The following is a 442,885-nucleotide window of genomic DNA, read 5'->3' as shown; positions in this document are numbered from 1 at the left end:
CGCCAGATCGGTCTGTCGCTCATCTCCCAACTGGAGGCGCAGCCCGTCCGTGCGTTCGACTCGGACCCGTTCGAACGCGTCGGAGCGATCTTGAACGTCGTGGCGGCACCGACGCGCGACGACGTGCTTCTCGGCCTGAGCGAGACCGACGAGGCCTTCGCGCGCCAGGTCCGCAAGGCCATTTTCACCTTCGCCGACATTCCCGATCGGATCGTCGGCCGCGACATCTCCAAGGTCATCCGTGGCGTCGATCAGGCGACGCTTGTGACCGCGCTCGCCGGCGCTTCGGGCGAGGCCGAAGCGAAGGCGGCGGAGTTCATCCTAGAGAACCTTTCGGGCCGCATGGCCGCCTCGCTCAGGGAAGAGGTCAGCGAACGCGGCACTGTGAAGGAAAAGGATGCCGACGCGGCCATGAACGCTATTGTCACCTCCCTTCGCGCGCTCGAAGCGAGCGGAGAACTGACGCTGATCGCGGCCGGAGAGGAGGACTAAGCGACGCCGCCGCCCTCGTGAGACGGCTTGTGCGCGCGGGCGGGTCGGCCTATGTCTGCCCCCTGATGACCGGCGCCTTCCGGCCCCGGGGCTGGACAGACCGCGGCGGAGAGACTTCCCGAGATGAAGGCACCGGACGAACCGCATCCCACGCTGAGGCACCGCGTGACGGACGCGGCCTTCCGCGGCCTTCTGGCGCTCGCCCGCGCGCTGCCCTACGAGCGGCGCGTTCCGATGGCCGGCTGGGTCGTCTCGCGGCTCGTGGCACCCCTCGCGGGCTGGCGCATGCGCATCCGCGACAACCTCGCACTGACCTTTCCCGACATGCCCGAGAGCGAGGTCGCCCGCCTCGTCCGCGCGGTGCCGGACAATGTCGGGCGCACGATGATCGAGATGTATTCGGGGCGCGAATTCGTCAAGCGGGTCCGGGACCTGCCGTTCACCGGGCCCGGCGTGGCCGCGCTCGAAGGGGCGCATCGTGCCGGCCGCCCTGTGATCGTCGTGACCGGCCATTTCGGCAACTTCAACGCCGCGCGCGCCGTGTTCATGGCTCGGGGCTTCCGGCTCGGCGGACTTTACCGGCCGATGAAGAACCCGCTCTTCAACGCCCACTATCTCGACGCGATGGCGCTCATCAGCACACCGCTCTTCCCGCGTGGGCGCGAGGGGATGGGGCAGATGCTGCGCTTCCTGAAATCGGGCGGCATGCTTGGCATCCTCCTCGACCAGCACATGCGGCACGGCGCGGCGCTACAATTCATGGGCCAGCGCGCACTCACCGCCACCTCGGCAGCCGATCTCGCGCTCAAATACGGCGCGGACGTGATCCCGGTCTACGGCATTCGCAAGCCCGGTGGGCTGGACTTCGAGATCGTCGTCGAGGACCTAATCCCGCACGGCGACCCGCGCGCAATGACCCAGGCCATCAACGACAGCCTCGAAGGGCAGGTCCGCGCCCATATGGATCAGTGGTTCTGGATTCACCGCCGCTGGAAACCCGGCCCGGCAAGCTCCTGACCGCCGTCAGCGCAGCCGCGCCGCCGCGAGGATCGGGCCGGGCCCGGCCTGCTGGATGATCACGACGACTGGTTCGGGCCCTTCGGCGGCCACGTCGAGCGACAGGTCCGACCGCCCGTCCCACTCCGCGACGCGGGCCCAAGTCGTGACGACATTCGCATAATCAAGCACCCGGCCTGCGTTCTCTCCGCGCCGAATCTCCACCCGGCTCATCGGACGATAGCGTACCAGCTGCACGATCGCGGCCCCGGGCAGCCCGCCGTTGGCACGGGCCGTCAGCCGGACCCCATCGCCCTTGCGGGCGATCGAGAGAGCGATATTCGATTTCTGTCCTGCGTACCGACGGAGCAGCCGGTCGAGTTCGGCCACGCGCGATCCGACAAGGTGTTCCCTGCCGCCGACGATCATCTGCGGCGTGTAGACGCTGCGGGCGCCCGCCGCGCGCGCATAGGCGCGCTGGCGTTTGGAAAAAGCCGGATCCGCGAAATTGTCCTTCCAGCCGATATAGTCCCAATAGTCGACATGCAGCCCAAGTGCGATTACGTCCTCACGCGCAGCCAGCCCTTTCAGAATCGCGTCCGCCGGCGGACAGGACGAGCAGCCCTGTGACGTGTAGAGCTCGACCACAACGGGACTATCCGTACCCGACTGCGCCAGCGCGAAACTCGCAACCCCGAGCCAGACGCCCAGAGCCGCGCCGAAAATTCTCAGCATGATCCTATTCCGTGTCCCCTTGTCCCCTTCTTGGTAGTCAAGCGGAACCGAAATTGCCAATCAAGGTTTTGCGAGAGATTGCGAGCGCCATTTGAGCGCGGCCCCTTGCGGCTTATTGTGCACAATGGTATACAATGGCACGCATCCCCCTTGATCGGCCCTTTCCGTTGCGGCACAACGCGAGGCGAGCAAGACCCGACCGACACCTCATTCAGACGGGAGATCCCCATGCCCATCGTCACCGGACAGGACACCGCGAAGACGCGCAAGACGCTGACCGCAGGCGGCAAATCCATCGCCTATTATTCGATTCCCACCGCCGAAGGGGCCGGGCTCGGCGAATTCTCCCGCCTGCCGGCGTGCCTCAAGGTCGTGCTGGAGAACATGCTGCGCTTCGAGGATGGCGGCCGGACGGTCTCGGTCGATGACATCAAGGCCTTCGCGGAATGGGGCGCGAAGGGCGGCAAGAACCCGCGCGAAATCGCCTATCGCCCGGCCCGTGTCCTGATGCAGGACTTTACCGGGGTGCCCGCCGTCGTCGACCTCGCCGCGATGCGCGACGGCATCGTGGCGCTCGGCGGCGACCCGCAGAAGATCAACCCGCTCAATCCGGTGGACCTCGTCATCGACCACTCGGTGATGATCGACGAGTTCGGAAACCCGCGCGCTTTCCAGATGAACGTGGACCGCGAATACGAACGCAACATCGAGCGCTACACCTTCCTGAAATGGGGCCAGAAGGCGTTCCAGAACTTCCGCGTCGTGCCGCCCGGTACCGGCATCTGCCATCAGGTTAACCTCGAATACCTCGCCCAGGCCGTCTGGACGGACACCGACCAGAACGGCGAGGAGGTCGCCTATCCAGACACGCTCGTCGGCACCGACAGCCACACGACGATGGTCAACGGCCTTGCCGTTCTCGGCTGGGGCGTCGGCGGGATCGAGGCCGAGGCCGCGATGCTTGGCCAACCGATCTCGATGCTCATCCCCGAAGTCGTGGGTTTCAAGCTCACCAACCAGATGGTCGAGGGCACGACCGCGACCGACCTCGTCCTCAAGGTCGTCCAGATGCTCCGCCAGAAGGGTGTCGTCGGCAAGTTCGTCGAGTTCTACGGGCCGGGTCTCGACCACCTGCCGCTCGCCGACCGCGCCACGATCGCCAACATGGCGCCAGAATACGGCGCCACCTGCGGCTTCTTCCCGATCGACAACGAAACGCTCCGCTATCTGGAACAGACCGGCCGCGACAAGGACCGGATCGCGCTGGTCGAAGCCTATGCCAAGGAAAACGGCATGTGGCGCGGCGCGGATTACGACCCGGTCTATACCGACACGCTGGAACTCGACATGTCCACGGTCGTCCCGGCCGTCTCGGGCCCCAAGCGCCCGCAGGACCACACGCCGCTCACTCAGTCGTCCGACAGCTTCTACAAGGTCGTCTGCGAATACCGCGGTATCGATGCGTCGAACGGTGCACTGGAGATGGCGTCCGAGGGCGACACGATCACCGCGCCCCCTGATGCCCGCAAATCGGCCGCCGTCGAGGGTGAAGACTACAAGCTCCGCGACGGTTCGGTCGTGATCGCCTCGATCACATCCTGCACCAATACCTCGAATCCCTACGTGATGATCGGCGCGGGACTTGTGGCGCGGAAGGCGCGCGAGCTCGGGCTGAATCGCAAGCCCTGGGTCAAGACCTCGCTCGCCCCCGGCTCGCAGGTTGTCTCCGAATATCTCGAAGCTGCGGGCCTTCAGGAAGACCTGGACGCCATCGGCTTCAACCTCGTGGGTTACGGCTGCACGACCTGCATCGGCAATTCCGGCCCGCTGCAGCCTGAAATCTCGAAAGCGGTTAACGACAACGACCTCATCGCCGTCTCGGTCCTCTCAGGCAACCGCAACTTCGAGGGCCGCATCTCGCCCGACGTGCGCGCCAACTACCTCGCCTCGCCGCCGCTCGTCGTGGCCTATGCGCTGGCGGGCGATATGAACCTCGACCTGACGACCGAGCCGCTCGGCAAGTCGAAGGACGGCAAGGACGTCTACCTCAAGGACATCTGGCCCACCCAGAAGGAAATCGCCGATCTCGTCCAAAAGACCGTGACTCGCGAGGCGTTCCAGACCAAGTACGCCGATGTCTTCAAGGGCGATGAGAAGTGGCAATCGGTCGAAGTGACGGAATCGGAGACCTACGACTGGCCGCCGACCTCGACGTACATCCAGAACCCGCCCTACTTCCAGGGCATGTCGAAGGAGAAGGGCGAGATCCGGAACCTTGACGGCGCCCGCATCCTCGCACTCTTGGGCGACATGATCACCACCGACCACATCTCGCCCGCCGGCTCGTTCAAACCGACAACACCTGCCGGCCGATACCTGACCGACCGCCAGGTCGCGCCCAGGGAGTTCAACTCCTATGGCTCGCGCCGGGGCAACCACGAAGTCATGATGCGCGGCACCTTCGCCAATATCCGCATCAAGAACGAGATGCTGGACGGCGTCGAGGGCGGCTACACGCTCGCACCCGACGGCGAGCAGGCGTCGATCTTCGACGCCGCGATGGCGTATCAGGATGCCGGAACGCCGCTCGTCGTCATCGGCGGCAAGGAATACGGCGCGGGTTCTTCGCGCGACTGGGCCGCGAAGGGTACGAACCTTCTCGGCATCAAGGCGGTGATCGCGGAGTCCTTCGAACGCATCCACCGCTCCAACCTCGTCGGCATGGGAGTCATCCCGTTTGAGTTCACGGGCGGCGACTCCCGCACGTCGCTTGGCCTGAGCGGCGACGAGGTGATCTCCATCGCGGGTCTCGAAGGCGAGTTGAAGCCGCTCGCGACGGTGCCCTGCACGATCAAATATGCCGACGGCAAGGAGAAGACCATCGAGCTTAAGTGCCGGATCGATACCGAGATCGAGATCGACTATGTCGAGCATGGCGGCGTCCTGCACTACGTGCTGAGGGACCTCGCGCGGAGCTGAGGCCCCAAGCCGCATCTTCGAAGGCTCCACGCGCCGCGCGGGGCTTTCGCTTTGACGCGCATTGAAGCCGTCTGAATCGGCTCAGAACCCGGATCGGCCTTGCCTTTGGGAAAGCTGGCGAGGGCAGCGCCCGCCCCGCTCGGCGACGATGCCCGCGAATTGCGAAGCGGCATGGGTCAAGGTACGGGCGCCGCTCTCGCCTGCCCGCGCGCCCCTGACCAGGCATGTTACACTCCTCTCATCCGAATGGGAGTGAGCCATGATCATCCGCATCTTCCAGGTCACCGTGCACGAGGGAAAAGAGGACGAGTTCCGCGATTTCTTCCTCGATACCGCCCTGCCCTTGATGAAACGTCAGGACGGACTTGTTTCGATCACGCCCGGATTGCCACGGCCGGAAAGCCCTCAGGACTTCACTATGGTGATGGTCTGGACCGATCTCGGCGCGCTTAGGGCCTTCGCGGGCGAGGACTGGCGGCACGCGCACATCCACGCCGACGAGGCCAACCTCGTGAAGGCGCGCCGGCTCAGCCACTACGAACTCGCCGAATCCGCCTCGTAGCAGTTCCGGAACCGATTCCCGCGGGACCACCTATCAGGCATTGACCCCGGTCGCGAAATGATATCGCCCATATCGCGCGCTTGTCGCCGCTTCGGCGATGTAGGCAAGAACAAGGCTTTCATAAATAACAGCTATTTTTGCACGATTTGTGCAACTTGGCGATTCAGCGCTTGGTCGGCGCGGCGCAGGCGGCTACCAATCTCGCATGAGATCGATAATCGCCAGACTGCCATTCACACCGAGCATGCCGTGGTTCGAAGCCACGGCGCTGCTGTTCCTGATCGCCGCTTCGCAGTTGCGCTGACGGCGCGAGGCCGCCGCGGATCGGCAGCTATTCCGCGGCGGCCTTTTCCATCGCTGGGCGAATGTCGCTTGCCAGCACCCGCTCGGTGACCGGCCCCGGAAAGCGTAGGACGATGTTGCCGTCGCCGTCGATGACGTAGGTTTCTGGCACGCCGTAAAGCCCCCAGTCGATTCCCATCCGTCCGCTCTCGTCGGCACCGATCGCCGCGAAGGGATTGCCAAGCTCATCCAGAAAACGCCGCGCAGCCTCGGGCTTGTCCTTGTAGTTGACCCCGTAGATCGTCACGCCCTCGTCCGCGAGCTTTTCGAGCGTGGGGTGTTCCACGCGGCACGGCCCGCACCAGCTCGCCCAGAAATTCACGAGCTTGACCGTTCCGTCGCGCAGGTCCGCATCCGCGAAAACCGGCAGATCACCAAGCTGCGTGACGACCACGGCGGGCGCCTGCCGCCCCTCCAGCGCCGAGGGCAGGGCGTCGGGATCCTCGCGCTGCATGCCGAGGACGAACACCGCCGCCAGCCCCGCGAAGATCAGCGGCGGCAGGATCATCATGGGTGACACCCTAGCCATTGCGTCCCATTCTCCGTTCCTGCGCCTCGAGCCGGTCGCGCATCTTCGCGCCCCGCCTCAGGCTCAGCCAGATCAGCCCGGCCAGAAGCACCAGCGTAACCCCGTAGGCGCCCAGGACGGTGCCCGCGTATTTGCCAAGTTCGACCATCACGCCATCCTCTCCCGTGCTTCAAGCGCCCTGAGCCGCCGCGCGCGAATTTCCGTCCGCGTGCGGATGAGGACGAGCGCCACGAACAGTAGGACGAAACCCGACATCGAGATCCACAGGGGCCAGGCATAGACGTCGGACACATGCTCCTCCCGGTCGAGCGACAAAGACGCGCCCTGATGTAGCCCCTGGTTCCAGAAGAGCACCGCGTAGCGCGAGAGGATCGCGAAAACGGAGCCCACGAGGCAGAGGACCGAGGTGAGATCGGCCGCCGTATCGGGGTCCTCGACTGCCTCCCAGAGCGCGATATAGCCGAGATAGAAGAGGAAAAGGATGAGGAAGGAAGTCAGCCTCGGGTCCCAGGCCCACCATGTGCCCCACATCGGCTGGCCCCAGATCGCCCCGGTGAAAAGCGCGATCAGCGTCATCGTGACCCCGATCGGCGCGGCCGCCTTCGCCGCCAGCACCGAGACATGGTGGCGCCGGATCAGCCAGATCAGCGAGGTGACGAGCATCATCACCCAGGCATTTATCGCCATCATCGCCGCGGGCACGTGGATGTAGATGATCTTGACGGTCGAGCCCTGCCGGTAATCGTCGGGCGTGAAGAAGAAGCCCCAGACGAGCCCCGTGACGAGCGTGACCACGGCCAACCCCGTCACCCAGGGCAGCGCCCAGGCCGAGGTCTGCATGAATCTCTTCGGGTTCGCGTATTCCCAGATCGACATGGCGCCTTAGCTAGCGGTTTGCGCCAGCGCTCTCAATACACATAACACGTCGCGGCCTAGCGCAGATTGACGCGGATTGCCGCAGCCGCGGCGAAGGGCAGGATCGCGGCTGCACCGAAGGTGATACCCGCCTGCATCATCAGGGGCGTCAGCGCCGACAGCCCTTCGGCCCCGCGCGTCGCCGCCTGGGCCCCGAAAATGAGGGTCGGGATATAGAGCGGCAGGACAAGCAGCGACAGGAGTAGCCCGCCGCGCTTCAGCCCGACGGTCAGCGCCGCGCCGAACGTGCCGATGACCGACAAGGCGGGCGTCCCGAGAACGAGCGACAGCGTGAGCCAGCCGTAGCCCGGCCCGGGAAGGTTCAAAAGCACGCCCAATACGGGGGCCGCAACCGTCAGGGGGAGCCCCGTCGTCAGCCAATGCGCGAGCCCCTTGACGGCGACGACGCCTTCCAGGGGGATCGGCGCGGTGGCGAGGAGGTCGAGCGAGCCGTCCTCGCGGTCAAGCGCGAATATGCGGTCAAGCGAAAGAAGGCAGGCGAGCAGCGCGCCGACCCAGAGAATGCCGGGAGCGATCCGGGCGAGCGTGCCGCCCTCGGGCCCTACGCCGAAGGGGACAAGCACCGTGACGATCAGGAAGAAGGCGAGCGAAAGGCCAAAGCCGCCGCCCGCCCGCGTCGCGAGCCGGATGTCACGGAGGAGGAGCGCGATCATGACTGCGCCCCTCGCCTGCCGTTCGCGCCTGGGGTTCTACCCCCGGACCCCCGAGGTGTTTCGGCAATGAAAAAGCTGGGATGCGTCATGCAAACGCCTCGTCGAAGTCGCCCTGCCCGGGTTCGCGAAGCTTGGCGCGGAAGGGTGTAAGGTCGAGGTCTTTCGCCTCGGCGAGGCCGAGGTCGATATGGGTGGCGATGAGCGCTGCACCGCCCTGCGCGAGATGGTCGCGGATCAGAGTGGCGAAGAGCGCGACCGAGGCTTGGTCGAGCGAGACCGTAGGTTCGTCGAGAAGCCAGAGGCGGCGACCGGTCACGAGCAGGCGGGCGAGACCGAGCCGCCGCTTCTGGCCGGCCGAGAGGTTCTGTGCGGGCCTGTCGGCGAGCGTTTCGAGATTCATCGCGGCAAGCGCAGGGGCGATCTCGGTCTGGCCGTAGATGCGGGCCCAGAAGCCGAGGTTCTCGGCGACCGTCAGCGTCGCCTTCAACCCGTCGGCATGACCGGCATAGGCGACGCCTTCGGGCGGCAGGTGCATGCGGCCCGAGATAGTCGGCTGAAGCCCGGCAACTGTCCTCAGAAGCGTCGTCTTGCCGATCCCGTTCGGGCCGCGCAGCACGACCGCCCCGCCCGGACCGAGCGCGAGCCCGACGCCGTCGAGCAGCCGGAGGCCCCCGCGGGCGACGGACAGGTCTTCGAGACGCAGCATCATGGTCAAGGGGTTAGCCGATCGGGCGGGAAAGGCAAGACCGCTATTCTACGGGCAGGAGCGCCGCAGCGACCCGCCGACCCTCGGACAGCAGCACGTTGTAGGTGCGCGCGGCCGTAGGGCTGGCCATCAGTTCGACCCCGATCCCTGCCGCTTCGAGAGCAGCGACCAGATCCGCAGGCGGTCGCGCCATCTCAGGCCCGGTTCCGATAAGCAGCACGTCGATCTCCCCGGCGAGCGCGAGAAGCGGCGCCTGCGCGTCGTAGCCGTCCCAGACCCGTGCCGACGTCGCCGTGACGAGCACCGCGCCGTGCAGAACGTCACCGCCGATCCGGAAGAACCCCGGCCCGTAGCCGTCGATAGGGCGCGCATCGTCGAAGGGGATCTCGGTCAGCTGGATCATCGGCCCCGCGGTCACTTTCCCGAAGCAGCGAACTGTGTGCCCGCCGGGCCGTCGTCCTTCTTGCCCCAGTCGCGCCTGACGCCGAGATAGAGAACGACGTTCTTGGCGACGTAGACGGAGGAATAGGTCCCGACGACAATGCCCCAGGTCATCGCAAAGACGAAGCCGCGGATCACGTCGCCGCCGAGCACGAGAAGCGCGATCAGCGCCAGAAGCGTCGTGCCCGAGGTCATGACCGTCCGGCTCAGCGTCTCGTTGACCGAGAGGTTCATCACGTCGCGCAAGGGCATCTGCTTGTACTTGATGAGGTTCTCCCTCAGCCGGTCGAAGACCACGACCGTGTCGTTGATCGAATAGCCGAGGATCGTCAGCAGCGCCGCGATGATCGACAGATCGAACTTGAGTTGGAGAAGCGCGAAGATCCCGACCGTGACCGTCACGTCATGGACGAGCGCCACCACCGCGCCCACCGCGAACTGCCATTCGAAGCGCAGCCAGATGTAGACGAGGATCGCGCCTGTCGCGGCAAGGACGGCGAGGATGGCGGTCTTGATGAGCTCGCCCGACACTTTGGGCCCGACCGATTCGACCGACGGAAAAGTCACCGACGGATCGACTGACTTGAGCGCCGCCTCGACTGCGGAAATGACCTCGGGCGTCACCGCCTCCTCGCCTTCCTGGGCCTGGATGCGGACCATCGCGACGTTCTGCTCCGGCCCGAAGGTCGGGTCGAACACCTCGGTGATGGACACATCGCCAAGGCCGAGGGGCTGGATCGCATCCCTGTAGGCGCCGACATCGACGGCTTGCACAGACTCGGTGCGGATCGTCGTGCCGCCCTTGAAGTCGATGCCGAAATTCAGCCCCATCACCAGCGTGAGGATCAGGGAGGCGACGACAAGGAAGGTCGAAAAGCCGAAGGTGATCGGCGCCCATCGGAAGAAGTCGATCTTGGTGTCCTGCGGGACGAGCTTGAGACGCAATGCCATGGACAGGATCCCTTATACCGTGATCGTCTTCGGCCGTTTCCGGTCGAACCAGGTGACGACGAATGCGCGCGTGACGTAGATCGCCGTGAAGACCGACGTGATCAGGCCGACGACCAGTGTGACCGCGAAGCCCTTGACCGGGCCAGAGCCGAGGATAAAGAGGATCGCCGCCGTGATGAAGGTCGTGATGTTGGCGTCGATGATTGCCGACATCGCCTTCTCGTAGCCGAGCTCGATCGCGCGGGCCGGGCCGCGCGCGGTCTTCATTTCCTCGCGGATGCGTTCGAAGACCAGCACGTTGGCGTCGACCGCCATGCCGATCGTCAGCACGATGCCGGCGATACCGGGCAGCGTCAGCGTCGCGCCGATGGTCGACAGGACTCCGAAGATCATCGAGATGTTGAGTCCGAGTGCCACGGCGGCGAAGACGCCGAAGAGCCCGTAGCTCGCAATCATGAAGAGGACGACCGCAACGAGGCCCACGATCGCGGCGATGCGGCCGGCCTCGATACTGTCCTGGCCAAGTTCGGGGCCGATGGTCCGTTCCTCGAGAAAGTTCATCTTCGCGGGCAGCGCGCCCGCCCTCAGCAGCACCGCGAGATTGGTCGAGCTTTCGACGGTGAAAGACCCGGTGATGATCCCCGACCCGCCCGGAATGTGCTGGTTGATCCGCGGCGCCGAGATCACTTCGTTGTCGAGGACGATCGCGAAAAGCTGGCCGACATTCGCGGCCGTGTAGTCGCCGAACTTGCGGGCGCCCGTGGGGTTGAAGCGGAACGATACGGCAGGCCGGCCGTTCTGGTCGAAATCGGGCCGCGCGTCGACGAGGTCCTCGCCCGTGACGACTGGCACCTCCTCAAGTGTGTAGTAGACGCCGTCCTCGCCCTCGTCGATCGAGGGCACGAGCACGGTGCCCGGCGGCGCGATCGCGGTCCCGTCGGTGCCGCGCCCGACCACGGGGTGGAACGTGAGCTGCGCGGTCGTCCCGATTAGCTCCTTCAGCTCCGTGGCCGACCCGATCCCCGGCACCTGGATCAGGATCCGGTCCTGGCCTTGGCGCTGGATTGTCGGTTCCCGCGTGCCGACCTCGTCGACCCGTCGGCGGATGATTTCCAGCGACTGTTGTATCGTTCGGTCGTCGGTCGCGGCGCGCTCGGCCTCCGAGAGCGTGACGATCAGCTGGTTGCCCTCGGCCGTCACGTCGAGATCGCTCTGCCCCACCCCGGTCAGCGTGACGACCGGGCTCGCAAGGCCCTTCGCGATCTCGACCGCCTTGGCCATCGCCTCGGGCTTCTCGATCTGGATGCGCAGCTCCGACGGCTCCGACGGCGCGCGGCGGATGCCGCCAAGTTCGCCCCGCGCCTCGGCCAGCGCCCGGCGCATCTCGGGCCAGAGCCCGTCCATCCGCGCCTTGTAGACATCGGCGACCTGCACCTCGGCGAGAAGATGCGCGCCGCCCCGAAGGTCGAGGCCCAGATTGACCAGCCCCGAGGGCAGCCAGTCCGGCCACAGCGACCGGTCTGCCACCTGCTCCTCGGTCTCGAAGCCCGCGCGTTCCGCGGCCACGACCGCGTCGTTGTGCAACTCGACGCGGGTGTAAAAGACGTTCGGCATCGCCGTCAGAAGACCCAGGGCGCAGAGCCCCCAGATCAGGATCCGCTTCCAGAGGGGGATATGCAGCATTGGGGGCTCGTTTCCGGCTGGGCTCGGGCGAAGTTACTTGTTGGCGGCGGGCTCGGTCTTCGACAGAACCGTCGCAATTGTGGATCGCACGACGCGCACGCGCACGCCGTCCGAGATCTCGACCTCCAGCTCGCCATCCTCCTTGACCTTGGAGACCTTGCCGATGATCCCGCCCTGGGTCACGACCTGGTCGCCCCGGCGCAGCGCCTCGACCATCGCCTTGTGCTCTTTCATCTTCTTCTGCTGCGGTCGGATCAGAAGGAAATACATGATCGCGAAGATGAGGATGAGCGGCAGGAACTGCGCGAAAGCCGCGCCTCCGCCGCCACCGGCGGCCTGGGCATAGGCGGGAGTGATGAGCATGGATTGCGTCCTTCGTATCCTTGGGCGCAGGTATCCGCCCGATTTGTCGCGGGGAACCTATAGGCGGGACAGGGGCTTTGCAAGGCAGGGCGACAGCGGCGGGAGGGCGCGGCCTGCCCGACGTCGCGGCCGCGCGTGACGGCTATCGCGTGACGGCTATGAGGTCAGCTCACCCAAGCGTGCCGATCACGCGACCACCGGACGAGATCCATTCTCAGCGCATTTGTTCGTGTGCGGGTCTGCGCCGACGCGAACGACGCGTGCTTGAAGCGGAACCGGACATTCGTTCTTGCGACGGCGAAAGGCAGCAACGAGCCCTTGTTGCAATGTTTTCGCAGCGCAGCCAAAGTCCGGTTAAGTCAACCTATTTATGCCATTGGAGAGTATTACGTGGACGACATCAGGCGTTTGGATCGACGGACAGCCTACGAAAACAAGTGGATGAAAGTTCATGAAGATACAGTGAAATTTCCTGACGGATCTGAAGGTATCTATGGGATAGTCGACAAAGAAGACTTTGTGCTGATTATCCCGCGCCATGGGAACGGCTGTTTTCAACTCGTGCGTCAATTTCGGTATCCGGTTGCGGGCCGCTATTGGGAATTTCCACAAGGATCATGGGAGACCAAACCAGGATCAGATCCCGAAAAAGTTGCCCTAGGTGAACTGGAAGAAGAAACAGGGTTCCGAGCGACATCGCTCCTTAGATTGGGTCACTTATTTGAGGCATACGGGTTCTCGAACCAAGGCTTCCACGTCTTCCTCGCTAATGAGCTAGAGCTCGGGACCGCAGATCGAGATCACGAGGAGCAAGGTATGGAGACAGCCATGTTTAGCCAGGAGGAAATAGTAAAGATGATCTCCGCGGGTCAGATTAAGGACGCACCAACAATTGCAGCACTTGGACTACTCGCCATTTCGGAATACCGATAGCTGCCATTCGTTTCGGAGGTTGCGATCAGCCTGGGGCCAACCTTGTCGACTGACGCAGTGAAGGTCGGGATCGCGCCCTTCTACGGCCTTCCGCAATGCTTGCTCTATGAGAACTTCAAGTACCGAGTTCCAGGACTTCAAATTGGAATTTGGCCAAGCTGAAAGCAGCTACTGCCCAGCCGTGATAGCTTGGAAGGTATCGCCCAAGAAGGAGGTCGGGAGATGAGCAAGCAAATGAAGCTGACCGGAAGATGTCTGTGCGGTGCGGTCAAGTTTGTCGGCACTGCGAACGAGCCGAAGGTGGCTGCGTGTCATTGCGACATGTGTCGCCGCTGGTCATCCGGGCCATATTTCGAAGTATCGTGCGAAGACGTGGTCTTCGATGGTGAAGACAGCATAGCAAAGTTTCGATCTTCCGATTGGGCTGAGCGGGGTTTCTGCAAGAAATGCGGGTCAAACTTGTTCTACCACCTTTTCGAAAGTAGCGAATTACAGATGGCTGCCGGACTTCTTGACGATCAGTCGGAGTTACACCTCTCTTTGCAGGTCTTTGTCGATCGGAAGCCACCCTTTTACACATTGGCCAATGCGACAAAAACCATGACCGCCGCGGAAGTCTATGCTGCGTATGCTCAACCGCCGGAATGATCCCATACGGCAACTTCGTCCGCTTCACCGCCATCCCGATCGTCGAAATTCCGCGTTCCGGCGAGGCAGATGCCAAGGGATACGATGTTCGCTCCCGAAGGCCGACCTCGTGGGACCTCCGCTCTCGCCCCAAGATGACGTCTGCGGCCCGGTCAACTGGCCAGCGAGAGGGAAAAGCGTTGCAGTGTGGTTAACGCGAAATACATTATCTATAAATATCAATTAATTACATATGATTTCACGCGCGAAATCCCGCTAAATCGGGGGTGCCCGGACACGGAGATTCCCGGTTCCCCTTCCCCTCCGGATCGGGCATATCTGCCCCAACCAACGGTCCGAGGGACGATCAGATGCACGATATCCGCGCGATCCGCGACAATCCCGCCCAGTTCGACGCCGCCCTTGCCCGGCGCGGCCTCTCGCCCCTCTCCCCGAAGATCCTCGCCCTCGACGAGGCCCGCCGCGCGAAGATCCTCGCCGCCGAGACGGCCCAGGCCGCCCAGAACGCGGCCTCCAAGGAAGTGGGCGCGGCCAAGGCCAAGGGCGACGAGGCCGAATTCGAACGCCTCCGCGCGCTCGTCGCCGAGAAGAAGGCCGAGGTGGCGCGCCTGAACGAGGAGGCCGCGGCCGAGAACGCCCGTCTCCGCGACCTTCTCATGGGCATCCCGAACCAGGCGCTTCCCGACGTCCCCGACGGCGCGGACGAAAACGACAACGTCGAGATCCGCCGCTGGGGCGAGCCGCGCGAATTCGACTTCACGCCGCGCGAGCATTTCGACATCGCGGGCGTGAAGCCCGGCATGGATTTCGAAACCGCCGCGAAGCTCTCGGGCAGCCGCTTTGTCCTCCTCCGGGGCGCCGTTGCCCGCCTTCACCGGGCGCTCGCCCAGTTCATGCTCGACCTGCACACGACCGAGCATGGTCTGACCGAGACGATGACCCCGGTCCTCGTCAAAGAGGACGCGATGTACGGCACCGGGAACCTGCCGAAATTCGGCGAGGACAGCTATCAGACGACAAACGGCTGGTGGCTGATCCCGACATCGGAAGTGACGCTGACGAACACGGTTGCGGGCGACGTCCTCGACGAGACCCAGCTTCCGATCCGGATGACCTCGCACACCCAATGCTTCCGGTCGGAGGCTGGTAGCGCGGGCAAGGACACGGCCGGCATGCTGCGCCAGCACCAGTTCGAGAAGGTCGAGATGGTGTCGATCACCACGCCCGACACCTCGCTCGCCGAGCACGAACGCATGACGAAATGCGCCCAAGCCGTTCTGGAGCGCCTCGGCCTGCCCTATCGCACGGTCGTGCTCTGCACCGGCGACATGGGCTTCGGCGCCCGAAAGACCCATGACATCGAGGTCTGGCTACCCGGGCAGAACAAGTACCGCGAGATTTCGTCGGTCTCTGTCTGCGGCGACTTTCAGGCGCGGCGCATGAACGCGCGCTATCGCCCTGGGGGCGGCGGCAAGCCGGACTTCGTCCATACGCTGAACGGCTCGGGGCTTGCAGTCGGGCGCTGCCTGATCGCGGTCCTCGAGAACGGCCAGCAGGCGGACGGCTCGGTCGACCTGCCCGGGGCGCTTGCCCCCTGGCTCGGCGGCGCGAAGAAGCTTACGGCCGAAGGGGCGCTCGTCTGAGACGTGAACCGAAAGGCGGCTCCGTGCGTTTCAATGACATGAGCCGCATGAAAGCCATTCTCCTGTTCGTCGCCGCGCTCGCCTTCGCCGCCGCACCGCTCTTCAGCCCGTCGTTCGCCGGCTACGAACCGGGCGACTTTCCGATTCCGGTCGAGGACCCGGCGATTCAACCCGCTAGCTACGCCTTCTCGATCTGGCTTCTCATTTATGGCTGGTTGATCGCGCATGCCGGTTTCGGCCTCCTGAAGCGGGACGAGGACGTCGCCTGGGACGCGGTGCGCTGGCCACTCATGGGGTCGCTCATCCTCGGAATCGCGTGGCTGCAGGTCGCGTCGCTGAACCCCGTGATCGCCACGGTGGTGATCTGGGCGATGCTCGGCCTCGCGCTGAGCGCGGTGTTCCGCGCACCTTCTATTCCCGACCGCTGGCTGCTGCTCGCACCCCTCGCGGTCTATGCCGGTTGGCTGAATGCCGCGGCAGCGGTCTCGCTCGGCGTCGTCCTGCAAGGCTGGGGCGTGCTCGGAGGTACGGCCTCTGCGGCGGCTATGCTGGCCGTCGTGCTCGCGCTTGCGCTCACCGTGCAGGCGACGCTACGGCGCGCGCCGGAATACGGGGGCGCGGTGATCTGGGCCCTGATCGGTGTGATGGTGGCCAATCTTGTGTCAGCGCCGACGGTCGCATTGCTTGCCGGCCTTGGAATCGCGGTGATGGCGACAGGAACGTGGCGCGTCGCGCGGGAACGGAGCCCGTTCAACCCTTCGTAACGGGCTTGCCCTTGTGCTTCCTGAGCCGCGATGGCGTGTGGAACTTCCGGTCCTTGAAGGGGTTCTTGTCGCCCTGATCGCGGAAGGTCAGCCGGATCGGCGTACCGGGCATGTCGAAATCGGCTCTTAGTCCGTTGACCAGATAGCGGGAATAGCTTTCCGGCAGCTGGTTAGCATGGTTGCACATGACGACGAAGGCCGGGGGCCGGGTCTTCACTTGGGTCATATAGCGCAGCTTGATCCGCCGCCCGCCTGGCGCGGGGGGAGGATGCGCTTCGGTCATCGCGCTCAGCCACTGGTTCAGCTTCGCCGTGGTGATGCGGCGGTTCCAGACCTCGTAGGCTTTTTCGATCGCGGCATGCAGCCTGTCGAGCCCCTTGCCCGTTTTGGCCGAGACCGTCACCAGCGGCGCACCCTTGAGCTGCGGCAGGAGCCGCTCGAACGCCTCGCGCAGCTCTTTCAGCTTCGCGGGCTTGTCCTCTTCGAGGTCCCACTTGTTGGCCGCGACGACCACCGCGCGGCCCTCCGTTTCGGCGAAATCGGCGATGCGAAGATCCTGCTGTTCGAACGGAATATCGACATCGAGAAGGACCACGACCACTTCGGCGAAACGGACCGCGCGCAGCCCGTCCGCGACGGACAGTTTCTCCAACTTATCAACGACTTTCGCGCGCTTCCTCATGCCCGCCGTGTCGAAAATGCGGACCGGCGTCCCCAGGAATTCGGCGGTGACCGAGATTGCGTCGCGCGTGATCCCGGCCTCGGGTCCCGTCAGAAGCCGCTCCTCGCCGATGATCTTGTTGATGAGCGTCGACTTTCCCGCATTCGGCCGCCCGATGACGGCGATCTGCAAAGGCCTGTCGCGGGTAGGCTTGCGCGGCCCCTCCTCGGCATCCGCGTCGGTTACGTCGACGTCGACCTCGGGCGCGTCGCGGGTGGCGCGGGCCTCGAACTCCTCAGCGAGCGGCTCGAGGGCACGGTAGAGGTCATCCAGCCCTTCGCCATGCTCGGCCGAGATGCGCAACGGCTCCCCCAGCCCCAGCGAATAGGCTTCAAGCGCGCCCGCGTCGCCCGCGTGCCCCTCGGCCTTGTTAGCCGCGACGATCACATGTGCGTTCTTCCTGCGCAGGATGTCGGCGAATACCTGATCGGTCGGGGTGACGCCCGCCCGCGCGTCGATCACGAAGAGGCAAATATCGGCCATCTCGACGGCGCGCTCGGTGAGCCGCCGCATGCGGCCCTGAAGGCTCTCGTCCGCGACATCCTCGAGCCCGGCCGAATCGATCGCGATGAAGCGCAGATCGCCCAGCCTGGCCTCGCCCTCGCGCAGATCGCGCGTGACGCCCGGCTGGTCATCGACGAGCGCGAGCTTCTTGCCCACGAGCCGGTTGAACAGCGTGGACTTGCCGACATTGGGTCGGCCGACAATGGCAAGGGTGAAGCTCATGGGGTCGGTTCCTGACGGGTCGAAGCCGCCCCTTTACACGGGACCGCGCCTATCGGAAAGCCCTGAGCCGTCCAGATTTCGTCACCACATAGAGGGTGCCGCCTACGACCGCGGGCGCGGCCGCCGCGCCGTCGCCCATGTCGATCGTCTGGACGAGCGCGCCCGAGGCCGGATCGAAGCTGCGGATCAGCCCGTCTGAAGAGGCGAGGACCAGCCGCCCTCCGGCCAGAACCGGACCGTAATGGGCGTAGATTGCTCGCCGGCGCTTGTCGCGCTCCTTCGTGAAATAGGGCATGTCGATGCGCCAGACAGTGCTGCCGTCGCTCGCGTTCAGCCGCATGAGCTGGTCCTCGTCGTTGACGAAGAAGAGGGCACCGCCAGCGGCCACCACGGGACTCGTCGCGCCATCGCGGACCGACCAGAGCGTCTGGCCGGTATCGGCGTTCACCGCGGCGAGCCGGCCGGCCGACGTGCCGGCGTAGACGATGCCGTCGGCGATCACCGGATCACCGGTCAGATCGCTGTGGGCCGCGTAGGCGCGCCCGCCGCGCTGTCCCGCCACGTGCGAGACCCAAAGCCCGGTACCGTTGGTCCGGTCGACCGAGATAAGCTGGCCGGAGGCGAAGGGAAAGATCACCTGACGCGCGTCTAGAGCGGGGGCGGCAGCCCCGGCCACGGACGAGGGCGACGGCGTGCCCGGCAGCACGAACTCCACTCGGCCATCGCTTGCTCGCACTGCCCATGCCGCTGAATCGCGCGCGACGACATAGACCCGGCCATCCATCACCGCAGGCGCGCCGCCGACCGCTGCGTCGAAACGCTGCCGCCAGGCCACAGCGCCAGTCACGGGATCGAGCGCAACGAGTTCTCCAAATCCGGTCGTCGCGAAAACCCGGCCGTCGCCATAGGCGAGCCCACCGCCCGAGGCGTCGCCCGTTCGCTCGGATGCGGGCGTGAGATCGGTCTGCCAGAGCGTCGCGCCGTTCGAACCGGTTGCCGTCACGGTGGCGTTGGCGTCGAGCGTGAAGATGCGGCCGCCCGCGACAACGGGATCAGCGGTAATGCGGTTCTTGCGCCCATCTCCGGCGCCGATCGGCGCCGCCCAAATCTGCACGGGCGCGGGCGACAGCGCGGCATGTGGCGGCCGATGCGCGGCATTCCCCGCCCTGTGCGTCCAGTCCGCCGCCGCGCGCGCGGCCGGGAGCGCGATGGGCACCGGATTTTGACCGGCGGCGACAGGCACTTCCCCCGTCGCCGAGGCCCGCACATTCAACCGTTCGCCTTCGAGGACAGGGTCGCCCGAGGCGCAGGCAGACAGAACAGCCAGCACCGCCAAAGCTTTCATTAATCGGTACGTTTTCACCTTGCCTGCCCCCTCACTCTCGATACCGGATGCCTGCTCCGGCATCCCGGCCGGTCTGGATCACGCCGCCCCGGGTTCGCCGCCCAGGACCACAATCAACTCTGTTACGCGGCGGCGCAAGCCCGCGGTGGCGTCCGGTTCCTGCAGAATCTGGTCCAGAATTGCCAGCGCCTCTTCGGTCCGCCCGGCTTCGGCCTCGGCCAGCGCCTGCTGTTCCATCGCGAGCGCCCGGTAAGGCGCGCCGGGTCGCGCCAGATCGGCGAGCGCAGCATCGCGCGCCTCGGGCGTCATGGTCGGTCCGGCGAGAATGACCGCCTTCAGCCGCGCGAGATCCCTGAGGCTCGGCGACAATTCGCCATCCTCGGCAATACCGGCAAGCCGCGCCGCGGCCGCTTCCCGGTCGCCGGCATTCAGCGCTTCTTCGGCAGCCAGCATCCCGGCCACCGCGTGCGCGCCTGCACCCTCGGGCGCGAGCCCGTCGAGCGCGGCGACCCGCGCGGCGGGATCGTCGCTGTCGAGCGCGGCGAGCACTGCGTCGCCGAAGGCGCGCGCCTCGGCCTCGGCCCGGGCCTTCTGCCATTCGTTCCAGGCCGCGCCGCCGACGATCAGAAGCACGACAAGAATGCCGATCCAGCCGTATTTCCGGAAGAGCGCGAATAGCTTGTCGCGGCGGACCTCTTCGGTCACTTCGTCGATGAAACTGTCGGTCTCGCTCACGGGTCACTCCCACCGGTCGGGGCCAGTGCGGCGCCCGCGTTCGGCCACGTCTTACACGGAAGGCCGAGCCCTTGCCAAGCCCGCGGCCAACCTGCCCGTTCGCTGCACGCCGCGGCTCAGCCGGCAGCCGCCCGTGGGGCCTCGCGCTCGGTCTCTTCCTCGGCCGACTGGCGGGCCCACATCGCGGCGTAGCGTCCGCCACGGGCCAGTAGCGCCTCGTGCCGCCCTTCCTCGACCACCTCGCCCTTTTCGAGGACGACGATCCGGTCGGCATCGGCGATGGTGGATAGCCGGTGCGCAATGGTGATGACGGTGCGGCCCTCGCCCATCGCCTTCAGACTTTCCTGGATGTCGCGCTCGGTCTGGGTGTCGAGGGCCGACGTCGCCTCGTCCAGAAGCAGGATCGGCGGGTTCTTCAGGAGCGTCCGGGCAATGCCGACCCGCTGCTTCTCGCCGCCCGACAGCTTCAGGCCCCGCTCGCCCACCTTGGTCTCGTAGCCCTCGGGCAGCGACACGACGAAATCATGGATCTTCGCGGCCTGTGCCGCCGCGATCAGCTCCTCGCGGCTCGCCTCGGGGCGGCCATAGGCGATGTTGTAGAGGATCGTGTCGTTGAAGAGCACCGTGTCCTGCGGCACGACACCGATCTGGTCGTGCAGGCTGTCCTGCGTGATGTCGCGCACGTCCTGACCGTCGATCCGGAGCGCGCCGCCCGTGACATCGTAGAACCGGAAGAGGAGCCGTCCGATCGTCGACTTGCCCGAACCGGACGGGCCGACGATCGCCACCGTCTCGCCCGCGCCCGCGCGGATGTTCACGCCCTTCAGGATCGGCCGCGCCGCCTCGTAGCCGAAGCTCACGTCGTCAAGCTCCACCGCGCCGCCGGTCACGTTGAGGTCCTTCGCGCCCCGCTTGTCGGTGATTTCGGCGGGCTGCCCGAGCAGGTCGAACATCTCGCCCATGTCGACGAGCGACTGACGGATTTCGCGATAGACGGTGCCAAGGAAATTGAGCGGCATCGTGATCTGGATCATGTAGGCGTTGACCATGACGAAATCGCCGACCGTGAGGGCGCCCGCCTGCACCCCCAGGGCCGCCATGACCATCACGATCACAAGTCCCATCGTGATCAGCAGCGCCTGGCCGAAATTCAAGAGGGACAGCGACTGGCCGGTCTTGATCGCCGCCGCCTCGTAGCCCTTCATCGCCTCGTCGTAGCGATGGGCCTCGCGCGCCTCGGCGCCGAAATACTTCACCGTTTCGAAGTTCAGAAGGCTGTCGACCGCCTTCTGGTTCGCGTCGGTGTCCTGCTCGTTCATCTGGCGGCGGATCTTCACCCGCCATTCGGTGACCTTGAACGTGAAGGTAACGTAAAGCGTGATGGTGACGAGGACCACGGCGGCATAGCGCCAGTCGAAGAGGACGGCGAAGATGACCGTCACCATCGTGAGTTCGAGGATGAGCGGACCCACCGACAGAAGCATGAAACGCAATAGAAACTCTACGCCCTTCACCCCGCGTTCGATGATCCGCGACAGTCCGCCGGTCTTGCGAGTGATGTGGTAACGCATCGACAGGCGGTGAATATGCGTGAAGGTTTCGAGCGCGAGCTTCCTCAGCGCGCGCTGGGCCACGCGGACGAAAATCACGTCGCGAAGCTCATTGAAGCCGATCGTGCCCACGCGGGCCATCCCGTAGGCGACCGTCAGGCCGATCGCGCCCACCGCCAGGAGCCAGGCATCGTCGCGCGACTCGCCTGTCAGCGCATCCACCGCCGCCTTGTAGAAGAAAGGTGTGAGAACCGAGATGACCTTGGCCATCGTAAGCGCCGTCAGCGACAGGACGACGCGCCGCTTGACCCAGGCTTCGCCCTCGGGCCAGAGGTAGGGCGCGACCCGCTTCAGGGTCCCGGCGCCCCGCTGCCAGCCCGTTGTCACCTGAGTCTCGCCCGTCATCGGACCGCCGCCTTTCAGTCGCGCCTATCTCCCGGTTGATCGCAGGTTCGGTCTCAGGTATCAAGGGGCATATTTCAATAGTTCATGAGTAGTTGAATCATGGAGCAGAGTAAAGCCCTCGCCGCGCTGTCCGCGCTCGCCAACGAGACGCGGCTGGAACTGGTGCGCGCGCTGATCGCGAGCGGCGAGGACGGGCTCGCGGCGGGTGAAATCGCCCGCAGGCTCGGCGTCTCGGCGTCGCGGCTCTCGTTCCACCTTTCGGCGCTCGAGCAGGCCGGTCTCATCCGCTCTCGCCGCGCATCCAGGCATGTTATCTACACCGCCGATGCGGCAGGGATTGGCCGGGTGATCGGCTATCTTCTCAATGATTGCTGCTGCGCGGACCCGACGGTGCGCGCCTGCTGCACGGAAAGCTCCTCTGCGCCAAGAAGCGTGCAGCCTGCGGGGTAAGGCTGTCCGAACTCCCATCGCCGCGCGCGGAGCTCGGGCGGGAGTCGCCGCGAGATCCACCAAATTCAGCGCGTCGAAAATGGCCGACGGGGCCAGGTTCTACTGAACCGGCACTGTGAACACCTGGCCGGGATAGATCAGATCGGGATCGCGGATTTGATCCTTGTTCGCCTCGAATACCTTCACGTAAAGGATGCCCTCGCCGTAATTCTCCCGCGCAATGCGCCACAGCGTGAATCCGGGCTGGACCGTGACCACGCTTGCAACCAGTGCCGGTTTCTCGGGCGCGTCGGCGGATTGCGGTGCGAGCTCGGCCTCGGGTTCCGGCCGCGCAACTGTGGTGTCCGTCGTGGCCTGCGCCGTGGCATCGGGCGCAGGCGCCGCGAGCGCCGTCGGTTCCGCGGGGACCACTTCGGGCGCGGTGCCGGTTCGGGCAGCGGCGACCGCCTCGGGCGTCTCGCGCTGGAACGGCGTCTCGAACCGGGCGCTGACCTTGCCGCCCTGGTCGACCTGGTCGACGCGCAGCGTGTAGAGACCCGCTGCGACGTCTGTCAGCACCGTCGCCCAGATGCCGCCTTCGCCGATCGGCACCGTCACGAGCTCCCGATTGTTCAGATAGAGCCGGGCAAAAAGCCCGGCCGCCCCCCTTCCCGCCACCTGCACTTCGCCCTCGGCGCCGTAGCCGACCGTGTCGATCACGATGCCGTCCACGGGCGCCTCAGTCTGACGGCGAACACCGGTTTCGTCGACGATAAGAACCTCTGGCGCGGATGTTGCGGGCGCACCTGTCTCGGGCGCACCTGTCTCGGGCGTGCCGGTCCCGGAAGCGGTCGTTTCGGGCTCAGCCGTGCCTTCGGCCGCCGCGATGCGCTCCGGCTCGGAAGCGGATTCCGCGGCCTCGGTTTCGGCGGCTTCGGATGCGGCGCTGGGCACCTCGGCGGCAGTCCCGGCATCCGCCGTCTCCGTAGCCTCGGCTGTGGCGGGCGTTTCGGCGGCTGCCGTTCCTGAGGTATCGGGCGCTTCCGCTTCAGGCGCAGCCTCGGCCAACATCTCAGGCGTTGCGACCGGCGCGATGATCACGGATTGCGTCGATGCAGTGCGTGTCCCGTCCGCGCCGCGCATGACGAGCGTCAGGACCCGAGGCGCGGCGCTCGGGCCGAGCGAGAGGAAGGCGGCGAAGGTCCCGCCCGGCTCGGCGGTCGCTCCGGCCATCTCGACCCCGTCCACAAGGACGGAGACCTGAGACCCAGACTGCGCCCGGCCCGCCACCAGGACGGACCCGTCCGCATCGGCGCGTACGGTATCGAAGCGGGGCGGGTCCGGTGGCGCGGATGCGGCGCCGTCCGATGTCCCGGGCTCTGCCGCTTCTGCCGTCTCTGCAGGTGCCGTCGCCTCAGGTGCCTCGGCGGCTTCTGGCGTTTCTTGTGCGGGGGCCGGTGCCTCCGGTGCCCCGACGGCCTCCTCCGTTTCGGCGGAAGGCTGGGACACGGGTTCAGAGGTCGGCTCGGCTTCGGGAAGCGGCTCTGCTGCGGCTTCCTCGGCCGCAGGGGCCTGCGCTGTCGTCTCCGGTGCGGCGCCGGATGTTTCGATTTCAGCAACCGGCGCCTCGTCAGTGCCCGCCTCCGGCGCGGCGACGGCGGGCGCCTCCTGAGCCTGCCGGGGGCTGCGCGTGGTCGCGAAATACCAGACGAGCGCGCCGATCGCGACACCCGCGAAGGCGCCGGCGACCCACATTCCCACGCTCGGCCCGGCAACGGGCCCTGCCTTCTTTTCCGTCATGAAGCCCCCTCGATGACGCCCGCTTTCGGGCGCGCTTGAGCGACCATAACAACGCGGTTATCACGGGTCAAAGAAACCGTGCATGAGGCCCCGAGTGACCGAATCCGGCAAATCCGTCTGCGTCTATTGCGGCTCGCGCACGGGCGCCAGGCCCGCCTACGCCGCGGCCGCACGCGAAACCGGCGCGACGCTCGCGCGAAACGGCTGGCGGCTGGTCTACGGCGCGGGCGATGTCGGGCTGATGGGCGAGGTGTCGCGCGCCGCCGGGGCCGCGGGCGGCGCGACCTTCGGCGTCATCCCGGTCCATCTTCTCGGGCAGGAACGGCGCGGCCAGGACCGCTCGACCGTCGTCGTCACCGAGACCATGCACGAGCGCAAGAAGGTGATGTTCATGAACGCCGACGCCGTGGTCGTTTTGCCCGGCGGCGGCGGCTCGCTCGACGAATTCTTCGAGGTGCTGACTTGGCGCCAGCTCGGGCTTCACACCAAGCCCATCTTGCTGCTGAATGTCGAAGGCTACTGGGATGGCCTTGTGGCGCTGATCGACCACATCGTCGCCGAGGGCTTCGCTGATGCCTCGCTGCGCGGCTTCGTGACAGTCGTGCCCGATGCGGCCGGACTACAGACGGTGCTGTCCGCGCATTTCGGCTGAGCGGCGCCCGCGCCTCACCCCTCCAGTTCCGACTTCACAATGCGCTCGATCTCGTCCACGGGATGGTTGGTGAGCGTCTTCGCGATCTCGCCGACGGTCCGGTCGCTCACCTCCTTGTGCAGCTGGCCGCGCAATTCGCCGAGAACGCCGGGCGACGCAACTAGGACGATCCGGTCGAACGCGCCGCGATGGGCGCGGGCATAGAGCATGTCGGCCAGATCGGCGGCGAACCGGTCCTTGGCGAGTTCGTGCCAGTCGGTGTCGTCGAACGCCGACTTGTGGCCGGGGCCGTCGTCGTTCATCCGGCCCGGCCGGTTTGCGGCCTGCTCGCGGGTCGGCGGATTGTCCTGCTCCTCCTTGCGGATAACCTCGAGATGGGGGGCCTGCGCGTCTGTGATGTTGCGCAGGAACAGCGACTTCTCGCCGTCGGCCACGAGAACCCAGGTGTCCTGGCTGAGACCGGTCATTTCTTGTCCGCCCCGGTCGCCCGCTCGTCCGACTTGCGGACCCGGGTGATGCCGGGGTCGTCCTGCTCTGCGCGGCGCTTTTCGTCGCGCGTGCCGACGCGCCGCTGGAGCTGGCCGCCCTCGCGGCCCTGCTGGCCGGGGGTCGCGGCGTCGCCGACATAGTCTTCGGTCTCCTTGCGACCGTCCTTGGACCGCTTGCGCTCTGCCATCTTCGCCTCCTTGTGCCGTTCGGGTTCAGGACAACAACCCGCCAGAGCCCGGACTTGTTCCGGGACAGTCACGCCGCGCCGCGCGGCGCGGCGATCTCCACCACCGTGATCTCGGGCACGACACCGAGCCGCACCGGCAGGATCGAACAGCCGATCCCGCCCGAGACGACGAGGTCGCGCCCCGCTTCGCGCACCGGCCCGTAGGCGAAGCGGTTGCCATAGGCGGACGGCACGACGGGCGACCAGCCGAAGAAGCGCACCTGACCGCCGTGGGTGTGGCCCGACAGGGTCAGGCAAATGCGATCCGGCACCCGGGGGAAGATGTCGGGCTCATGCGCAAGGAGGATCGCGGGCGCGTCGTCCGTGATCAGCTCCAGCGTGCCCGGCAGGTCATCGAGTCCCCGGAACCTGCCCGGACCGATCCCGATCGCCAGCTGGTCGTCGAGCCCGGCGAGCCAGAACGGACCCGACGCGCTCCCCTCGCCGAGTTTCACCGCGTCGTTCTGAAGGACGGAAATGCCCGCCGCGTGAAGCAGCTCCGCGATGCGGTTCGGCCCCCCGCCGCGCGCTTGGGCGGGCCGATCGTGCCACCAGTCGTGGTTGCCGAGGATCGCGTGGACGCCGAGCGGCGCGGACAGGCCAGCCAGCACGCGCGCGGTCGCGTCCATCCCGACGCGGCGGGTGACGAAGCGGTGCCCCGCCTCCAGATCACCGAGGATCACGATTAGGTCCGCGCCGAGCGCGTTGGTCCGCGCGACGATCCGTTCGAGCCGGGAGAGCGGCACGAAGGGTTCGCACATATGCAGGTCGGCCAGTACCGCGATCTTCAGCGGGCCGCCGGTCCAGCCTTTCGGAGCGACCCGCCACGTCTTGACGCGCGTCCGCAGTGCCGGTTCGACGAAAAACGCATAGGCGGATACGAATAGGCCCGCCAGGAACGTGCCCAGCAGGCCCTTTAGAACACCGCGTCGCGTAATCACGTCAGAGGCGCGAGGCGACGTTTTCCCAGTTCACGAGCTTGTCGAGGAAGTTCGAAAGGTAAGCGGGGCGCTTGTTGCGGAAATCGATGTAGTAGCTGTGCTCCCACACGTCGCAGCCGAGAAGCGCGGTCTGGCCGAAGCACAAGGGGTTGACGCCGTTTTCGGTCTTGGTGACCTTCAGCGAGCCGTCCTTGTCCTTGACGAGCCAGGCCCAGCCGGAGCCGAACTGGCCCGCGCCGGCGGCGGCGAATTCTTCCTTGAACTTGTCGACCGAGCCGAACGCATCCTTAATCGCCTTTTCCAGTTCGCCCGGCATCTTGTCGCCCTTCGGACCCATCATCTCCCAGAACTGGGCGTGGTTCCAATGCTGGGAGGCGTTGTTGAAGATTCCGTTCTGCGCGACGGCGCCCGACTTGTAATTGCCGGTAACGATATCCTCGACCGACTTGCCTTCCCACTCGGTCCCGGCGATCAGCTTATTGCCGTTGTCGACATAGGCCTTGTGGTGCAGGTCGTGGTGATATTCGAGCGTCTCCTTCGACATGCCGAGCGAGGCGAGCGCGTCGTGGGCATAGGGAAGATCGGGAAGGGTGAAGGCCATGATCGTAATCCTTTCGCGCTATGGAAAAGTCCAACCCGTTTAAGCGCCTTGCGGTTCCGAAGGTCAAGGGGCCGGAAAGAGTTCGCCGCCCGGCCGCGATGCGACATCGAGCAGGCCCATCACGTAGCCCGCAACGGAGCGGAACGAGACGAGCGTGAACTCGTCCGCACCCGATTTCCAGAACGCGGCGGCGACCTGAGCCGCCCGGGTGCGCCGGATCTCACCTTCGGCCAACATCTCGAAATCAACCGGGCAAAGCTTGGCGAGGACCTCCTGCGCCTTGCTGCCCCTGATCGTGAAGACAGCGCGGGCGTCGGAAACGTCGGCGACGAGATGATGGTCGCCTGCGAGCACTTTTTCCAGTGCCTCGACCGTGGCGCGCGCGTCCTCGTACTGCACCAGTATGAGAAGCTCGTCCGGCGACATCCACGCCGTCGCCTTGTCGCCCTCGATCTCGATCCGGCGCGGCGCAGGCACGGCGGTGCCTGTCGCGGCCTTCACCGCCTTCTTCATCTTCGCCGAGGCGAGATCGCCGCGCAGGGTGATCATGCCGCGCAGGCCCGCTTCGGCGACGCCCACGAAGCCCTTGTGAGAAACGCCCTCCAAGGCGCTGACTGCCTTAGACATTCTGCTTCTCCCCATCCTTGTCGTAGAAGACCGGATCGACGATCCGCGCCTTGACCACCCTGCCATTGTCCGTCGGGAAGTCCAGCACTTCGCCCATCCGGTCGGGGCCGTTCTTCACGAGGCCCATCGCGACGCCCTTGTCGAGGGTCGGCGAGTAGTAGGTCGACGTCACGCGGCCCTGCATGTTGCGCTGGCCGTTTGCGTTATGTCCTTCGGCGACGGCATAGGCGCCGTCGGGAATGACGCTGCCATCGAGCGTCTCGAGCCCGACGAGCTTCCAGCGCTCTGGGCTGACCATGAACGACCGCTCCTGCGCGCGCTTGCCAAGGTAGTCGTCCTTTTTCTTCGAGATCGCCCAGTTCAGGCCAAGGTCTTGCGGGATAACCGTCCCGTCGGTCTCGTCGCCGATCATGATGAAGCCCTTCTCGGCTCGCATGATGTGCATCGCCTCGGTGCCATAGGGCGCAACGCCCAATCCCTCGCCCGCTTCAAGAAGCTTCTTCCAGAAGGCGAGTCCTTCCGATGCGGGCACCGCGACTTCAAAGGACAACTCGCCCGAGAACGAGATGCGGTGGACGCGGGCGCGGAATCCGCCGAGCGTGCCTTCGCGCCATTCCATGAACGGCAGCGCCTCCTTCGACAGATCCATGCCGCCGAGTTTGTCCAATAATTTTCGCGCGTTGGGGCCCGCAATTGCCACTTGCGCGTATTGCTCGGTGACATTGGCAGTGTAGACTTTCCAGTCCCACCACTCGCATTGCAGCCAATCTTCCATCCAGCCGTGGATACGCTCAGCCCCGCCTGTCGTCGTGTGGCAAAGCCAGGTGTCCTCGGTCAGGCGCACGACGACGCCGTCATCCGAAAGGAAGCCGTTCTCGTTGCACATAAGGCCATAGCGGCATTTGCCGACCGGCAATGTCGACATCATGTTGGTGTAGAGCATGTCGAGGAACTTGCCCGCATCCGGCCCCTTTACGAGGATTTTGCCGAGGGTCGAGGCATCGAGCAGACCTACCGAGTTCCGCACCTGTCGGATCTCGCGGTTGACGGCATCGTGGATGCCCTCGCCCTGCTTGAGGAAGCAGTAGGGCCGGCGCCAATGGCCGACCGGCTCCCAATGCGCGCCGTGGGCTTCGTGCCAGTCGTGCATCGGCGTCTTTCGTAAGGGCTGGAAGATCTCGCCCCGCGCCTCGCCCGCGATCGCGCCCATCGAAATCGGCGTGTAGGGCGGGCGGAAGGTCGTGGTGCCGGTGTCGGGAATCGCGCGGCTAAGAGAGTCAGAAAGCACCGCCAGACCGTTGATGTTACTTATCTTCCCCTGATCCGTCGCCATCCCGAGCGTGGTGTAGCGCTTGGTGTGTTCGACTGACTCGTAGCCCTCGCGCGCGGCGAGCTGGACGTCGGATACTTTCACGTCGTTCTGGGGATCGAGCCACATCTTCATCCGCAGCGCGGGCCCCGCGCCCTCCGGCATGATCCAGACAGGCAGGATCGGCGCTTCGGTTGCGCAGACCGCGCCGGGCGCGCTGTTCTTGCCCGCGACTGCCTGATGCGCGTCAGCCAGCACGTCATGCGCGGTCAGGATGCCGTTGGCGGATCCTGCGGCGGTGATCATCGCCTCGCCATCCGCGCCTGTCGCGGGACGCTTCGGATCAGGGCGGAACATCGCCTGTCCTTCGTCCCAGGTCAGCTTGCCGCCGCAATGGGACCAGAGATGGACGACCGGCGACCAGCCTCCCGACATCGCGACCGCGTCGCAGGCGATCGACCCGAGCTCTGTCCCCTCGCCCACCTGAATACATGTGGAAACGCCGGTAACCCGTTTCGTTCCCTTGACTTTCGCAATTCCATGCCCCTCGAGCACGCGCACGCCGCGAGCGCGGACCGCTTCCGGAAGCTCGCCCTTGGCCTCGGGCCGGGCGTCGATGACCGCCGGAACGACAAGGCCCGCATCGAGAAGCGTCAGCGCCGTGCGATAGGCGTCGTTGTTGTTGGTGACGATCACCGTGCGGTCGCCGGGGCTGACGGCCCAGTTGACGACGTAGTCGCGCACGGCGGAGGCCAGCATCACGCCGGGGATATCGTTGCCCGCGAAGCTCAGCGGACGTTCGATCGCGCCCGTCGCGGCGACAACATGACCCGCGCGCATCCGCCAGAGCCGGTGGCGCGGGCGTCCGTCGCCGGGCGTGTGATCGGCCACGCGTTCGTACATGAGAAGATAGCCGTGGTCATAAAGACCCGACGCCATCGTCCGGGTGCGGAGCGTGACATTCTCCATTCCCTCAAGGGTTTCGACGGCTTCCTCCACCCACTCGGCCGCTTCCATGCCTTCGATTTGAACGTCGTCCACGACCGCGCGCCCGCCCCAGTGCGGGGTCTGCTCGATGAGCCAGACGCGCTTGCCTTGCCTACCTGCCGCCAGCGCGGCGGCGAGGCCCGCGATGCCGCCGCCGACGATCACCAGATCGGCGAAGGCATAGGCGTATTCATAGCGGTCCTCGTCGCGGTTCCGTGGCACCTTTCCGAGCCCCGCGGACTGGCGGATAAACGGCTCGAAGACATGCTTCCACGCGAAACGGGGGAACATGAAGGTCTTGTAGTAGAAGCCGGCGGGCAGGAACTTGGCGAACTTGTCGTTGATCGCGCCCACGTCGAAGTCGAGGCTCGGCCAGTGGTTCTGGCTGATCGTCGTGGCGCCCTCGAACAGCTCGGTCGTCGTCAGGCGCTGGTTCGGCTCGAACGTGCCGCCCTCGCCCAGACCGACAAGGCCGTTCGGCTCCTCGGCTCCGGAAGCGATCACGCCGCGCGGTCGGTGATACTTGAACGACCGGCCCACGAGCATCTGGTCCTGCGCAAGTAACGCCGAGGCGAGCGTGTCGCCCTGATAGCCCTGCATACGCTTGCCATTGAAGGTGAAGCCGAGGGACTTGGTGCGGTCGAGCAGACGCCCGCCCTTCTGAAGACGCGTGCTCATGTCCAACCCTCCCAGCCCGGGCGTTTCGCCTTGATCTTCGCCGCGATCTCGGCGGGCGGTTCGGTCACCTGCGCCGAATAGGTGCCGAAGACCTCGAGCGTCGCGGTGCAGCGCGCGGCGTGGAACCACTTGCCGCAGCCATAGGCGTGACGCCAGCGTTCGAAATGCACCCCCTTGGGGTTCTTTTTCATGAACAGGTAACCCTCGAACTCGTCCTCTGACGAGCCCGGCCCGAAGCGCTTCAGATGCGCCTCGCCACCCGGTTGGAGTTCGGTTTCCTCGGCCTTCACGCCGCAGTATGGGCATTCAAGTGTCAGCATGCCGCCGCCTCCTTCAAGAGGGTCATTAGGTTCTGAGCGTCAGACAACAAGGTCGCCGAAGCCCCAGATGATGGTGCCGAAGCATAGGATCAGAATTTCAGCATAGATCATGCGCCCCACCCGCTCGATCCGCGCCGCGCGGAATTCCGATAGGTTCTGCGCGAGCCGGGAAAAGGCGTCCTCGGCCGACCCCTCCTGGCCGTTGCGCGCGGCGTCGAGATAGGCGGCTTCCAGCTTTTCGACACGGGATTCGTGGCGGGTGATCGCCCGTTCCATCAGATAGATTTCGCGCCCGGCCAGAAGTGCGCCGTAGGCCACCATAACCGCCCCGGCACGCGCGAAGGCGTTCCCGCCGATCCGCAGATCAACGAGATAGCCGACAATGGCGATGACTGCGGCGCCAGCGTACAAATAATATTCGCGGCCAAGGATCAATGCGCCACCCCGGCCGCGACGCTTTCGTCGATGAACTTGCCTTCGCGGAAGCGGTACATGGAGAATTCCTCGGCGAGCGGCGAGTGACCCTTCGCCATCAGCTCCGCCATCGCCCAGCCGGAGCCCGGGATCGACTTGAAGCCGCCGGTGCCCCAGCCGCAGTTGACGAAGATGTTCTCGACCGGCGTCTTCGAGATCAAGGGCGAGCGATCGCCGGTCATGTCGACGATGCCGCCCCATTGGCGCAGCATCTTCAGCCGCGAGATCATCGGGAAGGTCTCGACGAGCGCGCGGACGGTTTCCTCGATGTGGTGGAACGACCCGCGCTGAGTGTAGTTGTTGAACCCGTCGGTGCCGCCGCCGATCACCATCTCGCCCTTGTCGGACTGGCTCATGTAGCCGTGCACCGTATTGGCCATCACGACCACGTCCATGCACGGCTTGATCGGCTCCGAGACCAGCGCCTGAAGCGCGAGCGACTCGATCGGCAGGCGGAAGCCGGCCATCTCGGCCAGCAGGCTCGAATGTCCGGCAACGACGACGCCGAGCTTGTCGCAGTCGATGGCGCCCTTGGTGGTGTCGATGCCGACAACCTTGCCGGCTTCCGAACGCACACCCGTCACCTCGCATTGCTGGATCACATCCATGCCCATCGCCGAGCAGGCCCGCGCATAGCCCCAGGCGACCGCATCGTGCCGCGCCGTGCCGCCCCGCGCTTGGTAGAGCGCGCCGAGGACCGGGTAGCGCGGCCCGTCGATATTGATGATCGGCACCAGTTTCTTGACGCGCTCGGGCGAGATCCACTCGGTTGAGACCCCTTGCAGGTTGTTGGCGTGCACCGTGCGCTTGTAGCCTCTGACCTCGTGCTCGGTCTGGCCGAGCATGAGAAGGCCGCGGGGGGAGAACATGACGTTGTAGTTCAGGTCCTGGCTCATCGTCTCGTAGAGCGACAGGGCTTTGTTGTAGATCGCGGCCGAAGGGTCCTGCAGGTAGTTCGAGCGGATGATGGTCGTGTTGCGCCCCGTGTTGCCGCCGCCGAGCCAGCCCTTCTCGATGATCGCGACATTCGTGATCCCGTGGTTCTTGCCGAGGTAGTAGGCGGAGGCCAGACCATGACCCCCGGCGCCGATGATGATGACGTCGTACTTCTTCTTCGGCTGGGGCGAACGCCAGGCACGTTCCCAGCCGAGATGATAGCTCATCGCCTCTCGTGCGACGGCGAATGCCGAGTAACGCTTCATGGCCATGCCGAATCCCCTCTCAGACACAGGTGGCGCCCCTGTGGCGCTTGATGGATCGGCGCACGATTTGCAACAGGCTGGCAAGCGTCGCATTTCGGAAAAATGCGACATTACCGCTACTCTGCGACATCGCGGACGCGAGAATGGACGCTCCCGCCCCTTCCGCCGCCGCGCCGAAGGCCTTAGATGGAGGCCAAAGACGGAGGCCGAATGCCCTTCTGGATCGTCGCAGCTTGCCTTGCCGCCGCCGCCGGTGCGCTCCTCTTGCGCGCGCTGTTCCGCGCCGGGCGGGAAGGCTCGGCCAATTCCGACATCGCCGTCTACCGCACGCAGCTCGAAGGGGTCGAGCGCGATCTCGCCCGCGGCGTGATCGAGGCGGGCGAGGCCGAACGCACCCGGATCGAGATTTCCCGGCGCATCCTCGAAGCGGACCGGTCCGGGGCGGCAACGGAGGCAACAAGGCGTGGATCGCCCCTCGTGCCGTTGCTGGCGACCGGTGTGGCGCTCTCGGGCGCCTTCGCGCTCTATCTGAAAATCGGCGCGCCGGGTTATCCCGACCTGCCGATTGCCAAGCGGATCGAGCGGGCCGAGGCGTTCCGCGCGACACGCCCGTCGCAGGCCGAGGCCGAGGCGGCGGGGCAGTCCGAAAGTCCCCGACCCGAGCCCGACGCGGCCTATCTGGAGCTGATGGAGCGATTGCGCGCCGCCGTCGCCGAACATCCTGACGACCTGACGGGCCAGCGGCTGCTGGCGCGCAACGAAGCGAACCTTGGGAACTATGCGGCCGCCGCGGCGGCGCAGGCGCGCGTCGTGGCACTGGCTGACGCGAAGGCGACCGCGCAGGACTTCGCCGCGCTCGCCGACAACTACATCCTCGCGGCTGACGGCTATGTTTCACCCGAGGCCGAGGCCGCACTGGCCGAGACGCTGGTCCGGGATCCGCGGAACCCGACGGCGCGGTTCTACATGGGGCTGATGTGGGCGCAGACTGGCCGGCCCGACCGGGCGTTCCAGCTGTGGCGCGCGCTTCTGGAAGAAGGCCCCGAAGAGGCGCCCTGGATCCCGCCCATTCGTGCCGATATCATCATGCTGGCCGAGGCGGCCGGTGTGGACTACACGCCGCCGGCCCCTGCAGGCTCGGCGCCCGGACCCGACGCGGGAGACATAGCGGCCGCGTCCGAGATGGACGCGGACGAACGCACCGAGATGATCCGCGGCATGGTCGACGGGCTGGCCGACCGGTTGGCGACCGAGGGCGGGCCGGCCGAAGACTGGGCGCGGCTCATCTCCTCCTTGGCGGTTTTGGGCGAGACGGAGCGCGCCACCGCGATCTGGAGCGAAGCCCAGTCCGTCTTCGCGGACCGCGAGGCGGAGCTTGCCACTGTGCGCGCGGCCGCCACAGGGGCCGGGATCGCGGAATGATCTTCGACGCGATCGAGGACTTCGCCGCCGCATTGCCGCGCGACCGGGCCGTCGCCGGGCTCGACCTTGGCGAGAAAACGATCGGGGTCGCGGTCTCGGACCGGCGGCTGTCGGTCGCCACGCCGCTCGAGACGATCCGGCGCAAGAAGTTCACCGCTGATGCCGAGGCGCTTATCGCGATCTGCGCAAAGCGCGAAATCGGCGGGCTGATCCTCGGCCTGCCGCGCAACATGGACGGCAGCGAAGGCCCGCGCTGCCAATCGACCCGCGCCTTCGCGCGGAACCTCACCCGGCTCACCGACTTGCCGATCGGGTTTTGGGACGAACGCCTGTCTACCGTCGCCGCCGAGCGCGCGCTCTTGGAGGCGGATACGACACGCAGGCGTCGCTCTGAGGTGATCGACCACGTCGCGGCAGGGTATATCCTTCAAGGGGCGCTCGACAGGATCGGCAATCTGAGGCGGCAGGCATGAATGACGAGGTCTGGAAACGGCGGGAGATCGACTCGCCCTGTGTGAGGGTCTGCGTGGTCCATCCGACCGAGCGGATCTGCGTCGGCTGCTATCGTTCGATCGAAGAGATCGCCGGCTGGGGTCGGCTGAGCGCCGATGAGCGCAGCCGGATCATGGCCGAACTGCCCGGCCGCGCGCCGCGGCTGCGTCAGCGGCGGGGCGGGCGCGCCGCCCGGACCGGCGGCGGCACATAAGGTTCGGCGGGCGGCACCGGGGCCTCGGCCAAACCCGCTTTGCGCTCGGGCTCAGTTGCCACCGATATCGTGCGGGCAGTTTGCAAGCGAGACGTCGTCGCCCTTTGGACGGTGGTGATGCCGCCAGCGCCTCCGCGCCGACCGTCTCGAAGCGCAGCACCGCTCCCTCGCCCGCTCCCCGGAACTGAAGATGCCCCTTGTCGTGGGTGCCGGGAATGCACCGCATCGCGGAATTGTCCTCGTCGGCATCGTCGATCGCGAGCCGGACCGTAACCGTCCGGGCGGGCGTCAAATGCCAGTGGGTTGCGTCCTGATGCTGCGGAACCGCCTTCGGATCGTGCTGCATCTTGCAGAAGAAATGTAAGGCCCGACAGACGATGCCCGGGCCGACAACGTCCTCGATCAGATCGAGGATCCTCGGTTCGGTGCAGATGTCCCAGATGTCCCGGCACCGCGCCTGGTAGCAATTGACCGAACGGGCCCCGGTGTCGGGCAGGCTCTCCTTGGCAGCCGTCGCGGCAAGTCTAGCGGGTGCCCGATCCCTGCGTAGCAAACAGATGCGTCTGCCGGTCACGCCAGCCAGTCGGCAATCCCGCCCGGCAGTTCAGGGCGAAAATAAGCGATGATGCGGCCCTCCTTGGGCGCCTCCGCGCCCTCTTGCCACGGGCTGACGCCGTGCAGCGCGAGTCGGTGGATCAGGACCGCCTCGCCCGGATTCGCGTGCAAGACGACGCGCCGGCAGGTCCTGAACACCTCGCGGCGCGCGGCCTGGTAGACTTCGGTTATGTCGGCCTCGGGCCGGTCGGCCTCCGGCACATCGGCAAGCGCCTCGCGAAACGCATGCGCCATGACGGTCTGGCTCATTTCCCAAACGACGGGCGGGCTCGCGCCGGGGCTGGTTTCGGTCAGCGGCAGGCCGAGGATCCAGGCATGCGGTTCGCGGATTTGGCGGCGGCGTTCGGGGCCGATGCGCAAGAGCCCGTCGACATGGGCGGCGTCCCGGTTCAGCCGGAAGCGGAATGCCGCATCGCTCTCACCGTCCCAGGGCTGGGGATAGCCGGGATAGACGGCCGAGAGCTGTGCGCGGTGAAGCGGCAGTGGCCCGAAAAGCGCGGCCGCCGCGTCGATGGCCGCGCCTGTCAGTGGCACGCCACCCACGCCGCCCGCCGGGTCGTTCGGCAGAAGGTTGAGCCCCACATCCCAGGTCCCGCCACAACGGACGGGCGCGCTGCTTTCGTTTAGCGCCGCGCGCGCGGCGGGCAGCGCCGCCGCCACCCAGCGCGCCAAGGCGGGATCGGCGGGAAACCGCGCCCAGCCGCGAGTGTCCAGCAGGTCTAGCACCGCAACTTGTTCCTAAACGTGTTGCATGACGGACGCCCGCGAAGGGCAACGGGCACCCCCCGCGACTGACATGCGTTCATATCCAGAATGGTCCGGACCGGCATTGGCATCCCCTCCCTCTCCCGCTCAAATAGCGCGGAGCAGATTCCAAGGCCAGCAGAGGGATCAGGCCGCGAGCCGCCGCATCGGCTGCAGCGCCGCGTCGATCACGTCGAGCCCGGCATCCGGCGCATTGGCGCGTTCGGACAGGATACGCCGCCAGGCCCGCGCCCCCGGCTGGCCGTGAAAGAGCCCGAGAATGTGGCGTGTGATCTGGTGAAGCCGGCCGCCGCCTTCGAGATGTCGCGCGATGTAGGGCCGCATGCGCTCGATCACCTCGAACCGGTCGGGGCCCGAACCCGCGCCGAAGATGCGCTCGTCCGCCTCGGCCAGAACGTCGTAGGGCTCGTGATAGGCGGCGCGCCCGATCATCACGCCGTCGAGCCCATCGGCCAGGAACGCCTCCGCCTGATCAAGAGACGTGACGCCGCCATTGACGGAGATATGAAGCTGCGGGAAGGCACGCTTCATTGCGGCGACAAGTGGGTAGTCGAGGGGCGGGATGTCGCGGTTCTCCTTCGGGCTGAGCCCTTGAAGCCAGGCCTTGCGCGCATGGATCGCGAACCGCTTGACACCGGTGGCGGAGACCGCTTCCAGGAAGGCAGGCAATACCTCCTCGGGCACCTGGTCGTCGACTCCGATCCGGCACTTCACCGTCACCTCGACCGTCGAGGCGGCGATCATTGCAGCCGCGCAGTCGGCCACGAGTTCCGGCCGCTCCATCAGAACCGCGCCGAAACAGCCCGACTGGACCCGGTCGGAGGGGCAGCCGACATTGAGGTTGATCTCGTCATAGCCCATGTCGCCCGCGATCCGGGCCGCTTCGGCGAGTTCAGCGGGTTCCGACCCGCCGAGCTGGAGCGCGACAGGATGTTCGGCACCATCGAACCCGAGCAGCCGGTCCCGATCGCCATGGATCACCGCAGGCGCCGTCACCATCTCGGTATAGAGAAGGGCACAGGCACTGATCTGCCGGTGAAAGTATCGGCAGTGTCGGTCGGTCCAGTCCATCATGGGCGCAATGGACATGCGCCACGGTGCGAAATCTTGCGAAACTCCTTCCATGATCCTCGCTTACACGGCGAACGCGGCTTGCACCAGAAGACGATTTGCGCCCGGATCATGCCTATTCGCTCCCGTTTTCGGCAGCTCATAGCCTACATTGCCGATCGAAACAGATGTTGTACTGGCCCGGGCGATCCCGGACTGGGTACCCCGCGCGACCCGGAAATACCTAAGCACCCCCCCATGGCGCGGCCTTCGGGGTTAAGAGGTAGGTGCAGTCCAAGACCCTGTCTCCGTTCGATCCTGCTGCCCGGTTCACACGCGCCAACAGAGACCGGGCTTTCTTCGCCCAATGCACTAACAATCTGTTCGATTTCAAAACGCAGTGAGCATCGGCGCCAAAACCACCGCGCCCATCCGGTAGGCAGAGGTTAGAGCGGCACGGCAGATGATGCTACGCAAGCGGCACAGATTCGACCTTCCGGAGAGGAGGACTGAAGCGGGCATCCGCTTTGAATGCCATAAGAGCATGACGCGATATTGCACGCGTATCGTCAAAGGATCCCGAAAATCTGCCTCAATCTGCGGCGCTGCCAGGCGACCTGGAGTCCGTGCGGACATTGGCCATGTTCACGAGTGAACTTGTTCGGGTCGCGAATACACCCTTGCTGCCAAGGTCGAATTCCCCGCCCGCAAAACCACGGCATCAGATTGCCATCAGACTGGCTCGGTGACCAATCGAGGCTGACGCTGCCTATGGATCGCTTCCGGCAAGACTCCTCCGGCGCATGTTTCGAGGAGGACTTGCCGATTCAGCAGGATCAGACATTGCCGCCGAGCGACCCTTCAATCTCGGCAAGCTCCTGTCCGACCGCCATCAAATCCTGAAGTTCCTCGGGAGAGATTTCAACCCGTTTGTCCGTTCCCAGGGTCTTGCCGCGGTTGAGCACGCTGAACCTGTCGCCAACCGCCAAGGCGTGGCGCACAGTGTGGCTGATGAAAACCACGCCGATGCCCTGTTTGCAGACCCTGTCGATCGTCGCCAGGACGTTCGACGTCTGGCGCACGCCAAGCGCCGATATCGGTTCGTCAAGAGTCAGGATCTTGGCACCGAAATGGACCGCCCTCGCAATCGCCACCGTCTGGCGCTCGCCCCCAGACAGCGTGCCGACGACCTGGTCGGGACGACGCAGGTTGATGCCCATCTTGCGCCTCTCTTCCATGGTCACGGCGTCGGCCAGTTTCTTGTCGAGGAAACTTCTCCCGGCAACTTTGCGCTCGGGCTCGTTGCCCATGAAGAAGTTCCGGCTCACGCTCACCAGCGGGACCATGGCGAGGTGCTGGTGCACCGTGGCGATCCGGGCGACGATGGCATCGCGCGGGTCGTCGAAGTGCATCGACTTGCCTTCGAAGTAGATTTCGCCCGCCGTCGGCTGATGAACGCCGGACATGGTCTTGATGAAGGTCGACTTGCCGGCGCCGTTCTTGCCCAGAAGGCAGTGGCATTCGCCCGGCCTCACATCGAAACTGACGCCAGCAAGGGCGATCACGCGACCAAAGTGCTTTTCGATGTTCTTCATCTCGATGATCGGCTGGACATCGTCCTTGGGATAGCCGTGATGGAACTTGCTCTCTTCGGTGATATCAGTGCACCCCCGTGATTATGCGACGGGTTTAGGTGTTCAGGATAACAGCGGCGAGCAGGGTCGGATCGGCCGACACCGGACCAAGATTCAGGATGGCATCGGTGTCGGGATTGGCCGAAAGATAGGCCAGATCGCGGTTCTTGATCTCGGCCGGATCGGCGCCGCTGTCGAGCATCGCGGTCCCCAGTCCAATACCCAGTCCGTCTGCAAAGCCCTGGCAGCGCTCGGCCAGCGTGGGTTGCTGGATCGAATGATTGACACAGAGGAACAACGTGACGCCGTCATCCTTGGCGTGCTGTCCGGCCGCGAAGCCGCCGCCTGATCGATGATCCGCGCCATGTCGGCAATGTCACCCGTGGGCGGGTTGCGGTACTCGACCTCGACGTTCATCTGCTCGCCCGCCAGTGCCATGCCGTTCTTGATGGTGTTCCACCAGAAGTCGCTGTCCGGCGCGTGGCTGACCAGAATGTATCTCTCGCCTTCGTCCGAGGCGCCCGAGGCCGCGATCAGCGGCGCGGCGGCGACCGCCGTGGCCAGCGCGAGCTTCTTGAGCACCGAGTGCATGTGTTCCTCCCTGGTGTTCCAAAATTCGAGGCGGGTTTGGCCTGTCCCTCGATAGTCAGTCGATCGGCGCACGCGATTCCTTGCAACCGGTTGCATAAACAAGACTAGTTTGGGGCTGTTCCGAACGCAAAATCCCGGTAAAATGACAAGAATCCAGTGTGCTGTGGACCTGAACACATGGCAGTTACGTTGAAAGAGGTTGCGGAACGGGCCGGCGTTTCGCGGTCAGCGGTGTCGCGCACCTTTACCGATGGCGCATCTGTTTCGGATGCCATGCGACGCAAGGTCGAGAAGGCAGCGCGCGAACTGGGCTACAGCCCGAATGCGCTGGCCTCGTCGCTGACGACCGGCCGGACCAAGCTGATCGGACTTGTATCGAACAACTTCCACAATCCGATCTTTCTTCAGGTTTTCGACCTGTTCACCCGTGGGCTTCAGGGCCGGGGGTTACGGCCGCTGCTGGTCAACCTTTCCGAAGAGACCGATCCGGAAAGCTCCGTGCGAATGTTGCGGCAGTATTCCGTGGACGGGGTAGTCGTGGCCTCATCAACCTTGTCGCCGGGTTTCGCCAAGGCATTCCGCGAACTTGGTGTGCCGGTGGTGCATTCCTTTGGCCGATATTCGTCGGCGCCCGAGGTGCATGTGGTGGGGATCGACAACCGCGAGGCCGGACGTCTGGCGGCGCGCACACTGGTGGAGCGGGGCTATGCACGTGTGGGCTTCATGGGCGGGCCGGAATCCGCAACCTCTACTCAGGATCGCTATTCTGGCTTCATGTCGGAGATGTCCGCGCATCTGAAGGTCAAGGTCAGTCATTCCTTCGCCCAAGCCTATTCCTTCGATGCCGGGCGGGAAGAGATGCTGCGTCTGCTCAAGAAGTCCCCGGCGCAGGCCTATTTTTGCGGTGACGACGTGCTGTCGATCGGGGCGCTTTCGGCGATCAAGGACAGCGGGTTGGATTGTCCGGCGGATGTGGGGATTCTGGGGCTGAACGACATGGAAATGGCGCGGTGGAACAACATCAACCTGACGACAATCCGCCAGCCGATTCAGCAAATCGTGAGCTCGTCCATCGAGCTGATGGTCGCAACGCTCGATGATCCAGACCGCTATCCCGAGGCGCGAATATTCTCTTGTTCGGTCGTGGAGCGGGGCACGTTGCGCCCCGCTCCGTTCGCCTAACGAAACATCGGCGGGCGCGCGTCCATCCACGCGCCGTTTTCCTTGGCCGATGCGACAGCGGCGTGCACCGCCGCCATCGACCGCACGCCGGCCTCGGCGCCGGGTAGACCGTCGCGGGCCTCGCCCGCAATCGCGTCGGCCAGATCGCAATAGATGTTGGCCACTGCCAGCGGGAACCCTTCGGGATGCGCAATTGATACGCGGCTAAGACGTCGGGCGTCTTCATGCAGACCGCTTTCGCCCTTTTCGATGATCTGGGTGCGCCCGCCTACGGGGGTGTAGATCAGCTGGTTCGGCTGTTCCGAAGCCCACCGCAGACCGCCAGTTTCGCCAAAGATCTGGATGTCGAAGCCGTGCTGCCGCCCAATGGCGACCGAAGAGGTCCAGAGCCTTCCCACAGTGCCTCCCGACATGCGGAAGTTGACCATCGCGTCATCTTCCAACTTGCGGCTGGGGATCGTCGAGGCGAAATCGGCTGAGAGCCGTTCGACCTCGTCGTCGCAGACAAAGCTCGCCATGTGCAGCGCGTGAATGCCGCAGTCGGCGAACTGGCCCGAGACGCCCGCCATCTTGGGATCATATCGCCAGCGGACGCGGGGGTTGTCTGCATCGGTGGCATCGCCATGGTGGCCGTGGCTGAAATTGGTGACAAGAAGACGCACCTTGCCGATCTCGCCAGCGCGGACCATGGCGCGGGCCTGCCGGACCATTGGATAGGCGGAATAGCAGTAGTTCACAGCGCAGATCTTGCCGGACTTTTCGGCGACGCGGACGATTTCCTCGCCTTCTTCGACCGTCATGGTCATCGGCTTTTCGCAGAGCACATTGAAGCCTGCTTCGAGGAATGCCTTTGCGATCTCGAAATGCGTGGAGTTGGGCGTGGCGACGGTGACCAGATCGATCCGGTCATCGCGGCTCTTCTCGCCCATTAGCATCTCTTTCCAGTCGCCATAGGCGCGGTCGGCGGCGATGCCCAGCCGTTGGGCATAGGCGCGGCCCTCTTCGGGGCGGTGGTCCAGGGCGCCGGCGGCAAAGTTGAAACGTCCGTCTGCCTGCGCGCCCAGCCGGTGCGCGGGCCCGATCTGGCTGCCTTCGCCGCCGCCGATCATGCCCCAGTTCAGTTTGCTCATGGCTTGTCTCCTCAGACGAATCCGATGGATTCGAGGTATGCGCGGTTCCTGCGCGCATCCCCGAGCGTGTCGGGGTTGAGGGTCGGGTCGCAGTCCTGCTCGACGGTGCACCAGCCTGCGAAGCCGGCATCAAGCAGCACCTGGCGGACGGCGGGGAAGTCCACGTCGCCTTCGCCCAGATTGCAGAAGATGCCTTGGCCGCAGGCATCATAGAAGCCGGTGCGGTTCTCGATCACGCGGGCTTTGACCTCGGGATCGATGTCCTTGAAATGCATGTAGGAAATGCGGTCGATATGCTTTTTCATGAAGGCCACCGGATCGAAGCCCGCATAGGAATGGTGGCCGGTGTCGAAGCAGATCTTGAGGATATTTTCATCGACCTCGCCCAGCAGACGCTCAAGCTCGGGCTCGAAATCCATGAAGCCCGCGGCATGGGCGTGGATTCCCACGGTCAGCCCGTATTCCTCGGCCCCGATGCGCGCGCTATTGGCGATACGGTCGCGGTAGGCGGTCCACTCGGCCTTGTCCATCTGCTCGGCCTCACCGGCGCGGCCGGCGGTGGGCGCGCGGCGCGGCGAGATCGAATCGATCAGCACCATGTGCCGCGCGCCATGCGCCGTTAGCGCGCGAGCGGTGCGGTGGGTCGCGTCAAGCACGTCGTCCCACGCGTCCGGGTCGTGGTAGGGGCGGAACACAACGCCGCCGATCAGCTCCAGCCCGTTTTCCTCCAGTCCTTCGCGGAGCACGGCCGGGTCTTCAGGCATGAAACCCACGGGGCCGAGTTCGATGCCCGTGTAGCCTGCCTCGGCGCATTCCTTCAGGACGTGCGGCCAGGTCGGGTTGCGCGGGTCATCGGCGAACTCGACGCCCCAAGAGCAGGGCGCATTGCCAATTCTGATTGTCATTCTTCGGTGTCTCCCGTCATCAGAAGTCGTTGATGTCTTTCCAGGTTCCGCTGTCGGCCGAGGCCAGCGTTGCGGCGATCACCCGATTGACCTCATGCCCGTCCCGGAAGGTGGGCCAGAGAGCCTTGCCGGTCTCGATGGCGCGCAGGAAGTCCTTTGCCTCGATGATGATCTGGTCCTGATAGCCGGTGCCGTGGCCAGGCCCCTGGCAAAAGGGTTCGTAATCCGGATGGGCCGGGCCGGTCAGGATCTTGGTGAAGCCGCGCGTCGCCTCGGGGCCTTCCATGCGGTAGAGCCCGAGCGCATTCTGATCCTCCTGATCGAAGCGGATCGCGCCTTTTGTGCCAGAGATTTCATAGGCATAGCCCATCTTGCGCCCGGTTGCCACGCGCGAGAAATACATCTGCCCCATGGCACCGTTCTCAAACCGGCACATCATCTGGGCGTGGTCGTCATTTGTGACGGTGCCGCCAGGGCGCTTTTCGTGAACGGTTTCATAGAGACCCATGACCCTTGTGATAGGTCCCATGAGCGCGAGCGCGCCGTTGATCATGTGCGGTGCCAGATCGCCCATCGTGCCGTTGGCCATGCCGCTGGTGCGCCATGTAACCGGCGCCTCGGGATCAGCATAGAAATCCTCGGTGTGCTCGCCGCGGAACCATGTGATGTCGCCGATCTCTCCATCCGCGATCAGCTTCCTCGCGAACTGGCTGGCGGGGGTGCGGATGTAGTTGAAACCTACCATGTTGACCGCGCCCGCTGTGTCGGCGGCGGCGACCATCGCGGCGCTGTCTTCGAGAGAGGCGCCAAGCGGCTTTTCGCAAAACACCGGCTTGCCAAGGTCAAAGGCCGCCTCGGCAATATCGCGGTGGGTTTCTTGCGGCGTCGCGATGACGATAGCTTCCACCTCGGGCGAATCAACGAGGGTTCGCCAGTCATGCGTGGCGCGGGCGAACCCATAGGCCTTGCGGTAGCGTTCGGCACTTTCCGGGCTGGAAGCGCAGACCATTTCCAGCCGGGGCCGGAGCGCAGTGTCGAAGATCGCGCCCACGGAGGACATGGCGACCGAGTGCGCCTTGCCCATGTAGCCGCCGCCCAGAACGCCGATGCCGATTTCAGCCATCATCCCCTCCCGAATTTTTCGCGGTTTGTGTTTGCAACCGGTTGCAAATTTTGTATCGTGAGATTAAAGATATGGCAAGCTGCAAATAGCCAGCGATCGAGAATTCCCAGGGAGGGTTCGCGCTTATGACTTCGACTGACGGCACCATCCGGCTGACGACGGCCCAGGCGATCATTCGCTGGCTAAGTAATCAGTTCATCGAAATAGACGGGCAGGAGCTGCGGGTCTGCGGCGGCGGCTTCGGCATCTTCGGGCATGGCAACGTGACCTGCCTTGGCGAAGCCCTGAACCGCGTGCGCGAGGAGCTGCCGCTCTATCGCGGCCAGAACGAACAGAGCATGGGATTTGCTGCAGCCGGTTATTCAAAGCAGTGGCTGCGCCAGCGTTTCATGTTCTGCACCGCCTCTGCCGGCCCCGGAACCGCCAACCTGCTGACCGCTGCCGGGCTGGCCCATGCCAACCGCCTGCCGATGCTGATGCTCTGCGGCGATACCTTCATCACCCGGCTGCCTGATCCGGTCTTGCAGCAGATGGAGAACTTCAGCGATCCGACGTTTGGCGTGAACGATGCTTTCAAGCCGGTCTCCCGCTATTGGGATCGCATCTGTCACCCTGCGCAGGTGATCCAGTCGCTGCCCGCCGCCCTGGCAACGATGCTCGACCCGGCGGATTGCGGCCCTACCTTCATCGGCCTGCCGCAGGACGTGCAAGGGTGGACCTATGACTACCCCGAAGTGTTCTTTGCCAAGAAGGTGCATCGCATTCGCCGCCAATCGCCCGACTTGGCCGAGATCGCCGATGCCGTGGCCGCGCTGAAGGCAGCCGAGCGCCCGATGATCATCGCGGGTGGCGGGGTTCAGTACTCGCGTGCGGTCGAGGAACTGACCGCCTTTGCCGAGACGCACCAGATCCCCGTGGTCGAGACCATCGCGGGTCGTGCGAACATGGTGGCGACCCATGCGCTCAATATCGGGCCGGTCGGCGTGACCGGATCGGACAGCGCCAATGCGGTTGCCGAGAAAGCCGACGTGATCCTCGCCGTCGGCACCCGGTTGCAGGATTTCACCACCGGATCCTGGACGGCCTTCGCCAAGGACGCGCAGATCGTCGCGGTCAACGCGGCGCGGCACGACGCAGGCAAGCACATGTCGCTGCCGGTAGTGGGTGACGCGAAACTGTCGCTGAAGGCCCTGACCGAGGCGCTGGACTATACCGCGCCGGAGGCGTGGGTGGGCTTCGCCAAGGATGAACGGACCAAGTGGGACGCCTACGTCGCCGAAAACGTGAAGCCCGGCAACCGGCCCAACTCCTATGCGCAAGCCATCGGCGTGGTGAACGACCTTTGCGATCCGCGTGACCGGGTAATTGCGGCGGCGGGGGGGCTGCCGGCAGAGGTCACGGCCAACTGGCGCACGCTGGATATCGGCACGGTCGACGTGGAATTCGGCTTTTCCTGCATGGGCTACGAGATCGCCGGTGCCTGGGGGGCGCGCATCGCTCAGACCGAGCAGGAACCGGAGCAGGACACGATCACCTTCTGTGGCGACGGGTCTTACCTGATGCTGAACTCGGACATCTATTCTTCGGTTCTGAGCCATAAGAAACTGATCGTCTTGCTGCTGGACAATGGCGGCTTCGCGGTCATCAACAAACTGCAGAACAACACCGGCAACGAGAGCTTCAACAACCTGCTGGCCGACTGCCCCACCATTCCCGAACCCTTCGGCGTGGATTTCGCGGCCCATGCGGCGTCGATGGGGGCCGAGGCCGAGAAGGTCGCCAACTCCGCCGAACTTGGCGAGGCGTTCAAGCGCGCCAAGGCCTCGAATAAGACCTATGTGATCGTGATGAACGTGGATCCCTACGAGGGCTGGACCGCGCAAGGCCACGCTTGGTGGGAGGTCGGCACGCCGCATATCACCGAGGACGACCGAGTGCGTGAAGCGCATGAAGACTGGGAATCCTCGCGCGAGCGCCAGCGGCGGGGGGTGTGATGAGCGCGCTGATCGACGGCATCCGCAAGGGCCGGTTCGCGGTCTTCGGACGCGCGGGCATGGACATGTTCGCCGACCCGCAGGGCACGAAGGCCGAATGGGCAGAGACCTTCCGCGCCGATCTGGGCGGCTCTTCCGCAAACATCTGTGCGGGGCTTTGCAAACTCGGCATGGATTCAGCGCTGGTGACTTCGGTCAGCGACGACGCGGTCGGGCGGTTTTGCACCAACAAGCTGCGCCACTACGGGGTGGGCACGCAATACGTCAAGGTGATCGGCGGCGAATACCGCGTCTCTCTCGCGGTCTATGAAAGCACGATGAAGGATTTCCAGCTCTGCATCTACCGCAACAACGCGGTAGATTTCCAGGTGACGGACGAAGATGTCGACCGGGTGGACTACGCGGCCTTCGGCGCGCTCATCACCGCCGGAACAGTCTTTGCCGCCGAACCTTCGCGCGGGTCCACCTTTCGCGCCTTTGAAAATGCGCGGAAGGCCGGTGTCCCGGTGATCTTCGACATCGATTACCGCCCCTATAGCTGGCCCTCGTCCGAGGTGGCCGCCGACGTGCTCAGCCGCGCGGGCGACGAAAGCGACCTGATCGTTGGCAATGACGAGGAATTCGGTTTCATGGCGGGCGGGATCGAGAAGGGGCTGGATAAAGCCCGGGAACTGGCCGCACGCGGCAAGATGGTGATCTACAAGATGGGGCAGAAAGGCGCCGTCTCGCTGGTGGACGGACAGGAAATCCGCACCGGTATCTATCCCGTCACCGCCGTGAAACCCAATGGCGCGGGCGACAGTTTCATGGCCGGTCTGTTGGCGTCGATCGCCAGCGGTCACAACCTGCGCGATGCCGTCCTTCGCGGCTCGGCCTGCGCCTCGATCGTCGTATCCAAGCCGGGTTGCGCCGGGGCGATGCCGACCACCGTGGAACTCGAAGAATTTCTGGCTGGACATCCCGGCCCAACCCGGACCTGAAAGGAGACGCAGATGCATATCGCGCCCCACGACAACCAGAACGTACCGATCGTCGACGTCGATAACGCACTTGTGCCGCTGAACTATTTCAACATCGTCAAGCTGAAGAAGGGCGAGGTGTTCGAATACGCGGTTCCGGGCTACGAGACATGCGTGGTCCCCGCGACCGGGACGGTGGATGTCGATGTCGAAGGCGCGGCCTTCAAGCGCCTCGGCAACCGGGGCGTCGATGTCTGGGACGGAGAACCCGAGGGCGTCTATGTTCCCGTCGGCGCCAAGGTGCGCATCACCTGCGTTTCCGACACGACCGAGACCTTTATCGCGGGGGCGAAATACGACCGCGTGCTGGAACCGTTCGACGTGCGTGCCGCCGATCTCGACGTGGTGCAATACGGCTCGGACGACACCAAGACGCACCGCAAGATCAAGCATATCCTCGGCACGAAATACCACGACAAGGTGGGCCGTCTGCTGGTTTCCGAGTTGTTCATCGTCGGACAGGGCGGCTGGTCGGGATTCCCGAGCCACAAGCATGACACCGACCGCAGGGGCGCCGACGGCGAGATGATCGAGACCCGCCACGATGAGACCTACAACTTCCGTTTCCGGCCGAACTACGGCTCTGGTTTGCAGATGCTCCAGCGCGAGGACAACGAACCGGGCGATGCCTACCATATCATGGATGGCTCGACGATCCTGCTCGACAAGGGCTATCACCCCTGCGCCGCACTTCCGGGCTACGAGATGTATTATTTCACCATCCTCGGCGGGCTCAGCCAGCGCAGCCTGAAGCAGTATTTCCAGCCGACGCACGAGGCGCAGCTGCACACGATCCCCGGGATCATGGACATGGTTGCCAAGTTCAAATGAGCCTCGTGACGCTCGCCGAGGTGCTGCAACCTGCGCTGAAAGGCGGCTATGCCGTCGCCGGTCTGGTCACGCTCGGCTGGGAAGACATGCGCGCCTACGTCGCCGCCGCGGAGGCCGAAGGCGTGCCGGTGATCCTGCAGGCCGGCCCATCCTGCCGCGAACACACTCCACTGCCCGTGCTGGGCGCGATGTTTCGCCACCTGGCCGAGGCGGCCTCGGTGCCGATCGTGGCGCATCTCGACCACGGCTACACCGCCGGGGACTGTCGCATCGCCATCGACTGCGGCTTCACCTCGGTCATGTTCGACGGTTCGCGCAAGCCGCTTGCCCAGAACATCGAGGAGACCGCCGCGATCGCCGAGATCGCCCGCGCGGCGGGCGTGTCCTGCGAGGGCGAGATCGGTTTTGTCGGCTATTCCGGCGGCGAGGGCTCTGCCGGGACCGACCCTGAAGAAGCCGCACGGTTCGCGCGGGAAACGCGGGTGGATGCCATGGCCATCTCGGCGGGCAACGTGCATTTGCAGCGCGACAAGGAAGGCGGGCTCGACGAGAGCCGCATCCGCGCGATCGAAGCCGCGACCGAGGTGCCGCTGGTGATCCATGGCGGATCGGGGGTACCTGTCGCACAACGCACATCGCTGGCGCGCGGGTCAAAAATCTGCAAGTTCAACATCGGCACGGAGTTGCGCATGGCCTTCGGTCAGGCCTTGAGGGAGGCGGTGAACCGTGATCCGGACCGCTTCGACCGGGTTCAGATTCTCAGAGAAACCCATGAACCACTGGTGGCCGCCACCCGCACCGTGCTGCGAGCCTTCAAGGGAGCATGAAATGCTGAACATCGGACTTCTCGGTTGCGGCAGGATCGGTCAGGTTCACGGCCGTTCCATCGGCCAGATCGACGGCGCCAGGGTAGCCGCAGTCGCCGATGCCTTGGAGGCGCCGGCCAGGACACTGGCGGATAAGACCGGCGCCACTGTTATGGGGGCCGAAGAACTCATCGCCAGCGCCGACGTCGACGCCGTTGTCATCGGCACACCCACAAACACCCATTTCGACCTGATCCATGCCGCCGCCTCTGCGGGCAAGGCGATCTTCTGCGAAAAGCCGGTGGACATGTCGGCCGATCGGATCCGCGACTGCATCAAGGCGGTGGAGGCCGCCGGCGTGCCGTTTATGACGGCCTTCAATCGCCGCTTCGACCCCAACTTTGCCAATGTCCAGGCGCGTATCGCGGCGGGAGAGATCGGCGGGGTCGAGATCGTGACGATTCAGTCCCGCGATCCGTCGCCGCCTCCTATCAGCTATATCCAGAGTTCCGGTGGACTATTCCGGGACATGATGATCCATGACTTCGACATGGCCCGGTTCCTGCTGGGGGAAGAGCCGGTGACGGTCTACGCGGTGGGCGCATCGCTGGTCGACCCGGAGATCGGTCAGGCTGGCGACGTTGACACGGCGGCGGTGACGCTGACCACGGAAAGCGGCCGGATCTGCCAGATCACCAATTCCCGCCGTGCCAGCTACGGTTACGACCAACGGATCGAAGTGCATGGCGAGAAGGGTATGTTGCGGGCCGGGAACGTGCTGGAAAACACTGTAGAGATTGCCACTTCGACGGGATTCAGGAAGGCGCCGGCGCAGCATTTCTTCCTGGAGCGTTACGAAGCAGCCTACCGCGCAGAGATGGCGCATTTCGTGGAGGGCGTGGTCAGTCAGAAGCACATCTCACCAGGAATAGTGGATGGATTGCGCGCGCAGATATTGGCAGATGCCGCTACGCGCTCATTCGAGCAGGCGGCAGCGATCAGTTTGATTGAACCCAACGGGCCCTGAGAGTGGTGCATAGTCCACGAGCGCCCGTTGCTGGGGCGTCTGGGCTTTTTCATCGAAAGGCGGGTCTGATGGGTGTTGTAAGTTGTCATTATGGCCGCCAATGTCAGTCTGTGTGCGTCCCATCCGCTTCAGGCGTTGCGGAGCGTGCGTCGAATTGATCTCAGAACGGAAGTTCGCCGCTTCTGTCCTCTGTGTTGGTATTGTGCATGCGAGGCCACTGCCGAACTGAACTGCTCAATGAAGACCCCATTCATCCATACTCAGGCTGCCCTGCCCTTGGGAGAATCTTGCCTGCATTCGGGGCCCCTCGTCTTCGCCTAGATCTGCCGTTGAACTCCTTGGTGCGGGAGGCACCAAAGAAGCTTGCTATTGGGTCTAATCATTCGAGACGCTTCCTTCACGTGGCGCCGCAGGAAGTTAAGGCCAACCTTGCAATACTAATCCTGTTGACGACGGAAGCCGCCGGAAGTGATGACAGAAATCACGCCTGTCCAAGCCAACAAAGGCGCAACAGACAACCGCGCCGCATTGGTGGCTGCGTCAAAGACTATCTGTTACTCTCCTCAACCAGCCCGCTGGTCGGCCGCCGGTGCGCTAGCGGACAACATGCATGAGGGACTTCGACTGCCAATATCCCGGAAGGAAAGGCAGGCAATAGGCGGTACACGGAATGCTCGGTATCTGGCGCTCGCGGCCCGAAGCGACCCTTGACCCGTGCACCACGATGCAGCGATGCGGGCGGGATCACTTGCTGAGTTTCGAGGCGGCAAGATCATGCCTCGGACGGTTCGCATCCTGTGGCGGCGCGGCAGCGCGATATCGCTTCGGCCTCAATCTCGACCCGGTAATCGCCGATGAGTTTCGCCACGACGACCAGCGTGTTCGCGGGTTTGATCTCGCCGAAGACGCGGCCATGCGCCTGAGAAACGCCCTGAACGTCGTCTGAATTGGTCAGATAGATTCGCGTCCGCACGACATCCCCGGCCGAGGCGCCGAGGGCGGCCAGCGCCGCGAGAATCTTGTCGAGGATGAAGGTCGTCTGCGCGGCGGCATCCGCGGAGGCCACGGAGCGGTTTGAGCCGGACGTGGCGGTCGTGCCCGAGACCAGAATCCGGTCGTCGATCCGCTGGGCGCGGCAATAGCCCGCGATCTCCTCCCACTCCGAACCAGTCATGACGCGACGTGCACCGGGCCGGTGCGGCACGTCCGTCGCCTCAGACGCCAGCGGCATCGCGTCCAAATGATGGCTAAGATCGCCCGAGGCGGTCAGGAAAGGCGGCTTGCGGTACTCGTCGCCGCAATCGCCGGGCAGCGGGCGAGTTGCCGCGAAAGCGGCATCGAGGTGCGCTCGATCCTCGGCATCGAGCCGGAATGAGAAGATGCGCGCATTGTCGGCCATATGCTCGCTTTCGCCGAGCCGCGCCCCGATGATCACGCCCGCAACACCGGTCTGATCCAGCACCCAGCGGGTCGCAACATTCGCGATGGAAACGTCATGTTTCCGCGCGATCTCGTTTGCAGCTTTCAGGATGTCCTGATACGGCTCCCAGCCGCCGGCGGTGTCGATGAAGCGCTTGTATTTCATCTTCGACCAGTCGGTGATCTCTGTAGGCTCCGGCTGTCCCAGCCAATGTTCCGACAGGAAACCACCGCAAAGCGTGCCATAGGCCAGAAGCCGCACCGTCGAACGGTTGCACAGATTGGCCAGCGGTCCCGCCGCCCGCCGGTCCAGAAGCGAGAACGGCACCTGATTGGTCAGTACGGGAACACCATCTGCAAGTGCCAGATGCAGGTGCGCGGCGTCGAAATTGGTGACGCCGAGTTCACCGATCAGCCCCTCGTCCCGCAACTTCGCGAGTTCGTGCAGCGCGTCGAGCCAGCCGGGATGCTGGTAGCTCCACCAGTGGAACTGCAGGAGATCGACGCGCTGGGCGCCCAGCCGATCCAGCCGTTCCTGAACGCCGGCGCGCACCAAGTCGGCCGCCATCGGACCCGGCTCCGGGCACCACTTGGTAAAGGCAAGTGGCCGGTCGGCGCGGCCCTCGAACCGTGACAGGAGCCGCCCCGCGATGATCTCGGACGAGCCGTAGTGGTCGGCCATGTCGAAGGTCGTGAAGCCTGCCTCGGCATAGGCCTGCAGCGCGTCCGCCCCTTTGTCGGGGTCAATGGTCTGGCCGCCCTTTTCAATATCGGCGACCTGCCAGAGACCGGTCAGAACGCGGCTGATCTCCAGATCGCCAAGCCGGTAACGGTCGGGCCGAACAGCGTCACTCACACCGCGGCCCCACCCGTTGTTTCGGGCGCGATCACCCGGAAGCTGCGCTCAATATCCTCGGCAAGCGCGGCATGGGCCGCCTTCCGGTCGCCGCGCCTAAGCGCCTCGACAATCTCGTGATGGTGCTTGTGCTCGTCGATCCGCGTTGCGTCGTGATGATGGATGACAAGGTTGAGATAGGCGCCGTATTGCAGCCACAGCGCCTCGACCAGCGGCAGAAGAACCTTTGATCCGCTTTTTCGGTAAAGCGCGAAGTGAAAGTCGTGGTTTTGCTGCAGATCCGGCGTTGTGCGGCCGGCGTCGCGGGGTGCTGCGAGGACCGCCTCCATCTCATCCAGAGTGTCGCTGTCCATCCGGCCGATCGCCTGGTCGAGCACGAGCGCTTCGAGCGCGAGCCGGGCCCTCTTCAGGTCCTGCATCCGGTCCGCATCGAAGGGTGGTACCATCAACGTCCGGCTCGGCGTGTCGATCAGCGCACCCTCGGCCACGAGGCGGCGAACCGCTTCGCGGACGGGCGTCATGGAGGTCCCCAACTGATCGGCCAACCCGCGCAGATTGACGGTGTCACCGGGGGCGAATTCACCGCGCGTGAAGGCGTCGCGCAGCGCGAAATAGGCATTTTCGCGCAGTTTCGACTGGTCGATCTTGGCGATGCGGGGACCCGTCATGTTCGCCTCTGCCTCTGGACTTGCCCATTCAGAGTACCCGCCCGGAACAGATTGACAAGCGAAGTGTCACATACCTACGATAAAATATCACAGATAACACCTGGGTGGCGCGCTCACCCGGCGGGGGAAAGATGCAGGGGGAGAAGAAGGGCTTCTGGCTATACGATCTGAAGGTGGAGACAGTGCTTGCCGACCGCCCTGCCGTCTGCCGTCATATCGAGGGCGACTCCTTCCGCGTCGAGGGCGAGGCGCTCGTATTCGAGGCGGGCCAGCGCGTTTCGATGTATGCGCTTGCTGCGCTTCTGCCGCTTCTGCCTGCCAAGCAGCGCGAAACCTCTGAAGCTGACTGGATGTCGACCGACGCCGAAATCGCCTGCCCCGACCCGCATTGCGGCGGGCGGTTCCGCGTGACCCGAACCGGCAAACGGTGGTTCGGCCATGCCGAAACCACCGGCTTACCGGAAGCGCGCGGTACACCCTATTGGCAGGGGGACGGCAAGGAATGACTGCGATAGAAACGGCCGAGCTGCGTCCCGGCCACGAAATCTCGCGCGTGATCAAGGGCGGCTGGCAACTGGCGGGCGATCACGGCGCCGTCGACCGGGAAGCGGCGATCCGCGACATGGAAGCCTTTCTCGAAGCCGGCATTACGACCTTCGACTGCGCAGACATCTACAAGGGCGTCGAGGAGATGATCGGTGCATTCATCGCCGATCTGCGCCGCCGGAGGGGTGCCGCAGTGGCCCGCAGGGTCTGCGTGCATACAAAGCTCGTGCCCGATCTCGGGCGGCTCGCCGATCTGCGTCCCGCCGAGGTCGAGGCGATCGTCGATCGCTCGCTCACGCGGCTGAAGGTCGAGCGGCTGCACCTAGTCCAATTCTACTGGTGGGACCTGTCCGTGGGCGACGCTGTCTCCGCGCTCGAAGTGCTGAAGCGGTGTCAGGAGAAGGGCAAGATCGCCAGTCTTGGCGTGAACAACTGGGATCGGACCGACATCGCGCCCTTCGTCGATGCCGGGTTCGACATCTCAGCGGCGCAGGTCCAGTACTCCGTCCTCGACCGCCGCCCTGCCAACGGGTTGGCCGCCTGGGCGAAGGGCAAGAACATCAAGCTTCTGTGCTACGGATCGCTGGCTGGCGGGTTCCTGACGGAAAGCTGGATCGGCAAGCCTGATCCGGGGTTCGAGTTCGATAACCGGTCCCTTGTGAAGTATCGCCTGATCATCGACGAATTCGGGACTTGGGAGCAGTTTCAAAAGCTACTGGCGGTGCTGAAGGCTGTGGGCGACCGGCACGGCGTATCGCCGAGCGCTATTGCCACGCGATGGGTCTTGGACCAGCCGCAGGTCGCCGGCGCAATTGTCGGGGCGCGCTATGCCCGGCATTTGCCGAAGATGCTGGACGTGTTCAATGTGGCCCTTGACGGGGACGACTGCGCAAAGATCGACGCCGTGATCGCCAGGGCGAAGGGTCCGGACGGGCCGGTCTACGGATTGGAGAGGGACCGCACCGGGCGGCACGGGCGGATCATGAAATATAACCTCAACACCCGGCCCGACGATCGGATCCTCGGTGCCGCGGATGGCTGAGCCGATCCTCTCCACGCGCGGTCTCACGCGTGATTTCGGTCCGTTCCGAGCGGTCGACGAAGTGTCTTTGAGCATCCGGCCCGGCTCGATCACCGGGCTCATTGGGCCGAACGGGGCGGGCAAGTCCACAGTGTTCAACCTTCTGACCGGAGTGTTGAAACCGACCGCGGGACAAGTGGCTCTGAACGGGCAGGACGTGACCGGCCTTTTGCCGGACAAGCTCTTCGCGCTTGGTCTCGGCCGCACATTCCAGATCCCGCGCCCCTTCGCGCGGATGAGTGTTCTGGAAAACGTGATGACGGCGCCGCTCGGTCAGATTGGCGAGGGCATCCTTGGCCCGTTCCTGCATCGGGCCCGCGTCCGCGAAGAGGAGGCGCGCATCCGCGCGCGCGCGCTGGAGGTTTTGGACTTCGTGACCCTCGCACCACTCGCCGATCATCCGGCAGGCAACATATCGGGCGGGCAGATGAAGCTTCTGGAACTGGCCCGCGTCCTGATGGGCGACCCTGCGGTGATCCTACTCGATGAACCGGCGGCGGGGGTGAACCCGACACTGACCAACATACTGATCGAGAAGATCGAGGAGCTGAACCGGCAGGGCAAGACCTTCCTCATCATCGAGCATGACATGGATTTCGTCATGCAGCACTGCGACCCGGTGATCGCCCTTGCCGAGGGACGGGCCGTCTTCGAAGGCACGGCGGAAGAGGCGCAGGCCAATCCGGTGCTGCTTGACGCCTATCTCGGGGTGATGGCGGATGGCTGATATGGCCCTCAGCGCCGAGGGGATCATTGCGGGCTATGTGCCCGATCTGCCTATCCTGACGGATGTCGGCATTGCGGTGCCGCGCGGATCGGTCACGGTGATCATCGGACCGAACGGCGCGGGAAAATCGACACTCATCAAGGCCATCACCGGTCTGGTCAAGGTCAGCGCCGGACGCATCACCCATGAGAGTGCGGACATCACCGGTATCCGGCCCGACCAGCTTGCCGGGCAGGGCGTCGCCTATGTGCCGCAGATGGACAACATCTTTCGCACACTGACGATCCGCCAGAACCTCGATCTGGCGCTGCGGAACGCCGGGCCGGACACGGCGCTGCGGCTGGAGGAGCTTTACGCGCGCTTTCCACCGCTTGCGGAAAAGCGCCACGAAAAGGCGGGGGCGCTTTCGGGCGGGCAGCGCCAGTTCCTCGCCGTGGCGATGGCGCTTGCCTCGCGCCCATCACTGATCCTGATGGATGAACCTTCGGCCGGATTGTCGCCCAAGGCGGCGCAAGAAGTGCTGGAATGCGCGCGCGGTCTGACAGAACAGGGCGTGACGATCCTGCTCGTGGAGCAGAATGTCAAACAGGCGCTGCGCCTCGCCGATCACTGCTACATCCTTGCCGAAGGCCGCAACCAGATCGACGGGCCCGCCGCCGACCTTCTGTGCGATCCGGTCGTGGGCGAGATCTATCTTGGCGCAAAGCGGGCGCGGGCGTCATGATCCAGAACCTCGCCGACGGCATACTCGTGGGTTCGGTCCTGTCACTGGGCGCGATCGGATTGACGATGGTCATGCATATGCTGCGCTTCGCCAATTTCAGCCACGCGGAGCTTCTGTCGATCGGCGCCTATTCGGCGCTCGTCTTCGACGCGATCTTCGCCGCGATCCTGCCGACGCTGGCCACGAAGATCGGCCCCCTGTCGATGACTTGGGCGTTGGCCGTGGCACTGATGCTGGCGCTGGCGGTGACGGCGATATCCGCGCTCCTCGTCGACCGGCTGGTGTTTCGCCGGGTGCGCGAGAAGGGATCGGAACTGTCGATGGTCTTCGCCTCGTTCGGAGTCGCGATGATCATCCGCAATGCAATCGGACTGATCTTCGGGCTTGGCACGCATCTTTACTCCAGGGACATCGTGTTTGCCGTCGTTCTCAGCCGCGATCCGATGGTGCTGATCAAGCCCGATCAGGTCTTCGCGCTCACCGCCGCCCTCGCGATCATGTTCGCATTGCACCTAGTCCTGTCACGGACGACGCTGGGCTATGCCCTGCGGGCGGTGGCGGAGAACCCTGCATTGGCGCAAGTGAACGGCATCCGCCTCAGCCACATGATCGCGCTCGTCTGGCTCGTTGGCGGCGGGTTGGCGGCGGTTGCGGGCGTCTTTTACGGGCTTACCAACCAGATCAGTCCAATGATCGGGCGCGACCTTGTCTTGCCGGTCTTCGCCGCCACGATCGTCGGCGGCATCGGCAGCATTTATGGTGCCGTCCTTGGCGGTTTCGTGGTCGGGATCGCGGCCAACATGGCGCTTGCCGTGCTGCCCTCGGGCTACAGCCCATCAGTGCCGTTCCTGATTATTCTCGCGGTGCTTCTCATCCGGCCGAACGGGCTTTTCGGCGAGGCCCGGGCATGATCGGCGTACTCTCATATGCGGTCTTCTTCACCACCGTCGCCTCGATCCTCGCGATCGCGGTACTGGGGCTGAACCTGCAATGGGGCAATACCGGGCTCTTCAACGGTGGTGTCGTCGCCTTCTTCGGCGCCGGTGCTTACGGCACGCTGATCCTCGGCGGCACGCCTCAGGCGGATCACTTTGGCGGGTTCAATGTTCTCTATCCGCTCGCACTCGCCGGCGGCGCCCTGGCGGCGGGGCTCTTGGCATGGATTGTCGGCGCCCTCACGCTGCGCCTCCGCCACGACTACCTCGCCATCGCCACTTTCGGCATCGCCGTCACCTTCGAGAATATCATGCGCAACGCCGAATGCTTCTCGGGCGGCGCGAAGGGCCTGCGCGGGTTTGAACGACCTCTTAGGGGCTGGTTCGGCGACGGCTTCGCCTACAACCTCTTCTTTCTCTGCGTCGTCCTGATCATCCTCATTGCGGTCTATCGATTTCTCCAGCACGTCGTCCACTCGCCCTTCGGCCGCCTCCTGCGTGCAATCCGCGAAGATGAAGATGCGGCACGGTCGCTCGGCAAGTCTCCCGCCCGAATACGGCTGACATCCTTCATCACCGGATCGGTGATCATGGGCCTGTCGGGCGGGCTCTACGCCACCTTCTACGCCTTCGTCAGCCCGCAGGACGTGCTGCCCACGCTGACGTTCCAGATCTGGGCCATGCTGATCGTCGGGGGTGCGGGCAACAACCGTGGGGCTGTTATGGGGGCGTTCCTCATCTGGGGCGCCTGGACGGCGAGCGGTTGGGCGCTGTCACGCTTCGCGCCGATCGAGGCGCAGCTTTACACCGGCTCGATTCAGTACATTCTGATCGGATCGGTCATCGTCGGCATGCTGCTCTGGCGGCCTCAGGGTCTGTTTCCGGAGCGGCTGGTCGTATCGCAATCGGGAAAACCCGGACAACCAAGCAAACAGGGAGTGTGAAATGACAACATTCGGAATGGTCAAGACGGCCGGGGTCGCCTTCGGGCTGGCTGTCGGCTTCAGCGGCGCGGCAATGGCGCAGGATTGCACCACCAAGATCGGCGCGGTCCTGCCGACATCCGTGGACTGGGGCAAACCCATCGCGGAAACCGCGCAATTCGTCGTCGATCAGGTCAACGAGGCAGGCGGTGTCCAGGGTTGCCAGATCGAGATGGTGCTGCGCGACAGCCAGGTCGACCCCAAGGTCGGGGTGGACGCGGCCAAGGCGCTGGTTGATCTCGACGGCGTGCAGGTTCTGCTTGGCGCGGTGTCGAGCGGCGTTTCGATGCCGATCCTGACCTCGGTCACCGTCCCGGCGGGAGTCGCGCAGTTCTCATGCTGCTCGTCCTCGGGTGCGTTCACGGCGTTAGCTGAGGAAGGCAAGACGAACGGCCTCTGGTTCCGCACCTTCGCGACGTCCGGCGTGCAGGCCGCGGTGGGTGCAAAAGTCGCCAAGGATCAAGGCTACAAGTCCGTCGCCGTCCTCTACAAGAACGATGACTGGGGTCAGGACATCGGTAAACTCGTCGCCGAGAACCTGAAGGCGCACGGGATCGAGGTCACCGGCTCAGTCGCGATCAACGATGCCCAGCCGTCCTACCGTGCGGAGGTGACCGAAGCACTGGCGGGTGAACCCGAGGCGATCTATCTCGCGATCTATCCGACCGAAGGAAGCTCGGTCGTGCGGGAATGGGTGTCGCTGGGTGGAACGCAGAACATGATCCTCGCCAATTCGCTGAAATCCGACGAGTTTCGCGACAACGTCGGGTTGCAGTATCTCGGCAATGCGCATGGCACCGACACCGCCTCGCCGCGTGTCGAGTCCGCGGATGCCTTCGTTGCCAGCTACAAGGCACGCTTCGCGTCCGAGCCGAACGGGCCCGGCCTCGCCAACAGCTATGATGCGACGATGATCGCGCTTCTGGCGATGGAAGCGGCGGGCAAGGACGCCAGGGGCGCAGATATCGCTGCCGCCGTCTCGCGCGTCACCGATCCGGCGGGCACGCCCGTCACTGCCGATGCGGCGGGCTTTGCGGCGGCGCGTGACATTTTGGCCGGCGGGGGTTCTGTTCTCTATCAGGGTGCCACCGGCAATGTGCGCTTCGACGCAAACGGCGATGTCTCGGCCCCGGCGGTGGTCTGGACCTTCACCGAAACCGGCACCGAGGAAGCCAGCTACATAACGCTGGAAGAGGTCGATGCTCTGATGGCCTCGACCAACTAGACATCGCGCGAAAGGTTCCCGGCCCGCCAAGCGCGCAGGCCGGACTCCTTCGGGGAGACTGCGGATGGACCGGACGGTCAGCGTGATCGGTGCGGGCCGGATCGGGCGGGGCGTAATCGCGTTCCTGCGCGCGACCCCGCACTTTCAACTCTCTCGCGTGCTGACGAGGGGCGGTCCCCCCGATACCGCTGATCCGGACGCGTTTCTCGCCGCGCCCGCCGGACTGATCATCGAAACGGCCGGTCCCGGGGCGCTGCGGGCGTTCGGCCCGCAGGCGCTGGCCAAGGCGGACCTCTGGACCGTATGCGCGGGAGCACTGGCCGATGATGCTTTTCGCCGGAGGTTGGAGGAGGTGGCCGAAGCGCACGGGACGAGGTTGCGGCTGTTCTCGCCCTGGTTCGCTGGGATCGGCCATGGCGCTGACGATCATACCGCCCGGCTTCACATTCGTGCCGCCCGTCCGGGCCTTGGGGCCAGTTGGTCGGGATCACTGCGTGAGGCTATTACGCTCTTTCCATACGATCTGAACTCGGCGGTTGCTGCGGCGCTCTGCGGCCCCGGACTTGATGCGACAAGTGTCGAGCTCCTCGATTCCGGCGCTCATGGCGCGCACCGGATCGATACCGAGCTCGTTACTGCCACGGGCCGGTTCATGTCCAATGTTGTGTTCCACCCGTGCGAGACCGAGATACACCCGACCGCCGCATCCATTGTCGGGGCGCTGCGATCAGATCTGAAAGCAATCCAATACGGTTGAACGTGTAGTGGGTGACCTGAGTGCGGCACTTGACCCGATCCGCAATAGTCTTCGACGTCGTGTTTTGCCGTGCCGGACGCCTTCACGTCACCGTTTACTGCGTTTGAAGGGAACGGCGAGAATGCGGGACGCTCCGGACCTTCTGCACTGAGGCTGGTATGTTCAGTTCCGGTTAAAACCCCCCGGACTGATACGCCGCGATGCGCCAATAATATCTGGGCCCTGGAGACATGTCATTGAAAAGGGCGCTCCGAATTGTTGAGCCGGCAATTCCCAGAAAGCCGAAAGTACCAGCCGATGGCGCGACGGCACGTGATCAGAGCTTGGACATCTGCTGCACACGCCGCTGAGTGGTCGTAGACGATCGGTAAAGAAAAAACAGATCTCGAAGATGTAATTCATCGCGACTGCGCGAAGCTCTTGAACCCGCGGCAAGAGTGCTCCGAACCTCGAAAAATGGACGTTCTCACAGGAGATATGTCAGACGACGCCGAAACGCGTTCTGCAACCCTGGTTGAAGCCCGCCGGCAGCCGCTCGCCGCTCCAGGGCACATAGGCGGCGTCAAAACGCACCGTCGCGCCGGGCAAGTTCCCGGCCGGGCGGGGATTCACGCCCGGCCGCAAGCGCACCGCTCCTGTCAGGCTGACCCTATCTTCGGCCTGATGAAGCAGAATGTAACCGTCACCCCCTAGATGGCGCCCTTCCCCGACATGACCTTTGCGCTTCTGGCGCTCCACGACGAAGATTTCGCCACCATCAGGACCCTGCGCGACGAGCGTTGCGTGCAGCACGGCATCGGGTTTCAGCTCCGCCGGAGCCTCCTCCTCTTGCCCTGTGCAATCACCGGCATTGGAGATGCTTAAAAATTCATTCCGCCCACCCGATCGCGACACAATCAGGAACTCATTGCGTGCGCTGGTAAACGTCTGGGGGTGCAAATGCCTTGCTGTAGCCCGCCGGTTCTGCATAGCAATGAAAAAACTCACTTCAAAAGGCTCCTTTCTCGCCTCACAGGGTAAGATCGACTATGCGCGAAGTGCGTTATCGTCCCGACAGCGGATCGTTATCGCAGCGTCAAAATGACTGGCAGAACGCAAAATGGCGCGAATTCCGTGCATCGCACAGCGTGGACGCAGCCACAGAACGCTCGGTGATGGGGTGTGGGTGGAGTGCAATGCACCTGTCCCGCCGCGTTCTTCCCGCGACGGTTCAGGGATCGAGACCGGCCTGCCTGTCTCGGACGACTCGGCGCGCCGGGCGCCTTTGGTTCGGGGCGAGGGAATTCGCCCCGATCAGGACTGTAGCATCGCCGTAGGGGTCGCCCGGTCCCGGTCGGCGGGCGGGACGAGATAACCCGCGACGAAGGCGAAAGCCGCCGCCATCAGCGCGTCCGCGAGGACAAGCGGCATGATGTCGGGCGGATAGCCGCGCAGCGCAGCGAGGGTGGTGGCCACGATTGCCGCCGTGATGCTGGCCGCGATCACTTTCCGTGCGGGTCGGGATGTTGCCATGTTCGCCATGGGATGTCCTCCTGGTTGCCGGAGATTGCCGGCACCCCAGTCTCTCCGGGCGGCATCAACCGTCCGTCAGCAGAAAGTGAACGATCCGCGAAAAGCGCAGCCCGACATCGGCGCGGGCCTAAAAATAGCGGCGACGACGGCATCGCGAGGGCGGTTCGGGGTTTGTTTCACCGCGAAGACCGCACCGAAAGAAGGTGTCAGCGTCAATCTACCGTCAAATCGTGTGCAACGGCGTGTCCTTGGCGGCCAATTCCTTGTCAGGTCTAAGACCGAACGGCATCATTTTCTCAGAGCGAATGGAGGACCTCATGGCCGACCAGAACGGAGACGCTCCCAAGAGAGACGAATTCAGGACCGATCGGGATGGATATCTGGAGTTTGCCACCCATCTTGCCTTCCTCAAGGACGGGGGGCTCGATGTGGAGCGTCTGCGCTGGCAGGGAATTCCCGTGAAGAGCAAGTCAGACGTGCTCTGGGAGTCGATTCTGGTGGAGTCCGTCAGCACGAACCTTCGGACGGAGGATTTTTTCAGGGCGCTCACTTCGAACGGCAGAGCCGAGCGGCTCGCGTTCGATCCCTTCGTTCAGGACTACGCCGCACTAACGCGCAAGGAGGACGAGCCGGTCGTGGCGATCATCTACCGGCGGCTCGACTCCGCGCGGGACGATGAACTTTTCGTCGTCCTCGCCGTCGGCGGTCTTGTCACTGAAGACGCCGTCGCGTTTGAAGGCGGAGACCCCGATCCGGACCCTCCACCCGACATCGTTGGCGACGCCATGGCGCTAGCGGAATCCGAGGGCGAAGCGGAATCCGCGGCCGAAAGCCCCAGGGTCGTGCTTGGCATTGTCGACGACTGCATCCCGCTGCTGAACGCACGGTTCTGGGACGGCGCGGGCGTGTCGCGGATCGTCGACTTCACCGCGCAGTCCTGGGGCGCGCCGCCAACCGTCCTTGGAAAGACGCAGATCGGGCAATGGCTCGATCGCCTTCAAGAGGAAGGCGAAACCGTCCTCTACCGGGAACTGGCCGCGCTGTTCTTCCCGCCGCTCACTCGGCACAGCCTGTCAAATCGCGGCAGCCACGGATCGCATATGCTGGATCTGGCCGGCGGCATCGACCAGTCGTCTAGCGATCCGCTTGGAGAGGTGTCGATGCGTGTGGTGCAACTGCCACCGGTTGTCTACGACGACACGTCGGGCAAGAAGATGCCCCTGCAGGTGATCCTTGGCCTGTGGCGGTTGATACTCGACACATTTGGAACGGCCGACGCCCTGGTCGTGAACATCAGTCTCGGCGTTCTTGCCGGGTCGAAGGACGGGCGCTCCCTTCTCGAACAGGTGATCGCCCAGACAATCGACATTGCCGCTGCCCTGCCGTTTCCTCTCGAAGTGTTCGTCGTGTTTCCCTACGGAAACGACTACGCGAAGCAGCAGGTGGCGCGCCGCAAGCTGGTCAAGGGAGAGCCGCGAGACTTCACCCTGCGGGTGCAGCCAAGCGACCTGACGCCGAGCTATGTCGAGTTGCGCGCTTCGACGAAGCTCCCGGGCAACGACCTGGAAAAGCTCAAGATCGAGCTCCGATCGCCTTCGGGCGAGGTCTTTGGCCCGAACACCATTCCAGCCGGCGGCGTTCGCAAACTGGTGAACGCGAACGGCGAGGACATCGCGTGGATCTCGCACCGCGCGGCGCAGACAATGTTCGCGCTGTCCATCCCGGCCTACATCCTCATCTCGCTCCGCCCCACGAAGGAGCTGAACTCGACGAAGCCGACAAGCCCCAGCGGCGCCTGGACGATCCTTGTCGAGAACACCGGCGACGCCGAGATGGATTTCCTGCTTCAGGTCCAAAGCGACGACAGCCCCTATCCCCGGCGGACAGGCGCGCGGCAATCCTATCTCGACGCGCCAAGCGTCCATGAATTCAACCCGCGCACCCGCGACTACGATTTTCACGGGGCGGGTGACATCACGCATGAGGGGACGAACTCGGCCTACACGACCATTGATTCAGCCGGCGCCCTGACCGCAGGCGGGGCGGTCGTCCGGCACGACCCTCTTAACACCCCGCCGCACCATATCGCTCCGGCCGACTACACGTCGGAGGGCGCGGACTGGTCGGGACACCAACCGACGGCATCGGCGGTTTCGAGCGTCGCGCGGGCTCCGAGGGGCGTCCGGGCGGCAGGTGTCCATTCGCACGCCACCGTGTCGCTCGACGGGACGAGCGCGGCCGTGGCCACGCTCACCCGCGACAAGGTATTGCGTCTGCTGGGTGCCCCGCTTCCCGATACCGCCGTGACGGCCCCCCTACCGAAGTCGCGGCTGGGCGACCGGGTCGTCCTCGACAACCCGGCGATCCGCAAGCGCGGGGTGTGAGGCCCGCATCACTTTTCCGAGGGCATTTCGTCCTTGGCGTGGTCCCAAAGCCCTATGATCAGGGGATCGCGCGGGCCCCTAACGAAGTTCCTCGACGTCGTCTGAAGCTGGTTCTTCAGAACCACTTCGCTGAGCTCATAGTTCTGCGCCGGCGGCGCGAGAAGCTCGTAGGCGAGAGTCGCAGCCTGCGCGCTCGCGTAGTTGACGATCGCTTCGCCGATCGCGAGGCCGAGCGCCGCGCCCGCGACGCCATCATAAGGATAGTGAACGCCCGCGACGACTCGGTTGTCGGCAATCCGCATCGCCGTGCGCAGTAGCATTGTGGCGCCATGATTGCCGCCGACGGCGACATCCAGCAACCTGAAGGTCCCATCGCCCGCCTCCCAGCGGTGCAGCAATCCGCAGAGGACGGCGGCCACGGCGAAGCTTTCGGTGCCGTGACCTGACGGCCAAGCGCCGTGCCCGGGCGTTTCGATCATCGGAACGACCCTTGCGCTCAACTGGCTCGGCCTCGGCACGTCGAAAATGAACTTCAGCGGAAATTCCGTGTAGCCGCAAAGCCGGACGACCGCCTCGAGCAGTTCGGCGATCCATTCCGAATAAGTGAGGTCGATCTTCAGGATCGCGGCGAAGAAGGACAGGATATCCTCGGTCTGCACGATGATCTCGTCGAACCGATCCTCGCGCAGGTCGGCGTAGGACTGAACGTGCAGCAACTGGTCTCGAAAAAACGTATCGGCGGGCTCGGTGAGTTTCACTAGCGGATCAGGGCCGCTCACCAGATCGCAGTGAACCTGACCGATGGTTCCGCCGCCCGCGTCGCTCGTCACGAACTTGTAGAACAGGCGGTGGTCGATCACCACCTCTCGCGGGATCGGCGCGAGCGCCCTCAGTCTCTCGAAATCGGCTCGCGAGGTCGGCGTGAGGTCGTGCGATCCATCCCAGAAAGGCGATATCCCCTCTCGATGCGTCAGCAGCGCTGAATCGAGCGCCGCATCCTCGCCTTCGGAATAGGCGCGGCCGGCACGTCCTGCCCGCCCTGCACGTCCGGCCCGCCCGGCGCGGCCCGCCCGGCCTGCTCTTCCTGCTCTACCAGCCATACAAGCCGTCCCCCGCAGAAAAGTGTCAGCGCGAAAAAAAATGATGACCGCCAACCTGTTGGCCTGTCAACGTCCCGGCCCTCATCCAACTGGCGAAACCGAAAAATTGACGCTAGACTGACGAAAAACTTGCGAAGATGTCGCGGCGCTCTTGCCGGACGGACGTTCGCCGGCCTCCCGGTGCACCCTTGGCCGAGAGATCGCGCATGCAGGCCGAGCGCCGCCTGGTTCGGGGCGGTCACATGGGACCCGTTTTATGAAAAAGGGCTTCAGGATCAATTTTTTCGGAGCTCTTGCGCTCGCCGATCCCGATGGCAATGACATTACCCCGAAAGGTTCGAAGCCCAGAGCCCTGCTGGCGCTTCTTGCCGAGGCCGGCGACATGAAGCGATCCCGCCGCTGGCTGGAAAGCAAGCTGTGGAGCGACCGTGGGCCCGCGCAGGCCAGCGGAAGCCTGAGGCAGACGCTGACCGAGATCAGAAACGCGTTCGGCGACCACGCGGACCTGCTCGGCGCGGATCGCAGCGACGTCTGGCTGGACAGCGAGCGCATCGAGACGGATCTGATCGCGGCATCCGACCCGCGCCGCACCGGCAGGGAGTTCCTCGAGGGGCTCGACGCGAAGGACGAAGAGTTCGACGAGTGGTTGCGAAACGCCAGGGCCCACTATGCCAGCGCGGACGTGCCGACACCCGCGACGCAGCCGCTGCGTCGTGGCCTTCTCATTCGCGCCGAGAAGTCCGAAAGCGGAACATCCTCCGAGAGGGTTACCGGCCGCATCATCGCCGACCAGGTCGCCCGGAATCTGGAGGACAGGCTCTCCGCCAGCCGGTTTCTGAAGGCGGACCGCGCGGGGTTCTCAGGAACGTTCGATCTCGAGATCCGATGCGACGTCGCACAAGACGACGACCGCTCGGTGATCTTCCTGAGGATCGAGGACCCAAGGGACGGATGCCTGCTTTATTCTGATCACAAGAGCGTATCGGGCGGGATCGCCGAAGCGATCACCGGCACCATCGTCGCGGATCTCGTGCATGGCGCAGCCACCAAGGTCATCCACAAGCTACCGGAGCGGTTGAGCCCGTCGAGGCCCGAGTCACAGGCTGTCAAGGATGCACTCCAGGGTGCAAAGAGCCTCGCGCAGTTCGATCCGCTCGGCTTCGACGAGGCGCACCGCTACTTTACCAAGGCCCATGAAGAGGACCCGAACGGCGTCTATCTCGCCTGGCGCGCCTTCGTCCGAATGGCGCAACTCGTGGAGAAGGTCGACGGGGACCACGACGCCTGGCGGGATGAGATCGACGAGCTTGTCCCGAGCGTGGTTTCCCGCGCCCCCGACAACGGGCTGGCGGTGGCACTCGTTGCTCTGACGCGCATCATGCTGGAGGATGAGCTAACGGGGCCCGCCAGGCTCGCCGAACAGGCGATGGCCTGGAACCGGAACAACCTTTTCGCCCGGCAGACGCTGGCAATGGCGCACAGCGCGGTCGGCGACCCCGCAAAGGCATACGAGATTTCTGCCGCGTGTCGATCGATGGCTTCCCGCGATGAGTTCGGGCACCTTTGGGACCTTTACCATTCCCTTGTCTGCATCAGCGCCGGCAGACTCGAGGAAGCCAGGTCGGCGGCCGAGCGCGCCAGCCGCGTCGCCCCGAAGTTCGTGGCGCCTCGCCGGCAGTTGCTGGCGCTTTGCGCCAATGCCGGCGACATTGCCGCGGCGAAGAAGTATCTTGAAGAACTCAAGTCGCTTGAAGTGGATTTCACGCTCGATCGCTACCTGAACGATCCTGACTACCCCGTGCTGACCCTGAGAAGAGCCGGAATCATTGCCCCTGTGAAGGGAGTGCCCGAGAAAAAATAGATCGCACCAAGGACAGGTCGACCGGACTTGCGCTAAAGCAGATTGGACCGTCCCATGCCGAAGTGCATGCCATCCATCATGGGTGCGGCGGACAAAGTGGCGTGTTCAGCCAGATGCATTTCTCTCGCGTTTTCGGCTTGATCCGGGCGGCTCCTGTCTGGCCGGATCAAGTTCCGGCACTCCGCAATTCGGCCCTTTCCGACGGACTATCGCATTCATCGCGCACGCCCGAGGCAATCCACAGCCAAGCTTCCCTGCGGAGTCTGGCTGCAGATAGGATGACCGGGAAGCGCACCGAACGCGCGCCTGTTGACCCGCGACCGCAGCATGGAAGACAGACTTATGAGACAGCCCAGCCAGTCCGCCCACGACTCCCAAGTGGATGCGCGGAACGAAACCATCAATATCTACGTCAACGGCGACATCCTCCCGAAAGAAGAGGCCGTCGTCTCGGTCTACGACAGCGGCTTCATGCTCGGCGACGGCATGTGGGAGGGACTGCGCCTTCACGACGGTGAATGGGCCTTTTTCGACGATCACATGGACCGGCTGTTCAACTCGCTGAAGTCGGTCTCCATCGACATCGGCACGGGCCCGTCCGGCATCCGCGACATCCTCGACCGCACGGCGGCCGCCAACGGGATGACCGGTGATGCCCATTGCCGCCTGATGGTCACTCGCGGGCGCAAGGCGAAACCGTTCCAGCATCCGAGCCTGTCCCGGTTCGGCCCGACCATCGTGGCGATCGTCGAGCATTCCAGGCCGGTCGCAAGCCTGAAAGGAAGGGGCGTGCGGCTTGCGACCGTTCCGCAGGTGCGCGGCCTGCCGATGAGCCAGGACCCCAAGTACAACAGCCATTCGAAGCTCAACTGCGTGATCGCCTGCCTTCAGGCCGAACAGGCCGGCGCGGACGAGGCGCTGATGCTCGACCCGCATGGCTTCGTGAACACCACGAATGCCTGCAACTTCTTCATCGTGCGCCGGGGCGAGGTTTGGACCTCCACGGGCGACTACTGCATGAACGGGGTCACCCGCCGCAAGGTGATCGACCTCTGCCGCGAGAACGGCACTCCTGTATTCGAGAAGAATTACTCGCTCTACGAGGCGTATGGCGCGGACGAAGCCTTCCTCACCGGAACCTTCGGCGCCTTGACCCCGGTGGCCGAGATCGATGGCAAGCCGATTGGCGAAGATGAGGGCGCGGGCCCCGTCACCCGGCACATTGGCGAACTTTACTCAGATTTGATCGCCCTGAATGTCGCCGAGCAAAAGGCCGCGCGGCGATAGATTGCGCCGAGGGCGGGCCCGCACTTTGCGGATGCGGGATGATGCGGTGACCGATTCCCGCCATCGCACGGGCCGCGCTGGCGGATTTCTGCCCACCAATGCGCGACATTGGGACCATCGGCTTAATCCGAAAACCGCGGCGATTGTGCTAGGATGCAGGGATCATCTTCAAATTGTGAAAGGCGTGCCCCGGCATTCGGCTATCCGCGCACAGGCAATGGCCCACGGACACCCAGAGCCGTCGAGCCCGCTCATCCAGGACCAACCCCACCGGGAGTATCAGAATGAGAACGATCAATATCAACGGAACCGACCACCAGCTCGACGTCGATGACGACATGCCGCTCATCTGGGCGATCCGCGACATCGTCGGGCTCACCGGGACCAAGTTCGGCTGCGGCCAGGCCCTGTGCGGCGCCTGCACCGTGCATCTCGACGGCGTGCCCGTCCGCTCGTGCCAGACCTTCGTGGGCGATGCCGAGGGCGCCGCGATCACGACGATCGAGGGGCTGAGCGGCAATGTGCCCGAAACGGTGCAGACGGTCTGGGCGGAAATGGACGTGCCGCAATGCGGCTACTGCCAGTCCGGTCAGATCATGTCCGCCGTGGCGCTTCTGGCCGAGACGCCGAAGCCCAGCGACGACGACATCGACGCGGCGATGGGCGGCAATCTCTGCCGCTGTGCCAGCTACCACCGAATTCGCGGCGCGATCCATGAAGCCGCCCGCAGATTGGAGGCCTGAGCCATGTTTGCGCTTCCCGGAAAACTGAACTTCGTCCTTCCCGCCATCAAGCCGACCCGCCGGGGCTTTCTGCTCGGTGCGGCGGCGGTGGCCGGGGGGTTCTCCGTGGGCTTTCGCCCTGATCCCGCTTCGGCGCAATCCGCCGACGCGCAGGCAAGCCCATTCGGCGCCTATGTCACGATCACCGGGGACGACCAGGTGACGGTCATCTCGTCGCAATTCGACATGGGGCAAGGCTCTTACAATGGTCTCGCGACGCTGGTGGCCGAGGAACTCGGTGCCCGCTGGGACCAGATCGATGTCGTGGGCGGCGCGGGGAACCCGGCGCTCTACGGCAACCTCGCCTGGGGCGGTGCGGCGCAGGGCTCTGGCGGCTCGACCTCGATGTTTTCATCTTGGGACCGCTATCGGACGGCCGGCGCGGCCGCGCGCCTGATGCTCGTCGCGGCGGCCGCGGAGGCGTGGGACGTGCCGGCAGAGGAGATCACCGTCGCGGACGGGATGCTGAGCCATGCGACGGCGGGCGCGGCGCGCTTCGGCGAGATGGCCGCGCGCGCCGCCGAGATGCCAATACCGTCCGAGATCGCGCTGAAAGAACCGGGCGAGTGGACCATGATCGGCAATCCCGATCTCCGCCGCTACGACAGCGCCGCCAAGACGAACGGCACGCATGACTTCACGATCGACGTCAAACTGCCGGGGATGCTAACGGCGGTGATGATCCACCCGCCGAAATTCGGTGCGACTGTGAAATCGTTCGACGCCGAGGCCGCCAAGGCGATGCCAGGCGTCGTCGACGTGGTCGAGACGCCGCGAGGGCTGGCCGTGATCGGCGAGCACATGTGGGCCGCGATGAAGGGGCGCGAAGCGGTGACCGCCGACTGGGACGAAAGCGCCGCCGAAACCCGCGGGTCCGAGGAGATCCTGGCGGAGTACCGCGCCCTCATTGCCGAGCCGCCCGCCGCTATCGCGCGGCAGGAGGGCGACAGCGCCGGGGCAATTGCGGGGGCCGCCAAGGTCATCGCGGCGGAGTACGAGTTCCCCTACCTCGCCCATGCCGCGCTGGAACCCCTGAACGCGGTGGCCCGCATGGGCGAGGACGGGGTCGTCGAAGTCTGGGGCGGTCATCAGGTTCCGGACCTTTACCAGTTCATCGCATCTCAGGTCGCGGAAACCACGCCCGACAAGGTGCGGCTCCATGTGATGAAGACCGGCGGCGGGTTCGGCCGCCGCGCGGTGGCGGATGCGGATATCGTCGTCGAGGCGGTGGCGGCGGCACGCGCCATCGGCTGGCGGGCGCCCGTGAAGGTGCAGTGGACCCGCGACAACGACATGCGCGGCGGACGCTACCGGCCGGCCTACGCCCACGCGATCCGGGCCGGGCTGGACGACGCCGGCAACATCACCGGGTGGGAGCATCACATCGTCGGCCAGTCCATCGTCGCCGGTGGCCCGTTCGAGGGCCTGATCCAGAACGGCGTCGATCCGACCTCGGTCGAGGGCGCGAGCCACCTGCCCTACGCGCTGCCGAACCAGACGGTCGGGCTGACCACGGCGAATGTCGGCGTGCCCGTCCTCTGGTGGCGCTCGGTCGGCTCGACGCATACCGCCTTTGCCGTCGAGACCTTCCTCGACGAGTTGGCCGAGGCGGCCGGGAAGGACCCGCTCGAGTTCCGGCTGGCGCTGCTGGGCAATGCGCCGCGCCACGCCGCCGTGCTGCGGCTCGCGGCCGAAAAGGCGGGCTGGGGCACGCCGCCGCCCGAGGGCCGGGTGCGCGGGCTGGCGCTGGCCGAAAGCTTCTCGAGCTATGTCGCACAGGTCGCCGAGATCAGCGTCGATGGCGGCAATGTGCGCGTCCACAAGGTCGTCTGCGCCGTCGATTGCGGCATCGCCGTCAATCCCGACAACATCCGCGCGCAGATGGAGGGCGGGATCGGCTTCGGCCTCGGCGCGATCATGGCCGAGGAACTGACCCTGGTCGGCGGAGAGGTGCAGGACACGAACTACGACACCTACACGCCGCTCAGGATCGACGCGATGCCCGAGATCGAGGTCCATATCGTGGCGTCGGGCGAGCCGCCGACCGGCGTCGGCGAACCCGGCGTCCCGCCCATCGGCCCGGCGGTCGCGAACGCGATCTACGCGGCCACCGGCAAGCGCGTCCGCCGGCTGCCGATCGAAAAGGCATTGCGGGCCTGACAGGGGGCGACCAGCTGATCCTCGCCGGGCGCACGGGCTGACCGCCTCCTGCGCCCGGCGGGGACGGGTCAGAACCCCTCCCGCACCAGCTTGCCGCGCGCTTTCCCGCTTTCGAGGATCGCGTGTGCGCGCTTGAGGTTGTTGGCAGTGACCGCACCGAGGGTCTCAGTCGCCGTCGACTTGATCTTCCCGGCATCGAGAAGCGCCGAGACCTCGTCCAGAATGGCACCCGCGTACCAGACCTCGTCGCCGGGCCGGAACGCCGCCGCCTCGTCGCCTGTCTCGACAACCTCGCCGACCGCGTCGCAGCCGAAAACGGCCGGGGCGTGCCCTTCCGGCGGGCACCCCTGGCGAATCCTTCAGTCCACCGGATTGACCGAACCGGCCTCTACCCGAACCAGCAGGTCGTGCCCCTTCGGGCTGGGCCTTTCCATCTCGATATCGACGAGGGCATCGTCACGGTCGATGGGGCCGGACATGTTTTAATCGACGGTTTTCATTGCTTTTCTTCGTGAGATATTGATTGAAGAACCTCGTCGATCAGACCGACGATCCGTTCGGATTTCCCTGCATCTAGCGCATCCGGATGAGGCGATGCGAACCGGCCGCTGTCATTGTCGAAATACTGGCCGCTCGCCTCCGCGAATTCGTCCGACAGCGCCGCGCGCGCCAGGATGTCCGCCCCGATCCCTATGTCGTTGCCCGCGACCCCGAAGCCTTCCTTGACCATCTTGCTGGCGAGCAGCGATCCGGGGTTGACCGCGACAAAAACCGGCCCGCCTTTCAGGGTCTGCGCCATGACGCGGGACCACATCGTCAGCGCCAGCTTGCTTTGCGCATAAGCCTCCATGTCCGACAGCCGCTTGCGCCCGACCAGCGCCTCCGGGTCGACAGGGGCCTGCGCCGCCGAGGACAGGTTGATCACCCGCCCCGACGCATCCATCAGCGGCAGGAGCTGCCGCGTGAGCAGGCTGGGCGAGAGCGTGTTTACGACGAAGCGCGCGTCCAGTCCGTATTCGGTGACCGGATCCGGTATCTTGAAGACGCCGGCGTTGTTGATCAGCACATCGAGATGCGCATGCCTCTCCGCCACCTCCTTCGCGAGCGTCTCGACATCGCCGATCCGCGCGAGATCGGCGACATAGGTCTCGACAGGCCCTGCGCCAGTCAGCGCCATGACCGTCTTTGCCGCCGCCGCCAGCTTCGCCGGATTGCGCCCATGCAACAACAGCGTGTGGCCTTTCGGGGCGAGCATCTTCGCCGCCTCAAGTCCGATGCCGTCGGTCGCGCCCGTAATGAGAATGGTTTTCGTCATGGCTGGCTTCCCTTCGCTCACGCGGCCTCTCGGAAGAGGTCGTCCCTGCCTTCAGCGGCGGTTAGCTGCGCCAGAATGGTCAGCGTCATGGGCGTATTCCTTCCTTCTGAAAATCAAGCCGTGCAGGGGCATGTGAGGGGATAAGAGATATATCGCATGTACGCATCTCCTCCGCCTATAGGTAGAAGATGGATACTGCAAATCCGGATCCGGGTTCGGCCGCGCCAAGGTTCGAACGCTACGATTGCAGCGGCGGCTGCCCCGTCGAGGGCGCGCTGGAACAGATCGCGGGCAAGTGGAAGGGGCTGATCATCTATCACGTGATGGAGGGAACGCTGCGGTTCAACGAACTCGCCCGCAGAGTCGGCGGCGTCACCCAGCGAAGCCTGACGAAGCAGCTGCGCGAACTGGAGGCGAACGGCATCGCGCACCGCGAGGTCTTCGCGGTGGTCCCGCCCCGGGGTCGACTACAGGCTGACGGACAAGGGCCGGCAGCTTCGCGACGTGATCGAGGCGCTCGGCGACTGGGGCACGCGGCATCGGAGATGACGCGCGATCGCATGCCCGCACCTGCAGGTGATCGTCTGCCCGGCGCGACTCGGGCAAACTGGGGCGGGTCCTGATGGAGGCAACGGTGGCCGAGGCCGAGATTGACCGCGAGTTAAGTTCGGCGGCGTCCTCCCTTCTGGCTGCGCGGTGGCGGCTCGCAACCGGGATCGTGATGGGCCACGATCCCGGCGGTCAGGCCGATACGCTTCGCCCGGCCCCATCTGGCGGGCCGCAGCGGTTTGGCAGCGTCAGTGCGTGGCGCTGGACACGATGGAGGCGATGACCTCGCTCGCCATCGCGAACTGTTCCACGCGGTTGGTGATGTTGTGCCGCCGCGCGATCCACTGGAAATCGGTGTAGGCCATCCAGACCTGCCCTTCGGAATCCTCGAAGACCAGAAGCCGCACCGGCCAGTCGAGACCGGACTCTGCCTTGGCGGTCAGGAACTGGGCACCCAGCGGCGGATTGCCGAAGACGACAAGGGCCGATGGGTTGAGATCGATGCCGGCATCCCTGCCAAGCTTCGCCTGATCGATGACATCGAAGAGGATGATGTTCTTGGCCTTGAGGTCGTCGGTTATCCGGTCGATCGTGTCGGCCATCGGATAGGCGCTCTTTGCCCTGACGATGCCATCGCCCGGCAGCGTGGCGTCGGCGGCATCAACCTGGCGTGAAGCGGGCACGACGAGCGCGATGGCGCTCAGCGCGGCGAGGCCGGCCACGACATTGCTGAATTGTCTTCTTTTCATGTTGTACTCCGTGATCCTGGCTGGTGGGCGCCGCCTGCCGGACCCGAGGCCCGCAGTTCAGCCGAACCGAGCGGGCAGCGCCACTGCGATGCTGCGAGTCAATCCGACGGGCGCGCCTACATCTGGTTGGGATCGCCCATTTCGGCCGTGAAGATGTCAGCGGAGATCAGTTCCACAGGCTCGGTTCCGGTGTTCTTCCACCAGTGGGCGAAGCCCTTGCCGAATTCCATCGTCACCTCGCCAGCCTTGTGCACGATCGGCACTTTGCAGTTCGCACGGTATTCCTCGATCTCGCCCGACAGGATGTAGATGTTGGCGGGGCGCACGCTGTGTTCGTGCCAAGGCACGACGCCGCCCGGTTCGATCGTCAGCTTGCGCATGCGCAGAAGCTGGTTTTCGAAACTGCCGCCCTTGGGCGTCAGGTCGATCGACGCGATGACCGTGTCGGTGACGCCGACCGCCGTCGTCTCGCCGGACATTACGGCGCCGTCCATGAGCTGATCGGCCGGACATTCGCCGGCCTGGGCGGAAACACCGAATGCCAGCGCCAACGCGGCACCGACAGAAAGAATGGCCGTCTTCCGGCCGATAGGGTGAATCTGGGACATGTTCAGTTCTCCTGGTTCATGGGGTGCCGGGCGCCAGATGCATGCTCCGACTGGTCCCTCAGCGTCACAGATTCAGCCGGCGGGCGGAAATGCTCGGTGGCTCTGAAATCGATAGCGGGCGCGCATCGGCGACGACGCCCGGCCCTGCTCCGCCCGATAGGGGAGCCCTATCATTTCGATACGGTATCGGCATTTCCGTTTCCGTTGCGGAAAGCGAAACATTAGGACGCCGGCCGCAGAGGCGTCCGCGCTTCTGAGGTCTCAAGCAACGGAGGACGAGATGTTAACTGCACATGAAATTGCGATCACGGTTGTGGTCTCGCTGGCCGCGCTCTCTGCGTCGACCTCGATTCTTCTGGGTGATTCCGCCGCGACCGCTCCCTATGCTTCCGGGACGTGCCCGGCCAGCGCGGTGATCGCCTCATATATCTCTGACGGATATTGCGGAGGTTCGACCGAGGCCAGTGTGGGGGTGTGACGCTGCGGATGGATCGGCGCAGGACCTTCGCGATGCGGAGCGGCCATGCTTCGCATAGCCTGCGGGATCGGTCACTCGAAGGGCTCTCCGCGAATGATCGCGACGCGGGCCCCGGTTTCGAAAAGGAGGCAGGGCCCATGGATGATCAGCTTAAGTTCCTCAATCAGTCGGCCATGAGCGAGCAGCGCAGGCGCCCGCGCGTCGTCATTCTGGGCGCGGGATTCGGCGGGCTCAGCGCGGCCAAGGCGCTGAAGAGCGCCAATGCCGACGTGGTCATCCTCGACCGGCACAACTACCACCTCTTTCAGCCGCTGCTCTATCAGGTCGCCACGGCCGGTCTGTCGCCGAACCAGATCGCGACGCCGATCCGGCAGATCCTGTCGCGGCAACGGAACGCGACGGTCCTGATGGATCGCGTCGTCGATGTCGATCTCGACACGTCCGAGGTCGTCACGCCCGCGCGGCGCATCGGCTTCGATTTCCTGATCGTCGCGACGGGCGCGCGCCATGCCTATTTCGGCCATGACGACTGGGAAGCCGTCGCCCCCGGCCTGAAGAAGATCGACGAGGCCACCGACATCCGCAAGCGCCTGCTGCTCGCCTTCGAAGTGGCGGAGAATACCGCGGACGCCGAGATGCGGCAGGTCGCGCTCACCTTCGTCGTGGTAGGCGGCGGCCCGACCGGCGTCGAAATGGCCGGCGCCATAGCCGAGCTCGCACGCAACACGATCATGCGCGACTTCCGCAACATCAATACATGCGACACCCGGGTCGTGCTGGTTGAGGCGGGCCCACGTCTCTTGCCGAGCTTTCCCGAGAAGCTGTCCGCCTCTGCTGAGGCGCAGCTACGAAAGCTCAAGGTCGAGGTCATCAGGGGCGATCCCGTGGTCGAGTGCAGCGCGAGCGGCGTGAGGCTGCAAAGCGGTGCTGAATTCGATGCCGCGATGATCGTCTGGGGCGCGGGCGTTATGGCATCGCCCGCCGCGAGGTGGCTCAAATCCGATGCCGACCGCGCAGGCCGCGTCATCGTCGGCCCGGATCTGCGCCTGCCCGGGCATCCCAACATTCTGGTTATTGGCGACACTGCTGCTATCACTGATGCGGCCGGACACGTGGTGCCCGGCGTCGCGCCGGCCGCCAAGCAGATGGGACAGCACGCGGCGCGCGCAGTCGTGGCGATGATCGCCGGCAGGAAATACCCGCCATTCGTCTACCGGAACTACGGAAACCTCGCCACGATTGGGCGGAAAGCCGCCGTCGCCGATTTCGGCCGGCTCCGCCTGGCCGGCTTCGCCGCGTGGCTGGTCTGGGGCTTCGTCCATGTCGGCTTTCTGATCGGTTTCCGCAACCGGATCAGCGTGATGCTCGACTGGGCCTGGTCGTACTTCACCTTCGGCCGCGGCGCGCGCCTCATCACGGGCGACGACCGATGACACAGGGGATCCGGCTTGAAGCGGCCAAGCACGCGATCGCCCCGCCGCGCGCCCTGCCCGCATTCGCTGCGCGTGAGAAACTGTGGCGCGCCGCGCCACGCGGGAGTAAGATGAAGCGTTCAGTGGAATATGTCTTGGTATCGTTGATCCGTCTGCCATCACTTGGGGGCTAAGATGGAACTTCACCAGATTCGTTATTTTCTCGCGCTGTCGAAAAGGCTCAATTTCACCAAGGCGGCAGAGGACTGCAACGTGTCGCAGCCCGCCCTGTCGCGCGCGATCGCCCAGCTCGAGGCGGAGCTCGGCGGCCATCTCTTTCGCCGGGAACGGAAGCTCACGCATCTGACCGAATTCGGTCGTGCGATCCTGACCCCGCTTCGCGAATGCTACGAGGCGAACCTGAATGCGAAGGAACTGGCCCGGCGATTCCACGCCGGCGGCCACGCGCCACTCTCCATCGCGCTGTCGCGCTCGATCGACCTCGCGCTCCTGACCCCGATGCTCGCCGAACTGGGCGAGGCGTTCCCGAACATCGAGATCAAGATGTTCCGCGGCACGGCGGAGGAGATCACGGACCGTCTGAAGAAAGGCGAGTCCGAGATCGCGGTGTCCGAACCCCTCTCGGAGTTCTGGGACCGGATCGAGTCCAAACAGCTGTTCGAACAGGAATTCGGGCTTCTGATCACCCGCAACCACCGTCTCGCGAAGAAGAACGAGATCGAGATCATCGACCTGTCCGACGCGCACTTGCTGGGCCTGCCCAACAGCGTCCTGACCGAGACCCTGCAGCAGCGGTTCCGGGAGATGGGCATCACGAGCGCGATCTGGCACGAGGTGAGCCTGCTCGACGATATTCCGGGCCTGGTCCGGGCCAATCTCGGCCTTGGGATCTGGCCGTCCGACCGGAAGTACGACGGCGATCTCCTCGTCAGCCATATCCGGGAATGCCCGATGTCACGATGCGTCCAGGTCTACACCGTCTTCGGGCGCCAGCATTCGGCCGCAGCCAAGACTTTCATCAATCTTCTGCGTGCAAACGACTGGTCGGATGGGTCACCGTATCGGCGCACTGGGGAGGAGGCGATGTCATGACCGTCCTCTCGCTCGCGGAAGAACTCAATGCGTGCACGCACCGCTGTCGCACGATGGATGCGCCGCTTGGCGAGCGTCTCAGCGCGATGGCGGACGACGTGCGCCGCCTTGCGCCGGATTTCGCGGACATCGTGGACCGGATGGTGGACAGGCTTCGGCGCGGCGGCGCCGGCGAGGGGGCGCCGGACGTCGGAGACAAGTTGCCGCCTTTCGTGCTGCCCGACGAGACCGGCCGATTGGTCAGCCTCACAAAGCTGCTCGCGGGCGGAAAGCTGGTCGTCGCCTTCCATCGCGGGCACTGGTGTCCCTATTGCCGGATCGGCGCCGCCGCTCTCGCCGGGATCGAGCCGGAAGTGCGCGCGATGGGCGCGCATATGGTGATCATCACGCCCGAGACGGAAAAGTACAACAAGACGCTCAAGACCGACGCGGGGGCGAACTTTCCCTACTTGTCGGATATCGACTGCGGCTACGCGCTCGAACTCAACCTCGCGATCATGATCAACGACGAGAAGCGCGACGCCATGAAGAGTGCCGGCTGGGACATTGCGAAGTTCCACAACTGCGAGAACTGGATCCTGCCGATACCGGCGACCTTCGTTTTGGACGAGGCAGGAATCGTCCGTGGCTGTTTCGTCGATCCCGACTACCGCAAGCGGATGGACGTCGACGACCTGCTCGCCGCCCTGGGCGAGCAACCGCGAGCGGCTAGCATAGCGGTTTGAGATCGCCGATCAGCGTTGGCAGGTATTCCGACACCGTGGGATGGATGTGCATGGTGCGCGCGATCGATGTCGCCGGTAGACGTTCGGCCATCGCGGTGAGAAACACCTGCACCGCTTCGTCGCCGTTCACGCCGAGAATGGCCGCGCCGAGCACCTCCTTCGTCCCGGCATCCACGACCACCTTCATGAAGCCCTGGGTCTCGCCGCGTTCGCGCGCCCGCCCGACCGTCGTCATCATGCGCTTCGCGGCGAGCGCCTTGATGCCGCGCTCACGGACCTCGCGTTCGGTCAGGCCGACGCGCCCCAGGGGCGGATCGATGAAGAGGCCGTAGCAGGGAACGCGGTCCGAAATCCTGCGGTTGTCATCGTCGAAGATATTGGCCGCGACGATCTCGTGGTCGTTGTAGGAGGTGTGGGTGAAGGCGCCACGACCGTTGACGTCGCCGATTGCCCAGATGCCGTCGACGGACGTGCGGCACTGATCGTCGACGGTGACGAAACCGTTGTCGTCCACTTCGACGCCGGCCGTGTCGAGGCCGAGGTCGTCGGTATTCGGCCGTCGCCCCACCGCCAGCAGGAGGTGGCTTCCCTCGACCTGCGGCTTGCCGCCGTCGCCCGCGCCGCCAAGCGCGATGCGCCCGTCCCTCTCGCTCACCGAAAGGCATTTCGTTCCGGTGCGCACGGCGATGCCCTCGGCCTGAAGAATGTCGCGGACGGCCTCTGACACGTCGGCATCCTCACGCGGGATCAGCCGGTCGGCCATCTCGACGACGGTCACGCGCGACCCGAACCGCCGGAAGGCCTGGGCGAATTCAAGGCCGATATAGCTGCCGCCGATGACGATGAGATGTTCGGGAAGGGCATCCACCTCCATCGTCGTGCTGTTGGTAAGATACGGGACCGTGTCGAGACCCCTGATGTCCGGGACGAAAGCCCGGCCGCCGACATTGATGAAGATCCGGTCGGCGGCCAGCTCTTCGCCGTTCACCCGCACGGTCCGGCGGCCCGTGAACCGCGCATGGCCGCGAAAGACGCGGCCGTTCTTCAAGCCCTCCATCCAGTCGGTGACGCCGACGCGCGAGAGCGCCACGACGGCGTCCTTGCGCGCTTTGACGCGCTTCATGTCCACCGTCACGGCCGATCCCAGATCAACCCCGTACTCGGCCGCCCGGCGCGCCATGTGCGCGACGCGGGCGCTGGCGACAAGCGTCTTGGTCGGGATGCACCCGGTGTTCACGCAGGTGCCGCCGAAGTGTTTCCGCTCGATCACCGCGACCCGCAAGCCTTCGCGGTCGAACCGCTGGGCGAGGGCGGGGCCGGACTGGCCGGTGCCGATGACGATCGCGTCATATCTTTCGCTCATGGCCTTCATCTCCGTCCGTTCCGCCGCCCTGCCCCGTCCTGCGTCAGACGGCGACCGATGAATGCGGCTCGCCCATTCGCGTCAACTCGGTCAGGTCCGCGTGTTCGGCGACGACGGCACCCGGCCAAGGCGCCTGGTGAAGGAAGACGCCTTCGAGCGGATCGAACTCGCCCGACCAGGGCTCGGCTTCGATCGACTTGCGCGTATCCTCCAGCCCGGCCTGCCACCGCCCGCGTATGCCCTCGAGGCTGAAATCGACATCCTTGGTGTGGTCGTCATAGGCGAGCGACGGCGCGAGCAGCCGGACGACATGCATCTGGGTCTGGCATCCCCAGCTTTCGAGCTCGCGCACCTCGTCCTGGATTCGTTCGGCCTCGGGCACGTAGCTGGCCAGCCGCTTGATGATGTGGCGCAGGTGATGCGCGGTCTGCTGGCGGGCAATGTGGTTGGCGACCCGGCTCGAATACTGGACGTCCTTGTGGCGGTGCAGAACCTCCCAGATCGTACCCGGCTCGGACCCCTCGGGGTTCCACAGATGAACCGCGAAGATCAGCGAATTCCGGCGCGGATTGTCGTCGAAGATGACCTCGCTCGGCGTGTTCGAGAGGATCCCGCCGTCCCAGTATAGCTCGCCCTCCACGCGCACTGCCGGAAACGCCGGCGGCAGGGCGCCGGAGGCGAGGATATGCTTGACGTCGATCTCCATGTCGCGGCTGTCGAAATACCGCATCCGGCTCGAGCGGACATGCGCCGCCCCGACCGTCAGACGCGGCTTGTTGCGGTTGATCAGCTTGAAATCGACGAGATCGAGCAGCGTCTCCTCGAGCGGCCGCGTCGAATAATAGCCGGCGCGGTCGGGATTGAGCGGAACGTGCTGGCCCATGAAGGCGAAGGGGTTGGGCTCGAAGAAGTTCGGGATACCTTGGAACAGCGTGTTCACATAGGCCATCGGCCGGGTGAGCTGCGGCCAGCCGGCGGTCAGGCCGGCGAAGGACTTGCGCGACACGAGACGCCAGAATTCCTCCAGCCTCGGCAGTCGGTTCTGCGGCTTGTTGCCGGCAATGAGCGCGGCGTTGATCGCGCCGATCGAGGTGCCGATGATCCAGTCCGGTTCGACCCCCGCCTCGTGCAGTGCCTGATAGACGCCTGCCTGATAAGCGCCGAGCGCTCCGCCGCCTTGAAAGACCAGCGCGACCTGGCGCCCGCCCGCGGCAAACTTCTTGCCGTCCGGTGATCCGGCCGCTTCGGCCCCGACTATCGATGCGTTTTTCATCTTCTCCTCCGGAAATGGCCGCTACTGCGCGGTCCAGCCGCCTTCGATGGGCAGCGCCGCGCCCGTGATGGACGCCGCGCCCTCGCTGCACAGAAAGACCGCGAGCGCCCCGATCTGCTCAGTGGTGACGAATTGTTTCGTCGGCTGAGCATGAAGCAGGACATCGCGGATCACCTCGTCCTCGCTGATGCCCCGGGCCCTTGCGGTCTCCGGGATCTGGTTCCGGACCAGCGGCGTCAGCACGTAGCCGGGGCAAATCGCGTTGACGGTGACGCCATGCTCCGCCGTTTCGAGCGCCACGGTCTTGGTCAGGCCGAGCATACCATGCTTCGCGGTGACATAGGCCGATTTGAAAGGCGAGGCGACGATCGCGTGGGCGGACGCGACGTTGATGATGCGGCCCCAGCCCCGCGCCTTCATCCCGGGAACGACCGCGCGGATGCCATGAAACGCCGAGGAAAGATTGATGGCCAAAATCGCGTCCCACTTCGCGACGGGAAAGTTCTCGACCGCCTCGACATGCTGGATGCCGGCATTGTTGACGAGCACGTCGACGCCACCGAAATGCCGCTTCGCATCGTCCGCCATGGCCGCGATCTCGTCGGGCACAGACATGTCCGCGGCGGAAAACGCGGCGTCGATCTTGTACTCCTTCGCCAGCCGCGCACGGATGATTTCAATCTCACGCTTGTCGCCGAAGCCGTTCAGCATGACGTTCATTCCGGCCCGCGCGAAGGCTTCGGCTATGCCGAGACCGATACCGCTCGTCGAGCCGGTCACGATGGCGGCCTTTCCGGCCAGTTGCCTGTCCGCGACGGGCCCGCCAGCCGATCCGGCGGCCCTGCGGCGCGCCGCCGGTTTGACCTTTGTTCCTGAAAGCGCGTGATCCATACCGTGTTCTCCACATGAGGGTGCGTTGGAGAAAGCTACGAAGCTGCACCGTGGATTGGAAATGCCGCGTCGCTCTGAAATCGATGCGCCCGCCCTATCGATTTCAGAGCGACGCGGCATTTCTCCGCGCGCGCGCCAGAGGGCATGAATGGAGTGTCACGAACAGATAGGCCGCCCCAATGTCAAACTCCTCGCTCGAACTCCATCCCTCCTCCCTGCCGCCGATGCCCAAGGCACGCGCCATGCGGCTGCGTTCGATCATCGTCGGCGTGATCGGCTTTCTCACGCTCGTCGATCTCTTCGCAACGCAGGCGATCCTTCCGACACTGGCCGAGGTTTACGACGTCACCCCTTCGGCAATCGGCCTCGCGGTGAATGTCTGCACCATTGGCATGGCGCTCTCGTGCCTCGGCGTCGCGCTGATCAGCGGCCGCCTGAACCGACGGCAGGGCATCTGGATCAGTCTCGCGCTGCTTGCGATCCCCACCTCGCTCCTTGCCGTGGCACCGGGGCTCGCGAGCTTCGCCGCGCTGCGGATCGCACAAGGTATCTTCATGGCCGCGGCCTTCGCGCTCACGATGGCCTACCTCGCCGAGCACTGCAGCGCCGAGGAAATCGCCGGCACGCTCGCGGCCTATGTCACCGGGGTTGTGGCGAGCAACCTCGTCGGCCGCCTCGTCGCGGCGACGGTTTCCGACCTTCTCGGCGTCGGCGCGAACTTCTACCTCTTCGCGGCGCTCAATCTCGCGGGCGCGGCGCTCGTCTTCCTCAACCTCGACCGGATGTCGCCGATGGCCTCGCCGGGACCGGCGCGCTCTCCGCTGGCGAGCTGGGCAGATCATCTGAACAATCCCGCGCTCAGGGCGACGTTCGGGATCGGCTTCCTGACGCTCTTCGCCTTTCTCGGTATCTTCACCTACGTGAACTTCGTCTTGGCCGCCGCGCCGATTTCGCTGTCGCCCATGTCGCTTGGAATCGTGTATTTCGTCTTCCTGCCGTCGATGGTCACCACGCCTCTCGCGGGCGCGGTCGCGGGCCGGATCGGTACGCGGCCGGCGCTATGGGGCGGGCTGGCCGTGGCTGCGGCTGGCCTCGTGCTCCTCGTCCAGCCGAACCTCGTCAGCGTGCTCGGCGGGATGGTCCTTGTCGGCGTCGGCACGTTCTTCGTCCAGGCGCTCGCCACCGGCTTCATCGGCCGCGCCGCGCGCAGCGACCGCGCGGCGGCGAGCGGCCTCTACCTCGCCAGCTACTATGTCGGCGGGTTGACCGGGGCAGCGCTGCTCGGTCAGCTTTTCGACCGCTACGGCTGGGAAGCCTGTGTCGCGGGCGTCGGTCTAGCCCTGGCGATTGCCGCCCTGGTAACCGTCCGGCTGAGGATCGACGACAGGTAACCGGGAGCCGCGAGCGCGGACCCGATCCGGCGGACGAACGGAACCGGGCACACCCCCCAAAGGTGTGCCCGTGATCGCGCGACCGGCTTGCAGAGCGCTTCAGGCCGCGAATACGTAGGCGCCGGGCGCGGGCCCGAGCGCAGGCAAGCCCCGGTCGGGCGCGCCCATCGTCGGCGGCGGCACCGGCGCGCCAGAGCGCTCGGCCAGCCATCCCGCCAGCGCCGGCCACCACGACCCCTCGGTCAACGGCGCTGTCTGCATGAACCGTTCGGGATCGACATAGCTGTCGTCCCGCGCGGCGTGGCGCATCCGGAAATGACGCCCCTGGTGTCCCGGTTCCGAGACGATGCCGGCATTGTGACCGCCATTCGTCAGCAGGAACGTCACGTCTGTGTCGCCCATGAGCTGGAACTTGTAGACCGACCGCCACGGCGCGACATGGTCGCGTTCGGTGCCCACGAGAAAGACCGGCACGCGCACGTCCGACAGGACGGTCGGCTGACCGTCGACCTCGTACCGCCCCTCGGCGAAATCGTTGTCGAGGAAAAGCCGACGCAGGTAATCCGAATGCATCCGGTAGGGCATGCGCGTGGCGTCGGCATTCCAGGCCATGAGGTCGTTCATCCTTTCCGGCTCGCCCATCAGGTAGTGCCGCACCAGCCGCGACCAGATCAGGTCGTTGGAACGCAGAAGCTGGAACGCGCCGGCCATCTGCTTTGTATCGAGATAGCCCTTCTCCCACATCATGTCCTCGAGGAACGCGATCTGGCTTTCGTTGATGAAGAGCGTCAGTTCCCCAGCCTCGGTAAAATCGGTCTGGGCGGCCAGAAGCGTGAGGCTCGCCAGGCGATCGTCGCCGTCGCGCGCCATCGCGGCGGCGGCGATGGCCAAGAGCGTGCCGCCGAGGCAATAGCCCGTCGCATGCACCTTCTGCCCGCCGGTGATCGCGCTGGCCGCGTCGATCGCCGACTGGACGCCAAGCCGCATGTAATCGTCCATCCCGAGGTCGCGGTCGCAGGCCTCGGGGTTCTTCCACGAGATCATGAAGACGGTGAAGCCCTGCTCGGTCAGGTACCGCACGAACGAGTTCTCCGGCGACAGATCGAGGATGTAGTCTTTCATGATCCAGGCCGGGACGATCACAACCGGCTCGGGCCGGACCGTTTCGGTCGCGGGGGCATACTGGATCAGCTCGATCAGCCGGTTGCGGTAGACCACCTTGCCGGGCGTCACAGCGACATCCTTGCCGGGCACGAAGTCCTCCCGCCCCTCCTCCTGCGCGCCGGAGACGATCCGCTGCCAGTCGGCGAGGAAGTTCTGCCAGCCGAGGACGAAATTCATCCCGCCCGTGCTGACCGTGCGTTCGAGCACCTCGGGATTGGTTAGCGCGAAATTCGATGGCGAGAAGACGTCGAGCACTTGGCGGGCGGCGAACTCGACCGCCTTCTCGTGCTGCTTCGTCACGCCCCGGATGCCGGTCGTCGCATTGTGCCACCATTGCTGGTTCAGCAGGAACGTCTGCGACAGCACATTGTAGGGCCAGGACTTCCACGCCGGGCCGTCGAACCGGCGGTCCTGCGGCAAGGGGCAGATGCAGGTTTCGGCCCTTTCCCGCATCATCGCCCAGCGGGCCAGGAATCCCGTCAGTCTCTGGACCTTGCGCGCGGCCTTGACGGAAAGCTGGATCTGCTTGCCCGGCGATGTGGCCAGATGCGTCGCCCAGTCCGACCACGCCCCCGCCAGAGCGCTGGGCGACAGGCCGCCGGTGAAGCCCGCGACCTGCGCCCGCAGTCCCATGTCGATGTCCTGCAGGATTGTGTCTGTGGCAAGCATCATGCCCGTCGGCGCGCCGGAATGATCCCCGAGCGGCGTCGGGACCGGCGGCTGGGCCTTCGCGACAGTCAGCGGCGTCACGCGCCCGCTGTCCTCATTGGCGCTGGATGCGGAAGGAGCGTTCATGACGATACCTCGGAGGTCGTTTTCTGTGTCTCGTGAAGGGCTACGCGCTGAGCGAGCACGGAGCCATGATACAGATCAACCGCGCCTCTCTTGCAGCCGTTCGCGCGCAAGCCGTCGTGCGCGGCCGTCAGCAGCCTTCTGTCAGTTCCCGAGGATGGCCGGCAGCCGCAGCCCGCACGCCTTGGCGTGATCTATCGCGGTCTCGTAGCCGGCATCGGCATGGCGCCACACGCCCGAGGCCGGATCGTTCCACAGAACGCGTTCCAGCCGCTTCGCCGCGTCCTCGGTGCCATCCGCGACGATCACCACGCCCGCATGCTGGCTGAACCCCATGCCGACGCCGCCGCCGTGATGCAGGCTGACCCATGTCGCGCCCGACGCGGTGTTGACGAGCGCGTTCAGGAGCGGCCAGTCCGACACCGCGTCCGAGCCGTCCTTCATCGCCTCGGTCTCGCGGTTGGGCGAGGCGACGGAGCCCGAATCGAGATGGTCGCGACCGATGACGATGGGGGCCTTCAGCTCGCCCCGCGCGACCATCGCGTTGAACATCAGCCCCGCCTTGTGCCGGTCTCCAAGCCCGATCCAGCAGATGCGGGCGGGCAAGCCCTGGAAGGCGATCCGCTCGCTCGCCATGTCGAGCCAGCGGTGAAGGTGTTCGTTCTCCGGGAACAACTGCTTCATCGCCGCATCGGTCCTGGCGATGTCCTCCGGATCGCCCGAGAGCGCGCACCAGCGGAACGGGCCGATCCCCTTGCAGAAGAGAGGCCGGATATAAGCCGGCACGAAACCCGGGAAGGCGAAGGCGTTCTCCAGCCCCTCGTCCTTCGCGACCTGGCGGATGTTGTTGCCGTAATCGACGGTCGGCACGCCCGCCTCGTGGAACTCGACCATCGCCGCGACATGGACCTTCATCGAGGCGCGCGCCTCGCGCTCGACCCGCTTCGGGTCGCTCTCCTGCCGCTCGCGCCATTCGGCCACGGTCCATCCGAGCGGCAGATAGCCGTGCACCGGGTCATGCGCCGAGGTCTGGTCGGTGACGATGTCGGGCCGCATGCCGCCCGCCTTCATCCGGCGCGCGATTTCGGGAACGATGTCCGCCGCGTTGCCGAGAAGCCCGACCGATTTCGCCTCGCCCACCGTGGTCCACTTTTCGATGAGCGCGAGTGCTTCGTCCAGAGTCTTGGCTTTCTCGTCCAAGTATTTTGTTTTAATTCGAAAATCTATGCGGGTCTCGTCGCATTCGACGGCAAGGCAGCACGCCCCCGCGAAGACGGCGGCAAGGGGCTGCGCCCCGCCCATGCCGCCGAGACCGGCGGTGAGCACCCAGCGGCCCGCCATGTCGCCACCGTAGTGCTGGCGTCCGGCCTCGGCGAAGGTTTCGTAGGTTCCCTGCACAATCCCCTGTGTTCCAATGTAAATCCACGATCCGGCCGTCATTTGGCCGTACATCATGAGCCCCTTCCTATCGAGCTCGTTGAAATGCTCCCAAGTGGCCCAGTGCGGCACGAGATTGGAATTCGCGATCAGCACGCGCGGAGCGTCATTGTGGGTCTTCACGATGGCAACCGGCCGGCCCGACTGGACGACTAGCGTCTCGTCCGCCTCGAGCTTCTTCAGGCTGTCGACGATCAGGTCGAAGTCGCGCCAGGTCCGGGCCGCGCGCCCGATCCCCCCATAGACGACAAGCTCATGCGGGTTCTCGGCCACGTCGGGATGCAGGTTGTTCATGAGCATGCGAAGCGGCGCCTCGGTCAGCCAGCTCTTGGCGTTCAGCTCGGTTCCGGTCGGCGGGTAGATGTCGCGAACGTTCTTGCGGTCGGACATGGTCGGTCTCCTTCAGAGCAGTTCGCCGGAACGGGCGAGGCGGTCGAGATTGGCGAGCACCGCGCCGAGCACCTCGCGCGTCGGATCCGCGACATCGGCCGAATAGGTCCACGGCGACGCTTCGGCTTCGAGATAGGCGCGTTGGACGAGCTCCATCTGGACCGCATGCACGTTCTCGTCCGGGCGGCCGTAGTGCCGCGTCGTCCAGCCGCCCTTGAAGCGGCCGTTGACGACGGCATCCATGCCCTCGGCCTTCAGGCAGGGATCAGAGGTCGCACACTGAACGCGCGCGGCGCAGGATGCGCCGTCGTTCGTGCCGATGGAGAAGACCGGCAGCGTGCCCTCGAAGAGAAATGGAATCCGCGACCGGATCGAATGGCAGTCATAGAGCACCGCGCAGCCGTGACGCGCCTTTACCCGCGCGAGCTCTTCGGCCAGCGCCGCGTGGTAGGGGGCGTGATACGCCTCCCGCCGCGCGTCGATTTCATCCCCCGACGGCGCCTGCCCTTCGCGCCAGATGTCCTGTCCGTCGAAATCGGTCAGCGGGCACAGGCCCGTCGTGTTCTGGCCGGGATAGAGCGACACCCCGGAGGGATCGCGATTGGCGTCGATCACGTAGCGGTGCACATTCGACCTCACGATCGTCGCCTTCACAAGAATCCCGGCGTAGAGCCGCGCGATGTGCCAGTCGGTATCGGCGAGAGCCCGGCCGGTGTCGTTCAGGCGCGGCGCGATCGCGTCGGGCACATGCGTGCCGCCATGCGGCTGGCCCAGAATAACGGGGCTGTCGCCCCGCACGACCTCAAATAAGTTCATCCGTCCAACTCCGGCAGTTCGATCTCGGCGGCCGCCACGATCTCGCCCGACGCCACGAGTGCCGCGGCGGCGGCGATGTCGGGCGCGAGGTAGCGGTCCTGGTTCAGAGTGGCGACCTCCCGGCGAAGCCGCGAAACGACATTTTGCAACGGCACGCTCGTCTGCAGCGGCGCGCGGAAATCGATCCCTTGGGCCGCGCACAGAAGCTCTATGCCGAGGATGTGCTTCACGTTCTCGATCATGCGCCGCAGGCGGCGCGCGCCATGGGCGGCCATGGACACGTGATCCTCCTGGTTTGCCGAGGTCGGCGTCGAGTCGGTGACGCAGGGCGTGGCGAGGTGCTTGTTCTCGCTCATCAGCGCCGCCGAGGTCACCTCGGCGATCATCAGCCCGGAATTGAGCCCGGGTGACGGCGTCAGGAAAGGCGGCAGGTCGAAGCTCAGCGTCGGATCGACCATCAGCGCGACGCGGCGCTGCGCGATCGCGCCGATCTCGCTGACGGCGAGCGCGATCATGTCGGCGGCGAAGCCGACCGGCTCGGCGTGAAAATTGCCGCCCGAAACGATCAGCCCGGCCCCGGTCAGCACCAGCGGGTTGTCGGTCGCCGCGTTGGCCTCGGTCACGAGCGTCGTGGCGGCCTGCCGCAGCACGTCCATCGCCGCCCCGGTCACCTGCGGCTGGCAGCGGATGCAGTAAGGGTCCTGCACGCGCGTGTCGCCCTCGCGGTGGCTTTCGCGGATATCAGACCCGTCGAGGATGCGTCGCATGGCCTCGGCCGCCTCGATCTGGCCGCGATGGCCGCGCAGCGCGTGGATCTCCGGCTGCAGGGGCGCGGTCGAGCCCATGATCGCATCCGTCGAGAGCGCCGAAATCACCAGCGCGGCCCGCGCCGCGTGCCAGGCCTCGAAAAGGCCAGCCAGAGCGAAGGCGGTGGAGAACTGCGTGCCGTTGATGAAGGCAAGCCCCTCCTTCGGGCCAAGCTGGACCGGCGCGAGCCCCGCCTGCGCCAGCGCCTCCGCCCCCGGCAGAACCTTGCCGTCGAATTCGGCCTCGCCCTCGCCGATCAGAACCGCCGTCATATGGGCGAGCGGCGCGAGGTCGCCCGAGGCGCCAACTGAGCCCTGCGCCGGAATGACCGGGGTCACGCCGCGCATGAGCATCTCCTGCAGCAGCGCCACGAGTTCCCAGCGGACGCCCGACGCGCCGCGCCCGAAGGACAAGAGCTTCAGCGTCATGATGAGCCGCGCCATCCGGCGCGACACCGGCGGGCCCACGCCGCAGCAATGGCTGAGGATCAGGTTGCGCTGGAGCGTCGCGGTATCTCCCGGTGCGATCTTGATGCTCGCGAGCTTTCCAAAGCCGGTGTTCACGCCATAGACTGCGCCGTCGCCTGCCGCGGCCGCCGCGATAAGTGCCGCTGCCGCGTCGATGTCGGGCCGGCACGACGCGTCCAGGACCGCCGGAGCTTCGTTCCAGTAGATGTCGGCAAGCTCGGACAGCGTCACCCTGCCCGGCGTCAGCTCACGCGCGGTCATCGGCTGCCTCCGGAACCGCCCGCGGCAGCGCGCCGCGCCGCCGCCATTCGCTGTCACGGACGCGCATGTGGCGACCCCCAACGATGCCGCCGCGACCGGACCATTCGAACGCCTGCCGCATGATTCGAAGAACTCCCGCTTGCAGGGCGTTAGGTATACAGATAGGCTTTTATTGTCTACACATAATGAGGGCAGCATGAGGATTTTCGCCCGTTCGGCACTGCTTGGCGAGGACTGGGTGAAGGATGTCCGGATTGCACTCGCGGGTGGTCGCATCGCCTCCATCACGCGGGGCGCCCGGCCCGCCCCAGACGACCACGCGGTGGACGTGCTGCTCCCGGCGCTCGCCAACCTCCATAGCCACGCTTTCCAGCGCGCGATGGCGGGAATGACCGAGTTCCGCGCCGCCGGACGCGAAAGCTTCTGGACCTGGCGCGACCTCATGTACCGCTTCCTCGACCGGCTGACGCCCGAACAGGTCGAGGCGATCGCCGCGCTGACCTACATGGAGATGCTGGAGGCCGGATACGCCGCGGTCGGAGAGTTCCACTACGTCCACCACCAGCCGGGCGGGCGCCCCTACGGTAGGCTCTCGGAACTGAGCCAGCGCATCTTCGCCGCCACCGCCACGGCGGGTATCGGGCTGACCCATCTGCCGGTGCTCTACACCTATGCCGGCGTGACGCAGAAGCCCTTGGCGGGCGGACAGCTGCGCTTTGGCAACGACGTGGACCGGTTCGCCCGTCTGGTCGAAGAATGCCGCGCCGTCCTGGCGGATTTGCCGGCGGACACGGGGCTGGGCATCGCCCCGCACTCGCTGCGCGCCACCTCGCCCGGCGATCTCGCCGCGACGCTGGCCCGGCACCCATCGGGTCCGGTCCACATCCACGTCGCCGAACAGACAAAGGAGGTGCGCGATGTCGAGGACAGGCTCGGCCGCCGGCCGGTCGACTGGCTTCTCGACAATGCCGATGTCGGGCCGCGCTGGTGCCTGATCCATGCGACGCACATGACCGGGGATGAGACCGCCCGCTTCGCCCGGTCGGGCGCGGTCGCGGGTCTTTGCCCGATCACCGAAGCCAATCTGGGTGACGGCACGTTCAACGGGCCGACTTTTCTGGAACACGGCGGCGCCTTCGGCATCGGTTCCGATTCAAACGTCCGCATTTCGCTTACGGAAGAGCTGCGCATGCTCGAATATTCCCAGCGCCTTCGCGACCAGGCGCGCAACGTGCTGGTGGTCGGGGAAGGATCGGTCGGCCGCCAGCTCTACTCAGGCGCCGCGACCGGCGGGGCGCTAGCGCTTGGCCGCGATGCCGGGACGATCCGCGATGGTGCGCTCGCCGATCTCGTCGCGATCGACGGCACCGATCCGGCGCTTTGCGGCCTTACCGACCATCAGCTTCTCGACGGCGTGTGCTTTGCCGCCTCCGACCGCGTCGTGACGGATGTCTGGTCCGCAGGGCGGCACATGGTCAGGGATGGCCGGCACGTGTCGCGCGAGCCGATCGTCGCACGGTACCGGTCAGCCCTGTCAGACCTCCTGGCCGGTCTCTGACCCGGCAGGTCCCGGCATGCGGTGGATCGCCACCAGCAATCCCCGCGCATCCTCGCTTGCAGATGGCGCGGCGTCGTCGCCATCCAAGAGGGCGGTATCCCCCGCTTCGAGCATGACGCCCTGCGCCAGCCCGAGCCGGCCGGATAGGAGATGAATTGCATGCAGCGTCCCCGCATCACGCCTCAATCTGCCGAAATCACAACCGGCGACGGGGGCGACCGACGCCGCCACCTGACCCGGGTCGAAGATCAGGTTCAGGTTGCGCACCGGCCCGTCGGCACAGGCGCCGACAAGCGGCACGTCGCCGGAGAACGTCACCGGCTGCTGCGGCAGCGCTTCGATCGCCATGTCCTCGCCGGTCAGGCATATGCCCGGCCCGCTCACGACGGTCAGTATCCTTTGCAGACCGGGAAAGACCGAGAACGGCACCTCCCCCGCCATTTCCGCGAGGCTGAGGCGCCACAGCATGCCCCGCGCGCCGTTTCGCGTCGCAATCTCATAGGTCGCCCCCCGGCCGTTCTTCCAGAGCGTCCGCATATAGGCGGATTTGGCTATGACCTTCAGCTGCTTTCCAATCCCGGCAATATTGCGTACGCTATATCAGAAAATGGGCAGTCATAAAGGCAATCGCCTGCGCCATGACCAGATCGGAGAATGTCAGCTACCGCGATGTGAAGCGCGTCGCGACCGAGCGCATTCTCGGCGGCATCTGGCCGCCCGGCTCCAACCTGCCGAGCGAGGTCGAACTGGCGAAGGAGTTCGCCTGCACCCGCACGACGGTCAACCGCGCGATGCGCGAACTGGCCGAGGAAGGCTATCTCGAACGCAAGCGCAAGGCCGGCACGCGGGTCCGCACCCATCCCCTGCGTCAGGCGAAGCTCTCGATTCCTCTGATCAAGGACGAGATCGAGGCGACCGGGGCGACGTACCGCTACTCGCTCGTCAGCCGCAACCGTCTGACGGCGCCTGACTGGCTGATCGCGCAGCTCGACCTCGAACCCGACGCGCAGGTCCTGCACCTCAACTGCATGCATTACGGCGACAACCGGCCATTCGCATTCGAGGATCGCTGGATCAACATCGCCGCGGTACCGGACGTCGAAAGCGTGGACTTCGCGGCAGTCGGCCCCAACGAATGGCTGGTCGAGACGATCCCCTACACGAAAGCGGCCTTCTCCTTCAGCGCGGTCAACGCCGATCCGCGCCTCGCGGAGTTCCTCGGCATCCAGCCCGGCGAACCCATCCTGCTAGCGGACCGGATCACCTGGCTCAGATCGGTCCCCGTGACGCATGCGGTGTTCTACTACCGGCCAGGCTACCGCCTGAAAACAAGCATCTGACCGCCGCCGCCTCGTCCGGACCCGGCAATCGCCTCACCTTCCGCCTCATTCGGCGGCGAGGCGCAGTGGCAGCGCGCCAGCGGCATTGCGGTACCAGCGGATGACGGCCTGCCGTTCGGCCGTTTCCATGAACGACACGTTGGCGGGCGGCATCGCATCCGTCACACCCGCCTGAATGTAGATCTCACGCGCCGCCCGCGCGATGTCGGCGGGCGTTTCCAAAAGGATGTTCTTCGGCGCCCGGTGGACGCCCTCGTAGAAGGGCTCGCGCGCGTGGCACATCGCGCACCGCCCCGGCACGATGCCCAGCACCTCGTCAAAGCCCTCGGCCTCCGCGAAAACCTGCTCCGAGGTCGTGAGCGCCCGCGCTTCGGACTCCTCGACCGTGTCCTGCATCAAAGGCGCAGTCGAAAGCCACATGATGCCGATGAAAAGGATGACGGTCGCCAGCCACGTCCAGGTCGGATTTCCCGCCCGCGCATGCATCGTGTTGAAGTAGTGCCGGATCGTCACGCCCATCAGGAAGACAAGGGCCGCGATCACCCAGTTGTACTCGGTCGCGAACGCCAGCGGAGAGTGGTTCGACAGCATCAGGAACACGACCGGCAAGGTCAGGTAGTTGTTGTGCGTCGATCTCAGCTTGGCGATCTTGCCGTATTTTGGGTCGGGCGTCCGCCCCGCCTTGAGGTCGTCGACCACGATCTTCTGGTTCGGGATGATGATGAAGAACACGTTCGCCGTCATGATCGTCGCCGTGAAGGCGCCGAGATGCAGCATCACCGCGCGGCCGGTGAAGATCTGGTTGTAGCCCCAGCCCATCGCGACGAGGAGCACGAAGAGCAAGAGCATCAGGAGCGTCGGCTGCTCGCCCAGCCCCGACTTGCAGAGAAAGTCGTAGACCAGCCAGCCCACGGTCAGCGAGGCGGCCGAGATCAGAATGCCCTGCCAGAGCGCGAGATCGGCCTTGGCGGCATCGATGAGGTATAACTCGCCCCCGACCCAGTAGACGATCATCAAAAGCGCCGCGCCCGACAGCCAGGTCGAATAGCTCTCCCATTTGAACCATGTCAGGTGGTCGGGCATGTGCTCGGGCGCCACGAGGTATTTCTGGATGTGGTAGAAGCCGCCGCCGTGGACCTGCCATTCCTCGCCATGCGCGCCGACCGGCAGGTGCGGCACTTTCCTCAGGCCAAGATCGAGCGCGACGAAGTAGAAGGACGACCCGATCCAGGCGATGGCGGTGATCACATGCAGCCAGCGCACCGCAAAACCCAGCCAGTCCCACATGATGGCGATGTCTTGCATCCGGTCCTCCTTCGGCACTCTGGACACGACCCTAGCCTATGGGGCTATTATCCTGTAATCGACAAAAAACCCCAGCTGCTTCAAAAAAAGCCTAAGAATTCGGACATGGCCTATCTCGACAACGTGCGCACCTTCGTCCGGGTCTACGAACTCGGCAACATGTCCGCCGCCGCGCGCGACATGCGGATATCGGCCGCCGTCGCCTCCTCGCGCATCTCGCAGCTCGAGGCGCATCTGAACGTGCGGCTGTTCCAGCGGACGACGCGGGTGCTCAATCCGACCGAACAGGGGCACCTCTTCTACCAGGGCGCGCTCAAGATCCTCGAATCGGTGGACGAGGCCGAGGCCGAGATTTCGAATGTCACCGAAAACCCCAAGGGCACGCTCTATGTCGCCGCACCGCTTGGCCTCGGCCAGCGGCTGGTGGCCCCCGCCGCGCCGGCGTTCCGCGAAAGCTACCCGCTCATCAACATCCGGCTGAGGCTTTCGGACCGCAAGCTCGACCTCGCCGCCGAGGGGCTCGACGCGATGTTCTTCCTCGGCCTGCCCGAGGATTCGACGCTGCGCATCCGCAAGATCGCCGATTGTCCGCGCGTGCTATGCGCCGCCCCGGACTACATCGCCCGCAAGGGCGAGCCGAAGAAAAGCTCGGATCTCACCGCGCAGAAGCACGACTGCCTGAACCTCCGCTACCCCGGCGCGCCGGAGTTTCAGTGGCCCTTGCAGACCCCAGACGGCATCCGCCGCGTTCCCGTCAGCGGCCCCTTCGAAAGCGATCACGGCGACGTTCTGACCAACTGGGCGCTGGCCGGGCTCGGCATCATCCTGAAGCCGGTCTTCGAAATCTCGGAGCATCTGAAATCAGGCCGCCTTGTCCCGATCCTGACCGACGAGCCGCCGGTGCCGGTGCAGATGGCCTGCCTCTACACCCACCGCCGCCGCCAGGACCCCAAGGCGCGGCTCTTCATCGACTTCGTGGTCGGGCATATCCAACGTTCGCTCAGGGCCTGATACCGCGCGAACGCACGGCAGTGGACTTGCAAGCAGCTCCTTCAGAAAAAATGCGAAAGTCAAATCCATTCACGTCGTTTACAAAGAAAACAAATCAGGAGTGTGAGCGTGAACCGTTATCCCCGTGACATGCGCGGCTACGGCGCCAACCCGCCCGACCCGAAATGGCCGGGCGGCGCGCGTATCGCGGTTCAATTCGTGCTGAATTACGAGGAAGGCGGAGAGAACTCGATCCTCCACGGCGACGCCGCCTCGGAAGCGTTCCTCTCCGACATTCCCGGCGCCGCGCAATGGCCCGGCCAGCGTCACTGGAACATGGAATCCGTCTACGAATACGGCGCACGTGCCGGGTTCTGGCGGCTCCACCGGCTCTTCACCGGAACCGGCATCCCAGTCACCATCTACGGCGTGGCGACCGCCCTCGCGCGCAGCCCCGAACAGGTCGCGGCGATGAAGGCGGCGGGCTGGGAAATCGCCAGCCACGGCCTGAAATGGGTCGAGCACAGGGACATGCCCGAGGCGGAGGAGCGCGCCGCCATCGCCGCGGCGATCCGGCTGCATACCGAAGTCACGGGCGAGTCACCGCGCGGCTGGTACACCGGCCGATGCAGCGTCAACACCGTTCGGCTCGTCGCCGAGACGGGCGCGTTCGACTACATCTCGGATACCTATGACGACGACCTGCCCTACTGGCTCGAGGTCGGGGAGCGCGACCAGCTCATCATCCCCTACACGCTTGAGGCCAACGACATGCGCTTCGCCACCTCGCCCGGCTGGATCACGGGCGAGCACTTCTTCCAGTACCTCAAGGACGCCTTCGATACCCTTTATTCCGAAGGAGAATCCGGTCGTCCCGCGATGATGTCCGTGGGTCTGCACTGCCGCCTCATCGGCCGGCCCGGCAAGATCGCCGGCCTCAAGCGCTTCGTCGACCATATCCGGGGCTTCGACGGCGTCTGGTGCCCGCGCCGCGTCGACATCGCCGAACACTGGGCCAAGACCCATCCGCCGAAACGGCGGAACCGGCCTAGCGACATGGAAAAGAATGAATTCGTAAAAGCTTATGGTGGCATCTTCGAGCATTCCCCGTGGATCGCCGAGCGCGCCCGCGACCTCGAACTCGGCCCCGCCCATGACTGCGCCGCGGGTCTCCACAACGCGCTCTGTCGCGCCTTCCGCACCGCCTCGGACGACGAACGCCTCGGCGTCCTGACCGCCCACCCCGACCTCGCCGGAAAACTCGCCGAGGCCAAGCGCCTGACGGCGGAGTCCACCAGCGAACAGGCAAGCGCCGGGCTCGACGCGCTGACCGACGCGGAACGCGCGCGGTTCACCGAGTTGAACACCGCCTACGTGGACAAGCACGGCTTTCCCTTCATCATCGCCGTCCGCGACCACGACAAGGCCTCGATCCTCGCCGCCTTCGAGCGGCGAATCGGCAACGACCGCGCGACCGAATTCGCCGAAGCCTGTGCCCAGGTCGAGCGCATCGCCGAATTCCGGCTGAAGGACGTCCTGCCGTGACGGAGCGCAGGCTCGTTCCCGCCCCGCTCACGGCGGAGGCCTTCGCGCCCTTCGGCGACGTGATCGAAGTTGCGGGCGCGCCCGACAAGCTCATCAACCAGGGGCTCTGCGGGCGCCATCACGACCGCGCCCGGCTCGACTTCGCCGATGGCCGCGCCGGGATCAGTCTCTTCGACGCTCAGGCGCGGACGTTCCCCTACGCGATCGACATGGTCGAACGTCACCCCGAGGGCAGCCAGGCCTTCGTGCCGCTCGACGGCGTGCCGTTCCTCGTCGTCGTCGCCGATGACGCGGAGGGCCGGCCAGTAAACCCGAAAGCTTTTGTCACCCGCCCCGGCCAGTCGGTCAATCTTCTGCGCGGCGTCTGGCACGGCGTGCTGGCGCCCATCGAGCGGCCGGGAAAATACATCGTCATCGACCGCATCGGCGCGGGTCCGAACCTCGAGGAACACTGGTTCGACGCGCCCTACATCGTGGAGACGGCAAAGATCTGAAACCGACGCCAAGAAGCGGTCCGCACGGAACATCGACAGGGAGGAGACCTCGATGGCTGACATCTCGATCGGAACCGCGGAACAGCTCCGCGATCCGAACTTCACACCCCCGCTCACCAAGGCGGTCCCGCTCGGCATCCAGCACGTGCTGGCCATGTTCGTCTCGAACGTCACGCCTGCGATCATCGTCGCGGGGGCGGCCGGGTTCGGCTTCGGCTCGAACTCGCCCGATTTCCCCGAAATGATCTACATGATCCAGATGTCGATGGTCTTCGCCGGCATCGCGACCTTGTTCCAGACCATCGGCGTCGGCCCGATGGGCGCGCGCCTGCCGATCGTGCAGGGCACGAGCTTTGCCTTCCTGCCGATCATGATCCCGCTCGTCGCGGGCAAGGGCGTCGACGCGATGGCGGGCCTCATGGGCGGGGTGCTGATCGGCGGCCTCTTTCAGGGCTCGCTCGGCCTCATCATCAACAAGATCCGGTTCGCGCTGCCGCCCCTGGTCACCGGCCTCATCGTCACGATGATCGGACTGGCGCTGGTGCGCGTCGGCATCCAGTACGCGGCGGGCGGCGTGCCCGCCATCGGCACGCCGGAATACGGCAGCCTGCAGAACTGGTTCGTGGCCTCCGTCGTGATCGTCGTCACACTCGGGCTGAAGTTCTTCACGCGCGGCATGATGTCGATCTCGGCGGTGCTGCTCGGTCTGATCGCGGGCTATGTCGTAGCACTCCTCATGGGGATGGTGAGCTTCGGCAACGTGGCCAATGCGGCGGTCTTCGCCCTGCCCGACCCGCTGCATTTCGGGCTCGACTTCCAGCTCGCCGCCATCGTCGGCTTCTGCTTCATGGGTGTCGTCTCGGCGATCGAGACGGTGGGCGACGTGAGCGGGATCACCAAGGGCGGGGCCAGCCGCGAAGCCACCGGCGAGGAACTCGCAGGCGCGACCTATGCCGACGGCTTCGGCTCGGCCATAGCGGGCCTCTTCGGCGGTCTGCCGAACACTTCGTTCAGCCAGAATGTCGGCTTGATCGCCATCACCGGCGTCATGAGCCGCCATGTCGTGACCTGCGGCGCGGTCTTCCTGATCGTCGCGGGGATGGTGCCGAAGGTCGGCGCCGCGATTTCGACGGTGCCGATCGAGGTCTTGGGCGGCGGGGTCATCGTGATGTTCGGCATGGTCGTGGCCGCCGGCGTCTCGATGCTCAGTGACGTGAACTGGAACCGGCGCAACATGGTGATCTTCGCCATCGCGCTTTCGATCGGCCTCGGCCTCCAGCTCGAGCCCGACGGCGTCCAGCACCTGCCCGACACGCTGAGGGTACTGATGACCAGCGGCCTCCTGCCCGCGGCGGTCATCGCCATCGTCCTCAACCTGGTCCTTCCCGACGAAATCGCCGACGAGGCGACCGACGAAGTGTCGGGCGGCATGGCCGGCCACGCCCGCGGCTCGCTGCCGAAGGACGATCACGTCTGAGCCAGCGGTCGAGGCCCACAGGCCGCCACGGAAACGCCCGGCCCTTCCAGGCCGGGCGTTCTCAGTTTCCAATTGGCAGTCGGCCGCGGAAGACGGCGTTCCGCGGGATTTGGGCTCAGACTTCGACCTCCGCCGCCACGCCCTTCTGCCCGGCCAGCCGGACGGCGGCGCTCGCGACAGCAAGGTCCTGAAGCCCGACGCCCGTGCCGTCGAAAAGCGTGATCTCGTCCGCCGATCGGCGCCCCTCGGCCAAGCCCTCGATCACCGCGCCGATGGGCGTGATGTCCTCGGCCTTGATCAGCCCGTTCGCGATGGCGTGCTGCGCCTCGCCGAGCGTGACCGACTGCGCGACCTCGTCAGTGAACACCCGCGCGCGGGCGAGGATCGCGGGGTCCACCTCCTGCTTGCCCTTCGTGTCGGTCCCCATGCAGGCCAGATGCGTGCCCGGCCCGACATGGGCATCGAGAAGCGACGCCTTGGGCGACGAGGTAATCGTGATGATCACGTCGGCCTCCGTCATGCGCTCCAGCGGCACCGCCTCGAACGGCAGGCCTATCTCGGCGGCCACCTCCCCGAGCTTCGGCAGCATCTCGGGATGAAGATTCCACGCCACGACTTTGTCGAAGTCGCGCACCTTCGCGGCAGCGCGAAGCTGGAACTGCGCCTGATGCCCCGCCCCCACCATCCCGAGCACCTTCGCGTCCGTCCGCGCGAGCCGGTCGATCGAGATGGCCGAAGCGGCAGCCGTCCTGAGCGCCGTCAGAAGGTTGCCGCCCACCAGCGCCGTCGGACGGCCCGACTCGGGGTCGAACAAGAGGACGGTCGACTGGTGGTTCGGGATGCCGCGCCCGGCATTGCCGGGAAAGTAGCCTCCGGACTTCACGCCCATCACCCCGCCCGCGCGGTCGAGCCCGGACTTGAACCCGTATTGCCGCCCCTCGCCGAGCGCCTCGCGAATGACGGGGAAGTTATAGGCCTCGCCACGCGCCATCGCGGCGAAGCACGCCTCGATGGCGGCGAAGGCGTCTTCGGTCGTGACGAGCCCCGCGATCTCGGATTCAGGGACGATGATCATGTTAAACCTTTCAAAATGGGGCGCCCGCCCTGTCGGGACGGATGCCATACGCATGCGGGACGGACGCGGGACGGAAACGGGACGCGCGGTTCAGTAGGCTCTGCCGCGCGCCGAGACCGGCCAGACGCATTCGACCTTGCCGCCCCGGACGCCGACATACCAGTCGTGAACATTCGCGGTCGGGTCGCAGTGTCCGGGCACCAGCTTCAGCTTCTCGCCGACCTTCAGGACGCCCTTCGGATCCTCGATGACGCCGTGCTCGTCCGAACACTTGATGTATTTCACGTCGTCCCGGCCGTAGATCACCGGCAGCCCGCTGTCGACCGATTGTGCCTTCAGACCCGCGTCGCAAATCGCTTTGTCTGGCTTCACGTGGCTCATCACCTGGGTGAGGATGAAGAACGCGTTCTCCCACTCGCCCTTGTCGATGCGCTTGCCGTCCTTGTCGAGGATACGGCCGTAATCGGCGTCCATGAACGCGTAGGAGCCGCACTGGAGTTCGTTGTAAACCCCTGAATTGCTTTCGAAATAGTAGGACCCTGTGCCGCCGCCCGAAACGAGTTCCGGCTCCAGCCCCGCCCTTTTCAGACCCTCTACCGCGTCCTTGACCATCACGATGGCAATGTCGAGCTTGGCTTTGCGGTCCTCGTACTTGTCGAGGTGCTGCATCGCGCCCTGATAGGCCTGGATGCCGCTGAACTTGAGCCCCGGCGCAGCGTCGACGGCCTTGGCGATCTTCACCACGTCCTCGGTCGTCGTCACCCCGCAACGCCCCGCGCCGCAGTCGATCTCGACGAAAACCTCGATCTCGGTCCCGTGCTTCTGGGCAGCCTTCGAAAGGTCGGCCACGTTGTCGATGTCATCAACACAGACGATGGTCCGCGCGCCGAGCTTCGGCAGCTGCGCCAGCCGGTCGATCTTCACCGGATCGCGCACCTGGTTCGAGACAAGAATGTCCTTGATGCCGCCCCGCGCGAAGACTTCGGCCTCGCTAACCTTTTGACAACACACGCCAATCGCGCCGCCAAGCTTTTCCTGCAGCTTGGCCACGTCGACCGACTTGTGCATCTTGCCATGCACGCGGTGGCGCATCCCATGCGCCTTGGCGTAGTCGCCCATCTTCGTGATGTTGCGTTCCAGAGCGTCGAGATCGAGCACGAGGCACGGCGTCTGGATGTCCTTCTCGTCCATGCCGGGCTTGGCCGGAATGTCGAAACCGACTTCGAGCGAATTGATGTTCACTGGTGCGTTCATTTCAGCCTCCTCAACCCTTCATCCAGGGCAGTTTGTCCAGATCCACGTTGCCGCCGGTGATGATCACGCCGACACGTTTGCCTTTGAAAACATTCGGATTCCTCAAAATGGTGGCGAGCGGTACAGCCGAGGACGGCTCCATGACGATCTTCATCCGCTTCCAGATGGTCTTCATGGCATCGACGATCTCGTCCTCCTCGGCGGTCAGGATATCAGTGACGTGGTTCCTGACGAAATGCCAGGTCAACTCCTTCAACGGCACTTTCAGCCCGTCAGCCACCGTCTCGGGCGCGTCGTCGGCGATGATATGGCCCGCCTTAAAGCTTCGTGCCGCGTCGTCCGCCTGTTTCGGCTCGGCGGCGTAAATCTTGATGTTCGGTGCGACGTTCGACAGCGTCAGACAGGTGCCCGAGATCATCCCGCCGCCGCCGATCGGCGCGATGACGGCGTCGAGCCCCTCGACCTGCTCGTTCAGCTCACGCGAACAGGTGCCCTGCCCCGCGATCACGCGGGGATCGTTGTAGGGATGGACGAATTCTGCCCCGGTCTCGGCCACGACCTCGGCGAAGACCGCCTCGCGGCTCGAGGTCGACGGCTCGCATTCCACGACGCGGCCGCCATAGCCTTTCACGGCGTCCTTCTTGGCCTGCGGCGCGGTGCGTGGCATGACGACCGTGCAGGGTATTCCTCGCCGTCCGGCCGCATACGAGAGCGAGAGGCCGTGATTGCCCGAGGAATGGGTCGCCACACCTTTCGCGGCCTGCTCCTCCGTCAGGCCGAAGACCGCGTTCGATGCACCCCGGGCCTTGAACGCGCCCGCCTTCTGGAAGCTCTCGCATTTGAAGAAGAGTTCCGCCCCCGTCAGCCCGTTCAGGTAGGTCGAGGTCAAGACAGGCGTGCGGTGGATATAGGGCCGGATGCGCTCGTGCGCGTCGAGCACGTCCCGGAACGTGGGGATATACATGGTCTGGTCTTTCATTTCACGCCGCCGCCTTCTTCGATTTGGACTCGTTGCGGTAATAGTCCTGCGCCGCCGCGACGCCAGATCCGAGCCGGATCGGCAGGCCGAGATCGGCCATCACCATCTCCGCCGTCGCGATCCCGGACAGCGTCAATACGTCGGTCAGGCTGCCGAGATGACCAATGCGGAACACCTTGCCTGCGACTTCGCCAAGTCCGGTGCCGAAGGCCACGCCGTACTTCTTCGCTGCGTGGCTCACGACGTCCGTCGCATTGAAGCCATCCGGCGTGCGGATCGCGCTGACCGTGTCGGAAAAGAGATCCGGCGAGATGGCGCAGAGCTTCAGCCCCCAGGCATCGACGGCGCGGCGGACGCCCTCGGCGATTCGGTGGTGGCGGGCGAAGACGTTGTCGAGACCCTCGGAGAGGAGCATCTGGGTCGAAAGCTTCAGCCCGTTCATGAGGCCCACCGCCGGCGTGTAGGGATAGCCGTTGGCGGCGTAGCTCTTCTCCATGTCGCGGATGTCGAAGAAGGTGCGTGGCAGCGCCGCCATTTCGCCGGCCCTCATCGCCTTCCCCGAGAAGCCGAGGATCGCGAGGCCAGCGGGCAGCATGAAGCCCTTCTGGCTGCCGGTCACGGCGATGTCGACGCCCCATTCATCCATGCGGAAGTCCATCGAAGCGATCGAGGACACGCCGTCGACGAAGAGAAGCGCAGGGTGCTTCGCCCTATCCATTGCGCGGCGCACCGCTGCGATGTCGGAGCGCACGCCGGTCGCCGTCTCGTTGTGCGTCGCCAGCACGGCCTTGATCGAGTGACCCTTATCGGCCGTCAGAATCTCCTCGTAGCGGGCGGCAGGGATGCCCTCGCCCCACCGGGCCTCCACGACCTCAACCTCGAGACCGTGGCGGCGGCACATGTCGATCCAGCGCTGCGAGAACATGCCGTTTCGCGCCGCCAGTACCTTGTCGCCGGGCGAAAGCGTGTTCGTCAGCGCGGTCTCCCACCCGCCAGTGCCGGACGCGGGGAAGATGAATACCTTCGCCGTCTCGGTCTTCAGGACTTTTCGGACCCCTTCGAGCGCCGGATGCAGGATCTCGGCGAAGAGCGGCGAACGGTGGTCCAGCGTCGGCATGTCGATTGCCTTGCGCAACACCTCGGGCATGTTTGTCGGACCGGGAATGAAGACGGGGTTCTGGAAGCTCATAGATGTGCCCTCCTGCGGCGATATCGGTCACCATACGCCTTCCCAGATGAGTCGTAAATTTTTTTGAAAACGTTTTTCATTTAGCGAGAGCCTACATTTTTATGTTTAATCTCAGTATATTGAATTTTTCACTGGCAGATATGCATTTTCATACTTAGTGAGTAATACAGGCCTTACCTGCCTCCCGAGGTGAAGAATGGCACGCGATACGCCGCGCAAGGGACGCCCCCGAAACTTTTCGGGAGATGCCTCGCAATCCACGATCCAATCGCTCGACCGCGCGTTCGACGTGCTGGAAACGCTTGCCGCCGCCAAGGGCATGACGCTGAGCGAAATCGCCCGCGCTCTCGACCAGTCCCCGGCCACTGTCTACCGCGTGCTTTCCACGCTCGAGGCACGCGGCGTAGTCGAGGCCGAAGCCGAGACGCAAGCCTGGCATGTAGGCGCAACGGCCTTCCGGCTCGGCTCGGCCTTCCTTAGGCGGAGCAGCGTCCTGGAACGCAGCCAGCCCGCGATGCGCGGCCTGATGGAAACGACCGGAGAGACCTCCAATCTCGGCATCGAGAGAAACGGCGACGTGCTGTTCGTGGCTCAGGTCGAGACGCAGGAATCGATCCGCGCCTTCTTCCCGCCCGGAACGATCTCGCCAATGCATGCCTCGGGTATCGGCAAGGCGCTTCTCAGCCGCTACGACGCCGACCAGATCACCGCGTTCCTCAAGCGCCGCGCGCTCGAACGGTTCACCGACAATACGATCGTCAACTCCGACGCGCTGATCGAAGAGATGCGCCGGACCCGCGACCGCGGCTACGCCTTCGACGACGAGGAAAAGGCCACGGGCATGCGCTGCGTGGCCGCTCCGATCATAAACGCCTGGGGAACCGCGATCGCAGGCATCTCAGTCTCCGGCCCGACGCACCGCATGTCATCCGACCAGATTGAACGCATCGGTCACCTCGTCCGGGACGCAGCCGCTAGCGTGTCGCAAAGCATCGGAGCGGCAGCGCCGGCGTGATCACCCTTTCGGCGCGCGCAGCGCGGGGAACGGCATGTGCCGGTTCACGTCCTTATAGAGCAGGTAGCGGAATGGACCGGGCCCGCCCGCGTAGCACGCCTGCGGGCAGAAGGCGCGGAGCCACATGTAGTCACCCGCCTCGACCTCGACCCAGTCCTGATTGAGACGGTAGACTGCCTTGCCTTCAAGGACGTAAAGGCCGTGCTCCATCACATGGGTTTCGGCAAAGGGAATGACCCCGCCGGGCTGGAACGTCACGATGGTGACGTGCATGTCGTGGCGCAGATCGGCCGGATCGACGAAACGCGTCGTTGCCCACGCCCCGTCGGTGTCAGGCATCGGCGTAGGCGCGACGTCGTTCTCGTTCGTGACGACCGCATCGGGCGCGTCCAGCCCCTCCACCGACCGGTAGGCCTTTCGAATCCAGTGGAACCGCGCCACACCGTCCGAGCGGTTGCGAAGCCGCCATTCCGCGCCCGGCGGGATGTAGGCGTAGCCACCTGCCTCCATCTCGTGCGTCGCGCCACCGATCGTGATCGAGACGCGTCCGTCAACGACGAACAGCACCGCCTCGACGCCCTTCTCGGTCTCGGGCCGGTCGCTGCCGCCGCCGGGCTGAACCTCGGCGACATACTGCGAAAACGTCTCGGCGAAACCCGAGAGCGGCCGTGACAGGATCCAGAACCGCGCGCCCTCCCAGAACGGCAGGAAGCTTGTGACGATATCGCTCATCGTGCCCTTGGGGATCACCGCATAGGCGTCGGTGAACATCGCCCGGTCGGTCAGAAGCTGCGTCTGCGGCGGCAGACCGCCCTCGGGGGCGTAGTAGGTGCGCTTCGTCATCGCTTGAGTTTCCTGGCCGGTCCAAGTCCCGACCATGAAACTCCGCCGCGCCGACGGTGCCAACCCAATTCGCGTACGGGATTCTCTGAAGGATTGACTTGGCTATTTTGACAATCGGCCGGCGCGGCGGCGCGGCAACAGCCATTCCGCTTCGAGGGCGGGCCGCGCCAGGGGCGTTGCGGGCCGCCTGCCTTTCGCCCATGATCGCGCGACCTTTGCGACCTCATGAGCCCCACAATGCAGACGATCCTCGTTCTGAACGGACCGAATCTCAACCTTCTCGGCCAGCGCGAACCCGCGATCTACGGGTCCGAGACTCTCGCCGATGTCGAGGCGCTCTGCGCTGAGACCGCGAAAGCGGATGGGTTCGCCGTCACGTGCCGGCAGTCGAACCGGGAATACGAGCTCATCGACTGGATCCAGGCCGCGCGGGTCGAGGCGGCCGCGATTGTCATCAATCCCGGCGCGTTCAGCCACACCTCGATCGCGATCCTAGACGCGCTCGGCGCCTTCGAGGGGCCGGTGATCGAGGTCCATATCTCCAACATCCACCGGCGGGAGGCGTTCCGCCACCATTCCTATGTCTCTTCCCGTGCCGATGCGGTGATCGCGGGGGCCGGTGTGCAGGGCTACGCCTTCGCCGTGCAGCGCGCCGCGCGGCTTCTGGCGGGCTGAGCCGCGGACACGCGGGCGACCGACGAGCCGGGGCAAGATGCCGCCAAGTCGACTCCTCAGGCGGAGCGGTGACGACGGTTGTGCAGGATCGAGGAGACCAGCGCGAGGCCGATGAAGGTCGCGCCCAGCACCCCAGTGACAAGTTCGGGGATATGCCAGAGCGTCTGGGCGAACATGATCCCCGAAAGGACGAGGATCGAATAGAATGCCCCGTGCTCGAGATAGCGGAACTCGGCCAGCGTCTTGCGTTCCACGAGCATGATCGTCATCGAACGCACGTACATCGCCCCGATGCCGAGGCCGATCGCGATGAGGAAGAGGTTGTGCGTCAGCGCGAAGGCACCGATCACGCCGTCGAAACTGAACGAGGCGTCGAGCACTTCGAGATAGAGGAAAGCACCAAGCCCGCCACGGGCGACCGCGCCCACCGCTTGCTGTCGCGAATCGAGGATGTGGCCCAGCACTTCGACACCAAGGAAGGTCAGCAGGCCTCCGATCGCGGCGAACAGGAAGCGCCCGCTTTCATGGCCCGGTATGACTGCTGCAAAGATCAGAATGACGGCGAGGACGAATGCAATCTCGAGCCCGCGAACCGAGGCGCAGCGCCTGAGCTGACATTCGAGCGACCGGATCCAGTCGACCTCCTTGCCCTCGTCGATGAAGTAGGTGAGCGCGACCATCATCAGGAAGGTTCCGCCGAAGGCCGCGATAGATACATGCGCATCCGCGATAATCCGCGCGTATTCGTTCGGGCGCAGCGCGGCGAGACTTATGGCCTCGAGTGGGCCGATCCGCGCGGCCGCCACCACGATGAGCAGCGGAAAGACGATCCGCATCCCGAAGACCGCGATGATGATGCCCCAGGTCAGGAACCGGTGCTGCCAGACCGGATCCATCTCCTTGAGTTTGTTCGCGTTCACGATGGCGTTGTCGAATGACAGCGAAATCTCGAGAACCGCGAGCACCACGCCGATCAGGAAGAAACTGAGCGCCCCGCCGAGGCTGTTGGAGTACCCCCACCCGAGCCAGAACGCCACCACCAGTCCAAGAGCCGTGAAGAGGAAGGCCCAGCGGAAATAGTGGAGGGCGGTGGTCATGCTGTGCACGCTTTCCTACTGGCGGGACCGGGCCCAGGATACTCAAGCTAGTGGGCGCGACATAATGCCCGCACCCGCAATCCACAAGGCCGAGCTCCTACGCCCGCCAGATCTTCACGGCGGAGTTGTGCCGCAAACACAATGCGCCGCGGAATGATCCGCGAATTGCCCGGACTGTGCCCCATTCGCGCCCGGATTGAACGCAATGGTGCCAACCAGACCAGTTACGGAGCAACCAATGCATTTTCTGACTCAGATTTCGTTCGATGAGATTGCTGCGAGCCTGCTGGCCTGCCTTCTTCTGAGAGAACTGATGATCCTCGGCCTGCCCGACAGCGTCGCCGGTCCCGGCGGCTGGCTTGTCGATACCGGCGAAGAGGAAGGCTGAAGCGCGTTCCAAGGGGCCCGCGGCGGCCCCGTCCGGCTGGCCAATGGCGGCCGAATGTGATTTTCCTGTCCGGCATCGGAGGCGCTTGCGCGCCCGACGCGACCGACAGGACATTAGAATGCCCGAAATCACACCCTATACGTCCGACCCGCGCGATTTTCGTACGGCCCTCGGGCGCTACGCGACCGGCGTGACGGTCGTGACTGCATTGGGTGAACGCGGTCCGGTCGGAATGACGGCAAACAGCTTCACCTCAGTGTCGCTCGACCCTCCCCTCGTGCTTTGGTGTCCGGCCCGAACCTCGGCGCGGTTCGACGCCTTTGTCCGCGCCCGCTATTTCGCGATCCACGTGCTCGCTGCCGACCAGCTCGCGCTTTGCCGCCGCTTTGCAGGCTCAGGCGAAGATTTCAGCGGCCTATTCAATACGACGACACCCGAGGGGTTGCCGGCTCTTCCGGGCTGCCTCGCGCGGTTCGACTGTGCGGCTCACGCCGACCATGACGGCGGCGACCACGCGATCCTCGTGGGCCGCGTCCTGCGCGCGAGCCTCGGCGAGGGCGAGCCGCTTCTCTTCTGGCATGGCCGCTACGGCGATTTCCTGCATCACGGCTGAACGGGGTTGTCCCCCAACAGATAGCGCGGCCCGGCCCCGTTCGCTGCGGCCTGGTCATCGGGATTGTGGAACGCGCAGGTCTTCAGTGACAGGCAGCCGCATCCGATGCACCCGTCGAGCCGGTCGCGGAAGCTTTCAAGAAGCGCGATCCGTTGATCGAGCTCGGCGCGGAATCCTTCGGCCAACCGCCGCCAGTCCTCGGCATCAGGCGTCCGGCTTTCGGGCAGTTCGCTCAGCCGCGCCGCGATCTCGGTGATCGTGTAGCCGAGCCGCTGGGCGATCATCACGAATGACAGGCGCCTGATGTCCGACCGCGCGAAGCGTCGCTGGCCGCCCGAATTGCGGCTGGGCCTGACCAATCGCCTCTCTTCGTAGAAACGGATCGCGGAAACGCTTAGCCCCGTACGCCGCGCAAGCGCCCCGATCGACAATTCACGCTCCATGACCGCCCTCCTGTCGAACACCTCAATGTTAGTTGAGGTTTGGGTGCGGTCAAACCCGCCAAGAAACAAGCCCCCGGGCGGCTGGCCAGCCATTTGCGGTAAATGGTGCAGCCTGGCGGCGGCTCGGATTGTTCTGGCCGACTTCCGCGTCGAGCCCGACCACTCCGTTTGCAAACGCAGAATCCTGCAATCGCAGCAGTGCGGCCTCGCCAGACCGGACGTTCGGAAATACCCAGCAGGGCGGCGCACGCAGCATTTCGGTCGCGTCGTCTGATGGACTGACTGTCGACCAAAAGATATCATTGCCAAGGGTTCCGTCGGACGAAGATATCCATCAGATGAATTGGCAGATGCGACCGATGGCAGAGACTTGGCGCGGTGGACGTGCGTCATTGCGTTGGTTGATCGGCGCCCCCATCGTCAACGCAAACGTGGCACTGAGGGCGAAGGATAAGCAGCACGCACGAGCATTGATTGCAGCTCATTTCGCCCGATTCCTCGATACCTGCCGGGTCAGCGTAACCTTGGACGGCCCTCTCCCCGAATCCGGCAGGGGTTGCATCCTTTGCTATAACGAAACGTCGTTCATCGATGTCGCCGCTTTTGGCGTGTCAATGTGGCCTCATGTCGACCGCGCAGCGGCAGCTGACATCTATGCGTATCTTCCGTTTGGACGATCAGCAGCACGAAAGGCGGCGATCGAGATGGTTCCAAGGGGAAATCGACTGGCCACTGAGCGGTTGCTGAAACGTATGGTCGCAGCCGTGAGGCGAGGAGAGCGGCTCGCATGGGGTGGGGAGGGTCGTCTTTACGGGCGGGACGGGATTGGAAGGTTCAAGGTCGGTGCGAGCCTGATCGCGATAAGGGCGCAGGCGCCCTTGATCCCAGTGGTGTTTCACGGTGGGCATCACGCGTTGCCACTAGGCTCCATCCGCGCGCGATCCGGTCGAATCCGAGTGCGTTTCGGGACGCCGATTCCGACAACGGGACTTAAGGAAGAAGAGGCACGCGGCCTCGCCGACCACGTGCAGGAAGAGGTCGCCAGAATATACGCAGTGTTGAAGGAGGCGTGCCGCGAGGATGCTTGATGAGCCGGCGCGGATAACGCGCGCGTCGCGGCGGAAGATCGCCATGAGATCTGCCCGAAACGCGCAACAATAAGTTTTAGCCCGCCCAAGCTGAAGTCTTTGGCGCACAACGCAGCGAAAGCCTTCTTTCCCCCCAATCGCTTGGATGATCTCGATGCTGGAGCAGCATACGAGCCGCTGCAGCGAACGCCCGATTCGTTGCGCACAGCAACCGTCGCCGACGGGCAAGCGTGGTGCATTTCACACCAGCGTTCCCGAAGAAATCTTCGGGAGATATTCCCCGCAAACCGCTCTCGGGCTGGTGTCGACCTCGTCTCGAACTGCACTATTTGCTGCAACGCGCTGGGTCGTCTGGAGGCTACTCTCGTTAGTCCAATTCGCGGTCAGGCGGTCCGGACCGCGCGCTGCGTCATGACCCTGACGAGGTTCGCGCGATAGGCCGGCGTGCCGTGGATGTCGCCGATCATGCCGTCCTCCGGAACGGCGAGGCCAGCGACCGCATCCGCCGAGAAATTCTGCGACAGCGCCTGTTCGGCCTCCGACCAGCGGAAGACCCCGTCCTCGCCCGCGCCGGTGATCGCCACCTGGACGCCCGACGCGAATTTCGCGACGAACGCGCCGGTCAGGGCGAAGCGCGAGGCGGGCTGCACGAACTTGGCATAGGCCGCCTTCTCGGGCATGGGGAAACGCACGGCTGTGATGATCTCACCTTCCTCCAACGCCGTCGAGAACAGGCCCTGGAAGAAGTCGTCCGCCGCGATCTCGCGCGCGTTCGTCACCACAGTCGCGCCCGAGGCCAGGGCCGCTGCCGGATAGTCCGCCGCCGGGTCGTTGTTGGCGAGCGAACCGCCGATCGTGCCGCGGTTGCGGACCGCCGGGTCGCCGATGCCCGTGGCGAGTGCAGCAAGTGCGGGGTAATGAGACGCAGCCTCCTTCGCCACTTCCGCATGGGTCGTCGCGCCGCCGATCTCCACCGCGTCGCCCGCGCGCTTCACGCCCTTCATTTCGGTGATGCCGGTAAGACTCACGAGCACCGCAGGCGCAGCCAGCCGCTGCTTCATCGTTGGTATCAGCGTTTGCCCGCCGCCAAGCGCCTGGGCGTCCTCGGCCTTCAGCGCCGAGACCGCATCGGCCACCGAGGACGGTTTCACGAAATCGAAATTGTGCATGGCCTGTCCTCCCTTCAGCCGTTGATCGCCTGCCAGACCCGCGAGGGCGAGACCGGCATGTCGATGTGATCCACCTTGTGGCCGCCGCGGTTCAGCGCGTCGATCACCGCGTTCACCACCGCCGGCGGCGAGCCGATGGCCCCCGCCTCGCCGCAGCCCTTCACGCCCAAGGGATTGTGCGTGCACGGCGTCTGGCAGCTATGGTCGACGACGAAAGGCGGCACATCGTCGGCCCGCGGCATGGCGTAGTCCATGTAGCTGCCCGACAGAAGCTGGCCGTTTTCGTCATAGACAGCGTTTTCCAGAAGCGCCTGCCCGATCCCCTGAGCAAGACCGCCATGAACCTGGCCCTCGACGATCATCGGGTTGACGATGTTGCCGAAGTCGTCGGCGGCGGCGAAGGATGAGATCGTCACCTTGCCGGTTTCCGGATCGACCTCGACCTCGCAGGCATAGGCGCCCGCGGGATAAGTGAAGTTCGACGGATCGTAGAACGCCGTCTCCTCCAGCCCCGGCTCAAGCTCCTCGAGCGGATAGTTGTGCGGCACGTAGGCGGCGAGGCAGACATCACCCCAGGCGACCGACTTGTCGGTGCCGGCGACGGTGAATTGCCCGTCCTTCAACTCGATGTCGGCTTCCGACGCTTCCATCAGATGCGCCGCGATCTTCTTCGCCTTCGCGATGATCTTGTTCGCGGCCTTCACCATCGCCGAGCCGCCGACGGCCAGTGAGCGCGACCCGTAGGTGCCCATACCCATCGGGGCGTTCGCGGTGTCGCCGTGGACGATCTCGACCTGGCTCTCGGGTATGCCGATCATCTCGGAGATCACCTGCGGAAAGGCCGTCTCGTGCCCCTGACCGTGGCTGTGGCTGCCGGTCATGACGACGACGCCGCCGGTGGCGTTCACCCGCACAGTCGCGCTTTCGTACAGCCCCGCCCGCGCGCCGAGCTGGCCGACGAGGTTACTGGGCGCGATGCCGCAGGCCTCGATATAGCAGTTGACGCCGAGTCCGCGCAGCAGGCCCTTCTTGGCGCTCGCCTCGCGGCGTTTCTCGAACCCTGCGAGATCGGCGATCTTCTCGAGCTTGTCCATCGTCGCCTGGTAGTTGCCGGTGTCGTAGGCCACCGCGACCGGCGTTTGGTAGGGAAACTCGTCCACACCGACGAAGTTCTTCCGCCGGATCTCCACCGGGTCGATCCCCATCTCGCGCGCCGCCTTGTCGATAACGCGCTCGAGCTGGAAGGTCGCCTCGGGCCGACCCGCGCCCCGGTAGGCGTCGACGGGAACCGTATTGGTGAAGACCGCTTTCACATTCACGTAGATATGCGGGGTCTTGTAGTTCCCGGCCATCAGCGTGCCGTGCAGATAGGTCGGCACCGAGGGCGCGAAGGTGGAAAGATAGGCCCCCATGTTGGCGTAGGTCTCGGTCCGGATCGCCTGGAAATGTCCCGCCTTGTCGAGCGCGAGTTCGATCTTCGTCACGTGGTCGCGGCCATGCGCGTCTGTCAGGAAGCTCTCCGTCCGCTGCGCGGTCCACTTCACCGGCCGGCCCACGACCTTGGCGGCATGTGTGACGAAGGCCTCCTCGATATAGTGGAAGATCTTCGAACCAAACCCGCCTCCGACATCCGGCGCCACGACGCGCAGCTTGTGTTCGGGGATCGAGAGCACGAAGGCCCCCATCAGAAGCCGGATCACGTGCGGGTTCTGGCTGGTCGTGTAGAGCGTGTAGTCGTCCGTCGCGCTGTTGTAATCGCCCACCGCGCAGCGTGGCTCCATCGCGTTCGGCACCAGGCGGTTGTTTACAAGCTCCAGCGTGGTGACGTGATCGGCCTTCTGGAATGCCTCGTCGACGGCGGCCTTGTTGTCCTCGATGAAGCCCCAGTCATAACAAAGGTTCGATCCAAGCTCGTCATGGACGAGCGGGCCGCCGGCGACGGCGGCCTTCATGTCCACGACGGCCGGCAGTTCCTCGATATCGACATCGACCGCCTCGGCCGCATCCCGCGCCTCATCGAGCGTCTCTGCAATGACGCAGGCCACTGCGTCGCCCACATAACGCACCTTGCCCTCGGCGAGGATCGGGTGCTTCGGCTCGAGCATCGGGTTTCCCTTCTTGTCGGTGACGCACCAGCCGCAGGGCACCCCACCCTTCTCGGCGAAGTCCGCCGATGTGAAGATCTTGATGACGCCGGGCATCCCCTCGGCCGCCGATGTGCCTATCTTGTTGATCTTGCCATGCGCGACCTGCGAGCGGACGAAGACCGCATGGGCCTGGCCGCGCAGGTTGATGTCGTCGGTGTAGCGACCCTTCCCGGTCAGGAAGCGCACGTCCTCGCGCCGCTTCGAGCTGGCGCCGATGCCTTGATCTTTCGGCATGTTCCCCTCCCTTACTCGGCCGCCATCCTGCCTGCGTCCTGCCCGGACGCGGCCAGGACCGCCTTGACGATGTTGTGGTAGCCCGTGCAACGGCAGATATTGCCTTCGAGATAGTGGCGTATCTCGGCCTCGCTCGGTTTGGGGTTCTCGGCCAGAAGCGCGGCGGCCGACATCACCATGCCCGGTGTGCAGAATCCGCATTGCAGGCCGTGATGGTCCTGAAAGGCCTTCTGAATAGCCGAGAGCGAGCCATCGGCGTTCGCCATCCCCTCGATCGTCGTGACCTTGGCACCTTCGAGATCGGCGGCAAACACGTTGCAGCTTTTCACCGCGCGGCCATCGACATGGACAACGCAGGCGCCGCATTGCGCCGTGTCGCAGCCCACATGCGTGCCCGTCAGCACAAGCCCCTCGCGCAGAAAGGCGGACAGAAGCGTGCGCCCCTCCACCTCACCCGAGACGGACTTGCCGTTCACGGTCATCGTGACTTGTGTCATTCGCTCCTCCCTATTGGTATTATTTGTTTGCCTTCCGCTCAGCGGCGCAGTGCGCGTTGGAACCATCCCTTTTTCGCTCCGCCATCCTCGGACGCCCCAACCTCCGGCGGCCCGTCCTTCTTCGCGTCGACCGGCCCCTCGACAGCCTCCTTGAAGCGCTCGAAGAACTGGTCGGCCATCTTCTTTGCAAATCCGTCGATGATGCGGCTGCCAAGTTGGGCGAGCTTGCCGCCAACCCGCGCCTCGACTTCGTAGGAAAGCCGTGTGCCTCCGCCTTCGGGCGCGAGCGTCACCTTGGCACCGCCCTTCGCGAATCCCGCCGGACCGCCCTTGCCCTCGCCCTCGATCGTCACCGCCTCGCCAGGCACCATGTCTGAAAGCGTGACCAGGCCTGTGAAGCGCGCCTTCACCGGGCCGACTTTCTGCACGACCACAGCCTCGTAGCCTTCTTCAGGCGAGCCGGCCATGCTCTCGCACCCCGGAATGCAGGCTTTCAGGACCTCGGGATCGAGGATGGCCGACCAGACCGTGCCGAGATCGGCAGCGATGTTGCGGTAGTCATTCAACTGCATGCTTGCCCCCCCGACTCCGCATCAGCTTACGGCGAACCGTCGCCACAGGCTATCTGACCTTAGTCGCGGTTGTCACTGGCAACTTTCCAAGGAATCAGACAGTTGAACGACAATCGCTCGGGGCTGCTGGGCGCCCCGGAGGGCAGACGCGCATTTCGCTGCCCGGCAGGGCTGAGTGACCGGTAGCGGCGGCCATGGAAATGGGCTTTGTCGCGAACGGACACAGACGCTACGATCTGACGACGCCGGACTATCGAGCGCGAGGCGAAGGCAGGGGATCATCACCGGGTGAGCGGACTGACCATCAGCAACCTTGGCTATTCCTACGGGACCAAGCGGGCCCTGGACGGCGTGACGTTCTCGGTGCCTGCGGGCCGGTTCTGCGCGCTGCTCGGACCGAACGGCGCAGGCAAGTCCACGCTTTTTGCGCTGCTGACGCGCCTGTTCACGACCAGGGAAGGTAAGATCACCGTCGCCGGGCATGACCTTGCGCGCGCGCCGCGCGCCGCGCTCGCGCGGATCGGCGTCGTCTTCCAACAGCCCACGCTCGACCTTGACCTGACGGTGCAGCGCAACCTCCTTTACTTCGCGGCGCTGCACGGGCTGTCCGGGCGCGAGGCGGCGGAAAGGGCGGAGGCCGCGCTCGACCGGCTCGGCATGGCCGAGCGCGCTGGCGAAAAGGCGCGCGCGCTGAACGGCGGTCACCGGCGGCGGATGGAGATCGCGCGCGCGCTAATCCACCGGCCCGACATCCTCCTCCTGGACGAACCGACGGTTGGGCTCGACGCCGCGACACGCGCGGCGATCACCGATCACGTGCACAGCCTCGCGGCGGAGGACGGGCTGACGGTCCTCTGGGCCACGCATCTGACCGACGAAGTGCGGCCCGACGACCAGCTCGTCATCCTGCACAAGGGCCGCGTCCTTTCGGACGGCCCGGCAGGAACGGACGTCACCCGGCGTTTTCTCGAACTGACGGGAGAGACGGCGTGAGAGCGGCTTTCGTCGCCCTCGTCGCGATCCTCTGGCGCGAGGGGCTGCGGTTTCTCGGCCAGCGCGGGCGGCTCGTCGCGGCGCTCGTCCGGCCGCTCGTCTGGCTCTTCATCTTCGCGGCGGGATTCCGCGCGGCGCTCGGCCTGTCGATCATCCCGCCCTATCAGACCTATGTGCTCTACGAGGTCTACATCGTGCCGGGGCTCTGCGGCATGATCCTTCTCTTCAACGGCATGCAGTCCTCCTTGAGCCTCGTCTACGACCGCGAGATGGGGTCGATGCGGCTTCTCCTGACCTCGCCCCGCCCGCGCTGGTGGCTCCTGACCTCGAAGCTGATCGCGGGCAGCTGCATCTCGGTCTTGCAGGCCTACGCCTTCCTCGCCATCGCCGCGCTTTACGGCATCCGCATGGAGTGGATCGGATACCTCGCCGCGCTGCCGGCGATGTTCGTCGCGGCGCTCATGCTCGGGGCGCTCGGGCTGATGCTGTCGTCCTTCGTGCGTCAGTTGGAGAACTTCGCGGGCGTGATGAACTTCGTCATCTTCCCGATGTTCTTCCTCTCGTCGGCGCTCTACCCCCTGTGGAAGATGGCCGAAGCCTCGCCCTTCCTCCGCGACGTCTGCGCCGCCAACCCCTTCACCCATGCGGTCGAGCTGATCCGCTTCGCGCTCTACGGCCAGTGGAACCTGCCCGCCCTCGGCTGGGTGCTGGTCGCGCTCGCCGTCTTCGGGGCCGCCGCGCTCTGGGGTTACGATCCGGCGCGCGGGACGATGCGGCACAAGGGCTGACCGGCTTCCGTTTCGCGGCGTTCCGTGTAGCTTGAGGCGGACCAAGCCGCAGCTGCAGGAGATCCGCCATGACCGAAGCCGTCCGAACCGTCGATCTGAACTCCGACATGGGCGAGGGCTTCGGCAGCTACCGCATGGGCGACGACGACGCGATCCTGAAGATCGTGACTTCCGCCAATGTCGCGTGCGGATTTCACGCGGGCGATCCCGACATAATGGCCCGAACATTCCGCACCGCGAAAGAGCGTGGCGTGGCCATCGGCGCGCATCCCGGCTACGCCGACCTATGGGGCTTCGGGCGACGCGTCATTCCGCACTCGACCGGCGAGATCGAGCGCTTCGTCGCCTACCAGATCGGCGCTGCGCAAGCGCTTGCAACCTATGCCGGCCACAAGATCACTTATGTGAAGGCGCATGGCGCGCTCGGCAATCTCAGCGCGGCGGATGCCGATGTGGCGCGCGCCGTCGCGCGCGCGGTGTCCGCGGTCGATCCTTCGCTGATCCTCCTGTGCATCGCGCGGAGCGAACAGGTGCGGGCGGCTGAGGAGGCAAGGCTTCAGGCGCGGCACGAAATCTTCGCCGACCGCGCCTATACCGACGAGGGCCAGCTCGTCAGCCGGTCGCTTCCCGGCGCGGTGATCCACGACCCCGACGAAGCCTCGGCCCGCATCGTCCGCATGGTCTCGGACGGCGCGATCGAGACGGCATCGGGCAAGCGGCTCAAAACGCCTATCGACTCGATCTGTGTGCACAGTGACACGCCGACGGCGGTCGCGCTCGCCGGACAGGTGCGGTCGGCGCTCGAGGCGGGCGGGATCGCTGTGAAAAACTTCGCGTGATGCCGCGTCACGGCTGGCGCGCTATCTTCGAAGAACTACCGGGAATGTCGGTCGCCTCAATTCGGGCCGTCCGGCCCTAGACGTTCAGCAGGAAGACGGCGACGAACATCGCCCCGGCGCTCAGGATCTCTAGCGCCGTGATAAATAGGTTTCCGGGATGCTGCGCCCCCTGGTCCGGTCCCGCCTTCTCAAACTCAGAAGGCGAAACCAGATCCGGGAATACAGCTGAACTCGTTACGTCACTCATCTCAAATCCATCGATTATTCAACGAGTTCATGTCTACCGCGATTCCACCTTGGGTGGAACTTGTCTCTTTTGTCATGCCTCAATCGATATCACGAAACAAAAGCCGTGCCGCGCACCTGATTGAGACAGGAGCATTGGGCAATCCGCCACAGTCCTGCCTGATTCCACAACTTGGCAGACCGCGCCGATTCTCATGCGAGCGGGCCTTCCCCATTCAGCTTCAGCGCCTATCGTGGAGAAAGTGGTGCCGGCAGAGCGAACTTAATGCCCACATATCTAGGGATTAGTCAGCGTCAGGCTGTCTTCAAAGTACTGTCTGAAAACGACATTACGAGTTCACTGAATTTCACACAGAATCAGAGCGCCTCATCCGCTACCAGATGTTGGGGTGGACCAAAGCGGCATTGAGGCGCGGAAGGCCTACGAGCGTATCATGAACCGGCAGGCGCGCACCTTCATGGCGCGGGTTGACCAGCTTCGCCGCTACCGAACGGGAGGCTCTCAAACCGTCCGCGTCGAGCATGTTACGGTCAATGCGGGCGGGCAAGCAGTCGTTGGCAACGTCTCAGGGGGGAAGCGTGGAAAACAGCGATAACCCCATGCACAGCGCGCATTCTGCTGCTCGCTGCACTGCGACCAGCAAGTCGACGAAGAGCCGTTGTCGCGCGTCAGCCGTACGAGGTTGGACAGTATGCAGAATGCACGGCGCACGCGGCGGTGCGAAGCCGGGGCTGAACCATCCCAACTACAAATATGGGCTTCGCTCGAACGAATATGCCCAGCTGAGGGGATTGGTGGCGAAACTACGAAAGGTCGGCGTTATCTCGAGCCGAGAAGGATAGAGAACAAAAGGCGTGCCTCTTTCGATCTGCCCAAGCGGTGTAGAGCAGGTGCGACTAAGGTGCCCGCACCCCCTCCGCTCTTTGCGCCCCGGAAGTCAGTGCCGGCGGGCGGCGGCCCGAATTGGCGCGCAGCCTCATCCCCGCGAGGATCCCCTCGAACGGCTTTCCGTCCAGTCCGTCCGGCCGGCCGGACAAGTCCGCGAGCCCTTCCATGAAGGGCAGGAGCACATCCTTCTGCCAGGCGGGGCCGATGTCTGGCAGCGCCGCAGGCGTTGGGCTGGCCAGGAGATCGCGGTAGGGCGCGGCTCCCGCCGGTGCGCCTTCCAGCTTCTCCTTCACCTGCTTCAGCATGTCCGCGACCTTCGGCATCGCCACCGAGGCTCTGAGCTTGCGATGCTCGTCGAAGTCGAAAGAGTTCAGGAGCGCCCCGGCCGCAAAACCGCCATAGCTTGCGATCCTTTTGATCACCTCGGGATCCATGTTCAAGTTCAGCCCGCCTTCGTTGGGTTTCAGCAGGATGTGCACATTGCGTTCCCGGTAGCCGGGCAAGCGGGCCTGCAGCGTGTCCTGCCAGTCCTTTGCAGTCCCCAAGAGCGCCCAGCCGAACTTGGCCAGCCCATCGAGAGGCTCGGAGGGCAGCGCCAGATCGCTCCGGTCATCTTTGGCGATACGGATGCGCGCGGAAGCTTCGTCCCCCGCGTCTTCCGCGGCTTCGCCCAGCGCAATGCCGAATGTCGGGCGGCTTGGCAGGATGCTGTCGAAGAAGTGGATTGGGAAATTGGAGGACAGGCCGCCATCGGTGAACAGGCAGCGCACCATGCGCCCCCCGCTTCCTTCTGCCCCCGGCTCCAGCCGATAGAGCGGCACCGAGGCGATGAGACCAGGAAAGCTCAGGCTCATCCGCGCGATCAGGAACACCGGGAACTGCCCGCGCTCTGGCAGCTTGCGCAAGTCGGTGGGCGCGCGGCCCGCGCCGCCCGAATACTCGTTGCTGCTCGCCACCATGAAGTCGACGATCCCTTCGGGCATGATCCGGCGGAACTCCGAGGGGCTGAAATAGTGCTCGTCAGTGAACAGAGGCAGTTCATAGGGCCGGCGTGAGGTGATGTCTGTCGTCATCGCCCCGATGCGGATCCCGTGCCTCTCGATGTCTTGCACTGTCAAGGGCGGGTCGTGAGCAAGACGCCCGGCGATCTCGTGGATTTCGTCGGCGATCCATTCCCCGAAGGAGGGCTGCTCATGGCCGGATTGCCGAACGCCCGGGCAGATGCCCCAATCAGCCTTCGGGAGGCGCACCGTCACGTCGCGCGCCGCCGCTCCAGCAGCAGCCAAGAACGCGGTGATCAGCACAACAATCAGCACGAGTGGAGAAGCGTGCCAGCCAGCCCAGCCCATGAGCAACACCGCGATGATCGCCAAAGCTGCGCCGCCCAGTGAGAAGGGCCAGTAAGCCTTGCCAACTGCCCAAACACTCCTGAGGTAGCGGTTCTTCGGAAGGCTGGCGTTCAATGCGACCAGGAACGAAAACAAGCGAGAAAGATCAGGCGAGGGCTGGAACAGCGTGGCGGTATTTTCCCCGAGGAAAGCCGCACTGGCCTTCACCCGATCAAACCCCTGCCACTCCTCGCGCTCCTGCCGACGGTATTCGGCTGCCGCGGCAAATGCCGCCGCGATGGCTCCCGCCGACGTACCTCCAACGCCATGCAGCCGATGGGTCGCACCAATCGTGGCAATTACCTCCGGATAGACGACGCCCGAGGTTACCCCGCCTTTCATAATCAGATCGCAATCTTTTAGAACTTGTGCCATCGCCACGCCCCCTAATCTGGAAGAATCTTAAAATAGCACGCCGTGCTGCCGGAGTACCGGGGAAGCTTTCCATCACCCGCACTATGAGCAAGGTCATAGGCCCACCAACGCGCTGATCCGCGATGGTCGGCTTTGGCAAGCCTTCCTCGACCCATAGCCGATAGACGCGTTTTCGCGCTCGGCGCTCACCATCCAGACCTCCAGCCTCAATAGGAGGTGGATGCGTCGGTAGCCAGAACGCAACCGGCTCTCGGCCAGCTCTTTCGATCGCATCCGCAGTCTCACAGCCGTCATTCGCCGCAAGTGCGAAAGCGGCTGATGCCCTCAGCCGTAGCCGACATTCGCCCGGCAGCCAGACCGTGGCCGGCTCACTCCGAAGGGTCGGCGGGAAGCGGACTTTAGCTGCGGACGCGAAACAGTCAGGCGACGGCGTTGCAACCTGGCCTTCAAGCACCTTAGAACAAGAGCCGCTTCTGTCATTCTGGATGTGCTTGAACCCCTCGCGAGCGCAACTCCCTGGCCGTTGTGGAGAAGCCGCACGGCAGCGACGAGCAAAGCGGCAAATGCGTATCTTGGAGCGTCTTTGCCGCTCCGACAAACCGAGATTGGGTAATTGCCGCGCCGCATCCGAGGTTCGATTGGGCCCCAATCTGCCTGAAGCTTCAAAAGTAGAGGGATGCGCTTCGATGGGTCCTTGCCGCCCGGAAGGAGCGACCGAATAGAGATTTGCTCCGGCCTGTCAATTGATGGGCGCAGTCTCCGCATTTCGGACGATCTTCGACGGCGCAGCATTTATCCGGTTGAAGGTCAGTGGTTAGATCGAGAAGCAAATACGGTTTTCGCCCAGCGGTCGCAGATGCTGCCGAAACAGTCATGGATCGAGTCGCTGGCGATGGTGCTGCCGTTCGCCAACCGCCCGGCCAGCGCCAGGCCCGCCACCGGTGCATCATCTGCCCCAAGCAGCAAAGCGTCGGGCAAACATTGCGCGCCCAGATCGTCACCCAGAGCCTCCAGTTTCGATTGCTGTTGCAGCTCAACAATCAGTGGTTCCGTCACACGCTCCAGCGCAGGTTGGGGTAGAACGCTGTCGATCATCACGCTGACGGTCACGGCACGGCCGCCCGATTGCAGCTTCCAGCCTTCGAGGGCGAGCGCGATGTCGGGATCCTCCGCGGCGCGCGGGTCGACCAGCCCCGATTCGATCAGCGCGAGCAACAGGCGCGCCGTATCGACCGGCGCACCGTAAGAATAGCGCTTCAGGCCGTCGTCAAAGCTCACGACGGCCCTGGCCGTCCCGGCGGCAACCGCCGTTTCGTCGTAGATGCGACGCAATGGCGGCTGCCATTTGCGCCACAGCTGGCCGATCACGTAGCCGATTGAGGGCGGCTCGGCCCCCTCGGCCTGCGCGATGTTGGCGCGCAGCGCGTCCCGTGTCGTGCGGAGTTCCTGACTGCCGGGAGCTTCGGCTTCCATCTTCAGCCATTCGTTCACCGCTGACCGCTGCGAGGGCCCGCCTGTCGCGCGAAGGATGCGAAGTGCTGCGGTCTCGAGTACGTCGTAGAGCGGGGCCAGCGCGGCATCCGCCGGTCCGGTTAGCGCGACGCGCAGGGCGTCCGCAAAGGCGGCGTCCTCCGCCAGCAAAGGGTCGAACCGGGTATCCAGCGCGGCGCTTGCCGGTTTCGGCGCGGGTGCCTGACCATCGAGCGAAAACGGCACGATCCGCGCCGGTTCGCGCCCTGAGGCGACGTAGCGTCCGTCCTCGAACCGGCCGCCCGAACCCAGCGTCAGCATCCTGATCACATCGAGCGCCGAAAGCGCCATTCCGCGAATGCCGACAGTTCGCCCAGCCCAGCCCTCGGCTGCCTTCACGAGCGCCGACCCCGGATAGGCCGATATGAGCGGCAGCGCATGTCGCCCGGCATGGGCGCGCCAGCGTGCCATCTGTTCGTCATCGGCAGTTTCGGGCTGCCCGAGCGACAGAAGGACATGGTCGTAGGGCCCATGGTTCCCACCCTGAGTCTTTAGCCGCCAACCCTGCGGATCGCGTTCAGCCGCCATCACCCGTGCGGGGTGCAGTACGACGGAGATATGTCCGGGCAGCCGAGATAGCAGCGCATTGAACCGCGCGTGCAGATAAGTGCCGAGCCGCGCCCGCGGCAGAAACGCCTCATCATCGCGGCCGGCATCGCCCAGCCACGCGGCAAAGCTATCCTCCGGACCACCGCCTATCGGAGGTGGCGGGAGGCCTATGCTTCGCAACGGCAGGTTCAGCAGGCAGACAGGCGTTTCGTCCGGGCTGAAATTGGGGCCAGCCGCCGGCCAATCGGTCGGGTCGAAGAGCTCCACCGCCAAGGCCCCACCCTCCGCATCGGATCGGCGCGCCAATGCCTCCAGCGCGCCGAGGCCACGCGGCCCGAAACCGACGATCGCGATCCGGCGCGGGATCGATGCCATGACACGCTCCCTTCACTCAGCGGAATTGCGCCACTCTGCACAGTTCTACCCATGCCGCGCAAGGCATGAGCGCGCCGGGACGAAGGGTCGAACATTGAACATCGTGTCCATGTGTTCTACTTTTGTTCCATGAAGCGCACACTTGAGGAAAAACTGGCCATCCTGGCGGATGCGGCGAAGTATGATGCGTCCTGCGCCTCGTCCGGCACCACGCGGCGCGACTCGCGCAAGGGCGGAATTGGCAGCGCAGGCGGCAGCGGCATTTGCCACGCCTATACGCCGGACGGGCGCTGCGTCAGCCTGCTGAAGATCCTGATGACGAACTTCTGCATCTACGATTGCGCCTATTGCATCAACCGGGTGAGCAGCAGGGTCGAACGCGCGCGCTTCACCCCCGAGGAGGTCGTCTCCCTGACTCTGGAATTCTATCGCAGGAACTATATCGAAGGCCTGTTCCTAAGTTCCGGCATCATCCGCAGCCCCGACGACACGATGGTCGACATGGTTCGCATAGCGCGGATGCTCAGGCAGGATCACGGCTTCAAGGGCTATATTCACCTTAAGACCATCCCCGAGGCCAGCCAGCAACTGATCGACGAGGCAGGCCTACACGCCGACCGGCTTTCGGTGAACATCGAGCTGCCGCAAGATGCCAGCACGCGCCGTTTGGCCCCGCAGAAGAGGCCGGAGACGATCCGGGCGGCCATGGCGGGCGTTAGGCTGAAGCGCGAGGGCAGCCGCGAGCGCAGCTATACCGGGAAGAGGCCCGCACGCTTCGCACCGGCGGGTCAGTCCACGCAGATGATCGTTGGCGCAGACGCCGCCAGCGACCGGGACATACTTTCGGCCGCCTCGCGCCTCTACAGCAGCTATGATCTCAAGAGGGTCTATTACTCCGCCTTCTCGCCCATTCCGGACGCCTCGGCCGCGCTGCCACTGATCGAGCCGCCGCTGATGCGGGAACATCGGCTCTACCAGGCAGACTGGCTCATGCGGTTCTACGGCTTCGAGGTGGGCGAGATTGCCAGCGTCGCGCCAACAGGCAACCTCGATCTGGCTGTCGATCCGAAGCTGGCCTGGGCGTTGGCCAATCGCGGACAGTTTCCGGTCGATGTGAATCGCGCCAGCCGCGCCATGCTGCTGCGGGTGCCGGGTTTCGGGACGCGTTCGGTCGACCGTATCCTTGCTGCGCGTCGGTCCGGGCCGGTGCGCTATGCCGATTTGATCCGGATTGGCGCGTTGATGAACAAGGCGAAGCCCTTCGTGCGCCTCCCTGACTGGTCGCCCGGCGCACTGACCGACAGCGATGACCTGCGCGCCCGGTTCGCCGCCGCGCCGCAACAACTCAGCCTGTTCTGATGTATCGCGTCACCCTTCCGATGCTTGGGTTTGCCCCGGTATGGCGCGATGCTGCGCGTCAGCTGGTCAGCCATGCTGTCGCGCCGGACCGTATCTGGTGGGACCGTGGTGAGGGCGGCGATCTGTTCGAAGCAGACCCACCGCCCCGCACCGAAGGGTTGACGACGGTCAACGCCCCATCGGCCTTTCCCAAACTTGCCGATACAGTGCTTTGCCACTCCAACGCGGCTGCGCCTGCGCTGTTGTACGAAGCTTTGTACCGCCATCAGGGCGATCGCGGCGCGCTGGCCAATCCCGCCGATCCGCTGTCTCGGCGCCTGGAGATGCTGGCGAAAACGGTGCGCCGGGACATTCACAAGATGCACGCCTTCGTCCGGTTCCGCGAACTGTCGGGCGACGGCGCACGCCGTCGTTTCGGCGCGTGGTTCGAACCCGATCACGGCATTCTGGAGGCCGCCACACAGTTCTTTGCCCGCCGTTTCGCGGACATGGACTGGACGATCGCGACGCCGCAAGGCGTGGCGCGGTTCGAAGGCGGCGCGCTTTCCTTTCACGCACCCGCGCCGCGCCCCGATCTGCCCACGGACGCATCGGAGGCACTCTGGGGCACTTATTTCGCGAATATCTTCAATCCCGCGCGGTTGCATCTGAAGGCGATGCGCTCGGAAATGCCTGTGAAATACTGGAGGAACCTGCCCGAGACCCGCCTGATCCCCGAGATGCTCGCAGGTGCCGAGGCGCGGGTCGCGGCCATGCGCGCCGCGATGCCAACGGAGGCGCCAGCGCGCGCGGAGCGTATTCTGGAGCGGCTGACGACGCCCGAACCGGAGGGGGCTCCGGCGACGCTTGACGATGCGCGGCGGGCCGCTGCGCAGTGCCGCCGCTGCGGCCTGTGCGAGGCGGCGACGCAGACGGTCTGGGGCGAAGGCGATCCGAAGGCCGCGCTGATGATTGTGGGCGAACAACCGGGCGACGTGGAAGACCTTGCCGGCCGGCCCTTCGTCGGCCCGGCTGGGCAATTGCTGCGCACCGTGATGAAAGAGGCGGAGGTCGGCCGCGCGTGGATGACAAACGCGGTCAAGCATTTCAAATTCCAGCCCAGAGGCAAGAGGCGGCTGCATCAGAACCCGAGCCGGGGCGAGATCGAGCATTGCCGCTGGTGGCTAGACCTCGAACGCCGCCTCATCGCGCCGCGCCTGACGGTCGCGCTTGGCGCATCCGCGGCCTATTCGTTGACCAGCGACGACAGCCCGATGCGCGCGCGCCGCGGGCGAGTCGAGACCGCCCGCGATGGCGGGAGGGTGCTGTTGACCTGGCATCCGAGCTATGTCCTGCGTCTTCCGCCCAAAGCCCGACCACAAGCCCGGGCGGAACTGCTGGCCGACCTGCGGCGGGTGTCGGCATTGAACGGAGACGACGCTGCAAACTACTGAGCTTGGCAGCTCATTTTCCCTGCGGTCGACCGGCTGATCGCGCAGACTCGTTCCCTGCATTGCCGCCAGTTGTCCATCTTTCCATAGGGGTCTTGACAAGAAAATTACCGCTCACCACCTGAAATTGCGGGGACGCCAAGGCGGGTCCCCGGGTAGTGGAAGAGAGGATGGGTGGCAAAACGCGCCCGTCCCTTTGACTGCCAGACCGGTTCGTGGCGCTCGCGCAGGCGCCGCCCCGGGAGTGCGAGCAGTGTCACGGCCTGAGACCTGCCTTTCCGGCTTCTCCGAACATATCGACTGTCTGCCCCGGCTGTGACGGCGCGCGGTTTCGCATGTCGTGCGGCCAGGCCCAGTCAGTCGGTCAAAGTCGAGTTGGAAAAGGAGGACTGCAATGCTTGAAACAGTTTTCGCACCGTTCAGTCCGGCGGATCCCTTCGCCGACATGCGTCGGATGCAGAGCACAATGAACCGTCTCTTTGACGGCATCCGCGCGCCCGATCGACCGGCGACATATCCGCCGGTAAACTTCTGGGCTGGCCAGGACAGCGTCGTGATGACGGCGGAACTGCCAGGCCTCGCCGAGGGCGATATCGAACTAACTGTCAAGGACACCACGCTTACGATCAGGGGTACCTATCCGGATCATGAGGCTAACGATGGCATGGTCTGGCACCGTCGCGAACGCCCGGTCGGTTCGTTCACACGCTCGGTCGAACTGCCGTTCCGCATCGACCCGGAGCGGATTGAGGCGCGGTTCCAGAGTGGCGTCCTGACGGTCGAGATGCAGCGGCCGGAAGAGGACAAGCCGAAGCGCATCACAATCAGGGCGTCCTGATCGAGAATGGGAAAGGAGGAAAAGATGGCACAGGAACTTACCACTCAAGCCGGCCGGAACATCGCGCGCAGCGGCGAGGATTCTGACCGCACCGCCATGGCGTTTACGCCTGCGGTGGACATTTTCGCTCAGGGCGATGTCACGGTCATCAAGGCGGACATGCCCGGCGTGGCGCCCGATGACGTGGAAGTGACGCTCGAGCGCCAGGTGCTGACGCTCCAGGGCCGCGTCAGGCCGCACGCGCCGGAAGGCTATCGGCGGCTTTCGCAGGAATATCGCGAGGGAGACTATCTGCGGGTCTTCACGCTTTCAGACGAAGTCGACCAGAAAAGGATCAAGGCTGACTTCAAGAACGGCGTCCTGCGGCTCGAACTGCCGCGCGCGGCCGAGGCCAAGCCGAAGAAAATCTCGGTGAAGGCGGCGTGACGGGCTGGCTTCTCGCGAACCGGAAAGGAGGAAATCATGATGCAGATCAGCGATCTCATCCCCTGGGGTCGTGATAAGGAAAAGACCCCGGGCGCGCCGGAAGGCCGCGAGCCCAATCCGCTCGCCGTACTTCAGCGCGACATCAACAATGTGTTCGAGTCCTTCTGGCAGAAGGTCGAGAGCGGCTGGAACGGTCGCAGCAATGTCGTGGGCATGTTCGGGCCGAGCACCGACGTGTCGGAAACCGACAAGAATGTCGAGGTGACGGTCGAACTTCCGGGCATGACCGACAAGGACATCGACATCTCGCTCTCGGGCGACGCGATGACCATTCGCGGCGAGAAGAAGGTTGAACACGAGGAAAAGCGCAAGGGCTTGTACATGTCCGAACGCGCCTACGGTGCGTTCTACCGGACCATCCCGCTACCGCCGGGCGTCGATACCGACAAGGCCGATGCCAAGTTCAGGAACGGCGTTCTGACGGTCACGCTGCCGAAGACGCCCGAAGCGCAAGCGAAGGTCAAGCGCATTCCCGTCAAGGCTGCCTGACGCAACTGGCGGCCGGTCGAGTCCGGCCGCCTACTTTCCAGCCATGCACGGAGGAGTAGATGCGTTTCCCGATTTGGGTATCTGGCCGGCTTCTGACGACGCTTTGCGCGTTTTTGACACTGGCAGCCTCAACTGCTGCAGCGCAGACGCCCGACCGGCCCCTGCTCCGGAACGATGACGGCCTGCCGACGCTTGCGCCCCTCCTAGCCGAGGTGACACACGCCGTCGTCAACATCTCGGTCGAATGCCGGCAGACGTCGGAAATGAACCCGCTCTTCTGAGCAGCCCGATCTGACTGGTCCATGTTGATTGTTAGTGCATGACCGGCCCAGAGCCGCCGTTGGCGCCGTCTGCAGTGAGGGTCGGCTCTTTGCGGGCAGTACCCATTTGTCCAGCGTTCGAGAATTCGGACATTGAGCGGCATAGGGATACCCGCGCCCGATAGTGTTACCAGTGTCTTTGAGTCGCGCCAGGGCAAGGGTACAGCTGCCACCAAAATGCGTGCCCATTTAGTCACCGACGTCGAATGAAAGATCGGTTATGATCTTGCTCGGACTGGCAGCGCTGCCAGATCCATAGCCGCGTTGTTGCAGGGATGACGCGCACCATACTTCTCGAGGGCCCACAGGAGAGCATCACGATGTCCAATCCCATCGTCCGCTATTTCGATTTTGCCGGGAGCCGTGGCGAGGAAGTGAGGCTTGCGCTGTTGATCGCCGGGGTGCCATTTGACGATGACCGTATCGGTCGCGACGAGTTTGCCGGCATCAAGACTGAACTGCCGTTCGGTTCCTTGCCCGTTTTGGAAGTTCCTGGCCACGGGATCTTTGCACAAACTAACGCGATCCTGAGGTTGATCGGGCGATTGCACGGCCTTCATCCGGATGATCCCTGGGATGCGGCACGGCACGATGCCGTGCTGGAAGCCTGCGAGGACTTGCGACACCGCATCTCGGCCACCTCGCGGCTGACCCAAGCAGCGGAACGGAAGACGGCGCGGCAAGCGCTGGCGGATGGCTTCATCCCTCACTGGGCCCAAGGCATCGAAGGTCTGATTGGCGACAGTCCATTTGTCGGCACAACGCAGCCCGCGGTTGCCGACATCAAGATTCACATGATTGAAAAGGCCCTTCGGGGCGGCAATTTCGACGATATCCCGACCACGGTTCTTGATCCCTATGCGCGCATTCAGGTTGTGGCGCACGGCGTAGCGAGCCATCCGGCGGTGCAGGCTTGGCGCGCGTCCTAAAGCCAGTACGAAGGCGCGATGCACTCCCGCTGCAGCCTCACCGTCGGATCGGTCCGAAGGTCGATCACAGCATCCAAGTCCGGTCGCAGAAGTCGAAAGCTTCGGGCCCAAAACGCTCAGATGAAAGCGAGTGCAATATGTGAGTGCAGAATTGCGCTGCCGCTCGTGCACGGCCCAATCCGGACCTTCGACCGAGCTTCAAGATGCTGCAGTGCAGCCCTCATAGTTGCCTTTCGCTGCAGTTGCAAAATTTGATGGCAACCGAACTCACACATCGCGGGTCACAGGTGTCATTCGTTCCTTCCGATTGCATGAGAGCCATTCTGGAAAACTTAGGAGGTTCTCCATTCTCAAATCTGATAGGGTCTGCATCGAAAGGAGTACGCCGTGCCGGATAACGGCCAGAACGCGTTCGAACGGCATCATCCGTGCTGCGCGACAGAGACACATACGGCAGGCGCACCGTGCCGCTGACGATCCGAAAGGCGACGCCGGACGATGCGCCCCTGCTTGTGCGCGTCATCGACATGGCAAGTGGCGGAGTGGTGCCGACGCTCTGGGCTGAGATGGCCTCTCCGGACATGGATGGATTCGGCGTCGGACTCACGCTTGTTGCCGCGGAGGACGGAGATTTTAGCTATCGAAACGGGTTCATCGCCGAACGCAACGGTACGGAATTGGGCGGATTGATCGGCTATGTCCTTCCGACCACCCCGCAGCCAGCAGGGCCCGACGTTCCCGAGGTATTTGTCGGTATCGAGGAGCTCGCGCAGCTCGTGCCGGGCCATTGGTACATCAATTTCATGGCCGCCGTGCCTGAAGAGCGACGGCAAGGCGTGGGCGCTGCCCTGCTGAACGAGGCTGAGGAGCAGGCACGAGATCGCTCTTGCCCAGGTCTCGCGCTGATCGTTACGGCCTCAAACGAGAAAGCCATAAGCGTCTACCGGCGGGCCGGGTACACCGAGCGCGCGCGGCGTCCGTTCGACCTGTCTGACTTTGGAACAGGGCCAACAGAAGCGGTGCTGATGGTGAAGGAGTTCGATTAGCTATTTGACGGCCAATGTGTGTGAGTGTCGGCCCAATCCTGCCGTTCGCGAGGGAGGAAACGTCGCGACGCAGCGTCCCCATTCCTGCCACGAGCGGCGGACTGCAGCATTTTCAGCCCGTCAATGATGGCGGCACGGGACGAGATTGACGCAAGGTTCTCGGATTTCGTTACCCGCGCGGGGCTCTCAAGTAACTTTTGAACCGCGCGAAATGGCTGCGCTGCAAGTGGAAACCTGATTCTCCTTCCGGCGATTTGAACACAGCTTCAAACCCCTCCAACCGTGATCTTGCCGTTAGGGGCGGCACAACATAGTGCCACCCCCACGCATTTCAATTTGCAAATAGCGTCAGTTCACGGCGCTCAGTTCAGACCGAGCGGGGCGATAGCGCTCTTTCGGTTTAATGACGCCCAGGTTCTCGACGACCTCGAATCGCCCGCTCCGCGCCTGCGCGATGTACATGTTGTGCCGCAGGTGGTGCTGTCCCGGAACCATTTGCGCGGACCCACCCGGAGCCTGGTCGATGGAGGCGTGATCGAGGGCGGTGATGTCCGCGTCCTGATCGAGCGAGCCCGCCTCCTTGACCGCCGCCTCCCACAGCTTCAGCGCCTTGTAGTGCCCCGAACAGCCGCTGCCTGCGGTGAACATCGCGCTGCCCGGGAACCGGCGGTTGTAGTCTTTCAGCAGTTGCATGCTGAAGGGATCCTCGATGCCCTGATAGTAGTCGAGGCAGCTGTAGAGCCCCTCGACATGCTCAGCCGGCACGAGGTTCAGGAAGTTCTCATCGAAATAGGTGCAGATGATCTTGCCGCCCTTCGCGAGAAAGCCGGCGTTGTGTAGTTCTTCGAGGAACGGTGTCAGCCCGGGCGGCACGATCGTGTTGAACACCACCTCGGTTCCGGTCGCCATGATCTTCCGCACGGTTTCGCGGTAATCGGCGTGATCCAGCGGGAAATACTCCTCGCCCGTGATCTCGCCGCCGTTCTGGCTGACCATCCGCTTGGCCGCCTTGTTCAAGCGATGCGGCCAGATGTAGTCGGCCGAGGGGAGGTAGAACTTCCGCGCACCGGACTTCCGCATCAGCCAGGGAACGAGCGGCTCCACCTGCTGGGCGGGCACGGGACCGGTGCAGAAGATCAGGGGATCGTCCTCCTGGCCCTCGTACTGCTCGGGGTAGATGTAGAGCGTGTTGCCCTTCTCGGTCGCCTCGCTGCGGATCGCCTGGCGGGTAGAACTGAAGATCCCGCCCACGACGACGTCCACCTTGTCCTCATTGACGAGCTTTGCGGCGGCCGCCTTCGCAACCGCGTCGTCGGTCTGGCCGTCCTCGATGATCAGCTCGACCGGCCGTCCGAGAAGGCCGCCAGCCTCGTTCATGTCCTCGATGACCATTTTGCAGACATTGGCGTTGGCGATGCCCATGAAGGACAGCGGTCCGGTGAGTTCGGCGATGACGCCCACCTTAATCGGTTTCCGTTCCATCTTGTGGTCTCCTTGTCGTTCCGGGGTGCAGGACGCATCGGGCGGTTGCATCCGTCCGGCGCGGTCCCTCGGCGCCCCGCCTCGGTACGTGATGAAAGTGGGTCAGGCTTCGAACTCGCCGATCAGCATCGCCGCCTGGGGCTTGCCCTTGTGGCCCGCCGCCTGAAGGATCGGCGGCACTTCGGGATCTGAGACGAAGCGCTTCCAGCCCTCGGCATCCCAGTCGAAGATTGCCCAGAGGCGGTCATCCTCGGACGGGTCGCGAAACACCGTGCTTCCCTTCGAGCCGTGCAGCTTGCGCTTTTCGGCACCCTTCGTCGAAAACACCTCGATGAAGCGGTCGACATCCTCGACCCTGGTCGTTGCCAGCAACATGTCGTCTTCCTCCTGTCTGTCCGGGACCACCACGGCCCGGTTGTGGGGGAAGAATGCGCGCGAGCTTAACCCCGCACATGGGGTGAACTCCCTATGCCGCCGCCTTAGCGCATCAGAAGCCCGCTCTCGACGGCGAAGAGCGCCGCGCCGGCGCGCGTCGTGACACCGATCTTGGAGTAGATGTTCTGGATGTGGTTGTCGGCGGTCTTCGGCGAGATACCGAGATCATCGGCCGTCTCCTTCAGGGTGAGGCCCCTGGCGATGAGGCGCAGCACCTCGATCTCTCGCGGGGTCATGCCGGCAAGGCGCGGGGAAATGTTCCTGCGAGACGGTTGCCCGGCGACCGTGAGCACGGCTTCGGCGCCATCGGCGCAAAGCCGTCCCTCGCGCACCAATGTCCGGACCATGGAGGCCGCCGCCTCATCATCCAGCGCGGGACGTTGCGGCCGGTCCTCGCGCGCGGTCTCATAGACCTCGGCCGCCGCGAGGATTCGCGCAGCCGGGGAGAGATCGGAGCCATCGATCTGCCGGTAGTACCCCGACCGGTCGAGACACTCATGGTGACGCGAAACCAGTGCTGCGGCCTCCAGGCCGGGCTCTCCCAGCGCCGAAAGCGCACGCTCGCCGTAATAGGGATGCAGCTTCGCCGTATCTGCTTCCACGGGCGACATCGGCCCTTTCCTGATCCAGGTCGCCACAGGCACGCAGAGTTCGCCGATGTCGTGAACCAGCCCGGCCCAGCGTACGTTTCGCACATCGGGGTGCGGAAGTCCCCTGTGCCTTGCCGCCGCCTCGGCCAGATCGGCCACCGCGCGCGAATGGCCATGCGTGAATGGCATTCGCATGTCGATCATGTCGGCGATCGCCAGACATGCCGCGTCGCAGGCCTCTTCGTCCAGAAACTCGACGGGCTCGGGCTCGAGCGCGAGCACCGTCTCTCGCGTGACGCTGTCGTCGACCCCCTCCATCAGGGGATGGGCATTCTCGGACATCAGCATGGCCAGCCCAGCCTCGTATGGGCCATCCGCGCGCGCCGCGACGATCCGGGCCATCTCGTCGATGCCATGAGCATCCGCCAGCGCAATCGCGTCTTGCGCCAGCGTGATCAGCCGAACGGCCGGCAGGACATCGTCGCCGGAGAGGCCGCGCGGCATGCCGCGGCCGTCCCAGCGTTCATAGATCTGACCGAGATTCCGACGGATCTCTTCCGTCAGGCCGAGTCGCTCTCCGATCCTATCCGCGATCTCGCAATGGGCCGTCAGGATCGGGAGGGTGACCTTGAGCGCGCCGCTGAGGCTCTCTTGTATCGCGCGCTCCTGCGCCTCGGGCTCCAGCTCTGCGTAAAGGCGCTTGAATGCGTTCAGAAATACCTGCCCGACCCTCGCCTTGTCACCCATGTCGAGACCGGCGAGTTCTTTCCTCAGTGCGATCTCGTCCCCAAGGGCTGCCGCCATCAGGTAAGAGTCGGCATTGCACCCGACGTACCGCAAGAGCGCCTGATGGTAGACGCTACGCCGGCCCTGCGCGTCAAAGCCGGCGAGGGCGGCAAGCCGCATGCCGAGCACGCAAGACCGGAGCGCGAAATCCCGCGAATGACCGGTCGCGAGGTCTGAGGCGTAGGCAAGCACCATCATGAAATCGGCACGACGCATTCGGAGATCGGACATGGCAGCACCCCCTTTTGAACAATAATTATCTTGTTTTGGCGACCATGTAACGAAACAGCTAGCGATCCAGGGCCTTTTGGGTTTCATACGACTTCAAGGAAAACCTCAACGTGTGTGAAGAAGCGCCAAAGAGTCCGCCTTGCGCTTGACGGGGCGGGTCGGCCGACACAGAAGGCCCATAGCTGCCGATGAACCGATACTCTGGGTGCCGCACTGCGGCCCGTCATTCCGGACATTCGCTGCGGGTGCAAGGCGCCGACAGCTTCGAAGGTCCAGATCGCGGACTTAGCGGAGGTTTGTGAACGCGGTTTCAACCAGACCAGAATGACGTGCGAAATTTGTCGTTTAGTCGGAAGACTCGCGAGCGATCGCACTTGTCACCATTGCGATATGCGCTGCTCGGATCTGGCTACCTTTGACTTCCGCCCCCAGCCGAAGGTATGAGCCGTTCTCCGACGTAACCAGAATTGGCGATGTATCTTCCTGCTGCAAAAGCGTTAGCAGGTCGCGATAAGACCAATCCCGACGCAACCAGTCCAAAACGTAGGACTGTAGCTGGTTAGCGATGTCGACAGCCTCATGCGAAGCCTCCTCGACGGTTTCGACACTCCAAGTCGACTGAACTTCCCAACCCCACCTACACTTTTGCATCGGAGGGGCATCGGCCGGGCAGACCATACCCCGGATCGGCATTTGTGGCTCAGAAGGGCGAGGGCCATTGGGACCCTCCTTGATATGGTCTCGTTGAAAGGGATCAAGTAGTGCACTGTATCCCGGCAGGCATATTCCAATACGGACCTCAAAAGACGCTGTCGACGTCTTGTCCGTCATCGCGCGATACGTGGAAAAGCACGATAGCTCGACAAGTTCGATGCGATCACCACGATGATGCCAAAGCCTGCTTGGGGTCCCGTCGGTGAAGCCATGATCGCGAAGCAATGGAATGACATGCTGCCTAAGGGCAGCCCGAGAGTCTTTCGCGGTCACCTCAGTCTTTGGCATTTGAGATCCGTTCTATCCATTATTAGAATGAGCTTTTTGCTCAGGCTGAATGGTTTGAAAGTTGTAGCTATGCGCGGCCCTGGAAAAGTTTTCCCGGCTAGCTTCATCGGCTCAGAGACTTTAATGATTTCGCTTGATTAGGCCAGACCCGACATTGGCTGCGTTGCACAGTGGCTTTCAACCGGACCTGCGGCGCTGCGGCAGTTTTTTCAATACCACGCACTTAGCGCCGAAGCTTTGCGGCCCATAGCTGCCGTGCAACCAGCGCTATGCTGCGCTACGGCCTGGCAGACCGGACGTTCGCCCCAGGGGCGCCGTCCTCGCCGCATCTGCGAGTGCCCCGGCGTAGAGGGTGGTTAGCTGCCCTTCCTTAGATCTTTAGCTTGTATCCGATATGGGTCGGTTCGAAACCCAGACGGTCATAGAAGCGATGGGCGTCCGGCCGGGCCTTGTCCGTGGTGAGCTGAGCGAACGAACCCCGGCGTGCCCGGCATTCGCTGATCGCCCAGGCAAACATCGCTTCACCAAGCTTGCCGCCCCGACGATCGCTCGCGATCCGCACTGCCTCTATCTGTCCACGCTTGGTGCCATTGCGAGAGAAACCCGGGATGAAGGTGAGGTGCAAGGTTCCGACGATCTGCTGCTCATTCTCGACCACACAAAGAAACTGGTTCGGGTCGGCATCAATCTCCGCAAATGCATCCTGGTAGCAATCGTCTACGGCTGGCAAAGCGTTTTCCCGCGACGCACCAAGCACGTCATCGGACAGCATCGCGACAATCGCTCGCTGGTCCGCTGCGGTTGCTCGGCGGTAACGCGGTTCACCCATGAGTATTATCCCCTCACTCTCTTCATTGCCGACCATTTCCATAGGAGCTGTGGGTCGTGAACGAACATGCCGGCGGACAGGGGCCACCTCCGCTTCGTTGCGCAGGTTGACGCCCTGATGCGGCTCAGTTTTTCAAGCTCCCTGCGCCTGAGACTGCGCCGCCCAGGCGAGCGAGAACAGCAGCAGGGCTGCAGACAGTCCGCAGGCGACGGTGCGGACGGTGTTCCAGAAGCTCCAGCGGGGCAGATAAGTGCGGGTCCAGTAGTCCAGTGTCGCATCCTCGGAGGCCTCCATGCCCGCCAGGGCTTCGTTCATCGGCACGTTGAAGAACACCGTTACCCCAAAGCATCCGACGAAATACGTCAGGCCCGCCAGCATCATCACGGTTCCCGGGCCGTGCCCGACGACTATTGCGCCATAGACCGCGATCAGCAGGGATACCGGCGCCAGCCCGAGGAATAGCACCATGAAGACCCAGCGGAACACCTCTCGGTTGATGGCCTGCATCGCCTCCGCGCCACCCTGACCGCTGGTCACAGACAGGGCGCGCATGATGAAATCCGAGAAGGCGAGAAAGACGCCACCGACCAGCGCATAGGCGAGGACGGCGAGGTGGGCGAGGTAGAAGAGAACGGGGGACATGGGGACGGGTTCCTTAGATTGGGGCGGCGGCAGGACGTCAAGCGCCAAGCCGCCGCGGCAGGTTCAGCGCGCGGGCTGCGCCGTGGAGAGGCCGGGCGCCGGCTGCCAAAGGCGCCGGCGGAAGGCTGCGAGGCAGAGCGCGGCGATGATCAGTTCCACGACGAGGGCGCCGATGACGCTGCCGGACGGCATCCCGTCTACTGCAAGCGCGACCAGCCGTCCGGCCGGAAAGGTGGTGAAGACCGTCAGGGCCACCGCCATGCCAACGGGCAGGACCGCGTGCCGCCAGATGCCGAGCAGCATCAGAAGGCCGAAACCCGCGAGACCGGCGCCGGGTGCGCGCAGTTCGCTCAGCAGGTTGGTGTCTTCGCCGAGCCTGATGCCGTAACCGGCGTAGAAGGCGTGCGGCGCGAACAGGATGAAAGCGCCAATGGTGAGCGCGGTGAGGCCGGAGAGACCGAGCGCGGTCTTCTCGAGTAGGGTGGGTCTCATGTCATGTTCCTTTCATGGGGTGGTGTCAGGCGGCGCTTGTCCAGGCGCCGGTTCGAGCGGCGGCGTTGGCGAAGTCCGCAAAGTCGCGCGGGCCGCGGCCGAGCGCGCGTATCACGCCGTCCGTGGTGTGGGCGTTGCGACCGTCCAGCGTTTCGCGCGCGATGGCGGTGAAGACGTCGGCGACGAAGGCGCCCCCAGCCTCGGCGATGTTTGCGTGGAACTCCTCGAAGCTGATCGGGATATGCTGGATCTCGTGCCCGGTAGCCCTCGAGAGTTCACACGCCATGTTTGCGAAGGACATCAGCCGCGGGCCTGTCACCTCGTAGAGTTCGCCCTTGTGGCCCTCTTCGGTCAGTGCCGCGACTGCGACATCGGCAATGTCGTCGATGTCGATGATGGGCTCGGCGACATCGCCGCCGGGCATCGGAAGGACGCCGGCCAGGACCGGATCGCGCAGGTAGCCTTCGGAGAAGTTCTGAGCGAACCAGGCAGCCCGGACGATGGTGAAGTCGACGCGGGAATTGCGCACCACCTCTTCGCCCAGCCGCGCGTGGTGTTCGCCGCGGCCGGAGAGCAGCACGAGGTGCTCGATGTCCACGTCGCGGGCCGTCTCGCAGAGGGACTCGAGCTTTTCCACGGCGCTGGGGAAAGCAAGGTCAGGAAAGTAGGTGACATAGGCCGCACGGACCCCGCGCAGTGCCGGCGCCCAAGTCTCCGGCGCTTCCCAGTCGAAGGGCGTTGCGGAGCTGCGCGAGCCGCGGCGCACGGGAATGCCCCGCGCCTCGAGGCGGCTGGCGACGCGGCGGCCGGTCTTGCCGGTTGCGCCGATGACGAGGATCTCTTGGTCTTTCATGGGGTGCCTCCCTGGCTTCGGTATCGGTGGCCAAGGGATAAGCGCGGGGATGCTGCGCGGTCTTGACCGCCGATGCCAGCCTTTTGACCGCCGTCGCCAATGCGCCCGTCAGCGGTGGAAGATATCCTTGCGGTAGGTCGCGGGCGTTGTGCCGACCCAGCGCTTGAACGCGCGGGTAAAGGCGCTCTGCTCGGAGAAACCGGTGAGAAACGCGATTTCGGCCAGTGAATGGCTCTCGTCCTGCAAGAGCCCTTCGGCGAGGTTGCGGCGGGTTTCCTCGGTGAGGCTCTGAAAGTTCATTCCGTGCTCGGAGAGGCGCCTGTGGAAAGACCGCGCACTTAGTCCGAGGCTGCGGGCGATCTCGGCCATCTTCGGCGCCCCCTCGCTGAGGGCCTGGGCGATTGCGGCTTTCGCCTGCGTGACAAGCGCGGGCTCCCGGGTGATCTCGGACAGTTCTGCTTCGAGATGCGTGGTGAGGTATTGCGATATCCCCACGTCCCCTAGGATGTTGGGCCGGGCCAGCGTCTCGTCGGCATAGAGGATCGCGTCGAGTTCGGCGCCGAAGCGCACCGGGCAGTCGAACCAGTCCTCGTGCGCGGCGATCGAGCGCGGGGCGGGATGCCGGACCAGCACTTCCACGGGCGCGAGCGGCACCGGGCAGACCTGCCTTGCGATGGACACGGCGCTCGCAAGGGTCGCCTCGTTCGACAGCCGCATCCCGAGGCGCCGTTCGCCCGCCCGATGCAGGATGAAGAGCGTGCCCCCAGTCGCCGGCCGCAGCTCGTATTCGACGACGCTGGTCCACAGACGCGCATAGCGTTCCACCCGCGCATAGGACGCCCCGAGCGTCGTTGCAGCCTTGAAGGCCAGCCCAAGCGCACCGTATTCGTCAAGCCGCATGGAGGCGCCCGTGCGCACCGGCAGTTCGGTTACGTCCATCTGATCGGCGATTCTTTCGAGCATGTCGTAATAGCGCTCGGCCGGAACCATCTGCCTGGCGTCCCAGGGGTCGTCGGGGGCGATCCCGACGCTGGAAAGCATCGCCGCAGCATCAACCCCACCGCCCGCCGCGGCGACCACCTTGCGCGCGAAGAGCGACGTCACATACCCCATGACCCGCATTCTACGGTGCGCGTGGTGAGCCGCCAAGCTCGCGGTGGATCTCGGCGCGAAGCGGACTGGATGTCCTCTTTTCGCTTACGCATGCTTTCTGCCCTATCTGCTCAAGTGACGTGAGCGGCCGATACCGGACATTCGATCCTAGCCGATGCCGGAAGCAGCTTTTCCCGAAGCGGCCATGCCGGCTCAAGACAGCAATGTGGCGTCTGGACCTTCCAGGATGCGCAGGAAGAGGCCGCTGGCAGACGAACTCTGTAGAACCGTCCGTCGCGCCTTTGCTTGGCAGTTTGGTCACTCAACAGTCAGCGCCGCCGCGCTTCGGCATTCCTTGAACCGGACACGCGCCTCATTCCGCAGTTTTCTCACCCTGCTGGTGGGCGGAGGCCCAAAGCGGTCATTGCAGCTCTACCAGTGGGTTAGAGCACACGAGGTCCCCACATGGTGTTAAGAAGATGTACCTCCAGCCAGTCCGCCAGCTTTTCCGCTTCTGAGATCGCGGCAAAGAGCAGCTCACGTGAAACATGGATGGCCAGATTGAGAAACGAAACTGTCTGACGTCAGGGCCCTTCGGACAGATTTAGGGGTTTGAGCAACGGAGCATTTCTGGTTCATCGAAGCCACTATGGAGCGAAGATGAAACAGAGATCCGGAACATCGAAGGATGCGGTTTGAATGGGCCAGCCACCTGACGGTCAAGCACTCAATGCCAGCGGCGTGACTTGCGGGAGGACGGCGGAACATTCTGGCTCGATCATCAGAGCAGCCTCGAAGGCTTTGAGACTTCGCCGGGCAACGGGGCCATAGGCAGTGGTTCCAAGTGAGGACAGTCCAGGGAACAGTTCGAAAAGCTCGTCCTGGGTGTCTTTCTCCAGGCATAGAACGCCGTCATCACTTGGGTAGAAGCTTTCGGTTGGCGCACCTTCGGCGTAGACGATTTCGTGGCAGTCGAAGAGGATATGGAAGTACTCCACTTCGGAACCTTCGATCACGCGGATTGCGCGGCCATCCACCAGATGTTTGGCGGCGACCAGAACTTCATCCTCTCCGAACAGGAGCTGGGATCGCCAGTTGCCCAGCAGCATACGGTGTTGCTGTGAAACGAAGAGGTCACGCGTGTTGTCCAGAGCGCCCGAGGCGATCAGGACGGGCGCGAGCTTTCCGATGGCGGCTACTTTGCGAGATCCGATCCAACGGACGGGCTGATCCCCGTGATCAGCGGTCGTCACCAGGTCTCCAACCCGAAGATCCTCGATCGCGATGTCGCCGTTCGGCGTCCGGATGACGGTTCCCCGGGTGAAGCAGGGGATTCCCATCGCGTTCAGCTTCGCGGCGCTGTCCACCTGCGACGGCAGGATTCCAACGAGCGTGACACTTTCACCATTGGGGAAGATCAGAATCGCATCGCCCGTGCCGTCGCCGACCGTATCCGTGACCGTCACGTCCCAGGCGTTGACAGGGTTGCCCTGGCTATCAGTCAGGTCGGCGAGGTCGAACCTGTCCCGGCCCGTGAAGGTGCCGTCACCATTGTCTATCGGCGATTCGAAGCCGAGTACCGTGTCCTGACCGGACCCATCCTGCAAGACAACAAGATCGCTTGCATTGTCCCCTGCTCCGAGGATGAGCCGGTCATTGCCCGCGCCGCCGTTCAGCGTGTCGTTGCCGGCGCCGCCCGCGAGAGTATCGTTTCCCACGCCGCCGGTCAGGCTGTCATTGCCAGCGCCCGCATCGACATTGACGCCCGCCGTCGCCGCGGAGGCGTTGACGGTGTCGTTTCCCGCGCCGAGAGTGAAGCGCTCAATCTCGGAGAACACCGCAGTCGAGCCGCCAGCGGCGAGCGTGCCCGCCTCGCTGCCGGTGAAGCTGAGCGTGGTGTTGGCGGTCAGGCCGGACGCGTCGATCAGGTCGCCCGCAGTCTCGCCGGTCTCGCCGCCGACGATAGTGTCATTGCCGAAGGTGCCGGTCAGGCGGAACGTGTCGTCGCCCGCGCCGCCGGTGAGGCTGTCATTGCCCGCGCCGCCGTTCAGCGTGTCGTTGCCGGCGCCGCCCGCGAGAGTATCGTTTCCCACGCCGCCGGTCAGGCCGTCATTGCCAGCGCCCGCATCGACATTGACGCCCGCCGTCGCCGCGGAGGCGTTGACGGTGTCGTCTCCCGCGCCGAGAGTGAAGCGCTCGATCTCGGAGAACACCGCAGTCGAGCCGCCAGCGGCGAGCGTGCCCGCCTCGCTGCCGGTGAAGCTGAGCGTGGTGTTGGCGGTCAGGCCGGACGCGTCGATCAGGTCGCCCGCAGTCTCGCCGGTCTCGCCGCCGACGATAGTGTCATTGCCGAAGGTGCCGGTCAGGCGGAACGTGTCGTCGCCCGCGCCGCCGGATAAGTTATCCGCGCCGTCGCCACCATCAAGGGTGTCGTTGCCGTTTCCGCCGACCAGCGAGTCCGTGCCCAGCCCGCCGAGGAGCAGGTCATTGCCGTCGCCGCCGAGAAGTGTATCGTTGCCGTCCTCTCCATACAGCGTGTCGTTGCCGATGCCGCCGTCAATCGAGTCGTTGCCGGTGCCGCCGAAAACGATGTCGTTGCCGGCCCCGGCCAGCACTGTATCGTTTCCAGCTCCGGCGCGCACGTAGTCATCATTGCCGACGGCGCCGGGAAGACCTGCATCGTTGTTGTCGATGCGGTCGCTGCCCCCGGCGACCGGTTCGACGTAGTTGGTATCAATGAGATCAGCACCGGCTGTCCCGTCAATGTAACCGTCATCGAATGCCGTAACGTGGCGGTCAATCGCCAGGCCGGATGCCGAGTTAATGAATGTGCCGGTCGGGCTGACGGTGAACGACTGGATAGGTTTGGCTTCGTAGGCCGTCGTCAACGCGTTCGCAGATGTTTGCGGGGCAAGATAAAGATTGCCGGCCGTGTCCTGAAACAGGATCACCGACACCGTTGCCGTTGTGCCGTCGGTATAGGTCAGGGTGACGGTGTTCAACTGGAAGACGCTGTCAAACGTCTGCGGAGCCGCGCCATTGACGCTGAACTGATCGTTTGCGACGGTGTTGTCCTGGTCGAGCGCCGTCGTAGAGCCGCCGACATTGAGCGTCTGGATCGACACTTTCGAGGCGTAGAGGGGACTGGTCGCAGAGCCAAAGGTCTGGCCGAGAAGAGTTGAGACGTTCTCGGCGGTCGTGTTGCCCTCTGTCGGGTCCATCGTGGGATAGACGCCGAGATAGATTCCAAAAAAGGTCGTGGCCAATTCTGATCACTCACATTGCGGCGTAGGGGTCAGCCTTTGGTTGCAGCACAACAGCGGGCAAGGGTTTCAGACATTCGCGAGGAGAGTCCGTCTTGCGATTGATCGGGAGAAGAACCAACGGCCAAATCGCTCCGCTGCGACTGGAGGTACGGGCGGCTGGAGACCCGCAAGCCGGCACATGGCACAAGTTGTTTTCACTCCAAACGCGTCAACGCGCGTGTCCACAAACCGATAGTAAAATGCTGCGGTCCGTTCGGCCGGGCCGAGACTTGTGAGTCTACGATGAATTAGCGGGAGAAGATGAAAAAATTGTGGCCAATGGTTCGAATAGCGAAAGCATGTTTGGCGCCGTCGGGGCGGTGTCGAGAATCTGCCACAACGGCACCCGAAGCGAACGTCTGCTCAACTAAACTTCAGTCCATCGTTTCGCAGGTGCGGCGAAGGTCCGGAAACCGCCCGAACTCTTAAAACTAAGAGAATATCTCAATCAAGATATGCAGATGCTCTTTCAAATGCCGAAGCAAGCCCTCGCGGCCAATAGATGGGCCGTCGCCATTGATCAGAGGCTAGATGATTCCGCAAGGAAATACATTGTGACAGCTGCCACCGTTCAAGAGGCGGAAGGTGGGCTCAAGGGTGGACCGTACATCGATTGCAAGCAAAGTATGTAAGGTTATCAATATTGTAGCCAAACGATATGGTGCCGGCAGAGGGACTTGAACCCCCGACCCCGAGATTACAAATCACGTGCTCTACCATCTGAGCTATACCGGCCTTGTTGCGCACATAGATGCAGCGTGGGTGCAGCGCAAGCCTCTCTCGCGGGGTCTATCGCCGCCTGAGCATGAGATTCATGCGCGCCAGCAAGACAACTGCCGAGAGCCCGACCGCAATCACCAGAAGCGCGGGCGGCGCGGCCTCGGCGATGTTCTCGAGGCTCGCCTTTTCATGCGCCCGCGTCGCCAAAGTGTCGAAGTTGAAGGGGCGAAGGAAAAGCGTCGCCGGCAGTTCCTTTACGCAATCGACGAAAACGAGCAGCAGCGCGGTGCCCACCGATCCGCGCATGAGCGGCAGATAGACCTCGCGCAGCGCTCCTCCATAGGTGCGGCCCAGCGATCGCGCCGCCATGGGCAGCGATGGCGGAACACGCCCGAAGGCGGCGTCGGTCGCCCCTTGGGCGATTGCGAAGAACCGCACCGAGTAGGCCAGTACGATCGCCGCGGCGGACCCGGTCAGGATCAGGCCCGGGTCCCACCCGGTCAGCCACACGACCAGATCGGCGATCTGGTGGTCAAGCGCGGCGACCGGGATCAGGATGCCAACCGCAAGCACCGCCCCTGGCGCGGCATAGCCGATTGTCGTGATGGGCAGGATGAGCCGCGGCAGGCGCCGCCCGGTCAGCCGCACGCCGTAGACCATGAAAAGCGCCCCCAGGACCGTCAAGACCGCCGCCGCGCCTCCGACCGTAAGCGTGTTGGCGAAGGCGCGGCCGAGCCCGCCGCTGGCCCAGCTTCCCGGCTTGTCGAAGGCGTGGCCCGCAATGACGGCGAGCGGCAGGACGAAGCCCGCGAGGACCGGCAGGGCGCAGAGCGCGGCCGCGATCCAGGAGGCGGGCCCTTTGAGCTGGATGGGTGTGATCGGCCGTGGCTGACGCGCCGACTGGTAATAGCGGGAATGACGCCGGCTCGTCTTTTCCAGCGCCACGAGGACGAGGATGACGGCAAGGATCAGGCAGGCGATCTGCGCCGCGCCGCCCGCGTTGCCGGTTTCGAGCCAGACGGTGAAAATCCCCGTCGTCAGCGTCTGCACCGCGAAATAATCGACAACGCCGAAGTCGTTCACCGTCTCCATCATCACGATCGCGGTCCCGGCTGCGATCGCGGGCCGGGCGAGCGGCAGGCCGACCCGCCAGAACAGCCCGAACGGCCCGGCGCCGAGCGCGCGGGCGACCTCGTAGCTGCCGGCCGACTGCTCTCGGAACGCCGCGCGCGCGAGCATGTAGACATAGGGATAGAGGGCAACCGCGAGAACGATGATCGCCGCCCAGCGCGTGCGGATCTGCGGAAACCAGTAATCGCGTGCCGAGGTCCAGCCCGTCGCCTCGCGAAGCGCGACTTGCACGGGTCCCGAATAGTCGAGGAAATCGACGAGCGCGTAGGCCCCGATATAGGCCGGGATGGCGAGCGGAAACAGGAGGAGCCATTCCAATAACCGCGCGCCGGGAAACCGGTACATCGTCACGAGCCACGCCGCCCCCGTCCCCATCGCCGCCGCGAGAAGCCCGGTCCCGAGCGTCAGGATTGCCGTGTTCGTCGCGTAGCGCGGCAAGGTCGTCGCGAGCAGGTGTGGCCAGATATTCTCGGTCGGTGCGAACGCAAGGACAACGACCGACAGGATCGGCATCACGACGAGCGCCGCGATGACGAGCGCGCCCACGGACCAGAACTCGCCACCCCCGCCGCCCGGCCGGCGTCGCGCGCCCGCGATTGCTTGAGTGTTTTGCTCGGCCATGACGCCCCGGCGTTACAGGAAAGCTGTTTTCCTGTCCAGCAAGCGCGTATAGGTTCCTTTCCGAAGGCAGGACAGAAAAAGCGGAACCGTGCAGATCGTCTATCACCTGGGTGCCCACTGCACCGACGAGGACCGGCTCGTCAGGGCGCTTATGAAGAACAGGGGCACGCTGGCGGCAGCCGGTATCTCGGTGCCGTCGCCGCGCAGGTACCGACAGCTTCTGCCGCGCATCGCGAAGTCGCTGGCCGGCGGTCCGGCGGCGCCGGACACGCAAAGCGTCATCCTCGACGCGGTGATGGAGGCCGACGAAGCCGAACGGCTGATCTTCAGCTATGACGGGCTCTTGTGCTTTCCGGTGAACGTGGTGTCGGAGCGGGGTTTCTACGCGACCGCCCCCAAACGCACCGCGGCCTACGCAAACCTTTTCCCCGAAGCGCGGAGCGAGTTCTTCCTGGCACTCCGCAATCCCGCGACGCTGATCCCCGACCTGATCCGGCGCACCAAGGACGGCACCTATGACGCGCTCATGAGCGACACCCATCCCCTGTCGCTGCGCTGGTCGCACGTGATCCGGCGGATGCTGGCGCATGTGCCGGAGATCGACCTGACCGTCTGGTGCAACGAGGACACGCCGCTCATTTGGCCGGAGGTGCTGCGCGCGGTTGCTGGACTTGGCCCCGAGGAAGCGCTCGAAGGCGATTTCGACCTGCTCGCGGCGATCATGACCGAGGACGGTCTCGCCAAGCTCAAGGCCTATCTCGACGGCCACCCGCCTGAGACGGTGGAGGAACGGCGGCGGATCACGACGGAATTTCTGGCCGCGCATGCCAGGCCCGAAGAGCTCGAAGTGGAGATCGAGCTACCCGGCTGGACCATCGCGACGGTCGGCGATGTCACGGCGGCCTACGAGGCCGACTGCGCCGAGATCGCCGAGATGCCAGGCGTCACCTTCATCGCACCATGAGTCGGGACGGCTACCAGTTCTCGCCGTATGGCCTCAGATCGAGCTCGAACGTCCAGGCCTGCCGATCCTGAGAGGCGAGCGCATGAGCGGCCTCAGCCACGCCGGCCGCGCTGAGAAAGAACGTCGCGTCCTTGTCGGGCATCGCGGCACGGCTGCGTTCGAGGTCAACGACCCCGTCGAGGACCAGATAGCCGACATGAATGTTCTCGGGCCCGAGTTGGCGCCCGAGCGACTGCGCGACGGACCTTTGCGCTGCCTTGCCTGCTGCGAAGGCGATCGTTCCGGGCCGCCCGCGCAGGGCCGCGCCCGCACCGACCACGATGATCGTGCCGCCTCCCGCCGCCCGCATATCCGGCACGGCAAGCTGCGCGGAGGCAAATAGCCCGACCGCATTGACCTCGACATCCATGCGCAGATCGTCCGGGGTGAGCGCGTCGAGATTGCCCCAATGCGCGGAACCTGCATTGTAGATCAGGGTGGATACCGGACCGAGATCGCCTCGGATCGCGTCGAAGGCCGTCTTGAGCGATTCCGCGTCGGACACGTCGCAGGCATAGCCCCGCGCGCCCGCGATCTCGCCCAGCATCGCTTCCGACGGACCCCGCCGCGAGCACATGGCGACGGCGTGGCCCGATGCCGCGAAGCGCCGGGCGAGCGCCATTCCGTTGCCGGGGCCAACCCCAAGAATGACTGCGACAGGTTTCGCCATGTCCGTCCTCCGCTGCTGTGAGGGGCAATGATAGCACGACGGGCTGGCCGGCGCCCGCTCAGGCCATACCGAGCGCAGCCTTGTACATCTCGAGGACCGCTTCCTCCTCTGCCAGGTCGTCCTTGTCACGCTTCCGAAGCGCGATCACCTTGCGCATGACCTTGGTGTCGTAACCGCGACCCTTTGCCTCGGCCATCACCTCTTTCTGCTGGTCGGCGATGTCCTTTTTTTCGGCCTCCAGATGCTCGTAGCGCTCGATGAGCTGGCGAAGCTCGTCGGCGGTGACATTGTAGGTGGCATCGGACACTGGCTGGTTCATCGCATTCTCTCCGTCGGGGGACCAGCGCCCTGACTAGTCGCTCGGCCCGCGCCCTTCAAGCCCCGCGCTTGCCCCGCGCGCGGGATCGCGCTAGGGCGGCGGAGAACGAAACAGGAGACGGCCGATGGCGTGGATGATCTGGACGGGTGCGGCGGTCACGCTGGCCGGGCTCGCGCTGCTTGTCTGGTGCATCCTGCGGGTTGCGCGCGACAAGGCGGCCAACCTGACCGGCCCGGAGCTGCGTGCGCGGATTCAGAAGGCCGTGATCTGGAATTTCGGTGCGCTCCTGCTGTCGGCGCTCGGGCTCATGATGGTCGTTGTGGGCATCGCGCTCAGCTAAGCCCGGCACCTGTTCAGTCCGCGTTGAGATCGTCGAAGGTGCGTCCGTTCTTGATCAACTCGTCCCAGAGCGGCGCGGGACGCCAGAACCACTCGTCCTCGCGCGCATAGTCGCGCAGGCGGTCGCGAACCATGAGCGGATCCTCCCGATCCGCAACTAGCATCGGCCCGCCGCGCCAGCGCGGAAAGCCGTAGCCCATCATCATCACGAGATCGATGTCCGAAGGGCGCTCGGCGATCTTTTCCTCAAGTATGCGCGCGCCCTCGTTGGCCATCGCGGCGAGCGCACGCTTCTGGATCTCCCGTTCCGACACGGGACGGGCGACGATGCCCTTCGCATCGCGCTCCGCCTCGATCAGCTTCAGCACCTCGGAGTCCTCGACACCCTTGCGGCCGCCCTCGGAATAGAGGTAGTAGCCCCGTCCCGCCTTCTGGCCGAGCCGGCCCGCCTCGCACAGCCTGTCCCCGATCGCGACGTAGCGCCGGGTCGGATCACGCGCCGCGGCAAGCCACTTGCGCCGCGCCCAGGAAATGTCGAGCCCGGCCATGTCTAGCACCTGATAGGGGCCGAGGGGGAAGCCAAAGGCGACCATGGCGCGGTCGACTTCGTAGGGCGAGGCGCCGTCCTCGAGCAGGAAATCCGTAGCCGTTCGATACGCCGTCAGCATCCGGTTGCCGATGAACCCGTCGCACACACCCGCACGAACCGCCACCTTGCCGAGGCGCTTGGCCACGGCAAACCCAGTTGCCACGACATCGGGTTCGGTCCGATCCGTTACCACGACCTCGATGAGTTTCATCGCGTGAACGGGCGAGAAGAAATGCAGCCCGATCACGTCGCCGGGACGGGACGTCGCGTCGGCAAGCCGGTTGATGTCGAGGTAGGAAGTGTTGGTGGCAAGGATCGCACCCGGCTTCACGACGCGGTCGAGTTCGGCGAGTATGCCGGATTTGACGGCCTCGTCCTCGAAGGCGGCCTCGATCACCATGTCGACTGGATGGAATGCCTCGACCTGGGTCGCGCCCTCGATCCGGGCCCATTCCTCCTCGCGCATTTCGGGGTCGAGGCGGCCCTTCTCGACCGCGCGCTCGTGCTGCGTTGCGACACGCGCAAGGCCGGCCGCGAGCGCTTCCGCGTCGCGCTCCAGAAGCGTGACCTTGTAGCCCGCGCCGATCAGCGCCGTCGCGATGCCCGCCCCCATGAAGCCGCCGCCGACCACGCCGACATGTTCGATCTCGCGCGGCGACGCGCCGCCAACACCCGATGGCCGCTGGGCGCGGCGCTCCGCCAGGAAGGCGTGACGCAGGGCGGCCGATTGCGGCGTCGCCAGAAGCTCTTTGAAGGCGACGCGCTCGAAGGCGTGGCCCTCGTCTTCCGGCAGAAGCAGCGCGGCTTCAACGCAGTCGACGATGCGGGCGGGCGCGGGCAGGCGCCCCGACGGCCCGAGACCCCTACGCGCCTCGGCTACGGCCGATAGCCATGCCTCGGCATCTGTCGGCGTCACTTTACGCTCGGAGGCGAGCGGCAGGTCCGCCTCTCCCGCGATCCAAGCGCGCGCGGCGCGGTCGGCAGCGGCGTCGGGATCGTCGGCGAGAACGTCGACGAGGCCGAGGTCTCCGGCGCGCTCGGCGGTGATCGGCAGACCGGTCAGCATCATGCCGAGGGCGGGCTTCGCACCGATCAGCCGCGGCAGCCGCTGGGTTCCGCCCCCACCCGGCAGTATGCCGAGCGACACCTCGGGCAGGCCAAGCTGCGTGCCAGGCCGGGCGATGCGCAGGCCCGCGACAAGCGCAAGCTCCAGCCCGCCGCCGAGAACATTTCCGTGCAGCGCTACGACGACCGGCTTGCGGCTTTTCGACAGTGCCCGGCAGAGCGCGGGCAGCGACGGTTCGCCAGGCGGCTTGCCGAATTCCCGGATGTCGGCGCCGGCGGGCCAGGTGCGCCCCGCGGCGCAAAGGACGATGGCCCGGACGTCGGGGTCGGACCACGCTGCTTCGAGCGCGGCGAGCAAACCTTTGCGCACCGCATGGCCGAGCGCATTGACCGGCGGATTGTCGATCGTGATCGTGGCGACCCCGTCGGACCGGTTGACCCGAACCACTTCCGTCATTCTGTCAGATCCCCCGTTGCGCCGTTTCGCACCACTTTAGGGGACGGCGGCGCATTGGCAATGGCTGCGCCGCGCGTCGGAGTGGCTCAGCGTCCGGGCGCGCAGTTCGGACAGAAGGGCGTTGCGGGCAGAAGGTCGAGCCGTTCTTCGGAGATCTGGTCGCCGCACGTGGTGCAATAGCCGTATTCGCCCTCTTCGATCCGTTGCAGCGCTGCCTCGATCATGCGCAGTTCGTTCTTCGCGGATTGACCGAGATCCTCGAGCACCTCGTCGGCTTCGCGTTCCACCGCCATCTCCTCCCAATCCTTGGATTCGTGGCTATCAAGCTCCTTCCCGATCCCGGCTATGCGGTCATTGAGGACCGCGCGGCGGGCTTCGAGCTCGGCCTTGCGTTGGGCGGTGGATTTCATCGTGCTCTCCTTTTGCGTTACCCGGACACACATCTAGTCAGGCTGTGACGTCGCGGGCCTTGATGCAAGTCAATCCTGCGTTGGCGAAGCGTTTCATGCAATAATTCATGGCTCTGCACGCCGTGGTGAATGCTTGACCTGCGGCGCGGGCGGGTCGTTGGCGGCCCTTCCTTCGCGCCATGATCGCGGGTATTGTCGCCGCGCGGGCGGCGCGAAGCTGCCTCGACCGGTATGCTGCATCCTGAGGGCTTTCATGGACATCCGCAACCTGACTGAGAGATACGCCGTGTCGCCCCAGATCGCGCCCGAGCATGCGGAGGCGATCCGCGATGCGGGCTTCACCACCGTCATCGACAACCGGCCGGACAACGAGGTCCCGCCCGAGCTGCGAACCGAGGCGCTGCGCCGGGCAATCGAGTCGGCGGGTCTGACCTTCATTGCGAACCCGGTGGTCGGCGGCGCGATCACGATGGAGAACGTGACTGCCCAAGGCGAAGCGGTCGCCGCATCAAAAGGCCCCGTGCTGGCCTACTGCGCGTCCGGCAACCGATCGTCGATCGTCTGGGCGCTGAGCGAGGCCGGACAGCGACCGACGGATGAACTGATCCGGATCACGCAGCGTTGGGGCTACAATCTCGAACCGTTCCGGCCTCAGATCGACGCGCTGGCGAACTCGGCCTGACCGGCGCGAATATCGCGGCGTTTCGCGCGTGAAGATATGCACACATGGTTGAAACTATTCACTGATCCTAGTTTCGTTGGGCGTTTGCCAAGTGTCCTTCTGTACGTGCGGGCCACTCCGGGATGGTCCCTTCTTCCGCGCGTCATGGGCGTCAGGATCGGCGCTTAGCCATCGATGCGGGACAGATCCGCCGTTCATTGTCAGTATTGACGCCGGTATCCAGACGAACCTTTCATCTGCTATCTGGCGACATGCGTGAGATCTGGATTGCGTTTCGCCTAGCGCAACGCTTATTACCCGCTACGCGCTCCGAGCGCGCGTGTCAGCGCGTCCATCCCGGACTACCGTCACACGGTTCATGCATCTGTACTGTGGCAGATAATCCGCCACCGCGTAGTGCATGGTCACGCGGTTGTCCCACATCGCGATATCCCCAGCCTGCCAGCGCCAGCGAACCTGATCCTCCGGCTTGTTCATGTGATTGGCGAGGAAGGTCCGCAGAGCGCTCGATTCATTTGTCGTCAGTCCGACGATATGGGTAACGAAGGCTTCATTGAAGTTCAGGAATCTGCGACCCGAAACCGGGTGCGTAGCGACGAGGGGACGGATTCTGTGCCCAAAACGGCCCACACTTTCATTGAGTCTCTCCTCGCCCGTCTTGCCGTTCTTTTCGTTGGCGAAGCTGTTCCTGAAATCGCCCATGTCATGGATTGCCTCAAGCGTCGCGAGGTCGTTCTGCATGCCGGAGGGGAGACGGTCATAGGCCGCGTAGAGGCTGGACCACATCGTATCGCCGCCGACTTCGGGCACGACCCTGGCGACAAGGATCGAGGCGAAGGGCTGTTCCCGCTTGAAGGTGAGGTCCGTGTGCCAACTGTTGGTGTCGGGCGGCGCGCCGGGGTCGTTCTCGAGAAGAACGATGTTCTGATAGCCGTCCACGTGCGGATATAGCGGGTGCGGCTCGTCGATCTGACCGAACATGCGCGCGAACTCGACATGCATGGCAGGCGATATGTCCGTGCCTCGAAAGAAAATCACGAGGTTGTCGAGCAGCGCTTGGTAGATCGCGTCGCGCACTTGCGGCTCTATGGATCTGGTGAAATCCACGCCATCCACCACCGCGCCGAGCGCAGGCGTAACCCGCTTGACCTCAATCATGGATGCCGCCCTCACAGCTGCGTCTCGGCGCCATTTTGTGGCACGGAGAAGGCCGCCTCTATGACGAATGCGACATTCTCTGTGACCCGACGAAAAGGTTCATCGGTCTCACACCAGACCCGGACAGCTTCGCGGCAACGTCAAATCGATCAATTCCCTCGCTCTCCCTGTGCCACACTTCTCCCGGTTTCGCGGGGCTTTCACGGTGCGACAACCAAGAGGCTGCGCCAAGGCCAGATGGGCGGGTGGCACGGCGTCCCGAGGCTGTGAGGGCAAGGGAAGGAGCAAGCCGGCGTGGAAATTGACGCTTCTTCCAGGCGCGCCAAGGGGTAGTCGCTAGCCGGGCGCGGCCGCAGTCGGCTTGGCGGCGGGGACCGGTTGCGCGTCCGGAGCGGGCGCCTGGGTGACGGTCGCGGCCGACCGGGTGATCTTCAGGGCAGGATCGGCGGCCGGGCTAGGTCCGGCGGCAGTATCGTCCGAAGAATCCTCTTCCCGGGCGTCGATCATGAGGCGCACCGCCAGGCTGCCCTGACATTGCCCGAGCTTGCCCCAGGCGAGGAAGCGGTTGCCGCGCCCCTCTACCCGGACACGGGTGAGCGCGCCCTTGGAAAGCTGCACCACCGCGCCTGGCTTGAGTGCGAGGACCGCCGAGAGCGGCAGGGACACGCGGTCGAGGACGCCGGTAAGCTGGGCGCGCGCTCCCAGGACCGCGCCTTCCATACGGTCGCGCCACTCGGCCTCGGCCGCCGCCCCGGCACCCGGCGCGGGCACTGGCGCGCCATCGGGCCGCAGTAGCGGTGGCGCCCCCTTGCCGTCAGCTGGAAGCAAGAGCAGCAACGTTCCGCGACGCGCCCCTTCCACCCCGAAATCGAGCGTGAGCGTGATCGCGCGGTAGATCGTGTCTTCCAGAAGGAGACCAAGCGGCCGAGGATCGTCGAGGAACGAGGCATAGCGGAACCCGCCTACCCAGGCGATCGCAGGATCAGCGCCGAGCAACACCTCCATCTCTTCGAGCACCCGGTCGATGATGCGCGCCGACATCGTGGCATCCGTGCGCGTGGGTTTGCGAGACGCCACCTCGGCCGCGCCGATCTGCCCCGTCGTCTGCATCTCGATCAGTGTCGCCGTCGTCTCGGGCGAAAGCGCCGCGAGCCCGAGCCCCTCGCCCGGCCCTTCGAGCACGGCCAGCAGCGCGCGTTCGGGAAGGCGTTCGGGCATCTCGGCCAGGGCCATGCGGATATCGGTCGCCTCGGCGACCTTCACGGGCAGTTTCAGCATATCCTGCGCCGCCTTGGCGAGTGCCTGGCCCAAGACCTTCACGGGCGTGACTGTGCCGCCCCCCGAAAGGCTGCGGCCGGCTTCCGCCATCCGCTTCAGCACGGGCTTGGACGTCGCTTCCGTCATGCCTCCATATCCGCCAGAATTCGCGGGACTCCTGCCGATCAATTGCAGAACAGGGTTACCAAAGGGTTGATCTAGGCTTCTGCCGTTTCTGCCGTGGTCTCAATCCTGACGGGCAGCGAGACGCGGAAGGCAGCACCGCCCTGCCCCGGCAGATAGGCGATAGAGCCGCTTAGATTGGCCATTATCTCGCGGCAGATCGCGAGGCCGAGCCCCGCGCCGCCGGCCCGCGCCGTGTCGGTCAAGCGCGAAAACTTCTCGAAGATCAGCCGCTGCGAGGCGCGCGGGATGCCCGAGCCGTTGTCGATGAAATCGACGGTGATGCGCCCGCCCCTGCGCCGGGCCGAGATCGTGAGTTCGGGCTTCGCGGCATCGCAGTATTTGCGCGCATTCGAGACCAGGTTGATAAAGACCTGCACCAGCCGGTCCGTGTCGGTGATGACCGGGATATGTTCCGAAGGCAGATCGCGATGGATGGTGAAGACGCGCTCGGGGCGGGTGTTCGACGCGCTCTGAACCGCGTGATTGATGAGGTCGTGCAGATTCGCGACCTTCACGTTGAGCTGCACCTTGCGATTCTCCAGGACCGAAAGGTCCAGAAGGTCGTCGAGAAGCCGCGTAAGGCGGATCGTTTCGTCATGAATGACGGTGGCGTACTTTTCCTGCAACTCGGCCGGGAGCTCGGGGTCCATCAGGATCTCGGAAAATGCCCGGATCGAGGTCATGGGGGTCCTGAGTTCGTGGCTGATCTGGCTGAGGAAGGCGTCCTTCTGCACTGAGAGGTCGCGCAGCTTCTCGTTTGCTTCGGAGAGTTGCCGCGCGGTGCGTTCGAGCTCATCCGATTTGGCTTCGAGTTGAGTGGAATATTCGAGGATCTGCTGCGCCTCGGAGGCTACGGCGAGCAGGTCCTGCGCCGACACCGCCGCGCCGTCCGCGAACTGCGCGATCATCGCATGCGCCGTGGCAGCACCGACCGCACCGGACAGGCGGCGTTCCAACCGCTCGATGAAGTCCGGGGTGGTGTCGGGAAGGTAACCCACCTTGCCCTGACGCGTCGCCTCGGCCTGAAAGAATCCCTGCGCCTCCTCCGCACCGATGATGCCCTGCGACATGATCAGAAGATCCTCGGCCTCGGCCCCTCCACGAAGCCAGCCTCGAGTGCCCGGATCCTGTTCGAAAACATTGACGAAGGTCAGGCCCTGCATCCGCTCGACCGGCCCAGGGAAGGACATAAGCGACGCCGTTAGGAAGACACCGGTATTGAGCGCCATCGACCAGAAGAGCGCGTGCAAGAGCGGGTCCATGCCTTCAATCCCGAAGAGCGCGTAGGGCCTGAGCCATGCAACGCCTGCGGGGCCCTCGGCCATCAGCCGTTCCGACAACACTCCACTTGCCCCGAAGGAGGGCAGATAGAGCGTGTAGAGCCAGACGAGGAAGCCCACGCCGAGCCCCAGCGCCGCCCCGGTTCCTGTCGCGCCGCGCCAGAAGATGCCGCCAATCATCGCGGGCAGGATCTGGGCCACGCCGACGAACGCGATGAGCCCGATCGCGGCGAGCGCGGCCGAACCGCCAGAGAAGCTGTAGTAGATGTAACCGAGCGCGAGGATCGCCACGATCGACACTCGCCGCGACATCAGGATCAGTCCGCGCACGTCGCCGGGCGCGCGCGCCCCGCCTTCGCGCATGCTCAGCCAGAGCGGCGTGACAACATGGTTCGAGACCATCGTGGCCAAAGCGATCGCGGCGACGATGACCATCGAGGTCGCGGACGAGAAGCCACCGAGAAAAGCGAGCATCGCGAGCCCGCCCCGCCCCTCTGCGAGCGGCAAGGTCAGAACAAAGAGGTCGGGATTGGCGCCCTCCGGCAGCGTGTCAAGCCCGACAACCGCGATCGGAATCACGAAGAGGCTCATCAGCATCAGATAAAGCGGGAAGGCCCAGGACGCGGTGACCAGGTGGCGCTCGTCCGAGTTTTCGACGACCATCACCTGGAACATGCGCGGCAGCGTCAGGATCGCCGCCGCCGAGACAAACGTCAGCCCGATCCAGCGGCCGGGCTTCAGGGGCCAGTCTGCGATCGAGGAGGTCTCGATCCGCGCCATCACGTCTCCAAGACCGCCCGCGACGCCCCAGACAGTGAAGATGCCGACCGCCAGCAACGCCACGAGTTTCACCACCGCCTCGAGCGCGATGGCCATGACGATGCCGTGGTGACGTTCGTTCGCGTCGAGATTGCGCGTCCCGAAAAGGATCGTAAAGAGCGCGAGCCCAACCGCGACCCACAGCGCCGTCGCCCCCTGGTCGGGCAGGCCCCAGCCCTCGGGCGTGCCGCTGGCGAAGACGCCGAACGACAGCGTCACCGACTGGAGCTGGAGCGCGATGTAAGGCGTCGCGGCAACGACCGCGATCACGGTCACGATGACGCCGAGGAGGTTCGACTTGCCGTAGCGCGCCGAGATGAGGTCGGCGATCGAGGTCACGCGCTGGGTCTGGCCGATGCGCACGAGCTTGCGCAGGATCACCCACCAGCCGATGACGACAATGGTGGGACCAAGATAGATGGTGACGAATTCCAGCCCCGAGCGCGCCGCGTAGCCGACCGCGCCGTAGAACGTCCAGGCCGTGCAGTAGATCGACAATGACAACGTGTAAACGAGCGGCGAGCGCAGCCATCTTACCCGTCCGCGTTCGGCCCGGCGCTCGGCGCCGAAGGCGACGAGGAAAAGCAGGCAGACATAGGCCAGGCAAACTGCGACGAGGATATTGAAGGGTACCATCAGCCCTCTTCCCGATTCTCGCCCGAGCGGCGGTCCGATGGATCGGTCCGGCCAAGTCGCCGCGCGAGCAAGAAGGCTGCAACGATGAGCAGCGCCCAGACCGCGAAGAGATAGATGAGACCGCGCGCGGTGTCGGGCTCTGGCGTCGCGGCCGGTTGCCAGAGGATCGGAACGAGGAAGAGGAAGAGCCCCAAAAGCGGCAGAAGCCGCGCCGCATCGAAAAGCCGGCGGCGCCGGTAGTTCTCGCGGGCGAGGAAACGCGGGCGCGGCGCCTTCATGCTTGCCTCCCCCGGCCGCCAGCGCCCCTCATGCGACCGCCATCCGCCGCGGGGGCGCGTTCCGGCGGCCTGCCTGGAAGGCATGTGCGCGGCCGCGTAGCGGCTCCGCGCCGGCCCCGCTGCCACGGCACGACGCGTTTTCCTTCTTGCGAACCCTTTGGCCCATGGCGTTTTTCCAGCCGCTCTGTCCTCGGGAGCAGTATCACCGATGCCGCCTCATGCTGTCAAAACGAACCCGCGACGCGGTCGGGGCGACATGCCGGCCGGGGGCCCGAGAAGCTTGGCCTTGTCTCGGGTCCTTGGCGGTCCGTCAGGCCGATGGCATGGACTTCGAGCGCGAGGCCGCCGTCCGCGCGCTCGACCCGGCGGCCAGCCCGGGCGGTGCCCTCCCGTCGGCAGAACTCCCTGCGGGGTTTCGAGTAGCACGATCCGCGGATGGATGTGGTACAAGAGAATGCGCCGCCCGATCCGTGCAAACGCATCTTTCTACGGTCAGGCGCGCGCCCGGCACCGGTCACATCTTGCTTGAACACGACCACACGGAATAGCGGCAGGGAAGGTGCCATCGCGCCGGTGGAGGTCCCGAAGGCGCGACATTGCGGGCGCTCGTTCGAGAGCACGGAGGGCCGCGCCCGACCCTGGGAGGGCGGTTGCGCCGCCGGGTCTGCGCGATTGGCTGACAACCGCGAAACGCCTGATCTGCTTGCGGCGGCGCAATGCGCCCTCTCGGGGGCGGGCGCGGCCCGGCGCAAACGCCGGGCCAGGCGAATGGCTGGCGCGCTGTGAAACGTCCAAAGAGGGCTCGAACCGGACCAACGCCGCTTGCGGATATATCCGGGGAAAAAAGAAAATTGACGCGCGCAACTACTTCCCCGCGCTTTCCGTATCTCCGGGCACGCAGGAAGGGGATCGTCCCTTTCCGTCCTGACCGGGAGACTGACAATGAACTTCAAATCCCTCCTCGCCTCCGCCTCCGCCGCCATCGTCGTCAGCGCGGGCGCCGCGCAGGCCGCGAACCCGATGGTCGGTGGCGCCGAGATGTATGACACCAAAACCATCGTCGAGAACGCCGTTAACTCGGCCGATCACACGACACTTGTCGCCGCCGTTCAGGCGGCGGATCTTGTCGAAACGCTGTCGGGCGAAGGCCCGTTCACGGTCTTCGCGCCCACCAACGACGCGTTCGGCATGCTCGCCAAGGGCACGGTCGAGGATCTGTTGAAGCCGGAGAACAAGGCGGCGCTGACGAAGGTGCTGACCTGCCACGTCGTGGCGGCCAACGCCATGTCGGACGCCATCGCCGGCATGATCGCCGATGACGGCGGCGCGCATCCGGTCCCAACCGTTGGCGGCTGCACGCTGACGGCAATGATGGAAGACGGCAAGATCAAGCTCCAGGACGAGCGCGGCCGCACCGCGACTGTGACCGTGGCCGACGTGAAGCAGTCGAATGGCGTGATCCACGTGATCGATGCCGTGCTTCTGCCCGCGAAGTAAGCCTATCCGGTCGCTTAACAAGTTCCGGGGCGCCTGATCGGTCAGGCGCCCCATTCCTTGAGAAGCGCACCAAGGTCCATCGGTTTCGTCTGCGATCCCGGCCTGATCGCGCCGGGCGTGCGCGACAGCCGCGGTGCGGGGGCCGCCTGGGTCACGTCCTCGTGCGTGATGTAGGTCCGCCGCGCGGCGTTGTGGGGATGCTGCGGAGCCTCTGCAATCTTCAGCACCGGAGCGGCGCAGGCATCGGTGCCTTCAAGGAGCGCCGCCCATTCGTCGCGCGTCCGCTCGGCGAGGCGTTCGGCGACGATCCGGCGCGCCTCGGGCCAGCGCGCCTCGTCCATCTGGTCGGGCAGGCCGGCCGGATCGAGCCCGACGCGCTCAAGGAACTCCGCCCAGAACTTCGGCTCGATCGCGCCCACGGCGAGGAACCCGCCGCACTTGCAGCGATAGGTTCCGTAGAAGGGTGCCGCGCCGTCCAGGATGTTCGCCTCGCGCCGGTCGGTCCATTTGCCGCCCGCGGCCATCGCCTGGATCATCGCCATGAGATGCGCTGTGCCGTCGATGATCGCCGCGTCGACCACCTGTCCCTGGCCGCTCCGTGCCGCCTCGAGGAAGCCGCAGACCATACCGAAGGCCAGATAAATCCCGCCCCCGCCGAAATCGCCGAGGAGATTCAGGGGCGGTATCGGTCGGTCCGAAGGCCCAACAGCGTGCAGCGCGCCCGAGAGTGCGATGTAGTTGATGTCGTGCCCCGCCGCACGGGCGAGCGGCCCGGCCTGCCCCCAACCCGTCATTCGGCCGTAGACGAGCCGGGGATTATCGGGAAAGTCCCCGGGGCCGAGGTCCAGCCGCTCCATCGCGCCGGGTCTGAGCCCCTCGATCAGCCCGTCTGCCGCGTCGATCAGCCGCCGCGCCGCGGCGCGATCGACTTCGGCCTTCAGATCGAGCGTCACGAAGCCCCGGCTCCGGTTCAGGATGTCGTAATCGAGGCCGAGCAGGTGCCGGTTGCCGGGCCGTTCGATGCGCACGACGTCTGCTCCCATGTCGGCGAGCATCATCGCGGCGAAGGGCGTCGGCCCGAGCCCGGCGATCTCGACGATCCTGAGCCCCTTGAGCGGGCCGGTCATACCGAGGCCTTTTCTTCCAGCGCCAGCCATTCCTCCTCGGCGGCTGCCAGTGCCGCCTGCCGCCCCGCGAGCCCCTCGGAGGCGCGGCGGAACTTGTCGGGCGCCTTGGCGAAGAGGTCGGGGTCGGAAAGAAGATCGCTCAGCTTTCCGATTTCCGCTTCGAGCTTCTCGATCAGGCCGGGGAGCTCATCGAGCCGGTGTTTTTCCGTGAACGTAAGGCCTTTTGCGGCCCTCTTCATCTTCGGCTCCGGCGCGGGCGCGGGTTTTGGCGCGGGCGCGGCCTGCTTTTGCAGGAGGGGCCCGGCCGGCCTCTGCGCCCGGTAGTCGCTCCAGCCGCCGGCATAGGCGACGGCGCGCCCGTCGCCCTCCATCGCGATCGTCGTGGTCGCGACGCGGTCGATGAAGTCGCGGTCGTGGCTGACGAGAAGCACCGTGCCGTCGTAGTCGCCAAGGAGGTCCTGCAACAGGTCCAGCGTCTCGATATCGAGGTCGTTGGTGGGTTCGTCCAGCACAAGGAGGTTGGAAGGTCGCGCCATGATACGGGCGAGCATCAGCCGCGCCCGCTCGCCGCCCGACAGCGACCGGATCGGCGCGCGCGCCTGCGCCTCGTCGAAGAGGAAGTCCTTGAGATAGCCGACAACGTGCTTTGGCGCGCCGCGCACCATGACCTGGTCGGACCGCCCGGAGACCGCCATGCCGGGATCATTGACGAGACCGTCCCAGAGCGTCATGTCGGGATCGAGCGCCGCGCGGGCCTGGTCGAAGACCGCGATCTGAAGGTTCGTGCCGTGGCGCACGGTGCCGGTGTCCGGCGCGACCTCACCGGTGAGCATCTTCAGAAGCGTCGTCTTGCCCACGCCGTTCGGGCCGACGAAGGCCACGCGGTCGCCCCTCAGCACCTTAAGATCGAACGGGCGCAGGATGAGCTTGTCGTCGAAAGACTTTGAAATTCCTTTCGCTTCGATGACAAGCCTTCCGGACGCCTGACCGCTTTCCAGCGCCATCTCCGCAGCGCCCTGACGCCGGATCATCGCCGCGCGCTCGGCCCGCATCGCCTGAAGCGCCCGGAGCCGCCCCTGATTGCGCCGCCGCCGGGCCGAGATCCCCTCGACCGCCCAACGCGCCTCGGCCTTGATCCTGCGGTCGAGCTTGTGGCGCGCGAGGTCCTCCTCGGCCCAGACCGTGTCGCGCCAGTCCTCGAATACGGCGAAGCCCTTCTCGTTCCGCCGCATCTCGCCCCGGTCGATCCAGATCGTCGCGCGCGTCAGCGCCTTCAGGAACGCCCGGTCGTGCGAGATCACGACATAGGCCGCGCGCGTCTCCGCGAGCTGCGCCTCTAGCCAGCCGATCGCCTCGATGTCGAGGTGGTTGGTGGGCTCGTCAAGCAACATCAGCTCAGGCGCCTCGGCCAGAAGCTTGGCGAGCGCCGCCCGCCGCCTTTCGCCGCCCGAGGCCGCCGCGACCGGAGTATCGGGGTCGAACTTCAGCCCCTCTGCCGCGACCGCCACGCGGAAGTCCTCGCCTTCGGCAAGACCCGATGCGGCGAACTCGCCAAGCGTCGCGAAGGCGCCGAGGTCCGGCTCCTGTTCCATGTAGCCCACGGTCACGCCGGGCGGCACGACACGCTCGCCCTGGTCGGCCTCCACCAGTCCTGCCATCACCTTCATCAGCGTCGACTTGCCCGACCCGTTCCGACCGACAAGGGCGACGCGATCGCCCGGCTGGATCACAAGATCCAGCCCCTCGAACACCGGATTTCCGCCGAAGGTCAGGGAGATTCCGGAAAGCTGCAGAAGTGGTGCGCGGGCCATGGCGGATCAGCTAACGCCGGCTGCCGGCGCCGTCAACGGCCCTTCGTCTTGGCCGAGTTTCCTTGGTGGTGAACGCCCCGGACCAGAACCGGGACAAAGGTTGCAGCGCGCGCCCTACTCCGCGGCTTCCTTCGCCGCGTCGAGTTCGGCGGCGCGTGCCTCCACCAGCCCGACGATGTGGTCGATCATCTGATCATTGGTCATTTTGTGGCTCTGCTTGCCGGCCAGGTAGACCATGCCGGACCCCGCGCCGCCGCCGGTGAAGCCGATATCGGTCATCAGCGCCTCTCCCGGCCCATTCACGACACAGCCGATGATACTGAGGCTCATCGGCGACTTGATGTGCTCCAGCCGCTTTTCCAGCGCCTCGACCGTCCTGATCACGTCGAAGCCCTGCCGCGCGCAGGACGGGCAGGAGATGATCTGCACGCCGCGGTGCCTCAGTCCCATCGATTTCAGAATCTCGTAGCCGACCTTCACCTCCTCGACAGGATCGGCCGAAAGCGAGACGCGGATCGTGTCGCCGATCCCCATCCAGAGAAGATTGCCGAGCCCGATGGCAGACTTGACGGTGCCGGAGGTAAGCCCGCCCGCCTCGGTGATGCCGAGATGGATCGGCGCGTCCGTCGCCTCGGCGAGTTGCTGATAGGCTGCGGCGGCAAGGAACACGTCCGACGCCTTGCAGCTGATCTTGAATTCGTGGAAGTCGTTGTCCTGCAAGAGCTTGATGTGGTCGAGCCCGCTTTCGACCATCGCGTCCGGACAGGGCTCGCCGTACTTGTCGAGAAGATGCCTTTCGAGCGAGCCGGCATTCACCCCGATGCGGATCGAACAGCCGTGATCCTTTGCGGCCCTCACGACCTCGCGCACGCGGTCGGCCGATCCGATATTGCCGGGGTTGATCCTGAGGCAGGCCGCGCCCGCCTCGGCCGCCTCGATGGCGCGCTTGTAGTGGAAATGGATGTCGGCAACGATCGGCACCGGGCTTTCGGCCACGATTTCGCGCAGGGCCTTCGTCGAAGCCTCGTCGGGGGTTGAGACGCGCACGATATCCGCCCCCGCGGCAGCGCAGCGCTGGATCTGTTCGACAGTCGCCTTCACGTCCGTCGTGTCGGTGTTCGTCATCGTCTGCACGGTGATGGGCGCGTCGCCGCCGACAGGAACCGGGCCCACCATTATCCCGCGCGACACTCGCCGCTCGATGTTCCGCCACGGTCGGATCGGGTTGTGGGTCATGGCAGCCTCGGCTCTGGACGCACTCGGGCTCTACATAGTCCTGGCGAGGCGGATCGGCAATGAGGGGCGATCACTCGCTGGCGGCTTCGCTTTCCACGACCGCGCCGGCGTCCGCGACAGTGACCATCTTCTCGAGATCGGCGTCCCGCGCCAGATCGGCAAGCGCGTAGGAAGCGGTCAGGGCTTCGGGCGACAGCTCGACATTTTTGGTGACCCGGCCCTGTTCGCCCGCGGGCCCGTAGGTTTCGCCGTTCACGGCGAAATAGAGCGCGCCGGATTCGCCCACGCGCAGGGTCGGCGGCTCTTCGAGCTTGGGCAGCGCGAAGCGTTCGCCCGCGTCGAGGATCTTTTCCAGGATCACAGTACCGTCGGCTGCCCTCACGCGCACCCAAGCGGGTCGGACCGCCAGAAGCTCCACCGCCGGCACGTCGGCCTTCACGACCTGAACCGGCGTTTCGCCGAGCACGGGCACTTCGGCCTGTTCGAGAACCGCTTCGGGATCGCGAATCTCGTTGGCGAGCGCGCCGACGGTCCGCGGATCGATCGCGGCGATCGGTCCGTCGCGCGCGACCAGCACGGGCACGTCGAGCGCTTCGGGCCGGTAGAGACGGTCGAGCGCCCCGGGCACTGGCGGCGCGATGTCTTCGGCGGGAAGCGCGGCCACTTCGATTGTCTGGGCTTCGGCCTGCTGCGAAGCGATCTCCGTTGCGGCCCCGGCAAGGGGATCGAGTTCCGCGATCACTCCTGGCGCCTGATCGACGGGGGCGAGCTGCACCTTCTGAACTTCGTTGAGCACCGCCCAGCCGCCGTAACCGATGCCGACGATAAGCGCGACGAGGACGAGGATGGAGCCGATTGCGGACGGCTCGATCCCGGACATGAACGCTTCGCCCCGCGGAACGAAGAGAGCGTTCGGGTTAGCGAGCGGCTCGGCATAGTCAATCTTGCGGCGGTTGGGCTTGGGTCCCGAGGCGGCCGCCGACATGCCGTGGACAACAGTGAAGTTCGCCTCTTCGCAGAAACGCTTGAAGGCCCATTCGGGGTCCATCCCGAGATATCGCGCGTAGGAGCGGACATAGCCCGCGACGAAGCCCGGCGTCTCGAAGGCCGAGACGTCGCAGTTTTCGATCGCGGCGATGTAGCTCGCCTTGATCTTGAGTTCGCGTTGAACGTCGAGGAGGGATTTCGCCAGCGTCGCACGTTCGCCACGCATGACGTCACCGAGTCTCAGCTCGAAATCATCGAACCCTTTAGGTTTGTCCATCTCATGCGCCGAAGGAAAGGCCTTCCGCCCGATCATGCCCACTGCCCCGATTCGTTATCCCCAACGAGCCCGACGATTCGCCTTATCATCGCGGGCCAATTGTAAAAATAGTAACACAGGGCATTGCGAATTGCGACTGCCCTCGGTTTAGGCGGAAAGTTCTGCGCGATTCAGGGCACAGTGCGACCAGAGCCGGTCCATCGCATGGACGAGCCGGTCAATATCGTCCGTCGAGTGAACGGGCGAGGGCGTGAAGCGCAGTCGTTCGGTTCCCCGCGGGACGGTCGGGAAGTTGATCGGCTGCACGTAGATCCCGTATTCCTTCAGCAGCATGTCGGATATCTTCTTGCAGTGGACCGGATCGCCGACGTGGACGGGCACGATATGAGTGCCGTGGTCGATGATCGGAAGTCCAAGCGCCCTGAGCCGTGTCTTGAGGATCTTCGCGTGTTCCTGCTGCTTGTCGCGCAGGGCCTGGGCGGACTTGAGATGGCGGACCGACGCGGCCGCGCCCGCCGCGACCGCCGGCGGGATCGAGGTCGTGAAGATGAAGCCCGGAGCGTAGGAGCGGATCGCGTCGACCATCTTCGCGGTGGACGCGATGTAGCCGCCCATCACGCCGTAGGCCTTGGCCAGCGTCGCGTTGATGATGTCGATCCGGCCCATCAGGCCACGCTTCTCGGCCACGCCCGCACCGCGGGGGCCGTACATGCCGACGGCATGAACCTCGTCGAGATAGGTCAGCGCGCCGAATTCCTGCGCGATGTCGCAGATCTCCTCCATCGGGCAGATATCGCCGTCCATCGAATAGACCGATTCGAAGGCGATGAGCTTCGGCGCCGCAGGATCGTCCGCTGCGAGGAGTTCGCGCAGATGGGTGACGTCGTTGTGGCGGAACACACGCTTGGCACCGCCATTGCGGCGAATGCCTTCGATCATCGAGGCGTGGTTCAATGCGTCGGAATAGATTATGAGGCCGGGAAAGAGCTTCGGCAGCGTCGACAGCGTCGCGTCATTGGCGATATAGGCCGACGTGAAGACCAGCGCCGCCTCCTTGCGGTGGAGATCGGCAAGCTCGGTCTCAAGCCGTTTGTGATAGACCGTGGTGCCCGAGATGTTGCGCGTGCCACCCGAACCCGCACCGGTCGCCTCCAGGGCCTCGTGCATCGCTTCGATAACGACCGGATGCTGGCCCATGCCGAGATAGTCGTTGCCGCACCAGACCGTGATGTCCTTTTCGGTTCCGTCCGGGCGGAGCCAGGTCGCTTTCGGAAACTGGCCCTTCCGCCGCTCGATGTCGATGAAAGTCCGGTAGCGGCCCTCATCATGCAGACGGCCGAGAGCCGCGTCGAGCTGAGCGTCATAGTTCATGTCGTTCCCCCTCGGGCGTGGTTTCCTTACCGAAACCTAAGGCCCGGCTGCACGTCCTGCCTTGATAAAGGTCAATCAGGCACAAGGCGAGGGTACAATTTGCCGCGCTCAGGCGGTTTCCGGGCGTTTTTGTCGCCAGGGGCAAACTGAAAGGGTCTGCGATTTGAGGCGCGGTTTGTTGTCGGGTACCGCCGCCCTGCACCAACTGGACAATCCCCTGCCCGGTGCTACGGTCCTGCCTGTCCGCCCAGACCGGAGCCGCGCCATGAGCCTAGATGCTGTCCTCGCGAAGATCGACGAAACCTTGCCGGAGGCGATGGACCGCCTGTTCGGGCTCTTGCGCATTCCGTCGATCTCGACCGATCCGGCCTATAGGCCGGACTGCGCCAAGGCCGCAGATTGGCTCGCAGAGGAGCTATCAGACCTCGGCCTCGATGCCGCCGCGCGGCCGACGCCCGGCCATCCGATGGTCGTCGGTCACGGCGGCGGCGGGGACCGGCATTTCCTTTTCTACGGACACTACGACGTGCAGCCCGTCGACCCCTTGAACCTTTGGCACCGCGACCCCTTCGATCCCGCGATCGAGGACACACCTGCCGGGCGCGTGATCCGGGGCCGAGGCGCGTCGGACGACAAGGGCCAGCTCATGACCTTCATCGAAGCCTGCCGCGCGTGGAAAGCAGTGCACGGCGCCCTGCCCTGCCGGCTGACCGTCTTTCTCGAAGGCGAGGAGGAGTCCGGCTCGCCCTCGCTTATCCCGTTCATGACGGAAAACTCAGGTGAATTGACCGCGGAGATCGCGCTGATCTGCGACACGTCGATGGTGTCGCCCGGCATCCCGTCGGTCGCCTCGCAACTGCGCGGCATGCTTAAGGACGAATTCACGATCCACGGGCCGAATATCGACCTCCATTCCGGCCATTACGGCGGGCCGGGGCTCAACCCGCTGCGCGAAATGGCGCGCATCGTCGCGTCGTTCCACGATGCCGAGACGGGGCGCGTCGCGGTTGAGGGCTTTTATGACGGCGTGCACGAGGTCCCGCCCGAGCTTCTGAGACAGTGGGAAAATTCGGGCTTCGACGAGAAGACCTATCTGAACAGCGTCGGCTACACGGTGCCCCACGGGGAAAAGGGATACTCCGCGCTCGAACAGCAATGGGCGCGGCCGACGCTCGAATTCAACGGCATGTGGGGCGGCTACCAGGGAGTAGGGTCCAAAACTGTGATCCCGTCCGAGGCGCATTGCAAGATCACCTGCCGGCTCGTCGGTGACATGGACCCCGATCGCCTACGCGAGAAGATCCGCGCCCATGTCGAGGCGCGGCTTTCAATCGATGCCACGGTCACATGGGACCAGGATCTGGAAGGGTCGCCGGCGGCCGTGATGAACATCAGCCGACCGGAATTCGAGGCCGCCCGGAAGGCGCTGTCCGACGAGTGGGACCGCGAGGCGGTCTTCGTCGGCATGGGCGGCTCGATCCCCATCGCCGGATATTTCAAGGAGATCCTCGGCATGGACGCGATGCTGATTGGCTTCGCCAACGACGACGACGCGATCCATTCCCCGAACGAGAAGTACGACGTGCAGAGCTTTCACAAGGGAATCCGTTCCTGGGCCCGCGTCCTTTCTGCACTGAGCTGATGGAAGGGTTCACCGACTCCGTCGCCGAGGTGAACGGGCAGAGGATCGCCCATTCGATCGGAGGAGCCGGACCGGCGGTTCTGCTGCTTCACGGCTTTCCGCAGACGCGCGCGATGTGGCGGCAGGTGGCGCCGCGTCTCGCCGAACATTTCACTGTCGTCACCGCCGACCTGCGCGGCTACGGCGCGTCCTCGAAGCCGCGCGGGGCCGAGCATTATTCGTTTCGCGAGATGGGTCGCGACCAGCTCGCGCTGATGACGGGGCTTGGCTTCGACCGCTTCCACCTCGTCGGCCACGACAGGGGCGGACGTACCGCCCACCGGATCGCGCTCGACGAGCCGAGCCGACTACTCAGTCTGACCGTGATGGACATCGTGCCAACCCATCACCTGTTCGCGAACCTCAGCCGCGAGGTCGCGGCCAGCTACTATCACTGGTTCTTTCTCGCCCAGCCCCAGCCCTTCCCCGAAACGCTGATCCTGGCCGATCCGGATTATTTCTTCGAATCCTGCCTTCTGGGCTGGGGCGGGGCCAAGCTTTCGGACTTCGATGCCGGGCAGCTCGCGGCCTACCGCGAGGCGTGGCGCGACCCGGCGACGGTTGGCGCGATGTGCGACGACTACCGCGCAGCGCTGCGGATCGACTTCGATCTCGACGCCGCCGACCTCGGCTGCCGCGTCGATGCGCCGAGCCTTGTCCTATACGGCGACACCGGTGCGATGGCGCGCGCCTACGATGTGCCCGCGACCTGGGCCGACCGGCTGTCCGCGATGCAGGCCGCCGCGGTTCCGGGCGGCCACTTCTTCATCGACACAAATCCCGATGCGACCGCCGCGGCGCTGCTGGGCTTCCTGATGAGCGATCGGGCTCAAAGCATCGGCGGTATGCCGTAATACATCCGCAGATCGGCGGCGAATCGCGGGTCGCGCCAGTCTGGATCGTTACCGCGCTCAAACCGCGGCGCGGCTTCGAGCTTCTGCTTGTCAAGGTCGACAACGAAACCGGCTAGCCGGCTGTCATAGCTGAGCTTTTCCCAAGGCAGGGGATGATAGGTCTCTCCAATCCCGAAGAACCCGCCGAAGGACATCACCGCATAGCGGGCGGCGCCTGATTTCTTGTCGATCACGATATCGTCCACGGTGCCGATCTTGTCTCCTTGCAGATTGAAGACATCCGTGCCGGTGACGCTCGAGGCGCGCACCGTCTCAGTCGTTGCGATCAGATCTTCCGTCATGGCGTAACTCCCTTGGTTTCGGTTGCTTGGGAAAAACGCGAGGCGGGCCGGGGCAGTTCCGTGTCGTGCCCTGTCCTTCCGGGCCGGGGCGAAACGTTGCCGATGCGAAGAAATGGCGCGGTTGACGGGGCTCGAACCCGCGACCCCCGGCGTGACAGGCCGGTACTCTAACCGACTGAGCTACAACCGCGCATGAGTCCCTTCAGGGAATGCTCTCGGGCGATCCGGGACGGTGGCGCGGTTGACGGGGCTCGAACCCGCGACCCCCGGCGTGACAGGCCGGTACTCTAACCGACTGAGCTACAACCGCGCATCGTCACCCGGATCGCCGCCCGAGCGTGGAATGCGTAATAGGCATCCCGGTCGGCCCCGTCAAGAAGCCCCGGACGGAAATGGGTCGAGAATCTGAAGCGGCGTCGGGGAAGATGGTGGGTGATGAGAGACTCGAACTCCCGACATCTTCGGTGTAAACGAAGCGCTCTACCAACTGAGCTAATCACCCGCAGGCCGGGGCTATAGCGCGGAGCGGGGCGCGAGCGCAAGCGGCATCGGTGCAATGGCGGCTACCGGGCGACCGCCCCCCTCAGCCCGATGCCGACGAGCCCGGCATTAATCAGCACGTATGGCGAGGCGCCGCCGAAGACGAGCCGCAGCGAGTCTGCCCACTCGGTCAAGCGATGCACCGGCTCGAAGGCGATGAATAGACCCCCGAGTAACGGCAACGCCGAAGCGAGCCAGGTGAGCGAGGTCGGTTTGACGTATTTCTTCCACAGAGCCATTGCTGGATCTCACGACGGGTGACGGATTTCCGCCATGAGACCCGGCCCGCGTTGAAGCGCCGTAAAACAGGCGCACGGCGCTCAGGCCGCAAGCACCTCGGCGCGCCTATTCGATACGCGGTGGATGTTTCCCTGCCCGCCCGGCAGCCGCGCCATCCCGGCCCAGTCAAGCCCGAGAATGACGCCCCGGATCATGCGAGACGTCATGCCATGCGTTACGATCGCGGCAGGCCCGGTGAGCCCGCTCAGGAAAGACTCGACCCGCGCGCGGAACGCGGCCTCGCCCTCGCCGCCCGGCGCTTCGGCGTGCCAGGCCCAGGGACGGTCGGGTTGGAAGAGGCGGGGGAATTCCGCCTTGATTTCGGCGAGGGTCAGCCCTTCACACGCACCCACTGAAATCTCAGTAAGCCGCGCGTCTTCCGTGACCGGCCGTCCAAGCCCCGAAAAGACGATCGCGGCGGTTTCGCGCGCCCGGCCAAGCGGGCTGGTCCAGAGGCTCAGATCGTCCGGCAGAGTCTCGGCAGTCAGCAGATTCTGCTGCTCCGATGCCTGTTCGCGGCCGCGTCCGGTCAGCGGGGAATCGAGCCGGCCCTGCATCCGCCCGGCGGCGTTCCATACCGTCTCGCCATGCCGCATGAGCCAGAGCGTCGGATGGTCTTTGCCGTCAAACAGGCCAGTCATGCGGACCCTCTCAAATGAAAACGCGCCCGGGATGCGGGCGCGAATGGTGGGTGATGAGGGATTTGAACCCCCGACATCTTCGATGTGAACGAAGCGCTCTACCACTGAGCTAATCACCCGTCCGGCCGGGTTCCTAGCCCTATTCTACAAGCGGCGCAAGAGCGATCGCGGTGCCCTGTTGCACCCGCGCGGCGCAGGAATACGCGGATATGCTATCATATGCGGCCTTCGACAATCGTCACTCAGGATGACGGCCATGTCCACTCGCTCCGCCGCGCTCGCCGCGCTCATCCCTGCAGCCCTATCGGCCTGTTCGTCCCCCGACTGGACGCGCGGCGTCGTTGACAGCACCTCGCCTGACGTCGGCATGTCGCCGTCGCTCGACGTCCATCGGTCGGGCAACAGCGAAGTTATGGGGATCGCCTATGTCGATTCAGCGAACGACGAGGTCAAATACGCCTCCCGAAGCGGCACCTCTAACGGCTGGGGCGGTTTCGAACGGGAGACCGTGGCCTGTTGCGACGTGCGCCTTCCTGCCCTCGTCCACGCGCCCAATGGACGGCCGCACGTCTTCTTCGTCCGCAACTCGATTCCCGGCGTGTCGAACGGCACGATCATGCACGCCGTGCGAACCAATACGGGGCCGGCGGGGTATTTCGAATGCATCCCGGGGCAGGTCCCGAGTTGGTACTGCAAGTCGGTGACGATCCTGGCGCCCGAGATCGGCGATCCAATCACTGCGCTCTACGAAGTCCGGGCTGGCAGCGAGGACAGGCTGCACGTCGTCTGGGCCGATTACGACGACGAAACACTCTGGCACGCGACGAAGCAGGTGTCCGAGACGAGTTTCAAGGTGCTGGAGATCGGAAAGACGACAAACGATGACGACGATGACGACATCATCCGCGGTGACAGGCCGATCCTGTTCCGCGACGACGACGATGAAGGGGTCAATCTGATCTTCACCAACGAAGGCGCCATCCAGCAGCCCCGGCGTGGCGAGTTTCGAAGCTATGGCGGCGGCTTCGGGGGCTGGTCCGTCACCGCGTTCGAGAAATGGAAGCCCGGTGACCGCGACTATGCAATTCACGTCATCCGCGACCCCGCGCTCGGCGCGCTCGACAGCTATTGGTACGTGCTCGGCGATTGCAGCGCCGGCAGCATCACGCTGCACGCGGAGGATTCACTGATTGATGACGGCAATGCCGGGATCCCGGCACCCATCTTCTCGCCCAACGTGTATCTGTCCTGCGACCCCGATCTTACCCATGACCCCGACGGGTTCATCCATGCGGTATCGTATCGAAGCGCGCTCGGGGCGCTCGATCACTACCGCTACAATCCTCTGCTTCCGGCCTGGAGCGGCAAGCATTATGAAATCATCGACAACGGCGCGGCCGAGGTCGGGCTGACGCCGAAGATATTCTACTCGCCCGTCACCGGCGAACTCATCGTTGTCTACTACGACAAGTCGAACGGCCGGCTGAAGCTCGCCACCCGGAAGGTCAACTGAACCGCGCGATGGGTCAGCCGGTCCCGCCGCCCTGCTCCGGCCCGGGACGGCGCAGCTTGACCATCAGCATCTCGCCTGACGGCAGGTCTTTCTGGCGGTTGACCTTGGCCTTGCCTAGAGGCGGTAGCGCGAGCTGTTCGCCGGATGCGAGCGCGTTGCCAAGGATTTTCAGCGTCGCCTCGATGATGGGCTTCACATCGCGCTTCTTGGCTCCGGTCGAAGCCGCGACCCGCTCGACAAGCTCCTTCTTGCGCAGGACCGCGACCGTGGCTACCGCGGTTGCGACGGCGCGGTCCAGACTCGCCGGGGTCGAAGGGGCGTCAGGGGCCTTGGCGGCGTCAGAAGGCGCGCTTTTGGCAGATGCCTTGTTGGCAGAAGATCTCGTGGTCGATGCCCGTGTGAGGGATGCCTTGGCGGTCGCGGCCTTGGTTGGTGCCTTCGCTGCCGATGCAGTTTTCGCCGCACTCCCAGTCTTGGCGGCTGCACGCGGCTTGGCCGCACTGCGCCGCGGGGGCGAGCTAGTGGCCGTCTTGGCGTTGCCCGTCGCCCCTCTCCGTGCCGTCGTATTCCGGGGTGCCATATTTTCACTGCCTCCTGCGTTGGTTCGCCGAACTATAGCCTGAGGTAGATGAACGCGCTACTCGCGAGCGAAAGGCACGTACTCTGGCGCCGGAAACCGCCGCTGGCCGGGTTCCGTTCGGGCAAAACCGAAGGGGCGCGACCCGGCCGCGCCCCTTCAGATAATCCATGACGGTTCGAGACCGGGCGCGTCAGTGTGCGGTCGCGCCCGTCGCCTCGTCCTTCTCGGCCAGTGCCGCCTTGGCGGCGGCTTCCTCTGCCTCGGCGTCCCATTCGATAGGCTCCGGGGTCCGCACGAGCGCCTGTTTCAACACGTCCCGGACATGGGCGACCGGGATGATGTCGAGGCCCGACTTCACGTTGTCGGGAATCTCGGGGATGTCCTTGGCGTTCTCTTCCGGGATCAGCACCGTCTTGATGCCGCCCCGCAGCGCGGCCAGAAGTTTCTCTTTCAGCCCGCCGATCGCCAAGACATTGCCGCGCAAGGTCACCTCGCCGGTCATCGCGATGTCCTTGCGGACCGGAATCTGGGTCAGGACCGAGACGATGGACGTCACCATCGCCACGCCTGCAGACGGCCCGTCCTTGGGCGTCGCGCCTTCCGGCACGTGGACGTGGATGTCGATCTTCTCGAAAATCGGCGGCTTGACACCGATCTCGGGGCTGATCGCGCGCACGAACGAGGATGCGGCGTCGATCGATTCCTTCATCACGTCGCCGAGCTTGCCCGTCGTCTTCATCCGTCCCTTGCCGGGCAGCTTCAGCGCCTCGATCGACAGAAGATCGCCACCGACGGAGGTCCAGGCGAGGCCGGTCACGACGCCGATCTGATCCTCCTTCTCGGCAAGCCCGTAGCGGAACTTCTTGACCCCGAGGAAGTCCTCGAGATTCTCGGGCGTGACCTCGACGCTCTTGGTGTCCTTCTTGATGATCTTGGTCAGCGCCTTACGCGAAATTTTTGCGATCTCGCGCTCGAGGTTCCGCACCCCCGCCTCGCGGGTATAGGTGCGGATCATCTGGTTGAGCGCCTCGTCGGTCAACTTGAACTCGGTCTTCTTCAGCCCGTGGTTCTTGATCTGCTTGGGGATGAGATGCTGCTTCGCGATCTCGCGCTTCTCGTCCTCGGTGTAGCCGGCAAGCGGGATGATCTCCATCCGGTCGAGAAGCGGCGACGGCATGTTGTAGCTGTTCGCCGTGGTCAGGAACATCACGTTCGAGAGGTCGTATTCGACTTCGAGGTAGTGGTCCATGAACGTATTGTTCTGTTCCGGATCGAGAACCTCCAGCATCGCCGAGGCCGGGTCGCCGCGGAAATCCTGGCCCATCTTGTCGATCTCATCGAGAAGGATGAGCGGATTTGTGGTCTTGGCCTTCTTCAGCGACTGGATGATCTTGCCGGGCATGGAGCCGATATAAGTCCGCCGGTGGCCGCGGATCTCGCTTTCGTCGCGCACACCGCCGAGCGAGATGCGGATGAACTCGCGTCCGGTGGCGCGCGCCACGGATTTGCCGAGCGAGGTCTTGCCGACACCCGGAGGTCCGACGAGGCAGAGGATCGGCCCCTTCATCTTCTGGCTGCGCTGCTGCACGGCAAGATACTCGACGATCCGCTCCTTGACCTTTTCCAGGCCATAGTGATCGTTATCAAGGACTTCCTGGGCTTTGTTGAGGTCCTTCTTGACGCGGGACTTCACGCCCCAGGGCAGTGACAGAAGCCAGTCGAGGTAATTCCGCACGACCGTCGCCTCGGCCGACATCGGCGACATCGACTTGAGCTTCTTCAGCTCGGCGTCAGCCTTGTCCCGCGCCTCTTTTGAGAACTTGGTGTTCTTGATCTTGTCGGTCAGTTCGTTGATTTCATTCTGGCCTTCCTCACCGTCGCCGAGCTCGCGCTGAATGGCCTTCATCTGCTCATTCAGGTAGTACTCGCGCTGGGTGCGTTCCATCTGCGTCTTGACGCGGGACTTGATCTTCTTTTCGACCTGCAGGACCGACATCTCGCCCTGCATCAGCCCGTAGACCTTCTCGAGCCGTTCGCCGACGTCGAGCGTTTCCAGAAGCTCCTGCTTCTGGTTAACCTCGATGCCGAGGTGACCAGAGACGAGGTCGGCGAGCTTCGCCGGCTCGCGGCTTTCGGCCACGGCGGTCAGCGCCTCTTCCGGCACATTCTTCTTGATCTTGGCATAGCGTTCGAATTCTTCGGCGACGGAGCGCAGAAGCGCCTCGACCGTTGCCGGATCACCCGGCAGCTCGGTCAGCTCTTCACAATTCGCCTCGAAATAGCTGTCATTGTCGATGAATTCGACAATCCGCACGCGCGAGCGGCCTTCGACGAGTACCTTCACGGTGCCGTCGGGCAGTTTCAGAAGCTGAAGTACATTGGCGAGCACTCCGGCCTTGTAGATTCCATCGGTGGTCGGATCGTCCTGAGTGGGATCGATCTGCGAGGACAACAGAATCTGCTTGTCTTCGCGCATGACCTCTTCCAGCGCCCGCACCGACTTTTCGCGGCCCACGAAGAGGGGCACGATCATGTGCGGGAACACCACGATATCGCGCAGCGGCAAGACCGGGTAGCTGGGAGCAAGCAGTTGTTTCATAAGCATTTCCTATCTCGGCGAAAGGACGCTGGCCCCGTTCATCGGCAGCACCCGGCCCTCTCCTCACCGTCCCGTATCTATGCGGGGGGGCGCGGCTCTTCAACCGGTCGAGCCTACCCTTTTCAACACAATGACGCGCACGTTCCGTGAGGACAAGACGTCAATCATTCGCACTCACCCAAATCCGTCCCGCCTCACAGGCCGGCGTGAAGCCGGATTTGCTTTCCCGCTCCGTGCCTGCACTTCCGTCGACCGGAATGATCCCCACGGGATGGCGTGGCATCCCCGGCGGTTACGCTTTGCCGCCGAGGATGCCTGGGCTCCGAGAGGCGCGCAGTCCGTCCTTAGTGTGCGACCTCCGGCTGGCGCATCTTCTCCGCCGGCATGCAGAGGACGGCATATCTCCGGCCATCGCCGGGATTGGAATAGGGCTCCCCGATCCTGTCTGCCTGCCAGCCGAGTTGCCTCAGCGCCCGCATCAGCGACAGCGGCGAGAGCGACATCAGCTCGTCGGCCCCGTGCCGCCGCGCGACATCGGCCAGGCCTTCGACGATCAGCGACAGGCAGTGCGACCTGTCGGCATGGCTGCGGACCTCTTCTGACATGACGAGCCGGGTGCATTCCCAGACCCGCGGAGTATCGATCTCGCGTTCGAGCACGCGCGCCGGAATGTCGACGAGCTTGCCCGCCACGGCGTCGCGCAGCATGTAGGTGTGATCGCCCCAATGCGAGGTGGTGGGCATGGTGCGCGCGCCGCCGATCACCTCGCCGTCGCGCAGGACCAGTGAGTAGTGGGCCAGGGGATTGTCGTACTGGTCCATCTCGACGAAGTCGTTGTGGGGAATGTCCCAGCCCAGCGTGTCCACGAAGAAATGCTTCCTGAGCTTCAGGTAGTCGTAGAAAGCCGAACCGTGACGGTGAAGGTCGGAAAGATCGAATGTGATGTTCTGCATGATTTGCCCCTCCATTTTGGCGAGGCGATTAGAGCACCAGGAATCAGCATTAATAAATCCTAAATGGCGAGTATGATTAGAAAACTCTCCCATAGGCTGAGCGGAGTCACGCCTGTCGCCTGCGCGTCTCGCCCTTGCGAAACCCGAAATGCCACGCGTCAGATCAGGCCGTAGCCGACGGCGACAGAGATCGCATGGCTCGAGGTTTTGGCGCCAAGCTTGGTCTTGGCATTCTTGAGCCGCTGCTTGATCGCCCCCTCGGAGACGCCGAGCGTGTTCGCGATCTCCTTCAGGAGAAGGCCGTCCTTGACCATCGACAGCGCTTCGAGCTCGGCACGGGTGAGATTGGTGGGCGGCGCGGTAGCCTCGTGCATACGCCGGAGCCTCGATTCGAGAATCCGGATCTCCTCATCGTCGAACTCCCGGTCGGCGCGGGCGAAGGAACCGAAGCTGCGCTGGCCCTCCGTGCCCATCGGCGCACAGGCGATCGCGGCCCCGTAGCGCAGCCCGAACCGGGCGGCCTGCTGAAGAATGCCGCGCGGGTCCGGCAGTGCGATCGCGCTCCATCGGACTGCGCCCTTGTTCTCGTAAAGCCAACGCATTACGGGGTCATAGAGCATGAAGCCGCGCTGTGTGTAGCGTTCGACCCAGAGCTCGGGAAGCGCATTGCGCTCGCTCAGCGGAAAGGCATAACCGACATGCAGAGCGATGTAGTATCCAGCGGACGCAAGCGCTGCGAAATCAGTCCGCCGTGCGCCTCCGTCCATCTGCCGGTCTTTCTGTTCCAAGGCGAGACTTGACCTTTGCGTGCCGCCCCGCAGTTGTGCCACCATGAGCGGGTGGTATGACACGGAACGATCGTCTAAGAAAGACCCTGGGGAAGTGGATGCATGGGCGGCCAGAATGACATAAGCACGCTTCTGGCGCGCCTGCACGCCGCGAACCCGTCCGGTTTTGCGATCGCGCTCCATATCCGGTTCACGTCGCCGCGGTATCTTCTGCAATCCTATTCGAAGGAGTGGATTGACCTCTACTCGCGCAACGGGCTCGTCCTGCAGGATCCGACGGTGCATTGGGGTTTCGCCAATACCGGGACCGTCCGGTGGAGCGAGTTGCGCTCACAGGACGAGCATGGGGTCATGACGCTGGCGGCCGAGCATGGCAAGCGCTTCGGGGTCTGCGTCGCGATCATGGAAGACGGCTCGCGCTCGATCGCAAGCTTCACGCGCCCAGACCGGGAACTGACCGACGACGAGATTGCTGCCTGTGAGGCGGATTTGAGGAACCTGCACCGGCTGACGCAGGGGGTCGAGACGTTCTCGCCCTCGGTCCATGCGACGTTGAAGCAGATGTCGATCTACCTGACGCATGGCTGAGATGGCCGACCGGCCATGAGGCCACGAAGCGCGACCGCGCCGACCGTCGTTCGAGAGCACAGAGGGCCGCGCCCGACCCCGGGAGGGCGTTCGTGACGTCGGGTCCGCGCGGCGGGCCGCGGACCCGCGAAGCGCCCGTTCTGCTTGCGGCGCCGCTATGCGCCCTCCCCGGGGGAAGGATCGGGCGCGGCCCGGCGTGATCGCCGGGCCAGGCGAGTGGCGGGCGCGCGGCGAAACCTCCAAAGGAGTTTCAAGCGGATCGCAGCCACCTAGATGTTCACTGCCATACCGGCGCAGCTCGGCGCGTGGGTCGCCGGTCACGAATGGCGGTCATAGCGGCTCGATATCGCCCTCGGCGCGCGCGGCGTCGAAGTCGCGCCGGAAAGCAGCCAGCCGGCCCTCGGCGATCGCGCCGCGCAAGCCCGCCATCAGCTCCTGGTAGTAGTGCAGGTTGTGCCAGGTAAGGAGCATCGACGAGATGATCTCGCCCGACCGGAAGACATGGTGCAGGTAGGCGCGCGAATAGCTGCGGCAGGCCGGGCAGGCACAGTCTTCGTCGAGCGGACGGGGGTCGTCCATGTGCCGTGCGTTCTTGATGTTCACCACCCCGCGCCGGGTGAAGGCCTGACCCGTCCGCCCTGACCGCGACGGCAGGACGCAGTCCATCATGTCGACGCCGCGTTCGACTGCGCCGACGATGTCGTCAGGCTTGCCCACGCCCATGAGGTAGCGCGGCCTGTCCTCGGGCAAGAGGCCCGGCGCATAGTCGAGGACGGAGAACATCGTCTCCTGCCCCTCTCCCACCGCAAGGCCGCCGACCGCATAGCCGTCGAAGCCGATCGCCTTCAGCGCCGCGGCGCTTTCGGCCCTGAGCTCCTCGGTCACGCCGCCCTGCATGATGCCGAATAGCGCATGGCCCGGCCGGTCGCCGAACGCGTCGCGCGACCTATCGGCCCAGCGCATCGACAGCCGCATGCTTTCGGCGACCTTCGCGACCGGCGCGGGCAGCGCGGGGCATTCGTCGAAGGCCATGACGATGTCACTGCCCAAAAGCCGCTGGATCTCCATCGACCGCTCGGGGGTGAGCATGTGCTTCGAGCCGTCGATATGGGAGGAGAAACGCACGCCTTCCTCGGTTAGCTTGCGCAGGGACGCGAGGCTCATGACCTGGAAGCCGCCGGAATCCGTCAGGATCGGCCGGTGCCAGTTCATGAAGCGGTGAAGGCCACCCAACCGGTCGATGCGCTCGGCCGTGGGCCGCAGCATCAGGTGATAGGTGTTGCCGAGTAGGATTTCGGCGCCGGTCTCCGCCACGCTTTCGGGCAGCATCGCCTTGACGGTCCCCGCCGTGCCCACCGGCATGAAGGCGGGCGTGCGGATCTCGCCCCGGGGGGTGGCGATCACGCCGGTGCGGGCCTTGCCGTCGGTGGCGCGGAGCGTGAAGGAGAAGCAATCTGTCATGGCGCGCGCTCTTAGCCCGTCCGACCGCCCTTTTGAAGGGCCCGTGATTCATGCGGAGCTCTCCCGCGACGTGGGCGCAAGATATCTCTCGCGCGCTTTGGATGAGGGGCGCGCAGGCCGCGGGCCACCCAAGTGTAACGACGCTGCGGCCTTTACGCCCCGGAGGCAATTTCCTATATAATCGCTCAGGAACCACACGAGACGCGCATGACCGCTGAAGCCAAAGACCCTATCGAGGGCGCGCCCCTGATCAAGCCTTCGACGACAGACCACCCGCTTTACGAGAAAGTGGTGGATGCCTGCCGTACGGTTTACGATCCGGAGATTCCGGTCAATATCTATGACTTGGGCCTGATCTACACGATCGATATCTCACCCGAGAACGAGGTCGGTATCGTGATGACGCTGACCGCGCCGGGCTGTCCCGTGGCGGGCGAGATGCCCGGCTGGGTGGCCGATGCCGTCGAGCCCCTGGACGGCGTCAAGCAGGTCGATGTCCAGATGACGTTCGAGCCGCAATGGGGCATGGACATGATGTCCGACGAGGCGCGGCTGGAATTGGGCTTCATGTGATCATCAAGCCTTTTCACTTGCTTTTTAGCTTAACAAGCCATATTACTTGATATTATACAAAACAAGCTAATAGGCTTTACTTGCCCGCAATTGCCGCCCTGACCGGAGACCTCGTCGGCTCGACCTCTTCGGGCGCCGACGCGGTCGAACGCGCCATGGAAATCCTCGACGCGACGGCAGAGGAGATCGGTCGCTGGCCACGGGGAACCGGTGCGAAATTCACCCGCTATCGTGGCGATGGCTGGCAGGTGATCGTCGCACCCCCGGACCGGGCCTTGCGCGCCGCGCTTCTGCTCTCTGCGCGCCTCCGGGCCGCATCCGACGTTCCGCCCACCCGCATCGCCATCGGGCTAGGCGCGGCGGAGAGCCTTGGCAGCGACGACCTGTCGGACGCCCACGGCACCGCGTTCGAAAGCTCGGGCCGCGCATTGGAGCAGATGCGGCGCGACACGCGGCTGGCGATCGGCGGGACGGATGTCACGCCGCTTCACCGCGCGATCGTTGACCTTCTCGACGAGCGCATGTCGCGCTGGACGCCCGAACAGGCGGAGGCGACGGCGCTCGCGCTCGATCCGGCGGAACCGACACAAGCGGACATGGCCGCGCGCCTCGGCATTTCGAGCCAGGCGATGAGCTACCGGCTAAGCGGCGCGGGCACAGCCGCGATCCGCCGGGCGCTCCACGGCTGGGAGACGACAGGCGAAGGACAACCCGCATGATCGAGACCTTCACGGCCCTCCTCTTCGCCCATGTGCTGGCCGATTTCGTCTTCCAGACGGGCTGGATCGCGGCGAACAAGCGCAGTGTTCCGGTTCTCATGCTTCATGGCGCCATCGTGCTTGCGACGGCGGCCATCGCGTTAGGGCGGGTCGATGCGCCCGAGCTCGTCGCGCTCGCCTTCGCCCATCTGGTCATCGACTGGATCAAGGGGCGGATCGATCCTCCGGGGCTCGCAGCATTTCTCGCAGATCAGGGTGCGCATATCGCGACGCTCGTAGCCCTAGCTGTGCTGCGGCCCGATCTCTGGGCCGGCGGGGTCTGGGCGGGCCTCAACGGGTTGCCCACGCTGATGGCTGCGTTCGCGGGGCTGATTCTCGCGACTCGGACGGGCGGCTTCGCCGTGGGGCTGCTGATGCGCCCGTGGTCGGATGTCGAGCTTCCGACAGGACTCACGAATGGCGGCAAACTCATCGGAATACTCGAACGCGGGCTCATTTACCTGCTCGTGATGGTCGGCCAGCCTGCGGGCATCGGCTTTCTCATCGCCGCGAAGTCGGTTCTGCGGTTCGAGACCACGTCGAAGGACCAGCGCGCAGGCGAGTACGTGATTATCGGCACGCTCGCCTCATTCGGCTGGGCGATGGCCTTCGCCTATGGAACCGCTTGGCTTCTCGACTTGCTGCCGCCGCTTGAGATCGCGCCCGCCGGCCCTTAGATTAGGGGCAGAGGAAACGGAGACACGCATGTTCGGCATTCCCGGCAAATCCCCGGTGGCGCTTACCCCGCGCGCGGTCAAGCAGATCACGCGCCTCATGGCGAAGGACGACGCCTACGGGCTTCGCCTCGGCGTCAAGAAGGGCGGCTGCGCGGGCATGGAGTACACGCTGGAATTCGCCGCCGAGGCCGAACCGCATGACGAGATCGTCGAACAGGACGGCGCGCGCGTCATGATCGCGCCGATGGCGCAGATGTTCCTTTTCGGGACCGAGATCGACTATGAAACCTCGCTTCTCGAATCCGGCTTCCGGTTCAACAATCCCAATGTCGCCGAAGCCTGCGGCTGCGGGGAATCGATCAAGTTCAAGGACATGCCCGAGGCCGACCGGCCCGGCGCATGAGCATCTCCGACGCTGACATCGCCTTCGCGCTCGAACTCTTCGAGGGGCTCGGGCCGCTCACAACGCGCAAGATGATGGGCGGGCTTTGCCTCTACCGCGACGGCACGATCTTTGCGATCCTGCATGGTGATGGCTCGATCTGGCTGAAGGGCGCGGGCGCCTTCGCCGAACGGGCCGAAGCCGAGGGCTGGGAGCACTGGACCTATTCGCGTGACGGCGGCAAGGTTACGGCGATGCCCTACTGGCGCCTGCCGGACGCCGCGCTTGACGATCCGGCGCTGGCCTGCAATCTCGCTCAGGAAGCCCTGTCCCACCTGACCTAAGGAAACGTCCATGCCGAGAAAGCTTGCAGCCGGAAACTGGAAGATGAACGGCATGGCGGCGAGCCTGGCCGAGATCGATGCGCTGGTGAAAGCGCATCCCTCCCCCGCCTGCGAGGTGCTGATCTGTCCGCCCGCTACGCTGATCGCGCAGATGGCCTGGAAGGTCGGCAAGAACCCGATCGCGCTCGGCGGACAGGATTGCCACTCGGAAGCCTCGGGCGCCCATACTGGCGACATCTCTGCCCCGATGCTGGCCGATGCCGGGGCTTCTTACGTGATCGTCGGCCATTCCGAACGCCGCGCCGATCATCGCGAGACGGATGTCGACGTCGCCGCCAAGGCGCGCGCGGCCCATGCCGCAGGGCTGACCGCCGTCATCTGCGTGGGCGAGACCGAGGCGCAGCGGGACGCTGGAGAGACATTGGCGATCATCGGCGCGCAGCTTGCCGGATCGCTGCCCGAGTCCGCCACACCTGCGAATTCGGTAGTCGCCTACGAGCCGGTCTGGGCCATCGGCACGGGCCGCACGCCGACGCTCGAACAGATCGGCGAGGTGCATGGCTTTCTGCGCGCCGAACTCGCCAAACGCTTTGAAGGCACCGCCGCGGATATGCGCCTGCTCTATGGCGGCTCGGTCAAGCCGTCGAACGCGGCCGAGATCTTCGCGGTCGCCGATGTCGACGGCGCTCTTGTCGGCGGGGCGAGCCTGAAGGCCGACGATTTCGGCCCCATCGTCGCCGCGCTTGGCGCCGCTTCGGCCTGAAATCCGTCACACTCAGGTCGCGGATAGACGCGACCGCGCATGTGCTCTCCGGCACGCTTTCCCGGTCGTCAGTCTGACCGGGCCTTTCCTTGACCACGCTCACGCCGCCAAATGTGCCGTCCGCGGGACGCGGTTCCGCGAATGCGATTTGCGCGGCATCAATGCTGATCTGGGCCGTCGGGTTTCCAATCGGCGACCAGATGCTGCAGCAATTCGCGCCGCTCCCGCTCACCGCGCTGCGGATGTCCCTGGCGGCGGCCTTCCTCGTCCCAATCTGGGTGCTCGCCGAGGGGTGGCGCAACGTCCGGCGCATCGACTGGCCGCGCGCGCTTTTCATCGGCGGCATTGGCTTCGGGCTGGGATCGTTTCTCCTGACCTTCGCGCAAAACCGGACCGACGGGGTCACCGTGTCGGTCGTCGCGGCGGCCATGCCGGTTGCAGGGATCGCGCTCGAATGCCTCTTTGACGGGCGCCGGCTGTCGCTGCGATTGGTCGCGGGTCTCTGCCTTGGCCTCATCGGCGGAACCGTCGCCTATATGAGCGGTCTCGGCTCGATGCAGATCGGCCTCGGAGCGGTCGCGGCGCTCGTGTCGCTCACGCTCTTCTGCTGGGGCTCGCGTGCAACCGTTCTTGGCTTGCGCGGTCACTCCCCGCTCGGACAGACTGCGGCGACGTTCGTGGGTGCGGCCGCGGTCACGGCTTTCGCCGTCGTCGCGCAGGGAGATCTGGCTGCGACGACGCGGGCGATTGCGGCGCTGGACGCCGATCGCGTGGTGCTTCTCGCGACCTACGGGATTGCGACGATAGGGCTGTCGCAACTTCTCTGGATCGTCAGCGTCAGCCGCATCGGCGTCGGAGCTGCGAGCATGCACATCAACGCCGCACCGTTTTACGTGATGCTCATCGTCTGGTCCCTCGGAGGCGTCTGGAGCTGGGCCCACGCGGCGGGTGCGCTTATCGTGCTGACCGGGGTTCTTCTCATTCAGCCCCCCGCCCGGATCCTGGCCCGGTCTGGATAGGCCCGATTGCGCCCGGCCGCGAGTTGGGCTTTTGTGCGGACCGGAGGTGGCGATGAACGCGCTCGATCAATCCCCAACGGATGCCCGCTTCGTTCAGAACCCTTACCAGTTCTATGAGCGCGCCCGCAGGGCAGGACCGCTCTTCTATTGGAACGAATACCAGTTCGTCTGCGCCACCTCGGCCGCCACCGTCGGCGCGATCCTGCGCGACCGCCGCTTCGGCCGCGAGGTGCCGGAAGAGAAGCGCGCGCCCGTCCCCGAAAACGTGAGGCCGTTCTACGCCGTTGAAGCGCATTCGATGCTTGAGCTTGAACCGCCGCGCCACACGCGCCTGCGCAACCATGTCCTCCGCGCCTTCACCTCGCGCCGGATCGCAGCGCTGGCGCCCGAGATCGCGGCGCTGAGCCACACGCTCATCGATGCTTTCCCGGCGGGCGAATTCGACCTTCTGAGCCATTTCGCGCAGAAACTGCCCGTGATCGTTATCGCCCGCCTTCTCGGCGTGCCAGAGGACCGGGCGGACGATCTGCTGCACTGGTCGAACGCGATGGTCGCAATGTACCAGGCCCGCCGCACGCGGGCGACCGAGGACGCGGCGGTCGCCGCGACGAACGCATTCGTCGCCTTCCTGAACGGCTATGTCGAGGAGCGCCTCGCGCGGCCTTCCGACGACCTCATCACACACCTGATCGCGGCCGAGGCAGGGAGCGATGCGCTTTCGACCGATGAGCTGATATCGACCTGCATCCTGCTTCTCAACGCCGGTCACGAAGCGACGGTCCACACGTTGGGAAACGGCGTCAAGGTGCTGATCGAAAAAGGAATCGGCGGCGAGGCCCTGGCGCCCGATCGGGTCGAGGCGACGGTCGAGGAAATCCTGCGCTTCGACCCGCCGCTCCATCTCTTCACGCGCCACGCATACGACGACATCGAGATCTCGGGCCACACGTTCCGGCGCGGCGACGAGGTCGGGCTTCTGCTTGCCGCCGCCAATCGCGATCCGCAGGCCTGGGATCGGCCCGCCCGCTTCAATCCGGCCCGCCCGGCCAAGGCCAATCACAGCTTCGGCGCTGGCATCCACTTCTGTGTCGGCGCCCCTCTAGCGCGGCTCGAACTGCAGGTCGCGCTGCCGATCCTGTTCGAGCGCTTGCCCGGTCTCGCCTTCGCGAAGAAGCCGCGTTACGCCAATCTGTATCATTTTCACGGCCTTGAACGCCTGCAGGTTGCATCCCGAGAGCGCGGTTAAGCCAGTTTTGGCCTTTCGGCGCAATAACGCGGCAGCCAGCTTGCTGCGGATCCCTGATTCCGTTAGCTTCTGCTGGGGCGGTCGGCGCGGCAGAAACCTTTCGTAACAAGGGGAGCTGCCATGACTGTGCAAATCAGAAATCTCGACGCGAAACCCGCGAAAATTACCGATGAGGAACTTGCCGCGCTTGGCGCGGGGCTGCGCGGCGAGGTCGCGCTCAAGGGCGAGCCCGGCTATGATGAGGCGCGCACTCTTTGGAACGCGACGGTGAACCGCAAACCTGGAATTGTGGTGCGCGCGCGGGGCAGCGCGGACGTGCAGGCTGCGGTCAATCTCGCTCAGGAGAAACGTCTGCTCATCTCGGTTCGGAGCGGCGGCCACCAGATCGCAGGTCATGCCGTCGCCGACGGCGCGCTCCTGCTTGACCTCTCGCAGATGCGTTCGGTCCGGGTCGATCCAATGACGCGGACGGCCTGGGTCGAACCGGGCGCGACCCTCGGCGACGTCGACAAGGAAACGGCGGCTCATGGCCTCGCGCTGCCGATGGGCATCAACTCCACAACCGGGATTGCCGGACTGACGCTGGGCGGCGGGTTCGGCTGGCTCACGCGCAAGTACGGCATGACGATCGATAATCTTATCTCGGCGGATGTGGTCACCGCCGACGGCAAGCGGCTGCGCGCCAGCGAAAACGACCATCCCGATCTGTTCTGGGCGATCCGCGGCGGTGGCGGCAACTTCGGCATCGTGACGGCCTTCGAGTTCCGCCTTCACCAGGTCGGGCCCGAGGTTTTAGCGGGGCTGATCGTCTATCCCTATGCCGAAGCCGGCCGGCTGCTGCGTGAGTACCGGCGCATCACGGCAGACGCGCCCGACGATCTGACGATCTGGACCGTGTTCCGCAAAGCCCCACCCCTGCCGTTCCTGCCCGCGGAGTGGCATGGCCGCGAGGTCTTCGTCATTGCCGCGTGCTACGCCGGCGATCCCGCCAAGGGCGAGGCGGCGCTGGCTCCGCTGCGCCGGCTTGGCGAACCGATCGCCGATGTAATCGGCCCAAGCCCTCTTGCGGGCTGGCAGGCGGCGTTTGATCCGCTCCTTGCCCCCGGCGCGCGCAATTACTGGAAGTCGCACGACTTCCTCGACCTGCCCGACGCGCTGATCGACATCCTCGCTGGTGCACTGTCATCGAGCCCGAGCCCGAACTGCGAAATCTTCGTGGCCCATGTGGGCGGAGCGATGGCGCGGGTGCGGCCGGAGGCGACGGCCTATCCTCAGCGGGCCTCGCATTTCATCATGAACATCCACACCCGTTGGGACAAGGCGAAGCAGGATGACGAGTGCAGGCGCTGGGCGCGCTCGATCTTCGACAAGACCGCACCCCACGCCACCGGCACCGCCTACGTGAACTTCATGCCGGAAGATGAGCCCGACCGCATCACCGGCGTCTACGGCGACAACATGCAGCGTCTGTCCGAAGTAAAAGCGAAGTACGATGCGTCGAATCTGTTCCGGCTGAACCACAACATCCAGCCGGCCCGCGAGATGGCGGCGGCGGAATGATGCGCTGGCCGGCGCGCGACGCGCCGGCCACTCCGTTCGCTCACAGCGGCAATTGCGTCGTCGCTTTGATCTCCTCCATGCTGAGAAGCGCGGTGACGTTGTAGATCTTCACCTCTGAAATCAGCGACTGGTAGAACGTGTCGTAAGCGCGGGCGTTCTGCACCCGCACTTTCAGGATGTAGTCGATATCGCCCGCGAGCCGGTGCGCCTCGAGCACTTCGGGGCGGTTCCTGAGCGTCTTGAGGAACTTCTTCTGCCAGTCCGCCTCGTGCTCCGAAGTTCGGATCAGCACGAAGAAACACGCCTCGAGCCCCAGCGCTTCGGGGTCGAGAAGCACGGTCTGCCGCCGGATCACTTGGGCTTCGCGCATTTTACGGATTCTGTTCCAGACAGGCGTCTTCGACGATCCGACTTTGCGGGCGATTTCGTCGAGCGATTGGCCTGCATCCTCCTGCAGCTCACCAAGGATTTTCCGGTCCATCTCATCCAGCCGGACTGACATTCGCCTTTTCCTCCGATTCCGAAACATTGGTTTCCACTTGGCCTAGATACAGAACATGCGTCCTTATTCGCAAGGCTGTATGGCGAAATATAGGGAACATTTCCTATATTGCCTTAAACCCAGCAGACGTTTCCGCCGAGAGGATCAATCCATGAGCCGCGCCTTCACGCCGAAAGTCGTCACCGCGAATGCACTAATCGAAGGTGACGTCGTCTACCTCACCGCGGACGACCGCTGGAGCCGTGAGCATGGCGAGGCAGAACTGATCGAGGACGAGGCGCATGCGCAACTCAGGCTGATCCAGGCGGAAAAGCAGCGCAACCTGATCGTCGGCGCCTATCTCGCCGATGCCCGCAACGGCCCCAACGGACCTGAACCCCTTCATTTCCGCGAGGCTTTCCGCACTCGCGGCCCCTCGAACTACCCGCACGGCAAGCAGGAAGCGCGTCATGTATAAGTACTCCGACTTCGACGAAGCCTTCGTCCGTCAGCGGAACGCCCAGTTCCGCGCCCAGGTCGAACGCCGCATCGACGGCTCGCTTACCGAGGACGAGTTCAAACCGCTCAGGCTGATGAACGGCCTCTACCTCCAGCTGCACGCCTACATGCTGCGCGTGGCGGTGCCCTACGGCACGCTCAACCCCGACCAGATGCGCCAGCTCGCGATGATCGCCGAGCGTTGGGACAAGGGCTACGGCCATTTCACCACGCGCCAGAACATCCAGTTCAACTGGCCGAAGCTGACCGACGTTCCCGACATGCTCGACGCTCTGGGCGACGTGCAGATGCATGCGATCCAGACCTCCGGGAACACGATCCGTAACGTCACCGCCGACCATTTCGCCGGGGCCGCCGCCGACGAGATCGAGGACCCGCGCCCGACGGCGGAGCTGATCCGCCAGTGGTCGACCGACCATCCCGAATTCCAGTTCCTGCCGCGCAAGTTCAAGATCGGCGTCGCAGGGTCCCCCCATGACCGTGCCGTGACCAAGGCGCATGATATCGGCCTTCGGATCGTGCGGGGCGGGTCCGGTCAGACAGGCTACGAGGTTCTCGTGGGCGGCGGGCTCGGCCGCACGCCGATGGTGGGCCAGGTGATCCGGCCGTTCCTAAAGAAGACCGACCTTCTACCCTATCTCGAGGCAATCATCTCGACCTATAACCTGATGGGCCGGCGCGACAACAAGTTCAAGGCGCGTATCAAGATCACCGTCTTCGAGAACGGGATCGAGAAGTTCCGCGATGCGGTCGAGGAGCGTTTCAAGGTCACACGCCAGGAGTTCTCCGGCGTCGATCAAGAGGTCCTGCGCGACATCGAGGCGCAGTTCGCCGCGCCGGCCTTCCGCAACGCGCCCGACGACGCCTATCTCGCCGCGCGCAATTCCGACCCGGTCTTCCGCTCCTGGACCGACACGAACCTGACCGAGCATCGCGCGCCGGGCTACGCGATCGTCACTGTCTCGCTCAAGGCCCACGGAGCGACGCCGGGCGATGCGACGGCCGATCAAATGCGACTTCTGGCCGATCTGGCCGAGACATACGGCCACGGCGAACTGCGCATCTCTCACGAACAGAACGTCGTCCTGCCGCATGTCCACAAGTCGGACCTGCCGGCGATCCACGCCGCGCTCAAGGCCGAAGGCCTGGCGACGGCCAATATCGGCCTCGTCTCCGACATCATCGCCTGCCCCGGCATGGATTACTGTGCGCTCGCGACCGCCCGGTCGATCCCCGTCGCGCAGGAGATCGCCACGCATTTCAAGGCGATCGGGCTCGAAGAGGAAATCGGCCAGCTCAAGATCAAGATCTCGGGCTGCATCAATGCCTGCGGCCACCACCATGTCGGTCATATCGGCATTCTCGGCCTCGACCGCGCGGGCGTGGAGAACTACCAGATCACACTGGGCGGCGATCACACCGAGAACCTGACGCTCGGCGAGCGTGCCGGACCGGGCTTCGCCTATGACGAGATCGTCCCGGCGATCGAGCGGCTGCTGCGCGCCTATCTGGACCTGCGCAAGGGCACGACGGAGACTTTCCTCGACGCCTATCGCCGCCTGGGCGCGGAGCCCTTCAAGGCCGCGCTCTACCCGGCCGAGGCCGAGCGCGATGCCGCTTGAAGCCCCACTCCCGTCGATCGACGAGCGCGTCGCAGCGCTCAACGACCGCTATCGACACCATTCGGCGACCGCTGTGCTCGAACGCGCACTCTTCGATCCGGAGGTCGGAAATCTGGCGCTGGTGTCGTCGTTCGGCGCAGAATCCGTAGTTCTCTTGCACCTCGTCTCGGTCGTTGCACCCGGCACTCCGGTCATCTTCATCGATACCCAAATGCTCTTCCCGGAAACGCTGGAGTATCAGCGTGAACTTGCGGGCAAACTGAACCTGACGGATATCCGCACGATCCGCGCCGACCGACGGGATACGGATTTCGAGGACCCGGACGGGACGCTGCACCAGTTCAACACCGATGCCTGCTGCAACTTGCGCAAGGTGGTGCCGCTCGAACGCGCACTCATGGGCTTCGACGGCTGGATCACGGGCCGCAAGCGCTTCCAGAACGCCGACCGCGCTACGATTCAGTTCTTCGAGAATGAGGACAACAAGCGGATCAAGGTTAATCCGCTTGCCCATTGGGGCCGCGAGGACCTGATCGACTACATGGACAACAACCGCTTGCCGCGCCACCCCCTGGTCGCGAAGGGTTATCCTTCGATCGGCTGCGCACCCTGCACGAGCCCGGTCAAAGAAGGTGAAGACCCACGCGCAGGGCGTTGGCGTGGAACGCAAAAACAGGAATGCGGCATTCACTTCATCAACGGGAAGGTTGTGCGCCGCCCCCTGCCGCAGGACGACGACACCAAGGAGACGGCAGCATGAGCGTGATCGTGCGCGACGACGGCTTTCACGCCGAGGACTACAAGGGCGAGAAGACGCTCGACATCGCCGAGGACACGAGGCCCGAGGCGCTGCCCTCCGACTTCGACGGCGTGGATATGATACGCGTGGCGTTTCCAAGCTTCGCCGACGGGCGCGGCTTCAGCCTTGCACGCCAGCTGCGCGCGAGAGGCTACGCGGGGCGGCTCCGCGCCAAGGGCCACGTGATCGCCGATCAATACGCGATGGCGCGGCGCGCCGGATTCGACGAGGTCGAGATCGACGACGAACTCGCCCAGCGCCAGCCAGAGGACCAGTGGATCTTTCGGGCCGATTGGCGAGACCATGACTATAGGTCGCGGCTGAAAGCCTGATCCGGGGGGTTTCCCCGTTTTCGAAACCTGACTAGAAGGATGGGCGGGTGACGCGCGCCCTTGAAAGTGATGAACGATCTGAAAACCGTGGATGATCTGAACGCCACCCCCGTCCGCACCTTGCCGGACACCCAGGAAGTCACGGCGGTGCAGCACTGGACCGACCGACTGTTTTCGTTCCGCGTAACGCGACCGCAGTCCTTGCGATTCCGCTCCGGCGAATTCGTGATGATCGGGCTTCTGGACGAACGCGGCAAGCCGCTTCTCCGCGCCTACTCCATCGCCTCGCCGAACTGGGACGAGGAACTGGAGTTCTATTCGATCAAGGTGCCCGACGGCCCATTGACCTCCAAGCTTCAGCACATCCAGCCGGGCGACGAGATCATCCTGCGCCCCAAGCCCGTGGGCACGCTGGTTCTCGATGCGCTCATGCCCGGCAAGCGGCTATGGTTTCTCGCCACAGGCACCGGCATCGCCCCCTTTGCCTCCCTCATGCGCGACCCAGAGACGTATGAGAAGTACGACCAGGTCATCATGATGCATACCTGCCGGACCACCGATGAGCTGGAATACGGCCGACAGCTTGTCGAGAGCCTGAAAGACGATCCGCTGATCGGGGAATTCGTCGGCGATAAGCTGAAATACTACCCGACCACGACTCGGGAAAAGAGCGAGCGCATGGGCCGGATCACAGACAACCTCTCATCCGGTAAGGTCTTCGACGATCTCGGCGTTCCGCCGATGGACAAGGAAACAGACCGCGCGATGGTCTGCGGCTCGCTCGCCTTTAACATGGACGTAAAAGCCGTTCTGGAGGGATTCGGGCTGCGCGAAGGCGCGAACTCCGACCCGCAGGAATACGTCGTGGAGAAAGCCTTCGTAGGCGACGGCATCTGATCCGGACCAGGCACCACCTGCACGGCACCAGATGCGATCGAGCCCCATAAGCGGCCGTGACTAGAAGTGTTCACGATCCAGAAGTACCGTGCCATCCGTGATCTGGCCGATGAACGCGCAAGGATCATCCCGCTGCTGCAAATGCGTCCACGCCCTTTGCGCGAAACGATGCGGGGCGAAGTAAAGGATCATCTTGCTCAGTTCGTCGCGCGAAACCTTTCGGTCCAGATCGGCGCGAGCTGCGAAAGTGCGCTGTTCCTCTTCGGATAGCGACATCACCTGCATCGAGTAAGCGACATATTCGTTGGCGGCGGCACAGCTTGAAAACGGGCAAGGAACGCTGTCGAAGGCGGCATGGGACAGTTCATGGACGATAATGCTTCGGAAATAGTCCTTGGAGGGAAGAAATGAGAATGCGCCATCCGGGTCGCGCCGTTCATCGACCTTTCCGGGCGTAAGCACTTCGATCTTGTCGTTTCCACAGTGATAAAGGGCGACACAGCCATCCAATAGGTCTTCGACCACGTGGATCGCAACAGGACGATCCAGCGAAGGCACATTGCATTGCCCGAACATCTCCTCGGCAAACGCTGCGGCCTCGCAAACTGTCTCGGCCACGTGGGAGCTGCCAGAAGTCACGCTAACCACGCTATCCGGGCACACCATCGGTTCGGAACGAAGCGGCGCGGCTGAAAGAACTGAGCACAGAAGCGTCGCGGCCGCGCGCCGGCCCGTGTTTCCCATGACAATGAGATTGGCTTTTTCGACGGATCCGGCAGGAGGTCTGGTCTCAACGGTCAATGACTACACCCCCCCAATACCCGCCGCGCGATCGCTCGCGACCCGTCCAAGCATAGGACATACTGACATGCGCGTCGGATCGGGGCCATGTTCTGAATCAACGCGGCCCGCGTGGCCGGTCAAAACGAGAAACGCCGCGAAAGAAAAAGGCCGCACGGACTGCGCCGCGCGGCCTTCATTTCTGTCTGGGTCGGATCAGAGGCCGAGCGCGGCCTTGATCTGATCGATTGTCGGCTGCACCAGGTCGGGATTCGCCCTGGCGGCTTCTACGGCGGATTTGAGCGTCGCCTTCGTCCCTTCGTCAAGCGAAGAAGCGTCGATCGTGGCGATCACGCTGTCAGGGTCGAATGTCGCCGGATCGAGAGCTTCCGTCATCGCCGCGCCAGCATCATCCGCTGCACCGGCAGCTGCGTCGGCAGCTTCTCCCGCGGCATCCATCGCCTCGCCGGCCGCTTCGGTCGCGGTGTCCGCCGCCTCTCCAGCCGCTTCGGTCGTGGCGTCCATAGCCTCGCCGGCCGCTTCGGTCGCCGAATCAGTTGCCTCGGTGGCGGTGGCAGCGGCGTCATCCGTAGCCTCGGTCGCCGCTTCGGTGGCATCCTCGGCCGCCTCCGTGGCGGTGTCGGCCGCCTCGGTCGCGGTTTCTGCTGCCTGCTCGGCCGTACCCGTCGCTTCCTCGACCTGCTCGGACGAGGAGTAATACCAGATACCACCGATCACGAGGATTGCGGCAAGTATGGCTATCAGCACATTTCTATTCATTCTGAGCGCTCCACAATACTGGAGATGAGGGGTTGCTTCGTTGCTATGACAGAAACACCCGGAATAGGAAAGCAGGTCCGTGGCGACGCGCGGAAACCGGCTTGAAACAGCCACCTCGCACGACTAATTTGCCCGGCACCTGATACGGCAACGACAGAAGGAGTGCCACCATAGCCCGCAGACCTCACAACGCCCCGCCGACTCGCGATACCGGACCTCGCGTCAACGATCGCATCCGCGCCCCAGAAATCCGCCTGATCGGCGCCGAGGGCGAAAATGTCGGCGTCGTCACACCCGTCCGCGCCATGGAGATGGCCCAAGAGGCCGGGCTCGATCTTGTGGAGATCTCGCCAAACGCGACGCCGCCTGTCTGCAAGATTATGGATTTCGGCAAGTTCAAGTACGAGCAGCAGAAGAAAGAGGCCGAGGCGCGGAAGAAGCAGAAGGTCATCGAGATCAAGGAAATCAAGTTCCGCCCCGGCACCGACACGCATGACTACGACGTCAAGATGCGCTCGGTCGTGAAGTTTCTCGAGGCGGGCGACAAGGTGAAGGTCACACTGCGCTTTCGCGGCCGCGAAATGGCGCACCAGGAGCTGGGGCTCGATCTTCTCAAGCGCGTGGCGGCCGATGTCGACGAGATCGGCAAGATCGAGAACATGCCGAAGCTCGAAGGCCGGCAGATGGTGATGATGATCGGCCCGAGGTAACTGCGGCGCACGAGCGCGCCGCTTGACGCCCGTGAAAGGGGCGCGCCGATGCTTTCCTACCAGCACAGCTACCACGCCGGGAATCTCGCCGACGTGCACAAGCACGCGGCGCTGGCCGTTATGCTCGACTACCTGACGCGGAAGAAAAAGCCGCTCAGCTATATCGAGACGCATGCCGGGCGCGGGCTCTATGCGCTCGACGCGGCCGAGGCGGTGAAGACCGGCGAGGCGGCGGCGGGAATCGGTCGCGCGCTCCAGGTTCTTCCTGCGGACCATCCGTATCGCCGGTCAGTTGAAAACCTGCGCGCACGATACGGGGCGGCCGCGTATCCCGGCTCGCCGCTTCTCGCGGCGCTGCTGCTGCGTCCATCCGACCGACTGCACCTGGCCGAGCTTCATCCGCAGGAATTTGCCGCACTCAAAGCAGCCATGAGCCCTTACGGTGCCTCCTGTCGGCGGGAGGACGGACTGAAATTCGCTCTGTCGATCACCCCGCCCGAGCCGCGCCGGGGCCTGATGCTCATTGACCCGAGCTTCGAGGTGAAGGCGGAATACGGCGCCCTGCCGCCGCTCGTCGCGAAGATACATGCGAAATGGAACGTCGGAATCGTCGCACTGTGGTATCCGATCCTCGCCTCGGACGCGCATGCGCCAATGCTCGCCGCGCTGGAGGCACGTGGATTGCCGAAAACGCTCCGCCACGAAGTCAGCTTCCCGCCCGCACGCGGTGGGCGCGGGATGTTGGGCAGCGGCCTATTCGTCGTCAACGCACCCTACGGGCTGGCCGCCGAGGCGGAGCGCCTCTCCGCCCTTTTCGCCTCTCTGACCTGAGCCATCTCTTGCGGCCGTGACGGGGCCATCGGCGGCATCATTCACCTTTTTGGTTGACTGACACTGTCTCCCGGTGTAATTCATCCATATGGTTGAACGAGCGCATATAGACCGGTTGACCGAGATCCTGAAGGCCGCGAGCGACCCGACGCGGAGGGCGATCCTGACGCTATTGGCGCAGGACGGCCCGACCCGCGTCACCGAGATTGCGGCGCGCTTCGAGATGAGCCTCAATGCCGTCTCGAAGCACATCAAGGTTCTCGAATCCGCCGGACTCGTCAGCCGCCGCACCTCCTGGCGCGAACACATCATCGAAGTGCAAATGGAGCCCTTGGCCGAGATCGACCGCTGGTTCCGCAATCTGCGCTCGATCTGGGAATTGCGGCTCGACGCCCTTGAACAGCTGCTTACCGAGGAGATGACTGATGACTGACACCGCCACCGACCTCACCCTGACCGTCACCCGCCTGATCAAGGCCGACCCCAAGCGCCTGTACGACGCCTGGCTCGACCCCAAGATGATATCGCGCTTCATGCGTCCCGACGCCGATGTGACAATCCCGCAGGCGACAAACGACCCCCGCGAGGGCGGGCGTTTCGACATTCTCATGCAAGCGGGCGACAAGCAGATCCCCCATGCCGGCACCTACCTCGAACTGCGCCCGCACGAACGGATCGTCTTCACGTGGGAATCGCCATTCTCGACCGACGGCTCGACCGTCACACTGGCGTTTTCGCCTGAAGGCGACGCGACCCGCGTGACGCTGACCCATGTGAAGTTCGCCTCCGAAGAGATGCGGGACAACCATGAAAAGGGCTGGGGCGGGATTCTCGACGCGCTTCAGGCCGAATTCGCATGAGGAGGAGATCATGACCTCGATCACCGACCGCGACACCTGGCTTGCTGCCCGTCTCGAACTTCTGGATGCCGAAAAGGCCCATATGCGGGCGGGCGACGATCTCGCCGCCCGCCGCCGCGCCCTGCCGAAGGTGCGGATCGAGAAAGACTACCGCTTCACCGGCGCCGGTGGCGAGGTCAGCCTCGCCGACCTCTTCGGCCCGCATACGCAGCTCGTCGTCTATCACTTCATGTACGGCACCGACTGGGAAGAAGGCTGCCCGAGCTGTTCGTTCTGGGCTGACAATTTCGACGGTGTCGACGTCCATCTCGCCGCCCGCGACACGGCCTTCGCCTGCATCTCCAAGGCGCCTTACGACAAGCTCGACGCCTACCGGAAGCGCATGGACTGGCGCTTCCGCTGGGTCTCGGCCTCCGGAGGCGACTTCAACGAGGACTTTAACGTGAGCTTCACGCCGGAAGAGCTTGAGACAAAAAGCAATGTCTACAACTTCCGGAAGGGCAATTTCAATGGCCCCGAAGCCCCCGGCCTCAGCGTCTTCGAACGCCTGGAGGACGGCACTATCCTTCACACCTATTCGACCTTTGGCCGGGGGTTAGAGGCCATCAACGGCGCGTACCACATGCTCGACCTCACGCCGAAAGGCCGCGACGAGGAAGGCCTGGATTACACGCAGGCCTGGCTCCGCCGGCACGACCAATACGCCTGACCACGAGAGGAGACACCTATGGACCCGCTCAACTGGCCCGCCATCATCGTCGGCACGCTCATCGCATTCGCCCTCGGCATGCTCTGGTTTGGCCCGATCTTCGGAAAGGCTTGGGCGAAGGGCAGCCACGGCATCAAGCCGCCCGCGCGCCTGCCGGTCGCGGCAATGTTGCTGCAGCTCGCGGGCACGTTCCTTCTCGCGCTCGTCATCGGCCTGACGGCGCAGGTGAACGCGCTCGGCACCGCCATCGCGGCGATCCTCGCCCTCGCCGTCCTGCAGCTCGCGGGCGGCCTCTTCAGCCAGAAGAGCGGTGCTGCGGCACTGATTGACGGCGGCTATGTCGTGGTTATGGGCGCCCTGATGATCCTCATCCAGGGTCTTCTGTGACACACCCGGCTCAAATCCCTCCGCCGGAGGCATTCCGGTCCCGGTCCCGGTCCCACTCGCGCGGCTGGGGCCGGATCGGGATCTCCTTCAGAAGCCCGCCGACGCCCATCGCCGCGATATCGGCATCCGTCACCTCGAGCCCGCAAGCCAGCCGTTCCAGCACCCAGTCCGCGCCGTTGAGCGCGGGCGAGCGGGCGCAGCCCGGCAGGCCGATCACCGGTCGGTCGCCGAGATTGCCATGAAAGAGCAGATTGCCGGGATCGACCGGCATTCCGAAGCGTGCGACCCGGCCGCCCGCGCGCCGCACCGCCTCCGGCGCGACATCGTTCAAGTCCGAGGTCGCAGCCCCGGTCAGGATCAGCGCCATATCCCCCTGCAGCCGCGTGAGCGCCTCGGCGATCGCACCCTCCTCGTGCGGCACCGTTTCGACTCCCGCCAGATCCATTCCCAGCGCGCGCAGCCGGCCAGCGATCACCTCCCGCGACTTGGTTTCGAGCTTGCTTGCCTCGCCCCCCGCGTCGGTCAGGATCAGGCCCGCGGACTTCCTGATGACGGGAAGGACGCGGACCGCACCGCCCTCGACGGCCGCGACGGCCCGGTCGAGAGCCGCGATCGGCACCGAATAGGCGATGATCTTCACGGTACCGACCAGCATCCCCTCGGACACCCGCGCATAGGGCGCGAGCGTGGCGAGCGTGATCGACGGGTCGATCAGATTCAGCGCGTGGATGCGCGCGGCGTCGATCCCGACGATCCCCGGCCCCGTCGCATTCAGGTTCACGCGTCCCCTGTGCGGCGTGCAGAGCGTCAGTCCAGCCGCCTCGGGTTCGGGCACGAGCGCGGCGGCTAGTTGCGCCGCAGCGGTATCCTCGCCGATATCACCGGGCTCGAGCCGCGCGACGGTGACGCGCGCCACACCGTCTGCCTTCAGCGCCGCGATGTCGGACGCGGACAGCACCCGCCCCTTCGCGATCTTCCGCCCTTGGACCCTCAGCGAATGCCCGAGCACCGCGCCTTTCGCATCGTCCAGGTCCACTGGCCCGAACCGCATCAGCCGCGCCTCAGCACTGATGTAACCTGAGCCATGACCGAGACCGCGATTTCACCCGGCGACTTGGCCCCGATATCAAGTCCGACCGGCGCATGGATGCGGGCGATCTCCGCTTCCGTGAACCCGGCCTCCGTCAGCCGCGCGACACGTTTCGCATGCGTCCGTGTGGAGCCGAGGCAACCAAGATAGAACACCTCCGAGCGCAATGCGGCCTGGATCGCCGGGTCGTCGAGCTTGGGATCGTGGGTGAGTGTTACAACCGCCGTGCGCTGATCGAGCCCCACGGCTGCGATCGCCTCGTCTGGCCAATCGTGGGTGATCACCTCGCCCGGGAAGCGCGACTCTGAGGCGAAGGCCTCGCGCGGGTCGACGATCAGGGGATCGTAGCCGCAGGCCCGCGCCATGTGGACAAGCGGCTGGGCGATGTGGACCGCGCCGACGATGATCATCCTGAGCGGCGGGTTATGGATATGGACGAACTCGGCGCCCTCGATGCCAGACTTGTCCGAACGGAACCGTTCGGCGAAGGTGCCGTCGCGGGGGGCCAGCCGCCGTGCCCAAGTCTCAAGGTCGACGATATAGGCGACCGGCACACGCCCCTCCCGCCCGGCGACGATATCGGCGAGCATGGCCTCCGGGAGAGCAGCGCCCACGGGTTCAACCAAGACGCGGATCGTGCCGCCGCAGGCCAGTCCGACGGCGAACGCCTCCTCATCGCTCACGCCGAAGGTCAGAAGACGCGGCGTACCGTCGACCAGCGCGGCATGCGCCTCTTCGACGACCGCGCCCTCGACGCATCCGCCAGAGACGGAGCCCATCATCTCGCCCTTGCCGGAAACGGCAAGCTGGCTGCCGACAGGCCGCGGCGCTGAGCCCCAGGTCTCGACCACCGTAGCGATCGCTGCGCCGTCGCCGGCATGTTGCCAGTCGAGCGCGGTCTCGGGAATGCGGTCGTATTCGGGCCTGTCCATGCCTTGTCCTCCGGCCTTCAATATGAGCCGGAGCCAAAGGCGCCGCCAGTGCCAAAAGGTCGGTGTCGGGGCCTTTCTCCTCAGGTCTGAGCGACGGCCCGCATGAGCGCCCCTGACACCCGTCCGGGGCGCGGGGCAATGGCTTGGTCGCGATACGCGGCCGCAGTCGGATCACGGCCCACGCGCCTATTCAGCGCGGCGGATTCGTACCTGGAAGCAGTTGTTGCGCGCGGAGCGCACGTCGACGAAAGCCACGCGCGGGTCGTCGAGAAGCGTCGCGGCATAAACGGATACCTCGTCCTGCGGCACGATGCGGCCCGTGCCATAGAAGATGCGGTGATCATCGGTGTAACCCTTCAGCAGATAGTCAGGGCTCATTTTCAGGATCGGCGGCACACCCTCCCCATGCCAGGGCGCGCAGTCCTCCGCGCAAAGAAAGATCGGCCCGCATTCCGCATAGGGCTGCAGCGCCGGAAACGGCCGGTGGGCAAGGATCAGAAACTCGGCACCGTCCGGCACCTGGCCAAGACAATGCCGGCACGGCTCGCCCTGCCCGGTCGAAATTGCGCCGCGCTCGGGCGGTTGACCATTGGCGTCTGGGCCGCCCGCCCGCAAGGCGCGGACCATGTCGCTGTCCATCGGCTCGTAATGCAGCCTCATCGCAATCTCCGTCGTTCAGGGCTGCGAGGACAATGGGCCGCGCCCGACTGGGGCGCGACCCGATCCTTGCGCATTCGCGGTTTTGCGTCAGTTCGCGGCGGATTGCAGCAGGTCGGTGATTCGCCGGACGCTCGCCCGCCGGTTGGCGCGTTCGGCATCCTCGGTCGGGATCTTGAGGAACTCCTCGCCGTAGCCTTGAACGACGAGGTTCTCCGGCGGCACGTCGAAATACTCGGTCAGCGCGAGCGCGACCGATTCCGCCCTCCGGTCGGACAGCGCGAGATTGTATGCCGCCGATCCGACCGCATCTGTGTGACCCTCAATCAGGAAGATCTCGCGCGCATCCTCGTCCACGTAGCTGCGGATTAGATTGCCGAGCTGAGACAGCGCGCGCGCTTGATCGGGACGGATCGCCGCCGAGCCGGTTTCGAAAGTGATCGCGTCAAGGTCGATGACCGGGACGAGCGCCCGAACCCGCTCGATGCCGCGCACCTGGGCCAGCGTGAAGCGCCGATCGAATTCGGCCTCGCGCGCAAGAGCCGCGCGCAGCGCGTCCTCGTTTGCATTGGGGTCGAACACCAACTGGGGCGCGGGATCCGGCAGGCTCGCGATGTCGACGGGTTCAACCGCTATCGTATCGTCGATCAGGATCGTCTCCGTCCCGTCTGCCGCGACGTGAATGCGGCGCAGGACGCGGTATTCGGCATCCCGGATCGTAACGATCCTGGAGCCGTCATCGCGCGTCACGGTCGTGCGCGTCGAGCCGTCCGAGAAGGTCTCGTTCCTGACAGTCGAACCGGGCTGCCTGAGGAGCGCATTGTCGTCCTTGATGATCTGCTGCGTGCCGTCCGCGCGCGACACGACGACGCGGTCGCCTGAGTTCAGCTCGACCTTGCGGTTGTTGGACAGGATCGCCCCGACCGCAACCGCGCCGAGACCCAGAAGCACGGCCTTCTCGGTATCGGACAGACCGTTGTCGTCCTTCGCCGGACCGGATGCGGCCGCTGCCTCGTTCACCTTGTTGGCAAAATCCTCGTCGGACGAGCGCGTCGTCTCTTCGGTCACGACCTCTTCGGTCACATCGGCGGTCGCCTCCGCCTGCTCCGGCGCCGCAGCGGCAGCGGCGACGGGCGCCTCGCCGGACGCGGGATCGGGCTGGACGGGCAGCTCTGGCACCGTCTCGGCCTCGGCAGGTGCCGCCTCAGACTCGGCCGTCGCTTCACCCTCGGCGGGGGCGGCGGCGTCGGATTCCGTGGTTGCGGCGGTGTCGGGCTCTGGGACGACGGTTTCCTCGGTGGTCTCGGCGGGGACCTCGGCTGCGGCCACCTCTTCGCCCGGCTCGGTCTCGGCGCCCGCCTCGACTTGGGCCTCGGCCTGCGCCTCCGCTTCGAGCGCGGCCGCAAGCTCGGATTCGTCGGGCGTCGCTTCGGTCTCGCCCGAGCCTTCCGCTGCCGTCTCGGCGCTGGTGCCCTCGGTCGTCGGCGCAACTTCGGTCTCAACGGCGTCGGCTTGCTCGGTCGCTTCGGCCTCTGTCTCCGTCTCGGACGCGACTTCATCACCTGCACCCGTGTCTGGCTCGGTGCCGGCCGTAGCCTCGCCCTCTGATGCCGGAGCCTCCTCGACCGGCGCCTCAGCCGTCTCCTCCGCCGTGGCCTCCGTTTCCGGTGCGACGGCCCCCGCCTGCGCGTGCAATTCCGCTAGCACTTCGACCATTTCGGGCCGGACGCTCGCCGACACGCCCTCTGCGCACGGAAGTTCGGCGCCGTCAGCGCAGATCATCGCCTGCTTCGGCACCGCGAACACGCTCTCGGCGCAGGGCAGATCCGAGCCATCCTCGCAAATCATTTCAGACGACGGCAATTGCGCCACGCCCGGCGCGCAGGGCGTTTCGCTGCCGTCAGCGCACAACATTTCGGGAACCTCCGCCGTGTCCTGCGCCCCGACCGGCATCGGTACTGCGAGCGAAAGGCTCGCGATCAGCGCTGTGGTGGTGTTCCAGGGTCGGTGCATCGTCAGGTCTCCTGAGTTAAACTTATGATCTCGTAACACTAACGCGCCGCGAGACGCGATGTTCCACGAATAAAAAGGGCGCCTGCTCGACCGGTGCTTATCCGCCGATCAGCCGCATCAGCCGTGCCTTCTCGCCGTCGCCGTGCGCTGTGCTTAGCGCCTCGCCCAGCGCCTCGAGCGTCGCGATGGAATGGCCGGCGCGAAAGCAGTCGACATGGGGCAGCATGGCGGCGATTCCACGTGCCTTCGGGACGAATCCGTCCCAGCGTAGGAGCGGGTTGATCCATACGAGCCTCCGCGAAGAGAGCTGCAGCCGCTCCATCTCGCGGCCGAGGTCGTGCTGCAGGTCACGGTCGAGGCCGTCGGTGATCAGCAGCACGACGGCCCCCTGCCCCATCATGCGGCGCGACCAGTCGCGGTTGAAGGCATGGAGGCAGGCGCCGATCCGCGTGCCCCCTTCCCAGTCCTGTGCTTCCGCCCCGGCGGCGGCGAGCGCAGCGTCGACATCGCGCGTCGCAAGATGCCGGGTGATGTTGGTCAGGCGCGTGCCAAAGGTGAAGGCGTGGACCTTCGCCCAGCCCGCGCCCTTCCGGTTCGCGACCGCGTGCAGGAAGTGGAGCACCATCCGGCTGTATTGCGACATCGACCCCGAGATGTCGCACAGGACGACGAGGTTCGGCCAGCGCCGCCGGCGCTTCCTGACCTGCAGCGCCGCGACTTCTCCGCCACGCCGCATCGCGACGCGCATCGTCCCGCGCCAGTCGGCGATGCGACCCCTCGGATCAGCCATGGTGCGGCGCGAGACGAGCGGCCGCACCGGCAGTGACAGCCGCCGAATCATGCGCTTGGCCACGGCGGTCTCGGCCACCGACATCAGCTCGAAATCGAGCGACCTCAGCCGTTCCTCCTCGGACGCTGTCTGGCTCGCGTCGATCTCGATCCGGACCTCGTCGTCCTCTCCCTCGCCCATCTCGGGCAGATCGCGCGTGATGCCGTCGAGCAGCGCCTCGGCGGCGCGCTTCTCGGCGGCGGCTGCCGGGCGTTCCTCCTGTACGCCGCGGATCGCGGGCAGCATGAGGCTCATCATGTGTTCGAGATAGCGCGGGTCGCGCCAGTAGAGCCGGAAAACCTGAGCGAAGACGGCGCGCTCTTCGGGGCGCGACACGAAACAGGCGTGAAGCACCCAGAAGAAGTCGCGCCGCTCGGTGAAGCCCGCCGCCTCGACGGCGCGGACCGCCTCGACGACGCGGCCCGGGCCGACCTTGAGCCCGGCCTTCCTGAGCGCGCGGGCGAAATGGGTGATGTTGGCGGCGAGCTTGCCGTCCTCGGGAATGTCGAGTGCTGCGCTCTCAGACATGCGGCGCGAAGCGGGGGCGCCGCCCCCGCACCCCCGAGGTATTTCTGAACAGAAGAAGCAGGGGGCGTTCCGAGGATCGGGGCATCCGGCTTCCCGGCCGATCCGGCCCGGGTGGCCGGCGACTGGTGCGTGCGCGTTCCATCCTTATGCCTCCGCCAGCTCGGCCCGCACCTCGTCGAGGATCTGCTTTGCGGGCGAGCCGGCGATCTTCTGGATGTCGTCCTGGTACTTCAGGATCGCGCCCAGCGTGTCGGCGATCACCTCGGGCGAGAGCGCGATGACGTCGAGCGCGAGGAGGCACTTGGCCCAGTCGATCGTCTCTGCAACGCCGGGTTTCTTGAACAGGTCCTCGGTCCTGAGCTTCTGGACGAACGCCACGACCTCGCGGCTGAGAGTCTCGGCCGCCTCGGGGGCGCGGGCATGGACGATCTCCATCTCGCGCTCGAAGCTCGGATAGTCGACCCAGTGATAGAGACAGCGGCGCTTCAGCGCGTCGTGGACCTCGCGCGTGCGATTCGAAGTCAGGATGACGATCGGCGGTTCGGGCGCCTTGATGGTGCCGAGCTCCGGGATCGTGACCTGGAAATCGGAAAGCGCTTCGAGCAGAAACGCCTCGAAGGGTTCGTCGGTGCGGTCGAGTTCGTCGATCAGAAGGACCGGCGCGCCACCCGGCTGGGGACGCATCGCGGCCAGCAACGGGCGCTCGATGAGGTAATCCTCGGTGAAAAGCTCGGCCCTCAGCGCGTCCCGGTCGGCCCCTCCGCCCGCCTCGGCGGTACGGATCGCGATCATCTGGGCGGCGAAGTTCCAGTCGCAGACCGCCGAGGCGGCGTCGAGCCCTTCGTAGCACTGAAGCCGGATCAGACGGCGACCGAGCGCGGAGGCAAGCGCCTTGGCGATTTCGGTCTTGCCGACGCCCGCCTCGCCTTCGAGAAAGAGTGGCCGCCCGAGTTTCAGCGCGAGAAACACGACGGTGCCGAGGTCGCGGCCGGAGACATAGTCCTGATCGGTAAGCATCTTAACCACGGCGTCGATCGAGGCGGGAATGGCGGTCACATCGGGCTCCTCTCCGTCACGAGTCATGCTGGTGGCGCAGTCGGGCGGGGTCAAGATCCGTTGCGGTGTCCGCATACGAGACTAAAGCACTGGTAGGCATCTCCATGGGCGGTCCCGTGACGGTTGCCGGCGCGGGCCGCATTGACAGCCGCGTACAGCCGTGGCTCGCTCCGCGAGGATTAATTTGCGGAAAGACATCCATGTCGCTCGATCTCTGGCTGGCCTTCGTCGCGGCGTCGACCGCGCTGCTTCTCATACCGGGGCCGACGGTGCTTCTGATCCTCAGCTACGCGATCTCGCAGGGCCGCCGTGTCGCGCTGGCGACGGCGGCTGGGGTCGCGCTCGGCGACCTGATCGCAATGAGCGCGTCGCTGGCCGGGCTGGGCGCTCTGGTCCTCGCCTCGGCGGCGCTCTTCACGGTCCTGAAATGGATCGGCGCAGTCTATCTGGTCTGGCTGGGGGTGAAGCTTCTTCGCGCGAAACCGACCGTAGGCCTCGGCATTGCTACCGGGGCGAACATCCCCGCGCGCGGCATTTTCAGGCATGCCGCGACAGTGACCGCGCTCAACCCTAAATCCATCGCGTTCTTCATCGCGTTCGTGCCGCAGTTCATCAGACCCGGGGTGCCGCTTCTGCCGCAGTTCGCGGTCTTGATCGCGACATTCGTCGGCCTCGCGGCGGTGAATGCCCTCGCCTACGCGCTTCTGGCCGACCGCCTCAGGGCGCGCATCCGGCAGCCATCCGTGCGGCTGTGGCTGAGCCGTACGGGGGGTGCGGCGCTGGTGGGGATGGGAATCTTCACTGCGGCGCTCAGACGGGCCTGAGCGGTGCTGGGCCTCTTCGCGCCCCTCGCCCATTCCGGGTTCGCGCGGCTCTTCGCCGCGCAGGTTACGGCGCTTCTCGGTACCGGGCTTCTGACCATCGCGCTTGCGCTTCTCGCTTACGATCTGGCGGGGCTCAGGGGCGGGCTTGTCCTAGGCGTCGCGCTGACGCTGAAGATGGTCGCCTATGTCGCGCTCGCGCCGCTGGCCAATGCAATCCTCGGCGGTCTGCCGAGGCGCGGGCTTCTCGTCACGCTCGACCTGATCCGTGCGGGCATCGCGCTTTCGCTGCCCTTCGTCACCGAGATCTGGCAGATCTATGTCCTGGTCTTCCTCCTTCAGGCGTCCTCCGCAGCCTTCACGCCCACCTTCCAGGCGACGATTCCGGACATCCTGCCGGACGAGCAAAGCTATACTCGCGCCCTGTCGCTATCGCGGCTCGCCTACGACATCGAGAACATCGCGAGCCCGTCGCTCGCCGCGCTGCTGTTGCTGGTCGTTCCTGCCAACGGTCTTTTCCTGGGAACTGCGTTGGGCTTTCTCGGCTCGGCGGCGCTCGTGACCTGGGCCAACCCGCCGCCGCCGGCAACGCGCGCGCCGGCCGGGGCATGGCAGCGCACCTTCGCGGGCAGTCGGATGATGCTCACCCGGCCCGAACTGCGCGGCCTTCTCGCGCTCAACTTCGCGGCGGCGGCGGGCGGGGCGATGGTCATCGTCAACACCGCCGTCATCGCCGGCGCGCTTTTCGGGCGCGGCGAGGCGCAGTTCGCGGTCGCGACCGCCGCTTTCGGGGCTGGTTCGATGGCGGCCGCGCTGATCCTGCCGAGACTTCTCGACCGGATCGCCGACCGCTCCGTCATGCTGTCGGGCGCGGTCCTGCTCGCCGTCCTTCAGATCGCCGGCGCGGTGATCTTCGCGACCGCTCAGGTCTTTTCCGAGGCGCTCTGGCCGCTCTACCTTCTCTGGATGACCGCAATGGGGCTTGGCTACGCGACGATCCTGACGCCCGGCGGGCGACTCCTGCGCCGGGCGGCTGCACCGTCCGAGCGGCCCGCGCTCTACGCCGCCCATTTCGCGCTGAGCCATGCTGCCTGGCTCGTCACATATCCCCTTGCAGGCTGGCTCGGCGCGGCGGCGGGCATGGCGGCGGCCTCGATCCTTCTGGGCTTGCTCGCGGCCGCCGCCACGCTCGCAGCGCGCCGGCTCTGGCCCCGGGCGGAGGCGCAGCTTTGACCGCTTTGTTGCCCCGATACACCGCTCTGGCGGCCTTCTCGGCGCGGGCGCTTCACATCGGAGCCGCCGCCCGGTTCAATTCGCGGGAGGGCGCGGTGAGGCGCCGCAGGTGACGGGCAGACCTATGATCGACGCCGCGGAGGTGACGCTCTTCTTCATCGTCGAGCCACCGCACTACCAAAACATGGCCTGCTATCTCGCCGCCTCGATCCGCGAACAGTTCGGGCCGCGGATAAGACTCGTTGGCTATTGCCCCGAACATCGCTTCGGCGAGGTCGGCGACGAGGTGGTCGAGGCGCTTCGCCGGCTGGACTGCGACCTCAGGACATTCCCGACCGAAGGCCGCTTCGACCCGCCCTACCCCCATGGCAACAAGATCCTTGCCGCGCTCGAAGCGCGCGACACCGCTTTTTCGGGCTTCATGGATTCCGACATCCTCTGCCTTCGGCCGAACCGCGTGGAAAACATCGTCTCACCCGGCGCGGTCCGGCTGACACCCGCCGCCTCGATGAATTGGGCGCCGCAGTCGATCTGGACCGGCATCTACGGCGCCTGCGGGATGGAGGTGCCGGCCGAACGCATGATGCTCGCCCGTCAGAAGCGCGGCAAGCCGCGTCTGCCCTATTACAGTTCGGGCTTCGTGACCTTTCCCGAGGATTTCCGCGACCCCGACGGCAAGCGCTTTCCCGAAGTCTGGATGGAGGTCGCGCAGACAATCGACGCGACACCGGACATCCCCAAGAAACGTCCCTATCTCGACCAGATGAGCCTTCCGGTCGCGATCCGGAAATCCGGGCTCGAGGTGCGGCTGATGGACGAGGAGCAGCACTACATCCTCGGCGGGATGCTGCGCGGCCAGCCGCTACCCGAGGACCGCGAAATCTTCACGGTGCATTACAGGCGCTGGCTTCTGATCAAAGAGGCGGGGCTGTCGCGGCAGGGCAAGGACATGCTGCAACGCCAGGCGGGCGTACGACGGCTGGGCCAGATCGGCGGGCCCGACGACGGATTCAAATCCAGTCCAGGTTGACCTTCGTCGCCGGGTAGCGTTCGGCGACGGCGCGGCGCAGTTCCGCGAAACGCGGCGCGAGGTCGCGGAACTTCTTCTCGTGGGTCTCGGCGACGGTCAGCCGGATTTGAGCGAACAGATCCTCTGCCAGCATCGTCTCCAGAAGCTCCAGTTCCGCACCTTCGATATCCATCTTCAGAAAGGCGATCTCGCCGTGGTTCCGCACGAGTTCGCGAATCGTCGCAGGCAAATCGACCAGAGCGACCTCAATCGCGCTGCCTTCGGCTTCGTCGATCCGCCGGCCACCGGTCACGATCGTGCTTTTTACCGACGCGCCCTTCGGGTTCTTATCAAAATTATCCGCGCGCATGAGCTGGATCGCGCCCGCGCTCGTACCTACAGCGGCGTTGTGGAGTGTGACATTTGGCGTATCGGCAAAGGCCGAGGACAGCACGCCGAACGCCCAAGGATCGGGCTCGTAGGAATGCACGTCGGCGCCTGTGGCCGCCAGGGGACCGGTCACAGCGCCGACATTGGCGCCGCAATCCAGCACAACGTCGCCCGGACGCAGCATCGACAGGATGCCCTGCATCAGTCCCTGCGCATGGGCATGGCGCATGTTGCGCGCCTGACGGCGTTTGAGCTTCGCAAGCTCTTCCTCGACACTCAGTTCAGCCACGGCTGCCTCCGGGATCAGTAATCGACATAGTGCGACTGGATGACCGGCTTCGGCGCGACCGGTTCCACGGGCTTCCTGACCGCGTAGAAGATGAATTGCGGCTGGTCGAACGACCGTGTCGCGCCCCGCGCCGTGTGGGTCGGGTCGGGAATGGCGAATGGCTCCTCCCGGCTCGCACGCGGAAAGGTCCAGACGCCAAGCACCTCATAGCCGAGCGAGGCGCCCCAGAACCGCCAGGGGATGTCAGGGCCGACCTGGTAAAAGCCGTGGCCGAACCATCCGTCGGTGCCGACGCAGGACAGAAAGACGCCGCCCGCCTTCAGCATGTGATGGGCATTGCGAAACGCGGTCGCGATGTCGAACACATGCTCGGTCGTGCCGCCGTCGTAGATGACCTCGAACCGGTCCTTCAGATCGTCTCCGACCGGCTCGGACAGGTCGTGGATGAACTCCGCCCCCTCGATGTCGGAGAAATCGAGGCTTTGAAGCGGCGGCCAGCCGATGGCCTTCAGGAAGCTTTCGCAAAACCCGTCCTCCTGGAACAGCTCCTCCTCGCTGGCCTCGATGCCAAGCGCCGCGAGGTTGCGCACGAGCCGCCCCTTCCAGCCGGGACGAAAGTGCATCTTCTGGCGGCCGAGCATGATGCCTTGCGTCTTGCCGGCCAGGAACGGTGTGCAGCGCGCCATATGCGTTGCGATGTTGATGCTGATGCCCATGCTGCCCGAAACGGTTTTCGGGCAAGCTACAAGGACCGGCGCGCCCTGTCACCCACGGTCCCGAGTTTTCTGTTCCGTGGGCACCGCAATTGAAGTATCCATGGCCGAAAGAAGCCCCGGGACGGGCCCCGAGACAGGCAAGGACATGACAGAAGCAAACCGCAGGCCGGTGGCCTCCCTCTGGATCGGGCCGCGCCTTCACTACCTCAACCAGCTTTGCCTCAAGTCCCACGTGGACCAGGGTCACCCGACGACGCTCTACGTGACTGACGACGTGCAAGACGCGCCCGAAGGGGTCGAGATCCGGCCGGCCGCCGAGATCATGGACCTCGACATGGCCCTCGTCGCCCGAACGAGCGCGTCCTTCCTGTCGAACGTCTTCCGCTACAAGATGATTCGGAAGACGGGCGCAATCTGGATCGACTGCGACGCCTTCTGCCACCGGCCCTTCCCCGACGGGATGGACTATGTCTTCGGCGAGCACGGGCTTTCAGGCGCGCTGAATTGCGGCGTCATCGGCCTGCCGCAGCGCTGCGAGGTCATGGACCAGTTGCTCAACTACTACGACAACCTGCCCGACTACCCGGAATGGTGGAACAAGCGGCAACGCAAGAAGATGGACAAGCAGCCCGACAAGCTCTCCCACGCCGCGAAGATTTACGCGACCGAACGCACCGCGTTCGGCCCGCAGGCCTTCACCCATTTCGCGCGCGTCACCGGGATCATCAAGAATGCTCTGCCTCGGGCGGGGCTCTACCCCGTGCCGTTCCAACTGAACGACGTCTTCTTCGACCCCTACGGGCGCGTGGAGGGCCACTTCACCGACGAAACACTCTCGGTCCATCTCTACACCAACGGCACGCGGCGTTGGTGGCGCAAGCATGTGCCGCCGCCTGGCAGCTATGCCTTCCGGATGTGCGAACAGGTGGGTATTGACCCGTCGCTCGCGCTCGAAGAATGACGCGGGCCACCCGGATCGATCTCGCCAAGCACATAAGCCCGCTCGGCCGCATCACCGCCGTGTCGATGATGAAGGATGAGGCGCCCTACCTGATCGAGTGGTTCGCCCATCACCTCGCCGTCGGCTTCACTGACATCCTCGTCTACACGAACGATTGCAGCGACGGCACCGACGACATGCTGATCCGGCTCGAAGAGCTGGGCCTTGGTCATCACCGGCGGAACGTCATTCCCGAAGGCGTGAAACCCCAGCCCTCGGCGATCAAGCATGCGCAGGTCGAGCCCGTCGTGATGGAGTCGGACTGGGTCCTTCTCTTCGACGCTGACGAGTTCCTCTGCATTAACTACGGCGACGGGCGGCTCGACTCGATGATCTCGGCCGCCGGAGAGGCGAACGGTATCGTGATCACCTGGCGCATCTTTGGCTCGGGCGGCGTTCAGGACTGGTCCCGCGCGCCGGTGACCGAGCAATATCTCCATGCCGCCCCGCCCCTCTGGAACAAGGGCTGGGGCGTGAAGACGCTTTTCAAGTTCGATCCCGAGATCTGGAAGCTCGGCATCCACCGCCCAACCATGAAGTCGAAGGTCCTGAAGACCGACTATCCGGCGAGCGTCCACTGGCTGAACGGCTCCGGCCTGCCGATGGAGGACTATTTCAAGTTCCGAGGCTGGCGCTCGATCCGCCGCACGCTCGGCTACGACTGGGCGCAAATGAACCACTACGCGGTCAAGTCAATCGACGCCTACGCGGTCCGCAAGCTGCGCGGCAACGTCAACCTGAAGAGGGACAAGTACAACGCAGACTACTGGGCGCTTCAGGACCGGAACGAGGTGAAGGACACCAACATCCTGCGCTATTCGGCGGACCGCGCGCGGATCGCGGCGGAGCTTCTGAAGGATCCGGTCCTGAACCGGCTGCACCACGAGGCGCTCGACCGCGTCGAGGCGCGGCTGGAGGAATACAAGCAGACTGATGCCTATCAGGAGTTGAAGGCGTCGCTGATCGAGGCTTCGGAGGTCCCTCTCACGAAGATTTCGGCTAAGCCGCCCAAGGCCCGCGATCCGGCGAAGATCGCGGCGCTGATGTCTGAGGTCGAGAAGAAATCCGCAGCGCGCCCGAAATCCGAACGGCGGAGCGCGCCTGTCGAGGGTTTCGGTTCGGCGGCAGACGAGACCTACTTGCCCGCCCGGATCGACCGGACGACAGATATCGCGTTCGAATGGGTGGAGAACCACGGCGTCAGCCTGCCCGCCGACCCACGCGTGTTCGGACCGGCGGCGCTGGCCGAGATCGCTGCGGGCAAGTTCGACCGCCGAAACGCGCGCTACCGTCGGCATCTGGTTGGAAAGCGCGACCGGCTTCTGGAAGTGGGTGCCGGCATCTCGTTCCTGCCCGTCCTTTCGGCCATGACCCATCCTGGCCTCGTCGCGCTTTCGCAGGAGGAACGCGCGGAACTCGCCCGGGTCGGTCGAGAGGTGGCGGTCAGAAACGGGCTCGACGACACCTCGCGACTGAAGGTCACCGATGGTCCGCTGTTCTTTGCCGGTGACGACGGTGAAACGGCAGACGGGCTCGCAGCGCTCATGCGCGACTTCAACCCCACGGTGCTCGTCGCAAACGATCCGCGTCTGAGCCCCGAGATCATCGTCGCCGCACTAACGCCGCGCCTGCGGCGGATCATCCTGACGGCGCGGATGCTCGGACCGGGCGCCTTTCCGGGCGCGCTAGCGGAGGCGGGCTTCGCCGCAGTTGAGGCGGGCGCGAAATCGGGGGCGATGGTGCTCGACCGCGCGAAAGACGGCTAGTCCTCCTCGGCATCGCCGACGGTTGCGAACTCGTCACCTCGGCGCTCGGCGAAGTCCTTCAGCCAGGCGTCCACTTCGGCTTGCTCCGGCAGATCAGGGCGGAAGTCCCGGTCGACATAGCCGAGCCGAGTCAGTTCCTTGAAAAGGCGGGTGAAATCGAGCTCCCCGACCGAGCGGAAATCGATCCGCGTCGACTCGCCCGAAGCCCACTCGCGGCGGATCACGTTCATCACGTCAGGGGTGAAGCCGCAAAATGTCTGGAATTGAAGCATATAGTCGGCCGCGTTGGCGTTCGACCGGCGCAGGATCATGCCCACCCGGCGGCTCTCATCCATCACGTAAGCCGCCAGATGCAGCGCCGAGCCGTCGAGCGCCACGATCTGGCGGGCGGCCTTGTAGCGGGCGAGCTGCGTGCGCAGGTCGTGCTTCTCGGGATGGAAAATCTCGTAACCGGCCCGGGCAAGGTTTTCCTCGATCACGGTCTCGCCCAGCACACCGCCGCGCTGCGAGGGCAGCCTCGCACGCGACACGTAGAGCTTTTCCGACCCTTCCGCTTCCACCCCCTGCCCCAGCCGCGACCGCATGAAGGCGCGGTAAGCGGGCGAGCCCGCGTAGCGTTCGAGCCAGCCAAAACCGAGCTCGGGCACGTAGAGCTCTTCCACTCGCGTCGCGCCGTCGACTGCGCGGATCGGCAGCTCGATACCCAGTTGGTCGAAGAAGAAGCGATAGGCCCCGATGGCGCGGTTTGCCGGCCCGACCGGACCGCGATAGGGCAGATAGACGATGCCGTCCATTTCCCCCTCCAGCCATCCGAGCGCCCAGAGCCGCGCCGTCGATTCTACGAGGAAATGGCCGAAATGCCCCCGCATGTGGCCAGCATAGAGGTGACGACCGGCCAGGTCCGCGATCGGTTCGCCCGGCGTAAGCGTCGGCTCGGGCATCGCCTTGCGCGCCCGGATCCAGGCGCGCGACAAATCGCAGTAGCTCCCGTCGGACAGGAGCACCCCAGAGGCGAGCTTGGCGTCGTGGCCCCGCTCCGGCACGGCGAGCGCGTTGCGAAGGTGCATGATGCGGCCCGAAAAAGGGTCCTGCGGGTCGCCCTCGTCGATCGTGATCTCGCGGATGACAGGTGGCTGCTCGGGCGCCGGGGAGGCTGCATCTTGCATCTGCGGCTCCGGCGCGAGGTCCTCTCGGACCCGGCGGATATAGCGCGCGGATCCGGTCTTCGCCTCGATCCAGTCGCAAGCCCTGAGCGCAAGCTGCGGATGGCCCCGCGCGGTCAGCTCGCCGACCAGCGCCTTGCGCCAGGAATGCACGTCGCGGCGGGTGCGCAGCGCAGAGAAGAACGCCCTTTCGTCAAATCGGCCCTCGCCAATGTCGCGGAAGATGTCGTCAAGCACTCCGCAGCTTTTCAGCATGCGGATCGCCCGGTGGCCGAAATGGCGGCACCGGAGGTGCCGCACGTTCGGCCCGTCGAGTCTGGCCGCATGCGCCTTGTCCTCAGGAACGAACGGATCGTAGAAGAGCCAGACGCGCCCTGCCCGCTCCACCGCCTCGGCGGCGTCGAGGTAAGCCGGGCTCTCCCAGTCCCACTTGCGGTGTGCGTAGCGGTAGCGCTTTTCGAACGGCGCGATCTTGCGCGACAGCGTCGATTGCGGGCTGAAGGCCAGCACCTCGACCCCCGGCACGATGCGCGACAGCGTCAGCGCGGCGTAACCGCCCATCGAAGTGCCAGTGAAGACAATACGCTCGAACCTTTGAAACAGCCCGGCCGCGGCGAGTTCCGTCAACAACCGCGGCGCGTCTTCGTTGCGATACCAGTCCTTGCGCTTCGCGATCAGCCCCAGGATCGAGAAACCGCAATCCGCCGCACGGATCTGGAGCCAGGGTTGCGGCGGGTCGTATTCGCCGACCGAAGCGAGGTTGTCGAACGTCACGAAGAGCACGGGCGACCGGCGGACGAAATAGGCGTCGACCAGTTCGCTCTGCAGAAGGAAGGCGTCACGCCCCACCGCCGCTGCGGCCGACGCAACGACGGGCGGCACGGGGATTGGCGCTCGCCCGGCTTTCTTCCCGGCCGCCATGCCTATCCGGCGCGCCGATAGGCGTGCACGCCGACCTTGCTGTGTTCTTCGTCGAGTGCGAACCCAGCGTCTGCGAACAGCCGGCGGATCTCACGCATCCCCTCGCGCCCGTAGATATCGCGATGGACCTCGAGAATAATCGTGTTCACGCCGGTCAGATCGGCATGCCTGAGGAAGTCGAGCTCTGCCCCCTCGATGTCCATGACGATCACGTCATGGGGAAACTCTGCCTTGAGCGCGCCGTAGGGGAGGACGGGCACCGTCACCGGCCGTGCGCGTTCTGGGTTCTTGACGACCTTCAACCCGGAGCCAAGGAAATTTCCGCGCAGGAAGAACTCGACCGTCGCAGGCGGCTCGGGCGCGGTGAAGACGACGCCGTGGCGAACCGACATGACCCGGTCGAGCCCGTTATGCGTGTAAAGATGGCGGATATGCTCGATGAGCTCTGGATTGGCCTCGATCGCGACGACTTTCTCGGCCTTGCAGTTCTTCGCGAGAACGGCGCCCACGATGCCCGAGCCCGCCCCCATCTCGAGGATGCGGGCGCCCTCGGGGATGACGGCGAGACCGGTCTGGATCTCCTTTCCCTCGTAGCGCCCCTCGCCCATCGACCGGATCATGCCGGGGCCGAAATGCGGCGCCTCGGGCACCTCGATGCCCTTGCACGTCGCGACGATGGGGCGGACTTCTGCACTCGTCCCGGCCATGAACTCTCTGCCTCCATCTGGTTCCCGCCGCTTCGCCGGCGGCTTTTGCGGGGCATTATACCGGCTTCGTGCGGCCTGTCAGGTGAAACCTCGAACGTGGCAACATCCGTGGCGCAGAGGCCGCACCGGCTGCGAAGGTGGTGGACCGCGGCGGCGGCCTCGACTACGTCTTGGGCATGAGCGATCCGCGCCCATCCTTCGCCCGCCGTCGTGTGACAGGCCAAACCGATCATGTCCGGGTCTGAGTATTCGATCCTCGCGGTCCTAACGGTACGCAATGAAGCAGCGTTCCTGATAGACTGGCTCGCCCATCACCGAAAAAGCGGGTTTACCGATTTTCTCGTCTTCTCGAATGACTGCGAGGACGGGACTGACGCGATGCTCGACCGGCTCCAGGCAATGGGCTGGCTGACCCATGTGGAGAACGAAGGGCCCCATCCGAAGGGTGTGCAGTGGTCGGCGCTCAAGGCCGCCGACGCCCATCCCTTGAAGGCGCGGGCGGATTGGGTGCTGTTCCTCGACATCGACGAATACGTGAACATCCACGTCGGGGATCGCACCGTCGGGTCGCTTCTGGCCGAGCTGCCCGACGCGACCGCCATACCCATGACATGGCGGCTCTTCGGCAATGACGGCATTCGCGCCTATGACGACCGCCCGGTCACCGAGCAGTTCATGCGCGCTGCGCCCGTCGTTATGGGTTGGCCCTGGCGCGCGGCCATGTTCAAGACGCTGTTTCTGAATGACGGCAGCTACGGCAAGCTGGGTGTGCACCGCCCGCGCCAGCCGGACCGTGCGCGGATGGGCGCTCAGCGCTGGTACGACGGATCCGGGCGGCCTATGCCCCCCGACTATCACACCGGCCGTATCTTCTCGCACTACGGGCGCGACAATTACCGGCTCGTCCAATTGAACCACTACGCGCTCGGCGCGATGGAGAGCTATGTTCTGAAGTGCGACCGGGGGCGCGCCAACCGCGAGGCGTCCGCTTTCGACCTGTCCTATTGGGTCGAGCGCAACTTCAGCGCTGAGGAGGATCGCTCGATCGCCGCAATGGCCCCCCGATCGGACCCGCTCAGGTCCGAGCTTCGCGCCGATCCCGAGCTTGGCCGACTTCACGAGGCCGCCGTGGCGTGGCGTCACGCGCGCTTCAATGCGCTGATGCGCGAGGAGGCGTGGCGTAGCCTCTACGGTCGTCTGCTGATGACGTCGCCGAGCCGGGTTCTGACTGAGGACGAACATCGATTCCTGACGAGCCACGCGACGGCCACCCGGCCCGGCAATGCACGGGAAACAGAGCCCGACGGCAGGGACTATTGACGCCCGCGCCATAAACAGTCGCCGCCAAACGCCCAAAAAAAACACGTGGTTGACCAAACGGACATCTTGCCCGGCCGGCAAATCGCAGGACAGATAGGCCCCGGGTGGATTGTGTGTGTGGTGAGGCATGCAGAACGGTAAGACTTGCGCAACGGACATTGGCGAGTTGTCCGATGGCAGTTGGTTTGCGCGTATCGAGAAGATCGGCCAGGAGCAGGGCTATTTCCAGTGGCTGGGCGACGCCCATGCCGGCGTCTTCGTCGATGCTGGCCGCACGCTTCTGGTCACCTTCGAGACGGTGGACGGCATTCGCCGGAACCAACCCGGTCAGCTGCCGCTTGGCTATCAGGTGGCCAAGGGGCGCCAGTGGTCGCATCTGTGCCTGATCGCGCGGCGCGCCACCTGGTACCGCGACAAGGCCGTCTACGCCTTCTTCGACAGGCTCGTCGATGACGGCTTCTTCGAAGAATTCGATAAGGTCGTGTTCTATGGTGCGGGCATGGCGGGCTACGCGGCGGCGGCCTTTTCCGTCACCGCGCCCGGCGCGACCGTGATCCTTGCCGCGCCCCAGGCGACACTCGACCCAGAAGTGACCGGCTGGGACCCTCGGTTCCTCGAGTTGCGCCGAACCTCGTTCAATGACCGCTACGGATACGCCCCCGACATGACGGAAGGCGCCGGGCCGGTCTTCGTGATCTACGATCCCGAGCAGAACCTCGACGCCATGCACGCCGCGCTCTTCAAGCGGTCGCATGTCACACTTCTGCCGTGCCGCAATCTGGGCCGCGACATCGGCGGCGCGCTTGAGGCGATGCGCATCCTGCCCTCGGTGCTGACAACCGCCTGCACCGGCAGCTTCGACCGCCATCTCTTTCGCATCTTCTACCGCGCGCGGCGCAACTACCGTCCCTATCTGCGCGGGCTTCTGGCCCGGCTGGAAGCCGACGGGCGGACCTGGCTCGCCGCACTTCTGTGCCGCAACGTGGCAGACCGGCTGAGCGGCGCGGAGAAGTTTGAAGCCCGCCTCGCCCTGCTCGAAAGCCAGCTCGAATCCTCCGGCCAATCCCTGCCGTCAGCCCGATCCAGGCAATAGCCCGTCCCGGCGGACAGGGTGCCGGCCGCGCCGCGTCAGCAGCGATAGGCGACGGCGTGCAGTTCGTAAACCGGCGCGCCGGGGGAGATGGGGTCGAACACGACCGTGTTTGCGCCCGCGGTCTGCGCGTCGGCCATAATCCGGTTACGCGAATAGCGGATGCCCTGTTCGATCAGAGCGCCATAGACGCCCGGCTGCATGCGGAAATCCGAGACGTAGGCGCATTGCGCGACCTCGGCCGGCGTCGCCTCGCGCACGCCCGCTACACCGGTAAAGCCCGGATCGCGCGCGCAGGCCGACAAAGTGCAGAGCGCCAGAGCGGAAAGGATGAAATATCTCATGTAGCTGCCCGATCGTGACGAGGCGCCTTGGCGCGCCCTTTGCCGGTGATCTTGCGGCCCGGGCCGCGCCTCTGCAAGCCCCGCGGCGATCATGTCCCGGAATGGGCGGATTTCCCGCCTCCGAGCCTCAGACCGGCGCGACTGCGCGCCGGTAGAGATGCCAGGTCGCGTGGCCGAGGATCGGCATCACGACCGCAAGCCCCAGCAGGAACGGCAGGGCCCCGAGCGCCAGGAGAACGGCCACCGTGATCCCCCAAAGCGCAACCGGTCCAGGATTGGTCCGCGCCACGCGAAGCGACGTCACCACCGCGACCGGCAGGCCCACGTGCCGGTCGATCAGCAGCGGGAAGGACACGATACTGGTTGCGAGCACGAGAAGCGCGAAGAGGAAGCCGACGGGAAAGCCGATGAGGATCATCGCCCACCCGGAGCCGGTTGTCAGAGCCTCGGAGAAGAACGTCTGCGCCGACGTCGGGACCTCGGGCCCCATCGTGATCAGGAATATCCCGTAAGCCACGAGAATCCAAACGAAAAAGACGAAGAAGTGGGCGACAGCGAGGATGAAGATCGCGCCGAAACGAGGTGATTGCAGGATTGCGAACCCGTCCGCCCAGCTTGCCTTCTTGCCCGCCTCGCGCCGGCGGCTCATCTCGTAGAGCCCGACCGCGGCGGCCGGCCCGATCAGCGCGAAGCCGGAGATCAGCGGAAAGAGAAGCGGCAGCAGGTTGCGATGGAACGCCGCCCAGACGAGACACGCCCCGATAATCGGGTAAAGCAGGCAAGCGACGATCACATCGGTCCTCAGCGCCATGAAGTCCTGAACGCCAAGCCTCAGCGCGGTCCGTATGTCATCGGTGGTGATGTGGCGCACGACCGGCTCGGATCTGTCCGTTCCGCCAAGCTCACGAGCCACCTCGCTCACGTCATGTCCTGCGATGCCGAGCATGCGCATGCCCCAGGACAGAGGATTTCCGATTGTGTTGGTCATGGTGCCCTCCCGCTCTCAGTTCCGCGACGGAACTCCTCTGGCCCAGCACTATGGGTCAGAGACTGCGCAGCTCCGACGAGAAAAGCATAGCACGGCAATTCTGTGAATGCGCGCACAATCCAGAGAGCGCTTCAGGCGCGTAACCCCTTGCGCGTCAAACGCTTGCGGTTCGCCTTCGTGCGCCGCCGCACCGGCGCAAGCGCCGCGCCAGCCTGCGCGAACGGTCCCCGCCCGGCAAGGGCGGCCCGGCCCGAGGCGATCCATGCATCGCCGATCGCCGCGCGTTTCTCCGCCACCATGCGCCGCCGTTCCGACGGGCCGAGATGCCACATGCCCGCCAGCCCGAAAAGCCGCATGGCGATCACCACCTGAGCCTCGACGGCGATTGTGCCCATTAGAAATGCTGCGCGCCAGAACTCGAAAGGCGTAACCAAGGGTCTCATCAGTGTCTCCGTTGTGAAGTCCGCGGGTCTAATATGTCGATCCTCCGAGACATCCCCATGACCCCCGTCGGATCTGGATCGGTGCGGGCGGTTCTCCGCCGGTGGCACAGCCGCGTCGAGGAGTGGCATCCGCCGCCGCTTCGGTGTAGGCCAGCGCCATGACCGACACCATCACCATCCGCCGCCCCGACGACATGCACCTGCACCTGCGCGACGGCGCGATGCTGAAAGCTGTACTGCCCGAAACGGCGCGCCACTTCGCCCGCGCGATCATCATGCCGAACCTGGTGCCGCCCGTCGTGACGGGCGAACTGGCCGCCGCCTATCGCGACCGCATCATGGCGGCCCTGCCCGAAGACTCGGCGTTCGAGCCCTTGATGACGCTTTACCTGACCGAGGCGACCGATCCCGACGACGTTGCAGCCGCCTGTGCGAGCGGACTGGTGAACGCGGTGAAGCTTTACCCGGCCGGGGCGACGACGAACTCCCAATCGGGCGTGCGCGACTTCGACAAGGTGCGGGGCGTCCTCGAACGAATGGCCGAGATCGGCCTGCCGCTTTGCGTCCACGGCGAGGTCACGGACAGCGATATCGACATCTTCGACCGCGAGGCCGTGTTCATCGAACGCGTGCTCGACCCGATCCGCCGCTCCACACCGGGCTTGCGCGTGGTGATGGAGCACATCACAACGAAGGAAGGCGTGGCATATGCCCGCGCGGGCGACGCCAACCTCGGCGCGACGATCACAACGCATCACCTGATCATCAACCGCAACCACATACTCGCGGGCGGCATAAGGCCGCACTACTACTGCCTGCCCGTCGCGAAGCGCGAAATCCATCGCCTCGCCTTGCGAGAGGCCGCGACGAGCGGAGAACCGCGCTTCTTCCTCGGCACGGACAGCGCGCCACATGCCGACCACCTGAAGGAACATGCCTGCGGCTGCGCAGGCTGTTTCACGGCCACAAACACGCTATCGATCCTCGCCCATGTCTTCGAGGAGGAAGGCGCGCTCGACCGGCTCGAAGCCTTCACCTCGCTGAACGGCGCGGATTTCTACCATTTGACCCCAAACGAAGGGCGCATCACGCTTAGTAAGGGTCCCGCGATCAACTACCCCGCCAAGATCGAAACCGGCGCCGGGCCGGTCACCGTATTCGATCCGGGCTTTCCACTTCGCTGGGCAGTTCGCGCGTGAAGGTATCGCCGGGCGGGATGCTCTGCATCGCGGACCCGAGCAGCGCACCATCGACCTTGTCTCTCAGCTTGGCCGAGACACGAAACCTCCTTCCCCGCGCCTGGAATCTCCCGTAGGGCATTACAGGCGCCGCCAGTGCCTGCTCCGCCGCGTCCGGTTCGCCGCCGAACCACCAGACCGTCTCCGGCGAAGTGGCGAACAGCAAATGCTCTCGTTCGAATTCGTTGGCGATCTCGGTGGCAGGCCCCCATGCGAGCCGTACCGAGCGCGCTGCTCCGGTCGCGTCGAATGGCCGCAGCGCGTTCGACGCGCCGCGGCGATCCGAGGGCTCGAGTGAATGCGCTAAGTCTTGGATCCAGACGGCCAGGCCCAACGCGGCGGCGACGGCGAAGGCCGCCGCGAACCACGCACATCGACGAGGCAGCGGCGCAGCAGGCGCGCCGTAGCCTGCGCCCGGCACCAGCCGGTAGCCTCGCTTTGGCACCGTTACGATCAACATCCGGCCATCCCGCCCCAACGCGCGCCGGATCTCGGTGATCGCCTGATAGATGGAATCATCGGTGACACAGATGCCAGGCCACACCGCCTCGAACAGTTCATCCTTCGAAACCGTCTCGTCGCGGTGAGCGACCAGGAAGCGAAGCACATAAAGCGCCTGGGGCCGCAAGGGGATAGCTCCGCCATCCTCCGAAAGAAGGACGCCGCGATCATCATCGAAAGTTGCGCCCCCCAGCCGCATCTTCCCCCGATCCGTATCGTCCGATGCGAAGTGTATCAGATTTCCGGAACTTTCAGGGCGATTTCGGACCGCGTCCCGGGCTGCTGACGCGCGTTGAGCGACGCTTCGTGGTATCTTCTATTTGCGAGGTGCCACCATGGAAGCCCTGATCGACCTCCTGTTTGCCTGGCTTGACAACAACAGCACCTACAGGACTGCGAACCTGCCGCCACCGGAGATCGTGGAACTGTCGCCGCGCGAGCTGACGCGGCAATACTATTCCGATGCGCCGGATCTCTTGCCGGCCAGCGGAATCGATAAGCGGGTCTTCGCGCTCTATTCCACGGTCGATGGAGCCGCCGGCAAGATTTACGTGCTCAGAGCTGCTGAGGTCGACGGTGCCGAAGACTACGACGACGCGCGCGAGAACCCGATCTGGCGCGAAATGGTGCTGCACGAACTAATCCACCATGCCCAGTGGCAGACCGAAGTCATGCAGTCGTGGCCGTGCCGGAATGTGGGCGAGCGCGACGCCTATCTTCTGGGCGGGAAGTACCTCGAACAAACCGGCACCGACGATCCGCTGCCAAACCGGAAGCTCCTGGCGCGCCTCTACGCGCGCTGCTGAACAATGGGCGGTACCGTGCCCGGACGAACGGGCGCCGCGATCCGCCACGAAGCTGCACATTCGGGCCGCATGGCTCTCATACCCCTTGGTTTCACGCTCCGATGCGACGGGGTTCAGGAACTTTCAGACTGTTTTCGGATTTCCCTCAGGACTCGACCCCAAGCCCACCGGCAATCTCGGCGCGCACCTGCAACTCCATGCAACAGGGAGCCGACCGATGATCGAGCTTGCCTTCGTCGCCTGCCTTCTCGCCGACCCGACCAGTTGCCGGGACGAGAGCCTCCTATTTGCTGATGTCGCGATCCTGACCTGTCTCTTCGGAGCTCAAAGTCAGCTCGCCGTCTGGAACGAAGCACATCTCGACTGGACGATCGAACGCTGGTCGTGCCGCGTTCGCGACCTTGAGCACCTCGCCAGGCGCACTTAAACGCGCTTCACGTTCGGCCGAATTGCGTCTAAGGGGAGGGTCGGTCGACGAACGAGGCGCGAGATGGTCCCAACGAGCTTCCCCCCGAAAGAGGAAATCGCCCGCTTGACGGCGCGGATGCTTCTGGAAATCGAGGCGGTGCATTTCAACGCGGACGAGCCCTTCACGCTGGCCTCCGGTCTTCCCTCGCCGACCTACATCGACTGCCGCAAGCTCATCTCCTTCCCTCGCATCAGGTCGACGCTGATGGATTTTCTCGCAGTCACCGTGATGCGCGAGGCGGGCTTCGAGGCGTTCGACAACATCGCGGGCGGTGAGACGGCGGGCATTCCCTTCGCCGCGATGGTGGCCGAACGGCTCGCCCTGCCCATGACCTATGTCCGCAAGAAGCCCAAGGGCTACGGTCGCAACTCACGGATCGAGGGCGCGATGACCGAGGGCCAGCGCGTGCTTCTGGTCGAAGACCTGACAACCGACGGCGGGTCGAAACTCTCGTTCGTCGACGCGATTCGCGAAACCGGGGCGACCTGTGGCCACACGGCGGTGATCTTCTATTACGGTATCTTTCCCGAGACGGTGAAGGTGCTCGGCGACCACAGCTTGCGCCTCCATCACCTCTGCACCTGGTGGGACGTTCTGGCCGAGGCGCGCGAATCGGAGGCCTTTCCGGCTGCGACGCTGAGGGAAGTCGAAACCTTCCTGACCGACCCGCGCACCTGGCAGGCCGCGCGCGCGAAAAGTTGACGTAGCGGCACCGGCGAGAGATGGCTGCAACCTGAACGCGCACCACACCCAGATATTGACAGCGCACTGGGCAATCTATCAACATATGGGCGCGGTGCCTTTTCCACAGACCATCCACAGCGATATACAATTTGCGCCGCGCATGGCGATGACGCATATCCCTTCGCCAATAACGAGGGACAAATATGAACGACGTGGCGACGATCCGGGCGGTCAAGGACAGCCCCGAAACCGATACGCTTCCGCATAATATCGAGGCAGAGCAGCAACTCCTCGGCGCGATCCTGACGAACAACGACATCTACGACAGGATCGCGTCGCTCGTTAAGGCCGAGCACTTCTACGAACCCGTTCACGCCCGCGTCTTCGAGGTGGCCGTGGCGCGCATCCAGAAGAACGCGCTCGCCTCTCCGGTGACGCTGAAAGGGTATCTGGAGGAAGATGAGGGGCTGAAGGCGCTCGGCGGGCCCGCCTACCTCGCGCGGCTCGCCGGCGCCGCCATCTCCGCATATGCGGCGCGCGACTACGCGCAGATGATCTACGACCTCGCGGTCCGGCGGGAACTGATGCGGCTCGGCCAGGACATCGCCGCCCGCGCGCGCACGATCGACGTCGAAAGCGACCCGAAAGACCAGATCGTCGACGCCGAGCAGCGGCTTTACACGCTGTCGGAACAGGGCACCATCGAGAAGGGCTTCGTGTCGTTCCTGAAGGCCACGACCGAGGCCGTGCAGTCCGCGCTCGCCGCCTATCAGCGCGACGGGGGGCTTGCGGGCATCTCCACCGGGCTTTCCGATCTCGACAAGAAACTTGGCGGACTCCATCCGTCGGACCTTCTGATCCTCGCGGGGCGTCCCTCGATGGGCAAGACGTCGCTTGCGACGAACGTCGCCTTCAACATCGCGAAGGCCTACAAGAAGGGCAAGCGGCCTGATGGCTCCGAGGGCGCGGTGAACGGCGGCGTCGTGGGCTTCTACTCTCTCGAGATGTCGGCCGAGCAGCTTGCCGCGCGGATACTGTCGGAAGCCTCAGAAGTGCCGTCCGAGCAGATCCGCCGGGGCGACATGACAGAAGGCGAGTTCCGCCGCTTCGTCGAGGCGGCGAAGGCGCTTGAAGCCTGCCCGCTCTATATCGACGACACGCCGGCCCTGCCGATTTCCCAGCTTGCCGCCCGCGCGCGGCGGCTGAAGCGCACGCACGGTCTCGACGTGCTGATCGTCGACTACCTGCAGCTCGTCCGCCCCGCTTCGGCCAAGGACAGCCGCGTGAACGAGGTCTCGGAAATCACTCAGGGCCTGAAGGCCATTGCCAAGGAGCTGAACATCCCCGTCATCGCGCTGTCGCAGCTTTCGCGCCAGGTTGAGAACCGCGAGGACAAGCGACCGCAGCTTTCCGACCTTCGCGAATCCGGCTCGATCGAGCAGGACGCCGACGTCGTGATGTTCGTATTCCGTGAGGAATACTACAAGGAACGCGAAAAGCCGGGCGACCACGACCTCGAGGGTATGGCCAAGTGGCAGGAGGTCATGGAACAGGTCCACGGAAAGGCCGAAGTCATCATCGGCAAGCAGCGCCACGGGCCGATCGGCTCGGTCGAACTCAGCTTCGAAGGCCGCTTCACGCGCTTCGGAGATCTCGTGAAACCGTGGCAGCAGGGCGATGGCGGATTCTGACCCGCTTTCCGCTTGACCTTCGAGGGCAAGCTGTCAAAACCCAGGGCCATGGCCCGGGCGACCCTTACTATCGACCTTGACGCGATCACCGCCAATTGGCGGGCGCTCGCCCGCCAGTCCGGAACGGCGGAGGCGGGCGCCGTGGTCAAGGCCGACGCCTACGGGCTCGGCGCGACGCGGGTGGCCAGGACCATCGCGGCGGCCGGGGCACGGCGGTTCTTCGTCGCAATCTCGGAGGAAGGCGCGGTTCTTCGTCCGGCACTCGGGCCGGAGGCCGAGATCTTCGTTTTCTCCGGGCATATGGAGGGCGACGCCACGCGCATCGCTGAACACGGCCTGATCCCGCTTCTGAACTCCCTCGAACAGGTCCAACGCCACCTTGCGAGCCTTCCCGCCCACCCCTTCGGCATCCAGCTCGACAGCGGCATGAACCGGCTCGGACTTGAGGAGGCGGACTGGAACGCCGTCTCGGGGTCGATCCTGTCTGAAAATCCGGTCCTGATCATGTCGCATCTCGCCTGCGCCGACGAGCCGGAGCATCCGATGAACGCGTCCCAGCTTGCCTCCTTTCGCCGGATGACGGATGGGACCCGCGCGCCCCGCTCACTGTCGGCCACGGGCGGCATTCTTCTAGGCAACGACTACCATTTCGACGTGACCCGCCCCGGCATCGGACTCTACGGCGGCCTGCCATTCGAAGCCGCGAGGCCCGTCGTAAGCCTGTCACTCCCGGTAATCCAGGTACGCGAGGTCCAGCCTGGCGAAACGGTGGGCTACGGCAACACGTGGACCGCCCGGAAGCAGGCGCGGGTGGCGACGCTGGCGGCCGGCTATGCCGACGGGCTGATCCGCGCCATGACCGGTCGCGCGCAGGTCTTTGCGGACAGGACGCCTTGCCCGCTCGTCGGGCGCGTGTCGATGGACCTCATGGGCGTCGATGTCAGTCATCTGAAGGCGGTGCCCGAGGCGCTCGACATCCTTTGCCCCAAGCAGGGCATCGACGCGCTCGCCGACTATGCCGGGACGATCGGCTACGAAATTCTGACGGCGCTCGGCGGACGCTATGCGCGCCGCTACGAAGGTGCCGCCGCATGAGCATCCTCGCGCCCCTCGCGGCACTCGGTCGGACCGTGCTCGGCGGGCTCGCGATACTCGGCCGTCTGGCGCTCTTTGCAGCCGAGACGCTGAGCCATCTTTTCCGCCCGCCCTTCTACCCCAAGGAATTCCTCGCCGCACTCATGCAGATCGGCTGGTTCAGCCTGCCGGTCGTCGGCATGACCGCGCTCTTCACGGGCGGCGCGCTCGCGCTTCAGATCTACGCCGGAGGGGCGCGCTTTTCGGCCGAGGCGGTCGTGCCCTCGATCGTGGCGATCGGCATGGCGCGCGAACTTGGCCCGGTCCTCGGCGGGCTGATGGTGGCGGCGCGCGTCGCCTCCTCGATCGCGGCCGAGATCGGCACGATGAAGGTGACCGAGCAGATCGACGCGCTCGTGACCCTGTCCACCCACCCGATGAAATATCTCACGGTCCCGCGCGTCCTGGCGGCCACGCTCGCCGTGCCGGTCCTCGTCGCGGTCGGCGATTCCATCGGCATCTTCGGCGGCTATCTCGTCGGCGTGAACCGGCTCGGCTTCAATCCGGCGGCGTACCTCAAGAACACACGCGACTTCCTTGAAATCTGGGATGTCGTATCGGGCCTCTGGAAAGGGGCGGCCTTCGGCTTCATCGTGGCTCTCATGGGCTGCTACTACGGGATGCATTCCGAACGCGGCGCTCAAGGCGTCGGCCGCGCCACGAAATCGGCGGTCGTCGCGGCCTCGGTCCTGATACTGGCGACGAACTACCTGCTGACGGAGGTTTTCTTCTCCGCATGATCACGCTTTCCGACGTCCACAAGGCTTTCGGCTCGAATCGCGTGCTGCGCGGGATCGAGCTCGAAGTGCCCACCGGCGAAAGCATGGTTATCATTGGCGGCTCGGGCACCGGAAAGTCCGTTCTTCTCAAATGCATCCTCGGGCTAGTTCATCCAGACAAGGGCAAGATCACGCTGGACGGCGAAGACGTTGAGACGGCCTCGCGCGATGCTTTCCTCGCCCGGTTCGGTATGCTGTTCCAGGGCGGCGCGCTCTTCGATTCGCTGCCGGTCTGGCAGAACGTGGCCTTCCGGCTTCTGCGCGGCGCGCTGAAGCGCCCCAAGGCCGAGGCGCGCGACATCGCCATCGAAAAGCTGCGCCGCGTCGGGCTGAAGGCGGAAACCGCCGATCTCTACCCCGCCGAGCTGTCGGGCGGGATGCAGAAGCGCGTGGGTCTCGCCCGTGCCATCGCCGCCGAACCCGAGATCATTTTCTTCGACGAACCCACCACGGGTCTCGACCCGATTATGGCCGGCGTCATCAACGAACTCATCCGCGAGATCGTGACAGAGATGGGGGCGACGGCGATGGTGATCACGCATGACATGAGCTCGGTCCGAGCCATTGCCGACCGGGTCGCGATGTTGCACGACGGGATCATCCAGTGGGCCGGGCCGATTTCGGAATTAGACGAAACACCAGACCCTTACGTCCAGCAATTCATCCACGGCCAAGCGGAAGGGCCGATCGCGGCAATTCGCTAAACGGCCACCCCGCAGATGTTTGACTTTGGTCTTCGCGCAGCTTAGGCTTCCGGGCCGGGGGCTGAAGCGATGCGATGACTTCGGCCGAGGATAGCTTGCCCGCACTCTACATTTTGATCGCGCTGTTCTGCGTTCCGCCGGTCCTGAGCTTGCAGGCCTCGATCCGGTGGTTTCGGCATGTGCGCAAGCGCGGGCGGCCGGGTGTCTGGCCGCTGCTCGGTATCGCTGTCTCCGTCGTGGCCCTTGCCTTCAACCTCGGCGTGATCGGGGTGGACCTCGCGACATCCGGCACCGTCGGTATTGAACTCGGCCAAATCCATGCCTGGACGCTTGGCCTGTCATGGATTTGTTTCTGGATCTGGATCGTCGCGCTTGTCTGGCTCCGCAGGCACCGGCACAAGGTCTACTGAGTCCCTTGGTGCCCGGAAGGCGATCCTGTATCAAACGCCCATGCTGCGCGCCGCAAACCTCGTCCTCCTGGTTCTGTTCCCGCTGTCGTGGTTCGCGCCCTTGATGCGGGCGGGATTGCTGCCGTTTTTCGGTCTCGACGAAATCTCTGTCGTCACAGGTCTGCAGGCGCTGTGGGAAAAAGACGTGATCCTCGCGCTGCTCGTGACCTTCTTCGCGATCTTCGCGCCCTATTTGAAGACTATTGGGCTGGCGCTCGTGCATTACCGGCTCGCGTCACCCCGCATCCTTGGCGTTCTGCACCAACTCGGGCGGCTTGCCATGGCTGACATCTTCCTTGTTGCGATCTACATCGTGCTCGCGAAGGGGATCGGCATGGGCCGGATCGAGACTGCTTGGGGGCTCTATCTTTTCACAGCCTGCATACTCGCCAGTCTCGCGATATCGCATATGACCGAGCGTGAGCGGCTACCGGGCCGGGCGCGCTGAAGCCCGCCGGCGCGGAGGTCTCCGGGTTTCTTCATTGCACCAATACCTCGGGGGACTCCCCGCGTGAGCGCGGACGGGGGGCAGCGCCCCCCCCGGCCCCTCTTGCCGCCGGTGCGGGCTTGGGGCAGTTAAGGCGCATGGCGAAGCCGAGCCCGATCTTCACATGTGCCGAATGCGGCGCGGCCCACAAGAAGTGGACCGGACGCTGCGATGCCTGCGGCGCCTGGAACTCCATCGCCGAAGAGGTGCCTCTTGCCGCCGGGCCCGGCACAAGAACGCTCGGCGCCGCCAAGGGGCGCCGGATCGAGCTGTCGAGACTGTCAGCCGAGGAAACCCCGCCCCCGCGTGCGGCGTCGGGGCTCGAAGAATTCGATCGCGTACTCGGCGGCGGGCTGGTTCCCGCCTCGGCGATCCTTGTCGGAGGCGACCCCGGGATCGGCAAGTCCACGCTGCTTCTTCAGGCTGCGGCGAGCTTCGCGCGGCAGGGCGTGTCCGCGATCTATGTTTCGGGCGAGGAGGCCGCAGCACAGGTGCGGATGCGCGCCCAGCGGCTCGGGCTCGCCGACGCGCCGGTGCAACTCGCCGCCGAGACCGACCTGCGCGACATCCTGACGACGCTCGACGCCGCGCGGCCGGGCCTCGCGATCATCGACTCGATCCAGACGATGTGGGCCGACCATGTCGAGGCCGCGCCTGGTTCCGTCAGCCAGGTCCGCGCCGCCGCCCATGAGCTTGTGAGCTTCGCCAAAAGGCGGGGCACAGCCGTCATCCTCGTCGGCCACGTCACGAAGGACGGCCAGATCGCAGGCCCCCGCGTCGTCGAGCACATGGTCGACACCGTCCTTTACTTCGAAGGCGAGCGCGGCCACCAGTTCCGCATCCTGCGCGCGGTCAAGAACCGCTTTGGCCCGGCGGACGAGATCGGCGTCTTCGAGATGACCGGCGGCGGGCTTTCCGAGGTCGCGAACCCCTCGGAGCTCTTTCTCTCCGAACGCGGGCAGGCGAGCCCCGGCTCGGCGGTCTTCGCGGGTATCGAGGGCACGCGGCCCGTGTTGACCGAGATCCAGGCGCTCGTCGCGGCCTCGCCGCTCGGCACACCGCGCCGCACCGTCGTGGGGCTCGATTCCGGCCGGCTCTCCACGATCCTCGCCGTCCTGGAGGCGCGCTGCGGAATTCCCTTCGCCGGTCTCGACGTGTTCCTCAACGTCGCGGGCGGGATGCGCGTCTCCGAACCCGCCGCCGATCTCGCCGTCGCCGCCGCCCTTCTCTCGGCGCGCGAAGACGTGGCGCTGCCGCCCGACATGGTTGTTTTCGGCGAAATCAGCCTTTCCGGCGCGTTACGTCCGGTCGGTCAGACCGAAAACAGGTTGAAAGAGGCGCAAAAACTTGGTTTCTCACAGGCAGTCGCACCCGACCGGTCCAAGATCGAGGGCGACGGCGGGATCCGGGTGCGCAAGATGCCCGATCTCGTGACCTTTGTCGGCGAGATGTTCGCGGCAGGCTGAGCGCAAGGAGCGAGGGCATGGAAGGTTTCACGATCGTTGACGCCGTGGTGGCGGTCATCCTGCTCATGTCGGCGATCCTCGCCTACAGCCGGGGCGTCGTGCGCGAAGTGCTCGCGATCGCGGGCTGGGTAGCCGCGGCGGTCGTGGCCTTCATTTTCGCGCCGAAAGCGGTTCCTCTGATCAAGCAGATCCCGGTTCTCGACAAGTTTCTAGGCGACAACTGCGAAATCTCGACTGTGGTCTCCTTCGGTGCGGTGCTGGCCGTCGCGCTGATCGTGATGTCAATCTTCACGCCGCTCTTTTCGTCGGCCGTGCAGCGCTCGGCTCTGAGCGGCGTCGATCAGGGGCTTGGCTTCCTCTTCGGCATTCTCCGCGGCGTCCTTCTCGTCGCGATCGCGTTCGTGGTCTATGACCGGGCGCTTGCCGGCTCGTCGATCCCGGCGGTGGACCAGTCGAAATCGGCCGAAGTCTTCGCGTCGCTGTCGGGCAATCTCGAAGAGGCGCTGCCAGAAGACGCGCCGGGCTGGCTTGAGGCGCGCTACGGCGAACTCGTCGCTGAATGCGGCAGCGGCACGACCTCGACGACCCAAACCCAGGAAGAGCCAGCGGACACCGGAAACTGATCCGCTACGATGTCGAGATGTGACACGGGCGTGACATGCCGGCCGGATGGCACTAAACGGTGTGCAGAACCCGTAGCCGGATTCGGAGACTGGCCAATGCGCCCCTTTCTCGCCCACCCCTTCGACGACGACAAGTTGAAGGAGGAATGTGGAGTCTTCGGTGTCATCGGTGTGGCGGAAGCGGCAAATTTCGTCGCGCTCGGCATGCACGCGCTTCAGCATCGCGGCCAGGAGGCCGGGGGCATCGTCTCCTACGATCCGCAGGAGGGATTCAACTCCGTCCGCCGTTTCGGCTATGTGCGCGACAATTTCACCAAGGCAGGCGTGATGGAGACGCTTCCGGGCGCGCTCGCCATCGGCCATGTGCGCTATTCGACCGCCGGCTCCAAGGGTCATACGGCGATCCGCGACGTCCAGCCCTTCTTCGGCGAATTTGCGATGGGCGGCTGTGCGATCGCCCATAACGGCAATCTCACGAACGCCGCCTCGCTCCGCCGCGACCTGATCGAGCGCGGCGCAATCTTCCAGTCCTCGTCGGATTCGGAATGCATCATCCACCTCATGGCGCGGTCGATCCAGAAGTCGATCCCCGAACGGATGAAGGACGCGCTGCGCGCCGTCGAGGGCGCGTTTTCCGTCATCGCCATGACGCGCACCAAGCTTATCGGGGTCCGCGACCCCTTGGGCGTCCGACCGCTCGTCCTCGGCAAGCTCGGTGACGGCGCTTACGCGCTCTCGTCCGAAACCTGTGGGCTCGACATTATCGGCGCGGAATTCGTGCGCGAGATCGACCCCGGCGAGATGGTTGTCATCGCCGACGGCAAGGTCGACAGCTCGCGCCCCTTCGCTCCGGCGAAGGCTCGGTTCTGCATCTTCGAGCACGTCTATTTCTCGCGCCCCGACTCCATCCTCGGCGGGCGCTCGGTCTACGAGACCCGCCGCCAGATCGGCGTCGAACTGGCCAAGGAAAGCCCGGTCGAGGCAGACCTTGTCTGCCCCGTCCCCGACAGCGGCACCCCGGCCGCGATCGGCTATTCGCAGGAATCGGGAATACCCTACGCGATGGGCATCATCAGAAACCAGTATATGGGCCGAACCTTCATCGAGCCGACCGAGCAGATCCGCAATATGGGCGTGCGGCTGAAGCTCAACGTCAACCGGGCGCTCGTCAAGGGAAAGCGAGTGATCCTCGTCGACGACAGCGTCGTGCGCGGCACGACGAGCCGCAAGGTCAAGGACATGATCCTCGAAGCAGGCGCGGCCGAGGTGCATTTTCGCATCGCCTCGCCTCCGACCGCCTGGCCCTGTTTCTACGGAGTCGACACTCCTGAACGCGAAAAGCTCTTGGCGGCCACGATGTCAGAAGACGAGATGAGAGAATGGATCGGGGTCGACAGCCTCAAGTTCATCTCGCTCGACGGGCTCTACCGCGCGGTGGGCGAGGCAGGCGGACGGAACGCCAAGACCCCGCAATACTGCGATGCCTGCTTCTCTGGCGAGTACCCGGTCGCGCCGTCCGATCAGATCGCGAAGGGCTTCGCAATGAAGGCGGCGGAGTGAGCGGGCAGCGCATCCGCTACCGGCCCCATCACTTCCTTTGCTCACTCGGCTTCGAGGGCAAAGGCTACTCGGACGCCTTCACCGCCAACATGGACGCCATCGTGATGGGGCGGCTCCGCGCCGAGGGCGGCGATGCGACCGAGATCGAGGTGACGGGCGCGGCGGACGACATCTGCGCCCCCTGCCCCAAGCGCCGCGGGCGGCTTTGCACGAACGAGCCGAAGATCAAGCAACTGGACCGCGCCCATGCCGCCGCACTGAGGCTCGCGCCCCGCGAGCGGCTGACCTGGGGCGAAGCCAAGGTGCGTATTCGGGCGAACGTTGCGCCGGGCAGCCTGAAAACCATCTGCCGGGGCTGCGAATGGGAACCGCTCGGCCTCTGCGAAGCCGCCCTCGCCCAGCTGCACGACGAGACGTGATCCAAAGGAAAACGCCGCCCGGACGGGCGGCGTTTGCGCTTTCACTTGGATCGGCGATCAGGCCCGGCGGCCCTTCAACGCCGCCCAGGCACCAGTGACGACAAGTGCCGCTATCACCGCCTTCACCGTGTCGCCGATCAGGAACGGCGCGATGTAGTAGGTCCAAATCATCGAGAAGCTGTCGGCGCCCCACTTCGTCGCGTCGAGGCCAAGGGCTGCGTCCGCCAGCATCGCCCAGGCGACGCCGGGGACGTAGAGCAGGGCGGAGATCGCGATGGCTACCAGCGCCGTCGGCACGAACCGCTTCACGCCCAGATCAGAGGCGAGACCGGCGAGGAAGGCCATGCCGACGAAACCGATCAGAAAGCCCGCAGTCGGACCGGCGAAGGCCGCGCCGTTCATGCCGTTGGCGAAGACCGGAAGCCCCATTGCGCCCTCGGCGAGGTAGGCCACGAGCGTCAGCGCGCCCATCCGCGCGCCGTAGGTCAGCCCCACGATCAGGATCGCCAGTGTCTGGAGCGTCATCGGCACCGGGATCATAGGAACGGAAACCTGCGCGGCCAGCGCGATGAAGAGCGATCCGCCCAGCACCATGAGCGCACGGGCCGGGAGCGACTGGGAGGGCACGAGGGCCTTCGAGAGCGTCATCTGCGGAATCCTTCCTCTGTCAGATTTTCCCGGCAATTTCGCTGCGGCGCGGCGGCAAGTCAATCTATTCTGTTGTAAACCGGAGTGCCGGATGCAAAAGGGGCGCCATGACCGACCAGACAAAAGCCAAACCGGCCCTCGTCACCGGCGCCTCGCGCGGCCTCGGCTTCGCAATTGCCTCCGAACTGGGCGCACGCGGCTGGCATGTCATCGCCGTGGCCCGCACAACCGGTGGGCTCGAGGAACTCGACGACCGCATAAAGGCGGCGGGCGGGGCGGCCACGCTCGCGCCACTCGACGTCACCGACGACAAGGCGATGGCGCATCTCGCGCGCTCCATCGCCGAGCGCTGGGGTGCGCTTGGCCTCTGGGTGCATGCCGCGATCCACGCCGCGCCACTCTCGCCCGCCGGCCATATCGACCCGAAGGACTTCGACAAGTCTCTTGCCTGCAATCTCCGCGCCCCGGCCTCGCTGATCCCGATGCTCGAGCCGCTCCTGCGCGCAGGCCAGGGCAGCGCAATGTTCCTCGACGACCCGAGGGGGGGCGAGAAGTTCTTCGGCTCCTACGGGGCGACCAAAGCCGCGCAGATCGCGCTCGCGAAGAGCTGGCAAGCCGAGAGCGCGAAGATCGGCCCGCGTGTCCTTGTTGAGACGCCGCGTCCGATGGCCACGGCCACGCGCGCCCGGTTCTTCCCCGGCGAAGACCGGACAGCCCTGGCCGACATCCATGACGAGGCCGCGCGTCTGCTCGCGGCGCTCTGAGCGTTCATGCTGGCCCAAACACCTCGCCCCGGCGCCGCACGCCTTCCCCCGGTCACCCAGCGCTTTACGCCCCCGCGCCGCTCGTCTAATCAGGGGCAAAGAACCACAGGTCGGGCATGCGCATCCTCATCACCAACGACGACGGCATCAACGCGCCGGGGCTCGAGATCCTGACCGCCATCGCCGAAGAGATCGCGGGACCCTCGGGCGAAGTCTGGACCGTCGCCCCCGCCTTTGAGCAATCGGGCGTCGCGCACTGCATCAGCTACACCCACCCGATGATGATCCTGAAGCTCGGGCCGCGCCGCTACGCTGCCGAGGGCAGCCCGGCCGACTGCGTCCTCGCCGGGCTCTACGACGTCCTGCAGGGCGAGCGTCCCGATCTGGTCCTGTCGGGCGTCAACCGCGGCAACAACGCGGCCGAGAACGTGCTCTATTCCGGCACGGTCGGCGGCGCGATGGAGGCGGCGCTCCAGGGTCTGCCCGCGATCGCGCTCAGCCAGTTCATGGGGCCCCTCACCGAGGATCTCGAAACCCCGTTCGAGGCCGCCCGCGACCACGGCGTCGCCGTGGTGCGCACGCTCCTCGACAAGGGGATCTGGGACCGGGGCGACTACCGGCTTTTCTACAACGTCAACTTCCCGCCCATCGCGGGCAGTGTCGTGAAGGGCATGAAGGTCGCCTCGCAGGGCTATCGCACCGACACCTTCTTCGGCGTCGAGCCGCATGTCTCGCCCTCCGGCAAGAAGTTCCTCTGGATCACCGGCGGCCCGCAGCATCTGCCGACCGCGCCCGGCACCGATGTGGCGGCCAATCTCGACGGATTCATCTCGGTCACGCCGATGCGCGCGGATCTCACAGCACATGACGCGCTCTCTGATCTTGAGGTGCGGCTCGCATGACCGATCTCGCCGAGCGGAAGATGCGCTTCCTCTATTCGCTCCGCTCGAAAGGCGTCACCGATGCCCGTGTCCTGACCGCGATGGAGAAGATCGACCGCGGCGACTTCGTGAAGGGTCTCTTCGCCGAGCGCGCCTACGAGGACATGCCGCTGCCCATCGCCTGCGGCCAGACGATCAGCCAACCCTCGGTCGTGGCGCTCATGACCCAGGCGCTCGACGTAAGCCCGCGCGACAAGGTGCTGGAGATCGGCACCGGCTCGGGCTACCAGGCGGCGATCCTCAGCCAGCTCGCGCGCCGGGTCTATACCGTCGACCGCCACCGCCGCCTCGTGCGCGAGGCCGAGGCGGTGTTCCAGCGCCTCGGCCTTACCAACATAACGGCGATCGCCGCCGACGGCAGCCACGGCCTGCCCGATCAGGCGCCGTTCGACCGCATCCTCGTAACGGCCGCCGCGGAGGATGCCCCCGGGCCGCTCTTGGCTCAGTTGCGCGAAGGCGGTATCATGGTGTTGCCGGTGGGGCAGTCGGACACGGTTCAGAGCCTGATCAAGGTGACGCGCAGCCCCACGGGATACGAGTACGACGAGCTTCGGCCGGTGCGCTTCGTGCCGTTGGTCGAAGGCCTGGGCCAGGAATAGGCCCCGTGAGATAACATGAAGCCCGGCCAACAGGGCGAGCGAGACGAGGATACGAGCATGACCCCTTCCCGCACGAAGACCATCCGCCTGCGCGCCGCGCTCGTGGGTACCAGCCTTTTGGCGCTCGCCGCCTGCGAGCCGAGCGGCAATTTCGACCTCGACCTGCGCAGCTTCGGCCAGGGCGGCGGACTCGACACCACCGCTGCGGCGGAACAAGCCGTGCAGGCGCGTCCCGCTCCGGATGCGCGCGGCATCATCGCCTATCCCGGCTATCAGGTCGCCGTGGCCCGGCGGGGCGACACGGTCGACAGCGTCGCCGCCCGGATCGGCGTGCCGGTCGGAGAACTCGCGAGCCACAACGCGATCGCTCCGGGCACCCTTCTGCGCGACGGCGAGGTCCTGGCGCTGCCGCGCCGCGTCGCCGAACCCTCGCTCGCGACGGGTGCGCGCCCTGTGGGCGCTGGCATCGACGTCACCACCATCGCCTCGGGCGCGATTGATCGGGCGTCGCCCGCACCCGGCGGCACATCCGGCACCGGCGTTGCGGCCGGCGCCTCGACAATCGGCTCGACCGAGCCCATCCGCCACCGCGTGATGCGTGGCGAGACGGCCTATTCCGTAGCCCGCCTCTACAACGTCAACGTCCGCGCGCTCGCCGACTGGAACGGTCTCGGCTCCGATCTGGCCGTGCGTGAAGGCCAGATGCTCCTCATTCCCGTCGCCGCGACCGGGACCGGCGCGACCGATGTCGTGACCGCGCCCGGCCAGGGCTCGCCCACGCCGACGCCGCCTTCAGCCGCCAGGCCCCTGCCGGACGAGAAGACGGCCGCGGCGGCCGAGCCCGTCAAGACGCCGCCGGCACCCGATCTCGGCGCGCAGACGACGGCCGCGACGCCCAAGTCGCGGCTCGGGATGCCGGTTCAGGGCAAGATCATCCGCACCTACCAGAAGAAGAAGAATGAAGGCATCGACATCGCCGCCGGCGCCGGAACCGCCGTGGCCGCGGCGGGCGACGGCACCGTGGCCGCGATCACGAAGGACACTGACCAGGTGCCAATCCTGGTCGTCCGCCATGACGGCAACCTCCTGACGGTCTACGCGAATATTGACGACATCGCAGTCGCGAAGGGGGCCAAGGTCAAGCGCGGGCAGTCCATTGCGAAGGTTCGAAATGGCGACCCGGCCTTCCTGCATTTCGAGGTGCGCCAGGGCTTCGACAGCGTCGACCCGATGCCCTACCTGCAATAGGGGGCGCCGCCCCCTCGCCCCGGAGTATTTTGGGACGTAAAGTGAAGAGTGCCATCCCGGCCCGCAGGACGTGGGCGGGCGCGCCAGAAATGGACGTCAGAGCGTCACGCCCTTCCGCCCCGCGAGATCGGTGAAGTACTGCCAGGCCACGCGGCCAGACCGCGCCCCGCGCGTGGCCTGCCATTCGATCGCCTCGGTCCGAAGTTCCGCGTCGCCCATCGCGACGCCGTAGGCATCGCAGTAGCCCCGGATCATCGCGAGATATTCGTCCTGGCTGCACGGATGGAATCCGAGCCAGAGCCCGAACCTGTCCGACAGAGAAACTTTCTCCTCGGTCGCCTCCGACGGGCTGATTGCTGTCGAGCGCTCGTTCTCGATCATGTCGCGCGGCATCAGGTGGCGCCGGTTTGAAGTCGCGTAGAAGACGACATTCGCGGGCCGTCCCTCGACCCCGCCATCAAGCACGGCTTTCAGGCTCTTGTAGTGCTGGTCGTCATGGCTGAACGACAGGTCGTCGCAAAAGAGCAGGAACCGGTGTTCCGTCGCCGCGCGCAGATGCGTGAGGAGCCGGCCGACCGAAGGCAGGTCTTCGCGGCTCAACTCGACGATCCTCAGCACATGGCCAAGCCGCAGCGCTTCGGCATGAACCGCCTTGACGAGCGAGGATTTCCCCATGCCGCGGGCGCCCCAGAGAAGCGCATTGTTGGCGGGCAGGCCGCGCGCGAATTGCAGCGTATTCGCCAGAAGCGTGTCGCGCGCGCGGTCGATGCCCACCAGCAGCGGCAGGTCGACGCGCGCCACGTCGGGCACCGGGACCAGCCGGTCGGGCGCGACATGCCAGACGAAGGCTTCTGCCGCGTCGAAATCCGGGGCCCGTTCGGGCGCAGGGGCCAGACGTTCCAACGCCTCGGCGATCCGTTTCAGGATCGCCTCGCTCATGCCTTCGCATCCTCGTCGGTGTCGTCGTCGAATTCGTCAAAGAGGCTTTCATCCTCGCCGATGATTCCCTCGGCGCGCGCCTCTTCGTCCTTCTTCTTCTCGACCCAGGAGACAAGCCAGATCGAGATCTCGTAGAGCCCGTAGACGACCACGAACAGCAGCACCTGCGTCGTCACGTCCGGCGGCGTGACAAGCGCCGCCACCACGAGAATGCCCACCACCGCATATTTGCGCACGTTCCTGAGGCCCCGCGAACTCGCGAGCCCGGCCTTTCCCATCAACGTCAGAAGCACCGGAAGCTGGAAGCAGAGCCCGAAGGCCACGATCATCTTCAGCGTGATCTCCAGCGTCTCGTTGACCTTGCCGTTGAAAACAATGTCGATGCCCTGATCAACCGTTGGCACCTCCGGCCCCTCGCCAGAGAAGACTGCCGCGAAATAGGACGGCAGGTCCGCGAAGCCGAGGAAGAACCGCATCGCCAGCGGCACCACCACGTAGTGCGCAAAAGCGGCGCCAAGAAGGAATAGTGCCGGCGAGGCTATGAGGAACGGCAGGAAGGCGGATTTTTCGCTGCGATAGAGGCCGGGCGCCACGAAGCGCCACATCTGGAACGCGATGACCGGGAAGGAAAGCATAAGCCCGCCCACCATCGAGATACGGATCAGCGTGAAGAAGTATTCCTGCGGCGCGGTGTACTGCATCACCGGGTTTTCGTTGCCGAGGTTCCGCATCGTGTTCTCGATCGGCACGAGCAGGAAGTCGAGGACCGCGCCGCCGACGGAAAAGCAGGCCACCATCGCGACGATGAACGCGAGAAGCGACCAGATCAGCCGGGTTCGAAGCTCGGCCAGATGCTCGATTAGCGGCGCTGTCGTGTCGTCGATATCGTCGCGCATCATGCCTCGCCCTTCTTGGCCTTGGGCTTGCGCGCGGCTGCTGCCTTGGGCTTCGCCGCCGATTTCGGCTTGGCCGCGGCCTTGGGCTTTGCTGCGACTTTGGGTTTTGCCGGCGCCTTGGGCTTCGCGGAGGTTCTGGCGTTCGCCGTTGCCGCCCGTGTGACGGGCGCCTCGGGCTCGACCGGTTTCGCGGCCGCCTTCCGCGCCGCGGCCTCTGCCGCCTTCTTGTCGGCGAGCGCCTGCGTGGCCGGCCCTTTCGGAGTGGTAGAGGGCTTGGCGGGCTCCCACTTCTCGAACTTCGTCGCCGCCTGTTCCAGCGCGTCGAGGCCGAGATTCTTCTTCGACGTCATCGCGCGCAGGTCGTCCGCCGTCTCCTTCACACCCGTCTCGCGCGCCGCGTCGTCCATGGCGCGCTGGAACTCGCGCCCCATCGCCCGCGCCTTGGCGGTGAACCGGCCCAGCGTGCGGAACATGCCGGGCAGATCCTTCGGGCCAACGACGATCAGGGCCACGATGCCGATGAGCAAAAGCTCGCTCCAGCCGATGTCAAACATGTGCGCGCGCGCGCCCCATCAGGAGTGGATCAAGGCTCAGGCCTTGTCCTTCTCGGTTTCCGGCGTCACGTCGCGGGCATCCTCGGCCGAGGCCTTCTCGATCTCGTCCGAGCCGTCCTTCACGCCCTTCTTGAAGGCGGTGATGCCCTTGCCGACCTCGCCCATGAGCGACGACACCTTGCCGCGCCCAAAGAGCACCAGAACCACGACGGCGATGAGCAGAAGGCCCGGTATGCCGATATTGTTGAACATGATCGTCTCCCCTCGGGCGCGATCCAATGCGCGCCCGTCTGTCACCTTACCGATTTAGGATGCCGCAGGGACCCGGCAAAGACCTTTCGCCGCGCTCAAGCCGCCCAGCCGCCTTGCCGGGCCGGATCAACTGACAGTATATTGTCAGTTGCGCCTCACCAAACGACTTCGGATCCAATGCGACGCAAGGACCGCCTTTTCGATCTCGTCCAGATCCTGCGCGACGGCAAATTGCACCGCGCCGCCGATCTCGCGCGGCGGACGGGCGTGTCCACGCGCACCATCTGGCGCGACATGGCCGCCCTCGGCGACAGCGGGCTGCCGATTGAGGGCGCGCGCGGGATCGGCTATCAGCTGCGCGATCCGACGGTGCTACCGCCGATGGCGCTCACCCGCGACGAGTTCGAGGCGCTGCGGCTCGGCGTGGCGCTCGTGGCAGGCGCGGCCGACCCCACGATCGCCCGCGCGGCGGCGTCGCTCAGGGCCAAGATATCGGCCGTTGCGCCCGCCCGCGCACAAGACCCCGGTGCCGACAGCTTCGTCTTCGCGAGCGAGGAGGCTGCGCGCGGTGCGCCCCACCTCGGCCTCATCCGCCGAGCGATCCGCGACCACCTGACCTTGACCCTGACTTATGCGGGCCGAGCGGCCGGGCGTATCCGGCCGCTTCACCTAGACTACTGGGGGCGCGCATGGACCCTGACAGCGTGGTCTGATTCGTTATCTGATTTCAATGTGTTCCGTGTCGATCTTGTGACATCGATCGAGCATGACGGCGGCGCGTTCCTGCCCGAACACGGCAAGACGGTGGAGGACTACCTCGCCCGCGTAACGCGGCGCTGACGCTCAGCCTGTACGCGGAAAGACGAAGCAGCGGTCGCGCCGGATCATCAGCCACATCGGCGTGCCCGAACCGGGCAGGAAAACCCCGGGAACGGTCGCCTTCAGCATCTCTCCCCCTGCTTCCATACGGAACTCCACGAGGCTCTCGCGCCCCATGAACCGGGCGCGCTCGACCTTCGCGCGCGCCGCGGTGCCATCCTCGGGCGTCGGGTTCGGGCCGCGCCCGGCGCGGTCGAAATCGATCTTCAGATGCTGCGGGCGGATGACGATCTCGACCTCGGTCCCGTCAGCCACGCCAGGGGCGAGAAACTCGCCGAACGGCGTCTCGGTCAGCGCACCCCGAACGGTACCGCGCAGGATGTTGATGTCGGAGAAGAAGGCCGCCGCCGCCCGGTCGACGGGGGCGTTGTAGATGTTGTAGGGTGCGCCGCTCTGGACGATCCGGCCCGCCCGCATCAGCGCGATCTCGTCGGCCATGCGCATCGCCTCATGCGGCTCATGCGTGACGAGAAGGACCGCTGTGCCCTCTTCTTTCAGAAGCGCCAGCGTGTCGTCGCGGATGTCGTCGCGCAGCCGTTCGTCGAGGCCCGAGAACGGCTCGTCCATCAGAAGGATGCGCGGATTGGGCGCGAGCGCGCGCACGAGCGCCACGCGCTGCTGCTCGCCGCCCGAAAGCTCGTGGGGATACTTCGGCGCGAAGCCCGCGAGCGAGACACGCTCGAGAAGTTCGTCCACCCGTCGATCCCGAGCCGCGGACCCACGCGGCAATCCGAAGGCGATATTCTCGGCGACGCTGAGATGCGGGAAAAGCGCGAAGTCCTGGAACATGAGACCGATTGAGCGCCGTTCCGGCGGCACCCGGAACACCGTGTCGCAGACGAGCCGGCCGTCGACATGGATCGTGCCTTCGTCCTGCATGTCGACGCCCGCGATCATCCTCAGCGTCGTGGACTTACCGCAGCCCGAAGGCCCGAGCAGGCAAGTCACCTGCCCAGATTCGATCGACAGCGATACGCCGTCGACCACCGTCCGTCCGTCAAAGCGGCGGACGAGGTCGCGAACCTCCAGTCTAGGCGGTGTCGTCACGGCCATCCTCTTGCCCGATAGAATTCGTCGGGTTTCTGCCCCGATAGCAGCCCATGAGGCGGCCCGCAAGCATGCCGGTTGCGGCCACAAATCCGCCTCGGCAGACCAGCCGAGGGTACTTGGGCAATGAAAAAGAGCGTGCTGGGTCAAAGCGTCGAGTTCATCGCCCCGCCGTCGAGAAGGATGTTCTGGCCGACGATGAAACCGGCATGGACCGAACAAAGGAAGGCACAGGTCGCGCCGAATTCGCCGGCCGTGCCGTAGCGCCGGACTGGGATCGTCGCGGCGCGGCGCGCGCGCGCCTCCTCGATCGTGATGCCCTCGGATTCGGCCGCTCTGCCGTCAAGCGAACTCGCGCGGTCGGTGGCATGGATGCCGGGCAAGAGGTTGTTGATCGTGACCCCCGACGGGGCAACCTGCCGCGCTGTGCCCGCGACATAGCCGGTGAGGCCGGCGCGCGCCGCATTCGACAGCCCGAGAACAGCGATCGGCGATTTCACCGACTGCGAGGTGATATTGACCACCCTTCCCCAGCCCTTTTCCATCATCCCTGGCAAGAGCGCCTTCATGAGCGCGATCGGCGTAAGCATGTTGGCGTCGAGGGCGCGGATGAAGTCCGCGCGGTCCCAGTCGGTCCACATGCCGGGCGGCGGCCCGCCCGCATTGGTCACGAGAATGTCGGCGCCCGACGCTACCTTCAGCAGCTTGGCCCGGCCTTCCTCGCTCGTCACGTCGGCGGCCACCTCGGTCACCGATACGCCGTGCATGCTGCGGATCGCCTCCGCCGTTTCCGCCAGCGCCTCCGCGCCGCGCGCGTTCATGACGAGATCAACACCCGCCGCCGCCAGCGCCTCGGCGCAGCCACGGCCGAGCCCCTTGGATGACGCGCAGACCAGCGCCTTCCTGCCCCGAATTCCCAAATCCATCGCGATGCCTCCCAATGTTCGTGGCGAGGATAGAGAAATCTCCTGCCGTGACCAGAGACCAGGCCGCGTTGACGCGCCAGTGGCGGCTTTGATAAGCCCCGGCATGACCGGCGACGCGCCGGCACGTCTGCACAGGCCACCGAGATGCAAGAACGCACCCTGTCACCACCCGCCCAGGCAGTCCACGGCTATGAAGCCGCGGCGATCCGGGTGACGGCCGGCGCCAACCTGCGCGATCCGATCGGCGCGGCCGAGGAATGCGAACCTGGCGATGTCTACCGCCTCGATCCCGACGCCCGTGCGCGCAGGCTGATGCTGGTCGCGACGCCCGGCGATCCGCAGAGCCAGCACATCGCGGAGGGTTCCGAGATCGGCGTCCCGGGTGAGGTGATCGAGCTTCTGTCCGTCCTGACGCTGATGGCGCCGGATGGCGACCGGGTGGAGCTTCTCTATGCACGCCACGGACCTTCGGGCGCGGGTCTCGCGCTGCCGCTCTCGCCGCTCGCACCGCGGATCGACTACACGCTGATCGACGCTCGGGCGGATATCGGCGAGATTCGCATCGCCGACGTGGTCTGCGTCTCGTTCGCGGCTGGCACGATGATCACGCTTCCGGGCGGCGCGCAGCGCACGATCGAAATGCTGGAACCCGGTGACCGGGTGCTGACCCGCGACCACGGCCCGCAGGAGATCCGGTGGATCGGCAAGGCGACGATGCGCGCGCTCGGCGCCTTCGCCCCGATCGTGATCGGCGCGGGTACGCTCGGCAATGACAGCGATCTTGTCGTCAGCCCGCACCACCGCGTCTTCATCTACCAGCGCGGCAATCGGCGCGTCGGCGGCACGGCCGAGCTTCTCGTCCAGGCCAAACATCTTGTCGACGAAGATACCGTCACGCGGCGTGAGGGTGGGTTCGTAGATTACTACAGCCTCGTTTTCGACCGTCACGAGATAATATATGCCGAGGGCATCGCCGCCGAGAGCCTGATGGTCAACGATGCGACCGTGAGCCGCCTGCCGGCGGAACTCGCCGAAGAGGTCAGGGCGCGATTTCCCGGTCTGAGCCAAGACCAGCATTTCGGCACCGAGGCGGGACGCGACCTGCTGGACAAGGCGGCGCGCGACGCGCTTCTACGGCGCAGCGATCAGGCTTGATCTGGCTCAACGCACGAGTTCTCTAGCGCGGCTAGGGTATTTGCATCGAGCTTGAATCTCTGGGCCTGCGCGCCCGCTTCTCACCGGAGCATAGCATGCAGAATATTCTCGTTGCGACCGATCTGTCCGAACGCGGCGACCGTGCCGTCGGCCGGGCCATCCACCTTGCGCGCGAACTCGGTGCGCGACTCCTCATCGCAACAGTCGTCGACGAGGACCTGCCTAAACATATCGCCGACGCCTACGAAAAAGGCGCGGAAATCGCGCTCGACCAGATCGTCGCGGCGCTCTGCAAGTCCGGAAAAGGCGATCCCGGCTGCCGGGTCCTGAGGGGCGATCCCTCGCTCGCCATCGCGACGCTCGCTCAGGCAGAGCAGGCCGACCTCCTCGTGCTTGGCATCCACCGTATCCGGGCGATCGGGGACGGATTGCGCAACACGACGATGGAGAGAGTGCTGCGGCAGGCCTCTTGCCCGGTACTGATCGCGCGCAATCCCGCTGGCGGCCCCTATCGCGGCGTCGTTGGCGCTGTCGATTTCTCTCCGGCCTCCGCCGCGGCCCTGCGCGCTGCGGCGATGGTCGCACCGAAGGCACGCCTTCGGGCTGTTCACGCGATGCATGTCCCGTTCAAGGGGCTCATGCCGAGCGACACGCAGGCACCGTTCCTGCGCGAGGCACAGGCGGCCGAAAGAGACTGGCGCAAGTCCGAAACGCTGCCAAGCACTCTGGAAAAGGTGGAGATCATCGAGGGCTCCGCCTTCGACGTGCTCGCGGATGCCATCCGCGCCAATGGCGCCGATCTCGTCGCGGTCGGAACCCACGCCCGCTCGGGCCTCGCGACCCGTTTGCTCGGCAGCTTCGCGACCAGCCTCATCCGGAACGTCACCACCGATGTGATCCTGGCGCGGCCCGATTGAGCGCGCGGCATTGCGGCGGCCGTGCGGCGCGGCTATATCCCGCGCCATGAAAGACCTGTCGAACCGCCCGGACCTTCCCGCCGAAATCGCCCGCCGCCGGACCTTTGCGATCATCTCGCATCCCGACGCCGGGAAGACCACGCTGACCGAGAAGTTCCTGCTGTTCGGCGGCGCGATACAGATGGCCGGCCAGGTCCGGGCAAAAGGCGAAGCGCGTCGCACGCGGTCGGACTTCATGAAGCTCGAACAGGACCGGGGCATTTCCGTCTCGGCATCGGCGATGTCGTTCGAATTCGGCCCCTACCGCTTCAACCTTGTCGACACGCCGGGCCACTCGGACTTCTCCGAGGATACCTACCGGACGCTCACGGCGGTCGATGCGGCGATCATGGTCATCGACGGCGCGAAGGGCGTGGAAAGCCAGACCCGCAAGCTCTTTGAAGTCTGCCGCCTGCGCGACCTGCCGATCCTGACCTTCTGCAACAAGATGGACCGCGAGGCGCGCGACACCTTCGAAATTATCGACGAGATCCAAGAAAACCTCGCCATCGACGTGACGCCTGCGTCCTGGCCGATCGGCATGGGCCGCGATTTTCTCGGCTGCTACGACATCCTCAATGACCGGCTTGAACTGATGGATCGCGCCGACCGCAACCGTGTGGCGGAATCGATCAAGATCGAGGGGCTGGACGATCCCAAGCTGGCCCAGCACGTGCCCGCCGAGCAGTTGAGCAAGCTCCGGGAAGAGCTAGAAATGGCGAAGGAGCTGCTGCCTGCCTTCGACCGGAAGTCGTTCCTGGAAGGCCACCTGACGCCGATCTGGTTCGGCTCGGCGATCAACTCCTTCGGCGTCAAGGAACTGATGTCCGGCATCGGCGATTTCGGGCCGGAGCCGCAGCCGCAGACCGCCGCCGAACGCCAGATTGCGCCCGAAGAGGGCAAAGTCGCAGGCTTTGTCTTCAAGGTCCAGGCAAACATGGACCCCAAGCACCGCGACCGCGTGGCCTTCGTCCGCCTGGCCTCGGGCCATTTCGAACGCGGCATGAAACTGCTGCACGTCCGGTCCAAGAAGCCGATGGCGGTGTCGAATCCCGTCCTTTTCCTCGCCGCCGACCGCGAACTGGCCGAGGAGGCATGGGCCGGCGACATCATCGGCATCCCGAACCACGGCCAGCTCCGCATCGGCGACGCGCTGACCGAGGGCGAGGCGCTGAAGTTCACGGGCATCCCCTCCTTCGCGCCGGAACTATTGCAGAACGTGCGCGCGGGCGACCCGATGAAGGCCAAGCACCTCGAAAAAGCGCTGATGCAGTTCGCCGAGGAAGGCGCCGCCAAGGTATTCAAACCCTCCATCGGCTCGGGCTTCGTCGTCGGCGTCGTCGGCCCGCTGCAATTCGACGTGCTGGCGAGCCGGATCGAGATCGAATATTCGCTGCCGGTCCGGTTCGAGCAGTCACAATTCACGTCGGCCCGCTGGGTCACCGGCCCGAAGGCGGACGTGGAAAAGTTCGTCAACGCCAACAAGGGCCACATCGCGCACGACCACGACGGCGACATCGTCTACCTAACGCGGCTCCAATGGGACATCGACCGGATCGAGCGCGACCATCCGGCGCTTAAGCTCAGCGCGACGAAGGAAATGATGGTGTAACAATCACGTCAGCCGGCTTTCCATGCCGGAGCGCCGCGCTAGTCTGCCGTCGGGTGAACGCTGGCGGAGGGCGCGATGCTGACGGGGATCAAAGCCGCCATAGGACGGCAACTCGCACGTTACCTGCAGAAGCAGACCGGGCGCTATGTCGCCTTCTCGGTCATCCCCCATGCAAGCCTTTGCGCGGCGCTGCAGCCCGGCGACGTGCTTCTGGTCGAGGGTGACCGCCGGATTTCTTCAGCGATCAAGTATCTGACCCGGTCGACCTGGTCACATGCCGCCTTCTTTGCCGGCGGAGAGGCCGGGCGCGAACTGATCGAGGCCGACCTGCAGGAAGGGGTCCGCGCGGTTCCGCTGTCGACCTACGACCACCTCAACACCCGGATCTGCCGGCCCGTGGGTCTGAGCGGACCCGACCTCGCGCGCGTTATCGCGTACATGCGCGACAGCCTCGGCAAGAGCTACGATCTGCGCAACGTGCTTGATCTCCTGCGTTACCTTCTGCCGGAGCCGCCGGTTCCGCACCGCTGGCGCCGGCGGATGCTGGCACTCGGATCCGGCGATCCGACGCGCGCGATTTGTTCAACGCTGATTGCGCAGGCGTTTCAAAGTGTCCGCTACCCGATCCTGCCCGAAATCCGCGCGGATGCGAGCGGGGCCGCGACGCGTGAAATCCTGCACATCCGGCATTACTCACTATTCACGCCGCGCGATTTCGACATCTCGCCCTATTTTCGCATCGTCAAACCGACGATCGAAGACGGCTTCGACTACCGGCAGTTGGAATGGACCCATGACGATCCGGTCGCCAGTCCGGCGGGCGGGCTTTCCGGGCCCGGCCGCCAGCCGGCCGATCTCAGCCCACCGTCACGTCCATCGTGATCTCTGCGTTCAGAAGCTTGGAAATCGGGCAGCCCGCCTTCGCTTTCTCCGCGAGTTCGCGGATCTTCGCTTCGTCCGCACCCGCCTTGACCTGCGTCGCGAGATGCGCCTTTGTCACCGTCGGCCCGCCTTCGGTCGACGGATCAAGCGAGATCGTCGACGTCGTCTCGATCGATTCGGGCCGGATATCCTCGCCGCCCATCAGCGCCGCGAGAAACATCGAGTAGCAGGCGGCATGGGCCGCGCCGATCAGTTCCTCTGGGTTCGTGCCCTTCTTGTCCTCGAACCGAGTGGCGAACGTGTAGTTTACTCCCGAAAACACACCGCTTTCCGTCGAGATTGTGCCGCCACCCTCCTTCAGAGTGCCTTTCCAGATCGCTGATCCTTGCTTTTCGATCATGTCGCGTTTCCTCCGCCGCTGAATTGACCTGTCGCGGGAGGAATTGGATCACCGGCGCTGCACGGGGTCAACCGACTGTTCCCTCCGCATGCTGCGAGCCGGCAAAGCGCATCTCGACACGCTCGGCGAGGCCGCGGCGCAAAAGCGCCTCCTCGCGACGGCGCTGGCGATGGTCGCGCAGTCGGCGGCGCCAGCCGCGCGCGCGGTCCGCATCACATGGGCGCTGATCCTTGATGTCTGAACCGTAGCGCTCGACATCGTGAAGGACCGGCGCGGGGTTCAGGAAACCGGGGCGCAAAGCGTCGAATCCGAGCCCCGCCGACTGGCCGAAGAGAAAATGATCGACAGGTACCTGCAAATGCCGGAATGCCGAGAGCAACCGGCGCGCTGCCTCGGTCGTGATCACATAGCCACAGCTCCCGAGGAAGGATGACCGCATCCTGTATAGCCGCGTCGCACCCGAGATGGGCCCGAGGTCCTCGCCGACGGGGCGACGGCGGCTGAGCTGCGGGCCAGGCCAGAATTCGAGCTTCAGCACCCCCATTCCGTGGCGCCGCATTACGGCCGGAAGGTCACAGGATGCGATGCGCCGGAAATCTTCCGACAGCGTCGCGTCGTCTTCCAGAACGATCGCCGCCTCGCTCCGCAGGCCCGCGATCTCCTGCCAGAGCTTCCGGTGAGAGATCGAGCACGCCATGTCGCCGGGCGTCGCCGGGTAGCTCTGCGTCAGCGGGCCGATCCCGAAGTCGCGTGCCAGCGCGTCGGCGCCGCGCTCAGCCGCGTCAATCGCCTCGGCCCGGTGCCAGGCGAGCCCGAAGTCGTCGAGCTGCACCGCAATCGCCGCCAGGCGGTCCGGACGGCGGGTCAGGTTGATAACGTGAACTGGCAACATCTGCCTAGCCTTTCTGCCTCTCGCGCCCCGCCGATGGTATCCCGACGGGGTCATTTTCCTGCCGTCGGCACGCGCGGCCGGGCGTCGATGGTCGATCTGCCCCTTGCGGACGCCCAGCACGGCATCACCAACAGCCATCCGACGTTCAGCCGCAAATCTGACCGAAACAGGGCGATTGTCGACGAACACGCACAAATTGGCCGACTGTTGCGCGGAATCTTTGCGGACCGCATGCCGACGATGACACATCTTTAAGCAGATTATGCGGAGATTTCCACAACTCCCAATGTCCAAGCAGGACCTGTCGGCGGACCCTCGCAACCCGCTGAGATGCCAATCGAAACGCGCCAAGCCAAACGCCGCTCGTTCGGAAAGGTCGGGCGGTTTCGCTGTTCAGGCGTGAGATTCGCGCGCTGATTGACGTTGGGCTGGAATTACAGTACGTGGGCACACCCACATCCGGTGGGTGATCGCCGGGGCGCCCGGGCTATGCGTCCCTTCAACTTTGCGGCCCGATGCCGCATTCGATGGACGCTGATGACAAAATTCAATGACCTGAAGCTGGACCCCAAGGTCCTGCAAGCCATTGCCGAAGCCGGCTATGAAACTCCAACCCCGATCCAGGAAGGCGCGATTCCGCCGGCGCTAGAAGGCCGCGACGTGCTGGGCATCGCCCAGACCGGGACTGGAAAGACCGCGGGCTTCGTCCTGCCTATGATCACTCTGCTCGGCCGCGGCCGGGCGCGGGCGCGGATGCCGCGTTCGCTGGTTCTTGCGCCCACGCGGGAACTCGCCGCGCAGGTGGCGGAGAACTTCGACACCTACGCGAAGCACACGAAGCTCACCAAGGCACTCCTGATCGGCGGCGTATCCTTCGGTGAGCAGGACAAGCTCATTGACCGCGGCGTCGACGTGCTGATCGCAACGCCCGGCCGCCTTCTCGACCATTTCGAGCGTGGCAAGCTCCTCTTGACCGGCGTGCAGATCATGGTGGTGGACGAGGCCGACCGGATGCTTGACATGGGGTTCATCCCGGATATCGAGCGGATCTTCCAGCTCACCCCGTTCACCCGCCAGACGCTCTTCTTCTCGGCCACAATGGCGCCCGAGATCGAGCGCATCACGAATACCTTCCTGCACACGCCCGCCCGGATCGAGGTTGCGCGCCAGGCCACAACGTCCGAGACGATCGAGCAGAGGCTGATCGAAATCACGCCCACCCGCAAGGACCAGAGCGCCAAGCAGAAGCGAGAGCTTCTGCGCGCCGTCATCAACGCCGAGGGCGAAGCCTGCACGAACGCGATCCTTTTCTGCAATCGCAAGACCGAGGTCGATATTCTCGCCAAGTCGATGAAATCCCATGGCTTTAACGCGGCGCCGATTCACGGCGATCTCGACCAGAGCCAACGGACGCGCACGCTCGACGGCTTCCGCGACGGCACGATCCGATTTCTCGTCGCCTCGGACGTGGCAGCGCGCGGGCTCGACATCCCGGCGGTCAGCCACGTCTTCAACTTCGACGCGCCCAGCCATGCCGAGGACTACGTGCACCGCATCGGCCGAACGGGTCGCGCGGGGCGCAAGGGCGTGGCCGTTACGCTGGCCGTGCCGGCGGACAAGAAATACATCGACGCGATCGAGGGCCTTGTCGGACGGCCGATCCCGCGCGCCAATGCGCCAGAGGATTTCGCGCTCAGCGAGGCCGCCCAGCGACCGGCGCGCAAGGATGACGGCAAGGCGAAGGGCCGCGGCCGCGATCGCGACGATCGCAAGGGCAGACCGGTCAAGCCGCACGGCGAAGAGGCAGCCATGTCTCCCGTCGAGGCGGCGCCCCAAGCGCGGAAACCGGAGCGGGACGCGCCCGAGCGTGACGAAGCCAAGGAAGCCAAGGAAGCCAAGGACGGCGCCAAGTCGAACGGTCGCCGAGGCGGCAAGTCCGATGGCCGCAAGCGCCGCGAGGACCGCGACGCGCCGGTCGTCGGCATGGGCGACCACGTCCCGGATTTCCTGACGCGCGGGCTGAAGACCGAAAAAGCCTGAACCGCCTCGAATTCGGCCTCAGTCGATGTAGCTGTCCGCCCGCCGTCCTGCCCGTTCGTGATGAATGGGCAGCGTGCGGCCGTAAAGCTGCATGGTGCGTTCCGGCGCGCCGACCATGTTCGGCTCCTCGACATAGGAGAAGATGGCGACATAGCGCGGGCGCGGCCCCCTGAGCGGCGCGACCCGGTGAAGCGAATAGCGCCCGCGGAAGATCTGCAGGTCACCGGGTTCGAGGTTCAGCACCTTCACCTTGTCGGACGTGCCGTTCAAGACGCGCGCGACCTCGGCGAAATTCTCATCGCCCACCCGGATGCGCGGCGCGTATTCGAACGCCCCGCCCGCCTCAGCGTTCTGGATCGCGAGCGTGACGGTGTAGTTGTTCGTGTCGAAGTGCCACGGGAAACCGCTGCCCTCCTCCGCCATGTTGACGATCACGTCGGCCAAGGGGTCGGCGTAGCGGAAGAACAGCTTCTCCTCCAGGCAGTCCTGGATGAAACCATCGAAGCCCGCACTGTCGTGGATTGTCCTGAGCGGCCCTTGAGGCGCGAAATTGTCTGCCGGAATGAAGGCGTTCGAACGGTCGAAGAACTGGCGTCGCGGATCGTCGGACGGCAGATTCGGATCGTCTTTGGTGAAATAGACGTTGGTGCGGTTGAAGCTCCGGTGGCCCCTATCGGCGAGGCCGTCGGCCTCATTCGTCAACTCGGCAATCCCTTTGACGGTCAGAAAGCCCTTGATGACTGCGCAGCCATCCTCCTTCAGGTCTCTTCGGACGCGGGCGAGGACCGCGTTGCGCGCGGGCCCGTCCAAGTGGATCGGATATCGGTCAAGATCGATCAACTCTCGCGCGTCGTGGCTCATGCGCACCTCCTTCTGCGGATGCGCGAAGGAAAGCGCAGCGCTGCGCCGACCGCTGGCCGGCCCGCGACATGGGCGAGGGCGGAATCCGACCTTGCGTGACTGCCCTAGTCGGCGACCAGACGGCTCGTGACAACTGTGACCTCGGGCTTCTTGCCAATCTCTTCCATCGTCACTTGCCGGACGATGCGCTTGACCGCTTCCTCGACCTTGTCGTCGTTGCGCAGCACCTTGGCCCCAGCCATCCCGAGATACTCGTTTAGTTCCGCCTCGATCTGCTCGGCGAGCGCCGCGCCACGCTTGCCGCGCTCGGCGAGGCCCTTCAGCTCCACCCAGGCATCACCCAGGGGCTGGTCCTCCTCGTCAAGGATCAGCGTCGCCAGCACATGGCCGTTCAACGCCATGCGGATGCGGTCGCGCACGACGCCGTCCATCGCGCCGATCATCACCGAGCCGTCGAGATAGGTGCGCCCGGCCTCGATATACTCGACGATCCGTGGGCGCTCACCTGTCAGATCGACCATCGTGCCGTTCGTGGCAAGCTCGCTCGCGATCCCCTTCTCGATCCCGATCCGGCAATGTTCGCGCAGATGCATGTGCTCGCCGTGCATCGGTAGGAGGACACTCGGGCGCAACAGGTCGTGGATCGCCTCCAGGTCCGGCCGGTTGGCGTGGCCCGAGACGTGATAGAGCCCGTCCCGGTCGTCGATCACGTCCACTCCCATTTCGGAGAACGCATTCATCACGCGGATCACGCCGCGCTCGTTGCCCGGAATCGTCTTGGAGGAAAAGAGGAACGTGTCGCCCTCTTTCATCTCCAGCCCCAGATACTTGCCGCGGGAAAGCTGCGCCGAGGCCGCGCGGCGCTCGCCCTGGCTGCCGGTCACGATCAGCATGAGGTTCTGGCGCGGCAAGGCCTCGGCCTCCTCCGGCGGGATGATCGCCGGGAAATCGGTCAGAACACCGGTCTCGACCGCCGCCGTGATCATCTTCTTCATCGCACGGCCCAGCATGCAGACCGACCGGCCTGCTGCGGTGCCGGCCTCGGCCAGCGTCTTCAGCCGCGCCACGTTCGAGGCGAAGGTCGTGGCCACGACCATGCCGCGCTGTTCGGCAATAAGCTCCGCCAGCGGCCGCGCGAGGCTCGCCTCCGACCGGCCAGGCTTGGGCGAGAAGACGTTCGTGCTGTCGCAGGTTAGGACCTTCACGCCCGAGCCTTCATTAGCGATCGCATGCCATTCGTCGGGATTGAACGGCTCACCCACGATGGGCGTGCCGTCGAGCTTGAAGTCGCCGGTATGGACGATCCGGCCCGCCGGCGTGTCGATGACAAGCGCCGAACTTTCCGGAATCGAGTGGCTGACCGGCACGAACTGGACGTCGAATGGGCCCGCCTCGATCGTGTCGGGCCGCGGCTTGACCACTTTGATCTCGTCGAGCGGCAGGCCCCGCTCCTCGAATTTCAGCGTCGCGAGCGCTGCCGTGAACTTGCGGGCATAGACCGGCGCCTTGAGCTTCGGCCAGAGAAGTCCGAGCGCGCCCACGTGATCCTCGTGGCCATGCGTGATGAAGATCGCCTCGATCCGGTCCGCGTTGTCCTGAAGCCAGGCCGTGTCCGCCATGATCAGATCGATGCCAGGCGTCGTGTCCATGTCGGGGAAGGTCACGCCCAGATCGACGACGATCAGACGCTCGTTCCCCTCCGGCCCATAGCCGTAGACATAGGCGTTCATGCCGATTTCACCGGCCCCGCCGAGCGGCAGGTAGATCAGGCGGTCTTTGGTCATGCGGTGTCCCGTTCCCGGTTGTAGCGATGGATCAGCACGAGGCCGTGCATGGTCAGATCGTCCTCGACACTGTCGAATATCTCGGTGCCTTGGGCGAATAGGGGGGCAAGGCCGCCAGTGGCAATCACCTTCATCGGTCTTTCACGTTCGATCCGGATCAGGCGCACGATGCCCTCGACAAGGCCGACATAGCCCCAGTAGATGCCCGACTGCATGCAGGCGACCGTGTTGGTCCCGATGGCCGATTGCGGTTTGGTGACATCGACATGCGGCAGCGCCGCGGCGGCCATGTGAAGCGCCTCGAGCGAGGTATTGACCCCGGGCGAGATCACGCCGCCAATATAGGCGCCGTCGGTGTCCACGACGTCGAAAGTCGTCGCGGTGCCGAAATCGACGATGATCAGATCGCCGCCATGCCGGTCGAAGCCAGAGACGGTGTTCACCAGCCGGTCCGATCCGACGGTCGTGCCCTGATCAACCCGGGGCGCCACGGGCAGCGCGCAGTCCGGCTTGCCCACGACCATCGGGCGACAGCTGAAATAGTGGTCGCAGAGGACGCGCAGGTTGAACACGACGCGTGGCACCGTCGAAGAGATGATAACCTCGTCGATATCGACCGGGACCTTGTGATGCTGCATGAGCGTGGAGAACCAGACGAAATACTGGTCCGCCGTGCGCTGATGCTCGGTCGTCGTCCTCAATGTACAGCGGAATTTGTCGCCGTCCCAGACCGAAAAGACAGTGTTGGTATTGCCGCAGTCGATGCAAAGCAGCATCGGCAACCTCCCTCAGAAATACACGTCGGCGGCCGGCACGTTGCGCCGCCCCCGGGCGGTTGCGATCACCAGAGCGCCATCCTCGGCGACCGTCTCGAATGTGCCCTCGACTATCTCGGCAGCCGTCCGCGCCGTAATGGTCTGGCCCAGCTTCGCCGCCCGGCCGAGCCAGGCGGTCCGGATCGGGTGAAAGCCGTAGGTCACGAACCGCGCCTCCCACTTCGCGAAGGCGGCGGCGAGGTAGGTCAGGAACTCCTCGGGTTCCACCCGAACCCCGGTCTCGCCCAGAAGCGAAACGGGCTCCGCCGCGCCCGGCTCCAGCGCTTCGCGTGGCGGCGCCTCGGCAAGGTTGACGCCGATGCCCACCGCGAGGCGGCTGACTCCGCCGCCCTGCCCTACGCTTTCGAGAAGGATTCCCGCGACCTTGCCACCGTTCAGCAGGACGTCGTTCGGCCATTTTAGAGAGATCGTCGCGCGCGGACCCGCGACCGTTTCGAGCGCATCGGCAAGCGCCAGCGCCGCGACGAAACTTCTGAGCGCCGCATGCGCGGGTTCGCCGCCGGGCCGCATCACCAGGGTCGCCGCTAAATTGCCGCGCGGAGAGATCCATGCCCGCCCGCGCCGTCCGCGCGCGGCCGTCTGGCGGCGCGCGAGGATCCAGGTGGGTTGGGTCAGGCCCGGCGCGATCCGCTGCGCCTCGGAATTGGTGCTGTCCACCTCGTCGAGGACATGGCGGGCCACGCCCTCGGGCCAGGCCGAAAGATCTTCCGTCCTCTCAGCGGACAAGGGTTTCGGCCGCTGCCGCCGCGGCCCCTTCGACACCGAAGAGGTTGACGATGCCCACGACCATCACGACGGCGGACGCCATCAGCAAGATCCACTGCGCGGGCACCATGCGGCTGTCGAGCGCGTCCGTCTCGGTGCCGAAGTACATGTAGTAGACGATGCGCAGATAATAGAATGCGCCGATGACCGAGGCGACGGCACCGGCGACGGCAAGCCAGACCATCTCCGCGTTCACGGCCGCCAGAAGCACACCGTATTTCGCGAAGAAGCCCAGCATCGGCGGCACGCCTGCGAGGCTGAAAAGAAGCACCATCATGGCGAGAGCCTTGACCGGTTCGCGTTTCGAATAGAGGTTCAGCGCGTTGATGTCTGTGACCGGCGCGCCGTCCCGCTCCATCGACAGGATGAAGGCGAAGGTGCCAACATTCATCGCGACGTAGATGACCATGTAGATCAGCATCGCCTGCACGCCCGACTGCGTGCCCGCCGCGAGCCCGACGAGCGCGAAGCCCATATGCGCGATCGAGGAATAAGCCATCAGTCGCTTGATGTCGCGCTGGCCGATCGCCGCCACCGCGCCGAGGAACATCGACAGGACCGCGAGCAGTGCCAGCACCTGGCTCCAGTCCGCGACCGCCGCGCCGAAGGCGTCGTGCACGAGCCGCGCGAACAAGGCCATCGCGGCGACCTTGGGCGCGGTCGCGAAAAAGGCCGTCACTGGCGTCGGCGAACCTTCGTAGACGTCCGGCGTCCACATGTGGAACGGCACGGCCGAGACCTTGAACGCCAGACCCGTGATCATGAAGACAAGGCCGAAGAGCAGCCCTATGGATGCGCGCCCGTCCTCGATCGTCGAGATGATGCCGGAAAAGAGCGTCGTGCCCGCGAACCCGTAGGTCAGCGACGCGCCATAAAGCAGAAGCCCCGACGACAGCGCGCCGAGGACGAAGTATTTCAATCCCGCCTCGGTCGATTTCACGCTGTCACGCCGCAAGGCGGCCAGGACGTAGAGCGACAGCGACTGCAATTCGAGCCCCATGTATAGCGACATGAGATCGCCCGCCGAAACCATGACCATCATGCCCGCGACCGCGAAGGCGACCAACAGCGGGAACTCAAACCGCCCAAGCCCGCGCCTCGCCATGTAGTCCTGGCTCATCGCGAGAACGGCTGCCGCAGACAGGAGCACGGTCACCTTCGCGAAACGCGCGAACGCGTCATCGGCGAACGACCCGCCGAAAGCCACCACGTCGCCCGGCGCGGACAGCCCGATCCAGAGCGCGAGACCAAGGAAGATCGCGACCGTTGCCCAAGTGAGCGTGCCGGTCAGCTCATCCTTGCCGGCATAGACCGCCCCGACCAGGGCCGCCATCGCGTAGACGACCAGCACCACCTCGGGCAGGATTGCGGAGAAATCGGCGGAAATCATCGCGTTCAGTCCTTCAGTGGCTGGCGAGCCGCACCCCATCGGAGGCGGGGATCTGGGCGTGGTAGTTGTCGATCAGGGCCGAGACGGACGGCCCGATGATGTCGGTGACAAGACTCGGGTACACGCCGAGCAGCAGCGTCATCGCGACAAGCGGGGCAAACACGGCCTTCTCGCGGCGGGTCATGTCGGTGATCGACTTCAGGCTTTCCTTGATGAGGTCCCCGAAGGCCACGCGGCGGTAGAGCCAGAGCGCGTAGGCGGCGCTGAGAATCACGCCCGACGTGGCGACGACTGCGACCCAGGTATTGACCTGGAAGATGCCCATCAGCGTCAGGAACTCGCCGACGAATCCCGACGTCCCCGGCAGGCCGACATTGGCGAGCGTGAAGAACATGAAGATCAGCGCATAAGACGGCATCCGGTTCACCAGCCCGCCATAGGCGTCGATATCGCGCGTGTGCATGCGGTCGTAGATAACGCCGACACAAAGGAAGAGTGCGCCCGAGATGAAGCCGTGCGACAGCATCTGGAAGATCGCGCCGTCGATCCCCTGCTGGTTCGCCGCGAAGATGCCCATCGTCACGTAGCCCATGTGGGCGACCGAGGAATAAGCGATCAGCTTCTTCATGTCTTCCTGCGCAAGCGCCACGAGCGAGGTGTAGACGACCGCGATGGCCGAGAGCCAGAAGATGAACCCGGCAAGCAGATCCGAGGCGATCGGGAACATCGGCAGCGAGAATCGCAGAAAACCGTAGCCGCCCATCTTCAGAAGGATCGCCGCCAGCACGACCGACCCTGCGGTCGGCGCCTGGACGTGCGCGTCCGGCAACCAGGTATGTACCGGCCACATCGGCATCTTGACTGCGAAGGAGGCGAAGAAGGCGATCCACATGAGCGTCTGCATGCCGCCGATGATCTGAAAGCCGAAGAAGTTCAGCGTCTCGGACGAGAACTGGTGGGTAAGAAGCGTCGGGATGTCCGTCGTGCCCGCGTCGACATACATCGCGATCATCGCGACCAGCATCAGGACCGAGCCGAGGAAGGTATAGAGGAAGAACTTGAAGGCCGCGTAGATCCTGTCCTTCCCGCCCCAGATGCCGATGATCAGGAACATCGGAATGAGGCCGCCCTCGAAGAAGAGGTAGAAGAGGACCAGGTCGAGTGCCACGAAGACGCCGATCATCAGCCCCTCGAGGACGAGGAAGGCGACCATGTATTCCTTCACGCGCGTCTCGACCTCCCAGCACGACAGGATCGTTATCGGCATGAGGAACGTGGTCAGCAGGACGAAGAGGACCGAAATCCCGTCGACGCCGACCTTGTACTTGAAACCCATGATCCAGTCCCGCTCTTCCACAAACTGGAAGCCGGTGTTGCCCGGATCGAAGCCCGCGAGCAGGAAGAGCGAGACGAGGAAGGTCGCCGTCGTCGCGATCAGCGCCAGCCATTTGGCGTTCTGGCGCGCTGCCGCGTCGTCGCCCGACAGGAACAGCGCCAGGATTGCCGCCGCGACCAGAGGCAGGAAGGTAATGATGGAGAGAAGGTTTTCCATTTACTCGGCGCCCCCCGCGAGCGACATCCAGGTGATCAGGAGCGCGATGCCGATGACCATCGCGAAGGCGTAGTGGAAGAGGTAGCCCGACTGCGCTCTGGCCGCGAGCCGCGTGAGCATCGGAATGAATCCCATCGCGACGCCGTTGATCGTACCGTCGATGACGTTGCCGTCGCCCTTCTTCCACAGGAACGAGCCGAGCCGGCGGGCAGGGTTCACAAAGATCACGTCGTAGATCTCGTCGAAGTACCACTTGTTCAGAAGGAACCGGTAGAGGATCGGCTGCTCGTCGGCGAGCCTGCGCGGAATGGACGGATCGCGGATGTAGAAGATCCAGGCGGTGATGAACCCGATCAGCATGGCCACGAAAGGTGAGGCCTTGACCCAGGCCGGCGCGTGGTGCGCGTCGTCGAGGACCTGGTTCGAGGCTTCGGACATGTAGATCCCCCCTATTGGCGCATGGCCGGCCTCGTCCACGGCGTGCCCGTCCTCGGCCGGTGCATCGGTCGCGGCATGGTCCTCTGCGGGTACCTCGGTCGCAGCATGATCCGCCGCAGGCGCTTCGGTCGCCGCCGGGGCGGTCTCGCCGTGGTCGTCGGCCGCAGCCGCATCGGCGGCAGCGGTCTCTCCGTGAGCCTCCCCGCCCACTTCGGCCTCGACGTGATGCGGCATGGCGAAGAACTCGACCATCCGGTCGTGATCGCCGAAGAACGGCTTGTACCAGAGCATGCCCGCGAAGACCGAGCCGAGCGCCAGCGCGCCCAGAGGCACAAGCATCGTCATCGGGCTTTCATGAGCATGGTCATGGGCATGGTGGTCGCCCCTGGGTTCGCCATAAAACGTCATGAAAATGAGCCGCCAGGAATAGAAGCTCGTGAACAAGGCGGCGATCACCAGCGCCCAGAAGGCAAAGCCGTTGCCGCTGGCGAAGGTCGACTCGATGATCGCATCTTTCGACAGGAAGCCGGCGAATCCGATCGCGGTCAGAGGAATGCCGACCCCGGTGATCGCCAGCGTGCCGATCAGCATGGCCCAGAACGTGTACGGTATCTTGGTCCTGAGCCCGCCATAGTTCCGCATGTCCTGCTCGTGATGCATCGCATGGATGACGGAACCCGCGCCGAGGAACAGCATCGCCTTGAAGAAGGCGTGCGTGAAGAGGTGGAACATCGCCGCCGAATAGATGCCCGCGCCGGCCGCCACGAACATGTAGCCGAGCTGCGAGCAGGTCGAATAAGCGATCACGCGCTTGATGTCGTTCTGGACGAGGCCGACCGAGGCCGCGAAGAACGCCGTGGCCGCGCCGATATACATCACGATGGCCTTCGCCTCGGGCGCGTATTCGAAGAGGGGCGACATGCGGCAGACGAGGAACACCCCCGCCGTCACCATAGTCGCAGCATGGATGAGGGCGGAGACCGGCGTCGGGCCCTCCATCGCGTCCGGCAGCCAGGTGTGCAGGAAAAGCTGCGCCGACTTGCCCATCGCGCCGACGAACAGGAGGAACGCGAGCAGGTTCGCCGCGTTCCACTCGGTCCAGAGGAACGTCAGCTGCGTCTCGGCGAGCGTTGGGGCGGCGGCAAAAACCTCGTCCATGCTGATCGAGTCGACGAGGTAGAAAAGCCCGAAGATCCCGAGCGCGAAGCCGAAATCGCCCACCCGGTTGACGATGAACGCCTTGATCGCGGCCTCGTTCGCCGAGGCTTTCTTGTAGTAGAAGCCGATCAGCAAGTAGGAGGCGACGCCCACGCCTTCCCAGCCGAAGAACATCTGGATGAGGTTGTCGGCGGTCACGAGCGCCAGCATCGCGAAAGTGAAGAACGACAGATAGGCGAAGAACCGGGCCTTGTAGTGCTCGTGATGCGCCCAGTGCTCGTCATGGTCCATGTAACCCCAGGAATAGAGGTGGACGAGCGCCGAGACGGTCGTCACCACGATCAGCATGATCGCGGTCAGCCGGTCCATCCGGATCGACCAGGACGTGTCCAGCGTGCCCGACTGCACGAAGTTCATGATGTGGATGTGCTCGGTCGTGCCGTCGAACGTGAAGAACACGATCCACGACAGGAGACAGGCGAGAAACAGAAGGCCCGTCGTGACGACGAGCGCGCCGGTCTCGCCGATCACGCGCCAGCCGAAGCCGCCGATGATCGCGCCGACGAGCGGGGCAAGAAGGATAATCGTTTCCATGTCTTACCCTTTCATCACGTTGACGTCTTCGACGTCGATCGTCCCGCGGTTCCGGTGGAAACAGACGAGGATCGCGAGCCCGATGGCGGCCTCTGCGGCGGCGACGGTCAGGACGAACATGGTGAAGACCTGGCCCACGAGGTCGTCGAGATACGCCGAGAACGCGACGAGGTTAATGTTGACCGCGAGCAGGAGAAGCTCGATCGACATAAGGATGACGATGACGTTCTTCCGGTTGAGGAAGATGCCGAAGATGCCGATCACGAACAGGGCGGCGGCAACGCCGAGGTAATGTGTCAGTCCGATCATTCTCGTCCCTCCGGGCGCACGCCCCGTATCGTCTTTCCCGTCGCGGTCCCGGACGTGATCCGGGACCTCCAATCTCCTTTCCCGAACATTGTCCGGGAGGCGCCCCGGATCGCGTCCGGGACTGCGCCGCGCCTAGAGCCCCTGCCCCGGCTTCACATCCTTGAGCTCCATCGCCTTCGCGGGATCGCGCCACATCTGCTGAAGCACGTCCTGGCGCTTGATGTCCCTGCGGTGGCGAAGCGTCAGCACGATCGCCCCGACCATCGCCACAAGAAGGATCAGCCCAGCGAGCTGGAAGAGAAGGATGTACTTGTCGTAAAGCAGCATTCCTAGCGCGGCGGTGTTGTGTAGATTCTCGGGCGTTGCCGCCGCGCGCAACGCGTTTGCCGTCTCGGCCGTTTCCCACGTGCCCAGCGCAATGCCGAGCTGCATCAGGATCACCACGCCGATCAGAAGTCCCAAGGGCATGTAGCGCGCCATCTCGCCCTTCAGCTCCGCAAAATCGACGTCGAGCATCATGACGACGAAGAGGAAGAGGACCGCCACCGCGCCGACATAGACGATGATCAGAAGCATCGCGACGAACTCCGCGCCCAGAAGCACGAAGAGCCCCGCCGAGGACAGGAAGGCGAGGATCAGCCACAGGACTGAATGGACCGGGTTTCTGGACAGAACCACCATCAGCCCTGCCGCCACCGCCGTCAGCGCGAAGAGGTAGAAGGCGAACACCATGACACTCATGCGTCATCTCCCGTATCGTCGAAAACCCGCTGCGCAATCTCCAGCGCCCGGGTCATGGCGGGCACCCCGCCGAACATGCTCATCTGGTAGATCACTTCCGCGATCTCGCGCTTGGTCGCCCCGGCCTCGAGCGCATGGCGGATCGTCAGCTTCATCTGCGGCTCAGCCTGCGCGCCGAGGACCGTGAGCGCCGCCACCGTGACGAGAAGCCGGGTCCGGGCGTCGAGCCCCTCGCGGTTGAAGGTGCGGCCGAACCACATCTCCATCATGTCCTTCGTCATGGTGGGGAACATCTTGTCGAGATCGGCGGCCTTGAAATTCTCCAAGGCAGGATTGATGGCGCGGGCCATTTCCTGGCCCTGCTCCATCATCTGCGAGAGGAGTTTCTGGAAGGCGTCGTTCATCTGTAGGGCGCATCCAGTTCGAGGTTGCGGGCGATCTCGGCCTCCCACCGGTCGCCATTCTCCAGTAGCTTCGCCTTGTCGTAAAATAGCTCCTCGCGCGTTTCCGTCGCGAATTCGAAGTTCGGCCCCTCGACGATGGCATCGACCGGACAGGCCTCCTGGCAGAAGCCGCAATAGATGCATTTCGTCATGTCGATGTCGTAGCGCGTGGTGCGGCGGCTGCCGTCCTCGCGCGGCTCCGCGTCGATGGTGATCGCCTGCGCCGGGCAGATCGCTTCGCAGAGCTTGCAAGCGATGCAGCGCTCCTCGCCGTTAGGATAGCGCCGCAGCGCGTGCTCGCCACGGAAGCGGGGCGACAGCGGCCCCTTCTCGTGCGGGTAGTTCAACGTGGCCTTCGGGGCGAAGAAATACTTCATCCCCAGCCCGAAGCCCTTGATGAAATCGACGAGCAGGAAGTACTTGGCGGCGCGATTGTAGTCGATATTTGCCATGTCAGCCCCCAATCGCCCAGCGCGCCCAGAAACCGCCGAGCACTTCGAATTTCGCGAGGAACGAGACGATCACGACCCATGCGATGGAGAGTGGCAGGAACACCTTCCAGCCGATCCGCATGAGCTGGTCGTAGCGGTAGCGCGGGACGATCGCCTTCACCATCGCGAACATGAAGAAGAACACCCACATCTTGGCGACCATCCACCACCAGCCGTCCGGCAGGAACGGGATGGGCGAAAGCCAGCCGCCGAAGAAGAGAAGCGAGATCAGCGCGCACATCAGGAAGATCGCGATGTACTCGCCGGCCATGAACAGCAGGTATGGCGTGGAAGAGTATTCGACCATGAAGCCCGCGACCAGTTCCGATTCCGCTTCCGGCAGGTCGAAGGGCGGGCGGTTGGTCTCGGCAAGCGCCGAGATGAAGAACAGCACCACCATGGGCAGATGCGGCAGCCAGTACCAGTTGAAAAGCCCGAAATCGCCGTCCTGCGCGGCGACGATGGACGAGAAATTCATGCTTCCCGTCGAGATGATCACGCCGATGATGATCAGCCCCAGCGACACCTCGTAAGAGATCATCTGCGCGGCCGATCTGAGGCTGCCCAGAAACGGATATTTCGAGTTCGACGCCCAGCCGCCCATGATCACACCGTAAACCTCGAGTGAGGAGATGGCGAAGACGAAGAGGATAGCCACGTTGATGTCGGCCAGAACCCAGCCCGGATGGAACGGAATGACCGCCCAAGCGAGGATGGCGAGCACAAACGACAGCATCGGCGCGAGGAAGAAGACGAACTTGTCGGACCCGGCGGGGACAACGATCTCCTTCACCACGTATTTCAGCGCGTCAGCCACCGACTGCAGAAGGCCGAACGCGCCGACGACGTTCGGCCCCCGGCGCATCTGCACTGCCGCCCAGATCTTCCGGTCGCCATAGACGAGAAAGAGAAGCGACAGCATCACGAAGGCGATGATGCCGAGACCCTGCACGAGGATCAGAAGGAACGTGCCTAGTGGTGTCGTCAGAAACTCTGCCATGTGTTACCTCGAGAGCCCCTTCCTCAGACCGTCGGTATGCCGCGTTCGGCGCAATCGGCAACCGCCACTTCCGCGTCGATGGTCTTCAGACCCCGGGGCAGCGTCGGCGAGATGGTGTAAACAGCATCCGCGATCCAAACGCCACCCTCTTGACGCACATATGTGCGCACCTTGCGCGCGAATCCCTGCTTCTTTTCCAGCGCGTAGCCCGCGACCACACACTCGACATAGGCGTCCATGTCCTCGGCCTCGCGCCCGCCCTCCATGGTCACGATGAACCCGTGAAGATCCCCGCCCATCGCCGCGGCGTTCGAGCCAATGTAGACCGGCTCGGCCGGCGCCTCGGGCGCCGGCGTCTCGGCGCAGGCCGAAAGCCCCGCCGAAAGACCCGCCAGAAGCGCGAGAAGGGGGACAGGACGCGTCATCGTCACTCCGCCGCCATGGGTTTGTCAGCTCGCGCCCTCGCCGTCGCCGACAGCTCCGCCATGAGCTGGGACGCCCGCGCGATCGGGTTCGTCAGGTAGAAATCCTTGACCACGTTCACGAAATCGGCCTTGCCGGGTGCCTCGACCGGCAGAGCCCGCCATTCGTTCTCGGCCACCTCGTCGATCTCGCCCAGATGCGGATGCGCCTGAACCAGCGCCTGCCTGAGCTGCGCCAGCGAATCCCACGGCTGGGTCGCACCAAGCTCGGCCGAGAGGGCCCTCAGGATCGCCCAGTTCTCCTTCGCGTCACCCGGTGCGAAACCGGCGCGCAGGGCGAGCTGCGGCCGGCCCTCGGTATTGACAAACAGCCCGCCCTCCTCGGTGTAGGCCGCGCACGGCAGGATGATGTCGGCCCGGTGCGCGCCCCGGTCGCCGTGGCTACCCTGGTAGATCACAGTGGGTCCCGCCGCGAGGTCCACCTCATCGGCGCCGAGATTGTAGATCACTTCCGCGCCGTCGAGCGCTACCTCAAGGCCGCCCTCGGTCACTGCGCCGACATCCATCGCGCCGACGCGGCCCGCGGCGGTGTGCAGCACGAGGAACTTCGACTGCGTCATCTCGGCGAACTTCATCGCATGTGCCAGAACCGCCTTGCCATCGGCCTCGCTGATCGCCCCCTGACCGACGATCACCAACGTCTCCTTGCCCAGCGCATCTTCGTGCGGCTTCGAGGTCAGGCCCGTCAGAGCTGCGCGATCCGCACCGATGTGGAAATAGTCGTATGTCAGATCGACGGCCGGTCCGACCACGCCGATCTTGGCGCCATTGATCCAGGCATGGCGGATCCGCGAGTTCAGAACCGGCGCCTCCACCCTGGGGTTGGTTCCGATCAGCATGATCGCCTTCGCGCTGTCGATATCCTCGATCCGCGCGGTGCCCACATAGGCCGAGCGGTTGCCCGTCGGCAGCTTCGCGCCGTCGGTCCGGCACTCGACCGAGCCGCCCTGCCCCTCGATCAGCTGCTTGAGGCTGAAGGCCGCTTCAACCGGCACGAGATCACCGACCAGCCCCGCCACCTTCCGGCCCTTCATCGCGGCCGCGGCGGCACTTAGCGCCTCGCCCCAGGACGCACTGCGAAGCTTCCCGTTCACGCGGATGTAAGGCACGTCCAGACGCTGGCGGCGCAGCCCGTCCCAGACGAAGCGGGTCTTGTCGGAAATCCACTCTTCGTTCACGCCGTCATGGTTGCGGGGCAGAATGCGCATCACTTCGCGCCCCTTCGTGTCCACGCGGATGCTGGATCCCAGCGCATCCATCACGTCGATGGTCTCGGTCTTCGTCAGCTCCCACGGCCGTGCCGTGAACGCGTAGGGCTTGGAGACGAGCGCGCCGACTGGGCAAAGGTCGATGATGTTGCCCTGCAGATTAGAATCGAGCGTCGTGTTCAGGTAGGACGTGATCTCGGCGTCCTCGCCCCGGCCCGTCTGGCCCATCTGGGTGATGCCCGCGACCTCGGTCGTAAAGCGCACGCAGCGCGTGCACGAGATACAGCGCGTCATATGGGTCTCGACCAGCGGCCCGAGGTTCAGGTCTTCCGTGGCACGCTTCGGCTCGCGGTAGCGCGAAAAGTCGACGCCATAGGCGACGGCCTGGTCCTGAAGGTCGCATTCCCCGCCCTGATCACAGATCGGACAGTCGAGCGGGTGGTTGATGAGGAGGAACTCCATCACCCCTTCGCGGGCCTTCTTGACCATGGGTGAGTTGGTCTTGACGACCGGCGGCTGACCCTCCGGCCCCGGGCGCAGGTCCTTCACCTGCATCGCGCAGGAAGCGGCGGGCTTCGGCGGGCCACCGACGACCTCGACGAGGCACATCCGGCAGTTCCCCGCGATCGACAGCCGTTCGTGATAGCAGAACCGCGGAATTTCCACGCCCGCCTCTTCGCACGCCTGGATCAGCGTCATCGACGGATCGACCTCGACCTCGATGTCGTCGATGATGATTTTGCGCAGGTCAGACATGGGTCGCTTCCTTCTGACGGAACCGCGCGACGAGCGCGGTGGCCCAGCCGGTCAGGCCCGGTGCCGGTTCCGTGTTTTCTTCATCTTTCCGCTCACAGACGCCTTTCAGCCGGGCATCCAGCTCTTGCGTCAGGAATTTCGGATCGAGATTGCCGTAGCACATCGCCCTACTCCGCCGCTTCCTGTGCGCAGATCCGGCTCTGCCAGTTCTGCGCGTCCTTCAGGTATGACCAGCCGAACGCATGGTCGCTGTCACCCTCGACCTTCAGGCGATCGAGCCGGGCAAGGCCTTCCTCCAGCGTCGGCTGGTGGCCTTTCGGCACCCACCACATGACGAAATGCATTGCACCCAGCACCTGGAACCATTCGCGCCGGCGGTCGTAGAACTGCCGATGCACCGTGTTCCAGACGAAGTTCCCGAGGCTATCTGCGTCTTTCCAGACGGTCAGGTTCGCCACGAACTGAGGATCGTCACCGACATGGTTCTCGGTATTGCCCAGCCCCGGCTCGCCCGAGCCTTCCATCATCCAGACGAAGCCCGGCATCCGCTTGCCGAGGCCATTCACCCGGTCGAGCGCGCCCATGAATTCCGCCACGCGCGGATCGTCCGTTGGGGCGATCAGCCGGCCGACATTCAGTTCGGCAAGGTGATGTCCGTTGCGTTCGTTCAAAACGCCGCTCCTATCGCCATAAGCGCCAGAAGCAGCATCATCAGCCAGCCGAAGACATAGAGCATCGTGCGCGGTCCCGGCTCCTTGCCGACTCCGTAGCCCTGGATGTGGACGAAGACCATGATCAGTCGGCTGAGGACCGCGAGCGAGGCGAAAAGATTCACCCAGAAAGGTGCCGCCCCCGCGAGGATCGCCGCTGCGATGACGGCGGCGAAGGCGCCGAGCGACTCGGCGGCGTTCTGGTAGGCCCGGCAGATGCGGAAATCGCGGTTGGCGTAGTCCTCCTTCGGGAGCGCCCCCGCCGCGACCCCGGCCCGGTTCCGCGCGACCCCGGCCATCGGGCTCAGTCCAAGTGTGATGAGTGCGAAAAGCGCCAGCGAGACGATGGCGCGCGAATACTCGGCGAAGACTTCCATGATACGTCCTCCTCTTCCATCGAAGCGAAGCGGCCTATTCGGCCGCAATCGCGCCTCTGCGACCTGTTCTCTGGGCCTTGATCCGGTCCTCGATCTCCCCGCGGAAATGCCGGATGAGGCCCTGGATCGGCCAGGCCGCAGCATCTCCAAGCGCGCAGATCGTGTGGCCCTCGACCTGCTTCGTGACGTCGAAGAGCAGGTCGATTTCCTCGACTTCGGCCTCGCCACGGACAAGCCGGTCCATGACCCGCATCATCCATCCAGTGCCCTCGCGGCAGGGCGTGCACTGGCCGCAGCTTTCGTGCTTATAGAACTTCGACAGCCGCCAGATCGCCTTGATGATATCGGTCGACTGATCCATCACGATGACGGCGGCGGTACCGAGGCCCGATTTTTGTTCGCGCAGCCAGTCGAAATCCATGATCGCATCGTCGCAGACGCTGCCCGGCAGGCAGGGCACGGACGACCCTCCCGGGATCACAGCCTTGAGATTGTCCCAGCCGCCCCTCACGCCGCCGCAATGCTTGTCCAGGAGCTCGCGGAGCGAAATCGACATCTCCTCCTCGACCACGCACGGGTTCTCGACATGCCCCGAGATCGCGAAGAGCTTGGTCCCGGTGTTGTTGGGCCGTCCGAACGAGGCAAACCAGTCTGCGCCACGGCGCAGTATCGTCGGCACGACGGCGATGGATTCCACGTTGTTGACCGTGGTCGGGCAGCCGTAAAGACCCGCGCCCGCTGGGAACGGCGGCTTCATGCGCGGCATGCCCTTCTTGCCCTCGAGGCTTTCGAGAAGCGCGGTTTCCTCGCCGCAGATATAGGCACCCGCGCCGTGATGGACATAGAGGTCGAATTCGAAGCCCGATTTGCAGGCGTTCTTGCCGATCAGCCCCGCCTCATATGCCTCGTCGATCGCCGCCTGAAGCGCCTCGCGCTCTCGGATGTATTCCCCGCGGATGTAGATGTAGCAGGCGTTCGCGCCCATCGCGAACGACGCGATCAGGCAGCCCTCGATCAGCGTATGCGGATCGTGGCGCATGATCTCGCGGTCCTTGCAGGTGCCGGGTTCGGATTCGTCGGCGTTCACGACTAGGTAGGAAGGCCGGCCGTCCGACTGCTTCGGCATGAAGGACCATTTGAGACCTGTCGGGAAGCCCGCCCCGCCCCGGCCGCGCAGGCCTGACGCCTTCATCTCATTGACGATCGCCTCGCGGCCACGCGCCAGTATCTCCTTAGTGCCGTTCCAGTGGCCGCGCTTCTTGGCGCCGGCGAGCGACCGGTCGTGCATCCCGTAGAGATTGGTGAAGATCCTGTCTTGATCCTTCAGCATCGTCAGTCCTCATTCCCCTGGCGCCTTTGCCGCTGCCAGATCCGCCAGGTTACGACCAGCGCCCAGATGAACGCAGCCAGTGCGGCGAGGTCGACAAGAAAGGCGTAGGACGCGTCCCAGCCTGCCCGCCGACCCAGCCATTGCGCGCCGAGCCACAGGAGCATAGTCACGGCGATCACAATCGCCACGAGCCGCGCCTCTCGCGCAAGCATCAGCTCCCTGTTCCGTGGTCCGGTCACTCAGTCCCCTCCGTAAACCCCGCCCTGGGCGAGTTGCTTGGCCTGCTTCACCCAGCCGTCGCGGGTAACGCGGCCCTTAAAACCCTCCAGCTTCTCGTCCACGAAGGCGATGTCCTTGGCCTTCCACGAAGCGATCTGGTCGAAATGCCAGACCCCGATCTCGTTCAGAAGCTTCTCGAGCTTCGGTCCGATGCCCTTGATCCGCTTCAGGTCGTCCGCCTTGCCACTGCGAGGGGCCGACAGCATCTCAGGCGCTCCGTTCCCGCCTGTGGTCTTCGACTTGGCGAGCGCCGCTCCGAGGCCGCCGGCAGAGTCTGTCGTCGTGGGTTGGTCTGCTACCCTGACCGGCGCTGTCGCAGTCTCCCGCGCCACTTCCGGCTCCGGGGCCGCCGCCGGTTCGGGCGCGTTCGCGGGGGCCGCGGGGACTGGCCGGGCCGCAGCGCTCGGCGCGGAGGTCCCGGACGCGGCCGAAGCCGAAGTCGTCGCAGCGCTGTCCGCGCCCGCCTCCATACCCGTGCAGAAGGCCCAGACTAGGAAGAACCCAAGCGCCGCAAACAGGATGAGGCCGATGATGAGCGAGGTGAAGAAGCCAAAAGTGCCCACCAGCCACAGCATGAGCAGCGTCAGAATCCCACCCCCCGCCGCGATCAGCCAGCAGTTGCGGCGGCACTCCGCATCTCTTGTGTCAGACATCCCTCTTACTCCCAGTTGACTTCACTCAGTAGACGTCACCTTTCTTCGCGCGCTGCGAGAACTCTGTCTGCCCGCCTTCGGCAAGAACCTTCGCCTGGTCGACCCAGCGGTCCCGGCTCGCGCGGCCCTTGAAGCCTTCAAGATTGTCGTCGACCCAGGCGAGTTCGGCGGCGCTCAGGCCGGCGATCTGGTCGAAATGGAAGAAGCCGAGGCTGTTGAGAAGCCGTTCGAGCTTCGGCCCAACGCCCTTGATCAGCTTGAGGTCGTCCGCCCGCCCCTCGCGCGGCTCGGACAGCGCGCGCGGCTTCGTCGGCGCGGCGGCCGGCTCCGTCGCCGGAGCCCCGGTGGCCTGCGCACGCGCTTCCTGAACGGTGTTTCCGGTCGCGTCGACGGGCTTGCCCTCGGCGGGCTTCGGCTCCCTCGCGCGGCCATTCGCCGGGGTCGCTGGGGCGGGCTTGCCGAGCCACGGCGTCAGGACGGGCGTCTCGGTGCCGTCGATCCGCTTGACGGTGTCCTTCAGGTCAACGGCGAGCGCGACCGAGGCATTGTGCTTCGGGCGGCCGCCTTCATACTCCTTGAGGCTGGTCAGCCCGTTCAGCGGCTCGCAGGCATAACGCCCGTTCTGCGGACCGGGCACGGGCACCTGGCCAGCGGCGAATTCGTCGAGGATCTTGGCGAAGCTTTCCGCCGTCAGGTCCTCGTAATAATCTTTGCCGATCTGGACCATAGGCGCGTTGGCGCAGGCGCCGAGGCATTCGACCTCTTCCCAGCTGAACTTGCCGTCGGCGCTGAGTTCGTGCGGGTGAGCCGCGATCTTTTCCTTGCACACCGCGACCAGATCCTCGGCCCCGCAGATCATGCAGGACGTCGTACCGCAGACCTGGATATGGGCAATGGATCCAACGGGTTGCAGCTGGAACATGAAGTAAAAGGTCGCGACCTCAAGCGCCCGGATATGCGGAAGCCCCAGCATGTCAGCGACGTGTTCGATCGCGGGCCGCGAAAGCCAGCCCTCCTGCTCCTGAGCGCGCCAGAGAAGCGGGATGATGGCGCTGGCCTGCCGCCCCTCGGGATATTTCGTCATCTGCGCCTTCGCCCAATCGAGGTTGGCGGGCGTGAATTCGAACGCGGCGGGCTGGTCGTGATGGAGGCGGCGGAGCATCAGTGCATCCCCAAAGCTTCGGTACCGGCCATGTAGGCGGAGAACAAGAGAAGCGGCACTGGGTTAAACCCGGTACCAGCGAGTGAAGTAGCGACCAGAAGGCCCGGAATGCCGATGTTAATTAGCACTAACGGTCCACCTCCCCGAACACGATGTCCATCGTGCCGATGATCGCCGCGACGTCGGCCAGAAGGTGGCCCGTGGCCATCCAGTCGATCGACTGAAGGTGCAGGAAGCCCGGCGCGCGGAGTTTCGCGCGGTAGGGCCGGTTGGTGCCGTCGGCGACGAGGTAGACGCCGAACTCGCCCTTGGGCGCCTCGACGGCGGCATAGACCTCACCCGCCGGCACGTGGAAGCCCTCGGTATAGAGCTTGAAGTGATGGATCAGCGCCTCCATCGAGCGCTTCATCTCGGCCCTCGGCGGCGGCGTGAGCTTGCCGCGGGCGAGGATGTCGCCCTGCCCGTTCGGTTCGCGCAGCTTCGCGATGGCCTGATGGATGATCTTCGTCGACTCGCGCATCTCGGCCATGCGGCAGAGGTAGCGGTCGTAGCAGTCGCCGTTCTTGCCGACGGGGATCTTGAACTCGAACTCGTCGTAGCATTCGTAGGGCTGCGCGCGGCGCAAGTCCCACGCCATGCCCGAACCCCTGACCATCACGCCTGAATAGCCCCAGGCGAGCGCATCCTCCTCGGTCACGACGCCAATATCGGCATTGCGCTGCTTGAAGATGCGGTTCTCGGTCAGGAGCGTGTCAAGATCGTCCACGACCCTCGGGAAGGCGTCGGCCCAGGCGTCGATGTCGTCGAGAAGCTCCGGCGGCAGGTCCTGATGCACGCCGCCGGGGCGGAAATAGGCGGCGTGGAGACGCGCCCCGCAGGCGCGCTCATAGAAGACCATCAGCTTCTCGCGCTCCTCGAAGCCCCAGAGGGGCGGGGTCAGCGCGCCGACGTCCAAGGCCTGCGTGGTGACATTGAGGAGGTGGTTCAGGATGCGCCCGATCTCAGAATACAGGACCCGGATCAGCTGCGCCCGGCGCGGAACCTTCACCCCGGTCAGCTTCTCGATCGCGAGGCACCAGGCATGTTCCTGGTTCATCGGCGCGACATAGTCGAGCCGGTCGAGATACGGCAGGTTCTGAAGGTATGTGCGGCTTTCCATCAGCTTCTCGGTGCCGCGATGAAGCAGACCGATATGCGGGTCGCAACGCTCCACCACCTCGCCGTCCAGCTCAAGTACCAAGCGTAAAACGCCATGTGCAGCAGGGTGTTGAGGGCCGAAGTTGATGTTAAAGTTGCGGATCTGCTGTTCGCCGGTCAATGCGTCGCGCGAGCCGTCGTCATAGGTATTCTTGCGAATGTTCGCGTCCTTCATTGCCCGCCCTCCGATTTCGACGCGAACATCGCGAAGACCTCCGCCTCGGTCATCGCGCGTGCCACGTCGGCCAGCGCGTAGCTGTTGGGCTTGCGGTCTATGAAGATCTCCGAATCCACCACGAACCGACCCGGATCCTCGAATGTCTGGATCGAGACGTGCTGGTTCCTGCCGTCCTGCGTCTGCCAGACGAGCGAGGAGCCGCATTCGCGGCAGAAGAGCCGCTCGCCCCAGCTGCTGCCCTTGTAGGCGACGACCGGAGCGCCCTTCGCGAACTCAACCGACTCGCCGCAATCAACCGCAAGGTAAATGCCGCCCGACCACCTACGGCACATGCCACAATGGCACGCGCCCGCGCTCTTGCCGACGGGCGCTGCCGTAAAGGCGCAGGCCCCGCAAAGACAGGTACCGCTCAGGGCTGCATTGCTCATCCCTTGGCCCCTTCCTTCTCATCACCCGGCAGGATGTATTCCGCACCTTCCCAAGGCGACATGAAGTCGAAGAGCCGGTAGTCTTGTACAAGTTTCACCGGCTCGTAGACCACCCGCTTCAGCGCCTCGTCGTAGCGCACCTCAGTGTAGCCGGTGGTCGGGAAGTCCTTCCTGAGCGGATGGCCACGGAAGCCGTAGTCGGTCAGGATGCGGCGCAAGTCAGGATGGCCGGAGAAGACGATCCCAAACATATCGAAGACCTCACGCTCGAACCAGTTGGCCGAGGGGTGGATGCCTATGATCGAAGGCACCATATCCTCCTCGCGGACGGCAACCTTCACACGGACCCGCGCGTTCTGATACATGGACAGGAAGTGGTAGACGACATCGAACCGCGCCGGCCGTTCGGGATGGTCGACGCCTGTGATGTCGACGAGCGTCGAGAACCGGCAGCTACGGTCGGAGCGGAGGAACTCAACGAAATCGACAAGCCCGGCAAGCGTCACCGAGACGTTGAGCTCGCCAAACGCGATCTCGGTCGCGACGACATCGTCGGGGCGCTTAAGTTCGATATGCGCTTCAAGTTCCTGAAGGGCTTCGGACATATGGGACCTCCTCAGCGAACCAGCGTGCCGGTGCGGCGGATGCGGCGCTGCAATTGCAGGATGCCGTAAAGAAGCGCCTCGGCCGTCGGCGGGCAGCCGGGAACGTAGATGTCCACTGGTACGATCCGGTCGCAGCCCCTGACCACCGAATAGCTGTAGTGATAATAGCCGCCTCCGTTGGCGCAGGAACCCATCGAGATCACGTAGCGCGGCTCGGGCATCTGATCGTAGACCTTGCGGAGCGCCGGGGCCATCTTGTTCGTGAGCGTGCCCGCGACGATCATCAGGTCGGACTGGCGGGGCGATGCACGCGGCGCGGTGCCGAAGCGTTCGAGGTCGTAGCGCGGCATCGAGGTGTGCATCATCTCGACCGCGCAGCAGGCCAGCCCGAAGGTCATCCAGTGCAAGCTGCCGTTCCGCGCCCAGTTGATGATGTCCTCGGTCGTCGTCAGCAGGAAGCCTTTGTCCTGCAGCTCGCGGTTCAGAGTCTGGGTCGCGACCTCGCGGTCGGCGCCGGCCGTGTTGGCTCCGGTCATCACGCCCATTCCATCGCCCCCTTCTTCCATTCGTAGGCAAAGCCGATTGTCAGTACCGCGAGGAACACCATCATGGACCAGAACCCGACCAGGGAGATATCCTTAAACGCCACCGCCCAGGGGAAGAGGAAGGCCACTTCGAGGTCGAAGATGATGAAGAGGATCGACACGAGGTAGAACCGCACATCGAACTTCATCCGCGCGTCGTCGAAGGCATTGAAGCCGCATTCATAGGCCGAAACCTTCTCGGGATCGGGATTTCTCACGGCCAGAACCGCGGCGGCGAGGATCAGGACGAGGCCAAGGCCCACGGCCATGGCGAGAAAGATCAGGATGGGGAGATATTCTCTGAGCAGCTCGTCCACGGGTGGCTCCTTCCTCTCGCGCTTCGTTCAGCGCGTGACATGGCTCTGGCTCGTTTACTCCCCCGCCCTGACGGGGTCAACCAAAGGCGGCGTGCAATCTTCGACGGACCGAGCGGAAAATTCCTATGGACAGGGCAGTTACAACTAGCCGCAATGCAGCATTGCCCGAATGTTTCAAGCGCGCCGTGAAGCGCCACTTGATGGTCAGGTTTTCCACGCAGGCGCGCGCTTGTCGAAGAAGGCAGCGATTCCCTCCTCGGCTTCCGCGCTCTCCCAACGCTTGACGAGCGCTTCGATCGTCTCGGCTATGACCGCCTCGTCGATCCGGGGCCCGAGGCGGCGGGCAAGCGCCTTCGCATCGGCAACGGCCCCCGGTGCGCAGGCGAGATAGGGCGCGACTTCGGCCTCGACCGCCGCATCGAGATCCTCAGGCGCGACCGCGCGGGCGAGGAGGCCGAGGCTCACCGCCTCTTCGGCCCCAAACAGCCGGGCCGACATGAAGACACGCCGCGCCATCGCCTCGCCCATCCGCGCCACGACATAGGGCCCGATCGTCGCCGGAATGAGGCCGAGCTTCGTCTCCGTCAGACCGAAGCGCGCCTTGCCGGACCCGATCGCCACGTCGCAGACCGAAGCCATGCCGACGCCGCCGCCGAAAGCGTTGCCGTGGATGCGGCCGATCACTGGCTTCGGGCAGGTGTTAAGCGCGTTCAGCATCTGGGCGAGCTTCGTGGCCTCCCGCGCGCGCGTGGGCCCGTCCGCCGCCATCTGCTCGCGCATCCAGCCGAGATCGCCTCCGGCACAGAAGCTTTCACCCGCCCCGGCCAGCACGACGGCCCGCACCGTCGGGTCGCGGCCAAGCGTTCCGGCGGCCTCGGTGAGTTCGTCAATCATCCGCGCCGACAAAGCGTTGTGCTTATCCGGACGGTTCAGCGTGAGCCGTGCCACGCCGCGGTCGTCGCATTTCAGGTCGATTGTCTCGTACATCACCCCTCCGAGTTCGGTTTTCCGCGATATCCCTCAGCCCCGCATGGCGAGCGCCATCGCGCCGGCTTCGGCAAGGACTTCCGGATCGAGCCCAGTCTCGTAGCCGAGCGTCCTGAGCCGCGCCTCCACCTTCTCGGTCGCGACATTGCCCGCCGCGCCGGGCGCATAAGGGCAACCGCCAAGACCGCCAACCGCCGCGTCGAAGATCCGCAAGCCCCGCGCGAGCGACGTCTCAATGTTCTCGAGCGCCCGACCGCCCGTATCGTGGTAGTGTCCGGCGAGCTTGGCGGCTGTCAACTCCTCCAAAACCGCCGCCAGCATCGCATCGACCGTCTCCGGCCGTCCCTGACCGATCGTGTCGCCGAGGCTGATCTCGTGGCAACCCATGTCGCGCAACGCCGCGGCGACCCTTGCGACCGAACTCGGCGGCACCGGTCCATCGTAGGGGCAATCGGTCACGACCGAGACATAGCCCCGGACCGGAATCTGATCCGCCTTTGCCGCCTCAGCGACGGGCCGGAACCGTGCGAGGCTTTCGGCGATCGTGCAATTCAGGTTAGCCTTCGAAAACCCCTCCGACGCCGAGGCGAAGATCGCGACCTCGTCGGCGCGCGCCGCCTTCGCCGCTTCGTAGCCCTTCATGTTGGGCGTCAGCGCAGCGTAGCGGACGCCCTTGGCGCGGCTAATCCCGGCCAGAACCTCGGCGCTGTCGGCCATCTGCGGCACCCATTTCGGCGAGACGAAGCTCGCCACTTCGATCCGGCGGAATCCGGCGCGGCTCAGAATGTCCACGAGCGCGATCTTGTCGGCCGTCGGGATGATGCGCTTTTCGTTCTGCAACCCGTCGCGCGGACCCATCTCGACGATTTCGACCCGCTCAGCCATCCGCGACCTCGTAAAAGTCCTGCGCGTAGAATGTCTGCTTGCCATCGACCGCGCGCGCCGCCAGATACGCCGGCCGCGCCGCGATCCGGTCGACATAGCGGCAGAGGTTGGGGAATTTGTCGAACCGAACGAAGTAGGGCGCAGCCAGAAAATTGTAGCCTAGCATCGTATCGGCGCCAGAAAAGCCCGACGGCAACAGATAGTCCTGTTCCGCCAGCACCTTCTCCAGCGGCTTGAGCGTATTGGCGAGCCGCTTTGCCTCGATCCTCAAAAGCGTGGGCGAACGCATCGAGGGGTCGCGCAGGAACACCCATTGCAGGTTCAGGTTGGCGATCAGATGGGCCATCGTCTCGGCATAGTGCAGCCATTCGAGATAGGTGCTGCGCTCGGCATGGCCCGGCGAGCGGCCAAGCCCGTGTTCCGCCCTTGTCTCGCAGAGATATTCGGTGATCGCCCCGCTTTCGAACAGCACCTTTCCGTCGATCTCCAGCGCGGGCACGCGACCTGCGGGCGAGAGTTCCAGGTAGTCCGGCCGGCGCAGCGACCCGTCGGTGATGGAATAGCGCACCAGCTCGCAGTCGAGTCCCATCTCCTTCAAGAGCCACAGAACTCGGAACGAGCGTGAAAACGCAACATGGTGAAGCCGGATCATGCCGCCGCCTCCTCTTCCAGCCGCACGAGAGCGGCGCCCGCCTCGACTTGCGCGCCGGCCTCGACCAGCACTTCGGCCACCGTACCGTCGCGTGTGGCGGTCAGCGTGTGCTCCATCTTCATCGCCTCCAGAACGGCGAGACGGTCGCCCGCGCTGACGTGCTCGCCGGCCCTGACGTAGACCGCCTTCACGAGACCAGGCATGGGAGAGACGGTGACTCCGCTCGCCATGCCCGCGCTCTGGCGGGCCAGGGGGTCGATCAGCCCAAAATGATAGGCGCCTGGGCCGAAGATGCTGACGGTCGCGGGCGTCAGCACGATCCGCGCGCCCGAGGGCCGGTCGTTGACCCACCAGACGTCGTTCCTAAGAGCGCAGTCCGCTGTCTCATCGCCGATCGTGACCCGCGCACGGCCGGGCGCAAGCGCCTCGACCACGGCCCCCAGCCCGTCGAGTGTCACGGTTCGTCGCAGGGGCTGCCAGAGCGTGAATCCCGTCATCGCACCGCCGCCTTCGGCGAGCCCCGCCGCGCCGAGCGCGGCGAGCGCCCGGACTGCGAGGCTCGGCGCCGCAGCCTCGGTCAACGCCACGAGTTCGCGCGCGATGAGGCCGGTATCCACGTCGCCGGCTCGGAAGCCCTCGTGCCGGGCGAGTGCATTCAGGAAAGAGAGATTCGTCACTGACCCCGCGACCTCGGTTTCCTCAAGCGCGGCGGCAAGCTTTGAGAGCGCGATCGCCCGGGTCGGGCCGTGGACGATGATCTTGGCGATCATCGGATCGTACCACGGGCTGATCGTGTCGCCCGCGCGCACGCCGGTATCAGCCCGCGCGACTTCGGGGAAATGGAGATGTGTGAGCGTGCCCGTCGCGGGCAGGAAGCCCGCCGGCACATCCTCAGCATAGAGCCGCGCCTCGAAGGCGTGGCCGTTCAGGTGCAGGTCTTCCTGGCGCGAGGTCAGGGGTTCCCCGCTCGTCACCCGAAGCTGCCATTCGACGAGGTCCACCCCGGTGATCGCCTCGGTTACCGGATGTTCAACCTGAAGGCGGGTGTTCATTTCCATGAACCAGAACCGGTCGGGGCGGAGGCCTTCGGAGGCATCGACGATGAACTCGACCGTCCCGGCCCCCCTGTAGCCGATCGCCTCGGCCGCGCGAACGGCGGCCTGGCCCATCGCCGCCCGCATCTCCTCGGTCATGCCGGGCGCGGGGGCTTCCTCGATCACCTTCTGATGGCGGCGCTGGAGCGAACAGTCGCGCTCGAAGAGGTGCACCGCGCGCTTGCCGTCGCCGAAGACCTGCACCTCGATATGACGCGGCTTCTCGATATATTTCTCGATGAGGACGGCGGGGTTGCCGAAGGCGGTCTGCGCTTCGCCCCGCGCGCTGTCGAGCGCATTGGCGAACTCCTTCTCGCGCTCGACAAGCCGCATCCCCTTGCCGCCGCCGCCCGCCACGGCCTTGATCAGAACCGGATAGCCGATTGCCTCAGCCGCACCCGCGAGATGCTCGGGGTCCTGATTGTCCCCGTGATAGCCCGGCACGACCGGGACGCCCGCCTCCTCCATCAGCTTCTTGGCGGCGTCCTTCAGGCCCATTGCCCGGATCGCGGACGAGGATGGACCAATGAAGACCAGCCCCGCCTTCTCGACCGCATCGACGAAATCAGGATTCTCGGACAGAAAGCCATAGCCGGGGTGGATCGCCCGCGCCCCGGTGGCCTTGGCGGCGGCGATGATCGCGTCTCCCCTCAGATAGCTGTCCTTCGGCGCAGAGCCCCCGATATGGACCGCTTCGTCGGCCATCGCGACATGTCGCGCGGTGCGATCCGCATCGGAATAAACAGCGACTGTCGACACGCCGATCCTGCGGCAAGTGTCGATGACGCGACAGGCGATCTCGCCCCGGTTGGCGATCAGGATCTTCGAGAACATCTGTTCGTCCTTCTGGCAGAGCCGGGGGCTTCACACCCCTCGTGCGGCGGTCTCGAACCGGTGGCGCCCGACGGGCATCCCCCCGTGGGGTATTTGGGCAATGAAGCGCCGGCGGGGTTCATGAGCCGAGATCCTCGATGAACCGGAAGCGTTCGCAGACAAGTTCCATCTCCGGCGACCATCCGCCGTTGCGCTCGAAATACAGGCGGTGGTCCTCCTGCCAGCCCTCGAGCGTCTCGTTCTCGCCTTCGGCAAGCGCGAACCCGGTGTCGACGTCGGAGAAGCGGCGGATCGTGACCTCAACCGTCTCGATGACGAGCGCCGGATTGCCGTCCCAGTCGAGCGCGATGTCGCGGCGGCCGACCTTGGGCATCGCCTCGACGCCCTCCTGAAAGTCGCGGAGCGCGCCACAGGTCGCAGTCTTCCTGCCGGCACGGACGAGCGCGAGAAGTTCGTCGCAGAGCGCCCGGCCATCACCGAAGGTGAAGGTCTCGGCGCCGGGATAGCGCGCCTTCAAGTCGTCGAGGGTGGCCGCCGTCATGCGCACCAGCCTTCCCGCGCCCCGCCCTCATAGGCGCGCGCATGGCCTGCGGCGATCATCCGGTCGGCGATATCCTCGCCGTCGAGCCGCAAAGATGTCAGTATCCGGTCGTAGCGGTCGCGTCCCTCGGGCTTGGCCGAGACGTAGCCCGCCGCGAGGAGCCGCCAGTGAAGGTAAACCGTCGCGCCGAGCCCGCGGGCGAGTTCCGACAGGCAGCCCGGCGAATAGATCTCGGGCGTGTCGAAGCCGAGCAGGCGGGCGGACACGAATCCCTCCTCGGAACAAAACATCTTCACGGTGTCACCGTCCACGACCAGATAGACCCGGCATCCGTCGCCGTCCTTCACCGCGGCATTCGCGGCCATGACGAGCGGCACGCCGATCCCCGTCGCGAAGGCGGCAACCATCGCCGCCCTGAGCACGGCGCCAAGAGTGTCCCTGCGCGTCCGTCGCCCGCCCATGCGCGAATACCGCCCGTGCGAAACCCTCCCGGTGTGCCGCCGCCCCGCCATTCGTCACATCCGGAACACGCCGAAGCGTGTCGGCTCGATCGGCGCGTTGAGCGCGGCCGACAAGGACAGCGCCAGCACGTCGCGTGTCCGGCGCGGGTCGATGATCCCGTCATCCCAGAGCCGCGCCGAGGCGTAGAGTGGATGCGACTGCTCCTCGAACATCTCGATCGTCGGGCGTTTGAACTCAGCCTCCTCTTCGGCCGACCACGCGCCGCCCGCCCGTTCGATCCCCTCGCGCTTGACGGTGGCCAGGACGCCCGCCGCCTGCTCGCCGCCCATCACCGAGATGCGGCTGTTCGGCCAGGTCCAGAGGAAGCGGGGCGAATAGGCGCGCCCCGCCATGCCGTAATTGCCCGCGCCGAACGAGCCGCCGACGAGCATGGTGATCTTCGGCACGTTGGTCGAGGCAACGGCGGTGACCATCTTGGCGCCGTGCCGGGCGATGCCCTCGTTCTCGTATTTCCGGCCGACCATGAAGCCGGTGATGTTCTGCAGGAACACCAGCGGGATGTTCCGCTGGCTGCAAAGCTCGACGAAATGCGCGCCCTTGATCGCGCTCTCGCTGAACAGGACGCCGTTGTTGGCGACGATGCCGATCGGGCAACCCTCGACATGGGCGAAGCCGGTGACCAGCGTCTCGCCGAAGCGCGGCTTGAACTCGTCGAAATAGGAGCCGTCGACGACCCGCGCGATGACCTCGCGGATATCGTAGGGGGTGCGAAGGTCGGCAGGGACCAGCCCGAAGATCTCGTCCGGATCATAGGCCGGGTCTTCGGGACTCTGCCAGGCGACGGTCACTGGCTTCGTCCGGTTGAGCTGGGCAATCGCGCGGCGGGCAAGCGCGAGTGCGTGGGAGTCGTCCTCGGCGAGGTAGTCCGCGACGCCGGAAAGCCGCGTATGGACATCGCCTCCGCCAAGCTCCTCGGCGGTGACGACTTCGCCGGTGGCGGCTTTGACCAGAGGCGGCCCGGCAAGGAAGATCGTCCCCTGCTCCTTCACGATGATCGAGACGTCGGACATGGCCGGCACATAGGCGCCGCCCGCGGTGCAGGACCCCATGACGACGGCGATCTGGGGGATGCCCTTCGCGGACATCCGGGCCTGGTTGTAGAAGATGCGACCGAAATGGTCGCGGTCGGGGAAGACCTCGTCCTGGTTGGGAAGGTTCGCGCCACCACTGTCCACGAGATAGACGCAGGGCAGATGGTTGGCTTCCGCGATCTCCTGGGCGCGGAGGTGCTTTTTCACCGTCATCGGGTAATAGGTGCCGCCTTTCACGGTGGCATCATTGGCGACGACCATGACCTCCTGCCCATGCACCCGACCGATCCCGGCGATGACACCGGCGGCGGGCGCGTCGCCGCCATACATGCCGTGCGCCGCCGTCGCGCCGATTTCGAGGAAGGGCGAGCCCGCGTCCAAAAGGTTCGCCACCCGCTCGCGCGGCGGCATCTTGCCGCGCGCGACGTGGCGGGCGAGCGACTTCTCCCCGCCGCCAGCGGCCGCGAGCCCAGCGGCCTCGGCGATACTGGCGAGCATCGCCTCGTGCGCCGCGCGGTTGGCGCGGAACGTGTCGGAGGTGGGGAGGGCCGACGAGGTCAGCTTCATCTCAGTACCCGCCCATGTCCCGCAGTTCGAAGCTTCGCCGGGCCGTCAGGTCGAGAAGGCAATTCGCCGCCGCTATGGTGCGCATCGATCCGTCCAGCCAAAGCGAATAGGCGAGACCGCATTCCGCGTCGCGGAACGCGATCCAGGCCCGCTGGGCGGCCAGGAGTTGATCGGCCAGGCCAGGCTGGGAGGATATATGCCCACGCGTTTCGCGGTATTCGCGATTCAGGATTTCGTCCCATACTTGGGTTTCGGCCTGAATGCAGGCGGTGATTCCGAGCGTCGTCTCACCGTCTGGCGTCGCGCTCTGGCATGCAGTGGCCGCCGCTCCGAGGCAGTCGGGATCAACCGACCCGACCGGGGTCGCGGCGAAACAACCCTCGACCTGCGCCCGGTCCAGCACCGGCGTCTGTGCCACGCCCGTGGCGGTCAGAAAGAGGACAAGACCCATCGCGAAGACGCCCAGCGAGAGAATTCTAGTCATGCCGTCGCCCCCATCAGTTCGCGCCCGATCAGCATGCGCCGGATTTCGGACGTTCCCGCGCCGATCTCCATGAGCTTCGCATCACGGAAAATGCGGGAAACGGGGGTTTCGGTCATGAATCCCATCCCGCCCATAGCCTGCACCGCCTGGTGGGCGACGGTCATCGCCTCTTCTGAGGAGTAAAGCACGCAGGCCGCCGCGTCCTGGCGGGTGACCTCGCCCCGGTCGCAGGCCTTGGCGACTTCGTACAAGTAGGCGCGGGCGGAGTTCATCTTGGTATACATGTCGGCGACCTTCGCCTGCATCAGCTGGAAGTTCCCAATCGGCTGGCCGAACTGCTTGCGGGTTGCGAGATATGGCATCACCTCGTCCAGGCAGGCCGCCATGATGCCCGTGCCGATGCCGGAGAGCACCACGCGTTCGTAGTCGAGCCCGGACATCAGGACCCGCACGCCCTTGCCTTCTTCGCCGAGCACGTTCTCGAAGGGCACCTCGACATCCTCGAAGATCAACTCCGCCGTGTTCGATCCGCGCATGCCGAGCTTGTCGAAATGCTTCGAGGTCGAGAACCCCTTCATCTCCTTCTCGACGACGAATGCCGTGATGCCTTTCGACCCGGCCGCGGGATCGGTCTTGGCATAGACCACGACCGTATCGGCGTCGGGCCCGTTCGTAATCCAGAACTTGGTGCCGTTGAGATTGTAATAGCCGTTCCGCTTCTCCGCCTTGAGCTTCATGGAGACGACGTCCGAGCCCGCCCCCGCTTCCGACATGGCGAGCGCGCCGACGTGTTCGCCGGAAATCAAGCGCGGAAGGTACTTCCGCTTCTGTTCGTCGGTGCCGTTCAGCTTGATCTGGTTCACGCACAGGTTCGAATGCGCGCCATATGAGAGTGACACCGAGGCCGAGGCGCGCGCGATCTCTTCGACCGCCACAACATGGGCGAGATAGCCCATCCCCGCGCCGCCGTGTTCCTCAGGGACGGTGATGCCCAGCAGTCCAAGTTCGCCCATCTCGCGCCAGAGTTCCGCCGGAAACTCGTTCGTCCGGTCGATCTCCGCCGCCATCGGCTTCAGCCGGTCCTGCGCCCAGCGGTGGACCATGTCGCGCAGCGCCTCGATCTCGTCGCCGAGATGGAACTTCATGGACGCGGTGAACATCGGTGGTCTCCGATAAATGAACGTGTGTTCAATTCATAGGTCGAATCCCCGAGTCGGGTCAATGGGGTCGAGGGGACCGACTCGCCCGGCGGGCTCATATACTGATCGCCTTCAGAACTTCCGGTTCCGTCACTGTGACACCGGGCAGACCTGCCTTCAGCTCGTCTGCAGACTGGGCCAGCAGCGGAAAGGTCCGGTAGTGGCAAGGGATCACGGTCGTGAAGTCGAAGAACCTCCTGGCTGCCCAGGCTGCGGCCTTCATGTCCATCGTGTAGTGCCCGCCGGCGCACAGGATGCCGATATCGGGTTTGTAGTATTCGCCCATCCAGCCCATGTCGGCCATGATGTCGGTATCGCCCGTCACATAGATCACGTGGCCTTCGCCCGCGATCATGAAGCCCGCCTCCGATCCGGCCGGCTGCGGCAGGCCGCCGGCGGAATCGATGCTGGAAGAATGGCAGGCGTTCACCATCGTGACCTTCGCCCCGCCGAGGGTGATCGTCCCGCCCTTGCCGAAGCCGATTACCTCGGCACCCTGCGAGCCGAAGATTGCCGACAACTCGTGGATGCAGGCGATCGGGATGCCCAGCTCCTTGGCGATGTCCACGGCATTCGAGGCGTGATCGCCATGTCCGTGCGTGATGAGCACATGCGTCGCACCCCGGATCGCCTCGGCGCGGCGGTCTTGCGGGAACATCGGATTCCCGGTCAGCCAGGGATCGACCAGGATGACGGCATTCTCGATTTGGAGGCGAAAGCCGGAATGGCCAAGCCAGGTGATCTTCATCGCATCCTCCTGTTGGTTCCTGGCCAAAGCGTAGGCATTTCGCATGGGGCTGGGAACCGGTTTTCGGCTAAGCCGGGGCGCGCAGCGGGGCGCATCAGCACCCCTGTTGACCCGAACCCGCATGATAGCGGTCTTCGGGGGCCGGATCCGGCCCGCCAACCGCTTGAAGCCACCGCGCGGCGGCGATAAACCGTCGCCAGCCGAAAGGAACTAGTGATGTCCATCACAAAAGACGACGCGCGCAAGGTGGCCCATCTCGCCCGCATTGCCGTGAAGGAAGAAGACCTGCCGTCGCTCGCGGGCGAATTGTCGGCCGTTCTCGCCTTTATGGAGCAGCTCAACGAGGTCGATGTCGATGGCGTCGAGCCGATGACCTCGGTCACGCCGATGCGGCTGAAGCGGCGCCAGGACGTCGTCACGGATGGCGGAATGGTTGAGAAGATCCTGTCGAACGCGCCTGATGCGCGCGAGGGTTTCTTCGCGGTGCCGAAGGTGGTGGAATGACGCAGCTGAACGAACTGACGATCGCCGCCGCGCGGGACATGCTGCAGAAAGGCGAGGTGACCTCGGCCGAATTGACCGAGGCCTGCCTCGAGGCGATCGAGGCCGCGGGCGCGCTCAATGCGTTTGTCCACAAGACCCCCGAGATCGCCCGCAAGCGCGCGCAAGCGGCGGATGCGCGTATCAAGTCGGGCGATGCGCCCGCGATGTGTGGGATTCCCGTCGGCATCAAGGACCTCTTCTGCACGAAGGGCGTGCCGTCGCAAGCCGCGTCCAACATCCTGAGGAACTTCCGCCCGGAATATGAATCGACCGTAAGCCAGCAGCTCATGGACGCGGGCGCAGTGATGCTCGGCAAGCTGAACATGGACGAGTTTGCCATGGGCAGCAGCAATGAGACCTCGTGTTACGGCAACGCCGTGAATCCGTGGCGGCGCGGCAATGACGATGCGCAATTGACACCCGGCGGGTCGTCGGGCGGCTCGGCCTCGGCGGTGGCGGCGGACCTCTGCCTCGCCGCGACGGGCACCGATACCGGCGGCTCGATCCGGCAGCCCGCGGCCTTCACCGGCATCACAGGTATCAAGCCGACCTACGGGCGCTGCTCGCGCTGGGGGATCGTGGCGTTTGCGTCCTCGCTCGACCAGGCCGGGCCGATGACGAAGGACGTGCGCGACGCGGCGATCATGCTCGGGGCCATGTGCGGGCACGATCCGAAGGATTCGACCTCCGCCGACATCCCCGTGCCGGACTTCGAGGCCGCGCTCACGGGCGACATCCGCGGCAAGAAGATCGGCATTCCGCGCGAATACCGCATGGACGGCATGCCCGACGAGATCGAGGCGCTCTGGGCCAAGGGCACCGAAATGATGCGCGACGCGGGCGCCGAGATCGTCGACATCTCGCTGCCGCACACGAAATATGCGCTTCCCGCCTACTATGTCGTGGCCCCCGCCGAGGCGTCCTCGAACCTCGCCCGTTATGACGGTGTGCGCTATGGCCACCGGGCGAAGCTCGCCCAGGGCGACGGCATCACCGAGATGTATGAGAAGACCCGCGCCGAGGGCTTCGGCCACGAGGTCCAGCGCCGCGTGATGATCGGGACCTACGTTCTGTCGGCCGGCTTCTACGACGCCTACTACAACCGCGCCCGCAAGGTCCGGGCGCTGATCAAGAAGGATTTCGAGGACGTCTTTGCCGACGGCATCGACGCGATCCTGACGCCGGCGACCCCGTCCGCCGCCTTCGGGCTCGGCGAGATGGCCGATGCCGATCCGATCGCGATGTATCTCAACGATGTCTTCACCGTCACTGTGAACCTCGCCGGCCTGCCGGGCATCTCGGTGCCCGCCGGACTCGACCGGCAGGGTCTGCCGCTTGGTCTCCAGCTCATCGGGCGGCCGTGGGAGGAAGGCGACCTGCTGAATCACGCTTACGTGCTGGAACGCGCCGCAGGATTTGTTTCCAAGCCCGCGAAATGGTGGTAAGGGGCCCGATCAAAGCGCCATCGGGGTTATCAATGCGTATCATTCTGCCGTGTCTCACATTGGTGTTTCTGGCCGCGTGCCAGCCGCCGATCCCCGACAGCCGGTCCAGCGGCGTCGGCTTCGAAAGCTACGGAGAATACCAGCGTCGCAGGGTTGCCGAACAGCAGGCGCGCGGGCCGCAACCCGCGACCGTCCAGACCGTGCAGGGCCCGGTGCAGAATCCTGCCCTTCCCTTCCCGCCGCCGAGCACGCCCATCACCGGCGCACCGACCGCCGCCGAACTTGCCGCCGCCGGCGTGAGGGGCGCCGCCCAGATCGCTCCGGCGCCTGTCCCGCAGCCGCTACCCCAGACCGCGCAGGCATCGGCCCCGGCTCAGGCGGCAACAACCGCTCCGGTGAGCAACGCCGGCATTTCGGATGAGCAGGATTTCCAGGCAGTGTCCTCGCGCGAGAGCATCGAGTCCGACCGCGAGCGCATCGCCCAGAACCGGGCGCAGTATCAGCAGATCCAGCCGACGGAACTGCCACAGCGCACGCGCACGATTGCACCCGAGATCATTCAGTATGCGATCAACGCCCCGAATCGCCTCGGCCAACCGATCTACAAGCGCTCCGGGCTGACGCTTTCGAACTTCGATCGCTCCTGCGCGCGCTACGCGACGCCCGAGGCCGCGCAGGCGGCATTCCTGAGATCCGGCGGACCGAAGCGCGATCCGAAGAACCTCGACCCCGATGGAGACGGATTCGCCTGCTACTGGGATCCGACGCCGTATCAGACGGTCCGCAACTGACCGGACGGGTGGCGCGCGCCGAGACTGGCTACGGGATGACGAAGACCCGAACCGACCTATCGCCCGCCCCCGGCCCTTCGTCCAATTGCGGTCCGAGGCGCGGCGACGCGAAACCGAGCCTTGTCGTTCTTCACTACACCGCGATGCCTGGCTTGGCGGAAGCGCGCGCGCGGCTCTGCGATCCGGCGTCAGAGGTGTCTGCGCACTATCTTATTGCCGAGAATGGGCGTGCCGAGGCGCTGGTGCCCGAGGAGCTGCGTGCCTGGCACGCCGGTGCGGGCGGCTGGGGCGGGATCGATGACGTCAATTCGCATTCGATCGGTATCGAGCTCTGCAATCCCGGCGACTCACCATTTCCCGAGCCGCAGATCGCGGCGCTCGAACGGCTTCTGGCCGAGGTCATGGCGCGATGGTCGATCCGGCCCGAGCGGGTGATCGGCCATTCCGACATGGCGCCCGAACGCAAGCGCGACCCGGGGCCCTTCTTCGACTGGCGACGGCTGGCCGCTCTCGGGCTGTCGGTGTGGCCGGAAGACGGCGGCGAAGCAAAGACACCGTTCGCTACGTCCGTCCGCGCGTTCGGCTATCCCGACGCGCCGAAAGCGGCGCTGCTCGATGCCTTCCGGCTGCGCTTCCGCCCGTGGGCGAAAGGACCCGAGGACGCGACCGACAGGTCGCTCGCGGCCAATCTCGCGCGACGCTTCGGCGGGAACGCCTAGCCCGGGTGCTCGGTCGGCGACGCGTCGGCCCTCTCACGCGCGCCGCTGCGCAGCGCCGTCACGCTGACGCGGAACAATCCCATGGCACGGCCCCTCGCGAACCCAACGGCAGTGCGTTGAATCGCTACTCCGTGCTCGGGCCGCCAACCAGCCCCTCGGCGACCGTTGCGCCGGTTTGCGCGGCGGGAACGGTATCGGACCGCACTGCGCGGGCCAGGATCAGAAGAAGGATGATGAGCACGAAGAAGAGGCGGTTGACGCGGGGCATCGGTCGACTCATGCGGATTACGCGCCGCAATCATAGATCACCTTCGACGCACTTACACTTGCTTTTCATTGACGATACGCAGCGAAAGGCCTACCTCAACAGCTGCGCGGATGGCCGGATGGCCGCGGCGGGCGACCGCCGAGGAAAGTCCGGACTCCATGAAGCGGCGGTGCCGGGTAACGCCCGGCCGGGGAAACCCGAGGGAAAGCGCCACAGAAATCAAACCGCTTCCGTTCCGACGGGAGCAAGGGTGAAACGGTGGGGTAAGAGCCCACCGCGGACCTGGCGACAGGGACGGCACGGCAAGCCCCACCGGGAGCAATGCCAAATAGGGGCCTCGCGCGGGGACCGGTCCGGCAACGGAGACCGCCCGCAGGGACGCTTCAGCCCGAGAGGCCCGGGTTGGCAGCTTGAGCGCGCCGGTAACGGCGGGCCAAGAGGAATGGCCATCCATGGGGGGCGACCCCCGGGACAGAATCCGGCTTACAGGCCATCCGCGCATATCCGCCTTTCGCCCCGATCTTCGGATGCTTGTCACGTCGGATGCGCTATACTCGCCGCAGCTGCAAAGGAGTACGCGACATGAGCTTCGTCAAGACACTGGCCACTTTGGCCATCGGATTCGCAGCCGCCCGCGGCTACGACAAGTACCGCAAGGTTGGCGGAATGGACGGTGTGAAGGACGCCTTCAAGAAGGCCGGGGAGCCCGGTGGCGCGGTCGATCATTGGGGCGCGCAGGTCGAGAAGATGGGCCTGCCGGGTGGCGCGAAGACGGTGCGGCAGGTCTACGAACAGTTCGGCGGTGCTGGCGATGCGGCCGAGGCGGGGCTGGGCGGGCTCATCTCGTCCATGACCAGCGCTGCGACGGCAGGGGGCAAGATGATGGGCGACATGATGGAATCGATGACCGGAGCGACGCCCGCCTCGCCCATTGCCGAGGAGAACGCCAAGCTCATGATCCGAGCCATGATCCAGGCCGCGAAAGCCGACGGCGAGATCGATGCGGAAGAGCGCCAGAAGATCCTCGACCATCTGAGCGACGCGAACGACGAGGAAATCGCCTTTGTCGAGGCTGAGTTGAGCGCGCCGCTCGACCCTGCCGGACTTGCGGCCGCGACGAACGCCGCGATGCGCGAGCAGATCTACTCGACCTCGCTCATGGCGATCAGCGTCGACACGCAGGCCGAGCGGACCTATCTCGACCAACTCGCGGCCTCGCTCGGTCTCGACGCGTCTGCGCGCGATCGGCTGCACGCCGCGATGGGAAAACCGGCGTCGACCGCCTGAGACTGGCCCTTCAAACGCTGGGCTCGCCCCGTTCCGCGGAGCGTGCTATGCCTCGATGCGAGGGGCGAGGCAAGACGGGCAGCAGAACATGGCGGAGAAGGAAAAGAAGCGCCGCGTGGACTTCAAGGCGGCGGCAGAGGCGGCCGAGCGCACCGCGGACGCGCAGCGGATCGAGGGCGACGGCATCGCCCAGCACGTCTACAGCGACTTCGAGACCTATCGGCGCGTCCAGGAGGAAGGCAACAAGGCGAAGCTCGGGGCGCAGTTCGTCAAGAAGGAGCACATCTTTTTTCTTGCCGACTGGCTCAAAACCCTCGGTCACGAGGTCGATTTCGGGCTCTGTCACGGCGTTCGGCGCGGCAAGGAGCAGGCCTGGTTCCGGCGCAGGCTACCGGGAGCCGAGGTAATCGGCACCGACATCTCTGAAACCGCGCAGGACTTCGCCAATACCGTGCAGTGGGACTTCCACGAGGCGAACCCCGAATGGCGGGGCCGCGCAGACTTTGTCTACTCGAACTCCTGGGACCACGCCTACGACCCGGTCATGGCCTTCCGCGCCTGGGCCGACAGCCTGAAGTCGGGCGGCGTGATCCTGCTTGATCATACGCGCGATCACCTGCCGAAGAAGAGCAACGCGCTCGATCCCTTCGGAGCAACAGAGGCTGCGCTCATGGGACTTCTCAACGAGCGCTGCGGCGATCTCGGCCGCACCATCGACGTCCTCGACCGGTCGGAGGCCGAAACCTACCGCGCCCGGGTTATCGTCTTCGAACGCGCCTGATCGCTCGGTCAGCAGCCTCGTCTTATTTGGCCGCCCGGACCCGGTTTCGCTGTTGACTCTGGCGCGACCATCCGTAAAAGGCGGGCTTCAAGGATTCCTCGGGCGGCTCGCCGTCCGGCACCAGGAGAGATACGATGGCGAAGCCGACGACGATCAAGATCCGTCTGAACTCGACGGCGGGCACCGGGCACTTCTACGTGACCAAGAAGAACGCCCGCACGATGACCGAGAAGATGGTCGTGCGCAAATACGACCCCGTGAAGCGGGCGCATGTTGAGTACAAGGAAGGCAAGATCAAGTAGGATCTGCCGCGACGACGAGGCCCGAGGCCGCGCGACTGCGCGGCCTTTTTCGTCTCATGGCGGGAACATTCGCGGCGTTTGGACAAGAGCCGCTCTTATCGCAGCTCCCGCCGGTACTCGAAGAGCTACGCCGCCCCTAAAGGTCGGTCTGGCGGTGAATGTCGTCCGCGCCACGCCTTCCGGCTTGGCCTTTTCCCTGCCGCCTGGCCTTCCCATATCCCGGCCATGGCCGAGACGACCACAATCCGCATCGCCACCCTGTCGGACCTCGCTGCCGTCGATGCGCTTCTCGCGCGAGCGTATCCGCGACTGCTGGCGAAGCACTACCCGCCCTCGCTTCGGGTCATGGCGGTCCCGCATCTGGCGCGGGCGCAGCCAGCGCTTCTGGCCTCTGGGCGCTACTATCTGGCGGTGAATGGGACCGGGCAGGTCCTCGGAGCGGGCGGATGGTCGCCCTCACGTCGCAAGGAGCATGCGGACATCCGGCATTTCGTCACGGACGACCGGCATGTTCGCCGTGGGATCGGTCGCGAAATCATGGAGCGCATCTTCGCCGATGTGAAGGCCGCGGGCATCGCGCGTCTCGATTGTCTTGCGACACGCATGGCGGTGCCCTTCTACGGCGCGATGGGCTTTGCGGAGCTCGGTCCGGTCCGCATCAATCTTGGCCCGGGCATCGACTTTCCCGCGGTCAGAATGCAGCGCACCCTGTGAAAAGGGCCGGGATCCCCCGGCCCTTTCCTCCGCGGCCCGACCGCGCCCATCAGAGCTGCCAATAGCGCGTGCTTTCCGGCAGACGCTCCAGCCCTATGTCGCGGCGTAGCCGGTCGGGCAGGTCGTGGTCGTGGAGCGCGGACGGGCGCGCCGGACGGCGCGCGAGGAGACGCGCCAGTGTCAGCGCGACGCGGACAAGACCGTGGCGCGCCACTAAGGCTTCGAGCGCCAGCGCCGGCGAGCGGTCGTCGGTGGTCAAATGTGCATTCATTGTATCACTCGGCCGGGCACATTCCTGCACCCAAGCTCCCCTTGGTTTCAATCGGAATTGGTCCGCGCACGGAACGGGCAAAGCCCGGGCCGAAAACGGTTTGAATTATGAGATATGCGCGGGGATAGCCGACACGTATCCTTCTGATATCAAATGATTCAGAAGCGGGTCGCGCAGGCTGAGAACGAAGAGAATGTCATCGCTTCGAGAAGCCCCCCACCCCGGCGGAGCGTCGCAAGATCATGGTATGTCATCCTACTCCTCCATCGGCTGGTGTTGGAACGCGCGCAACATACACCGATTCTCGCAAATACAAAGCGCGATATTGTACCTATATCGGTATCAGATTGTACGTGTTCTTCACGCAACAATCCGGTTGACCAAGGCGGCGTCCGTGCCAAACTGCCAAGCAGAGGCAAATAAGATGCGCATCCCTGCCCTGGTCTTCGCGTTTCTCTGGATCGGCGTCTCGTCCGCCCTCGGCGACGCCGTCTGGATCGAGGCGCGCATCGCTAATCCGGCATTGCGCTGCAAGGCGTCGGAGCGCTACGCGATTGCGATTCACGGCGGGGCATTCTGGGGTGAGCTGGAGGGGTCCGGGCGCGAAGATGCCGTGCGGGCCGCGCTCGAACAGGGGGACCGTTGGCTCGACGCGGGCGCACCGGCGCTCGACGTGGTCGAGGAGGTGGTCGCCCGCTTGGAGGATTCGGGCGTCTTTAACGCGGGCAAGGGCGCCAGGGCCAACGCGGCAGGATATGTCGAACTGGATGCGGCGATCATGGACGGGCGCGGCCGCCGCGTGGGCGCCGTTGCCGCCGTGCGGGCGCTGAAAAACCCAGTGCGCGCGGCCCGGATGGTGATGCGCTGGACGCCGCACGTCCTTCTGTCCGGGCCCTCTGCGGACGAAGTACTCGCCGCGCACGGGGCGGAACACGCCGGGCCGGACTATTTCGGTGCGATGTCTTCCACCGGTGAGGAACGAGATCCGGATACGGTCGGCGCGGTGGCGCTCGACCGATGCGGCAATCTCGCCGCGGCGACGTCGACCGGAGGTTTTGGGGCGAAGATGCCGGGCCGCGTCGGCGATAGCCCAATCCCGGGTGCGGGCCTCTACGCCGAAAACGGTGTCGTCGCGGTGTCCGCGACCGGCGAGGGCGAAAGCTTCCTGCGCACCGCACTCGCCCACGAAATCGCGATGCGCATCACTTTGGCCGGCGAAACGCTTGCCGAAGCAACGCGGGGGGCCATCTTCGGCTCGCTCACCGGAATCGGCGGAGAAGGCGGGGTCGTGGCGATCGACGCCGAAGGCAACTTCGTGGCCGCATTCAATTCCGACGGCATGGTGCGCGGCAGTGCGAACTGGCAGTCGCCGCCTCGAACGGCGAGCGGAGCCGAGTGACAGCGCCCCCGCCGGGTATCTGCTTCAAACGCGACGGCCTTCGAAGAATTGCCTCAGCAGCGCCGCCGCCTCCTCGGCCCCGATCCCGTCATAGACCTCGGGCACGTGATGGCACTGCGGATGCGAGAAAACGCGCGCGCCATGCGCGACACCGCCTGATTTCGGGTCCTCCGCACCGTAGTAGAGCCGCGCAATCCGCGCGAACGAGATGGCGGCCGCGCACATCGGGCAGGGTTCGAGTGTCACGTAAAGATCGTGGCCCAGCAGCCGCTCGGTGCCGGACCGGGCGCAGGCCGCGCGCAGCGCGAGTATCTCCGCATGGGCCGTGGGATCGGCCAACTCGCGCGTCCGGTTGCCCGCCCGCGCCACGATCCGCCCGTCGGGACCTGTGACGACTGCGCCCACCGGCACCTCGCCGCGCGCGCCCGCCGCGCGCGCCTCTGCCAGCGCCGCCTCCATGTGGCTCCGAAACCCGCCCATGCCTCCTGATGCCCTGCCCCGCGCCGCCACGCAAGCGCTTCCCCCCGATCACGATTGGCGGTAGAAGCGGCGCCTCTGACCTGCGGGGAACATCGCCATGACCGAAGACAAGCCCAAGGGCGACCGGATCGCCAAGGTGATGGCCCGCGCCGGCATCGCCTCGCGCCGCGACGCCGAGCGGATGATCCTCGCCGGCCGCGTCGCGGTGAACGGCGAGAAGGTGGAAAGCCCGGCGCTGGATGTCACGCCCGCCGACAAGGTGACGCTCGACGGCAAGCCCATCGACGCGCCGCAGCCGGCACGGCTCTGGCTCTACTACAAGCCTGTCGGACTCGTGACCTCGGCAAAGGACGAGAAGGGCCGCCAGACCGTCTTCGACACGATGCCCGAGGGCATGCCGCGCGTGATGAGCGTCGGCCGGCTCGACCTCACGTCCGAAGGGCTCCTGCTATTGACGAATGACGGCGCGCTGAAGCGACGGCTGGAGCTTCCCTCGACCGGATGGCTGAGGAAGTACCGCGTCAGGGTGAACGGCCGCCCGAACGACGCGACCTTCGATCCCCTCCGCCGCGGCGCCACCATCGAGGGCGAGGACTTCCTGCCGATGGACATCACGCTCGACAAGCAGCAGGGCGCGAATGCCTGGCTGACCGTCGGCCTCCGCGAGGGCAAGAACCGGGAGATTCGCCGAGCGATGTCCGAGGTCGGTCTCACCGTGAACCGCCTGATCCGGGTTAGCTACGGGCCGTTCCGGCTAAATCAGATGAAGCCCGGAGACGTGGTCGAGGTGAGGGCCCGCGTGCTCAGGGAACAGCTGGGCAGCCTGCTCGGCGGCGAGAAAGAGGAAAAGGCGACGCGCAAGCCGCGTCGTCCGCGGACATCGAGCGAGGCTCACGCCAAGGGACGCCGCGGAAACGCACCAGCTTCGGGCGGCGGGCGAGGCAAGACTGGCGCGCGACCAACACAGGCAGGAACGGCGGACAGGCCGCCGAGGCAAGACCGGAAAGGTGTGCGGCCGGATCGCGTCGGAAAGCCGAACGACAAGGGCGGCGCCAGCGCTGACGAGCGGGCGCCACGCGCATCGGACCGGCCCGAGCGCGCCGCTTCCGCGCAGAGCGCCGCGAGCCATGCGCGCCCGGGCGCGGACGCGCCACGAACCGCGAAGAAACACCGCAAGGAAGCCGGAGCGGGCGGCAAGGAACCGGCCGGCCGCGCGGACCGAGGCCGGTCCGGAGCGGCGGGCCGCGCCAAGGGATCCGGCCGCCCGGGCGGGGCGCCCCGCCCTGAGGGCGGGAACCGTCCGCGCAGTGGCGGGCCGCGCAAGGGAGGCCCATCGCGCAAGCGCTGACCCTCTCGGCAGGCACTTGGTCCGTCTAAAGTGCGATTTCCCGCTTGTCCGGCCGCTTTCCGGGGGCGTGGGGGCTTGGACCGCCTCGCCCGGCATGGCAGTCTGGCGGCGGAATGGTGGGGGATGGGATGACTGAATCCGGCATCAGGCGGATCGCCTTCAACCTGCTTCTGGCCCTGACCGTCTATGTCGCCCTGACGGGAGGCGGATGATGGCCGAACGCTTCGGCGGCAAGTACAGCCCCGCGCCCGGACCGGGCGGCGATACGCTGCGCCCTGCAGGTCCGGGCCTCGGCGAACGGCGCGCACGGCTGCTGTTCCTCGTCGCCCTACCCTTCGCGTTCAAGGCGTTCTGGCAGGACCCGCAGGGGCTGGCGCTCAATCTTGCCGCCTTCTCCGCACTTGTTCTTGCCGCCTGGCTGACACGGGAGGGCGCACGCGCGGCGGCAGTCTACGAGGCGCGGCGCAGCGCCCGCAGGCCAGCCCTGCCGCGCAAGGCGTTCGGCGCCGCGCTGACGGCGCTCGGGCTCGGGCTTGGCGCGTGGAGCGGTGGGCCGCTGTCAGCCGTCCTTCTCGGCGGCGTCGGTGCGGTTCTGCACATCGCGGCCTTCGGGCTCGATCCGATGCGCGACAAGGGCATGGAGCATGTCGACACCTTCCAGCAGGACCGCGCCGCCCGCTTCGTGGCGGAAGGCGAGGTACATCTGCGCACGATGAGCGAGGCCGCGGCCCAGACCCGCGACCGCGGTATCACCGCGCGGGTGGAACGCTTCGCGATGACCGCGCGCGACCTCTTCCGCACGGTCGAAGAAGATCCGCGCGACCTGACTGCCGCGCGCCGCTACCTCGGCGTCTATCTGATGGGCGCGCGCGACGCGACGATCAAGTTCGTCGACCTCTGGGCCAAGACGCGCGACCCCGGAACACGCGCCGACTACGAGGCGCTCCTGACCGATCTGGAGACCAATTTCGCCGACCGCACCCGCGCGCTCCTTGAGGATGACCGCAGCGATCTGGACATAGAGATCGGAGTGCTGCGCGACCGGCTGAAACGCGAAGGCGTACGCCTCGACCCCCAATCGCAGTAGAAGTGGAGAGTGAACATGTCCGCAACCATCCGTGAAGAAGCCGGCAAGGCGCTCGCTGACGTCGAAGCGGTGACCGCCGTTGTGCTGCCCGAACCGGCCCGAGAGGTCGTGCCTTTGGAGAAGGCGCCCACCCCCTTGGCTTCTGAAATCCGCCGGCGGATCGAAGAGCTCGACATGGCGGATACCGGTTCGATCGTGAACTTCGGCTCTGCCGCTCAGGCGGAGCTTCAGCAGATCAGCCAGGCGATGTTGTCCGACGTCCGAAACAAAGATGTCGGCCCGGCGGGTGATTCCCTCCGCGAAATTGTGACGACGATCCGTGGTTTCTCGGTTTCGGAACTCGACGTCAGACGCAAGCGGTCGTGGTGGGAACGGCTACTGGGGCGAACGGCGCCGTTCGCTAACTTCCTCGCGCGCTTCGAGGATGTGCAGGGCCAGATCGACGACATCACCGGCAACCTTCTGAATCACGAACACAAATTACTGAAGGATATCAAATCGCTAGACGTCCTTTACGAGAAAACGCTGAACTTCTACGACGAACTTGCGCTTTACATCGCAGCGGGCGAGGCCAAGCTTGCGGATATCGACCAAAAGGACATCCCGGCGAAGGAGGCAGAAGTCGACAAGGTCGCCGAGGACCGCAAGGTCATGGTGGCGCAGGAGTTGCGCGACCTTCGCGCGGCGCGGGACGATCTGGAACGGCGCGTCCACGATCTGAAGCTGACGCGTCAGGTCACCATGCAGTCACTTCCCTCGATCCGACTCGTGCAGGAGAACGACAAGTCGCTCGTCACCAAGATCAACTCGACGCTGGTGAACACCGTCCCGCTCTGGGAAACTCAGCTTGCCCAAGCGGTGACAATTCAGCGCTCGGCCGAAGCCGCGACGGCGGTGCGCGAGGCAAGCGATCTGACCAACGAACTTCTCACGGCGAACGCGAAGAATCTTCGGCAAGCCAATGAAATCGTTCGCACGGAGATGGAACGCGGGGTCTTCGACATCGAGGCGGTCAAGACCGCCAACGCCGATTTGATCGCCACGATCGAGGATTCCCTGAGGATCGCCGACGAGGGCAAGCGCAAGCGCGCCGCCGCCGAGATCGATCTGAAGAAGATGGAGGCGGAGCTGCGCGACACGCTCGCCGCGGCCAAGGCCCGCGCGACCGGCACCGGCGACACCGTCGCCACAAGTGTCTGAGACAATGCGCGCGGCCCGCCAGTTGCGACTTCTACTGTCGGCCTTCGCGTTCGCGGGGCTGGCGGGCTGTGAACCCGTGGGGCTTTCGTCCCCTCCCACGGCGGCAGCGCCGCGGGACATCGCACCGCCCGAACCCATCGTGGTCCCGCCGAGCGCCGAAAGCATCGCGGCGCGCGACTACTACGCGCGGGTCGAACAAAACTATCTGGCGCAGGGGCTCCTGCGGGTAGACGACGGCAGCGAAGACGCGCCCTTCACGGCCCGCGATCTGGCCGAGAACTTCCTGCGCATCGCTTTCTATGAAGAACTCGCCGAGCGCGACGGCGAACTCGTCTCGAGTGGCGGAGAAAGCCGGCTGCACCGGTGGCAGCAGCCCGTCCGGATCGAAGTCGTCTTCGGCGCTTCCATCCCAACCGTACAGCGCAGCTCCGACCGCGCCGAGATCGCGACGTACGCCCAGCGGCTTTCGCGCCTGACCGGCCTGCCCATCCGCCTGACCGGGCGGCGTGCCAATCATACGGTGCTTATTCTCAATACCGACGAAAGGAAGACGACAGAACCGCAACTCAGGGCGCTCGTCCCCGGAATCTCGGCCGCTGCAGTGCGGTCGGTGCGGGAAATGCGCCCCGATATCTACTGCACCGTCTTCGGCTTCACACCTGGACAGAGCGCGGCCTACACCCGCGCGATCACGGTCATACGAGGTGAGTTGCCGGAGCGACTGCGCCGTCTGTGCATCCACGAGGAACTTGCTCAGAGCCTAGGGCTGATTGCCGACTATCCGCGGGCGCGCCCTTCGATCTTCAACGACAACGAGGAATTCGCGCTCCTCACCCGGCAGGACGAGTTGATGCTCAGGATGCTCTATGACCCGCGGCTCAGGCCCGGTATGACGTTGCAGGAGGCGCGGCCCATAGTCGCGACGATCGCCGCCGAGTTAATGGGCGGCGAGAGCTGAGGTTTCATAGGAGGTGACAATGGGTATTCTCGATTTTCTCACGGGCGAGTTCATCGACGTCATCCACTGGGTCGACGACACGCGCGACACGATGGTGTGGCGGTTCGAGCGCGAGGGACACGCGATCCAATACGGAGCGAAGCTGACGGTTCGCGAAGGCCAAGCCGCAGTCTTCGTCCACGAGGGGCAGCTTGCGGACGTCTTCTCGCCCGGTCTCTACCTCCTCGAAACCAACAACATGCCGATCCTGACGACGCTGCAGCATTGGGATCACGGCTTCAAATCGCCGTTCAAGTCCGAGATCTACTTCGTCAACACGACCCGGTTCACCGACCAGAAATGGGGCACGAAGAACCCGATCATTGCGCGGGACCCGGAATTCGGGCCGGTCCGGATACGCGCCTACGGCACCTATGTGATGCGCGTGTCCGATCCCGCAAGGTTCCTTTCCGAGATCGTCGGCACGGACGGAGAGTTCACCGCCGACGAAATCAGCTTCCAGATCCGCAACATCATCGTGCAGGAGTTCTCCCGTGTGATCGCGTCCTCAGGGATTCCGGTCCTCGACATGGCGGCGAACACGGCCGATCTGGGAAGGATTGTCGCGCAGGCGATCTCACTCACGGTTGCGAAGTACGGGCTTGAGATTCCAGAATTTTATATTGAAAACATATCTCTACCAGAAGCAGTTGAAGCAAAGCTCGACAAGCGGACCTCGATGGGGATTGTGGGCGACCTCGACCGATATATTCAGTACGCGACCGCCGAGGCGATGGCGCGCGGCGACGGCGCCGCCGGCGCAGCGATGGGAGCGGGCGTCGGTGCAGGCATTGGCATGGCGATGGGCGCGCAAATGACGCGTCAGGCGGGGCCCTGGGGATCCGCTTCCCCGCCACAAGCCGGTCCGCCCCCGCCGCCGGTGGAGAAGGTCTGGCACCTCGCCGAATCCGGTGCCGTCTCGGGGCCGTTCGGGCGCGGTCATCTCGGCCGTCTCGTGACGGAGGGCCGATTCACGCGCGACACCCTCGTCTGGGCGCCCGGACAGGACGGCTGGAAGCCGGCCGGAGAGATCCCCGAGCTTGCCCAGCTTTTCACCGTAATGCCGCCTCCGCCGCCGGGGGCGTGAACCCGGGATGCAGTCCCCGGCTGAGGAGCATCGCTTTCCCTGCCGCCAATGCGGCGCGGACCTGCGCTTCGCGCCGGGCGAAGGCAAGCTGATCTGCGACCACTGCGGCTATGAGGAACCCGTGGCGGTCGCCGGGCGCGGGCATCAGCCGATCCCCGAAACCGCGTTTCGGCGCGGTCTGAGAGAGGCGCTGCCTGAGGCCGAAATCGAGATCGCGCGATACTCGAAATGCCCCAATTGCGGCGCCGAAGTGCGGTTCGACCCCGCGGTCCACGCCGCCGAATGCCCGTTCTGCGCAACCCCGGTCGTCGCCGACACGGGTGAGAGCCGCCATATCAAGCCAAAGGGAGTCTTGCCGTTCGTTGTGACGGAGGCAGAGGCGCGCGCGGCCATGACAAAGTGGCTCGGATCGCTCTGGTTCGCGCCGTCGGGACTGGTCGACTACGCCCGCAAGGGCCGGGCTCTGACCGGGATATACGTGCCCTATTGGACGTTCGACGCCGACACCGTATCGAGTTATTCCGGCCAACGCGGAACAATCTACTATGAGATGCAGCGCGTCCATGTCCGCGACGCCCAAGGCCGCCGCAAGAGCGAGAATCGCCGCGTTGCCAAGGTGCGCTGGACCCCGGTCTCAGGTCGTGTAGCGCGGTTCTTCGATGATATCCTTGTGCTCGCCTCGCACGCGCTCCCGAAACGCCACACGGATGCACTGGACCCTTGGGACCTCTCGCGTCTTGCGCCCTACAACCCCGAGTATCTCGCCGGCTTCCGGGCGGAGGGCTACACAGTTTCGCTCGACCTCGGCATGGCCGAGGCGCGTGCGCGTATGGACCGCATGATCGAACGTGATGTGCGGTTCGACATCGGTGGGGATAGACAGCAGATTCAATCAATTGAAACAAGCGTTTCCGGCGCGACCTTCAAGCACATACTGTTGCCGGTTTGGACTGCTGCGTACCGCTATCGCGGCAAGAGCTTCCGTTTCGTCGTGAACGGCCAGACCGGGCGCGTGACGGGTGAACGGCCGTGGTCGGCAATCAAGATTACGGTCGCAGTGATCCTCAGCGGCATCCTCGTCGCCGCAGGTGTCTATCTGACGCATGTCTATGGCCAGCAGGGCTACTGAGCCAAGTAGGAACGTACCGTCCGTGGTGCACTCGAAGTCAGCTCCGCCCGATCGCGATCTTGCGCGCCTTGGCCGCTTCGGGCCCAGCGCGCGCCACGGTCAGCGTCAGCACGCCGTCCTTCAGATCGGCGTCGATCCTCGCGGGGTCGGCGTCGGCGGGCAGCCGAAACGACCGGCTGAAGCTGCCGTACTGGCGCTCGCTGAAATACCAGGTCTCGCCCTTTTCATCGCGGCTTTCCTTCTTCTCGCCCTTCACCGCGACCACACCATCATCCACCGTGATTTCGATGTCCTTTTCTTCGACGCCGGGAAGCTCGACAGCGATGCGGTAGGCCTTGTCGTCGGACGAGGCTTCGGAAGCGGGGGCAAGCCATTCGGACAGGCGCGTGCCGACGTGGCGGAATGGCTCGTAGAACGAAGGCCAGAATGAGCTCGTGGGGGATTTCTCAACCATGATGAGGCTCCTGCTTCTGTGAAACGAATGGATCATGGTCCAGAGGCCGGACCGGTCCCTTGACGTGCGTCAACTCTCGCGCGAATTTCGCCAGCTTGCACCGGCATAGCCCCCGCGCTATCCCGCCTCCGGGGGCCGCTTCGCCGCTACGCAAATCAGAAGGGCAGAAAGATATGCGTGCACTCGTTCAAAGGGTCAGCGAGGCAAGCGTGACCGTCGCGGGCCGCACGACCGGCGAGATCGGTTCGGGACTCACGATCCTCGTCTGCGCGATGCAGGGCGACACCGACGCTGCGGCGGACCAGCTCGCCACCAAGATCGCGAAGCTGCGGATATTCAAGGACGAAGACGGCAAGATGAATCGCTCGCTCCTCGACACCGGTGGCGCAGCGCTGGTGGTCAGCCAGTTCACGCTCGCCGCCGACACGTCGCGCGGCAACCGTCCAGGTTTCTCGACCGCCGCGCCGCCGGCCGAAGGCGAGCGGCTCTACCTGCGCTTCGCCGAGTGTCTTCGTGCCCAAGGGATCCGGGTCGAGACCGGCGAGTTCGGCGCCGACATGGATGTGAGCCTGGTCAACCAGGGCCCAGTGACGATCTGGCTCGAGGTCTAGGCGCGGCTCCGTCAGCCCTGCGGCGTCATCGCCTTGCGCTGGCGATCGCGAGCGAGCCCCAGCCGCCCTTCGCGCCAGATGATCAGAATACCCGCGAAGACGACGATCGCAGCACCGCCCACAACACCCCAGGTCGGCACTTCGCCGAAGATCAGGTAGCCGATGGCGAGTGCCAGAAGCATCGACGCATAGTCGAACGGCGCGATGACCGAGGCATCCGCAAAGCGGTAGGATGAGGTCAGAAGCACTTGTCCGAGGCCACCGAATAGCCCCGCGGCCACGAGCATCAGGGCGGTGACAGGATCGGGCACCACCCAGCCGAACGGCAACGAGATAAGCGACAGAAGCGCCGAGTTGACTGAGAAGTAGAAGACGATGGCGCTAACCCGCTCGACCTGAACGAGCCTTCGCACGAAGACCTGGGCGAGTGCGGCGAAGACGGCGCCCACAAGGACGACGACGGCGCCGAGCGCCTCGGCAGTGTCGATCTCGCCGCCCGAAACCGCCGTAAGGCGCGGCGACAGGATGATGAGGACGCCCGCGAAGCCGAGCGCGACGGAGAAGATGCGGAAGACGCGCACCGTCTCACCCAGAAACATCGCGGCGAAGACGACGACGAGCAGCGGCGCGGCATAGCCGATCGCCGTCACCTCCGGCAGTGGCAGAAGCCCAAGCCCGGCGAAACCGAAGCCCATCGCGACGGTGCCCACCAGCCCGCGCCAGAAATGGCCGAGGAAATTCTCTGTCGCGAGCCCGCTTCTGAGCCCCCGTGTCGCAAGGAGCCAGACGAGGATCACCGGAATCGCGAAGGCGGACCGGAAGAACACCGCCTGCCCCGGCGGCACGGCGTCCGACGACGCCTTGATAAGACTCGCCATGGTCATGAAGACCGCGACCGAGCCTAGCTTCAGAAGGATGCCGCGCAAAGGGTTCGCCGCCATCGCGCCTTGGGCGCCGCGCTCGGCCAGGTTGCTCATTCCGGCCTGACCCGCGGCGCCGTTTTGTCAGCGAAGGCCCGAAGCCGGTCGCGCGACGCGGCTTGAGTATTGACCACCCCGGCCACGACAGCTTCCGCGTAGGCGGCGTCGAGCGCCGACATGTTTTGCATGTGGCTGATCGCCGAGCAGATCGCAAAGTTCGACAACGGCGGATTTTCTGCGGCCGCGCGTGCGATCGCAAACGCCTTGGCTTCGCTGTCGTCGACGAGATACTGGCACAGCCCGACCGAGACTGCCTCCTCGCCCTTGTAGATGCGGCCCGTCAGCATCATGTCGATCATCCGCGCCTTGCCGACGAGGTCGGCGACGCGGATTGTCGCGCCGCCGCCGGTAAAGAGACCTCTCTGCCCCTCTGGCAGCGCGAAGTAGGTCGTGGCGTCGGCCACCCGGATGTGGGCCGCCGAGGCGAGCTCCAGCCCGCCGCCCACGACCGCGCCTTTCAGCGCGGCGATGATCGGGATGCCGGAATATTCCATCTTGTTGAACGCCTCGTGCCAGCGCAGGCAAACATGCATGAAGTCGGCGGCGCTGCGGTCCTCGGCATGGTGCTCGACAAGATCGAGCCCGGCGCAGAAATGCGTGCCCTCGGCCCTGAGAACGACGGCCCGTGCGCCCGATTTCGGCAGGGCCGTGAACAGCGTCACGAGCTCCTCGATCGTGGCTGCGTTGAGCGCGTTGCGCTTGGCTGGCCGGTTGAGTGTGACGGTCGCGATGCCGTCGGCATCGGCCGAAACGGCGAGATTGGAAAAACTCAGATCGTCGAGCGCGGCCATGGTCGTCCCTTGCTGCGGATTGCGGCGACCCTGCCAGAGGTCGCACGCAATGGCCAGCAGTCCGAGGGTGGAAAACGCCGGGTTCGCCCCAGCGGGCCAAGCTTAGAGTACTGAGCTGTCGGACTACAGCCCCTTGGAGCGGTAGCTCTTGGCGACCCGATCGATCGCGACGATATAGGCCGCCATGCGCATGTCGGACACGTCGCTGCGACTCTTCCAGAGCTCGCTGATCGACTGATAGGCGGCGCGCATCGTGTCATCGAGACCCGACCGCACCAGCTCCAGCTCGCCCGCCCCGCGCAGATACTGATCCTTAAAGCCGGGCGAGAGAGTCCAGCCGAGCCCCTTGTCCGCCGACAGCCGTTCAAGCTCGTCGATCAGGATCTGGTGGCGCGCTTCTTCCTGGCGGCGCTGCATGCGTCCGAACCGGATGTGGCTGAGGTTCTTGACCCATTCGAAGTAACTGACCGTCACACCACCGGCATTCGCATACATGTCGGGGATGATGACCGTTCCGCGCACTCGCAGCATCTCGTCCGCGCCGGCTGTGATCGGGCCATTTGCGGCCTCGATGATCAGGGGCGCCTTGATGTTGCCGGCGTTCGCACGGTTGATCACGCCTTCGAGCGCCGCCGGAACGAGGATGTCGCATTCTTCCTCCAGCACCTTTGCGCCGTCGGCGACATAGGTGCCTTCGGGGCAGCCTTCGACCCCGCCGTGCTCACTCAGCCAGTCGCGTACGGCCTGAACGCTCATCCCCTTTGGGTTCACGAGCGCGCCGTCGCGTTCGATGATGCCGGTGATGTTGCAGCCGTCCTCGGAAGAGAGGAAGAGAGCAGCGTGGTAGCCGACGTTGCCGAGTCCCTGGACGATAACCCGCTTGCCGTCGAGCGTGCCCTTGAGCTTCGCTGCCTCCATGTCCTTGGGATGGCGGAAGAATTCGCGCAGTGCATATTGCACGCCGCGCCCTGTGGCCTCGACCCGGCCTGCGATGCCGCCGGCATTGAGCGGTTTGCCTGTCACGCAGGCCGCACCGTTAATGTCGGTCGTGTTCATGCGCTTGTACTGGTCGACGATCCAGGCCATCTCGCGTTCGCCCGTGCCCATGTCCGGGGCGGGTACGTTCTGAGCCGGATTGATAAGGTCGCGTTTCACGAGTTCATAGGCGAAGCGCCGGGTGATAAGCTCCATCTCGTGCTCTTCATAGTCGCGCGGGTCGATGCAGAGCCCGCCCTTCGACCCGCCGAACGGCGTCTCGACCAGCGCGCATTTGTAAGTCATGAGCGCGGCGAGCGCCTCGACCTCGTCCTGATTTACGCTCGTCGCGAAGCGGATGCCGCCTTTCACCGGCTCCATATGTTCGGAGTGAACGGACCTGTAGCCCGTGAAGGTATGGATCGCGCCTCTGAGCCGGACGCCGAAGCGAACGGTATAGGTTGAGTTGCAGACCCGGATCTTTTCCTCCAGCCCCGGCGACAGGTCCATGACAGACACCGCGCGGTTGAACATGAGATCGACTGACTGGCGGAAACTTGGTTCACCATCAAAGGCCATTCGTTACCTCCCTAATTGCCCACCGCCCCCCCACACGACCTGAACAGAGGCGCTGCCCCGCCCAAGTCGAATGCGACGACCATCGGTGACGCTATGGGAAATTGGTAACAGAGAGCCTATGAAACACAAGCCGAGAGCGTGAAGCTTGCATAATACGATTCTCCGCGCGATTTTCGGGTGGATCGACTCAGGGGTGAAATATCGATTGTCCTGCAACCGGCAACGATCCGCCGAATGCGCCCGGATCACCCGCTAGCAAACGTCATATTAAGGGTTTTTTAGGCGGCTGCCCCATTTTTGCCTCATGTTGGACCCCAGTTTCGCCTTAAGTGATACGGAAACAGATTAACGAGTCCGGCCGCTGCCACACGGATTCGTGGGCGGGGGCCGACCTGGGGAAAGGACGAGTGATGAAAAGATTTGCTCTGACGACCATAGATGCCGCCGATACGCGGGTCACGGGGCGAAGCCTTTTGTCGGCTATCAGCCGCTTCCGTCGTGAAGAGGACGGTTCGTTGCTGATATTCGGCCTGTTCGCGTTCATCATGATGCTGATGCTCGCGGGCGTGTCGCTCGATCTCATGCGTTTCGAAGAACGCCGCACGCTGCTGCAGAACACGATCGACCGCGCCGCCTTGGCCGCCGCCGACCTTCAGCAGTCGCTCCAGCCGAAGGAGGTCGTCAAGGATTACTTCCGCAAGGCGGGCCTCAAGCCGCCGGCCGACGAGGACATCATCGTGACCGAGGGCAACTTCGGCACCTCGCGCAAGGTGAAGATCAACGTCTCCGAGCAAATGGACACCTGGTTCATGAAGCTCGTGGGCGTGAACGAGATGTCGACGCCCGCCGCCTCGACCGCCGAGGAAAGCATCGGACAGGTGGAAATCTCGCTCATCCTCGACGTCTCGGGCTCGATGAACTCGAACAACAGGCTGACAAATCTCAAGCCGGCCGCAAAGTCGTTCGTCGACCAGATCTTCGACAGCACCGAGGAAGGCAAGGTCTCGATCTCGATCGTCCCCTATGCCACCCAGGTCTCGATCAGCGACGACCTCGCCGGCTACTTCGACATCACGGGCGAACATACGTACTCCACTTGCATCGAGTTCCGTGACGACGCGGGCGATTTCGATACGACCGCAATCACGCTCGCGGGCTCGACACCTGCGCGCACCTACCAACAGAACGCGCATTTCGATCCGTTCTACCGGGCGAGTCCGCCGGTCCTGACCAACTGCCCCGACAACGCCACGCAGTCCAACCGACAGGTCTTGCCCTTCTCGGGCGACCGCGACGCGCTGAAGACCTATATCGATGCGCTGTCAGCGGCGGGCAATACGTCGATCGACATCGGCATGAAATGGGGCGCGGCTCTGCTCGACCCGTCGATGCAGCCGGTCGTGGACGGCATGATCGCGGCCGGATCGCTGCCGGGCAGCTTCGGCGAACGGCCCTACGCCTATGACGACGGCGACGCGCTGAAGATCATCGTGCTGATGACCGACGGCGCGAACACGACCGAATACCGCATCCGCAACAGCGACGACCAGAACCCCTCCTACGAGGAAGGCCTGAGCCCGCTTCACCGCAACAGCTACTACCAGGAGAATTCGAGCTCCTCGGACGACTTCTCACTGAACCAATACTCGCTTTGGGATGAATCGCGCGGCAAGTACTATGTCTTCCGCCACGATATCTGGCGCAACGAACCCTACGGCGCGAAGCCGGGCGATTACGGTTACGACACGCCTGCCGGGTCGGGTTCAAAGGACCACCACATGGAGTGGCAGGAAGTTTGGTCGACGATGTCAGTCTACTACTTCGCCGACTACATCATCAAGGACGCCTACGACAGCAACTGGCTCCGCAACCAGTGGCGTCCCGGCTCCGTCTCCGACCCGATCGCGACGCAGTGGATCCGCTACGAGAAGGATGCCCGAACGCTCGATGTCTGCGATGCCGCGAAGTTGGACAGCCGCAAGATCAAGATCTACACGATTGCGTTCGAGGCGCCCACCCAGGGCCAGAACCTCCTGCAGAGCTGTGCGAGCTCCGACTCCAACTACTACAACGTCGCCGGGCTCGACATTCAGGAAGCATTCTCGGGCATTGTGAACTCGATCAACAAGCTGCGGCTGACGCACTGATGTCGGGGATGCTCAACATCATGCGCGCCTGGCTTGTCAGAAAGGCGCGGGAAGAGGACGGCACGGCAACGATCCCGTTCATCATCTTCCTGCCCTTCTTCATGGTGCTCATCGTCTCATCGCTCGAGATGGGCATGCTGACGATGCGGCATGTCATGCTCGAGCGTGCGGTGGACCAGTCCGTTCGTGACCTGCGCCTCGGCACATGGACCAATCCGAACCACGACGACTTCAAGCGGGTCGTCTGCAATCGGGCGGGCATCATTCCCGACTGCCTAAACGTTCTGGTAGTCGAGCTTCGACCGGTCAGCACCATTACATGGGAGCCGCTGTCGGCGGGGCCGGTCTGCGTCGACCGCGCCAATCCGATGGAGCCTGAGGACTTTCCTGAGTTTGACGATGGCGAGGGCGACGAGATCATGCTGATCCGCGCCTGCGCGAAGTTCGATCCAATCTTTCCTATGACGGGGCTGGGCATGCGGTTGCCGAAAGACAATACGGGCGCATATGCCCTTGTCTCGGCGACGGCCTTCGTGAACGAACCGGACCGTGGGAGTTAGTAACATGTCTTTGCTCAAGAATCTTAAACTGCGTCCGATCCGGTTTGCGAAGGACGAAGCCGGCAACATGCCCGCGGAAGGTGTGATCGCCTCGGTTTTCCTCGTCTGGTGGTACGTGGCTTCATTTCAGTTCTTCGACGCCTATCGCGAGAAGAACATCAACCTGAAAGCCGCATACACGGTCGCTGACCTGATTTCGCGCCAAACGAACGCGATCGACGCCAACTATGTCGAGGGTCTGAATACGCTCTTCGACTACCTGACGCATTCGAACGTGCCGACCTGGGTTCGCGTCACGAGCGTCATCTGGGACGAAGCCGAACAGCGGTTCGAGGTTCAGTGGTCCTACGCGACGGGCGAAGTCGAGCGCCTGAACACCGCATCGCTGCAGGCCAATGCAAACCGCATCCCGCAGATGCCTGCCGGCGACTTCGTGACGATCGTCGAGACCAACATGGCCTATGAGCCGATTTTCAATATCGGCCTCAATGCGCAGTGGTATACGACCTTCATCACGACGCGGCCGCGCTACAATGCCTGCGTTCCTTGGGAGCGCTCGGACGGCACCACGGCAGGCTGCAACTACGATCCCAACATCGACACGGGCAGCAACATTCACAATGACGGTGAAGGCTTCGTCGATCCCGAAGCCTGACCCGGTCAGGCCGAACCGCGCCGCGCGAGGATGACGCCGATCGCATCTGCCATCGCCCGGCCCTCGGCACCGGATATGACGCCGCCCACACCAACGCTGCGGCCAAACCGCCACCACAGCCCCGGCTCCCATGCCCGGGGCTGTTTCTCCTTCAGCCGCAGCAGGAACCCGTTCGACGGCTTGAAGGCGAGCATCCCCCGCTCGACCTTGCGGATCGCGTCAACCGGCGCCACGACCTGCCCCGCAGTGTCGCGGAGCGCTGACTCGGTCAGCACAAGCCCCTTTCCCGTTGCCCGAAAAAGTCGCGCAGTCAGGACCAGAACCGCGACCCCGAGGACGATGAGAAAAAGCTGAAGGTGAAACGCCTGGGGTGGTCTGAGGAAGGCCAAAAGCTCCAGCAGGACGCCGAGAAAGCCGAGCGTGATCAGCGCGAAGCCGCGACGGACCGGCGACGGCGTGACCCTTGCCACGACGGGCTCGGCGGTATCTTCACTCTCCATACTTCAATCCCTTCTGTGCGCTCCGGCACAAACTCTGTGGCTCCTCGAACCCCGGCCCCTGCTGTGCGATGAGACTGTATGTCCTATATTACGCTCAGCACACCAGGAGTAAGCCCCCATGTCGATCAGACCGGTCATCGAAACCCGCACCGCCCGCCCGACGCTTGAAGGCGCCGGTGTGAAGCTTCACCGCGCCTTCGGGTTTCAGGACCCAAGCGAGCTCGATCCGTTCCTCCTGTTCGACGATTTCCGCAATGAGCGGCCCGAGGACTACATGCGCGGTTTTCCGTGGCATCCCCATCGCGGGATCGAGACGATCACCTACGTGCTTGCGGGAACGGTCGAGCACGGTGACTCGCTCGGCAATACCGGCCGCCTCGGTTCGGGCGATGTGCAGTGGATGACGGCGGGGTCGGGGATCATGCACCAGGAAATGCCGCAGGGCAACGCGAAGGGGCAGATGCACGGCTTCCAGCTTTGGGCCAACCTGCCGTCGCACCTGAAGATGACCACGCCGCGCTATCAGGACGTCAAGGGCGCCGACATTTCCGAGATCGTCGATGATGACGGCACCCGCGTGCGCGTGATCGTCGGTGAATTCTGGGGAAAGAAGGGACCCGTCGACGGCATTGCGGCCGAGCCGCAGTATCTCGACATATTCGTCCCCGCAGGCGTGAAAAAAACTTTCAAGATAGACACTTACCGCCGCGCCTTCGCCTACGTCTTCGAAGGTTCCGGCCGCTTCGCCGATGCGAGCCGGCCCACGGGCGTTCTTCTTGAGAAGGAGGTCATGGGTCAGGAAGTCCACATGCGCGACCTCTCGGGCGACCGCACGCTCATCCGCTTCGGCACGGGCGAGGAAGTGACGGTCCAGGCGGGCGACGAGGGCATCAGGTTCCTGTTGATCTCGGGCGCGCCGATCGAGGAGCCTGTCGCCTGGCACGGCCCCATCGTCATGAACACCAAGGCCGAACTGATGCAGGCGATGGCCGATCTGAGAAACGGGACTTTCATCCGGCCCGCTTGACCAACAAGCTGTTCCGGGGGTTTACCACCCCCGGACCCCCGGAGAGCATTTCCGGGCAGAAAGTGTGATACTAAGGGGCTCAGGCGGCCACGGCCTTCCGCACCATGTCCCAGTAGATATCCCCGACGCGGTCGCGGCTGAGTCGTCCGCCTTCGCGGTACCATGTGTTCACACCCGTCAGCATTGCGATGATGGCAAGCGCGGCAAGCTTGGTGTCGGGTGCGGCAATGCTGCCAGCCGCTTGACCGTCGCGCAGAATCCCCTCGAGCCGGTTCTCGTAGTGGCGCCTCAGCGCTTCAATTTCGGCGAAGTTATCCGGCTCCAGGTTGCGCAGCTCCATGTAGGACAGGAAGACCGCGTCCGGTCGATCGAGATTGAAGCGGATGTGGAAGCGCACGAAGGCTTCGAGTCGATCTGTGGGCGTTGCCGGAACGGGCTCCGCCTGCCAGGCCGCAATCAAGTCGTCCATATGGGCTTTGAGGAGGTCAAACAGAAGCGTCTGCTTGTCGGGCGTGTAGAGATAGAGCGCGCCCGCCTGCACGCCGACCTCCGCCGCGATCTGGCGCATGGAGACGGCGGCAAAGCCATCCCTCGCAAAGAGCCTCAGAGCCGCCTCGCGGATGCGGGGGCCGGTGATCTCCGAATGCGAACCGGTCTTGCGTGCCATGGGTCCAAGTTATCTGAACACCCGTTCAATACAAGGCCCGAACACTGGCGCGACAGCGGCTTGCGCGCCCTGACCCCGGCGGACTAGTCTCGCGCCCATGCCGCCGGAGGATCGCCGAATGCGCGCCCTGACCTTCCTGATGCTGACCCTTATTGCGCCCGTGCTCACGGGATGCGCGCGCTTTCCCGAGGTCGAGGCGGCCGAAAGCGCGTCCGTGGCGGACGCGCCTTACCCGGCGCTTCTTCCCATCGATACCCTCGTTGCGGGAACGCCGTCGCTGCCTGAATCCGACCCGGCCGCACCGGTGAACGCCCGCGCCGCAGCGCTCAAGGCGCGCGCGGAACGGCTCCGCGCGGCAGAGTTCTGAGGGCGCACGCTCCGCCCCTCGTTGCAAGCCGCCGCGCGACAGGCTAACACGCCGCGAGGCGCGCGCAGGCGCTGGCCCGATCTTGTGATGACGGAGAACCACATGCCCGAACCTTTGCGTCTTGGCATCGCCGGCCTTGGCACGGTGGGCATCGGCACCGTCAAGATCCTGCAGCGCCATGCCGAATTGCTGTCCCGCCGGGCAGGCCGCGGGCTTTCGGTCGCGGCCATTTCGGCCCGTGACCGCACGAAGAACCGCGACGCCGACATCTCCTGCTACGAATGGGAGGACGACCCTGTCGCCCTCGCCCGTCGTGAGGACGTCGATGTCTATGTCGAACTGATGGGCGGTGCGGACGGTCCCGCCCTGGCCGCTATCCGTGCCGCGATAGAAACCGGCAAGGACGTCGTCACCGCCAACAAGGCGCTGCTTGCCCATCACGGCCAGCAGCTTGCCGAAGCGGCCGAGGCGAAAGGTCACGTGATCCGTTTCGAGGCGGCGGTGGCGGGCGGCATCCCCGTCGTGAAGGCGCTGACCGAAGGCCTCGCGGGAAACGAGATCCGACGTGTCGTGGGCGTCATGAACGGCACCTGCAACTACATCCTGACGCGGATGGAGGAGTCCGGACTGCCCTACACGGATATCTTCGAAGAGGCGCGGCAACTCGGCTACCTGGAAGCGGATCCCGAACTCGATGTCGGGGGGATTGACGCGGGCCACAAACTGAGTCTTCTCGCCTCGATCGCCTTCGGAACCAGAGTGTCCTTCGATGCGGTCGATCTTGAAGGGATTGGCCGGGTCTCGATCGACGATATTCATCGCGCGCGCGACATGGGGTTTCGGATCAAGCTTCTCGGCGTCGCGCAGATGACCGGCCGCGGGCTTGAACAGCGCATGTCCCCTTGCCTTGTCCCGGCCGACAGCCCGCTCGGCCAGTTGCAGGGCGGCACGAACATGGTCGTCCTTGAAGGCGACAGCGTCGGGCAGGTCGTGCTGAGGGGCGCGGGTGCGGGCGCGGGGCCGACGGCGTCGGCCGTCATGTCCGACGTGATCGAAATCGCGCGCGGCACCCGGCTGTCGACATTCGGTCAACCGGCCGCGACCCTGACGGAGCCGACGCCGGCGCGCAGTTCCGCACCCGCGCCGTACTACCTGCGGATGGGATTGACGGACAAACCGGGCGCGCTGGCCAAGGTGGCGACGGTTCTCGGAGAGGAAGGGATATCGATCGACCGGATGCGGCAATACGGCCATGCGGACACGTCCGCGCCCGTCCTCATCGTTACGCACAAGACGACACGAGAGGCCGTCGACCACGCGCTTCGCCGGTTACCCGCAACGGCTGTCGTCCTTGGCGATCCTGTCGCAATCCGTATCGAGACGGTCTGAACACGGTGTGGGGGCAGCCCGCAGGGGCGCTTCTTTTTCAGCGTCGTCCGGACAGCAGGAATGCACTGAGTGGCGCGTCCCTTCGCCCTTGCCCCCGGGCCGTCCGACCGGCTAGATGCGGGGAAAAGGACTTCGACAGGGATCGATCATGGCCAATGCCAAGGAATTCTACGACCGCATGCTCTCTCTGGGCCTCGCCCGCGTCTCCGAGGCCGCCGCACACGCCTCCGCCCGCCTCATCGGGCGCGGTGACGAGAAGGCGGCTGACCAGGCCGCAGTCAACGCGATGCGCGATCAACTCAACCTTCTCGACATCACAGGCACCGTTGTCATTGGCGAGGGCGAACGAGACGAGGCGCCGATGCTTTTTATCGGCGAGGAGGTGGGCACCGGCAACGGACCCGAGGTCGACATCGCACTTGATCCCCTGGAAGGCACCACGCTGACAGCAAAGGACATGCCGAACGCGCTCACCGTGATCGCGATGGCCCCGCGAGGGACCCTGTTGCACGCGCCCGACGTCTATATGGACAAGCTGGCCATCGGCCCCGGCCTGCCGAAGAACGTCGTCGGCCTCGAGATGAGCCCGACGGAGCGAATCGTGGAGCTCGCCAAGGCCAAGAAGTGCAAGCCAACCGACATCACCGTCTGCATCCTCGAACGCCCCCGGCACGAGGATATGGTGACCGAAGTTCGCGCCACGGGTGCAGCGATCCGACTTATCACCGACGGCGACGTGGCCGGCGTGATCCACTGCGCCGAATCCGAACTGACCGGCATCGACATGTATATGGGGTCGGGCGGCGCGCCCGAAGGCGTGCTCGCCGCCTCGGCGCTTAAGTGCATGGGCGGTCAGATGTGGGGCCGGCTCCTCTTTCGCAACGACGATGAGCGCGCCCGCGCGGCGAAGGCCGGGATCAAAGACCTCAATCGCGTCTATGCGCGCGATGAGATGGTGCAGGCCGACGTGATCTTCGCCGCGACCGGGGTCACGAACGGGTCCATCGTGCGCGGCGTGAAGCGCGAGCCGCATTTCATCGAAACCGAAACGATCCTGATGCGCTCGAAGACCGGCTCGGTCCGCCGCATGATCTACCGCAACCCGGTGAAGTGACAACGAGACCCGCATTTCTCGGCGTTGAATCTTCGGCGACCGGCCGGCGCTGGGTCGGACCCACGGCCGAGGCCGACCGCCTTGCCGAGGCGATGGTCCAGGAAACCGGTCTGCCTGCCGCGTTAGCGCGAATTCTCGTCGCGCGGGGCATCGATCCGGCCGAGACCCAACGCTTTCTCGAACCGCAGCTCCGCGATCTCCTGCCCGATCCGCGAACGCTAAGGGATATGGGCGTGGCGGCTGCCCGTTTCCTGAAGGCGGTGAAGGATCACCAGAAGATCGCGGTCTTCGCGGACTATGACGTCGACGGCGGGTCGTCGGCAGCGCTTCTCATGACCTGGCTTCGGGCCATGGGGCGACATGCGACGCTCTACATTCCCGATCGGATCGACGAAGGCTACGGGCCGAACGTGCCCGCGATGGAAGCGCTCGCACATGATCACGATCTGATCCTCTGCGTCGATTGCGGGACGCTCTCACACGAACCGATTGCGGCGGCGAAGGCTGCCGATGTCATCGTGCTCGACCACCACCTTGGGGCTGAGACGCTGCCACCCGCACTTGCCGTCGTTAACCCCAACCGGCAGGACGAAAACGGTTCGCTTAGCCATCTCTGCGCGGCCTCGGTCGTCTTCCTGATGCTCGTGGAGGCGAACCGCCTTCTGCGCGAGGGCGGCGAGAAGGGCCCGGATCTCATGTCGATGCTCGACCTTGTCGCGCTTGCCACCGTGGCCGATGTCGCGCCGCTCATTGGCGTCAACCGCGCGCTGGTCCGGCAGGGACTGAAGGTCATGGCGCGGCGCGAGCGGATTGGCCTCACGACGCTTGCCGATGTCGCACGGATGGACCGGTCCCCCACGCCGTATCATCTGGGCTTCCTCCTCGGTCCCCGTGTCAATGCGGGAGGAAGGATCGGCGCAGCAGATCTCGGCGCGCGGCTTCTCGCGACCGACGATCCCCATGAGGCGCAGGCGCTCGCGGAACGGCTCGACACGCTCAACACTGAACGGCGCGAAATCGAGAACCGGGTCCGCGACGCCGCCCTTGCGCAGGCCGAAGCCCGGGGACTCGACGCGCCGCTTGTCTGGGCGGCGGCCGAGGGCTGGCATCCTGGCGTCGTCGGCATCGTCGCCGCGAGGCTCAAGGAGGCGACGAACCGGCCGGCCATCGTGATCGGATTTCAGGGCGACGAGGGCAAGGGCTCGGGCCGCTCCGTCGAAGGGATCGACCTTGGCGCCTCGATTCAGCGGCTCGGCGCCGAGGGGCTGCTGATCAGGGGCGGCGGACACCGGATGGCCGCGGGCCTCACGGTCGCGCGAGACCGGCTCGACGACGCCATGGCGCGCCTTTCGGAACTGCTGGCGAAACAGGGCGCGGGTGAGATTGGCCCGCGCGACCTGCGCCTCGACGGGCTTCTCATGCCCGGTGCCGCTACGCCCGGCCTCATCGAGGACATCGAGCGCGCGGGCCCCTTCGGACAAGGCGCCCCCGCGCCGCGCTTCGCCTTCGCCGAGATGGGCCTGGCCTTCGCCCGGCGTGTCGGGGAGAACCATCTGCGCCTTGCGTTCACCGACGGCCTATCCGCGCCGGTCGAGGCGATCGCATTCGGCGCATTCGACACAGCTCTCGGCCCCCTGCTCGAGCAGCACGGTGGCGGGCGTTTTCACCTTGCCGGACGGCTCGAGATCAATCACTGGCAAGGTCGGGTCAAACCGCAGCTCAGACTGGAAGATGCCGCCTGCGCCTGATGCGCTGCGCTGCACAAGAATCTGCAAATATTCTCTTGCGAGTCATCGTTTGCTGGCCTAAACAGCGCCGCACGCCAATTGCGGCCCGTTCGTCTATCGGTTAGGACGCCAGGTTTTCAACCTGGAAAGAGGGGTTCGACTCCCCTACGGGCTGCCACTCACCCCGCTTTTCCCGAGACTCCTGCCCCGAGCGCAGTACTGTGGCGCGTTATCCGTAACTTGCGTGACTCAGTGCTTTCCGGAGACCGCGTTTCTGGCACAGGGAGCGCGCAAATTCGCGAGGTCTCTCTCTCTCTCTCTCTCTCTCTCTCTCTCTGCGGATTTCATATTTCCAGTTTGGGAATGGGCCGGATCACACGCGACGGAGCTAGGTTTCAAAGACATTGTCCGCACCCGCCTTCGTTCGTTCTCGCCGGTTAGACGCCGCCAGACGGGCCGCCTGCATAAGTTCAACTCGATGCTCGGGGCACCCGACAGACCCGCGAACCCTTGTAGGCAAGCTCCTCGCCTTCCCAAGCATGCGTGTCGGTACGAACAACGAACTCCGTAGCGCTCGCTTTGACGGTGCTAAGTGTTGTCAGCCTGATCCGCCGCGTATCGGAACCCATGGTGATTTCGAAACGGTACTCGGCCGTGGCAGACAGCGGGTCCTCGCCCCTCAAGCCATGAGTCAGAACCGAACTGGAATCGACCAATCTGCCGCTTTCACTGATGAGAAAAGCGCCGTCATCCTTCGTGTGTCGCTGTGTCCAGGAACCGCTTGCAGGGTCTCGATCCAGGAACTTCTCGTGGTTGACGGCGCGCGTCCGGGTCATCTCCGGCGGCGACGGAATCTGGGGAACGCCCAGGTCGGGGACGGCACCGTCCGGTGCTTCGAGATGCCGGATCGGAAGCTTCACTGCGCTTGCCCCGGTCAACACCGTAGCGGTCATGTGTTCTGGAGCAGGCCAGACGAGGGGCCACGCCTGGGTCGAGACGGCGAGTCGTAATACATGACCCGCGGGCACGCATTGCGCGATGGAGCTGAGACCCACCTCGACGTCGAACACCTCGCCGACGCGCATGGGAACAGAAGTCTCGAATCCATTGCGAAAGGCCAGATTGAGCAACCCGTAGGCTATCAGGGCAGAGCTTCCGTCGGGCGCGACGTCGCACAGCCGGACAAGCAGGGTGCCCAGTTCAGTGTCAGAGGCCATGCGCAGCGATACGACCGGCTGGCCGCAAAGTTCCGTAGGCTTTTCCAGAGGTTCGGTATCGAAGCAAAGAGCGGCGCCATCCAGTGCAGTCTGATCGCCGGCCAATTCGGGGCCAACGCCGTGCGGCAGCCATTCCCAGCTTGGTGTGGCCATCCCAAGAGGCGAACGGAGTGCAAGGCGGGACTGTGGTTTCCGGTCGCGGTCGAGGCGGCCCGGATTCAGGTGGCGAACCTGGTTCGATGTATGCACGGACGGCCATACCGCCTCACCAATCCAGCGGCCTTCGCGATGGCTGTAGGATGTTGCGGGTGGGGTGTAGTCCTGCATGTAGTAGACGACCGCAGGCTCCTCATCGATGCCATTGTCGTGGCCCTTCAACCAACGATCCCACCAGCGCGTCGCCTCCTGCAGGAAGCCAATCTGCGGTCCCGGCAGGGCGATATGCGGATAGGTGTGCCCCCAGGGGCCGACCAGCACGCGATTGGGACAGCTCAGACCCGCCGCCATCCGGAGGGCCGCATTGGTGTAGCCGTCCGCCCAGCCGCAGATCACATAGGTGGCGGCTTTGATCGCGCGGTAGTCTTCGCGCACGGAGCCATGTTTCCAGAAGCTGTCACGACTCTGGTGACTCAGCCACCGTTCTAGAACGTTTGGCGCCTTCTCCATGCGCTCGATCCAGATGCGGCGCCAATCTTCCCCGAACACGTCCGGGTCGGGCGGACGCATCATGTAGGTCTGGTACAAAGCCCCCCAGCTCAGCCCCGCTGTCAGAACACATCCGCCCATGAAGTGAATGTCATCGCAAAACCGGTCGTCGGTGCCATTTACGGGAATGATAGCCTTCAGCGATGGCGGACGGCGCGCGGCCACCTGGAGCGCGCTGAAGGCGCTCCAGGACATCCCGAACATGCCAGTCGTGCCACTGCACCACGACTGCCGGGCGATCCAGGCCAGCGCCGCGACGCAATCCTCCTGCTCCTGCAGGACATATTCGTCCTGCGGGAGACCATCGGACTCGCCCGAACCCGCGGGTTCGAGCCTTATCGCAGCATAGCCGTGTCCTGCGAACCAGGGATGAATGAGGGCGTCGCGCGGATAGGTGAAATCGCGGTGCCGGAACGGCGCATATTCCACCACCGCAGGCACCGGGGTCTTGTTCGCTGAAGCCGGGCTCCACATCCGCGCCGAAAGGCGCCTGCCATCGGGCAGCGGAATGCGCAGGTCCGCGTCGATGCGGACCTCTTCGGGAAAGTCCTTTCGCACCATGCGCGCATCCATCTGGCCGGGGACGGAATTGGCCATATGGCGCGAACCCGATCGATCAGCCCGCAATCATGCGAACCACCATCGATCTGCGAGCTTGTAGCCGTCCATGTCCCAGTTCACCGCGACGGGCCCATGGGCGAGTTTCGTGGACTTGGCCAGTACATCCGCCGCAAAGACGGGGATGCACTGGCCGCCTTCGCGGCTGACGATGCGTTGCATCTCGACATAGATGTCGCGGCGCTTGACAGGGTCGAGCTCAGTCCGGCCCTCCATCAGCAGCTTGTCGAAGCGCTCGTTCTTCCAGAACGCGTCGTTGTAGCTCGCCGCGCTGTGATAGCCTTCGCTGAAGATCCAGTCAGCCGTCGGGCGTCCGCTCCAATAAGACATCACCCACGGGTCGTTGCGCCAGACGTCGCTCCAGTATCCGTCGCTCGATTTGCGCCGGATATCGACCGTGATGCCTGCTGGCGCGGCGCTCTCCTGGATTAGCTGTGCCGCATCCACTGCTCCGTCGAACGCCGCCTCGGAGGTGCTGAGCTGGACGGTCAGGTCTTCGAGCCCCGCCTGCTTCAGGTGAAACTTCGCCTTGTCCGGGTCGTATTCGCGCTGCGGCAACTCCTCGGGCGTCGCGAAAACCGGAAGGCTGGCGGGGATCGGGTGATCGTTGCCGAGATAGCCGAACCCGTAGAGCACCTTGTCGAGGATTTCCTGCCGATTGATCGCGTATTTGACCGCCTCCCGCACGTCGTTGTTGTCAAAGGGCGGCGTATCGGCGCGCATTGGCAGCGTGTAGTGCTTGTAGCCGTTCTGAACTACCAGCTCCAAATCGCCTTGCGCGGTCAGCAGATGTGCGGTCGCGCGATCCACGCTGTTCATGACATCGATGCTGCCGGTCTGAAGGGCCGTGACCCGCGCGGTTGCGTCCTCAATCGCGATCGTTTCCACCTCATCGAAGTTCGCATGATCTGCTTTCCAGTAGTTCGGATGTCGCGTTGCGAAAGCGCGCAAGCCGGGCTCCCAATCCTGAAGCACATAGCCGCCAGTGCCGTTACCTTTCTCATAGTCCGTGTCGCCATCTTGCATGATCTGCAGCCGCGGATCGGACAACAGGCTCGGAAAATCCGCGTTGCCTGTTGACAACGTGATAGTGAGGCCGTCGTCGCCGTCCCGTTCCAGATTAGAGATCCCGCTCAGAACGGTTTTAAGGGGGGAGCCCGATTCCTCGGCTAAGTGCAGGTTCAATGAATAGAGGATATCATCCAGGCCCAGCGTCTTTCCGGAGTGGAACTCGACCCCCTGACGGATTTTCAGCCGCCAGACATCGGCGCCTTCGGTTGTCGCTTCCCAGCTTTCCGCGAGTTCACCGACGAGCTCGCCATCGGCATTTACCTCGATCAATCCGTTGCGGAGTTGCCCGATCATGACCCCCACCATCGCCCCGGTAATCGCTCGCGGATCGAGCGAGTCTGTGGTCGAGGTGCCGGAAACGCCGATTCGGAGCCGCCCGCCTCGCTTCGGGGTCTGCGCATGGCTCGGGCTGGCGCATAGTAACGCTCCCGCGCCCGTCACCGCCGCCAGGGCGGACGCGCCAACCAGCACTTGACGTCGATTGGGACACGACCCGGAATGATGGTTACCTGTTCGCGCCTCTCGCAAGGACTGATTTCGTGAATGTGGCATTTTCGGCCCCTCCCAGCATCACAGCCCAGAACTAGGATAAGTGTACCGGTCCGCCGCATTGTCACGTGCAGCCATTCGACACCATAGCGATGCCTATTCGACATCTGTCAGCAGAGGCCATGCCGCTCAGGTCAAGCGCGCCGCGGCTTGGCCTGGAATCGCGTACTGCACAAGCATCCTGCGCTCTTCGGTCGGCGTGATCGAAAACTTGCTCCGATAGCAGCGCGAAAAATATTGCGCGCTGGAAAACCCCGCAATGATCGCGATCTGCCAGATCTCGAACTTCGTCAGCCGCACCAGCGCGCGGGCATGATCAAGCCGGATGGTCCGGTAGTGAAGTTGCGGTGTGGACCGAAAGAAGCTGCGAAAGAGCCGTTCGAGATGCTTCTGCGACACGCCCACCCGTTTGGCGATATCGGAAATCGGGACCGGATTTTCGAGGTTGTCGTGCATCATCACCGTCGCGTCGTGCAGCGCCCGGTTGGGAATGTTCAGATAGGGGCTGTCCTTGATCGGCAGCAAGTCGGAGCCTACTCGAACAGACTGATGGATGATCTGACGGGCAACGTCGGAAGAAACCTCGGCGCCGAGACTTTCCGTCACGAACTGAAGAAACAGGTCGATTGCCGCGGTGCCGCCGGTGCAGGTGAATATTTGCCTATCCCGCACGTAGAGCATCCGAGCTACGTCGATTCTCGGATACGTCTCTTCGAAGGCAGGGATGTCTTCCCAGTGAACAGTGCATTTGTGATCGTGGAGTAGCCCCGCCTTGGCCAAGACCCATGTGCCCGTTGCAATCGACCCGACGACGACATTGTCCGAATACTGCTTGCGCAACCAGCGAAAGACCCTGTCGTCGTCGATCAAGTGACCTCCGAGGCCGGCGCAGACGACTACGACATCGCATGCCGGGGTATTCTCTATCGAATAGTCCGCCCGAATCCGCAGATGGTTCATCGCCGCGACCTCCGCTCCGTCCGCGGAGATCGTGAACCACTCGAAGTTGCGGCGGCCGGTGACGTACTCGGCGTCCCGCAAGATGTCTATCATTCCCGAGACCGGAAGCAGCGGATATTGGTCGAGCAACAAGAAACCAAACACGCGCTTGCGGCGACGATTGATGTCCGGTGAGGTGCAACCTTGCGTCGAGGTCATGGCCGTTCGCAGCGAGTCCGTTATCGGAGTCGCTGCGACACTCGCACATTGCTGTCCATTCCGTCACGCGCGATGTCGATTCACTGCACACGAGCTGTGCCCCGCCATGGCAGTTTCCAATGTCGAGACGAAGGACGGGATGTCATGCGCGCGGCGATACGGGAGAGATTTCGAAAGGCGCTACGGCGGGATGGCGTCGACGTCTACATCGCGTGCACGCCCTCGAATTTCCATTACCTTTCCGGCTATCAGAGTGCGTTCATCGATCTGTCGTGGCAGATGTCCGGAACCGACCTCGTCGTTCTGTTTGCCGACTCCAGTCATGATCCGGCGGTTGTCGTCAGCGAGTATTCCGAGCAGGACGCACGGCACGCAACCGACATTGCCGACATTCGCACCTATCCGATGTGGACTGAAAACCGCGATTTCCGCACCGTCGCGGGCCCGCGTGGCGCCGTGGTCGAGCGACCGGAACAATATGATGCGGAAGCGATATTTGCGCTGGTGAGCAAGATCGTCACCGAGCGGGGCTTGGTATCGCCGGTGGTGGGCAGCGATCTTTCGCTGATGAAACACGAGACTTTCATGGCGCTTGAACGTGCATTTTTGGGCCATAGGCTCGTGGATTGCAGGCAGATCGCATATCGGGTCAGGAGCATCAAGGAACCGGGCGAGATCAGCAGCCTCAGGAAAGCCGCCCGGCTGTTTGACATCGGCGTTGCCCGAACGGTCGACAAGATCAAGGAGGGGCTGACCGCCGCAGACCTCCAAGTCATCTTCGAGGCGGCGCTGCGGGACGCCGTTAGGTGCGATCCGGAACTGGGCCCGTTCGACAAGACCTTCTTTTTCCCGCATCTCGGGACGGGTGAGAGTCAAATCGTTCGACGAGGCGACATCATTAAGCTGGATTGCGGTGTCCGCGTGAACGGATACTGGAGCGACGGATGCCGGCATTTCAGTTTGGGTCCGCCCTCCGCGGAGCAATTATTGGTGCACGATGCATTGCGTGCCGGCTTTGACGCCGCGCTTGTCTTGATCCGGCCCGGCGCCCGCGTCCGCGACGTATTCGAGGCGGCGATTACTGCCGTGCGCAAGAATGGTCTGCCCAACTACTCCCGCGGCCACGTCGGACATTCCATCGGCCTTGACGATCAGACGGAGGAGCCTCCGTTCCTTGGGCCAAACGATACCGAATTGTCGGAAAACATGATGATTTGCTTGGAGCTGCCCTACTACCCACCCGATCTAGGCGGCTTTAACATAGAGGACATGCTGATGGTCACGGCAACTGGCCCCGAGGCATTGACCCAACTGGACAGGGGTCTTGTTGAACTACCTTGCCATGAGACCAGCTGACGGCGAGCCAACATTGCAGGTCAATCAGGTGCTGAGCGGCCCCCGCTTCCTGGTCGTATGGACGTACCGCTGATTGCTGACGAATAATCGACGGCCCACACTTGCCGTTCGAAGCCGCGTGCAATGCTGCACCGCGGTCCACTAAATCGGCCGTTCGTCGATCACGCATCAACATGAAGGCTCAACAGACAAAAGAGCGCAGACGATTCTGCCGTTGCCCTCAATCTTTCGCATGACTCGCCATGCCGCTTCACGACGCGTTGAATTCGAATGGGTGGCGAGAACCGCCACTTGCGGCGTGCATGAAACTCCATGCGTTCAAGGCTTTCCGTTCCTCTTCCGGCGGGCAATTTCGGTGCAAAGAACTTCAACCAGAATCCGGACGCCTGCGGGCCACTTCGTTGACCATGACCAGATCGAAACCAGGATAGTCCGAGGTCAGAATCCCACCGCTGGCATCCCAGCACACACCCGCGCTGTCATCTCCAGCGTCCTGTACCTCCACGATCGGCGGGTTTGCTGCACACAGCGGCGAGCAACCTCGTGGTTTCGGTTCAAATCGATTGCCCGCTCACCATCCGGCGTAGCGTACCGTCGCACCTTACGACAGCGTGAAACAGCGCTCCGCCCACGTGCAGAAGGATTACTGCCACCAGCACCTTTCCGATGATGTCATGGATCAGGAAGCCAACCTCCTCCCAAGTATCCGAGACCGGTGCGATGGCGGGTAGCGTCCAGCGCCCGAAGATCAACGTATCAATGCCGCTCGCGGAGCTTGCCACCCAACCTGAAATCGGCATGGCCAGAAGGAGGACGTAAAAGGCACGATGCACCACGCGAGCCAGATCGTCCCGCAAGGGAATGCCGTGTGACAAAGGGGGAGGCGGAGCGCTGACCCGGTGCCAGACAATCCTGAGAACGACGAGCGACAGAACCACTGAACCAAGTGTTTTGTGGTATGCGAAGTACTTCAATGCAGAGAGTGTGATTTCCATATTGGCAATCCAGGTCCCCAACGCCAAAGCCAAGAGAACCAGCACCGCCGTGACCCAGTGCAATGCCCGGGTCACGACGCCAAATGCGTTTGAGGTGTTGCGAAGGCTCATCACCGCCCCGCGATCTGCATCCGCGCGATGATCGAGAGCCTGACCTCGTCACCGGCCATATCGGCCCAACCGTTCGCGCCGAAGGCCGCCCGAGACAGGCTGCCGTTCAGCCGCACCGAGAGGCGGCTCCGGTCGCCAACTTCTGTACCGGCCTGACGGAAAAGCTGGGCGGTGAACGTGGCAGGACGTGTCACGCCACGCACGGTCAGGTTGCCGTCAACGATCGCGCCGTCACCGCTCCGACGGAACCCGGTGCTTTCAAAGGTGATTTGCGGATACTTCTGCGCCCATAGTACCTTCTTGCCTTTCATGCCCTGACTGGCAAAAGGAAAGCCGGCCCGAGCCTGCGCTACATCGACAGAAACTCTGACCTTGCTGTTCTGCAATCGGTCGAGGTCCAGTACGATGTCTGCTCCGGCAACAGGCATGCTGCCCCGGACTTCTTCGCTGCCCAGGAACCAGCTGAAGCCGACGCTGCTGTCGCCTTGCTGAAGTTCGTAGGGTTGAGGAGCCGCGTATACAGGGGTGGCCAGAAAGATCGTCGCAATGAGGGTATTCAGAAATTTCATGCTAGCCTCGCTCAGCAATCTCGGAGCTCGTGTTTTATACGGTCCTACCGAGGGCGCGGCTCTCGCCACTGCAAGGGCGGTCACTGCGACGCTCTCAGAACTTCGTCTCGCGAGCTCCTGTTTGGTTTAATTGGCCAACGGCGTGTTGTGGCCGCTCGTACCTGGTACAACGCTCAGTGGTTCAGAAAAATTCGCACCCAATTCGAAAAAATGTGAGTTCTTGTGACGTGCCCGCTTGTGGACGAAGCGAAACCATAGCGACGGATATCTTCGCCGCCTTTCCGTCCGGCTAGGCCTCGCGCGCGCTGCACGGGCCTCCTCCGCGTCGCAGCGGAACTCCATCAGGTGCTGACGACCGGACATCTCAGATGTCCAGCCCGCCGATGGACGCCGTTGAAGGCCTTCTCGGCAGACGACTCGAGCGACCCGGATGTCATTCCCATCTTCATTCCTTGACGGGCACGATGAGCCTGAAATCCCCTATTTCGCAGTCGGCCCAAACTGTCACGTTGGCGCTGACGGGAGACAGATGCTGGCTGTCACGCGATCGCCATCACGATCAAATTGAAGTTGGTCAACCGGAGCCTTTCGCCAAGGGACACGGCACTACCGGCGTCGCTGTCGGCAGGTCGGCAGCGCGCGCGAGAGAATCCCCTGACCCGCACGAATATTCCGCCTACCCCGTGCGTTTCCCCTCCGAACGGCCAATTGATCTGCCTGACGCAGTGGCCGCTCATCGACCGAGTTTATCGCATTACGGAGAAGACCTATGAACCGCACGACGACCATTCTTGCCGCCATCGCGGCAGCCTCTGTTTCCTCGATGGCCCTTGCCGCGGGCTCCGATTCCACCAAGCCGCCGGTCAAGACCCAGACGACCCAGGAATGCAAGGGCGGCAAGATCTGGGACAAGAAGAAGGCCAAATGCGTCAACCCCCAGAGTGGCGCGCTTAGCGACGACGACCTTTACGATGCGGCGCGCGAACTGGCCTATGACGGGCAGTACGAAAACGCGCTCAAGGTCCTCGACGTGGCCGAGAACCAAAACGACGCGCGCGTCCTGAACTACAAGGGCTTCGCCAATCGCAAGGCGGGACGGGTCGAGGCCGGGATGGCCTTCTACCAGGCAGCGCTGGAGATCGACCCCGACTATATCCTCGCGCGGTCCTACATGGGCCAGGCGCTGATCGCCGACGGCGATATCCTCGGCGCCGAGTCGCAGCTCGCCGAGATCGAGAAGCGCGGCGGCCGAGACACCTGGGCCTACGCAGCGCTTGACAAGGCGCTTGGCGGGGAACCCTCGGACTGGTGATCCGGTGGGCCCTTGCCCACGATACGCGTTTCCGCCGGCCTTTCCGGCCGGCGGTTGCGCGTGCGCATACGATCGTGTTCCCTTTGTCCAGCGGTTGAGACTGATGATCGTGGGCAACCGGGGACGCGCCGCCGTGACGGATGACGCTCCATTCAGAACCGAACTCGTGGGGCTGCTGCCCCGGCTCCGCCGCTTTGCGCTGACGCTGACCCGCGATCCTGCCGACGGCGATGACCTGGTGCAGATGACCTGCGAAAGAGCAATCCTGCGGATGGCGCAGTGGCGGGAGGGAACCCGCCTCGATAGCTGGCTCTACACCATGATGCGCAACTTGTGGACATCGGAAATCCGAAAACGACGGGTCAGGGTCGGCCAGGGCCAGGTGGAGGCCGCCGAGGCGGGCGAACTATCGAACCCCGTCGGCCCGGCCGATCACGTCTATGGCAATGAGCTGATCGCGATTGTGATGGCGCTGCCGGAAGGCATGAGCGCGACGCTCCTTCTGGTCAGCATCGAAGGCCACTCCTACAAGGAGGCGGCCGAGATCCTCGACATCCCGATCGGCACGGTAATGAGCCGGATGTCGAAGGCGCGGCAACTCATGAAGGAAAGGCTCGCCCAGGCGGGCGGGATGGCGGAGACATGACGGGCAAGCTGACCCCAGAGATGACCGACCGGCTCAGCGCCTATCTCGACGGCGCGCTCTCCGAGTCCGAGGCCGCCGAGATCGAGGCGCTGATCGCAAAGGATGCTGCGATGGCCGATGAACTTGGCGCGCTGAGTGGGGCCGATGCAGCGATCGGGTCTGCCTTCGCGGCGATGCTGGAGGCGCAGGTGCCGCCCAAGCTCATCCGCGTGATCGAAGAGGCGCCGGGCATCGCCGCGCCCGCCAACGTGTCCCGAAGGCCCCACTGGGGCATGGGCACGGCGGCCGCGGCGATCGCGCTTCTGATGATCGGTGCAGGTGCGGGTTCGGTCCTGACGCGACTCCTGTCAGCGCCGGTCGAGGTGGCGGCCGCGCCCGGCTGGCTCGACCAGGTGGCCGACTACCACAGGGTATACGCGCGCGAAAAGCGCCACCTCGCCGAAGTTCCGGCGACCGAGGCGGCCCACTTGGAAACCTGGCTGGCAGACACGACAGGAGTGAGCTTCGCTATCCCCGACCTGAGCCGGTTGGGCCTGACCTTCCAGGGCGGGCGTCTTCTGGTCGCGGCCGGCAAGCCCGTAGGCCAGCTCATGTATACCGATTCCGGGGGCGAGGTCGTGGCTCTCTGCTTCATCGCGGGGGGCGATGCGGCGGCGGACGACGGGCCTACAGCCTTCACTGTTCGCGACTTCGGCGACATCGACATGGTGGTGTGGAAGGACCGCGCTGCGTCCTATGTCGTGGTTGGCCCCGCGACCGGAATTGACCTCGATGCGATCGCTCGGGACGCCGCGGTTTCGATCTGAAATTCTCACCGCCGCGCCGCGCGAAGGTATCCACGCCAACGCCGCACGCTGACCGCGTTGCCGGAGACAGCAAGGAACACCACGCCGCAAATCGCCGGGCGGAACCGGATTCGCGCCTGTCGCCGGGCCTGAAGATCGCCTTGGCTGGCGGGCTCGACTACAGTGCCATCTGTCTGGACCGCGCTCAACCGTGTGTCCCTTGCATGACGACGCGCCCCTAGGGAACGAGAGGATTGCGGCCGCCTAGGCCAAAAAAACGCAGCTGCACACAGACTGTCTTCAAGCTGACTGGATCCGTCACGACAAGGCCACCCCTCAAGCAGATCGACCGGCCGCTCAAGGTCCTGCCAATCTGTCACATCGTCTTACCGGGCTCGGGGATCATGTACATACTTGCCGAAACACTAGCGCGAGGGGCATATCGCTGCTGGGCTTCCGCCTGAAAGCGCCGGCCCCAGGATGTCCGAAAATTCGCCATCGCCCGTTCCAGAGGTTGCCGGCGAAGCGCGAAATGCCGCTGCGATCGCGGCCAGCTCGGCATGCCGCCGGGGCGGAGCCGTTTCCTGTGTCCCACCGCTTTCGTATTGAACAGCCCTTAGCTGACGCTCGCCCCGAACCCGCGCCGACCTGTGGCATTCAGTAAGCGGCCCTTGCCACCTTGTGCTGCATCAACGCCGCGGACTTGCCCTGCGAACGAGCGACCTGTGGGACGATAGTCGTCCGTCATCAAATGAAGAGGGCCGATACCGGACTGAAACATATCGTGGCCTTCAACGCTTGCGCGGCTCGCATCCGTCTGTTATTTTATTTGAGCGCTCATTATAACTTGTTCACCATGATCCCCGCAAAAGATGAACTCAAAGTTCCCCCCAAATGGGACCGCTCTGGATTGCCCGGCTGGGCCTATTTCTCGGACGAGCTGCTCGAGCTCGAGAAGGATGCGCTTTTCCGAAGGCACTGGCAGCTGGCCTGCCATGTCAGCGACGTGCCGGACGCTGGTGACTACAATACTTTCGATGTCGGCGAGGAACGTGCGCTGATCGTGCGCGGCCATGATGGCAAGGTGCGCGGTTTCCACAACCTCTGCCGCCACCGCGGCAGCCGGGTGGTCGCCGAAGAACGCGGCAGCTGCCGCGGCGCGCTGATCTGCCCTTATCACGGCTGGGCCTACAATCTGGACGGGACGCTTCGCGGTGCGGCGCAGCCGCAGACCCTTCCGGATCTGGACCCCGTTGAATGGGGTCTTAAGCCTCTCGACACCGAGATCTGGCAGGGTTTCATCTTTATTCGGTTCAAGACAAGCGACCAACCCTCGGTCGCTCGGATCATGGGCCGGTTCGACGCAGAACTGGCGCCCTACGCGCTGCCCGACATGGTGCCCGTCGACAAGATCCAGTGGAGCGACGAGACTGCGGTCAATTGGAAAGCCGTGCGCGATGTCGACAACGAGGGCTACCACGTCGCCAAGGCGCACCCGGCGCTCCACGACCTCTACGGCCAGGGCTATGTCGATGAGCCCTTCGTCAGCGGCGCCTCTCGCTCCTTCGCCACGTTCAACCCGGGGCCGGGTTCGCTCTGGTCCGTGAGGGCCTACAAGGCGATCCTTCCGGAAGCGTCCTGGCTGCCGGAGAGCCACCGGCGCGCCTGGCTCTACGTTGCCATGTTCCCGAACACGGTGATCGGGCTCTACCCGGATTCGACGATCTTCTATCAGGAGTTTCCCGACGGCGTCGGCAACACCAAGCTCCGCGGCGCCATCTACCGCCGTAGCAAAGAAAGCCGCGAGATGCGGCTCGCCCGCTATCTCTCGGGCCGGATCGACGCCATCACATCGGCCGAGGACCAGTTGCTGACGATCTGGTCGTGCGAGGCGGCGCAATCGTCGGCCTATGACGGAATCATCCTCTCGGACCTGGAGTATGGGGTGAAGACCCACCATGACCACTTGCGCTCCGTTCTTCCCGTGCTCAATCTGGACGAGGAGCCGGCACCCGACACGATGGCCGATCTGAATGCGGCGTTGCTGGCGCAAGTGTGTGAATAGCGAGAGCGGAATGGGCGGAGGCGCAGGCGACGACGGGCCCGTCGGTCCAGTCGAGCGATCATGACAGCGCGCCGCGCGACTGGGCCGGTCGCGGGCCCTTCGGGCAAACCTGGGGGCGGATGGAAATCGACTCAGGCGGGCCGGGGGCTGACCTTGCTCTCGCCAACGCTTCTCTATGCGCTCCTGCTTCTGGCAGTGCCGCTGGCTACCGTGGTGGTCATCAGCTTCTGGACCCAGACCTATCTGGAGTTCGACCGCACGCCAACTTTCAGGAACTACGTCGTAGCCTGGACCGATCCGCTTTACCGGGTGCTGATGCTGCGATCCCTAGTGATCTCAGGCCTCGTGACCGTGGCGACGGTTCTGCTGGCCTTCCCCATCGCCTATTTCGTCGCGTTTCATGTGCGGTCCGACAGAAAGGCGATGTGGCTCTTCCTGATCACGATCCCGTTCTGGACCAGCTACCTGTTGCGCGTGTTCCTCTGGAAAGTGATCCTCGGCTATGACGGGGTGCTGAATTCTGGCCTGATCGGCCTCGGGATCATCGAGAAGCCGCTGACGTTCCTTTTGTACAACGCCAACGCGGTGGTGCTGACCCTGGCCCATGCCTGGGCGCCCTTCGCAATCCTGCCGATCTTCGTAGCGCTGGACAAGATCGACCGCGCGTATCTGGAGGCCGCCGAGGATCTGGGTGACGGCCCGGTCCGTCGCTTCTTCCGGGTCACGCTGCCGCTGGCCATGCCCGGCGTTCTGGCCGCGACGCTGATCGTCTTCATCCCCACCGTCGGCGACTACGTCACGCCGCGGCTAGTGGGCGGAACAGACGGATTGATGATCGCCAACATGATCCAGGTCCAGTTCGGCAAGGCCAACAACGCGCCGCTGGGTGCGGCGCTCGCGATTTCGTCGATGTTGATCGTCGGCGCCATCGCGCTTCTGATCGCCCGGCTCCAACGCACGCTAGTGAAAGGCGCACCGCAATGAGCGCGCGCCGGGGAACCTGGCTGCGGCCCTATTCGGCGGCCTGCCTTGTCTTCCTTTACGCCCCCGTCTTCCTGCTGCCGGTTTTCGCCTTTAACGACGCGGCGATCATCGCCTTCCCGCTGAAGGGCTTCTCGACGAGGAACTTCGAGCAGCTCTGGGCGACCGAGGCGCTTCATGCCGCCGTCATCAACTCGCTGATGGTGGGGGTCGCGTCCTCGGTTCTGGCGACGATCCTGGGCCTCTGTGCAGCACGCGCCTCCACCCGCTATGACTTCCCGTTCAAGAAGCCTCTGATCGGCTTCATCATGCTGCCTCTGGTGCTGCCCGAGATCATCATCGCGGTGGCGCTTCTGGTGGTCCTGATCCAGCTCGGCCTAGACCTGTCCCTCTGGACCGTCATCCTGGGTCACGTGCTGATCTGCACGCCGTTTGCCATCGCAATCCTGTCATCCGCCTTTCAGAGCCTCGACCAGTCGCTCGAGGAAGCATCCTATGACCTCGGCGAGAGCCGCTTCGGCACCTTTCGCCGTGTGACATTCCCGCTAGTGCTTCCCGGCGTGATCGCGTCGTTGCTGATCTCATTCACCATCTCGCTTGACGAGTTCATTATCGCCTTCTTCCTGACCGGGATCGAACCGACTCTGCCGGTCTATATCTGGAGCCAGCTGCGCTTCACCGCCAAGCTGCCTTCGGTCATGGCGCTGGGATTCCTGATGCTTCTGGTCTCGCTTGCTCTGCTGGCGTCCGCCGAGTTTTTCCGGCGTCGCGCGAACCGCCGTCAGGGTATGGGTACCGCCGGAGGGCCGATATGACGGAACCCATCATCAGCCTCGACAGGGTCGAAAAGCACTTTGGCGAGGTGACCGCGCTGGCCGGCGTTTCTGCGACCATCAGACAGGGCGAGTTCTTCTCGCTCCTCGGCCCGTCGGGCTGCGGCAAGACCACGCTCCTTCGCGTGATCGCGGGTTTCGAGGAACCGAGCTCGGGCACCGTGATGATTGACGGCAAGTCCATGGCCGGCGTCGCCGCCAACCGGCGTCCAACCAACATGGTCTTCCAGTCCTACGCTATCTTCCCGCACCTGTCGGTCGCCGAAAACGTCGCCTACGGCCTGAAGAGGCAGCGCCTCGGCAAAGCGGAGGAGACCCGCCGGGTCGACGAGGCGCTTGCCATGGTCGATCTCGCGGGCTACGGGGTGCGCGCCAGCCACACGCTATCGGGAGGCCAGCGCCAACGCGTCGCGCTCGCACGGGCGCTTGTCATGCGGCCGAAGGTGCTGCTTCTGGACGAGCCGCTCTCGGCCTTAGACAAGAAGCTGCGCGAGCAGATGCAGACGGAGCTGCGCCGCCTGCAACGCCAGGTCGGGATCACCTTCATGCTGGTCACCCACGACCAAGAAGAGGCGCTGACCATGTCCGACCGCATCGGCGTCATGTTCGACGGCCGGATCGCCCAGCTCGCGAGCCCCGAAGAGCTCTACAGCCGGCCCGTGTCGCGTCAGGTGGCCAGCTTCATCGGAATCATGAACTTCCTGCCGGCCGCGGTGACCGGCGAGGTGGGGGGCCGCATCGCACTCGACGTGGCCGGGCTGGGCGCCATCGAGATCACCGCGGACCAAGCGCCGGGCGGCCCGAACGGCAAGGCGGTGTCGGCAGGCATTCGACCCGAAATGCTGACGGTCCTGCTGGACGAGGACGAGCGCGCCGAGCGCGAGGTCACGGGTGAAGTGGTCGACGCCGCCTACTACGGCGACATGACCTACTACGTCGTCCGTCTGCCAGGTGTCGAAGCGCCCGCGACCATCTCGATGCGGAACACTGCCGGACGCCGGATCCTGACCCAGGGCGACATGGCGCGCGTGGCCTGGAGCCCGGATTCGATCGTGCTGCTTGACTGATCATCGGGCGGCTACGCCTTGTTCGGGTGCTCCGCCCGTCGGCTGGCCCGGCTGGCGGCACCCTGCCCCCGCATCGGTTCGCCCAGCCGGCCGCGAACCCAGTCTTGGAACAGGAAGACCTCGTATTCCTCCTGCATCAGGACGCCGTGCCCGAACGGGCGCGCCCTGAGCCCCGCCTGATTCAACGCGCAGGCGGCGCCATCCTGCTCCATGACGAGGGTGCCGAAATCGGTGATCCGGGCCAAATCGAAGCCGGGCTGCGCCAGCAGATCGGGGTGGAAGAGCCACTCGGCGGACAGCTCCATCGTCTCCGGTCCCGTCGGGGTGATCCGGACAGCACGCACATGGTCGCGGTGATGGGCGAAAAAGCACGACGGCGTGACGGTCACATAGCGCTGGCCGGGCACCAGGTCGTCCTCGGTCAGCCCCGGCAGGGTACCTTGCGCGGCCCCGTCCATCGACCAGGTCTCCGCCCCGTCGCGCAGCCCGCCGGAGACATGCGGCGCCATGTCATCGGCATGGGCCTGCCAGTCCGGGTCGTCCCGGCGTGCCATGATTGCCCTGCCGTAGATCGGCACGAGATCGCAGAGCTCCGGATGGATATTTGGGCAATGCAAACACTCGTTGAAGTTCTCCCAGAAGATCTTCCAGTTGCAGTTCAGCGACTTGGAGTAGGTATGCCCGACCCGCATCTCGGCCAAGGGCCAATTCGCGACATAGGTGGTCTCGGCGCCGTAGAGGGTCTCGAACGCCGCGGCCTTCGGGTCCAGATTGACAAAGACGAAGCCGCCCCATTCGGCGACGGCGATCGGCAGCAGCGGATGGTCCGCCCGCTCGAACCCGACCACCGGACGCATCGGCCCCGTGGCCCGCAGGCGGCCCTTCAGGTCATAGGTCCACTGGTGATAGGGGCAGGTGATCAGCTCCTTCTTCAGGGTTCCCTCGGCCTGGGTGCAGAGGATCGAGCCCCTGTGGCGGCAGGTGTTGAAGAACCCCTTCAGCGCGTCCCCGGCGTCACGCACGATGAGCACCGGCTGGCCGGCGATATCGAAGGTCCGGAAGGCGCGCGGGCCCGCGAGTGTTTCGGCCCGGCAGAGATAGACCCAGTTCCGCCCCCATATCTGCGCCATCTCGCGGTCATGGTGGGCGGGGTCGATGTACCACGAAGCCGGCAGCGCGGGCTGTGCCCGCGTCAGTCCGTTGAAGCCGGATTTCAGAACGGGCCCGTCATTCATTACCAGCTTTCCCCAAGCGAAAGACGCCGCCCTCAGAACCCGGCCTTGATGCGCTCGAACTCGGCGATCATCTTTTCGCGCAGCGCCGAGGGCACCGGCGCCTGCCAGAGCGTATTGGCCTTGTAGCGGTCGAGATCATCGAAGCCCGTGGCCTGAAGCGTCTCGGTGTCGATCGCGTTCATGGCGACCCCGTTGGAATGGCCGTAACCCCAGGCGCTGACGATGTATTCCGCCGTGCGCGGCTCCAGCCAGGCGTTCAGGAAGTCGTACATCTCTTCTTCCGAGCCTTCGCCACCCTTCAGCTTGACATAGCCGCAGACCCAGGTCGACGAGCCCTCCTGCGTATCGCGCTTCATCTCGACCGGGTGGCCCTCTGCCTGCATCTGGGCCGTGGTCTCGTTCCACGCCCAGGCCAGCGCGACCTCGCCCGAGGCCATCAGCTGCGCGAGCGTGGCGCCGTCCTGCCAGTAGGCGCGCACATTCTTGTGCACCTTGCGCAGGAAATCAGAGGCGGCCTTGAACTGCTCATCGGTCGCCGTGGTCCAGTCGGTCACGCCGATCGCGAGGAAGCCGAGCGCATAGGCATCGTCGACATTGTCACCGATGGAGATACGCCCCTGCCATTTCGGATCGGCGAAGCTTTGCAGGCTGGAGGATTCCTCTTCGGTCACAAGGTCTGTCCGATAGGTCATCGCGGTCGCGCCCCAGTCGAGAGGCAGCACATATTGCTGCCCGCCGTCCGAAAAGCCGGGCATATCGCGGAATCCTTCGATGACGGAGTCCCACTCAGCGATCTTCGACGTGTCGAGCGGCTCCAGCAGCCCCGCCTCACGCCACTTGACGACGGATTGCGAGCAGGGATGCGCCAAGTCGGCCTTGAAACCGGCGCGCAGCTTCTGGAATGCCTCCTCCTCGTCGCCAAAGAAGGCGAAGGTCGGGCCAGCGCCGTGCTTGGCCGTGTAGCTCGCGTAGAACTCCGGGTCCTCGTAGCCGGCCCAGTCGAAGACCACGAGTTCGGCCAGCGCGGTCGACGCGGTCAATACCCCGGCGGCGGTCCAGCCGATCAATCCAAATATGTGTTTCATGTTACGCTCCCTGTTTTGGGGGCTGAGCGATGCACCCGCCTGCCCCTCTGATAAAACGGTAGGACTGCACGGACTTGCCAACAAGCCGTATCTTCACACGAGAAACGCCGCTTCGATCGACCAGCCGGAACGGCGACCCAGTCACAACATCTCCTTCTGTACCTGGCCGATCGCGCGATCGAGGATGTCAAACATCTGGTCGACCTGGCTTTCCGTGATGATCAGCGGCGGCGAGAAAACGCACATGTTGATCAGTGGGCGGACGATCAGGCCCATCGCGTCGCATTTCGCGTCGACGCGGGCGCCGAACTCGGAATCGATCGCCAGGCGCTTTTCCTCCGGCAGGTCGGGCGCCGCGGCGCCCTCGACGCAGCCGATCAGGCCCATGCCGCGGGTGTCGCCGACGATCTCGTGCCGCGACAGATTATTCAGCCGGGCCTGGAAATGCGGTGTGACGGCCCTGACATGCTCGAGCAGTCCCTCGGACTCGATGATCTCGATGTTCTTCAGCGCCGCGGCGCAACACACCGGATGACCGGAATAGGTGTAACCGTTCGAGAACATGATGTGCTCGCGGTCGTCTGACGCGATCTCGTTCCAGAGCCTGTCCGACAGGATCATCGCGCCGAGCGGCAGGTAACCCGAGGTCAGCCCCTTGGCGCAGGTGATGATGTCGGGCGTGATGCCGAACACGTCCTCGGACGCGAACCAGTGGCCGAGGCGCCCGAATGCGGTGACGACCTCGTCCGAGATGTAGAGCACGTCGTGACGGCGGCAGACCTCCAGCGTCCGGGCATGATAGCCGGGCGGCGGCACGATCACGCCACCCGATGCGAGCACCGGTTCCGCGATGAAAGCGGCGACGTTCTCGGGGCCGGCGTCGAGGATCGCCTGTTCCAGTTCGGCGACCTTGGCGTCGCACCAGGCGTTCACGGGCATGTCCTTGGGCCGGACATAGGGATTGACGTTGCCGATGAAGCGGACCAGCCGACTCTCGATATCCAGGCGCGAGCGGCTACGCTCTTTCCCCGTCACCGTGGCCGCGAGATAGGTCGACCCGTGATATCCCTTCTCGCGGGCGATGATCAGCTTCTTCTCCGGCCGTCCCCTCAGGTTGTTGTAGAACTGGACGAAGCGCAGCGCGCTGTCGACCGCCTCGGATCCGCCGGTCGCGAAGAAGACGGTGTTGAGATCGCCTGGCGCCATCTGCGCAATCCGCCGCGCCAGCAATGCCGAGGGTTCGGACGCGAAGGCCCAAGGCGAGTGATAGGCAAGCCGCATTGTCTGTTCGGCGATCGCGTTCGCCATTTCCTTGCGGCCGTAGCCGATCTGAACACACCACATGCCGCCCGGGCCGTCGATGAACCGCCGTCCGCTGGGGTCCAGGATGTATATGCCCTCCGCGCCGGCGGCGATATCCCTGTCAGGGTCGCTGGTCCCCATGGTTTCCCAAGGATGCAGGCAGTGTTCGTTGTCCCAGCCGCGGACAACTTCAGCAGGAACGGCGCTGGGAATTGCGGCGTTGGAGGAAAGGTCTGACATGGGGTGCCTCGTACTTCCGGCGAAACCGCAGCCGGGGATATAACGGGGCAAGTCTAGTTTAATTTCATTGAGCGCTCAAATAAATTCTTTCTTCGCTTTGCCATGCTCGGATATTGTGGCAGTCGAAGACGCGCGCGATACTGCAACTACGATGACACGGGAGGCGAAGTTGGTGACCCGACGCGAAATGACTGAGCGTCCGCGCAAGGAGCGGGCCGAGAACGCAGAGCGCCGGCGCGACCAGATCATCGACGCAACCTTGCGTTCGATCGTCCGGAACGGACTGTCGGGGACAACGCTGGCCAGCGTGTCCGACGAGGCCGGGCTGTCACAAGGGGTTGCGGTTTTCTACTTTCGTAACAAGCAGTCGCTTCTGGGTGCCGCACTGCGCAGGCAGTATGAAACATACCAGGTCCATTGGCAGACCGCCGTCGCAGAGGCGGGTCCGGATCCGGCGGCGCAGATCGTCGCGTTGATCCGGTCCGATTTCTCGCCCGCGATCTGCAATGCGGAATCGCTGATCATCTGGCATGCCTTCTGGGGCGAGGCCAACGCACGCCCAATCTATGGCGAGATCTCCGGTTCGTTCGAGGCCGAGCGCGCGCTGGCCATGCGCAGCGCCTGCACGGCACTGTTGCAGGCCGAGGGAAGGTCCGTCACCGCGGCCGACGATATCGCGGTCGGGATCGACGCGATGACCGACGGGCTCTGGCTCGCGATGTATCTGTCTGACCAGGCTCCGGATCTCGACCGCCCCATGCGCCTGGCGGCCACATATCTTTCCGCGGCCTTCCCGGCGCACACGGATCACTTTCGGACCGGGTTGGGCATCAAGAGCGACGCGGTATGAGCGCGACGGAGCACTACAACCGCAGCATTATCGCGTTCCTGGGTGAACTCTGGGGCGAAGGGTATCTCTCGCCCGGTGGACCGGAGGAGGTCGCTCGGATTGTCGAGGGTCTCGACCTTGCGGGAAAGACCGTTCTCGACGTGGGCTCTGGTGCCGGAGGTGTCGCAATGACGCTGGTCCGTGAACACGGCGCGGGCCGTGTCGTCGGGATCGATGTCGAGGACGATGTCTGCGAAGCGGCACGTCAACTGGTCGCGGAAGCAGGCCTTGCCGAGAGGATCGAATTCCGCCGCGTCGAGCCCGGCCCGTTTCCGCTGCCGGATGCGTCAGTGGACATTATCTTTTCCAAGGATTCCATCGTTCACATCCGGGACAAGGAAGCGCTGGCCGCCGAAGCGTTCCGCGTCCTCAGGCCCGGCGGCTGGTTCGCGGCGTCGGATTGGATGATTTCGCATGACGGCGCCCCCTCGCCCGAGATGGCGTATTATCTGACATGCGAAGACCTCGACTTCGGCATGGCCTCGCCGGTCCGCTACGAGCGGGCGCTCAGGCAGGCGGGATTCACGAAGGTGCGCCTGACGAACCGCAATCAGTGGTATCGCGAACGGGCGCAGGAGGAACTGGGTTGGCTATCCGGTGGCGGCAGGCAACGGTTTGTGGACATTCTCGGGGCCCAGGCCGTGGCCGATCAAATCAAGACCTGGACCGCGATGGTGCAGGTCGTAGAGTCGGGTGAACACTGCCCACACCATTTCCGGGGGCAGAAACCCTAGCCCGGCAGGGTGGTCTCCTCCGTCTCGGCGTAGACGGCGATCAGACACCCGGTCTCGGTATACGATGTGTGCTCGGTTCCGGGCGCCAGCCAGACGACATCGCCCTGTACATAGACGGTGCCGTCATTTTCGATCAGCGTCCCTTCCAGGATCAGGAACTCCTCGGCGCCGCCATGGCGGTGCGGCGCGGACCGGGCGCCCGGTTCCATCTTGTAGATGTAGAACCCGGTTCCGCGCGGCGCATCTGGATTGAGCTGCAAGATCGACGTGCCGCGCTCTGTCACGCCAGTTTCGTCCCAGGGTCGAAACTCCGCCGTTTTAAGGTTGGCGACACGGCGTTCTGAGCTTTCTATCGGTTTCATCTGCGATAACCTCGCCTGTTTCGGGCAATCTTGGCACGCTCAACCGGGTTGTCGAGGAAATGTGCCCGACGATGCCGAAGTCCTGCGTGTGCCGCATCGTGAGGCGAAGGCGTGACTTTGCGCAAGCAGGCAACTGAACAACCCGCGTGAGTGAGTGAGCCCCATCTCCGGCGCATATCCCAAGGGCCGACGCTACCGCTCAAGGACGAGCGCGCTCGTTTCGTCCCACGATAGAGTGACCTCGGCGCCAGCGGCTCCGTGCAGCGCCCGCCCCGCCGGATTGGACAGATAGACCGCGACCGGCTCGGCGAGCCCCTCGACCTCGACGAGGTAGTGGCTCCGGTCGCCGAGATACGAAATCGAGGAAATCCGTCCCACCAAGCGGTTCAGTCCCGGCATATTCGCACCGACCTCGATCACTATCTTTTCAGGCCGGACAGCAATGAAAACGGCGGCGCCGACGGCTGAGGGGCGATCATGCGAATGTCCGACAAGCTCGCCCATCCCGGCGCCGTTTGCGACGGTTCGGCTGCCCTCCGCGCGCGTCACCTTCGCCGGGAAAAGGTTCATAGTGCCGACGAATCCTGCCACATCTAGGCAGTTCGGTCGTTCGTAGAGCCCCTGTGGAGTGTCGATCTGCAGAACCCTTCCACCGGACATGACGGCGATGCGATCCGACAGCGTCAACGCCTCTTCCTGGTCGTGTGTGACGAAGACGAAGGTGATCCCGACCGTCCGCTGGAGCGAGCGTAGCTCCTGCTGCATCTCCTCGCGCAGCTTCTTGTCGAGCGCGGAAAGCGGTTCGTCCAGAAGCAGCACCTTGGGTCGGCAGACGAGCGCCCGGGCGAGCGCCACGCGCTGCCGCTGGCCGCCCGAGAGCTGATGCGCGCTCCGCTCGCCGAGGCCGGCGAGCTTGACGAGTTCGATCGCCTCGTCGGTGCGCGCCTTCGCCTCGGCCTTGGCGAGCTTCTGGTAGACCAGGCCGTAGCCGATGTTCTCGCGCACCGTGAGATGGGGGAAAATCGCATAGCTCTGGAAGACCATGTTGGTCGGCCGCTTGTTCGCGGGCACGCCCGCCATCGGCTTTCCGTCGATCGTCACCTCGCCGCGCGTCGGCTGCTCGATCCCGGCGAGGATGCGCAGTAGCGTGGTCTTGCCGCAACCCGACGCGCCGAGCAGCGAGAAGAATTCGCCGGGCGCGATGTCGAAGGTGATGTCCTTCAGCGCCCGGAACTCGCCGAAGACCTTCTCCACGCCCTCAAGCCGGATGATCGGACCGTTCATCACAGGTCCCCGGGATTGTCGGACGCGACTCCGCGCTTGCGCACGATCTCGGCCAGGATCACGAGCGCCGCCGAGCCCACGAGGATGAGCGAGCCGAGCGCCAGCGTGCCCGGCAGACGGTTCGGGAACCGGAGCTGGGAGAAGAGGAAGACCGGCAACGTGTTGTCCGTGCCGGTCAGGAAGAACGAGATCACGAACTCGTCGAACGAGATAATGAAGCAGAGCAGAAGGCTCGAGATAACCCCCGGCGCGGCGAGCGGCAGCGTCACCCGGCGGAACGTGTCCCAGCCCCCCGCCCCGAGATCGCGCGAAGCTTCCTCGAGGCTCCGATCGAAGCCTTCGAGCCGCGACATGAGGACCGTCATTCCGAAGGGAATGCAGAGCATCAGATGGCCCGCAGCCACCGTCCAGAGCGAGAGCGGCACGCCGAGGACACGCAGCACCACGACGAGAAGCCCGACGGCCAGGACGATCGAGGGCACGACGAGCGGCAGCATCATGAACGACAGGATCGCGCCGCCGCCCGGCACCCGGTAGCGCGTGAGCGCCAAGGCCGCCGGCAGCGCGAGCGCGGTCGCGACGACCGACACCGCGACGCCGACGATCAGCGAGTTCTCGAGCGCGGTCAGCATCGAGGTGTTAGAGCCCATGCCGGCGTAGTGGCGAGCGGTGAAACCCTTGAGCGGAAAGGTCGCGAAATTCGCGTCGTTGAAGGAAAAGAGAGGCATGAGGAGCATCGGACCGTAGAGGAACAGCACGAAGAACACCGCGTAGACGGGCAGAAGGTCCAGGCGCCGCATCACCCGACCCTCCGCCGCATCCGGCCATAGCCGATGAGCCAGAGGAAAAGCCCGACGAAGGCTGCGATGATCAGCATCATCACGATGGAGATTGCCGCGCCGAGGGGGGCGTTGTCCTGCCGGAGAAAGAGCTGCTGGATCAGGCTGCCGATCATCGTGCCGCCGGGGCCGCCGACCAGCGTCGGGGTGACGTAGTCGCCTACGGTCGGGATGAAGACGAGAAGCGTCGCGGCGATCGTGCCGGGCATCGACAGAGGCAGAGTGATCCGCCGGAACCGCGCCCAGCGGCTGTCGCCGAGGTCCGACGCGGCTTCGAGCAGCGACCGGTCAATCTTCTCCAGGCTCACATAGATCGGCAGCACCGCGAATGCGATCCAGCTATGGGCGAGCGTGATCATCACCGCGATCGGGTTGTAGAGCAGGAATTCGAGGGGCGCGTCGATCACGCCGAGCCACATCAGCCCGGAATTGATCGCGCCGTTGAAGCCGAGCACGATCTTCCACGAAAAGACCCTGAGGAGGTAGCTCGTCCAGAACGGGATCGTGAGAAGGATGATCCACATGGCCTTGTTGCGCGTGACGCGGAAGGCCAGGAAATAGGCCATCGGCCAGGCGACGCCGATCACGCAGATCGTGGCAACCAGAGACATGGCCAGCGACTTGACCATCAGGACCGCGGGCACCGGATAGGCGAAGGGAAAGCGGATGCCGTACCAGACGACGCCCTCGCCCGGCCGGACGAGTTGGGCGTAGTTCTTCAGCGTGAAGCTCCGGTCGATGTCGAAGCCCGACTGGCTCCAGAACGACATGACGACCAGCGCCACGACCGGCGCGAGCAACGTCGCCGCCATCACTAGGAAGGCCGGCGAGAGCAGCGACAGACCGGTGCGCGTGGAACCAGCCGACATCCGGTGCGTCTTACATCTTCAGCGCCTTGGTATCGCCCCACACCCGGGTCTGTTCGACCTGCACCTCGTCCGTGGGCGTGCGGAAGAGGATCGCCGAGGACATCAGCGCCTCGGGATCGGTGATGCCCATCGCGGCAACCTCGGCCGGATCGGCGATCTCGAAGCTCTTGCGGTTAGCGTGGCCGTAGCCCGAGGCCTCGATCAGATACTTGCCTGTCTCGGGGCTCAGCCAGGCGTCGATGAAGTCATAGGCCAGCTCCGAATCAGCCTTGCCGGAATTGAGAAGCGTCAGCCCGCAGAACCAGGTGAACATGCCCTCTTTCGGCACGGCGTATTCGACGGGAATCCCCTCGGCCTTGAGGTTCTTCACCAGATCGTTCCAGGCATAGGCCGCGACGATCTCGCCCGAGGCCATGGCCTGCTGCACCTCCGACGCGTCGGTCCAAAGGAAGCGCGAGACGTTCACGCCCTTCGCGCCCCAGTCCTTGGCCGCCGCCGCAAGCGCGTCGCCGGTCAGTGCATAGGCCGCATCATAGCCCATGCCACCGACCATCGCGCCGATCTGGATCACGAGTTCGTTGTCGAGCATCGAGACCTTTCCGGCATAGGCCTCGTCGTAGAAGATCGCCCAGGTCGGATCGGCGGCGAAGGCCGGATCGACCAGATCGCTGCGATACGCGATGGAGGAATTGCCCCAATCCGCCGGCGCCATCACCACCTTGCCGTCGAGCAGCACGCCCTCGGCGGTCTTGAGCGACGGGAACACATCGGCCCAGTTTGACAGCCGAGACGTGTCGATCTCGTTCACCAGCCCGGCATTGACAAAGCGGCTGACCGAATAGTTGCAGGGATGCATGACGTCGGCCGCGAACCCGGCGCGGACCTTGGCCAGCGCTTCCTCCTCGCCGCTGAAGATCGAGAAGTCGGGCAGCCCGCCATGCTTCTTGACATAAGGCTCAATATACTCGGCCACGTCGTAGCCGCCCCATTCGAGGCAAGTAAGCGGCTCTCCCGCCGCATGCACGCGGCGCGGGAGAACCATAATACCGACGCCGAATGCGCCCGCCGACTGCAGAATTTGACGGCGCGACAACCTACCTTGCGCCATCCGATCGATGAACTTGACGCGTTGCATTTGGATGCCTCTGAACAGGGGATGAATGACGGATTGTTACACGAGCTTTTCGTTTCGGAAAGAGGGTTTATCAGCTTCCCGAGGTTGCGCTTTCCCGCTTGTCAGAACCGCGCTTCCGGCGTCAATCTGACACCAGTTCGCTTCTCGGAAAGGCGCGCTTATGGAACCGGTCGGCACGATTGTGATAAACGCCCGAATCGTGACGATGGACGGGGCGACACCCTACGCGCAGGCGCTCGCGGTGCGTGACGGACGTGTCACTGCACTTGGCTCGAACGAGGAGATCCGAGAACTCGCCGATCGATCGACGAAGGTCATCGACGCAGGCGGCAGGCTCGTCCTGCCCGGATTTCAAGACACCCATATTCACCTACAGGACAGCGGACAGGATTACAGCCAAAACGCCGATCTCTCGTCGGCGCGGACGCAGGACGACATTGTCCGCATCCTCTCCGCCTTCGCCAAGACGCATGACCGGGCATGGGTCAACGGGACGGGCTGGTATTCCGGCATCTTTCATACCGACAACCTCGACCGCCATCTGATTGACCGCGCAGTCCCGAATCGGCCGTGCCTGATCGTCGCCTCTGATGGCCACAACGCCTGCCTAAACTCGGCCGGCTGCGCGGCGATCGGGCTTGCCGCCGACACGCCCGACCCCCCGAACGGCCACTTCGTGCGCGACGCGAAGGGCGAACCTACGGGCATGCTCTACGAGAATGCGCTGATGTGGGCCGAGGCGCGGATGCCGACACCCTCGGACGCCGACTTCGCCGACGGCGTGAAATGGGCCCAGGCGCTCGCCCACCGCCACGGCATCACCGGCATCCTCGACGCGCGGGTGGAGGAGCGGCACGTCCGCGTCTACCGCTCGCTCGAAGCGGCGGATGCGCTGACGCTGCGCGTGGCTGCGACCGCGCTCGTCAACGCGCACGACACGACCTGGGGCGCGGTCGAACGGCTCAGCGACCTCCGCGCGGGCAACAGTGGCGGCCGTTTCAAGGTCCATTCCGCCAAGTTCTTCCTCGACGGCGTCGTCGAAAACCGGACGGCGGCAATGATTGTGCCCTATTCAGACGCCGAGGGCGGAAACGCGCCCCTCATGTTCACGCCGGACCAGATCACCCAGATGTTCACCGCCTTCGACGCCGCGCGGTTCCAGATCCACGTCCATGCCATCGGCGACTTGGCGGTTCGCGCCGCGCTCGACGGCGTCGAGGCCGCGCGCGCGGCGAATGGAGACTGGCCATCGTTGCACCAGATCGCCCATATTCAGTTCATCGACCCTGCCGACCTGCCGCGCTTCCGCAAACTTGGCGTCATGGCGAACGTGCAACCGCTCTGGGCGCGGAGCGAGCCATCGGTCACCGACATCGCCGTTCCGATGGTCGGCAACGACCGCAGCCACTGGATCTACGCCTTTCGCTCGCTCCTCGATGCAGGCGCGGCAATGGCTCTCTCGAGCGATTGGGGCGTCTCGACGCTGAATCCGTTCGAGATCATCGAAACCGCCGTGACGCGCCAGCCGCCTGCCGCGTCGGCCCGCGTGCCGCCCTTCCTGCCTGACGAGCGCATCACACGGGCAGAGGCGGTCGCCGGCTATACCACCCAAGCGGCAGCGGCGGCGTGGCGTTCGTCAGATACCGGGACGCTAGGCATTGGGAAACATGCCGATCTCATCGTACTCGACGACGACATCTTTACCTGTCCCACCCACGAGATCGGCAGCACGAAGGTGGTGACCACGATGGTCGGCGGGGACGTGGTGTATGAACGGGCATAGGACAGTTCAGAGCGTTGCTGTCCCGGCGAGAAAGTCCGGCCATTCGCTGCGACCTCATCCGTCTGCCAAGTTCCCACCCCGACGCGGTCCCGCGTCCCGCCCTGCTGCGGGATGCGGGCTGGCAGGTCAGTGATGGTCGGATTGAGCGGCTGTGGCGACGCGAGGGGCTGAAAGTGCCAACGAAGCAACTGAAGAAGGGGCGGCTCTGGCTGAACGACGGCTCCTGCGTTCGCCTGCGACCGCAATACCGCAACCACGGCTGGTCCTATGACTTCGTTCACTGCCGCACCGATGACGGAAAGGTCTTCCGCACCCTGAACATCCTCGACGAGTTCAGCCGGGAATGCCTGGCGATCCAAGTCCGGCGAAAGCTGAACTCGACCGATGTCATCGACGCGCTCACCGACCTATTCATCCTGCGCGGACCACCCGCCTATATGCGCTCTGCCAACGGTCCGGAGTTTGTGGCTGGGGACGTTCGCAACTGGATCGCAGCGGTCGGTGCAAAGACTGCCTACATCGAACCAGGATCACCCTGGGAGAACGGTTACTGCGAGCGCTTCAACGCCAGGCTGCGGGATGAACTGCTCGACGGCGAGATCTTCTATTCGCTCCGGGAAGCAAAGAAAATCATCGAAAGCTGGCGCCGGCGATACAACACCAAGCGACCGCACAGTTCCCTCGGCCACAGACCACTGGCCCCGGAAACACTCATCCCGGTGGCACCGAGGCCGGTCATGCACTAATAATCAAACCGGACCACTCATGTGGGGCTGCTCATGAGAAGGCGCCATCAGTCAGGGCAACAAATCGTCCTCGCGGCGAGAAAACACGCTAAATTCCCTGCAAACACGGATTTCCGGAAGGCAGAGACCGGATTTCCCTCGGGTTCAAGCACTGTCACTTCATCACCCTCACAACGGTACTTGAGCCAGTCTGCGCGACGCGGGACAGGGTGCCAGGCGTTTGCTGGTGAAGTCCCGACCTTATTTGCTTTGTCGAGATGGAACTCGGGGAAGCGACTCCTGGCCGGTAAAGGTGGTCGGCGGCGAGTGCCGTGAACTTCCGCGTCAGGGCCTTGTTTCCGATTGCTGCGCCCGGGTTGGAACGAGCACTGTGCGAGTGAGAACAAGAGCGTGGCTGGACCTCAGTCTTCGGCCGTGGCGGCTCGCGGCTCCGAATCTGCATCGCAGATGCCTTTTCGCTTGACCGCTTGGTTGAGCCCACGCAGCCGCCCGATGCGGCGCGACGCGATCGGGCAGCCCATCATGCCGCCGATGTTCGATGCCTGATCCAACACGATATCCGGTTCCGTCCAGCCAGTGTGTCGCGCGTACGACTTGGCCATGGGCGTACATTCTTCCGATGCCAGGCATGGCGCGAAAGCTTCTCGAGCGCTCGACGTGACGAACAAGCTCGCTCGGAGCGCTGGCATCAAGGAAGAAAAGAGCAATATACACGCGCCCTGACCGCGCCAAACCTCAAGGCCGAAACAACGCATAGAGGTTGTACCCCTATGCGAAACAACAACCTTCAGACGAAAGTATTGTTGCAGATTCATAGAGCTTTAGCAATGATATTGCTCTGGCAGAATCATTGTTTCGATTCTGTCGGCACTGGACTTGGACTCAAACTATTTGAAGGGACATAGACATGAGAGATCTTCAGCAGCACGAAATCGAAAAAGTCTACGGTGCCGGCGGCAGAGGCAAGCGCGAGCGCGACTGCGGCTGTGATGGTTCCCGCAAGTCCAAAAAGTCGCACAAATCGAAGAAATCCCACAAGTCGCGCAAGTCGCACAAGTCCGGAAAGTCCGGAAGCGGGCGCAGCTGTGGCGGCGGCTACTAGGCACAGATCGCAACACGCATGATCAAATGCCCAGCTTCGCACAACGTTGAACGTTGCGAAGCCAACTCTTAATACGTCGCCCCGGATGATTTCATTCGGGGCGAATTTATCGAAGCAAAAGGTTTGCAAAAGCATTATGGATACTTTGGCCAACCAACCAGTGGGCGGGCGCCTTGCTACAATTCAAGAACTTTATTTGTTGGGTCAACCGCCGCTGTCTGAATTTCTCTCATTCGTTGAACGCTCCGTCGTTGATGGGGAATCGATGTCGCGCAAGGCTCTGATCGACGAGTGGCGCGCAGCGAATGACTACTATGGAGAATTGGAAGAACGTGAGGCGGGACTGGCCGACTCAATGAAACAGCTGCCGATAAGCGAGGAAATGCGGCCCCATATCGACGCGGCCAAGAAGGACCCTCGGTACAGTCGCATGTTCGACGAGCTTCCGACCGAGTTCGAGATGGTCGAGCTGGACAAGCTCGTCCTTTTTCAGGTGCGCGTAACGCGCACCTATTCGGAAATTCGGCAGAGAATGCTGGGGCGATCACCCTCGCAAGCGGACTTGCTGAAATTTTGCCTACCCTCCGAAAGCCCGGAAGCCTCGGTCGATTGTCGCAAGATGGGAAGCAAGTATGTTTTTTCCAGCGACTCCACGGACTTCCAGAGTTACTCCGCAGCCCATCTGCAGCCTGAGCAGCTCTTAGATCATGCTACTCCGGGAACGCTGGCGGGCATGGTCGGGCTCGGCGTGGGATACGGGTCGAACTACTTCACCGGGATCCGGTATGGCGACCGGATTCTGCTTCACAACGGCTACCACCGAGCGCATGCCTTGCGTTCCGCCGGAATCAGTCATGCTCCATGTATTGTCAGAACCGTGACCCGCATGGATGAACTGAGACTGGCGGCTGCGGAAGGCGTGGACGAGGACACCGGCTTTTATTTCCGCGCCGCGCGCCCGCCACTTTTGAAGGATTACTTCGATTCGAAGATTTGCAGGAGCTTCGAAGTCTACAAGAAGCGCAAGGTCATAGAGATTTCCTTCGACATACGGGAATATTCAGTTCGAATTTAGGTGGGGGATGGATAGTTCGGGCCCAGAAAGCGCGCCTGAAAGAAGGCAGGATAGGTCTGAACGCAGTTCAGAGCTCTTCCGGCGCGAGTCCATAGAAAGTCAACAGACAAAGCGCCTTGGCACGGTACTGTTGGCACCGTCGATATCACACCGGCTATTCGTGCTATTCAGCCTCGTTGCCGCGGTTGCGATTTTGGCGTTTCTTACCTTCGGAGAATATTCCAGAAAGGAATCCGTTAGCGGATGGATCGTTCCAGAGCAAGGAATGATCCGTATCACCGCACCCCAGCAAAGCGTGGTCACAGAACTAAATGTTAAGAACGGTGATGTGGTCAATAATGGCGACATGCTATTATCACTGTCCACCGAGCTTCACAGCACCGCAATCGGAGCTACACAGGAAGAAGTCGTAAAAGGCTTGAAGGCGCGCAGACAGAGTCTGCGGGACGAACACGAGGTCACTGAAAATCTGCATGTCCAGGAGATGGCAGCGCTCGAAAAGCGGCGCGAAAATCTGACCGAGGATCTGGCCCTGCGTGAACGGGAACTCGAACTGCAGGGCCGTCGGGCCGAGGCCGCGACCGAGGCGCTCGAACGGCTGAAACCTCTGGTCGATACGGGCAACGTCCTTGTGCAACGAATTCAGGAACTGGAGCAGGAACAGTTCGATCAGCTCGCACAGCTGCAGGCGATGGAACGCGACCGCATCAAAGCTCGCCGCGAATTCGCCGATCTTCTGGCCGAGATCGAGGCGAAACCATTTCAGCATCGGATAAAACTAGCGGCAATCGACCGCGAGATCGCCTCGATTGAGCAATCTCTGGCCGAAGCAGAGGCACGCAGACAGGTTGTCATCGTTGCGCCGCAAGCCGGGACCGTCACCGCGCTTCAGGCCGAACTGGGCGGAAGCGTGGACTCCCGGTTTCCTCTGCTCAGTATCATACCGCGCGGCTCCGAGCTGGAAGCCGAGCTCTTCTTGCCAAGCAGCGCGCGTGGTTTCATCCGCACCGGTCAGGACGTATTGTTGCGCTATCAGGCGTTCCCGTTTCAGAAATTCGGGCAGTATGACGGCAAGATTTCCGAAATCGCCCCCGCGGCGGTGCCGCAGAGTGAGCTCGCGCCGGGCTCACCCGGGATCTCAGGGGCCACACAACTCACCGAGCCGATCTATCTGGTCAAGGTCAAGCTCGCGCTTCAGAACGCCATCGCCTACGGCGAGGAGATACCGCTTCAGCCGGGAATGAAGCTTGAGGCGAACATCAAGATTGAAACCCGCAAGTTGTACGAGTGGTTTCTCGATCCCCTGTTTTCCATGATGGGGGCGCAGGCATGAACATCCTCGAGGGGGTCAGTTTCGGGGTCGGACGACGCCTGCCTATGGTCCTTCAGACCGAAGCGGCCGAATGCGGCGTCGCCTGTCTGACGATGCTCGCAGGGTATTTTGGACACCACGCGGACCTTTCAGACCTGCGGCGTCGTTTCGGGCTGTCGCTCAAGGGCGCGACGCTGACCGACATCATTCGTGTGGCGGATCAGATCGAGATGGCCACACGCTCCGTCCGGCTTGAGATGGACGAACTTCACCTGTTGAAGCTGCCCTGCCTGGTGCACTGGGACCTCAACCATTTCGTGGTTCTGAAGAGCGTTGGCCGAAAGCAGCTCGTGGTCCATGATCCGGCCGTCGGCATTCGCTACATTTCGCGCGACGAGTTCTCGAAGCACTTTACCGGCGTCGCAGTGGAAGTGACGCCCACCGGCAAGTTCGCGTCAAACGCACCGGCGCCGCGAGTGAGAATCCGGGATATGCTCGGGCGCCTCGTCGGATTCAAACGGTCGCTTCTGCAGCTTCTGATCCTGGCCTTCGCCATCGAGATGTTCGCGATCCTAAGCCCCTTGTTCATGCAATGGGTGGTCGATCAGGCCATCGTGTCCGCTGACTTTGACCTCCTGAACGTCCTGGTCTTCGGGTTCCTGATGGTGATGCTGATCCGGATATCCATTCAGGCCATGCGGGGATGGATGCTCATGGTGCTTGGCGCTTCTCTCAAGGTTCAGGCGCGCACCAACCTTTTTTCGCACCTGATCAACCTGCCCGCACCGTTCTTCGAGGCGCGGCATCTGGGCGACGTCATGTCCCGGTTCGAGTCGCAGGACAGCATCCTTCAGGCACTTACCACGGAGCTGATTGAGAGCCTTCTCGACGGTATCATGGTTGTTTTCACCTTGGTGATCATGATCCTGTACGCCCCGCTTCTGGCCGGGATCGTCGTCATTGGCGCGTTCCTCTATCTTCTGCTGCGATGGGCCTCTTACACTCCGCTGCGCCAGGCGTCCGCGGAAGCCATCGTGTGGTCTGCGAAGCGAGACAGCCACTTTCTTGAGAGCCTGCGCGGGATCAAGACCATCAAGCTGTTCAATTCGCAGGATCGCCGGCGCTCTCATTGGCTCTATCTGCTCGTCGAGTCGGTAAACCGGCAGCTGACGACGCAGAAGCTCAGGTTGTTCTTCAGAACTTCGAGATCGCTGCTGATTGGCACTCTCGCGATCATTGTCATCTGGCTGGGCGCATTGCGCGTGATGGAAAACGAGATGTCCGTTGGCATGTTGCTGGCATTCATCTCGTACAAGGATCAGTTCCTGTCGAGAACTGGCGCGCTGATCGACCGGCTCGTCGATCTGACCATGCTCAAGCTGCATGCGGAGCGTTTGGCCGACATTGCCTTGACCGATCGAGAACCAGAAGACGAGCAACCTGGAGGCGTCCGGCCCATCAGCGCTCCAGTCAGCGTAGAAGTGAAGGGCCTCCGGTTCCGCTACAGCGAAAATGATCCGTTCGTCCTTGACGGGATTGATTTCAAGATCGAAGCAAAGGAATCCGTTGCGATCATCGGGCAGTCGGGTTGCGGCAAGACGACCCTCCTGAAGCTCTTGGCCGGGCTTATGGAACCCACCGACGGCGTGATCCTGATCGACGGTGAACCGATAAAGCGCTTCGGCTTGACAAAGTACCGCAGCATGATCGGCGTGGTCATGCAGGACGATCAACTCTTCGCCGGATCGATTGCGGACAACATTTGCTTCTTCGCAGATCAGTACGACTTCGATCGGATCAAGGAATGTGCCAGTCTTGCCGCCGTCCATGACGATATCGCAGAGATGCCGATGGGCTATCACACATTGATCGGCGACATGGGCACAGTCCTGTCAGGCGGACAGAAGCAGCGGGTTCTGATCGCCCGCGCGCTTTACCACAAGCCGTGGTTCCTGCTTCTGGACGAAGCCACCAGCCACCTCGATCTTGGCAAGGAAAACAGCGTGAACACGTCCGTCAAGTCGGCCGACATTACCCGTCTGATCGTTGCCCACAGACCCGAAACCATAAAGTCCGCCGACCGGGCCATTGAACTCTCAGACGGCAAAATCGTGAGGGATTTCGCGTTGGTATCCGACAGAGGTGTGAGTATTTGATCCGGATCTGGCAGCGCCGACGCGCTGCCGAAATCTCGCAGCGAGGGGCCGATCGTTGCGACATTGGTCCTTTATCGCGCCCGGTTCCGCCTTCACAATCTGTTCCCTCTCGCGCGCTGTTCGTGGCACTGGCGGTTGCCTGACGTCAGCGCCGGTGGGACGGTATTGGGTGTTTTGACAAGGTAGGATTCCTTGCGCATCGTACCCACCCGCGAGCCGAGATAAGGCAGGCGTCCGGAACACGGCAGTGCCACCGCGAGATGTTCGTCAAGGACATGCGCCTAACCGATGCTTTGGTCTTATTTGCCGCGGACGGACATAGGGCTAGTCTTTCCGGACGTTGTTAGGGAGGACATGACATGAGCTGGACGAAGCCGAAAGCAGTCGAAATTCGCTGCGGCATGGAGATCAACATGTACGGGCCGGCCGAGGACGACGAGCGCGATCTGTTCTGAGTCGCCACGATGCTCCTGACCGTGCTGGGCGCAGGTGCCGGCGGCGGTCTTCCTCAATGGAACTGCGGATGCCGGAACTGCCGCGACGCGCGGAACGGCCGACTGCCACGGATGACGCAGTCCTCCGTGGCGGTTTCCGTGAACGGTGAAGATTGGGTGGTATTGAATGCGTCGCCGGACGCGCGCGATCAACTTGATCGAACACCATCCCTGCATCCGCCCGGGCTGCGCGGCAGTCCGATCAGGGCCGTGGTGCTGACGAACGCTGATGTCGATCATGTCGCGGGTCTCCTGACACTGCGTGAGAAAACCGGCTTCTCGGTCTTCGCCTCGGCCGAGATCCTCGCGGCGCTCGAAGACAATCCGATCTTCGGCGTGCTCGATCCTGCGCTTGTTGAGCGGCAAACGATTGTGCTCGACACGTCGTTCACTCCGACCGCGGGGTTGACGATCACTCCGTTTGCCGTGCCTGGCAAGGTCGCGCTCTATCTTGAGGACGAGGCGCCGGATACAGAAGCGATGGGCGAACAGACGATCGGTCTCTGCCTCGAGGAAGATCAATCGCGGGTTTACTACGTGCCGGGCTGCGCCACGATCCCCGACTGGCTGGTTCAAAGGTTGTCCGACGCCGATCTTCTCTTGTTTGACGGGACAGTCTGGGAGGATGCCGAGATGGAGGCCACCGGCACGGGCACGAAAACCGGCGCGCGGATGGGCCATGTCGCGATGAACGGGCACAGGGGCAGCCTCGCGCGTCTCGCGCCGCTCACAAACGGTCGCAAGGTTTTCGTGCATATCAACAACACCAATCCGGTTCTGCAGCCGGACGGTCCGGAACGGCGGACAATCGAGGCGGCGGGCTGGACGATCGCCCAGGATGGAATGGAGTTTCGGCTATGAACGAGATGTCCGCCGCGCGCGCCGCCTTCGAGGCCCGCCTACGCCGCATCGGCGAGGAGCGCTACCACGACCGCCATCCCTTCCACGCTTTGCTGCATTCGGGCGGTTGCACGATCGACCAGGTGCGGGCCTGGGTGGTAAATCGGTACTACTACCAATGCCGGATCCCGATGAAGGACGCGGCCTTCATGAGCCGCGTCGAGGATCCGGCCCTACGCCGCGCGTGGCGGTCTCGGATCGAGGATCACGACGGCAGCGAGGCCCGCGAAGGCGGCATCGCGCGCTGGCTAAAGCTGGCTGAAGCGGTCGGGCTCGATCCGGAATATGTCGCCTCGGCCAAGGGTGTCCTTCCTGCGACGCGTTTCGCGGTAGACGCTTATGTGCGATTCGTGCGTGATGAGCCGCTGCTCAAGGCGGTGGCCTCTTCGCTCACCGAGCTCTTCGCGCCGAAAATTCATGCCGAGCGCATCGCCGGGCTGCTGGAGCACTACGAATTCGCTACGTCCGAGACGATCAGTTATTTCCGCCACCGGCTGAACGAGGCGCCGAAGGATGTTCAGTTCGGGCTCACCTGGGTGCTTGACCACGCGGTGACGCCAGCCGATCAGGATGCGGCGGCGGCGGCGCTGACGTTCAAGACCGACGTGCTCTGGGCGCAGCTCGATGCGCTCTATTCGGCCTATATCGCGCCGGGAAACATCCCGCCCGGCGCCTGGCGGCCCGGCGAGGGGCTTGCACCATGACCCCGACGGCGATCCCCGTCCTGCCCCGCGGCGTGCGGATGCAGTTCGACCGCGTGCGGCGGACCGACGTCCTGCTCGGCCCGGAGCGCGCGCTCATGCTCGACCAGATCGGCGCGGCGATCCTGAAGGAGGTGGACGGGCTCCGCTCGGTCGAGGTGATCGCGGGCGATCTTGCCCGGCGCTTCGGCGCGCCCGAGGATCAGGTGCGCGCCGACGTCGCGGACTTTCTCGGCGACCTCGCCGACAAGCGGCTGGTGGACCTGACCGATGGCTGAGCCGCGCATCCCGCCCCCGATCGCGATGCTGGCGGAGCTCACGCATCGCTGCCCGCTCGCCTGCCCCTATTGCTCGAATCCGCTCGAACTGGCGTCCAAGGACACGGAGCTTTCGACCGAGACCTGGGGCCGGGTGTTCCGCGAGGCGGCCGCGCTCGGCGTCCTGCAACTGCACCTGTCGGGCGGCGAGCCCGCTGCGCGGCGTGACCTTGAGGAGCTGGTCGTCCGCGCGCGCGAGGCCGGGCTCTACACCAATCTCATCACTTCGGGCGTCGGGCTCACGCGCGCCCGGCTGGAGGCGCTGGAGGCGGCGGGGCTCGACCACATCCAGCTTTCGGTCCAGGGCGTCCGGGCCGAGATCGCCGACCGGATCGGCGGTTACAAGGGCGGCTTCGCCCGCAAGATGGAGTTGGCCGAACACATCGCAGAGCTCGGCTTTCCGCTCACTCTGAACGCGGTCATGCACCGCCACAACCTCGACGATCTGCCCGAGACGCTGGACCTCGCCCTCCGCCTTGGCGCCCGCCGGATCGAGGTCGCCTGCGTCCAGTTCCAGGGTTGGGCGCTGAGGAATCGGGCCGCGCTTCAGCCTTCGCGCGAGCAGGTCGAGCGCGCCAAGCGCGTCGTCGCGGAGGCGCGCAAGAGCCGGGCCGGGCGGCTGGTGATCGACTTCGTGCCGCCGGATTATTTCGCCGATTTTCCAAAGGCCTGCATGGGCGGCTGGGGCTCGACCGGGCTCAATGTCGCGCCCGACGGCACGGTCCTGCCCTGCCACGCGGCGCAGACCATCCCGGGGCTCGAGTTCCAGAGCGTCGCCACCGAGGCGCTCGCCGACATCTGGTATCGCGGCCCCGCCTTCATGGCGTTCCGCGGCACCGACTGGATGCCCGAGCTCTGCCGGTCCTGCGACCGCCGCGACGTGGATTTCGGCGGCTGCCGCTGCCAGGCGATGGCGCTGACGGGCGATCCCGCCGCAACCGATCCGGTCTGCCGCAAGTCGCCCCAGCGCGCCCGGCTCGACGCGATTGTCGCGGCCGAGGCGGACTACGATGTGCCCCCGTCCTTCATCTATCGCCGCTTGCGCGGCCCCGTTCCGGCCTGACCGCGCCGGTCCGGCGCAGCCTCCTACGCCCCTCGGCCAATATCGAAGCGCTCCCGTCGAACGAATGTTGCGCCTGGGTCCGACGCAGCACATGGGGCTGTCCCGGATCAAGGACGGAGAACTTGGGAGGGCGGCGATAAACGGCCGCCCAATCTGTAGTGAGGAAAGCCGTCCCGCGATCCGCCCAACGCAGCCTTGTCTGGACCGTCGCGCCGCCCAAACAGCTCGCCATGGACAACTGAGCGACTTTCAAGGCAAGGCGACCCAAGCGCGCGCCACGGGCGGGCGCATTCGCGTTCGACGATTGGGCTAGTTACGCGCCGTCAAGCGTTTGCTATCCTGAGTACCGACAGTCGGACCGCGTCGGGAGACAAACGCCATGACTCCAGCACCACGGGAAAGCGGAATCGCGATGACGTCGGCACTTATCGTGGACGACCATCCGCTGTTCTGTGATGCTCTGTCGATGACGCTGAAAGCCTTCGTCGGCATCGCCAAAATCGAGAGCGCCGACCGCCTGGAGATCGCGCTCGACAAGATCGAGGCCGGTACTGCACCGGACGTGATCGTGCTGGATCTCAATCTTCCCGACGTGAATGGAATGGATGGGCTCGTGCGCCTGCGTCAAGCGGCGGCAGCGACGCCGATCATTGTGGTCTCGTCACTCGCTGATCCGAAGGTCATCAGCGCGGCGCTCAGGGCCGGCGCGTCAGGCTTCGTCCCGAAGCATAGTCAGCGGGAGATCTTCCGCACCGCCTTCGCTGCCATCGCCAAAGGGGAAAGCTACGCGCCTGAAGGTTACCTGGCGGACGGGGGAGAGCCGGCGACGCCGCAAGAAGATGCGATCGCCCGACTGAACCTGTTGACCCGGCAGCAGTCGAAAATTCTGCAGCTGATTTGCGAGGGAAAACTGAACAAGCAGATCGCCTTCGATCTCTCGATCGCCGAAACAACCGTCAAGGCGCACGTCACGGCGATCATGCGCAAGCTAGGTGTCAGTAGCAGGACCCAGGCCGTGCTGATCGCACAGCAGGCAAACTTCGCGAGTCTCTTGCCAGAGTACGGCTAGAAAGCCTACGCTTTCGCGTCAGGGAGGAGACGCGATGGACAAGAGCGCCGAGGCGCTGACGCAGGTCGCGCGGGCGGGTAATTTCGTCCGCACGGCGCATTGTGAAGCGACCGACCCAGGTGCACTCGACCAGCTCGCGATGGATCTTGGCGACGCGCCGCTCGCGCTTGTCGTGCTCTTCGCCGCGCCGTCGGCGGACCTTTCGATCCTAACGCGAAAGGCAGCCTCGCTCTTCCCGGCTACGCCCGTCATCGGCTGCACCACCGCCGGAGAAATTTCCACCGAGGGCTACGCGGAGAATGAGATTGTCGCGATCGGCCTGCCCGCCAGTCACTTTGCAGTCGATACGATCCTGATCCCCGACCTTTCCGCGCTCCACAGCGAGGACCTGATCGGACGCCTCATCAGAAGCCGGCAGACTCTTGCTCGGCGCAATCCGGACTGGTCGGGCGAATTCGCCTTCCTGCTGGTTGACGGCCTGTCGATCAAGGAAGACGAGGTAACGTCGGCGCTTGCCTCCGGGCTCGGCCCGGTTCCGCTATTCGGAGGGTCGGCCGGCGACGGAACCCGGTTCCGCGAAACGCTCCTGTTCCACGATGGCCAGATACTGAAGAATGCCGCAATCCTGACCTTCGTGCGTTCGTCCTGCGCCGTGCGCGTCTTCAGCCTCGACCATCTTCGGCCGACCGAACGGCGGATGATAGTCACAGAAGCGGACCCTGACCGCCGCATCGTCCACCAGATCAACGCGGAACCGGCGGCGTTCGAATATGCGCGTATTCTCGGGAAGGACCCCGCCCAGCTTACCACATTCACCTTTGCTGCCCATCCCGTCGTCGTCCGGATCGGAGGAAAGCACCATGTCCGCTCTATCCGGCAGATGCGACCCAACGGCGACCTCGTGTTCTTCTCGGCCATCGACGAGGGGCTCGTCCTGACGCTCGCCGAGCCGGAACACATGGTGCAGCATCTCGATCGCGAATTGACTGCGCTCGGCGCGGAGGTTGCACCAGAGGCCATTCTCGCCTGCGACTGCATCCTACGCCGGATCGAGGCCCAGGATAAGCAGATGTTCGGCCAGATATCCGACACGCTGCGCCGACATCGGGTCGTGGGGTTCTCCACCTACGGCGAGCAGCACGGCGCCATGCACGTCAATCAGACCATGACTGGCGTCGCGATCTATCCTCCGCCTGAACGCTCGCGATGACCGATACGCTCATGAATCCCGCCGACCCTCCGGCACGTCAGAACGAGAAGCTTCTGCAGATCGTCGAGGTCCTGATGCGCCGCGTAGAGCAGGACACCGATGACAGCGGCGCGGCGTATGCGCAGTTCCAGCGGGCAGTCATGCTTGAGGACGAAGTGCGGCAGCGCACCTCGGAACTGGAACATGCGCTCGATCTTCTGAATGAATCGAATGGCCTTCTGGCCGAAGCGACGCGGGAGGCACAGGCAGCGCGCCAAAACCTCGCGGATGCAATCGAAACCGTGCAGGAAGGATTTGCACTATTCGACGCCGATGACACGATGATCATGTGCAATTCCCGCTTCGGGATGCACATGGCCGACATTCACGGCGCTCTCGTGCCGGGGCTGAGTTTTGCTGACTATGTCGGCCTCGTCAGCCGCTCCTCGCAGTTGGCTCTGCCCAAAAACGATACGCCTGAAAGCTGGGCCGGCCGGCGGATGCGCCGGCATGACGACAACCACGTCATGTTCAATGTCCGGCTTTCCGGCGACCGCTGGGTTCAGGTCTCCGAACACCGCACCCGGGACGGCGGCACGGTGATCCTGCAGACTGACGTGACCGACATCATCCGCCTCGAGCGCGAAGAGCGCGGCAAGCTGCTTGATAACCAGGCTCGGATGATCCGCGCGACGCTCGAACACCTCAATCAAGGGGTCTGCATCTTCGATGCACAGGGTCGGCTCGTCGACTGGAACCGCCGGCTTGGAAGGCTTCTGGAAATACCCGTTGGCCGGGTCCAAATCGGTTCGTCCTTCGACACGCTCGTCTTGCGGCTTTCGGCCGAGATGCATTTCAGCGGTACGGTGTCGACCGAGGCGTTGACCGCTTGGGCGGGGTCACAGTACCGCCGCGAGCCGCTGTCGTTCGAATTGAACCGCGGCGACGACCTTATACTTGCGGTGTTCGCACAGGAAATGCCGGATCGGGGCTTCGTGATGAGCTTCACCGACATCACGACCGAACGGCACGCGATGCGTGCGATCCGCGAGGCGAACGAGACGTTGGAGCAGCGCGTCCACGACCGCACGACAGAATTGGCCGACGCCCTGAGGCGCGCGGAACGCGCCAACGCTTCGCGGTCGCGCTTCGTCGCCGCCGCGAGCCACGACCTCCTTCAGCCCCTTTCGGCCGCCAAGCTCTACCTAGCGTCGATCTCGGACGAAGCGCTGGCTGACACCGCCCGGCGCACGCTAGAAAAGGCGCATAACGCGCTGACGAGCGTCGAGAGCATCCTCGACGCGCTTCTCGACATTTCCAGGCTGGAATCCGGCCATGCCGCGGTCGACGTCAAGCCCGTCGATCTCGGCGCCCTGCTGTCGCGGCTGCACGAAGACTTCGCGCCAATCGCGGCGCGCAAGGGACTGAAACTCGAATTTTCCGGCAGCGCAGCTGTCGTAAATAGCGATGCGCTCTATCTTCGCCGGATCCTTCAGAACCTCGTTTCCAACGCCATCCGCTACACCAAGGACGGCTCTGTGAGGGTCGAAACCGAACGGGACGGTGCACACATCTACGTGCGCGTAATCGACACCGGCATCGGTATTCCCGAGGACGAGCAGTCCAATGTCTTTCGTGAATTCCACAGGCTGAACGCGCAAGCGTCCGCAAGTGACGGCATGGGGCTCGGCCTGACCATTGTCGAACGCGCCTGTGCGCTCCTTGAACACGCGCTTGAATTGCGGTCGACCGTGGGACAAGGGACGTGCTTCACGATCTCGCTGCCGATTGTCAACCCGGACGCGCCTTACACCGCCGCACCCTCTGCTCAGCGGCTCACGCCGCTTGTGGTTCCCACAGACGGTATCGTCTGCCTCGTCGAAAACGACGCGGAGTTCCGCGCTGCAACGTGCCAACTTCTGGAGAAATGGGGCTTCGACGTAATCGACGTCGAAAGCGGCGAGAGTGCCCTGTCTCTGCTGGACGAAATCGACATCGTTCCAGATGTTTTCCTCGTCGATTATCAACTCGGCGCCGGGATGAGCGGGCTCGATCTCATCAAGAGATTGCAAAGCCGCCACGGTCGCCTTTCCGCCCGCATCATCACCGCAAACCGATCTCCGGAGATCGTGCAGCGTTGCGCCGCCGCCAGCGTCGGAGTGCTCTACAAGCCCGTCAAGTTCGAGGAACTAGCTGATTTCCTGCTGGCCGACGCTTAACCCGGTCAAGCGTCGCAGCCCAGGGCTGATACGCGGAAGTGTGGTTCCGCCAGCGTCCAAGTGCCATCAGTTGATCTCAGGCTCTCCGATCGGCCCGCCGAACTCGGCGCGGAGAAAATCGAAGTCGCAGCCCTTGTCGGCCTGCTCGACATGCTTGGTGAACATGAGGCCATAGCCGCGCTCGTAGCGCGGAGCGGGCGCGGTCCATGCCGCGCGGCGCTTTTCCAGTTCCACTTCGGAAACCCGCATCGTCAATGTCCGGTTCGGGATGTCGAGTTCGATGATATCGCCATCGCGCAAGAGCCCGAGCGGGCCGCCGACGAAGGCTTCCGGCGCGACATGCAGCACGCAAGCTCCGAACGAGGTGCCGGACATGCGCGCGTCCGAGATCCGCACCATGTCGCGATGCCCATCCTTCAGAAGCGCCTTCGGCATCGGGATCATCCCCCATTCCGGCATTCCCGGCCCGCCCTGCGGGCCTGCATTTCTGAGAACCAGGACATGGTCGCATGTCATCGGATAGTCTGGATCGTCAATGATCTTCTTCATCTCGGCATAGCTGTCGGCCACGATGGCCGGGCCGAAATGCTTGTGGAACTTCGGATCACAGGCGGCGGGCTTGATGACCGCGCCGTCAGGCGCAAGGTTGCCTTTCAGCACCGCAAGCGAGCCTTCGTGATAGACCGGGTTCGACATGGGCCGGATCACGTCGTCGTTCCAGACCTGCACATGATCCAGCCCCTCCGTCAGCGGCCGTCCCGTGACGGTAATCGGCTTATCCGAAAGCTTTTCGCGGATTTGCTTCATCAACGCGCGCAGTCCCCCGGCGTAGTAGAAATCCTCCATCAGATAGTTCTTGCCCGACGGCCGGATGTTGGCGACGACCGGCGTCGTCCGCCCAATCCGGTCGAGATCGTCGAGCTCCAGCGGAATCCCCGCCCGCCGCGCCATGGCGATGACGTGGATGATCGCATTCGTGGAGCAGCCCGTCGCCATCGCCACTGCCACGGCATTGTCCACCGCCTCACGCGTGATGATCTTGCCCGGCGTCAGGTCCTCCCACACCATCTCGACGATCCGGCGCCCGCATTCGGCGCTCATCCGCTGGTGGTTGGCGTCCGCAGCCGGGATCGAGGACGCCCCGGGCAGCGTCAGTCCCATCGCTTCGGCGATCGCGGTCATGGTCGAAGCCGTGCCCATCGTCATGCAATGCCCATAGGACCGCGCGATACCCCCCTCGATGCCAACCCATTGCTCCTTCGAAATCGTGCCCGCACGGCGTTCGTCCCAGTACTTGAACGCGTCCGTGCCGGACCCAAGGGCATTGCCTGCGTAGTTGCCGCGCAGCATCGGACCGGCCGGAAGATAGATGAAGGGCAGACCCATGCTGACCGCGCCCATGACCAGCCCGGGCGTGGTCTTGTCACATCCACCCATCAGGACCGCGCCGTCGACAGGATGGGAGCGCAGAAGCTCTTCCGTCTCCATCGCCAGCAAGTTGCGGTAGAGCATCGTCGTCGGCTTCACGAAGGTTTCCGAAAGCGACAACGCAGGCAGTTCCATCGGCATGCCGCCATTCTGGAGGATGCCGCGCTTCACCCACTCCGCCCGGTCCTTGAAGTGCATGTGGCAGGGTTGCGCTTCGGACCACGTGTTGAGGACCGCGACGATCGGCTTGCCTTCCCAATCCTCGGGCCCATAGCCCATCTGCATGGCGCGGCTACGGTGCCCAAACGAGCGCAGATCGTCCGGCGCCATCCACCGGGCGGAGCGGAGGTCGCTGTAAGTCTTGGCTTTCGTCATCGCTCGCCTTACCTTAGGAATCCGTGTTATTATAACGACATACGACTCATGGTCGATCGACCTTCGCAGGTTCAGCCGTTAGCCAGCCTACGCTGCTCTTCACGCAGCGCGAAGATGTCGAGATCATCCTTGACCTCAACATCGTCGAGCGTGATGACCTGATCGCGGCTGACTGGCCGCCTGAGCTTGATGTGGTGCGCCAGCCCGATGGGCAGGGCGCCCGCAGCGGCGGACAGGCGGGACGGGATCGCCTTTGCCCAGACCTTGAAGCCGCCCTCGCCATCCAGCATTTCGCCGGCCTGGAAATCACCCTTCGCGGTCGCCACAGCATCGGCACGCCAGCGGGCCGAGTTGCCGGTGGGCTCTCTGCGTAGCACGGCGGACAGGACGGAGACGCTGGTTTCCAGTCCGATCAGGTGGAAAGGACGCCACATGGATCCGTACCAGCCGGTTTCGTCAGTTTGCAGACCGTACTGCTGGAAACACGCGCGGGTATACTTGTCCGGGGCGCGAAACGTCACGAACATCCCGTACTGGATGTTGTTGAAGACGACCCGCCCATCGGGTTCACGGCTGGCCGCAATATCCACCAGCCCCGCCTTCGGCAGACGCCCGCCATCGGCCTGGGGTTTGAAGACTTGCGCGAGATCGTGCAGCCCCGATGGGTGGAACGCGAGCCCATCATCGGGGCAATCGAGCCCCGTCGCATTGGCCACCGCCGCCATCTCGATCGCGGCCTTGGTACCGTCGGTGAAGGAGTTGTACATTTTCGGGTTGAAATCGCCCCTCGCCACCTCTTCCTCGGTCCATCCGTAGAACCCCCAGACGGTATCGGGGGTGGAGTAGCGATAGGGTGGTGCGAAGTTCATGCCCTTGCCCGCAGCCACAAGCTTGAACCCGCAGGCGTGAACCCAGTCGACAAGTTCGCAGATCGCCGCGGGCTGGTCACCGTAGGCCATGGAATAAACGACGCCCTTCTGCCGGGCACGCTCGGCGATGAGAGGACCGCAGAGTACGTCGGCTTCGACATTCACCATAACCACGTGCTTGTCCGCCTCGATCGCCGCCAGCGCATGGCGTATTCCGGCGATGGGATGACCGGTAGCCTCGATGACGCACTCGATACCGCTAAAGGCGAAAAGCGCGGCGGCATCTTCAGTGACGAAAGTGGTGCCGCTGTCATAGGCGTCGCCCAGCGAGGTTGCCGCGAAGCGCTCATCCTCCCAGTGAACGCGCCTCAGTGCTTCCCGCGCCTTGCCCGTATCGAGATCGGCGATTCCGACGACGTGGTAGCCCGGGATATGCTTGGCCTGCGCCAGCACCATCGATCCGAACTTGCCTGCGCCGATCAGGCCGATGCGAACGGGTTTGCCCTCGGCGTTGCGCTCGGCCAGCATGGATGACAGATTCATCGGGCGGTCCTATTCGTCCTCGTTCATGCGACACGGTAGCCAGTGACACGTGTTCCGGACCATCCCTTTTTTCGACTTGTTCATTGGGATTAGCCAAAGGAGTGTTAGAGAAATCGCGCTTGCCAAGGCCGGGCTAAGAAGGCGATTACCAAACGGCCAGCAACAGCCCCTACGAAGGAGGCGTGGATTGGAACGCCAACGGGAGATATCTGGATCGAACACAAGCCTTGCCCAGCGTGCCTGGGCGATCCGGCGCAATGCGCTCCTGATGGGTGAGGTTCAGGGCCAAGGCTACATTGGCCAGGCGCTCGGGGTCGCCGACGTGCTCGCCGTGTCCTACTTTCACGCCCTCAATTATCGCGCGAACGACCCTGAATGGGAGGCGCGCGACCGGTTTCTTCTCTCCATCGGCCACTACGCGATTGCGCTATACGCGGCGCTGATCGAGGCTGGCGTTCTGCCCGAAAACGAGATTGAAACCTACGGGATGGACGACAGCCGGATGCCCATGTCGGGCATGGCCGCCTACACGCCGGGCATGGAGATCACCGGCGGTTCGCTCGGCCACGGGCTTGGCATCGCGGTCGGCATGGCGCTCGGGCTGAAGCGCAAGAAAAACCCCGCCTTCGTCTACAACATGCTGTCGGACGGCGAGTTGGGCGAAGGCTCGACCTGGGAAGCGGTGATGAGTGCGGTCCAGTGGAAGCTCGACAACCTCATCGCAGTGGTGGACTTCAACAACCAGCAGGCGGACGGTCCGACGACCAATGCGCTCGCGACCGGGACCGAAGCCCCAAAGTGGGAAGCCTTCGGCTGGTATGCGCAGGAGGTCGACGGGAACGACATGTCCGCGCTGGTCGAGGCGTTCGACAACGCGCGCAACCACCCCAGCGCCAAGCCCCGGGTGATCATCTGCAAGACGAAGATGTGCAAGGGTATACCTTTCCTCGAAGCCCGCGAGATTACCCATTTCATCCGCGTCGAGGCGGACGAATGGGCGAAGGCGCTCGCCGTTCTGGACGAGGACAAGCCGCAATGACGCATGAAATCCCCATAGGCGCGCTGTCCCGCCGCAAACCCAAGCACACAGCCCGTACCCTTCCCGTTTCGGAGACCGGAGAGCGACTCAGGACCTCCGCGATGATCGCGTCGCTCGACGCCGAAGGGAGGGAGACGGTTGCCGCACCCTTCGGCCATGCGCTCTGCGAACTGGCGCGGATACGAGAGGACATCGTCGGGCTGACAGCGGACCTGTCGAAGTACACCGACCTACATGTGTTCGCGAAGGCGTATCCCGACCGCTTCTACCAGATGGGCATGGCCGAGCAGGTTATGATCTCGGCTGCCGCCGGACTCGCGCGCGAGGGATTTACGCCCTTCGCCACGACCTACGCCGTCTTCGCGTCGCGCCGCGCCTACGACTTCATCGTCATGGCGATCGCGGAGGAAAATCTGCCGGTCAAGATCGTCTGCGCCCTGCCCGGCCTGACGACCGGTTACGGCCCCTCGCATCAGGCGACCGAAGACCTCGCGATCATGCGCGGCATGCCGAACCTGACCATCGTCGACCCCTGCGACGCGGTGGAGATCGAACAGGCGACGCACGCCATCGCGGATCATCCAGGCCCCGTCTACATGCGGCTTTTGCGCGGGCAAGTACCGAACGTGCTCGGTGAGTTCGGATACCGCTTCGAACTCGGCAAGGCGAAGCTCATTCACGACGGCAATGACGTGCTGTTCATCTCGACCGGCTTCATGACGATGCGGGTGATCGACGCGGCGCGAATGCTCAAGTCGGACGGCGTGGATTGCGCCGTGCTGCACGTGCCGACGCTGAAACCGCTGGACGTGGAAACGATCAAGGCTGAGGCCGCAAATAGGGGGCGGCTTGTCATCACCGCCGAGAACCACACCATCGTCGGCGGCCTGGGCGAAGCGGTGGCAGGGGCGCTCATGCGCAGCGGCGTCCTTGTGCCGTTCCGGTCCATCGCGCTGCCCGACGAGTTTCTCGATGCAGGCGCATTGCCAACGCTACACGATCAATACGGCCTGTCCGTTGACCAGGTCACGCGGCGGGTCAAGTCCTGGATGGACAACTAGTCATGGCCGGAACCGCGATAATCGGTTTGGGAATGATGGGCCAGGGCATGGCCCGAAACATTCTGAAAGCCGGCATCGATCTCAAGGGCTACGACATCTCGGCACCCGCACGTCAGCGCTTTTCCGAAGCCGGCGGAGTAGCGGTGGAGAGTGCGAAAGCGGCGGCGGAGGGATGCGATCTGCTTCTGGTGATGGTCCAAACCGCCCTGCAGGTCGAAGCGGCCCTGTTCGCGTCCGGTGCGGTCGATGCGCTGATGCCTGGATCGACTGTGGTGCTGTCGTCCACCATCGCCCCGACCGACGTGCGAGTCTTCGCTCAGTCGCTGAGTGCGGCGGGCCACGTGACGCTCGACGCGCCCGTTTCCGGCGGCCAGACCGGGGCCGATGCGGGCGCGCTGACGATCATGGCGGCCGGGCCAGACGCCGCCTTCACCCGCGCAGGAGAGCTGCTTGCTGCGATCTCGAGGAAGGTTCACAGGGTGGGGAGCGAACCCGGCATGGGCGCCACCTACAAGGTCGTGCACCAGCTGGCCGCAGGCGTGCACCTCGTGGCCGCCGCGGAGCTCATGTCGCTCGGGGTCAGCGCCGGCTGCGATCCCAAGATGCTGCATGAGATCGTATCATCTTCTTCGGGCCAAAGCTGGATGTTCGACGACCGCGTCCCCCGCATGATGTCTGCCGATCCGTCGCCGACCTCGACGGTGGATATCTTCGTCAAGGATGTCGGGCTGGTTCTGCAAACTGGACGCGAAAGCAATGTTCCGCTGCCTCTCGCCGCCGCGGCGCACCAGATGCTCATTGCCGCGGCGGGGCTGGGCCTCGGATCGGAGGACGACAGCATGGTCGTGAGAGTCTACGAGGCGCTGACGGGCAAGACGGTGCACGAAAGCTGAGGCGGCGAGCGATCGCGCGAGAGGAGTGGAGAATGGGACTTCTTGAAGGGAAAACCGCGATCATCACCGGCGCTGCGAGCCCGCGCGGATTGGGCAAAGCCACGGCGACGCTGTTTGCGGAGCATGGCGCGCGCGTCGCGATTCTCGATCTTGACGCGGCGCAGGCCGAAGATGCCGCCGGTGACATCGGCGAAGACCATATCGGCCTGGCCTGCGACGTGACCCGCAAGGCCGACTGCGACGCCGCGGTGGCGGCCGTGCTTGACGCATTCGCTCAGATCGACATCTTGGTGAACAATGCGGGCATCACGCAGCCCCTGAGGATCATGGACATCAGCCATGAGAACTACGACGCGGTGCTCGACGTAAACCTGCTTGGCACGCTGAACATGAGCCAGGCGGTCATCCCCCATATGCGGAACCGCAGGACCGGGTCGATCGTGAACATGTCGTCGGTCTCGGCGCAGCGCGGCGGCGGCATATTCGGCGGACCGCACTACTCGGCCGCCAAGGCGGGGGTGCTGGGCCTGACCAAGGCGATGGCGCGTGAACTCGCGCCCGACGGGATCCGTTCGAACGCGATCTGCCCCGGCTTTATCGCAACCGATATCACCGCCGGGAAACTGACGCCCGAGATGCGGGTCCAAATCCTCGCCGGTATCCCGATGGGGCGCGCGGGAGAAGCTTCGGACGTCGCGGGGTGCGCGCTATTTCTCGCCTCCGCCCTTTCGGCCTATGTCACCGGCTCGGAAGTCGATGTGAACGGCGGCTCGCTCATCCACTGATAAGGGGGCTTCGCGCGACCTTCCTAGTCGGGATTGCGCGAAAGCTCGCTCACGACATCGATCTCCTCGATGCTCAATCCATGCTCGGCGGCGATCCGGCCTCTGTCGGTCTCGTGCCGGTCCGGCTGTTCCTGCAGCCAAGCCAAGAACAGCCGCACCGCGGCGATTCAGGAAGCGGGACGGACAAATCGGCCAATAGGCCGGAAAGCTCTGCATCGGCAGCGTCGGCGGGATCGGTACGAGCTGCCCATCAGCCACTTCCTGTGTCGCCAGCGCAAGCGATTCCAGCACGATGCCAGCGCTGTCGACCGCCATTTGCAGCGCCATCGAGGAACGTATCAGGATCAACTTGCGGTTCCCGCGCGTCTCGCAGCATGCCCAGGGCGTTGGCCGATTTCTGGAAAAGTTGCTCACCCTCCAGCGTGAGGGTCAGCAGCCGGCCGTCGCGGCGAAACAGCTTCAGGCCAAGCTCCTGTTCGAGCGACTTGATCTGCTGGCTTACCGCCGATGGCGAAACAGAAAGCTCCTCCGCCGCGCGCGTGACGGTTCCGTGCCGTGCGACGATTTCGAACTAGAGGATGCCGTTCAGGTTCGCGCTGCGTGCCATGGGACAGTCAGCCGAAGGCGCGCAGGGCCCGGAGCCCGGTCAAACGGCGGCGATGGCCTCCTGGCGCTGGCTGCCGAGCCCCTCGACCGTAAGCTCCATCACGTCGCCCGGGCGCAGGAAGCGCTGCGGCTTCATCCCCATCCCGACACCCGACGGGGTACCCGTCGCGATGATGTCGCCCGGCACCAGTTTCATGAAGCGGCTCATGTAGGAGACGATTTCTGCCACACCAAAGATCATGTCGTCTGTGTTCGAATCCTGCACAATCTCGCCATTCAGGGACAGGCTGAGACCGAGCTTCTGCGGATCGGGCACCTCGTCCACCGTGACGAGCCACGGGCCGATGGGCCCGAATGTCGGGGCGGACTTGCCCTTGATCCATTGCCCGCCCATTTCGATCTGAAATGCGCGCTCAGAGACGTCGTTGATCGTGCAATAGCCAGCGACGTGGCCGTGCGCATCGGCTTCGCCGACGTAGAGCGTCTCGCGCCCGATCACTATGCCCAGTTCTACCTCCCAGTCGGTCTTCACTGAATTGGGGGGGATGATGACCGGATCGTAAGGCCCGGACAAAGCCGACGAGGCCTTGGAGAAGACGATCGGTTCTTTCGGCGGCTCCGCTCCGGTTTCGGCCGCGTGCTTGGCGTAGTTCAGACCGATACAGAAGAAGTTCGGCACCGACGCTAGACAGCTGCCGATCCGGCCCGGCTCTGCGACAATCGGCAGACTGTCCAGATCGAGCGCGCGGATCCGGTCCAGCGCCTCGGACGAGACGCCGGCGCCGGCTAGATCCGGCACCTTGCCCGACAGATCGCGGACCTGCCCGTTCGAATCGAGAAGCCCAGGCTTTTCGCTACCAGCAGGTCCGTATCGCAGCAGTTTCATAGGGGCTCTCCGACTTCTGAGTTGTTGTTTGCGCCGCCGCTGATTTCCGCCTCGACCACCGCGCGGATATCCTCGGCCAAGCGCCATAGATGATTATCGATCGCGGCCCGTGCAGCGTCAGGATTCCGTGCCTTCAGAGCGTCGAGTATCCGGGTGTGTTCGCTCACCACCCGTTCGCGGTTGCGCCGCTGGCTGGCGGCGAGATAGCGGGCCCGCCACAGCCGTTGCAGGAAGGTGCGATGCGTCTCGGCAAGCGCATGGTTGTGCGATGCCTCAGCAATGGCGGTGTGGAAGGACATGTCGATCTCGAACATGTCAAGCGGATCAGACTCGGCGAAGTGCTCAGCCATGTAGTCGACGATCCCGCCGATCCGCTCGATATCCGCTTCGGTTGCGTCCCTGCAGGCGAGCTCCGCCGAAAGCTTCTCCAGCGCGATCAGCACTTCGGCTTGATCGGAAACATCCTTGAAGTCGGGTTGCGCGACGATTGGGCTGCGCGACGGGCGCAGGCGGACGAGGCCCTCCTTTGCGAGAATGCGAATCGCTTCGCGCATCGGCGTGCGGCTCACGCCGAGTTCCGACGCGTTGTCACGTTCCTTGATGGATGTTCCCGGAGGAAGCTTGCCGCGAAGAATGTCTCTTCGCAGGTGGTTCGCTATCTGCTCGGCCAGAATTGGTTCGGCCATCGGGCCCCTTTTCCGAGTTTACTTAGGTGGTTGCGGGCTTATCCGAGCGAGCTTGCGCCGCCACCCTCATGGTCAGGTTTTCCAGTTTGGTATACCAAAATATGTTGATTGTCGACCCGGCATTCGCTAGCGTTCCCCAAGATGGTATACCATCTTTCGCCGCGCGTGGGAGGACGCGCGAAATGGAACGGGCGGCCGAAACAGGACGCCAAGGGAGGAAGTTACATGACGCTCAAGACCCTGCTTGCGACGGCCGGAGCCACTGTCGCGATGGCAACCGCGGCTATGGCTGATCCGGTCACGCTGAGGATCCAGACTCACTACGCGACCGAGCACCCGACGGGAAAAATGCTCGCGGAGTGGATGGACGATGTGCAGACGATGTCGAATGGCGAAATCACCGTCGAGATGTTCTACTCGTCCTCGGTCGTGGCCACGACCGAAACGTTCGACGCTGCGATCAACGGCATTGTCGACTGCGACGCAACCGGCGGCGCCTACCAGACCGGCAAGAACCCGGCCTTCCAATTCGTTGGCGACATCATGGGCGGCTATGACACCCCCTGGCAGCAATATTCGTGGCTCTACTACGGTGACGGCTACGCCGCCGCGCAGGAGCTATACAACGCGCAGAACATGCAGCTGATCGGCTGGGCGATCTATGGCCAGGAATCGCTGTCCTCGTCGAAGCCAATCGCCGGGTTCGAAGACCTGAAGGGCTGGAAGTTCCGCTCGCCCCCCGGGATGGAAACCGAGATCTTTGAAAAGCTGGGCGCCTCGCCCATCGTGATGGACTTCACCGAGATCTTCACCGCACTGGAAACCGGCATCATCGACGGCGCCGACGCATCGGGTCTGGCGAACAACGTCGGCCTGGGCCTCTACGACATCGTGAAGCACGCAACCTACCCCGGCTTCCACTCGATGCCGTCTGACCACCTGGCCTGCAACCTCGACGTCTGGAACGGCTTGACCGAGCAGCAGCGCCGCATCATCGACACCGCATGGCAGAAACTGTCGTTTCACATCGCGCTGTCGAACGAACGGAACAACGCCGAGGCAGCGGCCAAGCTGCAGGCCGACGGCGTGACGCTCTACAACTGGTCGGCCGAGGACCGTGCCGAGTTCCGCAAGGCCGCGCAGGCCGCATGGGACGACTGGGGCACCCGTTCGCCCGAAGCCGGCGCCCTTCTGGAAAGCCACAAGGCATACCTGAAGCAGCTCGGCCTAATCAACTAACGGGTCGATGCCGCCGGCAGCGGCCTGCTGACCTCGGTGAGTCCCGGCAATGGGGCTCACCGTTTCTTTCAGCCGAAACATCCGGACCCGCAGGGAGGCGCACGCGATGGAGAAGGAAAGCGTTTGGCTTGGGCGGTTCAGGGGACCGGTTCGGCTGGCCATGCTGGTTTTCACCGCGCTAACCTTTCTCATTTTCGCCTGGCTGGTTTTGAACCGGTTCTTATCCGCAGACGCGATCGGCATGCATGAAATGATCCGGCCCGCCGGGCGGCCCATCGTGACCGCCATGCTTTGCTCTATCGGTGGGGCGATCCTTTTCGCATCACTCTATCTATCCGATTTTCATGGCGTGATTGAGCGCGAGCCGCACGGCATTTTCGACTTTCTATCGCTCATCACCTCGCGGATGGCGATGATCATGGTCGCGCTCATCGTGATCGTGATGTTCTACGAAGTCGTCTCTCGCTACGTCTTTTCGCGCCCTACGCTCTGGGCAAATGAGCTCTCGCTCTGGATCGCCGCCTTCGTGTTCCTGTTCGCGGGCCAATATGCGATGCAGCAGCGCAGCCATATCCGCATCTACGTGATCTACGACCTGATGCCGCGCTGGATGCAGAAGACCGCTGACGTCGTCTCGCTGCTTCTGCTCCTGGCCTTCACCCTCGCGCTGGTTTGGGGCGGTTATTCCGACGCCGAGACCCGGCTCCTGCGGATGGAGACCTTTGGCACCGCATGGGATCCGCCGATCCCGGGCATCGTGAAGCCCGCGATTCTCATCATCATCGTTCTCGTCGCCTTGCAGGCGGTGTCGAACCTGATCGCCGACTGGAACAAGCTGCCCGAACATCACGGCCTCGAGGAGGTCGACGAAGCCGAGATCGAGAACATCCGCCGGACCCTGGGGGACTGAGATGGAATTCCTCGAACTCTTCGCCTGGATGAAGGTGGACGACATCGCCACGCTCAGCGTGCTCCTTCTGATCGGCATGTTCGTGCTTCTGGCGATCGGCATGCCGCTCGGATTCGCCTCGGCCTTCCTGGCCGTCGCCGTCCTGGTCATGAAATTCGGCCCCGAACTGCTTTTCGGCAACTTCGGCAGGGGGCCGCTTTCGGTGCTCGCCCAGGCGGTCTACCGACAGATGACGAACTACGTCCTCATATCGGTTCCGCTCTTCATATTCATGGCTGCGCTTCTCGAGCGGTCCGGTATCGCGCGGGACATGTATTCCTCGCTCAACCGCTGGCTTAGTCGAACCCGCGGAGGCATCGCGATCGTGACCTCGATCATGGCGGTGATCATGGCCGCCATGTCGGGGATCATCGGCGGCGAAGTTGTGCTTCTGGGTCTGATCGCGCTGCCGCAGATGCTACGGCTCGGCTACAACCAGAATTTGGCCATCGGGACGATCTGTGCATCCGGCAGTCTCGGGACCATGATCCCGCCCTCAATCGTGCTGATCTTCTATGGTCTGGTGACCGAGACATCGATCAAAGCGCTCTTTACCGCGTCCTTCCTGCCGGGCTTCATGCTCGCATCCTTCTTCATTATTTACATTCTGGTCCGCACCAACCTGAACCCGTCTCTAGCCCCCCTGCCCGAGGACGATCCCGACGACCCCAAGGGGCGTGAAAAGTTCCTGCGCTTCGTCGGATTCCTGTCGCGCTTTGCGCTTTGGATCACGGGCTTTCTGTTCGTGCGCGCCATTTTCTTCACGATGACCGGTGACAACAAGGTCCAGGAAGGCGTCGATCCCATCGCGCTCGGCATGGTGTCGGACATTCCCTACATCGTCGGCGCCTTCGTGATCGCGCTCGGCCTCATCTTCCTCGTCGGCCGCGAGCGGACGAACGAGGGCTGGGAAATGGGCAAGGGCCTGATCGCGCCGGTCATCGTCATCGGCGTCGTGCTGGGTTCGATCTACATGGGGATCACCGGCATCACCGAAGCCGCGGGCATGGGTGTCGTCGCGGTCTTCACAATCAGCCTCATCCGCCGCGAGATGTCTTTCGAGATCGTGTGGGACAGTCTGATGCGGACGCTTAAGTCGACGGGGACAATCATCTGGGTGACGATCGGCGCCGCCTCGCTCGCCGCCGCCTACACGCTCGCGGGTGGGCCGACCTATGTCGCCAACATGATTGTCGCGGCGGAACTGCCGACCATGGGCATCATCCTCGTGATGATGGTCATCTTCCTCATCATGGGGATGTTCATGGACTGGGTCGGCATCGTGCTGCTGATCATGCCGGTCTTCCTGCCCATCGTGCTGAAGCTGCCGGTGGAAGAGATCGGGATGTTTGGCAGTCTCGAGCCCAAGCATGTGGCAATCTGGTTCGGCGTGGTGTTCTGCATGAACATGCAGGTCAGCTTCCTGTCGCCGCCCTTCGGCCCAGCGGCCTTCTACCTCAAATCGGTGGCTCCGCCGCACATTTCCCTGACGGCGATCTTCCGGGGGTTCCTGCCTTTCATAGTACTGCAGCTTGTTGCGCTGTCGGTGCTCTTGATCTGGCCGCCGATCGTGTCGCTGTTCCTCAAGTAGCGGCTTGAGACTAACCGAGGGCGGACTAGGCCGCCCCGGAAGATTTACGGGCTTCGCGCGGTCTGCCCCGCATCATCCCGGCGCCCGGTCACTTCGGAGGGCCATTGTGCTCGCCCGTTCTCGAGGTTCATTGATGAAGACCGTTCGCCTCTCGAATGCCGACAATGTTGTCACTGCCATCGTCCAACTCGCCCCGGGAGATGAAGGCGCGCGTGAGATCATCCCGCGCGGACACAAGATGGCGAACTCCGAAATCGCGACGGGCGAGCCAGTGCGAAAGTACGCGCAGGTGATCGGCTATGCCGCCTGCGACATCTCTCCGGGCACACACGTCCACACCCACAACCTCGAATTCCGGCACGTCGACACCGAGTATGAGTATTCGACCAATCTTCGCCCCGTCGAACCCGCAAATACCGTCGACACCTTCATGGGCTATCGGCGGGCATCGGGTCGGGTGGGGACGCGCAACTACATCGCGGTGCTCACTTCGGTTAACTGCTCGGCCACCGCCGCCCGGATGATCGCGGCCCATTTCACGCCCGACAGGCTCGCCTCCTACCCCAACGTCGACGGTGTCGTCGCCTTCGTGCATGGCACCGGTTGCGGCATGGCAGGTTCGGGTGATGGGTTCGAGGCGCTGCAGCGCGTCATGTGGGGTTACGCCCGCAATCCCAATGTCGGCGCTGTGCTGATGGCGGGGCTCGGATGCGAGATGAACCAGATCGACTGGCTGGTCGAGGCTTACGGTCTGACACCCGGCCCGCTTTTCCAGTCCATGAATATTCAGGACGTGGGCGGGCTGAGAAAGACGGTCGAGCTTGGGGTCAAGAAGATCGAGGCGATGCTTCCCCTCGTCAATCAGTCGACGCGAGAGAAGTGCCCCGCTTCCGACCTGATGGTCGCCCTGCAATGCGGCGGTTCTGATGCGTGGTCCGGCATTACCGCCAACCCGGCGCTTGGATATGCCTGCGACCTGCTCGTGGCCCAGGGCGGCACTGGTGTCTTGGCAGAAACGCCCGAGATCTACGGCGCAGAGCATCTGCTGACCGCCCGCGCCGCAAGCCGCGAAATCGGAGAGAAACTCATCGGGCTGATCCGGTGGTGGGAGGACTACACCGCCCGCAATCTTGGCTCGATGGACAACAACCCCTCACCTGGAAACAAGAAGGGCGGCCTGACGACGATCCTCGAAAAATCCCTCGGCGCGGCGGCGAAGGGCGGCACCACCCCTCTGACCGGCGTCTACAAGTACGCCGAGCCCGTGACCGCGCAGGGGTTCACCTTCATGGACAGCCCCGGCTACGATCCCGCCTCGGTCACCGGTCAGATCGCCAGCGGCTGCAACCTCGTGGCTTTCACCACCGGGCGCGGCTCCGCCTTCGGCGCCAAGCCCTCCCCATCGATGAAGATCGCCACGAATACCGAAATGTATACCCGCATGACCGAGGACATGGACGTGAATGCCGGGCGTATCCTGACGGATGGCGCGAGCATCGAAGAGGTCGGGCGAGAGATCTACGATATGTGGCTCCGCATGGCCTCGGGTGAAGCGTCGAAGTCCGAGGCGCAGGGGCTTGGAGACTACGAATTCGTGCCATGGCAAATCGGGGCCGTGATGTGAGCGTGCCGCTGCCCCTCTGCGTGGTCGGTGGCGGCGCGATCGGCATGCGCCATGTCGAGGTGAGCCAAGGTTCCGAACAGGTGCGCCTGACAGCCATTGTCGAACCTTTCGAACAGCGCCGGAAAGAACTCGACGCGATGGGGTTCCCGGTCGTGGCAGAGACGGCCGATGTGCCGGGCGACACGCTCGCGGCAATCGTCGCGACACCGACCCCGGCGCATTTCGAAAGTGCCACGGCCGCGCTCGATAAAGGCTGGGCCGTGATCGTCGAGAAACCCGTCGCCGCGACGCTCGACGAAGCGCGCGCGCTGCTCGCTGCGGCAAATGACAAAGGCCTGCCGTTATTCACCGGACACCACCGCCGCTGCCACCCGTTCTCGCAGGCTGCGCGAAATGCGGTCGGCAATTTGGGGGACGTCGTCGGTGTCCAGGGTCTGTGGTCCCTTCGCAAGCACGACAGCTACTATGACGTGGACTGGCGGCGTCGGCCCGGTGCCGGACCGCTGATGACGAACCTCTCGCACGAGATCGACCTTATGCGCTTCATCCTCGGCGATCTGATAGAGGTCGTCGCGCTAACCTCGTCCGCCCGTCGCGGATTTCAGATCGAAGATACCGCAGCGCTCGCCTTCCGCTTCGCGAACGGGGCATTGGGTTCGTTCCTCATCTCCGACGCGGGCGTGTCTCCATGGGCATTCGAGGCGGCGTGCGGCGAGAATCCGGCCATCGCCAGTTCGGGGCAGGACTACATCCGGATCATCGGGGCCGAGGGCGCGCTGGAATTCCCCTCCCTTACGGCTTGGGGCCGATCCGGTCCCGGAGAGATCGAGTGGTCGAAGCCTCATTTGAGAACCGGCGGGCCGGACTTCAAACGCGTCGATCCCCTCTTTGAACAGGTGAACCGTTTCGCTGCGGTCGTCGGCGGCGCGCAAGACGAGGTGCTGTGCACCGGGCGGGACGGGATCGCGGCGTTGGAAATGACGCTCGCGGCGGCGCTATCGGGCAAGATTGGCAAACCGGTCGCGGCAGGCGAGGTTCCGGGCGGCTACAATGGAACTTGACGGAGGACGGGATGAGAGCTGAAAAAATTGGATTCATCGGGCTCGGCCTCATGGGTCGGGCGATGGTCGAATGCCTGCAGAAGGCGGGCTACGACGTCACGGTTCTGGGCCATCGGGACCGCACGGGTATCGAAGAGGCCTTGTCGCGCGGCGGGACCGAGGCCACATCGGCCAAGGCGCTGGCCGAGACCTGCGACATCGTCATGCTGTGCATGGGAACCTCGGATCAGGTCGAAGGCCGCATCTACGGAGAGGACAGTGTTCTTGCCGGTACGCGGCCTGGTCTGGTGGTGATCGACTTCGGAACGTCGCTGCCGTCTTCAACGGTGAAGATCGGCGCCGATCTATCTGAGAAGGGTGCTCTCTACCTCGACGCCCCGCTGGGCCGCACGCCGGCGCACGCGAAGGACGGGCTTCTGAATATCATGTGTTCGGGTGACAAGACGGCTTACGACCGGGTGAAGCCGGTGCTCGACACGTTGGGCGAGAATGTCTTTCACCTCGGCAAGCTCGGCAACGGGCACACGATTAAGCTCGTCAACAATTTCTATTCCCAGACGATCGTTTGCGCGATGGCAGAGGCCTTCGCCCTTGTCGACGCGGCCGGGATAGAGCGTCAGTCACTTTACGATGTCATGGCGGCGGGTCCGAACCATTCCGGCATGATGGATTTCATCAAGAACTATGCGACGGACGGAAAGATTGACCTTGCCTTCTCGGTTGCCAATGCCGCGAAGGATGTCGGCTACTACAGGCAGATGGCCGAAGATCTCGGACTGCATAGCCGAATGTCCGGCTCGGCCGACACGACATTCCGCGAGGCACTCGACACCGGCAGCGGCGACCGGATGGTGCCTGAGATGGTCGACTGGATGAGCGAAAACTTGCGGAGAGAACAGCAATGAGGCTGAAGGGCAAACGTGCCTTCGTCACAGCAGCGGGACAGGGCATCGGCCGGGCGAGCGCCGAAGCTCTTGCGCGCGAGGGTGCGCATGTCACCGCCACCGATCTGAAAGGCGCACTGCTTGAGGGACTGGCCGTCGCCGATGCATTTGCGCTTGACGCGACCGACAAGGCGGGCCTGACCCAAGCGGTGCGGGCAGCCGCGCCGGACGTTCTCGTCAATTGCACGGGTGTCGTTCATTCGGGCACGATCCTGGAATCCACCGATGACGATTTCGATTTTGCCATGAACCTCAACGTGCGCCCGCACTTCCACGCAATCCGCGCGGCACTTCCGGGGATGCTGGAGCGTGGCGGCGGGTCGATCGTCAACATCGCCTCGGTCGCGTCGTCGGTGATGGGTGTTGCGAACCGGTTTGTCTACGGCACGACGAAAGCGGCCGTGATCGGACTGACCAAGTCTGTCGCGCGCGATTTCATCACCCGGGGAATCCGCTGCAACTGCGTCGCGCCCGGGACGGTGGACAGCCCCAGCCTGCACGGCCGCCTGCAGGCAACGGGCGACTACGACAAAGCAATGCGGGAATTCGTGGCGCGCCAACCCATGGGTCGGCTCGGGACGGCGGACGAGATCGGCAGTCTGGTGGTTTATCTCGCCAGCGACGAAAGCGCCTACATGACGGGACAATGCGTCGTGATCGACGGCGGCATGACCGTGTGAGACAGCGATGAGCGGCGTCCTACCGCGCGAAGATCGGACCGCTGCCGGCATCTTGGCAATGCTTTTGGCAGTGGTTTTCTTCACCTGCATTGACACATCCGCGAAATGGCTCAGCCTCGCAGGTCTTCCCGTAATGCAGATCGTATTCGCGCGCTACGTGGGCCATCTGGTCTATGCGACCGCGCTCTACGTTCCGCAGGAGGGCTGGTCCGCGTTCCGCTCCAATGCTCCGCTCAAGCAGTTCCTGCGCTCGCTGTTTCTGTTCAGTAGCACGACCCTGAACTTTCTGGCGCTGAAACACCTGCCGATCACGGTGACGACGACAATCGCCTTCGCCGGTCCCATCGTCATCACGGTGCTGGCGATCCCGATTCTGAACGAACGCGTCGGGCTGCGCCGGTTTCTCGCGGTTTGCGCGGGGTTTCTCGGCATTCTGGTCGTTGTGCAGCCTTGGGGGGCGGAATTTCACCCAGCAATGTTCTTCAGCCTCGGAACGCTCTTTCTTGCGTCGATGTATTTCATCATGACGCGGATGCTAGCAGGCGTCGAACGCAACGCGACCCAGCAGGTCTGGTCCAGCGCGCTCGCCACCGTCGTTCTCGCGCCCTTCGCGGCCCGGGTCTGGATCTGGCCCGAAAGCGCCGGGCAATGGGCTGTCCTCTGCGCAATCGGCGCGTTCGGCGCCATCGGCCACATCTTCGCTACGATCGCGCACCGTTGGGCTGACGCGTCGATCCTCGCGCCGATGATCTACGGCCAGATTTTTCTCGCCACCATCGCAGGCATCTTCGTCTTCGGGACGTGGCCAACCGTCTGGACGCTGTGTGGCGGGATGATCATCATCGGCTCCGGCCTCTACATCTGGCAGCGCGAACGGCAGGCGTCTCGCTGCTGACCCGATCAGTCATCGAAATGCCCTGCCTTGGCGAAGCCCCCGCCCTGCCAGACGACGGCCGGGTCCGTCGGATTTTCGGGTGGCAGATGATCGAACATGCCCGCGAACTGCCGGGAGCTGTCTTTGGGCCTCCAGCCCAGATATGCAGCCTCGGAATTGTCCCACCAGCTTTCGTCGTTGTCAGAAACTCCATAGACGATGGGACAACCGAGACGCGGCGCCGCGAGCATCCGTTCGATGAGCCGCAGCATGTCGCCCGCGCTCATCCAGGTGGCCATCATGCGCCGGTCTTTCGGTTCGGGGAAGCACGACCCGATCCGAACGATCAGCGTTTCGACTCCGTACTTGTCCCAGTATAGCCGCGCCAGCGCCTCGCCATAGGCTTTGGAAACGCCGTAGTTCGAATCCGGCCGGATCGGCGAGGACGCGGTAAGCCGCGTCTCGCGCGGGTGGAAGCCGGTCACGTGGTTGGAGCTTGCGAACAGAATGCGACGGGCACCTTCCTTCCGCGCTGCCTCGTAGAGGTGATAGCTGCCCTCTATGTTGATCCGATGGATCAGATCGGCCCGGTCCTCGGTCGAGATTCCTCCGAAATGCAGGATCGCATCGCAGCCCTTGACCAATGCACGCAAAGCTTCGGCGTCGGTAATATCACAATCAACGAGTTCCTCTCCCGGACCTGCCACTCCCAGATCAGCAATATCCGAAAGCCGCAAATGGGTCGCGAAATCACGAAGACCCTCACGAATCTGCTTGCCGATGCCTCCGGCGGCCCCTGTCATCAGTAGCCGGTTGACGAGCGCCATCGTTCAGCCCCTCCCGACATACGGCATGTTCGTCGCCATTACGGTCATGAACAGCACATTCGCATCAAGCGGCAGCGAGGCCATGTGCAGAACCGAACTCGCCACTTGCTTCACGTCCATCACCGGCTCGACCGCGATCGATCCATCGGCCTGCGGCACCCCCTTCTGCATCTTCGCCGCCATCTCGGTCAGCGCGTTGCCGACATCGATCTGCCCGCAGGCGATACTGAATGGCCGCCCGTCGAGGCTGATCGTCCGCGTGAGCCCCGTGATCGCGTGTTTGGAGGCGGTGTAGGGCGCGGACCCCCAGCGCGGCACGTAGGCCGACACCGATCCGTTGTTGATGATCCGGCCGCCCTGCGGGCTCTGGTGACGCATGATCCCAAAGGCGGCACGGGCGACGATGAAGCTTCCGGTCACGTTCACGTCGATGAGCTTGCGCCAGTCATGAACCGCGATCTCGTCGATCGGCGCGCCCTGCAGGCTCATCCCGGCATTGTTGAAGAGCGCGTCGAGTCGGCCCCAAGCTGCGGTCGCCTTGCCGAAGGCATCCGCGACCTGAGCCTCATCGGTCACGTCGCAGGGCAGGACAAGCGCCGCATCGCGCCCGTCCGCAGTTTCTTGCAAGGCGTCGGCGCGGCGGCCTATTAGGCCGACACGCCAGCCGGCCGCTAGAAATGCCTCTGCGGTCGCGCGACCGATGCCGGAACCCGCACCGGTAATGATGATGCTTTGCATCGCCTCCTCCTAGTGGTTGTCGCGAGGCAGTGCCCGAGCCACCTTCTGATAGGCGGTCGCGAGCTCCAGGCAGCCGCCGTCGGCCAACTGGCCCACATGGGTCCGGTAGATCTCCTGCCACGGCGTCTGGCTGACGATTTCGGGCGGGATCCAGGCATCGATGCGGGCCTGCCATTCGGCCTCGTCCACCAGCGCGTTCATCGTCGAGCTGTTGAGGTCGAGCCGAACCATGTCGCCTGTTTTCAAATAGGCAAGCCCGCCGCCCACCGCGCTTTCGGGCGATGCGTTCAGGATCGACGGGCTCTCCGATGTGCCCGACTGGCGCCCGTCGCCGACCGTCGGCAAGTGATTGATTCCCTGCCGAATGATCGCGTCGGGCGGCTGCATGTTAACTACCTCGGCCGAGCCGGGATAGCCCACGCAGCCGACGCCACGGATGAATAGGATGGTGCGTTCGTCGATCTTCAGCGAAGCGTCGTTGATCCGGTCGTGGTAGTCCTCCGGCCCTTCGAAAACGACGGCGCGCGCCTCGAACACGCCCTCATTGCCCGGCTCGGAAAGGAAGCGCTTCCGGAAATCGGTAGATATCACGCTGGTTTTCATCAGCGCGGAATCGAAGAGGTTCCCGGACAGCACCTTGAACCCGGCATTCTTCCGAAGCGGCGCGTCAAAAGTGGTGATGACGCCATGGTCCTGGCTTTCCCATCCATCCAGGTTCTCGCCCATGGTTCGGCCCGTCGCCGTCATCACGCCTTCGTGGAGACGGCCCGCCTTCTTCAACTCGCCCATGACCGCTGGCACGCCCCCGGCGCGGAAGAAGCTTTCGCCAAGATATTCGCCGGCGGGCTGCATGTTGAGCATCAACGGCACGTCGAAGCCGACCGCTTCCCAGTCCTTCACGCTCAGCTCGACGCCGATATGGCGCGCAATCGCCTGGAGGTGCGGCGGCGCATTGGTCGACCCGCCGATCGCCGCGTTGACGACAATGGCGTTTTCGAACGCTGCGCGGGTCAGGATGTCCGAAGGTTTCAGGTCGTCGCAAACCATCTTCACGATGCGCTTGCCGGTCTCGTAGGCCATCGCCATGCGCTCGCGGAAGGGGGCCGGAATCGCGGAGTTGCCGGTCAGGGACATGCCCAGCGCCTCGGCCATAGCGTTCATTGTGCTGGCCGTGCCCATCGTGTTGCAGTGGCCGAGCGAGGGGGCCGATGAACAGACGCGGCTTATGAATTCATCATAGTCGATCTCGCCCTCCGCCAAGAGCCGCCGGCTTTCCCAAACGATGGTGCCCGACCCTGCGCGCCTGCCCTTCCACCAGCCGTCCAGCATCGGGCCGCCGTTGAGCGCAATCGCGGGAATGTCCACGGTCGCCGCGCCCATCAGCATAGCCGGCGTGGTCTTGTCGCAACCGGTCGTCAACACGACTCCGTCAAGGGGGTAGCCGTGCAGCACCTCGACCAACGAGAGATAGGCGAGATTCCGGTCAAGTGCCGCCGTGGGCCGCTTTCCGGTTTCCTGGATCGGATGGACAGGAAATTCCATCGGGACGCCGCCGGCCTCCCGGATGCCGGCCTTGATCCGATCGACGAGGAAGACGTGGATCTTGTTGCAGGGCGCGATGTCGCTCCCGGTCTGGGCGATGCCGATGATCGGCCGTTCGCCTTGCAGTTCCTCGCGCGTGAACTCCTGGTTCTGGTAGCGCTCCACGTAGAGCGCGGTCATGCCGGGATTGTTGGGGTTGTCGAACCATTCCTGCGAGCGGAAACGCTTGTTTGCGCGGGTGTCGGACATTTTTCTCCTCCCGGGATTTCCTGCAAGGCTGGTCGTCGCGTGGGCGGCCTGCGAATAGCATTTCAATTTGGTATACCAAAAGCAAGCGCAAAGACGGAATCCGCCAGCGAGCATTGCGACGCGCAGGATTGTGCGTCACAGCGCTTTCGAGAATGCGCTTCTTGCGCCTGCCGATTCCTGCGTCTTGAAGATCGAAGAGTTGTCGGGCGCGGGCGGGAGAGGCATGCGGACCGGGACCTTTTCCATCCGCGGGGTCAGGCAGGGCTTACCGGTGATCGTGCGGTCCTGAAGGTCCTCCCAGAACCTCGCCTGCCCGAGCGCATGGATGTAGGAACTCGCGCCGAGGATGGGCCAGGCATCTGCTGCGGCGATCTCGTAGAACAGGATCAGCCGCGGGCGGTCGCTGACATTGGGCGCCGAACCGTGCAGCAGGCGGACGTGGTGCACCGTCATGCTTCCCGCCTTGCCGGTCAGAGACACGATCCTGTCCTTGTCAAACAGCGGGTCGTCCGGGTCGATCGCGCCTGCGAAAACCCCGTTCACATGATGGCTGAGAACCGGCCCTTTGTGGGTGCCCGGCACGACCATTAGCGGCCCGTTATCGACGCCGACGTCCTCGAGCATCAGCCCGAACGCAAGCACGTCATCGTTGGTATGCGGGTAGAAAGCCCAGTCCTGGTGCCACTCCACCGCCGCGCCGCCGCCCGGCGCCTTGGTGTTGAGCTTCGATGTCAGGATCGCCGTGTCCGGCCCGAGCAGATCCGTCAGCACCTTAGTCATGGCGGAGTTGCGCAGGACCTCCCAGAAATACGGGTCGCGCTTGTGCGGGATCTTGATCCGCGTGAGGCGCGGCGCATCCGGGGCGTGCCCCCTGTCGAGGTCGTAGACCTCGTTGCTTTCGCTTACCCCGCGCGAAGCGTCGATCAGCCGTTCCGTGATCGCGCGCAGTCGCGCGAGCTGGTCGGGCGTGACCGCATTCTCGACCATCAGGTAGCCGTGCTCGGCGTAGAAGTCCTTCTGTTCCCGCGTCAGCATCTGCCAACCCTCCCGGTTGATCGCGGGCGCTGGTCAGCGGCCCTTCTTCGCCTCTTTCGCCATGTCGAGACCGTTCAGCCGCGCGACGTGGTCGGACAGCATTGGCACGTAGTCCGCGCCCGCACCGATCGCCTCGACATGGGCGAAGTAGTGCCGCGTGGCAGCGGCCATGACGTTGACGAGGCCTGCATCCATCGCCATCGCGTTTGCGTAGCGAATATCCTTCGCTGCATTTGTGACGGTGAACTTGTGCGCATCGCGGTCGCGATCGACCGTGTACCGCATGAAGGTGTCGAAGAAGCCATTGCCCAGCCGGCTTGACCCGATCACGTCCCTGATCTGCACCGGCGCGATGCCCACCTTCGCGCCGAGCACGGTCGCCTCGGAATAGAGTGCGGCGTAGCCCAGGCTTATGAAGTTCATCAGGAGCTTCATCTTGTGCCCGTTGCCGGTCGGGCCCATGTGGCTGATGTTGCCGGCCCAGCATTCGATAACCGGCTGGACTTTCTCAAACGTCTCCTCATCGCCACCGACCATGGCGTCGAGCGTGCCTTCCTCGGCTTCCTTCGGCGTGCGGCCCAACGGAGCGTCGACCATCGTCACGCCTCGCTTGGTCATTTCCCCCGCAAGCGCCATCGTCGAGGTAGGATCGGAGGTAGACGTGTCGATCACGATCAGCCCTTTTCGCGCACCTGCGAGAATGCCATCCGCGCCACGAATGACAGCCTCCACTTGCGGCGAATTCGACAAACAGATGTGGATGATGTCGCAATTCTCGGCCATCTCGCGCGGCGAGGCAGCCTCCGTGGCGCCCATGCCGACCAGGCTGTCGACCGGTGCACGGTTGCGGTGCCCCTTGACCCAAAGCTCATATCCGCCCTTCAGGATGTTCTTGGCCATGCCGTGGCCCATGAAGCCCACCCCGATGAAGCCGATGACGGGTTTGTCGCCCATGATGTCCTCCCTCAGAGACTTGCCGTGATGCCACCGTCGACAAAGAGCGTGTGGCCATTGACGAAACTCGCAGCGTCGGAGGCAAGAAAGACGCAGGCGCCGACCAGCTCTTCGACCTGGCCCCAGCGCCCGGCGGGTGTGCGCTTTTCCAACCAAGCGGAGAATTCCGGGTCCGCGACCAGCGCCGCATTCAGCGGAGTGTCGAAATAGCCCGGCGCGATGGCGTTGCAGTTGAGCCCATGCCTCGCCCAGTCCGTCGCCATGCCTTTGGTCAGGTTCGCGATCGCGCCCTTGGATGTTGTATAGGGCGCGATGCCGGGCCGGGCGAGCGCGCTTTGGACGCTTGCGATGTTGATGATCTTGCCCGCACCACGCGCGATCATGTGGCGTGCAACTGCCTGCCCCACGTAGAACGCCGAGTTGACGTTGGTCCGCATCAGGCGGTCGAAGGTCTCGACGGGAAACTCCTCGAGCGGCCGGCGGTGCTGCATTCCGGCATTGTTCACGAGGATATCGATTGGACCATTGCCCGCCTCGTATCCGTCCACGGCCGCGCGCACCGCGTCGGCATCTGTCACATCGAAGGCCAGCGTCGCGACCTGTGCCCCCGCCTCGCGAAGCCTTCCGGCCGCCTCTTCCAGCCGGCCGCCGTTTCGCGCGTTCAGGACCAGCCGCGCGCCCGCGGACGCAAGCCCCCGCGACAAGGCAAAGCCGATCCCCATGGAGGAACCTGTGACGAGCGCGGTGCGCCCGGTCAGGTCGAATAGTCGCATACTGTCTCCCCGTTCTGCGGACCCGGAGTTGACATCTCCGGGCAAACCCGCCTTGATGAAAATGGTATACCATTCTGAAGGTGATGCAAGCCAAAGCCCCAGCGGGAGGTTTCTGCTCGTGAAAGCGCTTTACGCTCATGCGGCGCGCGATCTGCGCCTGACCGAATGTCCCGCCCAGTCACCCGGTGCGGGAGAGGTGCTGGTCAGGATGCAGCGCGGCGGTATCTGCGGGTCCGATCTCCACTATTACAATAATGGCGGCTTCGGCACGGTTAAGCTGCGCGAACCGATGATCCTCGGCCACGAGGTCGCGGGCGTGGTCACAGCGGTCGGGAAGGCGGTCGAGGGACTGGCCGAGGGCGACCTCGTCGCGATCTCGCCGTCGCGGCCCTGCGGCAAGTGTGGCGAGTGCCTGCGCGGATTGCCGAACCAGTGCCTGAACATGCGCTTTTACGGCTCCGCGATGCCGTTTCCCCACATCCAGGGTGCCTTCCGGGAAGAGCTCGTGGTGGATGCGGCGCAATGCGTCCCGGCCGAAGGCCTGTCACCCGGCGAAGCCGCGATGGCCGAACCGCTTTCGGTCGCATTGCATGCGGTCCGCCGGGCGGGCGAAATGCTCGGCCGGCGCGTTCTGATTACTGGCTGTGGGCCGATCGGCGCTCTGGTCATCCTCGCCGCGCGGCGAGCAGGTGCTGGCGAAATCGTCGCGACGGACATTTCCGCCAACGTGCTCGACTTCGCGCGCGCGGTGGGGGCGGATGTTGCGCTCGACACACGCGCGGAACCTCAGGCGCTCACCGCCTATTCGCAGGGCAAGGGCACTCTTGACGTTCTGTTCGAGTGCTCGGGCGCGCAACCCGCCCTTTCCGCAGGTATCGCGGCCCTTCGCCCGCGTGGTCGGGCTGTGCAACTTGGCCTGTCTGGCGACATGACGGTCCCGATGATGCAGCTCACCGCAAAAGAGATCGAACTTGTAGGCTCGTTCCGCTTCCATGAGGAGTTCGCTGTTGCCGTCAAAATGATGCGCGCCGGGCAGATCGACGTGAAACCGCTCGTCACGCATAGCTTCCCGCTCGCCGAATTCGAGGCGGCGTTCGCCACCGCATCGAATCGTGCGCAGGCCATGAAGGTGCAGCTGGAGTTCGCCTGATGCTCACCTTCGCGGCGGCCGTCATCCTCCTCATCATCACGCCCGGTCCCGGGGTGCTGACGACCGCCGGTTTCGGCGCGGCCTACGGATTCCGGCCGTCTCTGCGCTACGTGTTTGGCCTGTTTCTGGGAACAAACATGGTCATGCTAGCCGTGATCACCGGGCTGGCGGCCATTCTTCTGTCCATCCCGTGGCTGCGCACCATCCTGATGATAGCCTCGGTGGGCTATCTCCTCTACCTCGCCGCCCGCATCGCGCTGGCCGGGTCGCGCGTCGCCTTCATCGAGGCGAAAGCGCCGCCGGGGATCGGCGGCGGGCTGCTTCTTCAGGCGATGAACCCCAAGGCCTACGCGGTCAACACGTCGCTGATCACTGGCTTCAACTACGCACCCGGAAATCCGGTCTTCGAAGTCACGACCAAGGCCCTTGTCACGAACGCCATCTGGATCCCCATCCATCTCGCGTGGCTCTGGGCAGGCGTCATGCTGCACCGGCTTGACCTGCCGGAGCGAACCCATCGGGTGATCAACGTTGCCATGGCGCTGTCAATGCTGGGCGTGGTCGCGCTCGCGATGTTGTCCGCGCTGAAGGGGGCCACATGAAGATCAATGCGGTCGAGACCGTCCGGATTGCCGAGCGCCCGAACCTTCTGTGGCTCCACGTTCACACCGATGAGGGGCTGAGTGGCCTGGGCGAAACGTTCTATGGCGCGCGCGCGGTCGAAGCCTATGTCCACGAAACGCTCGCCCCCCTGGTGCTTGCAGAAGACGCCCGCCGGATCGAACACCTCGCGGCGAAGGTCGAAGGCTATCTCGGCTGGCGTTCGACCGGCGTCGAGACACGCGGCAATTCGGCGTTCGACATCGCGTTGTGGGACCTCTGGGGTCGTGCGACCGATCAGCCCGTCGCACAGCTACTGGGCGGCTTCACGCGGGACCGGATCCGCACCTACAATACCTGCGCCGGCACCGAATACATCAAGGATGACTCGGGCCAGCAGACCGGCAACTACGGGCTGGCCACCGGTGGACGGTACGACGACCTGAATGGATTTCTTCACCGGGCCGACGAGCTGGCCCAGTCGCTCCTCGACGACGGCATCACGGCAATGAAGATCTGGCCCTTCGATGCCGCCGCCGAGGCAAATGGGGGCGCTCACATTTCGTTGGACGAGCTGAAAGCGGCACTTGAGCCCTTCGAGAAGATTCGCCGCGCCCTGGGTGACGCGATGGACATCATGGTCGAATTCCATTCGATGTGGCAGCTCACGCCCGCCATCCGCATTGCGAAGGCGCTCGCCCCTTTCGGTACCTACTGGCACGAAGATCCCATCCGGCTCGACAGCCTCGACCTCCTGAAACGCTACGCGGCCGAAAGCACGGCGCCGGTTTGCGCCTCCGAAACGCTCAGCGGCATCGGCGCATTCCGCGACCTTCTGGCGACCGGCGCTGCAGGCATCGTGATGCTGGACCTCAGCTGGTGCGGCGGTCTCACCACCGCACGAAAGGTGGCCGCGATGGCCGAAGCCGAGAAACTGCCGATCGCTCCGCACGACTGCACCGGTCCCGTCGTGCTGGCGGCCTCGACGCACCTGTCGCTCGCGGCACCGAACGCGCTCGTTCAGGAAAGCGTCCGCGCGTTCTATCGCACGTGGTACCGCGATCTGGTGACTGCCCTTCCGGCGGTGGAAGGTGGCATGATCACCGTGCCGCCGGGTCCGGGGCTCGGACTTGACCTCATCCCCGATCTGGACCGCGCCTTCACCACAACGCGAAAGATCTCGAAGCTGGAGGATCGATGACCGTCGCCAACGGCAAGAGCACGCAAATCCAACCGACCGCTGACCGGGGCGGCAGTTTGCATGCCGGACCTAGGATCGGCCCCAGCGAGCCGGAAGAGATGCCGCTGGCCGAACGCGGCGCTGCGCCGGCGGGGAAGGTATTCTCCGACACGAAAGGTAGTCTAATCCCCGGCAGAATGCTGCCGCCGGTGAACTAGGAGGTGCGGATGCTGCCCCATTCCAACCCGACATCAGACGCCGCGTTCGTGGGCCGCGTCTGGCGGCCCGGAATCGGCCCCGCTTTGGTCCGCCTGGACGGCGAAGCGGTGATCGACATTACAAGCCGCGCCGTGCCGACCATGCAGGCGCTGCTTGAGACGCCCGACCCGGCCGCCACGGCGCGCGACGCGCAAGGTCACACTATCGGTACGCTGGCCGGTCTCGTCGCGGGCTCGACAGAGGCGGCGGGCGAAGACTCGCTGCACTTTCTGTCGCCCGCCGATCTGCAGGCGATCAAGGCGAGCGGCGTGACCTTCGCCGAAAGCATGGTCGAACGGGTGATCGAGGAGCAGGCCGCCGGCGATCCCGATCGGGCCGAGGCGGTCCGTGCCAAGGTCGGCGCGATCATTGGCGAAAGCCTGTCTGGTATCGAGCCAGGCTCCGATCGGGCGATGAAAGTGAAGTCGGTGCTTCAGGCCGAAGGGCTCTGGTCGCAATATCTCGAAGTCGGCATCGGCCCCGATGCCGAAGTTTTCACCAAGTGCCCACCGATGGCCTCGGTTGGCTGGGGGGCAGGCGTCGGGCTACACCCGATCTCGAAATGGAACAATCCCGAACCGGAAATCGTCCTCGCCGTCAATTCAAAGGGCAAGATCGTCGGCGCCACGCTCGGCAATGACGTGAACCTGCGCGATCTAGAGGGCCGATCCGCGCTTCTTCTCGGCAAGGCCAAAGACAACAACGCCTCCTGCGCCATCGGGCCGTTCCTGCGGCTCTTCGACACCGGTTTCGGCCTCGACGACGTACGCAGGGCGGAGCTGTCCATGAAGATCGTGGGCGAGGACGGGTTCACGCTCGAGGGCCATTCCTCGATGACGAAGATCAGCCGCGACCCGGCCGACATCGTCCGCCAGACCATCGGACGGCACCATCAGTATCCCGACGGCTTCTTCCTGTTCCTTGGCACCATGTTCGCGCCCGTAGACGACCGTGATGCACCGGGCCAGGGCTTCACTCATCACGCGGGCGATGTGGTGTCGATTTCTGAAGCGGCTTTGGGCGAGCTTCGCAACACCGTGCGGCTGTCAACGGAATGTCCGGAATGGACATTCGGCACGGCGGCACTGATGCGCAATCTGGCAGGACGGGGGTTGCTATGACGGGGATGAAGGTTTTCGACGATACACAGTGTTCGCTCGGCGAAGGACCGCTCTGGCATCCAGAGCGTGGCGAGTTTTTCTGGTTCGACATCAACACCCACAGGCTCTACTCCCGAACGGAGGCGGGACGGCGGTTGTGGCAGTTCGGCGAATACGTCTCGGCCGCGGGCTGGATCGACTCGGACCGGCTCATGGTCGCAAGTGAAACCGCGTTGATCGATTTCAACATCGAGACCGGCGCGAAAGAGGTGATCTGCCCGCTCGAAGCCGACAATCCGGTGACCCGCTCGAATGACGGGCGCGCGGACCCCTATGGCGGGTTCTGGATCGGCACGATGGGCAAGAACAAGGAAAGCGAAGCGGGGGCGATCTACCGCTACTACCGGGGCGAATTGCGCCAGCTGTACGCGCCCTGGTCGATTCCGAACGCGATGTGTTTCACGCCCGATGGCGGACATGCCTATCTGGCCGACACGCCGAAATGCAGGATCTGGCGGCAGCCGCTCGACCCGAAAGGTTGGCCGAAGGGTGAGCCGGACCTGTTCCTCGACCTGTCCGCCGATGCGTACCGGCCGGATGGCGCAGTCGTCGATGCCGACGGCAATCTATGGTGCGCGCATTACGGCCACGGCAAGGTGACGGTCCACGCCCCGGACGGCCGGGAACTGCACAGCTTCGGGGTTCCCGGCAAACGCAGCACGTGCCCCGCATTCGGGAGTGAGAAATTGCAGACGCTGTTCGTAACCACAGCCAGCCAGGAGATGGCCAAGCCGACCGAAAACGATGGCCGCACATATCGTGCCGAGGTCGATGCAACGGGGCAGAAAGAACACAGGGTGATCCTGTGACGAAGCGCTTTCTGTCGATCGGCGAATGCATGGTGGAACTGGCGCAGATCGGCGATGACACCTATCGGCGCGGCTTCGCTGGCGACACGTTCAACACTGCCTGGTATGCCCGCCGCCTGCTGCTGCCCGACTGGATCGTGAGTTACGCGAGTTGCATTGGCTCCGACGCTGTCTCGGACGAGATGGAGGCCTTCATGAAACGCGAAGGCATCGATACCTCGACCCTGCGCCGGGTGCCCGACCGTACGGTCGGGCTCTACATGATTTCCACCGAGAACGGGGAGCGCAGCTTCTCCTATTGGCGCAGCCAATCCGCCGCGCGCGCCATCACTGAGGATCCAGCATGGCTCGCCCGTGTGCTGAGCAGTCGCGACGTCCTCTACTTCTCCGGCATCACGCTCGCGATCCTGCCGGCTGACCACCGAGAAATTCTGTGCGCTGCGATTGCAAAAGCGCGCGGAAAAGGCGCGATCGTCGCCTTTGACACCAATCTCCGCCCCCGACTCTGGGGAAGCGAGGCCGCGATGAAGGACGGCATCACGCTCGGCGCTTCGGTCGCGAATATCGTGCTCCCATCCTTCGACGAGGAAACCGGTCTTTTCGACGACGCCAAACCCGCCGACACCGTCGCGCGCTATCGCGATGGCGGGGCCAGGATCGTCGCGGTGAAGAACGGCGGCGGCGAGCTGACGCTTTGGGACGCAGAAAATGGCGCGCGCAGCTTTCCCGCACCTCAAGTCGGCAAGGTTGTTGACACGACAGCGGCTGGCGACAGTTTCGCCGCGGCGTTTCTAAGCGATCTCGCCGTGGGCAAGTCGGCGGACGAAGCCGCACGCGCGGCGATGGTGCTCGCGGCCAAGGTCATTCAGGCGCGCGGCGCGCTCGTGCCGGAGGTGTTTGAGGGGGCAACGGGATGAAAATTCTAATTATCGGTGGCGGCGGGGTCGTCGGCCAGAAGCTTGGGCGTGCTCTCGCGGCGAGAGGCGTGCTTCGGGGCCGGAACATCAACAGGATCACGCTCGCAGATATAAGCACTCCCGCCGACATTGCCGACGCCCGAATTCCGGTCGAGGCCGTGCGCTGCGACATCGCCGACCCTGCGTCGGTCGCGGCCTGCGTGACGGCGGATGCCGACGTGATTTACCTTCTCGCGGCAATCGTCTCGGCCCATGCCGAGGAGGATTTCGACGCCGGCATGACCATCAACCTGATGGGCACGCTCAACGTGCTGCAAAGGGCGCGGGCATTGGGCACGAAGCCGATTGTCGTCTTCACATCCTCCATCGCTGTCTATGGCGGAGAGGTGCCCGACCCGATCCTCGATCACACGCTCCTTAATCCGCAGACCTCCTACGGCGCGCAGAAGGCGATGGGAGAGCTGCTGCTCAACGATTTCAGCCGCAAGGGGTTCATCGACGGACGCGGGCTTCGCCTGCCGACAGTCTCCATCCGTCCAGGCAAGCCGAACCGTGCCGCGTCGAGCTTCATGTCATCGATCCTGCGCGAACCGCTCAACGGGCAGGAGGCGATCTGCCCCGTCGACGACGATTTCCCGCACTACTACCTGTCTCCCCGAAAATGTGTGGAGAACCTGATCAAGAGCGGCGAGATCGAAGAACAGTCGCTTGGGCAGAACCGCTGCATGATGATGCCGGGCCGGATGTGGACCATCCGCCAGCTGATCGACGCGATGACCGCCGTGGCCGGGCCGGAACCGGCCAAGCTTATCCGGTGGGAGGCGCAGCCCGAGATTCAGCGCATCGTGAAGGGATGGCGCTTCGACCTGCAGCCCGAAAAGTCGCTGAAACTCGGACTGACGGCGGATGAGAGCTTCGAGGACAACGTCCGGTACTACCTTGAAGACGACAAACCGTCGGCGTGAGGCCGCCGGGATTTCTTCAGCCGGTCTTCCAGTGCTTGCAGGCGTCGAGCCGCTCCAAGGCTGACCGTCGCAGCAAGGGCAGGTCGACGTCGACGGCGGTGAAGTTCGACCCCGCCTCCACGACCTTTTCCAGAAGACCCTGATCGGCCGACAGGAACCCGGCCGCGAGGCCGGCCGCGCGGATGCGGCGGATCGCATCGATGATGGCCTCATGCACCTCGGGATGGTTCATGTTGCCCGGATGCCCCAGGCTCGCCGCAAGGTCAGCCGGTCCGACGAACATGCCGTCCACGCCCGGCACCGCCGCGATCACCTCGATCCGGTCTAGCGTCGCGCGCGTTTCCACCTGCAGGAACAGCCCGATCTCCTCGCGGGCGCGCTGGGTGTAGTTCGGGATCGCTCCGTAACGGCTTGCCCGCGTGGACCCGCCCACCCCGCGGATGCCCTTGGGTGCGTAGGTGACCGACGCCACGGCCAATTCGGCCTGTTCGACCGTTTCCACGTACGGAACGAGGATGTTCAGCGCCCCGACATCGAGGATGCGCTTGATCTCCGAGGCATCGAGCCGGCTGGGACGCACCATCGCCGCGATGTCGTATCCCTGCAGGGCTTGAAGCATGGCCATCACCTCGGCCTCGCCTCTCGGGGTGTGTTCGCAGTCGATCAACATCCAGTCGAAGCCGCAACCGGCGAGCATCTCGACCACGGCATTGTCCCGGATCGAATTCCATATCCCGATCTGTTGCAGGCCCTCGGCGAGGGCATGCTTGAGGGCGTTTCTTGGCAGGTCCATGTCAGTTCACCGGTGTGAGCAGGGCATCGCCCGCGTGGAAGGCGGAAACGTTGTCCCGCTGCAGCTGGCCCATCGCCGCGCGCGTTTCCACGGTGCCCGAGCCTTGATGCGGCTGGATCACCACGTTGTCGAGCGCGTAGAAGCGGGCGTCGATGTCCGGTTCGTTGAGGAACACATCAAGCCCCGCCCCGGCGATCCGGCCCTGTTCCAGCGCGTTGAGCAGCGCCGCCTCATCAACTGTCGATCCGCGCGAGATGTTGACGACAATGCCCAGCGGACCGAGCGCGTCGATCACCTTGGCCGAGACGAACTTCTCCGTCTCCTTGCCGCCAACGAGCGCGACGACCAGATAGTCCACCGCACGCGCCAGCGAGACGGGATCGGCGTGGTAGGTCCAACCCGGCGTGTCCTTTTCGGACCGCGCGAAGTAATGAATGTCCATCTTGAAAGCCGCGAGCCGGTCGGCGATCTCGCGCCCGATCCGGCCAAGTCCGACAATCCCCGCCTTGCCGCCGCTGATCTTGCGGTTGAGCCGGTATTCGCCCTTTTCCTTCCATTGGCCAGAGCGCGCCCAGCGCGAGGCATGTTCCATCTCGCGCCCCTGCATGAAAAGCATCGCGACGGCTATGTCGGCCACGTCGTCGTTCAAGACATCGGGCGTATTCGTCACCTTCACGCCCCGCGCGCTGGCCGCGGCGACGTCGATCGCGTCGTAGCCGACGCCATAATTTGCGATCATCCCGAGATTGGGCAACAGGTCCATCTCGCTTCCGCCAAAGTGAAGGTGGCCCTTGAACGCGACGGCGGCAATGGCCGCCCTCGTGCTTTTCTCAAGGCCAGCGATCCCCGAGGGATCAGCGATGGCGACCGGTTTGAAGGTCTTTTCCAGAGCGTCGAGGTCGGTGTCGCTATAGGGGCCGATGACAAGAGTGGCGGTCATGAGATGCTCCGGCAATCGGGGATAAAAATGGTATACCAACGTTTATGCGGTTCCGCCCAACTGTCAACCGGCGCAGATTTCTTCAACCGACTTGCGCACCGCCTCCAGGCTGAAGACGTCATCGAGCCAGTTGTCGCGGAAGATCACCGACTTCGCCCTGTCGATCGCCATGAGAGCACCGTCAGAGAATTTGCCCTCGGGGAAGATCCCGAACGCGATCGCCAGCTCGATCTTCAGGTGGCCCAGCACGAAATCATGCGCGGCGGCCTCGGGAACCCCCATCGCGACGGCGCGGTCGGTCGCGTCCCGAAGCGCAAGCGACAGCGTGGCCGCAACGGTCTCGGACAGAGCAGGCTCGAGTACCGCGATGTTTTCAAGCGTGCAGCGGTGCGACCGGGCGACCGGCGCGTAGATCACTTTCGCGATCTCTTCGCAAAGCGCGTAGTGGGCCTCCGGACCCTGGATCAGCGCGCAGACGATGCCCTGCGGCATCGCGATCCCGCCGAAGTAGTCCTTCTGCGCCTCGAAATCGGGCGAGGTGTCGAAAATGTTGGGATGGCACGGATGCGTGCAGAAATAGGTAAGGTCCGCGCGCTCGGGCATTTCACCCGCATAGGGTGCGGCGGCGTCCAGGACGATAAGCGCGGTACCGGGACGGACCTTGTCGATGAAACCGTGCGCGATCTTGCCGATCAGGCGGTCGGGCACGGCCATCACGACGACATCGGCTCCGGCGAGCGCGGTGTTGCTGTCGACCGCGACCAGCCCCACATCGGACTGCAGCCGCGCGCGCCCCTCCTCGGACACTTCCACCGGATCGATATCGAAGCGCGACGCCTTGAGGTTCCGCGCGAGCCGCACGCCCATCTTTCCGCCGGCGCCGAGCAAAGCGATCTTAGTCATCATGGTTCCTTTCTACCTTGCGGCGCCGCCGCCGCGCTTGATCCAGCCGAAGTAATCGGCGCTTCCCATCTGCCCGCCTTTCAATGCGAGTTGCAGGCCCTCCAGTTGGGGATCATCCGAATGCGCTTCCAAGATCGCGGCACCCGGGATCGTCGGCGCAAGCGCGGTGAAAGCGCAGAGGCCAAGCTGCCGCGCGGCGTGGCCGGATGTGTCACCACCGGAGATCACCGCGCGACGTATGCCGGTTTCGCGCAACAACCGCGCCAGCACCCTGCCGAGCGCCGCGCCGATCCGTTGGTTGGCTGTGACCTCATCCAGCCCGGCCTTGCCCACAGCCGCCCGCAATCGCGCCACCCCGGGATCATCCGGCCCGCGCGCAGAGTGGATGAGTGGGTCCTGCCCCTTCGAGAGCGCCGTCATCGCCGCTGCGAAGACCGCATCCTCCGCCGAACCGCCGCCATGCGCGACTGCGGCGGCATCGAGTGGAATGCAGGCAAAACCGTTCCGTTCGGCCCAGTCGATCTGCGCCGCCGTGACCGGGGAGACCGACCCCGACACGGCGAGCATCTGCTCAACCGCCCCTGCCCCTTTCTTGCGATCCGGGGAAGGAAGCGCGCCCTGCCCGCGCCAATGCGCTACGAGCGCGTATTCGACGCCCTGCGAGCCCACGGCAAAGACCTGCCCCTCGCGCCCTTCCCAGATCAGCTCGCCGCAGACCCGCAGGTGCGCGGCGTTCATCGTGTCGAGACAGATCACCTCCGCTCCCCGGCCGATCTCGCGTGACAGCCCAGCCCGCGCATCTCGTTCCATATCCTCGATATCGATTACTCCGAAGGTCCGGCCGGTCTGTCTGGACAGGTGCTGGGCCACGTCTGATTCGTCCATCGGCGTGACCGGGTGACGGGCCATCACCGGGTGACGGTCGAGCCGGAAGACGCCTTCCGGCGCACCAGCGAACAGGTGGCCGAACGCCTGATAACGTCTGAGCGGCGGCGCGGCGACCAGACAGGGCACCCACTCACCGCCGACGATCGGTGCACCGATGTCGATTGCCTTGCCGATCGATCCCACATGCGGAGCGCTGTCGAGTGTCGAGCAAACCTTGTAGTGAATCATCGGCGTGCCAGTCGCGCTGAGAAATTCGAACGCAGGCGGCAGGTGCCGTTCCATCCAGTCCGGCCCGTGGCTGCGCGCCGTGCTCGCGATTCCGACGGCACGGGCGTGCGGGAATCGGGCGAGCAGGTCGGGGCTGGGAATGTCGAGGAATAGCACCGACGGAACACCCGCGAATTCCAGCACCTCCATCGTCGCGGCGGAACCAGTGAAATCGTCGCCGTACCAGCCGACGAGTATGCCGTCAGGCAGGGCAGTCATCCGCGATACTTTTCGAGTGCCCGCGCCAGTGCGGGGTGGCCGCGCGCATAGTCCTCGGCCGAAACGCCTGCCATCGCTGCGTCCCACGCCTCGCGCAGCGACTGCACGCCCGCCGCCGGCCCGTCGGGATGCGCCATGATCCCTCCACCGGCGGCATAGATGCAGTCGGCGTTGCCCAAGCGGCGATATGTTTCAGGCGGCTGCAAGGCGGACTGGCCGGACGAAAAGACCGGCATTGCGACGCAGGGCTTGGTCTCGAACATCGGCGTCTGCACCGACTTGGCCGAGGCGATCACGCTGTCGTCGGGCTCGCTGAATTTGTTCCTGAGGCCGTTGACATGCATGTGGTCAGCCCCCGCCAGCCGCCAGAGCTTCGACCAGGCCCGGTAGTCCCAGCCGAGCAGGGGCGCCCGCGTGAGATAGCCCCAGCCATTGCGGTGGGCGTGGATCGGAAGCTCCGTATGGCGCGCAAGCGCGATCATCCCGGCGAGACCGACCGAATTGAGGCTCGCCATCACGCAGGTTCCGCCAAGCTCGCGCACGAGGTCGTGGCGCCGCCGCATGTCGTCGATTTCGCCGGTCAGGTTGAAGGCGAACATTGCCTTCTTGCCCGTCCGGTCGGCCTGCGCATTGATCACTCGCATCACGGTTCGGACGCGGTCGTCGAACGGGCAGTTTGGCCCGTCGGCCTGCAACTCGTCGTCCTTGATGAAATCGACGCCGGCTTCGCAAAGCGTCTTCACTACGTCTGCGGTTTCCTCCGGGCTGTAGCCGATGGAGGGCTTCACGATCGTGCCGATCAGCGGCCCCCGTGCGACGCCCGAGAGCCGCCGCGTGCCGTCGATCCCGAATTTCGGCCCGGGATAGGCCACCGCGAAAGCTTCGGGAAGCCGGATATCGAGTAACCGCAAACCCGAGAACTGGCGCAATTCGAACAGGTTGCCCGCGACAGTTGCCATGAGGTTTGGTAGGTCGGGGCCGATATTGCGCAGCGGCCATGAGAGGGTCACGCTGGCTCGCGCATAGCGCTCCCCCGTCGTCCCGCCGGGCAACGAAGGTGCGGCGACCGTTTCCCGCACATCCAGCGTTTCGACCCGCGCGGCGTGGCGTTCGCGAAGTTCCGGCGTCTCTCCTGGTACTGCTACGAACGTGCCGGAACTTTGTTCGCCCGCCATGGCCGCAGCGGCCGCCGCAGGATCGACCGGCGTTTCGATCAGATAATCGGCCTCGATCCGGTCGCTCACGTCGCGTTTTCCTGGTGGTAAAGGGCGTTTGCTCGATCAAGGTGATCACGCATCGAGCGTGCCGCCGCTTCTCCGTTGCCTGCGGCGATTGCGTCGAGGATGGTACGGTGTTCAGCCAGCGTCAGCGCCTCGAGCCCGCGCTTGCGGACTTGCTCCACATGAAACGCCCGCATCCAGGTGAAGATGCCGTGAGCGACGGTCTCGAAGATCGGATTGCCGGACATCGCGGCGATGCGGCGGTGAAACCTGCCATCGATTTCGAGAAAGGCCTCCCCGTCCGCGCGCGCCGACTTCTGCTTGGCCAGAAGGGCGGTCAGATCTGCGATATCCTCGTCCGTGCGTTTGGCGGCGGCGATCCGTGCCAATTCCGCCTCGAGCGACACGCGCGCTTCCTTGAGATGTCCGAGCGAGGACTGCGAATGGGTGAGAAGGTGCCGCATGGCCGTGCCCATCTGCTCCACGAGCGCATCGAGCGACGGGGCGGCCACGCGCGGGCGACCGCCATGGCGGATTTCGATCACGCCCATGTGCTGAAGGCTCTGCATCGCCTCACGAATTGCCGGCCGACCGATTTCGTAGCGGGCCATCAGCTCGCGCTCGGACGGCAGCGCATCGCCGGGCGTGAGCCGCTCCTCGCAAATCAGGCGCAGGAGACGTTCCTGCACCTCGTCGGACAGTTTCCGCGGTCGAATGCTTTCTGGTACACTCATCATACCAGCTAAATAGCAGAGATCCGGACGGAATGCCAGACGTGAGTTGCGCCGAGTGCGCGTGCCCCCGGTGCTACCCCTGCCGCATGGCCTTCAGCCAGCCGAGCGTCCCGTCAGTGTCGCCGCCGGGCCGATACTCCGCGCCAAGCGGCTCCGGCCAGCCGAGTGCGCGGACGAGCGCGAAGACATGGGCGAAGTTCACCTCGCCATGATCCGGCGCGCCTCGGTCGGGGACGGAGGCGAACTGGATATGGCCGATGCGCCGCAGAAGTGTTTCGAGCCTGTGGCTCAGATCGCCTTCCATGAGCTGAACGTGATAGCAGTCGAACATGAGCTTGAGATTCGGCGCCCCGACGGCATCCATGATCTGCAACGCCTGGTCGGTCGTGGTCAGGAAGTAGCCTGGCGCGTCGTAGCGGTTCAGTGGCTCGATCAAGATCGTGATGCCGTGCGATGCGGCATTGCGGCAGGCGTAGTCCAGGTTCGCGACGAAGCAGTCCCGCGATGCCTCGCCCGAAGCGAAACCGGCCATGACATGGATATTCCCGGCGCCCACCGCCTGCGCATAGGCGATCGCTTCGTCGATCGCGGCCCGGGCTTCGTCACTGCGACCGGGAAGCGCGGAAAGTCCGTTCTCTCCGGCCGCGACGTCGCCGCGCCGGGTGTTCAGCCCCAGCATCGGAAGCCCGGTCCCGGCGAGCGCGGCGGCGACCTCGGCCGCGGGCACCGCGTAGGGCCAGTGGCACTCCACCGCGTCGAACCCGGCGGCCTTCGCGGCGCGGATCGCGGCGGGAAGCGGCCGGTCCGCCCAGAGGAAGCCGAGGTTGGCGGAGAACTTCACGCCTCCCACTCCACGTCGAACATGGTGACGACGGCCCTGACCTGATCCTCGGTCAGACGGCGCGCGTCAGCGCCGCGCGTGAGCATCGCCAGCCGCGCGGTATCCTCAAGCTCCTCGATAGCGTTGCATGCGGCTTCAACATCCCTGCCCGCGACCACAGGACCGTGATTGGCCAGCATCACCGCCGCGCGCTTGCCTGCAAGCCCGCGTACAGCCTCGCCCATCGCAGGATCGCCGGGCAGAAAGAAGGGCAGGAGCTTCACGCGGCCGAGTTTCATGATGGCGTAGGGAGTGAGCGGCGGCAGGAAGTCGTCCGGGTCGACCTCGGGCATCATCGACCATGCGACCGCGTGGCAGGAATGCAGATGCACTACCGCGCCGGTCCCGGAGCGGGTGTCGTAGAACGCGCTGTGCAACGGCATTTCCTTCGTCGGCTGGTCGCCATCGACCAGCTTCCCGCCCGCATCGAAGCGCGATAGCCGCGCCGGATCGAGCCGCCCGAACGAGGTGCCGGTCGGTGAAACAAGAAGCCCGCCATCCGGGATTCGGGCTGATATGTTGCCCGTCGAGCCGCCGGTCAGTCCCCGGTCGAACATCGACTTTGCCAGAAGGCAGATCTGCTCGCGCAGGCGGGTTTCCTTATTCATGGCTGCTCCAGCTTCGCAAAGGCGTCTTCAAAAAACCGCTCGGCACCGAAATTGCCTGATTTCAGCGCCAGCGCGATCTCCTCGCCGCCGGATCGGCAGAAGCACCACGGCACCCCGGGCGCGATCTCTCTGCCGATATCGAGCCGGTCGACGCCGAGCGCCTTCGTGACGGCACCGGATGTCTCCCCCCCAGCGACGACGAACCTGCGCGCACCCCGATCCCGCGCGGCGACCGCGAGCGCTGCGAGCGTCGCCTCTATGACTTCGCCCGCGCGAGCGACGCCCAGTGCGGCCTGCGCTGCCTGAACGTCGTCCGGCTCGGCGGTCGCGTAGACGATGGGTGCGCGGTTTAAGTCCTGCGCCGCCAGCCAGCTCAGCGCGGCGCCGGGCCCCGCATCGGCCACTGTCACCGGGTCAAGCCGCAAGCCCGGCCGCCCCGACGAGAGGTGTGCCGCCACCTGCGCGCGTGTCATCGCCGAACAGCTTCCCGACAGAACCAGAGAGGCTTTCGGAAGAGCGGCGCGGGCGGGCTGCCCTGCCTCGCCCAAGAGAACCCCCTCCCGTGCGTAAAGCGCGGGAAGCGGCATCGCGACGGCGGATCCGCCAGTCAACAGCGGCATGTCGCGGCAGGCTTCGGCGATCACCGCGAGATCCGCGTCCGCCACCGCATCGACGATGACATGCGCGACACCCTCGGCCGCGAGGCGGCCGAGTGCCGCACGCACCGCCTCGACTCCGCGGGCGACGGTCAATCGGTCCACCAGCCCGACGCTGCCCGTCACCTGCGGCTGAAGAAGACGCATCAGGTTGCTGTCGCGCATCGGAGTGAGGGGATGGTCCTTCATCGGGGATTCCGCGAGCGGCTGGCGCCCGACGAAGAGGTTCCCCATGAAGATCGACCGGCCATTCTCCGGAAAAGCGGGGCAATAGATCGTCTGGGTGGCCCCGAGATCCGCCATCAATGTCTCGGCGACCGGGCCGATATTACCCTCCGGGGTCGAATCGAAGGTCGAACAGTACTTCCAGAAGAACCGCCGTGCGCCCGCTGCTTCGAGCCATGATCTCGCCGCGCGGGCTTCGGCTACCGCCCTGTCGGAGGGGGCGGTCCTGATCTTGAGCGCGATCACCTCGAACGCAGATGTATCGCCGGGCGGCTGCGGCGGCACGCCGATCCGGAGTGACACTCCGAACCCGCTGCGTGCAAGCAATCCCGCAAGGTCCGTCGCGCCGGTGAAGTCGTCGGCGATGCAGCCAAGTACCGTCGTCACGCCTTTTCTCCCGGCAGGGACAGCCCGGCGTTGCGGGCGTAAACCTTGGCCACGGCGGCGTCATCTTCGCCGCCGAGCCCCATCCCGGAGGCTGCGAGGAACTGCTGCAACGCCGCCGCGGTGATGGGCGCGCTGAAGCTTGATGCGCGCGCGATGTCGAGCACGATGCCAAGGTCCTTCGGCCAGATGTTCACCGTACTTTTCGGCGCATAGTCGCCAGCAATGATATGCGGAGTGCGGTTTTCGAGCATCCAACTCGTCCCCGCGCATTTCGGAATGACCTTCAAGAAGGTCTCCGGTGCGACGCCTTGGGTCATGCCGAAAGTCAGCGCCTCGGCCATCGCGGCGATATGGACACCGGCGAGAAGCTGGTTGACCGCCTTCATCGCGGAACCGGCGCCAGCCGCATCGCCCAGTTCGAACACCGTTGTGGCGAACCCCTCAAGAACCGGCCTCGCGGCCGCGAAGGCCGCAGCCGACCCCGACGCCATCACGGAAAGCTCGCCGCTCGCCGCTTTCAAGGCGCCGCCTGAGATCGGCGCGTCGAGATAAAGAACCTCGTACGCCGCGCAGCGCGCCTCCATCTCGCGGGCGAAGTCCGGCGCGACCGTCGCCGAAGACAGGACGACCGCACCCGGCGTCAGATTCCGGACGATACCTTCCTCACCGAAGAGGACGCTCTCGGTCTGAGCTGCGTTGAGGACGACGACCACCACCGCATCGAGCCCGGCCGCCGCATCCGCGAGCGTTCCCTCGGCCCCACCTTCGGCCCGGAAGGCGGTCATCCGTGCGGCGTCGATATCATGACCCCAGACGCGATGACCTGCCTTGAGGGCGGAGCAGGCGATCCCGTAACCCATCGACCCCAGACCGATGACGGCAATCTTCTTCTTGGAGCCCATCGCCGCTCACCCCCTTTGGCCATTCCTGTTTTGGTATACCAAGAAACGCGCGGGCTTGGGAACCGCGCATGAACCGCTCGATGTGATCAGGCCGGATCGCGGAGACGGCAGGACTGCATCAGAGGCCGAACACCGCGGCGGCATGGTCGATCGCCGCGTGGGTAGGCTGGTGGTCGCTCCGATCCACGATCATGCAGGCCCGCTCGGGATTTTGTTCCACCAAGAAGATGTTCACGCGGTCGATGCAATTTTGCGCGTTTCGCAAGCGCGCGCCCATTTCCTGTGCGCTCACTTCACGGCGATCACCTGCAACCATCCCGCGAGTTCCGCGGCTTCGGTCGAATGGAGTCACATCACGCTCTCGCATCTTCGAAGCGACTGAACCTCGCAAAAGCACGGCGTCATCGGCCCCCGCCGTCGATCACCTCGATCCCCCGCATCGCGCAACGCCGGGCGAGCGGCGCCACGTCCGCCGCATTCGCCGCCGCGGCAGTGCCCTGCCGGACGCGGTCGGCGATACCGACGAAGATGACGGCGAAGCGGAAGAGCGCGAAGGCCTTGTGAAACGGCAACAGGGGGCTCGCCCCCGGACAGCAGGTCATGTAGTGCCTGACGAATTCATCCTCGCTCGGCAGCCCCTCGGCCGCCAGATCAAGTCCGCGAATGCCGCCATATTCGTCCGGCGCGAGATGCCAGGCGAGCGCACAGAAGCCGAGGTCGGCGAGCGGATGGCCAAGCGTCGAAAGCTCCCAGTCGAGGATCGCCGCCACCTGCGGCTTCGTCCTGTCGAAGATCATGTTGCCCATGCGGAAATCGCCATGCGCGATGCTCACCGCCCCATCATCTTCGGGCAGGTTTGCCGGCAGCCATTCGGCCAGCCGGCCAATCTCCGGGATGGGCTCGCTTGCCGAGTCCCGCCATTGCCTCGTCCACCGGCCGATCTGGCGTTCGAAGTAGTTGCCGGGGCGACCGTAGTCGCCAAGGCCGACGTCGTCCGGCCGGACGACGTGAAGCCGCGCCATCGCCTCGGCAAGACCCATCCAGAGCGCGCGACGCTCCACGACCGGCACTTCGGGCAACGCGCAGTACCCGAATACGCGGCCCTCCACGCGCTCCATGAGATAGAAGGGGGTGCCAATGAGATCGGGATCGTCGTGAAACAGGATCGGTCGCGGAACGGGCACGTCCGTGGGCAGAAGCGCGCGAAGAACCCGGAATTCCCGGTCGATAGCATGGGCGCCGGGCAGGATCGGACCATCCGGCTGCTTGCGCAGAACCATGCGCCGGGTGCCGTGGGTCACGAAATAGGTCGGGTTCGACTGGCCGCCAGTAACGCGTTCGATCCCGCAACTGGCGACCTTGCCGAAACGGCCGTCGAGGTAGGATTTCAGCCGCGCCTGGTCGAACTCAACATGCGTTGCCATCTCAGGCACCTTCGGCGACGTCCCAGCGCCAGAAGTGGCGCCCGTGCTTGCCAAGGCTGCGTTCCAGCACCATGCGATGCACCTCGTCCGCGCCGTCGACAAGCCGCGCCTGCCGGGCATAGCGATAGATCCATTCCAGGACCGTGTCCTTGGAATATCCGCGCGCGCCGTTGATCTGGATCGCGGTGTCGACGGCCCTGTGCAGAAGGTTCGCGACATGGACCTTCGCCATCGACACCTCCTTGCGCGCGTAGCCGCCGCGGTCGAGCTCCCACGCCGCTTTCATTACCAGTAGCCGCCCGATCTCGATCTGCATCGCGAGATCGCCCAGCATCATGCGCACGCTTTCGCGCGCGGCCAGCCGCTCGCCGAAGGCGAAGCGCTCGTTCGCGTAGCCCTGTGCGATCTCGACGCAGCGCTTGGAGAGGCCCAACCACCGCATGCAATGCGTCAGCCGCGCGGGCCCGAGCCGCATCTGCGTCAGCCGCAGCCCGTCGCCCTCGTTCAGAAGCCGGTTCTCCTCGGGGATCTCGAGCCCGTCGAACACCAGTTCGCAGTGCCCGCCATGCTCCTCCGGCCCCATGATCGGGATGCGGCGCTCGATGCGCCACCCCGGCTGGTCCGCATCGAACAGGAAGGCGGTCAGCCCGTTTCTCGGATCGTCCGACGTACGGGCGAGCAGGATGAAATGCTGCGCCCCCTCGGCCCCCGTGATGAACCACTTGCGGCCCTCGATGACATATGTGCCGCCCCGCTTCGTCGCGGTGGTCTGCATCATCGACGGGTCCGACCCCGACCCCGGATGCGGCTCCGTCATCGCAAATGCGGACCGCACGCGGCCCTCGACGATCGGGCGCAGCCAGCGGTCCTGCCGCGGCTGATCCAGCACCTTCTCCAGCACCATCATGTTGCCGTCGTCGGGCGCGGCGGAGTTGAAGGCGACGGGACCGAAGATCGACCGGTTCATCTCCTCGTAGCAGACCGCCATGCCGACCTTGCCGAGACCCTGCCCGCCTGTCTCGGGCTTCAGCTGCAGGCACCAGAGCCCCTCGGTCCTGGCTTTCTCGCGCAAGGGCGCAATCGCCTCCAGCGTGATATTCTCATGCGCATCGTAGTTGCCGCGATCAGCCTCGAGCGGCAGGATCTCGTCCTCGACGAAACGGGCGATACGCGTGCGATAATCCTCGACGCGGGACGGCAGGGTGAACTCCATGGGGCCTCCTTTGCCGCGATGATAGGGCGGAGCCGCGCTCGGCGACAATCGAAGATCCGGGCGGGAGACCGACCGGAACCCGAAATCCGATCTCCCAGCGGGCGCATCTCGAGCCCGTCAGCCGCGATCCCGGCTCGAGTCGCGGACGATCAGCTCGACCGGCGTGCGCAGATCGGCAGGCGGCGCGGTCCCCTCCTCCAGCCAGTCGACGACGGTCGCTGCGATACGCGCGCCGAAGCCGGCGATGTCGCAGTGGACGGAGCTCAGGGACGGCCAGGTCTGGGCGCAATCCTCGATATCGTCGAAGCCGACGATCTTGAACTCGCGGCCGACATCGCGGTCGATCTCTGCGCAGCCTGAGAGCATGCCGAGGGCGACGAGATCGTTGAAACAAAGCGCGGCATCGACGCCGCGATGCTCATGTGCCAGCCGCCGGGCGGCTTCGCGCCCGAAGGCACGGCTCGCGCGGCCGGTCAGCACGAGCGGTTCCATACCTGCCTCTGACAGCACGGACCGGTAACCGGACATGCGCTCGCGCGTCACGTCACGGCCTTCAAGGCCGCCGACGAAGGCAACGCGCCTGGCCCCCGCCCGCACGAGGTGCTCCGTCGCCAGCCGGCTCCCCGCGACGTAGTCGGGCGCGGCGAACGGAAACAGCTCCCGACGCGGCTCGACCCCGCGCAGCACCTGCATCGCGGGAATGGCGGCCCTTTCGATGGCGCCGAAGGTCGCAGACTCCTCGCCGTAGGCGGGTGAGATGATAAAGGCCGAGACGCCGTGTTCGATCATCGCGCCGACGACTTGAGCCTGGAGGCGCGCATCTTCGTCCGTGTTGGCCATCACGGCGGCATATCCCCGCGCCGAAAGCGCCATCTGCAGCGAGGTCGCGAACTCCGTGAAGAACGGGTTGCGGAGGTCGTTGATCACGAGCCCGATCAGCCCGGCATTGGCCGAACGCAGGTTCGCCGCCGCCCGGTTGTAGACATAGCCGATCTCGGCCATCGCCGCGCGGACCTGCGCGCGCGTCTCGGACCGGACGAGCGGGCTGTTCCGCAAAACGAGGCTGACGGTGGATTTCGACACGCCCGCCTCGCGTGCAACATCGACGATTGTCGGCCGGCGCTCCGTCATCGCCTATTCGATCCCGTGGAGCGCGAGCAGAACGCGCATGCGCGCCTCGGCGAGGCCCGGCCGCGACAGAAGGCCCGCGGCATCGGCCAGCCGGAAAACCTCTGAATAATGGACGATGTCGCGGCTCGACTGGAGCCCCGCCGGCATGATGAAATGCGGCTGATCGCCGTTCAGCCAGGCGAGGAACACGATCCCCGCCTTGTAATAGCGGGTGGGCGCGCGGAAGATCTCGCGCGACAGCGGCACGGTCGGCGCGAATATCCGGTGATAGGCCGCCATGTCGCCCTCTGCCAGCGCCTCGAGCGCCTGACAGGCGGCGGGCGCGATGGCGGCGAAGATGCCGAGGAGCGCATGGGAGTAGCGCACGCCGTCCCCGGCGATCAGATCGGCATAGTTGAAGTCATCACCGGTATAGAGCCGCACGCCATCGGGCAGCCGCGCGCGGAACGCCTCCTCATGCGCCCGGTCGAGGAGCGAGATCTTGATGCCGTCCACCTTGGCCGGGTTCTCGGCGATGAGATCGAGCACGAAGTCGGAGGCGGCGGTGACGTCGTCAAACCCCCAGTAGCCCTTCAGCGCCGGATCGAACATCTCGCCCAGCCAGTGCAGGATCACCGGCTCCCGCGCGCCGTCGATGAGGTGGCGGTAGACCGCCCGGTACGCGTCCGGCCCCGCCCCCATTGCCGGCAGCGCCCGGGTCGCCATCACGATCACCTGCCCGCCGGCCGCCTCGATCGCCTCCATCTGCTCCTCATAGGCGGCACGGACGGAATCCGCGCTCGCGGTCTCGGCCAGCGTTTTGTGATCCGTGCCCGCGCCGCAGGCGACACGCGGCGCCATCGGATGCGCCCTCGCGGCCGCCATCGTGCGTTCGATCAGTTCGCGAGCGGTGGGCCAATCCACGCCCATGCCGCGCTGCGCGGTGTCCATCGCCTCGGCCAGCCCCAGCCCCTGATCCCAGAGCCGCTGCCGAAAGGCCAACGTGGCTTTCCAATCGATCGCGGGGCGGGTATCCCACGGGCTGCGCCCGCGGAGCGGGTCGGACACCACATGGGCGGCCGCGAAGGCCGTCCGCGTCAGCGGCACGCGGGGCGCGCGCCGGGTGAGCGGCGTTCCGACAAGGCGGTAGGCTTCCAGTCGGTTGTCTCGGGTCGGCAGGGTCAGCATGGATCGGCCTCGCAGGACGATGCGCGGATCATGTCGGCCGCCTTCTCTGCGATCATCATCGCCGTCGCGTTGGTGTTCGCCGAGACAAGCCTCGGCATGATCGAGTTGTCGACGACGCGAAGCCGGTCGATGCCCCGGAACCGCAGCTCCGGGTCGACGACGGCGCCCTCGTCCGCGCCCATCCGGCAGGTGCCGGCGGGATGGTGGTCCGTCTTGGCATGCGCACAGGCGTAGTCGAAATACTCCGCCTCCGTCCGGACCTCCGGCCCGGGCAGCCGCTCCGCCATGACGTAGGGCTTCAGCGGATCCTGGCGCATGATCTCCTGCGCGAGCTTCAGCCCCCGGATCGCCATGTCGCGGTCGTGCGGATCGGCCCAGTAGTTCGGATCGATGAGCGGCGCGGCGGCGGGATCGCCCGAGGCGAGCCGCACGGTCCCGCGCGAGCGCGGGCGAAGATAGGCGGAGTTCAACGTGACCCCGCCGTCCTTCAGCGCCGCGACCCCCGCCTCGATCCCCGAGCCGAGCCCGAGATGAAGCTGGATGTCGGGCGACCGCGCATCGGGGTCCGCGTACCAGAACCCGCCGGTCTCGAAGAGCGACGAGGCCACTGGCCCTGACCGCGTGAGCAGGTACCGGAGCCCGGCGAGGACGGACCAAAGTGGCCGCGCGTAGCGGTCATAGGTGTGTGGCCCCGTGCACTCCGCGACGACGAAAAGGTCGAGATGGTCCTGAAGGTCGGAGCCTACCCCCGGCTGGTCGAACACGACCGGCACGCCGACCGCGCGCAGATGATCGGCCGGGCCGATGCCCGAGAGCTGAAGCAGCCGCGGCGTCCCGATCGCGCCCGAGGACAGGATCAGCTCGGCCTCCGCCCGGACGACGCCCTCTCCCGCAAGTTCGACGCCGGTGGCGCGGCCATGCTCGACGACGACGCGAAGCACCTCCGCCCCGGTGCGGATCGTCAGGTTCGGCCGCTTCCGAGCCGGATCGAGAAACGCGATCGAAGCAGACGAGCGGCGGACATTGCGTTGCGTCAGCTGGTAATAGCCCACGCCGTCCTGCCTCGCCCCCGCCATGTCGTCATTGCGCGGGATGCCGAGCTTCGCGGCGGCCTCGAAATAGGCCTCGCAGATCGGCAAGGGCGCGGCGGGCCGGCTCACGCCAAGCGGACCGCCCCTACCGTGGTAGCGGTCGTCGAAGCTGTCGTTGTCCTCCGACTTGCGGAAGTAGGGCAGGACGTCGTCATAGCCCCAGCCGGTGCAGCCCATCTGCCGCCACTCGTGGTAGTCGAGCGCGTTGCCCCGGGTGTAGATCTGCGCATTCACCGTCGAGCCGCCCCCAAGCACGCGCGCCTGCGTGAAGCGGAACACGCGGTCCTTCATGTGCCGCTGCGGAACCGTGGACCAGCCCCAGCTTCCGATGCCCTTGGTCATCTTCGCGAAGCCCGCCGGAACCTTGTAGAGCGGATGCCAGTCGCGCGGCCCGGCCTCGATCAGCAAGACGCGCGCGTCGGGGTCTTCCGAGAGACGAGAGGCCAGCACGGAGCCCGCCGAGCCCCCTCCGACGATGACGAAATCGTATCCGTGCGCCATTGCCGTCCTTCTCCTACAGCCGAGGAATCGAAAGCCCGCCATCGACCGGAATCACCGCGCCAGTCGCGAACGCCATCTTCCCCGTCGCCAGCGGCACCACGACCGACCCGATATCGGCGGGCTGTCCCCAGCGCCCGGCAGGCACCAGCCCGTCCTCGATCCGCGCTGTGTATCTGTCCCGCGCGCCGGCGGTCATCCCGGTCTCGATGATGCCGGGCCTAAGCTCGAAGACGCCGATCCCGTCCGCTGCGAGGCGAGCGGCGAAGAGCCCAGCCATCATCGCCGCGCCCGCTTTCGAGATGCAGTATTCCGCTCGCTCGACTGAGACCATCGCCGCGCTGACCGAGGTCACGAACGTGATCGAACGGTAATGGGGCGACGGCTCTGCTGCCATTCGCCGGGCCACCTCCTGCGCGAGGAAGAACGCACCCCGCAGGTTCACCCCGAGGACGAAATCGAAGCTGTCCGGCGTAAGGTTGAGCATGTCGCCACGCACACTGGCCGGAACGCCCGCATTCGAAGCGAGTGTCGTCACCGGCCCCAGCTCGGCCCGAACGGAATCGAGCAACTTCGGCACATGATCAATGTCTTGCAGATCGTGCTGAAAGTAACGCGCGAAGGGCTCTAGTCGTTCGAGCGCGCCCTTGACCGGTGCGGAGTCGGGCGGCATTTCCGCGGTCAGCGCAACCGAGAAACCCGCGCCCGCCAACGCTTCGGCAATGCCGAGCCCGATCCCTTGCTGGCCACCCGTGATGAGAGCAACAGGAGTCAAGATGCGAACTCCCTTTCCATGATGTGCCGCGCCGTGCGCAGCGACAGGGCCGCGACCGTCAGAGCGGGGTTGACTGCCGCCGAGGTCGGCAGGACCGAGGCGTCGGTAAGGAAGAGATTGCGGTGGTCATGGCTGCGGCAATATGGGTCCACGACGCTCGTGCGCGGGTCCCTCCCCATCCGCGCGGTGCCGCATTGGTGCGACGGCGTCCGGCGATCGAAGGGACGGGACAGCACGATCGGATAGCCCGCTTTGCGGAGCAACCGCTTGAGTCGGGCGACGAGAGCGAGATGCGCCTCCCAGTTCGAGCGCTTCCAGTCGAGCCGGATCTTTCCATCGCTCAGCGTCACCCGGCTTTCGGGGTTCGGCAGGTCCTCGGACATGGCGTAAAGGTCGACCGAACGGTTCGCGACCCAGTGCGCCAGCGGCGCGGGAAGCGACGAATTCGCAGCCAGGATCGGGCCGGAAATCTTGCCGAGAAGCTGGATGTTGCCAAGCGGCGCGCCGCCCGGCCCGCCGGTCATGTAGAAATCGTTCACCATCAGCGTCTTCTGATAGACCGCGCCGTTGCGGCGGAACGGGTGCAGCGCGAGAACCGCCGAGCAATTGTGGTTCATGAAGTTGCGCCCGACTTGGTCGGACGAGTTGGCCAGACCGTTTGGCCGCTCCGCATCGGCCGAGCCGAGCAACAGCGCAGCACTCTGCACCGCGCCCGCCGCCAGCGCCACCACAGGCGCCGTCAGCACCTCGGTCCGCCCGTCCGCCTCGATCTCGACGCCCGTGATCCGGCCTTCCCCGTCTGCGATCAGACGCCGCGCGGCGCAACGCGTCCGCAATGCGACGTTATCGTGCGCCAGCGCCGTCGCCAGCCCCACCGTTTCGGCGTCCATCTTGCCGCCGCAGGTATCGGGAAACGCGTCCCACGGCGTCTGCCCGTGCGCGAGCCAGCGCTCGATATCCACGCCGAGCGGCAGCGAGGCCGGATTCAGTCCGACCGAGCGAAGCCGCCACCGCAGATCGGCGATCGGCGGCTCGTCAGGCACCGGCGCGAACGCATAGCCACCCGAATGCGGCGGTTCGCTCGGGTCCTCGCCAATCTCTCCCCGGACGCGGTAGAGCTCCTCGGCGTTCTGGTAGAAAGCTTCGATCTCGTCGTAGCCGATCGGCCATCCCGGCGTCATGCCGCCAAGATGGCGGATGGGCGCGAAGTCTTCCGCCCGGAAGCGGATCAGCGCCGCGCCGTAGAGTTTCGTGTTGCCGCCCACGCAATAGTAGTTGCCGGGGTTGAATAGCCGCCCATCGCCGTCGAGCCACTCCTCGGACGGCCGATAATGGCCGTGCGCGAAGATGGCCTCCGGATCGCGGTCCTTCGACGACGGGCGCAGCCGTTCGCCGCGCTCGAGTATCAGGATGCGCCGCCCCGACGAGGCGAGCGCGGCCGCGAGCGTGGCGCCGCCCATCCCGGATCCGATGATGATGAGGTCGGGGTCCGTCATGGTGCGAGTCCGATTTCGCCTGGCGGTGCTGGCACGGTCAAGTTGTCCACGTTGATAGGCCCGTGCTCCGTCATCGCCTCACGTCCCTGGGAACTGGGCCTTCCGCTTTTCGCGGAACGCGGCCACGCCCTCGTCCCGGTCGGCACTCGCCGCGATGGCGGCGCTGCCGAGCGCCTCGACCATGGCGCCCCGGTCCTCTCCCCGGCCCGCATGGATCATCGACTTGGCAACCTCGACGGCGCGCGGCGAGAGGCCCGCGGCGTGCTCGAGAATGCTGTCTGCCGCCCCGCGCGGGTCCTCGGAAATCTCGGCCACGAAGCCCACCGCCAAGGCGCGTTCCGCGCCGATGCGCTGTCCGAACAGCGCCATTTCCTTGACGACCGGTTCGGGCAAGAGCCGCGCGAGCCGCTGAGTGCCCGACCAGCCCGGCACGATCCCCACACCGGCTTCGGGCAGCGCGAGCGTCGCCTTCGGCGCCATCACCCGGATGTCGCAGGCGGCCGCGAGCTCCAACCCGCCGCCGAAGGCGTGGCCGTTCAGAACCGCAAGCGTCGGCTTCGGCAGGCGCGCGAGGCGGTCGAAGATGCGGTGGCCGTCCCTGACCCAGTGGCGCGCGAATTCCGCGGGCGTGAGGTCGCCCCAGCCGTTGATATCCGCCCCTGTGCAGAACGCGCGATCGCCTTCCGCCGTCAGCAGCACGCAGGCGACGGACCCGTCCCGCTCGATCGTCTCGAGATGTCGCTCGAGCTGGCGCAGCATCTCGACGGTGAAAGCGTTCATCTTCGCCGGGTTGTCGAGCCTGACCTCGGCCACCCGGCCGTGCAGATCGAGATGGACCCGGCTCATGGCGTCCACCCCATCGGTTCGCTGGCCAACAGGCTCAAGGGCATCCGAACGGCCTCGGGCGCGACCATCACCCGGCCCTCGGAGGCCGCGACGATGTCGACCTCCGGCTCGATCCCCGGCATGATCTCGGTGGCGACAAGCCCGCCGTCGCCCAGCTGCATCACGCAGCGCTCGGTGACGTAGAGAACCTCTTGCCCCTGCGCCCGCGCCCGCGCGCCCGAGAAGGTCACATGCTCGACCGTCTCCACCATCTTGGTGAACCTGCCCTTGCGCGCGACTTTGAGGCCGGTCTCGGACAGCTCGATCTCCGCGCCGGCCTCGAACCAGCCCGAGAAGACGATCTTTGGGGCATGCGCGGTGATGTCGACGAAGCCGCCGCAACCGGCGGTGAGGTAAGGCTTCTTGCCGAGCTTCGAGACGTTGACGTTGCCCTCCCGGTCGACCTCGAGGAAGGACAGGAACGACATGTCGAAGCCCGCGCCCTGGAAGTAGATGAACTGCTGCGGTGAGGGCACGAACGCGTCCGCGTTCGAGGCGCAGCCGAAGGCGAAATCGGTCAGCGGCATGCCGCCCACCGCGCCCTGCTCGATCGCCCAGGTGACGGCTTCGGGGTAGCCCTCCTCAAGTAGGATGCGCGGCACCATCGCGCTGATGCCGAAGCCGAGATTGGCGGTCATCCCGGCCCTCAGCTCCATCGCCGCACGGCGCGCGATCACCTTCTCCACCCCGTGCTCGGGCAGGTGGAAGCTCGACCAGGGCCGCATGATCTGGCCGGAAATCGCCGGGTCGTAGGGCGTCTCGCAGGTCTGCTTCTGGTCGGGATCGACCACGACAAGATCCACGAGATGCCCCGGAACCCGCACGTCATGCGGACGCAAGCTCCCCCGCGCGGTCACGCGCTCGACCTGCGCGATGACGAGGCCGCCGTGGTTCTTCACGCAGATCGCCTGTTCGAGCCCGCCGAGATACGCGCCCTCGTGCTCGTAGGTCAGGTTGCCGTTCTCGTCCGCCGTGGTCGCCCGGAGGATGCAGACATTGGGCGCGATGTTCGGGAAGTGCAGCCAGGTGTCGCCCGCGAACTCGACCCGGGCGACGATCGGCTCGGCCGCACCCTTCGCGTTCATCGCGCAGCCTTCGCGCACCGGGTCGACGAAGGTCTCGAGCCCGACCTTGGTCAACACGCCGGGACGGCGCGCGGCCGCCTCGCGGTGCATGTCGAACATGATGCCCGAGGGCACGTTGTAGGCCGCCACCCGGTCCTCGACGATCATCTTCCAGATCTCGGGCATCGGCAGGTTCGACGGCCCCGACGGGTAAGACCCGGCAAGCACCTTCTTCAGAAGCCCGTCCTGCGCGAGGTAGTCCATCCCCCGGACGCCATACATGTCGCCCGCCGCGATCGGGTGAAGCGTCGTCAGGCCGCGGGGATGGCCCTCCGCCGCGAAGCGCTCCCCCAGCGCCTTCAGCGCGAGGTCCGGGCAGCCGAGCGCCGACGAAGACGACACCGTGACGATGGCCCCGTCCTCGATGCGTGCCACTGCTGCGGCGGCGCTGACCACCTTGCTCATGCCGCGCCCCCGTAGTCCACCGTCACGCGGGCGCCCGTCCGGGCGGAGTCGCGAACCGCGAGCGCGACGGCAAGCGACTTGACGCCGTCCCAGCCGGTCGCGGCGGGGGTGCCCTTCCCGGCGACCGCATCGACGAATTGCCGGACACCCTGACCGTAAAGCCCATGGTCCGGGAACGGCACCGGCTCGCGTCCTGCCTTGGTCACCAACTCGATCTCGCCTACCGGCCGCTGGGTCATCACGCCACGGGCGAAAACCGACCCCTCGGTCCCGTGCACCTCCAGCCCCGATCCGGCGAAGGGATGCGTGAAGCTCTCATGCGCCATCACCATCGCGCCAGATGGCATGGTCCAGACCGACATGGCCGAATCCTCGACCCCCTGCCCCATCCCCGACGCCCCCATTTGGGCAGCGACCGTTTCGGGGTCCTCACCCAGAAGGAAGCGCGCGACATCGGCGTCATGCACCGTGATGTCGGGGATCACGCCCCCGCCCGCCTCGGCGGCGTTGATCCGCCAGCCCTGAAGATTGGCCGGCAGGTGCACCGCATGATGGATCCGCGCCGACAGCACCCGCCCGATCCGCCCGTCCTCGATCAGCGTGCGGACGGCGCGGTGGCTGCCCGAGCAGCGCAGGTGGTGGTTCGTGGCGAAGACGAGGCCCGCGTCTTCGGCGGCGCGCACCATCTCGACCGCGTCCCCGACGCTCATCGCGAGCGGCTTTTCGCACAGGACGTGCTTGCCCGCCCCAATTGCGGCCAGCGCCTGCGCGTGGTGCTTTTCATTTGTCGAGGAGATGTAGACCGCATCGACCTCCGGATCGGCGAGCGCCTCGGCCAAATCGCTGCCCGACCCGGGAATGCCATGTTCACCCGCATAAGCCGCCGCGCGATCGGCCGAACCGCTGACGACCCTCACGACCTCGCCTCCGTCCTGTGCACGGAAGGCGCCGATCATGTGCTGCGCTGCAATCGTACTCGCGCCGATCAGTGCCCATTTCATTGCTGGCCCCTCTTTTGGATCGTTCCAATATTGTCTGGAACGTTCCAATTCCTGTCAAGACGTTTCTCTCGAACGCTCCTGCTCCGCGACGCCCCCACCATTGGCATTTGCTCATGGCGACACCGCAGGGCACAATACGAGGCTGCTGCGCGGAACCTGGCGACGATGCTCACGCCGAGAAACCGATCGCAGCAGGCGATACGGAGGAACCGATGGCGCGCGCATCCGACGACCCGATCCGCTACATCGACCGGACCCGCGACTACTACCTCGCGCTCGGCTACGGCGCTCCCTATCGCTGGGCGCGCTTAGAAGAAGTTCCCTTTGCGCCGCTGCCACGGCCCCTGTTTGACGCGACCGTCGCCATCATCACCACTGCCGCGGCCTATAACGCGGCAGCGAAATTCTACGAAGCCTATGCGGGCCCTACCGCGTCCATGCCCGATCTGCACATCTCCCATGTCGCGATCGACCGCGATCACACGACGGCGGAGGACATCGGGACCTACTTTCCGCTCGCGGCCCTCGCGCGCGCCGCCGCGGCTGGCCGGATCGGTCGCGTCGGGCCGCGATTCTACGGCCTGCCCACGAACCGGTCGCAGTCCACCACCATGGATGTCGATTGCCCCGCGCTCGTTGCGATGTGCCGCGCGGACGGCGTCGACGCAACACTTCTCGTCCCGAATTGCCCCGTTTGCCACCAATCCGTGGCGCTCGCGGCGCGGGCGCTCGAAGAGGCGGGGATCGCGGCTGTGGTGATGGGATGCGCGCTCGACATCGTCGAGCGGGTGGGCGTGGCCAGATTTCTGTTCAGCGACTTCCCGCTTGGCAATTCCGCCGGCCGGCCGCACGATGTCGCTTCTCAGGACGAAACGCTCGGCCTCGCGCTCGACCTGCTCGACGGCGCGCGCGGCCCGTGCACGACCGTCCGATCGCCTCTGCGATGGACGGGCGATCCCGCCTGGAAGGCCAGCTACTGCAACGCGGCCCGGTTGACGCCCGAGGACATCATCGCGCGCCGCGCGGCCTTCGACGCCGGCAAGGCCGTCGCGGCGGCCAAACGTGCCGCGCGCACCGACTAGTTCGTCCTCGTCCCGAAGGTTCGGGCCCCGACCACTTCGCCGCGCCGGGCGTTCAGCGCCGCACGCTGTCGGTTGCTGGCGCGCCGTCCTCCGGCACCGAGAGTCCCGGCGCGTAGATCGTTGACCGTGCACGCCCCTGCCGCTTGGAGACGTAAAGCGCGGTGTCCGCGTCGCTCAGCATACGGTCGGCGTCGGGGACATCGTAAAGGTCGGAAATCGTGCCGCCGACGCTGCACGAGATCCGGCACGGCTTGCCCTCGAATTCGACCGGCTCCTCGATCCCGGCGATCATCCGGGCCGCGATCCGCTCGAGCAGCATGGATTCGACCGGCGCGGCGAGAATAAGCACGAACTCGTCCCCGCCGGCGCGCGCCACGAAATCGTGCTTGCGCACCACGCCGCGCAGGACCCGCGCGACATGGCCGAGCACGAGGTCGCCCGCCGCGTGACCGAGCGTGTCGTTCACGGCCTTGAAGTGATCGAGGTCGAGATGCACCAGCGCGAAGGGTGCCCCGCCTCGCCCTGCCCGGTCGATCGCGGCGGCAAGCGAGAGGTCCAGCGCACGGCGGTTGGCGAGCCCGGTCAGCGCGTCGGTCAGCGCCTGCTCCTCGGCCGCGCGCTGCGCCGCCTGAAGCCGCCGGTTCAGCGCGGCGAGCTCCTCCATCACGGCGGCCTTGACCTCGGTCAGATAGAGCAGCTCTACCGTCAGGTCGGTCGGCGCGAAATCGGCGTTCGTGAGCCCGTGCTTGCTGACCGCCTCGGCGGCGGAAATCCCGAACGAGAGATTTACGACAAAGCCCTGTCCGTCCGCCAGCGCCACGCAAAGCCCACGCAGCCCCGTGCGGGGTGCCTCGCGCAGCTTCAGGTCGAGACGCCGACCGACCAGCCGCCGGACATCCTCCATCGACTGGGCGGTCTGCGGCTTGCGAATCTCGAACACTTCGAGAAAGCGCCGCTCCTCGAGCCGCTGCCCCGTACAAAGTTTTGCAAGTGTCGGCCCGACCGCGCGAATATGCCCGGTCGGCGCCACCCAGACACTCAACGGCATCAGCCGCCCGAGCGCCGCCGCGTTCAAGAGCGCGGGATCGGAGCAAGCGGCGCCGCCATCCATCACGGCAGCTCCGGCCGGGCGAGGTCGAAGCGGCGGCCCGAGGCGAACTGCGCCTCCAGAAGCTCGACATACACCGTATCCGGATCGATGTCCGGCCCGCCCGCCTCGATCAGAACGAGCGCCCCGTAGTCATCCGCCATCGCCCCGAGGATGCCGGCAAATACCGGGCCGAAGCCGGGATGCGCGCCGCGGCAGAGAAGCACGTAGCGCCCCGGGCCGGAGGCGATGAGCGCAAGATCGGGCATCTCCAGATCGGGCACGGCAAGATGAACGCGCTCGGGCAACTCATCGAGCGAATGCAGGAATTCGACATAGTCCACACCGCCGAAGCGCAGCAGACGGCGCAGCGGCTCGAGCCCGACGAGGTAGATCCCGACATCCTCCAGAAGCGCCTCCCGCGGCTTGTCGAGCACTGCGGAGGCAGCGTCGATCACCGCATCGGTCAGCGCGTCGTCATAGCTTAGAAGCGCTTCGAATCCTTCCGCCCCGACTCCGACCTGCGCCGCGACTGCGGCCCAGGTCTCCGCCCCATAGGTTTCGCGCAGGAAACTCTGGATCGACCGGTTGACGAGACCGTGCATGCTCCGCCCCTCTTCTGTCCGGGAGAGGCTATGCCCGCGCCGGTTAAGAAACGGCAAAGCCACGCGGGCTGCGCGTCACCGATCCGGTTCGGAGTGACGAAGGTTTCGCTGTCACGACGCAAGACCCGAGCGGGCTTCGCGTCCCGCGAAGGCCGCGAGAGGAAAGCCGCGTGCGCGGGCCCGCCCGCGCATGCCGCTGAACGGGATCAGAAATCGGTGGGCGCGCCGCCCTCGGCCTTGCGCCGCTCGACGAAGGATTTCAATTCCTCGCGGATAGCCTCATCCATTGGCGGCGCCTCGAATTCGGCGATGATTGCCTTGAAGATCCGGTGCGCCCGCTCCGCCGTCCAGACCGATCCGTCGATTTGCCAGGCCTCGAAGTTGCGCCAATCAGAGGCAATGGGCTGGTAGAAGGCGGTCGTGTAGCGGTCCTGCGTGTGCTGGCAGCCGAAATAGTGGCCCTCGGCCCCCACTTCGGCGATCGTGTCGATCGCGATCTCGTCTGGACCCGTCTCCCAGATCACAGGCTCCATGTAGCGCTGCAACATCTGCAGGACCTCGCAGTCCATGACGAACTTCTCCGGGCTCGCGATCAGCCCGCCCTCGAGCCAACCGGCCGCGTGATAGACCATGTTCGTGCCCGACTGCATCGCCGCCCAGAGCGAGTTGCATGTCTCCCACATCGCCTGCCCGTCCGGCACGTTGGCCGCGCAGACGCCCGAGGAGCGCAAGGGCAGCTTGTAGAACCGCGCCATCTGGCCGGTCATCTGCGTCGCGCGCATGTATTCCGGCGTCCCGAAGGCAGGCGCGCCCGACTTCATGTCGACATTCGAGGTGAAGGTGCCGATTCCCACCGGCGCGCCGGGTGCGGCATGTTGCAGAAGCACGATCGCGGCCAGCGCCTCGGCGATCGACAGCGTCACGGCACCTGACATCGTTACCGGCGCCATCGCACCGGCCAGCGTGAAGGGTGTGACGATCACCGCCTGCCCGTTCCGGACAAGCCGCAAGGCCCCGTCGATCATCGGAAAGTCGTGCTTCAGGGGCGAGACCGAGTTGATGTTGGTGTACATGTGCGGGGCGGCGCGGAACGCCTCGGGCGTGAGCCCGCCCGCGATGCGCACCATCTCCATCCCGTCCTCGACCCGCTCGCGGCCCAAGGCATAGGCATGGCAGACCTTGTCGGTCAGCGTCAGCTTCTCGAATAGGCAGTCGAGGTGGCGGATCGAGGCGTGGATATCCACCGGCTCGACCGGATAGCCGCCCGCGAAATGGATGCAGTTGAAGTATTGCGTGAGCTTGATGAAGTCGCGGAACCCGTCCATGAAGCCGGACACCTTGCCCCGCTCCAGATCCCAGTAGTTTGGCGGCGACGAGACGTTGCCGAACAAGATGTGCTTGCCGCCGAAAGGCAGCGCGCGGTCGGCGTTGCGCGGCGTGACAGTGAACTCGGACGGCGCGCGCGCGACCATCTCCATCACGAAATCCTCGTCCATTCGGACGGTGTCGCCCTCGACCTTGCAGCCGGCTTTCCTGAAGATCTCCAGCGCCTCGTCGTTCAGAAACCGGATGCCGATATCCTTCAGGATGCGCATCGCGCCCTTGTGGATCGCCTCCACGCCGTCCGGGCCCAGGGGCTCGACCGGCCGGTCGGGATTGACCGGAATGCGCCACGACATCTGGTCGATGGCCCTGACGCCCGCGCGTTCCGCATGGCCCGCCCGTCCGCCAGCGCGCTTGCGTCTCATTTCGCTCGACATGCCCGTCCTCCGTTGCCGGTCGGTGTCAGCATCGGGGCCAAGGGGCTTCGAATCCCCGCCTTCCGCGACGTGATAGCGTCGTTTTTCGGCAGTGCCTCAGGTCTCGGCCATCTCCTGCGTGTCGATCCAGCCCGGCAGATGGCCGATATCCGGCAAGACGACATCGGCAAAGGGCGCGAGTTCGTCAGCCTCGGCGATCCCGGTCAGGACGGCGACGGTGCGCATCCCCGCCGCGCGGCCGGCGACGAGGTCATGGCGGCTGTCGCCCACCATGGCGACGCGCGCCGGGTCAAGGCCCGTGGCCTCGGCGAAGGCCAGAAGCGGGCCGGGATCGGGCTTGGCGCCATGGCCGCTGTCGAAGCCCGCGATGAAATGGAAGAACTGCGCGATCCCGGCCATCCTGAGATGGGCCGCGGCGGGCGCCGCCGAATCGTTCGTGGCAAGGCCAAGCCTCAGCCCGCGTTCCGTCAGCGCCTCGAAGAGCGGCACGAGCGGCGCGGCGGGCACGAGATCCGTCTCGCCCGCAAGCGCGTTCATCCGCGCGACGAGCACCGCGCCGTCAGCCCCCGGCAGGTGCGGCAAAAGATGCGCGGCGATCTCGGGCGCGGTATGGGCGATGATGGGGCTGTCCGGCGCGAAGCTGCCCGTCTCGAGGTCGTAGCCGATCGCCTCCCCGAGCGTTCTGACCAGCCCGTCGGACCCGCCGGACAGCTCTTCCAGCATGCGCCGCGACCAGCCGCCCCAGGTGGCGCGGAAGTCGAATAGCGTGCCGTCCTTGTCGAAGACGAGACCGTGAATGCCGTTCATGAGTCCTTTCGGGGTCCTCCCTCCCCGCGCGCCGAACCTGACCGAGCAGAGGCGCCAAGGCAAGCGCGCCGCGCCTCGCCGGTTCAGGTCCAGCTCATGTCGCCGCCGCCTGGAAGCGCCGCCCGCGCGGTCATCGGGGCGGAATAGTCCAGCCCCGCGGCATCGCAGAACGCCGTCACCCAGGCGTCGTCCATCACGATGAAATCAAGTACTGACAACAGAAAGTCGGGCTCGCCCGCCCGTTCGCGCAACTCCGCCGGCGCCGTGCCGCTCGCGCCGAGGAAGACCGGCAATATCTCCTCCTGTGCCACGAGCCATCCCAGCGCCTTCAGCGCCACCGTGTCGGCGAATTCCCGCCCGAAGCCCATGTTCTTTCGCATTCGTTACCCGCGCGGAAAGCATTTCTTAACCATTGCGAACGGATGATGAGCGCAAGGGACGTACAAGTAAAGCGAACGGGGTCCAAGGTGACCGGCAGAATCCTCATCGTCGATGACGTTGCGACGAATCGCATCGTGCTGAAGGTGAAGCTCGCAACCGCGCATTACGAAACCGTGCAGGCGTCCGACGGCGCGGAGGCCTTGGCGCTCGCGCGCGAGATGCGCCCCGATCTTGTCCTGCTCGACATCGAACTGAAGGACATGGGCGGGATCGAAGTCTGCGAACGGCTGAAGGCCGATCCGCAGACGCGCGACATTCCCGTCGTCATGATCACCGCCTTCCACGACGCCGCCCGCAAGATGGAGGCGCTGCACGCCGGCGCCGAGGAAGTGTTCTGGAAACCCCTCGACGAGGTCGTTCTGCTCGCGCGTCTCCGCAGCCTCCTCCGGGCCCGCGAAACGGCCGCGCAGCTCGGGCTCAGGGACAGCACCTACCGCGCGCTCGGCTTCGCGGAAGGGGCCGATCGGTTCGAGACGCCCGCCCTCGTCGGTCTCGTGGCCGGCCGCGTCGATACCGCTCTTGCCTGGAAGCGCGAGCTTCAGCCCCATCTTTCCGACCGGCTGATCACTCTCGACCGCCATGGCGCGCTGGCGGATATGGAGCCGCCCGACGTGCCCGACGTCTTCGTGGTCGAGGCCGATCTGGTGCGCCCGGGCGACGGGCTGCGGCTCATGTCCGAACTCCGTTCGCGCGCGGTGACGCGGCATTCCGCCGTCTGCGTGATGCTGCCCCCCGAGGCGCGCGAAACCGCCGCAGTCGCGCTCGATCTCGGCGCAAACGACTTGATCGAAGCCGATGCCGACCCGGCCGAGATGGCGCACCGGATCCGCACCCAGATCGCCCGCAAGCGCCAGTCCGACCGGTTGCGCGCCTCGGTCGCCGACGGGCTGAGGCTCGCGATGACCGACCCGCTGACCGGGCTTCACAACCGCCGCTACGCGCTGCCGCATCTCGCACGGATTGCCGAGCGCGCGCGCGAATCCGGGCGCATGTTCGCCGTCATGGTGATGGACCTCGACCGCTTCAAATCGGTCAACGACACCTACGGCCACGCCGCGGGTGACGCCGTCCTCGTGGAGATCGCCGAACGGCTGAAATCCAACCTCCGGGCCGTCGACCTGCTGGCCCGGATCGGAGGCGAGGAATTCCTCGTCGCCCTGCCCGATACCAGTCTGAACGCCGCCCACGCGACGGCCGAACGCCTGCGCCGGGTGGTCGGCGACGCGCCGGTGGCCCTGCCCGGAGGCGGCGGCAACGTCCCGGTCACGCTGTCGATCGGCCTCGCGCTCGGCGACGGGGTGGGCGCGCTGCCGGTCGGGGACCTGATCGGGCTCGCCGACCGGGCGCTCTTGGGCTCCAAGTCGGAAGGCCGGAATCAGGTAACCGTGGGCCGCACCGCCGCCTGAGGCCGGGCGGTCAGCGCCGGCGGTTCTCCAGCGCCTCCTCGATCCGCTCGGCGAAGGCGTGCCGCTCGTCTGGCGACATGCCGGCCAGATGTTCGGCGAAGAGCCTCCGCCCGAGATCCAGCCGCTCGGCCGCGCGCGCGCCCTGAGCCGCGATGATCGCCTCGACCGTCGCCTGGTCCCAAGGTTCGGCCCTCAGCGCCGCGACGATGCGGCCCAGATCGGCCCGCATCTCCTCGCGCCGCTCGCGATAATCGGGCGCCGCCTTCAGGAACGCGTCGCGCAGCGCCGACCGGTCGCGCCACGACAGCGCCTCGGTATAGGCGCCGAACCCCACATCCGGCCCGCGCCGGTGGTCATGCCGGCCATGCGGCCCCAGCGCCCGGCCGGCCACGCTGGCCACGACGAAGAGGTTGAGGCCGAGCGACAGGATCAGCAGCCATTTCACCGATGCCCGCATCCGCGGTCCTTGCCCTTCAGTCTTCGCCATCTCAGTTCCCCTCCGTCGCGGCCATCGCGAACACCTCGGCGCCCGGCATCAGCTCGACCCTTTCCGCCGCATCCGACCAGGTGTCGGTTACCAGCCCGGCCGGATCGGCGAGCCCTGCATAGCCAATCCAGAGCCCCGCCGCCGTCGCGGTCATAAGCCCGCCGATCCCCTGCCAGCCGCCGATCACGTCCAGAAACCGCGACCTGAGCGACGGCCCGGCCGGCCGCGCGCGGGGCATTTCGCGGACGGCGTCGGCCGCGACCCGCGCCATCAAAGCGTCGGAGGCTTCGGGCGCGCGCTTCCGTGCCGCCTCGAAGAACGCCTCCAGCCTGTCGTCGTCGGGATTTTGTTCACGCATCGTCATATCCCAGTTCTTCCCGTCGCCCGGCAAGCGCCGCGGCGAGTCCTCTCTTGCCCCGCGCGACAAGGCTTTCGACCGCCTCGACGCCCACGTCCATGATCTCGGCAATCTCGGGATTGCCAAGCCCCTCCAGATGCCGCAGCACGACCGCCTGCCGCTGCCGCTCGGGCAAATCCTGCAGCGCCGCCTCGAGCGCCGCCGCCCGGTCCCGCTCGATCAGCCCCTGGACCGCACCAGGCCTCCCGTCCTCGGGCTCGGGCGCGGCGTCGAGCGGCACGCTCCGTCGCCGCCTCAGCCTGTCGGTCGCGAGGTTCGACACGACCCGGTAGAGCCAAGTCGAGACCTTCGCGCCGCGCTCCTGCCAGTCGGGCGCTGCGCGCCACAACCTCAGCATCGCCTCCTGCGCGATGTCCTCGGCCTCGGCCGGGTCGCGCAGCATGCGGCTCGCGACGCGAAACGCCATGGGCGCGAGCCGCGCCGTCAGGAGGTGCGCCGCCTCGCGGTCGCCCCGCGCGTAAAGCGCCAGAAGCGCCTCGTCCGTGCGCCCGCTCTCGGCGTCGAATGCCATCATCGCTCCAAGCCGTATCCGCAATCACCCCGCCGGGCAATTGCCGCGAAGGGCCGGGACGGGTCGCCCCGCCCCGCCGCGTCGTCAGCGACCGGTCACTCGTCCCAGTCGCCCCAGAAGGAATGGCCGCCGCGCATTCCATGATCGCCCCGCATACCGTGATCGCCCCGACCGTGACCGCGACCCCGCGCGTCGCGCATCCACTTGGCCATTTCCTCGCGCAGTTCGGCGATCTCGTCCTCGGTCACCGCGCCGTCGCCATCGGCATCGGCGCGCTCGAAAAGGCGCGCCGGAACCGGCGCGGCCATCATCTCGGCCGCCGACAGTTTGCCGTCTCCATCGCTGTCGCGCGCCGCCATCTGACGCCCGACCCGCGCGGAGATACGCTCCTCGGCCCGCGCCATCATCCGCGCGGTCAGCTCCTCGGCCGAGACCAGCCCGTCGCCGTCCGAGTCGAGTTCGCTGACGCGGCCTGCGCGCCAGGCGTTGAGTTCGGCCTCCGTCACCTTGCCATCGCCATCAGCGTCGACCTCGGAAAAGTCGAATCCGGGCCCGCCGCGCATCATGCCGGTGCCGTCCTGATCCTGAGCGCTAAGCGCCGCAGGGACGACCGCCGCACCGGCTAGCGCCAGAACCATCGCGGCAAGAACAGGTTTCCTCGTCATGTCCAAATTCCTTTCTACGTATCTGCCCGACGGGAACCGCCCGCCGTCTGACCATCACACGCCGCCGGACCGCTATTCCGTCGCCGCCGGCGCGACTTTTTCGCGCGGCGGGCATGCCCTCCCCTTCGCGAAGGGGGCCATCGGTGCTACACGTACCGCCACGAGGAGACGCCCATGACCGACATCGCATCCCGACCCGTCCATGACGACCGCCCGCTGAAGCCCGCACTGCTGAACGGATTGCGTTTGCGCTGCCCGGCCTGCGGCGAGGGGCGGCTGCTGACCGGCTATCTCAAGGTCCGCGACACCTGCCCGTCGTGCGGCGAGGCGCTCCACCACCAGCGCGCCGATGACGGGCCCGCCTATCTCACGATCCTGATCGTCGGTCACCTGATGGCGCCGCTGATCCTCTGGGCCTTCATCCATTACCGGCCCGATCCGCTGGTGCTGTCGGGGGTCTTCGCCATGGGCTGCGTGGCGCTGTCGCTCTACCTGCTTCCACGGATGAAGGGGCTGATGGTGGCGATCCAATGGGCCAAGCGCATGCACGGTTTCGGGGCCGCACCGCATGAGCGTGCCTGACGCCGCGCCGATCCGCGACGCGGCGACGGTGATCCTCCTGCGCCGGGGCCGGGCGGAGCCCGCCGTCCTCATGGGCCAGCGCGGCGCGGGCGCGGTCTTCATGCCCAACAAGTACGTCTTTCCCGGCGGCGCGGTCGATCCGGACGACGCCACAGTGCCGCTCGCAGAGGGGTTCGGCGCGACCTGCGAGGCCCGTCTGGTGATTGAAGCCCCGCCGGAACTGTCGCGCGCGCTTGCCGCAAGCGCGGCGCGCGAACTCTGGGAGGAAACCGGCCTCATCCTCGGCCATCCCGGACGCTGGGACACCGAGCCGCCCGAGGACTGGCGCGACTTCGCCGGAACCGGGCACCGTCCGACGGCATCGGGCCTCACCTTCGTCTTCCGCGCGATCACACCGGCCGGCCGCCCGCGCCGCTTCGATGCGCGGTTCTTCCTTGCCGACGCCGGCCGGCTGAAGGGCGATCCTGACGACTTCTCGCGCGCTTCCGACGAGCTCAGCCACCTCCACTGGGTGCCGCTGGCCGAGGCGCGGCGGCTCGACCTGCCTTTCATCACCGAGGTCGTGCTGGCCGAGGTCGCGGCCAGTCTCGACCGCGACGGCCCGCCGCCAGATGGCGTGCCATTCTTCGACAATTCCGGACCCGAGCCGCGCTTCCGTCGCCTCGTCTAAACCGCGGCCCCTAGCCGAAGCCCAGCACGATCGCCACCACCGAAAGAATGACAAGAAGGATGCCCGCGCCTTCGCGCGGTAGCAGCCGTTCGCGAAAGAAAAGCACCGAGGCGAGCATCGTGAAGACGATCTCCACCTGCCCGAGCGCGCGGACATAGGCGGCGTTCTGAAGCGCGAAGGCCGCGAACCAGCAGAGCGAGCCGGCCATGCCGGTGACGCCCACGGGCAGCGTCCTGCGCCATGCGGCGGTGACGCGGGTCAGCTCGCCGGGTTCGCGCCAAGCGAGCCAGACCGCCATGACGACGGTCTGGATCACCGTCGCGGCGGCGAGTGCCACGAGCGCGCGGGCGAAGAACGGCAGGGGCTCGAGCGCGAGCGTCGCGCCCCGGTAGCCGATCGCCGAAAGCCCGAAGAGCGCCCCCGCCGCCACTCCGTATAGCGCCGGGCGTCCGAAGTTCCGCGCGCCAGGCTCGGGCCCCTTCGACAAAAGCACGACGCCCAGGAAGCCCAGAAGGATTGCGAACCAGCCGTAAAGCGACACGGCCTCGGCAAGCAGAACCGCCGAAAACGCCGCGACCTGCACGACCTCGGTCTTGGTGAAGGCGATGCCGACGGCGAAGTTGCGCAGGGAAAAGAGCGCGACAGTGAGGAACGTCGCCACGATCTGCGCGATCCCGCCGAGCACGACGAACCCCCAAAAGCCCGGGCCCGGCGCGGGCAGCCCCCCGCCCAGCCGCCAGAGGACGATCGCGGCGAGAACGCTCGTGATCGGCGCGGCGTAAAGAAAGCGCGAAAACGTCGCCCCGCCCGTCGACAGTCCCAAGCCCTTCAGCTGCTTCTGCAGCATGAAGCGGACGGTCTGAACGGCCGCCCCCGTCAGCGTCAGGATCACCCAGGCACTCATCGGCCCGTTCTGTCACGCGCGCCAATTCGAGGAAAGAGCGGAGAAAACCGCGTTCAGTCCGCGCGGTCAGCGCGGCGGGCGCAGCGGATGCGGCACCGGGTCCTTCGCGTGCAAGAAGTAGCGGCGGAAGATCTCGGCGTAGGAGGTGTAATAGTAACCCTCGTTGCGCCTGAGATAAGTGTCGCGGTTCTCCGAATAAAGCTTCGGCAGGCGGTACCAGGCCACGCCGGGCTTCGAGTGGTGCACGACGTGCAGGTTGTTGTTGAGGAACAGGAACGGCAGGATCCGCCCGCCCTCGACGATCACGCTGCGCCCGCGCGCCCGCTCATGCGCGCGATGCTCGAGGAAGGTGCGGATCTTCAGGATCGAAAAGCCCGCGTAGGCCGCCGCGACATAGACCCAGAGCGGCATCGCCGCCTGCGACAGCCACAGCCCGACGAGGACGAGCCCCGCCCCATGCAGGGCCCAGTCGCGCGCAACGGTCCGGTCGCCGGCGTGGATCGCCCTCGTGTCGGCCTTCAGAACCGCAAAGAGCGAGACTGCCGGCCCGAACAGCATCCGACCCGCGAGCGTGTTGTTGAGCCTGCGGAGCGCGCGCGCCCAGCCCGGCATCCGCGCCCAGTCGGCGGGGTCCATGTAGTTCGATTCAGGGTCGTCATAGGGATCGGTCAGGCTTTCGTCCCGGTGATGCGCGAGGTGCAGGTCGCGGAACCGGCCATAAGGAAAGAAAAGCCCGACCGGTAGGAAGACCAGCGCCTCGTTCCAAGCGCGGCTCCGGAACGGGTGGCCGTGCAGCACCTCGTGCTGAAGCGAGCTGTGAAGCGTGATCGTCAGCGTCAGAATCACGGCCGCGAGCGGCAGCCAAAATGCCGCGATCACCGTCGTCGCAAGCGCCCATACGAGATAGCAGGCGGCGATCAGCCCCAGCGTCGGCCACTCGATTTCCCACGCGCGCTCAGACATGGCGGCCCCATGCGATGCGCGACCAGATCCGCTCATAGAGGATGTAGGTCAAAAGCCCGATCATCGTGTTCGTGAGCGCTATCGTGCCGCCGAGAAACACGGATCCGGTCATTACGAACCCCACGACGGACATCATAGCGAGCCCCAGGGTGTTCCATAGAATTGCTTTTAGAATCGTACGCTTGCCAGTGTCCATTCAAGCTCCTTCCCCATCTCCAGCTAACTCCGGGCAAGGCGGTTTGCGAATTCGGAATATGGTTAACTTTACTCGCGTGATGTGATATTTTTCACCATATGAGCATAAATATCGACAAACGCGACCGTGCGAGCCTCTTCCGGGCCCGGCTCGCCCAGGCGATGGACGAAAAATCCATGACTCAAAGCGGACTGGCGCGCGACGTTGGCGTGGACCGTTCGACCATCTCGCAACTTCTGTCCGGACAGGGCGCACGGCTTCCGAACGCGCAGGTCGTGGCCGAATGCGCCGCCGCGCTCGACGTCTCGGCGGACTGGCTCCTCGGGCTGACCGACCGGCCCGAACGGCTTGCCGACCTGCTCGCCACATCGCTCACCATGACCGAGGCGCCGCGCGCGCTGATCGACGAGACGATATTCGGCTGGCACAAGGAGGCGGCGGGTTTCAAGGTGCGCCACGTCCCCGCGACCCTGCCCGACATGCTGAAGACACAGACGATGCTGCGGTGGGAATACGAACCGCAGCTCGGCCGGACCGCCGATCAGGCGATCGGCGCCTCGGAGGACCGGCTGAACTGGATGCGGCGCTCGGGCTCGGACTACGAGATCGCCCTGCCCCGGCACGAAATCGATTCCTTCGTCCGGGCGGAAGGCTATTACCGCGGCCTGCCCGCCGAAGTCCGCACCGAGCAGATCGAGCGGCTCCGCGCGCTCTATGAACAGCTCTACCCGGCGCTGCGCATCTACGTCTTCGACGCCCGGCGCGTCTTTTCAGCCCCGATCACCGTCTTCGGCCCGCTCCTCGCCGTTCTCTACATGGGCCGCCACTACATCGCCTTCCGCGATACGGCGCGCGTGGCGGGCTTCACCGCGCATTTCGACTGGCTCGTGCGAGAGGCCGAATCCGGCGCACGCGAATTCGCGACCGTCCTTGACGAATTGGCGGGCGAGGCCGGACTTCGTGGGTGACGACACCTTGCGCGACCCTTCGAACCGCCCAGATTTGAGCGTCAAAAGACACTCGAATCGGCACTATCCCGCCCTCTCGCCGCCATTGTTTCTGGGCAATCTGATTTCATCGAACGCTTGTGGGGTATCCAGTCATGAGACTTGAACAGCAACAATCAATCCAAGCGGCGGTTGGCTCGCTTATCTGCTCGGCTGACGACATCGACCAGTTGGTTCGCCGCGAAGCCGTCATAAAGGAGCTGCGCAGCCAGCTTTCCGATCCGGTCGAACTCGCGAAACAGCCGGGCGCGATTTACCGCCTGCATGCCATCTTGAACACCTGAAGCGACCTTCAGGCGTCCGCGTCGGGCGCGGGGCACCGGTTCGCAACGCCGGACGCGATGGTCCGGACCTTGAGGGCATATGCTGATCTCCGCGCTCGGCCCGTACAGGAATCAGCTGGCCTTCCGCCGGCTCAGATCGGGATCAACCCGGCGGGATCGTAGCCGTTGAACCGCAATACATCGCGCGCGGCCTGCATCAGGTCACCCCGCGCGCCGGGGCTCCGCGAGAGCACGCGCGCGAAGCGACCCGACGGCGTGCCGATCACCGCGATCCGGTAATCGGCATCGACCCAGAGCACCCAAAACTCTTCCGGCCCCGCCAGTCCCGTCCGCGCGATCCGCCCCGGTCCGGTGACCCGCGCCTCGGTCGCGAAGGCGCGCGCGCCATTCGGTCCGCAACCGGTGCCCGTCACCTGGTAGCGCCGCGGCCCGGTGACAACCCATGTCTCGGCCAGCGGACCGCACCGCGCCTCGCTGCCATAGGTCGCCACGACATGCCAGACATCGGCGAAGCGGCCCGCGTCGAAGGCGGCGTTTGACGAAATCGGCGCGGCCGCGTCGCGCAGCGAAGGCCCCGGCGGCGCGGCGCAGGCGGCGAGCAGCGGAAGGATCAGAAGGGCACGTTTCAGCATCGTCGTCTCCGCGCGCGAGGGGAGGGGGCGGGCCGCGCCACCCTCGCCGAAGCGGCGAACGCTGGCAAGGCGCTTGCCGCGCCGCGCTTGCCGATTTACGAAACCCTTGATGAAACCCGAACCCCCCGTCTTCGCCCCGGGCCCCGAGCCGTTATCCGTCGCGATCCTCGTGATGGCCGACACCAACGCACTGTCGCTCGCGGCCTCGGTGGACCCGATGCGGGCCGCGAACCGGCGCGCCGGGCGGACGCTCTTCACATGGGCTTACCACTCCGCCGACGGCGGCCCGGTGCCGCTCACGGCCGGGTTCGAGATCGCGACCGAGCCCCTGACCGACGCCACCCGCGCCGACGTCCTGATGATCGTGGCGGGGTTCCGGCTCGCCGAACAGGCGACGCCGCCGCTCCTCGCGCGGCTCAGGCGCCTCGCCCCCCGGCTCCGGGCGATGGTCGGCATCGACGGCGGGCCCTGGTTTCTCGCCCTCGCGGGGCTCCTCGACGGCCATGCCGCGACCGTGCACTGGGAGGATCTAGAGAGCTTCGCCGACCGCTTCCCCGCGATCGACGTGCGCCGAGACCGCTATGTCGTCTCGGGCCCGATGGTCACGACCGGCGGCGCGGCGCCCTGCCTCGACATGATGCTCGAACTGATCCGTGCCCGCCACGGCGCGGAGCTTGCGCTGCGCGTCGCCGGCGCCTTCGTCTACGATCCGCTGCACGCCGCCGCCGTGCCCCAGCAGGCAGTCTCGGCCGCCCGCCTCGCCCGCTTCCATCCCGCGCTCGGCCGGGCGGTTCAGCTCATGGAAGACGCGATCGAGGACCCGCCCGCCGTCGCCGCCATCGCTCAGCGGCTCGGCCTCTCGCAGCGCCGGCTCGAGATGCTGTTCGCCGACCGGATCGGCGTCAGCCCCGGCCGCTTCTTCCTCGACCTCAGGCTCGACGAGGCGCGGCGGATGGTCACCGACAGCGCGCTTCCTCTTCAGGACGTGGCGCTCCGCACCGGCTTTTCCGGCCAGGCCGCCTTCGCGCGCGCCTTCCGTTCCCGGTTCGGGACGACCGCCTCGGCGCTGCGCCACGCGAGCCGCGGGCTCAATAGGGCATCGGATGCGCCTTATGCGCCACCGCGATCGCGTCCAGCACGTCGCCCGACAGGCTGAGATCGGCCGCGCCCAGCGCATGCTCCAGCTGCGCCAATGTCGTCGCCCCGAAGATCGGCACCACCGGGAAGGGCCGCGTCAGCGTCCAGGCGAGCGCCATCTGCGCCGGATCGAGCCCGGCCTCGCCCGCGATCCCGAGATAGGCCGAGACCGTTTCCCAGACCCGCGCCGTGATCCGGCCGCCGAGTTCGGGATTGTGCTCGCGCCGCGATCCGGCGGGAACGACGTCGCCTGCGTACTTGCCCGTCAGAAGCCCCGCCGCGAGCGGCGAGAACGCAAGAAGCGTGACCTTCTCGTTGTGGCCAAGCTCGGCCAAGTCCGTGTCGTAGAGCCGGCAGAGCAGCGAATATTCGTTTTGCACCGACAAGGGCCGCGGCCCGTGCCCGGCATCGGCAAGGCGCAGCCACTGCGCCATCCCCCAGGCACTTTCGTTCGACAGGCCCCAATGGCGGATCTTGCCCTCCGCTTTCAGTGCGGCCAGCGTCTCGAGGCAGTCGATCATGTTGGCGATGACCGCCTCGCGATCCTGAGTCGACGGATCGTAGCGCCAGTGCTTGCGGAACATGTAGCTGCCGCGATTGGGCCAGTGGAACTGATAGAGATCGACGTGATCCGTTCTGAGCCGCTTCAACGAACGTTCGAGCGCCTTGCGGATCGACCGTCCGTCGATCACCTCGCCCGGGTCGCGCGCCACCGAGCCCTCGCCCGCGATCTTGGTCGCGATCACCCAGTCCGCGCGCCGTCCGCCCTTGGCGATCCAGTTGCCGATGATCTCCTCGGTACGCCCGACAGTCTCCTTGCGGACGGGGTTCACCGGGTACATCTCGGCGGTGTCCATGAAATTCACGCCGCGCGCGGCGGCCGCGTCGATCTGCGCATGCGCCTCGGCCTCGGGCGTCTGCGTGCCCCAGGTCATCGTCCCGAGACAGAAGACCGAAACGGCCGGGCCGTCGCCTCCAAGCGTCACTTGTCGCATCTCGCCCCCTTGCGGTACCCGCGCCCACCTTATTGCCCGAGCGGGCGAGGGCAAGGGGCAAGTCGGTGCCCATTCACGCGGAAATGATGCGGATCATCCGGCTGCGCAACTATACTCGCGCGGCGATCCCTGGCCGACGGAGCCCGTGAGCGAACACAATGCGCCGCCGCACTTTTCTACGATTCGTCGCCGCCGCCGCCGCACTGCTGCCCGCGGCGCGCGCCTTCGCGACGCCGGTGCGCTACGCGCTCGACGCGGCGCACTCGACCGTGGGATTCGAAACCGATTTCGGCCCCGACAAGATCACCGGCAACATGCCCGTCGCCAGCGCCGACCTCGCCATCGACTTCGAACGCGTGACAAATTCCCGCGTCAGCGTCGTGCTCGACGCGACCCGCGCGCGGGCGAGCTTTCCCTTCGCCGCGCAGGCGCTGAAGGGGCCGAAAGTGCTCGACGTGCAGGTTTATCCGCTCATCACCTTCGACAGCATCTCGGTTCGGCGGCAAGGCGACAACGCGCGGATCGAGGGCGCGTTGACAATCCGCGGCGTGACCCGCCCCGCCACGCTGATCGCCACGATCTTCCGCCAGACGGGCAGCCAGCCGGGCGACCTGTCGCGGCTCACGATCCGCCTGGTCGGCGCGGTCCGCCGAAGCGCGTTCGGCGCGACCGGCTGGCCCGACATGGTCGGCGACGAGGTCCGGATCGAGATCATCGCCCGGATCATGCGGGCCGCCTGAGATGAGCCAGGGTACCCATGGGTTCGGCCGGACGACGCGCGCGCTGCACTGGGTGATGGCGGTCGGCATATTCGGCACCTTCGCGCTCGGCGCATATGTCGCGCGGATGGAGGTGGGGCTTTCCAATCTGTGGCTTTTCGGGCTGCACAAGACGATCGGCATCAGCCTTCTCGCCCTTGCGCTCCTGCGCCTTGTCTGGCACCGGATCGCCCCGCCGCCCGGACCCCTTCCCGGGCCGCCCGAATGGCAGATGACACTCGCGCGGGTGACGCACCGGGCGATGTACGTATTCATGCTCGCCGTGCCGGTCAGCGGCTACGCCTACGCCTCGGCCACCGGGCTCGACGTTCTCATATTCGGCCGCGTTACGCTGCCGCCCATCGCTCCGGTCTCCGAAGCGTGGGAAGACGCGCTCCTGCTCCTTCACCGAACGCTCACTTGGACCTTCCTTGCCCTCGTCGGACTGCATGTCGCGGGCGCCCTCAAACGCGCGCTCGGCGCACGCGACGGCACGCTCCGCCGGATGCTGAAGGGCTAGGGCCGTCGCGCCCGCAAGAATTCAAATTGCTTATTCCTGAAAACAGGCGCAACACTTGCGCGACTGTCTGTGCGCCTCCCCGCGAGCGTGACCAGCGGCCAGCTTCGGGTGAAGAAGTGAGGGTCGTGAAGATGGATCGTCTCTATGTAATGACCGGTTTTGTCTGGCTGATTTTCGGCATGGTGTTCGGGATCTATCTCGGCATCACCGATCAGCTGCAGTTCTCCAATTCGCACGCGCATGCCAATCTGCTCGGCTTCGTGATATCCGTGCTCTTCGGTCTCATCTACCGCGGTTGGCCGGTCTTGCTGTCACACCGGCTGGCCATGCCGCAATTCGCCCTTTACCAGGTGGGCGCAGTCGTCCTCGTGGCGGCGAAATACGATATCGACAACGGCGGCGCTGGGAGGCTGGCTGCTCCCGGCTCGATGATCGTCGTGCTGGGGACGCTGTTGATGTTCTGGATGTTCGCCAGAATTCGGTCCGAAAAGCCGGTTGCAGGCCACGGCATCCTGTCTTGACCGCCTCGGTCCAGGAGCACTACGGCGCCGCGGGCATCGCCGCACGCATCCTTGCAGCGGTTCCGTGGTCGCGCGACGCCGACCCGGCACTCAGGGCAGAGCAGCTATTTCCATTCGATCAGCTGCATGGCCGGGAACTGATCGCGACGCGGGAGCATGCGGCAAGATTGAACCCCGCGCGGACCGCCCATCTTCTCGACATCGGGTCCGGAGTGGGCGGACCTGCGCGCTATTTCGCAAGCACCTTCGGCTGCCGCGTGACCGGCGTCGATCTCACATCCGACTTCGTCGCGGCGTCGCAAGAGCTTGGCGATCTGTGCGGGCTCGGCGACCTGCTCACCTTCGTCGAGGCGGATGCCGGGCGCATCCCTTTCGGCGATGACACGTTCGACCACGCCTACAGCTTTTATGTCGGCATGAACCTGACGGACAAACCGGCCGTATTGCGGGAATGCGCCCGCGTGCTGAAACCCGGCGGAAGGCTGCTCTGGACCGAGGTCACCGAGGTTGCGGGCGAAGCGCACTATCCCCTGCCATGGTCCAGAACCAAAGAAGGCAGCCATGTCCGGACGCGCGAAACGCTCATCGGCCAGTTCCCAAGTGCCGGCTTCAAACTTCTGAGCGTCGAGGACGAGACCGCCGCGCATCTGGACCTCGTCATGCAGGTGAAGGCGTCTGGCCGTGTTCCTTCGCCCGGACTGACGCAAGCGAATGCGGTCGTGCTCGGCGCCGATTTCGCAGAGCGCCGGGCGAACTACATCCGTGGCCTTGGCGAGGGGCTGTTCGCCAGTACGCTCATCGACGCGCGGACGCGCGCGCCCTCGTCGTACTCGCAACTGTTGGAGCCCGTGCCGCAATTGAGCTAAACTGCGCGGCGCACGGCCCGAATGGCGCAGATTGCCGAGACTCAACTGTCCGAGCGGTGGAGTGGGCATGCCGGATCCAAGTGAACTCATGACGCGGCTTGGGCTCGCCAATCCGGTGATCCAGGCGCCGATGGCCGGGGCCGGCACGCCGGCACTGGCCAGCGCCGCGTCGCGCGCGGGCAGCCTCGGCTCCCTCGGCGCGGCGCTCATGCCGCCGGATGCAATCCGCCAGGCGATCCAAGAGACCAGACGCGCGACAGACCGCCTGTTCAGCATCAATCTGCTTCTCGTTGCTCCCCCGTTGATCGATCCGGCCCGGATCGAGCGGATGCGCGCGCGGCTACGCCCGCACTTCGAACGGCTCGGCATCGACCCGGCCGGCATCCCGCCTCCGTCGCCGCCGCCCTTCGGCTTCGCCGATCAGCTCGAGGTGGTGGTAGAGGAGCGTGTCCCGGTCTTCAGCTTCGCGTTCGGGATACCCGGCGCAGCCGCGATCGCACGCCTGAAGGCAGCGGGAACCTTCGTCATCGGCGCCGCAACGAGCGTCACCGAAGCCCGCCAGCTGGCGGCGGCCGGCGTGGACGCCGTCGTCGCCCAGGGGCTCGAGGCGGGCGGGCACCGCGCCACGTTCGCCCACAGCTTCGACGACGGCATGATCCCGCTGCCGTCACTGGTGGGCGAGATCGTAGGCGCAATCGATTTGCCCGTCATCGCCTCCGGCGGGCTGTCCGATGCCAGGCAGATCGCCCGGATCATGGATCTGGGGGCGCAGGCCGTCCAGATCGGCACGCTGTTTCTGGCCTGCGCCGAAACCGCGATTCCCGGGGCCTATCGATCCCGCGTTCTGAAGGGTGGCGAAACCGTCATCACCAGGGCCTATACCGGCCGGCCCGCCAGAGCGCTTCGCACCGCGTTCACCGACGACCTGGACGGCGACGCGGAAATTCCCGACTTTCCCGTCCAGGCGATGCTCACCGCGCCGCTGCGCGAAGCCGCGGCAGAGCGCGGCGACGCATTCTCGGAGTATCTGCCAATGCTCGCCGGAACTGGCGTCGGACATGGCACCGCCGGGCCGGCGGCAGATGTTCTCGACCGGCTGACCGGACGACGGTAGGGGCAAAGGGCCGAGGGCCGCCGGACGACCCTTGCAAGCAGGTGCTCCGGATTCGCAAGGCTCCGCATCGCAGGCCGGTACGGCTCCGCGCCACCGCCCGATTATTGCGCTCTGGCATGATTTTCCGCTGTAATTGCATGCGCAATGCACTCATGGTGCAGCCGAACACAGAAATTCTTCAAGACCATGCGCCTTCTCATTTCCTTCGCCGCCCTCTTCCTGTCGGTCATCCTGCTTCAGCTCGGCACCGGCGGCGTGGCGCCCTTGGACGCGCTTTCGGGCGTCGCGCTTGGCTTCTCGAAGGCCGAGATCGGGACGCTCGGCTCGGCGCATTTCTTCGGCTTCTTCATCGGCTGCTGGTGGGCGCCGCGCCTCATGGGCGCGGTCGGACATTCGCGCGCCTTCGCGGCCTTCACCGCGGCTGGAACGATCGGGCTCATCGCCCACATGATGATCGTCGATCCCGTAGCCTGGGCCTTCCTCCGCATGGGGTCCGGGGCGTGCGTGGCGGGCTGCTACACCATCATCGAGGCCTGGCTCCAAGCCAAGGTCACGAACGAGACGCGCGGCCGGGCGATGGGGATCTACCGCGTCGTCGATATCGGCGGCTCGCTCGGCGCGCAGCTCGTCATCGGCATCCTGAGCCCGGCGGTCTATTTCTCTTACAACCTCCTCGCGATCCTGTGCTGCGCCGCGCTCCTGCCGATCACCGTCAGCCGCGTCGAGCAGCCCGAGATGCCCGACGCGCCGCGCCTGCGTCCCGCCATGGCCTGGGCGCGCTCGCCGCTCGCGGCGGCGGGCGTCGTCGTCTCCGGCATCACCGCCGCCGCCTTCCGCATGGTCGGCCCGATCTACGGGATCGAGGTCGGGCTCTCCGCCGACATGATCGCGCTCTTTCTCGCGGCCTATGTGCTCGGCGGCGCGGTCGCGCAGATCCCGCTCGGCTGGCTTGCCGACAAGTTCGATCGCCGTCACGTGCTGATCGGCCTTTCGGTCGCCGCGACCCTGTCCTGCGCGCTGACGATCGGGCTCGCTGGACTCGGCACCGTCAGCGTCTTCGCCGGCGCTGCCTTTTTCGGCGCGGCGACCATGCCGATCTATTCGGTTTCGGCCGCCCATGCGCATGACTTCGCCGAAGCCTCCGAACGGGTCGAGCTCTCCGCCGCCCTCATGTTCCTCTACGCCGTCGGCGCCATCGCCTCGCCGCTCATCGCCTCCACGCTCATCGCAGCGTTCGGTGCGTCGGCGATGTTCGTTTTCCTCTCGCTCACCCATGTGGCACTTCTCGCCTTCAGCCTCCTCAGGATGCGCGCCCGCCCCGTGCCCGAGGAACGCACCGCCTATATCTACACGCCGCGCACCTCGTTCCTCGTCGGCCGCCTCCTCGGCCGGGGCCGCGACGCGGACTGATCCCTCTGGCCCTTTCTGGCCAAAGCCGGTAGATCGGCGCCCGGCACGGACGGAAAGGCGCGTGGCAATGTCCCGGATACTGATCACTTCGGCTCTGCCGTATATCAACGGCATCAAGCATCTCGGCAATCTCGTCGGCTCTCAGCTTCCAGCCGACCTCTACGCCCGCTACGTGCGCGCCCGGGGCCACGAGGTGATGTTCATCTGCGCCACCGACGAACACGGCACCCCGGCCGAACTCGCCGCCGCCAAGGCCGGCGAGCCGGTCGAGGCCTACTGCGCCCGGATGCACAAGGAGCAATCCGAGCTCGCGAAGGGCTTCCGCCTGTCGTTTGACCATTACGGCCGCTCCTCGTCCGAACGGAACCGCCGCCTCACCCAGCATTTCGCGGGCAAGCTCGCCGAGAACGGTTACATCGAGGAAGTGACCGAAAAGCAGGTCTTCTCGAAGGCCGACGACCGCTTCCTCCCCGACCGCTACATCGAGGGCACCTGCCCGAATTGCGGCTACGAACGCGCGCGCGGCGACCAGTGCGAGAACTGCACCAAGCAACTCGACCCGACCGACCTCATCAATCCCCGCTCGGCGATCTCGGGCTCGACCGATCTCGAGGTGCGCGAGACCAAGCACCTCTACCTCCGCCAATCGCTCCTCAAGGACAAGATCGACGCCTGGATCGACAGCCAGACCGGCTGGCCGATCCTGACCACCTCGATCGCAAAGAAGTGGCTCCATGACGGCGACGGGCTGCAGGACCGCGGCATCACCCGCGACCTCAAATGGGGCGTGCCGGTCAGGCGCGGCTGCCAGCCCTGGCCCGGCATGGAGGACAAGGTCTTCTACGTCTGGTTCGACGCGCCCATCGAATATATCGCCGCCACGGCGGAATGGGCCGACGCGCACGACCTGCCCGACACCGCCTGGCACCGCTGGTGGCGGACCGACAAGGGCGCGGAGGACGTGCGCTACGTCCAGTTCATGGGCAAGGACAACGTGCCCTTCCACACGCTCTCCTTCCCCGCGACGATCATGGGGAGCGAGGAGCCCTGGAAGCTCGTCGACTACATCAAGTCGTTCAACTACCTCAACTACGACGGCGGCCAGTTCTCCACGAGCCAAGGGAGGGGCGTCTTCATGGACGACGCACTCGCCCTCCTGCCCGCCGACTACTGGCGCTGGTGGCTGCTCTCCCACGCGCCCGAGAACGCCGATAGCGAGTTCACGTGGGAGAACTTTCAGCAATCGGTCAACAAGGACCTCGCCGACGTCTTGGGGAACTTCGTCAGCCGCATCACCAAGTTCTGCCGCTCCAAGTTCGGCGAGGCGCTGCCCGAAGGCGGCGAGACCGGCGAGCGCGCGCAAGAGCTGATCGAAGAGCTCGAAACCCGCACCCGCGCCTACGAGGCGCATATGGAGGCGATGGAGATCCGCAAGGCAGCGACCGAGCTCCGCGCGATCTGGGTCGCGGGCAACGAATACCTGCAATCCGCCGCTCCGTGGTCGGTCTTCAAGGAGGACCCCGAGAGCGCCGCCGCCATCACCCGCCTCGGCCTCAACCTCGTCCGCCTCTACGCGATCCTGTCGGAGCCCTTCATCCCCGACGCCGCCGCGACGATGCTCGACGCGATGAAGGCCGAGGACCGCACCTGGCCCGGCCCCATCGCCGAGGCGCTGACCGCGCTGCCGGCAGGCCACGCCTTCGAGACGCCCGAGGTGCTCTTCGCCAAGATCGCCGACGAGGACCGCGAGGAGTGGCAGATGCGCTTCGCGGGAGTGCGCGCGTAGGGCGGGGTTTCACCTGCTTCCGGCACCTACCCGAACACGAAATCGCTCGCATCGATCACGGACGGGTCGATGTTCAGCAGCAGAACCGAGACGTTCGAGAACTGGATGAGCGTGTCGCTGCCCTGCGCGCTGATCGCCACATCGGCGAAACTCGTCGCCCCCGCGGTTATCCGGATGAGATCCGCCCCATCCTCGAAATCCTTCACCTCGTCGTTGCCATCGCCCGTCGCAAAGATGAATTCATCCGCTCCGGCCATGCCGGTCAGGCAGTCGTCGCCGGTGCCGCCGCGAACGAAATCCGTTCCGTTGCTGCCCGTGATCGTGTCGTTGCCCGAACCGCCGTCGAGAATGTTCTCTGCCCCGCCGATTGCGGTGAGGGTGTCCCGTCCTGAGCCACCGTAAAGCTCGCTCTTGCCATCGCTGTTGGCCGCGATCGTCGCGGTCAGCTGATCGTTGCCCGTCCCTCCGTGAAGCACGTTGTGCGCCATGCCGCGAAAGATGTCGTTGTAGAAATTGGTGTCGGCGAACGCGGTCAGCGTATCGTTGCCGCCCCCGCCGTGGAGCGTGTTGCACGCAGTGGCGCCCGGATTGAACCAGGTCCCCGCAACGATGTTCGCCGACATCACGTCGTTCCCGGCTCCGCCGTCGAGCATGTTCTTCCCGGTCGCGATATCCTCGGCGAGCGCGAGCATCGTGGCGGTCATCGTGTCGTTGCCCGTCCCACCGAAGAGTTCCGAGGTCAGCGTGGTGACGAAGTTTTCGCCGTCGGTCTGATGGTCCGCGACGAGTTCATCGTTCCCGGCGCCGCCCTTGAGCACGTTCTTCCCTTCAGGCGCGGCGACGTTCGAATCCACCGAGGTACTGGCAGAGAGGAAATCGTTTCCCGACCCGCCGTTCAGGTAGTTGGCGGCGAGAAGACTGCTGTTCGAAAAGACCACCGCCGTGGCGGTTATCCGGTCGTTGCCGGAGCCCCCGTCGATCTTGTTGATTGCCGTGCTTTCATTGCCGAAGAAGTCCCCACCGATCGCCAGCGCGTCGATCACATCGTTGCCAGCGCCGCCCAGAATGACGTTCGTGACCACGCTGTCGAGCAGCGCATCCGATACGCTTGACACAATGATGACGTCGTTGCCCGACCCACCGTCCACGAAGGCGTTTATTGTGATCGGCGCTGAATCGGAGAATGCCGTGATGTCAACAGTGATCGTGTCATTGCCCGACCCGCCTTCGGCGCAGGAATGAACCTCGAACAGGGGAACCGGCGCGGTTTCGATGAGGTTCAGGCTCACGTCAAGCTGATCGTTCCCGGCCCCGCCATCCAGCGCGGTGTTGTTGAACTGAGTGGACAGAACATCGTTGCCCGCGCGCCCGAACAGCGCCTGGAATTCCGCGGTAGCTGCGAGGATGTCGTTCCCGCTCGTTCCGAAGATCGGAGTCAGAGCCGAAGTGATGGTGCAAGTCGGCATAATTTTCCAATGAGCAGACATGTCGTGCTCCTCTAAAGGGTTGAAGTTCTGAAAGAAAATAATTCAGCAGATTGACGCGAATTGTTGGAAACGATACGCGCAATACGCGATTCCCTCAAGCGTTTCTCCATCTCCGAGGGACGCCGGCGCAGCACCTGAACGTTGGACCGGAGCGACTTTCGCCGCGCGCTCGCATACGGATAGGCTCAGCCCGCCACGGGCCTGGCAGCCACGCCCTTAGTCTCTCCCGCCTCGCCTCCGATCCTGCTACACTACCCCCACGCCCCTCCCCTCCCGGAGCCCCGCCCGATGCTCAACAAGACCACGTTCCCGATCGACCGCATCCGCGTGCCCGTCAAGCGCGCGAAGACGCTCGACCCGGTGAAGGTGACAGCACTTGCGGAACGCATTCTCGAAGAGGGCCAGCTCACCCCGATCAGTGTCCGGGCCGACGGCGAGAACTTCGTGCTGGTCGAGGGGCTGCACCGGCTCGAGGCCCTGAAGGCGCTCGGCGAGGAGACGATCGAGGGCTACCTGGTCCACGCCCGTCTGCACTGAGGGCGAGGCGGGCGTGCCCGGCGAAGTGTCGGGACGGATGCCATACGCATGCCATACGTTTCGCCGACGTGGGGCAGACGCCCCGGGCGCAATGAAAAAGGGCGAGGCAACCGCCCCGCCCTTTTCCGAATTCCGAACGCAGTCGCCTCAGGCGAGCTGCAGATTGGTCGCCGATTCCCGGCCGTCGCGGCCGGCTTCGATATCGAAGGTCACTTTCTGACCATCTGCCAGTTCGCTGATTCCGGCACGCTCAAGAGCCGAGATATGAACGAACACGTCCTTTTTCCCACCGTCCGGAGCAATGAAGCCGAAGCCTTTGGTAGCGTTGAACCATTTCACGGAGCCCGTAGCCATCGTGATATTCCTTACTTAGTGCCGCCCACGGGATGCAGCGGCCCGGCGCAGTCAGTCGCAATCGAGGAACTGAGGCCGATTAAGGAGACAGTGGTCGAAAGAGGCAACGTCGCGGAAGCTTAATGAACCCGTAAGGCGCGAAAATCAAGTCCATTCACGGCAGACGGCCCGCGGGCGGGTGGCGGCACCCTCAGGCGCGGCGCGAGAGTTCCGCGTGGCGGACCCTCTTGGCTCGGGTCTTGCCGGGCCGAGCGACCGGCCCGCCAACCGCTATCCTGCTTCGGTCGGTCCGCGCGCGCGGCACAGCGCCGTGAATGCGACAGGGCGCTAATCCGCGGCCCGAGGGCTTCAGTTCGCACCGAGATTCTTGATCCGCCCCTCGACGTCCACGGTCACCCCGCCGGCATTCGCGATGTAGTCGATCACGTCATTGGCCATCAGGTTGCCGTTGCCGGCGTTGACGATCACCTTGCCGCCGCCAAAAGCCGAATAACCGTCGCCGCCGCCGAGCATGTAGTCGTTGGTCGCGACCGAATAGACCGCGTCGGGATCGAGCGGCGCGGCGCCCACCATCACCTCCGACACCCGCGAGCCCGCCGGCGCCGATGGATCGAAGGCGTAGCTCATCCCCGAGACATGCGGGAAGCGCCCCGCCCCGTTCTCGACCTCGCTCACCCCATTCTCGAGCGCGGCGAGGATCTGCGACCCCGGCAGCTCGGTCACCACTGTCACGTTGCCGAAGGGCAACTCGGTCAGGATGTCGCGCCGCGTGAGCACCGTGCCCGGATCGTAGGTCGTATCGCCCCGGATACCACCGCCGTTGGTGATCGCCACATCCGCCCCCGTCGCGTCACGAAGCGCGTCGGCGATGAGGTTACCCATCGCGGATTCCTCCGCCCGGATCACGTTGCGGCGGGAATCGAGCATCGTCTCGGTCGCGCCGATCTCGACGCCCAGGCTCTCGTCTAGCTTCGACTGGAATTCGTCGACAAGCTTCTGGCTCTCCGGATCGGGCTCCACCATCGCGGTGTCGATGAAGCGGAAATTCGGCACCCAGTCGATCGTGCGCTTGCCGTCACCGTCCTCGCCGATCTCGACGATGAGGTCGATCGGCGACAGGAACTGGCCGTCGATCGAGGTCTCCACATAGGCCGTCACGCCATCGTAGGCGGTGGCGTAGGAATGGTCGTCGCCGGACATGATGACGTCGAAGGCGTGGCTGCGGATCAGCTCGCGGTCGTTCGACATATCGGTCTGCACGACGCCCACGACGAGATCGGCGCCCTCGTCGCGCGCCTGCCTGGCGGCGGCGACGGCGGTCTCGACGGTCGGCAGGAACTTCAGATCGCCGGTCGAGGAGACCTCGGGCGAGGTGTCCTGCGCGACCGGGATGAGCGCGACCTTGAGGCCCCCCACCTCCTTGACCATCACGCCGCCCAGCCCCTCGATCGGCGAGCCGTCGGCGTTGGTGATGTTGATTGCCGCCCAGGGATATTTCGACGCCTTCATCTTCTCGATGAAGTTCTCCGGCCCGAAGTCGAATTCGTGGTTGCCTGGCACGGCGATGTCGAACGGCACGAGGTTCGTGAGGTCGATCGTGTTCTGGCCCTTGTCGAAGCCCGAGAGCAGCGAGGGCGACAGCATGTCGCCGTCAAAGACGTAGAGCGTGTTCGGGTTGGCCTCGCGCTCTGCCTTCGCGACGGCGTTGAGCCGCGCGAAGCCGCCGCGCCCGTCCTCCTCGGCGAAGTTGTAGGTGTCTCCCACGCCGAGAATGGTTAGCGTCACGGTCTCGGCTCCGGCGGGCGCTAAGGCGCCTGCGCCGAGTACGGCCGCGGTCGAAAGCATCGCAGCAATGCGGCGTGCACGGATCATCATGGCTGGAATCTCCCGTTGGAACTTTATCCCGCCAGACTGAGGGTTTGGCGGGCATGTGTCAAAGCCCATGGCGCGCCGGGCGCCGCCATTTCATGTCGACCCGAGGACGGCGCGGGATTGACCGGCATGGCCCGAGCGGGCAAGAGAACGCAATGCTGATCTTCAAGATCCTCCGCCGCTCCGAATGGGATGCGTTCCGCGCCGCGGGCGAGACCCTCGGCGCACCGGTCGATCTCGCCGACGGCTTCATCCATTTCTCGACCGCACCTCAGCTCGCCGAAACCGCGTCAAAGCATTTCGCCAAGGAAAGCGACCTCGTCCTCGTCGCCGTCGAGGCCGCCCCGCTCGGCGGCGATTTGAAATGGGAGCCGTCGCGCGGCGGGGCGCTCTTTCCCCATCTCTACCGTGAACTAAGGCTCGCGGACGTCGTCTGGGACAAGTCGCTCCCCCTCGGCGCGACGGGCCACATCTTTCCCGAGGGCGTGTTGTGACGCTGATCGAGCGCGCGGGCCTCTTCGCGCTCCACCGGCTCGATCCCGAGACGGCGCATGGCCTCTCGCTCCGGGCGCTCGCAGCCGGGCTCGTGCCGCTGCCGGGCCCTTGCACGACGCCCCGCCTCGCGACCCGGCTCGCCGGTCTCGACCTGCCGAACCCCGTGGGCCTCGCCGCCGGCTACGACAAGAACGCCGAAGCCGCTGACGCGCTCACCCGCGCGGGTTTCGGCTTCGTCGAGCTCGGCGCGGCGACGCCCCGGCCGCAGCCCGGCAACCCCCGGCCCCGGCTCTTCCGGCTGACCGAAGACCGCGCCGTCATCAACCGCTTCGGCTTCAACAACGACGGCGCCGAGGCGATTGCCCAGCGGCTCGCAACCGTCACGCGCCGGGTGCCCGTCGGCCTCAATCTCGGCGCCAACAAGGACTCGCCCGACCGGGCGGCCGATTTCGCGAAAGTGCTCGCGCGCTGCGGTCCCCATGTCGACTTCGTCACCGTCAACGTCTCCTCGCCCAACACCGAAAAGCTCCGCGACCTGCAAGGCAAGACCGCGCTCTCGGCCCTGCTCGCGGGCGTCATCGAGACCCGCGACACCCTCGCCCGGCCGATCCCCGTCTTCCTCAAGATCGCCCCCGACCTCACCGAAGCCGAACTCGCCGACATCGCCGAGGTCGCGCTCGCCTCCGGCATCGACGCCATCGTCGCGACGAACACGACGCTCGCGCGCGACCGGCTGGCAAGCCGTCACCGGGGCGAGACGGGCGGCCTCTCCGGCGCGCCGCTCTTCGACCGCTCGACCCGCGTCCTCGCCCGCCTCTCGGCGCTGACCGAAGGCCGCCTGCCGCTCGTCGGCGTGGGCGGGATTGGCTCGGCCGAGGACGCCTGGCAGAAGATCCGCGCAGGTGCCTCGGCGGTCCAGCTCTACTCGGCGATGGTCTATCACGGCCTCTCGCTCGTCACCGACATCGCCAAGGGGATCGACGCGCGTCTTGCGCGGGAGGGTTTCGCCACCGTGGCCCAAGCGGTCGGCACGGGACGGACGGATTGGCTGTGACGGAGATTTGGCACAACCCGCGCTGCTCGAAATCGCGCGAGACGCTCGCGTTGCTTCGGGCCCGGGGCATCGCGCCGACGATCCGCCTCTACCTGACCGACGCCCCGTCAGAGGCGGAGATTCGCGCGGCGCTGAAGGCACTCGACGGCCCCGCCATCGCGCTTGTCCGCACGGGGGACGCGCTTTTCAAGGAGCTCGGCCTGACGACACATAGCGACGATAACCGGCTCATCGCCGCGATGGCCGCCCATCCCGCGCTGATCGAACGCCCCCTCGTCCTGCATGCGGGCCGCGCGGCGCTCGGCCGCCCGCCGGAATCGGCGCTCGCCCTCTTTTGAGCTTCTTCATTGCCCAAGTACCTCGGGGGTCCGGGGGCAGCGCCCCCGGCCGGTCACGCCGCCGCCCGCTCCGCCCGCCCGTACAGCACCGCCATCGTCGCCCCCCGCGCCAGGTTCAACACCATCAGCGCCGCCCAGAGCCCGTGGTTGCCGAGCGGCCCCGGGAACGTGAGAAGCGCCACGACATAGATCGCGACGGATACCAGCATCGCGTTCCGCATCTCGCGCGACAGGGTCGCGCCGATGAAGATGCCGTCGAACATCCAGCTCGCGATGCCGATCATGGGCGCGAGCGCGACCCACGGCAGATAGGCCCGCGCCGCCAGCCGCACTTCCGGCTCGGTGGCCATGAGGTCGATGATCGAGGGGCCGGCGAACCAGAAGAAAAGCCCAAGCGCCACCGACCCGCCGACGCCCCACTGGCTCGCCACGACCGAGGCGCGCCTGACCGACGTCACCGACCGCGCGCCGACCGCCTGGCCGACAAGCGATTCCGCCGCAAAGGCGAAGCCGTCCAACCCGAAGGCCGTGATCTCGAGAAACTGGATCAGCACCTGGTTCGCGGCGAGTGTCACGTCGCCGAAGCGCGCGCCTAGAAACACGAAGGTCGTGAACGCGCCCTGCAAGAGGATCGAGCGGACCATGATGTCGCCGTTGACCTGCATCATCCGCCGGATCCGCGCCCGGTCGAACACGCGGGCCCAATCGTGCCACTGACCGCCCGCGAAGGCGTCGCGACATAGCCAGAGCCCCAGCGCGAGCCCCGTCCACTCGGCGATCAGCGTGGCGATGGCGACGCCCTCGACGCCCCAGTCGAAACCCAGGACGAACAGGAAATCGAGCGCGATGTTCAGCCCGTTCATCCAGAGCTGCAGCACGAGTACGCCGCGCGTGCGCTCGACCGCGATCAGCCAGCCCGTGACCGCGTAAAGCGCGATCGTCGCGGGCGCGCCCCAGATGCGGATCGCGAGATAGCCCTGCGTCAGCCGCTCGACCTCCTCCGAAGCCGGGGCGAGCGCGAAGGCCGCGCGGAACAAGGACGCCTGGAGCAGGACCAGGATCAGCCCGCCCGCCACGCCGATCATCAAGGCCCGCATCAGGAGCGCGCCGGTCTCGGCGGGGTCCTTCGCGCCGTGGGATTGCGCGACGAGGCCGGAGGTCCCCATGCGAAGGAAGCCGAAGATCCAGTAGACAGAGGCCAGCACGACCGCGCCGATGCCCACCGCGCCGATCGGCGCGGCCTCGCCCAACTGGCCCACGACGCCGGTATCGACCGCGCCCAGCAAAGGCACGGTCGCGTTCGACAGGACGATGGGAAGCGCGATCTTCAGAACGCGCCGGTGGGTGATCTCATCCATTCCGCATGAGCCCGCCCTCTGGCATCAGAAAATGTCCCGTGCCTTGGGCGAACAGACGCGCGCGGTTGTCCTGCCACGCCTCGACATGAACCGAGGCATAGCGCCGCCCCGACCGGTTCACGCGCGCCCGGGCATAGGCGTCGCGCGGCAGTCCGGTGCGCAGGTAGTCGACGGTGAAGTCGATGGTCTTCGGCAGGCGCGGCAGATGGTCGGGGTCGAGCCTGCGCGGATCGAGCCGGCCGCTTTCCATCTCTTCCCAGACGAGCGTCCAGCTTAATCCGATGATCGCGGTCACCTCGAGGAACGCCGCCGTCACCCCGCCGTGGATCGCCGGCAGCATCGGGTTGCCGATGAGCTTCTCCGCGAATGGCAGGACGGCTGTCAGTTCGTCGCCCCGCCGGTCAAACTCTATCCCGAGGAAGCGGATGTAGGGCACGCCCCGGACGAGCGCGTTCAGCGCGGAGTCGCGGCGTTCCTTCACGACCTGGACGGGCTCGGGCTTGGGGCGCGGGCTCATGCCTTGTCCTCCGCCGGTCGATCGAGCGTGAAGGCCCCGGTCGCCGTGGCGACGGGCCGGTCGTCGTCCTCGTCATGGGCGGTGGCGCGCACGAAGGCGACAGAGCGAGTGACGTGATAGCATTCGGCGCGCGCCGTAAGCCGGTCGCCGGGACGCGCCGGTCGCATGTAGTCGATTCTCAGATCGATCGTCGCCGTGCCGATCGGGCCGCTCGGATGGCTCATCACCGCCGCGCCGCCGCAGGTATCCATCAGCGCCGAGACCGCGCCGCCATGAATCACCCCGGTCTGCGGGTCGCCGACGAGCCGTTCATCGTAGGGCATCGAGATCACCGCCGATCCGTCGCCGATCGCGTCAAGAACCATGCCGAGCGCGCGGGAATGCGGAATCGCTTCGATGAATTGCCGCGCGACCTCGCGCTTTTTGTCGTTCATGTCACGGGCTCCGGCTGGCCTTGTCCGGTCGTTTTATTGGCCCTTGCCAAATCCGCTGCAAGCTGTATCTTCCGCGATTGAGAATAATTCGCAATAGCAAGTGGTCATGCATAACCCAAACGCCAACACCGCGCCCCTGCCTGTCGTCGCCCTATCCCGCCTCGGACAGTATCGCCCGCGGCGGATTATGCTGGCGCTCGTCCTTCTCGCGCTGGCGCTGGCTCCCGGTGAGCTCGGCGAACTCACACGCGGGCTCATGCAGGACGCCTTCGTGCAGGTCTCTGCCTTCGTCGCGGCGACGCTTCTGCTGTTCTACGGGCTCGAAAAGCTCTTCCGATTCGACCTTGGTATCGCGATCGGCAAGGCGCGCGGAATGCAGGTGCCCATCGCGGCGCTTCTCGGCGCGACGCCCGGCTGCGGCGGCGCGGTCGTCGTTGTCGCGGCCTATGCCTCGGGCAAGGTCAGCTTCGGCGCCGTCGTGGCGACGCTGACCGCAACGATGGGCGACGCGGCGTTCCTGTTGCTCGCGACGCGGCCCGACGCGGCGCTGATTCTTCTTCCGACGCAGTTTGTGGCCGGCATCCTGACCGGCTGGCTGATCGACCGGTTCGTCGTGACCGACTACCGCCCGAAGGGCGGCGATTGCGAAATCGTGCCGCGCATCGGCGCACTGCGGATGCGCGATTGGGCCTATCTGGCCGCCGCCATCCCGGGCCTTGTCGTCGGCGTGGGCCAGATCGCCCAGATCGAGGTGACGCAAATCCTCGGCCTGCCGGTCCTCTGGATCGCGCTGGCCGGCACGTTCATCGGGCTCTCCATCTGGACCGTCTCGCCGGTCACGGCGATGACGAACGCCGCCGACCGCCCCGTCACCCGCATGGCCGAGGAGACCTCGTTCATCTCGGTCTGGGTGATCATCGCCTATCTATCCTACGACTACGCCGCCGCCTATGCCGGGCTCGACCTCAAGGCGCTCTTCGCCTCTGTCGCGCCGATCCTGCCGCTCGTCGGTGCCGCGATCGGCTTCATTCCCGGCTGCGGGCCGCAAGTCCTCGTCGCCACGCTTTACATCAACGGCGCGATCCCGTTCTCTGCGCTTGCCGCGAACGCGATCTCGAACGACGGCGACGCGCTCTTCCCCGCGATCGCGCTTGCCCCCAAAGCGGCGGTCATGGCAACCGCGTTTTCCGTCATTCCCGCGATCATCATCGCCTACGGCTTGTATCTCTTTGCGCCCGGCTTTCTGAACTGAATGCGGCCTTGCGAGTTGTGCGGACATGCCTTCCCCGCTAAAATTTGCGGGCGGGGAGGCCGGTCATGCCTGATGAGCTCCTGAGCTTTAAGGAGATGTGCGCTCGGTTCGACGTTACTCCTCGGACCCTGCGCTACTATGAATATATCGAGCTTCTCGACCCCGTGAAGGAGGGCCGGGCGCGCTACTACGGGCCGCGCGAGGTGGCCCGCATGACGCTCATCCTTCGCGGCCGCCGGTATGGCTTCAGCCTCGAGGAAATCCGGCAATGGCTCCTGCTCTACGACGAGAAGGGCACCAAGGAACAGTTCCAGGTCTTCATCGACCTCGCCAACCGTCAACTTGGGCAACTTGAACGCGAGCAGGCTGAGCTTGACAGGACGATCACGGATCTTAGAAAACTGCGTGACGAGACGGCCAAATTGCTCGGCGGCTGACCGCGCGAAGCCGGGGCAGATAGGTTCGAATATTTCCCTGACCTTAGGTCAATCTTGATAGACATTACGTCAGCATTGCGGTGACGTGACGTTACAGTGACGTGCGCGTCAACTTGGCTTGTATCAGCGGCGCAAACCGACAAATTTCCCGGCCATGGCGCAAGAAATGACAACGAACGGTCGGAAAGCTGAAATGAAGAGTGACCTCATAACCATCCGCGAGATGTGCGAATTGTTCGACGTGACGCCGCGCACCTTGCGATTTTACGAGTCGAAAGAGCTTCTTTCCCCCATCCGCCAAGGCCAGAAGCGCCTGTATACGCGCCGCGACCGCGGCCGGCTGAAACTGATCCTGCGCGGCAAGCGCTTCGGCTTTAGCCTCGAAGACATCCGCCAACTGCTGGATCTCTACGACCTGGGCGACGAACAGAAAACACAGATCCGCCGGACGATCGAAGTCGCACGCGAGCGACTGGCCGAGATGCGGCGGCAGCGCGCCGAACTCGACTCCGCCATCGACGAGCTGGCCGCGCAGATCGCGGAAGGAGAGCAGCTCCTGACCGACAACAGTGAACACTGCGCCCAAGCGCACGTCCCAGGGAGACAACATAATGCCGACGTACGATGCACCCACCCGTGATCTGCAATTCGTTCTGAACGAAGTTCTGGACGTCCCGAACATCGATGTGCCGGGCTATGGCGATCTCGAGCCGGACTTCACGTCGGCGGTCCTCGAAGAGGCAGGCAAGATCGCGCGCGACGTGCTTGCGCCCCTGAACGCCACTGGCGACGAGGAAGGCTGCCGGTTCGAGAACGGCGTGGTCTACACGCCCGCGGGCTTCAAGGACGCCTTCCAGGCGATGAAGGATGGCGGCTGGAACGGGCTCGACCTTCCCGAGGAATTCGGCGGGCAGGGCCTGCCCTATCTCATGGGCACGGCCGTGGGCGAGATTTTCGTCTCCGCCAACATGGCCTTCAATATGTATCAGGGCCTGACCCACGGCGCGATCAGTGCGATCCTCGTCCACGGGACGGACGAGCAGAAGGCCACTTGGCTGCCGAACATGGTCAGCCTCGACTGGACCGGCACGATGAATTTGACCGAGCCGCATTGCGGCACGGATCTCGGCCAGATTCGCACGAAGGCCGAGCCGCAGGACGACGGCAGCTACAGGATCACCGGCCAGAAGATCTTCATCTCGGCCGGCGATCACGATCTCGCCGAGAATGTCGTCCACCTCGTCCTCGCCAAGGCGCCCGGCGGCGGTGAGGGCACGAAAGGCATCTCGCTCTTTATCGTGCCGAAACTGCTTTTGAAGGACGACGGCGCGCCGGGCCCCCGCAACGCGGTTTCGGTCGGCAAGATCGAAGACAAGATGGGCATCCACGGCAACGCGACCTGCGTGATGAACTTCGACGGCGCGACGGGCTATCTCCTCGGCGAACTGCACCGCGGCATGCCCGCGATGTTCACCATGATGAACGAGGCGCGGCTCGGCGTCGGCCTGCAGGGCTACGCGGTGGCCGAGGCCTCCTATCAGAACGCCCTCGCCTATGCCAAGGACCGGCTCCAGGGCCGGGCGGTGACGGGCGCGGTCAATCCCGACGGGCCCGCCGATCCCCTGATCGTTCATCCCGACATCCGCCGCAACCTGATGGACCAGAAGAGCTTCGTCGAAGGCGCCCGCGCCTTCACGCTCTGGGGCGCGACGCTCATCGACCGTAGCCACCGCGCGGACGACGACGATGCCGAGGGGCTGATCTCGCTCCTCACCCCGGTCATCAAGGGGTTCCTGACCGACAAGGGCTTCGAGGCGGCGGTGAACGCCCAGCAGGTCTATGGCGGTCACGGCTACATCGAGGAATGGGGCATGTCGCAGTTCGTCCGCGACGCCCGCATCGCGATGATCTACGAAGGCGCAAACGGCGTCCAGGCACTTGACCTCGTGGGCCGCAAGCTCGCGCAGGACGGTGGCAAGCATGTCATGGCTTTCTTCGAGATGGTGAAGGGCTTCATCAAGGAGAACGAGGGCGACGAGGCGTTGAAGACGGGCTTCCTCGATCCCCTGAAGGCGGCGTCCAAGGATCTTCAGGCGGCGGGCATGTTCTTCATGGCCGAGGGCATGAAGAACCCCAACGCCGCGCTCGCGGGCTCCTATGACTTCATGCATCTCTTCGGCCATGTCTGCCTCGGCCTGATGTGGGCCCGCTCGGCCAAGGCCGCGCAGACCGCGCTTGCGAACGGGACCTCTGACAAGGAGTTCTACGAGACGAAGCTCGCGACGGGGCGCTACTACATGGCGCGGCAGCTTCCGATGACGGCGACCCATCTCGCGCGCATCCAATCCGGTGCCGAACCTGTGATGGCGCTGGCAGCGGACGCGTTCTAAAGTTTCGGGAGGAGACGCTCACGGAGGGCCGCCCGCGGGGATGCGGGCGGCCGGCCGCGAGACCGGAGGACCGATGCCTAAACGACTGCGCCTGACCCGCCGATTTCCAGTTGCGCTGACGAATGACGCCTACCGCTCGCTACACCGGTTCGCCGAAGAGGCCGGGATCACCACCGATGAGGCGCTGACGTTTCTCTTCGAACACTTCGGCAGCGTCACCGACCACGAGAATCTCGGCCACCGGCTCAGGCTCTTCAAATCAGAGCTTGAAGACCGGAAGGCGTGATGCCCGAGCGGCAAGATTGGATTAGGTAATTGTGCAATGGAAAAGAGCCGAGGAATGCGCCCCGATCCCCACGCCGGCCCGACCGATACGGGTGCTTCTCGCGATAACCGAGGCGCCTTCTCCGTTCGCGGTCATCGGCTCCTCAGCCCGTACCGCAAGACCGAGGCTCGGCGATTCTGGTTAACAAATCCTTCTTCATTGCCCAAATACCTCATGGGGCTTTGGGGGTGTGAAACTCCGATCTCCACGGCCAGCCACGGGTTCAGGGCATGACGGCGAAACTCCACTGCTTCGGCGAAAGCGGCAACGCCTACAAGGCGGCGCTCACGCTCACGCTCGCGGGCTATGACTGGGAACCGGTCTTCGTCGACTTCTTTAACGGCGAGACGCGGACCGAGGCGTTCCGCAAGCTGAACCTGATGGGCGAGGTCCCGGTCCTGGTCGACGGCGATCTCGTGCTCAGCCAGTCCGGCGCGATCATGTATCATGTAGCAGGTCAAACCGGCAAACTCGGCGGCGCGCCGGGCGAGGAGGCGGAGGTCCTGCGCTGGGTGCTCTGGGACAATCACAAGATGTCCTCGCAGGCCGGCACGACGCGGTTCCTGATGAACTTCCTGCCCGAGGACAAGCGCCCAAAAGAGGTCATCGCCTTCATGCAGGCGCGGCTCAAGAACGCATATGGCGCGCTCGACGCCCATCTCGCGGGCCGCGACTGGATCGTCGGCACCGGCCCGACCATCGCCGACCTGTCCTGCTGCGGCTATCTCTACTACCCCGAGCCGTTCGGCTTCGACCGCACGGACTGGCCGAATATCGACCGCTGGCTCGACCGCATCGCCGCCCTGCCTGGTTGGAAACACCCCTACGACCTGATGCCCGGCAATCCCTCGGACCGGGCCTGAACGGAGAACGCGCCCATGAAATGGTTACTCGTCGCGATCGCCTACACCATCACATCGGAGGACGTGCCCCACGAGATCAAGTTCCACGAGATCCCGTTCGAGACGCAGGCGCTCTGCGAAATCGCCCACGGCAAAGTCGAGGAACAGCTCAAGACCCGCGCGGTGACCGTCAAGGCCACCTGCCTTCAGGTCAGTGAAAAAAAGGAATAACCCATGTCAGACGCCTATATCTACGACGCCGTCCGCTCGCCGCGCGGCAAGGGCCGCCCCGACGGCTCGCTCCACGAAATCACGTCCGTTTCGCTGTCGGCCAAGGTGCTGAACGCGGTGAAGGAACGCAACGTCCTTGACGGCCACGCGGTCGAGGACGTGATCTGGGGCAACGTGACCCAGGTCGGCGAACAGGGCGGTTGTCTCGCGCGGTCGGCGGTGCTGCTGTCCGACCTCGATCAGTCGATTCCCGGCCTCGCCATCAACCGATTCTGCGCCTCCGGGATGGAGGCGGTGAACCTAGCGGCGAACCAGGTCAAGGGCGGCGCGGGTCAGGCTTACATCGCGGGCGGGGTCGAAATGATGGGACGCGTTCCCATGGGCTCGGACGGGGCGGCGATCGCCGTTGACCCTTCTCTCGCCATGAAGACCTATTTCGTGCCGCAGGGCATCTCTGCTGACATCATCGCAACCGAGTACGGGTTTTCCCGCGACGACGCGGACGCGCTTGCGGTGGAATCTCAGAAACGCGCCGCAAACGCCTGGGATAAAAAGCATTTTGCCAAATCCATCGTGACGATCAAGGACCAAAACGGTCTGCCGATCCTCGACCATGACGAATACATGCGTCCCGGCACCGACATGCAGAGCCTCGGCGCGCTCAAGGCCTCGTTCAAGGATATGGGCGAGGTCATGCCGGGCTTCGACAAGATCGCGCTGATGAAGTATCCGCACCTGGAAAAGATCAACCACATTCACCATGCGGGCAACTCTTCGGGCATCGTGGACGGCGCGGCGGCCGTGCTGATCGGCAACAAGGATTTCGGCGAGAAGCACGGGCTGAAGCCCCGCGCCCGGATCAAGGCGACCGCGAAGATCGGCACCGATCCGACGATCATGCTGACCGGCCCGGTGCCCGTGACCGAGAAGATCATGAAGGACTCCGGCATGTCGGTCGCGGACATCGACCTCTTCGAGGTCAACGAGGCCTTCGCCTCGGTCGTCCTGCGCTTCATGCAGGCCTTCGACGTCGATGCCGATAAGGTCAACGTCAACGGCGGATCCATCGCGATGGGCCATCCCCTGGGTGCCACCGGCGCGATCATCATCGGCACACTGCTCGACGAGCTGGAGCGTACCGGTAAGGGCACCGGCCTCGCGACGCTCTGCATTGCCTCCGGCATGGGCGCGGCCACGATCATCGAGCGGGTGTGATGGGCGCCATCGACAAGGGGACATGCCCGGTCAAGACCGGCTCCATCTACCCCGAACCCTATGCCAGCCAGATGGCGGGGCGCTCGTCGCTCCGCCTCGGCGACGCGGGCGGGCTGACGCAGTTCGGCGCGAACGAGGTGATCCTCGCACCCGGCGCGCTGTCCAGCCTGCGCCACTGGCATCACCGCGAGGATGAGTTCGTCATGGTGACGCAAGGCGAATGCGCGCTCGTTCAGGACGAGGGCGAAACCGTGATGCGCGTGGGCGATTGCGCGGCCTTCCCGGCGGGTGATCCGAACGGGCACCACTTTATCAACAAGTCCGGGGCGGAAGCGCGCTTCCTCGTCGTGGGCTCCCGCATGAACCCCGAAATAGCAACCTACTCCGATGTCGATCTGGAAGTGGAGCTGAAGGACGGCAAGGCGACCTTCACCCACAAGGACGGCACGCCCTATCAGGGAGACGAAGCATGACCGATTTCACCTATTCCGTGGATGCCAACGGCGTCGCGACCATCACTTGGGACGTCAAGGACAAGTCGATGAACGTCATGAACCTGAAAGGGTTCGAGGATCTCGATGCATTGATCGACAAGGCCATTGCCGACGACAAGGTGAAGGGCGTCGTGATCACTTCCGGCAAGAAGGACTTCGCCGGGGGGATGGACCTCAACATCATCGCCAAGATGAAGGCGAGCGCGGGCGACAACCCGGCGCAAGGGCTGATGGAGGGGCTGATGCAGTCCCACAGCATCCTTCGCAAGATCGAGCGCGCGGGCATGGACCCCAAGACGCTGAAAGGCGGCAAGCCGATCGCCGCGGCCCTGCCGGGCACGGCACTCGGCATTGGCTACGAGATCCCTCTGGCCTGCCACCGTATCTTCGCGGCCGACAACCCCAAGGCCAAGATCGGCCTGCCTGAGATCATGGTCGGCATCTTCCCCGGTATGGGCGGCACGACGCGACTGGTGCGCAAGATGGGCGCGATGGCGGCGGCACCCTACCTTCTGGAAGGCAAGCTTCTCGACCCGCAGAAGGCCAAGGGCGCGGGCCTGATCGACGAGGTGGTGGCCGATCCGGTCGCTGCGGCAAAGGACTGGGTGTTGAGCGCCAAGGATGCCGACATCGTCAAGCCCTGGGACCAGAAGGGCTACAAGATGCCGGGCGGCGCGCCCTATCATCCGGCGGGCTTCATGACCTATGTCGGCGCCAATGCGATGGTGCATGGCAAGACTCAAGGCGCGTTCCCGGCCGCCAAGGCGCTCCTGTCCGCTGCGTATGAAGGCGCGCTGGTGCCCTTCGACACCGCCATCAGGATCGAGGCGCGCTGGTTCACGAACGTCCTGATGAACCCCTCGTCCAGCGCCATGATCCGGTCCTTGTTCATCAACAAGGAAGCGCTGGAAAAGGGCGCGAACCGTCCCGACGTGCCCGACCAGAAGGTCGCCAAGCTCGGCGTTCTCGGCGCCGGCATGATGGGCGCGGGCATCGCTTACGTCTCGGCCAATGCCGGCATCAAGGTCGTGCTGATCGACGCCAAGCAGGAAGCCGCCGACAAGGGCAAGAGCTACTCCGAAGGCATTCTCGACAAGGGCATGAAGCGCGGCAAGGTGACGGAAGAGAAGAAGGCCGAGGTGCTCGGCCGCATCAACGCCACGACCGACTATGCCGCGCTCGACGGTTGTGACCTGATCGTCGAGGCGGTGTTCGAAGACACCGGCGTGAAGGCCGACGTGACGGCGAAGGCCGAGGCGGTGATCCCCGAGACGGCGGTCTTCGCCACCAACACCTCCACCCTGCCGATCAGCGATCTGGCGAAGGCGTCGAAGCGGCCCGGCCAGTTCATCGGCATCCACTTCTTCTCGCCAGTCGACAAGATGCTTCTGGTGGAGATCATCAAGGGCAAGGAAACCGGCGACGTGGCCGTGGCCAAGGCGCTCGACTTCGTGCGACAGATCAGGAAGACCCCGATCGTCGTCAACGACGCGCGCTTCTTCTACGCCAACCGCTGCATCATCCCCTACATCAACGAGGGCCTCCGCATGGTGGCCGAAGGGGTGCAACCGGCGCTGGTCGAGAACGCGGCGAAGCTTCTGGGCTTCCCGCTCGGGCCGCTGCAGCTGGTCGACGAGACCTCGATCGACCTCGGCGTCAAGATTGCCAAGGCCACCAGGGCCGCGATGGGCGACGCCTATCCCGACAGCGCGGTCGACGAGGTCCTGTTCGCGATGGCCGACAAGGGCCGGCTCGGGCGCAAATCCGCTGCCGGGTTCTATGCCTATGACGAAAAGGGCGGCCGGCTCGGCCTGTGGGACGAGCTTGGTGCGATCTGGCGCGTGTCGGAAGACCAACCCGAATTGTCCCAGGTGCAGCACCGGCTGATGATGGCGCAGGTTCTGGAGGCAGTCCGGGCGCTGGAAGAGGGCGTGCTCGAAGACATCCGCGAAGGCGATGTCGGCGCGATCCTCGGCTGGGGCTTCGCGCCGTGGTCGGGCGGGCCGTTCTCGTGGCTCGACATCCTCGGGGCGGAAAAGGCGGTGGCGATCTGCGAGAGGCTCGAAAAGGCGCACGGGCCCCGCTTCGCGGCGCCGAAGCTCCTGAAGGACGTCGCGGCGAAGGGCCAGACTTTCTACGGGCGCTTCGGGGCGACCGCCAAGGCGGCCTGAGGCGGCGGGACCGGGGGCGTCGCGCCCCGTCGTCCATTGGTTCTCGAACCAATGGCGCACCAATGGACGACCCCCGCGAGGTATTTGAGAACAGAAGAAGGTCAGGCCGGATCGAACGCATAGCCGAAGCGGGTGATGTCTTCGGAGCACAGTTCGCCGACGGTGTCGCGGTCTTGATCCGAGTAGTAGCCGCGCCAGTCGCGCTGCCGGTCGGACCGGTTCTCGACCGGAAGCGGCGCGAGGCGAAAGCCGAGATGGGCCTCGAGCGGGCGCAGGTCTTCCTCAAGATGCTCGAGCCGGGCGAAGAGGTCGCAGCGCTCGGCGCCCCCCGGGGTTCGGAGGTAGCTCGCATAGGGATGCGCCGCGAAGCTGGCGCGGGTGTCGGGCGCATTCAGGAACGGGCTGAAATCGAGACGCTTCGCCAGCGCGACCGCCGGGTGGTCGAAATCCTGCGCCCTCAGCCAGTGATAGTAGCTCACCATCCGGTCCCATGGATTGCGGACGAGCGTGAAGGTGAAGAACGCACGTATCTCGTCGTCGGAGGCGAGGCCGCGGATATCTGCAAGCGTGGAATGCTTCCAGAGCCGCCCCGTCGCCGTGACCCCCTTCAGCCGGCCCCGGCGCCGCTTCGCCTTGGGCGTGTCGCCGATCAGGATGTCGTCCTTCATCGCACGGTCCTCGAGCGCCAGCGCCAGCGCCGTGCCGCCGGTCTTGGGGATGTGGATGAAGATGTAGCGGCGCCCGCGCGAGAGGATCATGGGCCGCGAGGCTAGCGGCCCCGGAGCGCGATGATAAGCCCCGCCGCGAAGATCAGCGCGATGCCGAAGGCGGCGCGCGGGCTCAGGAGATCGCCCCAGAGCACGAAGGCCCAGAAGGCCGAGGCGGGCAGGATGACGTACTCGAAGATCGCCACCCGGCTCGCCTCGGCGACCTGGTAGGCGCGGATCATCA

General features: G+C 65.0%; 449 protein-coding genes, 6 tRNA genes, 1 other RNA gene and 1 pseudogene (2 of these 457 only partly in view). 217 read left to right on the top strand and 240 right to left on the bottom strand.

Translation table 11 applies throughout. The features are described 5' to 3' along the window. Together DEA8626_RS05480 and DEA8626_RS05475 are read left to right on the top strand one after the other, a co-directional pair. On the top strand, positions 1–492 hold the 3' end of the coding sequence (locus DEA8626_RS05480; RefSeq protein ID WP_108852021.1) for a flagellar motor switch protein FliG. Its footprint begins 597 nt before the window's first position; the window shows 492 of its 1,089 coding nt (coding positions 598–1,089); its start codon lies off the left edge, out of view; the stop codon is at positions 490–492. Positions 493–615: 123 nt separating this feature from the next. Beyond that, the gene (locus DEA8626_RS05475; protein WP_108852020.1) at positions 616–1,509 is read left to right on the top strand and encodes a lysophospholipid acyltransferase family protein; all 894 of its coding nucleotides are present in this window, start codon (positions 616–618) and stop codon (positions 1,507–1,509) included. 6 nt (positions 1,510–1,515) lie between these two features. Here DEA8626_RS05475 and DEA8626_RS05470 read toward each other — a convergent pair whose 3' ends face one another. Beyond that, a complete protein-coding gene (locus tag DEA8626_RS05470) occupies positions 1,516–2,223 on the bottom strand; it encodes a DUF1223 domain-containing protein (protein WP_108852019.1) in 708 nt (235 codons plus the stop codon). 228 nt (positions 2,224–2,451) lie between these two features. Between DEA8626_RS05470 and acnA the strand changes: the two genes are divergently transcribed. Further along, a complete protein-coding gene (acnA, locus tag DEA8626_RS05465) occupies positions 2,452–5,202 on the top strand; it encodes an aconitate hydratase AcnA (RefSeq protein WP_108852018.1) in 2,751 nt (916 codons plus the stop codon). A 259-nt stretch (positions 5,203–5,461) separates the two neighbouring features. After that, the gene (locus tag DEA8626_RS05460; protein ID WP_108852017.1) at positions 5,462–5,764 is read left to right on the top strand and encodes an antibiotic biosynthesis monooxygenase family protein; all 303 of its coding nucleotides are present in this window, start codon (positions 5,462–5,464) and stop codon (positions 5,762–5,764) included. A gap of 331 nt (positions 5,765–6,095) precedes the next feature. Here DEA8626_RS05460 and DEA8626_RS05455 read toward each other — a convergent pair whose 3' ends face one another. From DEA8626_RS05455 to yajC, 9 genes are all read right to left on the bottom strand, one after another. Next, positions 6,096–6,614 (bottom strand): DsbE family thiol:disulfide interchange protein, encoded by a 519-nt coding sequence (locus DEA8626_RS05455; RefSeq protein ID WP_245890841.1) that lies wholly within the window; start codon positions 6,612–6,614, stop codon positions 6,096–6,098. A 13-nt stretch (positions 6,615–6,627) separates the two neighbouring features. After that, the gene (ccmD, locus tag DEA8626_RS05450) at positions 6,628–6,783 is read right to left on the bottom strand and encodes a heme exporter protein CcmD (protein WP_108852015.1); all 156 of its coding nucleotides are present in this window, start codon (positions 6,781–6,783) and stop codon (positions 6,628–6,630) included. Further along, positions 6,783–7,511: a heme ABC transporter permease gene (locus DEA8626_RS05445; RefSeq protein ID WP_108852014.1), complete on the bottom strand. Its 729-nt coding sequence runs from the start codon at positions 7,509–7,511 to the stop codon at positions 6,783–6,785. Before DEA8626_RS05445 ends, ccmD begins: the two co-directional genes overlap by 1 nt. 56 nt (positions 7,512–7,567) lie before the next feature. Continuing rightward, entirely contained in the window at positions 7,568–8,224 is a 657-nt protein-coding gene (ccmB, locus tag DEA8626_RS05440) for a heme exporter protein CcmB (RefSeq protein WP_108852013.1), read from the bottom strand. An 85-nt stretch (positions 8,225–8,309) separates the two neighbouring features. Beyond that, positions 8,310–8,933, bottom strand: coding sequence for a heme ABC exporter ATP-binding protein CcmA (ccmA, locus tag DEA8626_RS05435; protein WP_108852012.1), 624 nt, complete (start codon positions 8,931–8,933; stop codon positions 8,310–8,312). A gap of 40 nt (positions 8,934–8,973) precedes the next feature. Next, positions 8,974–9,330, bottom strand: coding sequence for an Mth938-like domain-containing protein (locus DEA8626_RS05430; RefSeq protein ID WP_108853330.1), 357 nt, complete (start codon positions 9,328–9,330; stop codon positions 8,974–8,976). Positions 9,331–9,344: 14 nt separating this feature from the next. Further along, complete coding sequence (gene secF / locus DEA8626_RS05425; protein ID WP_108852011.1) at positions 9,345–10,322, bottom strand: protein translocase subunit SecF; 978 nt, start codon at positions 10,320–10,322, stop codon at positions 9,345–9,347. A gap of 12 nt (positions 10,323–10,334) precedes the next feature. After that, positions 10,335–12,005 (bottom strand): protein translocase subunit SecD, encoded by a 1,671-nt coding sequence (gene secD / locus DEA8626_RS05420; RefSeq protein ID WP_108852010.1) that lies wholly within the window; start codon positions 12,003–12,005, stop codon positions 10,335–10,337. 33 nt (positions 12,006–12,038) lie between these two features. Beyond that, the gene (gene yajC, locus DEA8626_RS05415) at positions 12,039–12,368 is read right to left on the bottom strand and encodes a preprotein translocase subunit YajC (protein WP_108852009.1); all 330 of its coding nucleotides are present in this window, start codon (positions 12,366–12,368) and stop codon (positions 12,039–12,041) included. Positions 12,369–12,758: 390 nt separating this feature from the next. Here yajC and DEA8626_RS05410 point away from each other — a divergent pair, with 390 nt between their 5' ends. The 4 genes from DEA8626_RS05410 to DEA8626_RS05395 all read left to right on the top strand — a co-directional run bounded on the left by DEA8626_RS05410 (position 12,759) and on the right by DEA8626_RS05395 (position 16,356). Beyond that, a complete protein-coding gene (locus tag DEA8626_RS05410; protein ID WP_108852008.1) occupies positions 12,759–13,301 on the top strand; it encodes an NUDIX domain-containing protein in 543 nt (180 codons plus the stop codon). Between the two features lie 222 nt (positions 13,302–13,523). After that, positions 13,524–13,949 (top strand): GFA family protein, encoded by a 426-nt coding sequence (locus DEA8626_RS05405; RefSeq protein WP_108852007.1) that lies wholly within the window; start codon positions 13,524–13,526, stop codon positions 13,947–13,949. A 350-nt stretch (positions 13,950–14,299) separates the two neighbouring features. Beyond that, positions 14,300–15,592, top strand: a complete 1,293-nt coding sequence (gene serS, locus DEA8626_RS05400) for a serine--tRNA ligase (protein ID WP_108852006.1) — start codon at positions 14,300–14,302, stop codon at positions 15,590–15,592. Between the two features lie 23 nt (positions 15,593–15,615). Next, positions 15,616–16,356: a TspO-related membrane protein gene (locus DEA8626_RS05395; protein ID WP_245890777.1), complete on the top strand. Its 741-nt coding sequence runs from the start codon at positions 15,616–15,618 to the stop codon at positions 16,354–16,356. Here DEA8626_RS05395 and der read toward each other — a convergent pair. The 4 genes from der to DEA8626_RS05375 form a co-directional block, all read right to left on the bottom strand. Continuing rightward, positions 16,343–17,803: a ribosome biogenesis GTPase Der gene (gene der / locus DEA8626_RS05390; protein WP_108852005.1), complete on the bottom strand. Its 1,461-nt coding sequence runs from the start codon at positions 17,801–17,803 to the stop codon at positions 16,343–16,345. The two genes, DEA8626_RS05395 and der, sit on opposite strands and share 14 nt — an antisense overlap. Positions 17,804–17,852: 49 nt before the next feature. Next, the gene (locus tag DEA8626_RS05385) at positions 17,853–19,148 is read right to left on the bottom strand and encodes a PQQ-like beta-propeller repeat protein (protein ID WP_108852004.1); all 1,296 of its coding nucleotides are present in this window, start codon (positions 19,146–19,148) and stop codon (positions 17,853–17,855) included. 78 nt (positions 19,149–19,226) lie between these two features. Beyond that, positions 19,227–19,883, bottom strand: coding sequence for a tetratricopeptide repeat protein (locus DEA8626_RS05380; RefSeq protein ID WP_108852003.1), 657 nt, complete (start codon positions 19,881–19,883; stop codon positions 19,227–19,229). A 116-nt stretch (positions 19,884–19,999) separates the two neighbouring features. Continuing rightward, complete coding sequence (locus tag DEA8626_RS05375; RefSeq protein WP_108852002.1) at positions 20,000–21,838, bottom strand: ABCB family ABC transporter ATP-binding protein/permease; 1,839 nt, start codon at positions 21,836–21,838, stop codon at positions 20,000–20,002. Positions 21,839–21,937: 99 nt separating this feature from the next. Between DEA8626_RS05375 and DEA8626_RS05370 the strand changes: the two genes are divergently transcribed. Further along, complete coding sequence (locus tag DEA8626_RS05370; RefSeq protein WP_108852001.1) at positions 21,938–22,288, top strand: ArsR/SmtB family transcription factor; 351 nt, start codon at positions 21,938–21,940, stop codon at positions 22,286–22,288. 99 nt (positions 22,289–22,387) lie between these two features. Here DEA8626_RS05370 and DEA8626_RS05365 read toward each other — a convergent pair whose 3' ends face one another. Further along, positions 22,388–24,067, bottom strand: coding sequence for a LysM peptidoglycan-binding domain-containing protein (locus tag DEA8626_RS05365; protein WP_245890776.1), 1,680 nt, complete (start codon positions 24,065–24,067; stop codon positions 22,388–22,390). A 94-nt stretch (positions 24,068–24,161) separates the two neighbouring features. On the opposite strand from DEA8626_RS05365, the gene DEA8626_RS05360 reads away from it, so the two are divergent. After that, positions 24,162–24,719 carry an LOG family protein gene (locus DEA8626_RS05360; RefSeq protein ID WP_245890775.1) on the top strand — a complete coding sequence of 186 codons (558 nt, stop codon included), beginning with the start codon at positions 24,162–24,164 and terminating at the stop codon, positions 24,717–24,719. A gap of 14 nt (positions 24,720–24,733) precedes the next feature. Here the strand turns inward: DEA8626_RS05360 and DEA8626_RS05355 are convergent, their stop codons facing one another. From DEA8626_RS05355 to DEA8626_RS05315, 9 genes are all read right to left on the bottom strand, one after another. Next, on the bottom strand, positions 24,734–25,186 hold the full coding sequence (locus DEA8626_RS05355; RefSeq protein WP_108851999.1) for a host attachment family protein: 453 nt from the start codon (positions 25,184–25,186) through the stop codon (positions 24,734–24,736). Beyond that, the gene (locus DEA8626_RS05350) at positions 25,183–25,395 is read right to left on the bottom strand and encodes a hypothetical protein (RefSeq protein WP_108851998.1); all 213 of its coding nucleotides are present in this window, start codon (positions 25,393–25,395) and stop codon (positions 25,183–25,185) included. Before DEA8626_RS05350 ends, DEA8626_RS05355 begins: the two co-directional genes overlap by 4 nt. A gap of 68 nt (positions 25,396–25,463) precedes the next feature. Then, positions 25,464–26,375: a metallophosphoesterase gene (locus DEA8626_RS05345; protein WP_108851997.1), complete on the bottom strand. Its 912-nt coding sequence runs from the start codon at positions 26,373–26,375 to the stop codon at positions 25,464–25,466. 1 nt (position 26,376) lies between these two features. Further along, the gene (locus DEA8626_RS05340) at positions 26,377–26,976 is read right to left on the bottom strand and encodes a superoxide dismutase (protein ID WP_108851996.1); all 600 of its coding nucleotides are present in this window, start codon (positions 26,974–26,976) and stop codon (positions 26,377–26,379) included. A gap of 63 nt (positions 26,977–27,039) precedes the next feature. Beyond that, a complete protein-coding gene (locus DEA8626_RS05335) occupies positions 27,040–27,603 on the bottom strand; it encodes a sarcosine oxidase subunit gamma (RefSeq protein ID WP_108851995.1) in 564 nt (187 codons plus the stop codon). Next, positions 27,596–30,577 carry a sarcosine oxidase subunit alpha family protein gene (locus DEA8626_RS05330; RefSeq protein ID WP_108851994.1) on the bottom strand — a complete coding sequence of 994 codons (2,982 nt, stop codon included), beginning with the start codon at positions 30,575–30,577 and terminating at the stop codon, positions 27,596–27,598. Before DEA8626_RS05330 ends, DEA8626_RS05335 begins: the two co-directional genes overlap by 8 nt. Further along, entirely contained in the window at positions 30,574–30,897 is a 324-nt protein-coding gene (locus DEA8626_RS05325) for a sarcosine oxidase subunit delta (protein WP_108851993.1), read from the bottom strand. Before DEA8626_RS05325 ends, DEA8626_RS05330 begins: the two co-directional genes overlap by 4 nt. A gap of 39 nt (positions 30,898–30,936) precedes the next feature. Then, positions 30,937–31,308 (bottom strand): hypothetical protein, encoded by a 372-nt coding sequence (locus tag DEA8626_RS05320; protein WP_146188835.1) that lies wholly within the window; start codon positions 31,306–31,308, stop codon positions 30,937–30,939. A 20-nt stretch (positions 31,309–31,328) separates the two neighbouring features. Then, complete coding sequence (locus DEA8626_RS05315) at positions 31,329–32,573, bottom strand: sarcosine oxidase subunit beta family protein (RefSeq protein WP_108853327.1); 1,245 nt, start codon at positions 32,571–32,573, stop codon at positions 31,329–31,331. A 210-nt stretch (positions 32,574–32,783) separates the two neighbouring features. Here DEA8626_RS05315 and ccmI point away from each other — a divergent pair, with 210 nt between their 5' ends. Genes ccmI through DEA8626_RS05300 form a run of 3 tightly spaced genes read left to right on the top strand, consistent with a single transcriptional unit; the run spans position 32,784 to position 34,701 of the window. Beyond that, complete coding sequence (gene ccmI, locus DEA8626_RS05310) at positions 32,784–33,995, top strand: c-type cytochrome biogenesis protein CcmI (RefSeq protein WP_108853326.1); 1,212 nt, start codon at positions 32,784–32,786, stop codon at positions 33,993–33,995. Beyond that, a complete protein-coding gene (gene ruvX, locus DEA8626_RS05305; RefSeq protein WP_108851991.1) occupies positions 33,992–34,468 on the top strand; it encodes a Holliday junction resolvase RuvX in 477 nt (158 codons plus the stop codon). Before ccmI ends, ruvX begins: the two co-directional genes overlap by 4 nt. Next, positions 34,465–34,701 carry a DUF1289 domain-containing protein gene (locus DEA8626_RS05300; RefSeq protein WP_108851990.1) on the top strand — a complete coding sequence of 79 codons (237 nt, stop codon included), beginning with the start codon at positions 34,465–34,467 and terminating at the stop codon, positions 34,699–34,701. Before ruvX ends, DEA8626_RS05300 begins: the two co-directional genes overlap by 4 nt. Here DEA8626_RS05300 and DEA8626_RS05295 read toward each other — a convergent pair. The 5 genes from DEA8626_RS05295 to DEA8626_RS21815 all read right to left on the bottom strand — a co-directional run bounded on the left by DEA8626_RS05295 (position 34,619) and on the right by DEA8626_RS21815 (position 39,063). After that, positions 34,619–35,275 (bottom strand): phytanoyl-CoA dioxygenase family protein, encoded by a 657-nt coding sequence (locus DEA8626_RS05295; RefSeq protein ID WP_245890774.1) that lies wholly within the window; start codon positions 35,273–35,275, stop codon positions 34,619–34,621. The two genes, DEA8626_RS05300 and DEA8626_RS05295, sit on opposite strands and share 83 nt — an antisense overlap. Next, positions 35,272–36,042 (bottom strand): hypothetical protein, encoded by a 771-nt coding sequence (locus DEA8626_RS05290; RefSeq protein WP_108851988.1) that lies wholly within the window; start codon positions 36,040–36,042, stop codon positions 35,272–35,274. The genes DEA8626_RS05295 and DEA8626_RS05290 overlap by 4 nt, the downstream gene beginning before the upstream one ends. A 165-nt stretch (positions 36,043–36,207) precedes the next feature. After that, a complete protein-coding gene (gene dusA / locus DEA8626_RS05285; protein WP_108851987.1) occupies positions 36,208–37,206 on the bottom strand; it encodes a tRNA dihydrouridine(20/20a) synthase DusA in 999 nt (332 codons plus the stop codon). Between the two features lie 761 nt (positions 37,207–37,967). Continuing rightward, positions 37,968–38,726, bottom strand: coding sequence for an ATP-binding cassette domain-containing protein (locus DEA8626_RS05280; RefSeq protein WP_108851986.1), 759 nt, complete (start codon positions 38,724–38,726; stop codon positions 37,968–37,970). A gap of 94 nt (positions 38,727–38,820) precedes the next feature. Continuing rightward, on the bottom strand, positions 38,821–39,063 hold the full coding sequence (locus DEA8626_RS21815) for a hypothetical protein (protein ID WP_497706967.1): 243 nt from the start codon (positions 39,061–39,063) through the stop codon (positions 38,821–38,823). Positions 39,064–39,533: 470 nt separating this feature from the next. On the opposite strand from DEA8626_RS21815, the gene DEA8626_RS05270 reads away from it, so the two are divergent. Beyond that, positions 39,534–40,538, top strand: coding sequence for a LacI family DNA-binding transcriptional regulator (locus tag DEA8626_RS05270; RefSeq protein ID WP_108851985.1), 1,005 nt, complete (start codon positions 39,534–39,536; stop codon positions 40,536–40,538). On the opposite strand, the gene DEA8626_RS05265 is transcribed toward DEA8626_RS05270, so the two are convergent. Genes DEA8626_RS05265 through DEA8626_RS05255 form a run of 3 tightly spaced genes read right to left on the bottom strand, consistent with a single transcriptional unit; the run spans position 40,535 to position 43,696 of the window. Beyond that, positions 40,535–41,668 (bottom strand): Gfo/Idh/MocA family protein, encoded by a 1,134-nt coding sequence (locus DEA8626_RS05265; protein WP_108851984.1) that lies wholly within the window; start codon positions 41,666–41,668, stop codon positions 40,535–40,537. The two genes, DEA8626_RS05270 and DEA8626_RS05265, sit on opposite strands and share 4 nt — an antisense overlap. A gap of 11 nt (positions 41,669–41,679) precedes the next feature. Continuing rightward, the gene (locus DEA8626_RS05260; protein ID WP_108851983.1) at positions 41,680–42,573 is read right to left on the bottom strand and encodes a TIM barrel protein; all 894 of its coding nucleotides are present in this window, start codon (positions 42,571–42,573) and stop codon (positions 41,680–41,682) included. Between the two features lie 19 nt (positions 42,574–42,592). Beyond that, a complete protein-coding gene (locus tag DEA8626_RS05255) occupies positions 42,593–43,696 on the bottom strand; it encodes a Gfo/Idh/MocA family protein (protein ID WP_108853325.1) in 1,104 nt (367 codons plus the stop codon). Between the two features lie 125 nt (positions 43,697–43,821). On the opposite strand from DEA8626_RS05255, the gene iolD reads away from it, so the two are divergent. From iolD to iolG, 5 genes are read left to right on the top strand one after another with little or no spacing between them, the layout of a single operon-like run. After that, the gene (gene iolD, locus DEA8626_RS05250) at positions 43,822–45,690 is read left to right on the top strand and encodes a 3D-(3,5/4)-trihydroxycyclohexane-1,2-dione acylhydrolase (decyclizing) (protein WP_108851982.1); all 1,869 of its coding nucleotides are present in this window, start codon (positions 43,822–43,824) and stop codon (positions 45,688–45,690) included. Next, positions 45,690–46,670 (top strand): PfkB family carbohydrate kinase, encoded by a 981-nt coding sequence (locus tag DEA8626_RS05245; RefSeq protein ID WP_108851981.1) that lies wholly within the window; start codon positions 45,690–45,692, stop codon positions 46,668–46,670. Before iolD ends, DEA8626_RS05245 begins: the two co-directional genes overlap by 1 nt. A 12-nt stretch (positions 46,671–46,682) precedes the next feature. Next, on the top strand, positions 46,683–47,540 hold the full coding sequence (locus DEA8626_RS05240; protein WP_108851980.1) for a 5-deoxy-glucuronate isomerase: 858 nt from the start codon (positions 46,683–46,685) through the stop codon (positions 47,538–47,540). Beyond that, positions 47,537–48,367, top strand: coding sequence for a class II fructose-bisphosphate aldolase (locus DEA8626_RS05235; RefSeq protein WP_108851979.1), 831 nt, complete (start codon positions 47,537–47,539; stop codon positions 48,365–48,367). The genes DEA8626_RS05240 and DEA8626_RS05235 overlap by 4 nt, the downstream gene beginning before the upstream one ends. Position 48,368: 1 nt before the next feature. Continuing rightward, positions 48,369–49,373 (top strand): inositol 2-dehydrogenase, encoded by a 1,005-nt coding sequence (gene iolG, locus DEA8626_RS05230; protein ID WP_108851978.1) that lies wholly within the window; start codon positions 48,369–48,371, stop codon positions 49,371–49,373. A 772-nt stretch (positions 49,374–50,145) separates the two neighbouring features. Here iolG and DEA8626_RS05225 read toward each other — a convergent pair. Together DEA8626_RS05225 and DEA8626_RS05220 are read right to left on the bottom strand one after the other, a co-directional pair. After that, on the bottom strand, positions 50,146–51,648 hold the full coding sequence (locus DEA8626_RS05225) for an aldo/keto reductase (RefSeq protein ID WP_108851977.1): 1,503 nt from the start codon (positions 51,646–51,648) through the stop codon (positions 50,146–50,148). Continuing rightward, positions 51,645–52,316: a GntR family transcriptional regulator gene (locus DEA8626_RS05220; RefSeq protein WP_108851976.1), complete on the bottom strand. Its 672-nt coding sequence runs from the start codon at positions 52,314–52,316 to the stop codon at positions 51,645–51,647. The genes DEA8626_RS05225 and DEA8626_RS05220 overlap by 4 nt, the downstream gene beginning before the upstream one ends. 131 nt (positions 52,317–52,447) lie before the next feature. Between DEA8626_RS05220 and DEA8626_RS05215 the strand changes: the two genes are divergently transcribed. From DEA8626_RS05215 to DEA8626_RS05180, 8 genes are all read left to right on the top strand, one after another. Further along, positions 52,448–52,822, top strand: coding sequence for a TIGR04076 family protein (locus DEA8626_RS05215; protein ID WP_108851975.1), 375 nt, complete (start codon positions 52,448–52,450; stop codon positions 52,820–52,822). Beyond that, entirely contained in the window at positions 52,819–53,904 is a 1,086-nt protein-coding gene (locus DEA8626_RS05210) for an aldo/keto reductase (protein WP_108851974.1), read from the top strand. The genes DEA8626_RS05215 and DEA8626_RS05210 overlap by 4 nt, the downstream gene beginning before the upstream one ends. Continuing rightward, a complete protein-coding gene (locus DEA8626_RS05205; RefSeq protein WP_108851973.1) occupies positions 53,897–54,670 on the top strand; it encodes an ABC transporter ATP-binding protein in 774 nt (257 codons plus the stop codon). The genes DEA8626_RS05210 and DEA8626_RS05205 overlap by 8 nt, the downstream gene beginning before the upstream one ends. Then, positions 54,663–55,394: an ABC transporter ATP-binding protein gene (locus DEA8626_RS05200; RefSeq protein ID WP_108851972.1), complete on the top strand. Its 732-nt coding sequence runs from the start codon at positions 54,663–54,665 to the stop codon at positions 55,392–55,394. Before DEA8626_RS05205 ends, DEA8626_RS05200 begins: the two co-directional genes overlap by 8 nt. Then, positions 55,391–56,305 carry a branched-chain amino acid ABC transporter permease gene (locus tag DEA8626_RS05195; protein ID WP_108851971.1) on the top strand — a complete coding sequence of 305 codons (915 nt, stop codon included), beginning with the start codon at positions 55,391–55,393 and terminating at the stop codon, positions 56,303–56,305. The genes DEA8626_RS05200 and DEA8626_RS05195 overlap by 4 nt, the downstream gene beginning before the upstream one ends. After that, entirely contained in the window at positions 56,302–57,273 is a 972-nt protein-coding gene (locus tag DEA8626_RS05190) for a branched-chain amino acid ABC transporter permease (RefSeq protein ID WP_108851970.1), read from the top strand. Before DEA8626_RS05195 ends, DEA8626_RS05190 begins: the two co-directional genes overlap by 4 nt. Before the next feature lies 1 nt (position 57,274). After that, positions 57,275–58,537, top strand: coding sequence for an ABC transporter substrate-binding protein (locus DEA8626_RS05185; RefSeq protein ID WP_108851969.1), 1,263 nt, complete (start codon positions 57,275–57,277; stop codon positions 58,535–58,537). A 64-nt stretch (positions 58,538–58,601) separates the two neighbouring features. Beyond that, a complete protein-coding gene (locus DEA8626_RS05180; protein WP_108851968.1) occupies positions 58,602–59,294 on the top strand; it encodes an aspartate dehydrogenase domain-containing protein in 693 nt (230 codons plus the stop codon). A gap of 480 nt (positions 59,295–59,774) precedes the next feature. Here DEA8626_RS05180 and DEA8626_RS20800 read toward each other — a convergent pair whose 3' ends face one another. After that, positions 59,775–60,281, bottom strand: coding sequence for a hypothetical protein (locus DEA8626_RS20800; protein WP_146188834.1), 507 nt, complete (start codon positions 60,279–60,281; stop codon positions 59,775–59,777). Between the two features lie 306 nt (positions 60,282–60,587). Continuing rightward, a complete protein-coding gene (locus DEA8626_RS05170) occupies positions 60,588–60,815 on the bottom strand; it encodes a hypothetical protein (RefSeq protein ID WP_108851966.1) in 228 nt (75 codons plus the stop codon). 308 nt (positions 60,816–61,123) lie between these two features. Here DEA8626_RS05170 and DEA8626_RS05165 point away from each other — a divergent pair, with 308 nt between their 5' ends. Next, complete coding sequence (locus tag DEA8626_RS05165; RefSeq protein ID WP_108851965.1) at positions 61,124–63,190, top strand: S8/S53 family peptidase; 2,067 nt, start codon at positions 61,124–61,126, stop codon at positions 63,188–63,190. 8 nt (positions 63,191–63,198) lie between these two features. Here the strand turns inward: DEA8626_RS05165 and DEA8626_RS05160 are convergent, their stop codons facing one another. Next, entirely contained in the window at positions 63,199–64,290 is a 1,092-nt protein-coding gene (locus tag DEA8626_RS05160; RefSeq protein ID WP_108851964.1) for a phosphatase PAP2 family protein, read from the bottom strand. A gap of 256 nt (positions 64,291–64,546) precedes the next feature. Between DEA8626_RS05160 and DEA8626_RS05155 the strand changes: the two genes are divergently transcribed. From DEA8626_RS05155 to DEA8626_RS05140, 4 genes are all read left to right on the top strand, one after another. Continuing rightward, the gene (locus DEA8626_RS05155; protein WP_108851963.1) at positions 64,547–66,151 is read left to right on the top strand and encodes a hypothetical protein; all 1,605 of its coding nucleotides are present in this window, start codon (positions 64,547–64,549) and stop codon (positions 66,149–66,151) included. A gap of 342 nt (positions 66,152–66,493) precedes the next feature. Continuing rightward, positions 66,494–67,438, top strand: coding sequence for an aminotransferase class IV (locus DEA8626_RS05150; protein ID WP_108851962.1), 945 nt, complete (start codon positions 66,494–66,496; stop codon positions 67,436–67,438). Between the two features lie 284 nt (positions 67,439–67,722). Then, positions 67,723–68,181, top strand: coding sequence for a (2Fe-2S)-binding protein (locus tag DEA8626_RS05145; protein WP_108851961.1), 459 nt, complete (start codon positions 67,723–67,725; stop codon positions 68,179–68,181). Between the two features lie 3 nt (positions 68,182–68,184). Beyond that, complete coding sequence (locus DEA8626_RS05140) at positions 68,185–70,380, top strand: xanthine dehydrogenase family protein molybdopterin-binding subunit (protein ID WP_108851960.1); 2,196 nt, start codon at positions 68,185–68,187, stop codon at positions 70,378–70,380. A gap of 68 nt (positions 70,381–70,448) precedes the next feature. Here the strand turns inward: DEA8626_RS05140 and DEA8626_RS21740 are convergent, their stop codons facing one another. Then, a complete protein-coding gene (locus DEA8626_RS21740) occupies positions 70,449–70,736 on the bottom strand; it encodes an alcohol dehydrogenase catalytic domain-containing protein (protein WP_108853324.1) in 288 nt (95 codons plus the stop codon). Positions 70,737–70,876: 140 nt separating this feature from the next. After that, positions 70,877–71,695, bottom strand: coding sequence for an SDR family NAD(P)-dependent oxidoreductase (locus DEA8626_RS05130; RefSeq protein WP_108851959.1), 819 nt, complete (start codon positions 71,693–71,695; stop codon positions 70,877–70,879). 188 nt (positions 71,696–71,883) lie between these two features. On the opposite strand from DEA8626_RS05130, the gene DEA8626_RS21790 reads away from it, so the two are divergent. Then, positions 71,884–72,318: a winged helix-turn-helix transcriptional regulator gene (locus tag DEA8626_RS21790; protein ID WP_438502428.1), complete on the top strand. Its 435-nt coding sequence runs from the start codon at positions 71,884–71,886 to the stop codon at positions 72,316–72,318. A gap of 174 nt (positions 72,319–72,492) precedes the next feature. Here DEA8626_RS21790 and DEA8626_RS05120 read toward each other — a convergent pair whose 3' ends face one another. Both DEA8626_RS05120 and DEA8626_RS05115 read right to left on the bottom strand, forming a co-directional pair. Further along, positions 72,493–72,993, bottom strand: a complete 501-nt coding sequence (locus DEA8626_RS05120) for a DUF302 domain-containing protein (protein ID WP_108851958.1) — start codon at positions 72,991–72,993, stop codon at positions 72,493–72,495. A 116-nt stretch (positions 72,994–73,109) separates the two neighbouring features. Then, positions 73,110–73,601, bottom strand: a complete 492-nt coding sequence (locus DEA8626_RS05115) for a cupin domain-containing protein (protein WP_108851957.1) — start codon at positions 73,599–73,601, stop codon at positions 73,110–73,112. A 280-nt stretch (positions 73,602–73,881) separates the two neighbouring features. Between DEA8626_RS05115 and DEA8626_RS05110 the strand changes: the two genes are divergently transcribed. The 4 genes from DEA8626_RS05110 to DEA8626_RS05095 all read left to right on the top strand — a co-directional run bounded on the left by DEA8626_RS05110 (position 73,882) and on the right by DEA8626_RS05095 (position 77,329). Then, positions 73,882–74,079, top strand: a complete 198-nt coding sequence (locus DEA8626_RS05110; protein WP_108851956.1) for a hypothetical protein — start codon at positions 73,882–73,884, stop codon at positions 74,077–74,079. A gap of 137 nt (positions 74,080–74,216) precedes the next feature. Beyond that, positions 74,217–75,512 carry an NAD(P)/FAD-dependent oxidoreductase gene (locus DEA8626_RS05105; protein ID WP_245890772.1) on the top strand — a complete coding sequence of 432 codons (1,296 nt, stop codon included), beginning with the start codon at positions 74,217–74,219 and terminating at the stop codon, positions 75,510–75,512. A 174-nt stretch (positions 75,513–75,686) separates the two neighbouring features. Further along, entirely contained in the window at positions 75,687–76,604 is a 918-nt protein-coding gene (locus tag DEA8626_RS05100) for a LysR family transcriptional regulator (RefSeq protein ID WP_108851955.1), read from the top strand. After that, positions 76,601–77,329 carry a peroxiredoxin-like family protein gene (locus DEA8626_RS05095; protein WP_108851954.1) on the top strand — a complete coding sequence of 243 codons (729 nt, stop codon included), beginning with the start codon at positions 76,601–76,603 and terminating at the stop codon, positions 77,327–77,329. The genes DEA8626_RS05100 and DEA8626_RS05095 overlap by 4 nt, the downstream gene beginning before the upstream one ends. Here DEA8626_RS05095 and DEA8626_RS05090 read toward each other — a convergent pair. Genes DEA8626_RS05090 through DEA8626_RS05080 form a run of 3 tightly spaced genes read right to left on the bottom strand, consistent with a single transcriptional unit; the run spans position 77,313 to position 80,856 of the window. Next, positions 77,313–78,692 (bottom strand): FAD-containing oxidoreductase, encoded by a 1,380-nt coding sequence (locus tag DEA8626_RS05090; protein WP_108853322.1) that lies wholly within the window; start codon positions 78,690–78,692, stop codon positions 77,313–77,315. The genes DEA8626_RS05095 and DEA8626_RS05090 overlap by 17 nt on opposite strands. Positions 78,693–78,735: 43 nt before the next feature. Further along, the gene (locus tag DEA8626_RS05085) at positions 78,736–79,965 is read right to left on the bottom strand and encodes a patatin-like phospholipase family protein (protein ID WP_108851953.1); all 1,230 of its coding nucleotides are present in this window, start codon (positions 79,963–79,965) and stop codon (positions 78,736–78,738) included. A 21-nt stretch (positions 79,966–79,986) separates the two neighbouring features. Beyond that, the gene (locus DEA8626_RS05080) at positions 79,987–80,856 is read right to left on the bottom strand and encodes a 3-hydroxybutyrate dehydrogenase (RefSeq protein ID WP_108851952.1); all 870 of its coding nucleotides are present in this window, start codon (positions 80,854–80,856) and stop codon (positions 79,987–79,989) included. 179 nt (positions 80,857–81,035) lie between these two features. Between DEA8626_RS05080 and DEA8626_RS05075 the strand changes: the two genes are divergently transcribed. Next, positions 81,036–82,247 (top strand): MFS transporter, encoded by a 1,212-nt coding sequence (locus DEA8626_RS05075; protein ID WP_108851951.1) that lies wholly within the window; start codon positions 81,036–81,038, stop codon positions 82,245–82,247. Positions 82,248–82,346: 99 nt separating this feature from the next. Here DEA8626_RS05075 and DEA8626_RS05070 read toward each other — a convergent pair whose 3' ends face one another. From DEA8626_RS05070 to hutH, 4 genes are all read right to left on the bottom strand, one after another. Then, the gene (locus DEA8626_RS05070) at positions 82,347–84,206 is read right to left on the bottom strand and encodes a PHA/PHB synthase family protein (protein ID WP_219929166.1); all 1,860 of its coding nucleotides are present in this window, start codon (positions 84,204–84,206) and stop codon (positions 82,347–82,349) included. 141 nt (positions 84,207–84,347) lie between these two features. Further along, positions 84,348–86,030, bottom strand: coding sequence for a urocanate hydratase (hutU, locus tag DEA8626_RS05065; protein ID WP_108851950.1), 1,683 nt, complete (start codon positions 86,028–86,030; stop codon positions 84,348–84,350). Between the two features lie 12 nt (positions 86,031–86,042). Then, positions 86,043–86,846 (bottom strand): N-formylglutamate deformylase, encoded by an 804-nt coding sequence (gene hutG, locus DEA8626_RS05060; protein ID WP_108851949.1) that lies wholly within the window; start codon positions 86,844–86,846, stop codon positions 86,043–86,045. Next, entirely contained in the window at positions 86,843–88,381 is a 1,539-nt protein-coding gene (gene hutH / locus DEA8626_RS05055; RefSeq protein WP_108851948.1) for a histidine ammonia-lyase, read from the bottom strand. Before hutH ends, hutG begins: the two co-directional genes overlap by 4 nt. A 196-nt stretch (positions 88,382–88,577) precedes the next feature. Here hutH and DEA8626_RS05050 point away from each other — a divergent pair, with 196 nt between their 5' ends. Then, on the top strand, positions 88,578–89,939 hold the full coding sequence (locus DEA8626_RS05050; RefSeq protein WP_108851947.1) for a formimidoylglutamate deiminase: 1,362 nt from the start codon (positions 88,578–88,580) through the stop codon (positions 89,937–89,939). Here the strand turns inward: DEA8626_RS05050 and DEA8626_RS05045 are convergent. Beyond that, positions 89,916–90,476 carry a HutD/Ves family protein gene (locus tag DEA8626_RS05045; protein ID WP_108851946.1) on the bottom strand — a complete coding sequence of 187 codons (561 nt, stop codon included), beginning with the start codon at positions 90,474–90,476 and terminating at the stop codon, positions 89,916–89,918. The genes DEA8626_RS05050 and DEA8626_RS05045 overlap by 24 nt on opposite strands. Positions 90,477–90,577: 101 nt before the next feature. Between DEA8626_RS05045 and hutC the strand changes: the two genes are divergently transcribed. Continuing rightward, on the top strand, positions 90,578–91,279 hold the full coding sequence (gene hutC, locus DEA8626_RS05040; protein WP_108851945.1) for a histidine utilization transcriptional repressor HutC: 702 nt from the start codon (positions 90,578–90,580) through the stop codon (positions 91,277–91,279). Between the two features lie 45 nt (positions 91,280–91,324). Here hutC and DEA8626_RS05035 read toward each other — a convergent pair whose 3' ends face one another. Continuing rightward, positions 91,325–92,584, bottom strand: coding sequence for a urate hydroxylase PuuD (locus tag DEA8626_RS05035; RefSeq protein ID WP_108851944.1), 1,260 nt, complete (start codon positions 92,582–92,584; stop codon positions 91,325–91,327). Between the two features lie 105 nt (positions 92,585–92,689). Here DEA8626_RS05035 and DEA8626_RS05030 point away from each other — a divergent pair, with 105 nt between their 5' ends. The 4 genes from DEA8626_RS05030 to DEA8626_RS05015 all read left to right on the top strand — a co-directional run bounded on the left by DEA8626_RS05030 (position 92,690) and on the right by DEA8626_RS05015 (position 97,090). Further along, complete coding sequence (locus DEA8626_RS05030) at positions 92,690–93,595, top strand: LysR family transcriptional regulator (protein ID WP_108851943.1); 906 nt, start codon at positions 92,690–92,692, stop codon at positions 93,593–93,595. A 108-nt stretch (positions 93,596–93,703) separates the two neighbouring features. Further along, positions 93,704–95,119 carry an allantoinase PuuE gene (gene puuE, locus DEA8626_RS05025; protein ID WP_108851942.1) on the top strand — a complete coding sequence of 472 codons (1,416 nt, stop codon included), beginning with the start codon at positions 93,704–93,706 and terminating at the stop codon, positions 95,117–95,119. Beyond that, on the top strand, positions 95,116–95,613 hold the full coding sequence (locus DEA8626_RS05020) for an ureidoglycolate lyase (protein ID WP_108851941.1): 498 nt from the start codon (positions 95,116–95,118) through the stop codon (positions 95,611–95,613). Before puuE ends, DEA8626_RS05020 begins: the two co-directional genes overlap by 4 nt. A gap of 52 nt (positions 95,614–95,665) precedes the next feature. After that, positions 95,666–97,090, top strand: a complete 1,425-nt coding sequence (locus DEA8626_RS05015) for a uracil-xanthine permease family protein (protein ID WP_108851940.1) — start codon at positions 95,666–95,668, stop codon at positions 97,088–97,090. A gap of 115 nt (positions 97,091–97,205) precedes the next feature. On the opposite strand, the gene bhcD is transcribed toward DEA8626_RS05015, so the two are convergent. From bhcD to bhcA, 4 genes are all read right to left on the bottom strand, one after another. After that, complete coding sequence (gene bhcD / locus DEA8626_RS05010) at positions 97,206–98,165, bottom strand: iminosuccinate reductase BhcD (protein ID WP_108851939.1); 960 nt, start codon at positions 98,163–98,165, stop codon at positions 97,206–97,208. 90 nt (positions 98,166–98,255) lie between these two features. Further along, positions 98,256–99,419 (bottom strand): 3-hydroxy-D-aspartate aldolase BhcC, encoded by a 1,164-nt coding sequence (bhcC, locus tag DEA8626_RS05005; protein WP_108851938.1) that lies wholly within the window; start codon positions 99,417–99,419, stop codon positions 98,256–98,258. A 10-nt stretch (positions 99,420–99,429) separates the two neighbouring features. Next, complete coding sequence (bhcB, locus tag DEA8626_RS05000; protein ID WP_219929165.1) at positions 99,430–100,398, bottom strand: beta-hydroxyaspartate dehydratase BhcB; 969 nt, start codon at positions 100,396–100,398, stop codon at positions 99,430–99,432. A 1-nt stretch (position 100,399) separates the two neighbouring features. Beyond that, complete coding sequence (gene bhcA / locus DEA8626_RS04995) at positions 100,400–101,587, bottom strand: L-aspartate--glyoxylate aminotransferase BhcA (protein ID WP_108851937.1); 1,188 nt, start codon at positions 101,585–101,587, stop codon at positions 100,400–100,402. A gap of 196 nt (positions 101,588–101,783) precedes the next feature. On the opposite strand from bhcA, the gene bhcR reads away from it, so the two are divergent. After that, a complete protein-coding gene (bhcR, locus tag DEA8626_RS04990) occupies positions 101,784–102,602 on the top strand; it encodes an HTH-type transcriptional regulator BhcR (protein WP_108851936.1) in 819 nt (272 codons plus the stop codon). Here bhcR and DEA8626_RS04985 read toward each other — a convergent pair whose 3' ends face one another. After that, positions 102,603–103,445 (bottom strand): bifunctional allantoicase/(S)-ureidoglycine aminohydrolase, encoded by an 843-nt coding sequence (locus tag DEA8626_RS04985; RefSeq protein ID WP_108851935.1) that lies wholly within the window; start codon positions 103,443–103,445, stop codon positions 102,603–102,605. It abuts the gene before it with no gap. Positions 103,446–103,682: 237 nt separating this feature from the next. On the opposite strand from DEA8626_RS04985, the gene aroQ reads away from it, so the two are divergent. Then, complete coding sequence (aroQ, locus tag DEA8626_RS04980; RefSeq protein ID WP_219929164.1) at positions 103,683–104,120, top strand: type II 3-dehydroquinate dehydratase; 438 nt, start codon at positions 103,683–103,685, stop codon at positions 104,118–104,120. A gap of 56 nt (positions 104,121–104,176) precedes the next feature. On the opposite strand, the gene DEA8626_RS04975 is transcribed toward aroQ, so the two are convergent. Then, the gene (locus DEA8626_RS04975; RefSeq protein WP_108851933.1) at positions 104,177–105,217 is read right to left on the bottom strand and encodes a DUF475 domain-containing protein; all 1,041 of its coding nucleotides are present in this window, start codon (positions 105,215–105,217) and stop codon (positions 104,177–104,179) included. Between the two features lie 238 nt (positions 105,218–105,455). Between DEA8626_RS04975 and DEA8626_RS20990 the strand changes: the two genes are divergently transcribed. Both DEA8626_RS20990 and ferA read left to right on the top strand, forming a co-directional pair. After that, complete coding sequence (locus DEA8626_RS20990; RefSeq protein WP_181366360.1) at positions 105,456–105,605, top strand: hypothetical protein; 150 nt, start codon at positions 105,456–105,458, stop codon at positions 105,603–105,605. A 118-nt stretch (positions 105,606–105,723) separates the two neighbouring features. Continuing rightward, positions 105,724–106,218 (top strand): flavin reductase FerA, encoded by a 495-nt coding sequence (gene ferA / locus DEA8626_RS04970; RefSeq protein ID WP_108851932.1) that lies wholly within the window; start codon positions 105,724–105,726, stop codon positions 106,216–106,218. Here the strand turns inward: ferA and soxR are convergent. Next, on the bottom strand, positions 106,209–106,661 hold the full coding sequence (gene soxR, locus DEA8626_RS04965) for a redox-sensitive transcriptional activator SoxR (protein ID WP_108851931.1): 453 nt from the start codon (positions 106,659–106,661) through the stop codon (positions 106,209–106,211). The two genes, ferA and soxR, sit on opposite strands and share 10 nt — an antisense overlap. A gap of 128 nt (positions 106,662–106,789) precedes the next feature. On the opposite strand from soxR, the gene DEA8626_RS04960 reads away from it, so the two are divergent. After that, positions 106,790–107,749 carry a lysophospholipid acyltransferase family protein gene (locus DEA8626_RS04960; RefSeq protein WP_219929163.1) on the top strand — a complete coding sequence of 320 codons (960 nt, stop codon included), beginning with the start codon at positions 106,790–106,792 and terminating at the stop codon, positions 107,747–107,749. A 383-nt stretch (positions 107,750–108,132) separates the two neighbouring features. On the opposite strand, the gene DEA8626_RS04955 is transcribed toward DEA8626_RS04960, so the two are convergent. From DEA8626_RS04955 to DEA8626_RS04940, 4 genes are read right to left on the bottom strand one after another with little or no spacing between them, the layout of a single operon-like run. Next, on the bottom strand, positions 108,133–108,918 hold the full coding sequence (locus DEA8626_RS04955; RefSeq protein WP_108851929.1) for an FAD binding domain-containing protein: 786 nt from the start codon (positions 108,916–108,918) through the stop codon (positions 108,133–108,135). 14 nt (positions 108,919–108,932) lie between these two features. After that, the gene (locus tag DEA8626_RS04950; protein WP_108851928.1) at positions 108,933–111,299 is read right to left on the bottom strand and encodes a xanthine dehydrogenase family protein molybdopterin-binding subunit; all 2,367 of its coding nucleotides are present in this window, start codon (positions 111,297–111,299) and stop codon (positions 108,933–108,935) included. An 11-nt stretch (positions 111,300–111,310) separates the two neighbouring features. After that, a complete protein-coding gene (locus DEA8626_RS04945; protein WP_108851927.1) occupies positions 111,311–111,796 on the bottom strand; it encodes a (2Fe-2S)-binding protein in 486 nt (161 codons plus the stop codon). A 38-nt stretch (positions 111,797–111,834) separates the two neighbouring features. Next, positions 111,835–112,368 (bottom strand): SRPBCC family protein, encoded by a 534-nt coding sequence (locus tag DEA8626_RS04940; protein WP_108851926.1) that lies wholly within the window; start codon positions 112,366–112,368, stop codon positions 111,835–111,837. Positions 112,369–112,656: 288 nt separating this feature from the next. Here DEA8626_RS04940 and DEA8626_RS04935 point away from each other — a divergent pair, with 288 nt between their 5' ends. From DEA8626_RS04935 to DEA8626_RS04925, 3 genes are all read left to right on the top strand, one after another. Further along, positions 112,657–113,361: an ABC transporter ATP-binding protein gene (locus tag DEA8626_RS04935; protein WP_108851925.1), complete on the top strand. Its 705-nt coding sequence runs from the start codon at positions 112,657–112,659 to the stop codon at positions 113,359–113,361. Further along, positions 113,358–114,149, top strand: coding sequence for an ABC transporter permease (locus tag DEA8626_RS04930; RefSeq protein ID WP_108851924.1), 792 nt, complete (start codon positions 113,358–113,360; stop codon positions 114,147–114,149). The genes DEA8626_RS04935 and DEA8626_RS04930 overlap by 4 nt, the downstream gene beginning before the upstream one ends. 68 nt (positions 114,150–114,217) lie before the next feature. Then, positions 114,218–114,988, top strand: a complete 771-nt coding sequence (locus tag DEA8626_RS04925) for a LamB/YcsF family protein (RefSeq protein WP_108851923.1) — start codon at positions 114,218–114,220, stop codon at positions 114,986–114,988. A 76-nt stretch (positions 114,989–115,064) separates the two neighbouring features. Here DEA8626_RS04925 and DEA8626_RS20985 read toward each other — a convergent pair whose 3' ends face one another. The 3 genes from DEA8626_RS20985 to DEA8626_RS04910 all read right to left on the bottom strand — a co-directional run bounded on the left by DEA8626_RS20985 (position 115,065) and on the right by DEA8626_RS04910 (position 120,340). Further along, positions 115,065–115,235, bottom strand: a complete 171-nt coding sequence (locus DEA8626_RS20985; RefSeq protein ID WP_181366359.1) for a hypothetical protein — start codon at positions 115,233–115,235, stop codon at positions 115,065–115,067. 896 nt (positions 115,236–116,131) lie between these two features. Continuing rightward, positions 116,132–117,886 (bottom strand): patatin-like phospholipase family protein, encoded by a 1,755-nt coding sequence (locus tag DEA8626_RS04920; protein WP_108851922.1) that lies wholly within the window; start codon positions 117,884–117,886, stop codon positions 116,132–116,134. Positions 117,887–118,693: 807 nt separating this feature from the next. Then, on the bottom strand, positions 118,694–120,340 hold the full coding sequence (locus DEA8626_RS04910; protein WP_108851920.1) for an FAD/NAD(P)-binding protein: 1,647 nt from the start codon (positions 120,338–120,340) through the stop codon (positions 118,694–118,696). A gap of 129 nt (positions 120,341–120,469) precedes the next feature. Here DEA8626_RS04910 and DEA8626_RS04905 point away from each other — a divergent pair, with 129 nt between their 5' ends. From DEA8626_RS04905 to DEA8626_RS04870, 8 genes are all read left to right on the top strand, one after another. Next, positions 120,470–121,699 (top strand): putative DNA modification/repair radical SAM protein, encoded by a 1,230-nt coding sequence (locus DEA8626_RS04905; protein WP_108851919.1) that lies wholly within the window; start codon positions 120,470–120,472, stop codon positions 121,697–121,699. Continuing rightward, positions 121,699–123,132, top strand: a complete 1,434-nt coding sequence (locus DEA8626_RS04900; RefSeq protein ID WP_108851918.1) for a UdgX family uracil-DNA binding protein — start codon at positions 121,699–121,701, stop codon at positions 123,130–123,132. The genes DEA8626_RS04905 and DEA8626_RS04900 overlap by 1 nt, the downstream gene beginning before the upstream one ends. A 391-nt stretch (positions 123,133–123,523) precedes the next feature. Further along, complete coding sequence (locus DEA8626_RS04895) at positions 123,524–123,967, top strand: Hsp20/alpha crystallin family protein (protein ID WP_108851917.1); 444 nt, start codon at positions 123,524–123,526, stop codon at positions 123,965–123,967. 24 nt (positions 123,968–123,991) lie between these two features. Further along, a complete protein-coding gene (locus DEA8626_RS04890) occupies positions 123,992–124,393 on the top strand; it encodes an Hsp20/alpha crystallin family protein (RefSeq protein ID WP_181366358.1) in 402 nt (133 codons plus the stop codon). 36 nt (positions 124,394–124,429) lie between these two features. Then, a complete protein-coding gene (locus DEA8626_RS04885) occupies positions 124,430–124,942 on the top strand; it encodes an Hsp20/alpha crystallin family protein (RefSeq protein ID WP_245890771.1) in 513 nt (170 codons plus the stop codon). A 59-nt stretch (positions 124,943–125,001) separates the two neighbouring features. Next, positions 125,002–125,223: a hypothetical protein gene (locus tag DEA8626_RS04880; RefSeq protein WP_108851915.1), complete on the top strand. Its 222-nt coding sequence runs from the start codon at positions 125,002–125,004 to the stop codon at positions 125,221–125,223. Between the two features lie 359 nt (positions 125,224–125,582). Then, complete coding sequence (locus DEA8626_RS04875; RefSeq protein WP_108851914.1) at positions 125,583–126,191, top strand: glutathione S-transferase family protein; 609 nt, start codon at positions 125,583–125,585, stop codon at positions 126,189–126,191. A gap of 464 nt (positions 126,192–126,655) precedes the next feature. Continuing rightward, positions 126,656–127,237, top strand: coding sequence for a GNAT family N-acetyltransferase (locus DEA8626_RS04870; RefSeq protein WP_146188833.1), 582 nt, complete (start codon positions 126,656–126,658; stop codon positions 127,235–127,237). Between the two features lie 348 nt (positions 127,238–127,585). Here the strand turns inward: DEA8626_RS04870 and DEA8626_RS04865 are convergent, their stop codons facing one another. From DEA8626_RS04865 to DEA8626_RS04810, 11 genes are all read right to left on the bottom strand, one after another. Continuing rightward, positions 127,586–128,719 (bottom strand): substrate-binding protein, encoded by a 1,134-nt coding sequence (locus DEA8626_RS04865; RefSeq protein WP_108851912.1) that lies wholly within the window; start codon positions 128,717–128,719, stop codon positions 127,586–127,588. A 102-nt stretch (positions 128,720–128,821) separates the two neighbouring features. Continuing rightward, positions 128,822–129,094 carry a hypothetical protein gene (locus tag DEA8626_RS04860; protein ID WP_108851911.1) on the bottom strand — a complete coding sequence of 91 codons (273 nt, stop codon included), beginning with the start codon at positions 129,092–129,094 and terminating at the stop codon, positions 128,822–128,824. Between the two features lie 104 nt (positions 129,095–129,198). Then, entirely contained in the window at positions 129,199–130,761 is a 1,563-nt protein-coding gene (locus DEA8626_RS04855) for an HD domain-containing phosphohydrolase (RefSeq protein WP_108851910.1), read from the bottom strand. A 1,372-nt stretch (positions 130,762–132,133) separates the two neighbouring features. Beyond that, on the bottom strand, positions 132,134–132,592 hold the full coding sequence (locus DEA8626_RS04845) for a GNAT family N-acetyltransferase (RefSeq protein ID WP_108851908.1): 459 nt from the start codon (positions 132,590–132,592) through the stop codon (positions 132,134–132,136). A gap of 132 nt (positions 132,593–132,724) precedes the next feature. Then, complete coding sequence (locus DEA8626_RS04840) at positions 132,725–133,234, bottom strand: anthrone oxygenase family protein (RefSeq protein ID WP_108851907.1); 510 nt, start codon at positions 133,232–133,234, stop codon at positions 132,725–132,727. Positions 133,235–133,297: 63 nt separating this feature from the next. Further along, positions 133,298–133,726 carry a DUF4345 domain-containing protein gene (locus DEA8626_RS04835; RefSeq protein ID WP_108851906.1) on the bottom strand — a complete coding sequence of 143 codons (429 nt, stop codon included), beginning with the start codon at positions 133,724–133,726 and terminating at the stop codon, positions 133,298–133,300. A gap of 25 nt (positions 133,727–133,751) precedes the next feature. Next, positions 133,752–134,579, bottom strand: coding sequence for an NAD(P)H-binding protein (locus tag DEA8626_RS04830; RefSeq protein ID WP_108851905.1), 828 nt, complete (start codon positions 134,577–134,579; stop codon positions 133,752–133,754). 108 nt (positions 134,580–134,687) lie between these two features. Further along, positions 134,688–135,692 carry an AraC family transcriptional regulator gene (locus DEA8626_RS04825; RefSeq protein WP_108851904.1) on the bottom strand — a complete coding sequence of 335 codons (1,005 nt, stop codon included), beginning with the start codon at positions 135,690–135,692 and terminating at the stop codon, positions 134,688–134,690. Between the two features lie 698 nt (positions 135,693–136,390). Next, positions 136,391–138,937, bottom strand: a complete 2,547-nt coding sequence (locus DEA8626_RS04820; RefSeq protein WP_108851903.1) for a Hint domain-containing protein — start codon at positions 138,935–138,937, stop codon at positions 136,391–136,393. A gap of 698 nt (positions 138,938–139,635) precedes the next feature. After that, positions 139,636–139,711, bottom strand: a tRNA-Thr gene (locus tag DEA8626_RS04815). A 54-nt stretch (positions 139,712–139,765) separates the two neighbouring features. Continuing rightward, the gene (locus DEA8626_RS04810; protein WP_108851902.1) at positions 139,766–141,448 is read right to left on the bottom strand and encodes an ABC transporter permease; all 1,683 of its coding nucleotides are present in this window, start codon (positions 141,446–141,448) and stop codon (positions 139,766–139,768) included. Between the two features lie 88 nt (positions 141,449–141,536). Here DEA8626_RS04810 and DEA8626_RS04805 point away from each other — a divergent pair, with 88 nt between their 5' ends. Continuing rightward, positions 141,537–142,412 carry a hypothetical protein gene (locus DEA8626_RS04805; RefSeq protein WP_108851901.1) on the top strand — a complete coding sequence of 292 codons (876 nt, stop codon included), beginning with the start codon at positions 141,537–141,539 and terminating at the stop codon, positions 142,410–142,412. 10 nt (positions 142,413–142,422) lie between these two features. Here the strand turns inward: DEA8626_RS04805 and DEA8626_RS04800 are convergent, their stop codons facing one another. Further along, positions 142,423–143,121, bottom strand: a complete 699-nt coding sequence (locus DEA8626_RS04800; protein ID WP_108851900.1) for an SDR family NAD(P)-dependent oxidoreductase — start codon at positions 143,119–143,121, stop codon at positions 142,423–142,425. A 58-nt stretch (positions 143,122–143,179) separates the two neighbouring features. Further along, entirely contained in the window at positions 143,180–143,440 is a 261-nt protein-coding gene (locus DEA8626_RS04795; RefSeq protein ID WP_108851899.1) for a DUF2312 domain-containing protein, read from the bottom strand. A 124-nt stretch (positions 143,441–143,564) separates the two neighbouring features. Here DEA8626_RS04795 and DEA8626_RS04790 point away from each other — a divergent pair, with 124 nt between their 5' ends. Next, entirely contained in the window at positions 143,565–143,780 is a 216-nt protein-coding gene (locus DEA8626_RS04790) for a hypothetical protein (protein WP_108851898.1), read from the top strand. Positions 143,781–143,793: 13 nt separating this feature from the next. Here DEA8626_RS04790 and DEA8626_RS04785 read toward each other — a convergent pair whose 3' ends face one another. Together DEA8626_RS04785 and DEA8626_RS04780 are read right to left on the bottom strand one after the other, a co-directional pair. Next, positions 143,794–145,890: an FAD-dependent oxidoreductase gene (locus DEA8626_RS04785; RefSeq protein WP_108851897.1), complete on the bottom strand. Its 2,097-nt coding sequence runs from the start codon at positions 145,888–145,890 to the stop codon at positions 143,794–143,796. Between the two features lie 86 nt (positions 145,891–145,976). After that, a complete protein-coding gene (locus DEA8626_RS04780; protein WP_108851896.1) occupies positions 145,977–146,300 on the bottom strand; it encodes a TraR/DksA family transcriptional regulator in 324 nt (107 codons plus the stop codon). Positions 146,301–146,553: 253 nt separating this feature from the next. Between DEA8626_RS04780 and DEA8626_RS04775 the strand changes: the two genes are divergently transcribed. Next, entirely contained in the window at positions 146,554–146,982 is a 429-nt protein-coding gene (locus tag DEA8626_RS04775; RefSeq protein WP_108851895.1) for a protein tyrosine phosphatase family protein, read from the top strand. A 300-nt stretch (positions 146,983–147,282) separates the two neighbouring features. On the opposite strand, the gene DEA8626_RS04770 is transcribed toward DEA8626_RS04775, so the two are convergent. From DEA8626_RS04770 to DEA8626_RS04755, 4 genes are all read right to left on the bottom strand, one after another. Then, positions 147,283–148,140, bottom strand: a complete 858-nt coding sequence (locus tag DEA8626_RS04770) for a TauD/TfdA family dioxygenase (RefSeq protein ID WP_245890769.1) — start codon at positions 148,138–148,140, stop codon at positions 147,283–147,285. A 336-nt stretch (positions 148,141–148,476) separates the two neighbouring features. After that, a complete protein-coding gene (locus DEA8626_RS04765; protein WP_108851894.1) occupies positions 148,477–149,544 on the bottom strand; it encodes a FliM/FliN family flagellar motor switch protein in 1,068 nt (355 codons plus the stop codon). 71 nt (positions 149,545–149,615) lie between these two features. Beyond that, positions 149,616–152,318: a sensor histidine kinase gene (locus DEA8626_RS04760; RefSeq protein ID WP_108851893.1), complete on the bottom strand. Its 2,703-nt coding sequence runs from the start codon at positions 152,316–152,318 to the stop codon at positions 149,616–149,618. After that, a complete protein-coding gene (locus DEA8626_RS04755; RefSeq protein ID WP_108851892.1) occupies positions 152,318–152,596 on the bottom strand; it encodes a hypothetical protein in 279 nt (92 codons plus the stop codon). Before DEA8626_RS04755 ends, DEA8626_RS04760 begins: the two co-directional genes overlap by 1 nt. A 942-nt stretch (positions 152,597–153,538) precedes the next feature. Here DEA8626_RS04755 and DEA8626_RS04750 point away from each other — a divergent pair. Then, entirely contained in the window at positions 153,539–154,093 is a 555-nt protein-coding gene (locus DEA8626_RS04750) for a fasciclin domain-containing protein (RefSeq protein WP_108851891.1), read from the top strand. 41 nt (positions 154,094–154,134) lie between these two features. On the opposite strand, the gene DEA8626_RS04745 is transcribed toward DEA8626_RS04750, so the two are convergent. The 5 genes from DEA8626_RS04745 to hemA all read right to left on the bottom strand — a co-directional run bounded on the left by DEA8626_RS04745 (position 154,135) and on the right by hemA (position 160,902). Further along, the gene (locus tag DEA8626_RS04745) at positions 154,135–155,220 is read right to left on the bottom strand and encodes a CaiB/BaiF CoA transferase family protein (RefSeq protein WP_108851890.1); all 1,086 of its coding nucleotides are present in this window, start codon (positions 155,218–155,220) and stop codon (positions 154,135–154,137) included. Next, the gene (locus DEA8626_RS04740; protein WP_108851889.1) at positions 155,217–157,031 is read right to left on the bottom strand and encodes an ABC-F family ATP-binding cassette domain-containing protein; all 1,815 of its coding nucleotides are present in this window, start codon (positions 157,029–157,031) and stop codon (positions 155,217–155,219) included. Before DEA8626_RS04740 ends, DEA8626_RS04745 begins: the two co-directional genes overlap by 4 nt. Before the next feature lie 114 nt (positions 157,032–157,145). Beyond that, complete coding sequence (gene ispG / locus DEA8626_RS04735; protein ID WP_108851888.1) at positions 157,146–158,267, bottom strand: flavodoxin-dependent (E)-4-hydroxy-3-methylbut-2-enyl-diphosphate synthase; 1,122 nt, start codon at positions 158,265–158,267, stop codon at positions 157,146–157,148. A gap of 70 nt (positions 158,268–158,337) precedes the next feature. After that, positions 158,338–159,567, bottom strand: coding sequence for a helix-turn-helix domain-containing protein (locus DEA8626_RS04730; protein WP_108851887.1), 1,230 nt, complete (start codon positions 159,565–159,567; stop codon positions 158,338–158,340). Between the two features lie 111 nt (positions 159,568–159,678). After that, positions 159,679–160,902, bottom strand: coding sequence for a 5-aminolevulinate synthase (gene hemA, locus DEA8626_RS04725; protein WP_108851886.1), 1,224 nt, complete (start codon positions 160,900–160,902; stop codon positions 159,679–159,681). Positions 160,903–161,167: 265 nt separating this feature from the next. Between hemA and DEA8626_RS04720 the strand changes: the two genes are divergently transcribed. Both DEA8626_RS04720 and DEA8626_RS04715 read left to right on the top strand, forming a co-directional pair. Then, positions 161,168–162,544 (top strand): M20/M25/M40 family metallo-hydrolase, encoded by a 1,377-nt coding sequence (locus DEA8626_RS04720; RefSeq protein WP_108851885.1) that lies wholly within the window; start codon positions 161,168–161,170, stop codon positions 162,542–162,544. After that, the gene (locus DEA8626_RS04715; RefSeq protein ID WP_108851884.1) at positions 162,544–163,437 is read left to right on the top strand and encodes an alpha/beta fold hydrolase; all 894 of its coding nucleotides are present in this window, start codon (positions 162,544–162,546) and stop codon (positions 163,435–163,437) included. The genes DEA8626_RS04720 and DEA8626_RS04715 overlap by 1 nt, the downstream gene beginning before the upstream one ends. Here DEA8626_RS04715 and DEA8626_RS04710 read toward each other — a convergent pair. The 7 genes from DEA8626_RS04710 to DEA8626_RS04680 form a co-directional block, all read right to left on the bottom strand. Beyond that, on the bottom strand, positions 163,413–163,778 hold the full coding sequence (locus DEA8626_RS04710) for a PRC-barrel domain-containing protein (protein ID WP_108851883.1): 366 nt from the start codon (positions 163,776–163,778) through the stop codon (positions 163,413–163,415). The genes DEA8626_RS04715 and DEA8626_RS04710 overlap by 25 nt on opposite strands. Positions 163,779–163,891: 113 nt before the next feature. Further along, positions 163,892–163,968 (bottom strand) — tRNA-Asp (locus DEA8626_RS04705). A gap of 43 nt (positions 163,969–164,011) precedes the next feature. After that, positions 164,012–164,088, bottom strand: a tRNA-Asp gene (locus DEA8626_RS04700). Positions 164,089–164,204: 116 nt separating this feature from the next. Then, positions 164,205–164,280 (bottom strand) — tRNA-Val (locus tag DEA8626_RS04695). 61 nt (positions 164,281–164,341) lie between these two features. Further along, positions 164,342–164,557, bottom strand: a complete 216-nt coding sequence (locus DEA8626_RS04690; protein WP_108851882.1) for a hypothetical protein — start codon at positions 164,555–164,557, stop codon at positions 164,342–164,344. Positions 164,558–164,638: 81 nt separating this feature from the next. After that, positions 164,639–165,238: a histidine phosphatase family protein gene (locus tag DEA8626_RS04685; RefSeq protein WP_108851881.1), complete on the bottom strand. Its 600-nt coding sequence runs from the start codon at positions 165,236–165,238 to the stop codon at positions 164,639–164,641. A gap of 44 nt (positions 165,239–165,282) precedes the next feature. Further along, a tRNA-Val gene (locus DEA8626_RS04680) sits at positions 165,283–165,357 on the bottom strand. 137 nt (positions 165,358–165,494) lie between these two features. Between DEA8626_RS04680 and DEA8626_RS04675 the strand changes: the two genes are divergently transcribed. Continuing rightward, positions 165,495–166,751 (top strand): hypothetical protein, encoded by a 1,257-nt coding sequence (locus DEA8626_RS04675; RefSeq protein WP_108851880.1) that lies wholly within the window; start codon positions 165,495–165,497, stop codon positions 166,749–166,751. Between the two features lie 13 nt (positions 166,752–166,764). On the opposite strand, the gene DEA8626_RS21555 is transcribed toward DEA8626_RS04675, so the two are convergent. From DEA8626_RS21555 to DEA8626_RS04655, 4 genes are all read right to left on the bottom strand, one after another. Then, positions 166,765–167,331, bottom strand: a complete 567-nt coding sequence (locus tag DEA8626_RS21555) for an HU family DNA-binding protein (protein ID WP_219929162.1) — start codon at positions 167,329–167,331, stop codon at positions 166,765–166,767. 190 nt (positions 167,332–167,521) lie between these two features. After that, positions 167,522–169,930 carry an endopeptidase La gene (gene lon / locus DEA8626_RS04665; protein ID WP_108851879.1) on the bottom strand — a complete coding sequence of 803 codons (2,409 nt, stop codon included), beginning with the start codon at positions 169,928–169,930 and terminating at the stop codon, positions 167,522–167,524. Between the two features lie 344 nt (positions 169,931–170,274). After that, the gene (locus DEA8626_RS04660) at positions 170,275–170,883 is read right to left on the bottom strand and encodes an acyl-homoserine-lactone synthase (protein WP_108851878.1); all 609 of its coding nucleotides are present in this window, start codon (positions 170,881–170,883) and stop codon (positions 170,275–170,277) included. Between the two features lie 158 nt (positions 170,884–171,041). Further along, the gene (locus DEA8626_RS04655; RefSeq protein WP_306418091.1) at positions 171,042–171,734 is read right to left on the bottom strand and encodes a helix-turn-helix transcriptional regulator; all 693 of its coding nucleotides are present in this window, start codon (positions 171,732–171,734) and stop codon (positions 171,042–171,044) included. Positions 171,735–171,773: 39 nt separating this feature from the next. Between DEA8626_RS04655 and DEA8626_RS04650 the strand changes: the two genes are divergently transcribed. After that, positions 171,774–172,259, top strand: coding sequence for an autoinducer binding domain-containing protein (locus DEA8626_RS04650; RefSeq protein WP_108851876.1), 486 nt, complete (start codon positions 171,774–171,776; stop codon positions 172,257–172,259). Positions 172,260–172,589: 330 nt separating this feature from the next. On the opposite strand, the gene tgt is transcribed toward DEA8626_RS04650, so the two are convergent. Continuing rightward, positions 172,590–173,720 carry a tRNA guanosine(34) transglycosylase Tgt gene (tgt, locus tag DEA8626_RS04645; protein ID WP_108851875.1) on the bottom strand — a complete coding sequence of 377 codons (1,131 nt, stop codon included), beginning with the start codon at positions 173,718–173,720 and terminating at the stop codon, positions 172,590–172,592. A gap of 207 nt (positions 173,721–173,927) precedes the next feature. Here tgt and DEA8626_RS04640 point away from each other — a divergent pair, with 207 nt between their 5' ends. The 9 genes from DEA8626_RS04640 (at position 173,928) to DEA8626_RS04600 (ending at position 181,042) form a co-directional block, all read left to right on the top strand. Beyond that, entirely contained in the window at positions 173,928–174,293 is a 366-nt protein-coding gene (locus DEA8626_RS04640) for an SUF system Fe-S cluster assembly protein (protein ID WP_108851874.1), read from the top strand. An 80-nt stretch (positions 174,294–174,373) separates the two neighbouring features. Further along, on the top strand, positions 174,374–175,012 hold the full coding sequence (locus tag DEA8626_RS04635) for a hypothetical protein (protein ID WP_108851873.1): 639 nt from the start codon (positions 174,374–174,376) through the stop codon (positions 175,010–175,012). Beyond that, the gene (locus DEA8626_RS04630) at positions 175,009–175,728 is read left to right on the top strand and encodes a DUF3307 domain-containing protein (protein WP_108851872.1); all 720 of its coding nucleotides are present in this window, start codon (positions 175,009–175,011) and stop codon (positions 175,726–175,728) included. The genes DEA8626_RS04635 and DEA8626_RS04630 overlap by 4 nt, the downstream gene beginning before the upstream one ends. Before the next feature lie 28 nt (positions 175,729–175,756). Next, a complete protein-coding gene (locus tag DEA8626_RS04625) occupies positions 175,757–176,131 on the top strand; it encodes a HesB/IscA family protein (RefSeq protein WP_108851871.1) in 375 nt (124 codons plus the stop codon). After that, positions 176,128–176,454 (top strand): TfoX/Sxy family protein, encoded by a 327-nt coding sequence (locus DEA8626_RS04620; protein ID WP_108851870.1) that lies wholly within the window; start codon positions 176,128–176,130, stop codon positions 176,452–176,454. The genes DEA8626_RS04625 and DEA8626_RS04620 overlap by 4 nt, the downstream gene beginning before the upstream one ends. A 10-nt stretch (positions 176,455–176,464) precedes the next feature. Further along, entirely contained in the window at positions 176,465–177,217 is a 753-nt protein-coding gene (tpiA, locus tag DEA8626_RS04615; protein WP_108851869.1) for a triose-phosphate isomerase, read from the top strand. 113 nt (positions 177,218–177,330) lie between these two features. Further along, complete coding sequence (locus tag DEA8626_RS04610) at positions 177,331–178,236, top strand: DMT family transporter (protein ID WP_281261492.1); 906 nt, start codon at positions 177,331–177,333, stop codon at positions 178,234–178,236. A gap of 52 nt (positions 178,237–178,288) precedes the next feature. Next, entirely contained in the window at positions 178,289–179,482 is a 1,194-nt protein-coding gene (locus tag DEA8626_RS04605; protein ID WP_108851867.1) for a cytochrome P450, read from the top strand. A gap of 120 nt (positions 179,483–179,602) precedes the next feature. Next, positions 179,603–181,042: an FAD-binding oxidoreductase gene (locus DEA8626_RS04600; RefSeq protein WP_108851866.1), complete on the top strand. Its 1,440-nt coding sequence runs from the start codon at positions 179,603–179,605 to the stop codon at positions 181,040–181,042. Between the two features lie 40 nt (positions 181,043–181,082). On the opposite strand, the gene DEA8626_RS04595 is transcribed toward DEA8626_RS04600, so the two are convergent. Further along, the gene (locus DEA8626_RS04595; protein WP_108851865.1) at positions 181,083–181,544 is read right to left on the bottom strand and encodes an Lrp/AsnC family transcriptional regulator; all 462 of its coding nucleotides are present in this window, start codon (positions 181,542–181,544) and stop codon (positions 181,083–181,085) included. 151 nt (positions 181,545–181,695) lie between these two features. On the opposite strand from DEA8626_RS04595, the gene DEA8626_RS04590 reads away from it, so the two are divergent. The 5 genes from DEA8626_RS04590 (at position 181,696) to DEA8626_RS04570 (ending at position 185,692) form a co-directional block, all read left to right on the top strand. Beyond that, complete coding sequence (locus DEA8626_RS04590) at positions 181,696–182,001, top strand: DUF2849 domain-containing protein (protein ID WP_108851864.1); 306 nt, start codon at positions 181,696–181,698, stop codon at positions 181,999–182,001. Continuing rightward, the gene (locus DEA8626_RS04585; RefSeq protein ID WP_108851863.1) at positions 181,994–183,664 is read left to right on the top strand and encodes a nitrite/sulfite reductase; all 1,671 of its coding nucleotides are present in this window, start codon (positions 181,994–181,996) and stop codon (positions 183,662–183,664) included. Before DEA8626_RS04590 ends, DEA8626_RS04585 begins: the two co-directional genes overlap by 8 nt. After that, positions 183,654–184,424: a phosphoadenylyl-sulfate reductase gene (locus DEA8626_RS04580; RefSeq protein WP_108851862.1), complete on the top strand. Its 771-nt coding sequence runs from the start codon at positions 183,654–183,656 to the stop codon at positions 184,422–184,424. Before DEA8626_RS04585 ends, DEA8626_RS04580 begins: the two co-directional genes overlap by 11 nt. Continuing rightward, positions 184,421–184,795 (top strand): DUF934 domain-containing protein, encoded by a 375-nt coding sequence (locus tag DEA8626_RS04575; protein ID WP_108851861.1) that lies wholly within the window; start codon positions 184,421–184,423, stop codon positions 184,793–184,795. Before DEA8626_RS04580 ends, DEA8626_RS04575 begins: the two co-directional genes overlap by 4 nt. Positions 184,796–184,864: 69 nt before the next feature. Further along, positions 184,865–185,692: a ferredoxin--NADP reductase gene (locus tag DEA8626_RS04570; RefSeq protein ID WP_108851860.1), complete on the top strand. Its 828-nt coding sequence runs from the start codon at positions 184,865–184,867 to the stop codon at positions 185,690–185,692. 60 nt (positions 185,693–185,752) lie between these two features. On the opposite strand, the gene DEA8626_RS04565 is transcribed toward DEA8626_RS04570, so the two are convergent. Both DEA8626_RS04565 and DEA8626_RS04560 read right to left on the bottom strand, forming a co-directional pair. After that, positions 185,753–186,493 (bottom strand): DUF6639 family protein, encoded by a 741-nt coding sequence (locus DEA8626_RS04565; RefSeq protein ID WP_146188832.1) that lies wholly within the window; start codon positions 186,491–186,493, stop codon positions 185,753–185,755. 195 nt (positions 186,494–186,688) lie between these two features. Then, positions 186,689–187,252, bottom strand: a complete 564-nt coding sequence (locus DEA8626_RS04560; RefSeq protein WP_108851858.1) for a hypothetical protein — start codon at positions 187,250–187,252, stop codon at positions 186,689–186,691. Between the two features lie 170 nt (positions 187,253–187,422). Here DEA8626_RS04560 and infC point away from each other — a divergent pair, with 170 nt between their 5' ends. The 6 genes from infC (at position 187,423) to DEA8626_RS04530 (ending at position 190,749) form a co-directional block, all read left to right on the top strand. After that, a complete protein-coding gene (gene infC / locus DEA8626_RS04555; protein WP_108851857.1) occupies positions 187,423–187,962 on the top strand; it encodes a translation initiation factor IF-3 in 540 nt (179 codons plus the stop codon). A gap of 48 nt (positions 187,963–188,010) precedes the next feature. Continuing rightward, positions 188,011–188,793, top strand: coding sequence for a 23S rRNA (adenine(2030)-N(6))-methyltransferase RlmJ (rlmJ, locus tag DEA8626_RS04550; protein ID WP_108851856.1), 783 nt, complete (start codon positions 188,011–188,013; stop codon positions 188,791–188,793). Between the two features lie 88 nt (positions 188,794–188,881). Further along, a complete protein-coding gene (locus DEA8626_RS04545; RefSeq protein WP_108851855.1) occupies positions 188,882–189,226 on the top strand; it encodes an ArsR/SmtB family transcription factor in 345 nt (114 codons plus the stop codon). Beyond that, positions 189,219–189,653, top strand: a complete 435-nt coding sequence (locus DEA8626_RS04540; protein WP_108851854.1) for an SRPBCC family protein — start codon at positions 189,219–189,221, stop codon at positions 189,651–189,653. The genes DEA8626_RS04545 and DEA8626_RS04540 overlap by 8 nt, the downstream gene beginning before the upstream one ends. 10 nt (positions 189,654–189,663) lie before the next feature. Then, a complete protein-coding gene (locus tag DEA8626_RS04535) occupies positions 189,664–190,362 on the top strand; it encodes a DUF899 domain-containing protein (RefSeq protein ID WP_108851853.1) in 699 nt (232 codons plus the stop codon). Positions 190,363–190,380: 18 nt separating this feature from the next. Next, on the top strand, positions 190,381–190,749 hold the full coding sequence (locus tag DEA8626_RS04530) for a DUF1761 domain-containing protein (RefSeq protein ID WP_108851852.1): 369 nt from the start codon (positions 190,381–190,383) through the stop codon (positions 190,747–190,749). A gap of 10 nt (positions 190,750–190,759) precedes the next feature. On the opposite strand, the gene DEA8626_RS04525 is transcribed toward DEA8626_RS04530, so the two are convergent. The 6 genes from DEA8626_RS04525 to DEA8626_RS04500 all read right to left on the bottom strand — a co-directional run bounded on the left by DEA8626_RS04525 (position 190,760) and on the right by DEA8626_RS04500 (position 197,815). Continuing rightward, on the bottom strand, positions 190,760–191,800 hold the full coding sequence (locus tag DEA8626_RS04525) for a molybdopterin-binding protein (RefSeq protein ID WP_108851851.1): 1,041 nt from the start codon (positions 191,798–191,800) through the stop codon (positions 190,760–190,762). Continuing rightward, complete coding sequence (locus tag DEA8626_RS04520) at positions 191,800–192,771, bottom strand: XdhC family protein (RefSeq protein WP_108851850.1); 972 nt, start codon at positions 192,769–192,771, stop codon at positions 191,800–191,802. Before DEA8626_RS04520 ends, DEA8626_RS04525 begins: the two co-directional genes overlap by 1 nt. A gap of 186 nt (positions 192,772–192,957) precedes the next feature. Next, positions 192,958–193,431 (bottom strand): DUF1203 domain-containing protein, encoded by a 474-nt coding sequence (locus tag DEA8626_RS04515; RefSeq protein ID WP_108851849.1) that lies wholly within the window; start codon positions 193,429–193,431, stop codon positions 192,958–192,960. 87 nt (positions 193,432–193,518) lie between these two features. Further along, the gene (locus tag DEA8626_RS04510; protein ID WP_181366357.1) at positions 193,519–195,441 is read right to left on the bottom strand and encodes an OmpA family protein; all 1,923 of its coding nucleotides are present in this window, start codon (positions 195,439–195,441) and stop codon (positions 193,519–193,521) included. Positions 195,442–195,538: 97 nt separating this feature from the next. Beyond that, positions 195,539–196,798, bottom strand: a complete 1,260-nt coding sequence (locus DEA8626_RS04505; protein WP_108851847.1) for a vWA domain-containing protein — start codon at positions 196,796–196,798, stop codon at positions 195,539–195,541. A 144-nt stretch (positions 196,799–196,942) separates the two neighbouring features. Then, positions 196,943–197,815 (bottom strand): AAA family ATPase, encoded by an 873-nt coding sequence (locus tag DEA8626_RS04500; protein WP_245890836.1) that lies wholly within the window; start codon positions 197,813–197,815, stop codon positions 196,943–196,945. 239 nt (positions 197,816–198,054) lie between these two features. Between DEA8626_RS04500 and DEA8626_RS04495 the strand changes: the two genes are divergently transcribed. From DEA8626_RS04495 to DEA8626_RS04485, 3 genes are all read left to right on the top strand, one after another. Continuing rightward, entirely contained in the window at positions 198,055–198,678 is a 624-nt protein-coding gene (locus DEA8626_RS04495; RefSeq protein WP_108851846.1) for a LysE family translocator, read from the top strand. Between the two features lie 3 nt (positions 198,679–198,681). Further along, positions 198,682–199,908 (top strand): MFS transporter, encoded by a 1,227-nt coding sequence (locus DEA8626_RS04490; RefSeq protein ID WP_245890765.1) that lies wholly within the window; start codon positions 198,682–198,684, stop codon positions 199,906–199,908. Between the two features lie 109 nt (positions 199,909–200,017). Then, positions 200,018–200,938, top strand: a complete 921-nt coding sequence (locus DEA8626_RS04485) for a GT-B fold glycosyltransferase domain-containing protein (protein ID WP_245890757.1) — start codon at positions 200,018–200,020, stop codon at positions 200,936–200,938. Here the strand turns inward: DEA8626_RS04485 and DEA8626_RS04480 are convergent. Both DEA8626_RS04480 and DEA8626_RS04475 read right to left on the bottom strand, forming a co-directional pair. After that, entirely contained in the window at positions 200,919–201,596 is a 678-nt protein-coding gene (locus tag DEA8626_RS04480; RefSeq protein ID WP_245890756.1) for an FkbM family methyltransferase, read from the bottom strand. The two genes, DEA8626_RS04485 and DEA8626_RS04480, sit on opposite strands and share 20 nt — an antisense overlap. A 14-nt stretch (positions 201,597–201,610) precedes the next feature. Continuing rightward, positions 201,611–202,312, bottom strand: a complete 702-nt coding sequence (locus DEA8626_RS04475; RefSeq protein ID WP_108851844.1) for a class I SAM-dependent methyltransferase — start codon at positions 202,310–202,312, stop codon at positions 201,611–201,613. Positions 202,313–202,457: 145 nt separating this feature from the next. Here DEA8626_RS04475 and DEA8626_RS04470 point away from each other — a divergent pair, with 145 nt between their 5' ends. Together DEA8626_RS04470 and DEA8626_RS04465 are read left to right on the top strand one after the other, a co-directional pair. Then, positions 202,458–203,273, top strand: coding sequence for a glycosyltransferase family 32 protein (locus DEA8626_RS04470; RefSeq protein WP_108853313.1), 816 nt, complete (start codon positions 202,458–202,460; stop codon positions 203,271–203,273). Further along, complete coding sequence (locus DEA8626_RS04465) at positions 203,270–205,078, top strand: glycosyltransferase family 2 protein (protein ID WP_245890753.1); 1,809 nt, start codon at positions 203,270–203,272, stop codon at positions 205,076–205,078. Before DEA8626_RS04470 ends, DEA8626_RS04465 begins: the two co-directional genes overlap by 4 nt. Here DEA8626_RS04465 and DEA8626_RS04460 read toward each other — a convergent pair. Further along, positions 205,075–207,162 (bottom strand): glycosyltransferase family 61 protein, encoded by a 2,088-nt coding sequence (locus DEA8626_RS04460; RefSeq protein WP_108851843.1) that lies wholly within the window; start codon positions 207,160–207,162, stop codon positions 205,075–205,077. The two genes, DEA8626_RS04465 and DEA8626_RS04460, sit on opposite strands and share 4 nt — an antisense overlap. A gap of 2 nt (positions 207,163–207,164) precedes the next feature. Next, positions 207,165–207,869, bottom strand: a complete 705-nt coding sequence (locus tag DEA8626_RS04455; protein ID WP_108851842.1) for an FkbM family methyltransferase — start codon at positions 207,867–207,869, stop codon at positions 207,165–207,167. Positions 207,870–208,100: 231 nt separating this feature from the next. Between DEA8626_RS04455 and DEA8626_RS04450 the strand changes: the two genes are divergently transcribed. After that, complete coding sequence (locus tag DEA8626_RS04450) at positions 208,101–209,189, top strand: glycosyltransferase family 2 protein (RefSeq protein ID WP_108851841.1); 1,089 nt, start codon at positions 208,101–208,103, stop codon at positions 209,187–209,189. Positions 209,190–209,316: 127 nt separating this feature from the next. Next, on the top strand, positions 209,317–210,282 hold the full coding sequence (locus DEA8626_RS04445) for a phosphoadenosine phosphosulfate reductase (protein WP_108851840.1): 966 nt from the start codon (positions 209,317–209,319) through the stop codon (positions 210,280–210,282). 35 nt (positions 210,283–210,317) lie between these two features. On the opposite strand, the gene DEA8626_RS04440 is transcribed toward DEA8626_RS04445, so the two are convergent. The 3 genes from DEA8626_RS04440 to DEA8626_RS04430 all read right to left on the bottom strand — a co-directional run bounded on the left by DEA8626_RS04440 (position 210,318) and on the right by DEA8626_RS04430 (position 212,054). After that, positions 210,318–210,623, bottom strand: a complete 306-nt coding sequence (locus DEA8626_RS04440) for a hypothetical protein (protein ID WP_146188830.1) — start codon at positions 210,621–210,623, stop codon at positions 210,318–210,320. A 127-nt stretch (positions 210,624–210,750) separates the two neighbouring features. Continuing rightward, on the bottom strand, positions 210,751–211,611 hold the full coding sequence (locus DEA8626_RS04435; protein ID WP_108851838.1) for a DUF2189 domain-containing protein: 861 nt from the start codon (positions 211,609–211,611) through the stop codon (positions 210,751–210,753). 131 nt (positions 211,612–211,742) lie between these two features. Beyond that, entirely contained in the window at positions 211,743–212,054 is a 312-nt protein-coding gene (locus DEA8626_RS04430) for an antifreeze protein (RefSeq protein WP_245890752.1), read from the bottom strand. 158 nt (positions 212,055–212,212) lie between these two features. Here DEA8626_RS04430 and pyrC point away from each other — a divergent pair, with 158 nt between their 5' ends. Next, the gene (pyrC, locus tag DEA8626_RS04425) at positions 212,213–213,253 is read left to right on the top strand and encodes a dihydroorotase (RefSeq protein ID WP_108851837.1); all 1,041 of its coding nucleotides are present in this window, start codon (positions 212,213–212,215) and stop codon (positions 213,251–213,253) included. On the opposite strand, the gene DEA8626_RS04420 is transcribed toward pyrC, so the two are convergent. Further along, positions 213,204–213,992: a winged helix-turn-helix domain-containing protein gene (locus DEA8626_RS04420; RefSeq protein WP_108851836.1), complete on the bottom strand. Its 789-nt coding sequence runs from the start codon at positions 213,990–213,992 to the stop codon at positions 213,204–213,206. The genes pyrC and DEA8626_RS04420 overlap by 50 nt on opposite strands. A 136-nt stretch (positions 213,993–214,128) precedes the next feature. Here DEA8626_RS04420 and DEA8626_RS04415 point away from each other — a divergent pair, with 136 nt between their 5' ends. The 13 genes from DEA8626_RS04415 (at position 214,129) to DEA8626_RS04355 (ending at position 225,064) form a co-directional block, all read left to right on the top strand. After that, positions 214,129–214,599 (top strand): DUF6647 family protein, encoded by a 471-nt coding sequence (locus tag DEA8626_RS04415; protein ID WP_108851835.1) that lies wholly within the window; start codon positions 214,129–214,131, stop codon positions 214,597–214,599. Between the two features lie 217 nt (positions 214,600–214,816). Beyond that, positions 214,817–215,026 carry a hypothetical protein gene (locus DEA8626_RS04410; RefSeq protein ID WP_108851834.1) on the top strand — a complete coding sequence of 70 codons (210 nt, stop codon included), beginning with the start codon at positions 214,817–214,819 and terminating at the stop codon, positions 215,024–215,026. A gap of 63 nt (positions 215,027–215,089) precedes the next feature. Beyond that, positions 215,090–215,770, top strand: a complete 681-nt coding sequence (locus DEA8626_RS04405; protein WP_108851833.1) for an orotate phosphoribosyltransferase — start codon at positions 215,090–215,092, stop codon at positions 215,768–215,770. A gap of 185 nt (positions 215,771–215,955) precedes the next feature. Continuing rightward, on the top strand, positions 215,956–217,443 hold the full coding sequence (locus DEA8626_RS04400) for a replicative DNA helicase (protein ID WP_108851832.1): 1,488 nt from the start codon (positions 215,956–215,958) through the stop codon (positions 217,441–217,443). A gap of 48 nt (positions 217,444–217,491) precedes the next feature. Continuing rightward, entirely contained in the window at positions 217,492–218,538 is a 1,047-nt protein-coding gene (gene alr / locus DEA8626_RS04395; RefSeq protein ID WP_108851831.1) for an alanine racemase, read from the top strand. Continuing rightward, on the top strand, positions 218,535–219,317 hold the full coding sequence (locus DEA8626_RS04390) for an MlaE family ABC transporter permease (RefSeq protein WP_108851830.1): 783 nt from the start codon (positions 218,535–218,537) through the stop codon (positions 219,315–219,317). The genes alr and DEA8626_RS04390 overlap by 4 nt, the downstream gene beginning before the upstream one ends. Then, positions 219,314–220,060, top strand: coding sequence for an ABC transporter ATP-binding protein (locus DEA8626_RS04385; protein ID WP_108851829.1), 747 nt, complete (start codon positions 219,314–219,316; stop codon positions 220,058–220,060). The genes DEA8626_RS04390 and DEA8626_RS04385 overlap by 4 nt, the downstream gene beginning before the upstream one ends. A gap of 74 nt (positions 220,061–220,134) precedes the next feature. Beyond that, positions 220,135–220,470 (top strand): hypothetical protein, encoded by a 336-nt coding sequence (locus tag DEA8626_RS04380; protein WP_108851828.1) that lies wholly within the window; start codon positions 220,135–220,137, stop codon positions 220,468–220,470. 40 nt (positions 220,471–220,510) lie between these two features. Continuing rightward, positions 220,511–220,957 carry a paraquat-inducible protein A gene (locus DEA8626_RS04375; RefSeq protein WP_108851827.1) on the top strand — a complete coding sequence of 149 codons (447 nt, stop codon included), beginning with the start codon at positions 220,511–220,513 and terminating at the stop codon, positions 220,955–220,957. A gap of 137 nt (positions 220,958–221,094) precedes the next feature. Beyond that, on the top strand, positions 221,095–222,462 hold the full coding sequence (gene radA, locus DEA8626_RS04370; protein ID WP_108851826.1) for a DNA repair protein RadA: 1,368 nt from the start codon (positions 221,095–221,097) through the stop codon (positions 222,460–222,462). 17 nt (positions 222,463–222,479) lie between these two features. Beyond that, positions 222,480–223,085, top strand: a complete 606-nt coding sequence (locus DEA8626_RS04365) for a CvpA family protein (protein WP_108851825.1) — start codon at positions 222,480–222,482, stop codon at positions 223,083–223,085. A gap of 96 nt (positions 223,086–223,181) precedes the next feature. Beyond that, complete coding sequence (gene purF / locus DEA8626_RS04360) at positions 223,182–224,645, top strand: amidophosphoribosyltransferase (protein WP_108851824.1); 1,464 nt, start codon at positions 223,182–223,184, stop codon at positions 224,643–224,645. Then, complete coding sequence (locus DEA8626_RS04355; RefSeq protein WP_108851823.1) at positions 224,642–225,064, top strand: DUF1284 domain-containing protein; 423 nt, start codon at positions 224,642–224,644, stop codon at positions 225,062–225,064. Before purF ends, DEA8626_RS04355 begins: the two co-directional genes overlap by 4 nt. A 57-nt stretch (positions 225,065–225,121) precedes the next feature. Here DEA8626_RS04355 and DEA8626_RS04350 read toward each other — a convergent pair whose 3' ends face one another. Further along, entirely contained in the window at positions 225,122–225,712 is a 591-nt protein-coding gene (locus DEA8626_RS04350) for a biotin transporter BioY (protein ID WP_108851822.1), read from the bottom strand. A gap of 107 nt (positions 225,713–225,819) precedes the next feature. Between DEA8626_RS04350 and DEA8626_RS04345 the strand changes: the two genes are divergently transcribed. The 4 genes from DEA8626_RS04345 (at position 225,820) to DEA8626_RS04330 (ending at position 229,264) form a co-directional block, all read left to right on the top strand. After that, entirely contained in the window at positions 225,820–226,476 is a 657-nt protein-coding gene (locus tag DEA8626_RS04345) for an SDR family NAD(P)-dependent oxidoreductase (RefSeq protein WP_108851821.1), read from the top strand. 116 nt (positions 226,477–226,592) lie between these two features. Further along, positions 226,593–227,378 (top strand): 5'/3'-nucleotidase SurE, encoded by a 786-nt coding sequence (gene surE, locus DEA8626_RS04340; protein WP_108851820.1) that lies wholly within the window; start codon positions 226,593–226,595, stop codon positions 227,376–227,378. Beyond that, complete coding sequence (locus tag DEA8626_RS04335; protein ID WP_108851819.1) at positions 227,375–228,016, top strand: protein-L-isoaspartate(D-aspartate) O-methyltransferase; 642 nt, start codon at positions 227,375–227,377, stop codon at positions 228,014–228,016. Before surE ends, DEA8626_RS04335 begins: the two co-directional genes overlap by 4 nt. 57 nt (positions 228,017–228,073) lie before the next feature. Further along, a complete protein-coding gene (locus DEA8626_RS04330; protein ID WP_108853310.1) occupies positions 228,074–229,264 on the top strand; it encodes a peptidoglycan DD-metalloendopeptidase family protein in 1,191 nt (396 codons plus the stop codon). Positions 229,265–229,360: 96 nt separating this feature from the next. Here DEA8626_RS04330 and DEA8626_RS04325 read toward each other — a convergent pair whose 3' ends face one another. The 4 genes from DEA8626_RS04325 to tatA are packed head-to-tail and all read right to left on the bottom strand — an operon-like array spanning position 229,361 to position 231,905. After that, entirely contained in the window at positions 229,361–230,203 is an 843-nt protein-coding gene (locus DEA8626_RS04325) for an ATP-binding protein (RefSeq protein ID WP_108851818.1), read from the bottom strand. After that, on the bottom strand, positions 230,200–231,102 hold the full coding sequence (gene tatC, locus DEA8626_RS04320; protein ID WP_108851817.1) for a twin-arginine translocase subunit TatC: 903 nt from the start codon (positions 231,100–231,102) through the stop codon (positions 230,200–230,202). The genes DEA8626_RS04325 and tatC overlap by 4 nt, the downstream gene beginning before the upstream one ends. Further along, positions 231,099–231,653, bottom strand: a complete 555-nt coding sequence (gene tatB, locus DEA8626_RS04315) for a Sec-independent protein translocase protein TatB (RefSeq protein ID WP_108851816.1) — start codon at positions 231,651–231,653, stop codon at positions 231,099–231,101. Before tatB ends, tatC begins: the two co-directional genes overlap by 4 nt. Before the next feature lie 36 nt (positions 231,654–231,689). Next, on the bottom strand, positions 231,690–231,905 hold the full coding sequence (tatA, locus tag DEA8626_RS04310) for a twin-arginine translocase TatA/TatE family subunit (protein WP_108851815.1): 216 nt from the start codon (positions 231,903–231,905) through the stop codon (positions 231,690–231,692). A gap of 177 nt (positions 231,906–232,082) precedes the next feature. On the opposite strand from tatA, the gene DEA8626_RS04305 reads away from it, so the two are divergent. Next, on the top strand, positions 232,083–232,745 hold the full coding sequence (locus DEA8626_RS04305) for a helix-turn-helix transcriptional regulator (protein WP_108851814.1): 663 nt from the start codon (positions 232,083–232,085) through the stop codon (positions 232,743–232,745). A 3-nt stretch (positions 232,746–232,748) separates the two neighbouring features. Here the strand turns inward: DEA8626_RS04305 and DEA8626_RS04300 are convergent, their stop codons facing one another. Next, on the bottom strand, positions 232,749–233,837 hold the full coding sequence (locus DEA8626_RS04300) for an ABC transporter ATP-binding protein (protein WP_108851813.1): 1,089 nt from the start codon (positions 233,835–233,837) through the stop codon (positions 232,749–232,751). Positions 233,838–233,977: 140 nt separating this feature from the next. After that, on the bottom strand, positions 233,978–234,757 hold the full coding sequence (locus tag DEA8626_RS04295; RefSeq protein WP_108851812.1) for an SDR family oxidoreductase: 780 nt from the start codon (positions 234,755–234,757) through the stop codon (positions 233,978–233,980). Between the two features lie 144 nt (positions 234,758–234,901). On the opposite strand from DEA8626_RS04295, the gene DEA8626_RS04290 reads away from it, so the two are divergent. From DEA8626_RS04290 to DEA8626_RS04275, 4 genes are all read left to right on the top strand, one after another. Next, complete coding sequence (locus tag DEA8626_RS04290) at positions 234,902–235,912, top strand: Hint domain-containing protein (RefSeq protein WP_108851811.1); 1,011 nt, start codon at positions 234,902–234,904, stop codon at positions 235,910–235,912. Between the two features lie 95 nt (positions 235,913–236,007). After that, positions 236,008–236,829, top strand: coding sequence for a universal stress protein (locus DEA8626_RS04285; RefSeq protein WP_108851810.1), 822 nt, complete (start codon positions 236,008–236,010; stop codon positions 236,827–236,829). 46 nt (positions 236,830–236,875) lie between these two features. After that, on the top strand, positions 236,876–238,480 hold the full coding sequence (locus DEA8626_RS04280) for a peptide chain release factor 3 (protein ID WP_108851809.1): 1,605 nt from the start codon (positions 236,876–236,878) through the stop codon (positions 238,478–238,480). 75 nt (positions 238,481–238,555) lie between these two features. Further along, the gene (locus DEA8626_RS04275) at positions 238,556–239,362 is read left to right on the top strand and encodes a YiiX/YebB-like N1pC/P60 family cysteine hydrolase (protein ID WP_108851808.1); all 807 of its coding nucleotides are present in this window, start codon (positions 238,556–238,558) and stop codon (positions 239,360–239,362) included. On the opposite strand, the gene DEA8626_RS04270 is transcribed toward DEA8626_RS04275, so the two are convergent. Then, a complete protein-coding gene (locus tag DEA8626_RS04270; RefSeq protein WP_108851807.1) occupies positions 239,337–239,762 on the bottom strand; it encodes an OsmC family peroxiredoxin in 426 nt (141 codons plus the stop codon). The genes DEA8626_RS04275 and DEA8626_RS04270 overlap by 26 nt on opposite strands. A 67-nt stretch (positions 239,763–239,829) precedes the next feature. After that, positions 239,830–240,654 (bottom strand): glycosyltransferase family 25 protein, encoded by an 825-nt coding sequence (locus DEA8626_RS04265; protein WP_181366356.1) that lies wholly within the window; start codon positions 240,652–240,654, stop codon positions 239,830–239,832. Positions 240,655–241,191: 537 nt separating this feature from the next. Between DEA8626_RS04265 and DEA8626_RS04260 the strand changes: the two genes are divergently transcribed. Beyond that, on the top strand, positions 241,192–242,694 hold the full coding sequence (locus DEA8626_RS04260; RefSeq protein WP_108851805.1) for a DEAD/DEAH box helicase: 1,503 nt from the start codon (positions 241,192–241,194) through the stop codon (positions 242,692–242,694). A gap of 18 nt (positions 242,695–242,712) precedes the next feature. Here the strand turns inward: DEA8626_RS04260 and DEA8626_RS04255 are convergent, their stop codons facing one another. From DEA8626_RS04255 to DEA8626_RS04085, 36 genes are all read right to left on the bottom strand, one after another. Beyond that, a complete protein-coding gene (locus tag DEA8626_RS04255; protein WP_108851804.1) occupies positions 242,713–243,555 on the bottom strand; it encodes a HalD/BesD family halogenase in 843 nt (280 codons plus the stop codon). Between the two features lie 104 nt (positions 243,556–243,659). Next, the gene (locus tag DEA8626_RS04250; protein ID WP_108851803.1) at positions 243,660–245,339 is read right to left on the bottom strand and encodes a ribonuclease J; all 1,680 of its coding nucleotides are present in this window, start codon (positions 245,337–245,339) and stop codon (positions 243,660–243,662) included. Continuing rightward, the gene (locus DEA8626_RS04245) at positions 245,336–246,115 is read right to left on the bottom strand and encodes a type III pantothenate kinase (protein WP_108851802.1); all 780 of its coding nucleotides are present in this window, start codon (positions 246,113–246,115) and stop codon (positions 245,336–245,338) included. The genes DEA8626_RS04250 and DEA8626_RS04245 overlap by 4 nt, the downstream gene beginning before the upstream one ends. A 12-nt stretch (positions 246,116–246,127) precedes the next feature. Then, complete coding sequence (locus DEA8626_RS04240; protein ID WP_108851801.1) at positions 246,128–246,901, bottom strand: biotin--[acetyl-CoA-carboxylase] ligase; 774 nt, start codon at positions 246,899–246,901, stop codon at positions 246,128–246,130. Continuing rightward, positions 246,891–248,330: an NADH-quinone oxidoreductase subunit NuoN gene (gene nuoN, locus DEA8626_RS04235; protein WP_108851800.1), complete on the bottom strand. Its 1,440-nt coding sequence runs from the start codon at positions 248,328–248,330 to the stop codon at positions 246,891–246,893. The genes DEA8626_RS04240 and nuoN overlap by 11 nt, the downstream gene beginning before the upstream one ends. Positions 248,331–248,343: 13 nt before the next feature. Beyond that, a complete protein-coding gene (locus DEA8626_RS04230; protein ID WP_108851799.1) occupies positions 248,344–249,882 on the bottom strand; it encodes an NADH-quinone oxidoreductase subunit M in 1,539 nt (512 codons plus the stop codon). Continuing rightward, positions 249,883–252,072, bottom strand: coding sequence for an NADH-quinone oxidoreductase subunit L (gene nuoL / locus DEA8626_RS04225; protein ID WP_108851798.1), 2,190 nt, complete (start codon positions 252,070–252,072; stop codon positions 249,883–249,885). Between the two features lie 3 nt (positions 252,073–252,075). After that, positions 252,076–252,381, bottom strand: coding sequence for an NADH-quinone oxidoreductase subunit NuoK (gene nuoK, locus DEA8626_RS04220; RefSeq protein WP_108851797.1), 306 nt, complete (start codon positions 252,379–252,381; stop codon positions 252,076–252,078). A gap of 132 nt (positions 252,382–252,513) precedes the next feature. Continuing rightward, a complete protein-coding gene (locus DEA8626_RS04215) occupies positions 252,514–253,122 on the bottom strand; it encodes an NADH-quinone oxidoreductase subunit J (protein ID WP_108851796.1) in 609 nt (202 codons plus the stop codon). After that, positions 253,119–253,526, bottom strand: coding sequence for a carboxymuconolactone decarboxylase family protein (locus DEA8626_RS04210; RefSeq protein WP_108851795.1), 408 nt, complete (start codon positions 253,524–253,526; stop codon positions 253,119–253,121). Before DEA8626_RS04210 ends, DEA8626_RS04215 begins: the two co-directional genes overlap by 4 nt. Then, on the bottom strand, positions 253,523–254,017 hold the full coding sequence (gene nuoI / locus DEA8626_RS04205) for an NADH-quinone oxidoreductase subunit NuoI (RefSeq protein ID WP_108851794.1): 495 nt from the start codon (positions 254,015–254,017) through the stop codon (positions 253,523–253,525). The genes DEA8626_RS04210 and nuoI overlap by 4 nt, the downstream gene beginning before the upstream one ends. 1 nt (position 254,018) lies before the next feature. Next, the gene (nuoH, locus tag DEA8626_RS04200) at positions 254,019–255,056 is read right to left on the bottom strand and encodes an NADH-quinone oxidoreductase subunit NuoH (RefSeq protein WP_108851793.1); all 1,038 of its coding nucleotides are present in this window, start codon (positions 255,054–255,056) and stop codon (positions 254,019–254,021) included. Between the two features lie 23 nt (positions 255,057–255,079). Continuing rightward, the gene (locus DEA8626_RS04195) at positions 255,080–255,481 is read right to left on the bottom strand and encodes a YNQ4 family lipoprotein (RefSeq protein ID WP_108851792.1); all 402 of its coding nucleotides are present in this window, start codon (positions 255,479–255,481) and stop codon (positions 255,080–255,082) included. 2 nt (positions 255,482–255,483) lie between these two features. Then, positions 255,484–257,502, bottom strand: coding sequence for an NADH-quinone oxidoreductase subunit NuoG (gene nuoG / locus DEA8626_RS04190; protein WP_108851791.1), 2,019 nt, complete (start codon positions 257,500–257,502; stop codon positions 255,484–255,486). Continuing rightward, positions 257,495–257,665, bottom strand: coding sequence for a hypothetical protein (locus DEA8626_RS20980; protein WP_181366355.1), 171 nt, complete (start codon positions 257,663–257,665; stop codon positions 257,495–257,497). The genes nuoG and DEA8626_RS20980 overlap by 8 nt, the downstream gene beginning before the upstream one ends. Positions 257,666–257,669: 4 nt before the next feature. Then, positions 257,670–258,173 carry a DUF3291 domain-containing protein gene (locus DEA8626_RS04185; protein ID WP_108851790.1) on the bottom strand — a complete coding sequence of 168 codons (504 nt, stop codon included), beginning with the start codon at positions 258,171–258,173 and terminating at the stop codon, positions 257,670–257,672. Beyond that, positions 258,170–258,589, bottom strand: a complete 420-nt coding sequence (locus DEA8626_RS04180) for an MAPEG family protein (RefSeq protein WP_108851789.1) — start codon at positions 258,587–258,589, stop codon at positions 258,170–258,172. The genes DEA8626_RS04185 and DEA8626_RS04180 overlap by 4 nt, the downstream gene beginning before the upstream one ends. A 34-nt stretch (positions 258,590–258,623) precedes the next feature. After that, entirely contained in the window at positions 258,624–259,919 is a 1,296-nt protein-coding gene (nuoF, locus tag DEA8626_RS04175) for an NADH-quinone oxidoreductase subunit NuoF (protein WP_108851788.1), read from the bottom strand. Positions 259,920–259,921: 2 nt separating this feature from the next. Then, positions 259,922–260,158, bottom strand: coding sequence for a DUF5337 domain-containing protein (locus DEA8626_RS04170; protein WP_438502427.1), 237 nt, complete (start codon positions 260,156–260,158; stop codon positions 259,922–259,924). Beyond that, complete coding sequence (locus tag DEA8626_RS04165; protein ID WP_108851786.1) at positions 260,159–260,851, bottom strand: helix-hairpin-helix domain-containing protein; 693 nt, start codon at positions 260,849–260,851, stop codon at positions 260,159–260,161. Positions 260,852–260,876: 25 nt separating this feature from the next. Next, on the bottom strand, positions 260,877–262,013 hold the full coding sequence (gene nuoE, locus DEA8626_RS04160) for an NADH-quinone oxidoreductase subunit NuoE (RefSeq protein ID WP_108851785.1): 1,137 nt from the start codon (positions 262,011–262,013) through the stop codon (positions 260,877–260,879). A gap of 127 nt (positions 262,014–262,140) precedes the next feature. Continuing rightward, the gene (locus DEA8626_RS04155; RefSeq protein ID WP_108851784.1) at positions 262,141–263,385 is read right to left on the bottom strand and encodes an NADH-quinone oxidoreductase subunit D; all 1,245 of its coding nucleotides are present in this window, start codon (positions 263,383–263,385) and stop codon (positions 262,141–262,143) included. After that, entirely contained in the window at positions 263,382–263,816 is a 435-nt protein-coding gene (locus DEA8626_RS04150; protein WP_108851783.1) for a GFA family protein, read from the bottom strand. The genes DEA8626_RS04155 and DEA8626_RS04150 overlap by 4 nt, the downstream gene beginning before the upstream one ends. Beyond that, positions 263,813–264,421: an NADH-quinone oxidoreductase subunit C gene (locus tag DEA8626_RS04145; RefSeq protein ID WP_108851782.1), complete on the bottom strand. Its 609-nt coding sequence runs from the start codon at positions 264,419–264,421 to the stop codon at positions 263,813–263,815. Before DEA8626_RS04145 ends, DEA8626_RS04150 begins: the two co-directional genes overlap by 4 nt. Positions 264,422–264,432: 11 nt before the next feature. After that, complete coding sequence (locus tag DEA8626_RS04140) at positions 264,433–264,966, bottom strand: NuoB/complex I 20 kDa subunit family protein (protein ID WP_181366354.1); 534 nt, start codon at positions 264,964–264,966, stop codon at positions 264,433–264,435. Further along, entirely contained in the window at positions 264,957–265,322 is a 366-nt protein-coding gene (locus DEA8626_RS04135) for an NADH-quinone oxidoreductase subunit A (protein WP_108851781.1), read from the bottom strand. The genes DEA8626_RS04140 and DEA8626_RS04135 overlap by 10 nt, the downstream gene beginning before the upstream one ends. A 204-nt stretch (positions 265,323–265,526) precedes the next feature. Then, positions 265,527–266,309: a crotonase/enoyl-CoA hydratase family protein gene (locus tag DEA8626_RS04130; protein WP_108851780.1), complete on the bottom strand. Its 783-nt coding sequence runs from the start codon at positions 266,307–266,309 to the stop codon at positions 265,527–265,529. Positions 266,310–266,342: 33 nt separating this feature from the next. Then, positions 266,343–267,194 (bottom strand): hydroxymethylglutaryl-CoA lyase, encoded by an 852-nt coding sequence (locus tag DEA8626_RS04125; RefSeq protein ID WP_108851779.1) that lies wholly within the window; start codon positions 267,192–267,194, stop codon positions 266,343–266,345. Then, a complete protein-coding gene (locus tag DEA8626_RS04120; protein ID WP_108851778.1) occupies positions 267,187–267,846 on the bottom strand; it encodes a glutathione S-transferase family protein in 660 nt (219 codons plus the stop codon). The genes DEA8626_RS04125 and DEA8626_RS04120 overlap by 8 nt, the downstream gene beginning before the upstream one ends. Further along, positions 267,843–269,774: an acetyl-CoA carboxylase biotin carboxylase subunit gene (locus DEA8626_RS04115; RefSeq protein ID WP_108851777.1), complete on the bottom strand. Its 1,932-nt coding sequence runs from the start codon at positions 269,772–269,774 to the stop codon at positions 267,843–267,845. Before DEA8626_RS04115 ends, DEA8626_RS04120 begins: the two co-directional genes overlap by 4 nt. Before the next feature lie 118 nt (positions 269,775–269,892). Next, positions 269,893–270,315, bottom strand: a complete 423-nt coding sequence (locus tag DEA8626_RS04110) for an ASCH domain-containing protein (RefSeq protein WP_108851776.1) — start codon at positions 270,313–270,315, stop codon at positions 269,893–269,895. Beyond that, on the bottom strand, positions 270,312–270,776 hold the full coding sequence (locus DEA8626_RS04105; RefSeq protein ID WP_219929161.1) for a thermonuclease family protein: 465 nt from the start codon (positions 270,774–270,776) through the stop codon (positions 270,312–270,314). The genes DEA8626_RS04110 and DEA8626_RS04105 overlap by 4 nt, the downstream gene beginning before the upstream one ends. A 54-nt stretch (positions 270,777–270,830) precedes the next feature. Then, the gene (locus DEA8626_RS04100) at positions 270,831–272,435 is read right to left on the bottom strand and encodes a carboxyl transferase domain-containing protein (RefSeq protein ID WP_108851774.1); all 1,605 of its coding nucleotides are present in this window, start codon (positions 272,433–272,435) and stop codon (positions 270,831–270,833) included. A 1-nt stretch (position 272,436) separates the two neighbouring features. Then, complete coding sequence (locus DEA8626_RS04095; RefSeq protein ID WP_108851773.1) at positions 272,437–272,919, bottom strand: lysozyme inhibitor LprI family protein; 483 nt, start codon at positions 272,917–272,919, stop codon at positions 272,437–272,439. Then, on the bottom strand, positions 272,916–274,079 hold the full coding sequence (locus tag DEA8626_RS04090) for an isovaleryl-CoA dehydrogenase (RefSeq protein ID WP_108851772.1): 1,164 nt from the start codon (positions 274,077–274,079) through the stop codon (positions 272,916–272,918). Before DEA8626_RS04090 ends, DEA8626_RS04095 begins: the two co-directional genes overlap by 4 nt. A gap of 94 nt (positions 274,080–274,173) precedes the next feature. Continuing rightward, positions 274,174–274,866, bottom strand: a complete 693-nt coding sequence (locus DEA8626_RS04085) for a metal-dependent hydrolase (protein WP_108851771.1) — start codon at positions 274,864–274,866, stop codon at positions 274,174–274,176. A 216-nt stretch (positions 274,867–275,082) separates the two neighbouring features. Here DEA8626_RS04085 and gatC point away from each other — a divergent pair, with 216 nt between their 5' ends. From gatC to DEA8626_RS04065, 4 genes are read left to right on the top strand one after another with little or no spacing between them, the layout of a single operon-like run. After that, complete coding sequence (gatC, locus tag DEA8626_RS04080; RefSeq protein ID WP_108851770.1) at positions 275,083–275,370, top strand: Asp-tRNA(Asn)/Glu-tRNA(Gln) amidotransferase subunit GatC; 288 nt, start codon at positions 275,083–275,085, stop codon at positions 275,368–275,370. After that, positions 275,367–276,854 (top strand): Asp-tRNA(Asn)/Glu-tRNA(Gln) amidotransferase subunit GatA, encoded by a 1,488-nt coding sequence (gatA, locus tag DEA8626_RS04075; protein ID WP_108851769.1) that lies wholly within the window; start codon positions 275,367–275,369, stop codon positions 276,852–276,854. Before gatC ends, gatA begins: the two co-directional genes overlap by 4 nt. 32 nt (positions 276,855–276,886) lie before the next feature. Continuing rightward, positions 276,887–277,645, top strand: a complete 759-nt coding sequence (locus tag DEA8626_RS04070; RefSeq protein ID WP_245890749.1) for a hypothetical protein — start codon at positions 276,887–276,889, stop codon at positions 277,643–277,645. Positions 277,646–277,680: 35 nt separating this feature from the next. After that, positions 277,681–278,364, top strand: coding sequence for an N-acetylmuramoyl-L-alanine amidase (locus tag DEA8626_RS04065; protein WP_108851767.1), 684 nt, complete (start codon positions 277,681–277,683; stop codon positions 278,362–278,364). 124 nt (positions 278,365–278,488) lie between these two features. Here the strand turns inward: DEA8626_RS04065 and DEA8626_RS20975 are convergent, their stop codons facing one another. After that, positions 278,489–278,632: a hypothetical protein gene (locus DEA8626_RS20975; RefSeq protein WP_181366353.1), complete on the bottom strand. Its 144-nt coding sequence runs from the start codon at positions 278,630–278,632 to the stop codon at positions 278,489–278,491. Between the two features lie 106 nt (positions 278,633–278,738). Here DEA8626_RS20975 and rnpB point away from each other — a divergent pair. From rnpB to DEA8626_RS04040, 5 genes are all read left to right on the top strand, one after another. Beyond that, positions 278,739–279,134: RNase P RNA component class A (gene rnpB, locus DEA8626_RS04060), an RNA gene on the top strand. Positions 279,135–279,214: 80 nt separating this feature from the next. Beyond that, a complete protein-coding gene (locus DEA8626_RS04055; RefSeq protein WP_108851766.1) occupies positions 279,215–279,919 on the top strand; it encodes a DUF533 domain-containing protein in 705 nt (234 codons plus the stop codon). Positions 279,920–280,007: 88 nt separating this feature from the next. Further along, positions 280,008–280,700: a class I SAM-dependent methyltransferase gene (locus DEA8626_RS04050; RefSeq protein ID WP_108851765.1), complete on the top strand. Its 693-nt coding sequence runs from the start codon at positions 280,008–280,010 to the stop codon at positions 280,698–280,700. Positions 280,701–280,834: 134 nt separating this feature from the next. After that, entirely contained in the window at positions 280,835–281,002 is a 168-nt protein-coding gene (rpmG, locus tag DEA8626_RS04045) for a 50S ribosomal protein L33 (RefSeq protein WP_090110806.1), read from the top strand. 225 nt (positions 281,003–281,227) lie between these two features. Further along, a complete protein-coding gene (locus tag DEA8626_RS04040; RefSeq protein WP_108851764.1) occupies positions 281,228–281,716 on the top strand; it encodes a GNAT family N-acetyltransferase in 489 nt (162 codons plus the stop codon). A gap of 49 nt (positions 281,717–281,765) precedes the next feature. Here the strand turns inward: DEA8626_RS04040 and DEA8626_RS04035 are convergent, their stop codons facing one another. After that, entirely contained in the window at positions 281,766–281,987 is a 222-nt protein-coding gene (locus DEA8626_RS04035; protein WP_108851763.1) for a hypothetical protein, read from the bottom strand. 424 nt (positions 281,988–282,411) lie between these two features. Between DEA8626_RS04035 and DEA8626_RS04030 the strand changes: the two genes are divergently transcribed. Further along, on the top strand, positions 282,412–283,386 hold the full coding sequence (locus tag DEA8626_RS04030) for an isoaspartyl peptidase/L-asparaginase family protein (protein ID WP_108851762.1): 975 nt from the start codon (positions 282,412–282,414) through the stop codon (positions 283,384–283,386). Positions 283,387–283,410: 24 nt separating this feature from the next. Here the strand turns inward: DEA8626_RS04030 and DEA8626_RS04025 are convergent, their stop codons facing one another. Beyond that, positions 283,411–283,866, bottom strand: coding sequence for a nucleoside deaminase (locus DEA8626_RS04025; RefSeq protein WP_108851761.1), 456 nt, complete (start codon positions 283,864–283,866; stop codon positions 283,411–283,413). Positions 283,867–283,963: 97 nt separating this feature from the next. On the opposite strand from DEA8626_RS04025, the gene DEA8626_RS04020 reads away from it, so the two are divergent. From DEA8626_RS04020 to DEA8626_RS03995, 6 genes are all read left to right on the top strand, one after another. Then, complete coding sequence (locus tag DEA8626_RS04020; RefSeq protein WP_108851760.1) at positions 283,964–285,214, top strand: pseudouridine synthase; 1,251 nt, start codon at positions 283,964–283,966, stop codon at positions 285,212–285,214. A 211-nt stretch (positions 285,215–285,425) separates the two neighbouring features. Beyond that, positions 285,426–286,301 carry a 5-bromo-4-chloroindolyl phosphate hydrolysis family protein gene (locus tag DEA8626_RS04015; RefSeq protein ID WP_108851759.1) on the top strand — a complete coding sequence of 292 codons (876 nt, stop codon included), beginning with the start codon at positions 285,426–285,428 and terminating at the stop codon, positions 286,299–286,301. A gap of 15 nt (positions 286,302–286,316) precedes the next feature. Beyond that, complete coding sequence (locus DEA8626_RS04010; protein ID WP_108851758.1) at positions 286,317–287,501, top strand: toxic anion resistance protein; 1,185 nt, start codon at positions 286,317–286,319, stop codon at positions 287,499–287,501. Then, positions 287,494–288,459, top strand: a complete 966-nt coding sequence (locus DEA8626_RS04005; RefSeq protein WP_245890748.1) for a DUF2927 domain-containing protein — start codon at positions 287,494–287,496, stop codon at positions 288,457–288,459. The genes DEA8626_RS04010 and DEA8626_RS04005 overlap by 8 nt, the downstream gene beginning before the upstream one ends. 19 nt (positions 288,460–288,478) lie before the next feature. Further along, the gene (locus tag DEA8626_RS04000) at positions 288,479–289,585 is read left to right on the top strand and encodes an SPFH domain-containing protein (RefSeq protein WP_108851756.1); all 1,107 of its coding nucleotides are present in this window, start codon (positions 288,479–288,481) and stop codon (positions 289,583–289,585) included. Positions 289,586–289,592: 7 nt separating this feature from the next. After that, entirely contained in the window at positions 289,593–290,714 is a 1,122-nt protein-coding gene (locus DEA8626_RS03995) for a TFIIB-type zinc finger domain-containing protein (protein ID WP_108851755.1), read from the top strand. Positions 290,715–290,751: 37 nt separating this feature from the next. Here DEA8626_RS03995 and DEA8626_RS03990 read toward each other — a convergent pair whose 3' ends face one another. Beyond that, complete coding sequence (locus tag DEA8626_RS03990; protein WP_108851754.1) at positions 290,752–291,168, bottom strand: Hsp20/alpha crystallin family protein; 417 nt, start codon at positions 291,166–291,168, stop codon at positions 290,752–290,754. 173 nt (positions 291,169–291,341) lie between these two features. Between DEA8626_RS03990 and dtd the strand changes: the two genes are divergently transcribed. Then, the gene (gene dtd, locus DEA8626_RS03985) at positions 291,342–291,779 is read left to right on the top strand and encodes a D-aminoacyl-tRNA deacylase (RefSeq protein WP_108851753.1); all 438 of its coding nucleotides are present in this window, start codon (positions 291,342–291,344) and stop codon (positions 291,777–291,779) included. Between the two features lie 11 nt (positions 291,780–291,790). On the opposite strand, the gene DEA8626_RS03980 is transcribed toward dtd, so the two are convergent. The 3 genes from DEA8626_RS03980 to DEA8626_RS03970 form a co-directional block, all read right to left on the bottom strand. Beyond that, positions 291,791–292,756 (bottom strand): DMT family transporter, encoded by a 966-nt coding sequence (locus tag DEA8626_RS03980; protein ID WP_108851752.1) that lies wholly within the window; start codon positions 292,754–292,756, stop codon positions 291,791–291,793. Further along, a complete protein-coding gene (locus DEA8626_RS03975; RefSeq protein WP_108851751.1) occupies positions 292,753–293,550 on the bottom strand; it encodes a crotonase/enoyl-CoA hydratase family protein in 798 nt (265 codons plus the stop codon). Before DEA8626_RS03975 ends, DEA8626_RS03980 begins: the two co-directional genes overlap by 4 nt. A 123-nt stretch (positions 293,551–293,673) precedes the next feature. Next, a complete protein-coding gene (locus DEA8626_RS03970) occupies positions 293,674–295,104 on the bottom strand; it encodes a Glu/Leu/Phe/Val family dehydrogenase (protein ID WP_108851750.1) in 1,431 nt (476 codons plus the stop codon). A 410-nt stretch (positions 295,105–295,514) separates the two neighbouring features. Between DEA8626_RS03970 and DEA8626_RS03965 the strand changes: the two genes are divergently transcribed. Genes DEA8626_RS03965 through DEA8626_RS03955 form a run of 3 tightly spaced genes read left to right on the top strand, consistent with a single transcriptional unit; the run spans position 295,515 to position 298,466 of the window. Continuing rightward, entirely contained in the window at positions 295,515–297,251 is a 1,737-nt protein-coding gene (locus tag DEA8626_RS03965) for a pilus assembly protein TadG-related protein (RefSeq protein ID WP_108851749.1), read from the top strand. Further along, the gene (locus tag DEA8626_RS03960) at positions 297,251–297,811 is read left to right on the top strand and encodes a TadE/TadG family type IV pilus assembly protein (protein WP_108851748.1); all 561 of its coding nucleotides are present in this window, start codon (positions 297,251–297,253) and stop codon (positions 297,809–297,811) included. Before DEA8626_RS03965 ends, DEA8626_RS03960 begins: the two co-directional genes overlap by 1 nt. A gap of 4 nt (positions 297,812–297,815) precedes the next feature. Next, entirely contained in the window at positions 297,816–298,466 is a 651-nt protein-coding gene (locus DEA8626_RS03955) for a TadE/TadG family type IV pilus assembly protein (protein WP_108851747.1), read from the top strand. Positions 298,467–298,471: 5 nt separating this feature from the next. On the opposite strand, the gene DEA8626_RS03950 is transcribed toward DEA8626_RS03955, so the two are convergent. Next, entirely contained in the window at positions 298,472–298,966 is a 495-nt protein-coding gene (locus DEA8626_RS03950) for a hypothetical protein (RefSeq protein ID WP_108851746.1), read from the bottom strand. 118 nt (positions 298,967–299,084) lie between these two features. Here DEA8626_RS03950 and DEA8626_RS03945 point away from each other — a divergent pair, with 118 nt between their 5' ends. Next, positions 299,085–299,993: a pirin family protein gene (locus DEA8626_RS03945; protein WP_108851745.1), complete on the top strand. Its 909-nt coding sequence runs from the start codon at positions 299,085–299,087 to the stop codon at positions 299,991–299,993. A gap of 79 nt (positions 299,994–300,072) precedes the next feature. On the opposite strand, the gene DEA8626_RS03940 is transcribed toward DEA8626_RS03945, so the two are convergent. Beyond that, the gene (locus tag DEA8626_RS03940; RefSeq protein ID WP_108851744.1) at positions 300,073–300,660 is read right to left on the bottom strand and encodes a TetR/AcrR family transcriptional regulator; all 588 of its coding nucleotides are present in this window, start codon (positions 300,658–300,660) and stop codon (positions 300,073–300,075) included. Between the two features lie 118 nt (positions 300,661–300,778). On the opposite strand from DEA8626_RS03940, the gene DEA8626_RS03935 reads away from it, so the two are divergent. From DEA8626_RS03935 to DEA8626_RS03915, 5 genes are all read left to right on the top strand, one after another. Continuing rightward, a complete protein-coding gene (locus DEA8626_RS03935; RefSeq protein WP_245890746.1) occupies positions 300,779–301,027 on the top strand; it encodes a hypothetical protein in 249 nt (82 codons plus the stop codon). Positions 301,028–301,129: 102 nt separating this feature from the next. Continuing rightward, positions 301,130–302,416, top strand: a complete 1,287-nt coding sequence (locus DEA8626_RS03930) for a homoserine dehydrogenase (RefSeq protein ID WP_108851743.1) — start codon at positions 301,130–301,132, stop codon at positions 302,414–302,416. 148 nt (positions 302,417–302,564) lie between these two features. Continuing rightward, positions 302,565–303,530: a class II fructose-bisphosphatase gene (glpX, locus tag DEA8626_RS03925; protein ID WP_108851742.1), complete on the top strand. Its 966-nt coding sequence runs from the start codon at positions 302,565–302,567 to the stop codon at positions 303,528–303,530. Further along, on the top strand, positions 303,527–305,278 hold the full coding sequence (gene recJ, locus DEA8626_RS03920; RefSeq protein WP_245890744.1) for a single-stranded-DNA-specific exonuclease RecJ: 1,752 nt from the start codon (positions 303,527–303,529) through the stop codon (positions 305,276–305,278). Before glpX ends, recJ begins: the two co-directional genes overlap by 4 nt. Before the next feature lie 82 nt (positions 305,279–305,360). Further along, positions 305,361–305,435: transfer RNA gene (locus DEA8626_RS03915), tRNA-Glu, on the top strand. Positions 305,436–305,727: 292 nt separating this feature from the next. On the opposite strand, the gene DEA8626_RS03910 is transcribed toward DEA8626_RS03915, so the two are convergent. The 3 genes from DEA8626_RS03910 to DEA8626_RS03900 all read right to left on the bottom strand — a co-directional run bounded on the left by DEA8626_RS03910 (position 305,728) and on the right by DEA8626_RS03900 (position 310,470). After that, positions 305,728–307,776: a CocE/NonD family hydrolase gene (locus DEA8626_RS03910; protein ID WP_108851741.1), complete on the bottom strand. Its 2,049-nt coding sequence runs from the start codon at positions 307,774–307,776 to the stop codon at positions 305,728–305,730. Between the two features lie 30 nt (positions 307,777–307,806). Further along, positions 307,807–309,162 (bottom strand): ABC transporter substrate-binding protein, encoded by a 1,356-nt coding sequence (locus tag DEA8626_RS03905; protein WP_219929160.1) that lies wholly within the window; start codon positions 309,160–309,162, stop codon positions 307,807–307,809. A 384-nt stretch (positions 309,163–309,546) separates the two neighbouring features. Further along, positions 309,547–310,470 carry a GlxA family transcriptional regulator gene (locus DEA8626_RS03900; RefSeq protein WP_219929159.1) on the bottom strand — a complete coding sequence of 308 codons (924 nt, stop codon included), beginning with the start codon at positions 310,468–310,470 and terminating at the stop codon, positions 309,547–309,549. A gap of 249 nt (positions 310,471–310,719) precedes the next feature. On the opposite strand from DEA8626_RS03900, the gene DEA8626_RS03895 reads away from it, so the two are divergent. Then, the gene (locus tag DEA8626_RS03895) at positions 310,720–311,931 is read left to right on the top strand and encodes a M24 family metallopeptidase (protein ID WP_181366351.1); all 1,212 of its coding nucleotides are present in this window, start codon (positions 310,720–310,722) and stop codon (positions 311,929–311,931) included. Between the two features lie 554 nt (positions 311,932–312,485). Here DEA8626_RS03895 and DEA8626_RS03890 read toward each other — a convergent pair. Both DEA8626_RS03890 and DEA8626_RS03885 read right to left on the bottom strand, forming a co-directional pair. Further along, positions 312,486–313,037, bottom strand: a complete 552-nt coding sequence (locus DEA8626_RS03890) for a cytochrome b (RefSeq protein ID WP_108851737.1) — start codon at positions 313,035–313,037, stop codon at positions 312,486–312,488. Continuing rightward, a complete protein-coding gene (locus DEA8626_RS03885; RefSeq protein ID WP_108851736.1) occupies positions 313,037–313,606 on the bottom strand; it encodes a YceI family protein in 570 nt (189 codons plus the stop codon). The genes DEA8626_RS03890 and DEA8626_RS03885 overlap by 1 nt, the downstream gene beginning before the upstream one ends. Positions 313,607–314,375: 769 nt before the next feature. Between DEA8626_RS03885 and DEA8626_RS03875 the strand changes: the two genes are divergently transcribed. The 7 genes from DEA8626_RS03875 to DEA8626_RS03845 all read left to right on the top strand — a co-directional run bounded on the left by DEA8626_RS03875 (position 314,376) and on the right by DEA8626_RS03845 (position 321,295). Next, positions 314,376–314,918 carry a tetratricopeptide repeat protein gene (locus DEA8626_RS03875; RefSeq protein WP_108851734.1) on the top strand — a complete coding sequence of 181 codons (543 nt, stop codon included), beginning with the start codon at positions 314,376–314,378 and terminating at the stop codon, positions 314,916–314,918. Between the two features lie 103 nt (positions 314,919–315,021). Beyond that, on the top strand, positions 315,022–315,564 hold the full coding sequence (locus tag DEA8626_RS03870) for an RNA polymerase sigma factor (protein ID WP_108851733.1): 543 nt from the start codon (positions 315,022–315,024) through the stop codon (positions 315,562–315,564). Continuing rightward, positions 315,561–316,370, top strand: a complete 810-nt coding sequence (locus DEA8626_RS03865; protein WP_108851732.1) for an anti-sigma factor family protein — start codon at positions 315,561–315,563, stop codon at positions 316,368–316,370. Before DEA8626_RS03870 ends, DEA8626_RS03865 begins: the two co-directional genes overlap by 4 nt. Positions 316,371–317,259: 889 nt before the next feature. Continuing rightward, on the top strand, positions 317,260–318,414 hold the full coding sequence (locus tag DEA8626_RS03860; protein WP_245890742.1) for an aromatic ring-hydroxylating oxygenase subunit alpha: 1,155 nt from the start codon (positions 317,260–317,262) through the stop codon (positions 318,412–318,414). A 60-nt stretch (positions 318,415–318,474) separates the two neighbouring features. Beyond that, the gene (locus DEA8626_RS03855; protein WP_108851731.1) at positions 318,475–319,398 is read left to right on the top strand and encodes an ABC transporter permease; all 924 of its coding nucleotides are present in this window, start codon (positions 318,475–318,477) and stop codon (positions 319,396–319,398) included. Then, the gene (locus DEA8626_RS03850; protein ID WP_108851730.1) at positions 319,395–320,210 is read left to right on the top strand and encodes an ABC transporter permease; all 816 of its coding nucleotides are present in this window, start codon (positions 319,395–319,397) and stop codon (positions 320,208–320,210) included. Before DEA8626_RS03855 ends, DEA8626_RS03850 begins: the two co-directional genes overlap by 4 nt. Next, positions 320,207–321,295 (top strand): ABC transporter ATP-binding protein, encoded by a 1,089-nt coding sequence (locus DEA8626_RS03845; RefSeq protein ID WP_108851729.1) that lies wholly within the window; start codon positions 320,207–320,209, stop codon positions 321,293–321,295. Before DEA8626_RS03850 ends, DEA8626_RS03845 begins: the two co-directional genes overlap by 4 nt. An 11-nt stretch (positions 321,296–321,306) precedes the next feature. Here the strand turns inward: DEA8626_RS03845 and DEA8626_RS03840 are convergent, their stop codons facing one another. From DEA8626_RS03840 to DEA8626_RS03830, 3 genes are all read right to left on the bottom strand, one after another. After that, positions 321,307–322,530 carry an aromatic ring-hydroxylating oxygenase subunit alpha gene (locus DEA8626_RS03840; protein WP_108851728.1) on the bottom strand — a complete coding sequence of 408 codons (1,224 nt, stop codon included), beginning with the start codon at positions 322,528–322,530 and terminating at the stop codon, positions 321,307–321,309. A gap of 32 nt (positions 322,531–322,562) precedes the next feature. Further along, entirely contained in the window at positions 322,563–323,615 is a 1,053-nt protein-coding gene (locus tag DEA8626_RS03835) for an extracellular solute-binding protein (RefSeq protein ID WP_108851727.1), read from the bottom strand. A 141-nt stretch (positions 323,616–323,756) separates the two neighbouring features. Continuing rightward, positions 323,757–325,157 carry an aminotransferase gene (locus tag DEA8626_RS03830; RefSeq protein WP_108851726.1) on the bottom strand — a complete coding sequence of 467 codons (1,401 nt, stop codon included), beginning with the start codon at positions 325,155–325,157 and terminating at the stop codon, positions 323,757–323,759. A gap of 172 nt (positions 325,158–325,329) precedes the next feature. Here DEA8626_RS03830 and DEA8626_RS03825 point away from each other — a divergent pair, with 172 nt between their 5' ends. Both DEA8626_RS03825 and DEA8626_RS03820 read left to right on the top strand, forming a co-directional pair. Next, the gene (locus DEA8626_RS03825; protein WP_181366350.1) at positions 325,330–326,007 is read left to right on the top strand and encodes a TetR family transcriptional regulator C-terminal domain-containing protein; all 678 of its coding nucleotides are present in this window, start codon (positions 325,330–325,332) and stop codon (positions 326,005–326,007) included. Continuing rightward, the gene (locus tag DEA8626_RS03820) at positions 326,004–326,780 is read left to right on the top strand and encodes a methyltransferase domain-containing protein (RefSeq protein ID WP_108851724.1); all 777 of its coding nucleotides are present in this window, start codon (positions 326,004–326,006) and stop codon (positions 326,778–326,780) included. Before DEA8626_RS03825 ends, DEA8626_RS03820 begins: the two co-directional genes overlap by 4 nt. On the opposite strand, the gene DEA8626_RS03815 is transcribed toward DEA8626_RS03820, so the two are convergent. From DEA8626_RS03815 to DEA8626_RS03795, 5 genes are all read right to left on the bottom strand, one after another. Continuing rightward, a complete protein-coding gene (locus DEA8626_RS03815; protein ID WP_108851723.1) occupies positions 326,777–327,142 on the bottom strand; it encodes a cupin domain-containing protein in 366 nt (121 codons plus the stop codon). The genes DEA8626_RS03820 and DEA8626_RS03815 overlap by 4 nt on opposite strands. A gap of 192 nt (positions 327,143–327,334) precedes the next feature. Next, the gene (locus DEA8626_RS03810) at positions 327,335–328,426 is read right to left on the bottom strand and encodes an ABC transporter ATP-binding protein (protein ID WP_108851722.1); all 1,092 of its coding nucleotides are present in this window, start codon (positions 328,424–328,426) and stop codon (positions 327,335–327,337) included. Beyond that, positions 328,426–329,226: an ABC transporter permease gene (locus DEA8626_RS03805; protein ID WP_108851721.1), complete on the bottom strand. Its 801-nt coding sequence runs from the start codon at positions 329,224–329,226 to the stop codon at positions 328,426–328,428. The genes DEA8626_RS03810 and DEA8626_RS03805 overlap by 1 nt, the downstream gene beginning before the upstream one ends. After that, positions 329,226–330,134, bottom strand: a complete 909-nt coding sequence (locus DEA8626_RS03800; RefSeq protein WP_108851720.1) for an ABC transporter permease — start codon at positions 330,132–330,134, stop codon at positions 329,226–329,228. The genes DEA8626_RS03805 and DEA8626_RS03800 overlap by 1 nt, the downstream gene beginning before the upstream one ends. Before the next feature lie 10 nt (positions 330,135–330,144). After that, positions 330,145–331,176, bottom strand: a complete 1,032-nt coding sequence (locus DEA8626_RS03795) for an ABC transporter substrate-binding protein (RefSeq protein WP_181366349.1) — start codon at positions 331,174–331,176, stop codon at positions 330,145–330,147. A gap of 253 nt (positions 331,177–331,429) precedes the next feature. Here DEA8626_RS03795 and DEA8626_RS03790 point away from each other — a divergent pair, with 253 nt between their 5' ends. Then, positions 331,430–333,052, top strand: a complete 1,623-nt coding sequence (locus DEA8626_RS03790) for an amidohydrolase (protein ID WP_108851718.1) — start codon at positions 331,430–331,432, stop codon at positions 333,050–333,052. A 23-nt stretch (positions 333,053–333,075) separates the two neighbouring features. Continuing rightward, positions 333,076–333,798: pseudogene (locus tag DEA8626_RS03785) on the top strand (IS3 family transposase); the annotation flags it as partial. A 401-nt stretch (positions 333,799–334,199) separates the two neighbouring features. On the opposite strand, the gene DEA8626_RS03780 reads toward DEA8626_RS03785, so the two are convergent. Next, the gene (locus tag DEA8626_RS03780; protein ID WP_108851717.1) at positions 334,200–334,400 is read right to left on the bottom strand and encodes a hypothetical protein; all 201 of its coding nucleotides are present in this window, start codon (positions 334,398–334,400) and stop codon (positions 334,200–334,202) included. 305 nt (positions 334,401–334,705) lie between these two features. On the opposite strand from DEA8626_RS03780, the gene DEA8626_RS03775 reads away from it, so the two are divergent. The 12 genes from DEA8626_RS03775 (at position 334,706) to DEA8626_RS03720 (ending at position 347,395) form a co-directional block, all read left to right on the top strand. Beyond that, positions 334,706–334,900, top strand: coding sequence for a hypothetical protein (locus DEA8626_RS03775; RefSeq protein ID WP_108851716.1), 195 nt, complete (start codon positions 334,706–334,708; stop codon positions 334,898–334,900). A gap of 136 nt (positions 334,901–335,036) precedes the next feature. Further along, the gene (locus DEA8626_RS03770; protein ID WP_108851715.1) at positions 335,037–335,975 is read left to right on the top strand and encodes a hypothetical protein; all 939 of its coding nucleotides are present in this window, start codon (positions 335,037–335,039) and stop codon (positions 335,973–335,975) included. A 265-nt stretch (positions 335,976–336,240) separates the two neighbouring features. Next, positions 336,241–337,308, top strand: coding sequence for an HlyD family secretion protein (locus DEA8626_RS03765; protein WP_181366348.1), 1,068 nt, complete (start codon positions 336,241–336,243; stop codon positions 337,306–337,308). Continuing rightward, positions 337,305–339,443, top strand: coding sequence for a peptidase domain-containing ABC transporter (locus DEA8626_RS03760; protein ID WP_108851713.1), 2,139 nt, complete (start codon positions 337,305–337,307; stop codon positions 339,441–339,443). Before DEA8626_RS03765 ends, DEA8626_RS03760 begins: the two co-directional genes overlap by 4 nt. A gap of 359 nt (positions 339,444–339,802) precedes the next feature. Further along, positions 339,803–339,898, top strand: a complete 96-nt coding sequence (gene pqqA, locus DEA8626_RS03755; protein ID WP_108851712.1) for a pyrroloquinoline quinone precursor peptide PqqA — start codon at positions 339,803–339,805, stop codon at positions 339,896–339,898. 9 nt (positions 339,899–339,907) lie between these two features. Then, entirely contained in the window at positions 339,908–340,798 is an 891-nt protein-coding gene (pqqB, locus tag DEA8626_RS03750) for a pyrroloquinoline quinone biosynthesis protein PqqB (RefSeq protein ID WP_108851711.1), read from the top strand. Positions 340,799–340,803: 5 nt separating this feature from the next. Continuing rightward, on the top strand, positions 340,804–341,541 hold the full coding sequence (gene pqqC, locus DEA8626_RS03745; protein WP_108853305.1) for a pyrroloquinoline-quinone synthase PqqC: 738 nt from the start codon (positions 340,804–340,806) through the stop codon (positions 341,539–341,541). Continuing rightward, entirely contained in the window at positions 341,538–341,816 is a 279-nt protein-coding gene (gene pqqD / locus DEA8626_RS03740) for a pyrroloquinoline quinone biosynthesis peptide chaperone PqqD (RefSeq protein ID WP_108851710.1), read from the top strand. The genes pqqC and pqqD overlap by 4 nt, the downstream gene beginning before the upstream one ends. Next, complete coding sequence (gene pqqE, locus DEA8626_RS03735) at positions 341,809–342,918, top strand: pyrroloquinoline quinone biosynthesis protein PqqE (protein ID WP_108851709.1); 1,110 nt, start codon at positions 341,809–341,811, stop codon at positions 342,916–342,918. The genes pqqD and pqqE overlap by 8 nt, the downstream gene beginning before the upstream one ends. A 379-nt stretch (positions 342,919–343,297) precedes the next feature. Beyond that, on the top strand, positions 343,298–343,987 hold the full coding sequence (locus DEA8626_RS03730) for a response regulator (RefSeq protein WP_108851708.1): 690 nt from the start codon (positions 343,298–343,300) through the stop codon (positions 343,985–343,987). A gap of 34 nt (positions 343,988–344,021) precedes the next feature. Continuing rightward, positions 344,022–345,197, top strand: coding sequence for an FIST N-terminal domain-containing protein (locus DEA8626_RS03725; RefSeq protein ID WP_108851707.1), 1,176 nt, complete (start codon positions 344,022–344,024; stop codon positions 345,195–345,197). Further along, positions 345,194–347,395 carry a PAS-domain containing protein gene (locus tag DEA8626_RS03720; protein ID WP_108851706.1) on the top strand — a complete coding sequence of 734 codons (2,202 nt, stop codon included), beginning with the start codon at positions 345,194–345,196 and terminating at the stop codon, positions 347,393–347,395. The genes DEA8626_RS03725 and DEA8626_RS03720 overlap by 4 nt, the downstream gene beginning before the upstream one ends. Before the next feature lie 66 nt (positions 347,396–347,461). Here the strand turns inward: DEA8626_RS03720 and araD are convergent, their stop codons facing one another. Continuing rightward, the gene (gene araD / locus DEA8626_RS03715) at positions 347,462–349,198 is read right to left on the bottom strand and encodes an L-arabinonate dehydratase (protein ID WP_108851705.1); all 1,737 of its coding nucleotides are present in this window, start codon (positions 349,196–349,198) and stop codon (positions 347,462–347,464) included. Between the two features lie 71 nt (positions 349,199–349,269). Next, a complete protein-coding gene (locus DEA8626_RS03710) occupies positions 349,270–350,610 on the bottom strand; it encodes an NAD(P)H-dependent oxidoreductase (protein WP_108851704.1) in 1,341 nt (446 codons plus the stop codon). A gap of 268 nt (positions 350,611–350,878) precedes the next feature. On the opposite strand from DEA8626_RS03710, the gene DEA8626_RS03705 reads away from it, so the two are divergent. Genes DEA8626_RS03705 through DEA8626_RS03690 form a run of 4 tightly spaced genes read left to right on the top strand, consistent with a single transcriptional unit; the run spans position 350,879 to position 354,388 of the window. Then, positions 350,879–351,649 carry a transketolase gene (locus tag DEA8626_RS03705; protein WP_108853304.1) on the top strand — a complete coding sequence of 257 codons (771 nt, stop codon included), beginning with the start codon at positions 350,879–350,881 and terminating at the stop codon, positions 351,647–351,649. Then, positions 351,646–352,710 carry a transketolase family protein gene (locus DEA8626_RS03700; RefSeq protein ID WP_108851703.1) on the top strand — a complete coding sequence of 355 codons (1,065 nt, stop codon included), beginning with the start codon at positions 351,646–351,648 and terminating at the stop codon, positions 352,708–352,710. The genes DEA8626_RS03705 and DEA8626_RS03700 overlap by 4 nt, the downstream gene beginning before the upstream one ends. A 2-nt stretch (positions 352,711–352,712) precedes the next feature. Then, positions 352,713–353,603, top strand: coding sequence for an NAD(P)-dependent oxidoreductase (locus DEA8626_RS03695; protein ID WP_108851702.1), 891 nt, complete (start codon positions 352,713–352,715; stop codon positions 353,601–353,603). A gap of 32 nt (positions 353,604–353,635) precedes the next feature. Then, positions 353,636–354,388, top strand: coding sequence for an SDR family NAD(P)-dependent oxidoreductase (locus tag DEA8626_RS03690; RefSeq protein WP_108851701.1), 753 nt, complete (start codon positions 353,636–353,638; stop codon positions 354,386–354,388). Positions 354,389–354,411: 23 nt separating this feature from the next. Here the strand turns inward: DEA8626_RS03690 and DEA8626_RS21550 are convergent, their stop codons facing one another. The 4 genes from DEA8626_RS21550 to DEA8626_RS03675 all read right to left on the bottom strand — a co-directional run bounded on the left by DEA8626_RS21550 (position 354,412) and on the right by DEA8626_RS03675 (position 356,566). Continuing rightward, positions 354,412–354,534 (bottom strand): hypothetical protein, encoded by a 123-nt coding sequence (locus DEA8626_RS21550; protein WP_281261485.1) that lies wholly within the window; start codon positions 354,532–354,534, stop codon positions 354,412–354,414. A 104-nt stretch (positions 354,535–354,638) separates the two neighbouring features. Next, positions 354,639–354,953, bottom strand: a complete 315-nt coding sequence (locus DEA8626_RS21735) for a LysR family transcriptional regulator (protein ID WP_369021456.1) — start codon at positions 354,951–354,953, stop codon at positions 354,639–354,641. Between the two features lie 81 nt (positions 354,954–355,034). Next, positions 355,035–355,880, bottom strand: a complete 846-nt coding sequence (locus DEA8626_RS03680; RefSeq protein ID WP_108851700.1) for a fumarylacetoacetate hydrolase family protein — start codon at positions 355,878–355,880, stop codon at positions 355,035–355,037. Continuing rightward, complete coding sequence (locus DEA8626_RS03675) at positions 355,877–356,566, bottom strand: GntR family transcriptional regulator (RefSeq protein ID WP_108851699.1); 690 nt, start codon at positions 356,564–356,566, stop codon at positions 355,877–355,879. The genes DEA8626_RS03680 and DEA8626_RS03675 overlap by 4 nt, the downstream gene beginning before the upstream one ends. 225 nt (positions 356,567–356,791) lie before the next feature. On the opposite strand from DEA8626_RS03675, the gene DEA8626_RS03670 reads away from it, so the two are divergent. From DEA8626_RS03670 to DEA8626_RS03635, 8 genes are all read left to right on the top strand, one after another. Continuing rightward, a complete protein-coding gene (locus DEA8626_RS03670; protein ID WP_108851698.1) occupies positions 356,792–357,805 on the top strand; it encodes a TRAP transporter substrate-binding protein in 1,014 nt (337 codons plus the stop codon). 106 nt (positions 357,806–357,911) lie between these two features. Then, positions 357,912–358,715, top strand: coding sequence for a TRAP transporter small permease subunit (locus DEA8626_RS03665; RefSeq protein ID WP_108851697.1), 804 nt, complete (start codon positions 357,912–357,914; stop codon positions 358,713–358,715). Between the two features lies 1 nt (position 358,716). After that, positions 358,717–360,345 carry a TRAP transporter large permease gene (locus DEA8626_RS03660; RefSeq protein ID WP_219929158.1) on the top strand — a complete coding sequence of 543 codons (1,629 nt, stop codon included), beginning with the start codon at positions 358,717–358,719 and terminating at the stop codon, positions 360,343–360,345. Between the two features lie 133 nt (positions 360,346–360,478). Then, positions 360,479–361,969: a UxaA family hydrolase gene (locus DEA8626_RS03655; protein WP_108851696.1), complete on the top strand. Its 1,491-nt coding sequence runs from the start codon at positions 360,479–360,481 to the stop codon at positions 361,967–361,969. Next, positions 361,945–363,030, top strand: coding sequence for a Gfo/Idh/MocA family protein (locus DEA8626_RS03650; protein WP_108851695.1), 1,086 nt, complete (start codon positions 361,945–361,947; stop codon positions 363,028–363,030). The genes DEA8626_RS03655 and DEA8626_RS03650 overlap by 25 nt, the downstream gene beginning before the upstream one ends. An 11-nt stretch (positions 363,031–363,041) precedes the next feature. Next, complete coding sequence (locus tag DEA8626_RS03645; RefSeq protein WP_108851694.1) at positions 363,042–363,935, top strand: NAD(P)-dependent oxidoreductase; 894 nt, start codon at positions 363,042–363,044, stop codon at positions 363,933–363,935. Further along, a complete protein-coding gene (locus DEA8626_RS03640) occupies positions 363,932–364,654 on the top strand; it encodes an SDR family oxidoreductase (protein WP_108851693.1) in 723 nt (240 codons plus the stop codon). Before DEA8626_RS03645 ends, DEA8626_RS03640 begins: the two co-directional genes overlap by 4 nt. Before the next feature lie 7 nt (positions 364,655–364,661). Then, on the top strand, positions 364,662–365,549 hold the full coding sequence (locus DEA8626_RS03635; protein WP_108851692.1) for a DMT family transporter: 888 nt from the start codon (positions 364,662–364,664) through the stop codon (positions 365,547–365,549). A 5-nt stretch (positions 365,550–365,554) separates the two neighbouring features. Here DEA8626_RS03635 and DEA8626_RS03630 read toward each other — a convergent pair whose 3' ends face one another. The 6 genes from DEA8626_RS03630 to DEA8626_RS03605 form a co-directional block, all read right to left on the bottom strand. Next, positions 365,555–366,355, bottom strand: a complete 801-nt coding sequence (locus DEA8626_RS03630; protein WP_108851691.1) for an NAD-dependent epimerase/dehydratase family protein — start codon at positions 366,353–366,355, stop codon at positions 365,555–365,557. A gap of 3 nt (positions 366,356–366,358) precedes the next feature. After that, the gene (locus tag DEA8626_RS03625) at positions 366,359–367,093 is read right to left on the bottom strand and encodes an SDR family oxidoreductase (protein ID WP_108851690.1); all 735 of its coding nucleotides are present in this window, start codon (positions 367,091–367,093) and stop codon (positions 366,359–366,361) included. Positions 367,094–367,102: 9 nt separating this feature from the next. Continuing rightward, on the bottom strand, positions 367,103–368,884 hold the full coding sequence (locus DEA8626_RS03620; protein WP_108851689.1) for an IlvD/Edd family dehydratase: 1,782 nt from the start codon (positions 368,882–368,884) through the stop codon (positions 367,103–367,105). 135 nt (positions 368,885–369,019) lie between these two features. Beyond that, entirely contained in the window at positions 369,020–369,919 is a 900-nt protein-coding gene (locus tag DEA8626_RS03615) for a phytanoyl-CoA dioxygenase family protein (protein WP_108851688.1), read from the bottom strand. A 33-nt stretch (positions 369,920–369,952) separates the two neighbouring features. Beyond that, positions 369,953–370,873: an NAD(P)-dependent oxidoreductase gene (locus DEA8626_RS03610; protein WP_108851687.1), complete on the bottom strand. Its 921-nt coding sequence runs from the start codon at positions 370,871–370,873 to the stop codon at positions 369,953–369,955. Positions 370,874–370,884: 11 nt separating this feature from the next. Beyond that, positions 370,885–371,646 (bottom strand): SDR family oxidoreductase, encoded by a 762-nt coding sequence (locus DEA8626_RS03605; protein WP_108851686.1) that lies wholly within the window; start codon positions 371,644–371,646, stop codon positions 370,885–370,887. 118 nt (positions 371,647–371,764) lie between these two features. On the opposite strand from DEA8626_RS03605, the gene DEA8626_RS03600 reads away from it, so the two are divergent. The 8 genes from DEA8626_RS03600 to denD are packed head-to-tail and all read left to right on the top strand — an operon-like array spanning position 371,765 to position 378,685. Further along, positions 371,765–372,796 (top strand): L-idonate 5-dehydrogenase, encoded by a 1,032-nt coding sequence (locus tag DEA8626_RS03600; protein ID WP_108853302.1) that lies wholly within the window; start codon positions 371,765–371,767, stop codon positions 372,794–372,796. Further along, positions 372,796–373,398, top strand: coding sequence for a LysE family translocator (locus tag DEA8626_RS03595; protein ID WP_108851685.1), 603 nt, complete (start codon positions 372,796–372,798; stop codon positions 373,396–373,398). Before DEA8626_RS03600 ends, DEA8626_RS03595 begins: the two co-directional genes overlap by 1 nt. Continuing rightward, entirely contained in the window at positions 373,395–374,597 is a 1,203-nt protein-coding gene (locus tag DEA8626_RS03590; RefSeq protein WP_108851684.1) for a mandelate racemase/muconate lactonizing enzyme family protein, read from the top strand. The genes DEA8626_RS03595 and DEA8626_RS03590 overlap by 4 nt, the downstream gene beginning before the upstream one ends. After that, positions 374,594–374,794 carry a hypothetical protein gene (locus DEA8626_RS03585; RefSeq protein ID WP_108851683.1) on the top strand — a complete coding sequence of 67 codons (201 nt, stop codon included), beginning with the start codon at positions 374,594–374,596 and terminating at the stop codon, positions 374,792–374,794. Before DEA8626_RS03590 ends, DEA8626_RS03585 begins: the two co-directional genes overlap by 4 nt. Before the next feature lie 9 nt (positions 374,795–374,803). After that, a complete protein-coding gene (locus DEA8626_RS03580; protein ID WP_108851682.1) occupies positions 374,804–375,955 on the top strand; it encodes a fumarylacetoacetate hydrolase family protein in 1,152 nt (383 codons plus the stop codon). Beyond that, positions 375,952–376,803 (top strand): SMP-30/gluconolactonase/LRE family protein, encoded by an 852-nt coding sequence (locus DEA8626_RS03575; protein ID WP_108851681.1) that lies wholly within the window; start codon positions 375,952–375,954, stop codon positions 376,801–376,803. The genes DEA8626_RS03580 and DEA8626_RS03575 overlap by 4 nt, the downstream gene beginning before the upstream one ends. Beyond that, positions 376,800–377,720, top strand: coding sequence for a sugar kinase (locus DEA8626_RS03570; RefSeq protein WP_108851680.1), 921 nt, complete (start codon positions 376,800–376,802; stop codon positions 377,718–377,720). Before DEA8626_RS03575 ends, DEA8626_RS03570 begins: the two co-directional genes overlap by 4 nt. Beyond that, on the top strand, positions 377,717–378,685 hold the full coding sequence (gene denD, locus DEA8626_RS03565; protein ID WP_108851679.1) for a D-erythronate dehydrogenase: 969 nt from the start codon (positions 377,717–377,719) through the stop codon (positions 378,683–378,685). Before DEA8626_RS03570 ends, denD begins: the two co-directional genes overlap by 4 nt. A gap of 16 nt (positions 378,686–378,701) precedes the next feature. On the opposite strand, the gene DEA8626_RS03560 is transcribed toward denD, so the two are convergent. From DEA8626_RS03560 to DEA8626_RS03465, 21 genes are all read right to left on the bottom strand, one after another. Then, positions 378,702–379,478, bottom strand: coding sequence for an HpcH/HpaI aldolase family protein (locus DEA8626_RS03560; protein ID WP_108851678.1), 777 nt, complete (start codon positions 379,476–379,478; stop codon positions 378,702–378,704). Position 379,479: 1 nt separating this feature from the next. Further along, positions 379,480–380,418 carry a 2-hydroxyacid dehydrogenase gene (locus DEA8626_RS03555; protein WP_108851677.1) on the bottom strand — a complete coding sequence of 313 codons (939 nt, stop codon included), beginning with the start codon at positions 380,416–380,418 and terminating at the stop codon, positions 379,480–379,482. A 63-nt stretch (positions 380,419–380,481) separates the two neighbouring features. Beyond that, the gene (locus DEA8626_RS03550; RefSeq protein ID WP_108853301.1) at positions 380,482–381,321 is read right to left on the bottom strand and encodes a phosphogluconate dehydrogenase C-terminal domain-containing protein; all 840 of its coding nucleotides are present in this window, start codon (positions 381,319–381,321) and stop codon (positions 380,482–380,484) included. A 12-nt stretch (positions 381,322–381,333) separates the two neighbouring features. Beyond that, the gene (locus DEA8626_RS03545; protein ID WP_108851676.1) at positions 381,334–382,695 is read right to left on the bottom strand and encodes a four-carbon acid sugar kinase family protein; all 1,362 of its coding nucleotides are present in this window, start codon (positions 382,693–382,695) and stop codon (positions 381,334–381,336) included. Next, complete coding sequence (locus DEA8626_RS03540) at positions 382,692–383,939, bottom strand: ribulose-bisphosphate carboxylase large subunit family protein (RefSeq protein ID WP_108851675.1); 1,248 nt, start codon at positions 383,937–383,939, stop codon at positions 382,692–382,694. The genes DEA8626_RS03545 and DEA8626_RS03540 overlap by 4 nt, the downstream gene beginning before the upstream one ends. Beyond that, positions 383,936–384,649 carry a transcriptional regulator NanR gene (gene nanR, locus DEA8626_RS03535; RefSeq protein WP_281261484.1) on the bottom strand — a complete coding sequence of 238 codons (714 nt, stop codon included), beginning with the start codon at positions 384,647–384,649 and terminating at the stop codon, positions 383,936–383,938. The genes DEA8626_RS03540 and nanR overlap by 4 nt, the downstream gene beginning before the upstream one ends. 73 nt (positions 384,650–384,722) lie before the next feature. Then, positions 384,723–385,490 (bottom strand): hydroxypyruvate isomerase family protein, encoded by a 768-nt coding sequence (locus DEA8626_RS03530; protein WP_108851673.1) that lies wholly within the window; start codon positions 385,488–385,490, stop codon positions 384,723–384,725. Next, complete coding sequence (gene otnC, locus DEA8626_RS03525) at positions 385,487–386,137, bottom strand: 3-oxo-tetronate 4-phosphate decarboxylase (protein ID WP_108851672.1); 651 nt, start codon at positions 386,135–386,137, stop codon at positions 385,487–385,489. Before otnC ends, DEA8626_RS03530 begins: the two co-directional genes overlap by 4 nt. Then, positions 386,134–387,405 carry a 3-oxo-tetronate kinase gene (gene otnK / locus DEA8626_RS03520; protein WP_108851671.1) on the bottom strand — a complete coding sequence of 424 codons (1,272 nt, stop codon included), beginning with the start codon at positions 387,403–387,405 and terminating at the stop codon, positions 386,134–386,136. Before otnK ends, otnC begins: the two co-directional genes overlap by 4 nt. Then, positions 387,402–388,307, bottom strand: a complete 906-nt coding sequence (gene ltnD, locus DEA8626_RS03515; RefSeq protein ID WP_108851670.1) for an L-threonate dehydrogenase — start codon at positions 388,305–388,307, stop codon at positions 387,402–387,404. Before ltnD ends, otnK begins: the two co-directional genes overlap by 4 nt. Before the next feature lie 118 nt (positions 388,308–388,425). Then, positions 388,426–388,623 (bottom strand): hypothetical protein, encoded by a 198-nt coding sequence (locus DEA8626_RS20795; RefSeq protein WP_146188828.1) that lies wholly within the window; start codon positions 388,621–388,623, stop codon positions 388,426–388,428. A gap of 85 nt (positions 388,624–388,708) precedes the next feature. Further along, positions 388,709–389,731, bottom strand: a complete 1,023-nt coding sequence (locus DEA8626_RS03510; RefSeq protein WP_108851669.1) for a phosphotransferase family protein — start codon at positions 389,729–389,731, stop codon at positions 388,709–388,711. Position 389,732: 1 nt separating this feature from the next. After that, positions 389,733–390,944 carry an acyl-CoA dehydrogenase family protein gene (locus DEA8626_RS03505; RefSeq protein ID WP_108851668.1) on the bottom strand — a complete coding sequence of 404 codons (1,212 nt, stop codon included), beginning with the start codon at positions 390,942–390,944 and terminating at the stop codon, positions 389,733–389,735. Between the two features lie 117 nt (positions 390,945–391,061). Next, positions 391,062–392,075, bottom strand: coding sequence for a LacI family DNA-binding transcriptional regulator (locus tag DEA8626_RS03500; RefSeq protein WP_108851667.1), 1,014 nt, complete (start codon positions 392,073–392,075; stop codon positions 391,062–391,064). A 3-nt stretch (positions 392,076–392,078) separates the two neighbouring features. After that, the gene (locus DEA8626_RS03495; RefSeq protein ID WP_108851666.1) at positions 392,079–393,242 is read right to left on the bottom strand and encodes a dihydrodipicolinate synthase family protein; all 1,164 of its coding nucleotides are present in this window, start codon (positions 393,240–393,242) and stop codon (positions 392,079–392,081) included. Continuing rightward, entirely contained in the window at positions 393,236–394,834 is a 1,599-nt protein-coding gene (locus DEA8626_RS03490; RefSeq protein WP_108851665.1) for a GMC family oxidoreductase, read from the bottom strand. The genes DEA8626_RS03495 and DEA8626_RS03490 overlap by 7 nt, the downstream gene beginning before the upstream one ends. 13 nt (positions 394,835–394,847) lie before the next feature. Continuing rightward, positions 394,848–395,606 carry a 3-ketoacyl-ACP reductase gene (locus DEA8626_RS03485; protein ID WP_108851664.1) on the bottom strand — a complete coding sequence of 253 codons (759 nt, stop codon included), beginning with the start codon at positions 395,604–395,606 and terminating at the stop codon, positions 394,848–394,850. Further along, positions 395,603–397,102 (bottom strand): FAD-dependent oxidoreductase, encoded by a 1,500-nt coding sequence (locus tag DEA8626_RS03480; RefSeq protein ID WP_108851663.1) that lies wholly within the window; start codon positions 397,100–397,102, stop codon positions 395,603–395,605. The genes DEA8626_RS03485 and DEA8626_RS03480 overlap by 4 nt, the downstream gene beginning before the upstream one ends. Before the next feature lie 78 nt (positions 397,103–397,180). Next, positions 397,181–397,948 carry an enoyl-CoA hydratase/isomerase family protein gene (locus tag DEA8626_RS03475; RefSeq protein ID WP_108851662.1) on the bottom strand — a complete coding sequence of 256 codons (768 nt, stop codon included), beginning with the start codon at positions 397,946–397,948 and terminating at the stop codon, positions 397,181–397,183. Continuing rightward, positions 397,945–399,516, bottom strand: coding sequence for an acyl CoA:acetate/3-ketoacid CoA transferase (locus DEA8626_RS03470; RefSeq protein ID WP_108851661.1), 1,572 nt, complete (start codon positions 399,514–399,516; stop codon positions 397,945–397,947). The genes DEA8626_RS03475 and DEA8626_RS03470 overlap by 4 nt, the downstream gene beginning before the upstream one ends. Then, complete coding sequence (locus DEA8626_RS03465) at positions 399,513–400,517, bottom strand: Gfo/Idh/MocA family protein (protein WP_108851660.1); 1,005 nt, start codon at positions 400,515–400,517, stop codon at positions 399,513–399,515. The genes DEA8626_RS03470 and DEA8626_RS03465 overlap by 4 nt, the downstream gene beginning before the upstream one ends. Before the next feature lie 212 nt (positions 400,518–400,729). On the opposite strand from DEA8626_RS03465, the gene DEA8626_RS03460 reads away from it, so the two are divergent. Further along, positions 400,730–401,599 carry a glycine reductase gene (locus DEA8626_RS03460; RefSeq protein ID WP_108851659.1) on the top strand — a complete coding sequence of 290 codons (870 nt, stop codon included), beginning with the start codon at positions 400,730–400,732 and terminating at the stop codon, positions 401,597–401,599. Positions 401,600–401,651: 52 nt separating this feature from the next. Here the strand turns inward: DEA8626_RS03460 and DEA8626_RS03455 are convergent, their stop codons facing one another. The 5 genes from DEA8626_RS03455 to DEA8626_RS03435 all read right to left on the bottom strand — a co-directional run bounded on the left by DEA8626_RS03455 (position 401,652) and on the right by DEA8626_RS03435 (position 406,238). Beyond that, on the bottom strand, positions 401,652–402,710 hold the full coding sequence (locus tag DEA8626_RS03455; protein WP_108851658.1) for a GGDEF domain-containing protein: 1,059 nt from the start codon (positions 402,708–402,710) through the stop codon (positions 401,652–401,654). After that, on the bottom strand, positions 402,710–403,291 hold the full coding sequence (locus tag DEA8626_RS03450) for a heme NO-binding domain-containing protein (RefSeq protein ID WP_108851657.1): 582 nt from the start codon (positions 403,289–403,291) through the stop codon (positions 402,710–402,712). The genes DEA8626_RS03455 and DEA8626_RS03450 overlap by 1 nt, the downstream gene beginning before the upstream one ends. 206 nt (positions 403,292–403,497) lie before the next feature. After that, the gene (locus DEA8626_RS03445) at positions 403,498–405,051 is read right to left on the bottom strand and encodes a trimethylamine methyltransferase family protein (protein ID WP_108851656.1); all 1,554 of its coding nucleotides are present in this window, start codon (positions 405,049–405,051) and stop codon (positions 403,498–403,500) included. Between the two features lie 96 nt (positions 405,052–405,147). Next, entirely contained in the window at positions 405,148–405,858 is a 711-nt protein-coding gene (locus DEA8626_RS03440) for an HAD family hydrolase (RefSeq protein ID WP_108851655.1), read from the bottom strand. A gap of 83 nt (positions 405,859–405,941) precedes the next feature. Next, positions 405,942–406,238 carry a DUF3572 domain-containing protein gene (locus DEA8626_RS03435; RefSeq protein ID WP_245890739.1) on the bottom strand — a complete coding sequence of 99 codons (297 nt, stop codon included), beginning with the start codon at positions 406,236–406,238 and terminating at the stop codon, positions 405,942–405,944. An 87-nt stretch (positions 406,239–406,325) separates the two neighbouring features. On the opposite strand from DEA8626_RS03435, the gene DEA8626_RS03430 reads away from it, so the two are divergent. Then, positions 406,326–407,705 (top strand): diguanylate cyclase, encoded by a 1,380-nt coding sequence (locus DEA8626_RS03430; protein WP_108853300.1) that lies wholly within the window; start codon positions 406,326–406,328, stop codon positions 407,703–407,705. Positions 407,706–407,715: 10 nt separating this feature from the next. On the opposite strand, the gene DEA8626_RS03425 is transcribed toward DEA8626_RS03430, so the two are convergent. The 4 genes from DEA8626_RS03425 to DEA8626_RS03410 form a co-directional block, all read right to left on the bottom strand. Beyond that, the gene (locus DEA8626_RS03425; protein WP_108851653.1) at positions 407,716–408,192 is read right to left on the bottom strand and encodes a periplasmic heavy metal sensor; all 477 of its coding nucleotides are present in this window, start codon (positions 408,190–408,192) and stop codon (positions 407,716–407,718) included. Position 408,193: 1 nt separating this feature from the next. Then, positions 408,194–408,550, bottom strand: coding sequence for a hypothetical protein (locus DEA8626_RS03420; RefSeq protein WP_146188827.1), 357 nt, complete (start codon positions 408,548–408,550; stop codon positions 408,194–408,196). Then, positions 408,543–409,121, bottom strand: a complete 579-nt coding sequence (locus DEA8626_RS03415) for an RNA polymerase sigma factor (RefSeq protein WP_108853299.1) — start codon at positions 409,119–409,121, stop codon at positions 408,543–408,545. Before DEA8626_RS03415 ends, DEA8626_RS03420 begins: the two co-directional genes overlap by 8 nt. 95 nt (positions 409,122–409,216) lie before the next feature. Further along, positions 409,217–409,786: an EF-hand domain-containing protein gene (locus DEA8626_RS03410; protein ID WP_245890733.1), complete on the bottom strand. Its 570-nt coding sequence runs from the start codon at positions 409,784–409,786 to the stop codon at positions 409,217–409,219. A gap of 174 nt (positions 409,787–409,960) precedes the next feature. Between DEA8626_RS03410 and DEA8626_RS03405 the strand changes: the two genes are divergently transcribed. After that, positions 409,961–410,368, top strand: coding sequence for a DUF983 domain-containing protein (locus tag DEA8626_RS03405; RefSeq protein ID WP_108851651.1), 408 nt, complete (start codon positions 409,961–409,963; stop codon positions 410,366–410,368). Further along, positions 410,355–411,038 (top strand): NUDIX hydrolase, encoded by a 684-nt coding sequence (locus DEA8626_RS03400; protein ID WP_108851650.1) that lies wholly within the window; start codon positions 410,355–410,357, stop codon positions 411,036–411,038. Before DEA8626_RS03405 ends, DEA8626_RS03400 begins: the two co-directional genes overlap by 14 nt. A 10-nt stretch (positions 411,039–411,048) precedes the next feature. Here the strand turns inward: DEA8626_RS03400 and DEA8626_RS03395 are convergent, their stop codons facing one another. The 3 genes from DEA8626_RS03395 to DEA8626_RS03385 form a co-directional block, all read right to left on the bottom strand. Next, complete coding sequence (locus tag DEA8626_RS03395; RefSeq protein WP_108851649.1) at positions 411,049–411,942, bottom strand: EamA family transporter; 894 nt, start codon at positions 411,940–411,942, stop codon at positions 411,049–411,051. Between the two features lie 66 nt (positions 411,943–412,008). Beyond that, positions 412,009–412,905 (bottom strand): fatty acid desaturase, encoded by an 897-nt coding sequence (locus DEA8626_RS03390; protein ID WP_108851648.1) that lies wholly within the window; start codon positions 412,903–412,905, stop codon positions 412,009–412,011. Then, positions 412,898–413,101, bottom strand: coding sequence for a DUF2061 domain-containing protein (locus tag DEA8626_RS03385; protein WP_108851647.1), 204 nt, complete (start codon positions 413,099–413,101; stop codon positions 412,898–412,900). The genes DEA8626_RS03390 and DEA8626_RS03385 overlap by 8 nt, the downstream gene beginning before the upstream one ends. A 98-nt stretch (positions 413,102–413,199) precedes the next feature. Between DEA8626_RS03385 and DEA8626_RS03380 the strand changes: the two genes are divergently transcribed. Together DEA8626_RS03380 and DEA8626_RS03375 are read left to right on the top strand one after the other, a co-directional pair. Next, positions 413,200–414,069 carry a helix-turn-helix domain-containing protein gene (locus DEA8626_RS03380; RefSeq protein WP_108851646.1) on the top strand — a complete coding sequence of 290 codons (870 nt, stop codon included), beginning with the start codon at positions 413,200–413,202 and terminating at the stop codon, positions 414,067–414,069. Between the two features lie 134 nt (positions 414,070–414,203). Then, positions 414,204–414,392 (top strand): hypothetical protein, encoded by a 189-nt coding sequence (locus DEA8626_RS03375; protein WP_108851645.1) that lies wholly within the window; start codon positions 414,204–414,206, stop codon positions 414,390–414,392. Positions 414,393–414,523: 131 nt separating this feature from the next. Here DEA8626_RS03375 and DEA8626_RS03370 read toward each other — a convergent pair whose 3' ends face one another. Continuing rightward, on the bottom strand, positions 414,524–415,024 hold the full coding sequence (locus DEA8626_RS03370) for a lipocalin family protein (protein ID WP_108851644.1): 501 nt from the start codon (positions 415,022–415,024) through the stop codon (positions 414,524–414,526). Positions 415,025–415,133: 109 nt separating this feature from the next. Here DEA8626_RS03370 and DEA8626_RS03365 point away from each other — a divergent pair, with 109 nt between their 5' ends. Next, entirely contained in the window at positions 415,134–416,180 is a 1,047-nt protein-coding gene (locus DEA8626_RS03365; protein WP_108851643.1) for a GlxA family transcriptional regulator, read from the top strand. On the opposite strand, the gene DEA8626_RS03360 is transcribed toward DEA8626_RS03365, so the two are convergent. Further along, a complete protein-coding gene (locus tag DEA8626_RS03360) occupies positions 416,113–417,156 on the bottom strand; it encodes an aldo/keto reductase (RefSeq protein ID WP_108851642.1) in 1,044 nt (347 codons plus the stop codon). The genes DEA8626_RS03365 and DEA8626_RS03360 overlap by 68 nt on opposite strands. 158 nt (positions 417,157–417,314) lie before the next feature. On the opposite strand from DEA8626_RS03360, the gene DEA8626_RS03355 reads away from it, so the two are divergent. From DEA8626_RS03355 to metG, 7 genes are all read left to right on the top strand, one after another. Next, positions 417,315–417,896, top strand: coding sequence for a YceI family protein (locus DEA8626_RS03355; protein WP_108851641.1), 582 nt, complete (start codon positions 417,315–417,317; stop codon positions 417,894–417,896). 1 nt (position 417,897) lies between these two features. Continuing rightward, the gene (locus tag DEA8626_RS03350; protein ID WP_108851640.1) at positions 417,898–418,434 is read left to right on the top strand and encodes a cytochrome b; all 537 of its coding nucleotides are present in this window, start codon (positions 417,898–417,900) and stop codon (positions 418,432–418,434) included. A 131-nt stretch (positions 418,435–418,565) separates the two neighbouring features. Further along, complete coding sequence (locus DEA8626_RS03345) at positions 418,566–418,955, top strand: hypothetical protein (protein WP_108851639.1); 390 nt, start codon at positions 418,566–418,568, stop codon at positions 418,953–418,955. After that, positions 418,952–419,821, top strand: a complete 870-nt coding sequence (locus DEA8626_RS03340; protein ID WP_108851638.1) for a class I SAM-dependent methyltransferase — start codon at positions 418,952–418,954, stop codon at positions 419,819–419,821. The genes DEA8626_RS03345 and DEA8626_RS03340 overlap by 4 nt, the downstream gene beginning before the upstream one ends. Positions 419,822–419,888: 67 nt before the next feature. Continuing rightward, complete coding sequence (locus DEA8626_RS03335) at positions 419,889–420,935, top strand: NAD(P)H-dependent flavin oxidoreductase (RefSeq protein WP_108851637.1); 1,047 nt, start codon at positions 419,889–419,891, stop codon at positions 420,933–420,935. 186 nt (positions 420,936–421,121) lie between these two features. Next, positions 421,122–422,345 (top strand): MFS transporter, encoded by a 1,224-nt coding sequence (locus DEA8626_RS03330; RefSeq protein WP_108851636.1) that lies wholly within the window; start codon positions 421,122–421,124, stop codon positions 422,343–422,345. A 67-nt stretch (positions 422,346–422,412) separates the two neighbouring features. Continuing rightward, a complete protein-coding gene (metG, locus tag DEA8626_RS03325) occupies positions 422,413–424,131 on the top strand; it encodes a methionine--tRNA ligase (RefSeq protein ID WP_108851635.1) in 1,719 nt (572 codons plus the stop codon). A 26-nt stretch (positions 424,132–424,157) separates the two neighbouring features. Here the strand turns inward: metG and DEA8626_RS03320 are convergent, their stop codons facing one another. Continuing rightward, on the bottom strand, positions 424,158–425,618 hold the full coding sequence (locus DEA8626_RS03320; RefSeq protein ID WP_108851634.1) for a calcium-binding protein: 1,461 nt from the start codon (positions 425,616–425,618) through the stop codon (positions 424,158–424,160). 288 nt (positions 425,619–425,906) lie between these two features. On the opposite strand from DEA8626_RS03320, the gene DEA8626_RS03315 reads away from it, so the two are divergent. Then, a complete protein-coding gene (locus DEA8626_RS03315) occupies positions 425,907–426,155 on the top strand; it encodes a ParB N-terminal domain-containing protein (protein ID WP_108851633.1) in 249 nt (82 codons plus the stop codon). A gap of 147 nt (positions 426,156–426,302) precedes the next feature. Here the strand turns inward: DEA8626_RS03315 and DEA8626_RS03310 are convergent, their stop codons facing one another. Both DEA8626_RS03310 and DEA8626_RS03305 read right to left on the bottom strand, forming a co-directional pair. Further along, positions 426,303–426,509 (bottom strand): cold-shock protein, encoded by a 207-nt coding sequence (locus tag DEA8626_RS03310; protein ID WP_108851632.1) that lies wholly within the window; start codon positions 426,507–426,509, stop codon positions 426,303–426,305. Between the two features lie 348 nt (positions 426,510–426,857). Further along, entirely contained in the window at positions 426,858–428,384 is a 1,527-nt protein-coding gene (locus DEA8626_RS03305) for a bifunctional metallophosphatase/5'-nucleotidase (RefSeq protein ID WP_181366346.1), read from the bottom strand. Between the two features lie 152 nt (positions 428,385–428,536). On the opposite strand from DEA8626_RS03305, the gene DEA8626_RS03300 reads away from it, so the two are divergent. The 3 genes from DEA8626_RS03300 to arsC are packed head-to-tail and all read left to right on the top strand — an operon-like array spanning position 428,537 to position 430,268. Continuing rightward, positions 428,537–428,875 (top strand): DUF952 domain-containing protein, encoded by a 339-nt coding sequence (locus DEA8626_RS03300; protein WP_108851630.1) that lies wholly within the window; start codon positions 428,537–428,539, stop codon positions 428,873–428,875. Beyond that, positions 428,872–429,930 carry a quinone-dependent dihydroorotate dehydrogenase gene (locus DEA8626_RS03295; protein WP_108851629.1) on the top strand — a complete coding sequence of 353 codons (1,059 nt, stop codon included), beginning with the start codon at positions 428,872–428,874 and terminating at the stop codon, positions 429,928–429,930. Before DEA8626_RS03300 ends, DEA8626_RS03295 begins: the two co-directional genes overlap by 4 nt. Continuing rightward, positions 429,927–430,268 (top strand): arsenate reductase (glutaredoxin), encoded by a 342-nt coding sequence (arsC, locus tag DEA8626_RS03290; RefSeq protein ID WP_306418090.1) that lies wholly within the window; start codon positions 429,927–429,929, stop codon positions 430,266–430,268. The genes DEA8626_RS03295 and arsC overlap by 4 nt, the downstream gene beginning before the upstream one ends. Positions 430,269–430,321: 53 nt before the next feature. On the opposite strand, the gene DEA8626_RS03285 is transcribed toward arsC, so the two are convergent. Genes DEA8626_RS03285 through DEA8626_RS03275 form a run of 3 tightly spaced genes read right to left on the bottom strand, consistent with a single transcriptional unit; the run spans position 430,322 to position 432,577 of the window. Further along, the gene (locus DEA8626_RS03285; protein ID WP_108851627.1) at positions 430,322–431,626 is read right to left on the bottom strand and encodes an MATE family efflux transporter; all 1,305 of its coding nucleotides are present in this window, start codon (positions 431,624–431,626) and stop codon (positions 430,322–430,324) included. Continuing rightward, positions 431,619–432,143 (bottom strand): PaaI family thioesterase, encoded by a 525-nt coding sequence (locus DEA8626_RS03280; protein WP_108851626.1) that lies wholly within the window; start codon positions 432,141–432,143, stop codon positions 431,619–431,621. The genes DEA8626_RS03285 and DEA8626_RS03280 overlap by 8 nt, the downstream gene beginning before the upstream one ends. Next, entirely contained in the window at positions 432,140–432,577 is a 438-nt protein-coding gene (locus DEA8626_RS03275) for a PaaI family thioesterase (protein WP_108851625.1), read from the bottom strand. Before DEA8626_RS03275 ends, DEA8626_RS03280 begins: the two co-directional genes overlap by 4 nt. Positions 432,578–432,683: 106 nt before the next feature. On the opposite strand from DEA8626_RS03275, the gene DEA8626_RS03270 reads away from it, so the two are divergent. From DEA8626_RS03270 to DEA8626_RS03225, 10 genes are all read left to right on the top strand, one after another. Then, complete coding sequence (locus DEA8626_RS03270) at positions 432,684–433,829, top strand: putative manganese transporter (RefSeq protein ID WP_108851624.1); 1,146 nt, start codon at positions 432,684–432,686, stop codon at positions 433,827–433,829. A 65-nt stretch (positions 433,830–433,894) separates the two neighbouring features. After that, complete coding sequence (locus DEA8626_RS03265; RefSeq protein ID WP_108851623.1) at positions 433,895–434,266, top strand: MerR family transcriptional regulator; 372 nt, start codon at positions 433,895–433,897, stop codon at positions 434,264–434,266. A 193-nt stretch (positions 434,267–434,459) separates the two neighbouring features. Next, entirely contained in the window at positions 434,460–434,906 is a 447-nt protein-coding gene (locus DEA8626_RS03260; RefSeq protein ID WP_108851622.1) for a MerR family transcriptional regulator, read from the top strand. Continuing rightward, positions 434,878–436,656 carry an acyl-CoA dehydrogenase C-terminal domain-containing protein gene (locus tag DEA8626_RS03255; protein ID WP_108851621.1) on the top strand — a complete coding sequence of 593 codons (1,779 nt, stop codon included), beginning with the start codon at positions 434,878–434,880 and terminating at the stop codon, positions 436,654–436,656. The genes DEA8626_RS03260 and DEA8626_RS03255 overlap by 29 nt, the downstream gene beginning before the upstream one ends. Before the next feature lie 73 nt (positions 436,657–436,729). Continuing rightward, positions 436,730–436,942, top strand: a complete 213-nt coding sequence (locus DEA8626_RS03250) for a hypothetical protein (protein WP_108853297.1) — start codon at positions 436,730–436,732, stop codon at positions 436,940–436,942. 269 nt (positions 436,943–437,211) lie between these two features. Beyond that, entirely contained in the window at positions 437,212–437,844 is a 633-nt protein-coding gene (locus tag DEA8626_RS03245; protein WP_108851620.1) for a glutathione S-transferase family protein, read from the top strand. A gap of 15 nt (positions 437,845–437,859) precedes the next feature. Continuing rightward, positions 437,860–438,054, top strand: coding sequence for a hypothetical protein (locus tag DEA8626_RS03240; protein WP_108851619.1), 195 nt, complete (start codon positions 437,860–437,862; stop codon positions 438,052–438,054). A gap of 3 nt (positions 438,055–438,057) precedes the next feature. Beyond that, positions 438,058–439,269: an acetyl-CoA C-acetyltransferase gene (locus DEA8626_RS03235; RefSeq protein WP_108851618.1), complete on the top strand. Its 1,212-nt coding sequence runs from the start codon at positions 438,058–438,060 to the stop codon at positions 439,267–439,269. Next, positions 439,269–439,742, top strand: a complete 474-nt coding sequence (locus DEA8626_RS03230) for a cupin domain-containing protein (protein ID WP_108851617.1) — start codon at positions 439,269–439,271, stop codon at positions 439,740–439,742. The genes DEA8626_RS03235 and DEA8626_RS03230 overlap by 1 nt, the downstream gene beginning before the upstream one ends. Next, entirely contained in the window at positions 439,739–441,934 is a 2,196-nt protein-coding gene (locus DEA8626_RS03225; RefSeq protein ID WP_108851616.1) for a 3-hydroxyacyl-CoA dehydrogenase NAD-binding domain-containing protein, read from the top strand. Before DEA8626_RS03230 ends, DEA8626_RS03225 begins: the two co-directional genes overlap by 4 nt. A gap of 101 nt (positions 441,935–442,035) precedes the next feature. Here DEA8626_RS03225 and DEA8626_RS03220 read toward each other — a convergent pair whose 3' ends face one another. Together DEA8626_RS03220 and DEA8626_RS03215 are read right to left on the bottom strand one after the other, a co-directional pair. Next, positions 442,036–442,692, bottom strand: coding sequence for a sulfotransferase family 2 domain-containing protein (locus DEA8626_RS03220; protein ID WP_108851615.1), 657 nt, complete (start codon positions 442,690–442,692; stop codon positions 442,036–442,038). 11 nt (positions 442,693–442,703) lie between these two features. Further along, on the bottom strand, positions 442,704–442,885 hold the 3' portion of the coding sequence (locus DEA8626_RS03215; protein WP_108851614.1) for a DMT family transporter. 742 nt of this gene lie beyond the right edge of the window; only the last 182 of its 924 coding nucleotides appear in the window; its start codon lies off the right edge, out of view — the gene reads right to left on this strand; its stop codon occupies positions 442,704–442,706.

Source organism: Defluviimonas aquaemixtae, from assembly GCF_900302475.1.
Taxonomy (GTDB): Bacteria; Pseudomonadota; Alphaproteobacteria; order Rhodobacterales; family Rhodobacteraceae; genus Albidovulum; species Albidovulum aquaemixtae.
Note: the sequence above shows the minus strand (reverse complement) of the source record. Positions and strands in the feature narration are given on the sequence as shown.

Coding starts and splice junctions, on each gene's coding strand:
- DEA8626_RS04065 (WP_108851767.1), top strand. CDS start 277,681: ATGACGAAGACCCGAACCGACCTATCGCCCGCCCCCGGCCCTTCGTCC.
- DEA8626_RS03865 (WP_108851732.1), top strand. CDS start 315,561: ATGACGGGCAAGCTGACCCCAGAGATGACCGACCGGCTCAGCGCCTAT.
- DEA8626_RS04115 (WP_108851777.1), bottom strand. CDS start 269,774: ATGTTCTCGAAGATCCTGATCGCCAACCGGGGCGAGATCGCCTGTCGC.
- DEA8626_RS04450 (WP_108851841.1), top strand. CDS start 208,101: ATGTCCGGGTCTGAGTATTCGATCCTCGCGGTCCTAACGGTACGCAAT.
- DEA8626_RS03260 (WP_108851622.1), top strand. CDS start 434,460: ATGAAGAGTGACCTCATAACCATCCGCGAGATGTGCGAATTGTTCGAC.
- DEA8626_RS05180 (WP_108851968.1), top strand. CDS start 58,602: ATGGACCGGACGGTCAGCGTGATCGGTGCGGGCCGGATCGGGCGGGGC.
- DEA8626_RS04330 (WP_108853310.1), top strand. CDS start 228,074: ATGACCCCTTCCCGCACGAAGACCATCCGCCTGCGCGCCGCGCTCGTG.
- DEA8626_RS05215 (WP_108851975.1), top strand. CDS start 52,448: ATGCAGGGGGAGAAGAAGGGCTTCTGGCTATACGATCTGAAGGTGGAG.
- DEA8626_RS04890 (WP_181366358.1), top strand. CDS start 123,992: ATGGCACAGGAACTTACCACTCAAGCCGGCCGGAACATCGCGCGCAGC.
- DEA8626_RS04050 (WP_108851765.1), top strand. CDS start 280,008: ATGGCGGAGAAGGAAAAGAAGCGCCGCGTGGACTTCAAGGCGGCGGCA.
- DEA8626_RS03770 (WP_108851715.1), top strand. CDS start 335,037: ATGGATACTTTGGCCAACCAACCAGTGGGCGGGCGCCTTGCTACAATT.
- DEA8626_RS05105 (WP_245890772.1), top strand. CDS start 74,217: ATGGATGATCAGCTTAAGTTCCTCAATCAGTCGGCCATGAGCGAGCAG.
- DEA8626_RS05160 (WP_108851964.1), bottom strand. CDS start 64,290: ATGGCTGGTAGAGCAGGAAGAGCAGGCCGGGCGGGCCGCGCCGGGCGG.
- DEA8626_RS03575 (WP_108851681.1), top strand. CDS start 375,952: ATGACGGGGATGAAGGTTTTCGACGATACACAGTGTTCGCTCGGCGAA.
- DEA8626_RS05265 (WP_108851984.1), bottom strand. CDS start 41,668: ATGAGCAAACTGAACTGGGGCATGATCGGCGGCGGCGAAGGCAGCCAG.
- DEA8626_RS04380 (WP_108851828.1), top strand. CDS start 220,135: ATGACTTCGGCCGAGGATAGCTTGCCCGCACTCTACATTTTGATCGCG.
- DEA8626_RS04110 (WP_108851776.1), bottom strand. CDS start 270,315: ATGACGGCGGCCACCCTCGACGACTTGAAGGCGCGCTATCCCGGCGCC.
- DEA8626_RS04090 (WP_108851772.1), bottom strand. CDS start 274,079: ATGTTCACCGCGTCCATGAAGTTCCATCTCGGCGACGAGATCGAGGCG.
- DEA8626_RS03980 (WP_108851752.1), bottom strand. CDS start 292,756: ATGAGCAACCTGGCCGAGCGCGGCGCCCAAGGCGCGATGGCGGCGAAC.
- DEA8626_RS04795 (WP_108851899.1), bottom strand. CDS start 143,440: ATGAACCAGCCAGTGTCCGATGCCACCTACAATGTCACCGCCGACGAG.
- DEA8626_RS04675 (WP_108851880.1), top strand. CDS start 165,495: ATGTCCACTCGCTCCGCCGCGCTCGCCGCGCTCATCCCTGCAGCCCTA.
- DEA8626_RS03660 (WP_219929158.1), top strand. CDS start 358,717: ATGGAATTCCTCGAACTCTTCGCCTGGATGAAGGTGGACGACATCGCC.
- soxR (WP_108851931.1), bottom strand. CDS start 106,661: ATGGAGCGTGAATTGTCGATCGGGGCGCTTGCGCGGCGTACGGGGCTA.
- nanR (WP_281261484.1), bottom strand. CDS start 384,649: ATGAGTGTACCAGAAAGCATTCGACCGCGGAAACTGTCCGACGAGGTG.
- DEA8626_RS04495 (WP_108851846.1), top strand. CDS start 198,055: ATGTCGCTCGATCTCTGGCTGGCCTTCGTCGCGGCGTCGACCGCGCTG.
- DEA8626_RS04525 (WP_108851851.1), bottom strand. CDS start 191,800: ATGCGGTTCGGGCCAGTGGACCTGGACGATGCGAAAGGCGCGGTGCTC.
- DEA8626_RS04445 (WP_108851840.1), top strand. CDS start 209,317: ATGCAGAACGGTAAGACTTGCGCAACGGACATTGGCGAGTTGTCCGAT.
- DEA8626_RS03635 (WP_108851692.1), top strand. CDS start 364,662: ATGAGCGGCGTCCTACCGCGCGAAGATCGGACCGCTGCCGGCATCTTG.
- DEA8626_RS03220 (WP_108851615.1), bottom strand. CDS start 442,692: ATGATCCTCTCGCGCGGGCGCCGCTACATCTTCATCCACATCCCCAAG.
- ccmI (WP_108853326.1), top strand. CDS start 32,784: ATGCCCTTCTGGATCGTCGCAGCTTGCCTTGCCGCCGCCGCCGGTGCG.
- DEA8626_RS04325 (WP_108851818.1), bottom strand. CDS start 230,203: ATGAGCGAGGCGATCCTGAAACGGATCGCCGAGGCGTTGGAACGTCTG.
- DEA8626_RS03620 (WP_108851689.1), bottom strand. CDS start 368,884: ATGTCCGACACCCGCGCAAACAAGCGTTTCCGCTCGCAGGAATGGTTC.
- denD (WP_108851679.1), top strand. CDS start 377,717: ATGAAAATTCTAATTATCGGTGGCGGCGGGGTCGTCGGCCAGAAGCTT.
- iolD (WP_108851982.1), top strand. CDS start 43,822: ATGACTTCGACTGACGGCACCATCCGGCTGACGACGGCCCAGGCGATC.
- DEA8626_RS05455 (WP_245890841.1), bottom strand. CDS start 6,614: ATGATCCTGCCGCCGCTGATCTTCGCGGGGCTGGCGGCGGTGTTCGTC.
- DEA8626_RS05115 (WP_108851957.1), bottom strand. CDS start 73,601: ATGTCCCAGATTCACCCTATCGGCCGGAAGACGGCCATTCTTTCTGTC.
- DEA8626_RS05110 (WP_108851956.1), top strand. CDS start 73,882: ATGTTAACTGCACATGAAATTGCGATCACGGTTGTGGTCTCGCTGGCC.
- DEA8626_RS03395 (WP_108851649.1), bottom strand. CDS start 411,942: ATGAGTGCCTGGGTGATCCTGACGCTGACGGGGGCGGCCGTTCAGACC.
- DEA8626_RS05335 (WP_108851995.1), bottom strand. CDS start 27,603: ATGTCTAAGGCAGTCAGCGCCTTGGAGGGCGTTTCTCACAAGGGCTTC.
- DEA8626_RS03405 (WP_108851651.1), top strand. CDS start 409,961: ATGACCGACATCGCATCCCGACCCGTCCATGACGACCGCCCGCTGAAG.
- DEA8626_RS05030 (WP_108851943.1), top strand. CDS start 92,690: ATGGCCTATCTCGACAACGTGCGCACCTTCGTCCGGGTCTACGAACTC.
- DEA8626_RS03850 (WP_108851730.1), top strand. CDS start 319,395: ATGAGCGCGCGCCGGGGAACCTGGCTGCGGCCCTATTCGGCGGCCTGC.
- DEA8626_RS04250 (WP_108851803.1), bottom strand. CDS start 245,339: ATGACCAAAGACCGCCTGATCTACCTGCCGCTCGGCGGGGCCGGTGAA.
- DEA8626_RS04600 (WP_108851866.1), top strand. CDS start 179,603: ATGACTGTGCAAATCAGAAATCTCGACGCGAAACCCGCGAAAATTACC.
- purF (WP_108851824.1), top strand. CDS start 223,182: ATGCGCCCCTTTCTCGCCCACCCCTTCGACGACGACAAGTTGAAGGAG.
- DEA8626_RS03730 (WP_108851708.1), top strand. CDS start 343,298: ATGACTCCAGCACCACGGGAAAGCGGAATCGCGATGACGTCGGCACTT.
- rpmG (WP_090110806.1), top strand. CDS start 280,835: ATGGCGAAGCCGACGACGATCAAGATCCGTCTGAACTCGACGGCGGGC.
- rlmJ (WP_108851856.1), top strand. CDS start 188,011: ATGCTTTCCTACCAGCACAGCTACCACGCCGGGAATCTCGCCGACGTG.
- DEA8626_RS05280 (WP_108851986.1), bottom strand. CDS start 38,726: ATGAAGAACATCGAAAAGCACTTTGGTCGCGTGATCGCCCTTGCTGGC.
- DEA8626_RS03700 (WP_108851703.1), top strand. CDS start 351,646: ATGACGCATGAAATCCCCATAGGCGCGCTGTCCCGCCGCAAACCCAAG.
- DEA8626_RS03495 (WP_108851666.1), bottom strand. CDS start 393,242: ATGCTGACCCTGCCGACCCGAGACAACCGACTGGAAGCCTACCGCCTT.
- DEA8626_RS04230 (WP_108851799.1), bottom strand. CDS start 249,882: ATGGAAAACCTTCTCTCCATCATTACCTTCCTGCCTCTGGTCGCGGCG.
- secF (WP_108852011.1), bottom strand. CDS start 10,322: ATGGCATTGCGTCTCAAGCTCGTCCCGCAGGACACCAAGATCGACTTC.
- DEA8626_RS04500 (WP_245890836.1), bottom strand. CDS start 197,815: ATGCTTACCGATCAGGACTATGTCTCCGGCCGCGACCTCGGCACCGTC.
- DEA8626_RS03940 (WP_108851744.1), bottom strand. CDS start 300,660: ATGGCACGCAAGACCGGTTCGCATTCGGAGATCACCGGCCCCCGCATC.
- DEA8626_RS03455 (WP_108851658.1), bottom strand. CDS start 402,710: ATGGATGGCGGCGCCGCTTGCTCCGATCCCGCGCTCTTGAACGCGGCG.
- DEA8626_RS05260 (WP_108851983.1), bottom strand. CDS start 42,573: ATGACAATCAGAATTGGCAATGCGCCCTGCTCTTGGGGCGTCGAGTTC.
- DEA8626_RS04745 (WP_108851890.1), bottom strand. CDS start 155,220: ATGACCGGCCCGCTCAAGGGGCTCAGGATCGTCGAGATCGCCGGGCTC.
- ferA (WP_108851932.1), top strand. CDS start 105,724: ATGCCCGAAATCACACCCTATACGTCCGACCCGCGCGATTTTCGTACG.
- DEA8626_RS03815 (WP_108851723.1), bottom strand. CDS start 327,142: ATGAAACCGATAGAAAGCTCAGAACGCCGTGTCGCCAACCTTAAAACG.
- DEA8626_RS03245 (WP_108851620.1), top strand. CDS start 437,212: ATGACGGCGAAACTCCACTGCTTCGGCGAAAGCGGCAACGCCTACAAG.
- DEA8626_RS04400 (WP_108851832.1), top strand. CDS start 215,956: ATGAACGACGTGGCGACGATCCGGGCGGTCAAGGACAGCCCCGAAACC.
- iolG (WP_108851978.1), top strand. CDS start 48,369: ATGCTGAACATCGGACTTCTCGGTTGCGGCAGGATCGGTCAGGTTCAC.
- nuoE (WP_108851785.1), bottom strand. CDS start 262,013: ATGCTCCGCCGCCTCCATCACGACCAGCCCGCCGCGTTCGAATTCACG.
- DEA8626_RS03930 (WP_108851743.1), top strand. CDS start 301,130: ATGCCCGAACCTTTGCGTCTTGGCATCGCCGGCCTTGGCACGGTGGGC.
- DEA8626_RS04195 (WP_108851792.1), bottom strand. CDS start 255,481: ATGACGCGTCCTGTCCCCCTTCTCGCGCTTCTGGCGGGTCTTTCGGCG.
- DEA8626_RS04470 (WP_108853313.1), top strand. CDS start 202,458: ATGACAGAAGCAAACCGCAGGCCGGTGGCCTCCCTCTGGATCGGGCCG.
- pqqE (WP_108851709.1), top strand. CDS start 341,809: ATGGCTGAGCCGCGCATCCCGCCCCCGATCGCGATGCTGGCGGAGCTC.
- DEA8626_RS04810 (WP_108851902.1), bottom strand. CDS start 141,448: ATGGCCGAGCAAAACACTCAAGCAATCGCGGGCGCGCGACGCCGGCCG.
- tatB (WP_108851816.1), bottom strand. CDS start 231,653: ATGTTTGACATCGGCTGGAGCGAGCTTTTGCTCATCGGCATCGTGGCC.
- ispG (WP_108851888.1), bottom strand. CDS start 158,267: ATGACCCACAACCCGATCCGACCGTGGCGGAACATCGAGCGGCGAGTG.
- DEA8626_RS04535 (WP_108851853.1), top strand. CDS start 189,664: ATGACCTCGATCACCGACCGCGACACCTGGCTTGCTGCCCGTCTCGAA.
- DEA8626_RS04925 (WP_108851923.1), top strand. CDS start 114,218: ATGACCGAAGCCGTCCGAACCGTCGATCTGAACTCCGACATGGGCGAG.
- hemA (WP_108851886.1), bottom strand. CDS start 160,902: ATGAACTATGACGCTCAGCTCGACGCGGCTCTCGGCCGTCTGCATGAT.
- DEA8626_RS03675 (WP_108851699.1), bottom strand. CDS start 356,566: ATGGCCGAACCAATTCTGGCCGAGCAGATAGCGAACCACCTGCGAAGA.
- nuoG (WP_108851791.1), bottom strand. CDS start 257,502: ATGTCTGACCTGCGCAAAATCATCATCGACGACATCGAGGTCGAGGTC.
- DEA8626_RS03315 (WP_108851633.1), top strand. CDS start 425,907: ATGCTCAACAAGACCACGTTCCCGATCGACCGCATCCGCGTGCCCGTC.
- nuoN (WP_108851800.1), bottom strand. CDS start 248,330: ATGATTTCCGCCGATTTCTCCGCAATCCTGCCCGAGGTGGTGCTGGTC.
- DEA8626_RS04885 (WP_245890771.1), top strand. CDS start 124,430: ATGATGCAGATCAGCGATCTCATCCCCTGGGGTCGTGATAAGGAAAAG.
- DEA8626_RS03235 (WP_108851618.1), top strand. CDS start 438,058: ATGTCAGACGCCTATATCTACGACGCCGTCCGCTCGCCGCGCGGCAAG.
- DEA8626_RS05095 (WP_108851954.1), top strand. CDS start 76,601: ATGACCGTCCTCTCGCTCGCGGAAGAACTCAATGCGTGCACGCACCGC.
- DEA8626_RS04435 (WP_108851838.1), bottom strand. CDS start 211,611: ATGACCAACACAATCGGAAATCCTCTGTCCTGGGGCATGCGCATGCTC.
- DEA8626_RS03375 (WP_108851645.1), top strand. CDS start 414,204: ATGAGACTTGAACAGCAACAATCAATCCAAGCGGCGGTTGGCTCGCTT.
- DEA8626_RS05130 (WP_108851959.1), bottom strand. CDS start 71,695: ATGACGAAAACCATTCTCATTACGGGCGCGACCGACGGCATCGGACTT.
- DEA8626_RS05050 (WP_108851947.1), top strand. CDS start 88,578: ATGAGGATTTTCGCCCGTTCGGCACTGCTTGGCGAGGACTGGGTGAAG.
- DEA8626_RS04775 (WP_108851895.1), top strand. CDS start 146,554: ATGGACATCCGCAACCTGACTGAGAGATACGCCGTGTCGCCCCAGATC.
- DEA8626_RS04955 (WP_108851929.1), bottom strand. CDS start 108,918: ATGCACAATTTCGATTTCGTGAAACCGTCCTCGGTGGCCGATGCGGTC.
- DEA8626_RS03995 (WP_108851755.1), top strand. CDS start 289,593: ATGCAGTCCCCGGCTGAGGAGCATCGCTTTCCCTGCCGCCAATGCGGC.
- tgt (WP_108851875.1), bottom strand. CDS start 173,720: ATGACAGATTGCTTCTCCTTCACGCTCCGCGCCACCGACGGCAAGGCC.
- DEA8626_RS04530 (WP_108851852.1), top strand. CDS start 190,381: ATGGACCCGCTCAACTGGCCCGCCATCATCGTCGGCACGCTCATCGCA.
- DEA8626_RS04975 (WP_108851933.1), bottom strand. CDS start 105,217: ATGACCACCGCCCTCCACTATTTCCGCTGGGCCTTCCTCTTCACGGCT.
- DEA8626_RS05155 (WP_108851963.1), top strand. CDS start 64,547: ATGAAAAAGGGCTTCAGGATCAATTTTTTCGGAGCTCTTGCGCTCGCC.
- DEA8626_RS03275 (WP_108851625.1), bottom strand. CDS start 432,577: ATGAACGACAAAAAGCGCGAGGTCGCGCGGCAATTCATCGAAGCGATT.
- pyrC (WP_108851837.1), top strand. CDS start 212,213: ATGACCGACACCATCACCATCCGCCGCCCCGACGACATGCACCTGCAC.
- DEA8626_RS04040 (WP_108851764.1), top strand. CDS start 281,228: ATGGCCGAGACGACCACAATCCGCATCGCCACCCTGTCGGACCTCGCT.
- DEA8626_RS03440 (WP_108851655.1), bottom strand. CDS start 405,858: ATGAACGGCATTCACGGTCTCGTCTTCGACAAGGACGGCACGCTATTC.
- DEA8626_RS03320 (WP_108851634.1), bottom strand. CDS start 425,618: ATGTCTGCTCATTGGAAAATTATGCCGACTTGCACCATCACTTCGGCT.
- bhcC (WP_108851938.1), bottom strand. CDS start 99,419: ATGAACGCACCAGTGAACATCAATTCGCTCGAAGTCGGTTTCGACATT.
- DEA8626_RS21555 (WP_219929162.1), bottom strand. CDS start 167,331: ATGGCACCCCGGAATACGACGGCACGGAGAGGGGCGACGGGCAACGCC.
- DEA8626_RS03950 (WP_108851746.1), bottom strand. CDS start 298,966: ATGGAGAGTGAAGATACCGCCGAGCCCGTCGTGGCAAGGGTCACGCCG.
- DEA8626_RS03380 (WP_108851646.1), top strand. CDS start 413,200: ATGAGCATAAATATCGACAAACGCGACCGTGCGAGCCTCTTCCGGGCC.
- DEA8626_RS04345 (WP_108851821.1), top strand. CDS start 225,820: ATGACCGACCAGACAAAAGCCAAACCGGCCCTCGTCACCGGCGCCTCG.
- DEA8626_RS04285 (WP_108851810.1), top strand. CDS start 236,008: ATGCAGAATATTCTCGTTGCGACCGATCTGTCCGAACGCGGCGACCGT.
- DEA8626_RS03270 (WP_108851624.1), top strand. CDS start 432,684: ATGCATAACCCAAACGCCAACACCGCGCCCCTGCCTGTCGTCGCCCTA.
- DEA8626_RS03790 (WP_108851718.1), top strand. CDS start 331,430: ATGGAACCGGTCGGCACGATTGTGATAAACGCCCGAATCGTGACGATG.
- DEA8626_RS03875 (WP_108851734.1), top strand. CDS start 314,376: ATGAACCGCACGACGACCATTCTTGCCGCCATCGCGGCAGCCTCTGTT.
- DEA8626_RS03990 (WP_108851754.1), bottom strand. CDS start 291,168: ATGGTTGAGAAATCCCCCACGAGCTCATTCTGGCCTTCGTTCTACGAG.
- otnC (WP_108851672.1), bottom strand. CDS start 386,137: ATGAATAAGGAAACCCGCCTGCGCGAGCAGATCTGCCTTCTGGCAAAG.
- DEA8626_RS03285 (WP_108851627.1), bottom strand. CDS start 431,626: ATGGATGAGATCACCCACCGGCGCGTTCTGAAGATCGCGCTTCCCATC.
- araD (WP_108851705.1), bottom strand. CDS start 349,198: ATGACGAAAGCCAAGACTTACAGCGACCTCCGCTCCGCCCGGTGGATG.
- DEA8626_RS20985 (WP_181366359.1), bottom strand. CDS start 115,235: ATGAGTGACGTAACGAGTTCAGCTGTATTCCCGGATCTGGTTTCGCCT.
- radA (WP_108851826.1), top strand. CDS start 221,095: ATGGCGAAGCCGAGCCCGATCTTCACATGTGCCGAATGCGGCGCGGCC.
- DEA8626_RS04295 (WP_108851812.1), bottom strand. CDS start 234,757: ATGGATTTGGGAATTCGGGGCAGGAAGGCGCTGGTCTGCGCGTCATCC.
- DEA8626_RS04440 (WP_146188830.1), bottom strand. CDS start 210,623: ATGAGATATTTCATCCTTTCCGCTCTGGCGCTCTGCACTTTGTCGGCC.
- DEA8626_RS03835 (WP_108851727.1), bottom strand. CDS start 323,615: ATGAAACACATATTTGGATTGATCGGCTGGACCGCCGCCGGGGTATTG.
- DEA8626_RS04710 (WP_108851883.1), bottom strand. CDS start 163,778: ATGACGGAAGATCTGATCGCAACGACTGAGACGGTGCGCGCCTCGAGC.
- lon (WP_108851879.1), bottom strand. CDS start 169,930: ATGAAACAACTGCTTGCTCCCAGCTACCCGGTCTTGCCGCTGCGCGAT.
- DEA8626_RS04945 (WP_108851927.1), bottom strand. CDS start 111,796: ATGACACAAGTCACGATGACCGTGAACGGCAAGTCCGTCTCGGGTGAG.
- DEA8626_RS04165 (WP_108851786.1), bottom strand. CDS start 260,851: ATGTCTGACACAAGAGATGCGGAGTGCCGCCGCAACTGCTGGCTGATC.
- DEA8626_RS04515 (WP_108851849.1), bottom strand. CDS start 193,431: ATGAGGCTGCATTACGAGCCGATGGACAGCGACATGGTCCGCGCCTTG.
- DEA8626_RS03390 (WP_108851648.1), bottom strand. CDS start 412,905: ATGTCTGAGCGCGCGTGGGAAATCGAGTGGCCGACGCTGGGGCTGATC.
- DEA8626_RS04895 (WP_108851917.1), top strand. CDS start 123,524: ATGCTTGAAACAGTTTTCGCACCGTTCAGTCCGGCGGATCCCTTCGCC.
- DEA8626_RS04505 (WP_108851847.1), bottom strand. CDS start 196,798: ATGTCTGAGAGCGCAGCACTCGACATTCCCGAGGACGGCAAGCTCGCC.
- DEA8626_RS03900 (WP_219929159.1), bottom strand. CDS start 310,470: ATGATAGACATCTTGCGGGACGCCGAGTACGTCACCGGCCGCCGCAAC.
- DEA8626_RS03625 (WP_108851690.1), bottom strand. CDS start 367,093: ATGCAAAGCATCATCATTACCGGTGCGGGTTCCGGCATCGGTCGCGCG.
- DEA8626_RS04625 (WP_108851871.1), top strand. CDS start 175,757: ATGTTCGGCATTCCCGGCAAATCCCCGGTGGCGCTTACCCCGCGCGCG.
- DEA8626_RS03410 (WP_245890733.1), bottom strand. CDS start 409,786: ATGACGAGGAAACCTGTTCTTGCCGCGATGGTTCTGGCGCTAGCCGGT.
- DEA8626_RS05035 (WP_108851944.1), bottom strand. CDS start 92,584: ATGCAAGACATCGCCATCATGTGGGACTGGCTGGGTTTTGCGGTGCGC.
- DEA8626_RS04760 (WP_108851893.1), bottom strand. CDS start 152,318: ATGGTACCCTTCAATATCCTCGTCGCAGTTTGCCTGGCCTATGTCTGC.
- DEA8626_RS05085 (WP_108851953.1), bottom strand. CDS start 79,965: ATGAAAAACGCATCGATAGTCGGGGCCGAAGCGGCCGGATCACCGGAC.
- DEA8626_RS04840 (WP_108851907.1), bottom strand. CDS start 133,234: ATGTCCCCCGTTCTCTTCTACCTCGCCCACCTCGCCGTCCTCGCCTAT.
- hutU (WP_108851950.1), bottom strand. CDS start 86,030: ATGTCCGACCGCAAGAACGTTCGCGACATCTACCCGCCGACCGGAACC.
- alr (WP_108851831.1), top strand. CDS start 217,492: ATGGCCCGGGCGACCCTTACTATCGACCTTGACGCGATCACCGCCAAT.
- DEA8626_RS03345 (WP_108851639.1), top strand. CDS start 418,566: ATGGATCGTCTCTATGTAATGACCGGTTTTGTCTGGCTGATTTTCGGC.
- secD (WP_108852010.1), bottom strand. CDS start 12,005: ATGCTGCATATCCCCCTCTGGAAGCGGATCCTGATCTGGGGGCTCTGC.
- DEA8626_RS04405 (WP_108851833.1), top strand. CDS start 215,090: ATGGTCCCAACGAGCTTCCCCCCGAAAGAGGAAATCGCCCGCTTGACG.
- DEA8626_RS03870 (WP_108851733.1), top strand. CDS start 315,022: ATGATCGTGGGCAACCGGGGACGCGCCGCCGTGACGGATGACGCTCCA.
- DEA8626_RS05350 (WP_108851998.1), bottom strand. CDS start 25,395: ATGGCAGAGCGCAAGCGGTCCAAGGACGGTCGCAAGGAGACCGAAGAC.
- DEA8626_RS03910 (WP_108851741.1), bottom strand. CDS start 307,776: ATGGCCAATTCCGTCCCCGGCCAGATGGATGCGCGCATGGTGCGAAAG.
- DEA8626_RS05240 (WP_108851980.1), top strand. CDS start 46,683: ATGCATATCGCGCCCCACGACAACCAGAACGTACCGATCGTCGACGTC.
- DEA8626_RS04095 (WP_108851773.1), bottom strand. CDS start 272,919: ATGACTAGAATTCTCTCGCTGGGCGTCTTCGCGATGGGTCTTGTCCTC.
- hutC (WP_108851945.1), top strand. CDS start 90,578: ATGACCAGATCGGAGAATGTCAGCTACCGCGATGTGAAGCGCGTCGCG.
- DEA8626_RS03840 (WP_108851728.1), bottom strand. CDS start 322,530: ATGAATGACGGGCCCGTTCTGAAATCCGGCTTCAACGGACTGACGCGG.
- dusA (WP_108851987.1), bottom strand. CDS start 37,206: ATGGAAGGAGTTTCGCAAGATTTCGCACCGTGGCGCATGTCCATTGCG.
- DEA8626_RS20990 (WP_181366360.1), top strand. CDS start 105,456: ATGCATTTTCTGACTCAGATTTCGTTCGATGAGATTGCTGCGAGCCTG.
- DEA8626_RS04420 (WP_108851836.1), bottom strand. CDS start 213,992: ATGCGGCTGGGGGGCGCAACTTTCGATGATGATCGCGGCGTCCTTCTT.
- DEA8626_RS05185 (WP_108851969.1), top strand. CDS start 57,275: ATGACAACATTCGGAATGGTCAAGACGGCCGGGGTCGCCTTCGGGCTG.
- DEA8626_RS03945 (WP_108851745.1), top strand. CDS start 299,085: ATGTCGATCAGACCGGTCATCGAAACCCGCACCGCCCGCCCGACGCTT.
- DEA8626_RS03510 (WP_108851669.1), bottom strand. CDS start 389,731: ATGGCAACGCATGTTGAGTTCGACCAGGCGCGGCTGAAATCCTACCTC.
- DEA8626_RS03610 (WP_108851687.1), bottom strand. CDS start 370,873: ATGGGCGACAAACCCGTCATCGGCTTCATCGGGGTGGGCTTCATGGGC.
- pqqB (WP_108851711.1), top strand. CDS start 339,908: ATGCTCCTGACCGTGCTGGGCGCAGGTGCCGGCGGCGGTCTTCCTCAA.
- DEA8626_RS04770 (WP_245890769.1), bottom strand. CDS start 148,140: ATGATTGAGGTCAAGCGGGTTACGCCTGCGCTCGGCGCGGTGGTGGAT.
- DEA8626_RS04575 (WP_108851861.1), top strand. CDS start 184,421: ATGAGCGTGATCGTGCGCGACGACGGCTTTCACGCCGAGGACTACAAG.
- DEA8626_RS03970 (WP_108851750.1), bottom strand. CDS start 295,104: ATGGCCTTTGATGGTGAACCAAGTTTCCGCCAGTCAGTCGATCTCATG.
- DEA8626_RS05235 (WP_108851979.1), top strand. CDS start 47,537: ATGAGCCTCGTGACGCTCGCCGAGGTGCTGCAACCTGCGCTGAAAGGC.
- DEA8626_RS21790 (WP_438502428.1), top strand. CDS start 71,884: ATGGATACTGCAAATCCGGATCCGGGTTCGGCCGCGCCAAGGTTCGAA.
- DEA8626_RS04180 (WP_108851789.1), bottom strand. CDS start 258,589: ATGGAAGTCTTCGCCGAGTATTCGCGCGCCATCGTCTCGCTGGCGCTT.
- DEA8626_RS04070 (WP_245890749.1), top strand. CDS start 276,887: ATGCGTATCATTCTGCCGTGTCTCACATTGGTGTTTCTGGCCGCGTGC.
- DEA8626_RS04660 (WP_108851878.1), bottom strand. CDS start 170,883: ATGCAGAACATCACATTCGATCTTTCCGACCTTCACCGTCACGGTTCG.
- DEA8626_RS03705 (WP_108853304.1), top strand. CDS start 350,879: ATGGGTGAGGTTCAGGGCCAAGGCTACATTGGCCAGGCGCTCGGGGTC.
- DEA8626_RS04130 (WP_108851780.1), bottom strand. CDS start 266,309: ATGTACGAGACAATCGACCTGAAATGCGACGACCGCGGCGTGGCACGG.
- DEA8626_RS03350 (WP_108851640.1), top strand. CDS start 417,898: ATGAGCCAGGGTACCCATGGGTTCGGCCGGACGACGCGCGCGCTGCAC.
- DEA8626_RS03775 (WP_108851716.1), top strand. CDS start 334,706: ATGAGAGATCTTCAGCAGCACGAAATCGAAAAAGTCTACGGTGCCGGC.
- tatC (WP_108851817.1), bottom strand. CDS start 231,102: ATGATGCGCGACGATATCGACGACACGACAGCGCCGCTAATCGAGCAT.
- hutH (WP_108851948.1), bottom strand. CDS start 88,381: ATGACCGCGCGTGAGCTGACGCCGGGCAGGGTGACGCTGTCCGAGCTT.
- DEA8626_RS05355 (WP_108851999.1), bottom strand. CDS start 25,186: ATGACCGGTCTCAGCCAGGACACCTGGGTTCTCGTGGCCGACGGCGAG.
- DEA8626_RS04520 (WP_108851850.1), bottom strand. CDS start 192,771: ATGGACAGGCCCGAATACGACCGCATTCCCGAGACCGCGCTCGACTGG.
- DEA8626_RS05315 (WP_108853327.1), bottom strand. CDS start 32,573: ATGAAGCGTTACTCGGCATTCGCCGTCGCACGAGAGGCGATGAGCTAT.
- DEA8626_RS03665 (WP_108851697.1), top strand. CDS start 357,912: ATGGAGAAGGAAAGCGTTTGGCTTGGGCGGTTCAGGGGACCGGTTCGG.
- DEA8626_RS05080 (WP_108851952.1), bottom strand. CDS start 80,856: ATGGATCACGCGCTTTCAGGAACAAAGGTCAAACCGGCGGCGCGCCGC.
- DEA8626_RS03655 (WP_108851696.1), top strand. CDS start 360,479: ATGAAGACCGTTCGCCTCTCGAATGCCGACAATGTTGTCACTGCCATC.
- DEA8626_RS03265 (WP_108851623.1), top strand. CDS start 433,895: ATGCCTGATGAGCTCCTGAGCTTTAAGGAGATGTGCGCTCGGTTCGAC.
- bhcA (WP_108851937.1), bottom strand. CDS start 101,587: ATGAGCTTCCAGAACCCCGTCTTCATTCCCGGTCCGACAAACATGCCC.
- DEA8626_RS03795 (WP_181366349.1), bottom strand. CDS start 331,176: ATGGTTCTCCCGCGCCGCGTGCATGCGGCGGGAGAGCCGCTTACTTGC.
- DEA8626_RS04145 (WP_108851782.1), bottom strand. CDS start 264,421: ATGTCCGAAGCCCTTCAGGAACTTGAAGCGCATATCGAACTTAAGCGC.
- DEA8626_RS03720 (WP_108851706.1), top strand. CDS start 345,194: ATGACCGATACGCTCATGAATCCCGCCGACCCTCCGGCACGTCAGAAC.
- DEA8626_RS03810 (WP_108851722.1), bottom strand. CDS start 328,426: ATGAACGGTCCGATCATCCGGCTTGAGGGCGTGGAGAAGGTCTTCGGC.
- DEA8626_RS04055 (WP_108851766.1), top strand. CDS start 279,215: ATGAGCTTCGTCAAGACACTGGCCACTTTGGCCATCGGATTCGCAGCC.
- DEA8626_RS04035 (WP_108851763.1), bottom strand. CDS start 281,987: ATGAATGCACATTTGACCACCGACGACCGCTCGCCGGCGCTGGCGCTC.
- DEA8626_RS05365 (WP_245890776.1), bottom strand. CDS start 24,067: ATGACGGAAAAGAAGGCAGGGCCCGTTGCCGGGCCGAGCGTGGGAATG.
- DEA8626_RS04210 (WP_108851795.1), bottom strand. CDS start 253,526: ATGAACGACGCCTTCCAGAAACTCCTCTCGCAGATGATGGAGCAGGGC.
- aroQ (WP_219929164.1), top strand. CDS start 103,683: ATGCAGACGATCCTCGTTCTGAACGGACCGAATCTCAACCTTCTCGGC.
- DEA8626_RS05195 (WP_108851971.1), top strand. CDS start 55,391: ATGATCCAGAACCTCGCCGACGGCATACTCGTGGGTTCGGTCCTGTCA.
- DEA8626_RS03255 (WP_108851621.1), top strand. CDS start 434,878: ATGCCGACGTACGATGCACCCACCCGTGATCTGCAATTCGTTCTGAAC.
- DEA8626_RS03960 (WP_108851748.1), top strand. CDS start 297,251: ATGTCGGGGATGCTCAACATCATGCGCGCCTGGCTTGTCAGAAAGGCG.
- DEA8626_RS05165 (WP_108851965.1), top strand. CDS start 61,124: ATGGCCGACCAGAACGGAGACGCTCCCAAGAGAGACGAATTCAGGACC.
- DEA8626_RS04875 (WP_108851914.1), top strand. CDS start 125,583: ATGTCCAATCCCATCGTCCGCTATTTCGATTTTGCCGGGAGCCGTGGC.
- DEA8626_RS03580 (WP_108851682.1), top strand. CDS start 374,804: ATGCTGCCCCATTCCAACCCGACATCAGACGCCGCGTTCGTGGGCCGC.
- ccmA (WP_108852012.1), bottom strand. CDS start 8,933: ATGATGCTGCGTCTCGAAGACCTGTCCGTCGCCCGCGGGGGCCTCCGG.
- DEA8626_RS04335 (WP_108851819.1), top strand. CDS start 227,375: ATGACCGATCTCGCCGAGCGGAAGATGCGCTTCCTCTATTCGCTCCGC.
- DEA8626_RS03335 (WP_108851637.1), top strand. CDS start 419,889: ATGCCGGATCCAAGTGAACTCATGACGCGGCTTGGGCTCGCCAATCCG.
- DEA8626_RS03800 (WP_108851720.1), bottom strand. CDS start 330,134: ATGTCGGCTGGTTCCACGCGCACCGGTCTGTCGCTGCTCTCGCCGGCC.
- DEA8626_RS03885 (WP_108851736.1), bottom strand. CDS start 313,606: ATGAAATTTCTGAATACCCTCATTGCGACGATCTTTCTGGCCACCCCT.
- DEA8626_RS20975 (WP_181366353.1), bottom strand. CDS start 278,632: ATGCCCCGCGTCAACCGCCTCTTCTTCGTGCTCATCATCCTTCTTCTG.
- DEA8626_RS05070 (WP_219929166.1), bottom strand. CDS start 84,206: ATGAACGCTCCTTCCGCATCCAGCGCCAATGAGGACAGCGGGCGCGTG.
- DEA8626_RS04740 (WP_108851889.1), bottom strand. CDS start 157,031: ATGGCCCGCGCACCACTTCTGCAGCTTTCCGGAATCTCCCTGACCTTC.
- DEA8626_RS03550 (WP_108853301.1), bottom strand. CDS start 381,321: ATGACTAAGATCGCTTTGCTCGGCGCCGGCGGAAAGATGGGCGTGCGG.
- DEA8626_RS05270 (WP_108851985.1), top strand. CDS start 39,534: ATGGCAGTTACGTTGAAAGAGGTTGCGGAACGGGCCGGCGTTTCGCGG.
- DEA8626_RS04685 (WP_108851881.1), bottom strand. CDS start 165,238: ATGACTGGCCTGTTTGACGGCAAAGACCATCCGACGCTCTGGCTCATG.
- DEA8626_RS04950 (WP_108851928.1), bottom strand. CDS start 111,299: ATGCCGAAAGATCAAGGCATCGGCGCCAGCTCGAAGCGGCGCGAGGAC.
- yajC (WP_108852009.1), bottom strand. CDS start 12,368: ATGCTCATCACTCCCGCCTATGCCCAGGCCGCCGGTGGCGGCGGAGGC.
- DEA8626_RS05120 (WP_108851958.1), bottom strand. CDS start 72,993: ATGAAAAGAAGACAATTCAGCAATGTCGTGGCCGGCCTCGCCGCGCTG.
- DEA8626_RS03895 (WP_181366351.1), top strand. CDS start 310,720: ATGCGCGCGGCGATACGGGAGAGATTTCGAAAGGCGCTACGGCGGGAT.
- DEA8626_RS03690 (WP_108851701.1), top strand. CDS start 353,636: ATGGGACTTCTTGAAGGGAAAACCGCGATCATCACCGGCGCTGCGAGC.
- DEA8626_RS04215 (WP_108851796.1), bottom strand. CDS start 253,122: ATGAGTGTCATGGTGTTCGCCTTCTACCTCTTCGCGCTGACGGCGGTG.
- metG (WP_108851635.1), top strand. CDS start 422,413: ATGTCCCGGATACTGATCACTTCGGCTCTGCCGTATATCAACGGCATC.
- DEA8626_RS04790 (WP_108851898.1), top strand. CDS start 143,565: ATGGCGTGGATGATCTGGACGGGTGCGGCGGTCACGCTGGCCGGGCTC.
- DEA8626_RS03805 (WP_108851721.1), bottom strand. CDS start 329,226: ATGCGGCGCCTGGACCTTCTGCCCGTCTACGCGGTGTTCTTCGTGCTG.
- bhcB (WP_219929165.1), bottom strand. CDS start 100,398: ATGAAAGACCAGACCATGTATATCCCCACGTTCCGGGACGTGCTCGAC.
- DEA8626_RS03670 (WP_108851698.1), top strand. CDS start 356,792: ATGACGCTCAAGACCCTGCTTGCGACGGCCGGAGCCACTGTCGCGATG.
- gatA (WP_108851769.1), top strand. CDS start 275,367: ATGACGCAGCTGAACGAACTGACGATCGCCGCCGCGCGGGACATGCTG.
- DEA8626_RS03890 (WP_108851737.1), bottom strand. CDS start 313,037: ATGAGCCTTCGCAACACCTCAAACGCATTTGGCGTCGTGACCCGGGCA.
- DEA8626_RS04510 (WP_181366357.1), bottom strand. CDS start 195,441: ATGCACCGACCCTGGAACACCACCACAGCGCTGATCGCGAGCCTTTCG.
- ruvX (WP_108851991.1), top strand. CDS start 33,992: ATGATCTTCGACGCGATCGAGGACTTCGCCGCCGCATTGCCGCGCGAC.
- DEA8626_RS04720 (WP_108851885.1), top strand. CDS start 161,168: ATGAGCCTAGATGCTGTCCTCGCGAAGATCGACGAAACCTTGCCGGAG.
- DEA8626_RS03355 (WP_108851641.1), top strand. CDS start 417,315: ATGCGCCGCCGCACTTTTCTACGATTCGTCGCCGCCGCCGCCGCACTG.
- pqqA (WP_108851712.1), top strand. CDS start 339,803: ATGAGCTGGACGAAGCCGAAAGCAGTCGAAATTCGCTGCGGCATGGAG.
- DEA8626_RS04105 (WP_219929161.1), bottom strand. CDS start 270,776: ATGGGCGGGCGACGGACGCGCAGGGACACTCTTGGCGCCGTGCTCAGG.
- bhcD (WP_108851939.1), bottom strand. CDS start 98,165: ATGATCATCGTCCCTGAATCCGAGATCGCGGGGCTCGTCACGACCGAA.
- pqqC (WP_108853305.1), top strand. CDS start 340,804: ATGTCCGCCGCGCGCGCCGCCTTCGAGGCCCGCCTACGCCGCATCGGC.
- DEA8626_RS03780 (WP_108851717.1), bottom strand. CDS start 334,400: ATGGCCAAGTCGTACGCGCGACACACTGGCTGGACGGAACCGGATATC.
- hutG (WP_108851949.1), bottom strand. CDS start 86,846: ATGAACTTATTTGAGGTCGTGCGGGGCGACAGCCCCGTTATTCTGGGC.
- DEA8626_RS05370 (WP_108852001.1), top strand. CDS start 21,938: ATGGAGCAGAGTAAAGCCCTCGCCGCGCTGTCCGCGCTCGCCAACGAG.
- DEA8626_RS20795 (WP_146188828.1), bottom strand. CDS start 388,623: ATGGTTGCAGGTGATCGCCGTGAAGTGAGCGCACAGGAAATGGGCGCG.
- DEA8626_RS03415 (WP_108853299.1), bottom strand. CDS start 409,121: ATGGCATTCGACGCCGAGAGCGGGCGCACGGACGAGGCGCTTCTGGCG.
- DEA8626_RS05090 (WP_108853322.1), bottom strand. CDS start 78,692: ATGAGCGAAAGATATGACGCGATCGTCATCGGCACCGGCCAGTCCGGC.
- DEA8626_RS03645 (WP_108851694.1), top strand. CDS start 363,042: ATGAGAGCTGAAAAAATTGGATTCATCGGGCTCGGCCTCATGGGTCGG.
- DEA8626_RS03460 (WP_108851659.1), top strand. CDS start 400,730: ATGGCGCGCGCATCCGACGACCCGATCCGCTACATCGACCGGACCCGC.
- DEA8626_RS04985 (WP_108851935.1), bottom strand. CDS start 103,445: ATGACGAAGCGCACCTACTACGCCCCCGAGGGCGGTCTGCCGCCGCAG.
- DEA8626_RS03470 (WP_108851661.1), bottom strand. CDS start 399,516: ATGAGCAAGGTGGTCAGCGCCGCCGCAGCAGTGGCACGCATCGAGGAC.
- DEA8626_RS03465 (WP_108851660.1), bottom strand. CDS start 400,517: ATGAAATGGGCACTGATCGGCGCGAGTACGATTGCAGCGCAGCACATG.
- DEA8626_RS03845 (WP_108851729.1), top strand. CDS start 320,207: ATGACGGAACCCATCATCAGCCTCGACAGGGTCGAAAAGCACTTTGGC.
- DEA8626_RS05045 (WP_108851946.1), bottom strand. CDS start 90,476: ATGCGGACGCTCTGGAAGAACGGCCGGGGGGCGACCTATGAGATTGCG.
- DEA8626_RS04730 (WP_108851887.1), bottom strand. CDS start 159,567: ATGATCGGGCGGAAGGCCTTTCCTTCGGCGCATGAGATGGACAAACCT.
- DEA8626_RS05015 (WP_108851940.1), top strand. CDS start 95,666: ATGGCTGACATCTCGATCGGAACCGCGGAACAGCTCCGCGATCCGAAC.
- DEA8626_RS04650 (WP_108851876.1), top strand. CDS start 171,774: ATGGGCGGCCAGAATGACATAAGCACGCTTCTGGCGCGCCTGCACGCC.
- DEA8626_RS04245 (WP_108851802.1), bottom strand. CDS start 246,115: ATGCTGCTTTGCATCGACTGCGGCAATACCAACACTGTCTTTTCGGTC.
- DEA8626_RS04845 (WP_108851908.1), bottom strand. CDS start 132,592: ATGGGTGAACCGCGTTACCGCCGAGCAACCGCAGCGGACCAGCGAGCG.
- DEA8626_RS03365 (WP_108851643.1), top strand. CDS start 415,134: ATGAAACCCGAACCCCCCGTCTTCGCCCCGGGCCCCGAGCCGTTATCC.
- DEA8626_RS03630 (WP_108851691.1), bottom strand. CDS start 366,355: ATGGCGCTCGTCAACCGGCTACTGATGACAGGGGCCGCCGGAGGCATC.
- DEA8626_RS03695 (WP_108851702.1), top strand. CDS start 352,713: ATGGCCGGAACCGCGATAATCGGTTTGGGAATGATGGGCCAGGGCATG.
- DEA8626_RS03710 (WP_108851704.1), bottom strand. CDS start 350,610: ATGAATCTGTCATCCATGCTGGCCGAGCGCAACGCCGAGGGCAAACCC.
- DEA8626_RS04275 (WP_108851808.1), top strand. CDS start 238,556: ATGCTGACGGGGATCAAAGCCGCCATAGGACGGCAACTCGCACGTTAC.
- DEA8626_RS03240 (WP_108851619.1), top strand. CDS start 437,860: ATGAAATGGTTACTCGTCGCGATCGCCTACACCATCACATCGGAGGAC.
- DEA8626_RS04155 (WP_108851784.1), bottom strand. CDS start 263,385: ATGAAGGACGCGAACATTCGCAAGAATACCTATGACGACGGCTCGCGC.
- DEA8626_RS04900 (WP_108851918.1), top strand. CDS start 121,699: ATGTATCGCGTCACCCTTCCGATGCTTGGGTTTGCCCCGGTATGGCGC.
- dtd (WP_108851753.1), top strand. CDS start 291,342: ATGCGTGCACTCGTTCAAAGGGTCAGCGAGGCAAGCGTGACCGTCGCG.
- DEA8626_RS03765 (WP_181366348.1), top strand. CDS start 336,241: ATGATCCGTATCACCGCACCCCAGCAAAGCGTGGTCACAGAACTAAAT.
- DEA8626_RS04595 (WP_108851865.1), bottom strand. CDS start 181,544: ATGTCAGTCCGGCTGGATGAGATGGACCGGAAAATCCTTGGTGAGCTG.
- tatA (WP_108851815.1), bottom strand. CDS start 231,905: ATGTTCAACAATATCGGCATACCGGGCCTTCTGCTCATCGCCGTCGTG.
- DEA8626_RS03585 (WP_108851683.1), top strand. CDS start 374,594: ATGACCGTCGCCAACGGCAAGAGCACGCAAATCCAACCGACCGCTGAC.
- DEA8626_RS03370 (WP_108851644.1), bottom strand. CDS start 415,024: ATGCTGAAACGTGCCCTTCTGATCCTTCCGCTGCTCGCCGCCTGCGCC.
- DEA8626_RS05170 (WP_108851966.1), bottom strand. CDS start 60,815: ATGGCGAACATGGCAACATCCCGACCCGCACGGAAAGTGATCGCGGCC.
- DEA8626_RS03560 (WP_108851678.1), bottom strand. CDS start 379,478: ATGGACCTGCCAAGAAACGCCCTCAAGCATGCCCTCGCCGAGGGCCTG.
- DEA8626_RS04015 (WP_108851759.1), top strand. CDS start 285,426: ATGGCCGAACGCTTCGGCGGCAAGTACAGCCCCGCGCCCGGACCGGGC.
- DEA8626_RS04010 (WP_108851758.1), top strand. CDS start 286,317: ATGTCCGCAACCATCCGTGAAGAAGCCGGCAAGGCGCTCGCTGACGTC.
- DEA8626_RS03605 (WP_108851686.1), bottom strand. CDS start 371,646: ATGCGACTATTCGACCTGACCGGGCGCACCGCGCTCGTCACAGGTTCC.
- DEA8626_RS04560 (WP_108851858.1), bottom strand. CDS start 187,252: ATGAATAGAAATGTGCTGATAGCCATACTTGCCGCAATCCTCGTGATC.
- DEA8626_RS05470 (WP_108852019.1), bottom strand. CDS start 2,223: ATGCTGAGAATTTTCGGCGCGGCTCTGGGCGTCTGGCTCGGGGTTGCG.
- DEA8626_RS05325 (WP_108851993.1), bottom strand. CDS start 30,897: ATGCTGACACTTGAATGCCCATACTGCGGCGTGAAGGCCGAGGAAACC.
- DEA8626_RS04030 (WP_108851762.1), top strand. CDS start 282,412: ATGCGCATCCCTGCCCTGGTCTTCGCGTTTCTCTGGATCGGCGTCTCG.
- DEA8626_RS04255 (WP_108851804.1), bottom strand. CDS start 243,555: ATGAGCCACGACGCGCGAGAGTTGATCGATCTTGACCGATATCCGATC.
- DEA8626_RS05245 (WP_108851981.1), top strand. CDS start 45,690: ATGAGCGCGCTGATCGACGGCATCCGCAAGGGCCGGTTCGCGGTCTTC.
- DEA8626_RS03590 (WP_108851684.1), top strand. CDS start 373,395: ATGAAGATCAATGCGGTCGAGACCGTCCGGATTGCCGAGCGCCCGAAC.
- gatC (WP_108851770.1), top strand. CDS start 275,083: ATGTCCATCACAAAAGACGACGCGCGCAAGGTGGCCCATCTCGCCCGC.
- DEA8626_RS03445 (WP_108851656.1), bottom strand. CDS start 405,051: ATGTCGAGCGAAATGAGACGCAAGCGCGCTGGCGGACGGGCGGGCCAT.
- DEA8626_RS04780 (WP_108851896.1), bottom strand. CDS start 146,300: ATGAAATCCACCGCCCAACGCAAGGCCGAGCTCGAAGCCCGCCGCGCG.
- DEA8626_RS03250 (WP_108853297.1), top strand. CDS start 436,730: ATGCCTAAACGACTGCGCCTGACCCGCCGATTTCCAGTTGCGCTGACG.
- DEA8626_RS03225 (WP_108851616.1), top strand. CDS start 439,739: ATGACCGATTTCACCTATTCCGTGGATGCCAACGGCGTCGCGACCATC.
- DEA8626_RS04640 (WP_108851874.1), top strand. CDS start 173,928: ATGACCGCTGAAGCCAAAGACCCTATCGAGGGCGCGCCCCTGATCAAG.
- DEA8626_RS05340 (WP_108851996.1), bottom strand. CDS start 26,976: ATGGCCTTCACCCTTCCCGATCTTCCCTATGCCCACGACGCGCTCGCC.
- DEA8626_RS03830 (WP_108851726.1), bottom strand. CDS start 325,157: ATGTCAGACCTTTCCTCCAACGCCGCAATTCCCAGCGCCGTTCCTGCT.
- DEA8626_RS03615 (WP_108851688.1), bottom strand. CDS start 369,919: ATGCTGACGCGGGAACAGAAGGACTTCTACGCCGAGCACGGCTACCTG.
- nuoL (WP_108851798.1), bottom strand. CDS start 252,072: ATGGAAACGATTATCCTTCTTGCCCCGCTCGTCGGCGCGATCATCGGC.
- DEA8626_RS04785 (WP_108851897.1), bottom strand. CDS start 145,890: ATGACGGAAGTGGTTCGGGTCAACCGGTCCGACGGGGTCGCCACGATC.
- DEA8626_RS04585 (WP_108851863.1), top strand. CDS start 181,994: ATGTATAAGTACTCCGACTTCGACGAAGCCTTCGTCCGTCAGCGGAAC.
- DEA8626_RS04270 (WP_108851807.1), bottom strand. CDS start 239,762: ATGATCGAAAAGCAAGGATCAGCGATCTGGAAAGGCACTCTGAAGGAG.
- DEA8626_RS03305 (WP_181366346.1), bottom strand. CDS start 428,384: ATGATGATCCGTGCACGCCGCATTGCTGCGATGCTTTCGACCGCGGCC.
- DEA8626_RS03360 (WP_108851642.1), bottom strand. CDS start 417,156: ATGCGACAAGTGACGCTTGGAGGCGACGGCCCGGCCGTTTCGGTCTTC.
- DEA8626_RS03500 (WP_108851667.1), bottom strand. CDS start 392,075: ATGACGGAGCGCCGGCCGACAATCGTCGATGTTGCACGCGAGGCGGGC.
- DEA8626_RS04120 (WP_108851778.1), bottom strand. CDS start 267,846: ATGATCCGGCTTCACCATGTTGCGTTTTCACGCTCGTTCCGAGTTCTG.
- DEA8626_RS04715 (WP_108851884.1), top strand. CDS start 162,544: ATGGAAGGGTTCACCGACTCCGTCGCCGAGGTGAACGGGCAGAGGATC.
- DEA8626_RS04765 (WP_108851894.1), bottom strand. CDS start 149,544: ATGACGGAAGCGACGTCCAAGCCCGTGCTGAAGCGGATGGCGGAAGCC.
- DEA8626_RS03820 (WP_108851724.1), top strand. CDS start 326,004: ATGAGCGCGACGGAGCACTACAACCGCAGCATTATCGCGTTCCTGGGT.
- DEA8626_RS04390 (WP_108851830.1), top strand. CDS start 218,535: ATGAGCATCCTCGCGCCCCTCGCGGCACTCGGTCGGACCGTGCTCGGC.
- DEA8626_RS04835 (WP_108851906.1), bottom strand. CDS start 133,726: ATGAGACCCACCCTACTCGAGAAGACCGCGCTCGGTCTCTCCGGCCTC.
- DEA8626_RS03505 (WP_108851668.1), bottom strand. CDS start 390,944: ATGGAGTTCACCCTGCCGTCCCGCGTCGAGGATTATCGCACGCGTATC.
- ccmB (WP_108852013.1), bottom strand. CDS start 8,224: ATGATCGCGCTCCTCCTCCGTGACATCCGGCTCGCGACGCGGGCGGGC.
- bhcR (WP_108851936.1), top strand. CDS start 101,784: ATGGCACGCGATACGCCGCGCAAGGGACGCCCCCGAAACTTTTCGGGA.
- DEA8626_RS05475 (WP_108852020.1), top strand. CDS start 616: ATGAAGGCACCGGACGAACCGCATCCCACGCTGAGGCACCGCGTGACG.
- DEA8626_RS04755 (WP_108851892.1), bottom strand. CDS start 152,596: ATGAAGGCGCCGCGCCCGCGTTTCCTCGCCCGCGAGAACTACCGGCGC.
- DEA8626_RS05100 (WP_108851955.1), top strand. CDS start 75,687: ATGGAACTTCACCAGATTCGTTATTTTCTCGCGCTGTCGAAAAGGCTC.
- DEA8626_RS04410 (WP_108851834.1), top strand. CDS start 214,817: ATGATCGAGCTTGCCTTCGTCGCCTGCCTTCTCGCCGACCCGACCAGT.
- DEA8626_RS05375 (WP_108852002.1), bottom strand. CDS start 21,838: ATGACGGGCGAGACTCAGGTGACAACGGGCTGGCAGCGGGGCGCCGGG.
- DEA8626_RS04940 (WP_108851926.1), bottom strand. CDS start 112,368: ATGCAGTTGAATGACTACCGCAACATCGCTGCCGATCTCGGCACGGTC.
- DEA8626_RS04865 (WP_108851912.1), bottom strand. CDS start 128,719: ATGGAACGGAAACCGATTAAGGTGGGCGTCATCGCCGAACTCACCGGA.
- DEA8626_RS03555 (WP_108851677.1), bottom strand. CDS start 380,418: ATGACCGCCACTCTTGTCATCGGCCCCTATAGCGACACCGACCTCGAC.
- DEA8626_RS03965 (WP_108851749.1), top strand. CDS start 295,515: ATGAAAAGATTTGCTCTGACGACCATAGATGCCGCCGATACGCGGGTC.
- DEA8626_RS03310 (WP_108851632.1), bottom strand. CDS start 426,509: ATGGCTACGGGCTCCGTGAAATGGTTCAACGCTACCAAAGGCTTCGGC.
- DEA8626_RS05405 (WP_108852007.1), top strand. CDS start 13,524: ATGAGCAAGCAAATGAAGCTGACCGGAAGATGTCTGTGCGGTGCGGTC.
- DEA8626_RS03855 (WP_108851731.1), top strand. CDS start 318,475: ATGACAGCGCGCCGCGCGACTGGGCCGGTCGCGGGCCCTTCGGGCAAA.
- DEA8626_RS03435 (WP_245890739.1), bottom strand. CDS start 406,238: ATGCGAAAGAACATGGGCTTCGGGCGGGAATTCGCCGACACGGTGGCG.
- DEA8626_RS05330 (WP_108851994.1), bottom strand. CDS start 30,577: ATGAGCACGCGTCTTCAGAAGGGCGGGCGTCTGCTCGACCGCACCAAG.
- DEA8626_RS04630 (WP_108851872.1), top strand. CDS start 175,009: ATGATCGAGACCTTCACGGCCCTCCTCTTCGCCCATGTGCTGGCCGAT.
- DEA8626_RS05150 (WP_108851962.1), top strand. CDS start 66,494: ATGAGACAGCCCAGCCAGTCCGCCCACGACTCCCAAGTGGATGCGCGG.
- DEA8626_RS03480 (WP_108851663.1), bottom strand. CDS start 397,102: ATGACGGACCCCGACCTCATCATCATCGGATCCGGGATGGGCGGCGCC.
- DEA8626_RS03905 (WP_219929160.1), bottom strand. CDS start 309,162: ATGATCGGGCAACTCCGCAACGGATTGATCGAGGTAAATGCCGATGGC.
- tpiA (WP_108851869.1), top strand. CDS start 176,465: ATGCCGAGAAAGCTTGCAGCCGGAAACTGGAAGATGAACGGCATGGCG.
- DEA8626_RS04085 (WP_108851771.1), bottom strand. CDS start 274,866: ATGAAGATCACCTGGCTTGGCCATTCCGGCTTTCGCCTCCAAATCGAG.
- DEA8626_RS04580 (WP_108851862.1), top strand. CDS start 183,654: ATGCCGCTTGAAGCCCCACTCCCGTCGATCGACGAGCGCGTCGCAGCG.
- DEA8626_RS05210 (WP_108851974.1), top strand. CDS start 52,819: ATGACTGCGATAGAAACGGCCGAGCTGCGTCCCGGCCACGAAATCTCG.
- glpX (WP_108851742.1), top strand. CDS start 302,565: ATGGCCAATGCCAAGGAATTCTACGACCGCATGCTCTCTCTGGGCCTC.
- DEA8626_RS04920 (WP_108851922.1), bottom strand. CDS start 117,886: ATGGCACAAGTTCTAAAAGATTGCGATCTGATTATGAAAGGCGGGGTA.
- DEA8626_RS04570 (WP_108851860.1), top strand. CDS start 184,865: ATGAACGATCTGAAAACCGTGGATGATCTGAACGCCACCCCCGTCCGC.
- DEA8626_RS03640 (WP_108851693.1), top strand. CDS start 363,932: ATGAGGCTGAAGGGCAAACGTGCCTTCGTCACAGCAGCGGGACAGGGC.
- DEA8626_RS05205 (WP_108851973.1), top strand. CDS start 53,897: ATGGCTGAGCCGATCCTCTCCACGCGCGGTCTCACGCGTGATTTCGGT.
- DEA8626_RS04465 (WP_245890753.1), top strand. CDS start 203,270: ATGACGCGGGCCACCCGGATCGATCTCGCCAAGCACATAAGCCCGCTC.
- DEA8626_RS05300 (WP_108851990.1), top strand. CDS start 34,465: ATGAATGACGAGGTCTGGAAACGGCGGGAGATCGACTCGCCCTGTGTG.
- DEA8626_RS04265 (WP_181366356.1), bottom strand. CDS start 240,654: ATGTTGCCAGTTCACGTTATCAACCTGACCCGCCGTCCGGACCGCCTG.
- DEA8626_RS05145 (WP_108851961.1), top strand. CDS start 67,723: ATGAGAACGATCAATATCAACGGAACCGACCACCAGCTCGACGTCGAT.
- DEA8626_RS03385 (WP_108851647.1), bottom strand. CDS start 413,101: ATGGACACTGGCAAGCGTACGATTCTAAAAGCAATTCTATGGAACACC.
- DEA8626_RS04860 (WP_108851911.1), bottom strand. CDS start 129,094: ATGTTGCTGGCAACGACCAGGGTCGAGGATGTCGACCGCTTCATCGAG.
- DEA8626_RS04280 (WP_108851809.1), top strand. CDS start 236,876: ATGAAAGACCTGTCGAACCGCCCGGACCTTCCCGCCGAAATCGCCCGC.
- DEA8626_RS03760 (WP_108851713.1), top strand. CDS start 337,305: ATGAACATCCTCGAGGGGGTCAGTTTCGGGGTCGGACGACGCCTGCCT.
- serS (WP_108852006.1), top strand. CDS start 14,300: ATGCACGATATCCGCGCGATCCGCGACAATCCCGCCCAGTTCGACGCC.
- DEA8626_RS05255 (WP_108853325.1), bottom strand. CDS start 43,696: ATGGCTGAAATCGGCATCGGCGTTCTGGGCGGCGGCTACATGGGCAAG.
- DEA8626_RS03475 (WP_108851662.1), bottom strand. CDS start 397,948: ATGAGCCGGGTCCATCTCGATCTGCACGGCCGGGTGGCCGAGGTCAGG.
- DEA8626_RS04375 (WP_108851827.1), top strand. CDS start 220,511: ATGCTGCGCGCCGCAAACCTCGTCCTCCTGGTTCTGTTCCCGCTGTCG.
- DEA8626_RS04460 (WP_108851843.1), bottom strand. CDS start 207,162: ATGGCGGCCGGGAAGAAAGCCGGGCGAGCGCCAATCCCCGTGCCGCCC.
- DEA8626_RS04540 (WP_108851854.1), top strand. CDS start 189,219: ATGACTGACACCGCCACCGACCTCACCCTGACCGTCACCCGCCTGATC.
- DEA8626_RS03680 (WP_108851700.1), bottom strand. CDS start 355,880: ATGAAACTGCTGCGATACGGACCTGCTGGTAGCGAAAAGCCTGGGCTT.
- der (WP_108852005.1), bottom strand. CDS start 17,803: ATGAGCTTCACCCTTGCCATTGTCGGCCGACCCAATGTCGGCAAGTCC.
- DEA8626_RS04430 (WP_245890752.1), bottom strand. CDS start 212,054: ATGAGACCCTTGGTTACGCCTTTCGAGTTCTGGCGCGCAGCATTTCTA.
- DEA8626_RS05075 (WP_108851951.1), top strand. CDS start 81,036: ATGTCAAACTCCTCGCTCGAACTCCATCCCTCCTCCCTGCCGCCGATG.
- DEA8626_RS04125 (WP_108851779.1), bottom strand. CDS start 267,194: ATGGCTGAGCGGGTCGAAATCGTCGAGATGGGTCCGCGCGACGGGTTG.
- pqqD (WP_108851710.1), top strand. CDS start 341,538: ATGACCCCGACGGCGATCCCCGTCCTGCCCCGCGGCGTGCGGATGCAG.
- DEA8626_RS04150 (WP_108851783.1), bottom strand. CDS start 263,816: ATGAGCAATGCAGCCCTGAGCGGTACCTGTCTTTGCGGGGCCTGCGCC.
- DEA8626_RS05460 (WP_108852017.1), top strand. CDS start 5,462: ATGATCATCCGCATCTTCCAGGTCACCGTGCACGAGGGAAAAGAGGAC.
- DEA8626_RS20980 (WP_181366355.1), bottom strand. CDS start 257,665: ATGTGCTACGGCAATCTCGATCCGAAATTCCTGACGCAAGAGCTGGAT.
- DEA8626_RS05385 (WP_108852004.1), bottom strand. CDS start 19,148: ATGAAAGCTTTGGCGGTGCTGGCTGTTCTGTCTGCCTGCGCCTCGGGC.
- DEA8626_RS03650 (WP_108851695.1), top strand. CDS start 361,945: ATGGCAAATCGGGGCCGTGATGTGAGCGTGCCGCTGCCCCTCTGCGTG.
- DEA8626_RS04350 (WP_108851822.1), bottom strand. CDS start 225,712: ATGACGCTCTCGAAGGCCCTCGTGCCCTCCCAGTCGCTCCCGGCCCGT.
- DEA8626_RS04260 (WP_108851805.1), top strand. CDS start 241,192: ATGACAAAATTCAATGACCTGAAGCTGGACCCCAAGGTCCTGCAAGCC.
- DEA8626_RS03280 (WP_108851626.1), bottom strand. CDS start 432,143: ATGAGCCCGCGCCCCAAGCCCGAGCCCGTCCAGGTCGTGAAGGAACGC.
- nuoH (WP_108851793.1), bottom strand. CDS start 255,056: ATGGCAGAGTTTCTGACGACACCACTAGGCACGTTCCTTCTGATCCTC.
- DEA8626_RS03330 (WP_108851636.1), top strand. CDS start 421,122: ATGCGCCTTCTCATTTCCTTCGCCGCCCTCTTCCTGTCGGTCATCCTG.
- ccmD (WP_108852015.1), bottom strand. CDS start 6,783: ATGGTCGAACTTGGCAAATACGCGGGCACCGTCCTGGGCGCCTACGGG.
- DEA8626_RS04880 (WP_108851915.1), top strand. CDS start 125,002: ATGCGTTTCCCGATTTGGGTATCTGGCCGGCTTCTGACGACGCTTTGC.
- DEA8626_RS03975 (WP_108851751.1), bottom strand. CDS start 293,550: ATGGCCGCGCTCGACGATCTGAGTTTTTCCAATCTCGCCGTTTCGGCC.
- DEA8626_RS04475 (WP_108851844.1), bottom strand. CDS start 202,312: ATGGGCATCAGCATCAACATCGCAACGCATATGGCGCGCTGCACACCG.
- DEA8626_RS04020 (WP_108851760.1), top strand. CDS start 283,964: ATGACCGAAGACAAGCCCAAGGGCGACCGGATCGCCAAGGTGATGGCC.
- DEA8626_RS03545 (WP_108851676.1), bottom strand. CDS start 382,695: ATGACTGCCCTGCCTGACGGCATACTCGTCGGCTGGTACGGCGACGAT.
- DEA8626_RS04905 (WP_108851919.1), top strand. CDS start 120,470: ATGAAGCGCACACTTGAGGAAAAACTGGCCATCCTGGCGGATGCGGCG.
- DEA8626_RS04545 (WP_108851855.1), top strand. CDS start 188,882: ATGGTTGAACGAGCGCATATAGACCGGTTGACCGAGATCCTGAAGGCC.
- DEA8626_RS04305 (WP_108851814.1), top strand. CDS start 232,083: ATGCGACGCAAGGACCGCCTTTTCGATCTCGTCCAGATCCTGCGCGAC.
- DEA8626_RS04000 (WP_108851756.1), top strand. CDS start 288,479: ATGGGTATTCTCGATTTTCTCACGGGCGAGTTCATCGACGTCATCCAC.
- DEA8626_RS04025 (WP_108851761.1), bottom strand. CDS start 283,866: ATGGGCGGGTTTCGGAGCCACATGGAGGCGGCGCTGGCAGAGGCGCGC.
- DEA8626_RS04605 (WP_108851867.1), top strand. CDS start 178,289: ATGAACGCGCTCGATCAATCCCCAACGGATGCCCGCTTCGTTCAGAAC.
- DEA8626_RS03725 (WP_108851707.1), top strand. CDS start 344,022: ATGGACAAGAGCGCCGAGGCGCTGACGCAGGTCGCGCGGGCGGGTAAT.
- DEA8626_RS03425 (WP_108851653.1), bottom strand. CDS start 408,192: ATGGCGAAGACTGAAGGGCAAGGACCGCGGATGCGGGCATCGGTGAAA.
- DEA8626_RS04590 (WP_108851864.1), top strand. CDS start 181,696: ATGAGCCGCGCCTTCACGCCGAAAGTCGTCACCGCGAATGCACTAATC.
- DEA8626_RS04385 (WP_108851829.1), top strand. CDS start 219,314: ATGATCACGCTTTCCGACGTCCACAAGGCTTTCGGCTCGAATCGCGTG.
- ltnD (WP_108851670.1), bottom strand. CDS start 388,307: ATGGGCTCCAAGAAGAAGATTGCCGTCATCGGTCTGGGGTCGATGGGT.
- DEA8626_RS04910 (WP_108851920.1), bottom strand. CDS start 120,340: ATGGCATCGATCCCGCGCCGGATCGCGATCGTCGGTTTCGGGCCGCGT.
- DEA8626_RS05220 (WP_108851976.1), bottom strand. CDS start 52,316: ATGACGGGTCCCCGCATCGCCAAGATCGACCAGTCGAAACTGCGCGAA.
- DEA8626_RS04800 (WP_108851900.1), bottom strand. CDS start 143,121: ATGGCGAAACCTGTCGCAGTCATTCTTGGGGTTGGCCCCGGCAACGGA.
- DEA8626_RS04690 (WP_108851882.1), bottom strand. CDS start 164,557: ATGGCTCTGTGGAAGAAATACGTCAAACCGACCTCGCTCACCTGGCTC.
- DEA8626_RS04100 (WP_108851774.1), bottom strand. CDS start 272,435: ATGAAGCTGACCTCGTCGGCCCTCCCCACCTCCGACACGTTCCGCGCC.
- DEA8626_RS04290 (WP_108851811.1), top strand. CDS start 234,902: ATGCAAGAACGCACCCTGTCACCACCCGCCCAGGCAGTCCACGGCTAT.
- DEA8626_RS03420 (WP_146188827.1), bottom strand. CDS start 408,550: ATGCGTGAACAAAATCCCGACGACGACAGGCTGGAGGCGTTCTTCGAG.
- DEA8626_RS04855 (WP_108851910.1), bottom strand. CDS start 130,761: ATGTCCGATCTCCGAATGCGTCGTGCCGATTTCATGATGGTGCTTGCC.
- acnA (WP_108852018.1), top strand. CDS start 2,452: ATGCCCATCGTCACCGGACAGGACACCGCGAAGACGCGCAAGACGCTG.
- DEA8626_RS04830 (WP_108851905.1), bottom strand. CDS start 134,579: ATGAAAGACCAAGAGATCCTCGTCATCGGCGCAACCGGCAAGACCGGC.
- DEA8626_RS05140 (WP_108851960.1), top strand. CDS start 68,185: ATGTTTGCGCTTCCCGGAAAACTGAACTTCGTCCTTCCCGCCATCAAG.
- DEA8626_RS04415 (WP_108851835.1), top strand. CDS start 214,129: ATGGAAGCCCTGATCGACCTCCTGTTTGCCTGGCTTGACAACAACAGC.
- DEA8626_RS05190 (WP_108851970.1), top strand. CDS start 56,302: ATGATCGGCGTACTCTCATATGCGGTCTTCTTCACCACCGTCGCCTCG.
- DEA8626_RS04825 (WP_108851904.1), bottom strand. CDS start 135,692: ATGGGGTATGTGACGTCGCTCTTCGCGCGCAAGGTGGTCGCCGCGGCG.
- DEA8626_RS03450 (WP_108851657.1), bottom strand. CDS start 403,291: ATGCACGGTCTCGTCAACCGGTCGATCCAGAGTTTCCTGCGCGAAACC.
- DEA8626_RS03230 (WP_108851617.1), top strand. CDS start 439,269: ATGGGCGCCATCGACAAGGGGACATGCCCGGTCAAGACCGGCTCCATC.
- DEA8626_RS05200 (WP_108851972.1), top strand. CDS start 54,663: ATGGCTGATATGGCCCTCAGCGCCGAGGGGATCATTGCGGGCTATGTG.
- DEA8626_RS04365 (WP_108851825.1), top strand. CDS start 222,480: ATGGAAGGTTTCACGATCGTTGACGCCGTGGTGGCGGTCATCCTGCTC.
- DEA8626_RS03955 (WP_108851747.1), top strand. CDS start 297,816: ATGTCTTTGCTCAAGAATCTTAAACTGCGTCCGATCCGGTTTGCGAAG.
- surE (WP_108851820.1), top strand. CDS start 226,593: ATGCGCATCCTCATCACCAACGACGACGGCATCAACGCGCCGGGGCTC.
- DEA8626_RS03490 (WP_108851665.1), bottom strand. CDS start 394,834: ATGGCGCACGGATACGATTTCGTCATCGTCGGAGGGGGCTCGGCGGGC.
- DEA8626_RS05445 (WP_108852014.1), bottom strand. CDS start 7,511: ATGTCGATCTGGGAATACGCGAACCCGAAGAGATTCATGCAGACCTCG.
- DEA8626_RS03595 (WP_108851685.1), top strand. CDS start 372,796: ATGCTCACCTTCGCGGCGGCCGTCATCCTCCTCATCATCACGCCCGGT.
- DEA8626_RS04300 (WP_108851813.1), bottom strand. CDS start 233,837: ATGGCCGTGACGACACCGCCTAGACTGGAGGTTCGCGACCTCGTCCGC.
- nuoF (WP_108851788.1), bottom strand. CDS start 259,919: ATGCTGAAGGATCAAGACAGGATCTTCACCAATCTCTACGGGATGCAC.
- DEA8626_RS03935 (WP_245890746.1), top strand. CDS start 300,779: ATGCGCGCCCTGACCTTCCTGATGCTGACCCTTATTGCGCCCGTGCTC.
- DEA8626_RS04620 (WP_108851870.1), top strand. CDS start 176,128: ATGAGCATCTCCGACGCTGACATCGCCTTCGCGCTCGAACTCTTCGAG.
- DEA8626_RS04455 (WP_108851842.1), bottom strand. CDS start 207,869: ATGGCCGGGACGAGTGCAGAAGTCCGCCCCATCGTCGCGACGTGCAAG.
- DEA8626_RS03300 (WP_108851630.1), top strand. CDS start 428,537: ATGCTGATCTTCAAGATCCTCCGCCGCTCCGAATGGGATGCGTTCCGC.
- DEA8626_RS04750 (WP_108851891.1), top strand. CDS start 153,539: ATGAACTTCAAATCCCTCCTCGCCTCCGCCTCCGCCGCCATCGTCGTC.
- DEA8626_RS03400 (WP_108851650.1), top strand. CDS start 410,355: ATGAGCGTGCCTGACGCCGCGCCGATCCGCGACGCGGCGACGGTGATC.
- nuoK (WP_108851797.1), bottom strand. CDS start 252,381: ATGATCGGACTGACACATTACCTCGGCGTTGCCGCCGCCCTGTTCGTG.
- DEA8626_RS04140 (WP_181366354.1), bottom strand. CDS start 264,966: ATGGGCGTGATGACCGGAGCCAACACGGCCGGCGCCGACCGCGAGGTC.
- nuoI (WP_108851794.1), bottom strand. CDS start 254,017: ATGGCAAATATCGACTACAATCGCGCCGCCAAGTACTTCCTGCTCGTC.